Origin of the sequence: Pseudomonas sp. p50(2008) (genome assembly GCF_015351605.1) — a bacterium.
GTDB lineage: Bacteria > Pseudomonadota > Gammaproteobacteria > Pseudomonadales > Pseudomonadaceae > Aquipseudomonas.
Genome location: NZ_JACMYF010000009.1, coordinates 57,672 through 399,122 on the forward strand (window position 1 = coordinate 57,672; position 341,451 = coordinate 399,122).

The 341,451-nt window shown below is 56.2% G+C and carries 316 protein-coding genes, 8 tRNA genes and 18 pseudogenes (1 of these 342 cut by a window edge); 134 read left to right on the forward strand and 208 right to left on the reverse strand.

The features are described 5' to 3' along the window. Positions 1-268: the 3' portion of a pyrimidine/purine nucleoside phosphorylase gene (gene ppnP, locus H7698_RS23735; RefSeq protein ID WP_010461229.1), read on the forward strand. Its footprint begins 17 nt before the window's first position; the window shows 268 of its 285 coding nt (coding positions 18-285); the start codon falls outside the window, past its left edge; its stop codon occupies positions 266-268. 72 nt (positions 269-340) lie between these two features. Here ppnP and H7698_RS23740 read toward each other — a convergent pair whose 3' ends face one another. Both H7698_RS23740 and H7698_RS23745 read right to left on the reverse strand, forming a co-directional pair. After that, positions 341-1,147 (reverse strand): MOSC domain-containing protein, encoded by an 807-nt coding sequence (locus H7698_RS23740; protein ID WP_194692955.1) that lies wholly within the window; start codon positions 1,145-1,147, stop codon positions 341-343. An 80-nt stretch (positions 1,148-1,227) separates the two neighbouring features. Then, positions 1,228-2,163: a chemotaxis protein CheV gene (locus tag H7698_RS23745; RefSeq protein WP_194692956.1), complete on the reverse strand. Its 936-nt coding sequence runs from the start codon at positions 2,161-2,163 to the stop codon at positions 1,228-1,230. Between the two features lie 428 nt (positions 2,164-2,591). Between H7698_RS23745 and H7698_RS23750 the strand changes: the two genes are divergently transcribed. The 3 genes from H7698_RS23750 (at position 2,592) to H7698_RS23760 (ending at position 4,947) form a co-directional block, all read left to right on the forward strand. Continuing rightward, positions 2,592-3,062, forward strand: a complete 471-nt coding sequence (locus H7698_RS23750; protein ID WP_162436322.1) for a hypothetical protein — start codon at positions 2,592-2,594, stop codon at positions 3,060-3,062. Positions 3,063-3,397: 335 nt separating this feature from the next. Continuing rightward, positions 3,398-4,291 (forward strand): sensor histidine kinase, encoded by an 894-nt coding sequence (locus H7698_RS23755; RefSeq protein WP_194692957.1) that lies wholly within the window; start codon positions 3,398-3,400, stop codon positions 4,289-4,291. Beyond that, the gene (locus H7698_RS23760) at positions 4,288-4,947 is read left to right on the forward strand and encodes a response regulator transcription factor (RefSeq protein WP_194692958.1); all 660 of its coding nucleotides are present in this window, start codon (positions 4,288-4,290) and stop codon (positions 4,945-4,947) included. The genes H7698_RS23755 and H7698_RS23760 overlap by 4 nt, the downstream gene beginning before the upstream one ends. Here the strand turns inward: H7698_RS23760 and yegS are convergent. After that, complete coding sequence (yegS, locus tag H7698_RS23765; RefSeq protein ID WP_194692959.1) at positions 4,931-5,848, reverse strand: lipid kinase YegS; 918 nt, start codon at positions 5,846-5,848, stop codon at positions 4,931-4,933. The genes H7698_RS23760 and yegS overlap by 17 nt on opposite strands. A gap of 218 nt (positions 5,849-6,066) precedes the next feature. Here yegS and H7698_RS23770 point away from each other — a divergent pair, with 218 nt between their 5' ends. Continuing rightward, complete coding sequence (locus H7698_RS23770; RefSeq protein WP_162436326.1) at positions 6,067-6,261, forward strand: hypothetical protein; 195 nt, start codon at positions 6,067-6,069, stop codon at positions 6,259-6,261. Between the two features lie 64 nt (positions 6,262-6,325). Here the strand turns inward: H7698_RS23770 and H7698_RS23775 are convergent, their stop codons facing one another. Both H7698_RS23775 and moaB read right to left on the reverse strand, forming a co-directional pair. Beyond that, complete coding sequence (locus H7698_RS23775) at positions 6,326-7,513, reverse strand: molybdopterin molybdotransferase MoeA (protein WP_208525843.1); 1,188 nt, start codon at positions 7,511-7,513, stop codon at positions 6,326-6,328. Between the two features lie 22 nt (positions 7,514-7,535). Next, entirely contained in the window at positions 7,536-8,075 is a 540-nt protein-coding gene (gene moaB, locus H7698_RS23780) for a molybdenum cofactor biosynthesis protein B (RefSeq protein ID WP_162436328.1), read from the reverse strand. A gap of 81 nt (positions 8,076-8,156) precedes the next feature. Between moaB and mobA the strand changes: the two genes are divergently transcribed. Then, positions 8,157-8,759 (forward strand): molybdenum cofactor guanylyltransferase MobA, encoded by a 603-nt coding sequence (mobA, locus tag H7698_RS23785; protein WP_194692961.1) that lies wholly within the window; start codon positions 8,157-8,159, stop codon positions 8,757-8,759. Positions 8,760-8,836: 77 nt separating this feature from the next. Beyond that, positions 8,837-9,058 carry a YgdI/YgdR family lipoprotein gene (locus tag H7698_RS23790; protein WP_045058103.1) on the forward strand — a complete coding sequence of 74 codons (222 nt, stop codon included), beginning with the start codon at positions 8,837-8,839 and terminating at the stop codon, positions 9,056-9,058. A 71-nt stretch (positions 9,059-9,129) separates the two neighbouring features. On the opposite strand, the gene H7698_RS23795 is transcribed toward H7698_RS23790, so the two are convergent. The 4 genes from H7698_RS23795 to H7698_RS23810 all read right to left on the reverse strand — a co-directional run bounded on the left by H7698_RS23795 (position 9,130) and on the right by H7698_RS23810 (position 12,105). Beyond that, positions 9,130-10,020, reverse strand: coding sequence for a pseudouridine synthase (locus H7698_RS23795; protein WP_194692962.1), 891 nt, complete (start codon positions 10,018-10,020; stop codon positions 9,130-9,132). A 68-nt stretch (positions 10,021-10,088) separates the two neighbouring features. Then, entirely contained in the window at positions 10,089-10,406 is a 318-nt protein-coding gene (locus tag H7698_RS23800) for a transcriptional regulator (protein ID WP_162436331.1), read from the reverse strand. A 128-nt stretch (positions 10,407-10,534) separates the two neighbouring features. Next, a complete protein-coding gene (locus H7698_RS23805) occupies positions 10,535-10,771 on the reverse strand; it encodes a glutaredoxin family protein (protein ID WP_162436332.1) in 237 nt (78 codons plus the stop codon). Between the two features lie 125 nt (positions 10,772-10,896). Continuing rightward, positions 10,897-12,105: an ammonium transporter gene (locus H7698_RS23810; RefSeq protein ID WP_194692963.1), complete on the reverse strand. Its 1,209-nt coding sequence runs from the start codon at positions 12,103-12,105 to the stop codon at positions 10,897-10,899. 303 nt (positions 12,106-12,408) lie between these two features. Here H7698_RS23810 and H7698_RS23815 point away from each other — a divergent pair, with 303 nt between their 5' ends. The 4 genes from H7698_RS23815 (at position 12,409) to H7698_RS23830 (ending at position 14,736) form a co-directional block, all read left to right on the forward strand. Beyond that, positions 12,409-12,723 (forward strand): DUF883 family protein, encoded by a 315-nt coding sequence (locus tag H7698_RS23815; protein ID WP_162436334.1) that lies wholly within the window; start codon positions 12,409-12,411, stop codon positions 12,721-12,723. Position 12,724: 1 nt separating this feature from the next. Continuing rightward, positions 12,725-13,114, forward strand: coding sequence for a phage holin family protein (locus H7698_RS23820; RefSeq protein ID WP_162436335.1), 390 nt, complete (start codon positions 12,725-12,727; stop codon positions 13,112-13,114). Further along, positions 13,111-13,452, forward strand: coding sequence for a hypothetical protein (locus H7698_RS23825; protein WP_162436336.1), 342 nt, complete (start codon positions 13,111-13,113; stop codon positions 13,450-13,452). Before H7698_RS23820 ends, H7698_RS23825 begins: the two co-directional genes overlap by 4 nt. 120 nt (positions 13,453-13,572) lie before the next feature. After that, complete coding sequence (locus H7698_RS23830; protein ID WP_194692964.1) at positions 13,573-14,736, forward strand: EAL domain-containing protein; 1,164 nt, start codon at positions 13,573-13,575, stop codon at positions 14,734-14,736. A 45-nt stretch (positions 14,737-14,781) separates the two neighbouring features. Here H7698_RS23830 and H7698_RS23835 read toward each other — a convergent pair whose 3' ends face one another. Beyond that, positions 14,782-16,143 carry a deoxyguanosinetriphosphate triphosphohydrolase gene (locus tag H7698_RS23835; RefSeq protein ID WP_235992926.1) on the reverse strand — a complete coding sequence of 454 codons (1,362 nt, stop codon included), beginning with the start codon at positions 16,141-16,143 and terminating at the stop codon, positions 14,782-14,784. Positions 16,144-16,518: 375 nt separating this feature from the next. Between H7698_RS23835 and H7698_RS23840 the strand changes: the two genes are divergently transcribed. The 4 genes from H7698_RS23840 (at position 16,519) to H7698_RS23855 (ending at position 24,437) form a co-directional block, all read left to right on the forward strand. Then, positions 16,519-16,911: a response regulator gene (locus H7698_RS23840; RefSeq protein WP_194692965.1), complete on the forward strand. Its 393-nt coding sequence runs from the start codon at positions 16,519-16,521 to the stop codon at positions 16,909-16,911. Positions 16,912-17,162: 251 nt separating this feature from the next. After that, positions 17,163-17,789, forward strand: coding sequence for a response regulator transcription factor (locus H7698_RS23845; RefSeq protein ID WP_162436339.1), 627 nt, complete (start codon positions 17,163-17,165; stop codon positions 17,787-17,789). Positions 17,790-17,797: 8 nt separating this feature from the next. Further along, complete coding sequence (locus H7698_RS23850; protein WP_194692966.1) at positions 17,798-21,439, forward strand: transporter substrate-binding domain-containing protein; 3,642 nt, start codon at positions 17,798-17,800, stop codon at positions 21,437-21,439. Positions 21,440-21,488: 49 nt separating this feature from the next. Then, positions 21,489-24,437, forward strand: a complete 2,949-nt coding sequence (locus tag H7698_RS23855) for an HD domain-containing phosphohydrolase (RefSeq protein ID WP_194692967.1) — start codon at positions 21,489-21,491, stop codon at positions 24,435-24,437. Here H7698_RS23855 and H7698_RS23860 read toward each other — a convergent pair whose 3' ends face one another. Together H7698_RS23860 and H7698_RS23865 are read right to left on the reverse strand one after the other, a co-directional pair. Next, positions 24,438-24,920: a GAF domain-containing protein gene (locus tag H7698_RS23860; protein ID WP_194692968.1), complete on the reverse strand. Its 483-nt coding sequence runs from the start codon at positions 24,918-24,920 to the stop codon at positions 24,438-24,440. Then, complete coding sequence (locus H7698_RS23865) at positions 24,917-25,807, reverse strand: ATP-binding protein (protein ID WP_194692969.1); 891 nt, start codon at positions 25,805-25,807, stop codon at positions 24,917-24,919. The genes H7698_RS23860 and H7698_RS23865 overlap by 4 nt, the downstream gene beginning before the upstream one ends. A 178-nt stretch (positions 25,808-25,985) precedes the next feature. Between H7698_RS23865 and H7698_RS23870 the strand changes: the two genes are divergently transcribed. After that, complete coding sequence (locus H7698_RS23870; RefSeq protein ID WP_194692970.1) at positions 25,986-28,307, forward strand: hybrid sensor histidine kinase/response regulator; 2,322 nt, start codon at positions 25,986-25,988, stop codon at positions 28,305-28,307. Here the strand turns inward: H7698_RS23870 and H7698_RS23875 are convergent. The 3 genes from H7698_RS23875 to msrB form a co-directional block, all read right to left on the reverse strand. Continuing rightward, positions 28,291-28,752, reverse strand: a complete 462-nt coding sequence (locus H7698_RS23875; protein ID WP_194692971.1) for a MarR family winged helix-turn-helix transcriptional regulator — start codon at positions 28,750-28,752, stop codon at positions 28,291-28,293. The two genes, H7698_RS23870 and H7698_RS23875, sit on opposite strands and share 17 nt — an antisense overlap. Continuing rightward, positions 28,749-29,234, reverse strand: coding sequence for a glutathione peroxidase (locus H7698_RS23880; RefSeq protein ID WP_194692972.1), 486 nt, complete (start codon positions 29,232-29,234; stop codon positions 28,749-28,751). Before H7698_RS23880 ends, H7698_RS23875 begins: the two co-directional genes overlap by 4 nt. A 178-nt stretch (positions 29,235-29,412) precedes the next feature. Further along, positions 29,413-29,808, reverse strand: a complete 396-nt coding sequence (gene msrB, locus H7698_RS23885; protein ID WP_194692973.1) for a peptide-methionine (R)-S-oxide reductase MsrB — start codon at positions 29,806-29,808, stop codon at positions 29,413-29,415. A 226-nt stretch (positions 29,809-30,034) separates the two neighbouring features. On the opposite strand from msrB, the gene H7698_RS23890 reads away from it, so the two are divergent. Together H7698_RS23890 and htpX are read left to right on the forward strand one after the other, a co-directional pair. Continuing rightward, positions 30,035-31,246 (forward strand): pyridoxal phosphate-dependent aminotransferase, encoded by a 1,212-nt coding sequence (locus tag H7698_RS23890; protein ID WP_162436440.1) that lies wholly within the window; start codon positions 30,035-30,037, stop codon positions 31,244-31,246. A gap of 316 nt (positions 31,247-31,562) precedes the next feature. Beyond that, positions 31,563-32,450, forward strand: a complete 888-nt coding sequence (gene htpX, locus H7698_RS23895) for a protease HtpX (protein ID WP_162436348.1) — start codon at positions 31,563-31,565, stop codon at positions 32,448-32,450. 87 nt (positions 32,451-32,537) lie between these two features. On the opposite strand, the gene H7698_RS23900 is transcribed toward htpX, so the two are convergent. Beyond that, positions 32,538-33,194: a thiopurine S-methyltransferase gene (locus H7698_RS23900; protein ID WP_162436349.1), complete on the reverse strand. Its 657-nt coding sequence runs from the start codon at positions 33,192-33,194 to the stop codon at positions 32,538-32,540. A 102-nt stretch (positions 33,195-33,296) separates the two neighbouring features. Between H7698_RS23900 and H7698_RS23905 the strand changes: the two genes are divergently transcribed. Then, positions 33,297-34,064 (forward strand): DODA-type extradiol aromatic ring-opening family dioxygenase, encoded by a 768-nt coding sequence (locus H7698_RS23905; protein WP_162436350.1) that lies wholly within the window; start codon positions 33,297-33,299, stop codon positions 34,062-34,064. A gap of 33 nt (positions 34,065-34,097) precedes the next feature. Here the strand turns inward: H7698_RS23905 and H7698_RS23910 are convergent, their stop codons facing one another. After that, positions 34,098-34,811 (reverse strand): UTRA domain-containing protein, encoded by a 714-nt coding sequence (locus tag H7698_RS23910; protein WP_162436351.1) that lies wholly within the window; start codon positions 34,809-34,811, stop codon positions 34,098-34,100. Positions 34,812-35,159: 348 nt separating this feature from the next. Between H7698_RS23910 and H7698_RS23915 the strand changes: the two genes are divergently transcribed. From H7698_RS23915 to H7698_RS23940, 6 genes are all read left to right on the forward strand, one after another. Then, the gene (locus tag H7698_RS23915; RefSeq protein WP_194692974.1) at positions 35,160-36,224 is read left to right on the forward strand and encodes an ABC transporter substrate-binding protein; all 1,065 of its coding nucleotides are present in this window, start codon (positions 35,160-35,162) and stop codon (positions 36,222-36,224) included. 131 nt (positions 36,225-36,355) lie between these two features. After that, on the forward strand, positions 36,356-37,162 hold the full coding sequence (locus H7698_RS23920; RefSeq protein WP_194692975.1) for an alkaline phosphatase family protein: 807 nt from the start codon (positions 36,356-36,358) through the stop codon (positions 37,160-37,162). A gap of 5 nt (positions 37,163-37,167) precedes the next feature. Beyond that, a complete protein-coding gene (locus H7698_RS23925) occupies positions 37,168-38,004 on the forward strand; it encodes an ABC transporter permease (protein WP_194693143.1) in 837 nt (278 codons plus the stop codon). Further along, entirely contained in the window at positions 37,991-38,791 is an 801-nt protein-coding gene (locus H7698_RS23930; RefSeq protein ID WP_162436354.1) for an ABC transporter permease, read from the forward strand. The genes H7698_RS23925 and H7698_RS23930 overlap by 14 nt, the downstream gene beginning before the upstream one ends. Next, complete coding sequence (locus tag H7698_RS23935; RefSeq protein ID WP_162436355.1) at positions 38,788-39,792, forward strand: ABC transporter ATP-binding protein; 1,005 nt, start codon at positions 38,788-38,790, stop codon at positions 39,790-39,792. Before H7698_RS23930 ends, H7698_RS23935 begins: the two co-directional genes overlap by 4 nt. Positions 39,793-39,826: 34 nt before the next feature. Next, the gene (locus H7698_RS23940) at positions 39,827-40,480 is read left to right on the forward strand and encodes an HAD family hydrolase (RefSeq protein WP_162436356.1); all 654 of its coding nucleotides are present in this window, start codon (positions 39,827-39,829) and stop codon (positions 40,478-40,480) included. Between the two features lie 122 nt (positions 40,481-40,602). Here H7698_RS23940 and H7698_RS23945 read toward each other — a convergent pair whose 3' ends face one another. Beyond that, positions 40,603-41,565, reverse strand: a complete 963-nt coding sequence (locus H7698_RS23945; protein ID WP_194692976.1) for a zinc-binding dehydrogenase — start codon at positions 41,563-41,565, stop codon at positions 40,603-40,605. A 140-nt stretch (positions 41,566-41,705) separates the two neighbouring features. On the opposite strand from H7698_RS23945, the gene H7698_RS23950 reads away from it, so the two are divergent. Then, on the forward strand, positions 41,706-43,787 hold the full coding sequence (locus tag H7698_RS23950) for a carboxy terminal-processing peptidase (RefSeq protein ID WP_178114274.1): 2,082 nt from the start codon (positions 41,706-41,708) through the stop codon (positions 43,785-43,787). Between the two features lie 131 nt (positions 43,788-43,918). Then, positions 43,919-45,703 (forward strand): bifunctional diguanylate cyclase/phosphodiesterase, encoded by a 1,785-nt coding sequence (locus H7698_RS23955; RefSeq protein ID WP_162436359.1) that lies wholly within the window; start codon positions 43,919-43,921, stop codon positions 45,701-45,703. A 7-nt stretch (positions 45,704-45,710) separates the two neighbouring features. On the opposite strand, the gene H7698_RS23960 is transcribed toward H7698_RS23955, so the two are convergent. From H7698_RS23960 to H7698_RS24000, 9 genes are all read right to left on the reverse strand, one after another. After that, positions 45,711-46,130 (reverse strand): tetratricopeptide repeat protein, encoded by a 420-nt coding sequence (locus tag H7698_RS23960; RefSeq protein WP_162436360.1) that lies wholly within the window; start codon positions 46,128-46,130, stop codon positions 45,711-45,713. Continuing rightward, complete coding sequence (locus H7698_RS23965; protein ID WP_003223109.1) at positions 46,131-46,502, reverse strand: hypothetical protein; 372 nt, start codon at positions 46,500-46,502, stop codon at positions 46,131-46,133. It lies immediately after the preceding gene. Next, positions 46,499-46,840, reverse strand: a complete 342-nt coding sequence (locus H7698_RS23970) for a helix-turn-helix domain-containing protein (RefSeq protein ID WP_162436361.1) — start codon at positions 46,838-46,840, stop codon at positions 46,499-46,501. Before H7698_RS23970 ends, H7698_RS23965 begins: the two co-directional genes overlap by 4 nt. A 114-nt stretch (positions 46,841-46,954) precedes the next feature. Beyond that, positions 46,955-47,410 (reverse strand): YkvA family protein, encoded by a 456-nt coding sequence (locus tag H7698_RS23975; protein WP_162436362.1) that lies wholly within the window; start codon positions 47,408-47,410, stop codon positions 46,955-46,957. 292 nt (positions 47,411-47,702) lie between these two features. Next, complete coding sequence (locus H7698_RS23980) at positions 47,703-48,419, reverse strand: FKBP-type peptidyl-prolyl cis-trans isomerase (RefSeq protein ID WP_162436363.1); 717 nt, start codon at positions 48,417-48,419, stop codon at positions 47,703-47,705. A gap of 297 nt (positions 48,420-48,716) precedes the next feature. Then, positions 48,717-48,793: transfer RNA gene (locus tag H7698_RS23985), tRNA-Asp, on the reverse strand. 18 nt (positions 48,794-48,811) lie between these two features. Further along, a tRNA-Val gene (locus tag H7698_RS23990) sits at positions 48,812-48,887 on the reverse strand. Between the two features lie 189 nt (positions 48,888-49,076). After that, positions 49,077-49,153: transfer RNA gene (locus H7698_RS23995), tRNA-Asp, on the reverse strand. A 19-nt stretch (positions 49,154-49,172) separates the two neighbouring features. After that, positions 49,173-49,248 (reverse strand) — tRNA-Val (locus H7698_RS24000). Positions 49,249-49,408: 160 nt separating this feature from the next. Between H7698_RS24000 and rdgC the strand changes: the two genes are divergently transcribed. From rdgC to sugE, 3 genes are all read left to right on the forward strand, one after another. After that, entirely contained in the window at positions 49,409-50,329 is a 921-nt protein-coding gene (gene rdgC, locus H7698_RS24005) for a recombination-associated protein RdgC (RefSeq protein ID WP_045061665.1), read from the forward strand. 177 nt (positions 50,330-50,506) lie between these two features. Then, positions 50,507-51,472 carry a bile acid:sodium symporter family protein gene (locus tag H7698_RS24010; protein WP_194692977.1) on the forward strand — a complete coding sequence of 322 codons (966 nt, stop codon included), beginning with the start codon at positions 50,507-50,509 and terminating at the stop codon, positions 51,470-51,472. Between the two features lie 119 nt (positions 51,473-51,591). Continuing rightward, the gene (gene sugE / locus H7698_RS24015; RefSeq protein ID WP_162436365.1) at positions 51,592-51,906 is read left to right on the forward strand and encodes a quaternary ammonium compound efflux SMR transporter SugE; all 315 of its coding nucleotides are present in this window, start codon (positions 51,592-51,594) and stop codon (positions 51,904-51,906) included. 77 nt (positions 51,907-51,983) lie between these two features. On the opposite strand, the gene H7698_RS24020 is transcribed toward sugE, so the two are convergent. Further along, positions 51,984-52,745, reverse strand: coding sequence for an iron-containing redox enzyme family protein (locus H7698_RS24020; protein WP_208525847.1), 762 nt, complete (start codon positions 52,743-52,745; stop codon positions 51,984-51,986). Positions 52,746-52,820: 75 nt separating this feature from the next. Next, positions 52,821-55,280, reverse strand: a pseudogene (locus H7698_RS24025) (EAL domain-containing protein). A 349-nt stretch (positions 55,281-55,629) separates the two neighbouring features. Here H7698_RS24025 and H7698_RS24030 point away from each other — a divergent pair. Beyond that, entirely contained in the window at positions 55,630-60,210 is a 4,581-nt protein-coding gene (locus H7698_RS24030) for a deaminase domain-containing protein (protein WP_194692978.1), read from the forward strand. A gap of 1 nt (position 60,211) precedes the next feature. Here the strand turns inward: H7698_RS24030 and H7698_RS24035 are convergent, their stop codons facing one another. From H7698_RS24035 to H7698_RS24055, 5 genes are all read right to left on the reverse strand, one after another. Continuing rightward, complete coding sequence (locus tag H7698_RS24035; RefSeq protein ID WP_194692980.1) at positions 60,212-62,029, reverse strand: ABC transporter ATP-binding protein; 1,818 nt, start codon at positions 62,027-62,029, stop codon at positions 60,212-60,214. Continuing rightward, positions 62,022-62,660, reverse strand: a complete 639-nt coding sequence (locus H7698_RS24040) for a DsbA family protein (protein ID WP_162436370.1) — start codon at positions 62,658-62,660, stop codon at positions 62,022-62,024. Before H7698_RS24040 ends, H7698_RS24035 begins: the two co-directional genes overlap by 8 nt. Positions 62,661-62,664: 4 nt before the next feature. After that, the gene (gene trhO, locus H7698_RS24045) at positions 62,665-63,606 is read right to left on the reverse strand and encodes an oxygen-dependent tRNA uridine(34) hydroxylase TrhO (RefSeq protein WP_162436371.1); all 942 of its coding nucleotides are present in this window, start codon (positions 63,604-63,606) and stop codon (positions 62,665-62,667) included. Positions 63,607-63,897: 291 nt separating this feature from the next. Beyond that, positions 63,898-64,197, reverse strand: coding sequence for a BolA family protein (locus H7698_RS24050; protein WP_014337210.1), 300 nt, complete (start codon positions 64,195-64,197; stop codon positions 63,898-63,900). Positions 64,198-64,209: 12 nt separating this feature from the next. Next, entirely contained in the window at positions 64,210-64,731 is a 522-nt protein-coding gene (locus H7698_RS24055; RefSeq protein WP_064676461.1) for a DUF2059 domain-containing protein, read from the reverse strand. Between the two features lie 192 nt (positions 64,732-64,923). Between H7698_RS24055 and H7698_RS24060 the strand changes: the two genes are divergently transcribed. Beyond that, a complete protein-coding gene (locus H7698_RS24060) occupies positions 64,924-66,318 on the forward strand; it encodes a class II fumarate hydratase (RefSeq protein ID WP_194692981.1) in 1,395 nt (464 codons plus the stop codon). Between the two features lie 105 nt (positions 66,319-66,423). Here the strand turns inward: H7698_RS24060 and H7698_RS24065 are convergent, their stop codons facing one another. Next, on the reverse strand, positions 66,424-67,386 hold the full coding sequence (locus H7698_RS24065; protein WP_194692982.1) for a DMT family transporter: 963 nt from the start codon (positions 67,384-67,386) through the stop codon (positions 66,424-66,426). Positions 67,387-67,596: 210 nt separating this feature from the next. Here H7698_RS24065 and H7698_RS24070 point away from each other — a divergent pair, with 210 nt between their 5' ends. Further along, entirely contained in the window at positions 67,597-67,791 is a 195-nt protein-coding gene (locus H7698_RS24070; protein ID WP_162436374.1) for a DUF6316 family protein, read from the forward strand. Between the two features lie 138 nt (positions 67,792-67,929). Here the strand turns inward: H7698_RS24070 and H7698_RS24075 are convergent, their stop codons facing one another. Together H7698_RS24075 and pap are read right to left on the reverse strand one after the other, a co-directional pair. After that, positions 67,930-69,114 (reverse strand): thiolase family protein, encoded by a 1,185-nt coding sequence (locus H7698_RS24075; RefSeq protein WP_194692984.1) that lies wholly within the window; start codon positions 69,112-69,114, stop codon positions 67,930-67,932. A gap of 102 nt (positions 69,115-69,216) precedes the next feature. Next, complete coding sequence (gene pap, locus H7698_RS24080; RefSeq protein ID WP_194692985.1) at positions 69,217-70,731, reverse strand: polyphosphate:AMP phosphotransferase; 1,515 nt, start codon at positions 70,729-70,731, stop codon at positions 69,217-69,219. Between the two features lie 180 nt (positions 70,732-70,911). Between pap and mnmC the strand changes: the two genes are divergently transcribed. After that, positions 70,912-72,894 carry a bifunctional tRNA (5-methylaminomethyl-2-thiouridine)(34)-methyltransferase MnmD/FAD-dependent 5-carboxymethylaminomethyl-2-thiouridine(34) oxidoreductase MnmC gene (gene mnmC, locus H7698_RS24085; RefSeq protein WP_194692986.1) on the forward strand — a complete coding sequence of 661 codons (1,983 nt, stop codon included), beginning with the start codon at positions 70,912-70,914 and terminating at the stop codon, positions 72,892-72,894. A gap of 5 nt (positions 72,895-72,899) precedes the next feature. On the opposite strand, the gene H7698_RS31675 is transcribed toward mnmC, so the two are convergent. Further along, positions 72,900-73,034, reverse strand: a complete 135-nt coding sequence (locus tag H7698_RS31675; protein ID WP_268932918.1) for a hypothetical protein — start codon at positions 73,032-73,034, stop codon at positions 72,900-72,902. A gap of 75 nt (positions 73,035-73,109) precedes the next feature. Beyond that, positions 73,110-77,714: an NEL-type E3 ubiquitin ligase domain-containing protein gene (locus H7698_RS24090; RefSeq protein ID WP_328803766.1), complete on the reverse strand. Its 4,605-nt coding sequence runs from the start codon at positions 77,712-77,714 to the stop codon at positions 73,110-73,112. A 296-nt stretch (positions 77,715-78,010) separates the two neighbouring features. On the opposite strand from H7698_RS24090, the gene H7698_RS24095 reads away from it, so the two are divergent. The 4 genes from H7698_RS24095 (at position 78,011) to H7698_RS24110 (ending at position 83,193) form a co-directional block, all read left to right on the forward strand. Next, positions 78,011-79,783 (forward strand): N-acetylglutaminylglutamine amidotransferase, encoded by a 1,773-nt coding sequence (locus H7698_RS24095; RefSeq protein ID WP_194692987.1) that lies wholly within the window; start codon positions 78,011-78,013, stop codon positions 79,781-79,783. Positions 79,784-79,786: 3 nt separating this feature from the next. Further along, the gene (gene ngg, locus H7698_RS24100; protein ID WP_194692988.1) at positions 79,787-81,535 is read left to right on the forward strand and encodes an N-acetylglutaminylglutamine synthetase; all 1,749 of its coding nucleotides are present in this window, start codon (positions 79,787-79,789) and stop codon (positions 81,533-81,535) included. Between the two features lie 174 nt (positions 81,536-81,709). Beyond that, positions 81,710-82,900, forward strand: a complete 1,191-nt coding sequence (locus tag H7698_RS24105) for an osmoprotectant NAGGN system M42 family peptidase (RefSeq protein WP_162436381.1) — start codon at positions 81,710-81,712, stop codon at positions 82,898-82,900. 65 nt (positions 82,901-82,965) lie between these two features. Further along, positions 82,966-83,193 carry a YheU family protein gene (locus H7698_RS24110; protein WP_194692989.1) on the forward strand — a complete coding sequence of 76 codons (228 nt, stop codon included), beginning with the start codon at positions 82,966-82,968 and terminating at the stop codon, positions 83,191-83,193. Between the two features lie 53 nt (positions 83,194-83,246). Here the strand turns inward: H7698_RS24110 and csrA are convergent, their stop codons facing one another. The 3 genes from csrA to H7698_RS24125 form a co-directional block, all read right to left on the reverse strand. Further along, positions 83,247-83,426 (reverse strand): carbon storage regulator CsrA, encoded by a 180-nt coding sequence (csrA, locus tag H7698_RS24115; protein ID WP_194692990.1) that lies wholly within the window; start codon positions 83,424-83,426, stop codon positions 83,247-83,249. A gap of 151 nt (positions 83,427-83,577) precedes the next feature. Next, on the reverse strand, positions 83,578-83,910 hold the full coding sequence (locus H7698_RS24120) for a YnfA family protein (protein ID WP_162436383.1): 333 nt from the start codon (positions 83,908-83,910) through the stop codon (positions 83,578-83,580). A gap of 64 nt (positions 83,911-83,974) precedes the next feature. Then, positions 83,975-84,790, reverse strand: a complete 816-nt coding sequence (locus H7698_RS24125; protein WP_194692991.1) for an SDR family oxidoreductase — start codon at positions 84,788-84,790, stop codon at positions 83,975-83,977. Between the two features lie 286 nt (positions 84,791-85,076). Here H7698_RS24125 and H7698_RS24130 point away from each other — a divergent pair, with 286 nt between their 5' ends. After that, on the forward strand, positions 85,077-85,229 hold the full coding sequence (locus tag H7698_RS24130) for a DUF3309 family protein (protein ID WP_010461760.1): 153 nt from the start codon (positions 85,077-85,079) through the stop codon (positions 85,227-85,229). Positions 85,230-85,291: 62 nt separating this feature from the next. Here H7698_RS24130 and H7698_RS24135 read toward each other — a convergent pair whose 3' ends face one another. The 10 genes from H7698_RS24135 to H7698_RS24180 all read right to left on the reverse strand — a co-directional run bounded on the left by H7698_RS24135 (position 85,292) and on the right by H7698_RS24180 (position 94,787). Beyond that, on the reverse strand, positions 85,292-87,385 hold the full coding sequence (locus H7698_RS24135) for an LTA synthase family protein (protein ID WP_162436385.1): 2,094 nt from the start codon (positions 87,383-87,385) through the stop codon (positions 85,292-85,294). 361 nt (positions 87,386-87,746) lie between these two features. Next, positions 87,747-88,349, reverse strand: a complete 603-nt coding sequence (locus tag H7698_RS24140; RefSeq protein ID WP_194692992.1) for an START domain-containing protein — start codon at positions 88,347-88,349, stop codon at positions 87,747-87,749. A 41-nt stretch (positions 88,350-88,390) separates the two neighbouring features. Next, positions 88,391-88,645 (reverse strand): YkgJ family cysteine cluster protein, encoded by a 255-nt coding sequence (locus tag H7698_RS24145; RefSeq protein WP_194692993.1) that lies wholly within the window; start codon positions 88,643-88,645, stop codon positions 88,391-88,393. Between the two features lie 165 nt (positions 88,646-88,810). Next, the gene (locus tag H7698_RS24150; protein ID WP_162436388.1) at positions 88,811-89,281 is read right to left on the reverse strand and encodes a translation initiation factor 2; all 471 of its coding nucleotides are present in this window, start codon (positions 89,279-89,281) and stop codon (positions 88,811-88,813) included. Between the two features lie 102 nt (positions 89,282-89,383). Further along, the gene (locus H7698_RS24155; RefSeq protein WP_162436389.1) at positions 89,384-90,823 is read right to left on the reverse strand and encodes an aminotransferase-like domain-containing protein; all 1,440 of its coding nucleotides are present in this window, start codon (positions 90,821-90,823) and stop codon (positions 89,384-89,386) included. A gap of 199 nt (positions 90,824-91,022) precedes the next feature. Next, positions 91,023-91,835, reverse strand: a complete 813-nt coding sequence (locus H7698_RS24160) for an OmpA family protein (protein WP_194692994.1) — start codon at positions 91,833-91,835, stop codon at positions 91,023-91,025. Next, on the reverse strand, positions 91,832-92,188 hold the full coding sequence (locus tag H7698_RS24165; protein ID WP_162436391.1) for a DUF4398 domain-containing protein: 357 nt from the start codon (positions 92,186-92,188) through the stop codon (positions 91,832-91,834). The genes H7698_RS24160 and H7698_RS24165 overlap by 4 nt, the downstream gene beginning before the upstream one ends. 9 nt (positions 92,189-92,197) lie before the next feature. Then, positions 92,198-93,022: a substrate-binding periplasmic protein gene (locus tag H7698_RS24170; RefSeq protein ID WP_194692995.1), complete on the reverse strand. Its 825-nt coding sequence runs from the start codon at positions 93,020-93,022 to the stop codon at positions 92,198-92,200. Between the two features lie 85 nt (positions 93,023-93,107). Continuing rightward, the gene (locus H7698_RS24175) at positions 93,108-94,037 is read right to left on the reverse strand and encodes an electron transfer flavoprotein subunit alpha/FixB family protein (RefSeq protein ID WP_162436393.1); all 930 of its coding nucleotides are present in this window, start codon (positions 94,035-94,037) and stop codon (positions 93,108-93,110) included. Beyond that, complete coding sequence (locus H7698_RS24180; protein WP_162436394.1) at positions 94,038-94,787, reverse strand: electron transfer flavoprotein subunit beta/FixA family protein; 750 nt, start codon at positions 94,785-94,787, stop codon at positions 94,038-94,040. It lies immediately after the preceding gene. A gap of 546 nt (positions 94,788-95,333) precedes the next feature. On the opposite strand from H7698_RS24180, the gene H7698_RS24185 reads away from it, so the two are divergent. Continuing rightward, on the forward strand, positions 95,334-96,998 hold the full coding sequence (locus tag H7698_RS24185; RefSeq protein WP_194692996.1) for an electron transfer flavoprotein-ubiquinone oxidoreductase: 1,665 nt from the start codon (positions 95,334-95,336) through the stop codon (positions 96,996-96,998). A 90-nt stretch (positions 96,999-97,088) separates the two neighbouring features. Here the strand turns inward: H7698_RS24185 and H7698_RS24190 are convergent, their stop codons facing one another. Beyond that, complete coding sequence (locus H7698_RS24190; protein WP_194692997.1) at positions 97,089-97,979, reverse strand: AraC family transcriptional regulator; 891 nt, start codon at positions 97,977-97,979, stop codon at positions 97,089-97,091. Positions 97,980-98,171: 192 nt separating this feature from the next. Here H7698_RS24190 and H7698_RS24195 point away from each other — a divergent pair, with 192 nt between their 5' ends. After that, positions 98,172-99,224, forward strand: coding sequence for an NAD(P)-dependent alcohol dehydrogenase (locus H7698_RS24195; RefSeq protein WP_194692998.1), 1,053 nt, complete (start codon positions 98,172-98,174; stop codon positions 99,222-99,224). Here the strand turns inward: H7698_RS24195 and H7698_RS24200 are convergent. The 6 genes from H7698_RS24200 to H7698_RS24225 all read right to left on the reverse strand — a co-directional run bounded on the left by H7698_RS24200 (position 99,221) and on the right by H7698_RS24225 (position 105,071). Next, positions 99,221-100,024, reverse strand: coding sequence for an IclR family transcriptional regulator (locus H7698_RS24200; protein WP_162436398.1), 804 nt, complete (start codon positions 100,022-100,024; stop codon positions 99,221-99,223). The genes H7698_RS24195 and H7698_RS24200 overlap by 4 nt on opposite strands. Positions 100,025-100,084: 60 nt before the next feature. Next, positions 100,085-101,395, reverse strand: a complete 1,311-nt coding sequence (locus H7698_RS24205; protein ID WP_194692999.1) for an MFS transporter — start codon at positions 101,393-101,395, stop codon at positions 100,085-100,087. A 171-nt stretch (positions 101,396-101,566) separates the two neighbouring features. Next, positions 101,567-102,715 (reverse strand): galactonate dehydratase, encoded by a 1,149-nt coding sequence (dgoD, locus tag H7698_RS24210; protein ID WP_090186690.1) that lies wholly within the window; start codon positions 102,713-102,715, stop codon positions 101,567-101,569. 61 nt (positions 102,716-102,776) lie between these two features. After that, entirely contained in the window at positions 102,777-103,397 is a 621-nt protein-coding gene (locus tag H7698_RS24215) for a 2-dehydro-3-deoxy-6-phosphogalactonate aldolase (RefSeq protein ID WP_162436400.1), read from the reverse strand. A gap of 19 nt (positions 103,398-103,416) precedes the next feature. Next, the gene (locus tag H7698_RS24220; protein ID WP_194693000.1) at positions 103,417-104,409 is read right to left on the reverse strand and encodes a 2-dehydro-3-deoxygalactonokinase; all 993 of its coding nucleotides are present in this window, start codon (positions 104,407-104,409) and stop codon (positions 103,417-103,419) included. Positions 104,410-104,588: 179 nt separating this feature from the next. Then, positions 104,589-105,071 carry a GNAT family N-acetyltransferase gene (locus H7698_RS24225; RefSeq protein WP_162436402.1) on the reverse strand — a complete coding sequence of 161 codons (483 nt, stop codon included), beginning with the start codon at positions 105,069-105,071 and terminating at the stop codon, positions 104,589-104,591. A 178-nt stretch (positions 105,072-105,249) separates the two neighbouring features. On the opposite strand from H7698_RS24225, the gene H7698_RS24230 reads away from it, so the two are divergent. The 3 genes from H7698_RS24230 to H7698_RS24240 all read left to right on the forward strand — a co-directional run bounded on the left by H7698_RS24230 (position 105,250) and on the right by H7698_RS24240 (position 107,177). Next, positions 105,250-106,455, forward strand: a complete 1,206-nt coding sequence (locus tag H7698_RS24230; RefSeq protein ID WP_162436403.1) for an MFS transporter — start codon at positions 105,250-105,252, stop codon at positions 106,453-106,455. A gap of 84 nt (positions 106,456-106,539) precedes the next feature. Then, the gene (locus tag H7698_RS24235; RefSeq protein ID WP_162436404.1) at positions 106,540-106,878 is read left to right on the forward strand and encodes a hypothetical protein; all 339 of its coding nucleotides are present in this window, start codon (positions 106,540-106,542) and stop codon (positions 106,876-106,878) included. Positions 106,879-106,922: 44 nt separating this feature from the next. Next, positions 106,923-107,177 (forward strand): hypothetical protein, encoded by a 255-nt coding sequence (locus H7698_RS24240; RefSeq protein WP_162436405.1) that lies wholly within the window; start codon positions 106,923-106,925, stop codon positions 107,175-107,177. A 131-nt stretch (positions 107,178-107,308) separates the two neighbouring features. Here the strand turns inward: H7698_RS24240 and H7698_RS24245 are convergent, their stop codons facing one another. The 22 genes and pseudogenes from H7698_RS24245 to H7698_RS24350 form a co-directional block, all read right to left on the reverse strand. After that, on the reverse strand, positions 107,309-108,238 hold the full coding sequence (locus H7698_RS24245; protein WP_194693001.1) for a PfkB family carbohydrate kinase: 930 nt from the start codon (positions 108,236-108,238) through the stop codon (positions 107,309-107,311). Further along, positions 108,231-109,697: a purine-cytosine permease family protein gene (locus H7698_RS24250; RefSeq protein WP_162436407.1), complete on the reverse strand. Its 1,467-nt coding sequence runs from the start codon at positions 109,695-109,697 to the stop codon at positions 108,231-108,233. Before H7698_RS24250 ends, H7698_RS24245 begins: the two co-directional genes overlap by 8 nt. Positions 109,698-109,871: 174 nt before the next feature. Next, positions 109,872-110,870: an ADP-ribosylglycohydrolase family protein gene (locus tag H7698_RS24255; protein WP_194693002.1), complete on the reverse strand. Its 999-nt coding sequence runs from the start codon at positions 110,868-110,870 to the stop codon at positions 109,872-109,874. After that, positions 110,867-111,580: a GntR family transcriptional regulator gene (locus tag H7698_RS24260; protein ID WP_194693003.1), complete on the reverse strand. Its 714-nt coding sequence runs from the start codon at positions 111,578-111,580 to the stop codon at positions 110,867-110,869. Before H7698_RS24260 ends, H7698_RS24255 begins: the two co-directional genes overlap by 4 nt. 264 nt (positions 111,581-111,844) lie before the next feature. Further along, positions 111,845-112,114 (reverse strand): PAAR domain-containing protein, encoded by a 270-nt coding sequence (locus H7698_RS24265; protein ID WP_162436410.1) that lies wholly within the window; start codon positions 112,112-112,114, stop codon positions 111,845-111,847. Then, the gene (locus H7698_RS24270) at positions 112,111-113,793 is read right to left on the reverse strand and encodes a type VI lipase adapter Tla3 domain-containing protein (protein ID WP_194693004.1); all 1,683 of its coding nucleotides are present in this window, start codon (positions 113,791-113,793) and stop codon (positions 112,111-112,113) included. Before H7698_RS24270 ends, H7698_RS24265 begins: the two co-directional genes overlap by 4 nt. Further along, positions 113,790-115,820 carry a T6SS effector phospholipase Tle3 domain-containing protein gene (locus tag H7698_RS24275; RefSeq protein ID WP_194693005.1) on the reverse strand — a complete coding sequence of 677 codons (2,031 nt, stop codon included), beginning with the start codon at positions 115,818-115,820 and terminating at the stop codon, positions 113,790-113,792. Before H7698_RS24275 ends, H7698_RS24270 begins: the two co-directional genes overlap by 4 nt. Beyond that, positions 115,817-118,378 carry a type VI secretion system Vgr family protein gene (locus H7698_RS24280; RefSeq protein ID WP_194693144.1) on the reverse strand — a complete coding sequence of 854 codons (2,562 nt, stop codon included), beginning with the start codon at positions 118,376-118,378 and terminating at the stop codon, positions 115,817-115,819. Before H7698_RS24280 ends, H7698_RS24275 begins: the two co-directional genes overlap by 4 nt. 148 nt (positions 118,379-118,526) lie before the next feature. Next, on the reverse strand, positions 118,527-119,495 hold the full coding sequence (gene araH, locus H7698_RS24285) for an L-arabinose ABC transporter permease AraH (protein WP_162436413.1): 969 nt from the start codon (positions 119,493-119,495) through the stop codon (positions 118,527-118,529). A gap of 12 nt (positions 119,496-119,507) precedes the next feature. Continuing rightward, complete coding sequence (gene araG, locus H7698_RS24290; protein ID WP_194693006.1) at positions 119,508-121,049, reverse strand: L-arabinose ABC transporter ATP-binding protein AraG; 1,542 nt, start codon at positions 121,047-121,049, stop codon at positions 119,508-119,510. A 64-nt stretch (positions 121,050-121,113) separates the two neighbouring features. Further along, a complete protein-coding gene (locus tag H7698_RS24295; RefSeq protein WP_162436415.1) occupies positions 121,114-122,118 on the reverse strand; it encodes a substrate-binding domain-containing protein in 1,005 nt (334 codons plus the stop codon). A gap of 105 nt (positions 122,119-122,223) precedes the next feature. Beyond that, complete coding sequence (locus H7698_RS24300; RefSeq protein ID WP_194693007.1) at positions 122,224-123,042, reverse strand: SDR family oxidoreductase; 819 nt, start codon at positions 123,040-123,042, stop codon at positions 122,224-122,226. 196 nt (positions 123,043-123,238) lie between these two features. After that, positions 123,239-124,114 carry an SMP-30/gluconolactonase/LRE family protein gene (locus tag H7698_RS24305; RefSeq protein WP_194693008.1) on the reverse strand — a complete coding sequence of 292 codons (876 nt, stop codon included), beginning with the start codon at positions 124,112-124,114 and terminating at the stop codon, positions 123,239-123,241. 35 nt (positions 124,115-124,149) lie between these two features. Beyond that, positions 124,150-124,866: a FadR/GntR family transcriptional regulator gene (locus H7698_RS24310; protein WP_162436418.1), complete on the reverse strand. Its 717-nt coding sequence runs from the start codon at positions 124,864-124,866 to the stop codon at positions 124,150-124,152. A 102-nt stretch (positions 124,867-124,968) separates the two neighbouring features. Beyond that, positions 124,969-125,529, reverse strand: coding sequence for a DUF1285 domain-containing protein (locus tag H7698_RS24315; RefSeq protein WP_162436419.1), 561 nt, complete (start codon positions 125,527-125,529; stop codon positions 124,969-124,971). A 17-nt stretch (positions 125,530-125,546) separates the two neighbouring features. Then, positions 125,547-126,155 (reverse strand): DUF4823 domain-containing protein, encoded by a 609-nt coding sequence (locus H7698_RS24320; protein ID WP_162436420.1) that lies wholly within the window; start codon positions 126,153-126,155, stop codon positions 125,547-125,549. A 116-nt stretch (positions 126,156-126,271) separates the two neighbouring features. Then, a complete protein-coding gene (locus H7698_RS24325) occupies positions 126,272-127,240 on the reverse strand; it encodes a GTP 3',8-cyclase MoaA (protein ID WP_194693009.1) in 969 nt (322 codons plus the stop codon). Positions 127,241-127,379: 139 nt separating this feature from the next. Beyond that, the gene (locus H7698_RS24330) at positions 127,380-128,018 is read right to left on the reverse strand and encodes a TetR/AcrR family transcriptional regulator (RefSeq protein WP_162436422.1); all 639 of its coding nucleotides are present in this window, start codon (positions 128,016-128,018) and stop codon (positions 127,380-127,382) included. Positions 128,019-128,360: 342 nt separating this feature from the next. Further along, a complete protein-coding gene (locus H7698_RS24335) occupies positions 128,361-129,146 on the reverse strand; it encodes a TatD family hydrolase (protein WP_194693010.1) in 786 nt (261 codons plus the stop codon). A 15-nt stretch (positions 129,147-129,161) separates the two neighbouring features. Then, positions 129,162-129,518, reverse strand: coding sequence for a PilZ domain-containing protein (locus tag H7698_RS24340; RefSeq protein ID WP_162436424.1), 357 nt, complete (start codon positions 129,516-129,518; stop codon positions 129,162-129,164). A 42-nt stretch (positions 129,519-129,560) separates the two neighbouring features. Continuing rightward, complete coding sequence (locus H7698_RS24345) at positions 129,561-130,547, reverse strand: DNA polymerase III subunit delta' (RefSeq protein ID WP_162436425.1); 987 nt, start codon at positions 130,545-130,547, stop codon at positions 129,561-129,563. After that, positions 130,540-130,878: pseudogene (locus H7698_RS24350) on the reverse strand (dTMP kinase); the annotation flags it as partial. The pseudogene H7698_RS24350 and the gene H7698_RS24345, both read right to left, overlap by 8 nt. Before the next feature lie 100 nt (positions 130,879-130,978). Here H7698_RS24350 and H7698_RS24355 point away from each other — a divergent pair. From H7698_RS24355 to H7698_RS24410, 12 genes are all read left to right on the forward strand, one after another. Then, positions 130,979-131,812, forward strand: coding sequence for a deoxynucleotide monophosphate kinase family protein (locus H7698_RS24355; RefSeq protein WP_194693011.1), 834 nt, complete (start codon positions 130,979-130,981; stop codon positions 131,810-131,812). Positions 131,813-131,815: 3 nt separating this feature from the next. Beyond that, positions 131,816-134,011, forward strand: coding sequence for a hypothetical protein (locus tag H7698_RS24360; RefSeq protein WP_194693012.1), 2,196 nt, complete (start codon positions 131,816-131,818; stop codon positions 134,009-134,011). Next, a complete protein-coding gene (locus tag H7698_RS24365; RefSeq protein ID WP_194693013.1) occupies positions 134,008-136,071 on the forward strand; it encodes a tyrosine-type recombinase/integrase in 2,064 nt (687 codons plus the stop codon). The genes H7698_RS24360 and H7698_RS24365 overlap by 4 nt, the downstream gene beginning before the upstream one ends. Beyond that, a complete protein-coding gene (locus tag H7698_RS24370; protein ID WP_194693014.1) occupies positions 136,068-137,063 on the forward strand; it encodes a TetR/AcrR family transcriptional regulator in 996 nt (331 codons plus the stop codon). The genes H7698_RS24365 and H7698_RS24370 overlap by 4 nt, the downstream gene beginning before the upstream one ends. Beyond that, positions 137,063-138,343: a hypothetical protein gene (locus tag H7698_RS24375; RefSeq protein ID WP_194693015.1), complete on the forward strand. Its 1,281-nt coding sequence runs from the start codon at positions 137,063-137,065 to the stop codon at positions 138,341-138,343. Before H7698_RS24370 ends, H7698_RS24375 begins: the two co-directional genes overlap by 1 nt. Positions 138,344-139,126: 783 nt before the next feature. Then, positions 139,127-140,314, forward strand: a complete 1,188-nt coding sequence (locus H7698_RS24380) for a tyrosine-type recombinase/integrase (RefSeq protein ID WP_194693016.1) — start codon at positions 139,127-139,129, stop codon at positions 140,312-140,314. 84 nt (positions 140,315-140,398) lie between these two features. Next, entirely contained in the window at positions 140,399-140,986 is a 588-nt protein-coding gene (locus H7698_RS24385) for a hypothetical protein (RefSeq protein WP_194693017.1), read from the forward strand. A gap of 170 nt (positions 140,987-141,156) precedes the next feature. Then, a complete protein-coding gene (locus H7698_RS24390; RefSeq protein WP_194693018.1) occupies positions 141,157-141,693 on the forward strand; it encodes a hypothetical protein in 537 nt (178 codons plus the stop codon). Between the two features lie 196 nt (positions 141,694-141,889). Next, complete coding sequence (locus H7698_RS24395; RefSeq protein WP_194693019.1) at positions 141,890-142,396, forward strand: hypothetical protein; 507 nt, start codon at positions 141,890-141,892, stop codon at positions 142,394-142,396. A gap of 99 nt (positions 142,397-142,495) precedes the next feature. Further along, positions 142,496-143,185, forward strand: a complete 690-nt coding sequence (locus tag H7698_RS24400; protein ID WP_194693020.1) for a hypothetical protein — start codon at positions 142,496-142,498, stop codon at positions 143,183-143,185. Positions 143,186-143,404: 219 nt separating this feature from the next. Next, a complete protein-coding gene (locus tag H7698_RS31935) occupies positions 143,405-143,770 on the forward strand; it encodes an MbcA/ParS/Xre antitoxin family protein (RefSeq protein WP_194693021.1) in 366 nt (121 codons plus the stop codon). A 584-nt stretch (positions 143,771-144,354) separates the two neighbouring features. After that, positions 144,355-144,564, forward strand: a complete 210-nt coding sequence (locus H7698_RS24410; RefSeq protein WP_194693022.1) for a hypothetical protein — start codon at positions 144,355-144,357, stop codon at positions 144,562-144,564. 487 nt (positions 144,565-145,051) lie between these two features. Here the strand turns inward: H7698_RS24410 and H7698_RS24415 are convergent, their stop codons facing one another. The 3 genes and pseudogenes from H7698_RS24415 to H7698_RS24420 all read right to left on the reverse strand — a co-directional run bounded on the left by H7698_RS24415 (position 145,052) and on the right by H7698_RS24420 (position 148,803). Then, complete coding sequence (locus tag H7698_RS24415; RefSeq protein ID WP_208525833.1) at positions 145,052-147,016, reverse strand: tetratricopeptide repeat protein; 1,965 nt, start codon at positions 147,014-147,016, stop codon at positions 145,052-145,054. A gap of 5 nt (positions 147,017-147,021) precedes the next feature. Beyond that, the gene (locus tag H7698_RS31190; protein ID WP_208525834.1) at positions 147,022-147,768 is read right to left on the reverse strand and encodes an ATP-binding protein; all 747 of its coding nucleotides are present in this window, start codon (positions 147,766-147,768) and stop codon (positions 147,022-147,024) included. A gap of 151 nt (positions 147,769-147,919) precedes the next feature. Then, positions 147,920-148,803 (reverse strand): annotated as a pseudogene (locus H7698_RS24420) (IS5 family transposase). 267 nt (positions 148,804-149,070) lie between these two features. Between H7698_RS24420 and H7698_RS24425 the strand changes: the two are divergent. Both H7698_RS24425 and H7698_RS24430 read left to right on the forward strand, forming a co-directional pair. Then, the gene (locus H7698_RS24425) at positions 149,071-150,192 is read left to right on the forward strand and encodes a hypothetical protein (RefSeq protein WP_194693023.1); all 1,122 of its coding nucleotides are present in this window, start codon (positions 149,071-149,073) and stop codon (positions 150,190-150,192) included. Between the two features lie 325 nt (positions 150,193-150,517). Further along, the gene (locus H7698_RS24430) at positions 150,518-150,709 is read left to right on the forward strand and encodes an AbrB/MazE/SpoVT family DNA-binding domain-containing protein (protein ID WP_194693024.1); all 192 of its coding nucleotides are present in this window, start codon (positions 150,518-150,520) and stop codon (positions 150,707-150,709) included. A 169-nt stretch (positions 150,710-150,878) separates the two neighbouring features. Here the strand turns inward: H7698_RS24430 and H7698_RS24435 are convergent, their stop codons facing one another. Continuing rightward, positions 150,879-151,838: an ankyrin repeat domain-containing protein gene (locus H7698_RS24435; RefSeq protein WP_194693025.1), complete on the reverse strand. Its 960-nt coding sequence runs from the start codon at positions 151,836-151,838 to the stop codon at positions 150,879-150,881. 333 nt (positions 151,839-152,171) lie between these two features. Between H7698_RS24435 and H7698_RS24440 the strand changes: the two genes are divergently transcribed. Together H7698_RS24440 and H7698_RS24445 are read left to right on the forward strand one after the other, a co-directional pair. Further along, entirely contained in the window at positions 152,172-152,318 is a 147-nt protein-coding gene (locus tag H7698_RS24440) for a hypothetical protein (protein WP_194693026.1), read from the forward strand. A 39-nt stretch (positions 152,319-152,357) separates the two neighbouring features. Next, positions 152,358-153,935 (forward strand): hypothetical protein, encoded by a 1,578-nt coding sequence (locus tag H7698_RS24445; protein ID WP_194693027.1) that lies wholly within the window; start codon positions 152,358-152,360, stop codon positions 153,933-153,935. Between the two features lie 216 nt (positions 153,936-154,151). Here the strand turns inward: H7698_RS24445 and H7698_RS24450 are convergent, their stop codons facing one another. After that, positions 154,152-154,991, reverse strand: coding sequence for an HNH endonuclease (locus tag H7698_RS24450; protein ID WP_194693028.1), 840 nt, complete (start codon positions 154,989-154,991; stop codon positions 154,152-154,154). Positions 154,992-155,753: 762 nt separating this feature from the next. Then, entirely contained in the window at positions 155,754-156,101 is a 348-nt protein-coding gene (locus H7698_RS24455) for a hypothetical protein (protein ID WP_194693029.1), read from the reverse strand. 113 nt (positions 156,102-156,214) lie between these two features. On the opposite strand from H7698_RS24455, the gene H7698_RS24460 reads away from it, so the two are divergent. The 6 genes and pseudogenes from H7698_RS24460 to H7698_RS24485 all read left to right on the forward strand — a co-directional run bounded on the left by H7698_RS24460 (position 156,215) and on the right by H7698_RS24485 (position 161,941). Further along, the gene (locus H7698_RS24460) at positions 156,215-157,780 is read left to right on the forward strand and encodes a recombinase family protein (protein ID WP_194693030.1); all 1,566 of its coding nucleotides are present in this window, start codon (positions 156,215-156,217) and stop codon (positions 157,778-157,780) included. Continuing rightward, positions 157,777-158,688 (forward strand): annotated as a pseudogene (locus tag H7698_RS24465) (ParB/RepB/Spo0J family partition protein). The gene H7698_RS24460 and the pseudogene H7698_RS24465 overlap by 4 nt, the downstream one beginning before the upstream one ends. After that, positions 158,688-159,590, forward strand: a complete 903-nt coding sequence (locus H7698_RS24470) for a ParB/RepB/Spo0J family partition protein (protein ID WP_194693031.1) — start codon at positions 158,688-158,690, stop codon at positions 159,588-159,590. The pseudogene H7698_RS24465 and the gene H7698_RS24470 overlap by 1 nt, the downstream one beginning before the upstream one ends. Before the next feature lie 40 nt (positions 159,591-159,630). Beyond that, positions 159,631-159,840: a hypothetical protein gene (locus H7698_RS24475; RefSeq protein ID WP_194693032.1), complete on the forward strand. Its 210-nt coding sequence runs from the start codon at positions 159,631-159,633 to the stop codon at positions 159,838-159,840. 258 nt (positions 159,841-160,098) lie between these two features. After that, positions 160,099-160,578: an SMI1/KNR4 family protein gene (locus H7698_RS24480; protein WP_194693033.1), complete on the forward strand. Its 480-nt coding sequence runs from the start codon at positions 160,099-160,101 to the stop codon at positions 160,576-160,578. Positions 160,579-160,753: 175 nt separating this feature from the next. Next, the gene (locus tag H7698_RS24485; protein WP_194693034.1) at positions 160,754-161,941 is read left to right on the forward strand and encodes a hypothetical protein; all 1,188 of its coding nucleotides are present in this window, start codon (positions 160,754-160,756) and stop codon (positions 161,939-161,941) included. Positions 161,942-161,959: 18 nt separating this feature from the next. Here the strand turns inward: H7698_RS24485 and H7698_RS24490 are convergent, their stop codons facing one another. Further along, on the reverse strand, positions 161,960-162,160 hold the full coding sequence (locus tag H7698_RS24490; RefSeq protein ID WP_208525835.1) for a hypothetical protein: 201 nt from the start codon (positions 162,158-162,160) through the stop codon (positions 161,960-161,962). 197 nt (positions 162,161-162,357) lie between these two features. On the opposite strand from H7698_RS24490, the gene H7698_RS24495 reads away from it, so the two are divergent. Next, entirely contained in the window at positions 162,358-162,819 is a 462-nt protein-coding gene (locus H7698_RS24495) for a hypothetical protein (protein ID WP_194693035.1), read from the forward strand. A 78-nt stretch (positions 162,820-162,897) separates the two neighbouring features. Here H7698_RS24495 and H7698_RS24500 read toward each other — a convergent pair whose 3' ends face one another. Then, positions 162,898-163,230: a hypothetical protein gene (locus tag H7698_RS24500; protein ID WP_194693036.1), complete on the reverse strand. Its 333-nt coding sequence runs from the start codon at positions 163,228-163,230 to the stop codon at positions 162,898-162,900. Between the two features lie 465 nt (positions 163,231-163,695). Between H7698_RS24500 and H7698_RS24505 the strand changes: the two genes are divergently transcribed. Next, on the forward strand, positions 163,696-164,142 hold the full coding sequence (locus H7698_RS24505; protein ID WP_194693037.1) for a 3'-5' exoribonuclease: 447 nt from the start codon (positions 163,696-163,698) through the stop codon (positions 164,140-164,142). Positions 164,143-164,171: 29 nt separating this feature from the next. Here the strand turns inward: H7698_RS24505 and H7698_RS24510 are convergent, their stop codons facing one another. Then, entirely contained in the window at positions 164,172-165,731 is a 1,560-nt protein-coding gene (locus tag H7698_RS24510; RefSeq protein ID WP_194693146.1) for a sensor domain-containing diguanylate cyclase, read from the reverse strand. 1,464 nt (positions 165,732-167,195) lie between these two features. On the opposite strand from H7698_RS24510, the gene H7698_RS24515 reads away from it, so the two are divergent. Further along, positions 167,196-167,432, forward strand: a complete 237-nt coding sequence (locus H7698_RS24515; protein WP_194693038.1) for a hypothetical protein — start codon at positions 167,196-167,198, stop codon at positions 167,430-167,432. Positions 167,433-167,580: 148 nt separating this feature from the next. Here the strand turns inward: H7698_RS24515 and H7698_RS24520 are convergent, their stop codons facing one another. Beyond that, on the reverse strand, positions 167,581-168,192 hold the full coding sequence (locus H7698_RS24520) for an aromatic ring-hydroxylating oxygenase subunit alpha (RefSeq protein WP_235992928.1): 612 nt from the start codon (positions 168,190-168,192) through the stop codon (positions 167,581-167,583). Between the two features lie 529 nt (positions 168,193-168,721). Here H7698_RS24520 and H7698_RS24525 point away from each other — a divergent pair. Both H7698_RS24525 and H7698_RS31410 read left to right on the forward strand, forming a co-directional pair. Then, positions 168,722-172,120 (forward strand): EAL domain-containing protein, encoded by a 3,399-nt coding sequence (locus tag H7698_RS24525; RefSeq protein WP_194693039.1) that lies wholly within the window; start codon positions 168,722-168,724, stop codon positions 172,118-172,120. Positions 172,121-172,818: 698 nt separating this feature from the next. Next, positions 172,819-173,103, forward strand: a complete 285-nt coding sequence (locus H7698_RS31410; RefSeq protein ID WP_266015487.1) for an ATP-binding protein — start codon at positions 172,819-172,821, stop codon at positions 173,101-173,103. Between the two features lie 1,222 nt (positions 173,104-174,325). On the opposite strand, the pseudogene H7698_RS24535 reads toward H7698_RS31410, so the two are convergent. Then, positions 174,326-174,551, reverse strand: a pseudogene (locus H7698_RS24535) (hypothetical protein). Between the two features lie 1,436 nt (positions 174,552-175,987). Here H7698_RS24535 and H7698_RS24540 point away from each other — a divergent pair. Further along, positions 175,988-176,740: an OBAP family protein gene (locus H7698_RS24540; protein ID WP_194693147.1), complete on the forward strand. Its 753-nt coding sequence runs from the start codon at positions 175,988-175,990 to the stop codon at positions 176,738-176,740. Positions 176,741-176,799: 59 nt separating this feature from the next. On the opposite strand, the pseudogene H7698_RS31415 reads toward H7698_RS24540, so the two are convergent. Then, positions 176,800-176,936 (reverse strand): annotated as a pseudogene (locus tag H7698_RS31415) (DUF2188 domain-containing protein). Between the two features lie 2 nt (positions 176,937-176,938). Here H7698_RS31415 and H7698_RS31420 point away from each other — a divergent pair. Further along, positions 176,939-177,155: pseudogene (locus H7698_RS31420) on the forward strand (cupin); the annotation flags it as partial. Positions 177,156-177,342: 187 nt separating this feature from the next. Next, positions 177,343-177,867, forward strand: a complete 525-nt coding sequence (locus H7698_RS24545; protein WP_194693041.1) for an SH3 domain-containing protein — start codon at positions 177,343-177,345, stop codon at positions 177,865-177,867. A 21-nt stretch (positions 177,868-177,888) separates the two neighbouring features. Here the strand turns inward: H7698_RS24545 and H7698_RS24550 are convergent, their stop codons facing one another. The 4 genes and pseudogenes from H7698_RS24550 to H7698_RS24565 all read right to left on the reverse strand — a co-directional run bounded on the left by H7698_RS24550 (position 177,889) and on the right by H7698_RS24565 (position 180,475). Beyond that, the gene (locus tag H7698_RS24550) at positions 177,889-178,131 is read right to left on the reverse strand and encodes a hypothetical protein (RefSeq protein WP_194693042.1); all 243 of its coding nucleotides are present in this window, start codon (positions 178,129-178,131) and stop codon (positions 177,889-177,891) included. Positions 178,132-178,782: 651 nt separating this feature from the next. After that, on the reverse strand, positions 178,783-179,007 hold the full coding sequence (locus H7698_RS24555) for a DUF2188 domain-containing protein (protein WP_042559198.1): 225 nt from the start codon (positions 179,005-179,007) through the stop codon (positions 178,783-178,785). Positions 179,008-179,156: 149 nt separating this feature from the next. Beyond that, positions 179,157-180,022: pseudogene (locus tag H7698_RS31755) on the reverse strand (alpha/beta fold hydrolase). Positions 180,023-180,031: 9 nt separating this feature from the next. Continuing rightward, positions 180,032-180,475, reverse strand: a complete 444-nt coding sequence (locus tag H7698_RS24565; RefSeq protein ID WP_194693043.1) for a DNA methylase — start codon at positions 180,473-180,475, stop codon at positions 180,032-180,034. 138 nt (positions 180,476-180,613) lie between these two features. Between H7698_RS24565 and H7698_RS24570 the strand changes: the two genes are divergently transcribed. The 3 genes from H7698_RS24570 (at position 180,614) to H7698_RS24575 (ending at position 182,010) form a co-directional block, all read left to right on the forward strand. Then, positions 180,614-180,796, forward strand: coding sequence for a hypothetical protein (locus H7698_RS24570; RefSeq protein WP_194693044.1), 183 nt, complete (start codon positions 180,614-180,616; stop codon positions 180,794-180,796). Between the two features lie 86 nt (positions 180,797-180,882). After that, positions 180,883-181,092: a hypothetical protein gene (locus H7698_RS31435; RefSeq protein WP_442966324.1), complete on the forward strand. Its 210-nt coding sequence runs from the start codon at positions 180,883-180,885 to the stop codon at positions 181,090-181,092. A 57-nt stretch (positions 181,093-181,149) separates the two neighbouring features. Next, positions 181,150-182,010 (forward strand): alpha/beta fold hydrolase, encoded by an 861-nt coding sequence (locus tag H7698_RS24575; protein ID WP_194693045.1) that lies wholly within the window; start codon positions 181,150-181,152, stop codon positions 182,008-182,010. 67 nt (positions 182,011-182,077) lie between these two features. Here H7698_RS24575 and H7698_RS24580 read toward each other — a convergent pair whose 3' ends face one another. Both H7698_RS24580 and H7698_RS24585 read right to left on the reverse strand, forming a co-directional pair. Continuing rightward, complete coding sequence (locus H7698_RS24580) at positions 182,078-182,293, reverse strand: hypothetical protein (RefSeq protein WP_412548519.1); 216 nt, start codon at positions 182,291-182,293, stop codon at positions 182,078-182,080. Positions 182,294-182,352: 59 nt separating this feature from the next. Further along, positions 182,353-183,054: a glycosyltransferase gene (locus H7698_RS24585; protein WP_194693047.1), complete on the reverse strand. Its 702-nt coding sequence runs from the start codon at positions 183,052-183,054 to the stop codon at positions 182,353-182,355. A gap of 187 nt (positions 183,055-183,241) precedes the next feature. On the opposite strand from H7698_RS24585, the gene H7698_RS24590 reads away from it, so the two are divergent. Then, positions 183,242-184,465, forward strand: coding sequence for a zinc-dependent alcohol dehydrogenase (locus tag H7698_RS24590; protein WP_194693048.1), 1,224 nt, complete (start codon positions 183,242-183,244; stop codon positions 184,463-184,465). 264 nt (positions 184,466-184,729) lie between these two features. Further along, entirely contained in the window at positions 184,730-185,140 is a 411-nt protein-coding gene (locus tag H7698_RS24595; protein WP_194693049.1) for a response regulator, read from the forward strand. Positions 185,141-185,489: 349 nt separating this feature from the next. Here the strand turns inward: H7698_RS24595 and H7698_RS24600 are convergent, their stop codons facing one another. Further along, entirely contained in the window at positions 185,490-185,783 is a 294-nt protein-coding gene (locus H7698_RS24600; protein WP_442966321.1) for a DUF1652 domain-containing protein, read from the reverse strand. A gap of 301 nt (positions 185,784-186,084) precedes the next feature. Here H7698_RS24600 and H7698_RS24605 point away from each other — a divergent pair, with 301 nt between their 5' ends. The 3 genes from H7698_RS24605 to H7698_RS24615 all read left to right on the forward strand — a co-directional run bounded on the left by H7698_RS24605 (position 186,085) and on the right by H7698_RS24615 (position 190,981). Continuing rightward, a complete protein-coding gene (locus H7698_RS24605; protein ID WP_194693050.1) occupies positions 186,085-186,333 on the forward strand; it encodes a DUF6555 family protein in 249 nt (82 codons plus the stop codon). A gap of 2 nt (positions 186,334-186,335) precedes the next feature. Further along, positions 186,336-186,584, forward strand: coding sequence for a hypothetical protein (locus H7698_RS24610; protein ID WP_194693051.1), 249 nt, complete (start codon positions 186,336-186,338; stop codon positions 186,582-186,584). A 245-nt stretch (positions 186,585-186,829) separates the two neighbouring features. Next, entirely contained in the window at positions 186,830-190,981 is a 4,152-nt protein-coding gene (locus H7698_RS24615; RefSeq protein WP_194693052.1) for a CheR family methyltransferase, read from the forward strand. Between the two features lie 241 nt (positions 190,982-191,222). Here H7698_RS24615 and H7698_RS24620 read toward each other — a convergent pair whose 3' ends face one another. The 10 genes from H7698_RS24620 to H7698_RS31440 all read right to left on the reverse strand — a co-directional run bounded on the left by H7698_RS24620 (position 191,223) and on the right by H7698_RS31440 (position 197,196). Further along, positions 191,223-191,444 (reverse strand): hypothetical protein, encoded by a 222-nt coding sequence (locus H7698_RS24620; protein WP_194693053.1) that lies wholly within the window; start codon positions 191,442-191,444, stop codon positions 191,223-191,225. Positions 191,445-191,850: 406 nt separating this feature from the next. Then, the gene (locus H7698_RS31940; protein WP_194693054.1) at positions 191,851-192,084 is read right to left on the reverse strand and encodes a DUF2934 domain-containing protein; all 234 of its coding nucleotides are present in this window, start codon (positions 192,082-192,084) and stop codon (positions 191,851-191,853) included. 180 nt (positions 192,085-192,264) lie between these two features. Continuing rightward, a complete protein-coding gene (locus H7698_RS24630; RefSeq protein WP_194693055.1) occupies positions 192,265-192,765 on the reverse strand; it encodes a YciE/YciF ferroxidase family protein in 501 nt (166 codons plus the stop codon). Positions 192,766-192,917: 152 nt separating this feature from the next. Further along, entirely contained in the window at positions 192,918-193,751 is an 834-nt protein-coding gene (locus tag H7698_RS24635; protein WP_442966325.1) for a ZIP family metal transporter, read from the reverse strand. A 318-nt stretch (positions 193,752-194,069) separates the two neighbouring features. Then, positions 194,070-194,954, reverse strand: coding sequence for a manganese catalase family protein (locus H7698_RS24640; protein ID WP_194693057.1), 885 nt, complete (start codon positions 194,952-194,954; stop codon positions 194,070-194,072). A 132-nt stretch (positions 194,955-195,086) separates the two neighbouring features. Continuing rightward, entirely contained in the window at positions 195,087-195,314 is a 228-nt protein-coding gene (locus H7698_RS24645; RefSeq protein ID WP_194693058.1) for a PLD nuclease N-terminal domain-containing protein, read from the reverse strand. 91 nt (positions 195,315-195,405) lie between these two features. Beyond that, on the reverse strand, positions 195,406-195,852 hold the full coding sequence (locus H7698_RS24650; RefSeq protein WP_194693059.1) for a DUF421 domain-containing protein: 447 nt from the start codon (positions 195,850-195,852) through the stop codon (positions 195,406-195,408). Between the two features lie 7 nt (positions 195,853-195,859). Next, positions 195,860-196,378 carry a hypothetical protein gene (locus tag H7698_RS24655; protein WP_194693060.1) on the reverse strand — a complete coding sequence of 173 codons (519 nt, stop codon included), beginning with the start codon at positions 196,376-196,378 and terminating at the stop codon, positions 195,860-195,862. Continuing rightward, positions 196,378-196,881: a CinA family protein gene (locus tag H7698_RS24660; RefSeq protein ID WP_194693061.1), complete on the reverse strand. Its 504-nt coding sequence runs from the start codon at positions 196,879-196,881 to the stop codon at positions 196,378-196,380. The genes H7698_RS24655 and H7698_RS24660 overlap by 1 nt, the downstream gene beginning before the upstream one ends. Before the next feature lie 9 nt (positions 196,882-196,890). Then, complete coding sequence (locus H7698_RS31440; protein ID WP_235992934.1) at positions 196,891-197,196, reverse strand: hypothetical protein; 306 nt, start codon at positions 197,194-197,196, stop codon at positions 196,891-196,893. A gap of 645 nt (positions 197,197-197,841) precedes the next feature. Between H7698_RS31440 and H7698_RS24665 the strand changes: the two genes are divergently transcribed. Further along, the gene (locus H7698_RS24665) at positions 197,842-198,285 is read left to right on the forward strand and encodes a low affinity iron permease family protein (RefSeq protein ID WP_194693062.1); all 444 of its coding nucleotides are present in this window, start codon (positions 197,842-197,844) and stop codon (positions 198,283-198,285) included. A gap of 62 nt (positions 198,286-198,347) precedes the next feature. Here H7698_RS24665 and H7698_RS31445 read toward each other — a convergent pair. Continuing rightward, a pseudogene (locus H7698_RS31445) lies at positions 198,348-198,571 on the reverse strand (DUF2188 domain-containing protein). A gap of 580 nt (positions 198,572-199,151) precedes the next feature. Here H7698_RS31445 and H7698_RS24670 point away from each other — a divergent pair. Both H7698_RS24670 and H7698_RS24675 read left to right on the forward strand, forming a co-directional pair. Next, positions 199,152-199,409 carry a hypothetical protein gene (locus tag H7698_RS24670; RefSeq protein ID WP_194693063.1) on the forward strand — a complete coding sequence of 86 codons (258 nt, stop codon included), beginning with the start codon at positions 199,152-199,154 and terminating at the stop codon, positions 199,407-199,409. Positions 199,410-199,446: 37 nt separating this feature from the next. Then, positions 199,447-199,977, forward strand: coding sequence for a cupin (locus H7698_RS24675; RefSeq protein ID WP_194693064.1), 531 nt, complete (start codon positions 199,447-199,449; stop codon positions 199,975-199,977). A 4-nt stretch (positions 199,978-199,981) separates the two neighbouring features. Here H7698_RS24675 and cydB read toward each other — a convergent pair. From cydB to H7698_RS24695, 4 genes and pseudogenes are all read right to left on the reverse strand, one after another. Next, positions 199,982-200,981, reverse strand: a pseudogene (gene cydB, locus H7698_RS24680) (cytochrome d ubiquinol oxidase subunit II). Positions 200,982-200,993: 12 nt separating this feature from the next. Beyond that, positions 200,994-202,370 carry a cytochrome ubiquinol oxidase subunit I gene (locus H7698_RS24685; protein WP_194693065.1) on the reverse strand — a complete coding sequence of 459 codons (1,377 nt, stop codon included), beginning with the start codon at positions 202,368-202,370 and terminating at the stop codon, positions 200,994-200,996. Between the two features lie 353 nt (positions 202,371-202,723). Further along, entirely contained in the window at positions 202,724-204,517 is a 1,794-nt protein-coding gene (locus H7698_RS24690) for a thiamine pyrophosphate-requiring protein (protein WP_194693066.1), read from the reverse strand. A gap of 55 nt (positions 204,518-204,572) precedes the next feature. Continuing rightward, positions 204,573-204,824: a hypothetical protein gene (locus tag H7698_RS24695; protein ID WP_194693153.1), complete on the reverse strand. Its 252-nt coding sequence runs from the start codon at positions 204,822-204,824 to the stop codon at positions 204,573-204,575. A gap of 330 nt (positions 204,825-205,154) precedes the next feature. Here H7698_RS24695 and H7698_RS24700 point away from each other — a divergent pair, with 330 nt between their 5' ends. From H7698_RS24700 to H7698_RS24710, 3 genes and pseudogenes are all read left to right on the forward strand, one after another. Continuing rightward, positions 205,155-205,433: a DUF1652 domain-containing protein gene (locus H7698_RS24700; RefSeq protein WP_194693067.1), complete on the forward strand. Its 279-nt coding sequence runs from the start codon at positions 205,155-205,157 to the stop codon at positions 205,431-205,433. A 242-nt stretch (positions 205,434-205,675) separates the two neighbouring features. Beyond that, positions 205,676-206,629: pseudogene (locus tag H7698_RS24705) on the forward strand (SDR family oxidoreductase); the annotation flags it as partial. Positions 206,630-206,739: 110 nt separating this feature from the next. After that, positions 206,740-206,958 carry a hypothetical protein gene (locus H7698_RS24710; RefSeq protein WP_194693068.1) on the forward strand — a complete coding sequence of 73 codons (219 nt, stop codon included), beginning with the start codon at positions 206,740-206,742 and terminating at the stop codon, positions 206,956-206,958. 594 nt (positions 206,959-207,552) lie between these two features. On the opposite strand, the pseudogene H7698_RS31460 reads toward H7698_RS24710, so the two are convergent. After that, positions 207,553-207,790: pseudogene (locus tag H7698_RS31460) on the reverse strand (hypothetical protein). A 185-nt stretch (positions 207,791-207,975) separates the two neighbouring features. Between H7698_RS31460 and H7698_RS24715 the strand changes: the two are divergent. The 3 genes from H7698_RS24715 to H7698_RS24725 all read left to right on the forward strand — a co-directional run bounded on the left by H7698_RS24715 (position 207,976) and on the right by H7698_RS24725 (position 211,470). Continuing rightward, entirely contained in the window at positions 207,976-208,473 is a 498-nt protein-coding gene (locus H7698_RS24715; protein WP_194693069.1) for a short chain dehydrogenase, read from the forward strand. Positions 208,474-208,527: 54 nt separating this feature from the next. Continuing rightward, positions 208,528-208,848, forward strand: coding sequence for a hypothetical protein (locus tag H7698_RS24720; protein WP_194693070.1), 321 nt, complete (start codon positions 208,528-208,530; stop codon positions 208,846-208,848). Between the two features lie 315 nt (positions 208,849-209,163). Beyond that, positions 209,164-211,470, forward strand: a complete 2,307-nt coding sequence (locus H7698_RS24725; RefSeq protein ID WP_194693071.1) for an FdhF/YdeP family oxidoreductase — start codon at positions 209,164-209,166, stop codon at positions 211,468-211,470. 299 nt (positions 211,471-211,769) lie between these two features. Here the strand turns inward: H7698_RS24725 and H7698_RS24730 are convergent, their stop codons facing one another. Beyond that, a complete protein-coding gene (locus tag H7698_RS24730) occupies positions 211,770-212,954 on the reverse strand; it encodes a DUF2252 domain-containing protein (RefSeq protein ID WP_194693072.1) in 1,185 nt (394 codons plus the stop codon). 229 nt (positions 212,955-213,183) lie between these two features. On the opposite strand from H7698_RS24730, the gene H7698_RS24735 reads away from it, so the two are divergent. Further along, positions 213,184-213,858: an HAD family hydrolase gene (locus H7698_RS24735; protein WP_194693073.1), complete on the forward strand. Its 675-nt coding sequence runs from the start codon at positions 213,184-213,186 to the stop codon at positions 213,856-213,858. A 209-nt stretch (positions 213,859-214,067) separates the two neighbouring features. On the opposite strand, the gene H7698_RS24740 is transcribed toward H7698_RS24735, so the two are convergent. The 3 genes and pseudogenes from H7698_RS24740 to H7698_RS31470 form a co-directional block, all read right to left on the reverse strand. After that, positions 214,068-215,333, reverse strand: coding sequence for an APC family permease (locus H7698_RS24740; protein ID WP_194693149.1), 1,266 nt, complete (start codon positions 215,331-215,333; stop codon positions 214,068-214,070). Between the two features lie 284 nt (positions 215,334-215,617). After that, positions 215,618-215,743: pseudogene (locus H7698_RS31945) on the reverse strand (DNA binding protein); the annotation flags it as partial. Positions 215,744-215,871: 128 nt separating this feature from the next. Beyond that, positions 215,872-216,162, reverse strand: coding sequence for a hypothetical protein (locus tag H7698_RS31470; RefSeq protein WP_235992937.1), 291 nt, complete (start codon positions 216,160-216,162; stop codon positions 215,872-215,874). A gap of 218 nt (positions 216,163-216,380) precedes the next feature. Here H7698_RS31470 and H7698_RS24745 point away from each other — a divergent pair. After that, positions 216,381-216,661: pseudogene (locus H7698_RS24745) on the forward strand (cation:dicarboxylate symporter family transporter); the annotation flags it as partial. Between the two features lie 100 nt (positions 216,662-216,761). On the opposite strand, the gene H7698_RS24750 reads toward H7698_RS24745, so the two are convergent. From H7698_RS24750 to H7698_RS24770, 5 genes are all read right to left on the reverse strand, one after another. Further along, positions 216,762-217,127 carry a histone-like nucleoid-structuring protein, MvaT/MvaU family gene (locus H7698_RS24750; RefSeq protein WP_194693074.1) on the reverse strand — a complete coding sequence of 122 codons (366 nt, stop codon included), beginning with the start codon at positions 217,125-217,127 and terminating at the stop codon, positions 216,762-216,764. A 301-nt stretch (positions 217,128-217,428) separates the two neighbouring features. Further along, a complete protein-coding gene (locus tag H7698_RS24755) occupies positions 217,429-218,838 on the reverse strand; it encodes a hypothetical protein (protein ID WP_194693075.1) in 1,410 nt (469 codons plus the stop codon). A gap of 31 nt (positions 218,839-218,869) precedes the next feature. Next, the gene (locus tag H7698_RS24760) at positions 218,870-220,339 is read right to left on the reverse strand and encodes a lipoprotein N-acyltransferase Lnb domain-containing protein (protein WP_194693076.1); all 1,470 of its coding nucleotides are present in this window, start codon (positions 220,337-220,339) and stop codon (positions 218,870-218,872) included. Next, positions 220,336-221,226 carry a PEGA domain-containing protein gene (locus H7698_RS24765; protein WP_194693077.1) on the reverse strand — a complete coding sequence of 297 codons (891 nt, stop codon included), beginning with the start codon at positions 221,224-221,226 and terminating at the stop codon, positions 220,336-220,338. Before H7698_RS24765 ends, H7698_RS24760 begins: the two co-directional genes overlap by 4 nt. 345 nt (positions 221,227-221,571) lie before the next feature. Further along, a complete protein-coding gene (locus tag H7698_RS24770; RefSeq protein WP_208525837.1) occupies positions 221,572-222,549 on the reverse strand; it encodes a PDZ domain-containing protein in 978 nt (325 codons plus the stop codon). A gap of 302 nt (positions 222,550-222,851) precedes the next feature. Between H7698_RS24770 and H7698_RS24775 the strand changes: the two genes are divergently transcribed. Then, on the forward strand, positions 222,852-223,208 hold the full coding sequence (locus H7698_RS24775; protein ID WP_194693079.1) for a hypothetical protein: 357 nt from the start codon (positions 222,852-222,854) through the stop codon (positions 223,206-223,208). A 74-nt stretch (positions 223,209-223,282) separates the two neighbouring features. On the opposite strand, the gene H7698_RS24780 is transcribed toward H7698_RS24775, so the two are convergent. The 3 genes from H7698_RS24780 to H7698_RS24790 form a co-directional block, all read right to left on the reverse strand. After that, a complete protein-coding gene (locus H7698_RS24780; RefSeq protein ID WP_194693080.1) occupies positions 223,283-224,287 on the reverse strand; it encodes a hypothetical protein in 1,005 nt (334 codons plus the stop codon). 146 nt (positions 224,288-224,433) lie between these two features. Then, positions 224,434-225,714, reverse strand: a complete 1,281-nt coding sequence (gene umuC / locus H7698_RS24785; protein WP_328803771.1) for a translesion error-prone DNA polymerase V subunit UmuC — start codon at positions 225,712-225,714, stop codon at positions 224,434-224,436. Next, positions 225,701-226,135 (reverse strand): LexA family protein, encoded by a 435-nt coding sequence (locus H7698_RS24790; RefSeq protein ID WP_194693082.1) that lies wholly within the window; start codon positions 226,133-226,135, stop codon positions 225,701-225,703. Before H7698_RS24790 ends, umuC begins: the two co-directional genes overlap by 14 nt. A 415-nt stretch (positions 226,136-226,550) precedes the next feature. Between H7698_RS24790 and H7698_RS24795 the strand changes: the two genes are divergently transcribed. Then, positions 226,551-226,712: a type II toxin-antitoxin system CcdA family antitoxin gene (locus H7698_RS24795; protein ID WP_194693083.1), complete on the forward strand. Its 162-nt coding sequence runs from the start codon at positions 226,551-226,553 to the stop codon at positions 226,710-226,712. Positions 226,713-227,012: 300 nt separating this feature from the next. Here the strand turns inward: H7698_RS24795 and H7698_RS24800 are convergent, their stop codons facing one another. Further along, entirely contained in the window at positions 227,013-227,555 is a 543-nt protein-coding gene (locus H7698_RS24800) for a hypothetical protein (protein ID WP_194693084.1), read from the reverse strand. Between the two features lie 339 nt (positions 227,556-227,894). Between H7698_RS24800 and H7698_RS24805 the strand changes: the two genes are divergently transcribed. Further along, complete coding sequence (locus H7698_RS24805) at positions 227,895-228,155, forward strand: hypothetical protein (protein WP_194693085.1); 261 nt, start codon at positions 227,895-227,897, stop codon at positions 228,153-228,155. A 57-nt stretch (positions 228,156-228,212) separates the two neighbouring features. On the opposite strand, the gene H7698_RS24810 is transcribed toward H7698_RS24805, so the two are convergent. From H7698_RS24810 to H7698_RS24820, 3 genes are read right to left on the reverse strand one after another with little or no spacing between them, the layout of a single operon-like run. Further along, the gene (locus tag H7698_RS24810) at positions 228,213-228,593 is read right to left on the reverse strand and encodes a hypothetical protein (protein ID WP_194693086.1); all 381 of its coding nucleotides are present in this window, start codon (positions 228,591-228,593) and stop codon (positions 228,213-228,215) included. A 29-nt stretch (positions 228,594-228,622) separates the two neighbouring features. Then, positions 228,623-229,069 carry a hypothetical protein gene (locus H7698_RS24815; RefSeq protein WP_194693087.1) on the reverse strand — a complete coding sequence of 149 codons (447 nt, stop codon included), beginning with the start codon at positions 229,067-229,069 and terminating at the stop codon, positions 228,623-228,625. A gap of 39 nt (positions 229,070-229,108) precedes the next feature. Then, the gene (locus H7698_RS24820) at positions 229,109-229,513 is read right to left on the reverse strand and encodes a DUF6957 family protein (RefSeq protein ID WP_235992939.1); all 405 of its coding nucleotides are present in this window, start codon (positions 229,511-229,513) and stop codon (positions 229,109-229,111) included. A gap of 201 nt (positions 229,514-229,714) precedes the next feature. Between H7698_RS24820 and H7698_RS24825 the strand changes: the two genes are divergently transcribed. Continuing rightward, the gene (locus H7698_RS24825; RefSeq protein ID WP_194693088.1) at positions 229,715-230,182 is read left to right on the forward strand and encodes a helix-turn-helix domain-containing protein; all 468 of its coding nucleotides are present in this window, start codon (positions 229,715-229,717) and stop codon (positions 230,180-230,182) included. A 303-nt stretch (positions 230,183-230,485) separates the two neighbouring features. On the opposite strand, the pseudogene tmk reads toward H7698_RS24825, so the two are convergent. From tmk to H7698_RS24875, 10 genes and pseudogenes are all read right to left on the reverse strand, one after another. After that, positions 230,486-230,812, reverse strand: a pseudogene (tmk, locus tag H7698_RS24830) (dTMP kinase); the annotation flags it as partial. Between the two features lie 19 nt (positions 230,813-230,831). Beyond that, positions 230,832-232,046 (reverse strand): endolytic transglycosylase MltG, encoded by a 1,215-nt coding sequence (gene mltG / locus H7698_RS24835; protein ID WP_194693090.1) that lies wholly within the window; start codon positions 232,044-232,046, stop codon positions 230,832-230,834. Between the two features lie 3 nt (positions 232,047-232,049). After that, positions 232,050-232,865: an aminodeoxychorismate lyase gene (gene pabC, locus H7698_RS24840; RefSeq protein WP_194693151.1), complete on the reverse strand. Its 816-nt coding sequence runs from the start codon at positions 232,863-232,865 to the stop codon at positions 232,050-232,052. Further along, on the reverse strand, positions 232,865-234,109 hold the full coding sequence (gene fabF, locus H7698_RS24845) for a beta-ketoacyl-ACP synthase II (protein ID WP_162436428.1): 1,245 nt from the start codon (positions 234,107-234,109) through the stop codon (positions 232,865-232,867). Before fabF ends, pabC begins: the two co-directional genes overlap by 1 nt. Positions 234,110-234,217: 108 nt before the next feature. Further along, entirely contained in the window at positions 234,218-234,454 is a 237-nt protein-coding gene (gene acpP / locus H7698_RS24850; protein ID WP_003175607.1) for an acyl carrier protein, read from the reverse strand. A gap of 191 nt (positions 234,455-234,645) precedes the next feature. After that, positions 234,646-235,389, reverse strand: a complete 744-nt coding sequence (gene fabG, locus H7698_RS24855; RefSeq protein ID WP_162436429.1) for a 3-oxoacyl-ACP reductase FabG — start codon at positions 235,387-235,389, stop codon at positions 234,646-234,648. Positions 235,390-235,405: 16 nt separating this feature from the next. Continuing rightward, the gene (fabD, locus tag H7698_RS24860; protein ID WP_194693091.1) at positions 235,406-236,344 is read right to left on the reverse strand and encodes an ACP S-malonyltransferase; all 939 of its coding nucleotides are present in this window, start codon (positions 236,342-236,344) and stop codon (positions 235,406-235,408) included. 125 nt (positions 236,345-236,469) lie between these two features. Beyond that, complete coding sequence (gene plsX, locus H7698_RS24865; RefSeq protein ID WP_162436431.1) at positions 236,470-237,480, reverse strand: phosphate acyltransferase PlsX; 1,011 nt, start codon at positions 237,478-237,480, stop codon at positions 236,470-236,472. Positions 237,481-237,484: 4 nt separating this feature from the next. Beyond that, positions 237,485-237,667: a 50S ribosomal protein L32 gene (gene rpmF, locus H7698_RS24870; RefSeq protein ID WP_008152339.1), complete on the reverse strand. Its 183-nt coding sequence runs from the start codon at positions 237,665-237,667 to the stop codon at positions 237,485-237,487. Positions 237,668-237,680: 13 nt separating this feature from the next. Further along, on the reverse strand, positions 237,681-238,208 hold the full coding sequence (locus H7698_RS24875) for a YceD family protein (RefSeq protein WP_004371317.1): 528 nt from the start codon (positions 238,206-238,208) through the stop codon (positions 237,681-237,683). 105 nt (positions 238,209-238,313) lie between these two features. Between H7698_RS24875 and H7698_RS24880 the strand changes: the two genes are divergently transcribed. Continuing rightward, complete coding sequence (locus H7698_RS24880; RefSeq protein WP_194693092.1) at positions 238,314-238,892, forward strand: Maf family protein; 579 nt, start codon at positions 238,314-238,316, stop codon at positions 238,890-238,892. Positions 238,893-238,940: 48 nt separating this feature from the next. Here H7698_RS24880 and sppA read toward each other — a convergent pair whose 3' ends face one another. Genes sppA through rluC form a run of 3 tightly spaced genes read right to left on the reverse strand, consistent with a single transcriptional unit; the run spans position 238,941 to position 241,566 of the window. Next, on the reverse strand, positions 238,941-239,930 hold the full coding sequence (gene sppA, locus H7698_RS24885; protein WP_194693093.1) for a signal peptide peptidase SppA: 990 nt from the start codon (positions 239,928-239,930) through the stop codon (positions 238,941-238,943). A gap of 24 nt (positions 239,931-239,954) precedes the next feature. After that, positions 239,955-240,617 (reverse strand): HAD-IA family hydrolase, encoded by a 663-nt coding sequence (locus H7698_RS24890; RefSeq protein ID WP_194693094.1) that lies wholly within the window; start codon positions 240,615-240,617, stop codon positions 239,955-239,957. Beyond that, the gene (gene rluC, locus H7698_RS24895; protein ID WP_162436435.1) at positions 240,604-241,566 is read right to left on the reverse strand and encodes a 23S rRNA pseudouridine(955/2504/2580) synthase RluC; all 963 of its coding nucleotides are present in this window, start codon (positions 241,564-241,566) and stop codon (positions 240,604-240,606) included. Before rluC ends, H7698_RS24890 begins: the two co-directional genes overlap by 14 nt. Positions 241,567-242,265: 699 nt before the next feature. Between rluC and rne the strand changes: the two genes are divergently transcribed. Next, positions 242,266-245,490, forward strand: coding sequence for a ribonuclease E (gene rne / locus H7698_RS24900; RefSeq protein ID WP_194693095.1), 3,225 nt, complete (start codon positions 242,266-242,268; stop codon positions 245,488-245,490). A gap of 96 nt (positions 245,491-245,586) precedes the next feature. Here rne and H7698_RS24905 read toward each other — a convergent pair whose 3' ends face one another. From H7698_RS24905 to H7698_RS24960, 12 genes are all read right to left on the reverse strand, one after another. After that, a complete protein-coding gene (locus H7698_RS24905; protein WP_194693096.1) occupies positions 245,587-246,177 on the reverse strand; it encodes a nucleotidyltransferase family protein in 591 nt (196 codons plus the stop codon). Then, on the reverse strand, positions 246,174-247,157 hold the full coding sequence (locus tag H7698_RS24910) for an XdhC family protein (protein WP_194693097.1): 984 nt from the start codon (positions 247,155-247,157) through the stop codon (positions 246,174-246,176). Before H7698_RS24910 ends, H7698_RS24905 begins: the two co-directional genes overlap by 4 nt. Continuing rightward, positions 247,157-249,487 carry a xanthine dehydrogenase family protein molybdopterin-binding subunit gene (locus H7698_RS24915; RefSeq protein WP_194693098.1) on the reverse strand — a complete coding sequence of 777 codons (2,331 nt, stop codon included), beginning with the start codon at positions 249,485-249,487 and terminating at the stop codon, positions 247,157-247,159. The genes H7698_RS24910 and H7698_RS24915 overlap by 1 nt, the downstream gene beginning before the upstream one ends. Then, the gene (locus tag H7698_RS24920) at positions 249,484-249,954 is read right to left on the reverse strand and encodes a (2Fe-2S)-binding protein (protein WP_194693099.1); all 471 of its coding nucleotides are present in this window, start codon (positions 249,952-249,954) and stop codon (positions 249,484-249,486) included. The genes H7698_RS24915 and H7698_RS24920 overlap by 4 nt, the downstream gene beginning before the upstream one ends. A 245-nt stretch (positions 249,955-250,199) precedes the next feature. After that, complete coding sequence (murB, locus tag H7698_RS24925) at positions 250,200-251,219, reverse strand: UDP-N-acetylmuramate dehydrogenase (protein ID WP_194693100.1); 1,020 nt, start codon at positions 251,217-251,219, stop codon at positions 250,200-250,202. Next, positions 251,216-251,680, reverse strand: a complete 465-nt coding sequence (locus H7698_RS24930; protein WP_194693101.1) for a low molecular weight protein-tyrosine-phosphatase — start codon at positions 251,678-251,680, stop codon at positions 251,216-251,218. The genes murB and H7698_RS24930 overlap by 4 nt, the downstream gene beginning before the upstream one ends. Next, positions 251,680-252,444, reverse strand: coding sequence for a 3-deoxy-manno-octulosonate cytidylyltransferase (gene kdsB, locus H7698_RS24935; RefSeq protein ID WP_194693102.1), 765 nt, complete (start codon positions 252,442-252,444; stop codon positions 251,680-251,682). The genes H7698_RS24930 and kdsB overlap by 1 nt, the downstream gene beginning before the upstream one ends. Next, entirely contained in the window at positions 252,441-252,626 is a 186-nt protein-coding gene (locus H7698_RS24940) for a Trm112 family protein (RefSeq protein ID WP_007945752.1), read from the reverse strand. The genes kdsB and H7698_RS24940 overlap by 4 nt, the downstream gene beginning before the upstream one ends. A 25-nt stretch (positions 252,627-252,651) precedes the next feature. After that, on the reverse strand, positions 252,652-253,662 hold the full coding sequence (lpxK, locus tag H7698_RS24945; RefSeq protein ID WP_194693103.1) for a tetraacyldisaccharide 4'-kinase: 1,011 nt from the start codon (positions 253,660-253,662) through the stop codon (positions 252,652-252,654). After that, a complete protein-coding gene (locus tag H7698_RS24950) occupies positions 253,662-254,093 on the reverse strand; it encodes an ExbD/TolR family protein (RefSeq protein WP_162437998.1) in 432 nt (143 codons plus the stop codon). The genes lpxK and H7698_RS24950 overlap by 1 nt, the downstream gene beginning before the upstream one ends. Then, on the reverse strand, positions 254,090-254,725 hold the full coding sequence (locus H7698_RS24955) for a MotA/TolQ/ExbB proton channel family protein (RefSeq protein ID WP_162437997.1): 636 nt from the start codon (positions 254,723-254,725) through the stop codon (positions 254,090-254,092). Before H7698_RS24955 ends, H7698_RS24950 begins: the two co-directional genes overlap by 4 nt. 98 nt (positions 254,726-254,823) lie before the next feature. Beyond that, positions 254,824-257,058: a DNA internalization-related competence protein ComEC/Rec2 gene (locus H7698_RS24960; RefSeq protein ID WP_194693104.1), complete on the reverse strand. Its 2,235-nt coding sequence runs from the start codon at positions 257,056-257,058 to the stop codon at positions 254,824-254,826. A gap of 135 nt (positions 257,059-257,193) precedes the next feature. On the opposite strand from H7698_RS24960, the gene H7698_RS24965 reads away from it, so the two are divergent. Continuing rightward, positions 257,194-257,709 (forward strand): DUF2062 domain-containing protein, encoded by a 516-nt coding sequence (locus H7698_RS24965; protein WP_194693105.1) that lies wholly within the window; start codon positions 257,194-257,196, stop codon positions 257,707-257,709. A gap of 57 nt (positions 257,710-257,766) precedes the next feature. Here the strand turns inward: H7698_RS24965 and H7698_RS24970 are convergent, their stop codons facing one another. The 4 genes from H7698_RS24970 to H7698_RS24985 all read right to left on the reverse strand — a co-directional run bounded on the left by H7698_RS24970 (position 257,767) and on the right by H7698_RS24985 (position 260,934). Beyond that, positions 257,767-258,546, reverse strand: coding sequence for an ABC transporter permease (locus tag H7698_RS24970; RefSeq protein WP_162437994.1), 780 nt, complete (start codon positions 258,544-258,546; stop codon positions 257,767-257,769). Further along, positions 258,543-259,475: an ABC transporter ATP-binding protein gene (locus tag H7698_RS24975; protein WP_162437993.1), complete on the reverse strand. Its 933-nt coding sequence runs from the start codon at positions 259,473-259,475 to the stop codon at positions 258,543-258,545. The genes H7698_RS24970 and H7698_RS24975 overlap by 4 nt, the downstream gene beginning before the upstream one ends. Before the next feature lie 132 nt (positions 259,476-259,607). Beyond that, positions 259,608-260,231, reverse strand: coding sequence for a glutathione S-transferase family protein (locus H7698_RS24980; protein WP_194693106.1), 624 nt, complete (start codon positions 260,229-260,231; stop codon positions 259,608-259,610). Positions 260,232-260,274: 43 nt separating this feature from the next. Beyond that, a complete protein-coding gene (locus H7698_RS24985; RefSeq protein WP_194693107.1) occupies positions 260,275-260,934 on the reverse strand; it encodes a transglutaminase-like domain-containing protein in 660 nt (219 codons plus the stop codon). Positions 260,935-261,183: 249 nt separating this feature from the next. Here H7698_RS24985 and H7698_RS24990 point away from each other — a divergent pair, with 249 nt between their 5' ends. Both H7698_RS24990 and H7698_RS24995 read left to right on the forward strand, forming a co-directional pair. Continuing rightward, entirely contained in the window at positions 261,184-263,631 is a 2,448-nt protein-coding gene (locus H7698_RS24990; RefSeq protein WP_194693108.1) for an acyl-CoA dehydrogenase, read from the forward strand. Positions 263,632-263,705: 74 nt separating this feature from the next. Beyond that, a complete protein-coding gene (locus H7698_RS24995; RefSeq protein WP_162437989.1) occupies positions 263,706-264,113 on the forward strand; it encodes a PA2817 family protein in 408 nt (135 codons plus the stop codon). Between the two features lie 184 nt (positions 264,114-264,297). On the opposite strand, the gene H7698_RS25000 is transcribed toward H7698_RS24995, so the two are convergent. Then, positions 264,298-265,284: a LysR family transcriptional regulator gene (locus tag H7698_RS25000; protein ID WP_194693109.1), complete on the reverse strand. Its 987-nt coding sequence runs from the start codon at positions 265,282-265,284 to the stop codon at positions 264,298-264,300. Positions 265,285-265,372: 88 nt separating this feature from the next. On the opposite strand from H7698_RS25000, the gene H7698_RS25005 reads away from it, so the two are divergent. Both H7698_RS25005 and H7698_RS25010 read left to right on the forward strand, forming a co-directional pair. Further along, positions 265,373-265,999, forward strand: coding sequence for an alanyl-tRNA editing protein (locus tag H7698_RS25005; protein ID WP_194693110.1), 627 nt, complete (start codon positions 265,373-265,375; stop codon positions 265,997-265,999). A 166-nt stretch (positions 266,000-266,165) separates the two neighbouring features. Continuing rightward, the gene (locus H7698_RS25010) at positions 266,166-266,804 is read left to right on the forward strand and encodes a LysE family translocator (protein ID WP_194693111.1); all 639 of its coding nucleotides are present in this window, start codon (positions 266,166-266,168) and stop codon (positions 266,802-266,804) included. A gap of 107 nt (positions 266,805-266,911) precedes the next feature. Here H7698_RS25010 and H7698_RS25015 read toward each other — a convergent pair whose 3' ends face one another. The 5 genes from H7698_RS25015 to H7698_RS25035 form a co-directional block, all read right to left on the reverse strand. Next, a complete protein-coding gene (locus tag H7698_RS25015) occupies positions 266,912-268,273 on the reverse strand; it encodes an MATE family efflux transporter (protein WP_194693112.1) in 1,362 nt (453 codons plus the stop codon). 195 nt (positions 268,274-268,468) lie between these two features. Then, positions 268,469-268,544, reverse strand: a tRNA-Gly gene (locus H7698_RS25020). A gap of 3 nt (positions 268,545-268,547) precedes the next feature. After that, positions 268,548-268,623: transfer RNA gene (locus H7698_RS25025), tRNA-Glu, on the reverse strand. 104 nt (positions 268,624-268,727) lie between these two features. Beyond that, positions 268,728-268,803: transfer RNA gene (locus H7698_RS25030), tRNA-Gly, on the reverse strand. A gap of 3 nt (positions 268,804-268,806) precedes the next feature. Then, positions 268,807-268,882: transfer RNA gene (locus H7698_RS25035), tRNA-Glu, on the reverse strand. A 393-nt stretch (positions 268,883-269,275) separates the two neighbouring features. Here H7698_RS25035 and H7698_RS25040 point away from each other — a divergent pair. After that, positions 269,276-270,034, forward strand: a complete 759-nt coding sequence (locus H7698_RS25040) for a hypothetical protein (protein WP_178114302.1) — start codon at positions 269,276-269,278, stop codon at positions 270,032-270,034. Positions 270,035-270,107: 73 nt separating this feature from the next. Here H7698_RS25040 and H7698_RS31950 read toward each other — a convergent pair whose 3' ends face one another. From H7698_RS31950 to H7698_RS25050, 3 genes and pseudogenes are all read right to left on the reverse strand, one after another. Beyond that, a complete protein-coding gene (locus tag H7698_RS31950) occupies positions 270,108-270,821 on the reverse strand; it encodes a methyl-accepting chemotaxis protein (RefSeq protein WP_442966326.1) in 714 nt (237 codons plus the stop codon). A gap of 33 nt (positions 270,822-270,854) precedes the next feature. After that, positions 270,855-272,072 (reverse strand): annotated as a pseudogene (locus tag H7698_RS31955) (HAMP domain-containing protein); the annotation flags it as partial. A 397-nt stretch (positions 272,073-272,469) separates the two neighbouring features. Beyond that, positions 272,470-273,231: an SDR family oxidoreductase gene (locus H7698_RS25050; RefSeq protein WP_194693114.1), complete on the reverse strand. Its 762-nt coding sequence runs from the start codon at positions 273,229-273,231 to the stop codon at positions 272,470-272,472. A 236-nt stretch (positions 273,232-273,467) separates the two neighbouring features. Here H7698_RS25050 and H7698_RS25055 point away from each other — a divergent pair, with 236 nt between their 5' ends. Then, positions 273,468-274,472, forward strand: coding sequence for an NADP-dependent oxidoreductase (locus H7698_RS25055; RefSeq protein WP_194693115.1), 1,005 nt, complete (start codon positions 273,468-273,470; stop codon positions 274,470-274,472). A 96-nt stretch (positions 274,473-274,568) separates the two neighbouring features. Here the strand turns inward: H7698_RS25055 and pyrF are convergent, their stop codons facing one another. After that, on the reverse strand, positions 274,569-275,267 hold the full coding sequence (gene pyrF, locus H7698_RS25060) for an orotidine-5'-phosphate decarboxylase (RefSeq protein ID WP_162437980.1): 699 nt from the start codon (positions 275,265-275,267) through the stop codon (positions 274,569-274,571). Positions 275,268-275,550: 283 nt separating this feature from the next. Between pyrF and H7698_RS25065 the strand changes: the two genes are divergently transcribed. Then, positions 275,551-276,309, forward strand: a complete 759-nt coding sequence (locus H7698_RS25065) for a response regulator (RefSeq protein WP_162437979.1) — start codon at positions 275,551-275,553, stop codon at positions 276,307-276,309. Beyond that, the gene (locus H7698_RS25070; RefSeq protein WP_162437978.1) at positions 276,309-277,322 is read left to right on the forward strand and encodes a sensor histidine kinase; all 1,014 of its coding nucleotides are present in this window, start codon (positions 276,309-276,311) and stop codon (positions 277,320-277,322) included. The genes H7698_RS25065 and H7698_RS25070 overlap by 1 nt, the downstream gene beginning before the upstream one ends. 22 nt (positions 277,323-277,344) lie before the next feature. Here the strand turns inward: H7698_RS25070 and H7698_RS25075 are convergent, their stop codons facing one another. From H7698_RS25075 to H7698_RS25120, 10 genes and pseudogenes are all read right to left on the reverse strand, one after another. After that, a complete protein-coding gene (locus H7698_RS25075) occupies positions 277,345-278,397 on the reverse strand; it encodes an AI-2E family transporter (protein WP_162437977.1) in 1,053 nt (350 codons plus the stop codon). A 66-nt stretch (positions 278,398-278,463) separates the two neighbouring features. Then, on the reverse strand, positions 278,464-279,270 hold the full coding sequence (locus tag H7698_RS25080; protein ID WP_194693116.1) for a DUF4892 domain-containing protein: 807 nt from the start codon (positions 279,268-279,270) through the stop codon (positions 278,464-278,466). A gap of 62 nt (positions 279,271-279,332) precedes the next feature. Next, positions 279,333-279,452 (reverse strand): annotated as a pseudogene (locus H7698_RS31195) (glutathione S-transferase); the annotation flags it as partial. 50 nt (positions 279,453-279,502) lie between these two features. Beyond that, positions 279,503-280,357, reverse strand: a complete 855-nt coding sequence (locus H7698_RS25090; protein ID WP_194693117.1) for an alpha/beta hydrolase — start codon at positions 280,355-280,357, stop codon at positions 279,503-279,505. Further along, the gene (locus H7698_RS25095; protein ID WP_194693118.1) at positions 280,354-281,160 is read right to left on the reverse strand and encodes an alpha/beta fold hydrolase; all 807 of its coding nucleotides are present in this window, start codon (positions 281,158-281,160) and stop codon (positions 280,354-280,356) included. Before H7698_RS25095 ends, H7698_RS25090 begins: the two co-directional genes overlap by 4 nt. A gap of 149 nt (positions 281,161-281,309) precedes the next feature. Further along, a complete protein-coding gene (locus H7698_RS25100; RefSeq protein ID WP_162437973.1) occupies positions 281,310-281,753 on the reverse strand; it encodes a hotdog fold thioesterase in 444 nt (147 codons plus the stop codon). Between the two features lie 32 nt (positions 281,754-281,785). Beyond that, entirely contained in the window at positions 281,786-283,453 is a 1,668-nt protein-coding gene (locus H7698_RS25105; RefSeq protein ID WP_194693119.1) for an AMP-binding protein, read from the reverse strand. Positions 283,454-283,610: 157 nt separating this feature from the next. Beyond that, a complete protein-coding gene (gene sixA, locus H7698_RS25110; protein WP_194693120.1) occupies positions 283,611-284,063 on the reverse strand; it encodes a phosphohistidine phosphatase SixA in 453 nt (150 codons plus the stop codon). Beyond that, the gene (locus tag H7698_RS25115; RefSeq protein WP_162437970.1) at positions 284,060-284,407 is read right to left on the reverse strand and encodes a DUF4389 domain-containing protein; all 348 of its coding nucleotides are present in this window, start codon (positions 284,405-284,407) and stop codon (positions 284,060-284,062) included. The genes sixA and H7698_RS25115 overlap by 4 nt, the downstream gene beginning before the upstream one ends. A 43-nt stretch (positions 284,408-284,450) precedes the next feature. Further along, a complete protein-coding gene (locus H7698_RS25120) occupies positions 284,451-285,476 on the reverse strand; it encodes an NAD(P)H-dependent glycerol-3-phosphate dehydrogenase (protein WP_162437969.1) in 1,026 nt (341 codons plus the stop codon). A 195-nt stretch (positions 285,477-285,671) separates the two neighbouring features. On the opposite strand from H7698_RS25120, the gene H7698_RS25125 reads away from it, so the two are divergent. The 6 genes from H7698_RS25125 to H7698_RS25150 all read left to right on the forward strand — a co-directional run bounded on the left by H7698_RS25125 (position 285,672) and on the right by H7698_RS25150 (position 293,253). After that, complete coding sequence (locus H7698_RS25125; RefSeq protein ID WP_194693121.1) at positions 285,672-287,795, forward strand: TonB-dependent receptor plug domain-containing protein; 2,124 nt, start codon at positions 285,672-285,674, stop codon at positions 287,793-287,795. 1 nt (position 287,796) lies between these two features. Beyond that, positions 287,797-288,729: an ABC transporter substrate-binding protein gene (locus H7698_RS25130; RefSeq protein ID WP_194693122.1), complete on the forward strand. Its 933-nt coding sequence runs from the start codon at positions 287,797-287,799 to the stop codon at positions 288,727-288,729. After that, positions 288,726-290,627 (forward strand): ATP-binding protein, encoded by a 1,902-nt coding sequence (locus H7698_RS25135; RefSeq protein ID WP_162437966.1) that lies wholly within the window; start codon positions 288,726-288,728, stop codon positions 290,625-290,627. The genes H7698_RS25130 and H7698_RS25135 overlap by 4 nt, the downstream gene beginning before the upstream one ends. A 247-nt stretch (positions 290,628-290,874) precedes the next feature. Beyond that, positions 290,875-291,390 (forward strand): 3-hydroxyacyl-[acyl-carrier-protein] dehydratase FabA, encoded by a 516-nt coding sequence (gene fabA, locus H7698_RS25140; RefSeq protein ID WP_010211704.1) that lies wholly within the window; start codon positions 290,875-290,877, stop codon positions 291,388-291,390. 11 nt (positions 291,391-291,401) lie between these two features. Continuing rightward, complete coding sequence (gene fabB / locus H7698_RS25145; protein WP_054054895.1) at positions 291,402-292,622, forward strand: beta-ketoacyl-ACP synthase I; 1,221 nt, start codon at positions 291,402-291,404, stop codon at positions 292,620-292,622. A 442-nt stretch (positions 292,623-293,064) separates the two neighbouring features. Next, on the forward strand, positions 293,065-293,253 hold the full coding sequence (locus H7698_RS25150; protein WP_162437964.1) for a hypothetical protein: 189 nt from the start codon (positions 293,065-293,067) through the stop codon (positions 293,251-293,253). Positions 293,254-293,335: 82 nt separating this feature from the next. On the opposite strand, the gene H7698_RS25155 is transcribed toward H7698_RS25150, so the two are convergent. From H7698_RS25155 to H7698_RS25185, 7 genes are all read right to left on the reverse strand, one after another. Then, complete coding sequence (locus H7698_RS25155; RefSeq protein WP_162437963.1) at positions 293,336-293,878, reverse strand: DUF2058 domain-containing protein; 543 nt, start codon at positions 293,876-293,878, stop codon at positions 293,336-293,338. 28 nt (positions 293,879-293,906) lie between these two features. Then, the gene (gene mazG, locus H7698_RS25160; RefSeq protein ID WP_162437962.1) at positions 293,907-294,740 is read right to left on the reverse strand and encodes a nucleoside triphosphate pyrophosphohydrolase; all 834 of its coding nucleotides are present in this window, start codon (positions 294,738-294,740) and stop codon (positions 293,907-293,909) included. Between the two features lie 123 nt (positions 294,741-294,863). Then, positions 294,864-297,107, reverse strand: a complete 2,244-nt coding sequence (gene relA, locus H7698_RS25165) for a GTP diphosphokinase (protein ID WP_162437961.1) — start codon at positions 297,105-297,107, stop codon at positions 294,864-294,866. 121 nt (positions 297,108-297,228) lie between these two features. Continuing rightward, a complete protein-coding gene (gene rlmD, locus H7698_RS25170) occupies positions 297,229-298,581 on the reverse strand; it encodes a 23S rRNA (uracil(1939)-C(5))-methyltransferase RlmD (RefSeq protein ID WP_162437960.1) in 1,353 nt (450 codons plus the stop codon). Next, a complete protein-coding gene (gene cysM / locus H7698_RS25175; protein ID WP_194693123.1) occupies positions 298,581-299,483 on the reverse strand; it encodes a cysteine synthase CysM in 903 nt (300 codons plus the stop codon). Before cysM ends, rlmD begins: the two co-directional genes overlap by 1 nt. A 167-nt stretch (positions 299,484-299,650) precedes the next feature. Beyond that, the gene (locus tag H7698_RS25180) at positions 299,651-301,069 is read right to left on the reverse strand and encodes a sensor histidine kinase (protein ID WP_194693124.1); all 1,419 of its coding nucleotides are present in this window, start codon (positions 301,067-301,069) and stop codon (positions 299,651-299,653) included. Next, positions 301,056-301,778, reverse strand: coding sequence for a response regulator transcription factor (locus H7698_RS25185; protein WP_162437957.1), 723 nt, complete (start codon positions 301,776-301,778; stop codon positions 301,056-301,058). The genes H7698_RS25180 and H7698_RS25185 overlap by 14 nt, the downstream gene beginning before the upstream one ends. Before the next feature lie 214 nt (positions 301,779-301,992). Between H7698_RS25185 and H7698_RS25190 the strand changes: the two genes are divergently transcribed. The 4 genes from H7698_RS25190 (at position 301,993) to H7698_RS25205 (ending at position 306,871) form a co-directional block, all read left to right on the forward strand. Then, positions 301,993-304,746, forward strand: a complete 2,754-nt coding sequence (locus tag H7698_RS25190) for a response regulator (RefSeq protein ID WP_194693125.1) — start codon at positions 301,993-301,995, stop codon at positions 304,744-304,746. A gap of 216 nt (positions 304,747-304,962) precedes the next feature. Further along, on the forward strand, positions 304,963-305,955 hold the full coding sequence (locus tag H7698_RS25195; protein ID WP_162437955.1) for a 2-hydroxyacid dehydrogenase: 993 nt from the start codon (positions 304,963-304,965) through the stop codon (positions 305,953-305,955). Between the two features lie 77 nt (positions 305,956-306,032). Then, complete coding sequence (locus H7698_RS25200; RefSeq protein ID WP_162437954.1) at positions 306,033-306,467, forward strand: hypothetical protein; 435 nt, start codon at positions 306,033-306,035, stop codon at positions 306,465-306,467. Next, positions 306,467-306,871, forward strand: coding sequence for an META domain-containing protein (locus H7698_RS25205; RefSeq protein ID WP_162437953.1), 405 nt, complete (start codon positions 306,467-306,469; stop codon positions 306,869-306,871). Before H7698_RS25200 ends, H7698_RS25205 begins: the two co-directional genes overlap by 1 nt. A gap of 191 nt (positions 306,872-307,062) precedes the next feature. Here the strand turns inward: H7698_RS25205 and H7698_RS25210 are convergent, their stop codons facing one another. Then, a complete protein-coding gene (locus H7698_RS25210) occupies positions 307,063-307,530 on the reverse strand; it encodes a TlpA family protein disulfide reductase (protein ID WP_162437952.1) in 468 nt (155 codons plus the stop codon). A 114-nt stretch (positions 307,531-307,644) separates the two neighbouring features. On the opposite strand from H7698_RS25210, the gene arsC reads away from it, so the two are divergent. Genes arsC through H7698_RS25225 form a run of 3 tightly spaced genes read left to right on the forward strand, consistent with a single transcriptional unit; the run spans position 307,645 to position 309,018 of the window. After that, complete coding sequence (gene arsC, locus H7698_RS25215) at positions 307,645-307,998, forward strand: arsenate reductase (glutaredoxin) (RefSeq protein ID WP_194693126.1); 354 nt, start codon at positions 307,645-307,647, stop codon at positions 307,996-307,998. Beyond that, positions 307,995-308,591 (forward strand): NAD(P)H:quinone oxidoreductase, encoded by a 597-nt coding sequence (gene wrbA, locus H7698_RS25220; RefSeq protein WP_027923973.1) that lies wholly within the window; start codon positions 307,995-307,997, stop codon positions 308,589-308,591. The genes arsC and wrbA overlap by 4 nt, the downstream gene beginning before the upstream one ends. Position 308,592: 1 nt before the next feature. Beyond that, a complete protein-coding gene (locus H7698_RS25225) occupies positions 308,593-309,018 on the forward strand; it encodes a DUF2069 domain-containing protein (RefSeq protein WP_162437950.1) in 426 nt (141 codons plus the stop codon). A gap of 113 nt (positions 309,019-309,131) precedes the next feature. Here the strand turns inward: H7698_RS25225 and H7698_RS25230 are convergent, their stop codons facing one another. Next, entirely contained in the window at positions 309,132-309,806 is a 675-nt protein-coding gene (locus H7698_RS25230) for a DNA-3-methyladenine glycosylase I (protein WP_162437949.1), read from the reverse strand. A gap of 144 nt (positions 309,807-309,950) precedes the next feature. After that, positions 309,951-310,775, reverse strand: a complete 825-nt coding sequence (ttcA, locus tag H7698_RS25235) for a tRNA 2-thiocytidine(32) synthetase TtcA (RefSeq protein ID WP_162437948.1) — start codon at positions 310,773-310,775, stop codon at positions 309,951-309,953. A gap of 265 nt (positions 310,776-311,040) precedes the next feature. On the opposite strand from ttcA, the gene H7698_RS25240 reads away from it, so the two are divergent. Both H7698_RS25240 and H7698_RS25245 read left to right on the forward strand, forming a co-directional pair. After that, on the forward strand, positions 311,041-311,643 hold the full coding sequence (locus H7698_RS25240; RefSeq protein WP_162437947.1) for a Yip1 family protein: 603 nt from the start codon (positions 311,041-311,043) through the stop codon (positions 311,641-311,643). Between the two features lie 156 nt (positions 311,644-311,799). Then, positions 311,800-312,294: a SprT family zinc-dependent metalloprotease gene (locus tag H7698_RS25245; RefSeq protein WP_162437946.1), complete on the forward strand. Its 495-nt coding sequence runs from the start codon at positions 311,800-311,802 to the stop codon at positions 312,292-312,294. Positions 312,295-312,410: 116 nt separating this feature from the next. On the opposite strand, the gene H7698_RS25250 is transcribed toward H7698_RS25245, so the two are convergent. Both H7698_RS25250 and H7698_RS25255 read right to left on the reverse strand, forming a co-directional pair. After that, positions 312,411-313,592, reverse strand: coding sequence for a CaiB/BaiF CoA transferase family protein (locus H7698_RS25250; protein WP_194693127.1), 1,182 nt, complete (start codon positions 313,590-313,592; stop codon positions 312,411-312,413). A gap of 143 nt (positions 313,593-313,735) precedes the next feature. Further along, entirely contained in the window at positions 313,736-315,070 is a 1,335-nt protein-coding gene (locus tag H7698_RS25255) for a dicarboxylate/amino acid:cation symporter (protein WP_194693128.1), read from the reverse strand. A 338-nt stretch (positions 315,071-315,408) separates the two neighbouring features. Between H7698_RS25255 and H7698_RS25260 the strand changes: the two genes are divergently transcribed. Then, the gene (locus tag H7698_RS25260) at positions 315,409-316,407 is read left to right on the forward strand and encodes an AraC family transcriptional regulator (protein ID WP_194693129.1); all 999 of its coding nucleotides are present in this window, start codon (positions 315,409-315,411) and stop codon (positions 316,405-316,407) included. Between the two features lie 47 nt (positions 316,408-316,454). Here H7698_RS25260 and H7698_RS25265 read toward each other — a convergent pair whose 3' ends face one another. The 3 genes from H7698_RS25265 to H7698_RS25275 all read right to left on the reverse strand — a co-directional run bounded on the left by H7698_RS25265 (position 316,455) and on the right by H7698_RS25275 (position 319,198). Next, on the reverse strand, positions 316,455-317,801 hold the full coding sequence (locus tag H7698_RS25265; protein WP_194693130.1) for an ATP-binding protein: 1,347 nt from the start codon (positions 317,799-317,801) through the stop codon (positions 316,455-316,457). Beyond that, positions 317,798-318,475, reverse strand: coding sequence for a response regulator (locus H7698_RS25270; protein ID WP_194693131.1), 678 nt, complete (start codon positions 318,473-318,475; stop codon positions 317,798-317,800). Before H7698_RS25270 ends, H7698_RS25265 begins: the two co-directional genes overlap by 4 nt. Before the next feature lie 120 nt (positions 318,476-318,595). Beyond that, a complete protein-coding gene (locus tag H7698_RS25275; protein WP_194693132.1) occupies positions 318,596-319,198 on the reverse strand; it encodes a hypothetical protein in 603 nt (200 codons plus the stop codon). Between the two features lie 146 nt (positions 319,199-319,344). Between H7698_RS25275 and H7698_RS25280 the strand changes: the two genes are divergently transcribed. Both H7698_RS25280 and H7698_RS25285 read left to right on the forward strand, forming a co-directional pair. Beyond that, entirely contained in the window at positions 319,345-320,136 is a 792-nt protein-coding gene (locus tag H7698_RS25280) for a dienelactone hydrolase family protein (protein ID WP_194693133.1), read from the forward strand. Between the two features lie 134 nt (positions 320,137-320,270). Then, positions 320,271-320,996 carry a 4'-phosphopantetheinyl transferase family protein gene (locus tag H7698_RS25285; RefSeq protein WP_208525863.1) on the forward strand — a complete coding sequence of 242 codons (726 nt, stop codon included), beginning with the start codon at positions 320,271-320,273 and terminating at the stop codon, positions 320,994-320,996. 43 nt (positions 320,997-321,039) lie between these two features. On the opposite strand, the gene H7698_RS25290 is transcribed toward H7698_RS25285, so the two are convergent. Then, positions 321,040-322,650, reverse strand: coding sequence for an ATP-binding protein (locus H7698_RS25290; protein ID WP_194693135.1), 1,611 nt, complete (start codon positions 322,648-322,650; stop codon positions 321,040-321,042). Continuing rightward, on the reverse strand, positions 322,647-323,360 hold the full coding sequence (locus H7698_RS25295) for a response regulator (protein ID WP_162438007.1): 714 nt from the start codon (positions 323,358-323,360) through the stop codon (positions 322,647-322,649). Before H7698_RS25295 ends, H7698_RS25290 begins: the two co-directional genes overlap by 4 nt. Positions 323,361-324,097: 737 nt before the next feature. On the opposite strand from H7698_RS25295, the gene H7698_RS25300 reads away from it, so the two are divergent. After that, on the forward strand, positions 324,098-326,992 hold the full coding sequence (locus H7698_RS25300; protein WP_162437936.1) for a ribonucleoside-diphosphate reductase subunit alpha: 2,895 nt from the start codon (positions 324,098-324,100) through the stop codon (positions 326,990-326,992). Positions 326,993-327,146: 154 nt separating this feature from the next. Here the strand turns inward: H7698_RS25300 and flgE are convergent, their stop codons facing one another. The 6 genes from flgE to H7698_RS25330 all read right to left on the reverse strand — a co-directional run bounded on the left by flgE (position 327,147) and on the right by H7698_RS25330 (position 332,170). Continuing rightward, a complete protein-coding gene (flgE, locus tag H7698_RS25305) occupies positions 327,147-328,472 on the reverse strand; it encodes a flagellar hook protein FlgE (RefSeq protein ID WP_194693136.1) in 1,326 nt (441 codons plus the stop codon). 31 nt (positions 328,473-328,503) lie between these two features. Next, positions 328,504-329,229: a flagellar hook assembly protein FlgD gene (flgD, locus tag H7698_RS25310; RefSeq protein ID WP_162437934.1), complete on the reverse strand. Its 726-nt coding sequence runs from the start codon at positions 329,227-329,229 to the stop codon at positions 328,504-328,506. 15 nt (positions 329,230-329,244) lie between these two features. Beyond that, positions 329,245-329,688 (reverse strand): flagellar basal body rod protein FlgC, encoded by a 444-nt coding sequence (gene flgC / locus H7698_RS25315; protein ID WP_007937507.1) that lies wholly within the window; start codon positions 329,686-329,688, stop codon positions 329,245-329,247. Between the two features lie 3 nt (positions 329,689-329,691). Continuing rightward, the gene (flgB, locus tag H7698_RS25320; protein WP_194693137.1) at positions 329,692-330,102 is read right to left on the reverse strand and encodes a flagellar basal body rod protein FlgB; all 411 of its coding nucleotides are present in this window, start codon (positions 330,100-330,102) and stop codon (positions 329,692-329,694) included. Positions 330,103-330,363: 261 nt separating this feature from the next. Continuing rightward, positions 330,364-331,191 carry a protein-glutamate O-methyltransferase CheR gene (gene cheR, locus H7698_RS25325; protein ID WP_045061805.1) on the reverse strand — a complete coding sequence of 276 codons (828 nt, stop codon included), beginning with the start codon at positions 331,189-331,191 and terminating at the stop codon, positions 330,364-330,366. A 46-nt stretch (positions 331,192-331,237) separates the two neighbouring features. Further along, the gene (locus H7698_RS25330; protein ID WP_162437932.1) at positions 331,238-332,170 is read right to left on the reverse strand and encodes a chemotaxis protein CheV; all 933 of its coding nucleotides are present in this window, start codon (positions 332,168-332,170) and stop codon (positions 331,238-331,240) included. Between the two features lie 83 nt (positions 332,171-332,253). Between H7698_RS25330 and flgA the strand changes: the two genes are divergently transcribed. The 4 genes from flgA (at position 332,254) to H7698_RS25350 (ending at position 334,866) form a co-directional block, all read left to right on the forward strand. Further along, on the forward strand, positions 332,254-333,015 hold the full coding sequence (flgA, locus tag H7698_RS25335) for a flagellar basal body P-ring formation chaperone FlgA (protein WP_162437931.1): 762 nt from the start codon (positions 332,254-332,256) through the stop codon (positions 333,013-333,015). A 169-nt stretch (positions 333,016-333,184) separates the two neighbouring features. Further along, complete coding sequence (flgM, locus tag H7698_RS25340; protein ID WP_162437930.1) at positions 333,185-333,511, forward strand: flagellar biosynthesis anti-sigma factor FlgM; 327 nt, start codon at positions 333,185-333,187, stop codon at positions 333,509-333,511. A 48-nt stretch (positions 333,512-333,559) separates the two neighbouring features. After that, the gene (locus H7698_RS25345; protein WP_162437929.1) at positions 333,560-334,027 is read left to right on the forward strand and encodes a flagella synthesis protein FlgN; all 468 of its coding nucleotides are present in this window, start codon (positions 333,560-333,562) and stop codon (positions 334,025-334,027) included. Positions 334,028-334,119: 92 nt separating this feature from the next. Next, positions 334,120-334,866, forward strand: a complete 747-nt coding sequence (locus tag H7698_RS25350; protein ID WP_162437928.1) for a flagellar brake protein — start codon at positions 334,120-334,122, stop codon at positions 334,864-334,866. A gap of 65 nt (positions 334,867-334,931) precedes the next feature. On the opposite strand, the gene H7698_RS25355 is transcribed toward H7698_RS25350, so the two are convergent. The 4 genes from H7698_RS25355 to H7698_RS25370 all read right to left on the reverse strand — a co-directional run bounded on the left by H7698_RS25355 (position 334,932) and on the right by H7698_RS25370 (position 340,148). Beyond that, positions 334,932-336,314 (reverse strand): MFS transporter, encoded by a 1,383-nt coding sequence (locus H7698_RS25355; RefSeq protein WP_194693138.1) that lies wholly within the window; start codon positions 336,312-336,314, stop codon positions 334,932-334,934. A gap of 70 nt (positions 336,315-336,384) precedes the next feature. Next, positions 336,385-337,626 (reverse strand): glutamine synthetase family protein, encoded by a 1,242-nt coding sequence (locus H7698_RS25360; RefSeq protein ID WP_194693152.1) that lies wholly within the window; start codon positions 337,624-337,626, stop codon positions 336,385-336,387. Between the two features lie 228 nt (positions 337,627-337,854). After that, positions 337,855-338,547, reverse strand: a complete 693-nt coding sequence (locus H7698_RS25365; protein WP_194693139.1) for a sensor histidine kinase — start codon at positions 338,545-338,547, stop codon at positions 337,855-337,857. Then, positions 338,544-340,148, reverse strand: a complete 1,605-nt coding sequence (locus H7698_RS25370; RefSeq protein WP_194693140.1) for a tetratricopeptide repeat-containing response regulator — start codon at positions 340,146-340,148, stop codon at positions 338,544-338,546. Before H7698_RS25370 ends, H7698_RS25365 begins: the two co-directional genes overlap by 4 nt. Before the next feature lie 110 nt (positions 340,149-340,258). Between H7698_RS25370 and H7698_RS31475 the strand changes: the two are divergent. The 3 genes and pseudogenes from H7698_RS31475 to H7698_RS25380 form a co-directional block, all read left to right on the forward strand. After that, a pseudogene (locus H7698_RS31475) lies at positions 340,259-340,475 on the forward strand (chemotaxis protein CheB); the annotation flags it as partial. 24 nt (positions 340,476-340,499) lie between these two features. Further along, on the forward strand, positions 340,500-340,955 hold the full coding sequence (locus H7698_RS25375; protein ID WP_235992950.1) for a hypothetical protein: 456 nt from the start codon (positions 340,500-340,502) through the stop codon (positions 340,953-340,955). Positions 340,956-341,032: 77 nt separating this feature from the next. Then, a partial coding sequence (locus H7698_RS25380) for a response regulator (RefSeq protein ID WP_194693141.1) occupies positions 341,033-341,451 on the forward strand: 419 nt, incomplete at its 3' end.

Here is a 341,451-nt window from a genome sequence, read left to right on the forward strand (position 1 = left end):
GTACTTCGACGGCACCGTCAAGTCGATCGCCTTTGGCACTGCAGAAGGTCCAGCGACCATCGGCGTCATGGCTCCGGGCGAATACGAATTCGGCACCAGCCAGCGGGAAATCATGCACGTGGTGACCGGCGCCCTGACCGTCAAACTGCCTGACAGCACCGACTGGGAAACCTTCGCCGCCGGCAGCCAGTTCAACGTACCCGCCAACAGCAAGTTTCAGCTGAAAGTGGCTGTCGACACGGCTTACCTGTGCGAATACCGCGGCTAAAACCACGGGTTTTCACAGCGATAAAAAAATGCCCGCATCCTTCGATGCGGGCATTTTTCATTCCGGGTAGGGTTACTCGAGGATGGTCACCGACATCCCGACTTCAAGCCGGCCATTGCTGTCGTTGACCAGGTTCTGGCCGAACATCGCACCGTCGGCTTCAGCACGGTACTTCTGCAACATGGCCAACGGTTCGCGGTCTTCGCTGCGCTCACCGGTCTGCGGATCGATGGTGGTCAAAATGCAACGTGCACAGGGTTTGACGACACGAAATTCAACGTCGCCGATGCGGATGCGCTTCCAACCGTCTTCGGCATAGGCTTCGGCGCCCTCGATCACCAGGTTTGGCCGGAAGCGCAGCATTTCCAGCGGACGGCCCACTCGATGCGACAAGTCGTCCAGGGATGCCTGTCCGATCAGCAACAGCGGGAAGCCATCGGCGAAGGCCACTTGATCGTCGTCTTTGCCGTAGCCGGCCGACGTGGTCCTGGCACGCTCCAGCGGGACCTGCACCAGGCGACTGGGTTTACCCACGAACTCACTGACCCACGCGCCCGCCTCATCCCCCGCATCCGGTACGCGCAGCGTGTCGCGCCAGAGGGTCACGCCACGCAATGGCGCACGGTCGTCAGGCAGCGCGATATCGATGGGGTTGTAACCCGGAGCACTCAGGGTCAAGCCACCTTCGGTATTCCACAACGCGGACAACTGGCTCATTTTGGCCACCGCGCGTTGGGACAGAAAGCGTCCGCTGGCTTCGTCCACGAGCATCCAGCGTCGGTCGCCGTCCACACCCAGTTTGTCGAGATTGACCTGTTGCAGGGTCTCGCCCTTGCCGGACTTCAACGGATAACGATAGAGCGCGCTCAGATGCAGCATAGCCAGCTTCCTGGTAGGCAAAGCGCCACCCTATACGAGCTTCATCGCCGAATCAAAGGCTTGCTTGAGGGTTGATCGGGTCAGGCCGGAACTTCATCGCGCATCAACCGCTGGCGCACCACGTCCACGAGCTTGTCCGGCTGGAACTTGGAAAGGAAGTTGTCGCAACCGACCTTCTTGACCATCGAGTCGTTGAAGCTGCCGGACAACGAGGTGTGCATCACCACGTACAGGCCTCGCAGGCGCGGGTCGTTGCGGATCTCGGTGGTCAGGCGATACCCGTCCATTTCCGGCATTTCCGCATCGGTAAAAATCATCAGCAGCTTGTCCGTCATGTTCACCCCGGTGTCAGCCCAGGCCTTAAGCATGTTCAGCGCTTTCAAACCGTCGCTGGCGATGTGCATTTTCACGCCCAACTGACCTAGCGTGTCGCGCAATTGCGACAGGGCCACGTTGGAGTCATCCACCAGCAATACTTCACGGCCACGGGCGCGTTCGAGCACCGGGTCTTCGAGTTTTTCACGAGACACTTTGGCGTTGTACGGGACGATTTCCGCCAGGACCTTTTCAACGTCGATGATTTCCACCAACTGATCGTCGACCTTGCTGATAGCCGTCAGATAGTGCTGGCGGCCGGCACTGGTCGGCGGCGGCAGGATGGCTTCCCAGTTCATGTTGACGATGCGGTCCACACCGCCGACAAGAAACGCCTGCACCGAGCGATTGTACTCAGTGACAATGATGGTGCTGGTAGGGCTTGGCACCAACGGACGCATGCCAATGGCCTGGGACAGGTCGATCACCGGCAAGGTTTGCCCACGCAGGTTGACCACGCCACAGACAAAAGGATGGCGCTGGGGCATCAGGGTCAGTTTCGGTAACTGCAAGACTTCCTGAACCTTGAACACGTTGATCGCAAACAACTGGCGCCCGGCCAGTCGGAACATGAGGATTTCCAGGCGGTTCTCACCCACTAGTTGCGTGCGTTGGTCTACCGTGTCGAGAATGCCGGCCATCAATGACTCCTGAGCTTGTTCTGTGAATTCACTAAAGAGGGTTATCGGCTGTTTAAAGCAGACCTTGACCCTATTGCAAAATGCCACTCTCCAGCATTGATGTCACATTAACATCATGCTCTACTGATGACGCGACTTCATCTGCTCTACTCCCTCGCAGCGCGACAACTTTTCGCTCGCCAGGTTCCCCTGTGTAAGGGATTCCCTTACCCACAATCAGGCCTAACCTGATATTCGCCATATCCGATAGCTATTAATGTGACGCCATTCTCATTGCATGAACGGAGTCAGGCTTTTGTGTGCGATCGCAGGTCAGTGGCCATCCAGCCGTTCGAGTTATCCGGCATACGCCTGGACGGGCTGGGACACTTACGCGCATGTCGATACGCACGGCATTTCCTCTTTTGACATGACGTTGTGGAGCCAGCATGCAAATCGACCATAAAGAGTGGGCGCAACGGTTTCCGGAATTCCTCGTCGAGGCTCAATTGCTCTTGGCCAAAACCGAGGAGTGCCTCAGTCATCTGCAACTGATCAGCAATGACAGGGACGCCATCGATTGCATGCTCAGCACCCTGCTCAAGCTGGCCAGCAAGGCAGATGCAATCGCTCTGGCAGCCATTTCAGAGTTTTCTCTGCATATTCACGAACTGCTCAACCACGCGCAAAACCACATGCAATTGCATGACGAGGCCTTGGCTGCGCTGAAAGACTGCCTGACGCTGATTGCCTGGCAGCTCGAGCTTATCGACCAGAAGACGGGCCAGCTCAGCCTGGATGACAGCGAACAGATATCACTGATAGAAACGTTTGCGTTTCAAGTCGGGCACAGTCAGTTTCAGCCGATGCCCACCTCTTTCCCGTTTACCCTCGTCCCCCCTTTGAAAGCGCAGGCTTGATCGATCGCCTGTTTTTTATGCGGTGTCAGGTAGTTTTAACCGTCACGCTCAGCGTTGATTTTGAAGTGCGCGATGTCGTCATTGAAATTTCATACCTGTTCACGACATCTTGAATCAATGTGTTCCTGCCAGAGAGTTCTTCTACAGAAAGAGCCCCTCGAATAAACATGTTTACCCAATGTTTAAAGCCAACTACCCCGCGCGACCGACGGTATCTTCAGTGGTATTATGCCGACCGTTAATTGACGTCAATTAATGGCACCCTGTTTCCATACCGAGATCCGTCATAGCACCAGACGATCTTCCCGCAGCGAACATCCATTGGCTCCATCTCTATGTACGCCAACCTCAAGTCAATCACCCAGTGGCCACCCGTCCCCGTGACCGTACGCCGGCTTACGCTGCTGCTGTGTGCCTGTTCGACGCTTGGCAGCCTGGTGATTTACTGCTCATCCATGCCTTTTCCGCTGGGCCTGCTGATACTGAATGCTGCGGCATTGATCGGGTTAGCGGTACAGCATCACCTTTCAAGTTCGCTCATCAAGTTTCAACCGCAGGAACTGGCCGACCGGTTGCTGGAGGTTCAGGAAAACGAACGTCATCGGCTCAGTCGCGAACTGCACGACGATATCGGCCAGTTGCTGACGGCGGCAAAGCTTCAAAGCGACTGGCTCAAACGCCGGATGCCCGAAGAACTCGCTGCGCATTGCTCGGTACTCTGCGACACGCTGGAAGAAACCCTGGTGAAGGTTCGCGACGTTTCGGCCATCCTGAATCCCAGGCAACTGGCGAGCCTTGGGCTGGAAGCCAGTCTGCGTGCCCATCTGCTCAAGACGCTGGCCAACACCTCAGTTAACTGGAGCCTGGAGTGCCGTCAAAGGCTCATCGGCATACCTGAGGAAACCGCCGTCGCCGTCTTTCGAATTACTCAGGAAGCGGTGACAAACATCCTGCGCCATGCCCAAGCGAAAAATCTGCTGGTCAGCCTGCAACGCTTACCGCAGGGTTTGACGCTGCTGATCAGCGACGACGGAGCGGGGTTTGCACCCTCGACGGATCCGGGGCGTGAAGGTCAACGCGGAATGGCTGGAATGTCGGAGCGGATCGAACAGTTGGGCGGCACATTGGCAGTGATCAGCAAGCCGGGCAACGGCACCCGGATCGAAGCACTTTTCCCTTGGGCCCCTCGAGCACTTGAACGGGCCAGTACCCATAAGGTTATGCGTTGACTTGTAACTTACTTCTGGTGGATGACCACTCGCTCATCAGGGCTGGCGTGCGCGCGCTGGTGCTGGATATTCCCGGTTATGCAGTGGTCGGTGAAGCCAATGACGGATCGCAATTGCTCGAGATGGTCGAGCAACTGACGCCAGACATTGTCCTGCTGGATATCTCCATGAAGGAAACCGACGGTCTGGAGGCCTTGCAACGCCTCAAGCGCGTGCGCCCCCAGAGCAAAGTATTGATCCTCTCCATGCACACCGACCCGGCACTCATCATGCAGGCACTGGAGTCTGGCGCCCATGGCTACCTGCTCAAAGACACCACCGCCACCGAACTCGAACATGCGCTGGAGGCCCTGCGCAACAACGAGCGCTACCTGAGCCCGGCGATCGCGCACACGGTCATCAACCAGGCATTGATCAGCTCCCGGACAAGTCAGGCGCAACCTGTCGTCACGCACAACCTGACGGCACGTCAGCTTGAAATACTGCGGTTGATTGTCCGGGGGAAATCCACCCGTGAAATCGCCAACGGCCTCGGCCTGAGCATCAAGACCATCGAGACCCACCGCTCGCAGATCATGAAACGCCTGCAAATCTACGACGTAGCCGGACTGGTGCTGTTTGCGGTGCGCGAGCAGATCATCAGTCTGGATGATTAGCGATGCCTGGAGCACTCAACAGCGGAGAGTGCTCGGGTAGATGCACCCGCAGCGCCCCCGCTCGCGCCGAGAAGCGCAGACTATCGCCTTCCAGCGGTTCGCCATCCAGATTGATGTAAAGACCTTCCGCGACTTTGATCTCGACCCAGGGCAGGCGGGCTCGCACAAACATGTTGTCGATACCAAAGCCATCAGCCAGCAGGTTTTTCAAGGTGCCAACCAGTTCCTGAGGTGCAGGCAAGATACTGATATCCAGCAAGCCATCATCGGCCAGCGCATCAGGGCACAGGACATGCCCGCCGCCTGCCTGTCGGCCGTTGCCGATACCCAAGGCCAGTAACTCGCCCTGCCAATGAAAATCCGGCCCCTGCAACTCGCCGTAGGCCGCATGCAGTTCACTGAAGCGTGACAAGCCGGTGAACAGATAAGCCGCGCCACCGAGGACTTTTTTCAGGTCCTCAGAGGTGTTTGCGGTGACCTGGCTGCCGAAGCCGCCAGTGGCCATGTTCAGGAACACCTGTCCGCCGACCTCGCCCAGGTCAATGGCTCTCGCCGGAGCATCCAGAAGGTCCAGCGCTTGATCGGGTTCCAGAGGTACGCCGGCGGCACGAGCAAAATCATTGGCGGTGCCCAAAGGCATCAGCACCAGGCTGGCCTCCGTCGAATGTGCAGCCATGGCTTCGGCGATATCGCGCAACGTGCCATCCCCTCCTCCGGCGATGATCTGCTGATAACCCGCCGTCAGCCCTTCATCCACCAGCCGTTGCGCATCACCGGCCTCCCAGGTCACCCGAACGGCCAACTCCCAGCCCTGCTGGCGTTTGCTTTCAACCGCCGCACGAACCTCTTCGTTGAGCGCTTGCTTGCCATGCAGAATCAACAGCGCCTTGCGTTCGCTCATCGCGTTCTCTCCCAGGAATGAATTCCGTATGGCAGTTGTGACCTCGGTAGCGCGTAAAAAAGCCGCAAGGATTCGAATTATTTAACGGAGGGCGGGCTCGCGTCCTACAGGACGGGGTTTTTTCTTACAAAACGTGAGGAATCGGCTCAATTGACCACTGAGGATCGTTGGTACAACTTGGCGCCTTCTGTTGCCCGCCGTAAAAGGAGAAGTAAAACATGGAACCTCGCACCGTTGATCTGCAGGCCCAACTCGAAGGCATGCGCCGAGACATGGACGTCATCCGTCAGAACGTCAAGACCATCAAACACCGGCTCGCCTATACAGCTGGTGGAGCCGTTGTGGTTCTCGGCGTGCTGGCCTGGATCGCCAACAGTCGTTTCGAGCAGATCGTAGCGCTGCTGGCTCGATAGCGGGCAGCCCTCAAACGCAAAACCCGGCCAATCGACCGGGTTTGCCTTGGGCGTACATCAGCTATCAGCCCAGTACTTCGCTCAGCGGGATAAAGCCTACAGACTCACCTTCGGCCAGCGTGCGACCTTCCAGGACTTCAACCAGACCGTCCGCCCACGCTGCGCTGCGCAGCACACCGGAACTCTGATTCTTGTAGATGATTGCCCGGCCATTCACCAGACGCCCGCGCAAGTACTCGCGACGATTGCCAGCCTGAGGCCACGCAAACCCCGCCGGCACCTGAAACTTCAAGGGCTCGACGTCCTGCACGCCCTGACGGCGCAATAGATACGGCCTTGCCAGCAAGGCAAAGGTGACCAGGGTCGATGCCGGATTGCCCGGCAATCCAATCACCGGTACGCCTCGAAAATGTCCGAATGTCAGCGGCTTCCCAGGCTTGATGGCGAGTTTCCACAACGTCAACTCGCCCTCTTCTCGCAGCGCGATCCCGAGAAAATCAGCTTCCCCTACCGAGACACCGCCGGTGGAGAGAATCAGGTCGACATCATTCAATTCGCCCAGGCGAAGACGAGTCGTCGCAAGGTCATCGGGAAGAATACCGGCGTCGATCACCTCACATCCCAACCGCTGCAACCAGCTGCAGAGCAACACTCGATTGCTGTTGTAGATTTGACCGGGACCCAGCGCCTGACCTGGCTCAATCAATTCATCGCCAGTGGACAGCACTGCAACGCGAACTTTGCGAATCACATCCAGCTCAGCGCACCCCAGTGAAGCCGCCAAGCCTTGCTCGATCGGACCCAATCGCGTGCCGGCAGGTAAAACAAGTTCACCCACCGTGGTTTCCTGACCTTGCGGCCGAATGTTTTGACCCACCGTCATGGCTTCGGTAAACCGTATCCGCGCGTCCGGCTGAACCTCGGCGTTCTCCTGCATCTCGACGCAATCGGCCCCTGCGGGAACAGGCGCACCGGTGAAGATTCTGGCACAGGTGCCTGGCTGCAAAGGTTGCGGTGCATTGCCTGCAAAAACCTTCTGGCTCACCACCAGCGGCTCGCCGGTCCAGTCGGACACCCGCAAGGCGTAACCATCCATGGCACTGTTGGGCCAAGGCGGTAAATCCAGCGTCGAAACCAGATCATCGGCCAGCACACGGCCCTGAACCTGCGCCAACGGCAAGCGCTCACGTTCGACAATCGGCTTGGCTTCAGCCATTTCCAGCAAACGCGCCAGCGCCACCTCGACTGGCATCAGGCTACCGGCTTTGCCCGGCTTACCCGCGGGATTCACAGGGAGCCGCCTGTTTCAGGTGCGCGACGAAGTTGCACGGGCGGTGCCGTGAATCCAGCTGCTCAGCCAAAATGCCATCCCAACCGGTCCGCACGGCATTGGTCGAACCTGGCAAGCAGCAGACCAGCGTGCCATTGGCCAGACCTGCCAGGGCACGGGACTGGACAGTGGAAGTGCCGATGTCGGCGACCGAAATCTGCCGGAACAGCTCGCCAAAGCCATCGACGTGTTTGTCGAGCAGGCAGCTCACTGCTTCGGGGGTGCTGTCGCGCCCGGTGAACCCGGTGCCGCCGGTGATCAGCACGACCTGGACCACGTCATCGGCGATCCAGGTGGCGACTTGCGCGCGTATTTTGTAGAGATCATCTTTGAGCAAAACCCGCTCAGCCAGGTTATGGCCGGCGGCGATCAAACGGTCAACGAAGACCTGGCCGGAAGTATCGGTTTCCAGGGTACGGGTATCGCTGACCGTCAGCACTGCGATATTGAGCGGTGCGAAAGGTACATCAGCCTTGGCTTTCATAGGCTCGTCCAGTTGTAGGAGAAACAGCCCGGTGTTATATCACAGCGCTCCCTTTTTTCGCCGCCCCCATGGAGACCGACCATGACCTTGAACTCGGATTTGCCACCCTGCTCCATTCTCCTGCTGGCGGGTGGTCGCGGCCAACGGATGGGGGGGCAGGACAAAGGGTTGCTGGAATGGCATGGCGAGCCGTTGATTGCCCATCTGCAGCGCAAGACGCGATCGCTGAGCGATGATCTGATTATCTCGTGCAATAGGAACCTGGAAAAATACGCGCCCTACGCCGATCAATTGGTGCATGACGATGAAGGTAGTTTTCCGGGGCCCTTGGCCGGTATTCGCGCAGGGTTGAAGGCCGCTCGCCATGCGTATTTGCTCGTGTTGCCATGCGACGTACCGCGCATCGATGCACGGCTGCTTCATGACATGCGCAAATCCGCCAGCCTGCACCCGGAAAAACCCTTGATGCTGCGCCACGGTGAGCATTGGGAACCGTTGCTGTGCGTCATTCCCGTGGCGCTTCGCGATGCCTTCGAAAATGCTTGGGACAATGGCGAACGCAGCCCCGGTCGAATTATGCGCGAGCTAGACGCGACGGCCCTGCAATGCCCGGATAACGACCCGCGCCTGGCTAACCTCAACACACCGGAACTGTTAAGCATGCAACCCAATGTGTCAGACTGACACTAGCCAAGGAACTTGCACGCGTTGTATACGTCTACAAGCTCAGTAACCAAAGAATTCATATCGGAGACACACTCATGACTCAACGGACCCTCGCCACTTTCATGCTCGCACTGGGCCTAGCGACCCTTGCTGGTTGCTCCTCGCCTACCGTGATCACCTTGAATGATGGTCGCGAAATCCAGGCTGTCGATGCGCCAAAATACGATGAAGACTCAGGTTTCTACGAGTTCCAGCAACTCGACGGTAAAGAAACCCGCATCAACAAGGATCAGGTTCGCACCGTTAAAGAGTTGTAAGTGTTGCGGTGACACCCGATGCCAAAAAAAGCCCGCGTAATGCGGGCTTTTTCGTGGATGAGGGAAAGTGCTCACCACTGCAGGGTAATTTCACTTTCGAAATCACGTTCCTCGCCGGTGATCGGGTCTATGAATCGCAATCCCTGGGCCAGCAGCTTCAGTGGGTTGGCGTAGTCATCTTCGACGTCTTTAAGCACCTGCGGATAGAACGGGTCGTTGCAGATGCTCGCGCCCAATGCGGTCATGTGCACCCGCAGCTGATGTTTTTTGCCGGTCACCGGGTACAGCGCGTATCGCCAGAGATCACCGTGCTTTTCCCTGACGTCGACGGCCGTCTCGGTATTGCTGGCACCGGGCCCCTCCTGCATGCGGAAGAAAGGCTCGCCATCAATGAGCCTGCTTTTATGCACCAGCGGAAATGTCAGGTCAGGCAAGGCACGGGCGATGGCTTCGTAGCGTTTTTCGATGCGACGTGTCGGGAACAGTGACTGATAAGCCGAACGACTCTGCGGGTTCGCCGAAAACAGCACCAGCCCCGCCGTATGGCGATCAATGCGATGCAGTGGCACGAGATGCGGGTTATCCAGTCGACGGATCAACCGCCGAAGCAACGTTTGCTCGACGTACTCACCCGCCGGCGTCACCGGCAGAAAGTGCGGTTTGTCCGCGACCACCAGATGCTCATCTGCATACAGAATCGACTCGATCACCGGAATCGGTTTCTCGTCCGGCACTTCCCGAAAATAGTGAATGCGCAGACCTTCCTTGTAGGGCAGGTCAAGCGCGATGGGCAGACCTTGACCGTCGAGAACCCGACCTCGGGCAATTCTGTCCAGCCACTGTTCACGGCCAATAGCGCTGAAGTGCTCGCACAGGCAGTCGAGTACCGTCAGCCACGACCCGGGCGGCAGGTAGAGTGTGCTGGCCTGACTGTGCGCAGCCGAAAAAGTTGAAGTGGACATACGAAAGCTCTAGAGGCTGATGGCCGGCATTATCCAGCAGCTGCTCATACGAACCTAGTGGAGAATCCCTACGCAGGTATCTGCGCACGAGCTGCCGCCTCAGTGAATTCCTTGAGCCAGCGCAATACATCAACGGCCTCCCAGCGACCGGGATCGTAAAGCGCGTACATCAATCCCTGATACCCCACGACATCCAGTTGCCGGTGGTAACCGGCACGCTGGAACAATGCCTCGATTTCGGCGAAGCACGTATTGAAATGCAATTTGTTGAACGGGGTTTTCCCTTCCGTGACCAGGCCGTCCAGGCGCAATTCGAGGACCGCCTCGCGCACGACATCCGCCGACATTCGGTTCACGCTGTTCTTCAATTGTTCGACATTGACCATGACTCATCCTCTGACTCGCGGGATCGTCCCGCAAGACAGGCGATCCGAATAACTGTACAGGCATACAGTAACCGAATCACCGTCCATTCGCCAATGGATCAGACACTGACCGCGACGGATGGGAAAGATCAGCGCAGGAAAGCCACGACCTGCTCGGCATCGAATGGCCAGTCGAGCTCGGCACCGGTATCAAGACGGCGCAGGACCGGAATACGCAAACCGTAGTCTTCGATCCAATCTTCGTTTTCCGCAATATCCACCAACTCGACCATCAAACCGTGCTCGACCAAGGGCATCAGTTCTTCTTCGGCCAGTTCACAGAGATGGCAACCCAGGGTGCCGAACAGCTGACATTCAGGAGGCATGACTACAAGTCTCGGCAAAGTAGAGGTTCATTCTAGGCCCGCGATAAAAAGCAGTCGAGACGACGGCTCAAGCTACCGCGCAATGGCCGTTGCGCAAGCGCTCTGCGATCCGCCGCCGACCCTGATCAGTCCTGACTGACAGCGCCAATCTTGTGCACCGACAAATCCGCGCCGTAATACTCCTCTTCCTGGCTCAGGCGCAGTCCATGAAGCGCCTTGATCACGCCATAGACCGTAAACCCGCCGACCAGCGCCACGACCACGCCGAGCGAGGTCCCGATCAATTGGCTGATCAGGCTGACACCGCCCAGTCCGCCCAATGCGCTCTGCCCGAAAATGCCGCAGGCAATCCCGCCCCAGACACCGCACAGACCATGCAGCGGCCATACACCCAGCACATCGTCGATGTGCCATTTGCCTTGAGCAGCGGTGAAGCACCAGACAAACATTGCCCCCGCTATCGCGCCCGTAATCAGTGCGCCCACCGGGTGCATCAGATCGGAGCCGGCGCAGATGGCCACAAGTCCGGCCAGCGGACCGTTATGCAAAAAGCCCGGGTCATTGCGTCCGACGATCAACGCGGCCACGGTGCCGCCCACCATGGCCATCAGCGAATTCACCGCGACCAGGCCGCTGACGCCTTGCAGGGTTTGCGCGCTCATGACGTTGAACCCGAACCAGCCAACGATCAGAATCCACGAGCCCAGCGCCAGAAAGGGAATGCTCGAGGGTGCGAATGCCACCAGGCGTCCGTCGCGATAGCGCCCTTGCCTCGGGCCAAGCAGCAACACGGCCGCCAGCGCCAGCCAGCCGCCCATGGCGTGCACGACCACCGAGCCCGCAAAGTCGTGGAAACCGGCGCCGAAACTCGCCAGTAACCACGCCTGAAACCCGTAATTTCCGTTCCAGACCATGCCTTCGAAAAAAGGATAGATGAACGCGACGATCAACGCCGTCGCGCACAGCTGCGGGACGAACCGGGCACGTTCGGCAATGCCGCCGGAAATAATCGCCGGTATCGCCGCCGCAAAGGTTAGCAGGAAGAAAAACTTTACCAGGCCATACCCGTGGTCGGCAGTAAGCACCGCCGCCGGTTGCATGAACGTCACCCCATATGAAATCCAATAGCCTATAAAGAAGTAGGCCAATGTCGAAATCGCGAAGTCACTGAGGATTTTCGCTAGCGCATTGACCTGGTTCTTTTGTCGAACCGTGCCAACTTCGAGGAAGGCAAATCCGGCGTGCATCGCCAGCACCATGACCGCGCCGATTAGAATGAACAGCGTATTGGAGCTGTGAACCAGACCGTCTACAGCGCTTTGCAAATTTTCCATGGGTTGGCAGACCTGAAGGCTAAAAAAGCACCAAAGCAGTTCGCGCAGACAATTCGTGCACCAAGTTGCGACTCAACGAGTCTTCATTGAGGACCTCGAGAGCCGCTTTGGCGCACAAGGCCGGAACCTTTGCGCGCGTTTTCGTTATTTGAGATAAGGTTTCGCCCCAATCATGCTCACCAACAGCGCGATAGCGCAGACTGGCGCACCAACTCATAGCAAAAGCTGTACCAGTGATTTGTACTGAACCTTCGCGCAAGGCTCATACTCGAACGCAACAGAAGCCACTTACGGAGATCACCAATGGCCAGCATCAAGGCAAAGACTGCTCAAGAAATCCTGATGAACGATTTTCAGACCCTGGTGCACGATACCGAGCGGTTGCTCGAACACACCGCCTCCCTGGCCGGTGACCAAGCCGATGAGCTGCGTGACCAGATTCACGACAGTCTTTTGCGTGCACGGGAAACCTTGAAGCTGACTGAAGATTCACTGCGCGAGCGTGGTGCGGCTGCTGTGACCGCTACGGAAGATTATGTTCAGGCCAACCCTTGGCAATCGGTCGGTATTGCGGCCGGCGTGGGTTTCCTGATTGGCCTGCTGGCCACTCGGCGCTGATATGGCAATCGGCGAATCCGGCTCGTCGGCGACGGGCCCAAGCTCCTCACCGCGGCGCCTCGGTGCCGCTTTCCTTGGACTGCTGCACAGCCATGTCGAGCTATTCGGCATTGAACTGCAGGAGCAGAAAGCACGCACAGTAAGCCTGTTGCTGTTCGCAGGCCTGTCGCTGGTTTTTGCCTTGTTGTTGCTGGTGGGACTGTCGACGCTAGTGATGATCCTGTTCTGGGACACGTACCGCCTGCCTGCCATCATTGGACTTTGTGTGTTCTATACCTTGGCAGCAATCTTCTGTGCGATGCGTTTGAAAGCGGCGATTTTCGACGAGTCCTCGCCTTTCCACGGCACGCTTGAAGAGTTGGCCAACGATCGGGAGCGCCTGCTGCCATGAGCCTGCCTGAACTGCCTCATAACAACTCGCGCACAGAAATGCGCAAGGCCCTGATCCGCCTGCGTATGGAAATGCACCGGCAGGAAATTCGTCATGAGTCCCAACAATTGCTGCAGCCTTTGCAGCGCGTAAGAGGAATGACGCAGAGCCTGCAAGGTGGTTTCGGCATCAAGCACGCCCCGCTATGGGGCGTGGCGGCCGTAACACTGTTGGGTTTTCTGACGGGCAAAGGCGCCAAGAGCGGCGGAACCAGCAGCGTGACCCGTCTGGTTCGACTGGGTGCCACATTGGGGCCGCTGATCAAGCTTGTCATGCAAGGCTCATCGCGCAGGCCTTGATGCCATCATCTGGCTGCATTCTTGCAACATCACAGGATTGAACCTCTTTATCGAGAGGTTTAATCCTGTGTGCCTACCCTGTGCCCAGGTATCAAAACAATACTTTACTAAGGAGGCCTCGTGATCGACGGGCAACCGCTCGCCTGCTTTCAGCCGTTCATCGATACCGCCACTGGCCGCATAGCAGGTGTCGAAGCCTTGGGTAGACTGCGTCATCCGGACGGTCATCTTGCCTCGGTTGGCCCCTTGTTTGCCGATCCCCGAACACCTGCCATCGCTCTGCGACGACTCGATCGCCACATCCGTGAAAATGCCCTGAGCCGCCTGCACGAAGCGCCGGCGGACTGGTTTCTCAGCCTGAACATGTCGCCGCGGTGGATCAATCGCCTGCGCCCGGATCAGTCGCTCCCAAGCCTTAAACAACTCGCCAGATACGACGTCGACCCGCGTCGCATCGTTTTCGAGATCACCGAATTGGGTGGAAACATCCAGCGATTGGCAGACGTCGTTGCCCGCTATCGGCAGGCGGGTGCCCGAATTGCCATCGATGATTTCGGTGCCGGGTACTCTCAGCTGGATCGAGTACTGGCCTTGCAACCGGACATTCTCAAACTGGACATGCGCCTGTTCCAGGCCGCCGCATTAGGTGGCCCCAGCAGTGACGTGGTTAAAGCTCTGGCGCAAATGGCGGAAAAAACGGGTTGCTGGATCATTGCAGAAGGGGTGGAGACCGACGCTCAGCTGAATTTTGCCCTGGAGTGCGGTTCGCGCTACGTACAGGGTTTTCTGTTCGCCCGGGCCGAAGAAGAGTTTTTTGCAACCGAGGCCTTTGTGAGGCAATTTGCTCAACTTCGCCAGCGTTACGTTCAACAAAAACTGAGCGAACGCGGTCGTCTGATGATCATGCGCCAACAGCTCAGCGAATTGATGTCCATTCTGCAGGCCTGGGCACACACCCGTGCGCCGCTTAGCGCATTACCACAGCTGGATGCGTTCCCCTGGCTGTTGCGCTTTTATCAATGTGACCGCCACGGCACGCAGCTGACGCCGAACCTCGAATGGCGAAACAACGGCTGGGAATCTGACAATCGCTACCTGGGTCATAATTGGTCATGGCGTCCCTACTTCTACCACTTGCTGGCGGAAGGTTGGGACGAGCGCCGGTTGACGCTTTCCAACACTTATCGCGATGCCACCACGAACCAGTACTGCCTAACGGCCGGGCAGTTTTTCGATAACGGCGAGCGGCTGTTACTGATTGATATCGATGCTGTCGGACTGTAGCGAGCTGGGCGCGTTAAAAACCCTAAAAATAAAAACTCCCTACCTTCAACGATCTCCGCCCAAGCCATTAAATTGGCGAGCCAAGTGCATCGCGTAGTTATCCGTCATACCACTTACGTAATCCAGAACCTGCATGATTGCGCCGTACTCTTTGGAGACACCTGACTGACTCTCCAGATTTTTCAGGTCCAGTCCGAAAAGCTCTACCACCCTGCGGGTCTTGGAATCAGCAACACCACCCTTTCTGACATACTCCAAGGCAGCTGAGCAGCTCACATTGAGCAAGGTAGAGAGGGTGCTATAAGCCCCGATTTCCAATTCAACCTTACGTGGATGCTGAAAGATCTCATCTCGGGCAAGACCTTTGGCGGCGGATACACAGTCACGCACGTTCCTGTCACACAGATCCAGGATGCCTAACACTTTGCCGGTCATGATGTCGTTATGGTTATTCATAAAAGCAGCCGCTCCAGCATCTACAAAAGCTGAAATGACCTTTCCACGAACCATGGAAAGCCTACGCCCCACTTTCATACCCTGGATTTCTTTAACCAGCTGATTCTTTTGATGATCATCGAGGACCAGGCACAGAATCTCAAAGACCTTATCCCATTCAAGGATTCCCATCTCTACGCCATCTTCCAGATCAAGAATGGCGTAGCAAAAGTCATCGGAGACTTCCATCAAATTAGCCAGTGGATGTCGGCATCGCCATCCATCACCCAACTTCAACAAACCAGTCGCATCAGCGACTTCATTAAACAAATCCAACTCAGAACAGTAAATACCGTATTTGTTCTCGATAGGCCTCTGCTTGTTAACAGCATCACCCGCCAGCCAGGGGTATTTAATGAACGCCCCCAGTGACGCGTAAGTCAGGCGCATACCCCCTTCATAAGGATGATATTCCGAGGTCGTTAAAACCCTGAACCCTTGGGCATTACCTTCAAATCTACGCAAATCAGTAGCTTCGTGGAATGGCAAGTGTTCAATTAACTTCGCCCCCACATCATTGGAGAACCAGTGACGAATGGCTTCTTCACCTGTATGCCCGAATGGAGGGTTACCGATATCATGCGCGAGACAAGCCGTCTGGACAATATCACCAATATCAGACGCTGAATGTTGTTCAGGGATAAGTCTTTCATTCAGAAGTTCCTGGCCTACTCTGACTCCCAGCGTCCGACCCACACAAGCCACCTCCAAGCTGTGCGTGAGGCGATTATGAACATGATCATTAGTGGCAAGAGGATGCACCTGAGTTTTTCTTGCGAGACGTCTGAACGCACCGGAGAAAATAACCTTGTCATGGTCTGAGTGGAAAGGTGACCGGCCCAGCTCGGATTTAGGCGGCCGACCGCCAAGACGGGTGTTATTCAGCAACTTGTCCCAGCTCATTCTTTCCATGCTCGCCTCTCAAATCAGTTACATAACGCCCAATATAGCTCACTCACACCACATTTCAAAACACATTAACAAACACAAGTAACTTAAATCATCAGTAAAAAATTATTAATATTTTCACCTCATAATAACAAGCTTTAAAATTTCAATATTGTCTAAACACTCCCTCGAATAGGGCACCCGTCATGCGAAGTGTGAGAAGGCGACAAAACAGTCATTTCACCCTCTGAAGTGGCTGATCTGCCTCTCCCAATCCAAAAGCCCTCAACGCACACGGAAATGCCCTACGCCGCATGTCGCGCTGGCTGATCGATTGCAGTTAAGTACTGCGAAATAATCACGCTCCGTCTGCTCGTCGGATCAAGTGTGAGTAGTCCCATGAATAAAAAAAATTTACGCATCTTGGTAGTGGAAGATCATCCCTTTCAGCTTAGAGCGATTCAATGTTTGTTGGAAAGTTATGGCTTCAGTCAAATCACCCTCACCGACAGCGCGGCAGGCGCGATGCAAAAGATGCTCGGAGTGTCGCACCCTTTTGATATTCTGCTGTGTGATCAATGTCTGCCTGATCTGTCCGGCCTGGACCTGATAAAAATGGCGAGCGACTTAAACCTGATCAGCCACGCTATCCTGCTCAGTAGTCTGACACCCATTGAACTGGACGAACTTGCCAAAGAAGCCAACACTCTGAAAATTCCGCTCCTGGGTTGTTTACAGAAACCTTTGAAACAATTAGAACTTAGAAACCTGTTGACCTTTGCACACTTATAAAACATTTAAGCAGACACTCTGAAAAACTATTTAACATCAGTTTTTCAACCCCGCAACCCCACCACGACCAATGCACTTAACCCACTAAAACTGTATCTACATCAATGAAAAAACCAGTTGACGCGTAGTCTATTTCTTATTCCCACGTAGGAATTATCTGATATTAACCCTGTAGGTCTACCGGTTCATGCGACACCCAGACTATCTGAGCTAAGGTGCGCGCTTTATTTGCGCTCGTATGGGATTTGATTATGAACTCCGTTTTTATTGTCGACGACCACCCTGTTATTCGTCTCGCTGTCCGAATGTTACTGGAGCATGAAAACTTCAAGGTTGTCGGTGAAACAGATAATGGGGTCGACGCCATGCAGATGATTCGCGAATGCGTACCCGACCTGGTGATTCTTGATATCAGCATTCCCAAGCTGGACGGGCTTGAGATTCTTACCCGGCTCAACGCGATGAACTCGCAGACAAAGACGTTAGTACTCACAGCACAAGATCCGACTCTTTTCGGAATTCGCTGCATGCAATCCGGAGCTTCTGGATATGTTTGCAAACAAGAAGCCCTGAGTGAACTGGTCAGCGCCATTAAAGCCGTATTGTCAGGTTACAACTACTTCCCAAGCGCAGCCTTGAATCCGGTTCGCTGTGATGATGTACGTTACGCCGAACTCGAACTCTTCAAATCAGTCAATGATCGAGAATTGATGGTGCTGCAACTTTTTGCCCAAGGCCGTACCAACAAGGAAATAGCCAAGGGCATGTTTTTGAGCAACAAGACTGTCAGTACTTATAAAAAACGACTCATGCAGAAACTCAAAGCCAAATCCCTGGTAGAACTCATCGAGATGGCAAAACGTAACGCGTTAGTGTGAGAGACAGGATGCCTAGTCGCACAAAGCAATTTTGGGGATGGATGAGCGCAAGTTTATGCCTGATCACCTCAGTCCACGCAGCACAGCCCGAAAGTGAGGGGTATACGCTACTTAGTCGAACTCTGCCTGGACACCTGCAAGTCCAGTTGGATAGCTCACAACAAGCGTGGGCTGGCAGTAGAACGCAACTCGTCCTCGGGACATCAGCCCCCGACTATCCACCCTTCGATCTGACCATCAGCAGCCACGAATATGAAGGGTTCACTGCCGACTATGCAGGTCTTCTCAGCGAAACGACGGGCCTGCCGATTGAGGTCAAACGCTACGCTTCCCGGGGCGATGCAATCGAGGCACTGGAAAAGGGTGACATCGATCTGCTCGGTACCTCGAACGGGTTCGAGGCGCAAAACACTGACGTCGTACTGTCCATTCCATACGCGGTCGATCAACCGGTACTGGTGACCCGGGAAGGAGAAACAAGATCCCTTGCCGAAGGACTCGCCGGTCTGCGGTTGAGTATGGTTTACCACTATCTGCCAATGGATGAAGTGAAGGCGTTGTACCCCAATGCCATCATCACATCCTTTCCTTCGTTTCAGAATGCAATCAACGCTGTTGCCTTCGAACAGGCGGACGTCTTTCTCGGCGACGCCATCTCAACCCATTACATGATCAACAAGGGCTACCTCAACAACCTGCGCATGGCCAACTTCGGTAAACATGAAGCGCACGGATTCAGCTTTGCGGTCCACAAGAACAACCCGCAACTGCTCGGCATCATCAATACGATACTCACTGCCATTCCGAGCAGCGAGCGAGAGAACATTGCCAAGCGCTGGGGCGCAGGCAGTGACATTCTCCTCACCGATCACAATTTGCAGCTCACGGATCGGGAAAAAACCTGGTTGGCACAACATCCTGTGGTGCGCGTGGTGGTCAACGAGGCATACGCGCCGCTGTCATTCTTCGACAGCAATGGAAACTTGCGCGGAGTCACCGCAGACCTGCTTGATCTGATCAGAATGCGCACCGGCTTGCGCTTTGATATCCAGAGCAGCCGCAACGATGGCGAGATGATCAAAAAAATCAGCGACGGCCAGGCTGATCTGGTCACCGCCCTGCTTCCCAGCGTCCAGCGTGAAACTTCTCTGAACTTCACCCGCCCATTCCTGCAGAATTCCTTTGTGCTGTTGACACGAAAAGCGGTCGACAGCCCGACCCAACTTGAGCAAATGCAAGGTAAACGCCTGACGATCGCCCAGGGCAATCCGTTGGTGGAGTACCTGCGTCGTGACTTCCCCGGGATCACATTGATCGAAACCCCCGACACGTTCAGCGCCGTTGAAATGCTGGCCGAAGGGCAGGCAGACGGGACGGTGAACTCATTGGTGATCGCCAACTACTTCATCGCCTCGCGAATCTTCGAACACCCTTTGCAAATCAGCACCACCATCGGCACCCGGCAGGCCGCGTTTTCACTGGCAACAGCCCGGGAATCCGAAGAACTCAACGCGATCCTGAACAAAGCACTACTGAGCATCGCGCCGGATGAACTGGGCGTCATCAACAGCCGGTGGCGTGGCTATTCGGCCTCAACACAAAGCGCCTGGCGCAATTATCACCGGCTGTTCTATCAAATCGTCATCGGTGCCGGCGTGCTGCTGATGATTTCCGTTGCCTGGAACGCGTACATGCGCCGTCAGATAAAGCAGCGTCAGGCTGCCGAGCGCGCATTGAACGACCAGTTCGAATTCATGCGCTCGCTGGTCAACGGAACCCCTCATCCGATCTATGTGCGTGATCGCCAAGGCTTGCTGCAAAGCTGCAATGACAGCTACCTCGAAGCGTTCAACGCAAAGCGCGAAGACGTCATCGGTAAAAGTGTCATGCAGGGCAACCTGAGCAATGCATTTGAGGCACAGGAGTATCAGGCCGACTACCAGCGTGTCGTGGCACAAGGCACGCCGCTGGTGGTCGACCGCGAACTGCATATCGGCGGTCGCCGGCTGACGATTTACCACTGGGTTCTGCCCTATCGCGACTCGAGCGGCGAGGTGCAGGGCATCATTGGTGGCTGGATCGACATCAGCGACCGACGACAACTGTTCGATGATCTGCGCTACGCCAAAGAACGTGCTGATGAAGCAAACAGGGCCAAGAGCACATTTCTGGCGACCATGAGCCATGAAATCCGCACCCCGATGAACGCGGTCATCGGCATGCTCGAGCTGACGCTAAAGCGGATCGAGCAGGATCATCCTGATCGTCCGGCCATCGATGTGGCCTACAACTCGGCGAGGGATTTGCTGGCACTGATAGGCGATATTCTCGATATCGCCCGCATTGAATCCGGACACCTGAGCCTGAGCCCGGAGCGCGTGAACCTGCGAGAAATCGTCGCGTCGGTGGTCAGGATCTTCGATGGACTGGCTCACCAGAAAAATCTCGAACTGTTGCTGGATTACCACCCCACCAATCCGGAAATCGATGTTGTGCTGGACCCGATGCGCTTCAAGCAGGTGTTGTCCAATCTGATCAGCAACGCCATCAAATTTACGGATCACGGCCAGATCAGGATCATCGTCATCCTCCAGCCGAGCGGCCCTGACGAGGTACGGATGCACTTGAGTGTCGAGGACAGCGGCATTGGCATCAGCGAAGAGGATCAGCAGCGATTGTTCGAGCCTTTTGCCCAGGCAGACAATTGTGCACAGGCCGGCCGGGTTGGCGCAGGGTTGGGGCTGATGATCAGCCGCAGCCTGTGTGAAATGATGGGCGGCAGCCTGCAATTGAGCAGCCAGCCGGGCGCGGGGACACAAGTTCGGGTTTTGCTGCGTCTCGCCACACTGGTACAGGAGCAGGTCGTGGAGCCGGTCGTCGAGGCACCCCAAGCCACGAGAATGCCCTTGAACGTTCTGGTGGTAGATGACCACCCGGCCAATCGCCTGCTCATGTGCCAGCAACTGGAATTCCTGGGGCACCGTTTCAGCGTCGCAGAGGATGGTGAAGCAGCGCTCGAAGCATGGAAGTCCGAGCCTTTCGACCTGGTCATCGCCGATTGCAACATGCCAGTCATGAACGGTTATGAGCTGGTCCGCGCCATCCGCCGCGAGGAACAGCGCGCGCACCGTTCACCCGTCATCGTTCTGGGATTTACCGCCAACGCACAGCCGGAAGAAATTGAACGCTGCAAACAGGCCGGTATGGACGATTGCCTGTTCAAGCCGCTGACACTGACGGCATTGAGCCAATGGGTCGAAGGCATCAGTCCCGCGTTTAGCAGTGCAGCGTTCAGTATCGAAGGGCTGCAGCAACTGACGGGGGGCAACCCTGCGATGAGCTTGCGATTACTGACTGAACTGCTCAGGAGCAATCGCCTCGACCGAGAAGAATTGCTGGGTTTAACCCGGTCCGGTGACCCTCAGTCATTTCTCGATATCGCCCACAAAATCAAGGGTGCTGCCCGAATTGTCCAGGCTACGCGCCTGATCGACAGCTGCGAATCGCTGGAAGAAGCCATTCATCAAGCCTTTCAACCTGACGTAGTGACCGATTGCATCCTGGCGATGGAGCGCGCCATGCTCGAACTTGACCAGGCGTTGCAACACCAAATAAGGCAGCACGACAACAGCACAATGGTGGAGCGTTAACTATGCTTGGACGCTGAGCAGTGAGTTAAACCTTTTGGAGAGATTGGCAATGCCCAGCCCACTGCGCCCGGACCCGCGACGATTCCCCCTGCATGTCCATATCAGCGTGATGTTCACGTTCCTCCTACTGCTCACAGGCGTGGTGCTTGGCCTTTTCAATTACCACCAAACCACTCAGATCATTCTTTCGAGCAGTGAAAGGCTATTCGAACGTATCGAGCAAGACGTTCGCACGGATCTGAGTACCACGTATCAACCCATCCGCCATTTGTTAAGTCTGCTGGCGGACAACCCGGCGACCCAGACGGCCGATCTTGGGCAGCGCCTGGCATTGCTCAAGCCTTTCAGCCAGTCGCTCAAGGACAACCCAAACCTGGCGTCGCTGTATTTAGGCTATGCCAACGGTGATTTCTTTATGGTGCGCCCCCTGCGCGCACCCGACCTCAAAGCGCTCATCAAGGCGCCAGAGGCCGCGGCGTTTCAGGTGTGGAGCATTGAGCGACACCTGCCTGACAGCCAGGCCCTCTCCCAGTCGCTGTTTTTCGATCAGGACCTCAAACTCATCTCCCGTCAGGACAATCCTGAAGAGTCTTACGACCCGCGAACCCGCGGCTGGTTTTCCAGCGCTCTCGCCGGCCAGGAACAGATCACCACCAAACCCTATATTTTCTTCTCCACGCACAATATCGGCACCACGCTGGCGTTGCGCAGTGGTGAAAACGCAGTCTTGGGAGCGGACCTGACCCTGGCCGAACTGTCGGCGACCCTGGCCAAGCATGTCGTGACGCCCAGCACTGAAATCGTGCTATTCGACGCCGAAGGCAACGCCATTGCGTACCCCGACAGCAGCAGATTAATCACCAATGATCAAACCGCGCATTTGATCAAAGCAGCGGATTTAAGCCCCAGCCTCGGCGCATTGCTCAACAATCCCTCCAGAGGCAACCGGCTGGACGTCGCTGGACGGCAATGGATTGCAGCGCGCAGCAGCATGCAGGAAGGAGGCCCCGAAGGATTGCAACTGGCCTTGCTGGTGCCCGAGGACGAGCTGCTCGTGGATGCTTATCGCATGCGCTGGCAAGGCGCGCTGGTGACCCTGGCCACGCTGCTGTTATGCCTGCCGCTGGGCTGGCTCACCTCAAGAGTTCTGGTCAAACCCCTGCGTGCGCTGGTGCAGGAAGCCGATGCCATCCGCAGTTTCGACTTCAACTTTCCTGCCGGCAAGGGCTCTCCGGTCCTTGAGGTGGACCAGTTGAGTGTGTCGATGGCGCGCATGAAAGACACCTTGTCGAGCTTCTTCCAGATCACCGATAGCCTCAGCGCCGAGACCCGCTTCGCGCCGTTGTTGCAGCGGGTGCTGTTCGAGACGGTGAAAATCGGTCAGGCCCAGGCCGGCTTGATCTACCTGCGGGAGAACGAAGGCGATCGACTCGAGCCCCACGGACTGGTCATCAACGATACCTCGCAGGCGTTGCCATCCTTCGGTATTCAGGGACACGATCCCCAGTCTTTACAAAGCCCCGCATGGCTACGGCAACTCGCCAAGGCCAACACTCTCGTGACCAGCCTTGGTTACGAAGAAGCCGGTGATCTGAGCAAGGTGCTACTGGCGATGGAATGCCCTCGGGTACATCTGATCGGCATTCGGCTGCACAACCGTCACAACGAAACCGTCGGCTTGCTCATCCTGTTGTTGGCAGACAGTGGCAACCAGAGCGATCTGGAAAAGCTTCGCCCGGACCGCATCGCGTTTCTTCAGGCCGTTTCCGGTGCGGCGGCGGTATGCATTGAAAGCCAACGCCTGCAAACCAGGCAAAAACAACTGCTGGACTCATTTATCCAGCTATTGGCCGGCGCGATCGACGCCAAGAGCCCTTACACCGGCGGACACTGCCAGAGGGTGCCGGCACTGACCCTGATGCTTGCTCATGCGGCGGCTGCCAGCGAGGCACCGGCGTTCAGCGCCTATCAACCGAGTGAAGATGAATGGGAGGCGCTGCACATCGCCGCTTGGCTGCATGACTGCGGCAAGGTCACCACGCCGGAATATGTGGTGGATAAAGCGACGAAACTGGAAACCCTGAACGACCGAATCCACGAAATTCGCACCCGTTTCGAAGTGCTCAAGCGCGATGCCTGGATCAGTTACTGGCAAGCCATGGCCATGGGCGGAGACGAGCAACAACTGGCCAAGCTGCGCGATGCGAGTCTGGCGGCGCTGGATGATGATTTTGCATTTGTTGCCCGCTGCAACCTGGGCGGTGAGGCGATGGCAGAAGCGGATCTGCAACGGCTTGGCAAAGTGGCGCAACGCAACTGGACGAGAACGCTGGATGATCGGCTGGGGGTTTCCTGGGAGGAAAACCGGCGACAGGCACGAACGCCGGCACCGAGCCTGCCGGTCAGCGAACCGTTGCTGGCGGACAAGCCCGAGCACCTGCTCGAACGCGCCGACAGCGAATTGATCCCCCCGGACAATCCGTGGGGGTTCAAGCTCGATGTGCCGCCTTACAAGTACAACCGGGGCGAACTCTACAATCTGAGCATTGCCCGAGGCACGCTGACCCGCGAGGAGCGTTACATCATCAATCATCACATGGTGCAGACGATCCTGATGCTCAGCCACCTGCCCTTCCCTGGTCACCTCGGCAACGTGGCGGAGATCGCGGGCGGTCACCACGAGAAAATGGACGGCACAGGCTATCCCAAACAGTTGAAGCGCGAAGAAATGAGCCTGCCGGCTCGGATGATGGCGATTGCCGATATTTTCGAAGCCCTGACCGCTGCCGATCGCCCTTATAAAAAGGCCAAGTCCTTGAGCGAAGCGTTGAGCATCATGGCAATGATGTGCCGTGACGCTCACATCGATCCGCAGTTGTTCGAGCTGTTTATCACTGCCGAAATATATCTGCGCTACGCCGACCAATTCCTCGACCCCAGGCAGATCGACGCCGTGGATCAGGCAAGCCTGCTGGCAAAGGCAGGCTTGAAAAGCTGATCAGCAGTCAGTCAGGCGCAGGAAAATCGCAGCCAACTGCTCGATGCCTGCCTGATCCTGAGCGGTAAAACGCGCAAGCTTTGGACTGTCGAGGTCAAGCACACCGATCAATCGGCCATCCTTGACCAGCGGCACCACCAATTCGCTGTTCGAGGCGCTGTCGCAAGCAATGTGCCCTGGGAACGCATGGACATCTTCTACCCGCTGCGTCTGCAACGTCGCTGCAGCCGCGCCGCACACGCCCCGGCCGAATGGAATCCGCACACAGGCGATCTGTCCCTGAAACGGGCCCAGTACCAACTCGTCGTTGCGATTAAGGTAGAAACCGGCCCAGTTCAAATCTTCCAGCTGATTGAACAGGAACGCCGAGAACTGCGCAGCGTTGGCAATGAAGTCCCGCTCATCCGCCAATAACGACTCCAGCTGCGCGTGCAGCATGCCGTAGCCTTCCAGCCCCTGGCCGCTTTGTTGTAAATCGATCATGCCTTGTGCTCCAACAGCTTGAGCCCGACCCAATAACGGGCAAATTGATAGGCGCAACGGCCGTTGCGATTGCCCCGTCCCGTGGCCCAGCGGACGGCGAGAATCTCCAACTCTTCGTCGCGCTGCCACGCGAGCCCGGCCTTGTCGGCCAGTTGCCCGATCCAGTGCTCGACAACGTTTAGGAAGTGTTCCTGGGTAAAGGGATAAAACGACAACCAGAGGCCGAAACGATCCGACAGCGCGATCTTGTCTTCCACGGCTTCACTGGGATGCAGTTCGCCATCGACCCGCTTCCAGTTTTCGTTATCGCTTTCTTTTTCCGGCACCAGATGGCGACGGTTGGACGTGGCATACAGCAAGACATTATCCGGCGCCTGCTCGAGGGAACCGTCGAGCACGCTCTTGAGCACGCGGTAATCGCCCTCGCCCGACTCGAACGACAGGTCATCGCAGAACAACACGAAGCGCTGGGGCAACTTGCCAATCTGTTCAACCACCCGAGGCAGGTCTGCCAGATGATCACGTTCGATCTCGATCAGCCGCAGCCCGTTACTCGCGTGCTCAGCCAGCAACGCACGGACCAGCGACGACTTGCCAGTGCCCCGCGAGCCCCAGAGCAGCGCATGGTTGGCGGGCATGCCATCAAGAAATTGTTGAGTGTTGCGCCCTAGCTGCTCCAGTTGCCGGTCGACACCGATGAGGTCGGACAAGCGCATATCGAGGCTGACTTCAAGCGGCAGCAAGAAACCGCTCCGCCCTTCCCGCTGCCAGCGCGCGGCGAGGCAGGTTGTCCAGTCGATGGCTGTCCGAGGGGTCGGCAGCAGCGGCTCGATACGGGCCAGAACAGCATCGGCGCGTTCAAGAAAAGCATTCAATCGGGAATCCACGTCTTCTCCTCGGGCTCGTTCACAGTAATGATGGCGTTACAGCGACCCAACACAGCGTCCGGTTTGCGGTTCAGCCCTGGTTCATAGGCTTGCGAGAACTCTCGCGACAACAGCGGCATCCATGCATAGTCGGCTATGCTAGAGCGGCGAAGGGAAACGAAAAGTGGCTCAACACCCCATGGATATCAAATTCACCAACCGGCTGTCGTACAAGCAAGCCAAGCTTACTGTGCTGGTGGGTTTCATTCTGGGTACGCTGCTCAGCCTGCTGCAAATAGGCATCGATTATGCCAGCGAAGACGCCTCCATCAACCGTGAAATCCAGACTTTACTGGAAATCAGTCATAACCCCGCTTCGCGCATCGCCTACAACATCGATGCGGAACTCGCGCAAGAACTGACACTGGGCCTGCTGCGCTCGCCCGCGATTATCGGCGCGCGATTGACCGACAACAACGGCACAGTGCTGGCCAACGTCAAGCGACCGGGGCTGCAAAGCAGTTATCGGGTACTCAGCGACACGCTGTTCGGTGCCAAGCGACAATTTGAAGACCGCTTGTACCTGGACCATTTACCGGCCGAATCCCTCGGAACTCTGCGTCTGGACGTCGACACGTACGCCTTCGGCAGCCGTTTTTTGCGCCGGGCGGAAGTGACGTTGTTGAACGGCTTCGCCCGCAGCCTCCTCCTGACCGGCATCTTGCTGGCGCTGTTCTACGTCATGCTCACCAAACCGCTGGTGCGGGTGATCCGAGAACTCAGTGGCCGTGATCCGCGAAGTGTTGAACCGACCTGGCTGGAGTATCCATCAGGGCATAAAAACGATGAAATTGGAGTGCTGGTCAAAGTGGCCAACCAGCAGTTCGAGAACATCGCGACCGAAATCGAGCAACGCCGCAGCGCCGAAAACCGCCTGACCGACTACCTCGCTCAACTGGAAAACATCGTTTCGGCTCGCACCGCAGAGCTCAAGGCGATCAACGCGCGACTGAGCCAATCCAACGAGGAGCTGGAAGTCGCGCGTCGCACCGCACTGGACATGGCCGAGGCCCGCTCAGTGTTCCTGGCCAACATGAGCCACGAAATCCGCACGCCGCTCAATGGCCTGCTGGGAATGATTGCGCTGTCCCTGGATGGCCCGCTTAATGCCGAGCAACAGCAACAACTGTCGATCGCCCACGATTCCGGCAAAGTGCTGGTGGAGTTGCTCAACGATATTCTGGACCTGTCGAAGTTTGACGCGGGTCAGCTTGAACTCGAGCACATCCCGTTCGATTTGGGCGCGCTGATCGAAGACACCGCCAACCTGCTGTCCCAGAATGCCGCACCGAGCGTGGAGCTGACGTGTCTGATTGATCCGCACTTTCCAGCGTTGGTACTCGGTGATCCGACTCGGGTCCGGCAGATCGTCAGCAACCTGCTGTCGAATGCGCTCAAGTTCACCCGTTTCGGACGTGTCGATGTCCGTCTTTCGACCTTTCGGGATGGCGTCAGAATTGAAGTCTGCGACACCGGTATCGGTATCCCCCAGGACGCACAGGTGAAGATCTTCCAACCATTCACCCAGGCTGGCGCCGGCATTACCCGGCAATTCGGCGGTACCGGACTGGGTCTTGCGCTGACCTACAACCTTTGCGAGGCGATGCACGGTCGCCTCACCATCAGTTCGGAAGCGGGTTTTGGCAGCCAGTTCTGCGCGGACCTGCCGCTGCCTTGCCATACCCGTGCGCTGCCACCGGTCACGTTGCAGGGAAAGGTTATCGCCATTACCGCTTCCAGCAGTGGTCTGAACGAATTACTGAAAAACATATTGCCCGTCTGGGGCCTCGAGTATCAGCAGCGCTCAATCGACGACTCACTGATGGGGCTGAACCCTGATGTTGTCATCACCGATTGCCCCGAATGCCTGTTTGTCCTGCGCCCCACCTGCACCGCACCCATTCTGCTGGTGACGGCCTACGGCAGTTTCATGCCGATCGAAGAAGTCAGCGCCCTCGCCCCCTTGCAGCAACAAGCGCGTCCATTGGCGCGTAATGCCCTGTTTCAGACATTGCGTCGGGTGTTGCAGCCGGAAATCAACATCCTCAACGATGCCCGACTTGAAGCACTCACCCCCCTGCGACGCGGGCGCGTACTGCTGGTGGAGGACAATCCGGTCAATCAGTTGGTGGCCAAGGGCATGCTCGTAAAACTCGGCTGCGAGGTCATCGTCGCCGCTCATGGCGCTGAAGCCCTTGATCAGTTGGAGCAGCGCGATTTCGATCTGGTGCTGATGGATTGCAACATGCCGGTAATGGATGGGTACGAGGCCAGTCGGCAAATTCGTCGTAGCGGACGCTGGCCGCAATTGCCGATTGTCGCCCTGACCGCCAATGCCATGTCCGAAGAACGCGAGCGCTGTCGCGCGGCGGGTATGAGCGATTACCTGGCCAAACCTTTTCGCCGGGAAGAACTGGCCGCGCTGCTGGACCTGTGGATGCCAGCTACGACAACGCCTTGATTTGCTCCAGCAGGTGATCAAGGCCATTGCGCAGGTCGTGCAGGCGGTCCAGGTCTACACCGCTGTCGCAAAGCAGCCGGGCCTTGAGCGGCCCGACCTGTTCACGCAACGCCTTGCCTGCCGGAGACAAACTCAGGTGCACCTCACGCTCATCGCGCGATGAACGCTGACGCTGAACCAGTTCCAGCTGCTCGAGACGCTTGAGCAACGGTGTCAGCGTCCCGGAATCGAGGGCCAGGCGTTCGCCCAGCGCCTTGACGGTCGGCTGCTCGGGCGCTGTTTCCTGCCATTCCCACAGCACCAGCATCGCCAGGTATTGCGGATAGGTCAGCCCCAACTGATCGAGCATCGGCTTGTAGGCACGGATCACTGCCCGGGACGCGGCATACAGCTTGAAACAGACCTGGCTGTCGAGCTTCAGGAAATCGACCGGCAGTGAACTCATTTGAGCAAGGCTTCAATCTCGCGGCTCAAGTCCTGCGGCTTGGTCGCGGGAGCGAAGCGCTTGACCAATTGGCCGTCCTTGCCGATCAGGAACTTGGTGAAGTTCCATTTGATGCCTTGGGACCCCAGCACGCCGGGTGCGCGTTTTTTCAGCTGCACGAACAACGGATGGGCGCCTGCGCCGTTGACTTCGATCTTTTTGAACAGTGGAAAGCTGACACCGAAATTCAACTCGCAGAACTCGGAAATCGCCCCTTCATTGCCAGGTTCCTGCTTACCGAACTGGTTGCAGGGAAACCCGAGCACGACCAGGCCTTGATCCTTGTAGGTTTGCCACAGTTCTTCAAGCCCCTTGTATTGAGGGGTGAAGCCGCACTTGCTGGCCGTGTTGACGACCAACACCGCCTTGCCGGCGAAGTCTGCCAGGGTCTTTTGCTCACCGGTAATGGTGGTGCAAGGGATGCTTAACAGGTTGTTGGTCATCGCTGCAGCTCTGGTTGCTGGGTAGGGCAATAAAGATAGCCAGCAATTGAATTGTGTGCAATTTAATAAATCAATCTTGTCGATTGGAAAACGGCTGTCCAGGCAGAAGCTGCCTGCAGGCTGCGATCTTTTGATTTTTTAAAACAAGATCAAAAGATCGCAGCCTGAGGGGCTCGCATCATTTGCGGGGAACGAGGTCCAGACAGACCGAGTTGATGCAGTAGCGCAGGCCTGTCGGCGGTGGACCATCCGGAAACACATGACCCAGGTGCGCATCGCATTTGCCGCACACCACTTCGGTGCGAATCATGCCGTGGCTGACATCTCGGATCTCGACCATGGCGCTGTCACCGATGGGCGCGTAAAAGCTCGGCCAGCCACAGCCCGAGTCGAATTTGGTCTTCGAATCGAACAGCGGCTCATTGCAGCAGATGCAGTGATAGACGCCGTCTACCTTGCTGTCATTGTACTTGCCGGAAAACGGACGTTCGGTGCCCTTGAGACGGCAAACGTTGTACTGCTCCGGGTCGAGCATCGCCTTCCATTCTTCCAGGGTTTTTTCCAACTTTTCCATTGTCACACCTCAGCAGCTGAAAAAGCCCGATCTGTACCTTTTCCACGGATCGGGCGGCACGTATGATTGCGCCTCGTCAAACGCCAGTCTGGCAGCCAGACCACGCGCATTCAAACGGATTTATGGGTGCTGCATCTCAAGGCGTCAGGCCTGTGTGAATACGCAGGATTCCCAGTACGGTAGTTCACAAGCCGCCTGGATCGTTCATTTTCGGGAACACATCGCCATGCAGGTCAGCAAATCGAACAAGCTCGCCAACGTCTGCTACGACATTCGCGGCCCAGTGCTCAAGCACGCCAAACGCCTGGAAGAGGAAGGCCATCGCATCCTCAAGCTGAACATCGGCAACCCGGCGCCTTTTGGTTTCGAAGCGCCGGACGAAATTCTTCAGGACGTGATCCGCAACTTGCCGACCGCCCAGGGCTACAGTGACTCCAAAGGGCTGTTCAGCGCGCGCAAGGCCGTCATGCAGTACTACCAGCAAAAGCAGGTGGAAGGCGTCGGTATAGAAGACATCTACCTGGGTAACGGCGTTTCCGAGCTGATCGTCATGTCGATGCAGGCTCTGTTGAACAACGGCGACGAAGTGCTGGTGCCGGCTCCGGATTACCCACTCTGGACCGCTGCGGTGAGCCTCTCCGGCGGTAACCCGGTGCATTACCTGTGTGACGAGCAAGCCAACTGGTGGCCGGATCTGGCTGACATCAAGGCCAAGATCACGCCAAACACAAAGGCGCTCGTGATCATCAACCCGAACAACCCGACGGGTGCGGTGTACTCCAGGGAAGTGTTGCTGGGGATGCTGGAGCTGGCTCGCCAGCACAACCTGGTGGTTTTTTCCGACGAGATCTACGACAAGATTCTGTACGACGATGCCGTGCACATCTGCACCGCGTCCCTGGCGCCAGACCTGCTGTGCCTTACCTTCAACGGTTTGTCCAAATCCTACCGGGTAGCCGGCTTCCGTTCTGGCTGGATCGCCATTTCGGGTCCGAAACAACACGCCCAGAGCTACATCGAAGGCATCGACATGCTGGCCAATATGCGCCTGTGCGCCAACGTGCCGAGCCAACATGCGATCCAGACGGCTCTCGGGGGTTATCAGAGCATCAACGACCTGGTATTGCCGCAAGGACGGCTTCTGGAACAGCGCAATCGTACCTGGGAGCTGCTCAACGACATCCCGGGCGTCAGCTGCGTCAAGCCGATGGGCGCGCTGTATGCGTTTCCGCGGATCGACCCGAAAGTGTGCCCGATCCACAACGATGAAAAGTTCGTCCTCGACCTGCTGCTGTCGGAAAAACTGCTGGTGGTTCAAGGCACAGCCTTCAACTGGCCATGGCCTGATCATTTCCGTGTGGTGACACTGCCGCGAGTTGATGACCTGGACATGGCCATCGGCCGCATCGGCAACTTCCTCAAGTCTTATCGCCAGTAATTGGCCTTCACCGTGCGATGCTGGTCGAGATCGCACGGTGATCAATTCAGCAACATATCTTTGCTTCCCGCCCTGCGCCGGTATCTACTTCGCTGACTGACGTCCGATTTCGGGCTCGCGTCTAATAACGACGGGGCCGCGACATGCAAAATGACGGACAACCACTTCCCCTGTCGTCCTCGGAAATGTCCTGCAAGCAGCTACTCTTTTGCTGTAGGACACAGTTTGAAATAGTCACCCGGTTGAATAGCCCGGTGCAGCACCTTATATACCCCGCAGTACGCTACATCTTTAGCTTGAGGAGATTTCTACAACCATGATGCGCATCCTGCTGTTCTTGGCCACTAACCTGGCGGTCGTGCTGATTGCCAGCATCACCCTGAGCCTTTTCGGCTTTAACGGGTTCATGGCGGCCAACGGGGTTGATCTCAACCTCAATCAGCTGCTGATTTTCTGTGCGGTCTTTGGTTTCGCCGGCTCGTTGTTCTCGCTGTTCATCTCCAAGTGGATGGCGAAGATGAGCACCAGCACCCAAATCATCACCCAGCCGCGCACACGTCACGAGCAATGGCTGCTGCAAACCGTTGAGCAACTGTCCCGCGAGGCCGGCATCAAGATGCCCGAAGTCGGTATTTTCCCGGCTTACGAGGCAAACGCCTTTGCTACTGGCTGGAACAAGAACGACGCACTGGTCGCGGTCAGCCAGGGTTTGCTCGAGCGCTTTTCGCCCGATGAAGTCAAGGCGGTGCTGGCCCACGAAATCGGTCACGTGGCCAACGGTGACATGGTCACGCTGGCGCTGATCCAGGGCGTGGTAAACACCTTCGTGATGTTCTTTGCACGGATCATTGGCAACTTCGTCGACAAAGTGATTTTCAAGAACGAAGAAGGCCAGGGCATTGCCTACTACATCGCGACCATCTTTGCTGAACTGGTCCTGGGCATTCTGGCCAGCTCCATCGTCATGTGGTTCTCGCGCAAACGTGAATTCCGTGCCGATGAAGCCGGTGCCCGCCTGGCCGGTACCGCCGCGATGATTGGTGCCCTGCAGCGCCTGCGTGCCGAGCAAGGGTTGCCGGTACACATGCCCGACACACTGAACGCCTTCGGCATCAACGGTGGCATCAAACAAGGGTTCGCTCGCATGTTCATGAGCCACCCGCCGCTGGAAGAGCGTATCGACGCATTGCGTCGTCGGGGCTGATAGGCTTCGCAATACGCGCAATAAAAGAAAAGGCCCGCAGCGATGCGGGCCTTTTTTTGTCTGGCTGATAGGTGTGTTGTTCACACCCTAACGGCTGGAAATCCTGTAAACACGTTCTTCAAGCCGCGTAACACCTGCCTCCAGAAACCTCCCGCTCTCGCTCAGTACATCCTGGTCTTCCAGAATTTTCAGCGCCCAGAAATTCCCGAACAATTGCTGCACTTCATCATCCAGCACAGCAAATGGCGGTCCGTCCATTTGTGCCTGATCGTAATCCAGAGAGATCAGCAGGCCCATGGAATCTTTCGGCAAAATCCGGTTCAGGTGCGCAGCGTATTGCTGACGCATCGGCGGCGGCAAGGCAATCAAGGCAGCTCGGTCGTACAGTGCGGTGCAATCGGCAACATCGCCTGCTGTCAGCTCGAAGAAGTCACCACACCACAGCTCTATTGAGCCAGCGCGATAGACTTTGAACGGCCCCTGTTCACTCACGTTCGGGTCGAAATGATGCTCGTCGAAGAAATCCTCTACCGCTTTTTCCGACAGTTCGATACCGAGGACCTCATGACCTTGGTGAGCAAGCCACAACAAATCCAGACTTTTCCCACACAACGGCACCAGCACGCGCGCGCCTTCTTCCACACCCAGTTGTGGCCAGAACCGTTGCAGATAGGGATTAACCTCGGGCAAATGGAAGCCGATCTGATTCGCCTGCCACCGCTTGTGCCAAAAATCCGGCTGCATAAATAATCCTGATTATTCGATCAAAAGACCCTAAAACTTATATTAGATTTAGATCGATGATCTGACTGAAGATGGCCCATCTTAACTCTCAGGAGCTCATCCATGTTCCCCAGCCTCTATATATCCCATGGTTCTCCCATGTTGGCGTTGGAACCAGGCGCTAGCGGCCCGGCCCTGGCGCGGCTTGCCGCTGAGATGCCAAGGCCAAAAGCCATCGTGATTGTATCGGCGCATTGGGAAAGCAACGAGTTGCTGGTGGGTGGCGCTGCTCAGCCTGAGACCTGGCATGACTTCGGCGGCTTCCCCAAGGCCTTGTTCGAAGTGCAATATCCGGCTCCCGGGGATCCGCAACTGGCGCAAGAGGTCGCCCAATTACTGGTGTCCCATGGCCTCCCCGCACGCATCGATGCTGAGCGGCCATTCGACCATGGCGTCTGGGTACCACTGTCGTTGATGTACCCACAGGCGGATATTCCGGTGATCCAGGTCTCGTTACCCACCCGTGGCGGCCCCGCCCTGCAAACCCGAGTCGGTCACGCCCTCTCCAGCCTGCGCGAACACGGCGTGCTGCTGATTGGATCAGGCAGCATTACCCATAACTTGCGTGAGCTGGACTGGCATGCCGGTCCGGACAGTGTCGAGCCGTGGGCCAGGGCTTTTCGTGACTGGATGATCGAGAAGCTCGAGACGAACGATGAAACCGCGCTGCACGACTATCGCCAGCAAGCGCCAAATGCTGCGCGCAACCATCCGAGTGATGAACATTTGTTACCGCTGTTCTTCGCCCGCGGCGCCGGCGGTGACTTCAGCGTGAGCCATAAAGGTTTCACCCTGGGCGCCCTGGGCATGGACATTTATCGCTTCGGGTAAGACTTGAAGGACGCAGCAAGGAGGCTGCCCCATTTAAACCACATCGACGCCGACATGAATCGCGTCATGCCGCCAGAACTCCAGGTCGCAATCGATCAGCCGCCCATGCTGGTCATAGTTGACCCTGGCAATGCGCAAGCCCGGACTGCCCACCGACACCCTTAAGGCAGCCGCCGCATCCACCGACAACGCTGTCGGCACGATCTCGAAGCGTACCCGGCCGTAGTGCAGGTCGTAATGACGCGCGTAGAGCTCAGTAATTGACTGGTTCAGATCGAAATCAAGAATCCCCGGAAAGAACTGCGGGTTCAAATAGTGTTCGACATACAGCACCAGACGCTCATCAATTCGTCGCGCCCGGCAAATCTGAATCACGCTCGACAGTGCCGGCAACTGTAACCAGGCGCAGACCGCCGCAGAGGCCGGCTGCAGCCTTGCAGAAATCACTTCGGTTGACGGCACTCGCCCTTGGGCACTCACCATCGCGTGAAAATGACTGCGCTGCATCAGGTTATAGGCCAGCCGCGGAGGCGAGACGAACCAGCCCCGGCGCTCTTCCCGATAGATCTGGCCTTGAGCCTCCAGCTGCAACAACGCTTCACGCACAGTGATTCGCGTAGTCCCGAACAGCTCACTGAGCTTGCGCTCGGCCGGTAGTTTGCTGCCTTGCGCCAGCAACCCATGATCGAGTTGATCCTGAAGCACCTGGCCGATGGCTGTCACCGCCTTTGTTGTCTCGATGCGCATCAACGTTACCTATCTGGACTAGACCAGCACTGTCTCGGGGCAGAACCACGATCAAATCGGCTCATTATTTTCCTGACAAGCCTAGGCACTGCAGATGACTGGCAGATGACAAAGCCGCCGAACGGTTGGATCAGCGGCGTGCAATATCATGGCCAAGTCCTTTCATATCAGCCCTTTAGCCATGGTCTACGCTTATCTCGCACCCAGAGTATTACCTCGCACCAAAATCAGGCCGCTGGCTCGTCGACATCAAAATGTCATCCAGGACGCCTAGATTGGCTCAGGTATTGCTGACCTAGACCAACATAACCGCAATCGCAGCGTTGAAAACGCCCAAAGGAGCTTCGGATGAAAAAGCTTTTCCTGGCATCACTGTTAGGCTCGACCATTGCCATGTGCACCGCTGCCATGGCAGCTGATGATTTGAAAACCCTGGAAGCCGCAGCGAAAGCGGAAGGTGCGGTCAATAGCGTAGGCATGCCCGACAACTGGGCAAACTGGAAAGGCACTTGGGATGACCTGGCCAAAAACTACGGACTGAAACACATCGACACCGACATGAGCTCGGCGCAGGAAATTGCCAAGTTTGCTGCGGAAAAAGACAACGCCAGCGCGGATATCGGCGACGTCGGTGCTGCCTTCGGCCCTATCGCCGTGAAGCAAGGTGTAGTGCAACCCTACAAGCCAAGTACCTGGGATCAGGTTCCGGATTGGGCCAAGGACAAGGACGGTAACTGGGCATTGGCCTACACCGGCACCATTGCTTTTATCGTCAACAAGAAGCTGCTGCATGGTTCTGAGGCACCGACCAAGTGGGCCGACCTCAAGACGGGCAAATACAAAGTATCCATCGGTGACGTGAGTACCGCTGCCCAGGCTGCCAACGGTGTTCTGGCCGCAGCACTGGCCAACGGTGGTGATGAAAAAAATATCCAGCCTGCCCTGTTGCTGTTCTCGGACATCGCCAAGCAAGGTCGTTTGTCGATGGCCAACCCGACGATTGCCACCATGGAAAAGGGTGAAGTCGAAGTGGGCGTGGTCTGGGATTTCAACGGCTTGAGCTACAAGGCCAAGATGGCCAACCCGGATGACTACATCGTGTTGATTCCGTCGGATGGCTCGGTAATTTCCGGCTACACCACCATCATCAACAAGTACGCCAAGAATCCGAACGCCGCCAAGCTGACCCGCGAATACATCTTCAGCGATGCGGGCCAGATCAACCTGGCCCGCGGCAACGCCCGTCCGATCCGCGCCGAGCACGTGAAACTGCCTGACGACGTCAAAGCCCAGCTGCTGCCAAACGAGCAGTACAAAGGCGTGACACCAATCAAGGACGCGGATGCCTGGGAGAAGACCTCCAAAGGCTTGCCGCAGAAGTGGCAGGAAGAAGTCATTATCAATATGCAGTAATCCTGCATCTGCAGGAGCAAAGCTTGCTCGCGATGCAGCCAACACGGTCTGTTTGATGACCAAAGTGATGCCATCGCGGGCAAGCCTTGCTGCTACAGGTTTTCGACGAAACCACAGGAGCTTCGCCCCCTATGAAGCACAACGTCATCCTTGTCGTGCTTGACGGCCTCAACTATGAAGTCGCACGCCATGCGATGGGGCACCTGCAGGCCTATGTCGGCGCGGGACGCGCAGCGCTCTACAAGCTGGAGTGCGAATTGCCGGCCCTGTCCCGACCACTTTACGAATGCATCCTGACCGGCGTTACCCCGATCGACAGTGGCATCGTCCACAACAACGTTTCGCGCCTGTCCAATCAGCGCAGCATCTATCACTACGCCACCGACGCGGGTCTTAAAACCGCCGCCGCGGCGTATCACTGGGTCAGCGAGCTCTATAACCGCTCGCCCTTCGTGGCCGCACGGGACCGTCACACTGACGACGCCGATCTGCCGATCCAGCACGGTCACTTTTACTGGAGCGATCATTATCCGGATTCGCACCTGTTCGCAGACGCCGAAAACCTGCGCCTGCGTCATGCGCCAAACTTCCTTCTGGTGCACCCCATGAACATTGATGACGCCGGGCACAAACACGGCCTCGACACCCCGCAATACCGAAACAGCGCTCGCTCCGCCGACATCATCCTGGCTGATTACCTGCAAGGCTGGCTCGATGCCGATTACCAGGTGCTGGTGACCGCCGACCACGGCATGAACAACGACCGATCCCACAATGGCCTGCTGCCGCAAGAGCGTGAAGTGCCACTGTTCGTCCTCGGTGATGCCTTCAGTTTGAATGCCGACGCCACGCCTAAACAGACGGACATCTGCGGCACTGTTTGCGAACTGCTCGGCGTAACCCACGACAAACCTGTTTGCCGGGAGCTGTTCAAGTGAACGCCATGACCCGCGGCAAATGGTTGGCAGCGTTGTGCCTTATCCCTTTCGCCTTGTTCTTTATCGTCTTTCAGATCGCCCCGCTGTTCTGGGTGATGATCAACAGCCTGCAGTCGGAAGAGTTCGGTTGGGGCCTGGCCAACTTCACAAAAATCTTCAATTCGAAGTTTTACTTACAAGCGATCCAGTACAGCCTCGAGATCAGTTTCTGGTCCAGCGTATTCGGCATCATCATCGCGGTGCTCGGGGCCTATTCCCTGCGTCGGGTCGATTCGAAACTGCGCAACTTCGTGAATGCCTTTGCCAACATGACCAGCAACTTTGCAGGCGTGCCCCTGGCCTTTGCTTTCATCATCCTGCTCGGTTTCAACGGCAGCTTCACCATCATGCTGAAACAAGCAGGGATCATTCAGGATTTCAACCTGTACTCGAAAACCGGGCTGATCATCCTTTACACCTACTTCCAGATTCCGCTGGGGGTGTTGCTGCTGTACCCGGCGTTTGATGCCCTGCGCGAAGACTGGCGAGAATCCGCCGCGTTGCTCGGCGCCAACGGTTGGCAATTCTGGCGCAACATCGGTTTGCCGGTGCTGACCCCCGCGCTACTCGGCACCTTCGTAATCCTGTTGGCTAACGCGCTCGGCGCCTACGCCACGGTGTATGCACTGACGACCGGCAACTTCAACGTGCTGCCGATCCGCATCGCGGCAATGGTTTCCGGCGACATTTCCCTCGACCCGAACATGGCCAGTGCGTTGGCCGTCGTGCTCGTCGCGTTGATGACCCTGGTGACCATCGTGCATCAGCTGCTGTTGAAGAGGAGCTACCATGTCTCGCGCTGAATTGGGGCCCGTCGGTGTCTATCACCGCGTCGTGGTGTACCTGTTGTTTGCCATTCTGCTGCTGCCGCTGCTCGGAACGCTGATCTACTCGATCGCCAGCAGTTGGTCGGCGACGATTTTACCCAGCGGTTTCACGTTCAAATGGTATGTGCAACTGTGGAGCGACCCACGATTCCTGAATGCGTTCGGGCAGTCGCTGCTGGTGTGCGTCGGGGCGTTGATTCTGTCGGTGGTACTGATTCTGCCGCTGCTGTTCGTGGTGCATTACCACTTCCCGAAGCTCGACGCGCTGATGAACATTCTGATCCTGCTGCCCTTTGCGGTGCCGCCTGTGGTGTCCTCGGTAGGACTGTTGCAGCTCTACGGTTCCGGACCGTTCGCCATGGTCGGTACGCCGTGGATTCTGATTGGCTGTTACTTCACCGTGGCATTGCCTTTCATGTACCGCGCGATCACCAACAACCTGCAAGCGATCAATCTGCGCGACTTGATGGACGCGGCCCAACTGCTGGGCGCCAGCACATGGCAAGCCGCTTTTCTGGTGGTGCTGCCGAATTTGCGTAAAGGGCTGATGGTAGCGCTGCTGCTGTCGTTCTCATTCCTGTTCGGTGAGTTCGTGTTTGCCAACATCCTCGTCGGCACCCGCTATGAAACCCTGCAGGTTTACCTGAACAACATGCGTAACAGCAGCGGCCACTTCACCAGTGCGCTGGTAATTTCCTACTTTTTCTTCGTGCTGGTTCTGACCTGGGCGGCCAACATTTTGAACAGGGACAAAAGCGAATGAGCTATGTGAGCGTCCAACATCTTCAGAAAAGCTACCCATCATTAAAACAAGCCGGCACCCCGGTGTTCAGCGACATCAACTGCGAGATCCACAAAGGTGAATTCGTCACCCTCCTCGGCCCTTCCGGCTGCGGCAAGTCCACGTTGCTGCGCTGCATTGCGGGACTGACCTCGGTCGATGGCGGAAAGATTTTCCTCGATGGTCAGGATCTTGTGCCGTTGAGCCCGCAAAAGCGCGGGATCGGCATGGTATTCCAGAGTTATGCGCTGTTTCCGAACATGACTGTCGAGCAAAACGTGGCGTTCGGTTTGCGCATGCAGAAAGTCAATTCCGATGACAGCCACAAGCGGGTGGCCGAAGTGCTCAAGCTGGTGGAGCTCAACGACTTCGCCGCGCGCTATCCGCATCAGCTGTCCGGCGGACAGTGCCAGCGTGTCGCCCTCGCCCGGTCCCTCGTTACACGGCCACGCCTGTTGTTGCTGGATGAACCGTTATCAGCCCTGGATGCGCGGATCCGCAAACACCTGCGCGAACAGATCCGTCAGATTCAGCGTGAGCTCGGCTTGACCACCATTTTTGTCACACACGATCAGGAAGAAGCACTGACGATGTCTGACCGCATTTTCCTGATGAATCAGGGAAAAATCGTACAAAGCGGCGACGCCGAAACGCTGTATACCGCCCCGGTCGATGCCTTCGCCGCCGGCTTCATCGGCAACTACAACCTGCTGGATGCCGACAATGCTTCGAAGCTGCTGCAACGGCCGGTGACCGGACGCATCGCGATTCGCCCGGAAGCCATCGAGCTGAGCCTCAACGGCGAGCTCGATGCGCAGGTTCGAAGCCATAGCCTGTTGGGTAACGTGATTCGCTACCGGGTTGAAACCCGGGGCGTGGAACTGGTGGTCGATGTGCTGAACCGCTCGGCGGCCGATCTGCATCCCGACGGTCAGCGCCTGGCGCTTTCCATCGATCCGACGGCCCTGTGTGAGGTAGCCTGATGCCTTTGCTGACGTTGAAGAGAGAACTGCACTGATGGCCCTGGCAATTTTTGATCTGGACGAAACCCTGATCCATGGCGACTGCGCCACCCTCTGGAGCGAGCAAATGGGCCGCCTGGGATGGGTCGATCCCGAGTCGTTCATGCGTCAGAACAACGAACTGATGGACGCCTACAGTCACGGAAAATTACGGATGGAGGACTACATGACCTTCAGCCTGGAACCCATGATCGGGCGTACACCTGAAGAGATCGATCATTTGGTCGGGCCGTGGGTGGAAGACTTTATCGAGCCGATCATCTTCAGTGACGCCACCAAAACCATCGCCGCCCATCGCAAGGCTGGCGACCGGATTCTGGTGATCTCGGCCTCGGGCACGCACCTGGTCAGACCGATTGCCGATCGCCTGGGCATCGACGAGATACTTGGCATCGAGCTGGAAGTGGTACACGGGGTGTACAGCGGCCAAACCGTCGGCACCCTGACCTACCGCGAAGGCAAAATCACGCGCTTGCTGGAATGGCTGGATGCAGAGGAGGAAAATCTCGAAGGCGCGAGTTTCTATTCGGACTCACGCAACGATTTGCCGTTGCTGCTGAAGGTAGATTTCCCACACGTTGTGAATCCGGACCCGGTACTGCTCGAACATGCCGAGAAGGCTGGCTGGCCAATCCATAACTGGAAGTAACCGAGATCCCCTGTGGGAGCGTGGCCTGCCCGCGATGAACGATAACGCGGTTTGCCTGACACACCGCGCCGCCTGAATCGCGGGCAAGCCACGCTCCCACAAGGATTGCGCCGGACCAGGCTTCACGCCAGACTTTCGTCGATGACCAACACCAGCTTCCCCGCCACCTTATTGGTCGCCAATTCGGCAAACGCCGCTTCGGCATCCCTGATCTTGAACGTCTTCGCCAGCTGCGGGCTCAACCGACCTTCGGCGAATAGCGGCCAGACATGCTGGCTGAGATCACTGAACAGATCAGCCTTGAACTGATCGTTCCGGACACGCAAGGTCGAACCCAGTAATTGCACGCGCTTGGCCAGCACCTGCGCCAGATCAAGCTTCGCCTCGCGGCCACCCATCAAGCCGATCAGCACCCAACGACCATCCCGGGCCAGCAGCTTGAGGTTCAGCGCGGCATAGTTGCCCCCGACCGGATCAAGAATCACGTCGAACGGCCCCAGGTCATTCAAGCTGTCCAGTTCCCCCGTGCGTACGACGCCGCCCTGCGCACCCAGCGCTTCGCAGTAAGCCAAACGCTCTGCAGAACCGACGCTGACCCAACACGGATTACCAAACGCCTTGCAAAGCTGAATAGCGGCTGAACCGATTCCACTTGCGCCGGCATGCAGCAGAACTTTCTCACCGGGTTTTAGCCCGGCCAGCTGAAACAAATTCAGCCAAACGGTCGCATAGACTTCGGGCAACGCTGCGGCTTCGACCAGGGACAGACCTTCAGGAACCGGCAGCACATGCCGTCCGTCGACTACCACCTCCTCTGCCATGCCACCCCCGGCCAGCAAGGCGCAAACGCGATCTCCCACCTGCCAGGACGAGCCCGGGCCCACCTCGCTGATCACTCCGGAACACTCCAGACCCAGCACCTGACTGGCTCCCGGTGGTGGCGGATACAGACCCGCCCTCTGCAACAAATCGGCGCGATTGAGGCCCGCTGCCGCCACTCGGATGCGAACTTGTCCTACATCACACGTAGGACTCGGCTCATGCGCCCACTCCACTTGACCTTCAACGCCTTGCAATGCTTTCACAGTGCCTCCATAGTGAGTCTGGACTGAGCCCGTAGCTGTAGCGTCGGGCTTTCTTGCATTATGTGACCGGCCCTTTGTGGAACCGGCGACTTCAAAGACGGCCTAATATGCGTGATCAATTGTCCCCGCGTCGAATCAGCATGAAGCATCTGTTCCCCAGCACCGCCCTAGCCCTATTTATCGGGATCGGCTTGATGCCGATGTCGAGCAATACATTCGCAGCCAACAGCTGGGACAAGCTTCAGCCAGATCGTGACGAAGTGATCGCGAGCCTGAACGTTGTCGAATTGCTCAAGCGCCATCACTACAGCAAGCCGCCGCTCGATGACGCGCGCTCGGTGATTATCTACGACAGCTACCTCAAGCTGCTGGATCCGTCGCGCAGCTACTTCATGGCCAGCGACATCGCCGAATTCGACAAGTGGAAAACACAATTCGACGACTTCCTGAAAAGCGGCGACCTCAACGCCGGGTTCACCATCTACAAGCGCTACCTGGACCGCGTCAAATCGCGTCTGGACTTCGCCCTTGCCGAGTTGAACAAGGGCGTCGACAAGATCGACTTCAATACCAAGGAAACCTTGCTGATCGATCGCAAGGATGCGCCTTGGCTCAAATCCACCGCAGAGCTCGACGACCTGTGGCGCAAACGCGTCAAGGACGAAGTATTGCGGCAGAAGATCGCGGGCAAGGACTCCAAGCAGATTCAGGAGACCCTGACCAAGCGCTACAAGAATCAACTGGCGCGACTTGACCAGACCCGCGCGGAAGACATCTTCCAGGCGTACATCAATACCTTCGCCATGTCCTACGACCCGCACACCAACTATCTGTCGCCAGATAATGCGGAGAACTTCGATATCAACATGAGTCTGTCCCTTGAGGGCATCGGCGCCGTGTTGCAGAGCGACAACGACCAGGTGAAAGTCGTGCGTCTGGTGCCAGCAGGCCCTGCCGACAAAACCAAAATGGTCGCGCCGGCCGACAAGATCATCGGCGTTGCCCAAGGCAACAAAGAGATAGTTGACGTGGTTGGCTGGCGTCTGGATGAAGTGGTCAAGCTGATCCGCGGTCCGAAGGGCACTATCGTGCGCCTGGAAGTGATCCCGGCCAGCAATGCGCCAAACGACCAGACCAGCAAGATTGTCCCGATTACTCGCGAAGCGGTGAAGCTTGAAGACCAGGCGGTCAAGAAGTCGGTCCTCAACCTCAAGCAGGATGGCAAGGACTACAAGCTCGGCGTCATCGAGATCCCGGCCTTCTATCTGGACTTCAAGGCCTTCCGTGCCGGCGATCCTGACTACAAGAGCACCACTCGCGACGTCAAGAAGCTGCTGACCGAGTTGCAGAAAGAGAAGGTCGACGGCGTGGTCATCGACTTGCGCAACAACGGCGGCGGTTCCCTGCAGGAAGCCACCGAGCTGACGAGTCTGTTTATCGACAAAGGTCCGACCGTTCTCGTGCGTAACGCCGATGGCCGGGTCGATGTGCTGGAAGATGAAAACCCGGGCGCGTTCTACAAAGGCCCGATGGCGCTGTTGGTCAACCGTTTGTCTGCTTCGGCTTCGGAGATTTTTGCCGGCGCCATGCAGGACTACCATCGCGCGCTGATCATTGGCGGCCAGACGTTCGGCAAAGGCACGGTACAGACCATTCAGCCTCTGAATCACGGCGAGTTGAAATTGACCCTGGCCAAGTTCTATCGGGTTTCCGGCCAGAGCACCCAGCATCAGGGCGTACTGCCGGACATCGATTACCCGTCGATCATCGACACCAAGGAAATCGGCGAAAGCGCGCTGCCTGAAGCCATGCCATGGGACACCATCAAGGCCGCCATCAAGCCTGCGGTTGACCCCTTCAAACCTTACATTACGCAGCTCAAGTCCGAGCATGACGTGCGTACGGCCAAGGATGCTGAATTTGTCTTCATCCGCGACAAGCTGGCTCTGGCCCAGAAGCTGATGGAAGAAAAAACCGTCAGCCTGAACGAAGCCGAGCGTCGTGCGCAACATGCGGACATCGAAGCCAAACAGCTGGTGATGGAAAATATCCGTCGCAAGGCCAAAGGCGAAGAACCGCTCAAAGAGCTGAAGAAAGAAGACGAAGACGCCATTGCGGCTGAGCCGGACAAGACCAAACCGGAAGACGACGCTTACCTGAGCGAGACCGGTCGTATTCTTTTGGACTACCTGAAGCTCAACACGGCGGTGGCCAAGCACTAAGATGATGGCAATTTAACGGCGACGCTCTACGGAGCGTCATCAAACAGTCATCATTCTGTCGTGAAATAAAGGACCGGGCGGGCTCTATACCAAGAGCCCGCCCGGTCCTTTTTTTATCGCCAGAGATTGCCATGACCACGACAGAACAGCTGACCGCACTGAGCTCAATACTGACTCAAGGCGGGTTACACAGCCTGTTCCAGCCGATCATCTCGCTCTCGGAACGACGCATCATCGGCTACGAAGCCCTCAGCCGTGGCCCCTCTAACAGTCCGCTGCACTCCCCGATCGCACTGTTCGCCGTTGCCCGCCAGGCCGCTCGCCTGAGTGAACTGGAAATGGCCTGCCGCAAAAGTGCTTGCCGTCGTTTCAACGAACAGCAACTGCCCGGCAAACTATTCCTGAACGTCTCGCCGGAATCCTTGCTCGAAGCCGCCCACCAGCCCGGACGGACGTTACAGCTGCTGGAGGATTTCGGGATTGCCCCCAGCCAGGTAGTGATTGAACTCACCGAACAAACCCCGACCGATGATTTTCAGCTTCTGCAAACCGCGCTCCATCACTACCGTGCAATGGGGTTTTCCATTGCGCTGGACGATTTGGGAGCGGGTTATTCGAGCTTGCGGCTCTGGTCGGAATTGCGACCGGATTACGTGAAGATCGACCGACATTTCATCGATGGTATCCATCAGGATGCGCTCAAACGTGAGTTCGTCGGTTCGATCCTGCAAATCGCCAAGGCCTCACGTGCCCAGGTCATTGCCGAAGGGATTGAGCTACCGGAAGAGCTGGCGGTGCTCACCGAAATGGGCGTTGATCTGGTGCAGGGGTATTTGCTCTGCCGTCCTCAAGAACATCCCCCACGGGAAGCCCGAAATCTGATGCCCAGGCACGACAGCAATGCATTGGTGCTGAGTGAAGAAGGCAGTGACCTGAGCGCCCTGCTCAATGATCAGGCGGCCGTGCCCCGGGAAACGCCGACCGCTACCGTACTGGAAGCGTTTCGTCGCCAGGCCAACCTGAACTCCCTGGCGGTGCTGGACGAGCGAGGCCAGCCTTGCGGCATCGTCCATCGGCATTCGCTGTCGGACGTGCTCCTCAAGCCATTCGCCACCGATCTTTTTGCCCGCAAGCCGATCAGCCGCTTGATGAGTGACGATTTTCTCGCGGTCGAGATGAGCCAATCCTTGCAGCAGGTCAGTCGCCTCATCACCAGCCGTGCGCGGCAGCGAATCGAGGAGGACTTCATCATCACCCTCAACGGCGAATACCTGGGACTGGGACGGGTGATCGATGTGCTCAAGCTGATTACCGAACTGAAGATCCAGCAGGCCCGCTACGCCAATCCTCTTACACTGTTACCGGGGAACGTGCCGATCCAGCAATGCCTGACGCGCCTGCTGCAACAGAAACGGGAATCGGTGATCTGCTACGTCGATATCGACAGCTTCAAACCGTTCAACGACATTTACGGCTACGGGCGTGGCGACGAAGTACTGCTGTGCCTGGCGCAATGTCTGAATGATCGCGTCGACCCATCCCGCGACTTTGTCGGGCATATCGGCGGTGACGACTTCCTGCTGGTGCTCGGGCCGGAGGACTGGCGCAAGCGTTTGAACCAGTTGCTGGACGATTTCCAGAGTCAGTGCCGGCGCTTTTACCGTAGCGAGCACCTGGAAGCCGGTTGTTTCATCGGCCCGAACCGTCAGGGTTTACGCCAGGAGTTCGCATTGCTGTCACTGTCGATTGGCGTGGTGCATTTGTACCCAGAGGCTTGCGAGCAACTCGATGCCAGCCAGTTGGCCGAGATGGCATCGCAAGCCAAGCATCACGCGAAAAATGTGCCGGGGTATAGCTTGCATGTGATTGATAGCCTGGCGGTGCCGGTTGAGGATGCGCGCGTAGGCCAGCGATGAGTTCAGCTCAGATCGAGGGTGGAACCCCGGAGTCGCGGGACGCCAGCTCTTTTAGCTTCATCTCTGCCAACGGATGCCCCGCCTTTGCCGCCAGGTTCCACCATCGTGCCGCCTCGACTGGATCTGGCGCCTTGCCCAGCGTTCCGGCCAGACTGATCACACCCACCTGATACGCCGCCTTGCCATCGCCCGCCAACGCTGCCAGGCGCAACAATCTCACACCTTCTTCACGAGCCCCAAGGCCCACACCACGGAACGTCAGAATGTGGCCATAGAAGCTCTGAGCGCCAACGTCGCCGAGATTGGCCATGCGCGCAAACTGGCCTTCAAGCCAGCTCCAGCCTCGAGGTTGGCGAACAAACCATGACCAGTGAAACAACCGACGGGCCAGCCAATATCCGGCCCGCGCCTTGAGTTTTAAGAACACTCAGGCTTCCGCCGATTCGGGGTATTCGTATTCGAACACACGAACCACTTCCGACGCGTGCCAAGACGCAGCGGCGACACCATCGGACGGTCCGGAAAAACGTCCCAGTCGTTCCACACATTCGAAAAAACCGGTACGGGGCAGGCGGCTGGCGCCCTGGCTGATTACCAGCGAACTGCGCAAAGGCTGTTCGGCCTTGGCGTCCAGCGCGGCCAGATGCTCGAGAGCAGCCGTCAGGGTTTGCATGGCCGGCGTGGGTAGCTGCAATCGCTCCAGCAACGCGCGGTAAGTCAGCAGATGTCGCTGTCGGCGTGCCTGATCCAGTTCACCCAACAATCCGTCCCAATGTTGACGACTGATGCGTACGCTCACGATTCATCCCTCCAACCTGGCACCGTCAATTCCCAGGCCAGGCTTCGGCGAATCGCCGCGTCGGGTAGACGCTCGCCACTTTCGATCAAGGCCAGATAAGACGGACTGATGCCTACCGTGCGGGCCAGCGCCTCAATAGCGATGCCCTTTCCTTCGCGCAAACTGCGTAGTTGATCCAGACCGGGAAGAATCTGGTCTGGCGTTGTCGCGGGACGCTCCGGAGCGACTCGCTTTGGTTGTTGATCAATGCCTGCTGCTTTCAATAAAGCCTGATACTGAGCCCATGGTACAACCGCATACTCGGGCTCGCCTTCGCGTGTGATTATCTGAATATCCATGACTTCCCCGTAGGACAACGACACTTAGCGAGTCGGCACTTTTCCCTAGAAGTGTAATCCTAACAGCGGCTAAGGTCGCGGGGGGTTTGAATATAAGGATGAACTTGAATCGGCTCAGGTTTTCTTCGGACCTTGCAGTTGAAGTTGTTCAGGGTTATCCGGAAGCCGCTCGACTACAGCAAGTTTCTCTGGCAATTGACGCTTGCGCCACGCGCGGAAGGCATTGAGCTCGTCATCGAGGACTTTCATTAACCAGGCCAGCACAGCAATGTCATCGAGCATGCCGAAAACCGGTATGAAATCGGGAATCGCATCCACCGGACTGAGGAAATACATCAACCCCGCCACCACCGAAATCAATGCTTTCGGGCTGATGGCACGGTACTCCCCGCGCCAGTAGGCCAGACAGAGTGCCTGCAACAGGCGGAGATCGTCTTTGAGCTTGCCGAGCCGGTTGCCTTGGCTCGCGCCTTTACTGGCGACAGCGAACAACAAGGTCGGCAAACGCCCTCGTGCGAGCAAACGCCCGGCCAGTGGCAGGAAACGAGCAAAATTCCAGGGTGCTTTCATCATTCCTCCCGCTGAAATGTTATCCACACAAATTGTGGATAACCTTGTGAACAGAGCTGCATTTCACGGCTGAGAGCCCCGTTTTATAAGGGCTGAACTCAGATCGGGCGTTTTTTACTCACATAAAAAAACCCAATATTTCATTGACTTGGCGAGTTCGCGCGGCTAGCGCGTACGCCCTTACAGCCTATGACTTCAGCCTACAGCATCCGTTCGCTTTGTTTACCCTTGCCAAATGCCAGATGCAACAACGCCCCGCATGAGCGAGGCGTTGTTTCAAGGCAGACGCAAATTACTTGGCAGCGTCTTCTTGCTTGGCTGGATCCTTGATCGCCAGCAGTTCCAGGTCGAATACCAGCACCGAATTGGCTGGAATCGCCGGGCTTGGGCTTTGCGCGCCGTATGCCAGTTCGCTAGGGATGTACAGTTTGTACTTCTCGCCAACATGCATCAGCTGCAGACCTTCAACCCAGCCTGGAATCACACCGCTAACCGGCAGATCGATCGGGCTGCCACGCTCGACGGAGCTGTCGAAAACGGTGCCGTTAGTCAGGGTACCAGTGTAGTGAACGGTCACTACGTCGGTCGGCTTAGGCTGTGCGCCATCGGCCTTCTTGACCACTTCGTACTGCAGACCCGAAGCGGTGGTGGTTACGCCGGCTTTCTTGGCGTTGTCTTCGAGGAATTTCTTGCCAGCGGCTGCCGACTCTTCGCTCATCTTGGCCATGCGCTCTTCAGCACGCTTTTGCAGTGCGGCAAAAGCTTCGACCAGTTCGTCATCCTTCAGCTTTTGCTCTTTCTTGCCGACGGCATCTTCGATGCCTTGAGCTACGGCTTTGGAATCCAGATCATCCATGCCTTCCTGAGCCAGGCTTTTGCCCATGTTCAGGCCAATCCCGTAGGAAGCTTTTTGCGCCGGGGTTTTCAGCTCTACGCTGGTTTGCGAGTCACAACCCGCAAGTACCAGGCTAACCAGGGCCACCGCCGCCGCCAACCGATGCTGTTTCATGCTATTTCCTTGTTCATGCGCCTAAAGGGCAATCGAGTAAAGCCGCGAGCTTATCAGGCGGCCACGACCAATGGCTACCGGCATGAGAGCAGGAAACATCTGATAAGTTCAGGTGTTTTAACGCATTTCGGGATTCTGAGGATGAAGCTTCTGTCATCTGCTTCCGATAGAAGCGGATCACACACGCTGAGGTATTAAAGTTGGCGGTTGAAATGCCAAATTCCGGACGAAAAAAAGCCCGCTTTAAGCGGGCTTTTCCGTGGTGACCTGGCGTTCAGCGTTCCAGGTTACCGAATATGGCGCAGCGGACGGGACTCGAACCCGCGACCCCCGGCGTGACAGGCCGGTATTCTAACCGACTGAACTACCGCTGCGCGTAACAGTGAAAGTAATGGTGGGTGATGACGGGATCGAACCGCCGACATTCTGCTTGTAAGGCAGACGCTCTCCCAGCTGAGCTAATCACCCTTCACCTTCGTTGCGGGGCGCATTATGCCACAGATTTTCATAACGTGTTGATTTAATTGAAATATTTTTCAAATAAAATCTGAAAACCTGAAACTTCACACACCCTGCAGGAACTACGGACAGAAAAAAACCCGCGTAAGCGGGCTTTTCCGTGGTGACCTGGCGTTCAGCGTTCCAGGTTACCGAATATGGCGCAGCGGACGGGACTCGAACCCGCGACCCCCGGCGTGACAGGCCGGTATTCTAACCGACTGAACTACCGCTGCGCGTAACACTGAATGCGAATGGTGGGTGATGACGGGATCGAACCGCCGACATTCTGCTTGTAAGGCAGACGCTCTCCCAGCTGAGCTAATCACCCTTCACGTTCGGTGTGGCGCGCATTCTACGGAGCGACCCAACCTCTGGCAAGCACTTTTTTAAATAATTTTTGCAGGCCTTCCAAAGGCTTAGGGAAGGGTTGGCCTATGGCGCCGCGAAGAGAATAATGCCCCCCTTTGTATAAAGGAGAGACTCACACCATGTGGTTCAAAAACCTGCTTATCTATCGCCTGACCCAAGATCTGCCTTTTGATGCCGAGGCGTTGGAAACTGCACTGGCCACTAAACAGGCGCGTCCATGTGCAAGCCAGGAGTTGACCACCTACGGTTTCGTCGCGCCGTTCGGCAAGGGCGAAGATGCCCCTCTGGTTCACGTCAGTGGAGACTTCCTGCTGATCTCGGCTCGCAAGGAAGAACGCATTCTTCCGGGCAGCGTCGTTCGTGACGCGGTGAAGGAAAAAGTCGAAGAGATCGAAGCCGAGCAAATGCGCAAGGTCTATAAGAAGGAACGCGATCAGATCAAGGATGAAATCATCCAGGCCTTCCTGCCGCGCGCCTTTATCCGTCGCTCGTCGACCTTCGCGGCCATCGCACCGAAACAGGGTCTGATCCTGGTGAATTCGGCCAGCCCGAAACGCGCCGAAGACCTGCTGTCCACCCTGCGTGAAGTGATCGGCACACTGCCAGTGCGTCCGCTGACCGTTAAAATGTCGCCGACCGCGACCATGACCGAATGGGTCACCACCCAGAAAGCTGCGGACGATTTCTTCGTCCTGGACGAATGCGAGCTGCGTGATACCCACGAAGATGGCGGCATCGTGCGCTGCAAGCGTCAGGACCTGACCAGCGAAGAAATCCAGCTCCACCTGAGCACCGGTAAAGTAGTCACTCAGCTGTCGCTGGCATGGCAAGACAAACTGTCTTTCGTCCTTGACGACAAGATGGTGGTCAAGCGCCTGAAGTTCGAAGACCTGCTGCAGGATCAGGCGGAACAGGACGGTGGCGAAGAAGCCCTCGGCCAACTGGACGCCAGTTTCACCCTGATGATGCTGACCTTCGGTGATTTCCTTCCAGCGCTGGTGGAAGCGCTGGGTGGGGAAGAGACTCCGCAGGGCATCTAATCCCTGCCGGGCGCCGACCCTGATGGGCGGCGCCAATCAGCCAATAAAGAGATCGCCGCCTTCGGCAGCCCCTGCAGTGTGGAATTCATTCCCCGCAGGAGCCACCGAAGGCTGCGATCTTTTTGTAGTCAACGTATGCTTAGGTCCCTAACGCTTTCATACAATAAGGATCAGGCCATGCGTGCACTGGCTGCATTGAGCCGCTTTGTCGGCAACACCTTCGCCTACTGGGTTTTGATTTTCGCCGTCGTGGCGTTCCTGCAACCGGCGTGGTTCATCGGCCTCAAGGGCGCCATCGTGCCACTGCTGGGCCTGGTGATGTTCGGCATGGGGCTGACGCTCAAGCTGGAAGATTTTGCGGAAGTCGCACGCCATCCCTGGCGTGTAGCGTTGGGCGTCCTCGCCCATTTCGTGATCATGCCCGGTGTGGCGTGGTTGCTCTGCCAGGCGTTCCACTTACCCCCGGAAATTGCCGTCGGCGTGATCCTGGTCGGTTGCTGCCCAAGCGGCACCTCGTCGAACGTGATGACCTGGCTCGCGCGTGGCGACCTGGCGCTGTCAGTCGCCATCGCGGCTGTCACCACCCTTCTCGCTCCGCTGCTGACACCCGCACTGATCTGGCTGTTGGCTTCGGCCTGGTTGCCGGTGTCTTTCATGGAGCTGTTCTGGTCGATCCTGCAAGTGGTGCTGTTACCGATCGTGCTTGGGGTAGCGGCCCAACGCGTGCTCGGTCACCGGGTGCGCCACGCCGTGGAAGTGCTGCCTTTGATCTCCGTGGTGAGCATCGTGATCATAGTTACGGCAGTGGTGGCGGCCAGTCAGGCAAAAATCGCCGAATCGGGCCTGTTGATCATGGCCGTCGTCATGTTGCACAACAGCTTTGGCTATCTGCTGGGCTATTTCACTGGCCGCCTGTTCAAGCTGCCATTGGCCCAGCGTAAATCGCTGGCACTGGAAGTGGGTATGCAAAACTCAGGTCTGGGTGCGGCGCTGGCCAGTGCGCACTTCTCGCCTCTGGCGGCGGTGCCGAGCGCCTTGTTCAGCGTGTGGCACAACATCTCCGGGGCACTGCTCTCGACCTGGTTCCGCCGAATGAGTGAAAAAGAAGACCGGGAAACAGCCACTCAGCAGGCAATCGACTGATCTGAAAACTTGATCCCCGGGTTAATGATGGGCACTCTATGGCGCAACGCGAGGACGACCTCGCGGCTCGATCGAGTCATTAATCTGGGGACGACCCCGTCAATCGATGGAGGTCTTCAATGTCCTGGATCATTCTGTTTTTCGCCGGTCTGTTCGAAGTCGGCTGGGCTGTTGGCCTGAAATACACCGATGGCTTCAGTCGCCCTCTCCCCACCGCTCTCACCATTACCGCGATGGCCATCAGCCTGGGCCTGCTGGGCCTGGCCATGAAGGAATTGCCGCTGGGCACCGCCTACGCCATCTGGACAGGCGTGGGTGCGGTCGGAACCGTCATCGCCGGGATCATTCTGTTTGGTGAGTCCATGGCGCTATTCAGACTCGCCAGTGTCGCACTGATCATTGCCGGCCTCGTTGGCCTCAAGATCAGCGCCTGAATTCGCTGCCGGAACCAAAAAAGCCCGCCCTCCCTGAACAGGAGGTGCGGGCTTTTTCATTGCTGCGTAATAACGACTCAGCTTTCAGCGAAAGCCATGCGCTCACGCGGGACTTGAGCCTTTTCAGCGTGTTCCAACTGCATGCAACGCTCCAGGAAGAGGTACATGTAGTCGTAACTTTTACAAACGGCCTGACGCAACTCTACCTGCAACGCTTTGCTCGGATTCATCCCCGCTAATGTGCAGATGATTTCCAGCGCTTCCCAGGGATGCGCATCATCATATTGCGCGTGCATCTTCAGCCACTTCATTGCCCGCTTGCGATCCTCCTCGGGGAACGATGCTGCGTAGATGCCATTGGAGCAAACCACCGCGGACCACTCCCCCGTTGCGCCCTCAATGGCGTAGTTGGTCGCGGCAATGGCGACGATCAGCGAGTCCGACGAACTGGTGTGCCAGCACCAATGGCTGAGGGCGTGAAGTTCTGGCGCAACAGGCTGCGCTTGCAGATCTTCCAGGCTGACACCATGAGCCCGACTCCAGTGCACCCAATAGTCGGCGTGATTGAGTTCAACGCGAATGTTGCGCATCAACCAGCGACGCGCCATGTCTTCTCCGGGATGACGGGCGAAACGGGTCTTGGTCAAGTTCTGCGCCATATACAACGCAAACTGTTCAACCACCGGCCAGCCACCAATAAGGTAATGGCGCATGGTCTTTGCACTGAGCTTGTTATCGCGCAGCCGTTGATACAGCTCATGTTCGACGACCCTGCGTTTGCTCTCGCTGCAATCATGGATCAGGCGTTGGGCCCAGTCAGGATAACTTGCAGCTTCCATGAGTGGGCCGGTTCGAATAAATGTGTCGATCACTGTCGAGCTCCTTTTGATTGTGATTAAGGATCAGCAAGAGTTTCAGCGGAACGTGCCTGGCGCCTTGAACAACAAAGGCTGAGGCCTCGCAGGACGACTTTGTAAACTTTCGCAAGTAAACAGATGCGGGCGTTCTATGACATACCCTTGAGCGTAATCGACCCCAATCTCCAGCAGTGCCTGCTCGATCTGGGGTGTTTCTACAAACTCGGCAATCGTACGCTTACCCATTACATGACCAATGTGATTAATCACTTCGACCATGGCGAGGTTAATCGGGTCGTCCAGCATATCCTTAACGAAACTCCCGTCGATCTTCAGGAAGTCTACAGGTAAATGTTTCAAGTAGGCGAACGAGGACATACCGGCACAAAAGTCATCTAATGAAAAATGACAACCTAAGCCTTTGAGTTCATTAATAAATCTGATTGCACTGCCTAAATTTTATATCGCACTGGTTTCAGTAATTTCAAAACAAATCATTTCAGGTGGTATGTCGTAAACAACAAACTGTTGACGCAGGAAGTCCAGAAATGCGTCATCTCCTATAGTAATGCCTGACAGATTAATCGCACACATCGCCAACGGACCTTTGTGTTTCTCCGATATGCACTGAGCAATGATCTTAAAAACGTTCTCCACTACCCAGCGATCTAACGAAGTCATAAGACCGTATCGTTCTGCTGCCGGAATGAAACTGTCCGGAAGAATCATGCGACCTGCTTCATCGTGCAGACGCAACAGGATTTCAATATGTCCGCCACCCTGTTCGATATGCCCCAGCGGCGCGATTTGCTGGGCATATAAACAAAAACGGTTATCTTCGAGTGCCATGTGCAGACGCTGAACCCAGGCCATCTCTCCAAAGCGCAGGGACAGTTCCGAATCGTCGGCGTGATAGACCTGAACCCGGTTACGGCCCTTTTCCTTGGCCATGTAGCAGGCCATATCAGCGGCGCGCAGGGAGACTTCGAGGGAGGTCGGGTTTTGCGCGATATGCACCAGGCCGATGCTCACAGTGGTGACAAACGGCCGGCCCTTCCAGACAAAGTGCAGGTTCTGCACGGTCTGGCGCAGACTGTCGGCAATCTTTTCCGCCGCATCGGGCGAGCAGTTTTCCAGGAGGATGCCAAATTCGTCACCGCCGAGCCTGGCCAAGGTGTCGCCTTCACGCAAACCTGATTGCAACAAGGCGCAGATGTGGCGCAACAGTTCGTCACCCGCCGCATGACCGCACGTGTCATTGACCAGCTTGAACTGGTCCAGATCGAGAAACATCAGCGCATGACGACCCGACTGCCGCGTCAGATTGTGCAAAGCCTGATCCAGGCGGAACTCGAATTCACGGCGGTTGGCCAGGCCGGTCAAGGCATCGTGGGTCGCCTGCCATGACAGGTTGGCAATGTACTGCCGCTCCTGAGTCATGTCGTGCAACACCAGGACCGCGCCACTGACCTTGCCGGCGTTACGAATCGGCGCCCCGACCAGGGTCACTGAAACGGTGCTGCCATCCAGGCGCTGGATCAGCTTGGAATGCTCGCTTCCACCACCCAACTGGCCACTTAAAATATGCTCGATGAGGGTAAAACCGTCAGTCTGGGCATTTTCGTCCAGCAAATTGAACAGGGCTGCCAACGGCACACCCGCTGCCTGCTCAGCCTTCCAGTGGGTCAAAGCCTCGGCAGCCGGGTTCATAAAGGCAATTTCGCCGTCGACGTTAGTGGTGATCACCCCATCGCCAATCGATTGCAGGGTGATTTGCGCCCGCTCCTTCTCCAGCTGAAGCGCATCGGCGAACGCGTGGCGCTGCTTGAGAAGTTTATGGGTACGCATCAACGCCAGTGCTATAAGGCCGAGCGCGGTCGCCAGGTTAATGACCAACAATAGCCGCAGGATGACCCTCGATCCCTCACCCAATGCATCACTGAACGCTCTGGCCGCCGGTGTCACGCCATCGTTGATGGCAAAGATCCGCTCTTTCCAGCGAGTAACGTCGTCGCTGGTCGCTCGATTTTCCTTAATGTACTGGTGCATTTCCCGGGCGACATTATCGAGTTGCACCAGGTAGGAATCGCCGACGGTCCACAGGTCGATAGCCTTCTCCAGGTAACTGAAATGGCGGAAATTGAGGTACAGCCAGATCACGCTTGAAACGTCGTCGGGGTGATTTCCACCTTTCAGGATGGCCCTTCTCGCCTCTTCCAGCTTCGGTGGTCTGGCATCCAGCGCAACACGCAACTCATGGCCGCCTTGGGGTACGGCAATTGCGTTCTGGTACTTGAGAAAAATCGTCTCGTCGCGACTGTCGGCGTAGAGGTTGAGGTAATAGATGGCGTCCTTCTGGCCCTTGGACCACAGGCTTTCACCCGCCACGTATCCCCGCACAGCGGAAAGAACGTACAGACTCACGCCTCCCAGCAACGCTTGAAATAATACGACGGCAATAAAAGGCCATACGATGCCCAACAACCGTGGCGTTCCGAGAGTCCGCGTTTGATTCATGAGGTCCCTTGCATTAGCACTGCCAGATCATCATCCAACGTGATCGCTACAGCTAGACTAGGGTGCGTTCACTCTTCCGGCAAGTCAGCGTAAAAAATTCCGGTTTTTTTCTGCGCCCCTCACGCACGGCGTAGTTATGTGCACAAAAAAGCATTGCATAACCTGTAAAAGAAAGTTCAGCAATGCCTGACAGCCACACACTAAGAATTTCCATCGCATTAACCCCAACTCACTCAAAGCAATATTTATTGCACTCTCCAACCTCGCCATCAGCAAAATAATTTATCTCTCCAAGTCTCCAGACTTACCGATAAACAACCAGAACTCACACCATGAGACATACATCAACATGAACTCACCGACATCGACACTTGACGTTTCACGCAATGACCAAGCCGCACTTGGTACTGTTGCAATGGAGCATGAAGGCATACTATCGGACTATGACGCGATGATCAGCCATCTGAACAGACCCGGCATTTCATCAACCGATTTATCCAGCACTTTCCTACAGCCTCATGCTCACTCCCCGCTCACTATTAACTCTACGATAACCGTGGACGGTGAAGCACGCACGGATGGCAAGATCCAGCTTCTCGATATGATTAATTATTATGGCATTGCTCCCTGGGATCCGGACATCCTCAGCCAACACCGCACGGCCATTAAGACGATAAAAGAGAAACGCGCACGCCACTCCCTTCAACTGGACGGCGGCATCGACATTGTTGCCTTATACCGCTCACCCACTAGAAGCGATAGGAGTGCACTAAAAAAGATCAAGAGCACCCGCCCCAACGACTCCACAACTTTGAAAGATATTGTTGCCCAACTTACAACTCGCGACATGGTTGATATCGTAAACCGATTCTTGCCACAAACAGAAACCTCTCTTCTCTCTTACCTCGCGAATAATACTTCTCCACCGTTGCAAACCGATCAGTTTTCGTTAACGCCTATGATTGTCCTCGAAAAAATCCTGCGTTCCCCCGAAGCGCAAAGACTGGGGAACGCACTACTTAAAGGCTTGAACTGGTACGGCGGGCAACCTGATGAAAATGCCTCTCCAGCGGTTAGTATCAAGCTCATCAGTAAGGCCATTCTTCTACAGGCAGATGCAGCCAAAAGCAGCATGCCCAATGATATCGGTGGATATGCCTGGTACCAGCAGTCAAATTGGGGGAAGAGCTATCAGAACATTTGGGCCGCGTTCGAGCAGCACCTGGTCGATACAAATCGAGCCTCGTCACCAACTGAAGCCATCCTGCTGGCTCGTTTGTACCAACCCCAATTTCCGAGCGACTTTCAAATTTGCAACATTCCTTCTGGCCTTCCGTACAGAAGCTCAATGGTTTGGGTGAACTTTGCCCACGGTGTCTCGCTCGCCGATGCAATAGAACCCGGATTGCCCCAGCGGATGACTTTCCAACAACTGGTGGACTTTCCAATCAAGCTGGCTATGCAAGCGACTCAAAAACAACTGGAGCTTATCGGGCTAAGCAGAATACCCCCAACCCTTGAGTGGGCCATTACCAATGGCATCATTCCTGCGAGTGCCGATTCGGACTACTCACAAGAGGAAGTAGATCGCGCCATAAACGCGCTCGACGAGCAAGCAGATGCATTGAGTAACGCAATCCTTCAACTGGACGCCGATCCTCCGCAACGATCAGCTATCGCTGAACGGGAAATGGAAAAGTATTTCAAGGGGAGTCAAGTGCGGATCAATGGGGAGTGGAGAACCGTGTATGGAAACCCGACCCCCTTCATGGGGGATGGGCGAAAATTGATTGAGGATTTCTCGCACGTCAGGACAGGTGGATTAATAAAGGGACCACCGCTAGCAGACAAGATCTATTCTTTTCGGGATGTCTACATGTCGCACAGGCTGACCCAAAAGAAATCCTGGCACATCACGATGAAGGATGGCATTCGCAAAACCAGCTACACCCTCTGCATCAATGCTGATAGAACGATAACCACCACGGCAACCTGGCTTGATGGTACTACGACGCGAAAGCCCTTGCCCGACACGAACGAATTGTTCCGACTGGAGTTCGATAGTTACCTGAAAAAAACCAAAACCGCCTATGAAACAGTATTGAAAAACCTGTTCGCGTCACTTCCCTACGACGACCGGCATGCCATCGAGCAAGGTGAAGTGAAGATCTATACGTTGAGGAAATCGACCGATGGGGTTGAACTGAAACAAGAGACACCTGCAATAACGCTACCGCTTCGCCTTCGCATGGGTTTTTTATTGCAGATCACCTGCAATGCAAATACTTTTTACTACGAATGTTTACCTCGCGCAGGAACTATTCGAAAACGTGCTGACGTTTCATCTGACATGTTTAATGGTCAGGACTGTCCCGCGGATCGCGCACGGGGACTTGGCAAGAACCACTCCACCCGGGATCCGGACTTCATCATGCGCGTCGGAAAAGAAGTCCCTTTTGATTTTCAAGCGCATGAACAAGGCAGTATCCCGAAAGATAATGCAACGTGCGAAGCCATCATTGATCAGTTCGGCGAGACCTTCCCAGCGCCTCTGCATCGTTTAAACAGTGAATACTCATCGCTCGCACCGCAAACATATTCTCGGGCCGCGGGCATTGCCCAGTACATTGCCAACAATTTTTTCTATTACGATGAAGAATTGTTAACCGCCCAGGCCAGAGGCGACACAGAGATAGAACAACAAGCCGCACGCCCACACTGGACAGATAAAATCAAAGGGTTTATTCCATTTTGGGGAAGTATCAGCGATCTGCTTTCGGGTAGCCCGGAAAAGAGAGTGTCGGCAATTTTTGGCTTGATTTTCGATGTGCTCTCATTTGCCCTACCACTTGGCAAGTTTGTATCGGGTTCGGTGAAGCTGATCTCAACAACGGTCCGATCCGGTATCCGGACGGCCCTTCCGCAATTTGGAAAACTTTCCCAAAAGCTGCTTATTTCATCAGTACAGAACATGATTCCCTTCTATGGCCTCCCGACGTTAGCACTACGGCTCTCAGGTGGGCTTATAAGGGGCCTATATGCGGGGGTCAGGATTCTGGTGAGAACATCGTTAAATGGCATAAAGAACATAGTTCCAAGATTAAACAACTACGGCATTATCAGCGGCTTGCCTCAAGTGACTCATCCTGGTAGCTGGATTCCTTCCTCTCCTACTGACCGACTGGCTACCTGGCGGGGGCTCGAAGACGTTCCGGTACGCAATATCGGTTCGACCACCAAACCGATCCACCATCTAATCGATCCTTTTTCCGCCAAACCTTGCGGGCCTGAACTAAAAATCTCTGAGAATGGACTGTCCATTGGGCCTTCTTTGTATCCAGCCGTTGGAAAAAACAGCGACGATGCCTTGTTCTCCATCCCGGAAAAAATACGCGTCCGTGACATGCCTGAAGTGGATGGTCGAACAACGGTGTATCTCGATGACGTCGCCTATCGACTGGACGACGGCATCTTGCGCCGCGCCAACTTGATCGATGACAGCGAAGCCCTGAAACTTGTCCCTTGTCGTATCCGTGGAGTGATACCGGAAACCGTCTGCCTCAACAGTTTCGTCGGCGCAACTGCCGCTCCGACCCCCGCAATGGGTTCGGTCGACGAAACCAAGGGTTATGCACCTTGGTTTGGCGACATTCACTCGGTAGAGGAAATCTGGCAAAACAAGAAATACATCACACGCGACGGCGGGCTTTACGAGGTGATCAACAATAAACCTCGCCGCTTTCATGGTGATCTCAGAAATATGGGTTTTACCGAACACACTCTGGTACCGCGCAGGAACTTCACCGCGACCATCGAGTTTCGAAAAGGTATTTACGCTCGCATTAACATTCCCGGTACCTATCAGGGCGCCACCGATACACAGCGGGTCGGAGCTATCATGATTCCCTCCTTTGATGAAACGGCCGTTCATATTTTTACCCGGGTTAACACCGACAAGTACTATCTCGCGACGCTGCCCAAAGGCGGCAGTCTGAGTGGACCCTTGGTCTTCAATCGGCTGACGTCAGCCCAAATGGCCCAAGGTACACTCGGAAACGAACTATTACGGGTCTACACTGGCTCGCTGCATGCGAACAACATGACCCGTATCCACGGAATAGAGGCCGTCGAGCGCGCCATGAGAACCATGGAAGCTATCGCGATCCCGCTCGGCACAACGTCTAACCCTGCCGGCAACATGCGATGGCTGAAGGTGGATACCAGCCCGGGAGAGGCCTTGATGTTCGATCATTCGACCCGAATGATTGTTACCCAACTACCAGCAGGTGCGACTAGCTGGACTCGCAGCAAAGAAGCATCCGAAGTTTTTCGGCGAAAAACAGTAGAAATATTCGATACGCTGTTTCTGTCCCCCACCATCAAGCCCTCCACGCCCAACACTGCATTGCAAATACAAGATTCAATGGACAAGCTGCAAAGACTGTTGCCCGCAAGTGAGCGCCCGGCCAATGCAAGAAACATTGCATTCGCCGAAGTGACGACGACTACGGGGCATAGAGAAATCTACGTCAGCGTTTCCGGAGCTCAGGGCAGCACCACTCGTTTACCGTTGTTCCGGCATCTGGGCGCCAGTCACGTACGGATTGGCAAAACGACATACATCAACGTCGACTTCGATCAGATTTACCCTAAAACGGGCCTCAACGTGACGCCCGAGGGTAAGATATTGGCCGTTCCGCTCACTATTAAAGACATCGGCACCTATACGCCGAGGCAGGTGACACGGCCGACGTCACTCGACAGCGAAAGCAAGTTGATCGGCATTATTCGTGAAAAGTATCCCGACTCTGCAGACATTCACTCCGTTGATATTGCGACGACCATGCGCCCTTGCGAGTCGTGCTCAGTGGTCATGAAACAGTTCGGACATGATGGAGGAACTGACGCACTGCAAGTGCTCTGGAACTGACCTACATTTGCTGCAAATGCCCATATAGCTTGGCGTATAAACCACCATCGGCAATCAGTTGCTGATGGTCGCCATCTTCGGCAATTTGCCCGCCATCGAACACCAGCACCCGGTCGGCCTGCTTCACCGCAGACAACCGGTGCGCAATGATCAAGGTAGTGCGCTGACTCAGGAAACGCGTCAGCGCCTGATGCAGGTTGTATTCAGTCGCGGCGTCGAGGGCAGAGGTTGCTTCGTCAAGAATGACTACTTTAGGGTCCGCCAGCACCATCCGGGCAATGGCCAGGCGTTGGCGTTGCCCACCCGACAACCGCACACCAGAACGCCCGACGATGCTGTCCAGACCATTGGGCAACTCACGAACCGTGGCATGCAGCTGTGCAATTTCCAGCGCTTGCCAACAGGCCTCGTCACTGCGTTCGCGCCCCATGGTCAGGTTGGCGCGTATGGTGTCGTTGAACAGCGCGGGGTGCTGCAGGACCACGGCGACGTTTTCCCGAACCGTTTCCAGGCCGATCTCCTGCTGTGTCGAACCGCCGAAGCGAATCGTCCCGGCCAGCGGCGTGTACAACCCCAACAGCAACTGCACCAAGGTACTCTTGCCGCCTCCGCTGGCGCCCACAATCGCGACTTTTTCACCCGGCGCGATGGACAGGTTCATTTGGTTCAGCACCAGCTCATCGCCATAGCTGAAGCTCAACCCCTGAACTTCGATGCCGACCGTGTCGCGACCCTGGAACGGGTCGACACCGCCTGCGTATTGCGGCTCGTCAGCCCGGGCCAGCAACTCGTTGATCCGCGACAAGGCGCCGCCGGCAGCGTAGTAGGCATATTGCAGGTTCAACAACTGCTCGACCGGACCGATCATGAACCACAGGTAACTGAAGACCGCGAGCATCTGGCCGATGGACAGGTCGGAAAACAGCACCGTGAGCATGGCGGCGGCGCGAAAAATATCGATACCGAACTGGAACAGCAAGCCGCTGGCCCGGTTGGAGGCATCGGTTTTCCACTGGGAGGTGATCGCGTAATCGCGCACTTCCCGGGCTCGCTGGCCAAGGCGTCCGAGGAAAAAGCCCTGGCGGTTGCCGGCGCGCACTTCCTGAATCGAATCGAGGGTTTCGGTCAGTGCCTGGGTGAAGCGCGACGTGCTGTCGTTCTCGAGTTTCTTCAGGTGCTTGACCCGCTTGCCGAGCAGCACCGTGGCATAGATCACCAGCGGGTTGAACAGCATGATCAGCAGAGCGAGCTTCCAGTGCATCCACACCAGAATGCTGGCGGTGCCCACCAGTGTCAGCATGGCCACCAGAAAACGACTGAGGGTTTCGCCGACAAATTTGTCGAGGGTATCCAGGTCGGTGACCAGATGCGTGGTGACCGTGCCACTCCCCAGGCTTTCGTATTCGCCGAGGGAAATGCGCTTGAGCCGTTCGATCAACCGTAAGCGAATGCGGTACACGATGTCCTTGGCCAGCGCAGCGAACAATTTGGCCTGTACGACGTTGAACAGCAATGCACCACAACGCAGGGTCAAGGTCACCGCCAGCATCAGACCGATATAACCGGCGGCTTTCTGCCAGCCTTCGGGCAGTGCATGGTTCATGATCTTCAGTGCCGTGTCGCCATGCCCAAGCAGCACTTCATCCACCAGTAATGGCAGAAGCAATGGAATAGGTACGCTGCACAGCGTCGCCAATACGGCTACGCCGTTAGCGATCCACAGCGATTTTTTATGTTGCAGGGCCAGTCGGCGGATTTCGGCCCAGCTCAGCCGATCGACACGCTTGGGCGCTGGCGCGTCATCGGGCAAGTCATGCACAGGCGGCGCGCTCCAGCCAGCGACTGAGCAGCGGCGACAATTCACTCAAGGGTTGATAACCATTCGTCAACAAAGCCAGTTGACCATCACGCTCGGCCAACAGCGTAGGAAAGCCGGCAATCCCCAGGTCCTGAACCCAGGTGAAATCGGCCGCCGTGGCGGCGTGCTGATCGGCCCGGTCAAAGGCTGCGGCGAATTCGATACGCGGTACACCCGCCTGCTCCGCCAGCTCCACCAGGACACTGGCGTGGGTGACGTCGCGGCCCTCGGCGTAGAACGCGTGCTGAATCAACCCCAGCAGTTTCCACGCACAATCCGGTGCCAGGCTACGCGCCGTGACCAGCGCCCGGCAGGCAGGTTCGGTGTCGTAGACAAACCCTTCGGGCAACGCGCCTTCAACCTTGAAAGGCTGGCCGGTGGCCTCGGTGACCGCCTGCCAATGTTCAAGGATGTAGCGCCGCGTAGTCGGTTCCAGGGCCGATCCGCTACCGGTACGCAATCCGCCCACCACCAGATGCACTTCAACCCCCGCTGCTTGCGCCTGTTCGACCAGTGACTCGGCCACCGGCGCGAAGCCCCAGCACCAGGAACACATCGGATCCATCACATAGAGCAAGCGGCACGCAGACATGGGTTCAAGCCTCGGAAGGTGTTTGCTTGTAGTTGTAGCCGATCGGATGAGGCATGTTTCGCGCCTTGGCCAGTTCGATCTGCTTTTGCCGGTCGATGGCACTTCGACGGGTCTTCTCGCTCAGCTTATCCCAGCAATGCGGGCAGCTGATGCCGGCGACGTAATGCTCGGATGCGCGGTCTTCCACGCTGATCGGCGTGCGGCAGGCATGACATTGATCGTAGTCGCCTTCACTGAGGTCGTGGCGCACGGTGACGCGGTTGTCGAATACAAAGCAGTCACCCTGCCATTTGGTTTCTTCCTGCGGCACCTCTTCGAGGTACTTCAAGATGCCACCCTTGAGGTGGTAGACCTCATCGAAACCCTGGCTAAGCATGTAGCTCGAGGCTTTTTCGCAGCGAATGCCACCGGTGCAGAACATCGCGACCTTCTTGTGTACCGCCGGGTCGAAGTGCTCTTTGATGTAGTCGGGGAACTCGCGAAAACTGGTGGTCTTCGGATCGATGGCCCCTTCAAAGGTGCCAATCGCGACTTCGTAGTCGTTGCGCGTGTCGATCAGCAGCACTTCAGGGTCGCTGATCAGGGCGTTCCAGTTCTCGGGATCGACGTAGGTGCCAACCTTTTTGTTCGGGTCCACGCCTTCGACGCCGAGGGTGACGATTTCTTTCTTGAGTTTGACCTTGGTGCGATAGAACGGCTGATCGTCGCAGTACGATTCCTTGTGATCGATATCGTCCATACGCGGGTCGTTCTTGAGCCAGGCCATCAGCCCGTCGATGCCTTCGCGGCTACCGGAGACGGTGCCATTGATGCCTTCTTCGGCGATCAGCAACGTGCCTTTGATGCCGTTGTCGACCATCGCCTGCAGCAAGGGCTCGCGCAGGGCGACGTAATCTTCGAGCGTGACGAACTTATACAGTGCCGCCACGACAATCTGTTGTGTCATGGGTGTTTCTCCAGGTGGCTACCCTCGTAAAGGGTGAACCGGATGCGAAAAAAAACGCGCCGGGTTAGCGGCGCGTTGCGGATTCTAGCAAAAAAGGTGTGGTTTTAGGACTGTCATCAATCTCTGTGGCGGGGGGATTTATCCCCGTTGGGCTGCGAAGCAGTCCTGAATTTCGATATCACAACAGTTCCGAAACATCGAATGCTGCGATCTTTCGACTACTTCGCAGCCTATCGGGGATAAATCCCCTCGCCACAAAAGCCTTCATCACAACGTCCCTCAGCCTTCACTTCAATGCTTGCTGCCGCCCGCACAGGTCGGCGAAGCCGGGGCCGCGTCGATCTGTGCCCATTCTTCAGGCGTATAGGTATGCAGCGCCAACGCATGAAATTCGCCCATCAGCTCGCCGAGCGTGCCGTAGACCTTCTGGTGACGCTTGACCCTGTTGAGCCCTTCGAACTGCTGACTGACCACCACTGCCTTGAAGTGGGTTTGCAACCCGCGACTGTGCATGTGGCTTTCATCCAGCACCTGCAAGTGCTCGGGCTGTAACAGGCCCAGCGTCGACTCAATGCGTTGTTGCATGCTCATACCGAACTCCGCTTACGGCTTTTTCTTGGCAGGAGCGGCGCCTTTAGGCTCCAGCTCGGCCGTCATGTCAGCCAGCAGCTTGTTGACCACAGGCACCGCGCTTTCCAGCTTGGCCTGAGTCATCTGAGCCGATTGCTGAGTCAGCTGAGGCATTTTTTCCAGGACTTTCTTGCCCAGTGGGGACTTGTAGAACGCTACCAGGTCCTTGAGCTCGGATTCACTGAAGTTGGTGGTGTAGAGCTTGACCATGTCCGGCTTCAGCTTGTTCCAGCCAATGGCTTGGTCAAGCGCAGCGTTGGCCTTGGCCTGATAGGTTTCCAGCAGCGCTTTTTTCGATTCAGGTGCTTTGGTTTGTTCAAAGCGCTGAGCGAACATTTGCTGCACTTGCATGTACACCGGAGTGCCCAATTTGTCAGCGTGCGCCAGGGTCAGGAAAGCCTCGGCACTGGCGTTGTGGCTGGCGGTATCGGCAAAAACAGGGCCGCTGGCGCAAACCAGTGCAACCGCGGTACAGATGGCACGAAGACGAGTCATCGAGTTTCCTTTTCTAGCAGGCGAGGTAAAACCCCAAGGGCGTCCATTCTGCGCCTAAAAAAGTGTGTCACTCAACCCCAAGCCTTGTGGGGCCTTATTTAGAGGGGTTTAACAGGCAAATTCGAGACGGATGGAACCTCGGCGGACGATCACGGCCTAAACTGCGCTATCAGACCTACAGGAGTGTGCATGATGAGCCGTATCGAAACCGACAGCCTTGGCCAGGTTGAAGTCCCGGATGAAGCCTATTGGGGCGCTCAGACGCAACGCTCGCTGATCAACTTTGCCATTGGCAATGAACGCATGCCGCTGGCGGTGCTGCACGCCCTGGCCCTGATCAAGAAAGCCGCTTCTCGGGTCAATGACCGTAATGGCGACGTGCCTGCCGACATTGCCCGCCTGATCGAACAGGCCGCCGACGAAGTGCTCGATGGTAGCCATGATGATCAATTTCCCCTGGTGGTCTGGCAGACCGGCAGTGGCACCCAGAGCAACATGAACGTCAACGAAGTGATCGCCGGACGTGCCAATGAGCTGGCCGGCAACCCGCGCGGTGGCAAATCCCCCGTGCATCCCAACGATCACGTTAACCGCTCCCAGAGTTCCAACGATTGCTTCCCTACGGCCATGCACATTGCGGCAGCCCAGGCCGTGCAGCAGCATTTGTTACCAGCCATCAGTGAATTGTCTGGCGGTCTGGCCGAGCTGGCCGCGCGCCACATGAAGCTGGTCAAGACTGGCCGGACACACATGATGGACGCCACGCCGATCACCTTCGGCCAGGAAATCTCGGCATTCATCGCCCAGCTGGATTACGCCGAACGAGCGATCCGCAGCGCGCTGCCGGCCGTCTGCGAACTGGCGCAGGGCGGCACGGCCGTCGGCACCGGTTTGAATTCGCCGCACGGTTTCGGCGAAGCCATCGCCGCTGAACTTGCGGCCCTCTCCGGTTTGCCGTTCGTCACCGCTCCCAATAAATTTGCCGCACTGGCCGGCCATGAGCCGCTGACCACGCTGTCCGGCGCGCTGAAGACCCTTGCGGTCACCCTGATGAAAATCGCCAACGACTTGCGCCTCCTGGGTTCAGGGCCGAGAGCCGGTTTTGCCGAAGTCAAACTGCCCGCCAACGAACCCGGGAGCTCGATCATGCCCGGCAAGGTCAATCCGACCCAGTGCGAAGCGTTGTCGATGTTGGCGTGTCAGGTCATGGGCAACGACGTGGCAATCGGTTTCGCCGCGAGCCAGGGCCACTTGCAGCTGAATGTGTTCAAACCGGTGATCATCCACAACCTGCTGCAATCGATTCGCCTGCTGGGCGATGGCTGCAGCAACTTCCAGCAGCACTGCATTGCGGGCCTTGAGCCGGATGCGGCGAAAATGGCTGAACACCTGGAGCGTGGTTTGATGTTGGTGACGGCGCTCAATCCGCACATCGGCTATGACAAATCGGCGGAAATTGCCAAGAAGGCTTACAGCGAGGGCCTGACCTTGCGCGAGGCAGCGCTGCAGTTGGGGTACCTGACGGATGAAGAGTTTGATGCCTGGGTGCGGCCGGAGAATATGCTGGAGGCCGGGGCCAAGGGCTGAGATTTCAGGCGTCTGACGGTCAGTCATCGCGGGCAAGCCCGCTCCCACAGGTGATCGCATATCTCTGTGGGAGCAAGGCTTGCCCGCGATGAACGATGACGCGGCCTAACGACCCACCGCCATCCGCACCCGCCGCGCTTTCAGTCCTGCAATCAACGAAGGTCCCAACGCCACCAGCGCCGAGCCCAGCACTACCAGCACCGCCCCGCCATACCCCAGGCCATTGATCGTTTCAGCGTGCACATACTCCGGCCACATCCAGGCCGCGAACGCCACCGCGACAAAGGTCACCAGGGGTGTAATCGCCAGGGTCGCACTGACCCGCGACGCTTCCCAATGGGCCAACGCCTCGGCAAATGCGCCATAGGCAATCAGGGTATTCATGCAGCACGCCAGCAACAGCCATCCTTGCAGCGGCGTCAGTTGCATTACTTCCAGCGGATGCACCCAGGGTGTCAGCAATGCCGCGCAAAACAGGTAGATCACCATCATCACCTGCAACGAATTCCACACCGTCAGCAGCTGTTTTTGCCCCAGGGCATAAAACGTCCAGACCGTGGACGCCAACAACACCAGTAGTACGCCGGCCGTGTAATCCGTCAGGGAAGTGAGCAATTCACTCAAACGCTGGTTAAAAAACAATGCAAAACCGATCAGCAGTACCAGCAGGCCAATCCCCTGCCCCACGCTAAAGCGTTCCTTGAACACAAACAGGCTGGCGATCAACAACATGATTGGCCCCATCTGTACGACCAACTGCGCAGTGCCCGGGCTGAGCAGGTTAAGCCCCATCAAATACAGCACATAGTTGCCGACGAGGCCGAGCACGGCCATTAACACCAACCACCCACCGCGGGGACCGAGCACTTTGTAGCTCGGCAGGCGTCTGGTTGCCGCGAGATAAATGAACAGGCATCCGCCGGAAACCGCCAGGCGAAACCAGGTGACCGTGACCGGATCCATCACCTGCAGCACTTGCTTGAGCTTGATCGGCAGGATTCCCCACAGCACTGCGGTCAGCAAGGCGAGGAACAGACCGTATACCCAGCGACCCGATGAAATGTGCATGCGAACCCCGAAGCCAATTGGCGAGAACCGTCATTCTAGGCGCAACGCCTGACCGCACACAGGGACAGTTACCCCCCGGCCGCGAATGCAACTGTGCAGGTCGTTTCGTCTGACGGGCCTAAGCCGTCGATCAGATGGTCGGGCGCTTCAACAGGTTCAGACATAAGCTGATTGGATCCGCCCACAGGAATACAGCGTCAGGAGAACTCCATGTACGGCATGCGCGCCCAGGACAACGCCCCCGCTACGCACTTTCGCAGCGACCGGATATGTCGAATCAATGGGGAGTTGTATTTCAGTACCCGGGAAAACACCCAGGAAGGGCCGTTCGAAAACCCCGAGCAAGCGGCGCGGGAGATTCAGGCGTATATCGAGCGGATGCAGAATTTAAGTGCCAGGCGGTAGACCGGGGCGCTGCCATCGTCGGAATGCCGCCCAGACCAAGCTCGGCTCCCACACTGGATCATCGGCGCACACCAAATCCCTGTAGGAGTGAGCCTGCTCGCGATGGCTATTGAGCAGGCAACACAAATCTTTCGAGACTCAAAGCACCGCCTCAAACAACCCCGTCGCGCCCATCCCGCCACCCACGCACATGGTCACAACGCCGTAACGCAGTTTACGCCGCTGCAACTCACGCACCAGATGCCCGACCTGACGCGACCCGGTCATACCGAAAGGATGGCCGATGGAAATCGAGCCGCCGTTGACGTTGTATTTTTCGTTGTCGATTTCCAGCCGGTTACGGCTGTACAGGCACTGTGACGCGAACGCTTCGTTGAGTTCCCACAGATCAATGTCGGCGATCTGCAAACCCTTGGCCTTGAGCAATTTAGGCACCGAAAAAACCGGGCCGATGCCCATCTCGTCAGGCTCGCACCCGGCGACGGTAAAACCACGGAAGAAGGCTTTGGGTTTGAGCCCAAGTTCCAGGGCTTTTTCCAGGCTCATCACCAGAGTCATCGAAGCGCCGTCGGAGAGCTGTGAAGAATTGCCCGCGGTTACCGAACCGTCTTCGGCAAATACCGGCTTCAGCCCGGCCAGGCTTTCCAGCGTGGTATCCGGGCGATTGCAATCGTCACGATCGACGATGCCGTCGAGTATCTGCACCTGGCCGGTCGCCTTGTCTTCAACGCGGTATTTCACCGCCATCGACACGATTTCGTCATCGAACAATCCCGCAGCCTGAGCCTGGGCGGTGCGCAGCTGGCTCTGCAACGCATACCGGTCCTGCTCTTCGCGGCTGACGTTGTATCGACGAGCGACGATCTCGGCGGTTTGGCCCATCGGAAAATAAATCCCCGGTACCTGCTCTTTCAGTAGCGGATTGATCAGGTTGTCAGTGTTGACACTTTTCATGGTCAGGCTGATCGACTCGACACCACCGGCGACGATAATGTCGCTGCAACCCGAAGCGATCTGGTTGGCGGCGATGGCGATCGCCTGCAAGCCAGACGAACAGAAGCGATTGAGGGTCATGCCGGCAGTGCCTATGCCCAGACGGGACAGCACGGCGACGTTGCGTCCAATATTGAACCCTTGGGCACCCTCGTTTGATCCGGCGCCGACAATACAGTCCTCGACACTGGCCGGATCAATGCCTGAGCGGGCCAGCAGCGCATTGACGCAATGGGCCGCCATGTCGTCGGGGCGGGTCTGGTTGAATTTGCCGCGAAAGGATTTGGCCAGGCCGGTCCGCACGCTGTCGACGATCACCACTTCACGCATGGCATACCTCATTGTTGTTGTCGGTTGAGAGTGGACTGAGCATAAGTCCACCCCTTCACCGACTGCGACAATCATTCACCTCGCGTATGCGCAGCCATCGGCTCAATCCTTGTGTTTCTTTGCCTTCTTGTCGGATTTTTCGAAGGCTTCTTCCAGCGCCAGATTGATCGTGCGCAAGACTTTAACCCGGGCCCAGCGCTTGTCATTGGCTTCCACCAGGGTCCAGGGCGCGATCTCGGTGCTGGTGCGGTCGACCATGTCGCCAACTGCCGCGCGGTAGGCGTCCCATTTTTCGCGGTTGCGCCAGTCGTCTTCGGTGATCTTGAAGCGTTTGAATGGAATCTCTTCCCGGGCCTGAAAGCGCTCCAGTTGCGTCTGCTTGTCGATGGACAGCCAGAATTTGACCACGATCACTCCGGCGTCGGTGAGCTGCTCTTCGAAATCATTAATTTCGCTGTAGGCCCGCAACCAGTCCGCCGGTGGGCAGAACTCTTCGACACGCTCCACCAGTACTCGGCCGTACCACGAACGATCGAACACGGTGAACTTGCCCCTGGCCGGGATGTGCCGCCAGAAACGCCACAAATAGGGTTGTGCCCGCTCCTCTTCAGTTGGCGCAGCAATCGGCACGATGCTGTATTGACGTGGATCCAGCGCTGCCGCAACCCGACGGATCGCACCGCCCTTGCCCGCCGCATCATTGCCTTCGAACACAGCCACCAAGGCATGGCGGCGCATGCGCTTGTCACGCATCAGCCCGGAGAATCGGGCTTGCTCGGTAATCAGCTGCTCCTCGTAATCGTCCTTTTCCAGATGCTGGGTCAAATCCAGGCTGTCGAGCAGGTTCAAATGATCGACACTCAGCGGCAACGGTGCGGCGCTGACTTTATCGGGGTGAATCGTCTGACGTTTCAGAGCGTTTTGCAGGCCCTCAAGCAGAATCCTGCCCACCGTCAAGCTGCGGTAATGCGGGTCAACGCCTTCGATCACATGCCAGGGCGCGTAGTCACGACTGGTGCGACGCAACACGCGCTCGCCGTATTTTACGAATTTGTCGTACGTCTTCGATTGCTGCCAATCCAGCGGGCTGATGCGCCAGCTGTGCAGCGGATCATCCGCCAGGGCTTTGAGGCGCGCGTTCATTTGTTTTTTGGACAGGTGAAACCAGAATTTGAAGATCAGCGCGCCTTCATCGCAGAGCATCTGCTCCAGTCGTTCGGCAGCATTGATGCCTTGGTCGAGCCTTGGGTCTTTAATCAGCCCGTGAACACGGTCCTGCAACATCTGGCTGTACCAGTTGCCGAAAAAAACCCCCATGCGGCCTTTGGCCGGAAGCATCCGCCAGTAACGCCAGGCGGGCGGTCGTGCCAGTTCCTCGTCGGTTTGCTGATCAAAGGTACGGACCTCGATCAGGCGCGGGTCCATCCATTCGTTCAGCAGCTTGACGGTCTCCCCCTTGCCGGCCCCTTCGATGCCGTTGATCAGGACGATGACCGGAAACCGGCATTGCTGTTGAAGTTCGAACTGAGCGTCGAGCAAGGCTTCACGCAAGGCCGGCACTTCGGCGTCATAGGTTTCTTTATCGATGGCGTGACCAATTTCGGCAGATTCGAACATGGATGGTTCCCTTTCCAGATTGAGCAAGACTAGCGGATTGAGTAGTTTCCCGCGGGAGAATTCCATTTGCCGAGCCTGCCGCAGAATTTTGTGCGAGGTGGCGAAGGTTTGCATTGCCATGGATCAGGCTCCGCCCTGGTGATCAGTTAGAATGGCCGCCTTGCCGTTGCCGAGCCTGCCATGAAACCTGTATTGCCCCACGCCCAGCTCGATTGGGACGACCAGGGACTCCCGCGTTCGCGGGTGTTCGATGATGTGTATTTTTCCGATCTGTCGGGACTGGACGAAACACGTTACGTATTCCTCGAGCAAAACCGTCTGCAAGAGCGTTTTGCCGCGCTGCCGGTTGGCGGTCGATTAGTGATCGGTGAGACCGGTTTCGGCACCGGGCTGAATTTTTTATGTGCCTGGCAACTGTTCGAGCAGCACGCGGTGGCGGGTGCGCGGTTGCATTTTGTCAGCGTCGAAAAGTACCCCTTGAGCTTGCCCGATCTGCAACGCGCACTGGCGTTATGGCCGCAGCTCAAGCCCTTTGCCGATCAATTGCTGGCCCAGTACGTGGCAATCCATCAAGGGTTCCAGCGTCTGGTGCTGGATAACGGCCGCGTCACCCTGACCCTGCTGATCGGCGATGCGCTGGAGCAACTGCCACAACTGGACGCACAGATCGATGCCTGGTTTCTCGACGGCTTTGCTCCGGCGAAAAACCCCGACATGTGGACCGCCGAACTGTTTGCACAATTGGCCCGCCTGGCAGCGCCTGACTCGACCATCAGCACCTTCACCAGCACCGGTTGGGTACGTCGGCTGTTAAATGCCGCAGGCTTCAAGATGAAGCGCACCCCTGGCATTGGACACAAGTGGGAAATCCTGCGGGGCACCTTCCTCGGTTGGCCGCAAGATGCTCCGGCACCGGAGACCGCCAAGCCCTGGTTTGCTCGTCCGGCGCCACCGACTGGCGAGCGTCGTGCCCTGGTGATCGGCGCCGGCCTGGCCGGTTGTGCCAGCGCCGCCAGCCTCGCCGCGAGGGGTTGGCAGGTCAGCCTTTTGGAGCGCCATGATGCGCTGGCTCGAGAGGCCTCGGGCAATCCCCAAGGCGTGTTGTACCTCAAGCTTTCCGCCCACGGCACCGCACTGTCGCAATTGATATTGAGCGGCTTCGGCCACACCCGACGTCTGCTTGAACATTTGCAACGGGGCGTCGATTGGGATGACTGCGGGGTACTGCAGCTGGCGTTCAATGCCAAGGAAGCAGAACGACAAGCGCAGCTGGCTGCTGCCTTTCCTGACAATTTATTGCACACGCTGGATCGGGAGCACTGTGAGCTTCGCGCCGGCATCGCGTTGCAATCCGGAGGCCTGTTTTACCCCGAAGGAGGTTGGGTGCACCCACCCGCCCTGTGCGAATGGCAAGCCGCGCATCCGAACATACAGGTCCAGACCCATAACGATGTACTGGAGCTGCGCCGCACAGACGGTCAGTGGCAAGCCTGGGATGGCGCTACCTTGTTGGCCGAGGCACCGGTGGTGGTGCTGGCCGGCGCCGCCGAGATCAAGCGTTTCCCCTACAGCGCCGACCTGCCCCTCAAACGGATTCGCGGACAGATCACCCGTTTATCCCAGACCTCTGCAAGCAGCAGTTTGAGCACGGTGGTCTGCGCCGAAGGCTACGTCGCACCCGCTCGCCTGGGTGAACACACGCTGGGGGCCAGTTTCGATTTCCACAACGATGACCTGACACCTACCGCCGCCGAGCATGCCGGCAACCTGAAGATGCTCGAAGAAATTTCGCCAGACCTGGTTACACGTCTCGGCGCGGACACCCTGCAACCAGAAGCGCTCGAAGGTCGCGCCGCCTTTCGCTGCACCAGCCCGGATTACCTGCCGATTGTCGGCCCGTTGGCGGATGCCGAGGCGTTCACCGACGCCTACAGTGCCTTGAGCAAGGATGCCCGGAAAATCCCGGACATCCCTTGCCCCTGGCTGAACGGCTTGTATGTCAACAGCGGCCACGGCTCAAGAGGGTTGATCACTGCACCGATTTCAGGCGAATTACTAGCGGCCTGGCTCGACGCTGAACCCCTGCCACTGCCCAGGGCCGTGGCCGAAGCCTGTCATCCAAACCGCTTTGCCTTGCGGCGATTGATCCGCGGCAAGGCTTGAGGCTCTTAATCCAGAATGAAACAGGTCTTCATTTTTTCTGCTTCCATGGCTTGCTCGGTGAGGCGTTTCAACAGACCTGTTTCAGCCAGCTTCAGCTCATCGGCAATGCCGTCGACATGCGCACGAAGCCCTGTTCCCAACTTCGCCTCGTTTTCAAAGGCCGTCTGTACTCGCTCCTGAAAGGGAGCGGCAAGGTCGGTGAATTTCTTGCCATGTTACTCACGCAAAAATTTCCCCCAGAACTCGCGTTTGCTCAAGTCAGCTGACAGTTCGGAAGTCGCTTCGGCAGCAATGACCTTGTTGTAGGCAGCATTCAGGTCCGCCGTGTTAACGCCACTCAGCGATGCATAGCGCATATGCCTGGGCTGGCCGATAAGCTCGAGCTTGTCGGCCAGGCCGGTGCGATAGGCCAATTCCACTTCCACGGGATCGCGTTTGGGGTTGGCCAACACATTATCCTGGGCGAGCTTGGCGAGATAATCCTGGCGAAACAGGCGCCGTCCCAATTTGAGTAGCCGGGCAGCCTGATCATGAGTATTGGCGGACTGGCGAACCAACGTGTCGATGTCGACGGTGACTTCAAGGTTACTGAAAATGGTCGCCGCCGAATCAACGCAATTACTTTTGACCGCCATCGGTAATAGCTGATCGCGCAACATCGAGTCAGCCTTGGCCGCCTCGATAACTCTCCAGACCCGATCACTCATGTCCTCATGCACATAGCGATTATCGGCGGTGCTTCCCACCTCGGCCAGCAATCTGAAAAAACCGTCGGACCCGGGTTCGTTCTTCAGTGCAACCCATGTGCGATTACGACTGGCGTAAAGTTCTTCGCGACTATCAGGCATCCACAGTTCTCGAGCTTTTTGCTCGTTGATCACCGCATGATCATCTTCAAGAAAGCCCATCCCGATGCCGGTATTGCCACGATAAGTTTCAAGCTTCGTACGGCTCGCTGCGGACAATGGGTTGTGCCGCAAATTGATCCTTCGGGCGAATCGCCGCGGAACATCGAACAACCACGCGGGCAGTTCTTGAATGTCGTTACCGCGCAAATCCACCATGTCCAGGTAAGGCAATCGGGCAAGCCCCACAGGTAACTCCGTGGCATGGGTGTCGCCGAGGAACAGGGCTTGCAGATCCAGCATTTTGCTGACATCCACCGTGGCTCCCAACCGGTTACCGCTCAACCCGAGCGTACGCAAATTGCGCATATCGCCTAGTTTTTTGAGGGTATGTTCGGTCAATGCCAACTTGTTGCGGTTCAAGATCAAATGTTCAAGGTCGGGCATGTGTGACACTGCTTCAGGCAGTCGTGTCAGTTGATTGCCATCCAGTTCCAACCTGACAAGATTTTTGAAGGGCCTCAGGAAGTACGCCAGCTCATCACCTGCGTTCATGTCTCTGATGATGAGGCTGCGCACATGAGCGACGTCGTGTTCGGTCAGCGCCGGCAGTTGGCCAGCGAAGTTGCGCTCGATTTTGAGCGTTACAGGCTGATCCCGCGGTGTTCGCGGCGCAGTTACCCGACGCCAGCAGTTTTCGATGGTTTGGGCTATCTGGCGACGGCTGACGCGCACATCATTGAACTGTCCCGGTAGCTTCTTCATCTCCACCTGGTCGTTGCTCCAGGTCTGCAGCACTGCACGCAATTTCTTCAGCTGCTGCTCCAGTGCCTTGATTCGATTTAACCGCAACGTGTGGGTAGTGCCCGCTTCATCAAGAAAGGCTGAAACCTGGGCATCGGTGAACAGCGGGTACAGCTTTCGAACTTTACGAATCAAGGCTTTTTCGTAGACGGTCGCCTCGGCAGGGTCAGCCTGGATCCCACAGGAAGAAAGGTGTTCGGGGACTTCGCTGTGCTCACCTCGCAATACCCGAGCGGTGCGTGCGCGGTCCGCCGTGGCAGCCGAGCCCAGGCGCTCGCGCAGTAAGGTCACACTAACGTCATCGGCACCTGTAAGCCCCATGCGGATGCGTCGGGCTGCAGGCAGTGCGTGGAATATCGATTCGGCGAGCGTGGCGCTTGCTTTGTCGGCTATCAACGTGCCGGTCCCCCGGTTGACTTGATAGCCCGTCGGCGTTTTGATGATGACCCCGCTCAACGGCGCATCTGCGGAACCAACACTGTCCAGCAACTTTCCGGTGGTTGACCCTTCTCGCAACTCCAGTCGATAACCCGTCTCCCAACCTTGCACGCGATCCAGCAGCCTGAGGCTCAGCGTGTTCGTATCGGCATTGGCCAGCTCTGGAAAATGCAGTCCGGTGAGTGCACGGTCCAGCCTGAGCGAACGCTGCGCCTCGCTGACCTGCGCCGATAAATCAAATCCCGGGAACTTGCGGTCGCGAAAAAACACACGATCTCGTTGACTCGCTTCGTCAAGCAACTTGCGAGCTACCCGGGTGGGAACGTCGGCAGCGTGCTCACGCAATGTCGCAACATCTCCCGTGGCTTCGCCGTCATAGGCTTTGTAGAGCCACTCGAACAGTGGTTGGCGATTACTTTTAACGGATGACGCAATCTTTCTGGCCAGCAACGTTGATTGCGAATCGGTCGTCCCTTTGCCGACAATGGCCTCAACTTGTTTCGAATAAAGACCATCGATCACAGCATCCAACAACTTCCCTGCATTCAGCTGCGCTTGAGTAACGCGTACGCTGTTAACGTCGTCGCTACTTTTTGCAGTCCCCTCAGGAAAGCGAGAAACGACTGCGCCGTCCGCATCGAGCACCTGGATGAATCGTTCTTCAGGCCAGCCGGACAGCCTTGGCAATGTATGCAGCTGCGCCTGTAGAAAATCGGTGCTCGCGGTATCGCCACGTTCCATGGCCAACACCACTGCAGTGATGCGCCGATTCAGTTTGAAGCGTTCGACGCAATCATATAGCCGTGGTGGCAAATCCAGATTGCCCAGATGCAATCGGTGAAGCTCGGCAGGCGACAAACCTACAACATCGGCGATTTTTGTCAGGTCACTGTTGGAAAAACCATTTAAACGGGGATCTGTACGTTTCAATGCATACCCGCTGCTCGGCCACTCAAGCGCGTGCTCATGCACATGCCGCCAGCCGCCTTCGACGCTTTGTTCAATGGCTGGCGCGAATGCGTCCTGGCGTACTGGGTGGTTTACCTGCCACGCATATTTCTCAGCGTTATGGGTGACGCGATAGACCTTATCCTCCATGACGACAGAGGTGTGCCCGCCGTGCTTGTAAATGCCCTTCGCATCCGGCTGCACTGTTTCCGGTAACGCCAATGTCTGCTGATAGGGCTCAAGATCTGGCTTCCACAGCCTTTGTTTACCATCGGCGCGCGTCACTGCTTCGAACCCATCAAAGAACGCCGCTTGCTCTTTCGCAACCCGACGCAAGGCGGCCGACGCCACTTTGCCGGCCGCCGCGAACGCCGCCATCTGCGCAATGTTCTCGACAACATTCAGCAAATGCGACAACGCTTTGTGCGGCTCGCCGTGCGCCCAGTCCTGCACACCTTCATAGACCTCGCTGACAATGTCGATGACTGCCACAGCCATCATCAATTCGCCCAGTACCGGTACGAAAAAAGAGGCTGCGTTCAAGAACAGAAGACCGCCATTGAGCAGCCTCTGAACGGTTTTTTCCCGTTGTACTTCGTCCACTTCTTCGGTCGTGACCGCGAGAACCCGGGCATCTCGCTGGGTCTTGCTGATGAATGCGCCGAAGAAGAAATCAGCAACACAGTCCGCGGGTGTCGCGACAAGCGTGCCCAGTACTTTGTCTTCGTCAAATGCAGTAAAAAAATCGGATTTATCGTGCCCGGGAAGGAATTGGCCGGCGAAGTACGCTCTGTAGGCTTTGGTTTGCAACTGACGAGAGAGGTAAGCCTTGAAGTCATCCAGCGAGGCGTATTCATAGAGCGGTCGCTCGGGGTCGTTCGGCAGGTACACCACGCATTTCGCCTTCGGCGCGGTGTCGATCGAGGCTTTGGTGAACACCAGCGCCCCGCAGATGCATGCATCATCGATCATCAAGCCTTGCCAGATTACCGACGCACCGTCGAAGACGGCGCCTTTGGTTTGTGCCGCAGGGAGTTTTTGTGCAATGACGCTCAGCATCATTGTGTAAACGGCTTCGGTGATGTGCTTTTTCAGGTAGGCGATATGAACGGCGATTTTCAGATCAAGCAGCTTCAACTGCCGGATGTCGGCCGCTGAGGCGTTTGCACTGCTTGCAGACGTGGCCGGCAATGCCAATACCTCGGCGATATGGCGCTGATAACGCGCACCGAGGTCAAGCTCGCGACAAATCAGCGCGAATTTGGTCGGGGTAATCGCCGCACCGGTCTGGGCTTGTCCATTGATTCGTATCAACGAGTCTTTCGGGATCCCGCCGCTGCTGGATTCCTCAAGGGTGAAGTTCTCCATGGCCGCGTGCAGCAGGCTGCGAGAAGTGGTGGTGAATTTTTCCTGGAAGCTGACAGGGAACGGCGCACCAATGCCAATTATCGATCTTTTAACAATCTCCAGGGTGTCCCGCTCAACATCGAAATCGACAGTCCATTTGCTCTTGAGAAAAAGGGTCAATTGCTCCTTGCAGAACACGTCCAGCGGCTTGAGCCTCTCGAGCACCGCTGCAGCCTTGGTATAAGTGAGATCACTTTGCTCAACCGCCGCTTTCAGACCCTGCACCACCGCAAGGTCGGCATTGGCCAGCCAGGTCGGGATGTTTTTTTGCAGTACCTCGGCTTTGTCCAGATCGGCAGTATGATCGACAAAAGCAGCGCTGCGTTGCGCGGGGGTAAACGTCGTGGCCGCAAGCGTCACGTCGGATGTAGACAGCATGTGCAATATCCTTATTGCATTGAGAAGGCTTCAGTCTATTAAGCTCGTCAGGCAATTAAAAACGCGAATACCGGGTCGAATTTCCGGGCTTTCAAGCAACTACTCCTATGCATCAGATCAATAATTACCGCCCCGGCAATGCACACTCGTGCAGCGCGCACCATTCGTCAGCCAACACCCGCTTATAACTTATAGATCTAAAACTCCCGCGAATCGCTCGGGTCAGTTTCTGAGTACCCGCACTTTTGTTGCGGTATCGATAGACCCTCCCCAACGGAAAAACCGGTAAGGACTTTATGTGCGGATTAGCTGGCGAGTTACGCTTTGATCATCAACCTGCGGACCTTGCAGCCGTTGAACGAATCACCCATCACCTGGCACCTCGTGGCCCTGACGCGTGGGGCTTTCACAGCCAGGGGCCGATTGCCCTGGGCCACCGTCGCCTGAAAATCATGGACCTGTCCGACGGCTCGGCGCAGCCGATGATCGACAACCAGTTGGGCTTGTCCCTGGCCTTTAATGGCGCGATTTACAATTTTCCCGAGCTGCGCACCGAACTCGAAGGCCTCGGCTACGCCTTTTATTCCGGCGGTGATACCGAGGTGTTGCTCAAGGGCTATCACGCCTGGGGTGAAGCGCTGCTGCCGAAACTCAACGGCATGTTCGCCTTCGCCATCTGGGAACGCGACGCTAAACGCTTGTTCATCGCCCGCGACCGTCTGGGCGTGAAGCCGTTGTACCTGTCGCGCACCGGTCAGCGCCTGCGCTTCGCCTCGGCACTGCCGGCACTGCTCAAAGGTGGCGATATCAATCCGATCCTTGATCCGGTGGCGCTCAATCACTACCTGAACTTCCACGCGGTGGTTCCAGCGCCGCGTACCCTGCTGGCGGGCATCGAAAAACTGCCGCCAGCCACCTGGATGCGCGTTGATGCCGATGGCACCACCGAGCAGAAAACCTGGTGGACCCTGCCCTATGGCCCACACGCCGATGAGATGAACCTGACTCTCGAAGACTGGCGCGACCGAGTGCTGGACAGCACGCGTGATGCTGTCGCCATTCGCCAGCGTGCGGCGGTTGACGTGGGTGTCCTGCTGTCCGGTGGTGTGGATTCGAGCATGCTCGTGGGCCTGCTGCGTGAAGTCGGCGTGGAAAACCTGTCGACCTTTTCCATCGGGTTCCAGGATGCCGGCGGCGAGCGTGGTGACGAGTTTCAGTATTCGGACCTGATCGCCAAGCATTACGGCACCCAACATCACCAAATGCGAATTGACGAAAAAGAGATCATCGAGCAATTGCCAGCGGCATTTCGTGCCATGAGCGAGCCGATGGTCAGCCACGATTGCATCGCCTTTTATCTGCTGTCCCGGGAAGTCGCCAAGCACTGCAAGGTGGTGCAAAGCGGCCAGGGTGCGGACGAACTGTTCGCCGGTTATCACTGGTACCCGCAGGTCGACGGTGCAGCCGATCCGTACGCCGCTTATCGCGACGCGTTCTTCGACCGCAGTTACGACGACTACGCCGCCACCGTGCAACCGAAATGGCTGACGGCGAATGACGCTGCTGGCGACTTCGTGAAGGAACATTTCGCACAGCCGGGCGCTGACGCAGCGGTGGACAAAGCGCTGCGTCTGGACAGCACCGTGATGCTGGTGGATGACCCGGTCAAACGCGTCGACAACATGACCATGGCCTGGGGCCTGGAAGCACGAACTCCATTTCTGGACTATCGACTGGTGGAATTGTCGGCACGTGTGCCGGGCAAATTCAAACTGCCGGACGGTGGCAAGCAAGTCTTGAAAGAAGCGGCGCGACTGGTCATTCCAAGTGAAGTCATCGACCGCAAGAAAGGTTATTTCCCGGTGCCCGGCCTCAAGCATCTGCAGGGCGATACGTTGAACTGGGTGCGTGAGTTGCTGCTTGATCCAAGCCAGGATCGCGGCCTGTTCAACCCGGCGATGCTTGACCGCCTGCTGACCGATCCGCAAGGCCAACTGACCCCGTTGCGCGGCTCCAAGCTGTGGCAGCTGGCGGCGCTGAACCTGTGGCTCAGTGAACAAGGAATCTGATCGATGAAACCCCACGCCACGGCTTATAGCCAACGCTTGTTGCGCGGTCAGGCCCCTTCCTACGAACGTTTGCAAGCTCGCCTGGCCGAAGACGGCAGCGAGCTCGGCGCTGCGCCGATCGCGGTGCATTGCGGCTGGGGCCGACTGCTGATCGGCCACACCTTTGCGGACCCGGCGAGCCTTGCTCAGGAACTGCTCAACGAAAAGCCCGGTGAGCGCGATATTGCGCTGTACGTTGCCGCACCTCAGCAGATATTGGGGTTGGAGCCTGCGCAGCTGTTTCTGGATCCCTCCGACACCCTGCGCCTGTGGTTCAGCGATTACCGCCCGTCCACGCGCGTATTTCGCGGTTTTCGCATCCGTCGGGCCCAGAGCGACTCGGACTGGCAGGCGATCAATCATCTGTACCAGGCGCGCGGGATGTTGCCGATCGATGCCAGTTTGCTGACCCCGCGACATCTGGGCGGCCCGGTGTACTGGCTGGCGGAAGATGAGGACAGCGGTGCGATCATCGGCAGTGTCATGGGTCTTAATCATCACAAGGCATTCAACGATCCGGAAAATGGCAGCAGCCTGTGGTGCCTCGCCGTGGACCCGCAATGCTCGCGGCCCGGTGTGGGTGAAGTGCTGGTGCGGCACTTGATCGAGCACTTCATGAGTCGTGGGCTGAGTTACCTGGACTTGTCCGTGTTGCATGACAATCGGCAGGCGAAAAGTCTTTACGCCAAGCTCGGTTTTCGCAACCTCTCGACCTTCGCCATCAAGCGCAAGAACGGCATCAATCAGCCGCTTTTTCTGGGCCCGGGCCCTGAAGCCGACTTCAATCCGTATGCGCGAATCATCGTCGAGGAAGCTCATCGCCGTGGCATCGAAGTACAGGTCGATGACGCCGACGCCGGGATGTTCACGCTCATTCATGGTGGGCGTCGAGTGCGTTGCCGCGAGTCTCTGAGCGACCTTACCAGCGCCATCAGCATGAGCCTTTGCCAGGATAAAAGCCTCACCCACAAGGTGCTCAAAGCTGCCGGACTGAACTTGCCCTCCCAACAACTGGCCGGCAACGCGGATGACAATCTGGCGTTTCTTGACGAGCACTCACGGGTGGTCGTCAAGCCGCTGGATGGCGAGCAGGGTCAAGGCGTGGCGGTAGATTTGCAAACCATCGAGGACGTACAGCAAGCCATCGAATCGGCGCGCCAGTTCGACAGTCGGGTGTTGCTGGAAAGCTTCCACGAAGGCCTTGACCTGCGGATCCTGGTGATCGGTTTTGAGGTCGTTGCGGCCGCAATTCGGCGCCCGGCCGAAGTGGTGGGTGACGGTCAGCATTCCATCGGTGCGTTGATCGAAGCCCAGAGTCGGCGACGTCAGGCAGCGACCAGCGGCGAAAGCAAAATCCCGCTGGATCATGAAACCGAACGCACGTTGGAAGCGGCGGGTTACCACTACAGCAGCATTTTGCCGGCGGGCGAACATCTGTTCGTGCGGCGTACGGCGAATCTTCATACAGGCGGCGTTCTTGAGGACGTCACGGCGATCCTTCACCCGACACTGGTTGATGCCGCCGTGCGGGCTGCACGAGCGCTGGACATCCCGATGGTCGGACTGGACCTGATGGTGGCTTCGGCGGATCAACCCGAGTACGTATTCATTGAAGCCAATGAGCGCGCCGGGCTGGCCAACCATGAACCGCAGCCGACGGCAGAGCGGTTTGTGGATTTACTGTTTCCGCACAGTCAGCCAGCGGCGTCATAGCAGGTGTAGCAGCTGCCGAGGCACGAGGCGTTGTTGGGCTGCGCAGCGGCCCCGAGGGCGGTCCTGCGGACACGCAACGCAGCCTCGTGCCTCGGCAGCTGCTACACCGGGCTTGGCCAACCGTCTAATCACTTCATCGAAACCATCGATGTTCTTTACTCATCAGGAGTTTCCATGACCAGCAAAATCCCCGAACCAGATCTCAACTACCTGCAAAAAGTCCTGCTTGAAATGCTCGCCATTCCAAGCCCCACCGGTTTCACCGACACCATCGTGCGCTATGTCGCCGAACGACTTGAAGAGCTGGGCATTCCCTTTGAAATGACGCGCCGCGGGACCATTCGCGCCACGCTCAAGGGCAGGAAAAACAGCCCGGACCGAGCGGTCTCCGCGCACCTGGACACCATTGGCGCGGCCGTTCGTGCGGTGAAAGATAACGGGCGCCTGACTCTGGCGCCGGTCGGCTGCTGGTCCAGCCGATTTGCCGAGGGTAGTCGGGTCAGCCTGTTTACCGACAACGGAGTGATCCGTGGCAGTGTGTTGCCGCTGATGGCTTCCGGGCACGCCTTCAACACCGCGGTCGATGAAATGCCGATTAGCTGGGATCACATCGAATTACGCCTCGACGCCTACTGCGCCACCCGTGCCGATTGCGATTCGCTGGGCATCAGTGTCGGTGATTTCGTGGCCTTCGACCCGTTGCCTGAATTCACTGAAAGCGGGCACATCAGCGCCCGTCATCTCGACGATAAAGCCGGCGTTGCCGCGCTGCTGGCGGCACTCAAGGCTATTGTCGACAGTGGCGAAGAGCTGATGATCGACTGCCATCCGCTGTTCACCATCACCGAAGAAACCGGCAGCGGTGCTGCGGCGGCATTGCCGTGGGACGTCAGTGAATTCGTCGGCATCGACATCGCGCCCGTCGCTCCCGGGCAGCACTCCAGCGAACACGCAGTCAGTGTGGCGATGCAGGATTCGGGCGGGCCGTATGACTATCACTTGTCCCGACATCTGTTGCGATTGGCCAGTGACAACGAACTGCCCGCGCGGCGCGACCTGTTTCGCTATTACTTCAGCGATGCCCACTCGGCCGTCACTGCCGGTCACGACATTCGCACCGCCCTGCTCGCCTTCGGCTGCGACGCCACCCATGGCTACGAACGGACCCACATCGACAGCCTGGCCGCCCTCAGCCGCCTGCTCGGTGCCTACATCCTCAGCCCGCCGGTGTTCGCCAGCGATGCGCAACCGGCCAAGGGTTCGCTGGACCGGTTCAGTCATCAGATCGAACACGAGACGCAGATGGAAAGCGACACGCGGGTGCCGTCGGTGGACAGCCTGGTGGGGCAGCGTAACGATAGCTAGCGCGAACGCTGGTGGTGTGTTGATAACAGCCGTAGCATCGCGACATTGTTTTTGCCGAGGTGACTATGCTGATTCCATACGACCAACTTGAAGTCGACACCCTGACTCGCCTGATCGAAGACTTCGTGACCCGCGACGGCACCGATAACGGTGACGACACCCCACTGGAAACACGGGTTTTACGCGTCAGGCAGGCGCTGACCAAGGGCCAGGCACTGATTGTCTTCGACCCTGAGAGCGAGCAGTGCCAGTTGATGCTCAAGCATGATGTGCCCAATCATTTGTTCGACTGAAATGCAGGGGAGCAAGAACGATCATCATCCCGCGGCCCGTGCCGCGGCGATGATCACTTCTTGTCTCTTTTTTCAGATTGAATACGCTCGTAGATTTCGGCGCGATGGACCGTCACGCACCTGGGTGCCTCGACCCCGATTCGTACGCTGTCGCCATTGACGGCCAGTATGCGTATGGAAATGGTGTCGCCAATGGCGATCAACTCGGGGACAACGCGACTGAGCACTAGCATGGGGGGGCCTTCAAAATGACTGGACCTCGAAGATGCCCCGCCCGCGACAGGTCTTCAATGCGGTGTAGGAAATACAGTCATGCCCTACAACCTCAAGCGAACCACACCTTCGGAAAATTCTTACAAAACGGAAAAATGCAGGATTATTCCTTCAGGAAGCGGAGAAGCGTGGCCCGAAAAGGATGACGGTCGCGCCGATGACGCACAGCGCCACGCCGATCCAGTCCGAGCTCAGTGGACGAATCCGTTCGACCACGGCGAGCCAGCCAATCGAAGCAATGATGTAGATGCCACCGTAGGCGGCATAGGCGCGGCCGGCGTAGGTCGCTTCGACACGGGTCAGTAAAAGCGCGAACAGCGTCAAGCTGAGCAGTGCCGGTACCACCCACCAAGCGCTTTTGCCTTGGCGCAGCCACATCCAGAAAGCAAAGCAGCCTGCGATTTCGAACAGCGCGGCGAGAAAGAACCACAAATAATTGAGCATGTGCATGTCTCGCGAGGATGACCGATGGCGGCCACCCTAGCGACGGCATAGCGTTCGGGCAAGTTCAGCCTGCGGTTTGCTTGGCCTTGGCGCGCATTTTATCGGCCATCACGGTCATTTCGTTGTAGAGCAGTTGCGGGTTTTTCTGCTTGATCGCCCACGCCATACGGCCTTGTTCGTGGGGCAGAATCATGAATTCGCCGGCCGCGACCTGCTGATAGATGTAGTCAGCAATGTCGGCAGCCGTGATCGGCGAACTTTCCAGCAGCTTGCCGACCTGCGCTTTCATGGCAGGCGTCGGGCCACGGAACGAATCCAGCAGGTTGGTCTGGAAAAACGACGGGCATACCACGTGAACCCCTATCTCCTGCTGTGCCAGTTCGATCAGCAGGCTCTCCGACAACGCCACGACACCGGCCTTTGCCACGTTGTAGTTGCTCATGGCGGGGCCTTGCATCAGCGCGGCCATCGAGGCGATGTTGATAATCTTGCCTTTGCTGACTTCCAGCAACGGCAGGAATGCCTTGCAGCCTTTGACCACGCCCATCAGATTGATCGCGATCTGCCAGTCCCAGTCCTCAAGGGACAGCTCGTTGAAGAACCCGCCCGACGCCACGCCAGCGTTGTTGACGATGACGTCGATACCGCCGAGCTTCTCTTCACAGGCCTGGGCGAATGCCGTCAGCTGACTGTAGTCGCGCACATCACAGCGCTGGGTAAACCCATCGCCACCGGCTTCACGAACCAGCTTCAACGTTTCCTGCAGGCCGGGCTCGCTGACATCCGACAAGGCCAGTTGCCAGCCTTCGCGCGCCCAGCGCAGCGCGATTTCGCGACCCAGGCCCGAGCCTGCACCAGTGATCATCATGCGATTTTGCATAGCAAACAGCCTTGTTGTTCCGGGAAAGATCTGTCGAGTGTAGCGAAGGACCCGGGCCGACCCACGCTCCATCAGATTGCTGAATGGGCTGCTCAAACCGCGACCGTGGGCGCATCAACTAGTGCTGCATAAAAAGAAATAAGCCTGTCTTCGAAAAACATTAAAAAAAGTTGGAATTTTCTCTCACACGCCAGAGTCGGATCTTTTAAGCAGCTCGGATTTATTGCATTCCAGCTGACAGTTAAAGCTAGGTCATTCCGGAACACTTCCAACAAGGAAATAGACAATGGGCACTATTCTTATCGTTATTCTGATCCTTCTGCTGGTAGGCGGTTTACCGGTCTTCCCACACTCCAGAAGTTGGGGTTATGGCCCGTCGGGTATCATCGGCGTGGTGTTGGTGGTGCTGTTGATCCTGCTGTTACTTGGCAAGATATAAAGAATTAGCGAACAAAAAAAAGAGGCCCTTGAAAAAGGGCCTCTTTTTTATTGCCTGAACAGTTAGTCCGGCTTGCCGTCAACGACACCGGCGGTGTTGTCGATCAGGCTTTTGGTCGCCGTCTGCAGGAACGCTTCCAGTTTCTGCTTGAGTTCAGCGGTACGCGGTGCGTCCGGAATAACTTCCGCACGAGGCGATGCGCCCAGCTCGTACCGGTAAACCTTCGGCGCCATTTCCTTTTCCTTCGGCAGGACCAGGATCTGATCGGCCGTGATGATGGCGGTGGTCTGCTCACTACCCGACGGCTTGATCACACCGAAACCGGTGTCGCCTGCAGGCAGGTTCAGCAAGTCACGTCCCCAGCACTGATGGCGTACTTCGCCGCCGATCCGCCCCATGATGGTCGGCACGATATCGATCTGGGTGCCCACGGTGTGGTCGCGCTCGCCGAATTTTTCCTGGATGCCCGGTGCGATCAGCAGCATCGGCACGTTGAAGCGGCCCAGGTCCATTTCGGTGATCTGACGCTCGTTACCAAAGCCGTGGTCGCCCACGATGACGAACAGGGTTTCCTTGAAGTAAGGCTCTTTACGCGCTTTCTCAAAGAATTGACCCAGTGCCCAATCGGCATATCGCATGGCCGTCAAATGCTCGTTCAGGCTGCCACGATCGGTCACACGCTCCACCGGCAATGGCGTCGGCAAAGCGTAAGGCGTGTGGTTGGACAGGGTTTGCAGCAATGCATAGAACGGCTTGCCGTTTTCCCGGCCCTTGAGCTCGATCAGACCACGGTCGAACATGTCTTGGTCGGACACGCCCCAGGTCGGATCGGAGAACACCGGGTTCACGTAATCATTGCGACCGATGAAGTTGGTCATGCCCTGGCTGCTGAAGAAGCCCGACTGGTTATCCCAGGCGAAGTCGCCGTTGTAGACATAGACATCGTCATAGTCACGGGCACTGAGCAATTGCGGCAGGCCGGACAATTTGTGGCTGCCTTCAGGCGTCTGCATCAGGTATTCGAAGCCTGGCAGGTTCGGGAAGCAGGCCATCGTGGCGAACATACCCTGGTGGGTGTGCGTGCCGTTGGAGAAGAAGCGATCGAACAACAGGCCTTCCTTCGACAGTTTGTCGAGGTACGGCGTAATGTTGCCCGAGGCGCCCAATGCGCCGACCGAGTGACCGGCCATGCTTTCCATCAGGATCACGACGACGTTCTTGATCGGCAAGGTCTTGTCAGCGGGCGGCGTGTAATCACGACGCACGGCGGCGGTGTCGGCATCGACCAGTTTGTCGTCCGGCATCACCAGCATGTCACGCACGATCTTCTGGGCTTCAGGCTGTGGCAGCGTGGCCTTCCAGATGTTGTCGCGGTCTTCGGACATGCGGCTCTTGGCTGCAGCGATCAGCGACAGTGTGCCGTTAATGCCCAGCTGGTTGGCGAAGTTCGAGTCGGTGGTGTAGACATCACCCCAGCGCAGCGGCGGCCCTTGGCGCAGCGTGCCACGCGCCGCGACCACGCAGATCAGCAGGCAAAACACGAACACGGCAATGCGCGTGTACCACGGAGCGACCTGGCGAGTGCTGATGGTGCCACCGCTGAACGGCCCACGTGGACGGGTGGCACGGTCGGCACCCTTGAACGCGAGGGTCAGGATGATGGTGCCTGCGACCCACGCCAACAGGTAACGAACGACCGGGAAACCGTACCAGAGCATGCTCGTCACGGTTTTCGGGTCTTCTTTCACGTATTGGAACACCAGGCCGTTGAGGCGCTGGTGAAACTCACGGTAGAAATCCATCTCCATCAGGCCGAGGAACAACGCGATGCTCGAAGCAACGGTCAGCCAGAAACGGAAGAAGCCGCGGGCGGCCATGGCGCGGACACTGAACAGCGCCAGCACCAGCGGAATGCTGAGGTAGACCACGAGGCGCAGGTCGAAACGCAGGCCATTGACGAACGCTTCCACGAAGGTCGAGGCCGGGGTATCGAGGATCATCTCGCTGTTGTAGACCAGCAGCGCGAGGCGCAGCAGGCTGAACATGACCATCATGATCAAAGCGCACAGCAGCGTGTAGGCCAGATGCGATTTGACGGTCGGTTGCAGCAGGCGACTAGAAGCTCGCTGCTGTTTCAGGGCGTCCGGGTTTGCCATGTCGTTTTAGGACCCATTGGAAGTTGAAGTTTCAAAAATACAGCGGCGCCTTGCCCTCTGTTGGCCAGGAACTGGCCCCGGGGCTTGCGCGGTGCGCAAATGTTGCACGATCACCCGCAGCATTGCCATTGATTACTGTTCGGTATTGGCGCGGGCGGATTGTCTTGGAGGCTTTGTGAAAATTTCGTGCAACGCATATCCGGAAACAAAATAAAGGCTCTTTGTGGTAATACCGTCGAGCTGAGCCGCTTCATCGACAACGCAAACTCTGTAGCAGCTGGCGAAGCCTGCGTTCGGCTGCGCTGTGGCTTGATAAAAAACGCCCCAAACCAGTCGGGGCGTTTTTTCACGAGCGATGCAATTACTTCTCGGCGCGTTCTTTCAGGGCTTTCAACGTTTTGAATGGCGCATCCACCACAAACTTGTTAGCCACCATTGACGGCACGCTGCCGCCCGGCTCGGTGTGAACCTGGTAGATCACTTCGATCTGATCGCCCTTGGGCACGAATTTCCAGAAGCCTTCAACCTTGGCGACCCGTACAAAACCTTTCTCTTCAGGCATGTACGTCGGCACGCTCTCAAGCTTGCGGGTCAGGCTGCCATCAGCGCCTTGGGTCGTGGTGACATGCATGACCGAATCACGCGGGGTGACAGGCCATGGCGTATTGAATTGCGTGTAGGTCCAGCTTTGATCGCCTTCGTGCTTGAGCAATTTCTGCATCTTGCATTCATGAATCCAGGCACAGGCACCCGGTACGTCTTCCTGCAATGCGCGCAGTTTGGCCATGGTGGTCTTCATCAGGGTCACACCCTGATAGGCCTTGTAGTCGGAACCGGCCACTTCACTGAGGGACACCTTGATCCCGTCCTCGTTCTTGGCAACTTTCCAGTCCTCGGCGTGTGCCGATGTCGCCAGCAAAACCGTTAACCCACACAGCACAGCCATACGATGCAGCGAACCCATAGTCTTATTCCTTATTGTTGAAGTTCCGTTCGTCAAACACATCACGCCGCCGTCATTTGCTCCCACCAGCCAATCAGGTTGATCGCTTCTTCGCTGCTGTTGCCACAGATCTCGGGGTCGGCATCAAACGCCGAACAAACCGCAGGACGCTCCGGTTTGCCGAAAATGTTGCACAGGTTTTCGACCGACAGTTGCAGGCAACGTTCTCCCGCGGGTTTGCCATTGGGCATACCGGGAATCGGTGAGCTGATTGAAGGGGCAATGCAACAGGCGCCACAGCCCTCACGGCATTTCATGACGACAAGCTCCTCGCGACGGGCGATGTATGAAAAGGACGGGACACAGAGTAACCGCTTAAACAGTTGTTTTAAATTACACGGGCGCAGGTTTTTACGATCAGACAGGTGTGACTGACCAGTCTCCGACAAAGCGTCCGGCTTGTGAGTCACGTATCAGGGATTTTACTGTTTGAACTCGAAGTCCAGGGCTGCGCCTTCGACGTCGCGGCGCTCTTCATTGCGCAGTTGCAACTGCATTTCATTGTTGAGCAGACGTCCGTTAAGCTGAAAAGGACTGCTACCGGCCTTGTCCCCGAACATTTGTGGCAGCAGTTCATCGTGCCGGGGCAATGGCACCGTACCGATCGGGTCAAGCTCTTCGACCATGTCTTTGGGCAAGCTTAAATCGAGCTTGGCCGCCGGTAGTGGGGTTTTTGCGATCTCACTGGCGGATTTCGACTTGGAAGCAACCGGCGGGCGTTTTTTTACTACCGCCTGTTTGCTTTGGGCCGCCGCTGTTTTTTTCGCGGGTGTCGTTTTCTTCTCGCGAGCGCTTGCCGTCGGGTTTTCCTGAACGGAAGCCGCCATGACGCTTTCTTGAACAGTCATCAGCAGGAAGATCGAAAGACAGGCAGCGGGGAAAAACTGTTTCATGGACCCAACGGCACTCAGGGCAGAGGGCCATATGCTCGCCTGTTGAAGACCACAAGACAAGCACGGGCAGGAATTACCTGCCCTCCCCGTCAAATTTCCCCGTCAAATACCGGCGCCCATTTCCTGGCAAAGCTGGGTGGCAAGCATGCCCAGCGTCATCAGGGCACGCTCGGCCTCACGGTTCCAGGGGATTCCGCAGTTCAGTCGAATGCAGTGGTTGAACTGCTCGGTGTTACTGAAAATCAGCCCCGGAGCAATGCTGATTCCTTGCTGCAACGCTCGCACATGCAGTTCCTGGGTGTTGACGCGTCCCGGCAGACTCACCCACAGGATGAAACCACCGGTAGGCCGGGTCATCTGTGTGCCTTCGGGGAAATGCTGCTGAACCGCCAGTTGGAAAGCGCTGAGGTTCTTGCGGTACTCCTGGCGGATGTAACGCAGATGCCTGTCGTAGCCGCCGTTTTCCAGATAAGCAGCAATGCCCATTTGCGTGACACTGCACGCTGAATGGGTGCTGAAGGTCTGCAAACGCTGGATTTCCTGCTGATACTTGCCCGCAATCATCCAGCCGATCCGCACGCCGGGCGACAAGGTTTTGGAGAAGCTTGAGCAATAGATCACCCGATCCAGCCGGTCATAGGCCTTGAGCGATTTGGTGCGACCTTGTTCGAACATCAGTTCGCCGTAAATATCGTCTTCGACGATCTGGATATCGAAGTCCGATGCCAGGCGCAGCAATTGCTTCTGGCGCTCTTCGGGCATGGTGCCGCCCAAGGGATTGCTCAGACGAGTGGTCAATACCAATGCCTTGATCGACCACTGGTTGGCCGCCAGTTGCAAGGCTTCGAGGCTCATTCCGGTGGCCGGATCACTGGGAATCTCGATGACCTTGAGGCCCAGCAGATCGGCCAGTTGGAGCAAACCGTAGTAAGTCGGCGATTCGGCGGCGATCAGATCGCCCGGTCGGGTCAGAACGCGCAAGGACATCTGCAGGGCATCGACGCAGCCGTGAGTAATGACCACTTCAGATGGATCGACCACCACACCCGCATCACGCATGCGAATCGCGACTTGCCGGCGCAACGGTTCGAAACCCGGGCTGAACATGTAGCTGAAGGCGCGCGGGCTATGGAAGCGAGTGACCTTGGCCAGTTGCTGATGCAGCGCACGCACCGGCAGGTAATCGACACTCGGCACGGCGGCGCCCAAGGGAAAAACGCCTTCACGACGCGACTCGACCAAGACCTGCTGGATGATGCTGCTGCGCGTCACCAGTCCGGGGCGCTCGACCCGGGCGATGTCTGGTGTCGGCGCGGTCAGGGCGGGAGTCTGGTGCACGTAGTAGCCAGACTGCGGCCGGGCACGAATCAGCCCCTGGTCTTCGAGATTGGCGTAGGCCTGCAACACCGTAGCGTGGCTGACGTTGAGCTGCGAGCTCATCTTGCGCACCGAAGGCACGCGCTCCCCCGGTTGATAGACACCGCGGCGGATGTCCTCGGCCAGCTGTTGAGCAATACGTTGGTAAAGCAGGAGATTGGTCATGACGCGACACTCGATTTCACGGGCATTTTATTCTTGTGTGAAACATACCGGAACAGTTTAGAAGTGTACTGGGACAGTTGCCACAATAGTCGACCATACAGTGCAGTGTCAGCAAAAACTGTACTGTTTTGAGGGCTGGTTGGCAGGCATAAAAAAACCCGGCACTGTCGAGCAGGCCGGGCTTTCCAACTACGCAACCCTATCGGGCGGCGCCGAGTTGGCCTTTTTCGTTGGAGAACACAATTTCCACCCGACGATTTTGTGCACGGCCCCGTTCGGTGGCATTCACGTCCACCGGGTATTCATCGCCATAGCCCTCGACCTGAATTCGCTTGTCGTCGATGCCCAGGTCCATCAGCACGTCCGCCACCGATTGCGCGCGGTCACGGGACAACTTGAGATTTTCCTGCTTGCCGCCGGTGCTGTCGGTATAGCCTTCGATGCGTACTACGCGCTTCGGATTGAGCTGCAGAAACTGCACAATCTTCAACACCACCCGGTTTGCCGAACTCTTCAATTCCGCTTCACCCGTATCGAACAGTACGTCACCCAAGGTCATCACCAGACCACGGTCGGTCTGAGTGGTTGCCAGCGCAACAATCTGTTCTTCCAGCCACTTGCCCTGCTGCTGCACGCTGAGCAACTTGGATTCGCGCAGGGCCAACTGCAGGCGCTGACGCTCGAGCTCCAGCTTCGCGGCACTCTCTTCATTGAGCACTTTATTGGTGTGCTCACGAGCGATTTCGCTGTAGCGCTGACTCAGGTAGGCGTAATGCAGCACATCCGAACCGCTCCCCCAATAGCTGGAAAGACGGTCAGCGCGCGCCAGCGACTCGCCCGCACGGATCACGTCCTTAGGCGCGATGCGCAACACGTTGGAATCTTCCTTCACCTTCTGAAAGTCGGTCCCCGCCTGCTGCAACGCAGCGTCGCTGTGCTGACCGGCACACCCAAAGAGACCTGCACAACTTGCCAGGATCAAGCCACCAAAGGCTTTGGATTTAAGGCTCATTGGGCATCTCCCAGTTGCTTGCGCAGTCGAGTGATGCGGGTATTGAGGACGTTCAATTGCTCCTCGCTCTTGAGGGTCAGCACACGTGCTTCGGCCAGACGTGCGTCCAGCTCAGCCTGCTCGGCTCGCATGCGCGCATTCTTGAAGGATTGGTCGTTCATGCTGCCCTTGGCACGGTTGTACTTGTCTTCGGCCAATTTCATTTCCGGCACATCGTCGGCGGTAGCACCCACAGCCTTGGCTTGTTCAAGCGCTTGTTCCGTCAGACGCAGTTGTTCATTCGGCGCCGGATCGGCTGCACAACCCGCCAGAGCCAGAAGGGCCAGGGCAGCGAAAAGAGGTCGAATACTCACTAAAAATCCCTACTGTTTTGGGGTACTGGCGGGTTGTTGCTGCTGCTGTTTCCAACGCTCGATATTGCGTTGCAACGCGGCTTCCGTCAGTCCGGACGCGGGCAATTCTGTCATCTTTTTGGCCAACTGTCCGCGCAACCACGGATCGTTGCAGGCGGAGTTATGGGAAACCGCCAGATACAGCCCCGGTTTGTCGACCGGCTGCGCACGCGCGATGAGGTCATTGGCCATGCTTAACGACTGCGCGGCGGCCATGCCCGAGTAACGTCCCGCCAGCACGAACTCCACTTCACCCAACAGCAGCTTTTGAAAAGCCAGGGTCAGGTTGGGCGTGCGTGTGAGGCTTAATTGCTGTTCGGCGAAGGTGCCGAACTGCGGTGTCAGACGCGACTTTTCAGACAGCGCGCCGGGATGCCCGTGCAGGTCTTGCGCTTCGCTGTAGACCAGTACCGAGTCTTTTCGGGTCCAGACGAGGTAATCGTTTTCCAGCAGCGGAGGATGAATGTAATCCAGCGATTCCAGCTCGCTGAGCGTCAACGGAGCATCGGCCAAAATATCCATGCGCCCGCTGCGCACTTCGTCCAGGGCTTGGGAGCGTTTACCGGCGTACAGCAGGTCGACCTTGATCCCCAGTTCTGCGGCTACGTGCTGTAACAGGTCCGCACTGGCACCGATCAGGTGCTTGGGGTTTTGCGGGTCCTGCCACAGGTACGGGGGCGCGTCGGGGCTACCGGTCACCACCAGGCGCTCGCACTTGCCTGCCGCCAAGGACAGCGTCGGCAACGCCATCAGACTCAGCAGCAGTGAACAACCGAATACTCGGCGCAGATCCATGGCAATAATCTCCCCTCTATCCCGTTTGTTTCGCAAAAAAAAACCCGACCAAAAGGTCGGGCTCTTTATAAGTGAAGCGGCTGGATTAGACCAGCTTCTCCAACTCCGGGATGGCTTCGAACAAGTCCGCCACCAGGCCGTAATCGGCAACCTGGAAGATCGGTGCTTCTTCGTCCTTGTTGATCGCAACGATCACTTTGGAGTCCTTCATGCCAGCCAGGTGCTGAATCGCGCCGGAGATACCGACGGCGATGTACAGCTGTGGAGCAACGATCTTGCCGGTCTGACCGACCTGCATGTCGTTCGGCACAAAACCTGCGTCGACCGCGGCGCGGGAAGCACCCACGGCAGCGCCCAGCTTGTCGGCCAGGGCGTACAGGTGTTTGAAGTTGTCGCCGTTCTGCATGCCGCGGCCGCCGGAAACGACGATCTTGGCAGCGGTCAGTTCCGGACGGTCCGATTTAGCCAGCTCTTCGCCAACGAAGCTGGAAAGGCCAGCGTCGTGAGCTGCAGCAACGGCTTCAACGGCAGCCGAACCACCGGTCGCAGCTACCGGGTCGAAACCGGTGGCACGCACAGTGATCACTTTGACCGCAGCGTTCGATTGAACGGTAGCAATGGCGTTACCGGCGTAGATCGGACGCTTGAAGGTGTCGGCGCTTTCTACCGAGATGATCTCGGAGATCTGGTCAACGTCCAGTGCAGCGGCAACGCGCGGCAGGATGTTTTTGCCGTTGGAAGTGGCGGCAGCCAGGATGTGGCTGTAGCCCTTGCCCAACTCTGCGACCAGAGGAGCGACGTTTTCCGGCAGCTGGTGAGCGTAGGCAGCGTTGTCGGCTACCAGCACTTTCGCCACGCCAGCCACTTGTGCAGCGGCTTCAGCCACGGCGCCAGCGCCCTGACCTGCAACCAGCACGTGGATGTCGCCGCCGATTTTGGCAGCAGCAGCAACGGTGTTCAGCGTGGCCGGAGCCAGCACTTTGTTGTCGTGTTCAGCAATAACCAAGATAGTCATTTAGATTACCTTCGCTTCGTTTTTCAGTTTCTCGACCAGTTCAGCCACCGACTTGACCTTGATACCCGCGCTGCGTGCAGCAGGCGCTTCGACTTTCACGGTCTTGTTGGTGGAGGCGGTGGAAACGCCCAAAGCGTCCGGAGTCAGCACTTCGAGAGGCTTCTTCTTGGCTTTCATGATGTTTGGCAGAGACGCGTAGCGCGGCTCGTTCAAACGCAGGTCGGTGGTGACGATGGCCGGCAGCTTCAGGGAAACTGTCTGCGCGCCGCCGTCGATTTCGCGAGTCACAGCCACGGTGTCGCCGCTGATTTCGACTTTCGACGCGAACGTGCCCTGACCGTAGCCGCTCAATGCAGCGAGCATCTGGCCAGTCTGGTTGTTGTCGCTGTCGATGGCTTGTTTGCCAAGGATCACCAGCTGAGGCTGTTCCTTGTCGACAACAGCTTTCAACAGTTTGGCAACGGCCAGGGAAGTCAGATCTTCGGCGGATTCGACGAGGATGGCGCGGTCGGCACCCAGAGCCAGCGCGGTGCGCAGTTGCTCTTGAGCGGTGGACGGGCCGACGGAGACAACGACGATTTCAGTCGCAACACCTTTCTCTTTCAGGCGCACGGCTTCTTCAACGGCGATCTCGCAGAACGGGTTCATCGACATCTTGACGTTGGCAAGATCGACGCCGGAATTGTCCGCCTTGACGCGAACCTTGACGTTGTAATCAACAACGCGTTTGACAGCTACAAGAACCTTCATGGATTCCTCGTTACTCTCCGGTGAAAAGAAAGTCGCCTAGGCGAACCTGGCGGTTGATGCTCATCGGGCGCAAGGGCACCTCCAAAAACGCCGGCAAAAGTAGCAAGTGACCATCGCTCATGATGAAGTTGACCGTTCGTCAGCGGTGACCGACGAGTCATTCATTATCGCGGCGTGTAAACTGCGCGCCAAAGCAGCGCTGCGCATCACCTTCTACTGCCATCGCCCTGTCTTTAGAGGTGCTCTTGAAACCAACAGTCAGCCTACGGCGAGCGCAAAACCGACCGTATCTTGACCGGAACACCTATTCCGGTCAATACGCCAAAACTGCCGTTCATGCGGCGCGTGACTTTGATTTCTCTGGCTTTGAGCCAATTCAAACAAACGTTTGTATTGGACGCTAGGAGTGGTGTAGATATAATGCGCCACCCAGAGAGAAAGGTGGTCAATCGATTGTCCGTTCCGCGCGTTGCGAGGAATTTGTGGATGCGACACCAAAACTCCAATTAGAAAAAAAACTGTTGAGCCTTGAGTAGGAGATAACCTGTGGAACGCGAATACATGGAATTCGACGTCGTCATCGTCGGTGCCGGCCCCGCTGGTCTTTCCGCTGCCTGCCGATTGAAGCAGAAGGCCGCTGAAGCCGGTAAGGAAATCAGCGTCTGCGTGGTCGAAAAAGGCTCCGAAGTCGGTGCTCACATCCTCTCCGGTGCCGTGTTCGAACCACGCGCCCTGAACGAATTGTTCCCGGACTGGAAAGAACTGGGCGCTCCGCTGAACACACCGGTGACTCGCGATGACATTTTCGTCCTCAAGAACGCCGACAGCGCGCAGAAAATTCCTGACCTCTTTGTGCCCAAGACCATGCACAACGAAGGCAACTACATCATCTCCCTGGGCAACCTGTGCCGCTGGCTCGCCCAGCAGGCGGAAAACCTGGGCGTTGAAATCTACCCGGGCTTCGCGGCTCAAGAAGCATTGATCGACGAAAACGGTGTGGTCCGCGGGATCATCACCGGTGACCTGGGTGTCGACCGCGAAGGTCACCCTAAAGAAGGCTTGTACACGCCGGGCATGGAACTGCGTGGCAAGTACACGTTGTTCGCCGAAGGCTGCCGTGGTCACATTGGCAAGCAGTTGATCAAGCGCTTCAACCTCGACAGCGATGCCGACGCCCAGCACTACGGCATCGGCCTGAAGGAAATCTGGGAAATCGACCCGGCCAAACATCAGCCAGGCCTGGTGGTCCACACCGCCGGTTGGCCGCTGGACATCATGGGCAGCGAGAACACCGGTGGCTCGTTCCTTTATCACCTGGAAAACAACCAGGTGGTTGTCGGCCTGATCGTCGACCTGTCCTACAGCAACACTTACCTGTCGCCGTTCGACGAATTCCAGCGCCTCAAGCATCACCCTGTACTCAAACAGTACCTGGAAGGCGGCAAGCGCATCAGCTACGGCGCCCGCGCTATCTGCAAAGGCGGCCTGAACTCGCTGCCGAAAATGGTCTTCAAGGGCGGCGCGCTGATCGGTTGCGACCTCGGCACCCTGAACTTCGCAAAGATCAAAGGCAGCCACACCGCGATGAAGTCCGGCATGCTCGCCGCTGAATCCGTGGCCCAAGCGCTGTTCGCCGAGAAGGATGGCACCGAAGAATTGACCACTTATGTGGACGCGTTCAAGAAGAGCTGGCTCTACGACGAACTGTTCGCCAGCCGCAACTTCGGCCCGGCGATCCACAAGTTCGGCGCGATCGTCGGCGGTGGTTTCAACTGGCTGGACCAGAACATCTTTGGCGGCAAACTGCCGTTCACCTTGCACGACACCAAGCCGGACTACGCTTGCCTCAAGCTCGCGGCTGACTGCAAGAAGATCGACTACCCGAAACCGGACGGCAAGATCAGCTTCGACAAATTGAGCTCGGTGTTCATCTCGGGTACCAACCACGAAGAAGAACAGCCTTGCCATCTGAAGCTGACCGATCCGAGCATCCCGATCGCCAAGAACCTGCCGCTGTACGATGAGCCTGCCCAGCGTTACTGCCCGGCCGGCGTGTACGAAGTGGTGACCAAGGAAGACGGCGAGAAGCGCTTCCAGATCAACGCCCAGAACTGCGTTCACTGCAAGACCTGCGACATCAAGGACCCTGCGCAGAACATCACCTGGGTGGCGCCGGAAGGCGCTGGCGGCCCGACTTACCCGAACATGTAAGTCGAACGCCTGAACATCAAGGCTCCCGAAACGGGGGCCTTTTTGTTGCCCGGGATTCAAGCCACACGCCTACAGAGAAACCATTGCCACTCAGGCGGCGCGTTCGTCGCCGGGACTGCGCTCGAAGTAGCGCTTGTACTCGCGGCTGAACTGCGAGGTGCTCTGATAACCCACACGATGCGCGACCTGCGCCACGCCCAACCCCTCGGTCACCAGCAACGCCTGCGCCTTGAGCAACCGCAAGCGCTTCAGGTACTGCACCGGCGATAACAACGTGCTGCGTTTGAAATGCTCATGAAAAGTCGACGCACTCATGTTCGCGCAACTCGCCAGCGTCTCCACATTCAATGGCTCGGTGTAATGACCATGCAGGTGGTTAAGCGAGGCGGCAATCCGCGCGAACTGACCTTGCTGCTCCACCAACGCCCGCAACACATCGGCCTGCGGTCCACGCAAGGCAACGAACAACAACTCACGCAAACGGGCCTGGCCCATGATCTGGCATTCCAGCGGATCGTGCAGGCAGCGCAACAACCGTTCCACGCAGCCGCGCATCGCGTCGTCCAGTACCGCCGAGGTCATGGATTCTGGTGTTTGCGCTGGAATATGACGCCCCGGTGCCAATCCCATGGCCAACACCAACTCACCCAGCAACACGCGGTCAATCGCGATGGACACGCCCAACATCGGCCCATCTGGCGCCGCAAAGGTTTCGCATTCGAAAGGTACCGGCAGGGCCTGAATCAGATAATGGCCGGCGCCGTACTCCAGCCGCCGCGGCCCCAGATACGCCAGTTTGCTGCCCTGAGCGATGATGACCAGGCTCGGTTCATAAATCTGTGGACCACGGGCGACATCGCAGCTGGCACGCAGCACCTGCACGCCGGGCAACGGTGTCGGTGCGAAGCCGTCGCGGGTCGTCAGTGGCTGGACCAGAGAAACCAGCGTGGCATTGGCATCGAGATGGCGGGTCAACAACATGGAAAGCTCTTCACAGAAAAAGTGGCGGAAAACGGGATGAAACCATCATCGCAGGTCTGCAAACCAATATGACCAATCAACGGCGCATGTCGGAGGATTAGGCATGACACGCGGAGGAATCGCCATGGCCGGGCGAACAGAGGACGCCCAAAATGCGCCACCTCACCCGTCACTGCTTCTGCGAGGTTTCTTATGTACACCGCCATCGGTTATGCCGCCCAATCGGCCACCACTCCCCTCGCCCCCGTGAAATTCGAACGCCGCAGCCCCCGCGCTGATGACGTTGCCATCGATATTCTTTACTGCGGCGTGTGCCATTCCGACATCCACCAGGCCCGCAACGAATGGGGCATAGCGGTTTACCCGCTGATGCCCGGCCACGAGATCGTGGGCAAAGTCACTGCCATAGGTGCAAACGTCACCCGGCACAAAATCGGCGACCTGGTCGGTGTCGGCTGCATGGTCGATTCGTGCCGCACTTGCGAAGCCTGTCAGTCGAACCTCGAGCAGTATTGCCTCGAAGGCCCGACCATGACCTACGCCACGCCTGACCGTGTCGATGGCAGCAACACCATGGGTGGCTATTCGGACAGCATCGTGGTAAGCGAACACTTCGTCGTGCGCATCCCGGAAAAACTCGATCTGGCCAGCGCCGCGCCAATTCTCTGTGCCGGTATCACCACCTACTCGCCGCTCAAGCACTACGGCGTCAAGGCGGGCGACAAGGTGGGTATTCTCGGTATGGGCGGACTCGGCCACATGGGCATCAAGTTCGCCAAGGCCATGGGCGCCGAAGTGACGCTGTTCACACGCTCGGCGAGCAAGGCCGAGGAAGGTCGTCGCCAAGGCGCGGACCATGTGATCGTGTCCACCGATGCTGAACAGATGAAGGCCGCAGCCGGACATTTCGACTTCCTGCTCGACACCATTCCGGTCCAGCACGACCTCAATCCCTACCTCGACACCCTGCGTTTCGACGGCGTGCACATTCTGGTGGGCTTGATCGAACCGGTCGATCCACCGGTTCATGCGGGCAAGTTGGTGATGAGCCGCCGTGTGTTGGCCGGTTCCCTGATCGGTGGCATCGCAGAAACCCAGGAAGTGCTGGATTTCTGCGCAGAGCACAACATCACCTGCGACATCGAAATGCTCGACATCCGTCAGATCAACGAGGCATACGCCCGCATGATTGCCGGTGATGTGAAGTACCGGTTCGTCATCGACATGGCGACCTTGAAGGTCTAAACCTTCGCGCCAAGTTCTGCCGAAAGCCTTGCTGTGACCCCTTTGATCAGGGGAATCAGCTCGGCCATTTTTTCCAGCGGCATGTATGGCACGGTGCTGGCGATGCTGATACCGGCGACGATGCGCCGGCTGGCATCACGGATCGGTGCCGCCACGCAGCGAATCGACGGTTCGTTGTCTTCCAGGTCAAAGGCGTAACCGCCCGCCACGTACTCGACCATGCGCTGCTGAAATTGCTCCCAGGACTGCTCGGGGTGCTGCGGCCAAAACTGGTTCTTCCCACCCGCCGGCAAGCTGACTTCGTACAGCCGCTGCCATTCCTGCTGCGTGTCATCGAGCATCAGCGCCTTGCCAATCCCGGTGCGTGCCAACGGCATTCGGTGGCCGACCCGCGAGCGCATTTCCGGGCCGTTGCGCCCCGGATTCTTGTGCAGGTACAGCACCTCGTCACCTTCGCGAATCGCCAGGTGAATGGTGTCGCCCGTCAGCGCCGACAACTCATCCAGATAAGGCCCCGCCAGGGTTACCAGCGGCAATTCCTCACGCGCCTGAAAGCCCAGTTCGATGAGCTTCGGCCCCAACAGATAACCGACTTGCGGCACCACGCGCAGATAGCGCTCGTCCACCAGGCAACTGGCCAGGCGGTGAGTGGTGCTTCGCGTCGTGCCGATCAATCGGGCAATTTCCTTGAGATCACGGGCACCGCTGGCCACGGCCTGAACCACACCCAAACCACGAAGCAGGGTCTGGGTGCCGGTCGGTGCGGCGTCCTTGGCGATTTTTGGGGCGTCTTCCTGCATATCCAGCCTTTACCGTTGAGCGAGTGAACGGGTGGCATTATGGTCGCCCCATGCTTGGGACTACAACTCGATACGCTCGACCTTACCCACCAGCAGCACGTAGGAAAGCGCCCCGATCAATGCCAGCACCGAGATGTAGGTAATGGCCGGCGCAAATGAGTCACCCGTCGCCAGGAAACCGATGACGATCGGCGTGGTAATCGCCGACAGATTGCCGATGAAATTGAACACCCCTCCGGTCAATCCAAGTAACCGCGCCGGGGCCAATGTCGACACCAGCGACCAGGTGATCGACGCCAGTCCGTTACCGAAAAACGCGAGCGCCAGGAAGGCAATCACCAGCGGTGTGGACTCGACGAAGTTGGCGCCGATGATCGAGGTGGAGATCAGCAGCCCACCGATGATCGGCAACTTGCGGGCGAACCCGACCGTGTAGCCACGACGGATCAGAAAGTCGGAAAAGAACCCGGAACACAGCACACCCACGAAGGCGGCGAGAAACGGCAGCGACGCCAACAGGCCGGACTTGATGAAGTCCATGCCGCGATACTTCACCAGGTACGTCGGGAACCAGGTCAGGAAAAACCACAGCGTCGAGTTGAGGCAGAACTGACCGAGGTAAATGCCCCAGAGCTTGCGTTTGGTCAGGACAATGCCGAGGTCGACCCAACTGAATTTCGCCTTGACCTTGGCTTGCTCAGCCTGGATATCCACCAGCCCGCCGCCCTCGCGGATCAGGTCGATTTCGGCTGCGTTGGCGCCTTTGAAGTCCCGAGGTTCGCGATACACGGCGTACCAGATCACGGCCCACAGAATGCCCACCGCACCCGTGCTGACAAACACCATGTGCCAGCCATATTGATGCTGCAGCCAGGCCAGTACCGGCGTCAGAAAGGCCAACCCCACGAACTGCCCCGAGGTGTAGAAACCGATAGCCGTGGCGCGCTCGCGCTCCGGAAACCAGGTGGTCACCACACGGCTGTTGATGGGATACGCCGGCGCTTCCAGTGCACCCACGGCCATGCGCAGGACGAAAAGCGCAATGAAGCTGGCGGCGAAACCGAGCATCACCGTGGCGATCGACCACAACAACAGCGCGACGCTGTACAGAATGCGCGGCGGCACACGATCCACCAGCCAGCCGCCGGGGATCTGCATGGCCGCGTAGGTCCAGCCGAAGGCGGAGAAGATCAGCCCGACATGAATCGGATCGATGCCCAGTTCGCTGGTCAGCGCCGGGGCGGCAATCGACAGGTTGCTGCGGTCCAGGTAGTTGATCACCACCGTGATGAACAGCAGCACCATGATGAAAAAGCGCTTGCGGCTGGGTGCCACCAACGACGCCTGCCCGGTAAGGGTTTGCGGTTGCATGGGGAGTGCCTCTTATTATGTTTATTGAGGTCGAATTGAAGCGATACGTCGGCCTTTGTGGGAGCGGGCTTGCCCGCGATGGCGGCAGATCATTCAATAATGATGTGGCTGACAGGACGCCATCGCTGGCAAGCCAGCTCCCACAAGGGATTGAAATGAATCAGAGGGCGATCACCACTCGGCAAAACTGCCATCGGCATGGCGCCAGATCGGGTTGCGCCAGCGGTGGCCGACGGCCGCGCGTTCGATCACGTATTCCTCGTTGATCTCGATGCCCAGGCCCGGGCCGTTCGGGATTTTCACGAAGCCTTTGTCGTAGTCGAACACCCGAGGATCCTTGACGTAGTCCAGCAGGTCGTTGCTTTCGTTGTAGTGGATGCCCAGGCTCTGTTCCTGGATGAACGCGTTGTAGCAAACCGCATCCAGTTGCAGGCAGGCGGCCAGCGCAATCGGGCCCAGCGGGCAATGCAACGCCAGCGCTACGTCGTAGGCTTCGGCCATGTTGGCGATCTTGCGGGTTTCGGTGATGCCACCGGCGTGGGAGGCGTCGGGCTGGATGATGTCGACATAGCCCTCGCTGAGTACACGCTTGAAATCCCAACGGGAGAACAACCGCTCACCCAGGGCAATCGGCGTGCTTGTCAGCGGTGCCAGTTCCTTCAGCGCTTCGTAGTTCTCGCTGAGCACCGGCTCTTCGATGAACATCAGTTTGTAGGGGTCGAGTTCCTTCATCAGCACCTTGGCCATGGGTTTGTGCACCCGGCCATGGAAGTCCACGCCGATACCGACGTTCGGCCCCACCGCATCGCGTACGGCAGCGACGTTGGCCAGGGCCAGGTCGACTTTCTCGAAGGAATCGAGGAATTGCAGTTCTTCAGTGCCGTTCATTTTCACGGCGGTGAAACCACGCTCGACCGCTTCTTTCGCAGCACGAGCGGTGTCCGCAGGCCGGTCGCCGCCAATCCATGAGTAAACACGAATCTTGTCGCGCACCTGGCCACCGAGCAGATCGCTGACAGACACACCCAGCGCCTTGCCCTTGATGTCCCACAGCGCCTGATCAATACCGGCCAGCGCGCTCATGTGGATCGCACCACCCCGGTAGAACCCGCCACGGTAAAGCACCGTCCAGATATCTTCGATATTGCGTGGGTCTTTGCCGATGAGATAGTCGGACAATTCCTCAACCGCTGCGGCAACCGTATGGGCGCGGCCTTCAACCACGGGCTCGCCCCAACCGGTCACGCCCTCGTCGGTTTCGATCTTGAGGAAGCACCAGCGCGGCGGAACGATGAAGGTAGTGAGTTTTGTGATTTTCATCTGTGCTCTCTTTTTGTAGATGCAGCTCTTATAGATGCAGCGCTCGCAGCGCCATGCCGTCTTAGCGAAGGGCTTTCCAGGCAGCCACGTAGGCCTTGGCGTTCAGCGCCACGTCCTCGGGCGTCATGCCCGGCTTGAACAGCCCCGAACCGAGGCCGAATCCTTTGACGCCGGCGTCGATGAACACCTGCATGTTGTCCGGCGTGATGCCGCCGACCGGTGCCAGGATCGTTCCAACCGGCAGCACGGCGAGCCAGGCTTTCACCACGGCCGGGCCCATTTGCTCGGCGGGGAACATCTTCAAGACGTCGGCACCTTCGGCGAGCGCAGCGAACGCCTCGGTCGGCGTCGCCACACCCGGCGACAGGAACAACCCTGCCGCTTTGGCCGCACGCAAGACCTTGGCATCGCTGTGAGGCATGACGATCACCTGGCCGCCCGCGGCTTTCACCTGTTCGACCTGTTCCGGCGTCAGCACCGTGCCCGCACCGATCAGGCAATCGGCGGGCAAGGTACTGCGAAGGATGCGGATACTTTCGTACGGCTCAGGGGAATTGAGCGGCACTTCAATGACGCGAAATCCGGCGGCATACAGAACCTCGCCGATAGCGGCCGCTTCCTGTGGGCGCAGGCCGCGCAGGATTGCGATCAGACCGTTTTGCGCCAGTGCTTGCTTGAGCATGTCAGACCTCCAGTCAGGTTTAACGGGATGGGTTTTGCGTCACGAGTCCGGCGGCCAGCGCCAGCTGCCACAAACCGCGTTCGGTGGCTTGTTCCGCCTGCATCACGCGAGCGAAACCACAGGCATCGAGAGCCCGGCTGTAGCGGGTACACAGTTGGGAATTGCCGATGAGGATGATGGACGGCAGGTGAACGCTGTTACGCCGGCGGCGCTGAACGGTCGCCAGCGCCGACAACTCATGGCCGATCAGCAGACCGGACAGGTAATCCGGTTGGGCGGTGGCACTGAGTTCACCGGTCAGGCCCAGGCTGCGGGCACTGAACAGTGTCGACAATGGCCCGATTTCGCCGTCAGTCGACAGGGCCACTTGCACCCCACGGTCAAACGCCTCGCCATCAAAAGACGCACCACGTTGCTGGGTGCGCCCCAGAATGCTGTGTTCACTGAGTACTGCGAAGACTTCGCCAGTCATGAACGTATCGAAATGCACAATGCAGCCGTCGGTGACTTCAACCCATTTCGAATGACTGCCAGGCAGGCCGATCAGCAGATCGCCGCCCGTCCCTTCCACCAGGTTTTGCAGGACACCGAGGACCTGGGTTTCTTCGCCGCGCATCACATTCGGTAAACGAGAACGCTGAATCACCCCCGGAACGATGTGCACATCAACGCCGCGAAGACTGCGAATCACTTGCAGGGAAGTGCCGAGCGTGGCGACGTTTGCCGGCGTATCGCGGTAGGCGGCTTCGCGCCAGCCCTGGGCGCTGCCGACCATGCCACAGGCAATCACCGGTAACCCTGGTTGCGCGTCGAGCCAGTCGCCGCAGGCCTCATCGAACGCCAGTTCAAAACCGTCAGTGCAGGTCTGACCGGCAATGACTCGAGGGGTTTTGGGCAACTGCATGATCCCCGATGACAGCGAACGCTGTTCGAGCACCAGGCCACCTTCGGCAAGTTTGTAAGCACGTAATGAGGTCGTCCCCCAATCGAGCGCGATCAATTGCGCCAGCATCGCTTCACCTGTTTTGTTTATTGGCAGTGAGTGCGCTGACTATAAACCTGGATGGGCACAAATCTCAATATATAAATATCACTCCCATATATAGGGATTAATGCAAAAAAAGATCGCAGCCTTCGTCAGCTCCTGCATGGGTGCAGGTGCTGCCGAACGGTGCGATCTTTTAGACGGTGTTAATTACCGCCAGCAAACTCCCGCAACACCGCCCCATCCATCCGATACCGGACCCACTCTTCCTGTGGCTGTGCGCCCAAGGATTTGTAGAACTCGATGGCCTGTTTGTTCCAGTCCAGGACACTCCACTCAAAACGTCCGCAGTCATTGGCGCAGGCGATTTTTGCCAGGTGGCGCAACAACGTCTTGCCTGCCCCGCCACCGCGCTGTTCGGGGGTGATGTAGAGGTCTTCGAGGTACAGGCAGTTGCTGCCGAGCCACGTGGAATAGCTGAAGAAGAACACCGCGAAACCGATCGGCGAACCTTCACGCAAACAGATCAGGCCATGGGCGGTGGCGCCTTCGCTGAACAGGCTGCGTTCGATGTCGGCGACGCTGGCAATAACTTCGTGCCGGGCACGTTCGTAGTCGGCCAGCTCAGTGATGAACGCGAGGATTTGCGGAGCATCGCTGGGGGTCGCCGGGCGGATTTCGATCGTCATGGACGTGCCTTGTCAAAAGTTGAAAACGCCATACTAAGTCGGCTCGACGCGCGCGTCACATGGGAATCGCGTTACTCCGGCCAGCACTAACGCTGAAATCGTGAACCTCGGACCTAACGCAAACCCCTTGCGTGGTAGAACGTCGAGCAGTGCGTTTATAAGTACAAGGAACAGCCACATGTCTACGGCAACACCATCGGTCTCCAGCAAGTCATTCGGCCTGTTCTGCGTCGCCAGTTACCTGCTGTCGCTCTCCTACGGCTCGACCTTTTTACTGTCGCTGCTGATCAGTGCCCGCGGTGGCAACGAGCACGACGCCGGCAGTGTGATTTCGGCGGCAATGCTCAGTACCTTTGCGGCGGTGATTGTTTCCGGGCACTTGTCCGATCTGCTCGGCGCGGCCCGCTCGATTGCGCTGTTCGGCGTACTGCTGGTCGCTGCGAGCCTGGGCTTTGCGCTGACGCCGGGGTTTGGCAATCTTTTGCTGTTTTTCGGGTTGTTGCTGGGGTTGGGCTGGGGTGTGTTTTACACCCTGGGACCGATCATCGTGGCGAGCCTGGTCACACCGTCCCAACGGGCCAAATACTTTGCGCTGTTGTCGGGGAGCATGCTGAGCGGCATCGGCAGCGGTCCGTTGTTGGGTCGTGCCGCGAGTGCCCTGGGTTACCCCGTGACCACTGCTTTTTACCTCGCGGCGCTGGCGAGTCTGATTGGGGTCTTGATGTTTTGGCGACTGAGCGCACAGCTCGAAAATGCTCACGCTACCTCAGCGCCCGCCGCGCGTATCTCGTGGCGCACCACTTCTCGAGTGCTGTCGTCCAGCGCGGTGTTGCCGATCATCATGGTAGGGTTGGGCGGTTGCATCTTCGGCGGTCTTTCGAGCTTTCAAACCAGCTACGCAGCCGCGCGGTCACTGGACTATTCGCTGTTTTTCCTCGGGTTCATGAGCGCGGCGATCAGCGGCCGAATGTTGATCGCCGGTTTCGTGGTCAAACGCGACCCGCTGATCGCGTCCTGCCTGTTATCAGCGCTGACGTTGATTTCGATCGGACTGTTCAGCTTTGTCGTCGACGACGCCTTCAGCTACCTCCTGGCAGCGGCGATACTCGGCATCGGCTATGGGCTGACGTATTCAGTGATCAACGGTCTGGCAGCGAACGAAGCACCGGCCGGCACCACTTCGCAGGCTTTGTTGCTGTTCAGCCTGTCGTACTTCATCGGCGTGTTTGGTTTTCCCCTGCTCGCCGGGAAGATCATCGTCGAACACGGGATGACGACACTTTTATACACAGTTCTGGGCGTGGCCTTGCTGAACTGGCTGATCACCGCAGGACGCCTGCTCTGGCGCCGGTTCGTCAGCGCACAAGCCCTGGAACGCGCGTAGACCGTTCGTCGTTCATCAGGCACCAATCCAAATCGAGGGCGGACCAATATCAGGTAAGGACTCTAAACAAATGGAGACGACACCATGATCATGTCCAAATTGACCGCCCTCACACTCGCTACGCTGCTGTCCTCTACTGCTTTTGCCGCCACCGTCGCCACCGGCACGGGGCCGACCAACCCGGTTGAAAGCCCAAAATCCCCCGCCATCCAAAGCGCCCCAGGTATCAATACCAACGGCACGGGCGTGGACAGCAGTCTGCCGCCTTCCACGGGTACCGACCCTCGGACTCAGGGCAGCGACGCGGGCCGTCAAGGGGGAATGAACATGCCGGACACTCAAACACCTGACAACGCAGACACTGGCACCGGTTCGAAAACCACCACAGGAGGTTCAGGTTCCGAAGGGGGCGCCAGCCAATAGTTCGCCGACGCGAGCGACCTATCCACATCCATGAAGAGGTAAGCATGAACGTCGATAAAAACCTTGAAAAAGAAGTCTTGACCCGCCTGCTGCACGCCCACCCGAGTGGGCTGGGCAAAGAGGTCCTGGACAATTACCGAGGGGAAAAAGTCGTGGCCAGTACCCTCGCCGCCTTGCAGGAACGTGGCCTGATTCACCACGGGCATGTGACCTGTAACGAGGCCGGCGAACACTCTTTGCACCTGCCGATCAAACTCAGCGCTGCGGGCGTGGAAGAGGCGCGAAAGCTGGACGTTTAATTCGCTGAAAATCAAAAGATCGCAGGCTGGGTCGGTGCCCGCAGCGGGTTACAGCTGATTCAGGGTTTGCCGCCACTGCGATCTTTTCAACACAAATCACTGTGGGAGCGACTTGCCCGCGAAGGGCCAGATCAACAGGCGAAAGTCTCTCGAATTAACGCATCCACTTCAGCCGCTCCAGGTGAAGTCGCCGGCCCCCATCGGGTCACTGCGAGTGCGGCTGCAGCATTGGCGCGCCGCGCCGCGTCATCCACTGACAATCCCTGTGCCAACCCCGCCACAAACACCCCGGCATGGGCATCGCCAGCACCATTACTGTCCACCGCCTCGACCTTGAAGCCCGGGACATGCCGACGCTCGCCACGCTGTTCGACCCAGCATCCCTGCGGACCATCGCGCACCACCATCAGCACATCGGGGGGCAGATGGTCGGCCAGCGAAGTCAGCGCCTCTCCAATCTCCGACACTCCGGTGAACCGCAGCGCTTCGACGCTGTTACTGGTCCATAGATCAATGCGCGGCAACAACGACTGCATCAACGGAGCCTCCGGCGAATCCACCAGCGGCCCTGGATCGAAGACCACATTGATGCCTTTCGGTAACGCCAGCACCCAATCCACCAGCGCCTGTGCCTTGCCGCCATGCAGCAGGCTGTAGCCGCTGATGTAGACATAGTCCCCCGCCTCGGCCGGCACACTGGCCAGGTCTTCGGCCGTCAGTTCGCCCTCGGCACCGATATAAGAGATGAAACTGCGTTCGGCGGACGCTTCGGTCACTGCGACGCACAGGCCGGTGTCGCGCTCGGCAGGGTGTGCGATGCCGATGCGAATGCCTTCGGCGTTCATGGCCTCCCGCGCCAGATCGCCGAATCGACCGGTGCCATGACGACCGAGGTACACCACCGGCAAACCATTGCGCTGGGCCGCCGCCATGACGTTGAAGCCACCGCCTGCTTCGAAACTGGCGGACTGCGCCAGTACATCACCACCCGATAGAGGCAACGCGTCGACGGACATGACCAGGTCGATCATGACCTGGCCGGTATGCAGCAATCTAGGCATGAGCGTTCTCGACCAAACCAGGGCGACGATCTTTCGCACCGCCCAATACACAGTAGATTCCGCCCGCCACCAGGAACGTCACGATCCAGCCGAGACCGTTATGTCCCAGCCAGGAGTCGGACAGGAACCCGCGAAACCAGAGCGTTTGCTCGGTGGTGCCGATGGTGGTGAAGCTGAAGCCCAACACGATCGCCAGCGCCCAGGCGCCGAATGCGCGCCACTCTACACCGCCGGCATACCAATAGGCGCTGCTCGGGCTGACGTCCAGCAAGTCCTTGGGGCTGTAGTAATGACGGTGAATCAGATCGACTACGAAGATCCCGACCCACGCAGTGATCGGCACTGCCAACAGCGAAATGAAGGTAATGAACGGGCCGTAGAAACTGTCGGCAATCAGCATGAAATAGATCGAACCCGCGAAGATCGCGACGATATCGACGACCACGGCGTAGACCCGTTTGACCTTCAGGCCAAGGGTCAGGGTCGTCAAGCCAGCAGAGTAAACCGACAGATTGTTCGACAGCAGCAGACCGCCGAACGCAGTGATCAGGTAGGGCACGGCCATCCAGGTCGGCAACATGTCGCGGATCGCAACGATCGGGTCAGTGGCCGAGGCCAGGTCGTTGTTGCCCACCGACAGCAGTCCGCCGAGGGTGATCAGCAACACCAACGGAATCCCCGCACCGAAGGCGGCCGAAGCCACCAGGCGTACGGCTTTGACACTGCGATGCTGATAGCGCGACATGTCCGCCCCCGCGTTCGCCCAGCCGATCCCGGTGCCGGCGGCCATGGTACCGACGCCGATGATCATTGCGCTCAGCGGGGCCGGCGTGGCGTTGAACACTGCGCTCCAGTCGATGGTGGCGCAGAGAAAACCGCCCACCACAATGTTCAACGCGCCGAACACGTAGGTGGCCCACTTTTGGATCACCAGCAGCGTGGCGTGACCGAGGCCGGAGACCGACAAGGTCAGCAGCACGAAAATCGCAATGAAGATCAGGGTCAGCACGGGGGCGCTTTTGGCTTCCACCGGCGAGCCAAAGAGGATCGAGCACAGCGACAGCAAGACGAACGCTGCGGTGGTGGTGTTGACGGTTTCCCATCCCAGGCGCGACATCAGCGAGACCAGCGTCGGGCCGATGTTGCCGCGCACGCCGAAGATTGCCCTCGACAGTGTCAGGCTCGGTGCGCGGCCACGCCGACCGGCGATGGAAATGATACCAACCACCGCAAAGGAGCCGGCAGCGCCGAGGATGGCGACGATGATTGCCTGCCAAATCGCCAGGCCGCGAAACGCCACCAGCGTGGCGCCCAGCGGCAGGCCGAGAATGGAAATGTTGGCCGCGAACCAGACCCAGAACAGTTGCAGCGGATGACCGTTACATTCCGCTTCCGGCACCGGTTCGATGCCACGGGTTTCCAGCTGGCCGGCGCTTTGCCCGGCGGTTGATGAACTCATGTGAAATACTCCTGTTGCCATTTTTGTGGTTGTCGGCAATGACAGATAGGTGCCACCGATCCTGTAGGAGCTGCCGAAGGCTGTGATTTTTTGACCTTGATTTTTAGCTGCGTGAGCGCTGCCAAAGATCAAAAGATCGCAGCCTTCGGCAGCTCCTAAAGGGTTTTACTTACCTCAACGGAGGGTGAGGAGTCCTTTCACAAGAGGTTCCAGCTCCAGCCCATTGACGGCTTTGACCGTCTCGATCATCGCCACCGGCCAGCTCTCAAGGCCCAGGCAGGCCCCCAGCATCGCGCCGAGGATAGCCGCGATGGTGTCGGTGTCGCCCCCCAGACTGGCCGCCAGGCACAGCGACTCAAAGGCGCTCATTTCGCCGATCGCCACCTGTTGGGCCAGGGCAAACGACACGACCACCGACTCTTGCGAAGCCACGGAGGTGCCGATGACGTCGTACAGCAGGTCAGCCAGCAGGGCCTTGTCGCTGTCGACGCTGATGCTCCGCGCCCAACTGATACGCGAAGCAATACGCCCACCCGCCACCCAGTGGCCACGACCTTCGGATTGCTGAGCCATCTGCTGGCCGAGGTTCAAGGCTTCGCCCAGGTCCATGCCGTTGATCCCGGCGGAAACCACCGCCGCCACTGCCGCCGCGCTGGAAATGCCCAGTGTGGTGTTGTGGGTGACCTGACAGGCCTGCACCACTGCGTTGATGAAGCGTTCAGGATCAGCAACGTTTGCTGCGATCCCGACAGGGGTAATGCGCATCGCCGCACCGTTAGTGGTGCCATAGCGCCCCGCCTCTTCCGGCGAATGGCCGGCAAGAATCATCTCGATGGCACGCTTGGTCGAAGGGCCGAGCAAATCCTGGGAGCCCTTGGCCTGCATCTGGGCTTCCCACTCGATCAGCCGCTGAGCGAGCATCGACGGCTCGATAGTGCCCCGCCCCTCGATCATCAACTGGCCGACCAGGATCGCTTGCTCGGTATCGTCGGTGATCGACCCTTTAGGCATGTTGGCCGCAATCGGTTGATCCGGACCGGCGTCTTGCAGGTCGGAGATCTGGCCGAAGCGTGCCTTGATCTCAGACCGGCTCAAGGATTGCGTGGGCATGCCCAGTGCATCGCCCAAGGCCAGTCCATAAAAAGCGCCGAGGGCACGATTGAGCGTGGTCATTTTGAAGTTCCAAATTGCAGGTGCAGGCGAAAGTGCACGGGATCGAGCAGGCTTTCGACCTGTTCCATCAAGCGATTTTGCCGGTCGTACGTGGTGCGTAGCGCCTTGAGAAAGACGGTGCCAACCGGACGACCCAACAACTCGGCGTCCTCGACGTTCAAGGGTTCGGCGCCGATCCATTGATCACCGCGGTCACCGATGTAGCCATAGGCGGCCAGGGTAATGGTCAGGGAATTGTCGATCAGGCCGACCCGCGGCAGGCTTTCCAGGCCTCCGGTGGCGGGCATCAACGAGCGTTCGAGAGAAACCACTGTGCCATCGTTGGTGCGACGGCGACGGTCAAGCGTGATGAACTTCTCAGTGCCGAAACGCGACAACAAATCAGGCCGGTCCACCGCCTCCAGCCGCAGCACTTCGGTATTGACCAGCGCCCCGCTGTCGGCCAATGCCTGCGCCCAGCCACTGTGCTGATCGAGCACTACACCGTCGAATGTGACGATGGAACCGACACCGCTTTGGGTCGCGATGTAGTTGCGCCGTTTCAGTTCGGCCAGGGCTTCGCGCAGCGTCCCTCGGCTGACCTTGAATTCCTGAGCCAACTGATGCTCGCCCGGCAACAGAAAGCCGTCCTCCATGAGGCCACTTTCGATCCGCCGAATGAGTTCGTCGACCACCCGTTGTTTCTTGTCAAATCGTACCTGTCTAATCATGTACAAAGTGATAACCGAAACGGGTCGGGATCAGCAAGGAGTATTTCAGGGAGGTGACGGGAGGTTGGAGTTTTTCATGATGGCGGGATGGGTCAGATCAGCCGCCATCGCGGGCAAGCCTTGCTCCCACAGGTCATGCGTCGAACGCCAATTTATGCGGCCGACATGAAACCTGTGTGAGCAAGGCTTGCCCGCGATGACGCCAGCCTAAACAACAAAATTTTTCGCGTTTATTTTGTTGGGCCGAAACGCCGGGATTACCGCTCAAGTCACTCTCACGTTCAGCGCATTGCTCGCCACGCCATGACAGCCACAAGCCAGGAGATGCCCCTGCAATACGACAGGTATGCCCTTCATACGCCGGTGCGAATGCCCTTCGATGAAGGCGAATTCGCCCTTATGCAGTGGGCATGTAGCCTTGTCCCCCACCACCGCCGGTGTTTTGCCGTTAATGCAATGAGTACTTTCAAACTGGCAGAACACGACCGTGCCGCCGCTGCTGGTGGAATCGCCTAGACAGATGGGATGGGTCATGGCGTTCGCCCCGGCATGCGAAATGTGAAGGGGTCGACGCCGTGGGTTTGCTGGTTTTTTAATTTGCGGGCTTCGTCCGGCGGGCGGACCATTTGTACCGTCACGCTGCCGTCATCTCCCGTGTAGACCACCGCGCTGACGCCGCCGTCCTTGTAACTGGCAATGGTGGCGAGGTTTATTTCGACCAGGGCGCTACTGACGCCGGTGTTACCCAGGCGACGACCGATGTCGTACCCCTCTTCGACGTTGCCGATTTCGAGTCCCGTTCCGTCGGTGTTGAGACTGTGCAGCGCGAGGGTCAGGGCGATTTCGCCGTGGGTGTTGTCGGTGCTGTCGTAAAACACGCGGACCGGCTTTTCACCTTCGGGTAAGGTTTCCAGCGCCTGTTGCCAGCCAGCTTGAAGGGCTTTGGCCTGAAGTGCCGGCTTGAGCAGTTTGCCGTTTTCGTCCTGCATTGGGACTTTGATTGGGCGGTGCAGATAGCCCAGGATAGGGGCTTTGTCGAACTCTTTGACTTGATGGTTAGCCCAGCGTACAGGGAGCCATGGAGAGGGTTCGAAGTGGCCGGGGCCTCGGTTGCTCAGCGTTTTCCAGAGGGTGGGGAGTTGGGATTGCCAGTAGGCGGTGGACATTGTTGATGGCGGATGTATGTACCCGGTTTTACCTTTGGCACGCTCAACGTCTTTATACCACTCGTGAAAAGCACGGTCCCGATCCCAATAAAACGCCCACAGCTTGCCAAGATCAGTCTTCTTGTTTTGGTTGTCCTCAGTGTCCTGCGTTGCATAGGGACGGACGTAACGGTCTACACGATCCGAACGCGAGACAAGAAGACCGGTCACACTTTCATGTACCGTCGGTACAACCTGGTCATTCTGCAATCCGGGCGTATCGGGTTTTCGATAAATGTCTCTTGTAACATCCCCATCTCTGCTGGCTATCAGCGCCTGAGGCACCTGCGGGTTCTCGTCAAAAAACACGAAGAGTCGCTCGATCATAGCTTGTGCATGAGAGGTATTTTCGTCGTCTTGCCAGAGGAACTGCGTAACACCTAAGGTGGCAGCGTTTCGACCAGAATTGATCAGGCCTCCTGCTTTATAGCCTTTCTCATAGGGATCCGGTGGACCCAATGCAAAAACGGGAATCGGCCAATATGCAACTGAGTCAGTAGCGGAGAATGTGAAAGCAGCTCGGACGGCAAGGCGACTGGTGTTTGTTCTGGAGGTCACTGAGGCCTTGTAGTCCTCAGGATTATGCGAATAAATCGAGGTAAAATTGTCTGCTTTTTTCTCGATTTCTCTCCACACCGATGATTGATACCATCCTTTACCCGCAAGCCCCACTCCCCTTATCTCCAGCGAATAGGTGCGCTCACGCAAAGCACACTGTTCGGTTGAGTCAGCGACGACTTTAGTTTTGTAGACCGAAAGTTGCTCCTTTTCATAAGCTACCTGCTTGGCAAACCAATGCACACCATAGGCAAACACCAAACCACTCAAAACACTCACGATTCCCCAACGCATAAAAACACCCAACTCCTTTGGCTTCAAATTTTCCACTGGTGTTATGTAAATGAAGAACAATAAAAAACCCATACAAGCGGCTATCAGAATCATCGCCAGCCAAAGATAGGCCTTCAGTTTAGGTCGCTGAGATCTGTCGTACTGGCGCCCTCTCATTTCGACACTCCTTTTTCCGAAGGAGTTTGGATCAGCAGCGGTGGCGTCATCGATACCAATTCATCAGATGGAAAGACACCTTTGTCATAATAGAGATAACTGGATTCAACTAGCGCCTGAGCTTCTGGACTAAGCCGTGACCAGCCGTTTAATCCGATCACTTCTAAATAACGACGCTCATCGATTTTCCAATCCGCAATCGCCACCAACACCTCACGCATCACTGGATCATCCAGACACTTCGCCTGCCCAATCGCGATGTCCATCGCTGTTACCCAGCGATGGTTGTCCGGGCTGCGTAACACTGCCGAGTGATAGCTGTTATCACTCCACTCTTTGGGGTCGACTTCCATTCGGGCACGAATTTCGTTCGGCGTTTCCTCACGTTCGTAGCGGTAGTGATCCTTGGTGTCGAGCAATGCAATACCGGACACTGCAGTGCGGCGGAAGGCGTGGGTCTGATCGTCCGGCTCTTTTCCTTGGTTCCAGCGGTCGCGCACGACTTCCACGTCGATTCGATCGGAGAGGTTTTGGACGAATATCCATTTGAAGGTTGCGCTGGGGTTGCCCAGTGCAGCGTTTTGCGACACAGCATCAGGACGATCCATGCCTGCCTTGTGAGTCGATCCTGTCAGTGCTTCGCCACCGAACATCTGCGGCTCATGAGGCGGGTGCAGTTGCTCTGCGTTGATGTTGCGCTCTTGGCCGTCGTGAATCGGTGCTCGCGAGGCAACTGCTGCGGCAGACCAGCCACCGGGATAACGCGCTTCGCCTTTTGCTCTAATAAAATCCTGTTGCGGAGCCTTACCGACCAGCACGGGTTTACCTTCGCGCAAACGCTTGGTCCATAAACGCTGGTAGAAGCGCAAGGATTGCAAAGCGTTCATGGCTGGCTGCCCATCAAGGAGCATGTCCGGCACGCCGTAGGTGCCGATGCCCTGCACCTTGCTGAGCGCCACCGTGGTGTCGTCGGGACAGAAATACAGGTACACCTTGCCGCGATTATCGCGCTCAGGAAACACCCCTGTTTTCCCGTCAGTCCCTAAACGCTGGCCCTGTTCAGGTGACCAGCTAGGCCCGGTGCGTCCGCCATAGCCCGGCACGCCACAACGCGCGGCGCTCAAGGGCGGCTGCGCATGGGGCGACTGGGTGATTTGTTGCACAAGGTCGATCAGTACTTTAAGAGTGTTGGACTCTTTAGGTGTCGTCTCTGGCATGACTGAATAAGGCGAGGCCACCATGATTGCGCAGTCGGCACAGCGTTCGCCCCGATCAATCAACATGGCTTGAGCAAGTAAGGTAATTAGCGTGCCCTGGCTGTGCCCCATGATGGTGATTGTTTCATCGGGCGAAACACGGCGAATCTCGCTGACCAGCATCGCCAGGCGGGCTGCGGCCAGCACGAAATAACGCCGATGCGGTGCCTTGCCCATGTACAGGGGATTGGGCATCGTCGGTTGCACCAGAATGCGTACCCTTTCGGAAAAGCCCTCCTTGTACATATCCAGCAAATTGTTCGTGGCATTTGCAAAGAACCCACCGCCCTTTGCGAAGTGACGGTCCAGCCGGTTGTTGAATATGTCCTGGAACTGATCCCGCAGTCTTGCTGGATCACCATTCACATCGCGCTTGATTTCTCCCGGTTCGGCCCTGTAACCCCAGTAAAACGGGATCATCAAACTACGCACTTTGGGATCAGCGGTGTCGCGCTGGTAGAGGTAGGTATCAGGATCATCGAGCGCGAATTTATGCTCATCCCCTCGCAGCTCCGGCGGCAAAGCTTTAGCCGCACTGAAATCAGCCCCATACCGCCCCGCCTTCAGATCAGGCCGATCCAGCCGCTCATTAACCCCCTGGCACAACCCCGTTTCCACCGACTCATACGACGCTCCCGGATCATTGACCCCGTGCAAAAAGATCACCACGCCGGGCAGATCCCCAGGTACTTCCAACAGGTGGTCAGCGGAGCAGTTGGGAATTAATCGTGTGGTCGTCTGTGCCACCGTGTACACGCTTGAGTCCGTCATTGTTCCCCTCCTGCCGGGTCCGGTTTACGGGTCGCCGTTACCTGCGCACGATGCATCGCCTCTCGCTTTACTCGCTCCGTCAATCCCGTCGCGCTTGTCAAACCTTGCACCACGCTGCCGTCCCCCAGTTCAATCTGATACGCCTGATCAGCCGCCATCCGAGGGCTGTCGCTGACGTGTCCGGGGTAGTGAAAAGCCAGGCGTTTTGCCGATGGATCACGGCTGAAGGTCGGGATGGCAACGCTGTCGGTTTTCGGTCCCACCCAGTCGTGGTCGCTGGCATGCACCATGACTTTGTCCTGCGTGCCGATCTCGACGCCGCCACCGATCTTGATGTAGCTGCCGTCGTCGGCCACCAAACGGATAGTTGTGGCTGTGATGACCACCTCACCTTCAGCGGCTGACAGGTGCAGGTTCTTTTGCGCGTTGAGCGCGATGTCATCCTCCTGGGCCTGCACGAGCACCTTGCCGCGATTGGCGATGGCGCTGATGCCTTGATCTTGCGCAAACGCACAAATCCCCTGGCCAGCGTTCAAGCGCATTGCCGCTCCGCTGGTTAATTGCAGGTGGTCCTGAGCCGTGGTGTCGTGGTTTTCGCCGGCGTAGTGCACTTGTGAACGCGGTGTCGCGCTGGCGATGCCCGCTTCGGCGGCCACTGCAACAACCGGCTCTCCTGAACTGTTGCTGCCAGGATCAGGCCATCGATTCAGGGACTGGCGTAGCGCTTCAATGCCTTGGGTGTCGACCTGCTGACTGCCCCGCGCCGCAGCCGTCTGGCCGAGGGAATGGAACAGTTCACCGCACTCGCCCAGCAGCTTGAGCAGCTCATCGCGGTCCAACTGCGAACCCTGCGCACCGTGACGGGCATAGGTGGTCAACAACATGCCCTGAGCTGCACGAAGGGCAATCGCAGCGTCGGTACGCAGTTCGGCGCCGTTGCCTCTCGGCTGGGCTTGCCCATCGGTTCGGGGCGTGGTGAGTTTGCCAAGGTTCAGCGCCGTGGCGTGATGGGTCGTGGCCATTCGGGCCCGCAGCGCACCGGGCGTGTCGTCGAACAGCAGTTCGTTGAAGCCGTTGCCTTTGTGTTCCTGGGTCTGGATGCCCGACAGCGCCCGGTTACCCGGCAAGCCCGTGGCATTGCTGAAGCGCGGTGGCAAATGATCGGCGTTGTAGAGCACCGAGGTCACAAGCGGTCGGTCGATGTCGCCGCCCAGAAAGGTCACCAGCACTTCCTGCCCCACCCGCGGCAAAAACTGATGACCAAAACCGGCCCCCGCACTGGGCATGGCCACCCTCAGCCAGGTGGTTGCGCCCGCTGGATCTTGCTCACGCTGCCAGTGGAAGCGTACTTGCACCCGCGCCAGCGCATCCGTAAAGACCTCTTCGCCTTCGGGACCCACCACGATGGCGGTGAGCGAGCCCGCCAGCGATGGACGCGGCTTGGTGATAGGGGGCCGATAGGGAATCTTTTCGCGGATGCAGACAAAACTGTTTCGATAACCCGCCGGTTGATCCGACAGGTAGTTGTTACGGGCGTGGTGCTCGACCCTCATCAGCAGGAAACGGCGATCGTCGATCGGGTCGCGGTCGTGATCGAAATGCTGGGTCAATTCGAAGGTGTAGCCAGGCAACATCGCGCGACAGTTGCTGGCGCCGTGAAACGTCTTGCCCTGCACTTCCAGTGCTTCGAGTCGATGACGAACCAGCGTCTCACCACCCTCGGGCAGACCGTGACTGTAATGACCGGCAACGTCGTAGATTTCGTAGGCAGGAACCTCACCCTGATCATTAAGGCTGGGCATGCTGACCGGTAGCGGATTGCGCGGTTGCCGGTAGTCGAATGTCTGGATCGCCATGCTGCCGGACTGCAAAAAACGGTAGCTGCTCCAGTGCGTGATCGAGTCGGCCGTCTCGGTGACCGAGGCGCTGTGATAGCGGATCTGCGGTTGCTGCGCCAGCGGTTCCAGATGACGAGAGTGATCGGTGATGATCAGCTGATGCCCTTGCTTCGTGTGATCGAAGTAAAAGAACAACCCTTCACACTCCAGCAGGCGCAAGACGAAATCCAGATCGCTCTCGCGGTACTGCGTGATGTAACTACGGGATTTAAGCGGCTGCCCCAGACGGAACTCGAAACAGGGCAACGCACCGTAGTGTGCAAACACCGTACAAATGACGTCTTCAATCGATTGTTCTTGAAAGATCCGCGAGTCGAAACGGCGCGACAGCATCCACAACCAGGGACTCAGTGTTGCCGAATAGTGTGCAAGCCCCCCGTCACTGCTCGTCAGGCTGAAACGACTGATATAGCCATGAATGTATCGGGCGTCTCCGGTGGCCAGTTCGACGTCGAGTAGCGCGGGTTGCGCTATTAACGATTTGAGTTCCAGTCGCGCATCCTGGCTGATCAGCGATAACTCGAAACTGAATAATGTCGACAACCCTTCAGTGCCGGAGAGTTGTTCAAGGAGCAGTTCCTGCTCCCCCTTATTTGCCGACGTGAACCTGATCAGACGCCGGTTCTGTGGCGAAAATATTTTTGTTAGTTCCATTAACAGATTTCCTACGGCATAAACGACCGGGATTCCACCGAGAGCCTCTGCTCTGGGCGGAATCCAAACACGGCGAATTAAGGCGCGTATGAAATAGTTTGTATGTAGGACGCTTCCTTTTTTACTGAAATCAAAGAAGAAACAGACATCAGTTTTAGCGTTGTTTCAGCCGGTCAATCACAACGGCCAACAACAAAATCGAACCCCGAATCACATACTGATAAAACGTATCGATGTTCTTCAGGTTCATCGCATTTTCGATGATCGCCAAAATCAAGACCCCGGCAATCACGTGCCTAATCATGCCAATCCCACCGCTCAGCGACACGCCACCCAGCACGCACGCCGAGATGACCGTCAGCTCGAAACCCTGGCCGATCATGGGTTGCCCGGAGGTCATTCGCGACGCCAGGATCACCCCGGCCAACGCACCGATCACGCCGTGCACGGCAAAGATGATGATCTTGGTGCGATCGACATTCACCCCGGCCAGCAGCGCCGCTTCCTGGTTACCGCCGATGGCCATGGTGTTGCGTCCGTAGGTGGTGTAGTTGAGCAGCCAGCCGAAAAACAGAAAGCACACGATGGTGATCAGGATGGGGACCGGCACACCAAACAACTGACCGTTGCCGAACACGAAGAACTGCTCCTGGGAGACGCCGACCGCTTTGCCGTTGGCGAAAATGTAGGCCAGGCCGCGAACAATCTGCATGGTCGCCAGCGTGGTAATCAACGCATTGACCCGCAGTTTGGCGATGACGATGCCGTTGATCAGCCCGACTATCAGGCCCATCAGCAGCGCTGCGCTGACCCCGAGAAACACACTGTCGGTGTCGCGCATCACCACCGCCGCCACGACACCGGCACAGGCAATCACCGAGCCCACCGACAAGTCAAAATGCCCCGACGCCAGGCAGTACAACATGGTGCAGGCCGCGATCCCGGTCGTCGAAATTGCCAGCCCGAGGCCGCGCATGTTCAACGGTGAAAGGAAGTTGTCGATCAACAGTGTGCAGAGCACGAAGATCCCGACGGCCGCGAGCAACATGACCCAGTCATCGAGAAACCGGCGCAGGTCCAAAGGCTTGCGCTCGGTAGGCAAAGCGTTGTTTTGGGTTGTCATCATAGTCACCTCTCAGTTCGCCACGCCGTCAGCGCGGTGGCGTGGCAAAGCCAATTGCAGCAGGTTGGATTCATTGGCCTGTTCGCGGGTGAGTTCGCCACGCATCGCGCCTTCGCACAGCACCAGAATGCGGTCGGAAATCCCCATCACTTCCATCAGGTCGCTGGACACCACGATCACTGCGATGCCACTGGCAGCCAGGTTGTGGATGATCTGGTAGATCTCGGCTTTCGCGCCGATGTCGATGCCGCGTGTGGGCTCGTCAAGCAGCAGTACTTTCATCGGCATCGACAACCAGCGACCGAGAATGGCCTTCTGCTGATTGCCTCCGGACAGGTACATGATCTTCTGCGCCGCATCGGGGGTTTTTACCTTCAGGGCCTTGATCTGTTTGTCGGCGTTGCCCTTTTCCCACAACCCTCGCAGCAGGCAACCGAACGTGGAATGCGCGCCGCGAGCACTGATATTGATGTTCTCGGCGACGCTGGACAGCGGCATGATGCCTTCCTTCTTGCGGTCTTCGGGGCAGAGCAAAATGCCTGCCGCGATGGCGTCCCGGGGCGAGCGCAGGTTCAGTTCGTGGCCGCGAAGTTCCAGGCGTCCGGCGGTGTTGCGTTCGAGCCCGCTGAGCATGCGCAACAACTCCGTGCGACCGGCGCCGACCAGACCGAACAGCCCGAGAATCTCGCCCTTGTGCACGTCAAAACTCACGGGGTCGCGCAATCCAGGGCCGAGCAAGCCATGCACTTTGAGCGCCACGGCGCCGCGCTGCCGAGGGCGGTAATCGTAGATGTCCTGAATATCGCGACCGACCATGCACGTCACCAGTTGGTCGTGGCTGAGCGCGCTCATGTCCTCGAAGGTGCGCACGTAGCGACCATCCTTGAACACGGTGACGGCATTGCAGATGCGGAAGACTTCTTCCATGCGATGGGAGACGTACAGCACCACTTTTCCCTCGTCCCGCAGGCGGCCGATGATCGCCATCAAGCGATCGATTTCTCGTGCCGACAGGCTGCTGGTGGGCTCGTCGAACGCGATCACATGAGCGCCGCGTGACAACGCCTTGGCGATTTCCACCAGTTGCCGCTGACCGAGGGACAGGCGCCCTACTTTCTCTTGCGGATCGATTTCGTCGGCCAGCCCCTTGAGACAAGCCAGCGCCTGTTGCCGTAATGCCGAGCGATTGATCAGGCCGAAGCTTGCAGGCAGATGACCTAGGAACAGGTTTTCCGCGACCGTCATTTCCGGCACCAGGTGCAGCTCCTGATGGATCACCGCGACGCCACTGCCGATGCTGTCAGCCGTCGACTTGAAGACGTGCGTCTGATCACCGATTTGCAGATCGCCGCTGCTTGGCGTGTATGCGCCACCGAGAATTTTCAACAGCGTGGATTTGCCGGCGCCGTTCTCACCCATCAAGGCGTGAACCTGTCCCGGATGGGCGACGAAGCTGATGCCGTCCAGCGCCTTCACCCCCGGAAAGGTCTTGCCGATCCCGTTGAAGCGCAAGCTGCCGCCGGCACTGTATTGCAGTTGTGTTTGCGCGTGCATAACCACCTCATCACACAGATCAGGCAGCCCCGTCGCCAGGGCCACCAGCGAAATCAATCAACCCTCAATTCCAGAGGCCGATCTTTTCCAGTTCCTGCTTGAAGTTCTCGCGAGTGATCAGGGTGACGTCGTCCATCGCGGTGTACTTGGGCGGCTCTTTGCCAGTGGTGACCCACTCGAACATCATGCTGGCGGTGTTGTAGCCCTCGATGTGGGGGCTAGGCAGCATCGAGCCGAAGAAACCACTGTTGGCTTTCTTCAGTTCGCCAATGGCGTCGGTGCCGTTGATGCCAATGCCGATGACATTGGCCGCTGCAAACCCGGCGCTTTCGGTAGCACGCACGCCGCCCAGCACGGTGTTGTCGTTCATGCCGCCGATGATCAGGTTTTTTGCTGCGCCTGGCAGTTTGACCAACGCCGAGTTGGTGGCGTCCATGCTGCCCGGCACGTCGAGGGTTTTCAGTGCCGAGAACAGGATGTGGTCTTTCGGCAGACCGGCATCTTCCAGGGCTTTCGCTGAGCCGTCGGTGCGTTTCTTGCCGGTGTCGAGTTCGTTGTAGGTGTTGATCACCGCGTAGGTGTCTTTCCAGTCCCAGCCGCGTTTTTTGGCTTCGGCGGCCATCGCGTTGCCCTGTTTCTGGCCGACTTCGAATGCCGCCATGCCCAGGTACGGAACGTCTTCCATGAACTTGCCGCTGGCATCGACGAAACGGTCATCGACGGCGATCACTTTCAAGCCGTTGAGTTTGGCCTTGGCCATGATCGCAGGGCCCAGGGAGACATCCGGCGGGCAAATCACGAAGCCCTTGGCGCCATTGGCAGCCAGGCTGTCGATAGCCGAGAGGGTTTTCTCGCCGTCGGGCACGGCGATCTTGATGACCGTGAAACCTTTTTCTTTACCCGCCTTCTCGGCGAACGCCCATTCAGTCTGGAACCAGGGCTCTTCCGCTTGCTTGACCAGAAAACCGATCTTCACTTCCTCGGCCGCCATTAACGTACTGCCGAGACTGAACGCAGTGACCGCCAAGGCGGCACAGCACAGGGAACGGATCCCACGACGACGATTCATAAGCTGACTCCTTGTTATTTTTGTAGAGTTCGATAAAGCGAGAAATAGTCATATCGTATGATGATTGGATTACAGGCGAAGTCGTGCGCCTGAGACCTGTTTTACTCAGTCGTGGTACATGACCGAGCGGCCACCATCGATGGTGATGCAGGAAGCATTGATGAACGGTGCTTCATCGCTGGCCAGGAAAACAGCCGTCATCGCCACCTCCATCGGCTGCCCGATGCGGCGCGGTGGATGCAGATCGAAAGCGCGCTGACGCTCGGCGTGGGGATCGGCGAAACCGTTCCAGTAGTCGACATTCAGTTGGGTTTCGATGTAGCCCGGCGCGATCGCGTTGACGCGGATACCCTTCGGCGCGTATTCGATGCCCAGCGCTCGGGTCAGGCCGAGCAGGCCATGTTTGGCGACCGGGTACGGGAAGCAGCCCGGGATGATGTGGGTGGAATGGGTCGAGGCAATATTGATGATGCTGCCGATGCCCTGCTCGATCATTTGCGGCAGCACCGCTTTACAGCCGTACCAGGCGCCATCCAGATCGATGGCGAAGCAGCGACGCCAATCCTCTTCGGTCATTTCCAGCGGATCGCGGAATACGTTGACCCCGGCACAATTGACCAGCACGTCGATTCGACCGTGCAGCTCGATGGCCAATCTGACCATGGCGTGCAAATCCTCCTGGCGTGAAACGTCGGCCTTGATGGCCTGGACATCGAAGCCCTTTTCACGCCAGTGCGCCGCGACTTTTTCGACTTTCTCCGCCTGGATGTCGCTGATGACCAGCCTGGCCTGCTGCGAGGCGAAGGTCGCGACAATGGCTTCGCCAATGCCCTGGGCGGCGCCAGTCAACAGCACGACCTTGTTTTTCAGTCGCTCGCCCGTTGGCGGCTCGGGAACTGGCGGCAGGGATAAAGGTTCAGCCATGGATCAAGACTCCTTTTCGCAGGCACGACAAAAACCGGGCATCTGTGGATGTCCGGCCGAAAGCTTTTCTGGAAAATCGCTGCATCACTTCACCTGTTTTATTTTTTTAAGTGTGAGTGCGTGTAACTGATGGCCGACTATAAACCTGACGACCCAATAATCTCAATATATACTTTTACATCCCATATTTTGGGATCTATCCCGCAAAACGCTGACAAGGTTTTCCGGGTGTTTCGACCTCAATGGAAAGAACAGCGCCGTCAAGGGGATGCTTTAGCGGGCTGGCTGCGCTGGTGATGTAGAGGGTTTTCAAGTCTGCACCGCCAAACACGCAGCTGGTCGGGCGGCTGACTGGCAGTTCGATCACGCGGTCGACTGTGCCGTCCGGCGTCAATCTGAGCAGGCAACTGCCGTCCCATCGGGCGTTCCAGATGAATCCCTCGGCATCCATCGCCGAGCCGTCAGGGCCGCCGCGCTCATGGGGACCGAACCAGACCTGCGCGGCATCGAGGTTGCCATCGGTGCGGATGAAATGCCGGTAGAGCGTGCTGTCGAGGCTGTCGCCGAAATACACGGTGGTTGCGTCATCGCTCCACAGCAAGGTGTTGGGAATGCCCAGTCCGCGGAGCAACGGCATGACCCGCGCATCACGATCGATACGAAACAGGCCACCGGAACGTCGCACGACGGGCAAGTCCTCGCCCTGCTCGCCGATGTTGTTTTGCATCGTGCTGAGCCAGAGTCTGCCCTGAGCATCGCAACGCGCTTCATTGGGACGATTGCCCGGCTGCGGATCAGCGACACAGAACAAGGTCAGACGCGGCTCAAGGCCCGGGGAGTCAAGGTCCAGTCGATACACGCCACTGCTCAATGCCACCAGCGCATCGCCGCTTTCACAGGGAATGGAGGCGGATACGTGCTCTGGCATCTCCCAGATCTGCACATTGGCGCCGATCAACCGCAGCGCTTGCTTGCCAGCAATATCCACCCAGTAAAGCGCTTGGGTGGGGACGTCCCAGAATGGGCCTTCGCCGAGCTGCGCGCGGTGTCCGGTCACTGCGGTCCACGTCATGAAACCTCCTGCATGCATGTTTTTAGGCGATACGTTCAGCTGGCTTTTCGGTCAGCCATGACTTGTGGGTAGAACCGCTTGATAGCCAGATCGGCATTGTCGATGAGTGTCATGCAGGCCCAGACACCGCGCGCCGCATCCCGCGCGGCGATAGCGTCGGCCATGTCTTTGTGGATCGGCAGGGTGCGGCGCAATTCGTCGGGGTCGGCTGCGGAGACCTCGAACGAGACAGCCAATAATGCGCCGAGCGCGGGGACCATCTGTTCGATGAACTGGTTGTGGCTCGCGGCGAGGATGCATTCGTGAAAGAACTGGTCTGCGCGGTTGTAATCGATGCCGCTTTCCACAGCACGTTCCAGCGCGTTGTAGGCCTGCAGGATGGCTTGCACCTGGTCGACCGTGGCCCTTTCGCACGCCCAACGCACGGCCATTGGCTCGATGGTTCGGCGCAGGTCGAGGAGATCGTCGACAAAGTTTTCCGGTAACCCGTTCCGCGAAAGCCACCCTACGACTTGCGGATCAAACAGGTTCCAGCGCCGCACTGGCAGAACCCGCGTCCCCACCTTGGGCCCGACTTCGAGCAGGCCTTTGGCGACCAGGGTTTTGATGGCCTCGCGGATGACGGTACGGCTGACACCGAGCTGCTCGCCAAGGTCGGCTTCTACCTTGAGGGTTTCACCGGGCTTGACCTGGCCAGCGGCGATCCAGCTACCCAGCCAGTCGACCGTCGATGCGTGAAAGCTGCTGGACATGGGGACCCCGGAACCGTTCGCTAAGGAGGTCTACGCTAATCATCACATGATTGGGTGTCAATTCGATTTTATTCGAAATCGCAGAGCGCCTCACAGGAGGGATCAGGGTTCGAGACCTATAGGGAAAAATTCTCCGCCGCTCCACACGCCCAACCAATGTTGCCCATCGATTTCGCGGGTCACGGCCAGCTCCACCAGTTGGTAAAACACATTGCGATGGATGAGTGCTTCAAGGTTAGTGCGCACGTGCACGTAAGGCGCCGGCTCTTGGGTGACGGGGTCTGTGACAACGCGAATCGGGTGTTCGGCGCCCGCTTCGGCGAACTCATCGACGTTGGTGGTAAAGCGCAGCACCTGGGACTCGCCCTCGCCTTCTACCTCTACGGCGATGGCCACGAACGGCGCATCGTCGACCTTGATACCGACCTTTTCGACGGGGGTAATGAGGAAATAATCATCGCCGTCGCGGCGAATGATGGTGGAGAACAGCTTGACCATCGGCTTACGTCCGATCGGCGTGCCCAGGTAATACCAGGTGCCGTCCCGGGCGATGCGCATGTCGATATCGCCGCAGAAGTCGGGATTCCACAGGTGGACCGGCGGCAAGCCTTTGGTCTTGGGGATTTGCCCCAACAGGTCGTTGGCTTTTTGCGGGCCGCTCATGGCGATCTCCTTATGAATTATTGGTCACTTAGACCCAGCAGGCTGCGCGCGTATTGCTCCAGTGGCGGGCCCATCAGGTCTTCCGGCTTGGTGTCGTGGAATGTCAGCAAACCGCCACGACTCTTGATGCGTGCAGTATCAATCAAATACTGGGTGCTGGTCTCGATCAACATGATCTGAATGACGCCAGTGTCCACGCCCAGCCGATCCACGGCCTCTTGATCGAGCCATTCGTCCGAGTTGCCGATACGGTCATCGGACTTGGCGAAACGCGTGTACAGAAGATAGTGCGCGCCGACAGCCCGGGCTTCGCCCATGGCTTCATCAAGACCTTCAGGCATGCGGGCACGGCGAACCATGGGGAAATACTCGATGAAGCCATCGAAGGCGACCTCGGCAATCACGTTAGGTCGTGGGTAGGTGGTGCTGCCAGGCGGCGCGAAGGCGCCCTGGGCGATGTAGATGAAGGAGTCCGGCTGAATACGCAGGTTATTCACGCGGCGACTGTCGCTATGGTCAAGCAGACCGGCGTCGCTCATGTGGTAGCGAGTCCCTTCGGCCATATCGCTGACGTTCATGCAGCCACCAAGCGCCAAAATGGCCAGCAGCAAAACCAGGCTACGCATCCTATCCTCCAGAGGCCGGTGACGGAAAACCGGCGAATGGGCGTTGGATGCAGCTTCCGCGCCAGCACGAAGAGGCTATGACGGGTCTTTCAAATAAAATGCGGACTTGAGGCAGATCAGCCACCAATAATCTTCATGATGGTCGCACCACCTGAGAATGCCACCTCCTGCTTGTCGCCCAAGGCTTTCACCAGAAGTCGCTGCAAGGCCGGGAGCGCTTGATGACGAGGTTTATCCAGCAGGTCGCCGACATAGTGACGGTTGCTCGACGACAGGCAGCCATGCAGCCATCCCGTCGACGACAGACGTAGTCGCGAGCAGGTGCGGCAGAACGGTACGCTTTCGTTGGCGATGACGCCGAAGTGGCCCAGCCCCGGAACCTCATAGCGCACCGCAGTGGCATCAACGGGCGCATCGGCTTGCAGGTATTCGTAGCGCTCACCAATCAGGCTGAGCAACTGTTGCAGGCTGACGAATTGTTGCAGAAAGGCGTTGGAGTCGCTGGCCAGATGTCCCATGCGCATCAGTTCGATAAACCGCAGCTCATACCCGCGCTCAAGGCAGTAATCGAGCAGCGGCATTACCTGGTCAAGATTCTGTCCACGCAGGGGCACCATGTTGACCTTGATCTTGATGCCGGCTGAACTGGCCTGATCCATGCCGTCGAGCACGGTCGCCAGATCACCACCGCGAGCAATACTGCGGAATGCGCTGGCATCGAGGGTATCGAGTGACACGTTGATGCGCCGGATTCCGGCATCAACCAAAAGCGGGAGTTTTTTCGCGAGCAACTGGCCATTGGTGGTCAGGCTGATATCGTCCAGCCCCATCTGCCCTACGGCTGTCATGAAGGCTTCGAGCTTGGGACTGACCAGTGGTTCGCCGCCGGTGATCCGTAACCGCTCGATTCCGGCGGCCTCGATCAAATACTCCACGCCGCGTGCCATGGCCTCTGCCGACAGCTCATCCTGCGCAGCGACCAGCCGCTTGCCGTTTGGCACACAGTAAGTACACGCGTAGTTGCAGGCTGAGGTCAGGCTGATCCGCAAATTGCGAAAACGCCTGCCTTGACGGTCAACGATCATGGATCACTCCGGCAATGGGATATTAGAACGCGTAAAACTTGACTCACAAATCAAGTTTTAGCAAGTCCCAAACCTGAGTATATTCCTGCGGTACTGCGCCATGTAGCAAAATCATGGCGCAATAAGGCGAATGAATGGCTCAGCTACCAGAAGTGTCGGGGTCGCGCTTGCGTTTGTTACCCATGCGCACGCCGATGTCCATCAGGAACTGGAAGAAACCCTCCTGATCTTCCAGGACATTGCTCCAGAACGGCGAGTGATACAGCGCCACCGCGCCATGCACCAGCGCCCAGGAGGCGCAGTAATGGAAGTAAGGCGGTACGTCTTCGAGCTTGCCTTCGCTGATCCGGCCCTTGATCAGCAGGGTCAGACGTTCGAAGTTCGAGGCGCGGATCTTGTGCAACTCCTCGACCATCTCAGGCACCTGATTGCCCTTGACCACCTTTTCTTCCAGGCGATCGAACAATCGATAGCGTTGCGGATCGCGCATGCGGAATTCGAAGTAGGCGCGAGACAGCGCTTCCTTGTCCTTGTCGACATCAGCCGAATGCAACAGCTCGTTCAAATCACGCTCGTAATCGAGCATAAGGCGCAGGTAAATCTCGGCCTTGGATTTGAAGTGCTTGTAGATCGTGCCTTTGCCGATACCGACGGCATCAGCAATCATCTCGACGGTGACACTGTCTTCACCTTGTTCGAGGAACAGCTTGAGCGCGGTATCGAGAATTTCTTGCTCGCGGCGACGAAACTCACGGACCTTACGAGGTTCTTTATGCATAAGAAAAGGTCTGTAGGGGTCAAAATTCGAAGCCGCGTATTATGCCTAACTTGCGCAAAAATGCACGGATCATCCGACCATATCTATGTTTCTTGTAGATTTCCTGCAGGGTCGTACGTTGATGAGAACTCTTCCGAAGCGCCCGTATTCCAAAATTGTTTAAAAACCCGACGGGCTAAACTGGACTCGGCGCAATACTGATCAATACTTCAACTGTCGGCGGGACATCTCCCCCAAGTGTCGCGCTGATAAAGGTACCAACGGACCGCGTATCTTTGTTTTACTCCTAATGGTCTTAACCCGGATTCACCCCCCAGAACCCGGGTTTTTTTTGCCTGCGATTTAACCTTTCACGTGCGCCAGCGGAAACAGCCGCTTGAAATTTTCGGTCGTTTGCTCGGCAAGTCGCTCGTAAGTCTCACCACGCAACATTGCCAGAAATTCCGCTACCTCACGCACGTATTGCGGCAGGTTCGGCTTGCCGCGATGCGGGATCGGCGCAAGGTAGGGAGAATCGGTTTCCACCAGCAAACGGTCTGCCGGGACCTTACTGGCCACATCGCGCAGCGCGTCGGCATTGCGAAAAGTGACAATACCGGACAAGGAAATGTAATAGCCCATGTCCAATGCAGCTTTCGCCATGTCCCAGTCTTCGGTGAAACAATGCAGGACGCCCGCTTGCGGCAGCGCGGCTTCTCGCAGCAGGTTCAAGGTGTCGGCGCGTGCACCCCGGGTATGGATGATGACCGGCTTGCCGGTTTGCTGCGCCGCCTGCAGGTGCAGGCGGAACGACGCTTGCTGCAGTTCTGCCGCTTCCGGCTCGTAGTGATAGTCCAGACCGGTTTCCCCGATCGCGACCACACGTGGATGATTGAGCTCGCGCAACAGCCAATCGAGCGCTGGCGCGGCATCCGGCTGTACATCCAGCGGGTGCACGCCTACCGAACAATCGACGTCGTCATAGCGCTCAGCGAGCGCTTTGACGTCGGCGGCGTTGTCGACGCTGACACCGATACACAAAAAGTGTCCGACTCCGCGCTCGCGGGCCGCATCGAGTGCTGCATCCAGGGAGCCGTTGTGAGCGGCGAGGTCAAGGCGATCAAGGTGACAATGGGAATCTACGAGCATAAAAAAGGCTGCAACTTACATCGTATGGGTGGGACGGTCGGATTTAAGCGCTCCGGCCAGATGGGTTTCGATTCGATTTCGCGCCGTGTTGTCGCCGTCGTTGAACTGCACGCCAACGCCGGCAGCCCGGTTGCCCTGGGCACCTTTGGGGGTAATCCAGGTCACCTTGCCGGCGACTGGAATTTTCTCGGCTTCATCCATCAGGTTCAGCAACATGAATACCTCATCGCCCAACTTGTAGTTTTTGTTGGTCGGGATAAACAGTCCACCATTCTTGATGAAGGGCATGTAGGCGGCGTACAGCACCGACTTGTCCTTGATGGTCAGGGACAGGATGCCGTTTCGCGGTCCAGAGTTGATGGGTTCATTCATGCTGACCTCCACTGCTGATGTTCAGAGTCTAGGCACACTCGATCACTTCTGGGTAGGCAAAGACGCCCATTGCACCAACAGCGCCTCGAGGAGCAACACCCGGTTGAGGTTAGCTTTGCTCATGACCTTCTGGCGCTGGGCAAGGATCCAGTCCTGAATATTCAGGACTTTATCCTGAGCGGACTTTTGCGCGAGGTACTGAATCACCTTGCGCATGTCCACCAGCCCTAACCCTTCTTCATCCTGAGTCAACTGGTAGCGCAATATGAGGCTCGACCAGTCGCAGAACCAGTCGAACAGCAGCAGCAAAGGAATCGCATTCCAGCCTTCCGCCAGTTGGGTCGGCGATTGCTGTTGCTTGAGGAGCTTCTTCACGCCATCGACCACCAGCGCCCGCTGCTCACGCACGCCTTGCGCCTGCAAGTTGACCGCCGCCAGTGGCGAACCCGCCGCCAGGGTCAGCAGTTCGACGCGCTCTTCTTCGGAACAATCCGGCAATGTCTTTGCCAGCCATGCAAGGCTCATGGCCTCACTGGGCAATGGGCACGCCTGCTGTACGCAGCGACTCTTGATGGTGGGCAACAGTCGACTGGTCTGGTGGCTGACGAGCAGCAACACGGTATCGCCCGAAGGCTCTTCGAGGCTTTTGAGCAAGGCGTTGGCGGCGTTGATGTTCATCGCCTCTACCGGCTCGATCAACACCACTTTGCGCCCGCCCATTTGCGCGGTCTGCACCACGAAGCTGACGAGATCACGAACCTGATCGACCTTGATCGCCTTATCGGCTTCTTCCGGTTCCAGGATGTAGTTGTCGGGATGACTGCCGGCCTTCAGCAACAGGCAGGATTTGCATTCGCCGCAAGCGTCCTGAGCACTGGGACGCTGGCACAGCAAACTGGCCATCAGACGTTCCGCCAGCGCGCGCTTGCCGATTCCCGCCGGACCATGCAACAAGTAGGCGTGCGCATGTTGCTTGCGACCGGCCAATTGCTGCCAGAGTGCGTCCTGCCACGGATAGGCTTCAGCCACGGGTCAACTCCAGCAAGCGCGGCAGCAAGGCGTCCAGAGACTGCTGAACCTGCGCCAGCGGCTGGGCAGCATCGACGAGCACGTAACGCGCCGGGTCGGCTTCCGCGCGCTTGAGAAACGCACCGCGCACGGCATCGAAGAATGTGCGGCCTTCGAGTTCGAAGCGGTCGAGGCGCCCTCGAGCAGACGCACGCGCCAGGCCGATTTCCACGGGCAGATCGAAAATCAACGTAATGTCCGGGCGCAGATCACCTTGAACGAACGTTTCGAGTGCCGCGATACGCTCAAGCGACAAGCCGCGCCCGCCGCCCTGGTAGGCATAGGTGGAATCTTGTTTCGGAATCAGGCAGAGTGGAAACAAGCTGCTATACTCGTGTTTGGAAAAAATGTAAACAAGCTAAAGAACCTTATAGGTCAGGGGGTTAGTCAAGATGAAGAGAGTCGTAGGACTTGCTGCTAAGGCCAGGTCTGGTAAGGACACAGGTGCGGCCATCCTGCTTCAGCACCCCGAGGTGATAGCCTATGCTCTGGCCGATCCGCTCAAGAGTGGGTGTCAAGCTCTCTTCAATCTGTCCGATTCACAGACGTGGGATGATAACTTAAAGGAGATCAAGGTGGGGGCTTGGGGCCTTTCCCCGAGGGAATTCTTCCAGCGAGTAGGTACGGAATGGATGAGGGATCACAACCCAGTCCACTGGCTGATGCGCGCTGATCGCGAAATCTACGCCCAGGAGCCCATTCCTATCCTACTCCCGGAACAGCTCTCACACCCTGACCTTCCCTTCATCCTCGGCGCCAAAGCATTCTTCAACATGAGCGATGAGCAGTGCTGGGAGCTTGATGCGACACCGATCATTGATCCGTTCTGGCAGATGACGCCTGGTCAAATGATTGAACTGGTGAAAACTAAGGCTTTGAAAGACTTCCCAGATTTCTTTGCTCGCCGCAGCGCAATGCCAGAGCAAGACATCAATAACTCGACTTTTGTCACCAAGCCCGCACTCAACACCCAATACAAAAACATCATCATCATTAAAGACATTCGGTTCGAGAATGAGGCCGATTACATTCGGAAAATTGGTGGAGCGATCTGGCATATCGTCCGAGAGGATGCAGAGCCTGTTAATCAGCACTCTTCCGAGTTAGGGATTGCCGTCCAGGATTCCGACACAATCATACAAAACAACGGAACACTCGAAGAGTACCGTGACAAATTGGACAGTGCATGGGCCGCTCTTTCTGAAAGGATCAGCAATGAGGTGTAAGCCATGGATCACTTATTCAAACCGAAGAAAGCAGTCTATGATGTAGCAGTATCCTCAGACGGCTTGTATATCGAATGCCTTTATCAGGGGCATCCGTTCTACGATCTAAGCAAGGCAATTTGCATTGCAATGCACTTGATCTTTCTCAAATACTGCCCAACAAGAAGCCGGGTTTCTGTCCTAGTTCTACGCCGTGCAATCGGACTTTTTTTTGACTTTGCACAAGAGTACAATTCCTACAACCCCTCAGAACTGAGGATCTCGACGATCACAGACATTAGCGCCGAAGTTTTCAAAGCCTTTGAAAACTTTCTACGCGAGAAAGACGAGAGGATGGAGAGCTCGGCTCGAATCAAAACTGCACTAAGGAATGCGGCATCACTTACTGATGCCATCCCAAATATCATGCTTCCTTATGCAGCGAGAGATAAGTCTCAGCCCCGAATGCCGCTGACTGACGCTGCTAACGAGATGCTTGCTGATGCATTTACTTCATGCATCGACGAGCTCTACGCCAAAATTGAGTTCCGAGATCTGGTTCATCAAGCAAAGGCATATACCTACGAGGAAATTATCGAGAAAATCTCGTATAGCCGGGAAACAATTTTCCAATGGCTGCAGTACCAATTTGACAACGATAAGAAAATTGACTTCCGCTCCCTCCACAAGAAGCTTGCTGATTCAAACGACCCCGCTTTTCAAAGCTTTGCCGCTCGCCCGGAATGGCGGAAAGAGTTCTTCAATGAATTTTTCAATCGTGGAAATGAGTTTATTTTTGAGAACCCTCAAAACCCCTACCGCTCCCAGAAAATTCTGAACTTCGAGCCTGACTTACCCAGGGTAATCAAAACGTTCCTCGACAATGGCTACCCCTTCGGAATGAAACTAGAGGAGATCGGCGAGAAATATGTCGCTAATGAGATATTTTCCCTGCATCAATGTAAAGACGTTATCCATCTACTGATTTACCGATGGCGCTCAGGTTACACCATTCCAGGCAGTGGCGCTTCACTGTTGTGGGATGAACTTTTGGGCATGTATTTCCCAACCATGGGAGACATGTCCTGCCTGATTCAGTTCATCATGCTCCAAACCAACTGGAACAAAGAAGCCGTCCTAGCTGTTGATCCCGAAAACTTCGAGCATGCGTTAACAGGCGCAATGGACGAAGACTGTGTAATGCTCCAGACCGAGAAGAATAAGAGCCAAGGAATCGACAAGCCCTACTACGCCCCTAAAGATATCCTGGCGGCCAGCAGCAGGTACGATAAATACTCAGCATGCAACCTTCTCCACCTAGCTATCGATCTGTCGTCGGTTTTGAAGGACTACGAATTCGACTATATCAAGCATGGAATGAGTAACGACGATTACAACCCTGCTTTTCTTTGCATCCGTTTCTACGCCGACTGGGTGAAGAAAGGCGGCCGTCATACCTCTGCCTCCAACGACAAGGCGTTCCTTCAAGGAATCAAACAGTTCCTCCAAAAATATCCCGTCTTTGAGAACGGGGAACAGTTGATGTCAGGCCAGGACTTGACCACCCGCCTTCGCCCCACATGGGTAAAGCTTCAAAAAGCCAAGAAGAATGTATCACACGGGCTGCTTGCTTTGATGCTGGGCCACTCCAGTCCTGAGACGACTGACGTTCACTACGATAACTCTCCCCTTGCTCAACAGGAGAGGTACGACAGGCTTGAGACAGAGATGGAGGCTATCGTGGCGCTGATGCTGTCGGGTCACTTCGAAGGCATGCTCGGTACACCACCTCAGGAAGCCGTGCAACTGCCATTCAAGGTCTTCCACATACCTGGCCAGGAGAAACCACTCTGGGCCTGCGCAAACCAACGCCAGCCCACCTGGCAAGGAGCGAGGCATCGCGTGCCCGAGGGGGAGCGGTGTTATGTAATCAGCAAATGCATGTTTTGCAGACAGTGCACAGTGTTCGAGGACTCCCTGCCGTATCTGGTAGAGCGTCGCATCCATGTCGAGGAGCTCATTGAGGATCAGCCAGAATCCAGCTCGGACTACAGTAGCAGCCACGAAATTGAGCTGATGAAGATCGATTCTATTCTCGATAACTGGACTGATGAACAATCCGTCCGAGAAGCAGTTCGTTACCAGCGTCGCAACACTCCCTTGTTGCCTCGCGATCTGAACTTTCTGCAACTGATACTCGAAGAAGAGGACAGGAAATGAATCAGGGCTCACCCAATGGCGATGACGATGACGATGACGATGACGACATCCAGCATGTCCTCGACGAAGCGCTAGATATCGATTTTTCGGACGATCTTGAGGATGCTGGGGAGCTAGAGCTTGAACGCCTGCTGTTAGAGTCCACTGGCACAGCGATCCAGACTGAAAGCACCTTGCTCAAAAAGCTGGCGCTGTACCCTAACGGGAATTTCCCGATATCGAAGTATTCGTTGTATAGCGATCCGAGCTGGATCATTTTCAAGAATGAAGATGGATCGGTGATGCGGATCAACTTTGATAGCCTGTCTGAACCCATGACTGCCATCAAAAAGTCGATTATGTATCACTTGATCCCAGAGTTTGCACCTTTTGCCGGGATTCGCGCCTACTCCACCAGCCGGGGCCATAGCCAGAAGTACAGCATCATCACGAAGTATGTCTTTATCGACAACCATCTGACGGGGGATGCCGAGTCATTATCTTTCATCACAGCGAAGCTCTTGAACAACGCGCTCGATCGAGCAAAGGACTCTGTAGCTTTTACGCATTACCATTACCTCTTCATGCAGATTCGGCTCTGGATATCGCTGAGCACCCAGCAGCTCATCCCAGTCGAGCACCGAATCTCAGTATCCGCGACAGCGATTGACACCCCAGAGCGAAAAAAAGACGTAATCGGCCATTTTAACGGCTCGGTTGCGTCTTGGGTGCCGTTTAAAGAGTCTGATCTCAAGAAAATGTTTGAGTACGCATCCTTCTGGACAGAGAAGGCTATGGCTCCCCTTCAAAAAGTCGCGGAGTTTGCCCAAGATCAAGGCTACTTAAACGTGAAGAGCAAAACGTTAGCCCGGTACCAAACAGACGTTAAGCTCGAAAAAAACTTGAACCTAACCATTGATGAAACAAGAATCGTCGAGGTAAAGAAAACTCGGAGAGAATATGAGTCTGGATTTTTCTGGAATTATTCTTGGTATTCGAGCGCTATAAAGTCTTTAGATTCCATTCGCTGCGCCATTTATATCCTGGTAGCCCTAGTTACCGGGCTACGGGTGAGCGAAATTGACATCTTAGAATTTAAACATGTAATCCTTGGCAAGGATGGGCGTTACAAGCTTCAAGTTACGCGCTACAAAACCAGCAAAGACCCCAACTACAAGGGGGACACGACGTTCATCCCAATCCCTAAATTCGTCGGCAAGAAAATCAAGGAATACGAGCAACTGCGTAAAAGTTTGAAAACCTACCGGGAAGGGTATCTTTTTCAGTCAGTGGTGAGCACCAAAAAAGTCAATAAACGTACCTCACTACGAATCGAGTACATTACTCAGAAAATCGAGGAGGAGCTCGGCATCGACCGCGTCCATACGCATCGATTCCGCAAAACCATCGCCGAGATATTGATCAACCGAAACGAACGGAACGTGGATATCATTCGACTTTTGTTTGGCCATGCCAGTTACGCTATGACGCTGCGGTATATCGGCAGGAACCCTTACATCGTCCAGAGCGTAGCTCAAGCAATCGAAAAGAACTATATCGAAGAGTTCATGGACATCGTCAGCTCGGTGAAAAACTCTAGTTCTTCTGGCGAAGGTGCACAGCGCATGTTGAACAAGATTGCCGCACGGCCTGAGGCATTTAGTGGCAAGCAGCTCAAGGTGACCATCTTCACCTATGTAACCCACTTACTCTCATCGGGCGAGCCGCTGTTTATCTATCGCACCGCTGTTGGCAGTTATTGCGTGACCACGGGACTTTACTCCTCGCCCTCGCTTCCACCCTGCCTTATCCACCATAAAGGCATTGTCAAAGACGCGTTGCCTGACCCCTTGTTCTGTGATCCCTCGTGCACTCATGCAGTCATTGTGGAAAAGGCTCAAAAGGCTTTGCAAGACAATGTGGATTTCTACCAGCACATGCTGACGGAAGCTGAAGCCAACTTGTCCGAGACCTCGAAAGCCATGCTTCGACAAAAAATTATTGATAACTCAAAACATCTCGAAAGGCTGAAAACCAACCGGTCTTACCAAGTCATACCTACAGTGGATGTCCAGGCATGAGCAGCCAAGAAACCCGCGATCGTTTGATCGCGATTATCAAAGAACACCAACTTCAACACGGCCAGTCTAAACTACCGGTATCTCAACTGGCTGATGCTGCGGGAATCAGCAGGCAAGCGTTCAACCGTTACTATGGCGATCTAAAGGAATATTCATTGGGCAAGGAGTCCATTGCGAAACTCCTCGTCGATGACAACGCCTCTCTAAGTCAGATTATCGAGAACAGCGAGGGTAAGCTTCAGCGTCTCCAACGAGCGTTCGCAGAGGCGCAAAAGGCGCATGAAAGAGAGCTTCAGTTAGTCACCAAGAATTATGTCTCAACCCTGATGAACAACGACGTCATGGCATTTGAGGCTGGCCAATTAACTTCAACGCTGACCAACCAAAGCAATCATAACGCCTTCCTCAACAAGAGGGTTACCGAGCTTGAGGTAAAAAATGCCAAGCTAACCATCGATGCCGTAGCCAGCGCTAATGCCGAACATGCTAACCACGCTGAAAAAACCGACAAAAATTTCACAACTTATTCACCAGATCTTGCGCCCGCAAATAAAGCATACGCCATCTCAAAGGATTTCAATCTCTACGAAGATGAAAAAGATGCAGCCATCTCGCGCATTTTCCAACAAATAAAAAAGCTTCCCAACCCAGAAAGCACTGACGTAGTATTTTTTCAAGAGCGTTATATCTCTGACTTTTCGTCTTTCTGCGCAAAACAACTTCCTTACATTAATCGTAAAATGGTCGTAATCCGCCTTCCGGTTTTTAGCCGCGAAGAACTGCAATTGCTAATGAGATCCCTTCAGCCGATATCCTCCATATCTATATGCGTTCCATTCACTGCTTCTGATGCAGTCACCTCCGCAAATCGAAAATTCCATTTTAGAGGTACTCCAAGCGAAGAGTTCACCGATGCGGACGCAGCTAAAATGCCACAACCAAACTGGGGATTTGAATCTATTCAGCTTTTCAAAGTCAGGCAGGGTGAATAATGTTAAATTTCAAATTCCACCCGATAAGCTATCATAGCACTGCGCTCGAAATAGATGTTACGCATCACATCATCATGGTGGACTATAAAAAAAAGCATCACCTGCTGAGCATCCCGAATCTGTATCTGTACGAAAAGACGAGATCGTCTAGTCAAACCTCTAAAAGGTATGCGACACTTATTACAAAGTTTTATAAATACCTTTCAAGAAAACCGGAATTTAAATCCATAAACCCTGGCGACTACCATATCCATGTAACCAATACCGACCTTCGTCAATGGCAGGTCTATCGACAAACTCTTAGACTGGCCAAAAACAGCATCCACCCTAGCTCAGAAACTATCTTCAACGACGCTTGCGTTGTACTCTATTTTTTCAAATGGCTACATTTAAAAAAAATATCGACAGGTGTAAAAATCCAATTGAGAACATGGGTAGCCAACTTCAAGGATCGGCGCCTACTGAGTTATATTGAGAAAAAAGCGAAAATTATTGCCAGCACATCCTCAATACGCGTATTGGACAAACAGAAGCAACAAAAAAAAGCAAGACAGTTAATATCAAATCGCGACATCCAAACTCTTATCAGCAGCTATGCTGACAAGGTTTACAACACGCTTTTCCAGTTCGCGCTCGCAACGGCAATGCGCCCCATGGAACTTGTACAATTTCCATATATGGGCAAAGGAAAAAATAGGCACATACTCCCATACAGTGAAATGAATGAAGAGCCCAAGACCTTTAAATATGAAGTATTGGGAAAGGGAAACAAACTTCGCAAAATCATCATTCCAGCTTATGCCTTAAAGATGATCGACGACGATTACACCAAAACCGAATACCCAATTAGAGCGAAACTGTACAAAGAGAAATATGGAAAAAACTGCCCTCTTTCGATCTTATTTTTAACATCTGAAGGCGAACCCGTCAGCGCAACTACGATTGCAAACGCGACGAATTACGCTAAAACCCTTGCGATCGAGAAGGATCCGGAATTTCTCCCAAGCAATATGTTTTACCACACTCGAAAATGGTGGCCGACCCTCATGATGATTCAACATCATGATGGAGACGGCATTCTCGAAAAGAATGCGGAGGTCATGGATCTCGCCATCACGCAAGTGATTGTGAATCAACTCGGGCATGAAAGCCCAACCACGACCTATCAGCATTACCTGGTATTGGGTCGTTTACTCGTTATGGCCAAAAAGGGCATCACTCATGAGCTCATCCATGAGAAGACTATTAATGTGCACGATGCTATCGCCGAGTATGGCTGATTGTCACAGCGGGCTATCCCCCCGTTACGTGTCTCTCGAGATAGTCGGAGCTCCCCCTCCGTTCGCCGGATCCAGCGTCGACGATTCAGCTCCGTACGTAAAGCCACGGCTAGCTAACGTACAGGATGTGCTGCTGTTTCTGATCAGTAGCACGGTCAAGCCATTCAGTAAGGGAACGGGTTGGCGGTAGGTTCATTTCCTACATATTATTCTCATGTACCGTTCCGGACTTTACGATTACGGCAAAAAAAATACCCCGATGCCTTCTCTCACTGCGCAAGAAGTCTGCCAAATACTCAGAGACGTCACGCTGAGTTGCAGGACGATGAAAAGAGCGTGCGCACAATCCTGGGACGAAGTCTTCGCCGGGCTTCCCACATCGAAATTAAAGGCTGGCGCCTCGTGATCTTTAACGATTGCGGCGAGCTTGATTAATGCGATGAGTGCATCAGTCCTGATGGCCGACCCTGGTCATTCGAGAGTGTCGTTCGTGATAGCGTTGACCCGCTTTTTTTGCTGAGCGCCCAGGAAAAGGATAGTGCTGGAGCAGCTTCTTCAACAGCTGTGAGCCGTGCATCCTGTCCCCTAAGAAATCTACTCCGATCCGCAGAGCAGTCTCTTGAACAGCGGAAACGTCTTCCATCGCAGGCCAAAGCAATGGGTATACTCTTCGAATACTCTAAAGCACTGAATTTAAATAACTTTTTACCGTTTGTCGCGTCACCTTTGACCTGAGGCTTTTTGTCGGCTTTTCTTCCACTACCCCTTTGGAGGGAAGCCGACATGCCCTTTTCAGACATTTTTCACCCTGAATGCGATCCCTTAGAACCTGATGACGCTCCCCATCACATGGTGTTCAGTTGTTTGCAGTGGAAAAGCCCAAACCTTGAGGTGATGCCTCAGGCAACCAAGCAGCGCATCGCTGTCATATACACCCAGCCTCTAGACCAGAGCTTCATCATCGAAACCCTGGAACGCGCATACCGTCAGGACGCCTTGTCCGGGGTACGACTGGTCGGCGCCCACAAGGACATGCTCAATATCTTTTTGAGCAACGATGTAGCTAGCAGCACCTTCCCTGCCATTGAGTCCTTGTGGTCTACGGTCAAAAAAATGGATCGCAATCAGCGTTTGGAAGTAAGTTTCGCGTGCGAAAACGAGCTTTATTCAGGGCGCTCCGATTATCCGTTTTGGCCACTTGCAAAAGAAATCTTAGAAGAGCACTTTTTAGGCATAGGGGGGGATCGGCTGCCCCCTTTTGCCCTCGAGGTAGATGGGAAGCTCACAGACGAAAATATGGAGTCCCAACTCAAAGCTGAACGTTTTGGGTTGTGTACGTCACCGACTCAGACGAGGCGCAAGGATATTCCTTGCGTTAAATGCGGTCTCGGCTCGAGTGTGGACAATCTGAGTCCAAAAGATCACCTTAAGCATTTTAAGCCGACTCCATTTAATCAGAGTGAACTGGAGGCTATTCGCCAAGCGGTCAAACGCGCCGGCAACCTCCGCGATGAGTGTTTGCATGAATTTTTGCTTATGGGGTTGCGAGTGAATGCACTGAGGGAAATGAAGGCTGGCGATGTACTTAATTTTCACTCGCAGGTAAAGGTCAAAGTACTATCATACAAACGCCGCCTCGGAAGCAGTATGGTAGTCTTAACTAACAATGCCGCGACTTTGATCACCCGATATCTCGAAGCAACAGGACTTTCTAAGGATGACTTTCTTTTCCCCTCTGACAAGGACAACAAGCGCCCAATAAGCCTTGTGGCCATGAAAAGGATTTTTTGCTTCTGGCTGATCGATGCAGTAATTGATAATCCACAAAGTCCTCTGAATAGCATCCGACAGTCCGTGACATCTACAATCTCAAGCGATCTAATGACTTCGGTGTTGAATGCTATGGGTCACTCTGCTCCTGAGATGTATAAGTATTACCTTTCTCTTCTCAGTAAAAAGCGAGACACCTAAAGCGCCAGCGTATAGCCATGGTTATTTGGTTGGGCAGTTCCACATCGAAACTCATCACCGTAGCGTCGCCATAGGGTGCGTATGATGATCTATTCCCGACTGCTTTATACAGAACATGAGCATCCCCACAATGAACATGGTGAGGGGGCATACACTATTTTCAGCACTCAGCAGACAAGGAATGTTAATTCCTTGCCTCTTAGTGCAGTATGTATTCAGAAGTTTGCTGTCCTTTGGGAAGGTCGCCCCGACACTCGAGTAATCGATTTGATTGAAGAATCAATCGTCAAAGGCGTGCTAGCCCCTGTAAAGCTGTTACATGCTTCTGAGGGCACACTTTTCATCGCATACGACTCCATGCTGGACGACGGCCACTATGAAGGGTTTGTAAACGCTTGGGCGGATATCGCATCTGGCGCTTTATATGACTGCTGGACGCCATTATCTATTGTTGATCTTAAAGTAACCAATCGAGTCGAGAGCTGTAGGCTGTTTAGAAATTACGCTCCCGAAATCTTGGAGAACAATGTATTAGGCATTACGGACTTCACATCCGATATGTTTCTGTTTTGGGATGAGTGGGATCCTGAAAATATTTTCGGATCAGAGCCTCAAGAAGGATCTATGGCTCGATGCGATTTTGATTCATTTGATGATGACATTAAATTTTAGTGCCAGCAGTCGAATATCTTCTTGTACGCGCCTCTTGCAGAGGACGGCTGTCGTGAACCACGCCTCGGCGCAGGCGCCGGTCATGGCCCTTCGGGCTTCCATCCTCGCGTCTGCGCGCTCCGCTTACCAGCAGCGCTCAAGCGGGTGCTACCAACTTTTAGGAGTAAAAAGTGATTACGCAGAAGAGACCGCCCTCAATCCGTACCTGCTCCCGCTTCTTCCAGCCGGAGTACGACATGGTCAGCGCGAAGAATGGTGAAGTCAAGTATACCGTTTACGCTGCACCTCAGCGCTTTAGTGAGCAGCTCGAAATGCAAGAACTTGGGCTGCAGCGGTTCGCAATCCTTTGGGACAAAAATCCGCAGTACGAGATTTTTGAGTTAATCGATCGGGCACTGGTAAGTGATCTTCTATCACCCGTTTTGATGCTTCATCTTTCCTCAGAAAGACTAACCATCATCGCTACCCTGCCGGAAGGTAAAAACGCTGAAGTAATTTCTTTGACTTACGATCGCCGGTGGAAGGAGTATCCCTTGAAAACCCAATGGCAAAGCTGGGATTTGCAGCGGCTAGGCCCAAATGACCTCCTTTCTTTGGAGACAAATAGCGTACTTCGTCTCAATGGGCCAGATATTTTGAGTACCGAAAACTTTGGAGTTTACCCTTATGAGGAGATGTATTTTGCCTTCAAGGATATTGAATTATAACGAAGTGAAAACTGACATTTCACTGTTTTGAAGCGCTAACAAATACCTGGCCTACTGAAGCAGATTAGGTGCAAGACACTTAACGCAACTCTATCACCGCAAACGAGGCCCGTCTTATGGAACATTCGTTAAGTACGACAATATCTTGCCGCGTGAAAAATACGGCAGCCGACACCTCTAACGACTGGAGCTTGCGATGATCCTTCCCCTTTTTCCCGCTGATCTTGAACGCCATAGAGGCATGAAGAAAGCTGCTCGCTTCATCATCAAAACCTGGCCTAGCTTAAAACCGATCATGCATACCCAAGCATTAGAACTGCTCGCTAAAGGTCTAGGCTACCGTAGCTTTAGTCACGCCACTCAGCTTGCATCGTCCTGGACTGATGCCAGACCTGACATCGATATCCATTCGATCGAGTGGAGTCTCTCGCATGTACTGAGCGATGAGTTTCAAGCTCCCGGAAACCCTCGCGTCAGCATCAACCTAGGCAATCTCTTCGCCTATATTCAAACCATCCCCTTGCACCAACTGACGGTCTTCAAGCGCTTTCCTGAGCTATTGGAGCGGAGGCATTCATTCCAGCTTCCTCCACACGACGCTCAATCACCATTCGGGAGGTATCAACATAGTGCAGTCATACCCTTGGCGGGTGACTGGCGGACTCACGACAACGATGACAGTGACGAGTCGGGCCAACCCTGATGAAACTCGAGTAACGGCTTCAATTACTGTAAGCCATGCGCGCCCTTCACAGGAACAGTGGCGAATGGGACACCAAATTGGCACAAGGAATTATAATTCTTGAATAACGACTACGTTGATAAGGCCAAAGGCCTTTTGTCTGAGATTGGCGTCCATCAGCCTTCGGAAGGTGTATGGGCATTCACGGATGCTCACACTGCCAGCCAAGCCTACATTCACCACTCGCTACAACCAGTCGCCCTTGCTGCATATGCGGCAGTTAACGCCACCTTTGCTGCTGGTCGTTTTCCCAACTGGATGTTGATCGATTTGGTGGATAAAGTGCCTTGCATGGACGGTGCTGAGCTTACTGCGCTGTCGATGGTTTGCGGGGCTTCCAACCCTACGCTCCCCAGTGCATCAGCGCGCGGGAATATCTTTGGGCAAGCAGTTTGTGACATCGTAGAGGCTTACTCGCTTGAGGCTTGTTTTCAACATGTTGCACGCGCCTATGGAAGCCCAGGCAGGCATTACAACTTACGGCCTCGCGGATTCGATTGGGCTGGCGGAGAAGAGCCCATCCCCGAAGAATTGAAAGCAATGCGCAAAAACTATCGCGCAATGTCTCCGCTGCAACAGGTCATGGTTTTAACGATCATGCATTTGTACCACCAGGGCAAAGACAAGGTTTATCTGACTGGGGGCTGTCCGACGAAAATTGCTGCCGCAGAGGCGATGGATATCCTTCGCAGAAATGGGCCGGCGCTCTCGGCCTGGGGCCACATGGTTACTCATTATGCGGGCTGTTGAGAGGCCATGGTTTCGGGCGTGCCCCTGGTCGGGGATGGCTGTCGTAAACCAAGCCTACGCGCAAGGCGCTGGTCTTGGCCCTTGCGGGCTTCCATCCGCACGCCTGCGCGCTCCGCTTGCCTGGGCCTCGCTTTCTGGGGGCTGTAACGTAGTTTTGTGCGCTGTAACGTATGCAGTGTTACAAAGTACAAAACTACGTTACAGCTCAAATGGTGGAGCATGAAATCAGTCACATCGAGCACTGCAAACGCTGTACTTGGCAAAGCATTTATTCGGGCTGGCGAAGGCTTCGGGCTTGATGACTCTGAACTATCAGCTGTTTTGGGCGAGCAGGTATCCACTGTCCTGCATCTACGTCACGGACATGAACTGCTTCAACCTGGCACCGAAGCGTGGAGCCGGGCTTTGCTTTTGGTTGATTTGTATCAGTCATTGCTCGCGCTCGTAGGAACCGAGCAGAATGCAAAGATCTGGCTAAGCAGTCAGAATCGAGGACTGAGTGGTCGACCGCGTGATCTCATCACATGCCGAATGGGACTGGAGCAAGTAGTTCAGTATTTGGCTGCTACTCGCTCACTCATTTAACATCTTCTGCACATCGCTGAAAATGGTGCCATGGGACACGAAATCAGGAGTGCGGCATGAAGTGGTGCAGCGATTGATAGGATTCTTTTGTCGAGACAACAGATCACGTCGCGAGCAAGCCAAAGAACGCGCGTTCATCACCGCTCTCAATAATCTGCAGTCTCTTCGCGTGACACCGGACGGCGGCATGTCGATAGACCCTGATGAGATACGAGAGCGAGTGATAGCGAGTCGACGGTCACTCAAACGATTCGTGCGATGATCATCTGCGGTCTTGCTGGCGGAATGAGCCGAGCCGTCGGCTCGAAGGAGCGACGGTAGGACGGCATTGGATCTTGGTCGTCTACCGGGTTGTGAACTACACCAGCTCCCCCATTTCTCCATTTCCAATCGGCTATCTGAACAAAAACAATTTCTACTTGCCGGGAATCGGTATTTTTCGCTCTGCGTTTGGAGACAGCAGCATTTCGCACCAGGGAATCATCCTTAGTCGCGACCAAGCTCAAGACTTGTGCAACGAGCTGATTCCACTCTGAATTTCACCTGTTGTTATGCTGTTGTTCCCAACATGGAGGTGAAACCAAATGCACGCTGAGTATTCGCTATCAGATTTACTGGAAAGACTGTACCAAAACCAGTTGGCCCTTGAGTCCGCCCTGATGGAGCTGACCCTCCAGGTAGAAGCCCAGGGACATGCGGAAGTCGGAGACAACGTCCGTGGTGCGCTTTACACAATTGGTGAGAACGCTGGTCACATCAAGCAAGGTCTAGCCCGGCTCAAAAAGTTCCCATGACCCAGCCGCTCTTCGATTTAGATCTCAAACGCGTTTCGCTTGAGCATTACATTAATGGGAAAGCTGGTTTTAGTTTTCTGCATTCTTAAAGCAAAACTTTTTTGGGGGAGGGGGCAAATTTTCGTACTTTGATCGGAAGTCGGGCGTAGTGAAGGTGTGTCTTGTAGGTATACGCTATCATGAACCACTTGCCCATTTTGCGACGAGGGCGTTATTGACATCGATAATCAGCTGACTAAGCTCGCTAACCTGTAAAGGGTCAACAGCTAGTATTAACGGCAACACTGATTTAATACGCGTGCTGACTTGGGAGTAAATCGCCAAGTCAACACGGCTCAAGTAAAAGTAGTGGGTGGCAAATCTGATCGGATCAACGATATATCAGTAACGGGGCCAGTCGGGTGCCTACTCTATCACCCATTAATTTAGTGCTTGCGAACATTGTCACGATTGTAACCTCCAGGCAAAATAAGTGCATTCATGATGTCTAGAGTTTCTGTATTGCAAGGGCACAGCTTCCTTTATCATACGCGCCTTCTACAAAAGAAACTTTTACATTTAAGTAATCTATATCCAGCATGTTATTCGGCTCGAGTTCCTTTCGATGAAAAAACAAAGTTCGGTTTTCCGAATTATATATAAATCCGTAAGAAACCCCAGTATTAGATCTCACAACCCGCACCACAGTGCCTTCAACTCGAGCCCCGGTAAGCTTGGGCTTTGGTGGAGAAATCCTTTGCAGAATTTCATCTGCTTTATATGCGTTCTCAGTCCCACATATAGATTTATATTTTTCAAGCCCCGCTTTCAATGTTTGCAGGGATTTAGCATTGAAATATGAAAAGCGATCATCAATGGTACTTAAAATCTCCAAAGATAGGCTGGTGTCGGCTGTCTTTTTATAAAATGCCTCAGACTCCAGTAAGATTTGGCATAACTTATTTACTGTTCCGTCATCAAAATCTTTAGTGTGAATAGCACCTGAGAGTATACTGACGGCACGCCCGATATTTGTTTTTGCTGACGACCAGTCGTCGTCTCTGATGGATTGTGCGGCCATGCGCTTATAGCAGTTTGATGCTTGGTCATATGTGCTAATTCTAAATTTTCTATGCCTGGCGTTTTGTTCTGGGAGTAACTCCTCATAAAGATTAGCTGCAAGAGAATAATCACCATTCAGGGTTAATACCCACGCTTTGCAGGTTCTTAATGCAATGTCGGAAGGGTCAATCGACAGCGCCTTGTTTATTTGTTCCTTGGCCCGAACAAAATCATCTTCATGAATCAAGAATTGTGCATATGCATAACGAGCAATGGCGGATTGCGGATTGTACTCGACTGCTTTTTCAAGTTCCGCCTCAGCTTTAAATGGCGAAGTGTCCTTAAGAATGTAACTATGTATTCGATAACACTCCGAAAATTCCGGCATTATGCTTTTGGCTGATTTTATATATTCCTCTGCAATTGGAGTATTGCCTTTTCGAGCTTCAACCAAAGCTTTCTTCAAATAAATCGCACAAATTTTTTCGTCGCGATTAGACCATGCTATTGCATTCAAGTCGTAATTATAATGATTTTGTATTAGGTTGGACTCTTCTAGGATCCTAGAAAGTTCCTTTCTCTTGTTTTTCACCAGCTGATAGAGCTCATCGGGAACTGGCCTTATCGTGTTGATGTATTCTTCCGCAACACCAGTAAGTCCATACAAGCGACTTTCTTGGTTGTTATTATCCAGTACAGACTCCAGCATGCTCGAGTTATACAGTTGATTTAAAGCTTCCTCAATGGCTGCCTCTGATTCTTCGTCTAGGAAGAAGCGAAGCTCAACTGCGGATACAGGCTTTCGTAAGCAAGCGATAATAGATATCACTTTCGTTTCAATAGGGCCTAATCGGTCATATAGGTTCTCAAAACAAAATCTCAGTGCATCCTTGAAGTTTACACCTTCTTTATTTATCAAATCGGCAGGGCTGTTTCCAGCCGCTACTGCTAGAACGTACCATTTTATCAGGAGCGGGTTGTTGTAAAGTCTCATGCAGAGTTGCTTCAATGCTTCATTTTTCTTCGTGGCGAGGGACTCAAGATTGAGGAGTCTCGACATATTTCGCATAAGTTCAATTGACGGCTTGTCATCCAATTTGTCTAGCTTATAGCGATATTCAATTTCACCCAGACCCATTCTCGTAGTTATAAGAACTCGAGATTTATTTGGAATGTTCGCTAAAAACTCTCTTACCTCTGTAGATGAGATGGTTTCAAGGTTATCAATGCACAATAAGGTTCTGAATTCAGTCATGTATTCAGAAACTTCAATTAACGCAGACTCCAAAGTTTCCGTCGCCCCCCCGCCGAGATTTTTACTTATATCTTGAAATAGACCTGAACTGGAACTGATAGCGTTCTGGATTTGTTCTACGCCGGTGACTGTTAGCCTGTTCGTCTTTAGGGACACCCAAACTATAATCTCATAAAGCGGGGGGGGGCTTGGTTTTCATCCTCACAAATTTCTAGGATGTCATATAGGCATCGTTGTGCGAGCGCTGTTTTACCTATTCCACCCTCACCAACTATCGAAATTACTTTGGTATTCGAAGCTAGAAGCCTGTTTATCGATTTCCTATCCTTGTCTCTCCCCATAAAGCCGGTTTCATCAAACTCGGGAAGAGGAAGGTTGTTATATATAGACTTCTTTGAGGTGCGCCAAAAGTCAGGAATATTTAACGATAATGCGAAAGCCGGGTTGTCGAGGTTTTTTCGCGCTTCGTTAATATTCTTCCAGTCCTGCCTGTAACCTTTGCTTGTGAGGTCTTGAGTGAAGTCAAGTAAATCTATAAAATCGTTGGGCTCGAGCGGGCGTGAGTGGCACACGCGATTGCGGCATCTGGAGAGCTTTTCTAGTTGCGCGGCTATATGCTTTATATCATCTTTCGTAAACGCATCTTGCTTTTCACTTATTTTGTTTAATATCTTGCTTAGGTCATAAAAGTCGATAAAATCTAGGAGGTCTGATAGTTCGATTTCAGATGAGATGGGGTTCTTTTTGTGCTCTAAATACCTTGTCCTTGCTGAAGTAACAACATCTTCTGGTAGCGCACCTTCATATCCATCTTTCAGTTGAAAAGTTATTATATTTCTGAGGTCAGACTCTATAGCGGATATCAGCGAAAAACATGACATCCGTGTTGCGTAATTTCGACTACCCATGTGAGGCCTCGTAGAAAGCATACTGGGCGCGGGGTGGGCTTCCGCACTTTATTATTAATTAAGTAAGTTATTTAGAATTATCTCCCCGTCCCTCTGCAGCTGGGGCGTACAAGAAGATTATCATCATCGTGAACGCTGGGTGCTCACTGTTTTACCCATCAAGGTGCGAATTCTCTGCGCCACTGCTTTTGTACGAGAAGAATTGCCGCATGCACCGTAGGCTGCAGGCCAGAGTGACCATGGCTGCAAAGCTGCTGGCCAGCTTGTCGTAGCGAGTGCCTATTCTGCGGTTCTCCTTTAGCCAGCCAGACATCCGTTCAATGATGTTCCGCTGCCGATACTATGGACGATCAAAGAGTCGGGGCAACCCAGGCCGGGGTTTGCGTGGCATGGCGCGCAGCGGAATCACCGGCTGCATTCGGTAACGATCATAGTAGTCACGCAGGTGCTCTGCGTCATAGCCTTTGTCTGCCAGTAACCAGCGACTGCGTTTGCATGGTCGCCCCGGCTTGCCGGGAATTCGTACCTGATACAGTAACGGCTGGGCGTGGGTGATATTGCTGGCTTGTCCCGGTGAAAGCATGAAGCGCAAGGGAACGTCATTGGCGTCGCTGACCATGTGAATCTTGGTTGTCAGGCCGCCTCGACTGCGACCTAAGGCATGATCTAGCGGTTCTTCAGGCCCCCTTTTTTCCCGGTGCCTGAAGAGGCTCGGGTTGCACGCACCGCCGTGGAATCGATCATCCAGGTGTCCAAGTCGATCAGTCCTTCCCGGTTCAGCCGAATGTGTAAGCGCTTGAGTATTCGATCAAACGTACCGTCATCGCGCCAGTCACGAAAACGCTGATACACCGTCGACCAAGGCCCAAAGCGTTCCGGCAGGTCACGCCAGGCAGCGCCCGAGCACAGGATCCACAGGACTCCATGCAGTACCAGACGATCATCACTGCGTGGCCGACCCATTTTCTGCTCTGGAGAAACCAGATCCTTGATCAATTCCCACGATGCGTCGGAGAGTTCGTAACGCTTTGCCATGCGGGCCTCCAGCCAATCATGGCGGCATTTCTACCAGCACCGACTTTCGTACAAAACTTAGCGGTCGAATTATGGTCGGTCACAACGACTTCCGCCGCCTCGTATCGAGATACACGTGATGCCCGACAGAGCGCACGGAGGCCCGACTGATCCGGGTGATTCCTGAAGCCTAAATATCTAAGAATCAATGTGGACGCGTGTAGCGAATACTTTGCCCTTTTTGCTCGTAAACGGGGTGCTGTTGAGCTTGATCGGTTGGTAGCAGATATGATGGCGTCATTCGCAGGCTATTTTTCCGGAATCTCCATGCAATCATTTGAGTTTCAACGCACGATCGAACGTTTCTTCGGCGAATCCGAGAAATTTCAACCATTCATTACTGTCGTAGCTGAGCTTGCGAAAACGGCGGATGGCATGACTGATTTTATAAAAAGGATTTCGCTCGGTGGAAGCTCACAAAACGATGGTGCAGCACACCTCCACAACCACCTTGCACGAGTACACCAATCAACCTCCAGCATAAGTCAGCGACAATTCTTCAAAGCTCTAGAGCACTTCCAGAGCGCCCTCTCTCAGTTTCAACCTGCTCAATCGCAAAACTCAGACCTGATCCCTGACTTAAGGCACGAGATTGAAAGATTTTCAGACCTGTATGATGTATTCATCACCAACGGCTCGGGTGTCAATGCTCTTCCGGTAATTCTCGCTGCTCGAGACCTGAACAACAAATTTCTGACACTGATGGGCTCACTCCAGATGGTTGATGAGTTTGTCGGCAACCATGACATTGCAGGCAGCGCCGAAGCAGCACTAGCCATTTGGTTACCTGCACACTTCGATCTTGGGGATTTCGCTCGCCGTTTACTCGCGGTGCAAGGTCTCTACAGCGAGCTGTGCATGTTGCTCTCGGTGTCTGAGAGCGAGCATCCATTGCGCGTTTCGAAAATCGAATCGGGAAGTTTATGGGCAAAGCTTTTCGGAGAGTCTCGAGTGATTGGCCTGCTCGTGTCTTTCGTCCAAGAAACAGCTTCGTGGATGTACCGAAATTTCACTGCAGAAGGAAAAGTCTCAGCGATCCCTTTAAAGATTGAGGCCATCGACGCCTTGCTAGGGCTTACATCCAGGCTTAAAGAAGCCGGTATAAACACTTCAGAGATGGAGGCACATATCGAAAAATCTGCGTTCAAAATCTCTAGAGATCTGACCGCTCTCTTGGACGGACAGGCAAGTATTACTGTGAACGATAAAACCATTTCTGCAGGTGCCGAACTCACCAAAGCTATAAGTCAACAGGCTATGACACCCCGGATAGGCAGTTCGGGAATCGACACTCCGACCGGGGCATCGTCGCTCCTTGCAGTAGATGACTCGAATGCTAACGGTAAGTAGTTATGCTGATGCCAATGCTCATTCGCTTCGACAGGTACGATAGTAATGATTGAAGCGCCTCCTCTCGCTGCCCAAGAGGTTTCCCTGGTTCTAAAGGACGTAGCACTGGGCGTGCACCCGATGCACAGAGTTGGTCAGCTATCGTGGCGCGAGATCTATGCAGGCACAGTCCGTTGAGGTCGACGGGTGGTTTGTCGCGCTATTTAATTACTGCAGCACCCTAGATTACTGCGAAGAGTGTCCGCCGGTTCTAAGCCTGCATGCAAAAGCACGTTAATATCGCCGACTCATAAGCAAGGGAAACCAGCCGTGAAAAAAGCCACCTATGAAAATTATGATCGAAGAATGGGACGGCGACGGCGCCATTCGAATTCCCGATGAGGCGCTGCAGGAGCTCGAACTGGATGTCGGCGACGCTGTGTACCTGATAGAAGAATTTGTCGGCAACACGCGCTGCCTTGTCCGATCAAAAACGTCTCAGATTGCAGATCGAATAGTCGAACTCACTGAAGCCTGAGATAGCGGACGGCTTGGTAACACGGAGGAAAAGTAAGGCCGCCGCGAAGCTCTTCGCGAATCCTACATGGGGGCCGCTGAATTACCTTTTATCAACGGCTAGGAATAATCCAGTTTCGGATCCTGGCCTTGGATGTCGATGGAGGTCATTGCCGTTTCTTTTGCATCGCTCACAAGATGGCCACCTCCCAATTGGCTGACGAGCCCCAAGGGCGTCTCTTTTTCGTGTCAATGCGCCAGACGCCTCCCTTCCTGACGAGGCTAAATAGCACTTCGTAGCGCATACGCGTACTGGGCGCCTGTAAAGTCATGAGCAAGACACGCCGGGCTTGAGGTTCAATGCTGACAAGCGTGTCGTCAGGTGTGTAGGTAGGGGGAAAGCCGAAACTGCCTAGTCGCCCATAAGTACGTGGTTTGGGCGTGCAAAAACGTTCGAATACCTGGTTCTGCGCTTGTTGGATGACCGACCAGTCCAGTGGTTCTTCATCGCCCGCGCTTTGCTGTTGGCTATAGCAATCCGTCTCCCAGCGATGCATGGCAAGCATGAATCCACGCAGCACGCTGGCAGGATCCGCGTCATTAACGTCGGACAAGTCTGCTGTTACGATAGGCCAGGATATTGATATTTCAGCAGGCGATGCAGGCGCGAGCGCCCCCTGCTTCTTCAACATTCCCACGATGTCTGTGCGACCGCACTCTTCAGCGATCGACAATGCGTTGCGTGCGTTGCCCGACTCCAAGTGCACATTCGCACCGGCCGCCAGCAGGGCAACCACAATATCGTGATGCCCCTCACGAGCGGCAATCATCACGGGCGTTTGCTGAATTTCGCACTCCGTCAAATCCACGGACGCGCACGCAGCCAGTAGCGTTTTAACGATGTGCATATGCCCTTGGTGGGCGGCCCAGCCAAGGGCGGTGTATCCAAGGACATCATCAGCGCAGTCAAGACTCGCAGCGTTTTCGATCAGCAATCTTGCCGTGTCGGCATGACCTGCAATAGCCGATTCAATCAACGCAGTGCGTCCGGTCGCCTTATCTTTGAAATTGATATAGACGCCGTTGGCCAAGAATCCTTCCAGCTTGGCGTTCTGGCCCAAGGCAGCAGCCTTCAATAGCGCTTTACTCATGAACTCCCTCTCTTTTTACGCATGTGGAACAACCCTCGATTAGCAGCCGACGATTGAAGTCCCATCATTCTTACCGTCAATTGTAAGCGTACACCCAACACACGTTTCCCCTATCCAATCGCCATAGCGAAAGCATTCTTTTGCTGCAAGCTCGAGCCAACGAACACCGCGCCGCCAGATACCAATGGAGCTCAGACGTTTTGAGCTATCTTTCACTTGGGCTGGCTGTCTCTGATTCGCTATGCCATAAATAAAAAACACGTCGCCATTTTCGACATAGCGAGGTCAATAGGTGCTCGTTAACCTGCGCTCTCCAACACAGGAGATCGTCACATGAACCAGAAGAACACCCAGCACCGCACGCAACAAAATCAACGCACTGACGCGCTGAATACGAATCGAGGTACCACGGGCTCCAACAAGACAAATGCCCATGTAAATGGGAATCGCGGCAAGCAGTTGAACCCGAACCAGAAGTAAATTCTCAATGGGCAAGGACGCCCACACAAGGACGAAAACATGGACAGAGTTTACACCTCACCAACGCTAGGCGATGTGGTGAAATATCTGGTTGACGCTTCTGGAGTCATGCCTAGAAAAGCTCGCGATCGCTCGGACGAGACAGAGTTTGACGAAGTCATGGCCAAAACCTACCAGAAGCGCATGCAGCGACTAGCCAAAGAAGACTGCGACCTGCAGCGAACAATGGATGAAATGCTGCAGCTCCACGCCGATACCCTCTCACGTTATATCCGCTGCCCTTTCCGCGCTACGCAGATGAGCGAGCTGCTTAATGATCTTTATGAGTCGTACACCACGATGATCAAGACGCAAGGCACGTTCATGACAAAGGCCAATACCGTGCGTTATTTTTTGACTACCTACGGGGTCGACGTTGCGGTTCGATCCCTTGCTAGGGATTGGATAAGGTTTCAAGGGTATATCTACGCGTCAGCGCAGCCACCAGAACCCTTTTGGTTCTTGCCGACAGCGACTGATGAAGGTTTGGTGACGCCACTCGATAAGGTGCTTACCTGGGCCTATGCATCGTGCGGGAAGAGTCTGGCTACATTTCATTATCCTGTCGGAGTGGATGACCCGGCCCATAAGCTCAAGCGCAATGAGAAAGCTGCCCGAAGCTGGACGAGCGCGAAGCGGCCGCCGTCTTTACCCGTACTGGTAAAAAACCTTAATGAATCCTTCGGCGCTCAGGCTGTCGAGGGTACACCTATAGGGCTCGAGCTTCAGAAAGCGATCGTGACATGTGCAACCATCGCCCGAATTTCCACATGTATCGCGTTAGATATTCGAGACACTTTTGGGCACGAGTACCTGCGAGAAATTATCGGCCAGACTCAGCTTTACGCAGATTGGATTAGCACTGAGATCGACGAGTATATGGCCAATCTGGCAGGGGAAGTCTTGAAGCAAGATCCGGATAGCAAGCTCCAGACTAGGGTGGATCTAGGTATCAAGTTGGCTCCTTTTTTTTTGGCGCTTTTCGAGTCAAAACGAACCTGGGCCAAAGAATTACAGAAGCCCCACATGGATGAAAAGGGAGGTCTGCCAGCACCAGTCATTGTGCGGACGGAAGCTAGATATGGAGCCTACGCCGCAAGACTTCACCTAGACATAATTTCACGCTGGCAGCTGGATAAACCTGCCGACTTGGACACCTATGTAGCATGTGCTCTCGCGATCAAGAAAAATCCACAAGCTACCTTGAACGATGTAAATCGATTCTGCGGCAGAGCGGATTTCGCTGAAGTGGCCGAGCGCTTGCCTTGGATTGCTCATTGGCTGCGCGGGGTCGCGTGCTATCGGACTGGTGATTACAAAGCTGCCTCCACACATTATGTTCGTGCGTTTGAGCACGCCAAGTACAGCGCCGGTGAGATGCAATACCTCCTGGTGAATCAGTACCTAGAAGTGATGGCTAAAAACAAACGGTGGCTACCGTTCAAGCAGGGCGTTCAATGGGCATGCTTTATAGGAATCTCGATTCGATACTTAAGAGACAAAGAGCCCACAGAAGAAAATATGCGAGACGCCTTCGGCATCCTGGGTCTCACCAAGATCCAATATACGAGCTTATGAATTCGCGTGCCCTGTGCTCGAAAAAACGTGTCAGTCATTTGGTTGGCACGCATCGTTCGATGACGGACGATGGCAGTATTGCTGCCACCTACCCCATCAACTGTATGAAACTGGTCACGGGCCATTGTTATGGGAGACCGGCACATAGGTTTGAGGAAGCCCCTCCCGACACCTAGAGAGGCATTAGCGAGTGCGGTGTCCGGAAAGCATGACCAGTTATCCAGATATCTCTGAAAACCGGGCGGCAAGGCCTCTTTTGAATAACTCGAGCCCTGCCTTATCCAAAACTGGCATCTGAATGCTCTGACTATCCAAATTCTGGTAGCTCGGGTCAGACTTCAATGACGGTTGGACGTAAACGATACCGTCTCCGTCGATCTTTAGTAGCCCAGCATCAAAAAGAAGATGAAGGTCGGAGCGCATCAGCAACCCATTGCTTGATGCGTAGTCGAGCCCTTTGCTGTGGGGAGCAATGTGACACGCCTGTAGCACGGGCTCAACCGCACAGCCTGTGAGTGCACAAGTTCGACCATAAATATTCATAAGCCTTTCGCGAAATTCAGCCTGCCCCCGCCGCCGTTTGACCCACGCCAATTCGTCTTCGAGCCAAACTTTCTTTTCAGGAGCCAGCCCGTCATCGCTAAGCACAACCGCACTGCTGCCCGTCATGCGATTTGAAATCCCCTCAATTTTTGCCCACAGGTCTAACTGAGAAGTGAGCACAGAGAGGCTCTCGGATATATCACCTAATGGAAAACGAATCCCATAAGCGTCCGGGCCTAGCTTTTCTGCTACTTCTGCTCTCAAGGCATTGTCGTCAAAGCGGAGTCCAAAAACGGGGGCGCTACTAGCACCGGATTTCTTGTAAATCGCGAAGGAGGGCCTGTTTTGCTTTCCGCTGCTTTTACTGTGAGTGCCGAATATGATCGCTTTCAGCCCGCCGGCTAATAAACCCTCCCAGGTGTCGTGAAGAGGGTATCTGTCGGCTAAAAGGCCCATCACGATGACGAAGCCGTTGCGTTCGTTTTTACTGAAGTCGTTGATCAATTCATTCAAAGCTCGTTTCCCGTTTGGTTTCGTTACGATTGCGGAGCGAGTGTGGACAGGTAGCTGGCGACCACAAAGAGTTTGGCGCCTCAAGCATGGCATTTAGACATCAAGAAAATATAACAAAACTCCTTGACCTTGGGGGAGGAATATCCTTTTAAGCGCAGATGGGCATACGAGCTGGTACCTACCACTGAGGTACTGACGATGCGAAAAATGTTTCCTCCATCGTTACGGAGATGTTCGGCTGACTAGGTGAATCTACGGAGTGTCCCACCCAGTAAAGCGACACACCGAGCCTGGCCTTTCTGGCCCGAAGAAGCGATAACAACAATCAAACTGAGCTGCCATCCCTGTGAGCGTGCGATGAAGCTAGGCCCCGTCAGCGGTTACCACGAACAAGCAATATAATGGCGCCACGAGCCAACTCAGCGGTGTGGTAGTCGCCATATCATCCGCGCTATCGCTCCCGGTGAACTTGAAAAATTCACGGTCAGATCGCTTAGCTTAGGGCCGAGACAACGTACCTCAGTGCCAAAGCAGCAAGGCTGTGAGTGAACCTGCGTGTGTGCCACTGATACATTTCTGTCAGCCAATGGCCTTGGCGTTCTGCCTTCGCCAAGGTGGGGGCGGTCAACACCGCTGTGATCAAATACCTTCTCTAGCGCTGTACGTTGTCTGTGGTGCATCGGTAATTCATTGTTAATGATGCGTGCCTGGGCCTCCACTCTCCGCTTTTACACACCTGCATGACTCCGGATCAACTCCAGCCTACGTGTCTCCGATACAGAGATAAGAGTCAATCCCCTCAATCACCGTCTGAAGCTTTTGCCTCAGTAGAGGAAGCTCCGACGCAGTCAGAGCATCCGGCCGCCCTGCCATACCCAAGAACGCCGCCAAAGCTAGGTCAGAATGCTTCACCAACGCCACCAAATGCTTACCACTCGGCCCGCTGCTCCCAGCCATCCAATTCTTCACCGTTTTCTCGTTCGCATTCGTCCAACGCATCAAAGTCTTCGTCGCCTGGTGCGTCCCTCCGAGTTCCATATGTAGTGCCCGAGCGATGCCGTCTGCGTACTGTTGTTGAGCCAGAAAAGAATTGCCCGTTTTCGTGAACATTTTTCCCTCCTAGGTCTTCTACCTTGTTTAGTGCCACTTTTTAATAAACGAAGTCACTGATCTCGGCTTCCGCAGACCTTTTAGCGGCTGTTGATCAGATTGAGGACTTGCCGATGCAAACTCTCATTGGCGCGTACAACACCAGCGATGCCTCAACCGGAGCTATGGCGGCGGCGTATGTGCGCATGTCCACAGAGCACCAGCAGTATTCGACAGAAAATCAGCTCGATACGATCCGCCTTTACGCAGCAACCCATTCGCTCAAAATTAACAAGGTTTACACCGACGCGGGCAAAAGTGGCCTGCGTTTGGAAGGTCGTGATGGTCTCAAACAGCTCTTCTTAGATGTAGAAAAAGGGCTAGCCGATTACTCGACAGTCTTGGTCTATGACGTCAGCCGTTGGGGTCGCTTCCAAGATCCTGACGTCAGCGCCAGTTACGAGGTGCGCTGCCGTCAAGCTGGAGTATCCGTTCAATACTGCGCAGAGCAGTTCACCAACGACGGCTCACCAGTCTCCAATATAGTTAAAAGCGTTAAGCGCATGATGGCAGGCGAATACAGCCGAGAGCTCTCGGTGAAGGTATTTGCTGGCCAATCGCGCCTGATTGAGCTGGGGTATCGCCAGGGCGGCACAGCGGGATACGGTTTGCGCCGACAATTGGTCGACGGACACGGCTCGCCAAAGAACGAATTGGGTCTTGGAGAACATAAAAGCATCCAAACAGACCGTGTGATTTTAGTACCTGGCCCTCCAGCCGAAATTGAGATGGTGCATAACATCTATCGGCTGTTTGTCGAAGAAGGCAGAAGTGAGCGCGAAATCGCAGATTGGCTGAACTCTCAGGGAGTGCTGAATGATCGCGGCAGAGCGTGGTCGCGGGGCACCGTTCACCAGGTATTGATTAATGAAAAGTACGTCGGCAATAACGTGTGGAATCACACCTCTTTCAAACTGAAACAAACGCACACGCAGAATCCACCTGATGAATGGATACGAGCGAACGAAGCCTTCTGCCCCATCGTGAGCGTCATCCTCTTCAAGGCTGCTCAGTGCATCATCCAAACGCGCTCGCACCGAATGCCCGATGAGGAAATGTTGCACGCCTTGATGGCCATCTATCAACGCACGGGCTATCTGTCAGGGATCGTCATCGACGAGTCTGAAGGTTGTCCCTCGAGTAGTGCCTACCAGCAGAGATTTGGAAGCTTGCTTCGATCTTACTCCCTGATCGGATACTCCCCTGCACGCGACTACCGGTACATCGAAGCCAACAAACGCCTACGTCAGATGCACCCGCTTCTCCTACAACAAACGACTCAGAAGATTGCAGATGTTGGTGGGAAGGTCACTGTAGATCCATGCACCGACCTCATGGTGGTCAACCAGGAGATTTCTATTTCTCTGGTGCTGAGCCGTTGCCATGTTTCACCTACCGGCAGCAAGCGATGGAACGTCCGATTCGATTATGGATTGAGTCCAGACCTGACAATCGCGGTTCGAATGAAAGAGCAGGAAGAGGCGGCTTTGGATTACTACATTCTGCCAACGATCGACATCGAAACCCCTAGGCTCCGCCTTGCCGAAAGCAACCAGGCGAACCTCGAAATTTACCGGTTCGACACCTTGGAGATCCTGTCTGAACTGGCACGCCGCAGTGAGTTTAGGAGGGTCGCATGACAGCTATCGAGACCCATCGCAGAGCGCTGATGCACATCGCCGAAGAGACGAACATTCAGCTCATTCCCATTGAAGAAATTCGGGTGCTTAATCCACGGGCACGTAACAAGCAAGTGTTTGCCAGGCTGGTTGAGAACATATCGGCGTTAGGCCTCAAGCGGCCAATTACGGTCGCCCCTACGATGGGCGGTAACGAGCCCTACGAAATCGTCTGTGGCCAAGGTCGCTTCGAAGCGTTGCAGGCACTAGGAGAGAAAAAAATCCCGTGCATCGTGGTAAGCGCCAGCGAAGCGGATCGATATCTGATTGGCTTAGTTGAAAACCTCGCGCGTCGAAAACATTCCAACCGTGAGCTTTTGGCCTCAATCCAACTCCTCTCAGATCGTGGTTATACCTGCCCGCAGATTGCCGAAAAAACCTGTTTGGATGCAAGCTATGTACATGGGATTTTGGTGCTGTTACGTCAGGGCGAAGAGCGACTGATCGCAGCCGTGGAAAAAGGCTGATTATCCATAAAATTGGCGATGGAAATTGCCCGTTCGAAGGATGTCGATCTTCAAAAAGCCATGATGGAGGCCTACGAAAGCGGTGTACTCAAAGGCGAACAACTGATGAGGGTTCGCCGCCTCGTTGATAGGCGCAAAACCTTCGGAAAGCGGTACGGCCAGCAAGCACCTCGCGCTGAGAAACACACGCCCCAAAAGCTTCTAAAGGCTTATCAAATAGAAGTGCGCCGTCAGAAAGTTATGATCAAAAAGTCAGATATCAATGAGCAGCGGCTACTGATCATAGTCACCGCGATGCGCAAATTGCTCGCCGATGATTACTTTAAGACGTTGCTTCGTAACGAAGATATTCCGGATATGCCCAAGCCGCTGGCCGACCGGATCTTTGGAGAGACGCCATAATGTCAGAGGTCAAGCAGGCATTCGAGAGTCGTGTAATCGCCATCCCCCTAGACCGAATCCTTCCATCGCGGAAGGTCGATCAACTTATAACTGGCAGCAAAAAGTACGCAAGTATTTTGAGCTCGATTAGAGAGCTGGGCGTCGTTGAACCCTTGGTGGTTCATCCAAAGCCCCTCATCGCAGGTGGAGTATCTTCGTTCATGCTTCTGGACGGACATTTTCGTTTAGAGGCACTCAAGGCATTAGGCGCGACTGAGGCGCTATGTTTGATTTCTACCGACGATGAAGGGTTTACCTACAATCGGCAAATCAACAGGCTGACGCCTATCCAAGAACACAAAATGATCGTTACCGCACTGAAAAAAGGTATTGAAGCTTCTCGGATTGCATCCGTGCTTGGGATTAATGTGATTCGAGTTCACGAAAGAGAAACCTTGCTGAAGGGCATTGCACCTGAGGTCGCGGAGATGCTGAAGGTTCGCATGGTATCGCAGGACGTGTTTCGCGCTCTTCGACTCATGAAGCCTATCCGTCAAATCGAAACGGTTGAAATGATGATTTCAGCCAACTGCTTCACGAGAAATTATGCGCGGATGGTATTAGCTGCCTCTCGCCCTGAAATGCTGGTCGAAACAAAGAAAAAACCGAGTGACGTCAGTGCGGTCGACATTGCCCGAATGGAGCGAGAAATGGAAAACCTGCAGCATGATTACAAGCAGGTTGAGGATACTTTGGGCGAGACGATGTTGGTTCTGGTTGTAGCAAAAGGATATCTCGTGCGCATCCTGCGTAACGAAACAATCGCAGGTTACGTCACTCGCTACTACGCAGAGCTACTCGAAGAGCTGGTGTCCATCATGGAGGCAGTAACCTCGGACGCGAGGCAGCTTGAACGGGAGTAGCGCTTGCCTGCTACGATCAGCTCTTCACGGAGGACTCACCATGCCCAACTCAGACCTGCTCCCTTCCCTACTTTACAAGCTCAATGAAAACCAACTCGCCCTCGAAGCCGCCATCATGGAATTGACGCTCTGGGTCGAGCAGAGAGGTTCAGCAGAAGTCGCCGGTAACGTCCGTGGTGCCTTGGCCACCATCGACAAAAATGAGGAGTTCATCAAGTTGACGTTAGCGGTTCTTATGACGCCTGAGTAAGCTCTCGAGTTTGTAGACTAGCCGGGCCTGGTTGGCCCGAAGGAGCGACCTCTCCGTTGACGCCGCTTCATACCGCAGCTTACCTACAGGCAAACGATGACTCGAACGCAATTAATTGAACCTCCCCTCTCTCCGCTCGCGAGGTCTGCCAGCTGCTGACGGATGTAGCGCTTGGTAAACGCATCATGAGACGAAGCTCAATTCATTCATGCAATGAGATCTATCATGGTCTACCGAACAGTCAGAGGAGTCTTTTACATGCAGGATCTCATCACGCGCATGGACAGTTGGTTGCAACAGCACCGGCCAGCGTATTACGCAACACTTGCTACTGGTGTGTCGGTTGCTGCATTCGATGATTACGAGCGCCGAACTGGCGTCACACTCCCAGCAGACCTCCGGGCGCTCTGGTCATGGAAGGATGGGAGCACCGAGGAAGCGCTATTTACCAATCACATGTTCATCTCTGTCGAAGACAGCCTGAGCAGCAAGCTGGAGCTCGACGGAATGATTGGTTCTGACTTCGAAGACCCAGAATGGTGGAAACAGCAGTGGGTACCATTTACGCAGAGCTTTGGCGGCGATCATCTCTGTATCGATATAGTGTCTGAAAAACCAGGTGAGATTATCGACTTCTGGCACGACGACCCACGACGCGAAGTGGTTGCCCCAACGCTGGAAGATTGGTTGCTCAGTCTTGTGGAAACTATGGAGTCTGGGCGGCTGGAGCTGGCCTAGTCCCTATCTTTGCCATCTTAAGCGTAACGCGTTATCTGCCACCTCATCTGGGGGATAACGTTGCGCGCTATTCGCCCTACGCCCTCGTAAACTTGAAATTGCCCGCAGGCTTCAACTTGAGATTGGCGTGAGGGACTCTACGCTGACACTGGAACGCCAAACTCCGGATAAGTCTATGTACAAGATCGTTACCTTCACTCCTAAGGAACTGTTCGACAAAGTTTGGGAAACGCCTGTGCTGAAACTGGCACAAGAAATCGGTATATCAGACGTTGCGCTTTCCAAAGCATGTCGCAAAGCCGGCCTAGTTCTGCCCCCTCGAGGACATTGGGCAAAACCAGTGTCTAAACGCCCTAGCAAGCCAAAACCTCCCACCGACGAACGCCCCATCAGTTTTATGGTATTAGATCGAAGTACGCCTCCAGCTCGCGGCGCAGTGCCCGTTCAGCCGAAAGCAGTCCGTTCAGCAATCGAAGTACCTCCCACCCTACTCGCGCCTCACCCCCTGGTAAGCAAGTGGCTGAAATGCATTAACGCGGCCAAGCCTCATGAAGGCTATCTCGTGACCACGGGCAAAAATGTGCTCGATGCAAAAATATCCGCCGAACTCATTGATCGTTGCGCACTGATCTTCGACACCCTCATAAAAGAGAGCGAGGTGCTCGGCTTCAAGTGGAAGGTCACGGACGAAAAAACGGTGGTAGAGGTCAACGACGAGCATCTTGGGATCAAACTTGTGGAGCGCTTGAGTAAACACGTTATTCCACCTCCGCCACCACCCGCCCCTAAGCGCAATGCTCGATGGGAGCCTGACTTCTCGATGCTGCGTTCGCCCCAGTTTGAATGGTCTTCCACCGGCGAATTAAGCTTGCAGATTGACGCACGCGCCGAATACGGAAAGCGGAAAAACTGGACGGATACTAAAACCGGGAAAATCGAGGAAAAGCTTACAAGCATCCTTGATGGTTTCGGTTCGATAGCTGAATCCGTGAAAGCGTTGCGCTTGAAGAATGAAGAGGATAGTCGTGAGCGAGTGGCTCAAGAAGCGGTACGACTTGAGCGCGTCAAGCGTGAAGAAACTCATAGACGCCTACGTCACAGACTCGTGGAAAATACAAAGCGCTGGGAGCAGTCTCAGCGCCTCAGAGCATTCATCCAGGCGACCTGCGATTCCAATGCCGACACCTCAGCGCATGCCCAGCAACAAACTGCGCTGTGGGCGGCGTGGGCTACATCGCAAGCGAACCAACTAGATCCACTTCACCCAAACACTTCATCCGTCACTTCGCTCACCGTCGAAATTGAAGGCTGGTTCAACGGATATGGAATGACACGTACAGAAAAGGACTGGTGGTCAGAATGAAAGAATAAATTAACAGAGTCAGTGCAAGCGAGGAACGGGTAATCGATGTAGCCGCTCGCTGCCGCCATAGAAGGTGTGGCGGTCGTAGGGGGTCAGTGGTGCATTAGCCTTGAAGCGCGCTGGAAGATCCAGATTAGCAATATACACCCGACCGAATGCGACAAGATCCGCATCGCCTGTAGCGGTAACCATCGAGGCCATTCGCAACAGGTAGCGCATGCAGCTGATCTACCTACGCCGCAGGCGAGCACGATTTCCAAGATGCCGCATCGGTGGGTGCCCGATTCACCACACGAGGTGTGTTTTGCAAACTATTAACTGAGGCCTCCCAATGAGCAGCTTTGATAAAATCCAAGATGCTAGATTCGATCCATAGGAAGATGTGGCAAAGCGTCATCAAATAAAAGGAAACGTAAATGCTTAAGCTAACACTCGTATTGTTAGCATCCCTAGGATTTGTAGGATGCGCATCACAGCCTGAACAGGCATTGGTTAGAGACCCAGGCACACCGAAAATCCTGGCTGGAAAACAAAATCCATATCCTCCGAATACGGTAATTGTCATAGCAACACCCAGCTTCCCGTGGGCGGCCAAAGACGTTGCTGACGTCCTGAGCGCTAACGCAATATCATCTGATATGTCGCTCTTTGCAGCCCGTAACCTCGTAATGTACAACGAGAATGTTGTAGGTCTCGTTGAAGTTAATGTTGATGTAGATAATCTTTTCGAATCGGTCTCTGCCGTCTGCAGAGACAGCGAAACCAAGCGAGTGTGGCAGGAGACCCGTGTCCTTAATTTCGCCGGCGGGCGGGATTCATTGGCGCGCAGCATGGTGGGGGCACTGGTGACAAAAGTCTCAGGGAAGCAGTGTCCATAAATGCAGTATGTCTCTTGTCAAAGCGAGCGGGACTGAGACCGTGTAGCACTTTGAAGGGACTCGGTGGACTTGCCCCTACTACATCGATTTGACCGAGACTACTTCAACATACTTGTACTTCTTCTTTGCGACCTTCACTGCCTCTTGCTCGGCAAGCAAGGAGCTCAACGTGTCGGCCTCGTGAATCAACTCGTGCATCTTCCCCTCAAATTCGTTGCCAACCCGGAGCGTGACCCTCAGCCTAGGAGTAAAAGCTTTTGCCACTTTCTTCTTCACTTGGGGAGCTGCTGGCTTTATAGGAACAACCTCGGACGCAGGCTCCTGCACCGGAGGAGCAGAAACCTGCACTTCGGGCTCATCCGCACCGAACAGGGCACGACGCATTTCTTCTTCAGTTAACTCAGAGTTCATAGGGCATCTCAAAGGAGTGGTACTTAGCTCGATAATTTTACTAGGATTGTTGCTGATCGGTGTCATCGGTGACTGCTAGGGTTCACATCCCCAGTTCGATTTCGATCCGAGAGCCCCTCATAGCTGGCGACAGCCTTCCCTTCGGCAGTCGTGTGATAAGACCGCCAGCTAAATCACTTGCATGACGTGCGTACAGCGTTACCGTGTCATGAATGGGCCTTCGATCCGGTACGAAAGCGCCCACTCGCTCCTGAGCAATTTTCAGGATATTCAGAGCTTCCTGGCTCATCCTGTCGGTGGACAAGTGTTCCACGACGGGTCTAAACGGAGGTGCTGCGCTACCCCACATCTCTACTACCATTTGGAGCAACACTTCTGAGCCAAAATGCTCAACGGCCATATCCCACAGCAGAGCTTCCTGGGACATATCCAGGCGACCCCTAGTCATTACGGAGTTCTAACGGCATGCGGCTCTTTCTTGATTGCGAATTTACCCAGCTCTCGGCGGCAGCTAAGCTTATCTCGCTGGCGTTGGTGGCCGAGAATGGACGCGAATTCTACGCGGAATTGATCGACACATGGCGAGAAGCAGACTGCAGCGACTTCGTAATCAAAATCGTCCTTCCGCAGCTCTGGGGCGGAAGCTATGCACTACCCATCATTGGCGCAAGGTCAGCGCTGTTCGAGTTTCTCACGTCGTTCGACGAAGCCCTGGAGATTGTCACAGACGCCCCACAGTACGACTGGGAGCTTTTCTGTGAACTGGCGTATGACGATGGGAAATGGCCCAGAAATGTCCGAAATCACCCTGTTGATGCTACCACTCTGAGGGTTATAAACGATGGGGTACCGCTTCCACATCACGCTCTCTTGGATGCCCGTATCATCGCAAGCATGTTCGCACCAGGGTAAGAACGCGAAGATATTTCATGAGAGCGAACTCAGATCGCACGCTTCTTAGTCATTGCAATCCCCATCCGCCCCAGTTGCTTAACGCCATACATGGCCTGATCTGCTTCTTTTAGCAACGTATCCAAGCTCTGCCCATGGAGAGGACAGATCGAAACTCCGATGCTGCACGAGAGTGGTACCTCGCCTATGGTCGTGACGACCGGCTGCGCGATAGTTTCTAGCATCCTCGTGGCCTTCATTTCTGCACCTTCTGGACTCCTGAGATCTGTGATCAAGGCCACGAATTCATCGCCGCCATAGCGTGCGACGGTGTCACACGAACGGGTAGCCGCAAGCATGCGGTCTGCAACCACTCGAAGAATCTCGTCGCCGACCTCATGGCCGTGCTTATCGTTAATTTCCTTGAAGTAATCCAAGTCGATTAATAGCACTGCAAACGGAACACCCTTCACTTGCCAGTCGGCATAAACCTGATGAAAGCGTTCGGCGAAAAGGTAGCGATTCGGCAATTGAGTAAGCACGTCATGGGTTGCGAGATAGGCCGAGCGCTCATGCTCGACCTCAGCCCTTTCAATCGCCTGGAAATGCCGAATTAAAACAAGCGGCATCATTACGAGTGCACCTCCCAGAACCGCGAGGATAATCGATGTCTCCGCCGTTAAAAAATCCTCTACACGCAACTGACGCTCAAACAGCAGTGTCATCGGTTGTGAAGTGGTTCTGATCTCAACTCGGCTGGCCAGGCGCGGCAATAGCAGGCGATCCAGTAAACTTGCTTGCTGAGTCTGCGTGGAAAACACATCACTTTCAGACCCGGCTGCAGTTTTCAGGATAGCTCTTATGTGAACCAAGAAGTCTACGTTCGCGTTGTTCACGGCATCGAGCAGCGAGTTCGTCTTGACCAACAGCAAAGTCACCATCGTACTGCCGAAGAAATTGGGACGGGTGTCCTGTCTTACCTGCTTTGGCCGACTGACTGACTGCATCAGTATGTAAGCATTGCCTCCCTCGTACATGGAGAATACCGGTGAAACCACAGGTTTCTGGCTGCTGTGGGTTCGTGCCAATGCGTAGGACAGGTAGGCCACGGTTTCCAGCCTTACTCCGTAGATTGAGCTGGATTCAGGGAGTAGCGGGTACATAAACAACACCGGCCACGTCTCATTGAGAAATGCCTGAGGTTGGCTAGGCTGCTGAGTGAGGCTCGGGAAATCTTTCAGCTCGAAGTCATGCCGCCATGTTCGCCGCAACAGTTCTTCAAAGGCGGCTTGCTCAGCTAGGGGAACAGCCCGCGCGGCCTCAAGCATGTAGATATGTGGGTATGCTGATAGGACGGCTGCCGCATAACGGGCCGCAGCATCCGTGTCGCTCTGATCCACGGCCTGGAGGAATGCTGAAAAACCCGCAAGAACAGCTTCATTGGTATCAAGCTGATTTCGCACGATGCCGGAAATATTTTGCACGTATTCGGAGAATCGCTGTTCTCTGCGTTGAGTCTCGGACTTCAACAGCAGCCAAGCAGAAAAAGTAACCAGGCCAACAGCAAAAAAAATAAAACCAACCATAGAGCTGCGGCGCTTAGTCAACATCATCCTGATTTCCCACTGCGCAGAGCGTTAATCATCATCGTTCCGACTTTGTCAGCTTTCCTAGGGTCACTGAATTTGGGCTCTCAGCTGGACGTACGCACCAGTAGCCAGAACCCATCTGCGGCAGGCTAAGGGCCCCCAGGTCGAGTTCTTTGGACTCCATTCGCAAGCTTGTATCAATTTCGTTGAACTGGCTTGGATTGTTGTTGAGCAAGGACGCTGTTTACCAGCTCTAGGTTGAGACGTTGGCATTCGCCATCAGCTTCTGACCGCGTCTGATATGCAGCCTTGGAACGCGACTTCTCGTCATTATCGTAGATGTTGAAACCTATAGGCGCCGTTTCGCAGTAGAAGCGTGTTCCGTTGCGCACAGATCCCGTTTCGATAGGGATCGCAGGAATTACAACAAATCTCGCATTCATCTTCATGCCCTCGTGAATCACCCCATACCTATTAGCGGCTATAGGCCAGTACAGCAAGTAATCGTCGCCAGTTTCCGATGAAGAACACTGAGGGATTTGGCGTCTAAGCGCTTCGAATGCTCGATTTCACGAGTTTTTTGAGCCTAGCCAGGCTGCCTGAAATCGTCCTCGTATTCGCCTCCTACTCATAGGTTTCCCAAATTTTCGAGGGCCTTCGAAGACCTTTGAAAGAAAACGCAAAATCTAGCCGCGCCTTCGTCGCGAAGAAGCGAGTTCTACATGACTTACAGACAGCTAGGGCTGACACCCTTCCTGAGATAGTCGTCCTTTCAAAATTTTTAAGCAGAGACAAAAAAGAGGCAAAGAGGTAGAAGCAATCGATCCGATTCCCCTAACAAGTCATACCTCCGGGAAAAATGGCCAGGTAGATCTCTGCTGTTTTTTGATTTCAAATATAAGAACTCCGTCGCGATTTTTTGAATTCAAGGGGGGCTCCTGAACTATATTTTCACGACACACGTTCGCCTGCAGGTGAAAGCAGCCTTCGGCCCGCCGCCCCTGACCTTCAAAAATGAGTTCGCGAGCCAAGATGAGATGGCTCAATCACCAATGTCTGATGGAGTAATTGAGGCCAATTAACTCGTGAAGGTGGTTTTTAGCGAGCCAGTGCTACCACGTTTTCCTAGCCAATCGAGCTGGTTCTGCCCTTCACGTCTGAATCCGAGGCTCAGGCCGTAGGATATCGAAAGGCAGGGAACTACAAATAGCCGCTGTTTTTTGAGTATCGGTCTCGCGAAACCGAGGCCGATGCATAACATTAGCTAAGATCTGCATCCTATTTTCTATTTCATTCACACCGCCTTACACCGCAGGCAGTGGGAATTAGGTTCCCTACCCTTCTTATGAGCCCACCGCAGATTGACAGCAGTGGTTAAAAATGCTCATGCGACTCCCTCTTTCACCAAATGCCGCAAGGTGGCAATTTTGGGTAGGATGGGGTATTGATTGGTCACCGGCATACGGGCCGGATGAGGAAGCGAAAATGACGACTGATCGTGAAATTGCGTTGGAAGTTGTAATTGCAGCGCTTCTTAAGGCCGCGAGGCACGATAAGAACGAAATTCTAGAGCGCGCTAAGGGGCTGGTTGTGGACGGTGCAATTGGTGATTTTCACAGCAAATCAGCAGCCAATGCTGCTCTCAGAGAAATTTCCGGGCATTTAAACCCATCTTTATTCAACGCTCAATATGACGAACGAGCGAAATCCATCTCACACTAAGTGAGGCCGGAGAGGGCCCTGCCTCCTTTATTCCGGCTAAAGGCACCTCCTCTGCTGGTGCCTTTTTTATGAGAGATCAATTTCTTAGTAGGGTTCTGAATCGACGCTGTTTTGCTCGACTGGCTGCTCAATACGGAAGGTCGTGTCACTAGGCACAGGGGTCATGAATCAGACCTCTTCGCATGATCATTCGAGCCGAACCGCTCCATTCTTTGCTATCGACATCAAAGGGTTCTATCTCAGGGTGGTTGACATCCCCAAAGGTCGAACCGTGGACAAAAGGAGCGTGGGCGAAGTCAAGACCGTTCTCAATAACGCGATCCCAACTGGATTCCCAATCAAAATGACCGGATACAGTTCTCACGGCGTCATCGCTGAGCCAGTCTAAAATCGGGAGCGGTGGTCGCTCATCTTCTGGCAGATCACCAAGGAAAGCCCAGATCCAACCATAACGCTCTATCGTTGGATAAGCGTCGATTCGAGCCTTGATAGGGATTTTCAGATTTGGCTGAGCGGGTATGTCGGTGCATCTGCCATCAGCACCAAAACGCCATCCATGATAAGGACACTGAACGCTCCCTCCAACCTTTTTGCCAGCGGAGAGCGATCCACCTCGATGCACGCACACGTCGGAAAGCAGACACGCCTTACCATGTTCATCGCGGAATGCCACGAAAGATTGCCCAACGATCCGAATGGCTGTCAGATCGTCGGTCAACTGAGATGAAGGTAAAACGACATACCAGAGGTTTTTTAGCATAGATCTATCATCCGGCGCACCGTACGTCTGAGTTAGCAAGGTTGGATCCTTGAACAGCCGGATTCGTTCGCTCCTACTGACTAACAAGGCAATAAAATGAAAGTCGCTACGGTCTACGAGCAGAGTCGGCTTTGTAGGCGCTGTGAGGGGCTTGCTGGAGCCGAATTCTTGCCGATCACTTAAATTCTCGAATCCAGGCTCTTCTACAATCACAAGCGATCAACAGTTGACAACTGGATTTTTTGAAAATCATTTATCAGGTGATCAATTTGACTGAACCTGGCAGAGGGTGGCCTGTCGACTGTCAATAGGTATAAGCAGCGACGCAGGCGAAAATCTACCAAAGTTCAATAGCGTACTACGTCTCATAATGTTGTAGTCACAAGAGGAGCGGACGCATGTCTTTCTTGCGAGACCATTTTTCCAACTGCGCTTACTCATCTTCGTCATCCACAATGAGACGCATTCATTGGGTCGGTGCCTCCTCATGATCCGCCCATCCCTTCGAATAAACTAAAGGGCTGCCGCTTTGGACAAATCGACTGCAGCACATACGAACGAACAGGCCCGCACAAAAACGATCTCGTATTCGTGGACGATCTTTGCTCTCCCCGCTAGCATTTTTCTGTCTGGTATCGTGCTATCGCTGGCGCTAGGCTCATTGGAGCAGCAGGAGAATTTGTATCTAGCCAAAACCCAAGTGAGCTCGACACTAGGTAATATACAGACGCGCCTGGAAAGTGCGATAAGGTCTACTTTTGACGTTACCGAGGGTATTGCTCAGCTCGTTAGGTTGGATGGCGACATTACCGCTGCGCATTTTCAGGGGATAGCAAGAGAAGCAATATCCTTACAGCCTCAAATAAAACACGTTGTCCTCGCACCAAATGACATCGTAGATAACGTCTTTCCAATCCAGGCAAACGAAAAGCTCATCGGCGTAGATTATCGGAACTTGGCCGATCAATATGGCGCATTACTGCGATCTAGAGAAAATAGAACTTCACTATTGGCTGGGCCGGTTCAATTAATTCAAGGGGGCAAGGCATTTGTTAACCGTCGGCCAGTGTTCGTCACCGATGCCACAGGAAAAGATCAATATTGGGGCAGTGTCTCGGTGGTGGCGGATTATCAGAAATTACTGCTCGTAGGGGGCATATCTAGCATAAACGATTTACAGGTCGCGCTGCGTGGCCAGGATGGGCTGGGCTCGGCAGGAGGTATTATATTCGGTGATCCAACGCTATTCAAGGAAGATGCGGTAATCACTACAGTTGAAGTTCCGGGTGGTACTTGGCAGCTCGCTGCTCTGCCAAAGGAAGGCTGGATTACCAATTCTTTTTATGAATCACCTATGCTTCTTTTCGCGCTCTTCTGCACGGGATTCTTTACTTACTTTTCGGCCAAACTTATTATTAGCCATCAATTAATAGAAAAGCGACAGCAAGATTTGACCGAAGAGACAACTAGCCGAAAAATTATACAATTGTCATTGCAGCAAAGTGAATCTCGTTTTCGAGCTTTGTTTGAACGCTCACCAGATCCCATCTGGATAGTGAGTCTAGAAAGTATTTGTGTTGACGCAAACGCCGCAGCAATCGAAACATTTGGTTTACGAAATCACCAAAAGTCATATCGAGTCAACCCAGCGGACATATCTCCAAAATATCAATCTGACGGACAATTGTCTTCGGTAAAGTCTAAAGAGATGCTAGACATTGCTCTCGCAAAGGGTGCTCATCGCTTTGAGTGGCTACATACCCGAGCTGACGGCTCAACGTTTCCGTCTGAAGTGACGTTGTGCTCAGTGATTCTGTCCGGCCAACCAATGGTTTACGCCGTTGTACGCGACGTTACCGTTCGTAAGACAGCTGAGGAAGCTTTATTCACCCAGAAATCTTTGCTCCTGAACATCGTCAATAACGCACCTTCCTTGATATATGTGTACGATACGAAAGGAAATTTAGCACTTTGCAATCGTATGTTCGAAAAAGCAACAGGTTTCACATTTGCAGAACTCGAAGGAAAGCCGCGAGCTAGCCACATGCCCGAAACCCAAGCAAGGATATTTCAAGGGAATGACAATGAAGTCCTTTCAGCCGGGGCTATTCTTAGATTTGAAGAAAACATTACCCATAATGGCGCCATCCATACATACTTAACTACGAAATGCGTTTTGAAAGACGGAGGTGGATTCGCGACAGGTGTATTAGGCATATCGACTGACATCACTAAAATCAAAAAAAATACAGAGCAGCTTCGACTCGCGGGCGTAGTTATAGACCATACAGCTGACGGCGTGATTATCACCAATGAGCGCGGCCATATTTTATCCGTAAACAATGCCTATACTACTATTTCCGGATTTAGCGCTAAAGAATCTATCGGCTTAAGACCAAACATACTGGTTTCCGAGAATCAAGATAACTCCTTCTATCGAGAAATTATTCGATACTTGAAAGAGCGTGGATTTTGGCAAGGTGAGCTCTGGAGCAGGAGAAAAAACGGTGAGATGTATCCACAATGGATGACCATCAACACCGTTTATAACGACAGTGGCAAAATCACAAACTATGTCGCGGTATTCTCTGACTTTTCGGTAATTAATAAAACTAAATCAGACCTTGAACGAATCTCTCATTATGATCCAGTTACCGGATTACCCAACAGGTCGCTTTTCCAGAAACGACTTCAGCGCGCAATCGAACAAACGCAGGGCGGCGATTTGATATTGGCCGTCATCGTATTAGATCTAGATGATTTCAAAACAGTCAACGACAGCTTGGGGCATGCACAGGGCGATATGCTTCTGCAAATAGCTGCAGCCCGATTTCAAACTTGCATTCGACCGAGTGACACAGTATCACGCCTGGGTGGTGATGAGTTTGCATTCATACTTGGCAATCTGGCAACCACAGACGAAGTAAATTTAGTCGCTGAAAAACTTCTTTCTTCACTAGAGCAACCCTTTGATTTAAAGGGAGCGTCGACCCTGATAACCGCCAGCTTGGGGATCGCGATCGCATCGAACGAATCTGCAAGCCCTGAGCAATTGCTGAGACAAGCTGATACAGCGATGAACGGAAAGAAAGAAAATGGTCGTAACGGTTACCGATTCTATCAAGCCGAGATGACCTTGCGAGCGCAAGAAAGAATGGACGGTGAAAGATTTTTACGAAGAGCAGTGCTGGGCCAAGAGTTTGAAGTCTGGTACCAGCCCAAAATCGACATTAAAACGAATGAGTTCGTTGGTGCGGAAGCCTTGGTTCGATGGCGAGACCCAATCAATGGCTTAATCCCGCCCGCAGATTTCATACCGTTAGCAGAAAGTACCGGGTTGATCATTCAAATTGGCGAGCAAGTAATCGATATAGTTTGCCAAGACATCAAGCGATGGTGTGAAAATGGGATATCGCCAGGTGTAATAGCGGTTAATGTTGCGGCTCTTCAAATTGAACGAAGCGACTACGTTGAACTCATGAATAGTACGCTACAAAAATACAATATCTCCGCGAACACACTTGAGGTGGAAGTAACAGAAAGCTTGATGCTGGCAAGCCCTGAGCATTCCAAAGCCGTACTTCATAATCTGCAAGGTATGGGGATATCTACCGCAATTGACGACTTCGGGACAGGCTACTCGTCGCTAGCCTACTTGAAATTATTACCCATAAACAGCTTGAAGATTGATCGAAATTTCATATCCGATCTTCCTCATGACGAAAAAGATGTAGCTATTACAAAGGCAATTATAAGCCTTGGCCAAGCGTTGGGCTTTAAAATCGTTGCTGAAGGCGTCGAAAACGAAGAGCAGCATATATTTTTGAAAGAGCAAGGATGCGATCTGGGACAGGGATATTTTTACAGTCGCCCCATGTCTGGGGCTGCGCTTGAGCTCTGGCTGACTCAACGCGCAATGACTTTGTAATAGAACCTCCTAATTACGAAGGGGCCTACTTCTGGCCCAGCCATTGATTGCACATGTGGTGTATTCCACCATTGGATGGGTGAGTGCACGCCTTATCTTTTATTCGTCTCACGCCTGCACTCTGCTGTGCTAGCGAACAATGGCCCCGCTTGCTGAGCGAGCCTGCGCCATTCTTGGCTGCTGATCAGTTGCTCCCTTCCTGCTCCATAGAGTCGGCTGACGTCAAGAGCTCGTCATACCTTTGCTGAGCTTCGATACTGTCCTCAGGCATCGCGATAAGTTTGTTCCAGGTTTCTATAGCGGCTCGCCGCTGTATTTCTTTCATCTTGCCTAGACTATATCAGTGTCAGTAAATACCTTTAGAACTTGTGAGTTCAAATTATATGCTCCCAACAACGGCTTTGCATTATGCGAGAGGCCTCAACTGCCCTTGAATAACTGGCGATTGATTCCGAGAGCGCCTCGTTGTCAGATGGGGCTAGGAACTCCCGTCAAACCGCAGAATTAGACCTGTTTCCTTTGTGTGAACGCATCGTCGATGAAATTCGTCTATCTCATCCTGAAGCGAATGTGGTGGTTACAGCGAAAGCGTCAATCGTAGGCAGGTTCGATGGGGCACATATGGGACAAGTCTTTTCAAACACATCAGCAATGCCGTGCATCACGGGGAAATCCAAACTCCAATATTGGTGGAGCTGGTGGCGACAGAGGTTTCCGCGATTTTTAGCGTCAATAATGGCGGCGAGCCTATACCAAAGGATGTTTTGCCATTCATCTTCAATCCCATGGGCCGGTTCTCGCAGCATTCGGTTATCGACCATCCGCCTACAGAGGGGTTGGGTTTAGGACTTTTCATTGCTTCAGAGATTGTCGCCTCACATAAAGGATCTATCGATGTTATTTCTGACCGGGAGCAAGGCAACACTTTTATTGTGAAGGTGCGGATCTCAAAAGCTAATGTCAGAGACCAGACAGCCTCGTGAGCTTTAGTAACGATGAAGTGGGTCATTCCGTAAATGGCCCGTACTGACCTGTCGCTCTCCCATCGAGAACAGGCATGGGGTCAGTAGCTGGTGGACGAAGAAATGCCGCCCACGTTTCATACGCCAGCTTGTGGCGCTCTACTGCTCCGCACCACCGAGGGCCTTCTGTCTGACGTCCCGAAACTAGCATCATCAACGCAGTAGTAGCTGCATCAAGCTCAAGCAGAATATGGTGAGATTGGAACCGATAATCATCGTAATTAGTCATAGACCAGCACACCAATTAGGGGGACGTATGTGACGGCAATCACAACTGTTAACGGCAAGCTTCGGAAATTCATGCTGTCGTTATTCACTGTTTTTTTTGAACGGCCCGCTTGTTTTTTTCCAAATATTGAATAAGCAAGTAGGCTCTGACGCCGAGCGCAACCAAACACAATATCATGCCTGCAATAAATTGAAATGTGGTCATAGTACACCCTCCAGAACAATCAACAGACAATTATCTCATTGATGACGGTATCAAAGAAGTATCGGTTTGTAACTTGTTGTTGCAATTTATAATTTGAATTAATAAAATATTTTTCCTTCTGCAATTTCGGGGACGTCTGAGTATATTCAATGCGAATTAATTATCTCTATCCCAAGGTTCGTCTTTAGGGATTTATGGTTGCATCTTAGTAAGTCTGCCAAGCCTTGGCGGCACCCGCTTTTGATGAAAAGGCGGCGTAGCTATAATCTTGGAAGCGGCGTTAAAGAGGTCTGACATAAGATCCCAACCTCCCATTTTCCAAGGAGGCTCAATGTACCGCGAACACACGATCCATCTGTTCACGCTCTCAGCCACACAATAGGTCGAAAGGATCCACTCCGTCGCGCTACCAGAGTTCAAGTGTCCCGACTCGACCGCCAGGCGATGTTTAGTATTCGCAATAGTCCGAGGTTTCACAGTCATTGAATAGCGTGAGTCGCCAACCATCAAACTTAACGGGAATGAGGCAGTGATAGTCTCACTCCATGATTGCATGGAGCTGCGCATTAGAGGGTGGTTACCCAGCGCGACGCCCCTCATCATCTGGCAGACATCGCGAGCGGTGAGATGAAAGGTTGGGCGCAAGTTGTTCCGCATTCGAGCCGCCGCTAGCCAACAGCTGAGCTGTGCTGTGGATTGACATAACGGAGAAGGTCGCAGCTTCGGGCCAAGCGGGGCCCAGCTAGCAGCCTAACCATAGACCTTCCACTCAGGCGTCATGAGCACCGCAAGAGTCATATTGATGAACTCTTCTTTTTTGTGGATCGTATGCAACGCTCCGCGCACGTTGCCTCCAACCACATCGGAACCACGCTGCTCGACCGAAAGGGTGGGTTCCATAATGGCGGCCTCAAGGGCGAGTTGGTTTTGATTCATCTTGAACAGTAGGGGAAGGGAGCAGGTCTGAATTTGGCATCGCGACTTCTCCTTGCAAGAGTTCAGCTTAGCAGGAGGCGCTTTAGGAATAGATGCCTTTCTAGGAAGTAGAGCTGAGGAAGCGAATCAGTTAAGCCTTTTTACGATGCGACCAATCTCCATAGGCCGCGCGTGCTTCTCATCGGAAACTGCGGAAATGTGCTTGCTGTGGTGGCCAATAGCCGCTGATAGTGAGCGGATCTGGGAGAGGACGCGAAAATGATTTCGAGATTTGTTGTGGTACCTGCAGCCCCCTCGGAAACGGGATCGATGCGTAACGGATTTCGCTTTTATTGTCAGACCGCACCTTTAGGCTTCAACCTCTATGACAATCAGGAAAAGCTGCGCTTGAAGACTGTTTATCAGACGCGTGCTGAAGCTGAACGTGCTTGCCAGGAGTTTAATCAGGATAGTCTGCTAGGTATGCTGTCACGCCAGGAGGGTTGACACTTTTCTTCGAGCCCAAACGTGCGATTTCGTAAAGTCGTATATTGCTTGGTACTGAAAATCGTATGCTTTTCAAATTTTATCGCTCAGCAAATACAGGTGCTAGAATTGATCCCATTACTTAACTTGTGAACTATGCGAGACATTCAGTGGCTCGCATAGCTCGCCATTCGATTTTAATAGGAGTTACATATAGTTCGCGTACCGATTTTATCACAGTAAGTAGTTTTAATTTGATCTTGGTAGTTCTGTTGACTTTGCCATGCTTGAGTTTCTCGGGTAACTCGCTCATTATGAGCATTGGGTTGATTTCTAGTTTGAATAACATTCATGGCCAACGTATTACAGCCGCATTGCGACGGATTAACCGAATCTACAACCTGTTTGGCTCGACTCATAAAATGGTTTTTGATCGAAATGCCAAGAGTTAAGGTTTGCCATCGAGTATTGCTGGCCGCGAGCCCCAATATCTCGTGTCATGTATCCAAGTTTGACGCATTTCATAAACTGATCAACTGTGTATCGAGCGCGGTGTATTGATTATCTGCAAGCGGTGGGCACTGGTCAGGCTTCTTCCAGCGATCCGTCCCGAGCCGTCATCTGCGTTAAAGCACGTGCCAAGCGTATTGAAGTTCCCAAACGTGCAGCTTGGTCTAGTGGCCGTGGCGCTGATTTTTACTGGGCAGTTCTGTGCTTACAACTATCACCGCCTATATGAGCAACAGGGAGCTGAGAAAACTGCGAAACCAGTACAGCGTTATGGGTGACGCTGGCGAGTTCAGTGTTGATGCTACCAGCGACGTTGCCGTTCCTAAATGAATCCCGCATGCCATGAAGAGGCAGCCGTCCTTATTGATTTGAACGCTAGCTTCCAAGCGCTTTCTATCTAGGTATATGGGCATTGGTAACCAAGACGATTGTCGTTCGTCATCGATGCCTGGAAGCTAACGGGACGGAGGATCAGCAATGATAGGAGGTAATACCCAGCGGATGTTTTTCACCGGATTCAGACCATCTTTGATTCTGGCATTCCTCGGCTTGCTGACTGCATGCGCCTTTAACAATACCCCCTCCAATGTCGTTGCACCGGGTGAGGAAAAGACAGCCACTACCCGCACATTGGATGCCGGCGCCGCTCTGCTCCAATCACGTCCGCCCATCGATGCTCTCAATGCCTACCTCGATGGATTCCATTTTTACAATGGCCGTCCCGACGTTCAAATGGAGGCTCACCACAATTGCTCCACCCTCAATGAACAAGTGATCCAGTGCGTGATCTACGATGGCAATCGCAAGGACGCGAAGCTTATGGGGGTGGAGTACATCATCAATGAGCAGCTGTTCGCCAAATTGCCCATCACTGAAAAGGCGCTCTGGCACAGCCATGCTCATGAAGTGAAGTCGGGCCAATTGATTGCTCCCGGTATTCCAGACATTGCAGAACATGCGCTGATGGAAAAGCTGATCAATACCTATGGCAAGACTTGGCATACGTGGCACACCGACCTCAACAAAGAGCTACCGCTAGGCGTTCCGCAACTGATGATGGGATTCACAGCAGATGGTCAGATCGACCCGCAACTGGTGATCGAACGGGACAAAAGATTTGATGTCGATAGCACACGGAAAAAGAAAGACCGGGCCGACATCCCTGCCCCACATATTGATCCAGGTGCTGATGCCTGGCGCAATGGAAATGTCTTTCAAATCGAAGATCCGACTGGGGGTGAGCATCGTCACTGATTCATCAAAACCACTTGCTAGCTTTTGGACTTTCGTGGGTCTGCGCTACGAGGAAAAGCTCATTCTTCCTGAATAGTCCCGTCCTCTTTGTGAATCTTCAGCGACGCAGTTTCGCCCTGAAGAAACTCACCCGCCCGCGCAATGATTTCATTGCCTTGGTTGAGGCGGTACTGGACGCCCTTTGCGCGTCTTCCATTATGGCCGCCACAGTGGCGCTACGGGATTTACAGTTATCACCACTACCATGCCGAAGCTCATGAAGTGCTTGGCATCGCCTGCGGCAAGACCCGGTTGATGCTCGGCTGCCCCGATGGCCATGTATTGGAGGTCAGTTCAGGAGACGTACTGCTACTGCCCGACTGGTACCGGCCACTGCAATTGGGAATCAAGCAAAGACTTCCTGGTCGTAGGTGCTTAGCCGGGTGGTTCCCATCCGTGAATAAAGATAGCGAATGCTCGCGACGTTTAATCTGGGAAACCCGAAGATTTGAGGGTTAGGTAGGCGGCTGATAATGGAGATTTAGCTAAGCTCCAAATAGGTTTATGAAGCCAGGTTGGTCAGGGAGGACAGGCTGTTTAGTGGCTGCTGGGAGGCAATGGAAATGCGCAAGAAATCTCAGTCATGGTTTGTCCCACTCCCGATTGTTTTCGCTGTCCTTTGGGCGATAGGCAAAAAAGACTCGCCTCCCGCTCAGGTACAACCGAGCCCCCCTCCCACTCCGAATACTCTGGTCTCATCTACCTCGGATCCGTCACCAACACCTGCCCCCTCAGTTGATCAATACGTAAACGCGAACCAGCTCAATATCCGGGATCAGCCCGGCGGAAAAGTCATTTCCAAGCTGAGCCGAGGGGCTAAAGTTCAGGTCTTCGAAAAACGGGATGATTGGGTGCGTATCAGCATCGATGGCCAACCTGCGAAATGGCTTTCTTCGAACAGCCTTTGTAGCGGATCGAACTGCTACATCGCCTCTAAACCGAAACCCTGGCGTTCGCCAGTACAACCAACCCGGAGGCAGATGCCAAAATACGGTACTTCGTGCCCTCCATCTGGAAACATTTGCATCGGGCCAAGAGGCGGTCGGTACTGCATTACTTCTGGCGGGAACAAGCGTTATGGCGTGTAATTTTTCCTCAATGACGATCCGCTAGAACTTTGGTGCATCGCCTGTGGCTTCCGCAATGGTGGCCAAAGCCTCCTCCATATCGGCGATGTTGTTTTGAAGCTTTTGAAAAACCAATAGAAAAGAGCCGTCCACATCCACGGTCTGGTGGCCACGAAGGGTACCTACTCTTTCATTCTCCATCTGCTGGAGACTGTTAACGCTCTCTCGCAGCGACAACAGCTGATCAAAGATGGCGCCAATTTGAGCTTGGCTCTGTGCACTCATTGATCCCACCCAAGCCTTGAGTAGATCTCCCTTCGATAGGACGTATCGATCTGAGTCGGCACCTGCCTAACGTAGTCCCGTGCGTGCTCCTGCGCATCTTTACTCAAACCAGCTAGATATGAAACAGCGTCATCAACGGTTGGGATCGAACCTTCAATGTCTTCGAATCTAGGCGGCAGTGCAGTCCAAATGACTGCGTCCAATTGGTGAAAGAGTGCCCATTCGGCGATTACTCCCACTGGGGAGCTACTGGTGGTAAAAACACCAATTCCATCCTCCCTGTCCTCTGGAATTTGCTCTCGGACACGCAAGGCCTCGCATGCCTCCTCAAGGTTTTTTACATTCAACATTGCCCAGAGAACGGTGCATGGATGTGCATTCGCGCAGATCGTGGTTGCGAGCTCGCCCCCATCACCGACTCGCGCAAATTCGATGGGCAAAACGGGCCCATCCAAAAACCATTTGCTTGCGAGCGGTAATGCTCCAGGTTTCCAAATGAGGGATCCCCATCCTAGACATGCAATTACCATTGAAGAGTTCCTGTGGTTAGACATGCGCAGGCGTGGATGGAAAGCGAACTCCTGCTAAACCTGACTTCCTTGATAAGGATCGAAAGTCTTCTTCGCGGCCGCCCCTTCTTTTGGATTCGACTCAGCCTTTTGTTTTCCTAGGGTCGGCGGCACGAGGAAAGGTACGTTCCTCTTGAATCGTCCCATCCTCTTTGTGGATTTTCAGAGAGGCTGTTTTACCCTGCAGAAATTCGCTGGCTATCTCAGTGATTTCCGCTTTCGTAGAGGCTGTTTTGGAAGCTCGTTGCGCACCCTCTTTGACAAGCTCCCAAGCATTTTCTTTTTTTGTGATGTGATAGTTATCCATGGGTCACCTCGACATGATTAATCAACAACAGCTACAAGGTTGACCATTGTCGATCCGGAGAGTTTGGAAGAATTTGCGATGAAATTGATGCTGCCTACGACTGTGTCTGACTCCCCTTCACAAAGACGTCAACGAGCGGATTAACTAATCTAGGTGCGCTCCATGCTCGCCTTAACGTTTCGGTCTGCGATCCTCGGTGCCATCTCTTCATCGTCATATTGCCGGCTAAGAAATTCGCGGATCAAGACGGCAGTTCGTTTAGCGCTGGTCACCACAAAGAAGTGCCCCTCGCCCTTCAGAATGCGGAGTTCTGAACGTCGAATTGTGCGGCGCAGGATATAGGCGTTGTACGCCTGTATTAAAGGATCGCGGTCGCCGGTAAGAACCAGCGTGCGTTGAGGCAGCCGGGACAACCGGAGCAGGCTTGTCCATCCAATCAAGGCTGCGAGCTGGAAATAGTACGTTCGCGGATTAACAGAGAGCATGCCTTTCATCACACCGAACCGCAGCAGCGTGTGAATTGAATTGCGTGAGCTATCTTGCTTGCGCATTTTGGCGTTTTTATTCTTGCGGAAAAAATCCATAACGTCAGCAGGCTTCATCAATAGCACTGGGCCGGGAGAGGTCGCCGCGAGAATCAGCCTGCGTACCATGCTCGGGTAACGAAGAGCGAATTCTTGAGCCAATGCACCTCCCCACTCACCCCGAACACATCGACCTGGTCGACTCCCAATTGCTGGAGCATCTCTGCAATCACGTCGGCATGGCGTGGCAGGCGAATGGGCCAACGGGGCATTTGCGACTTGCCGACCCCTGGCACGTCCAGCGTGATCGTCGTGAAGTCTTCCAGTTCATCGCGCAACGGATCGAAGGTAGGAATCAAGCCACCTAAACCATTGAGTAAAAGCAGCGGAGAGCCTTGACCGCAGATCGAAACATTTAACTGCGAGCTCTTCGCTATTAGCCTCTGGGTTGTCATGATTTCTCCTTGCAGCACGCAATTGGGAGGCAGCATTGGTGAGAGTTAGGGGGAAGTTCCGAAGAGCTCCGCAGCCGCTTCCCTCATAAAGATCTCGATGGTTTTCGGCCCTATCCCTTCAAATTCAGATAGCCGTTTTTCGAAGGCCTTACGATCTGCGCTTGCCGCGACGATGTTGCTGACCTTGCCGTGATATTCAGCATTCATCTTGTTAGCCAATGCCAACAACCGCGACGCGGTGGTCTCGTCGTAACGCACGTAGTGAGCCTCACCTAGCATCATGACCAGCTGGCGGTGAGTGCAGCTCGCCAATTTGTGCGGCGTATCCCGATGATGTTTATCGACGATCACTTGATAGGCGTTGGCGGCAATCGGCCCCTGGATTCGCTTACACATCAGGAAACTGGCAAGCAGCCATTTGAACAACCCGGCTTCGTTCGCACCTTGAAGGTCGATTTGTAAGTCATGTGCGCTGATGATTTTGCTCACTGGTTCACCCTTCAAGCGATGGTCTCAATGTAGACCAGGCGCTATCACGAATGATCCAGCTGAGCGAGGCAGCGACAACGGAACCCTTACTCATGCTCGACGCCTAATGGTTGAACCTTACGATTTGAGAAAGAAGAAATGCATATTTCCGACACAATCCAAGTTATGGAAGCGCTGTCAGCCAACGAAGCAAATCTGAAGCTTCACGAAGGCTGGTCATTGATACCTGTGGTCGTCACCACCCACCCAAATGGTCAGCTCCACCCTTGTTACATTCTCGGAAAATCGAAAGCCTCATCTAGCCAACAGCAGCCCGATTGACCAGCGTGGCATTCACATAGCGACTCACCTCGCTGACTGTACAGGGGGATAACTTGGCTTATCTGGATTGGGTTCAATGGCCAGCGATGGTTATTACCGTTCTCGCCGCATGGCTGATCGGATCGCAACGACCAGGCCGGCGGATGATCGGGTTTATATGCTTCAGTGTGAGCAACGTGTTGTGGGTGATCTGGGGACTCTACGCAGACGCGTATGCATTGATCGTATTACAGGTTTGTCTTTTCCTGATGAACCTTCGAGGGCTCAAGAAAAACTCAAGCCCCAATGAGACATAGTCAGCCGGCAGAGTCATTGTTAATCGAAGAACAGTGGACACCGCCAAGGACATTGAAATGTTCGATAACTTTTCTCTTGAGACAGTAAAACTTCCCGAGGCAACCCTCAGAGTCAGGCATGGTGGGAGCGGCTCTCCCGTCTTATTACTCCATGGGCATCCTAGAACTCATGCGACTTGGCATCGCGTTGCTCCACTCTTGGCAAAAAATCATTATGTTGTCTGTCCTGACCTTAGAGGCTTTGGCCAGTCATCAAAGCCTGAGGACACAGCCGATCATGCGGGCTCCTCAAAGCGCGCCAAGGCGCGTGACTGCATCGCTTTGATGCGCCATTTGGGTCATGAGCGATTCGCCGTGATTGGCCATGATCGAGGTAGTTACACCGCCTTTCGCACGGCGATGGATCATCCCGAAGCCGTCACACATCTCGGCATTTTGGATGGCGTCCCGATCCTTGAAGCTCTCGAGCGCTGTAGCGCCCAGTTCGCGACAAAATGGTGGCATTGGTTCTTCTTCGGACAACTCGAAAAACCGGAGCAGGCAATCCTGGCTGACCCTGATCGATGGTACGGCGGCACCGCCGAGGCGATGGGTGCAGACGCCTACAGAGACTATCAAGCAGCCATCCATGACCCAGCGACCGTTCATGGCATGGTCGAAGATTATAGAGCAGGCCTTGGAATCGACCGTATTCACGATGAAGTCGACCGCCGCGAGAGCCGCAGGGTCGAGTGCCCGACAATGATTTTATGGTCGCTACGTGATGATCTTGAGCTTCTGTACGGCGATGTTTTAGGCGTGTGGGAACCATGGACAACACGACAACGTGGTCGTGGGCTCGACTGTGGGCATCACATGGCGGAGGAAGTGCCCGACGAGCTCGCGAGAGAAATAATCGAGTTCCTGCGTGAACAATGATCTCTCAGTACACTAATTCGTAATCGCTTCGGGCTACGTAGGGTCAAAGTCATTCGAGCTACATGTCTTAGGTTGATGACTCGGAAGCATTGAAGTTCTTCCTGAAGCCTCGGGCATTCATCCCCAAAAGTATGCATTCGAGCAGGATCAGCGCGTAAGCGTCGGCGTGAAGCCCCCAGATCACCCAAAGCGCATTACTGGTGATAAATCCCCAAAAGGCGATCATGCGCCTATACGCTCGTTGCGAACCGATGAACCACGCTGAGGCTACCGTCACTACCATGGCTGGCCATTGCAGGTAATCGATGTACTCCAACTTGCCACCTCCTTCCGACAGCACTTTCAAAGAGATACGCCGGCGCTAACCTGTGGATCAAGCGCAGGCAATCCCAGTGAGGCACCCAGATTGACCAGATACTCTCCAAACCCTCCACGACATTTGTAATCCTTGCGGGCGCTGGTGATGACCGGATTCGTTGCCGTCCAAACGATATGAGCACCAACCCTCTTCAGGTCAGCAACCAAATGGACGTCTTCGTGTGCAGTGAGATGCTGGAACCCGCCAGCGTTCCGGTAAGCCTCGGCACTCAGTCCAAGATTGGCGCCGTGGATGTGCCGGTGATTCTCGATAAACTGGTAAAGCTCCATGTACTTTGAGCGAACCAAATCTCCATGGATATTCCAGCTATCCACCTCGACTGTTCCACAGACTGCATCAGCCTTGAACTCAATCTGACGAGCCAACCAATCATGTGGCACGACAGTGTCGGCATCGGTGAAGGCAAGCCACTCCGCGCCAGCGGCCAGAAGATGATCCGCACCGGTTGCTCTCGCCTTGCCAACGTTCTGGAAGGAAACCTCGATCCCGATAACACCGTGTGCTGAAACGATCTGCCCGGTCTGATCAGAGCAATCGTCTAAAACGACGACTACGGAGACCGGCTGGCCTGCCAATGCAGGATGTGCAGCGGCGAACAGGACAGATGTTAGACACGCAGCGATGTGGTGCTCTTCATTGTGGGCAGGTATGACAATACCAATCATTAACGTCACCTCCGAGTACCAGAGCTACAGACTCCAGCAGTCGACCTAGTTCAACTCCATAAGGTTTAAAAAATTACGAGCGTGCCAACATAAGCGACCGCTAGTCATTTGCGTCTATATCACTCTGAACTTACTTTCTTCGATCCTCCTCTCCCACTTACCATCCAGCTGAAGTAGGTAAGACGTCATGAGAGCACTCACTTATCACGGCGCGCACAGCGTCAAAGTCGACACGGTTCCCGATCCGATAATCGAGGAGAGTGATGACATCATTCTTCGGGTTACCGCAACGGCGATATGCGGATCTGACCTCCATCTCTATCGGGGAAAGATTCCAACTGTCGAGCATGGCGATATCTTTGGTCATGAGTTCATGGGGATCGTTGAAGAGGCAGGCTCAGCGGTAACCGCCGTGCAACCCGGCGACCGCGTGGTAATCCCCTTTGTAATCGCCTGCGGCAGCTGTTTCTTCTGCGCAATGGATCTGTTCGCGGCCTGCGAAACAACAAATACAGGGCGCGGAGCGATCATAAATAAAAAGGCAATACCACCAGGAGCCGCGCTGTTCGGCTTCAGTCACATGTACGGCGGTGTGCCTGGCGGGCAAGCTGAATACGTGCGCGTACCGAAAGCCAACACCGGGCCGTTTAAAGTGCCAGGTACGCTGTCGGATGAAAAGGTTCTGTTCCTTTCAGACATCCTACCAACTGCTTATCAGGCTGTAACGAACGCGGGGATTGGTAATGGCTCCAGCATTGCAATCTATGGTGCAGGCCCCGTCGGATTGTTGAGTGCGGCCTGTGCAAGGATGCTCGGTGCCGACCAAATTTTCATGGTCGATCACCATCCTTACCGCTTGGCTTACGCGCAGAAAACTTATGGTGTAATTCCGATCAACTTCGATGAAGACGACGATCCTGCAGATACGATCATTCGGCAAACCAAAGGAATGCGGGGTGTTGATGGCGTCGTTGATGCAGTCGGTTTTGAGGCAAAAGGTAGTACGACTGAAACAGTTCTCGCGACACTCAAGCTTGAGGGCAGCAGCGGCAAGGCTTTACGTCAGTGCATCGCCGCCGTTCGACGCGGCGGCATCGTCAGTGTTCCGGGCGTTTATTCAGGGTTCATCCATGGCTTCCTCTTCGGAGACGCATTCGACAAGGGGCTGACCTTTAAAATGGGGCAGACCCACGTGCATCGTTTTCTCCCTGAGCTTCTAGAGCACATCGAGACAGGTCGTCTCTCACCGGAAGTCATCATCAGCCATCGCATGTCACTGGAACAGGCCGCAGAGGGATATAAAATCTTTGATAAAAAAGAAGAGGATTGCCGAAAAGTCATTCTGACGCCCGGCGATAGCCACATCGCTATTCCGGAGACCGATAGCAGCGCAACCCTGTTGACTACCTAAGTCTATCGGTAAGTGAAAAGGCCGAGGCGGTTCGGTTTTTTACCGAATCGTCGCGTCCCTTTTTAATTTGGGTGTCGATCTGAAAATGGTCACGGTTTTCCACTCTAAGCGGCCTCGACTCTCCAGTTCGTTCAGGTACTGAAGACTATCTGTGACCTGTGTCATCAAAAGATTCGCAAGGGGCCACAAAATCCTGAAATGCGAATACACTCACACACTGACTCATCAAACGCCGGCAGGTGCGCTCGGCTAAGGGATCTTTGATTGATCGTCCAGTGGGAAGGTTTCTTGCCTATTGAAGGATTGGTGATTGTCATCGAAGACGATCCGACCTTGCGAGCATTGATGGAAGAAATCGTATCGGAAGTCGGTGGACGGGCAATCTCGTTTGAGACGGCAGATGATGCGTTAACCTATCTGCTTCAAACTCATGAACAGTGTCGTTTGGTGATCGCAGATCACGGCGTACCTGGCCAGATCCAGGGGATCGAGTTCATCGAGATGGTAAGTAGTCGATGGCCATCAATTGCAGCAATCCTGACCTCTGGATATTTGATAGATCCTCAAGCTGTTCCAGCCTCTAGCATCTATCTCCACAAGCCGTGGTCACTGGATGATTTCGTTATCGCTATGGCGACTTTACTGCAGCCTGGCATTGCGATTCACAAAGCCTGAATCACGGGATCGGAGATCCGAGGCAGGCAGGGCTCGACTTCGTAACTCCCATCATCAGAAGCTTGGTGAGCGCCTCCTCTATCTCATCAGCAGCGCCGTGTTTATGTTCCGTGAGCGACCACTTCCAGTAACGATCTGCCATCAGGCCGCCCACCGCTTCTGCACATAGTGCATCACAGCTCACACCGATCTTTGTGGCGGCCGCTATAACGGCTAGAAGTGCTTGCTCAAGTTGCTGTGTTCTATCGGAGGACACGGGGCGGCTCCATGAAAATGAAGCCATAGTATGGCCGATATCAGTTTGACATCAAAGGCAGCTTTTGACGGCTATCCTTGTGCATCAATCTGCTCAACGTCCTTGCGCTATGCGCTCACTCGACTCGAAACTGGTTTTGCGTGCTGCCATCTCACTGCGTAGCTCGCCAATTAGACCGGCAATAGCTCTGCTTGACGTGAGCGCCGCAGTCGAAATCCCCGTCACCAAAAGCTCCACACTGCCTGTTGAAGGATCGGTAACCTTAATCATCAACGAGCCATCCGCATTTGTCGTGCATGAGCAGGACAATGGTAGGAAGCCACACTCAATGATATGTCGGAGCTCAAGAGCGGAGATCATCGCGGTTTTCCTAGTAGCAATCTGCATTTATTGTTGTCCATCAGGATAGGTAGTCAAGGGTTCAAACAAAGGATTATTCGACAAGGATTTTCAGAGGGACGGTGGCTGAATCGTTCCACCGCCCGGGATCTATGCTCTTCTGTAAGTCGAAAAAACGTGAGCCCCCGCTGTGACATTCCCATATCACAGCTGTTCCAGATTGTTTGGAGATTTGCGCGATAATTGGCGCGGCCAACCAGTCAAGAGCACGCCCCGAAGTATCGCCAAAAAAGTTGGAATTTATTTCGTCATGCTCCACTCATTTTGCTATGAGCGTACGGAGGTACTCATGAGCCAGACAGATATTTTTGTAATCGATTACAAGCTTCATGGGCAGCCAAAGTCTTTCGCCATTCGCGCTAAGGCAATGCGCAATGTGGACGCATGGCACTGGGCAAGTTGCGACGCCGGGTTAGTACCGGTTCCTAAGCCTGGGAAACCGCCTTTGAAGGTCATGTCGAAACCTCAGGCTGAAAGATTTGGGGTGACGGATGTCAAATGGCGCGAAACAAACGCCTTGGTCTGGACTGAGGCGTAGCCATGAGCGAGGACTTCGATCAAACCGAAGATGAAGGCGAACTCGCGAGAATTAATGCGCTTCTTTACGAAGCGAATAGGCTCGATGATATCGCCTACGGTCTGTTTGCTGACGGCTGTCGCGACGCCGTGCTTTGGCGTCGCTTCAACGAAATCAAATTCTCTGCCGACGCCATGCGAACGCAGGCTTATCAAGCTTGGATGCGGTTGCATCGAAAAGGCTTGAGGTCATCGGATTTTCCTACGAACTAACAGTATTAGCAGAGACGGAGAATTGATAACGGACGACATTCTTCATTGCACTATCGAATCTTCTGTCCAATCGAACGCCATCGGTGAACGGCGGCTGATTAGCAGTCTTTCGGCCTGGCTCCACGCGATGATACTTCCGATAGCGGGTTTAACTGGCAATTGTTCTACCACTGGCTGATGACAAAAGGAGCTATGATGCGAAAGCACTGGCAGTTTATTGCCGCTGCTAGAAAAGGCCCTTATTTATGACGTCCTCCATCAAACGATCGTCCAGCGTTCCACAGCGCAACGAACTGATTCCAAGCACGTTGCCGTTTCCTGTGGTCGGTATTGGCGCCTCTGCTGGGGGACTTCAAGCGGTCAAATCATTCTTCGAACACATGCCCAGTGATAATGGCATGGCGTTTGTCGTCATTCTTCACCTCTCACCCGACCATCAGAGCTTGGCTGACCAGATCATTCAGCAAGCGACTAAGATGCCCGTGCTTCAGGTAAGCAGCACGACACCCATCGAAAAAAATACAGTGTATGTCATCTCGCCAGCGCACCATTTGATGATGAATGATGGCTATATCTCGGCGACCGCTCTGGAGCGGCCGCGAGGCATGCACATTGCCATAGATCTGTTTTTCCGGGATCTGGCAGACGTGCACAAGGAACGCGCTTTTTGCCTCGTCCTATCGGGCACCGGTTCGGATGGCACTGTGGGATTATCGCGGATTAAGGAGCAAGGCGGGATTACTCTCGTCCAGACGCCGGAAGATGCCGAATATGACGGCATGCCCCGCGCAGCTATCGAAACGCAGATGGTCGATATCGTTTTGCCCGTGGTGGAAATGCCACAAAAGTTGCTGGAGCTATGGCGCAACTCCCGATCGATTATCCTGCCCACCGCCAATGATCCTGAAATCAGAACAACCCCTCCTGCCACCGAGCGCGAAGCGGTCGTCGCTGAACAGCGATTGCAAGACATCTTGCATCAGTTGCGCGCAGAGACTGGGCACGATTTCAAACATTATAAACGTGCCACTGTCCTGCGCCGTATCGAACGACGGATGCAAGTCACGGCACAGTCCGATCTGAGCGCTTATTACGACTACTTGGAAACGCACCCCGAAGAAACGAGAGCGTTGCTGGGCGACATGCTGATTGGCGTTACCAACTTCTTTCGCGACCGGGAAGCTTTTGAGGCCTTGGAGCGGCATGTCATTCCCAGTCTCTTGCAGTCACTTCAAGAGACCCTCCCGCATCGCGAAGAGGTACGTGTCTGGTCAGCGGGCTGTTCGACTGGCGAAGAGGCGTACAGCCTTGCCATTTTGTTGTCTGAATACATGGCCCAGGAACCCAGCTCCGCCAATTTACAGGTGTTCGCCACGGACATTGATGATCGCGCGATCACGACTGCGCGCACTGGGCTGTATCCCGAAGCGATCTTGACGGACGTCCCCCCTAATCGGCTGCGGCAAAATTTCACTAAGGAAAACCAGCAGTTTCGGATCCGCAAGGATTTACGCGAAAGGGTGCTATTCGCTCAGCACAGCTTGCTGTTGGATCCGCCGTTCTCGCAGATCGACTTGGTTGTGTGCAGAAACTTGCTGATTTATCTGGATCGCAAAGTCCAACGGGAAATCATGCAAATGTTTCATTTTGCATTGCGACCAGGTGGATACCTCTTTCTGGGTAGCAGCGAGTCGATTGACGATTGCCTGGATCTTTTCACACCGGTCGACAAACGCAACCGTATCTTCCGTGCCAAAAGCGCCGTTAACAGTGCCCGACGAGCGCCCACCATTCCCCGAGGGGGTTATGGGCGAACTATCGCTGCGGCTTCCGTATCTCTCCCCCTGAAACCGTCCGCCACACACAAGGTGGCATTGGCAGATATTCATTTGCGGGCACTCGGTAAAACCGCGCCACCGAGTGTGATCGTCGATAGCGATGCCAATATCTTGCATATGAGCGAAGGCGCTGGACGCTTCCTCCGGTATGTCGCTGGCGAGATGTCGCGAAATTTGCTCGCTATTTCCCATCCGGACTTGCGGCTAGAAATCCGAATCACGCTGTTTCAAGTGCAGCAGTCTGGGGCTGCTTTCACCTCGCGCAGGGTTCGTATCGAACGTGAGCAGCGCAGTTATCTCATCAATTTGACCGCCCATCCGTACAAGGACGAGGAAACCGAAAATGACTTTGTACTGGTACTTTTTGAGGAGCAGGAAGTCGACTCGCAAGATCCTTTAGTTCAAACCCAGACTGAAAATCAGGTACTCATTAGCCTAGAGGAAGAGCTACAGCGCACCAAGCTGCATTTACAGGAAACCATCGAGCAATCAGAGGTTTCAAGCGAAGAACTCAAAGCTTCCAACGAAGAAATGCAAGCCGTCAACGAAGAGCTGCGGTCGGCCACTGAAGAGTTGGAAACCAGCAAGGAAGAGTTGCAATCAATCAATGAAGAATTGCTGACGGTCAATCACGAACTGAAGATAAAGGTCGAGGAAACTGACAAGGTCAATGACTACCTTACCAACCTGATCAGCTCATCCGATATTGCTACGGTGTTTATCGACCGCCACATGCGCATTCGCTGGTTTACACCAAAATCAGCCGAAATCTTTAGCATGTTGCCTGTCGATACGGGGCGCTCGTTATTGGACATCACCCATAGGCTGGACTACCCCGAGATGGCCGAAGACGCTGCAACCGTCTTCGAATCACTCAATATGATCGAGCGTGAGGTCAGCAGCAATGACCATCGCTGGTACATTGTCCGCTTATTGCCTTACCGTTCCAGCGAAGATCATATTGACGGGACGATACTCACATTTATCGATATCACTAAACGCCGTGCTGCAGAGGAAGATTTGCGCGTGGGCGAAGAACGGATGCGACTCGTGGCTGAAAGCACGCACGATTTTGCCATCATTATTCTCGATGAGCAGGGTGTGATCACCGGTTGGAACACGGGCGCCGAGTTTATTTTCGGTTTTACCAAAGAGGAGGTTATGGGCGCTTACTACGACCTGATCTTCTTACCTGAAGATCGTGCCACAGGCGTGCCCGAGACTGAGTTGCGTGCGGCGCGCGAACAAGGGCGTGGGGAGGACGAACGGTGGCATCAGCGTAAGGACGGCAGCCGTTTTTATTGCAGCGGAGAAGTAACGCGCCTTCAGGGGGAAAGCTTGAAAGGGTACGTCAAAATCGCGCGCGATTTGACTGGTCACAAGCGCAAACAGGATGAACAGAGCCAGCATCTGCAAGCGACTCAAAACAGCAGTCATCTCAAAGACGAATTCTTCGCGGTTATGTCACACGAGCTTAAACATCCGCTGAATCTCATCCAACTTAATGCAGAGTTGCTGCGTCGCTTACCAATGGCCAAGACTGCTGGCCCGGCAATGAAGGCTGTGAATACCATCTGTGATGCGGTGACTAGCCAGGCCCGGATTATTGATGATCTGCTGGATGTGGCTCGGGTACGCACCGGCAAGCTCAAACTGAAAAAGCAGGCCGTCGATCTGGGTCGAGTCCTTCAAGATATTCACACCGTGGTGAGCAATGATCAGCATCTTTGCGAAATCCATTTGCAGTTGCCGCAATCAACGGAGCGACCCTTGGTGATCGAGGCGGATACCACTCGTCTCGAACAAATCATTTGGAATCTGGTGAACAACGCACTGAAGTTTACGCCTAAAGGAGGTCGCGTCCGGTTGATTGCTTCGCGCCACGAGGATATGGCGCAGCTGGAAGTCATAGACAGCGGCATCGGCCTCGATCAAGACAGTATCCACAAGGTGTTTGATTTGTTCAGCCAGGCCGAAAACCAACATGCGAACCATCAACGGGAAGGACTCGGCGTTGGCCTTTCCCTAGTGCGACAGCTGGTAGAGGCGCATAGCGGCTCGGTTATAGCTTTCTCTGAAGGCATTGGTCGTGGGTGTACTTTCACCGTTCGTTTGCCCTTGTCCCAGCCTGATCGACTTCCTGATGACCCACATCCAGCATCAGATAACTCGGGGCGTCTGGTTGGTCAAAAAGTGCTTTTGGTAGATGATTCTCAAGACGTGCTGGAAATCCTCCAGATGTTGCTTGAGATGGAAGATGCCTTTGTCGAAGCGTTCACCGACCCGTTGAAGGCGTTAACGGTCTCGAAAGATAGCAACTACGATGTGATCATTTCGGACATCGGCATGCCCATCATGGACGGGCATCAATTCATTCAGGCAATTCGTCAAATCCCCCATTTGAAGTACACCCCGGCCATTGCGTTAAGTGGCTATAACACATCGGCTGATCAGAAAAAAACCAAATCAGCAGGATTCAATTACCACGTAGGCAAGCCGATTTCCCATGATGAATTCATCGATGTCATTGAGGAGGCATGCAAGCGAGAGTCTTCGTGAATGAGGCCACGTAGCTGTTGAGCGCAGGGTTCCAATACCTGATGACCGAGTGCTTGCTCTACGCAAAAGAGAAACTGATTTTACTACGTAGGTAGAAAGTCGTCCAAAAGCGATATTTCTATTCAGTCGGTTAGCGACGCGAAAAAGTGGGATTAGTCTTGGTCAGACAGTGCGAAACGGGGCAGCCTGATCTGCCTATCCCTTGTCGTTTTGCGTTCACCGATATCAGCTGACCGTGCCTTTACGTGCCACTTCCCACTCCATCGACAGCTCGGGCATAACGCCGAGCCGCTTCCGTGACCAGGCGCTTTCTCTCGTCGCGATCAATGAAGCCTTGATTCAAATACTCCTCCGCGAGTCGGAGTAGCTCCTCATACTGCTCTTGGGCGGTCATTCGAATTTCTGGCCTTTCCAAAAGCTTGTGCCAAGTCGTTAATGCTTGGTCTTTTCGATCTTCGTACATGGCAATGACTCCCTAGTGGGTATCCGATAGAGAGTCATAATCAGCATTGTGTTCCTAAAATTGCGTATGAAGTTTTGCCGCACCCAATTTACAGCTTGTAGGTGAAACATGGCCTATACCGTTTATCAGCATTTCCCGTATTCGCAAAAAATGAAGCGAACTCCAGTCCCCTGCCAAGAATCATAATGTTACGCCTGAGCAAGTTTGCCAGGCTGCCTGTGTACCTCCTGACTTGCCCGCATCTATTTGCGGGCATTTTTTTAGTGTCGCACTGCAAATCACGGGGAGTCGACGTAGGGATGCCTATAAATTGGAAGGCCGCCGTTTCAATCTGAGCCTTTCCATCGGCACGTAAGGGACATCGCCATAGCACATGGTGGTCAAAGCGAGACGCGGAAAATCGTTCTCAAGCTGTATCTCGCTTCCGGAAACGTAGTTTTATTTCATCTGCGGTTGCGGTGACTTTACTAACAAAGAGACTTCTCCCTTCGCACGCGGCCTTCTCGACGGAACTCCGTTTAAGCGCAGTCTCTAGCTGTTCGCGTGCGAGAAACCAATAGAAAAGATCAGCGTCCTCCGGGCACGCATCCTTTTCCCAGAGTGCATACGCTCTTTCGCGAATTATCGATTCATCGATCATCGTCTTCTCCTCCAAGACTGCTCCAGAAATGCGTGCGAGGAAAATTCAGCATCATGGCTCATGCGCACCAGACTCGCGTGAGATTAATTCGGATCGGATCGGATCGGATCGATCATGATTTTCCTTTAGAATCTGGTCGGCGAACCTGTCTTCGTCGACCAGAATACTTGCTACGCCTGTTTATTTAGCTTCCATGGTCGCCGCTTGATTGCCGCCTTGCTCCGCGATCTTGCTCAGCTTCTCATCAGCCCCTTTTTCTTCAGCAAGGGTTGCGGCTAATAAAGCCGCTGCATCGTCTAGTTTGAGATGCTTGGCCATCGCTATCAGCGTGCCATAGGCGGCAATTTCGTAGTGCTCCACCTTTTGCGCCGCACCGATTAGTGCGGCGTCGAGGACAGCCCCTTTGTCAATTTCTTCCAGCAGCTCTTTCGACTCTTCGACAAGTCCCTCCATGGCCGCGCACTTCATGCGCTTCAGCTTGATACCGGTCAGCTCGACCAGTTGATCAATGCGTTCAATCTGCCCATGGGTCTCCTCCAAGTGGGACGTAAACGCGTCTGCCAACAGTGGATTAGTCGCTGCTTTCGCCAAGCGCGGCAATGCTTTGGTGATTTGTTTTTCCGCACTGTAAACATCAGAGAGTTCATGGATAAACAAGTCTTCTACAGTTTTTCTAGCCATTTCCAAACTTCCTTCTGGTCAGTATTGGCGTCGCCTGATGGGCGTCCGCATGGGATCAACAAGCATGCAAAACTTGCCGTGCATGAAGACTGACCAGTCGCAGTCAAGCGGTGTTCCGAAAATTTTTAGAGCGACGGATAAAAGGTTGGTAGCTAACCCAAAGCAGTATCGAGAAACGTCATTACCCCAAAACCGAGCATCAGTCCTAAGGTAGCGGGGGTCTCATGACCGTTGCGGTGAGTCTCGGGAATGACCTCATGGGAAACCACAAAAATCATGGCGCCCGCTGCCAAACCGAGTGCAATTGGGTAGCCCAATGCAAAGCTGCTGTAAATACCCAAGCCGACGACTGCGCCAATCGGCTCCATCAACCCCGAACCCACTGCAATCAGCGCCGCGCGCAGTGCGGATATACCGGTCACGCGTAACGCCAAGGCGACTGCCAGACCTTCAGGAATGTCTTGAATGGCGATGGCAGTGGTGAGTGGCAGTCCGACCTTCATATCGCCATTGGCGAAGCTCACTCCAATAGCCATGCCTTCCGGCAGGTTATTTAGAGTGATTGCCAGGACGAACAACCAAACACGATTGATACGCTGCGCGTCCGGCCCCCGGCGTCCGCTTTTCTCATGTTCGTGAGGGACGAAACGATCAAGGCCAACCATCAACGCTACGCCCAGTCCCAATCCCGCAACAACTACGCAAGCTGCGAGCGACTGGTTTTCGCACAGGGCCTGAGCTGCTTCAATACCAGGGAGAATGAGCGAGAAGGAACTGGCGGCCAGCATCATGCCGGCGGCGAAGCCCAACATGATGTCTTGTGTGCGGGCGGCGATGTCTCGTAACGCAATCGCTACGACAGCTCCCATTGCCGTCGCAGCGAAACCTGACATGCCACCGAGAAAAGCGAAGTGCAGATTTTGTTTGTTGGCGCCGACAAAGGCGCCATACCCGCATATGAGTAAGAACAATGTTACGCCAATCAAAATTGACCAGAAGGCGCGCCCGCCCCACCCAGTTCCTGAGAACCGGGCGAACCAGGAGCGAGGCGGTGCGCCTGATGAGGTCAACGGATCGGGCACGGATACCTCCTATTTTTTTGAATCGTACTTTTCAGTAGATACGGAAAGCGACCGTAGGAACTGCCTGGATACGCGTTGCGCGTCACGTTCGTAAGCGACGCTGGTGGCAAAAAGCATCTCAGGGCCAGTTAAATTCTGACGCGCTGATTTTTTGTTAACCATGATGTGATTCCCCTCTGAATAAGATGGAAGACCGCACGCCAGAGGGCGTGCGGCTGCTCTTCAAGGTTGAGGTTCGCCTTGTACCCCCGCCCCTAAATCCGCCCCTGTGATCGGATTGCTGTCTGGGTCGGACATCGTCCTTGCTTTCATATCCATGAGCAGCGCCTCGTCCTCAGCGCTCAATTGCACAGAGGCGGTGCCGTCCCCACCATCCACTGCAGGCGCCGGATCTTCCACGAAGTCCCAATCGTCCCCTTCGTTCCAAGGGCCGCGAGTGCTGCCTTCGCCCTGTGACATGTTGAAGTAGACGTTGGTGAACTCTGGCATGCCCGGCAGTTTGCCCTGAGGGAAATTTGGCTGGATGGCATGCAGTGCTTTTTCGAAAGATAACTGGTGGGCGATTTCACGCGTCATCAGAAATCCTAGGGCCTCTTGCACACCCGGATCATCGGTAACATTCATCAACCGTTCATAGACAATTTTCGCTCTCGCCTCAGCGGCGATATTTGAGCGCATGTCTGCTGTGGGTTCGCCGATGGTGTCGACGTAAGCTGCCGACCAAGGTACGCCCGCCGAGTTAGTCAACGGAGCACCCGCGCCGTACAACAAACTGGTGATGTGAGAGTCGTTGCCGGCACCATTAATGGCGCGATACAGCTCTCCTTCTTCCTCCACACCTTCAGCCATTTGTCCTTTGGCACCCTTGTTTAACATCACGATGATCGACCCGACGATCTCAAGGTGACTGAGCTCCTCGGTGGCGATATCCATAAGCAGATCTTTTCTGCCTGGATCATCTTCTGCCAAGGCTTGGGTGAAGTAGCGTGAGGCGGCTGCAAGCTCGCCCTGAGCTCCCCCAAACTGCTCCAATAATAAATTTGCTAACCCAGGATTTGGCTGGGCAACCCGCACGGTGTATTGAAGTCGTTTGTTATGTAGAAACATGACATTCTCCTCAGGCGAATACGGGCTGCGATTCACTCGGTAAGAGACCGAATGCCAACCCACAATCATCTGAAGCAAATGCATCTGGGTAAATTTCAAAAACCTTCTGCGCTAGCGACAGACGGATGCTGACTACCCCTTACTGTGTTCTGGCGACGAAGGGCCTTCTTTGATCCCACGAGGCCCCGCAACACCCCAAACGATTAAACCAATGACTGGGAAGATGATGAGCCCGATAGCCCAACCGGCTTTTATCCCAACCGTTTTGTCGCTGCGAAACACGCTGACGATTGCCCAAAGATCGACGAGCAGAATGATCACAGCAATAGCAATCACGAAATAGCTGGTAGCTTCAGACATGATGTAACCCTCCTCAGATTGTTAATTCTTAGGCCTCAGACCAATCAGGGTGTTCCAAGAAAATCTCGAAAACGCAGGCGAGCGTCAGAAATTAATCCTCACGGGCAATGATGGAAATCTTGCCATTGCGCTCAATGATCGCGAACTTGATTTCTTCCAGCGTCTCGATGCCCTGACTGGATCGTGCTGCCTCCATGATGTCGGCCTCCACCAACCGGGCGTGGCGCAACCGCTGGCGCAAAAGCTTGCCATTCTCGACGATGATCGTTGGTTCGCCATCGATCAGCCGTGATACCCAGCCGGAACGCTGTTTGAGCAGGGATAGGCCGACGTCGATCGCGATCAGCGTTACGATGACCAGTATCCCGTTGGTCACGGAAAAGTCGTCGCCCAGCAGCGCTTGCTGAGTGGCCTCACCAATCATCATCAACAAGACGAAATCGAAGGTCGTCAGCTCGGCCAATGACCGTCGGCCGGCAATCTTGAATAGCACCATGAGCGCCAAGTACATCGCTGCTGCACGCAATACCGAATCCATAAGTCACCTAGGGGAATATGAACTGAGCGAGTTTTACATCGTTCGAACCCGGCAGAACGACGCGGCTGTGGAACAACCCAAGTCCATCGCCTCTCAGCGTAACGAACAACTCGGCCTGGCCTTGGGTATCGGTCTGAACCCATAACCTAATGCCTTGAGCAGAACTGCGGGCCCGCGCCGGTTCAGGTTGCAATGTCTCGATGCTGAACCCCTCCAGTATCTCTCCGGCCAGTTCCAGTTCAACCGTGGACTCTGGAGCGCCATTCACGCTGATTTTCATCGAGTTGGTTGAGCCGTTGCGATGAAACATCTCGTATTGCACTCTGATCCTGCCATCATCGCTGCGTACATCCCTGGTACTGAGAAGCCCACGGGAAAACAGCCCCGCCAGCCCTAACACAACCAGTAAAACCAACAGGTACCAACCACAGCGTTCAAAGCGCCAGACCTTTAGCTGGTAAGCCATGTCTTCGCGGACAGGGAATCTACGACTGTGCAAATCGGGATGTTCGTCATCGTCATTCATCAGGCTCTGTCTCCTACGTTGACTGTACGACGATGAAAATCAGGAAGCCGTTTTAGAGCGTATTCGGTAGCTGACGTTTGCACTTGGCACCGGGTGCCAGAAAACCGATGCTCATGAATGAAAACACTACATTGTTCACGCAATTGAAACGCCCACGCGAAGCAAACGGTGCCGGCAGGAATGCCATCGATATCTTCTGGGCCTAGAATCCCAGTCGTCGCTACGGCGACATTGGCGGTGCTATCGCGCAGCGCTCCCATCGCCATTTCCCTGGCAACCTCCACACTCGTCAAGTTGAAGGTTTCGATGGTGCGCGGGCTGACATGCAAAACACGTTGTTTGGCCTGGGGTGAATACACCACGTAACCGCACTCGATGAACTCGCCGCTGCCCTCGACCTCGGACAATAGCGTTACAATTTTCCCAGCCGTGCAAGACTCGGCCGTTGTTAGCACAAGGGAGTTGTCACGGAGATAGTCAACAGTGTCGTCAGCGATTGACATGACTAGGACTCACGAAGTTATTGCTCGGTTGACCGGAGATGGCGCGGAACATTCCAAGAAAACACGAGGGTGATAATCTTCTCCGGCCACTACACGTAGATACGCTTGGTCAGCCTCCATGCGTAAATCCCGCCACTCAATCCACGTCACGAGACCCAGACGATCCATCTCGTCGGACTGACGCAGTAGTTCATCATGATAAGCGTCAGGACAATCCATGCGCAGCGTTCGGTTATCCAGTGCGCAATGCCAAGCATCAAGGGCTCGAAGTCTCCTCAGGTGAACCGGCGTTAGCTGGTTTTTGAAAGCCTTCATCTCACTCCCCAACCGGATATTTCTTGGTGGAGCGGTCAGTTTTCGAATTGGTTCAGAGCGTCTGACGAGAAGCTGGCGGCAACTCCTTAGTTTGCTATCAGTGAACGACCCCCACAGAGGTCACTCGTATCAAAATCTCCTGTAGGCGAAATCCCAACTCGAAGCCACGTTTGTAGCTGGGCCACTAAAGTTTATCGACCCTCTTTACCATCACTTCGTAAACAACAATCTCGTCCTCTGCCCTCTCTTGTTCGTAATGCAAGAACACACCCTTTGCCGGTGTTCGGGTGAATGCAGTCACAACACCCCAATGCTCGACCAACTACTCACACACGCGTCTGAATTCGTCGGAAGGTAAAGGAGTGCCTGCATTAGCTTTGGGTGGCAAAAGAATCTCGACCAAATGCACGACCCGGGAGGGCTCATTCTAAAGCCCTTGTGTTGGGACAGATGCCGCATAGAATTTTGCAATTGATTACCCTGAGCCCTCTGGAAGACGGAGGCGTTCGCTGAGAGTTCATACAAAGGATGTTTAGGTCGTGGGAAAATGCGCAGGTTCTTGATCCGACGAACGGGTTAAATTGTAAGAAAGTATTTCAGTTATCGATGTGGTCTACCCGAGACACAAATCTAGAGTTTGCAATCATGAAATTTTCAATTTTCTGCCAAGCATTGTCCAATCGGGCTGGCAGCTCAAAAACCTTTCTCGTGGCTGTGGCGTTAATTGTCGTCTGGGGACTGACGGGGCCGTACTTTCATTACAACGACACCTGGCAGCTCATCATCAATACGTCGACAACGATCATTACGTTTCTAATGGTGTTCCTGATTCAGAATACTCAAAACCGTGACAACGACATTCTGCATTTGAAAATTGACGAGCTGATACGAGCCACCAAGGATGCGCAAAATGCCACCTTGAGCCTTGAAAAAATGGGTTCGCGCGACCTTAGAAAACTGCGGGAGCAATACAGCTCCTTGGGCGAATCGGATCAGATAAATTTTGAACCGATTCAGAGCGACCACACCCAGGTGACAATTTCACCAATCCAAGCGAGCCCGGATCAAGTCAACCATCCAAAACAGTAAATTTCATTGTTTGGCACGGTCGACTGTCGCCGATCAAATTGATTGATCGCCGCATTTGACCTTTAACCCTTGGAATTTCGGGGGTCTGCAGAACGAGGAGCCGGTCTCTCTTCCTGCAACGTTCCGTCCTCTTTATGAATCTTTTGGGGATGCGGTTTTGCCTTGAAGAAAGTCACCGGCGATTGCGGTGATTTCCGATTCGGTATTCGCCGATTTAGACGGGCGCTGTGCGCCCTCTTTGACCAGTATCCAAAACTCCCCTTTTTTTTATGTGGCAGTTGTCCATGATCATTCCTCTAGCATCGGGCAGTTAGCGACCTTGTCATTGGTTGGCCTCTACGCTCCTCTAGCAATCGGCTAAAGGCAATCGCTCAGGTCGGTAGAGACGAGCAACCTTTTTCTAAACCTGACCTTAACTTTGTGGATCGACAACCATAATCTGTGCCAGCCCTACCAGTTCAGCCTGCTCCAAAATCTCCCTCGGAGTCGCGTCCGCAGTGGGAATGAACAAGCTGTTCTCGCCATCTCCAAACCGCAGCATAGCCGCCTCATGAGCGGGTAAATGAGGCTGCTTGAGCTCAAATTAATGCGTGCAGCGTTCGCCATCGAACAGGTGATCAATCTTGTAGATACGCATTGTTGATCCTCCGTAGGCACCACTTATAATCTTGACCTAATGGTCAATTTTTAGTTCGAGTGCAGATACCAAAATTGGCTATTGAGAGGTTCATCCGCCTTGGTACACGGCCTTCTATCGCAAGGAGCCGTCAGCCCTTGGCGTTGAACTCTTCTGTCATGGCTACCGTCTAGCACATAGAAGCGGATAGAAATTAAGCTTTGAATCCCTGGCGTTATAGGAAATATCCATGACCGACCGCGCACGTTTGAATTACTTAAACGACACCCTCTTCGGCCCCATCGCTAAAACTATTGAATGCGACGTACTCATCACGCCCATCACGCCAGGTGCCTTTCAGGTACAGGTTATGTCGCCGGTGCCAGACGACCTACACAAAGCACACTCCTTGACCATTATTCTTTCTACAGGAGAGCGCTTGAACGGCACGGTGGCTCACGCCCGCCGACTGGAAAATGCTGATTTGGAGTTCCAAATCGATACATGAAAATCCATCGCCGCATCTAGGTTTCGGAGATCCTTAAATGAAAAAACCGCGAACTGAGACAGCTACCGTTCAAACCCTGATGTTTGAACGCAACCAATGGGTTCCCAACAACCCGCACCTGCCGATACTCGTTTACCCAACCGCGATTGCAGTTCAGGGCGACGATCCGGCTGCACTGTTCGAGCGAATTTTCATTGCCAATGGCTGGCAACCACAATGGCGAAATGGGGTTTACAGCTACCACCATTACCATACTGAAGGTCATGAAGTACTTGGCATCGCAAGTGGTCGGGCTCGGTTGATGCTGGGTGGCCCGGATGGTCATGTACTTGAAGTCAGCCCAGGCGACGTGTTGCTACTGCCTGCCGGCACTGGCCATTGCAATTTAGACTCAAGCGAAGACTTTCTGGTCGTCGGTGCTTATCCGCCAGGGCAACATGCAGATATCTGCCGCGAGGCGCCAACCAGAGCACAACTGGCGGGTATCGACACGCTGCCGTTTCCCGACCAGGATCCGGTGCAAGGCTCGCAAGGCGCCGTACACCGGTATTGGGCTGCCCAGCGTTGAAAAGTCAATCACGAACGGCGCGAACCTTTCCGCTAAAGACTCTGAAACCGTAGGTGTTGTAGATGAGCGTCACCGGAATCAGCACGGCGAAACCGACCAACATAAACATCTGACTGGTTGGACTGGAGGCGGCCGCTTGCAAGGTCAGGTTAGGCGGGACAATCAACGGGAAGAGCGCTGCGATCATCAAGGCGAACGCTAAGATGAAGATCCCCAGTGCGGCGAATAGCGGCAGATAGTGCCGGCGGCTTCGAAAGCTCATGGTGAAGCTGATCAGCAGTGCAGTGAGCAATATTGCGGCTGGCAGCCAGACCAGTGGATTGGAAAGCCGCTGCGCATATCGAGCGTCAAGCGTCGCTGTCCAGACCACCAACACGGCCAAAAGCACCATGGTTACGATGGCCAGCACCCTCGCCTGTCGCCCTGATCGACGTTGCAGATTATCTACAGTGCGCCAATACAGCCAGCAGGCGCCCAACCACATATATCCCACTACGAGCACGGCGCCACAATACAGCGGAAACAGGCCCGACCATTCCCAGCCGTTCCCGCTGTACTGCCCCTCCTGATTCGGCACGCCTTGTACAAGCGTTCCCAATACAATCCCCTGAGTTCCCCCGGCTAGCAGTGAACCGATCAGCAGCAAGCCATCGACCATGCGCTTCATACGATAGCTTTTTGAGTAATCGCGAAACTCCAGCGCTACCGCGCGAAGAATCAACGACAGAAACATCGCGATAAATGGCAAAAAGCGCCGGCAGCAGGACGGCGTAAGCCAGCGGAAACAACGCCAGCAGCCCGCCGCCACCGAGCACGAGCCACGTTTCGTTAGCGTCCCAAATCGGAAGGATGGTCACCGCCATGGCACGTCGATGCTGACTGCAACGAGTAAGACCCATCAGCACGCCCACGCCAAGATCAGTGCCATCCAACAGCACGTAGTTCAAGACCGAAAATCCCAGCGCGGCAGCGGACAATAGCGTTACCCAGTCATTGTCCATCATCGATGTTTACCCTCAGGATTTACCCGTTTCGTCAGCCAAAGTGGGTTGGGGCCCGGGCTCGTCCTCGTGAGGTGGCTCCCGTAAAAGTCGCAACAGCACCCAGAGACCCACGCCGAAGATCACCAGATAAAACGACAGGATTGTCCACGTTGACCCTACGACCTGCTCACGAGACACCGAAGACAGACTGTCAGCCGTGCGCAGCAAACCGTAGACCGTGAAGGGTTGGCGGCCCACCTCGGTCACCACCCAGCCACTGAGCATCGCCACCAATCCAGCCGGCGCCATGAGCACACACCCGCTCAGCATCCAACGCGCAACGTATAGCCTTTGTCGCCATCGCAATATCAAACTGCTCAGACCCTGCACCAACATCAATACGCCCAGACCGACCATGATGTGAAAAGCGAAGAACACCGCTGGCACCGGCGGGATGTCCTGGGGCGGGAACTCATCCAACGCGGCGATGGTGCCACTCAGGTCATGCGTCAAGTACAGCGAACCGATGCGCGGAATCGCCACTTCCCAATGATTGCGCCGCTCGGCCATGTCTGGAAGTGCGAACAAGCGTAAAGGCTCACCTGCACCTTCGGGCGGGCGAGTCCAGGAGCCTTCGATGGCAGCGACCTTTTGCGGCTGAACTTTGAGACTGTGCTGGCCATGCAGGTCTCCCACCACGATCTGGACAGGTGTGAGCATGACGATTGTCCACAACGCCATGGAATATTGAAGACGTGCCCGCGAATTCTTCGGCGCCTGCAACAGTTGCCAGGCGCTGACACCGGCCACCAGTGTGGCGGTGCCGAGCAACGCCGCCAACGTCATGTGCACCATCCGATAAGGGAACGACGGATTGAAGATGATCGCCCACCAATCCTCGGCAATGAAGCGGCCATCGGAGCCAATGGCGTAACCGGCGGGTGTCTGCATCCAGGAATTGGCCGACAGGATCCAGAAGGCGCTGATCAGCGATCCGAGGGCCACCGCACAGGTGGCGAAGAAATGCAGACGAGGGCCTACCTTCTTTCGCCCGAAGAGCATGATGCCAAGAAAGCCTGCTTCCAGGAAAAATGCGGCCAGCACCTCGTAGAACATCAATGGGCCGAGGATATCTCCCGCCTGAGTCGAAAGCCGCGACCAATTGAGCCCGAACTGATATTCCAGTATCAAACCTGAGGCGGTGCCCACCGCCACGTTGAGGGCAAATACTTTTAGCCAGTAACGGTAGACGTCCAGGTAGACCTTTCGTCTTCGCCACAGCCACAGCGCTTCGAGCACCATCAAAAAACTGGCCAGCCCGATGGTCAGTGCCGCCAGCACAATATGAAAACTGATGGTGATCGCGAACTGGGCACGCGCCGCCATCAGCGCCGAATCAACCGCGTCCATGCTGTCCACTCACCATTATCCAACACAGAGCTGTTGGTAGTAGCAAGCACAGGCAACCGAGGTAGCCAAAAGTACTGGAGGGAATAGGCATGGCACGTGTTCGATGCAGTATTTGTCTGTTGACACGCGGCAGTCCCAATGATTCCGAAGTCAGGTTGGCGCGCAGCCAGGCAGAGACCTTCCGTTGTACTGGCAGTCGGAGCAACGCTATTGATCGGCGGAGCATTATTTGCGCTTTATCGTCATGGACGGCGAGAACGTGATCTCTACGAAAGCGAATAGTTAGAGTCGCGGAACTGCACGGCGGGTATTGTCAGAGGCGCTGCAGGCGCCTCTGACAGTCGGAGTGCTACTTACTTTTTGGAACCTCCAGGCAATACAGCTCCAAGAATCTGCTTAGCGGTTTGCACAATGACGCCAGCTTCATCCGGATCGCCTTGCAACAAGGTCGAGGCAAATTTCTTCGCCTGTTCCAGTTTGATATGCGGCGGGAGTGGCGGCACATCCGGGTCAGTCTTGAATTCGATCAGCACGGGAGTATCTGAAGCCAATGCTTTTTCCCAGGCGTCGGCAACGTCCTCTTCGCGATCTACAAAAATGCCCTTCAGCCCGATGGAAATGGCGAACAGATGATAGGGTACGTCGGGAATGTTTTGCGAGGCTTCGAATTTGGGATCACCCTCCATGACCCTTTGCTCCCAGGTGACCTGATTGAGGTCTTCATTATTGAAGACAGCACAAATCCATTTCGGGCTTTTCCATTGCCGCCAATATTTGGCGACGGTAATCAACTCAGCCATGTTGTTCATCTGCATCGCACCATCCCCCACCAGGGCAATCACGGTACGTTGCGGGTGAGCGAATTTCGCCGCAATCGCATACGGCACAGCGGCGCCCATGGATGCCAGGCCACCGGAGAGCGAACACATCATGCCGCTCCGAATCTTCAAGTCGCGCGCGAACCAGTTGGCGCACGACCCTGAGTCACTGGTGATGATGGCGTGCTCAGGAAGGCGCGGTGAGAGTTCGTAAACCACCCGTTGCGGGTTGATCGGATTAGCCTTGGCCAAGGCGCGTTTTTCCAACGTTTTCTCCCATGTGGCGTGCCAGCCTTCCACCTTTTTACGCCACTTGCTTGAGGTCTTGTGCTCCAGCAATGGCAGCAGCGCCGCCAGAGTTTCGGCCGCATCGCCCACCAGATTCACCTCCATCGGATAGCGCAAGCTCAGCATGTCTGGTTGAAGATCAATCTGAACCCCGCGCGCCTGGCCTTCTTCAGGCAGAAATTCGGAATAAGGGAAGCCTGACCCGATCATCAGCAAGGTGTCGCACTCGGTCATCAACTTGTAGCTTGTCTCGGTACCGAGCAAGCCAATGCTGCCGGTGACCCACGGTAAATCGTCAGGCAGAACCGCTTTACCGAGCAAGGCCTTGGCCGCGCCGGCACCGAGCTTCTCGGCAACGGCAATGACTTGATCGGTCGCAGCCAACGCACCAGCGCCCACCAGTATGGCGACCTTCTCGCCGGCATTCAGTACATCCGCCGCTCGTTGTAGATCCGACTCATACGGAACGACCCTCGGCTTGCTATAACCGACCCCTGAGTGAACGGTACCGTGTTCCCTTCCGGGCGCTTTGTACTCGGCTTCCTGCAAGTCATTGGGTAGGATCAGTGCAGTCACCCTACGCTCGCCAATCGCAGTTCGCACTGCCCGGTCAACCAAGTGACGAACTTGCGACGGCGTCGAGGCTTGTTGCACGAAAGCACCGGCGACATCCTTGAACATCGACAGCAAATCCAGCTCTTGCTGATAGTGTCCACCAAGCGCTGCACGTGCTTGCTGACCAACGATGGCCAACACCGGCATATGATCCATTCGCGCATCGTAAAGACCGGTGATCAAATGGGAAGCGCCGGGGCCAGAGGTCGCAATGCATACGCCTAGCTCTCCGGTGAACTTGGCGTGAGCGGAGGCCATGAACGCTGCCATCTCTTCGTGCCGGGCCTGAACGAATTCGATCTTTCCTTGGGCACGACTTAGCGCACCAAAAACCCCATTGATACCGTCACCCGGATAACCAAAAATCCGTGTCACGCCCCATTGGCTGAGTCGTTCAACCAGAAAATCGCTGACTGTCGTTGTCATTAAGATCCTCGTCTTTCACCGATGCATAGAGTCGCTGCTGGAACGGGAGTGCAACTCAGCTAACCTTGTCGCTGTCATGTTCAGGCGTTTCAATGCCAAGTTCATCTTCAAGGGCGTGTGGGTAACCTGGTAATCCCCGAGCGTCATTGTGCGCTTGGCGATAGCCTGGCAACTTTCCTTTCTTGTCCCAGTCGGTAGTGGCATTCGGGTCTTCATTACGACCAGCTGTGCCTAGCACGCAGCCGTCATCATTGGGGTCGCTCTGATCCTCTATGGGAATGTCCGGGGTCGGTGGATGAGTTTTCATAGATGCCTCCAATGCAAGGTCATGAGACTCTTTGGAGATACGGCCGGCGCCAGAGTGCAGCTCAATTGACGAATGGTGAACGCGACTTTCACCACCGATTTCAAGGTCAAATTGACCAGTCGTCTTGAAAAGCGCCGCGCTCAACCGGGGTAGCCCACGACCCCAAGACCGAAAGGATCTAAAGCATCTGAAGGCATGGGGTATACACTCATTGGTGAGCCCCTAGCCAATAAATTAGGTTAAGCCCTATCAAGCGCGTACCTTCGCGGCGCTTCCTCATTTACACTTTAGACAAAAGTCATTTGGCTGGCTCCCGTCGAGACAAGCCACATGCTATCTACTTTAGAAATCCGTCACTTGATAGAACAAAGTTTTCTGCCCACTCGTTGCGAATGTACAATCGATTCGAGAACCACTCTGACTGTAAGATTTTTCCACAACACTTCGAATCAAGAAATTCTTGTTGTCACTGGTATCTCTTTAGCTCAACTGTGTAACGGGCTTGCCATCGCAGGTCTTGTTGAAGGACTACGACAGGATCTTGAACTCGTTTCTTGTGCTCCTGGCTATACAGTTAGTGATCCAGGTTCTTCGTTGCACCGGCGGTGATAGAAGTTGACCGCATTTTAACTGATGGCACTGCAACGCTTTAATTTCTTCGAATGAGATGAAGTAACTTCTATCAAAATCTCGCGGAGATTCGAGCATGATTATGAAGCGGTTCCTGATTGTTACTCTCACCCTAGCCATCATCGGCGCGATGACCTATGGACTGCTCCAATGGAAAGCCATCGACAAGCAGAATCAAGAATTTTTCGTGCAATGAAGCGAAGCAAACCTTAAAAGGAGTGGAGATTCGCGCTCGAGCGCTGGATGCCGGCATGACCGTAGAGGACGCCTCCATCCACCACGAGCAACTCACCGGTGATGTGACTCGCTTCAGGTTCATTGCCACATGGTCACGGCAAGCCACGGTGGCCGAGAACATTCGTGTTAATGCAGCCATGGTACGCAACGTGCTCGCCGCCATTTGCCGAGCCAAAAGCGTTGAGCACGTAGCACTGGTTACTGGGCTGAGACACTACCTCGGCCCATTCGGAGCGTATGGTAAAGGTAGCCTTTCGCAAACACCGTTCCGTGAGGAGCAGGGTCGTTTGGATGTCGAGAATTTCTATTACGCCCAGGAGGACGAACTCTTCGCTGCTGCTGAAAAGGACGGCTTCACTTGGAGCGTTCATCGCCCGCATACCGTCCCCGGAGTCGCCGTAGGCAATGCGATGAATATGGCAACCACCCTCGCCGTCTATGCCTCGATTTGCAAATCAACCAATCGCCCTTTTGTATTTCCCGGATCAAGAGTGCAGTGGGACAGCCTTACCGATATGACGGATGCCCGGCAGTTGGCGAAACAACAACTGTGGGCGGCCACTACGCCTGCTGCGGCCAATCAGGCATTCAATGTTATTAATGGCGATGTATTTCGTTGGAAGTAGATGTGGAGCCGAATTGCCGATTACTTCGACATGCCTGCTGCCGATTATCCTGCTTCACTCTCACCCCTTGAGAAGCAGATGGCTGACGACCAAGCCATATGGACGCAAATAGTCGCGGAACACGGTTCGAAAGAATCTGATATTAGTCGCCTAGTGTCCCCATGGCACACCGATGCAGATCTTGGTCGACCAATCGAAGTTGTCACAGATATGTCGAAAAGCCTAGCCATGGGCTTCACTGCCTACCAGGCGAGTGATCAAGCATTTTTCGACATGTTCGACAAACTACGCGAGATGAGCTTGATACCCTAGGTCGTGCCAGAACGGATAGGCCATCCGCCATGCGGGTTGATTCAGGAAGAGCTCGGGACAGGCGAGATATCATCTACGATCTACGAACCAGATCATCAAGGAAGATAATGATGCCAGATAGCTCGGAAGCGAATATAGCCACCGCAGACGCTCTCACACTGCTGCTGCACAACCAGCACGCAATATGCGCAGCCATTGAAGAAGTGACAAAGTGGCTCCTTGAGAGTGGATTAGAAAACATAGCCGCTAATGCAATCGGGGCGATGGAGACGCTGGACAAGAATGCCCAAGGCATCACTGATGCCATCATGCGCCTACGTCAATCTTAGGCGTAAAGGACATCCTGTCCGTCCTCCATTAGCCAGTCCCTAACGTCCCCATGAATCTTGCTCGTTCCTTCCAATGGACGCACTATGGCCTCACCCGACGTAGCCTGTTAAGGAAGTGCCATGTCTGTCTTTAGGATGATTGCCGGTCTCGGACTTGCGGGATTTATCTCAACCGCTGCTTACTCGGCTCATTTTGTGGGAGAGCAGATCGCATATCTGCATCAAAAGCTTTCTCATACGGCGGAAGCCTCTAACCTCGCAGCCGATTGGCCCGCGAAAGAAGCAGTCCTCCCAAAGTTGGAAGACCAGCTTGCGGGCCACTTGCCGACAACGTATGCGGCAACGCTATCTGATTTCTCCACCGAACCAACCGTGCTACTCCCATCACGATAATTTCACATGTGTAGGTGTACGGTTGTGACAGCTCCTTTTGTGTTTCCCGACCCGTGCCCCCATCGCGGGTCTTTTTTTGTCTAAGAAAAAGATGGCCGAGCCTTTTGTGATGCATGCGCTCCACTCTCTAGCTCTTCGGGGCTAATCCTTATCTCGCACAGCTACCCTGGCTAGTCCAACAGGACGCGTACTGATAAACGGTCAGCGTGGATCCCGATGCTTATCCATCACCGCATGATCCGTCTCCTCCCGCACACGCTCAGGGTCTAGCCCGACGTCGTCATCATCAAGCGGACGTTCTCCTTCGTTATTCGGCAGCTCGTCAATCCCCTCCTCCTTCATTGGGTCACCTCAGTACGTCCAGGACTCAATGGATCAGGTGACGTGGGCATTAGGTCGTGCTCACCCATACCGCCTGAAGCTTAGGATCGTGATTGATACACAACTCCCAGTACCCTTAATGGTTGAGGCATGTAGCTTGGAGAGGGTTCGTATTTCGAGTATTCGATTTATCGGCTTACCTACCGTCGCCCATCCTGCTATTTAACCTTTCAGTCATCTCGATGGAACGTTGCGCCAAATCCCATCCTCTATCGCAACACCAGCGAATCTGAGGACTTCATCATGATTGACCCAGCAACCGGTATGAAGGCAGGCGAGCGTTACATCGTAGAAAGTCTCGAACGCACACCACATTTCCCAGGCTTCTTCCTGGACGGGAAATATTACCTTGGCCCCGAATTGATGACGGCCATAGGTTGGCTCGAAGGTCAGCAGTTTTATTACGATGAGCTTGATCCCACGGGTGAGCCGGTTTTTCCCAATCGACTCGCCGGCACTGTAGAAGACCTCACCCTGATTCTCGCAGACGGTGCGCGTTTGCCGTTAAACGAAATGCCGTACGAAGCAGAGATCGATCCCTCTGACATTCCGATCAGTCTTACTCCACCGTCATCAGGAGAACGACATGCTCCGATAAGCGATCAACACGGAGCTGAGGGCGTCCGGATTTCAGGTAAACATCCCTACCCAATACTCCTGGCGGCGGGCGCTGCGCTGATACTGGGAATACTGTTTGGAGTCAAACAAGCTAAACGCCTTCCTACCCGAAAGCTGAGGTAGTCGTCCTTGGTGAATTCTCTGGAGAAGCGCCCTTTGAAAGATCGGAGACGAGGAATGCATCCAGTGACCCCTGACGGTCGTTACTTCGTTGTCCAAGGACAGCTGTGGCGCTGTTCTAACCCATCATTGGAAGAGGACGAGCGCCAGCGTCTCGTCGATGCGCTCATGGCGGCTCGACGCGAGGTGAAGAAGGCAAAGGATTCGGAAGACGAATCGCAGATGAGGCGCGCTCGGGAAAAAGTACAACTGGCCAAAGTAGCGCTTGGTGAGCGGGGCCCTGTTTGGTGGGAGGATGGCAGTCCTGATTTCAATAGATTCCGGGTCGCTAACTCCCCTTATGCTGAGTGGTTCTGCTCGCTCTGTAAATGTGATTGACGCTTAGGGCAAGTTAGATAGGCGCCGCCACGTCTTATTGCTTCGGCAATGGCTTGTTCAAATCTCAGCACATCTTCTGGATGAACAGATAAGGTGACCGACTCCAGCGGTAACCCTTCACGACATTGGCCTGGCGACAGCCCGAAAGAGCGGGCCAATCGGTTGTCTCCAGTGAACCTATCAGACGGGACATCCCACACATCCAACACTCTCAAGCTGAATGGATTAATACCCCTCACATCCACCGAACCATTCCTTGCGGACATTCGTCCTAACTATATCAACGTCCCCCCGATAAGCTTTCCGGAGCCGCCAATGCTCATTCATCCTAAAGTCCATTTCAAACCCTATACACATGCAAGTGGGGGCTGGGGATCCGCTAACTCCGTGATGAAAATACTTTGGCGTGAGCAAGCATTTTCCAAGGCTCCCAAAGCCCTTCTAAAGCAGAACAAGCCGGATGGTTTCGCCTGCGTCAGTTGTGCTTGGGCTAAGCCAGGACACCCCCACGCATTGGAGTTTTGCGAGAACGGTGCCAAGGCAACTGCCTGGGAGCTGACATCGAAAAAAACCGACCCTGCCTTTTTTGCCAACCACACCCTGAGCGAGCTTCGGCAATGGCAGGATTATGATCTGGAGCAACAAGGTCGGCTCACCCACCCAATGCGATACGACTCGACGAGTGATCGGTATCGGGAAACTACGTGGGAAGAAGCGTACCGCGATATTGGTGCGAAGCTGAAAACCATGGAGCCCGACAGTGTGGTGTTTTATGCCTCGAGCCGTGCCTCCCTGGAAACCTCGTTCATGTACCAGTTATTCGCCAGGGCTTATGGCACCAACAACCTGCCCGACAGCTCGAATATGTGCCACGAAAGCACGTCTGTGGGTTTGCAAGAAAGCATCGGTGTGCCGGTCGGTACGGTCACGCTGGATGACTTCAGCCACACCGACTGCCTATTTTTCTTTGGCCAGAACGTCGGCAGCAACGCTCCGAGGATGCTTCATCAGTTGCAGGACGTGCGCAAACGTAACGTCCCCATTATCACCTTCAACCCGTTACGTGAACGAGGGTTAGAGCGCTTCGTTAACCCGCAGTCACCCACAGAGATGCTGACGCCAGAATCTACTGTCATCAGCACCCAGTATCACCAGGTCGCCATCGGTGGTGACACCGCAGCTATGATCGGCATTGCAAAGGCATTGCTAGAACTTGACGATGACGCGCAACGAGATGGCGGCAATTCAATTCTCGATAACGACTTCATTGCCAGGCACACCGAAGGTTTCGAGGCTTTTGCGACATCAGTTCGCACTCATCATTGGCAGCACATCGAACGTAAATCTGGTTTGACTCGCGGCGCACTTGAAGCGGCGGCCAACACTTATGCACGTAGCAAACGGGTGATGATGATTTACGGAATGGGCTTGACCCAGCATCGGCACGGCGTGGAGAACGTGCAAATGGTGGTAAATCTATTGCTGATGCGCGGAAACATTGGGAAGCCCGGTGCCGGTGTTTGCCCGGTAAGGGGCCACTCTAACGTCCAAGGGCAGCGCACCGTAGGTGTTACCGAAGACCCGAAGAAAGTGCCCACCGAGTTGATCGAGCAGCATTTCGGTTTCAAGGTGCCGCAGCAATTGGGACTGTGCACTGTCGACGCCTGTGAAGGCATTCTGGCCGGTCAAGTACGAGGCTTCATTGGCTTGGGTGGCAATTTTCTGCGAGCTATTCCCGACACGGCACGAATGGAACCCGCTTGGCAGACGTTGGAACTGAACGTGCAGATCGCAACCAAACTTAATCGCACTCACTTAATTCCAGCAAACAACACCTGGCTTTTGCCGTGCCTGGGACGCATTGAGATAGACCGGAAAAATGGGACGGAGCAAACCTATACCACCGAGGACAGCACCGGCTGCATCCACGGCTGGCGTGGCAGTGCCGAGCCGGTTGGCCCAAACCTAAGAGCAGAAACCAGTATCGTCGCTGGGCTGGCGCTGGCCACTCTTCCCCCTGGTCATTCAATCGATTGGCAGGCGTGGGGCGATGACTACTCAAGGATCAGGACGGCCATCGGTATTATTTACCCGGAAATCTTCCATGACATGGAGTCTCGTATGGCGGAACCAGGTGGATTTCATCGACCCATCGCTGCCGCAAGGCGGGTGTGGTCGACCAAAAGTGGTAAGGCTCAGTTCATCACCCCAGCCACGCTCAACGAAGATGACGACATAACGCCCGACGTCACGCCGCGCGATGTCCTGCAACTGATGACGTTACGCAGCAACGACCAGTTCAACACCACCATTTACGGATACGAGGATCGCTTTCGCGGTATCAGCGGTACGCGTGAGGTGGTTTTCATGCACCTCAACGATATCGTTCGGCTGGGATTTGAAGTCGGGGAACGGGTGTTGATCACTACGGCTGTTGAACCTGAAGTGAAGCGTCAAGTAGGGCCATTCGAAATCGTTGCCTATGACATTCCAGAAGGTTGTGCCGCTGCTTACTATCCAGAATGTAATTCGCTCGTACCTCTCTGGCACCATGCCGAGCGCAGCAAGGTGCCTGCGGCTAAATCAGTGCCGGTGCGGATGAGTCCAGTACGACTGTATTGAGGAACTTGCGGTATCTCTCACAGAAATTTCGCGATCCATTTCCACGACATTTTTAGTGACGACCAAGGGACGAAAGCGAGATGAACAGTAATGATCTTGTTTACGACTTCGAAAAAAGAGGTAGCGGCGTAGACGTAGTGGGGGCAACGCGCGGCGAACCGTTATCCGGGCGCAAAAAAGTCGAAAGATCAGCGCTGTGAAGGTCTGTTATTAAGGGCGAGCCCCTAGCCAGGTTCTGCCACATCGATTTGACGCGGCACGTGCGATTTTGCAAAGACTTACCGCGCCCGACACTTCAATTAATGTTCAAGCGCATAACGACGACAATGCTCCAAGTAACCTTTCTCATGACTTCCGACCAACTGAACAACGCTCGACCAAAGCCAAGAAGGTGCATCGAGCGTCTTTGATCGGCAAGCTTGCAGGTCGCCAATCCAAGAAGATCGGGTAGCCTTGTCCATCTGCCTTGCGTGAGCAATTCCAACCACTCTCGCCAGGTAACCGGCAGCAAGCATTGCATCTCGTTGGCTCAACTGATCCAGTTCCAGCTTCATGTCTTGAGGGAGCAGCTCGCGAATGAAAAACCCATGATCTAACACACGTGTCGCCAGCATCCGATTTCCCAAGCCGGGCGAAAGAAAACGAGCGCCCTCGACGACTCGCTTACCATTATCTCTTGGCATCCCAGCTCTGGCCGCCCGAGGAGCTGCTGCACTGATTGCCTCTTTTATATCTAGCAAGCAAAATTCTTGATCGTTTTCATCACCCACACCTAACAGCACTGCGTACCGCTTTAAGCCCAGCGAGCTGCAACCTTTTACCCAATATGCAGAGTCGAGCATTTCGACAGGGTCATCTTTCGACCGCCCTTTTAGTGAGGTAACCAGGGTATGAATTTCAGAGGTGGCGCAAAGTGCTTTTAGAGCATCACGCTCAGCTCGGGAAAGAGACCAAAAATGCTTACCCAAGGGAATGGTGGGACGAGTGTCCTCAATGCGCTCTTTTGCTAAGTGCTTCCACGTCCTTTGCACCGCGTTACGCATACCAGCTTTAACCTGAGCAGGTCTTGGTGGCTCTGTATCTACGTCGTCTACGAACGCTTGCTCATACCCACGCATCATTTCTTCAAGCATTCGAGCAGTCGCGACGCCAGGCAGATCAGACCCACGGGCTGCCGTTGCTAATGACAAAGCTAGCCTGACAAGGTCGTGTGCAGGATTGCCAATAACGGTCTGATCTAGATCGCGAATATGGATATCAATCCGGCCCTTCAAATCACCAGTCGGCCCAAGGTTTCCTGCGTGACAATCCCCACAAATCCAAACGGGTGGCCCACTAGGAAGACGCCTCCCCGACTGACTATGTAGCCATTCATAAAACTGAATAGTGCTCCCTCGCACATAGGCGTGAGTAGATCGAGCCATCTTCAAATTTCTAAGCTGGGCAAGTGGTTCAAGTCGTGCGGACGGACGCGGGGTTTTCATTGGGAATTCTTAGAGGGCTGAAACCTGTTGACTCCCGCGCAGCCTCAAATGTTTCAAAATATTACAGAGCGTCAAGATGATTTATTTGGGCTATCCAGTCGCGGTTGTGCGCATCGGGTACGCATAAATGCGCTGTAAATATCCTGAACTGTTGCGAAGTCAGGGCTTCTATCGATAGACCACGTTGGTCAGCGAACGCTTGAACTTTTACTCTAAGGAGGTGCCACGCATGCGCCAGCAAACCTCATTCATATTTGATCTGGATGGCACGTTGACTGATAGCGTTTACCAGAATGTTTTCGCGTGGAAAACCGCGCTCGATTCAGAAGACATACCGTTGGCCATGTGGCGAATTCACAGAAAAATCGGTATGAGCGGCGGGCTGATGCTCAAGATGTTAGCCCGTGAGACCGGCTTGGAAATCAAACCAGACCAGGCCAAAAGACTCAGCAATAAACATGATAAAGCCTACAAGGATCTGCAAGGCCAGATAACCGCTCTACCTGGCGCTGTAGAGCTTCTCGATACTCTAAACCGCGATCAGCTCAAGTGGTGTATTGCTACCAGCGGTGGGATGGATACTGCAGCGATAAATCTGGAGGCATTAGGCTTGGATATCGCAGAGGCCAATCTCATCACTCGTGATGACGTGAAGTATGGCAAGCCCGATCCAGACCTTTTCCTCGCCGCTGCAAGCAAACTCAATGTACCCATCGAAGATTGCTTGGTGATCGGCGACGCCATCTGGGACATGCTTGCCGCACGACGCTGTAAGGCTACCGGTATAGGGCTGCTTTCTGGTGGTTACGACACAGGAGAGCTTGAACGTGCTGGTGCACTGCGAGTATACGAGGATCCTCTGGCACTGCTGCGGCACCTGGACGAGGTGGCTTCCCGTCCATGAGTAATCGGTAAGCACGCGGATTGAGTTGGTGTGCTCCCCGCTCGCGGCGACGTTCACGCATGCAGCCATGCCAGACGATTGATCGGGTGGTGTTCCTCAGAAACGACGATCCGAGGCATTGGACGCACCCGATACAACTGCGCCCACCCGGCACTCCTTTAACTCCGACAAGTTTTACGCTGCGATAGGCAGGGGCAGCGCTAAAAAGATCAGCCAGGCTCCACTGGCGCCGGCAGTGCCACTCTTGAACAGACATAAAGCAGCATGCCTATCAGGATCAAGCCCCCTCCCCGCATCCATGTTTCCAGACTTTGCTGACTAAGCAGTACCAGACACGAGACGATAGCAAGTACCGGAACCCACGTCGGCACCCGAAAGTGATTTTCCGCAACCTCGTCACGGCGCAGGATTAACACGGACAAATTAGTGCTGAGAAATACAAACAGCAGGAGCAGGACGACGGTTTCGGCCAATGTGGCGAGCGTTCCCGTCAGCGTGAGTACGATTGCTACAAGGGTGGTAGCGATGACCGCGATCCATGGGGTGCGTCGCCTAGGCAGCACCTTGCTCAAGGCGTCCGGCAAAAGTCCAAGGCAGGCCATGCCGTAGGTAAGGCGACTCGCCATTATCATAGTCAGCAGCGCGCCGTTGGCTACCGCGATCAGTGCAATGAAGGCGAAGACGCGAGGCGGAATGTTTAAACCTGACGCCCGAACCACTTCAAGAAGAGGAGCCGAGGTTGCCACAAGTTTTTCCATGGGCAGTACGGAAGATGCCGCGACGCCGACAGCCATGTAGACCACTCCGGCGGTTAGCAAGGCGGCAAATAATGCCCGCGGGTAAACATTTCGTACGTCTCGAATTTCTTCCGCGAGATTGGCGGATGTTTCGAATCCTACAAAAGAATAGAAGGCGATCAATGCCGCGCCCAAAACGGCTAACATCGGGCTGATCCCCGGCTTGAACTCCAGGCTGCGACCCAAATCCGCTTCGCCTGTATGGAAATACCAAGCAGCGGCCACAACGACCAAAAGAAGACCTGACAGCTCAATGACTGTCATCACTAGGTTGGCTCCTAAGGACTCTTTAATTCCCCTCGCATTTAGTAGTGCTATAACGAGTAGGAACAGTAGGGCTGCAATGTGAGGCGGTACATGGATGAACGCCGCTAGGTAATCACCCGCAAACGCCAGCGATAAACCCGCCGCGCTCGTGACAGCTGCCGATAGCATGCAAAAGCCAACAAGAAAAGAAATGAGCGGAGACCGGAACGCCTTCTCAGCGAAAACCGAAGCGGCGCCCGCGTGAGGATATTTTGTCACCAACTCTGCGTAGGAACCTGCGGTAAGCATCGCGAAAAACAGAGCGATGAGCAGAGGCACCCATATCGCGCCACCTACCTCCCCCGCAATTGTCCCGGCGAGCGCGTAAACGCCTGCCCCGAGCACATCGCCGAGAATAAACAGAAAAAGCATCGGGCCGGTGATTGCGCGGCGCAGGGAGGTCTTGGGGGTCAAGGTTTTCACGTTCAAATTCCTGGCATGAGGTCGAAAAAGCCGATTCCCGGCTAGTAGCTAGGTGGCTTTACTCTCAAGCAATGGAAATTTGCGTATGTCTAAAGTTCACATATTTTGCCAAAGTGCCGGGAAGAACATGCCGCACCTGTAAGCTGAATAAAGCTTCAGAATCGTCCTCCTACTCAATATAAATCGATAACAAAAAAAGGCCTTGGCGGGCCTTTTTCATACTCAAACCAAAATTACTTGGCCAGCCAAGACTCAACTGTTTCGGAGCCGTGCTCAGCTTTCCACTCTTTCAAAGTTTTGTGATTGCCACCTTTGGTTTCGACAACTTCGCCAGTGTGAGGATTCTTATAGGCCGTCACCTGGCACGGCCTACGGTGGCGGCTTTGGTCTCAACAGCTGAAGCACGACGGCGGCGAACTTCTGGATCAGGTAGGTTGATCACGAACTGATAGGGCGACCACACCCTTACCACGCTGCAACCATAGGTCTATGCAACATGCCTTTCAGTAGGCTTGAGGCCAATGGCGAGTCGCCTTGCACACCCCACGCCCCAAGCTAAAGCACGAGTCATTGATTCACCTGGCCTTGAATCAAGCGCCTCTTCATGCAAAGCCATGCCGCTCGCTGCATACACTCCAATGAACATCTGCGTGTTTCCCGTGGGCGACAGCCTCACTTGGACATCAATGAAGGTTCCGTCGTCTAACGTTTCGTCGTGTGTTCGGTGGTGAAGCGTCGGATCAGCCCACTGCCAGAACACATCCCCACGAATTCGCATGCCCCGCCCTCCTACGACTTTAGTCTTATATGCCGGAAAACTTACCATAGCGCAGAGATGGACGGAGGCCACAAGTTGCTTCAAGTTTAAATGCTAAATCGGACGATTGGCCGCGATTCCTATACACGGCTAGAATCCTGCATAGGTTCGGTGAAAGTCTTTTAGCTTTGATTGAGGATATGAGGGTTTTTGCCGGTTTCAGCACCGCCCGCACTAGCGCCGTCATGCTGGTGACGTTCAAAGGCGCAGCAGCGGTGTCCGGCGGCAGCTTCGTCGTGTTCGCCGCCACGGTGACAGCGATCGGAATATTGCCAGTGGAAGGCTTGGCATTGTTATTCGGGGTATACCGATTCATGTCCATGGCCATCGCCACCTGCAACACCATTGGCAATAGCGTGGCAACGGTAGTGGTATCAAAATGGTCAGAGGAATTTACGGAACAAACTGCAAATGCCGATACAGTCGAGTATTTGGGCGTAATCCGGAGGCGGCGCTTTAACGGATCTAAAGTGGTAATTGGAAATGCCAACCCCTTAGACTGACTAAAAATCGATAACAAAAAAGGCCCTAATGGGCCTTTTCTTGTACTCAAACCAAAATCACTTGTTCAGCCAGGACTCAACTGTCGCGGAGCCGTGCTCAGCTTTCCATTCCTTCAGCGTCTTGTGGTTGCCGCCTTTAGTTTCGACGACTTCACCGGTGTTCGGGTTTTTGTAGACCTTAACCTGGCGTGGCTTCCGAGTACTGGCTTGGGGCTCAGCGACTGGGGCACGACGACCAGACTTCGGATCAAGCAGGTTGATCACGTTCGGCAGGTTGTAGCCGTACTCGGCAAGTAGAGCGCGCAGCTTGGTTTCAAATTCGATTTCCTGCTTTAGGCCAGCATCGCCCTTCAGGGCTTCGAGGGCCTGAAGCTGTTCGGCGAGGTGTTTTTCAAGCTGGCGGAATTCTGCAAGTTTGGACATGTCGAGTCTCTATGTAGTTAGTCGCCTAACAATACACCAAAAACAGTGATTCGGATTATGGTAGTAACAGCCACCGCTCTGATAGCGAGAGAATACGAATTAAACATCGCCCAACCTGCAGAAAATCAGCTCTTTGGTTATGCCTTAAGAAAATGATGCTAGCTAGTGCTCAGCCTATTCTGTGAGCCTATCCCCAAACTGATCGCTGCTCCAAGCGCAGTGACAGGAGCCTCCTGCGCATGCATTTACTTTTGATCCGAAAAATAAACTCGTACGGAGTGCAATCGAGCATCTTGCTCAACTATCTAATTTTATCTTGGCCGGTGTATGGGGTCGAGCATCGCTGCGACGAATTAGCCTTACAGATGTAGGAGCGACGAGGTGTGACCAGGTTATAGCGCTTGGCTACATCGTAATCGCCTGCACCTAAGGAATGACCACACTGATAAACCTGCCACTGAACACCCTTGATTACCGGACTACCAACCGTAGGAGTGCCTCCAGCACAATGTTGCCGAGCTAAAGCGCTTTCCACCGTCGGCTCATCGACGATGTTCTGATTGTCGAGGGCTCCGTTGCACTCCCACTTTTGGCTCTCTTTGTTCTGACGGCATATGGCTAGAGCTTCGAGCTGAACAGGCCCCCACTTGGGTTTCTTATCCGTTGCTTTGGATGGGGTTTTATCACCCTCGGACTGCACGGAATCATTATTGGAGGAGGTGTTGCTGCTGCCGTGGTTACTGCCCGTTCCGTTGCCAGATTTGTTTTCGGTGCTACCTGTCGAGGCTACTTGCGAGCTACCTTTACTACCATCCTTGATACAGTAGCCAGCTCCGGAGCCCGCCGTGACGGTGGTACCGTTTGGGTTACGTGCCGGTGATGAGCCTGGTGGGCAAGATTCCGCCCAACTAGGGATCGTCACCTTCTGCGGAACGTACTGAACTATCTGAGGCATCCGGTTCGTGGTATCAGTTGACGTTGCGTCCGCTGCCGGGACGACTGAAACAATTTGCTCCCTTTTTTGAGCAGGAACTTGCTCCGTTGAGGCCCTGGCTTGCGCCTGCCTCTCCCGCAATTCGCGCTGTTGAGCGCGAATGTTTGATTGCTCTTGAGCCTGAATGCTTTGCTGCTCTTTTATACCTTGTACAGCGCTGCGGAAATTACTGGTCTCTCCTCCCTGCAACTGGCTATCGCGCGCAATGGCGCTCATGATTTGTGCTTGACGCTCAGGCGACAACTGGCCACCACCACCCAACGCAAATCCGGCAGTTAGAGCGGCATATTTGACTCGTTGACGCTCAGCCTCACGCTCCTCAGCAGCCTCCTGCGCTCTAATTGCCTGCGCGCGCGCCATCTTGTCCTGTTCTTCTGCTTCTTCGCGTTGGCGGCGTAATCGGCGCTCGGAATCAACCAACTCCTGCTCCATCGCCAGATTCTTTCGAGTCATCTGCAGCGACTCTTTGTCCTGCGAGCTTTTAGCGAACCGTTTTGCAGCAGCTATGTTTTTTTCGGCGCAGGAAAAATCACGGTCTTGGATACAGGTATTGGCCTTGGCGTCTTTATCGACGAAATCTAAGTGATCCAGCTGATCAAGCTGGTCAAGTTGATCTAGCATATTTTGCTGTTGAGGTGTGACGGCTGAAGCCGTCAACGGCAGCATGACTGCCACGTAAAACATAAATGCAATGGCGCAACGTTTATCAGTAAGCATATCCATTCCTTGAACAGCCGCTGAAGCGGGTTCAGCGTATTTGTTTTAAGAACACTACATTTTCGATGCTGTCTGCTCGATATCGAGCTAAGCGACCCAATTGTTGCCATTGCAATGAGTTTTTGTCTTCGATGGCGGCGATGGTGTCAACCAGTAGCTTGCGGCTTTGTTCTGACGTGCAGAGCTCCGAAGCCCCAGCAATGTCAGAAAACTCATCGTGTGTACTTGGAATCCCCGCCAACCGGCGAGGCGGCTGACTCCGTTGTCGCAAAGGTTGCAGGAGGCATTTGTCAAAGACCTCCATCTGCTTTTCATTCAGCCGAGCTGCCAGGGATTCGGATCGTCCAAGAAAATCCTGCGCCTCAAGATACTGCGCGGCCTGCCCCATTAATACACGCTCACTATGTAAAACGGCGTACTCCTCAAGCATCAATTGCGCCTCGAGTGTGCGGGGATTATCAGCAAGAGCTTTGATAAAAACGGGGGAAGTCATTGCTTCACGGCGCTTAATTGGCGATAGCCCTATATAGTCTTCCAAGCTGGAAAAAACAGGGTCTGAGGTACGTTGCCTAACGTGCTGTAAAGCTTGCTCGTAAAAAGTTCGAGTACTGGAGAAGTAATACCCATCACGTTCCGCAGACGTCTGCGATGCCACTGCACTTCCGTCCGCCAAAGGACTGGCCTTGAGAGCAGCGAACATTTCGTCAGGACGTAAATAGCGCTGCTTCATCAATTTGTCATTGGCGAAGTCAGGCCAAGCAACCCTTAGGACGTCCTGGAGCAACGTTGCACAATTTCGAGTGAAGAAATTGTAGTTACTAGAAAAACGCCAGTGAACATCCGCCAAATCACGAACCAATGCCGCTCGTTGTTCTGGCTCAATACGTAAAGGTAGCGAATAGACCTCTCGAAATTCACCGATCGCATACTGCTCATAGGTATCCATGAAACGGCTAGCAAACAGGTGTGCCTGGTAATCACCTCGCAACGCTTTGAGAGTGTCCAGGGTGTAGTCGTCAATATGCGCCTGAAAACTCAACACAAGGTGTTCTGCCAAATTAGCATCGCAGGCTAGCGGCGAATTGTCGAAAGCTGGGCATACCACTAGACGCAGTGCGACATGACCAAACTGCGAAGCCAGGTTTGGGCTTTTACTGGCGAACAATAGATGAATTGAACGCACCCTCGCTGGATCCACCCAGACTACTTTCGCGCCTTCATCCGGCGTCTGTACGACAAATGGAACACTGTCGCCACAAGGCATTTCACTCCGACCAGGAATACCCTGTCTTTTGAAGTACGCCGCGTAGAGAGGATGACGGCACGCATATGCCGGATCCTCTCGGTACCCATCAATCGCGTCCATGTAATCCTGCTGTGTCGGAGCCGAGTCGCCCTCCACGACCGAGGCCACGGACGAGAAACCGTCATCGACAGGCGCAGGCTTGGAGGCGCAACCAGAAAGAGCCAAGATCAGCAGGATTAAAGCCCAGGCTTTCATTTAGTAGCTGCAACCGACTCTCGTAGAAGCGCAGCGCGAGCAATCATCGAGTCTGGCTTGCCCCAAGCTGAAGGACGCATGACAGCCTCACTTCTAATTTTTATCTGTTTACTCGTGACACTAGGACTTTCAGTGACACCTATGAGCAACGAAATGGGAACAAAAACTGTGCTGCATGAGAACATTCCTGGGTCGCTGAAGTTGTAGCGTCTAACTTCGGTGAAGAAGCCTGCATTTTCCAGACGCTCGTCTCGACCCTTAGCCGCCGCTTTCTGACGCCAAATTGCGGCTTGGCTGGTGTCCTTCCCTACCCCAGTGCCCGCATCATAAAGATTCGCCACCGTATACATAGCGGCCGCGTCACCAGACTGAGCTTGCTGGAGGGTTTGAAGGAAATCTGCTTGCTGCGCGTCAAACTTAGCTTTTACGGCCTTGCTACGCCATTGAGCTGCTTTAGCGGTATCCTTCTCTACTCCTTCACCAGTATCGTAAAGGCTGGCCAAGGTGTTCATTGCCGCCACATCACCTTTTTGCGCGGAGGCCATGATTTCTGCTGCATGGGCTCGTAATTTCGCTAATGCCCCCGAAGCCGTCAATTGCGGAGCTGAGAGCTCAGCGTCTATAGATTGAGGCCTTCCTTCAACGAGAGTGACCTGCTTTTCAAAAATCTGTTCTCGGTCGCCACTCAACGTTTTGCTAACACGAACTCTATAAGTGCCTGGCGGCATAGAAGTAAGAGTCGGACAATTACCAATAGCATCCGAGTCAATGGATACCACTGCATCGGTGTCCTCTTCTGCACACGTCACACGCAACAGGCTGTCCGCCTGGGCCATCGAGCCCAGTAGCATCACCAAACATCCACAACTTTTCAAAACGCCCTTCATGCTGCTCCCCCAACAAAAATTACGTATCGATTTGACCTGCAAAATCTCGTGAGAAAGGATCTCATTTTGTGATGGCATTTGGCTTTATGTTTCGGACGACCTGTGGCTAAAACTGGACTTGATAGTTTTTTAGATGACTATCTGACGTCAGAAAAATGTTGGGCTAGACCTCTGCGAGCTGTGAATAGATTCTTGCAGAGGCTAGAGGCTAGAGGCTAGAGGCTAGAGGCTAGAGGCTAGATGCTGAGTAGCAATAGCGCTACTAGGGCTAGAACGGTGTCCACCTAAAGAAGCCGACACCGTAGTAGTAAAGGAGGGTGCTAGGGAAAATTCGTTACGAGGTGCTTACGGTTTCCACACCAAATCTACAGTTTCACCACCCCACTCCTGATATTTCTGGTTTTGAGTGCTGCTCACATCCGCTTTCCAAATTGAAGCAACATTGCCCAGGCCTGCATTGCAAATTCCTACGGCTGTTTCGCTGACATGCGCACTTGAAACATTTTGTAGTAAATAGGATCGAAATAGAGCACCCACTTCCTTTCCATGTTCTTGAAGGCTCGACGGAGTGCTTACAGAGACTGGGAATATCGAACTTCTCCAACTAATCAAACCAGGTGTGGCAGAAGGTGCCGAAACATAGCAATAGCCTGGCGCACCATCAGCGACACTGGTGGGTGAGGCAACATTCCCTAAGACAACTACAAGATTCTGTTCTGCTCGATTTCGCCAAAACGTCAGCTTCAGCGGATGTCCTACAGAAAGCGTGCCGATATAGGCACGTAAGGCATCAGAATTGTTATATGCCGAATCATCGGCAGTCAAAATTACGTCCAGTGATCTCAAACCCGCTGCTTCTGCAGCCCCGCCTACCCCAGTCCCAGTCACTAGCACTCCGCGCGGAGTGGGCATACCAAGGGCTTGCGCGAGCTCAGGTGTCATCTCATTTTTGTTAAAATAGACGCCCAATTTTCCTTTGGAGTCCTTAACTTCTCCAGAGGGGGTAGACGGCGTAACCAAGCCGCCCACGCCCGAATTCATTTGCGCCAGTGAAGCTTGCTCAGCCCCGCATTTTTTCTCCGTCATGACTTGCCTAATCATTGCTGCATAGTTGCTCGTGTTGCTGCTTTGAGTTTGTGCAAGCGTCGTTGCAAGCACATCACAATTGCTGGAACGGTATGTTGAGTACATGAACTCCGTCGCCTTCGCGTCCAAAGGAGCAGCTTGGCTAGGGTTGTTTGATGCAGATTGACATCCAGTTACCGAGGCTATTGCAGCTACCGACGTAGCGAATCTTATGAAAAAACGCAATTTTGTTGGCATATCGCTCCTTAGGTACTGCTGCTGTGGTGGCTCGGCTTCTACCAAACACACTGACATCGGCCATCTGGCACACGGAATTCCGAATCGGAGAATAGACTCAATCAACGGGTTTTTGTTGATTTATGGTGGCCCCTTGATAGCTCAACTTGCTTGGTTGTTGCACATCCGTAAGGGCGTGGGCCTTGAAAGATTAGTAGTGGGAGCGGTGTGTTTGGGCCTGAACACTGTTGTCTCAATAGAGCTGATGAGAAAATCGACCTGCACTGACGGCTACTCACGAAGCATAAATTAAAGGTTCAAAAATGAATCCGACAACACCTGACGCTCGCTACTTCGTATTCAAAGGACAGCTGTGGCGTTGCGCCAATCCATCACTGGCTGAGGATGTGCGACAGCTCCTGGTCAACGACTTGATGGCTGCACGTCGTGAGGTAAAGGCAGCAAAAGCTTCAGGTGACTCTGCGCAGTTGTCGGTGGCAAGGGCAAAGGTTCAGAAGACCAAGGTGAAACTCGGTGAGCGCGGGCCTGTTTGGTGGGACGATGGGAGTCCTGACTTCAATAGGTGTCAGGTCGCCAATACACCTTATGCGCAGTGGTTTCTCTCATTGAGTACCGCCAATGCCGGCACGCCACCAGAAAATCAAGCTGGAGAAAACTAACTGGAGTCGCGCGGCAACTGAGTGCATTTACGATTTGGGATAAGCAAAAGCGGATCAAAAATCCCGTCTAGCTGTTAGGCGCTCATGACGAACTGCCGGGCATCCAGCGCCTTAACAGGCTGAAAGCCGGTTGTCTTTTTAAAGGACGTGTTGTGCACAAAATTTTTCATGGAGTCAGAAGGATCTATCGAGTTCATGTTCAATGACTCCAAGGTGCGCCGGGACACAGCAACACTGAGGATCGGAAGCTCTTCGATATGTCCGGTCGCCGAATTGAGGACGTCGTCCACCGCCGTCACGATCACAAGGTCATCGGGGAGCATAGACAGAAGCTCGCGCCCTACTCTCAAAACACAGCTACACACGTAGTCCTGCAGAAGCTCGTTGTATCTCCCTGCCGGCATCTTCTTCGTTGAAAGCTTCCCGCTCTGCAACAAAGATTTGACCTCTGCAGGAATAACTCGAGTGCCATGGACGCTAAGGTTCGCTTCCACGAGCCCTGTGTCACCTATCGTAAATTTGATCGAAGTACCGAGATGGGAGATGTCTGTAAAAGGGTCGACTAGCTTGATGGCTTCAAGCTTCGCTGCGCCTGCACCATCCAGAACGCCCTGCGCGATCATTAATTCCTGTTGCCACGAGTCATGCTCGACTCGCCACTTCGCGACAGCGGCTTCATGCTCTTTGCCATCGTGAAGCCGACCCGTTTCTATGGCTATAGACAGGTTCTTACGCTGGCGTATTTCGAGCTTGATCAGTCGTGCGAAAAAACCAGGTGCATAGCTTTGCTCGCGAGATTTTGCGTGCGCTTCACGGGTACCCGCGAAAGTAGGTTTTACTGGCTCAGCCCTCTCAACAAATGACTGCCAGTCGATCTCATCCCCACATTCTTTATGCACAGAAAGCAGAACATCAATCTTATTTTCGTAGACCTCGACTTCGTACGCAGCCTGCTCCAGCGCTTCCATCTTGGCGTATTCTTTCTGACGAGCCTGAAGCTCACGCTGCCGGCGCTGGGCATTACGATCAGCTTTGCGCGAAGCTGCCTGCATCGAACGCAACGTCCCTTTCCAGCCCATATCTCATTCCTTTGGAGTGTTGGCTGCGCGGATTGGAACCAAAGGCAGCCATGGAGGATGATGGCATATTAGCACCTAGGCTCTATTTGAAAAGAGGATGAGCTCGTGAAGAAGGCACGAGGTTGATTGGGCTACGCTTCCTGTAATTACCTGCAGTACACCGTCCAAAGCTGATCAACCCGCGTCGTGAAGCTTTGACTCATCATCTCTCGGCGCATCCCCCATTCCGGATCGGTCGGCACACTCGCTACGCGCAGGGTGCCACGCCCCCATCGACTGTTGATGGCATCCAAAACGCCCATCACTTTCTCGGTTGCTTCCGGTTGAGAGATTGAAAACAGATCCTCGGTGTACTCGCCTTTCTGGCAAAGGCTGACCAAGAGCACCTCGGCTTTGCTGTATTTAAATCCAGGACGGTAGATCCGATCCTCTGCGTCCACCGCCGCCTTTGTCATCAACCGAGCGTCGTCAGTCGGATAAGGCAGCTCTACCAGAACCCCATTCGCATATTTTGCTTCCTCGGTGTTAAACATGCCGGTACGAATGCTGATCCTGATCTTTTTACACAATGACTGCTGCGCGCGGAGCTTTTCGGTAGCTCGCATCATGTAAGTGGCCACGGCCTCTTTGATTGGTGCAATCTCTGTGAGACGCTTTCCGAACATTCGGCTGCAGCAGATTTCCTGCTTGGGTGGATCAGGTTCATCGAGCTCAAGGCACGGAGTACCGGCTAACTCACGCGCTGTTTTCTCGATCACCACACTGAATTTCTTGCGAAGTGTCCAAGGGTCGGTTTTGGAAAGATCCCAAGCTGTCTTAATGCCCATACCTTCGAGGTGAAGAGTCATCTTGCGTCCGACGCCCCAGACGTCCGAGACCGAGCATTTCTTTAGCACCCAGTCGCGCTTAACCCGGTCACGGAGATCAACGACACCGCCACTCTGCGCCTGCCATTTTTTCGCAGCATGGTTGGCGAGTTTGCTCAAAGTTTTGGTACCGGCAATACCGACGCCGACCGGAATGCCGGTGCTGCGATAAACCTGTGCCCGGATCCGACGCCCCAGTGCTTCAAGATCACCCGGTACACCAGCTAAATCCGCGAAGGCCTCATCGATGCTGTACACCTCGACAGCAGGAACCAACGACTCGATGACGCTCATAACGCGTTCGCTCATGTCACCGTATAGCGCATAGTTCGAGGAGAACGCGACGATGCCGTGCTGCTTGAGTTTGTGCTTGATCTGGAAGTAAGGCTCGCCCATTTTCACGAACGGTTTGCTGTCTGCGCTACGTGCAATCACGCAGCCGTCGTTGTTGGACAACACCACGATGGGTGTCTTGGCCAGGTCAGGGCGGAACACCCGCTCGCAGCTCGCGTAAAAGCTGTTGCAGTCGATCAGCGCGAAGACAGGATCAGGCTTTCGGATCATGGGCACGCACGCTAAATGTCACCACACCCCAGATGATCAGTTCATCACCTTCGAGGATGTATCGCGGTGGGTAACCTGCATTCTCGGACATTAGAATGATGTCGGAGCCTCGCTTGCAAAGGCGCTTGCACACCGGCTCGCAGTTCACTGCCGCGATCACTATGTGGCCGTGTTCAGCGGTGATCGAGCGATCAACCACAGCCATATCACCATCGAATATTCCAGCACCTTCCATACTTCGTCCTTCGATGCGCACCAGGTAGATATGAGGCGCGCGGATGTCTAGGAGTTCGTCGATGGAGATGTGTTGTTCAAGGTGATCAGCCGCTGGAGACGGAAATCCCGCAGGGACTTTGAACGAGTAAAACGGTAGCTGGACTCCTCCTACTGCCAACGGGCCGAGAATGGTGACGCTCATGATGCATGCCTTGATCGAGACTGTATATGCATACAGTTAACGTCGAAGCGCGCTTGCGGTCAATCTCAAGCGAGAAAAATTGCGACCGATGGATTCACCAGGAGCAATGTCTGCAGGTTCACTAAGAGCTCATCAGGGTTGAACCCTGACCACTTTTCGCGCCGTCGACATTGCTTGCAAGTCGCTCGTTCGCGTAAGCGGCTAGGTGTTTTCCAGGATGCCTTCGTCTAAGGTGAAGTCAGCACTGCTGATTGGTTAGATGAGCACACCAGTGCGGGGACTAGGACAATGTCCATAAGATATGCTGTAAACGCGGTTGGAAACTCAAGCCGGACTGGATCTGATTGGCCGATGGAACACGGGATGCTTGCTTAAGGGCTACTACTATGATCGCGACTGAACGGGAGACAATATCATGCACACTCAAGCGAAAATTCTCTTGGAGCAGGCTCTGGCCGATGCCCTAAAGACGCAACAGTGCGAGCAATGGCTGGCTGAGAACAGCGAAGCCGTAAATGCCTACAACGAAGAAGTGGAAGCCCACGGCGTGTTCAGCGATCACGTACGGAGCTTCTGATGCCTAAGCGAGTTTTGAAACTCCTCAGAAACGACCGTGGCCGAGACTTAGTAGGGCCAGAGCAGCGAGTCTGTAAGCTAAGACGCCCTCACCCAAGCCGGGGGAAAGTTAATCTAAAACGAGCGTAAGCGCCTTCATACCCAATTACACACCCATTCACACCCATAAAGCCTCTCTGTGGAGGTCTCGTTACGTGCTTAATATGCGCTCATGACACGCTTAGTATCTTGAGGAGAGCCTTGCTGATGCCCAGCCAAGGTTCCTCCAGAATTGAAATCAATACTTATGCCGACCAAACTTTTAAACGATGGGTTTGTAAGATTTCAGGTAATCAAATAGTGCCTCATTCGCCAGTTCAAAAGCGGCTTTATCCGATGTTGCGTTCCCGGCACTCCACTCGATGCGCTTGTCCCAAATATTCCAGACACGCGTGCCGTGTAAATTCGCGGAATCTGCCAGTTCCAAGCAGAGCTGAGCAACGTGCTTTGGATTCAAAAGAAACTCGTCATTTCCCTTTCCAAATCCGATAACATCATCCAGCCTAGTTTTTAAGAAAACGACGTTGGCGGGATAATCCAAATCCTCACCTGTTCCCTCGTAAAGCCAACCCGTCGCGAAAAATTTGTGGTCTGCTTCCGGGATGTAAAGTGTGGCGTCAGTAAACCTCATCCCCGTACGCGAAGTCTTTTTGGGTATCGCACTCACGTCATGAATCTTTCCATTACGCCAAGGCATATCGAGACGTCCAAGACCAGTGCATAAAGCTGCCATTAGAAAGCCTTGAGCCAGTAGATCGGCTTGTGTTGAGCTCAAGTGGAAGGCGTACTCATCAATTTTGAGCATGACCTGGTCTCCGTCCCTGAAGGCGCCTACAAGACTAGAGATCTCGTAGGCTATTCGGCCTCGGAGAAAATCATGTGCATGAGTTGATTCTTGCGTGATGACGGCAGCCATATATTTTGAGCCTTTCAGTACGTTTATTTGTTTGTTTATTTGTTAAACGGCTCAAAGCCGAGAATACTTTAGCTCCAATCAAAAATATTTTATGAGCATCCCGCCCGTCGTGGAAAGCAGTACGAACAACACAATTCAATCTTGACCAATGGCCAACAATCGATAATATTGACCTTGTGCACGACGCCAACTTTTCTATATTCAGGAACAAATTTTTAAGGGCGTCGCATGAAATTCCTTATCAGCTTCATTCGCATCGATACGACTATATCCGACGGCTTATGGGCCAATGGCTCTGCACTGAGTTGCGTGTGTCATGAATACGTGAGCACCGACACGCATGATTATGAAGATTGCAGCAATTCCAGCGAAATCGAAGCAGCCTTCGAATCCAAGAAGAATTATGCAGAGGATGGTGAAAGTCTGCTTTGTCCTCAAGGCAAAATCAAAGTGCTTCGGATCGAGCCAGTACCTGATGCAGCCTGTTGAATTGCCACGGAACTTCCTCGACGCCAAATCAGGTCTACGAGGGCAGGAGTGAGCAATTCACTGAATCGAATGGGGTGGCTCATGAGCCCCCTGGCTCGATACCGTTAAAAAGTCGCGCAGAGTTTGCCGGCCGATGTCACGCTGAAACGTCGCGATGACGTATCGCGAGTTGAGTGTGATGAGAACCCAAAATCGACCTTCACGCCGGGCGTAAACGATGTCCGAGGTACGCATGTAGTGACCATCATCGAAGCGGCCCAATGGGCCTTTCCGTTTGTGGCCGAAAACGACTCCCACTGCACTTTTACCAACGATTGCCACATGATTCAGATAAGCCGTCACTGGAAGATCAAAACCTTGCGCTTGCGCCTTATGAATTCGAAGTAGATCGAAATCTGATAGTCGTTTGCTGTGAAACGTCATTTCAGTACCGCTCATACGAAAGCTCCGTTTGGCCGTGATCAGCTTCAGACTGAACGAATTCGACTTGAGTGGAAAATTTCTTTCAAATTGGAAACCAATGCTCGGTCGAAATCTTGACGATGCGAGTCGTGGTACACGACACCGCTTTCCACCTCAATAATGCATACGACGCACTCGAGTTCATCTTCCCCCACAGACACCCTGGTAAGTGGTTCCATACTCGGTATCCCTCCCCCATTCATGTAGGCCGGGATTACTACTTGAGCACCGATCACCACCATTGTGGGGTCTTTGGAGTTCAATACCGCTTCCAGCTGATGTTCATCGTTGATCATCAACTCGTACTCGACCTGTCGGCCTTCCAACTCATGTTGAACAGTGACGTAGTACCAGTGCATTCGGAGCACTCGCGACACGGTGTGCCAGTGCGCCAGGCCTGCCCCGAACATCCCGGGTACTCCTACAAGGTCGCTGTCTTGTGTTCTGAACATGTCTAATCTCTGGTATTTGCAATGGCCGCAGCCACTGGATTAGAAAAAGGAAAAAATTGTTTCCAAACTCGCCTTCTTCTCATGGCCTACGCCCTTGAGCACGTAAACTGTGTTCTTAGTCTCAAAAAGAAAACCGTCAACGAAAGAAATCGCTAAGGTGGAACGCACCCAGTCGCCTACATCAAATCTTCTTTGACTATCAAACAGGACGTTGTGAGCGAAAACGATCATGGGTAACTGGCCGCCTGCGTGGATCTTGCTCAGTTCGTCTTCTGTGGCGTCAACCTTGAACATTGTCCAGTTCTCGACTAGGCAGTAAGGCTTGCGCGGAAAGAGAGCTTGGACGAGTCCGATGAGAATTTCGTCTGAGTCAATAGATCCTTGACGAGGTTCGCCTAGGCCGCCTAACAGGTCGTCGTCAACTTTGTTTTCATCTGTGCTCAACCGCAAAATCCCCGTCAATACATCTGATATGTTCGCGTGTCCCCTGCCAGGGATGACCAACAACTAGCCCACCACGCCTTAACCTGAGCGGGAACGCCTTGTTCAAGCGACCCAAAGTCTCGGAAGTTCCGATAATACCACCAAACGAGGTTTATCGGAACCGGCCGCGTATGGCTCTATCCTCGTTTTTTAGGACGGATCATGTCGCTCAGGAAAGAGGTTGCAGGTGCGATCAGGGCAATCCGTACTACAAGAGGATTGGATTACGGAGACCTAGCTGAGGTCAGTGTTAAAGCCAATATTGGTAAATTGGAACAAGGCAACAGCAGCATTACGCTAGAGAAGCTGATTGAGCTGTCCGAAGCGCTTCAGTTTGATCCTGTCGCCCTGCTTGCCATCTGCTTGGCCATACATAAAGAGGAACCCTATGCGCACACGCTTACCCGCGCTCGGGATCAGCTGGACGCATTCGAGGCAGAAGGCGGGGTAGAGCTTTTACGTAGACAGCTTGTTGGCAAAGAATTGCTTCAGCGTCCTCGTGGGAAGCCCAGGAACATGAAAAATGCGGAGGCAGTCAAGGAGTTGCAGGCTGCAGGGTTTAGCCAGGCAGAGGTGATGGAGAAGCTGGGGCTGGCGAAGTCGACTGTGCATCGGTATTGGCAGTCGTAGGAATCAAAGAGTCCCATAACCATGGTTGACAGAAGACGGTCAATGTAAACCTATTCTAGCCCGGATTTACTGGGTTTCAGCAGTACGGGCGATATAGGGTTTGGCGTGAGGACTCAAAAAAAGGAGCTTGGTGGGAGCCAAGGTTTACATTTATCTGAAAATCGGCTCGATAAGGAGGCTGTTTACTTTTTTCAAGAGAACAGGTGCTAGGGTGAAATGCGAAACAGTGCTTTTCGATCATATTTACCCAATCTGCTTGGCTTCCAGGGGAAGTAGTTCTGCCTTAGCTTAGAAACCAACCGGTTTACCTCCCTCCACCCTCCAAAACAAATTATTAGTAAAGCGGTCACACAACACCACCGCGCCACGTGCCAACGCTGGACGTATCACCTCAGCCAGATGCTGGGCTCGCGCGGCGAACACCAGCAGCAACTCTGTATCCGGGTGCATGACTTCGTCGACCGGCGCCAGCAACACGTCGCGGATTCGTTCAGCCAGCGGTGTGCCGCCCGGCTCGCGGGTCAGTAAGACCTCGATGCCGGCGGCGCGCAAGCGCTCGGCCAGGTATTCACGATTCGTGCTTTTACCAGCGCCTTCGGGGCCTTCCAGGGTGATAAACAAGCCAGTCACAGGCAGTCCTTAATCAGTGTCATTGCGGGCTTTGCGGCGCAGCTGCATCCGGCTCGGAAGCGGGAGCAGGTACCGGTTCATCCGGTTCTACCTGCTGTGGCGCTTCTGGCGGCAATGCCTCGGGATCGGGATTGGGTGAAGCGGCGGGGATCGGAGCTTCACCCGCTGGCGTTTCAGCACTCTGCGCTTCTGGCTCTGAAGCTGGCGCCGGACTTGAACGGTAATCTGCGCGGCGCTTGATCTGGAACTCACGCACCGCGGTGTTGTGCGCATCCAGATCGTCAGAGAACACATGGCTGCCATCGCCACGCGCAACGAAATACAGACTGTTGCCGGCCACCGGATTCAACGCCGCATGGATCGCTTCGCGTCCGACCATTGCAATCGGAGTCGGCGGCAGACCCGAGATCACGTACGTATTGTAAGGCGTCGCTTCCTTGAGATGGGCGCGGGTCAACTTGCCACTGTAGCGGTCGCCAAGCCCGTAGATCACCGTCGGGTCGGTCTGCAACAGCATGCCCATGGCCATGCGCCGGACAAATACGCCGGCGATCTGCCCGCGCTCTTGTGGCACGCCGGTTTCCTTTTCCACCAGGGAGGCCATGATCAGCGCCTGATAAGGTTCGGTGTAAGGCACGTCAGCGGCGCGCTGCTCCCACTCCTTGGCGAGCACTTCGTCCAGGCGTTCATAGGCCGTCTTCAGCAGCTCGGCGTCGGACATTCCTCGAACGAAACGATAGGTATCAGGGAAAAAGCGCCCTTCCGGAAAGATCCCGGCGTGGCCGAGTTTTTCCATCACCTGGGCGTCGCTCAAACCATCGAGGGTCTGCTCGAGTTTTTCATCCTTGGCCAATGCCGCGCGAACCTGATGGAAGTTCCAGCCTTCAACCAGCGTCACGCTGTACTGAACAACTTCGCCGCGCTTCCACAGGTCGATCAACCCTTCTACGGTCATGCCGGGCAACATGCGGTATTCGCCACTGTGCAGGGGTTGCCGAGCGAGATTGAAGCGCCAATAGACACGAAGCCAGAACGCGTCTTTGATAACGCCATCGGCTTCGAGTCGGTAGAGGGTACGGGTAGGTGTCGTGCCTTTTGGCACTTCCAGCATTTCTTCCTGGGTGATGTTCAGCGGCTGTTCCAGCGCCGAATGGATTTTCCAGGCAGAAGCGCCCAACAGCAGCCCTGCCAGAACCAATCCGGTTTCCAGCAGTAGCAAGAATTTACGTCTCACGAATCAAGCATCCAGTAGCGCGCGGGCAATGGTTTGGAGTTTACGGGTGAGCGGCCCAACCGGCCAGCTCAGTGCAGCGTAGGCACACACCGGCCAAATGCCATAAACGCTGTTGCAAACAAAGACTTCGTCAGCCCATTGCAGCTGTTCGAGGGTGATATCGGTGACTTGCGTAGGCATCCCCAATGACTCGGCTTGAAACAATAATTCGGCACGCATCACGCCGGCGACACCACAACGCTTGAGATCGGCGGTAATCAGTACACCATCACGCACCAGGAACAGGTTGCTGAACACACCCTCGATGACACGTCCGGCATGATCGAGCATCAGGCCTTCGGCATGCCCGGCGTCTTGCCATTCGGAGCGCGCAATCACCTGCTCAAGGCGATTCAGGTGCTTGAGACCGGCGAGCAAAGGTTGTCTGGAGAGGCGAGTCACACAAGGGAATAGACGAATGCCCTGCTCGGCATTGTCGATCGGATAAGCTGGCGCAGCGCTGCCTTGCAGAATGCGTCGGCCTTGGGCCTGGGGATCAGCGGCATAACCGCGCAAACCGTCGCCCCGGGTGAGGATAAGCTTGAGCACGCCCTCGCCCAGCATCGCGGCAAAGGCCACCAGCTCCTCGCGAACCAGATCATGGTCGGTAGCGATGCGCAGACGCGAACAACCGTCCATCAGGCGCGACAGATGCCGATCCAGTAACAGAGGTTGTCCGCGTCGCACGGCAATGGTCTCAAACAGACCATCGCCGTAAGCCAGGCCGCGATCCTTCAGCGACAGAGCGTCAGCCGGCTGACCGTCGACCCAGCTGTCCATCATTCAGCGAACCGGCGGAACACCAGCGAGCCGTTGGTACCGCCAAACCCGAAGGAGTTGGACAGGACAACATCGATATCCATATTGCGCGCCGTGTGCGGCACAAAATCGAGGTCGCAACCTTCGTCCGGCTCATCGAGGTTGATGGTCGGCGGCGCTACCTGGCTGTTGATTGCCAGGACGCTGAAGATCGCCTCGACCGCACCCGCGGCGCCCAACAGGTGACCTGTCATGGACTTGGTCGAACTGACGGCCAGCTTGTAGGCGTGATCGCCGAACACCGACTTGATGGCACAAGCTTCCGCCAGGTCACCGGCCGAGGTCGAGGTACCATGGGCGTTGATGTACTGAACCTGATCGCCATTGATCTTGGCATCGCGCAGCGCATTGGTGATGCAACGGGCAGCACCCGCGCCGTCAGCCGGTGGCGACGTCATGTGGTAGGCATCGCCACTGGTGCCGAAACCGATCAGCTCGGCGTAGATCGTCGCACCACGGGCCTTGGCGTGTTCCAGTTCTTCCAGAACCAGAGCACCGGCACCGTCAGACAGCACGAAGCCGTCACGGCCCTTGTCCCACGGACGGCTGGCACGGGTCGGCTCGTCGTTGCGAGTCGACAGCGCACGAGAGGCACCGAAACCGCCCATGCCCAGACCGCACGCGGCCATCTCGGCGCCGCCGGCAATCATCACATCAGCTTCGTCGTACATGATGTTGCGCGCCGCCATGCCAATACAGTGAGTACCGGTGGTACAGGCCGTGGCAATGGCGTAGTTAGGCCCCTGTGCTCCAAGGTGGATGGACAGGAAGCCGGAAATCATATTGATGATCGAGCCAGGCACGAAAAACGGAGAAATCCGTCGCGGGCCGGAATCATGCAGTGTGCGGCTGGTTTCTTCGATGTTGGTCAGGCCGCCAATACCCGAACCCATGGCTACGCCGATGCGTTCACGATTGGCATCAGTCACTTCCAGGCCGGCGTTGCGTACCGCCTGAAACCCTGCAGCCAGGCCGTATTGAATGAACAGGTCGAGCTTGCGCGCTTCCTTGACCGAAAGGTATTCCTCGACATTGAAGCCCTTTACCGAGCCGCCAAAACGGGTGGAATAGGCAGAAAGGTCGGTGTGTTCGATCAGACCAATGCCACTGCGGCCAGCCAGAATGCCCTGCCAACTGCTCGGCACATCCGTGCCCAGTGGCGACAACATACCCATACCGGTGACTACGACGCGTCTACGCGACACAGCACTCTCCTTTTTCAAATGACGACTTTGCATGAGGCCTAAAGAAAAAACCGCACGCCATGATGGCAGTGCGGTTTTTCCATGACAGCAAGCAACGATTACAAACTATTACGCCTGGTGGCTAGTAACGTAGTCGATTGCAGCTTGTACGGTAGTGATCTTCTCAGCTTCTTCGTCAGGGATTTCGGTCTCGAATTCCTCTTCCAGAGCCATCACCAGCTCAACGGTGTCAAGGGAGTCGGCACCCAGGTCTTCAACGAAGGAAGCAGTGTTGACCACTTCTTCTTCTTTAACGCCCAGTTGCTCAGCAACGATTTTCTTGACGCGCTCTTCGATGGTGCTCATACCTTGTTTTCACTCCTAATGGACAAATTCAGGCAGCTGGCCAGTGGGTAAGTGTATAGAAAGACTTTTCAGTTTTTCAACTGAAAGCTTCACTCCTCAAACCCGGTAGCCCTCTGCCTATAAATAGATTGCAGCTTTATAACGGATTTTAGACAGCTCGTATGACATTTTTTTGAAGCAACCCGTCACATTTAACTCATGTACATCCCGCCGTTCACCGGGATTGTAGCCCCAGTAACGTAAGCCGCACCGTCGGATGCAAGAAAAGCGACCACAGACGCGATCTCTTGTGCTTGCCCCAGACGGCCCAGCGGAATTTGTGTTACCAGGCTTTCACGCTGTGCCTCGGGCAGTTCGCGCGTCATATCGGTGTCGATGAACCCAGGGGCCACCGAGTTTACCGTAATCGAACGCGAACCGACCTCACGGGCCAGTGCACGGCTGAAACCTTCCAGACCGGCCTTGGCTGCGGCGTAGTTTACTTGGCCTGCGTTGCCCATGGCACCCACAACCGAGCCAATACTGATAATTCGTCCCCAACGGGCCTTGGTCATACCACGCAAAACACCCTTGGACAGGCGGAACAGACTGTTCAGGTTGGTATCGACGACGTCATGCCATTCGTCATCTTTCATGCGCATCATCAAATTATCGCGGGTGATACCGGCATTATTGACCAGGATCGCCGGCGCACCGAATTGCGCCTGAATGCTTGCCAACACTGCCGCGACAGATTCGTCGCTCGTGACATTGAGCTCCAGACCAGTGCCTTGAACACCGTTTTCTTTCAGGGTAGCGGCAATGCGTTCAGCACCCGACGCGGAGGTCGCGGTGCCAACAACGATGGCGCCCTGACGACCCAGTTCCAGGGCGATAGCCTGGCCGATACCGCGGCTTGCGCCGGTGACCAATGCAACTTTACCTTGCAGACTCATGCAAGTTTCTCCTGATTCAGGCCAGCGCTGCACGGGCGGCAGCGAAAGCATCTGGGGTATTGAGGTTGGATGTCGACACGCCTTCTGCGCAACGCTTGTTCAGACCGGCCAGCACTTTGCCAGGCCCGCATTCGACCAGCTGGGTTGCGCCTTGGGCGGCGAGTGCCTGGACCGATTCGACCCAGCGCACAGGCTTGTAGAGTTGCTCAAGCAGATCGCGCTTCAGTGTTTCCAGATCGGCCGGGACGCTGGCGCTGACGTTCTGAACCACAGGAATCTGGGGCGCTTGCCAGTCGATCGCTGCGATCGACTCGGCGAAACGTTCGGCTGCCGGACGCATCAACTCGCAATGGGACGGCACACTGACCGGCAATGGCATGGCGCGCTTGGCACCACGCGCCTTGCATCCTTCAATGGCACGCTCAACCGCCGCCTTGGCGCCCGCGATGACCACTTGGCCAGGGGAGTTGAAGTTGACCGCGCTGACTACGTCGCCTTGCGCCGCTTCGGCACAGGCCGCCAGTACATCGGCATCTTCCAGACCAAGGATCGCAGCCATGCCGCCCTGCCCGGCCGGAACGGCTTCCTGCATCAGCTTGCCACGGGTTTCGACCAGTTTGACCGCATCACCGAGGCTCAGGCTGCCGGCCGCCACCAAGGCGCTGTATTCGCCAAGGCTGTGACCGGCCACATAAGCCGGACGCGCGCCGCCTTCTGCCAGCCAGAGACGCCACAAGGCGATCGAGGCGGTCAGGATGGCCGGCTGGGTTTTATCAGTTTGATTGAGTTGCTCTTCCGGCCCTTGTTGGGTCAGCGCCCAGAGGTCGTAACCCAGAGCATCGGAAGCTTCTTTGAATGTTTCAAGGACAACTGGATGTTGTGCGCCCAACTCGGCCAGCATGCCGAGGGACTGCGAACCCTGTCCTGGAAAGACGAATGCGAGGGAAGCAGACATGTAACAAGCCCCTAATGATCTTGTCGTCGAAGAATTGACGTCCCGCCAGGGGGACGCAAGAAACTGACAGTTGGATGGCCAATTGAACTGAGCGGTCACATTTAAGCATTGTCCGACGAAAACGCCTAAAGCAACAAATCCTCCAGACGACCGTGTATGCGTTCAGGGAGATTTTCCTGGATTTCAATCAGCGCTCGGGAAATCGCACTTTGAAAACCTTGAACCCCCGCCGACCCATGGCTTTTCACCACGATTCCCTGCAGCCCCAGAAAACTGGCACCGTTATGTCGCGCCGGAGCCAGGTCGGCCTGCAGGCGCCTCATCAGGGGCAACGCCAGTGCGCCGACCATTCGTGACGCGATATTTTTCTTGAACAGGGCTTCGATGCGCCCAGAAATCATGGTCGCGAGGCCTTCGCTCGACTTGAGCAGGATATTGCCGACAAATCCGTCACACACGACCACATCCGCTTCGCCACGGTACAAGCCGTCACCCTCGATAAAGCCGATGTAGTTGATGCCACGGGCAGCCTGCAGCAAGGTCGCTGCCAGCTTGACCTGCTGATTGCCCTTGATGTCCTCGGTGCCGATGTTCAACAGCGCAACACGTGGACGAACAATACCCAGGGCTTGCGCCGCAACCGACCCCATCACAGCGAACTGCAACAGATGCTCGGCGCTGCAATCGACGTTAGCCCCCAGATCGAGCAACTGGCAATAACCTTTCTGCGTTGGAATTGCCGCCACCATCGCCGGTCGATCGATACCCGGCAACGTTTTCAGCACAAAGCGCGACAACGCCATCAGCGCACCGGTATTACCCGCACTGACGCAAGCCTGCACCTTGCCATCCCGCAACAGTTCCAGCGCCACGCGCATCGACGAGTCCGGCTTGCCGCGCAACGCCTGGGCGGGCTTCTCGTCCATGGTGATGACTTCGGAGGCCGGTGTAATTGACAGGCGCGCGCGATCCACAGCCGAATGACCGGAGAGCAACTCTTCTAAGAGGGAGGGTTGACCGACGAGGGTCAGGTGCAGCGAGGGTGTAGCAGACAGGCAAGCAAGGCTGGCCTGAACAATGCTGCGGGGACCGAAGTCCCCGCCCATTGCGTCAATCGCGATGACTTGAGCAGACAAGTGATTACTCGTCAGCGCCCTTGTCGATCACTTTACGGCCACGGTATACGCCTTCTGGCGATACGTGGTGACGCAGGTGAATTTCACCGGTGGTTTTTTCTACAGACAGAGTGCTTGCCGTCAGGGCATCGTGCGAACGACGCATGTCACGGGCAGAGCGGGATTTTTTGTTCTGCTGAACAGCCATAATTGATTAACTCCTAAACGTTTGGGTCACGCTTTAACTGCGCCAATACACTGAACGGGTTGGACCGCGTTACCTCGTCCTCGCTCGGTTCGGGCTCATCGAGACCCGCCGGCTGCTGGCATTCTTCCGGATGATGAGCAGGCACAATGGGCAAGGCGAGCAAAAGCTCCTCCTCGATCAGTGACTGCAGATCCAATGGATCTTCGCCCAGTTCCAGCACGTCATAACCTTTCGGCAACGACTGGGTATTCGCACCCTCCTTCACCACAGCATAACTGCATTCGCTATGGATCGGCAGGGTGACCAGCTCAAGACAACGCTGGCAAACCATTTTGACCTCGGTGTCGATAAAGCTGTGAATTACCACAGATTTACGTTCATCTCGTTCAAAAACGAATTTAGCCTGCACCGTACCGACAGTATCGGAAAGCGGGTCGCAGAGTCTCTCCAAATCGGCCAGCAGCAGTTCACCTTGAAGGGTGGTGCCACGGTCAGCCAATTTGCGCGGGTCAACGTGAGGTGGAATCGGGTCATTCAACATAGGCGCAGCATTATAGGGATGCACCCAGCCATGTCAAAGGAAATTCAGCCCTGTCCGTCACTTGGAAGCCTCGCTAGAATTCGCGCCTGACTTTTGGAGTTGCGCATGCTGCCTTTATTACTCGCTTCCAGCTCGGTTTATCGCCGGGAATTGCTGACCCGCTTACAGCTGCCCTTCACCTGCAGCTCGCCGGATATCGACGAAAGCCATCGTTCGGGTGAGTCCGCCATAGCGCTGGTGAAGCGACTCGCCACGGAGAAAGCCCAGGCACTTGCGCAGAGCCATCCCGCTCATCTGATTATCGGCTCCGACCAGGTAGCCGTCCTCGGCGAACACATTATCGGCAAGCCCCATAGCTTTGATAAGGCCCGGGAACAACTGCTGGCCTGCAGCGGTAAAAGCGTGACCTTCCTGACGGGCGTGGCCCTGCTCAACAGTCAAACCGGGGTTTGCCAGGTCGACTGCGTGCCTTTCACCGTCCACATGCGCACACTCGACAGCGAACGCGTCGAGCGTTATCTGCACGCCGAGCAGCCCTACGACTGCGCTGGCAGCTTCAAAGCGGAAGGACTGGGGGTGAGCCTGTTCAGAAGCACTGAAGGCCCGGACGCCACCAGCCTGATCGGCCTGCCACTGATTCGCCTGATCGACATGCTGCTCGCTGAAAGCGTGCAGATTCCCTGACTTAAAAAAACCGGCCACTTGGGCCGGTTTTTTTATGCACTCAAACAATCAGCGCAGCGTAGGACCCTGGAAACCCATCCACATCGCCAATTGCTCAGCCACGCTGGCACCGAGCTTTTTCGAGAAGCGATCGAACGGTGATTCCTGAACGGTAAAGTCGACCAGTTCTTTCTCACCGATCACATCACGCGCAACCGAACTGGCGCTGCCCAGACCATCAATCAAGCCGAGCGGCAAAGCCTGCTCACCAGACCAGACCAATCCGGAGAACAACTCCGGATGCTCCTTGTCTTTCAGACGATCGCCCCGCCCCTTCTTCACGCTACCAATGAATTGCTGGTGCGTCGTATCAAGCACACCCTGCCAGAATTGAGTTTCCTCAGGCTTCTGCGGCTGGAACGGATCAAGGAAAGATTTGTGCTCGCCGGACGTGTAGGTACGCCGCTCGACACCCAGCTTCTCCATGGTGCCGACAAAGCCATACCCGGCCGCCGTAACACCAATGGAGCCCACCAGACTCGCCTTGTCGGCATAAATCTGATCCGCAGCACTGGCGATGTAATACGCACCAGAAGCGCCAAGATCGGATATCACCGCGTAAACCTTGGTGTCCGGATGCAGCGCGCGCAAACGACCGATCTCGTCATAGACGTAACCCGACTGCACCGGACTGCCACCCGGGCTGTTGATTCGCAGGATCACACCCTTGACCTTTTCATCCTCGAAGGCTGCACGCAGACTGCCCACGATGTTGTCGGCGCTGGCGGGCTCCTTGTCGGCGATCACGCCGGTCACGTCGATCAGCGCGGTGTAATGGGAACCGCGCGTCGCGCTTTTTTCCATGTCCATCAGCGGCGTAAACAGAATCAACGCGCCAAACAGATACACGAAGGTCAGCAGCTTGAAGAAAATCCCCCAGCGACGGGACCGACGCTGCTCCTGGACACTTGCCAGCAGGGTCTTTTCCAGCAGCTTCCAGCTTTTTTCGTCACCGCTCTCTGCGCTCGACTTTTCGGGCGCTTTCCATTCGTCGGTCATGACCACTACCCCAGCAAAAAACTATTAAGCCTGCTGATTCAGCCAGGCATGCAATTGTGAAAAACGGTCAATCGCCAGTCTCGGCTCAAACACTTTCAGCGCTTCGATCGATTGAGCGCCATAGCTGACCGCCACCGAATCCATGCCGGCGTTACGCGCCATTTGCAGATCAAAGGACGAATCGCCGACCATCAGCGCTTGCTCTGGACGAACCTCGCAATGCGCGAGAATCTGTTCGAGCATCAGCGGATGGGGCTTGCTGGCGGTTTCGTCGGCCGCGCGGGTGATATCGAAATAATCCTCCCAACCGTGAGCCTTCAGCACCCGATCCAGCCCGCGACGGGCTTTTCCGGTGGCGACCGCGAGGCGATAGCCCTGGGCGCGAAACGCCTCCATCGACTCGACCACACCCTCGAACAACGGCGACGGCACGGCCTCCGCCGCAATATAGTGATCCGCATAATGCTCGCGGAACGCAATCAGCTCGGCGTCAGTAATGTCGGGGTACAGGGTGCGAATCGCTTCAGGCAACCCGAGGCCGATGATGCCCTTGACGGCAAAATCATCGCGCAACTCGAACCGGGACCGCTCGGACGCCACATGCATCGCTTCGACAATCCGACCAATGGAGTCAGCGAGAGTGCCATCCCAATCAAATATCAGCAGCTTGTAATCAGAGGGGTGCACTCAGGCGCTCCACGGTCTTGGCCCACATTTCATCCACCGGCGCCTGCAGCTTCAGCTCACCGCCATCTGGAAGCGGTACTGTCAGCATGTAGGCGTGCAGGAAGAGTCGCTTGCCGCCCAGATCACGAATTTCCTTGCTGAAATCGTCATCGCCGTACTTGGTGTCGCCGGCGATGCAATGCCCGGCGTGCAAGGTGTGGACGCGGATCTGGTGAGTGCGGCCGGTGATTGGCTTGGCTTCGATCATGGTGGCAAAGTCGCCGAAACGACGCAGGACCTTGAACACGGTCACCGACTCCTTGCCCTCCTCCTCGTCGACCTCGACCATGCGCTCGCCGGAACGCAGATTGCTCTTGCCCAGCGACGCACGGACCTGCTTGATCGAGGCGGCCCAGTTACCGCGGACCAGCGCCATATAGCGCTTATCGACGCCATCACCGCGCAACGCCGTGTGCAAGTGACGCAGCATGCTGCGCTTCTTGGCGATCATCAGCAGTCCCGAGGTATCACGATCGAGCCGGTGAACCAGCTCAAGCTCCTTGCAATCGGGACGCAACTGACGAAAGGCTTCGATCACGCCGTAATTCAGACCGCTGCCACCGTGAACGGCAATGCCGGCGGGCTTGTTGATCACGATCAGCGCCTTGTCCTCGAACACGATCGAGGCTTCGAGACGCTGGAGCAGGCCTTGTGCCAGCGGCACCGGCTCATCGCGCTCAGGCACGCGAACGGGCGGAACGCGCACGATGTCACCCGCCTGCAGCTTGTATTCGGGCTTGATCCGACCTTTGTTCACCCGCACTTCGCCCTTGCGCAAAATGCGATAAATCAAGGTCTTGGGCACGCCTTTGAGCCGAGCGAGAAGGAAGTTATCAATACGTTGGCCGGCATATTCCGGCGAGACCTCCAGCAGTTGTACGGCTGGGGTCGAAGGGGCAGTAGTCGTCATGCCGCGGATGATAACAATTTTTATGGAATTGAAGCACTTAATCATTACTGCTATAGTCGCGAACGCCGCCAAAAGCGGCCTGGACAGTGGACCAACGGTCAAAAACCGGCCCTGACCAACGCAATTCACCAGGACGCGAGGCCGTCCTACGGAGCTTTCGCTACGTAACGGTGGAGTTTGCAGGTGTAACGAGCGCAGGTGACATGAGGCCTGAATCAAGCCGCAAAGCCGAGTTTTCACTCCCCCTTGCGAGCCAATATTCATGGCCAGTTCACAAAGTGCAGTCAGCTGCGAATGACCCCGAGCGAACGCTTCGGAAACACCGCCTAAATTAGCCATGATGCGTGACCTCCCCTTTTGGAGCTCACGGTAAATGCCAACCCGCTGCGGATTCTGCGCGCGGCAGCACCCGAATTATCAGGGATACGTGTAGGGTGGAGATGCACAACCGCTGGACTGTGTAGCAATAGGCTTTATCAAGACGCTTCATCTCGTCCACAGCCACTGGTTGATTCCTCCTCCTGACTGAGTGCTTAAGTAGCCACAGCAAGCAGGACGCGTACGTCGCGACATCGGCCCAATTGGCCGGGTTCGCTAGACACTGGAGTGTCCAACCACTCCTGACGCACCTGACACCGACCGTGAGAAGTCGTGTGTGCCGAACGCCGTTTCCGGCAGCCCGGAAACCGACGGTACTACATGAAAAGAATGCTGATTAACGCAACTCAACCCGAAGAGTTGCGTGTTGCACTGGTAGATGGCCAACGCCTCTACGACCTGGACATCGAATCCGGTGCACGCGAGCAGAAGAAGGCCAACATCTATAAAGGCCGGATTACTCGCATCGAACCAAGCCTTGAGGCTGCCTTTGTCGATTTCGGCTCCGAGCGCCACGGCTTCCTGCCCCTTAAAGAAATCTCCCGCGAATACTTCAAGAAAGCCCCGGAAGGTCGCGTCAACATCAAGGACGTCCTGAGCGAAGGCCAGGAAGTCATCGTTCAGGTCGAAAAAGAAGAACGCGGCAACAAGGGCGCTGCCCTGACCACGTTCATCAGCCTGGCCGGTCGTTACCTGGTGCTGATGCCGAACAACCCGCGTGCCGGTGGTATCTCCCGCCGCATCGAAGGTGAAGAGCGCAACGAACTGCGTGAAGCCCTGAACGGCCTGGTTGCCCCGGCTGACATGGGACTGATCGTTCGCACTGCCGGCCTGGGCCGCAGCAGCGAAGAAATGCAGTGGGACCTCGATTACCTGCTGCAACTCTGGACCGCCATCAAAGAAGCCTCGCTGGATCGCTCCGCGCCTTTCCTGATCTATCAGGAAAGCAACGTGATCATCCGCGCGATCCGCGATTACCTGCGCCAGGACATCGGCGAAGTGCTGATCGACAGCGTTGAAGCCCAGGACGAAGCCCTGACCTTTATCCGCCAGGTGATGCCGCAGTACGCCAGCAAGATCAAGCTGTACGAAGATAGCGTTCCACTGTTCAACCGCTTCCAGATCGAAAGCCAGATCGAGACCGCTTTTCAGCGCGTCGTTGAACTGCCTTCCGGCGGCTCCATCGTTATCGATCCGACCGAAGCCCTGGTGTCCATCGACATCAACTCGGCGCGCGCCACCAAAGGCAGCGACATCGAAGAAACCGCCCTGCAGACCAACCTTGAAGCCGCTGAAGAAATCGCCCGTCAGTTGCGCCTGCGCGACATCGGCGGCCTGATCGTCATCGACTTCATCGACATGACCCCTGCCAAGAACCAGCGCGCCGTGGAAGAGAAAGTCCGCGAATGCCTGGAAGCCGACCGTGCACGCGTGCAAGTCGGTCGCATCTCGCGCTTCGGCCTGCTGGAAATGTCCCGTCAGCGCCTGCGTCCGTCCCTGGGCGAAAGCAGCGGCATCGTCTGCCCGCGTTGCAACGGCACCGGCATCATCCGTGACGTTGAATCGCTGTCCCTGGCGATCCTGCGCCTGATTGAAGAAGAAGCCCTGAAAGACCGTACCGCCGAAGTTCGTGCACAAGTGCCGATCCCGGTGGCTGCTTTCCTGCTTAACGAAAAACGCAACTCGATCACCAAGATCGAACTGCGCACCCGCGCCCGCATTGTCATCCTGCCGAACGATCACCTCGAAACGCCGCACTTCGAAGTTCAGCGTTTGCGCGATGACAGCCCGGAAGCCGCAGTAGGCCAGTCCAGCTATGAAATCGCTGCTGCCGCTGCCGAAGTCGAAGAAGTCCAGCCAGCCGCTGCGACCCGCACCCTGGTTCGCCAGGAAGCCGCGGTCAAGACTGCGCCGGCCCGCGCCAACGCTCCGGTCCCGACCGAAGTCGTCGCCGCACCGGTTGCGGCACCGGCCGCCGTGCCTGAGCCAAGTCTGTTCAAAGGCCTGGTGAAGTCGCTGGTGAGCCTGTTCGCCACCAAGGAAGAGCCTGCTGCACCGGTCGTGGTTGAAAAGCCAGCCACCACCGAGCGTCCAGCCCGCAACGAAGAACGTCGCAATGGTCGCCAGCAAAGCCGCAACCGTAACGGTCGCCGCGATGAAGAGCGCAAGCCTCGCGAAGAACGTGCACCGCGTGAAGAACGCGCACCACGTGAACCGCGCGAAGAGCGTCAACCACGCGAAGCCCGTGAAGAAACTCCAGCCGTAGCCCGTGAAGAACGTGCTCCACGCGCGCCTCGTGAAGAACGTGCACCGCGCGCTCCTCGTGAAGACCGCAAGCCACGTGGTGATCGCGAAGAACGTCCGGTTCGTGAACTGCGCGAGCCGCTGGATGCCGCACCTGTTGCTGCAGCCGCCGCCACTGCCACTGCCATCGCTGAAGAGCGTCCGGCACGTCAGCCACGCGAAGAGCGCGCTCCACGCCCACCGCGTGAAGAACGCCAGCCGCGTGCCGAGCAAGCGGTTGCTGCGGTCGCTGAAGAAGAGCTGCTGTCCAACGAAGAGCAATTGCAGGAAGACGGTCAGGAAGGCGCCGAAGGCGATCGTCCACGCCGCCGCTCCCGTGGTCAGCGTCGTCGCAGCAATCGTCGTGAGCGTCAACGCGATGCCAACGGCAATGTGATCGAAGGTTCGGAAGAATCCGAGTCCGCCGAAGGTAACGAGGGTGCCGAAGGCCGCGAAGCGCCAAGCACTGACGAACTGGCCGCAGGCCTGGCTGTTACTGCAGCCGTTGCCAGCACCGTGATCAGCGCTCCAGCTGAAGCACAAGCCAACGAGCAGGCCGAACGCGCTACCGCCGCGACGCTGGAAACTGCTCCAGTGGAAGCGCCAGTGGTTGAAGCGACTACTCCGGTAGAAGCAACTTCCGCTCCGGAAATCGAAGTGGCTCCAGTGGTTGAAGCACAGCCTCAGGTCGAAGCGTTCGCTGATCCTGTCGTCGTCGCCCAGACACCGGCAGTGGTTGCAGAGCCAGTCGTCGAAACCGTCACTGAGACAGTGACCGAATCGGTGCGTGAAGCTCGCGAAGAACAAACCGCGTTCAACTGGGTTGCCGAACCAGTCGCTGCTGAAGCGCCTGCACCTGTGGCAGAAACCGTGGTTTCCGAGCCAGTAGTCGCTGCAGCAGAGCCTGCACCGGTCGTTGAAGCGCCAGTGGTTGCCGAAGTGGCCGCACCGGTGGTCGAGGCGGCTCCTGTCAGCGCCTTGACCGAAAATGGTCGCGCACCAAACGACCCGCGTGAAGTGCGTCGTCGCAAGCGTGAAGCCGAGCGTCTGCAGAAGGAAGCCGAGTTGGCTGCCGCTGCTGCCCCGGCTGCGGTAGAGGAAACTCCGGTTGTTGCTGAAGTCACCGAGGCTGCTGCCCCGGTTGCTGAAGTTGCCGCTGAACCAGCTGACACCGCATTCAACGAAGCTCCGCGCTCCGTTCAACAAGCGGTAGAGCAACACGAGGCCCTGGAAAAAGAGCACGAGCCTAAACCACTCGTCTGATTCCATCAGCCACTAAAAAGCCCCGCCTGGTTATCCAGTGCGGGGCTTTTTTATGGCATTTGATACATCGCGCGATCCATTGGATACGCACTACACCTACTTGAAGAACAACGCCTCAGGCACATCCACATCCCACAGCACCCCGGGATCCTCCACCGACACTTCAACTACTCGCGCCTGGGAAAACAGCGGCTTGGCACCACGATCACCTGCCAATGCCAACAACCCTGGACCGAAGGAGCCCGCAAAACCTACTGGATGGCCATATTCACCGTCCTGCACCGGCACGCTGATAGTGTCATCAACCATACCCGCCAGTACCCGCTCAATGCTCGATGGGAGGATAAACGGCATATCCCCCAACACAATCAACCACCCGCCTTGCTGCGGACACGCCGCGACCCCCGCCGCGATGCTATCCCCCATCCCGGTCGATTCGATCAGCACAATTTCAAACCCATACGCCTGGGCCATGCGAATGACCTGTGGGCGATCCGCGGTGGTCACCAGCACGCGCTTCTCCAGTGATTCAGGCACATTCAGCAGCACATGCTCAATCACCGAACGAACGGCGCCGTCGCGCCCGGTACAGTCCGCCAGCAACTTGTCGGAGCCGGCACCTGCCAACTGTTGAAACCGACTGCCCTGCCCTGCCGCCAGCACGACAACGCCGATGGGTTCACTCATACATCCTCCGCCAGCAACTTCTTCTGCTTGAGCTCGACACCGTTCTTGATCGCGACAATCTCGGCCATCAGCGACAAAGCGATTTCCGCGGGCGAGTGACTGCCGATGTGCAGACCGATCGGACCATGCAGCCGCGCGATGGCCTCTGATGACAAGCCTAGCTGAGCCAGATTGTCACGGCGCTTCAGGCTGTTGACCCGGGAACCCAGCGCCCCCACATAAAACGCTTTCGAGTCGAGGGCCGTGAGCAGCGCCATGTCGTCCAGACGAGGATCGTGGGTCAGCGCAACAATGGCCGTGCGTTCATCCGTCTGGATGTTCAACACGGCCTCGTCCGGCATCCCCGAGACAAACCGCCCGTGCTGCTCCTCCCAACCGTAGACAAATTCGCTGCGCGGATCGCAGATCAGCACTTCGAAATCCAGCAACCGCGCCATTTCAGCGACATACCGGGACAGTTGGCCGGCCCCGATCAGCAACAAACGCCAGCGCGGACCGTAAATGGCCCGCAGCGTCGTCCCGTCGAATGTCAGAACGTCCGTTTTGTCAGCTGCCTCCAGAACGACTTCCCCGGTGTCGACACTGAGCGTGCGCGCCACAATCTCATGGGCTTCACAGCGTGCCAGCAGCTGCGCCACCCATGTCGGATCACCAACATGCTCCTGCGTCAGACGCAAGGTGCCGCCACAGGGCAAACCAAAGCGCGCCGCCTCCTCGCGGGTGACGCCGTAGGTGATCAACTGCACTGGCGGCCCCTCTGCCGGGATGCGGCCGTCGTGCAAGCGGGCAATCAGGTCATCTTCAACACAACCTCCGGACACCGACCCCATCACCACGCCGTCTTCACGCAAGGCCAGCATGGCGCCCGGCGACCTGGGTGCTGTGCCCCAGGTCTGGACCACGCTGAACAACACCACCCGCTGACCGGCGCGACGCCATTCGAGCACGCTGCGCAACACGTTCAGGTCGACGCTGTCCATCAGGCTTCAGCCTTCTGCCAGCCTTGCAGCTGATAACGCACGGGAAGGTTGCGAATACGCTTGCCGGTAGCCGCAAAGATCGCATTGCACAGTGCCGGCGCAATCGGCGGCACGCCAGGTTCGCCAACACCACCAAGCGGCACGTCACCCGGAGGCGTGACCAGATGCACGGCGACTTCTTTCGGTGCCAGGGACATGCGCGCCACTTCATACATGTGGAAGTTGTCTTGCTGGACCTTGCCGTCCTTGAAGCTGATTTCACCCAGAACCGCGTTACCCAACCCCATGACGCAGGCGCCTTCGAACTGCGACCGGATACGTTCCGGGTTGATCTGCGGACCGCAATCCACCGCAATGTCGGCCTTGTGCACGATCAGCGTCCCATCGTCTTTGACTTCGACTTCGATCACCGCCGCCACATAGGTCACGAAACTGTAGTGCACCGCCAAACCCAGCCCTCGGCCCTTCGGCATTTCACGGCCCCAGCCGGCAGCCTTGGCGGCGGTCTCCAGAACGGTGCGCATCCTTGCGGTATCGATTGGATAACGCTCGGGGGATTCGCCGTAGTTCCACTCTTCACTCAAGGTGCGTGGATCGATCTGCCGATCCGGGCCAAGCAGTTTTATCTGGTACTTGAGCGGGTCCTGACCGGCCTTGTGCGCCAGTTCATCGACAAAACTCTGAATGGCAAAGCCGTGAGGAATGTTCGAGACCGAGCGATACCAACCCACCCGCGTATGGACCATCGCTTCCGGGTTTTCCAGACGAACGTTAGGAATCGCGTACGCCATGTTGGTAAAGCCCATGCCCAACTCGAACGCCGCTTCGTGGTTCATGCCTGGCGCAAACAGCGCGGTGATGCTGGGGGCGACGGTGCGGTGCAACCAGCCGGACGGCAGACCGTCAGCATTCAGGCTGGCCTTCAGGTACTCAGCCGACACGGTGTGGAAATAGGAGCAATGGATGTCGTCTTCACGGGTCCATTGCACGCGCACCGCCTTGCCGGGGAATTCCTTGGCGAGGATGGCGGCTTCGATGACGAAATCCGGTTTGGACTTACGACCAAAACCACCGCCCAGCAGGGTGACGTTGACCGTCACATTATCGAACGGTATGCCGAGGCGTTCGCCAATGCGCTCCCGAGTGACCTGGGGCGCCTGGCTTGGCGCCCAGGCTTGGCAAACACCGTCCTTGAATCGGGCGATGGCAACCATTGGCTCCATGGGCGATTGCGCCAGGTGCGGCAGATAGTAGGACGCCTCCAAGGTGCTGTCGGCCTTGCCCATGGCTTCGTCGATGCTGCCCGTGTTGCGCACGACTTTACCGGGCTTGAGCGACGCGGCTTCCAGTTCCTTGCGGTAAGCGATCGAGTCGTAACTGGCATTCGGGCCATCGTCCCACTCGATCTCCAGCGCCTCGCGCCCCTTGATCGCCGCCCAGGTATTGCTGGCCACGACTGCCACACCCCCCAACGGCTGAAATTCCGACGGCAGCGGACGGCCTTCGATCTGGATGACCTTGATCACCCCGGGGACTTTCATCGCCGCGATGGAGTTGACGGATTTGACCTTGCCGCCATACACCGCTGGCCGTGCAATCGTCGCGTAGAGCATGCCGTCGAAGTGCACATCGGCACCGTAGATGGCGCGACCATTGACGATGTCGGCACCGTCGATCGCCTTTACACCTTCCTTGCCGATGTAACGAAACTCCGAAGGTTGCTTGAGCCTCAGGCTGTCCCGAGCGGGCACCGCCAATGCACTGGCAGCGACCGCCAGGGCGCCGTAACCCAGCTCCCGGCCGGTCGGTTTGTGAAAGACTTTGTGCAACTGCGCACGGCATTCGCCAACCGGTACCTTCCACTGCTCGGCAGCGGCCTGTTCCAGCATGGTTCGAGCGGCGGCACCACAACGGCGCATGGGCTCGTACCAGTGACGCATGCTGCGTGAACCGTCAGTGTCCTGGTTACCGAAACGGACTTCGTCTCCCGGCGCCTGCTGGACCTTGACCATCGCCCAGTCGGCATCCAGCTCGTCAGCCACCACCATGCTCAAACTGGTGCGCACGCCCTGGCCCATTTCTGAACGGTTGCACACCACGGTCACGGTGCCATCAGCCGCGATGCTGACGTACACCTTGGGGTCGTCGATCCAGCCGTTGGGCATGCCGTCGGCGCCAAACAGCTTCACTTTTTCGTCTGCTAAGGCGTCCTGCCAGCCCCAGCTAGCCGCCAGCACCAGCGCGCTGGTGGCACCGACACCTTTGAGGAAGCCGCGACGGCTGAGGTTGCTGAGATTACTCAGCGCGAAATCATTTGGAAGCTGGCTCATGCCTTGGCCTCCTTCAAGTGCGTGGAGGCCTGGCGGATAGCCGTCTTGATGCGGTTGTAAGTGCCGCAGCGGCAAATATTGCCCACCATCGCCTCTTCGATCTGTTCCTCGCTGGGGTCTGGATGGACCTTGAGCAGCGCTGTCGCCGACATGATCTGTCCACCCTGGCAGAAACCGCACTGAGCTACGGCGGTATCCAGCCAGGCTTGCTGAACGACTTGCCCGACCGGATCAGCGTGAAGGTTATCGATAGTGCTGACGTTCTGGCCGATCACAGACCCGATTGGCGTGATGCAGCTGCGCGCCGGGGCGCCATCGATATGAATGGTGCAGGCGCCACACAAGCCCATGCCGCAGCCGAATTTGGTGCCGTTGTATCCGGCCACGTCACGAATGGCCCAGAGCAGCGGCATATCCTCGGTGACGTCGAGTGGTAGGTCTTGGCCATTAAGCTTCAGGGTAATCATGGGCACGCCCGCATTGTTGCTTCGGTTATGGGGTCGAGCAATCTGCCGCCGGGGGATGGCGGTGGGTTCACGCAGATCGACTCAGGCTAATGTGGCTCTCTTATGCAGATAACAGCGTCTGCATCGGGCCTTTGGTGGTGCAAATACTTGCATCGTTAGCTGGCTAAGTTAACCCAGTATTAACAAAAAAGCCCTGCACATTGATCAGTGTGCAGGGCTTTGGGATGGGTCTTGAAAGCGTAGCCTCAATACCGATTGGGCTCCATTTCCAGCTCGACATGGAATCGTTCCAATATGTCTTTCTGGATGCGTTGCGCCAGGGCCAGCAACTGCAGGCCGGTGGCATCGCCGTAGTTGACCAGCACCAGCGCCTGCAACTTATGCACGCCGGCATCGGCCTCGCGAAACCCTTTCCACCCTGCTCGCTCGATCAACCAGCCCGCAGCGAGTTTCATTTGCCCGTCCGGTTGCGCGTAGGCCACCAGGTCCGGGTACTCGCCTTTGAGCCGGGTAACCAGAGCCGCTGGCACCAGCGGGTTTTTGAAGAAACTGCCCGCATTACCGAGTACCGCCGGGTCCGGAAGTTTCTCGCTGCGGATGCTGCAGATTGCCTGACTGACATCGGTGGCGGTCGGGTGGTCGATGCCTTGTTCAGTCAAGCGTTGACGCACCGGCCCGTATTCCAGGTGCAGGTCTTCGGTACGGTTCAGTGTGAAACGCACTCGCAGGATCAGCCAGCGGCCCGGTTCCTGTTTGAACACGCTGTCGCGGTAAGCGAAATTGCATTCAGCCAAGCTGAAGTCGCGCAATTCGCCAGTCTGTCGATCAAGTGCCGTGAGCCCGGCAAACACATCCTTGATCTCCACACCGTAGGCGCCGATGTTCTGCATCGGTGCCGCGCCCACCGTGCCCGGAATCAGGCTGAGGTTTTCCAGTCCCGACAGACCTTGAGCCAGGGTGGACTGCACAAAGGGATGCCAAGGCTCGCCAGCCTCGGCTTCAATCACGACCTGACGCCCGTCATCGCTCAGCACACGAATCCCGCGAGTGGCCATGCGCAAAACCAGTGACTGGATATCCGCCGTCAGCAGCAAGTTGCTGCCTCCACCGATCACCAATAACGGCACGTCATGCTCGGCGGCATACGCCAGGGCTTCGCGCACGTCGGCATCGCTGTGGGCTTCGGCAAACAAGCGGGCCTGAACATCCACACCAAAACTGTTGAACGGCTTGAGCGACACCTGGGGCCGTATTTGCAAACTCATAACCGCCCCTTCAATTCGATCACCAGCAAATCACTGGCGCGCTCGATCAGCTCCAGCACCTGCTCGAACCCTTGGTCACCGTCGTAGTACGGGTCTGGCACTTCATCGATTTCGCTCTGGTAGCGACGCAGGAACAGGTCCAGTTCGGCCTTGCCCTTGGCGGGTTGCAGCGCCTTGAGGTTGCGCAGGTTGCTGTTGTCCATCGCCAGAATCAGGTCGTACATGGCGAAATCAGCGCGGCTCACCTGCTGGGCACGCTGGGCCGACAGGTCGTAACCACGCAGCTTGGCCGCCGCTTGGCTGCGCTTGTCCGGCGCCTTGCCGACATGCCAGTCGCCGGTACCGGCGGACGCAACTTCCACCTGACCGGCCAACCCGGCCTCACGCAATTTATGCCGTAGCACGCCTTCCGCGGTGGGCGAGCGGCAGATATTTCCCAGACAGACGAACAAAACCCGCATCAAGCCTCCAGCAGGCGACGAACGCGTTCAAGGTCTTCTGCGGTATCCACGCCGGTCGGCGGGGCGATCAACGCGTCGGCCACATGAATCCGCACGCCGTGCCACAGGGCACGCAGCTGCTCAAGGGATTCGGTGTTTTCCAGCCAGCACGGGCCCCAGCTGACGAAGTCATGCAGGAAACCGGCGCGGTAAGCATAAATACCAATGTGCCGGCGATACGGTACGCCTTCCGGCAACTGCTCACGACTCTTGGCGAAAGCATCCCGTGCCCACGGCAACGTCGCACGGCTGAAGGTCAACGCCAGGCCATTGATATCACTGACGACCTTGACGACATTGGGATTGAACAGTGTTTCAACGTCTTCGATCGGCTCGGCCAGGGTGGCCATGCGCGCCTCGGTATGCGCGGCGAGGTTGGCGGCAACCTGATCGATCACACTCGGAGGGATCAGCGGCTCGTCACCTTGCACGTTGACCACAATAGCGTCCGGGGCCAGGCCCAGTTTCGTGGCAACTTCCGCCAGGCGGTCAGTGCCCGAGTTATGGTCTTCACGGGTCAGCACCACTTGCGCGCCAAAACCCTTGCAGGCCTCGACGATGCGCGGGTCGTCAGTGGCAACCACCACACGCTCGGCGCTGCTTTTGCTGGCCTGTTCCCAGACATGCTGGATCATCGGTTTGCCGGCGATCAACAGCAGGGGCTTGCCGGGTAAACGGGTCGAAGCGAAACGCGATGGAATGACAACGGTAAAGGCTGTGGTCATTTATCCAGACGCTCATCAGTGGTCAGGGTGCGGGCTTCGGTTTCGAGCATGACCGGAATGCCGTCACGAATCGGGTACGCGAGACCCGCGCCCTTGCTGATCAGCTCGGTTTTGTCGGCGCTGAGCTTGAGCGGGCCTTTGCAGACCGGGCAAGCGAGGATGTCGAGCAATTTGGTGTCCATGAGCATTCCCTGGATAAGAACGGAGTTAAGGCAAAAGACGAGCCGGCAACAGGCGCATCAGCTGTGTATCGAACCAGGCCACGAAGGCCGGCGATGGCACAGCATCGACCGCCAGGTACCACCAATCGGCGGCGGCGAAGGCACGGCACTTCACCGCGTCCTTTTCAGTCATCACCAATGGCAATGACGGTGTGAAATTCAAGGCCTGCGCGCTGTATTCGGCGTGGTCGGCAAAAGCATGGGGGACTGCTCGCCAGTGTAGCGTTTCGAGCGTCGTGAAGAAACGCTGCGGGTTGCCTATCCCGGCCACGGCATGCAGGGCCTGACCGGCAGGAAAGTGGTCGAGGGGATGCCTTTCGCCACTGTGCAGATTGACCAGGGCCGTGGGTTGCAACTGAAAGGCGAAACCGTCCTCACGATCGTCTGCCGCGCCGTTGTAGAGCAACGCGTCGACACTTTCCAGACGCTCGACCGGTTCGCGCAATGGCCCGGCGGGCAGGCAACGCTGGTTACCCAGGCCACGAGCAGCGTCGATAAGCACCAGTTCGAGGTCTCGGGCCAGTCGATAATGTTGCATGCCGTCGTCAGACAGAATCAGGTCCAGCGGCTCACTCGCCAGCAACGCTTTGACGGCACGACTGCGGTCCGGGTCGATCATCAAGGGCACACCCGTGCGCTGGACGATCAACAACGGTTCGTCACCCGCCATTTCCGCGCTTTGATCCGCCTCGACGCGCCAGGGCAATTGCGCAGGTTTTGCACCATAGCCGCGACTGACCACGCCCACTCGCAGCCCGCTACGCTTGCAGTGCTCGATCATCCACAGAATCAGCGGCGTCTTGCCGGTGCCGCCGACAGTGATGTTACCGACCACGATCAGCGGCACGGGCGGTTGATAGATCTCGCCCTCGCCTGCCAGAAAGCGCTTGCGCTTGTTCGTGACGACCCGCCGATACAGCCACTCCAGCGGCTGAAGCAACTTCAGGGCCGGGTGACCTTCATACCAGGCCGCAATCAAGCGATCGGACAGGGCCATCAGGGCGCGGGCGCCGACGCTTCGACAGTGGTCATGCGCAGGTGACTGAAGCCCAGCTTGCCTGCGGCGTCCATGGCGGTGATGACGGACTGATGCTGTGTCTTGCCGTCAGCGCTGATAGACAGCGGCAGATTGGTATCACCGTTGGACTCTTTTTTCAGCGCGTCCATCAGGGTTGCCAGATCGTTCTTGGGCAATATCTGATTGTTGACCGAAAACACGCCTTCGGCGCTGATGGCAACGTCCAGCTGCTTGGCCTGCTGATCTTCGGCAGGCGAACCACTGACCGCCTCGGGCAACTCGACGCGCAATTGGGTTTCACGGGTAAACGTGGTCGTGACCACGAAAAACAGCAGCAGGATAAACACCACGTCGATCAACGATGCGAGGTTGATGTCCACATTTTCCCGTTGCTTGCGGCGGAATTTCACGCTTTGCCCTCAGCCAGGTCCACGTCACGATCACCCTGTACCACTTCAACCAGTTTGATTGCTTCCTGCTCCATGCCCACCACCAGTTCATCGATCCGCCGCTGGAGGAAGCGGTGGAAGAAGACCGAAGGAATACCGACCATCAGGCCCGCCGCCGTGGTAATCAGCGCCTTGGAGATACCACCGGCCAGCACGGAGGCGTTGGTGGTCATGCCCGTGCCCATGAATGCACTGAAAATATCGATCATGCCCAGGACCGTCCCCAGCAACCCCAGCAACGGGGCCATGGCCGCGATGGTGCCCAACGCATTGATGTAACGTTCGAGCTCATGGATGACTCGGGCGGCCGCCTCTTCGATGCACTCTTTCATGATCTCGCGACCATGTTTGGAGTTCGCCAGGCCGGCGGCCAGGATCTCGCCCAACGGAGAGTTGGCGCGCAGTTCCTTGAGCTTATCTTTATTGAGTTGCTTGTCCTTGATCCAGACCCAGACCTGCCCGAGCAAGTGCTCCGGGGTCACACGGCTGGCTCGCAGGGTCCAGAGACGCTCGGCGACAATCGCCATCGCCGCGATGGAACTCAGAATGATCGGCAGCATCATCCAGCCACCGGATTTGACCAATTCCCACACAGTGTCAGTCCCCTCGAAAAAGTGCGCCACTCTAACATAGGGGGTGCGCGCACCGAAGACCGCGATGTCGCATCCGGTCGGGCGTCAATCACACAAGGTTACTTCGGAAGCGGCGGCGGATCACGCCAGAATCGCCGTTCCTGACGCATCGTCACGGGTGGCTTGAAACGGCCCAGTTGCAGATGAACGGCACCTTGATCAGCGCTGTCGTAAATGTTCAGGCCACTTTTTCGATAGCGTGCCATGACCGTTGGATGGGGATGACCGAAGGAATTGCCGTTACCCCGGGAAATCAGCACCGACTTGGGTTGCAACCGGTTCAGCAGGGCCATCGAAGACGACGTGCGACTGCCGTGATGAGGTGACTGCAACCAATCGGTGCTGACCGCCAGCGGGCTGTCGAGCAGTGCTCGTTCGGCGGCGCCTTCTATGTCACCGGTTAGCAGTAAACGCTCGCCCCCGGCCTCGATTTGCAGCACACAGGACCTTGAGTTGCTGTCATGGGCCGATGCCCACTGCCAGAGTTGGAAGTTCACGCCATCCCAATTCCATTGCCGCCCACTTTCGCAGTCTTCAGCGCTCAGCCCATCCACAAGAGGCAAAGGCTCGCCACCGACGATCTGCCTGACGGGCAAACCACGGGCAACCGCCCGCGCACCGCCAGCGTGATCGGCGTGAGCGTGGCTGATCAACATCAGGTCGATCGCGTTGACGCCCAGTTTGCGCAACGTCGGCAGCACTACCCGCTCGCCCAGATCGGAATCACCGGATCGTGGTCCGGCGTCATACAACAAGGTGTGATGGCGCGTGCGCACAAGGATCGCCAGTCCCTGGCCGACATCCAGTTGCCAGACGTCTGCTACGCCTTCCGGGATTTCCGGACGGGGAGGAAAGATGAGCAACAAAAACAGCGGCCAACCCGCCAGACGCAGCGGCACGCCACGTGGCATCAGCAGCAGCAACGCCCCCAGAGTGCCCAATGCCCACGTCCACAACGGGATCGCAACCGGGACCCAGGCCGGCAACTGCCCGGCGATCAGCGCCAGGCCTTTGAATAGCCAGTCGATCAGACCTCCCGCCAGCCACAACAAACTTTCGCCCACATAGGGAATGGGCAATAAGAGCGTACCGAGCAACGCGGGCGGGAGTACCAACAGACTGATCCAGGGCACCGCCAGCAGATTCGTCAGCGGACCGCTGATACTGATCGGCAGGCCTAGAATCAGTAGAAACGGGCACAAGCCGATTGCGATCAGCCATTGGGCGCGCGTCCAGGTTTGCCACCAGCTCCACGGGCCCAACCGACCACCGAAGGTAAAAATCAGGACGCCAACAGCAGCAAAGGACAGCCAGAAACCCGGCTGCAGGCTCGCCAGCGGATCCATCAGCAACACACCGTTGAGTGCCAGCAACAGCGGCCACCAGGCGCCGAGGTGGCGAAAGCGCAGGCGCCACAACAGCACCAGGCCGATCATCACACACGCTCGCCGCACCGGCACATCGAACCCGGCGAGCAGGCCATAACCCACCGCAGCACCGAACGCGAGGCCGCACGCCCATGGCAGCCAGGGCAAACGACCCGGCCATGCGCCATAGCGAGCCAACCCGGCGATCAGCAGGTACACGACGCCCGCCAACAGACCAATGTGCTGCCCGGATATGACCAGCAAATGCACGGTTCCGGTGTCTTGCAGCACTTGCCAATCTTCGCGGCTCAGCCCGGCACCGTCCCCCAGGACCAGTGCAGCCAACGCCCCGGATCGTCCTTGGGCGTCGACATTCTGCAGGCGTTGGCGAATGCCGTCGCGCCAGGCTCCGCGAGCCTCTGCGAGCCTTTCACCCTCCTTGACCGTGCCAGTTGCACCGATGCCCTTAGCCAGCAGCCAGGCGTCATAATCGAAGGCGTGGGGGTTGAGTAACCCGGCAGGACGCTTCAATTTGACTGCCAATCGCCAGCGTTCACCGCTGTTGACTGGCGGCCCGTCGTACCAGGCCAAACGCATCAGCTTTGGCAGTTTCGAACGTCGTGAATGGCTGTCCGTCAGCTCAAAGCGCACCACGCCCTCGGCGTTTTGGGGCAACCCTGTCACTCGCCCCTCCACCCAACGCGTCTCGCCGTCGAGTCGGGGTGCCAAGCGATCATTCAGCGCCCATTGCGCATTCGCACCCGCCCAACTCAAGCCGAACAGAAAGAATGCCAATGGATAGGCCCGAAAGGGCAACACCATCAAACCGGCCACAGGCAACAACATCCACAACCAGACCGGCGGTAAAGCCGGTAAAAAACGCAGGGTCAGCAGACCCAACGCCAGCGCTAACATCCCTGTGCGCATAAGCCCGTCCTTGAGAGTTCCCCCCTAGGCTTAGCTGGCCGACCGCACAGTCATCGTTATTAATTGTCACAAAGTCTGAATGGGCGGTTTATAGAATCCAGACATACTTGCCGCCTTAACCGACCGAGAAGCCCTATGCCCCGGCGCTTATTCAAACGTTACATGCCAGACCCGACGAGCATCAGGGAACACAAGTCCTTACGCTTTCTTGGCACCCTGCTGCATGACCCGAACCTTTGGCACCTCAACCGCCACTCGGTCGCCCGGGCGATGGCGGTCGGGCTGTTTGCGGCATTCCTGCCGATTCCGTTGCAGATGCTGGTTGCCGCGGCCCTCGCCATTATGGTGCGCGGCAACATTCCAATCGCCGTCAGCCTGGTCTGGTTGACCAACCCGATCACCATGCCGGTGGTATTTTTCTGCACCTACCAGACAGGCGCCTGGCTCATGGACATCCCTGCCCGTCATTTGCCCGACGAGTTGACCTGGGAATGGATCAGCGGCGAGCTTTCGACGATGTGGCAGCCCTTCTTGCTGGGTTCGGTAGTGACGGGACTGGCGCTCGGCGCGCTGGCCTACTGCCTGACCATGATGTATTGGCGCTGGTGGGTCAGTCGGCAGTGGAAGCGGCGCAAGAAAAAACGGATGTAAGAATGCACAACGGCCTCCACTTGGGAGGCCGTTTGTTTTTGCGGTGCCGGACTGAGGTTAAGTACGCATCCCGCGCCCACTCACCAGCAATCGCGCACAACCGATATACAACACAACCGTCGCCACCAGCATGAACGTGATCGCGACACTGATCTTGATATCCGAAACGCCAAGGATGCCGTAGCGGAACGCGTTGACCATGTGCAACACCGGATTCGCCAGGGACACGGTCTGCCAGAACGGAGGCAGCAACGAGATCGAGTAGAACACCCCACCCAGGTACGTCAGCGGCGTCAGCACAAACGTCGGGATGATCGAGATGTCATCGAAGTTACGTGCAAACACTGCGTTGATGAAGCCCAGCAGCGAAAAAATCGTCGCCGTCAGCACCACCACCAGAACGGTCACACCCAGGTGATGCACCTGCAGCTTGGTGAAAAACAGCGACAGCATCGTCACGATCACCCCGACCATCAAACCGCGCAACACGCCGCCCAAGGTGTAGCCGATCAGAATCGTGTGCGGCGACACCGGCGACACCATCAACTCTTCGATAGAGCGCTGGAACTTGCTGCCGAAGAAACTCGACACCACGTTGCCATAGGAGTTGGTGATCACCGACATCATGATCAGGCCCGGCACGATGTATTCCATGTAGGTGAAGCCACCCATATCACCGATCTGCCGACCGATCAGATTGCCGAAGATCACGAAGTACAGAACCATGGTGATCGCTGGCGGTAGCAGTGTTTGCGGCCAGATCCGGGTAAAGCGTCTGACCTCGCGATAAACGATGGTATTGAGGGCAACGAGGTTGGGTTGCAGCTCGGAACTCATACCGCCACCTTCGACAGATTTTTCTCCACCAGGGACACGAACAACTCCTCGAGGCGATTGGTTTTGTTACGCAGGCTCAGCACTTCGATATTTTGCTGAGCAAGTTGAGTGAACAGCGCAGTGATGCCCATCGCCTTGTCGACCTGGACCTCCAGCGTGTGGCTGTCCAGCAGCTTGGTCGGATAACCGAGCAACTGCGGCGCCACGTTCAGCGTGTTCTTCAGATCGAGCAGGAACGTCTCCACATGCAGCTGACCGAGCAGCTGTTTCATGCTGGTGTTCTCGACGATGGTGCCGTGATCGATGATCCCGATATTGCGGCACAACTGCTCAGCCTCTTCCAGATAATGCGTGGTGAGGATGATGGTGATGCCTTTCTGGTTCAGCTCGGTCAGGAAGGTCCACATCGAACGACGCAATTCGATATCCACCCCTGCCGTCGGTTCGTCGAGGATCAACAGGCGCGGCTCATGAACCAGCGCACGGGCGATCATCAGTCGACGCTTCATGCCGCCGGACAACGAGCGCGATGGCACGTCACGCTTGTCCCACAACCCGAGCTGGGTCAGGTATTGCTCAGCACGTTCCTTGGCGATCTTCGGCGGGATGCCGTAGTAACCGGCCTGGGTGACGACGATGTCGAACGTCTTCTCGAACTGGTTGAAGTTGAATTCCTGGGGCACCACGCCGATGGAGCGTTTGAGTTGCGCAGGGTTCTTGTCCAGGTCGTGACCGAAGATATTCACCGTGCCGCTGGTCTTGTTCACCAGGGTGGAAAGAATGCCGATGGTCGTGGATTTGCCAGCGCCGTTAGGGCCGAGCAAGGCGAAAAAGTCACCTTCAGCGACGTCCAGATCGATACCACTCAGGGCCTGGAAACCGTTGCCGTAGGTTTTGGTTAGCTGCCGGATGGACAGAGCGGAACTCATATCGGATTACGCACCAAGAAGGAAAGGAAGGGATAGATAAGGGCGGGCGGCGACTAACACAACCACAGCGCATGAAGGCAATGGTGCTTGTCGTCGCCACACAAGTACAGTCAAGCGTGTCGATAGTGAGTATTAAGTCAACGCGGTCATGACGGCTTTCTGATACGCCGGACGCTGCTTGAGCCGTGCGTACCAGGCTTGCAGATGGGGTTGCGGCGCACGCTCGATCGGCATCTCGAACCAGGCATAAATAAAACTGCCCAGCGGAATGTCGCCCATGCCGATCTCGTTACCCGACAGGTAAGGCTGGGTTGCCAGTGCCGCATCGGCCATCGCCAGTAAGCCGTTGCACTCTTTGATAGCGGCGTTGATGGCGGACCAGTCCTGCTGATCTGCCGGGGTGCGCAACACGCCCCAGAACACGGTGCGGAAAGGGCCGGCAAAACTTGAGGTGGTCCAGTCCATCCACTTGTCGGCAGCCGCGCGGGCCTGCGTATCAGCCCTGTACCAATGGGTGTCGTTGGCGTGACGGGCCATCAGGTAACGAACGATGGCGTTGGACTCCCAAAGTACGAAACCATCGTCCTGAATAACCGGTACACGGCCATTAGGGTTCATCGCCCGATACTCGGGCGTATCGACCACCCCGAACGCGCCGCCCGCATCAATCGCCTCATAGGCCAGGCCCAGTTCTTCGGCGGCCCATAACGGCTTTCTGACATTCGACGAATTTTTCCGACCCCAGATTTTCAGCATGACCGCCTCTTTATGGATGAATGCGCAGGCAGCATACGCCGGATCAGGAGCGACTCAAATCGCCCTGCATATCACCCAGCAACGGCGGCAGTTGATCGCTGAAAAGGTGCGGATAGCATTTTTCCAGGTGCTCGAAAAAGAACGCTTCGGGCACGTCGGTAAACTGACCGTGATCGATCAGGTACTCCATCAACTGCTCACCATCGCGATTGAAGGGATGAAAAACGCTGTCGTTGATCCCGTCGAATTCCAGCGGCGCGACATTGAACAGTTCACACAATCCTTGATTGAACGCAGGCGTGGCTTTGACCCAGCGGCCGTTCAAAAACAACTCGGTATAGCCATGCATGGCGAACACATCACTCTTGAGCAGCTCGAGTAACCGCGGCGTCGACAGGTGATTGCGCACATCCGCCAGACCAATACGTGCAGGGATACCGCAATGTCGTGCGGCACCCGCCAGCAACGTGGCTTTGGGCACGCAGTAACTCTCCCCGGCCGCCAGCGCATAACTGCCGCGCAGGGTTTGCGGGTCGCGGCTGAAGGTGTAAGGGTTGTAGCGCACGGCTTCGCGCACCGCGTAATAAAGATTGATCGCCTGCTCGAGCGGGTCGCGACTGGCGCCCCGATGTTTTTCAGCGAACTCCACCACGGACGGATGGTCACTATCGATGAAGCGGCCGGGACTCAGATACTCGTGCATGAGAACAATCTCCTGGGGAAGCCACGAGTCTAGCGACAGCTTCAGCACAGAGATAACGACGTTTCGGCCAAACATGGACGCATAGCCGCGCCGGTAGCGAACGAATGCCGCGCCCTGATGCCCACTGATCCTGCAAAACGCGTTGAAGGTTTCCCACGAATTCAATCACCTTGCTCTGATCACCCTGTTTTACGGATGCCGTCTAAGCTCTGAAGGTTGGTTTTGCCCCTGGTTCACGGAGGATTAAATATGCTGTTGTTGTGGATACTGGTTCTGATTGTCGGGATCGCCTACCTGGCCCACCGCCGAACCGCCCCGCTCCCCGCACTGTGCATCGTCGCCGTCTACGTCGTGGCGATGGGCGCATTCAGTCACGCGCCGGGATGGTTATTGCTGGTGCTCTGGGTGTTGATCGCAGCCGTTGCGGCGCCTTTGTTGCTGCCCGATCTGCGTCGCAAATTTTTCAGTGCGCCACTGTTCAGCTGGTTTCAGAAAACACTGCCGCCAATGTCGCAAACCGAACGCGACGCCATCGATGCCGGCACCGTCTGGTGGGATGGTGAACTGTTCAGCGGCCGGCCGGACTGGGACAAACTGCTGTCCTATCCAAAAGTGCAATTGAGCGAAGAAGAACAGGCATTCATCGACGGTCCGACCGAAGAACTCTGCGCCATGGTGACCGACTGGCAAATCGGCCAGGACATGGACTTGCCGCCAGCAGCCTGGAGCCACATCAAGGAGAACGGCTTTTTCGCCCTGATCATTCCAAAAGAATTTGGTGGCAAGGGCTTCTCCGCCTACGCCCACTCACAGGTCGCAATGAAACTGGCGACTCGCAGCGGCGACCTCGCCTCCACCGTGATGGTGCCCAACTCCCTCGGCCCTGCTGAACTGCTGTTGCACTACGGCACCGACGAACAACGCAACCACTACCTGCCACGCCTCGCGCGCGGTGACGACATTCCGTGCTTCGCCCTTACCGGACCGCTCGCGGGCTCGGATGCAGGGGCCATGCCCGATACCGGCGTTATCTGCAAAGGTGAATGGGAAGGCAAGGAAACACTGGGCCTGCGCCTGAACTGGGAAAAGCGCTACATCACCCTCGGACCCGTCGCTACCCTTCTCGGCCTGGCATTCAAGGCCTACGACCCGGACCATCTGCTGGGTGACAAGGAAGACCTGGGCATCAGCCTGGCGCTGATTCCAACCGACACTGCCGGCGTTGAAATCGGTCGCCGTCACCTGCCACTGGGCGCCGCGTTCATGAACGGCCCCAACTCCGGCAAAGACGTGTTCGTGCCACTGGAATTCCTCATCGGCGGCCAGGAAATGCTCGGCAAGGGCTGGATGATGTTGATGAATTGCCTGTCGGTCGGGCGCTCGATATCCCTCCCGGCAGTGGGTACCGGCGCGGCGAAGTTCACCAGCCTGGTGACCGGGCAATATGCGCAGGTTCGCGAGCAGTTCAACGTGCCACTCTCAGCCTTCGAAGGCATTCAGGAAGCCATGGCGCGCATCGGCGGTAACGCCTGGATGATGGACGCCGCGCGAATGCTGACCGCCAACGCCGTGGACCTGGGTGAGAAACCGTCGGTGCTGTCGGCGATTCTCAAGTACCACCTCACCGAACGCGGACGCGAATGCATCAGTCACGCCATGGACGTTCATGGCGGCAAAGCGATCATCATGGGACCGAACAATTACCTGGGTCGCAGCTGGAATGGCGCGCCGATCTTCATCACGGTGGAAGGCGCGAATATTCTTTCGCGTAACCTGATGATCTTCGGTCAGGGCGCGATTCGCTGCCATCCTTTCGTCCTCAAGGAAATGGCGCTTGCCGGTCGTGAGGACAAGGATCAGGCGCTCATTGAATTTGATGGTCTGCTGCTCCAGCACATCGGTTTTGCCGTGAGCAACGCCGCCAGCACGCTGGTGTTGAACCTTGGTTTCGGCCATTTCGAGCGGGCGCCGGGCAACGGGCTCAGCCAGGGTTACTTCCGCGCTCTGAACCGTCAGGCTGCCGCGTTCGCCATGCTCGCCGACCTCAGCATGATGTTGCTGGGTGGCGAACTGAAACGTCGCGAACGCTTGTCGGCGCGCCTCGGGGATGTGCTCAGCAACATGTATCTCGCTTCCGCCGCGCTCAAGCGTTATCACGATCTCGATTCTCCCGACCATATGGCCCCGCTGTTTACCTGGGCCATGGAAGAGAGTCTCGGCCAGTCGGAACGGGCGCTGGATGAACTGCTGACCAACTTCCCCAATAAGGTGCTGGGCTGTCTGCTGCGCGTGATCGTCTTTCCGTTCGGTCGTCGTCACAAGGGACCATCGGACAAACTCGGTGCGCAAGTGGCGGCTGTGATTGGTCGCGCCAAGGGCGATCCGACCCTCGAGGAACTGCTGGGTGGGTGCTACCGTCCGCAGTCGGCCGATGACGCCGTCGGCGCTCTGCAACACGCGTGCAACCTGCTGAATGCTGCGCAGCCGCTGCAGAAAAAACTGCATGTGGCGCTCAAAAGTGGCCAGGTCAAACCGGCCGCCGGGGAGCACGCCATCGATGCAGCGCTGGAGGCGGGTGCGTTGCAGCCGGTAGAAGCACAAACCCTGCGTGATGCCGAAACGGCGCGACGCAAGGTGATCGACGTCGATGATTTCGACAAAGAGGAGTTGGCGCTGGCCGAAGGTAAGGTCCGCTGATTCCGTTCCACCTATAAAAACGGGCGCAGGAGCTTTATACTCCCGCGCCCGTTTTGCTCTTGAGGACTTATCTCGTGTCCAACATCGTTGCCGATCATCTCGTTTTGCTAGACCACTTGCGCAGCATCCTGGTCGCCGTGGGTGAGGCCGAGCAGGTACCCGAAGAAAGCCATGCCTTGTTCCTTGAGCGTTTCGACGAACTGCGGGCATTGCTGCCCGTCGATCCGATCGAAAGCCAGTACCTGGGCCAGGACATCCTCTGCCAGGTCATCACCCGTTATCCGCAAATCGCCCACCTGGTCCCGCGCGACCTGCTGTGGTACTTCGCCGGCGACTGCCTGCACTACATGCCCGATGATGAAATCGCCTTGTACCAGGCGCTGGAAGAACGTCGCTTCGAAGCCGAACAGAACGACGAACCGTTCGACTGGAATCAGGAAAAGCAGTTGTTGGCGATGTCGAACGACGACAGCAAACACTGATCTACGCTCAGAATACAAAAGGCCCGCATGGTTGAACCTGCGGGCCTTTTTTTGGGCTAAATAGAGCAGTGCCTGGTCGGACGCCATCGCAGCAGGCTCACTCCCACATTTAATCGGCGATAAACACAAGATTTGCGTCGGATGCGGATCCCTGGGGGAGTGAGCCTGCTCGCGATGGGGCCCGTCAAAGCAACCCGTCACTCTCGGGCAACTCATACGCCGCAAGTTCAGTGGCCTTTCCCGGCTTGCCCAGGGTCGGCTCTTTCTCCAGGCACTCCACCAGATAGTCGATAAACACCCGCAACTTCGGCGGCATGTAGCGCGTGGGCGAATGCAGCAGCCACGCGCCACCGTGGTAAGACGCCAGAAAGGTCCAGTCGGGCAGGACCTGCACGATCAGCCCCTGTTCCAGCGCATAACGCGCAGTAAAGTAAGGCAGGCTGCCAATCCCGATATGCTGCAACACCGCGCCCAAACGCACGCCAGTATGGTTGGCGGCGTAACGCCCACGCACACCCACCGTCACCGACTTGGTGCCCTTCTTGAATTTCCAGCGCGCATCGCTCGGGGTTTCTCCCAGATAGATGCAGCTGTGGTTAAGCAAGTCATGAGGATGAGTCGGCGTACCGTGCTCGGCCAGGTACTGCGGCGTAGCGCACAGCATGTGATCAATGGTCAGTAATTGACGGCCGACCAGCCCCGCCGGGGGGCGATCGGTAATCCGGATGGCCAGGTCGACGTTGTCGTCGATCAGATCCACCTGGCGGTCCTCGAGAAACAGCTCCACGTCCACCTTGGGATAACGGCGCAAAAACTCCGGCATGTGCGGATGAATCACGAAGCGGCCCACCGCCTTGGGCACGCTGACACGCACTAATCCTTCAGCTTCATCGGTGAACTGGCCGCTGATTTCCATGACCGACTTGGCGGCACTGACCATCTCCTGGCAACGCTTGAACACCTCCTCGCCCCCGTCACTCAAACGCAACTTGCGCGTCGTGCGTTGCAACAGGCGGGTAGCCAGCGCTTTCTCCAACCGCGAAATGCTGCGACTGACGGCCGAGGGCGACGATCCCAATTGGCGAGCCGCTTCCGAGAAGCTTCCGGTCTCGACGACCTTGACGAAAATCGCCATTTCACCGAGTAGCGGCAGGGGTAGATTTATGCTCACAGCGCAACAGTCCTTTGATGTTTGGACGGATTATCACGCAATTACCCGCTTCATATAATGAAAAACAGAATACTGACGGACATGGAATATGACGCTTCGCCTCTTTTTCCATAGTGATGACCTCAAAGCCAATGTAGAGGTCCTGGACTGCACCCCCCAAGAAAACGAATTCGCCGTGGTGCTCAGGGCCACGCTGTTTCACCCTCAAGGAGGCGGACAACCCTTTGATACTGGCTGGATCGGCGAGAGCCAGGTTTTGCGCGTCGTACAGGACCCGGACCGGATCATCCATTTCGTTGATCGCCCCGTGAACCCCGGCATGACACAGATTCGGGTGGATGAGCAGCGCAGACAATTCAATACCCGCATGCATTCCGCCGGCCATTTGATCGGTCACCTTGTCCAGTCCATGGGCTGGATGCCAATCAAGGCGCATCACTGGCCAGGTGAAGGACGCGTGCAATTTCGACCTGCCGAATCGGCACAGGAAATCGATGTTCAAACCGTTCAGCATGGCATCGAACAATGGATTGCCCATGACTTGCCGCGCCTGACATCGTTGCGCGAAGGCGCCCGCGAGATCGGTTTCGGCGAACTCCCCGCCTACGGGTGCGGCGGCACCCACGTACGCAGCCTGAAGGATCTGGGCCGCGTCACGATCGCTTCCGCCACGCAGAAAAAAGGGACGCTTTCAGTGCACTACAGCGTGGACTGAAGCTCAGCGCGATTGCCTGGAGCCCGTTCATCCGGGCTCCCTGGACTCCCCGACAGATGGACCCAAGACATGATGCCAGACGTCGAGTGTCTGGATGAGACCTGCATAAAAAACTGGCCAACGCCTACCGCGGTATCGCCTCGCCCCTTACCTTTTGGAGTTGAAAATGCTGTCGAATTACCTGGGCGAGTTTCTTGCGCTGGCAACTATTCACTTTCTGGCGGTGGTCGCTCCCGGACCGGATTTTGCGGTCACCATCCGCCAGAGCGTGCGCTTTGGCCGACTCGTCGGGATCTGCACGGCGCTCGGTATAGGTGCGGGCATTTCGGTCCATGTGCTCTATACCTTGCTCGGCGTCGGTGCATTGATGCACACAATCCCCTGGTTGCTGACAGTCGCCAAGGTCGTGGGCGGGGCTTACATCTTGTACCTCGGTATCAGCCTCGTTCGCAGCAAACCCAAAACCCTGTTGGAGGGTGAAAAGACTGCAGACGAACCCGCGATCGAACAATCGCTGCTGAAAGCCTTCACCACAGGCTTCCTGACCAACGCCACCAACCCCAAGGCCACGCTGTTTTTCCTGGCGATATTTACCACGCTCATCAGCGCCACCACACCGTTGAACGTTCAGGCGCTTTACGGCGTCTGGATGTGCTTCGTCAACGCGCTCTGGTTTGTCATCGTCGCGCTGTTCTTTTCGAGCAACCGGGTGCGCTTGCTGTTCATGCGAATGGGGCATTGGTTCGAGCGCACGATGGGGGTGATTTTGATTTTGTTTGCGGGGCGATTGATTCTGTCGATGTAAAAATTTTTCAGCAGCGCGTGAAGAAATGCGAGGTTTTTGAACATGCGAAATTGGGGGCTCGATGCCTCGGACAAGGCCCGACAATGTTGATCTCGGGCCTATTCGTTTCAGTTCACCACCGCTGGCGACCGCCGACTGCTATGAATAAAGCGCCAGCCCATCAATACCGTCGCCAACGTGAGGGCTACAATTAATCCTGACCAGACACCTTCAGGCCCCCACCCCAATCCAAACGCCAGCCCCGCCCCCAGCGGCACGCCGACGCCCCAGTAACAGAAAATCGCCAACCACATCGGCACTTTCGTGTCCTGTAATCCGCGCAACGCCCCTGCTGAAAGCATCTGTAACCCATCTGGAAACTGCAATGCAGCGGTGTACAGCAAAAGCGTCGATGCCAGCGCAGTCACAGCGACGTCTCGACTGTAGAGATTTGCGATGGCTTCATGCCCGAACAACAGGACCAGGACCGAGACGGATTGTGCCAGCAAGACGATGACGCAACCCGCCCAGGCCGCCTGCCTGACGCCCTTGGCATCTCCACGTCCCAGCGCATGGCCGACCCTGACCGTCGTCGCTTCCGCCACAGCCACCGGAATCATGAAACACAATTGGGCCAGGTTGACCGCAATCTGATGCGCCGACAGATAGATTGAACCCAGCCGCCCGATCAGTAATGAAGTCACGATAAAGAGGCTGCCCTGCATCAATATGGCGATGCCTATGGGCATCCCCGTTCTGAGCAGATTGAGGATTTGTACGCGGCAGGGAAGATCGAAGCGGGCAAACAGCTGCAAGTGCGCAAGACGTTTGCTGCGCCACAGGTAGAGTGCGAAAACGAGCGCTTGCAACCACATCATGGTGGCCGAAGCGATTCCCAGGCCTTGGGCGCCGAGATTGGGGAAACCCAACTTGCCGTTGGCCAGGATGTAGCCCAAGGGCGCCAGCACCAGCAGCCCACCAAAACCGAACAACATGGTCGGCCGCATCCAGTGCATCCCCTCGCACAGATAGCGCATGCAAAAAAACAGGGTCAACGCCGGACTCCCCCAGCGCACCGCATACAAAAACGCCTGCGCTCCCGGAATCATTTCCTCTGCGATGCCGGCAGGCGAGAGCAACGTGGGGGCCAGACTGAGGAAGCCGAACATCAGGAGGCCCATGAAAAGCGCCAACCACAACGCTTGCCGAAATATCAGCCCTATTTCCTCCTGACGATTTGCACCACGCAGACGTGCCACGGTGGCCGTCAGCGCTATCAAGGTGCCGATCGGCACAAGCATCGGCAGCCATAACAACGCCGTTCCCAGCGTGACTGCCGCCAGCGTGTCCGTACCGTGATGGCCAGCAATCAGGTTGTCCACAAGCGCTATCAGGCCGGCGCAAACATGGCCCACGACGAGAGGCAGGGCCAAGATTGCCGTTGCCCGGACCTCCGGGAACGAAACTGAAGACAGGAACTTCATTGGCATCACAGGAACGACCTCCTAGCAAACTCGCCGGAACGGCTGGTGGGCTGATCGTTATGCCAGAACTTCCAGAATCGTGATGTCAGACGCTTCCGATTTTCACTTTTTCGCTGTAGGAATTGTCGAACAGGAAGGAAGAAGACAAAAAACGCGCAAACAAAAACGCCGCTCATTGCTGAGCGGCGTTTTTGTTAAATATGGAGCGGGAAACGAGACTCGAACTCGCGACCCCGACCTTGGCAAGGTCGTGCTCTACCAACTGAGCTATTCCCGCAAATGGCGTCCCCTAGGGGACTCGAACCCCTGTTACCGCCGTGAAAGGGCGGTGTCCTAGGCCACTAGACGAAGGGGACACGCTGCCCGGAACACATGGTGTGTGTTTCGGTGCCCAGATCCGCATCCTGAGACTTGGTTCTGGTTTCACTCAGCCCTGCCCGAAAGCAACGCTGTTTAAAATTGGAGCGGGAAACGAGACTCGAACTCGCGACCCCGACCTTGGCAAGGTCGTGCTCTACCAACTGAGCTATTCCCGCATATGGCGTCCCCTAGGGGACTCGAACCCCTGTTACCGCCGTGAAAGGGCGGTGTCCTAGGCCACTAGACGAAGGGGACACACGTACAACATTCACTCCCTACCGCGTTTCGCTGTGTGCTTTACGCTGTAAGTGGCGCGCATTCTATGGATGGATTGAGGGGTCGTCAACCCCCTGATATAAATTTATTTAAATCAATGACTTCGCCCAGCTTTGAGGCGCCAATCCAGGGTTTCCGCCGTCCGGTCTCTGGCGCCTATATTCTGACTCGCATCAAGGCGTTATAGTCGAGTCACGTTCCAGGTGATGGCAAGGTGACTCCATCCGCGCAACGCTTATATATGTACGCAGACGGCCGATATAAGCAGAACACTGTCCGATTCATCCGGTCGTACAGCGCTATGCGGTCCAATGCCAAGCCACTACACTCGATCGCGAATCCCATAAAGAGGTCTTAACGTTGACGCCACTCATGATCACCCTGCTCGTCGTTGGCGGGATCGCACTGTTGATCGCCATTGGTTACATGAACAATGTGGTGGAAAACAACAAGCTGGAAAAGGCCCGCACCAAGGTTGAGCTCAACGATCGTCTGCGTCGCTGCGGCGAAATCACCGAGACATTCCCCGGCCAGCTGATGACGCCGGCACTCAAGCTGCTGTTGACCCGACTGGAACTGAATGTCTGTCAGCGCCTGCTCAACCTGGAAAAATCCAATGCCGGCCTCAAGACGCGGATTGCCGAGCTGACGACCCTTGTCGCCCAGGGCGAATCAATCCCGGTCAACAATCCGCCAGCACCGATCCAGACCGAAGCGAAAGCCAAAGATGTACGGTTCCTGCTCGAAGCCCTTCACGGTCAGATCACCCGCGCCTCCCAGGACGGGTTTTTGCCGACCAATGAAGCCAAACGCTGGATCCGTGAAGTTCGCCACATCCTGGTCCTGTTGCACATCGAGTTCTTCAACAACCTTGGCCAGCACTCCCTGCAACAGAATCAGCCGGGGCAGGCCCGCCTGGCGTTCGAACGCGGCGTGCAGTACTTGCGTAAACAGCAGGATCCACAGGTGTATGCCGAGCAGCTTCAGTACCTGGAAAAGCTCCTGGCGCGCGCTAACGCACAGGTGATGGACAAAACCGCACCGGCTGAGGACGAAGTGAATCAGTTGACTGAAGGCCTCAAGGATGTCGAGGCGGATGCGGACTGGAAGAAGAAAGTGATCTACGACTGATGCCACGCAAAACAAAAAGCCACCGGATCAGGTGGCTTTTTTGTTTCGACGCGAACCTGTCACCCAGCGGATATCACAGCCTGAAGTGCCCCACCATTCCCTTCAATTCAACGCCCAACTGCGCCAGCTCAATACTCGACGCCGCATTCCCCTGCATCGCCAGGGAAGACTGATCCGCACTGGCGCGGATGCTCGTCACACTGCGATTGATCTCCTCGGCCACTGAACTCTGCTCCTCGGCCGCTGCCGCGATCTGCTGGTTCATCTGCTGGATCAACGACACCGCTGCCGCAATGCTGCCCAGCGCGCTCTCGGTCTGCAGCGCATCACTGACCGCCAGCTTCACCAGCTCGCCACTGCTTTGAATCTGTTGCACCGACGCCTGAGCCGCTGAACGCAAGGCACTGACCAGACGCTCGATTTCCTCGGTGGATTGCTGGGTGCGCTTGGCCAGCGCCCTGACTTCATCGGCAACGACCGCAAAGCCCCTGCCCTGCTCTCCCGCCCGGGCCGCCTCGATGGCCGCATTCAGGGCCAGCAAATTGGTTTGCTCAGCCACGCTTTTGATCACGCTGAGCACCGTACCGATGTTCTGGATCTCTGCGCTCAAGCTTTCAATACTTGAGCTGGCTGCGGTGGCGGAGTCCGCCAACTGCTCGATCCGCACCATGCTCTGACGCACCACCTGTTGACCGCTTTCAACCTTGCCATCAGCTGTCTGCGCCGCTTGGGCAGCCTCCTCCGCATTACGCGCGACATCGTGCACGGTAGCGGTCATCTGATTCATTGCCGTTGCGACCTGATCGGTTTCTTCCTTTTGGCTGCTGACTTCAAGGTTGGTCTGTTCAGTCCCCGCCGACAGCGACTGCGCCGAACTGGCCAACTGTTCAATGCCAGCCTGCAAGCCACTGACGATGCTGCTCAGGCCCGCACCCATTTGCTGCATGGCCTGCATCAACTGACCGATCTCGTCACGGCGCGTCACCTCGACCGTCGCACTCAGATCACCCGCCGCGATTTGCCGAGCGACGAGGATCACACTGCGCAACGGCGACACGATCAGACGGGTGATCACCCACGCCGCAATCAACCCGACCAGTAATGCCAAAGCGGACGACCCGATGATCAGCAGCGAATTCTTTTTCAGTTCCGTCTGCATCGACTGATCTTCAGCGACATAAGCCTGATCCACCCGCTCCACGACCTCAGCCGCACGTTGGTGCAACTGCCCATACACCGTCTTTTCCTGAGCCAGCAGCCCCGTGTACTCGGCGAGCTTTTCACTGAAACCGCCGATGTGACCGGTCACTTCATTGAGTACGGTCTGATAGCCCTCATCCTTGACCGTGGCCTTAAGCTGTTCGGCCTGGACCAACGCCTGGTCGGCCTGTTCGATCTTGCCCTGACCGGCGCTGTCATCGCCCTTGCGGCTAAGGTCCAGGCGCACTCGCGCCTCGTTCATGGCCTGCAACATCAAACGGGATACCTGACTGACCTGATTGGCTTGCTCGATAAACTGCGCGCCGTCCTTGCCCTCGGTTTCTTTCAATGTGTAAGCACCGTCATCAGCCAGGCCCGCTTGCAGCACATCGAGATTGTTCGCCACGCTAGACACCGACCAACTGGCCATTTCCAATGACAGGTCCTTGGCCTGGCTGAGCGAGACGAACTCGTCAAAGGCTTTGCGATAAGCCCCCAGGGACTGCTCCACGTCGTTCATCACCGGAACATTGTTTGCAGACTCGGACTTGAGCTGCGTCGCCAACGCAACCAAGGCGTCCACACCTTCGCGCAGCGCATCGGCGGTTTTCGGATTGGCGTGCAAGGCAAAATCCTGCTCGAGCAGCCGTACCTTGAGCAAGCCGCTGTTGAGTGTCGACATCTGCTTGAGGCCTTCGAAGCGTTGGCTGATGGTCTGCAGGGACCACACACCGATCGCCGCAACCAACGCGGTCAATACCAGCACCAAGGAAAACCCGATACCCAGTTTTTTCGCCATACCGAGGTTGGCAAAACGTCCTTGCGCGGCCGAAATCATTGCACTGAGTCCCCTGACATAGTCGATTGACGCAGATTCGCAACGGGCCAGGATCCGCACAAGTCTCTGGCGTCGGAATAATGGCAAAAAGCTACAGGCTCGTCGTTTTCAGAACGTTTGAGGTCGATTCGGGTTGCTAGCCTTAAGAAAAGTTTCAGGCGAGCACAATATTGTGGCGAGGGGATTTATCGCCGCGGGGCTGCAAAGCAGCCCCAAAATCTACATCCGTGGTGCATCAGATACACCGCGTCGCGGGTTTTACGACTGCTGCGCAGCCGGACGGGGTGGTGCGGCATTCCGATAAATCCCCTCGCCACAATATTGTGCTCGTCTGAAGATCGTCCAAGTGAACAGCTTTACGAACAGGCACGGTTTTTTTCAGACACGAAAGGCGTTTTTAAAATGCCGTAACCCCACCGTCCACGGCCAACGAATGCCCCGTGGTAAACGCTGCACCATCGCTGCACAAGTACAGCACTGCACTGGCGATTTCCTCGACTTTACCGATGCGGCCGACCGGGTGCATGGCGTTAGCAAACTCGGCCTTCTTCGGATCCGCTTCATAGGCGCGACGGAACATGTCAGTGTCAATGACAGCAGGACACACCGCGTTCACACGGATTTTTTTCTTGGCGTATTCGATGGCTGCCGACTTCGTCAGGCCGATCACCGCGTGTTTCGATGCCGCGTAGATACTCATCTTCGGCGCCGCGCCAAGACCTGCAACCGAAGCTGTGTTGACGATAGCGCCACCGCCCTGAGCCAGCAGCAACGGCAATTGGTACTTCATGCACAGCCAGACGCCCTTGACGTTGACGCCCATGATCGCGTCGAACTCGTCTACGGTGCCTTCAGCCAATTTGCCTTTCTCGATCTCGATCCCGGCGTTGTTGAAGGCGTAGTCGAGACGGCCGTAGGTGGTGATCACCTCGTCCATCAGATTCTTTACATCGCTTTCCAGGGTGACGTTACAGCGCACAAAGGTCGCGTCACCGCCTGCCGTGCGAATGAGCGCCACCGTGCCTTCTCCGCCCGCCGTGTCCAGGTCAGCCACCACCACCTTCAAGCCTTCTGCGGCAAACGCCTGGGCAGTCGCGCGGCCGATACCATTGGCAGCACCGGTCACAACGGCGACCTTGCCAGAAAACGTCATGCTCATTGTTATGTCCTCGAAGAGATGGATGCGGGAGATCGCGTGGGCCCAGTCTAGCCACAGGAGCTGACAGCACGGCAGCACTATCAAAAGGCCGGTTGGGCGACCATGAGTTGCAGTGATGGAACCATGCACTCAATTATCACTGCTCTGGATCGAAGTGCATTCGCCGCATCAGCCAAACTTGCGGGAGTCGCCGCGAAGGTCTATCAACAAGGCTTCATTCATCTTGAGTGCCTGTCATGACTACCCAGACCAATCGCCAGTTCCTGCTCGCCAAACGTCCGGTGGGCCCGGCGACCCGCGAGACCTTCACCTTTCAGGAAATACCGGTCGGCGAACCGGCTGCGGGTCAGATCCTGGTCAAGAACGAATACCTGTCCCTGGACCCGGCGATGCGTGGCTGGATGAACGAGGGCAAGTCCTACATCCCGCCAGTCGGTATCGGCGAAGTGATGCGCGCATTGGGCGTGGGCAAGGTCATAGCGTCGAACAATCCAGGCTTTGCTGTCGGTGACTACGTCAATGGCGCCCTGGGTGTGCAGGACTACTACCTGGGCGAACCACGCGGTTTCTACAAGGTTGATCCAAAACTGGCCCCCCTGCCGCGCTATTTGTCAGCGTTGGGAATGACCGGCATGACGGCCTACTTTGCCTTGCTCGATGTAGGCGCCCCGAAGGAAGGCGACACCGTGGTGCTGTCCGGTGCTGCCGGCGCAGTGGGGAGCATTGCCGGGCAGATCGCCAAGATCAAGGGTTGCCGGGTGATCGGGATCGCGGGCGGTGCCGACAAGTGCAAGTTCCTGATCGACGAACTGGGTTTTGACGGAGCCATCGACTACAAAAGCGAAGACGTTCAAGCCGGCCTCAAGCGCGAGTGCCCCAAAGGCGTCGACGTGTATTTCGACAACGTCGGTGGCGACATCCTTGACGCGGTTTTGAGCCGCCTGAACATGAAGGCACGGGTGGTTATTTGCGGCGCCATCAGCCAGTACAACAACAAAGAGGCCGTGAAAGGCCCAGCCAACTACCTGTCGTTACTGGTCAACCGCGCGCGGATGGAAGGCTTTGTGGTGATGGACTACGCCGCACAGTTCGCCGCTGCCGGGCAGGAAATGGCCGGCTGGATGGCCAAGGGGCAGCTCAAGAGCAAGGAAGACATTGTCGAAGGACTGGAGACGTTCCCGGAGACGCTGATGAAGTTGTTCAGCGGGGAGAATTTCGGGAAGTTGGTGTTGAAGGTCTAATTACACAAGATCAAAAGATCAAAAGATCGCAGCCTGCAGCAGCTCCTACACGGGATCGGGTACACCCTGTAGGCGTTGTCGCAGCCTGCGATTTTTTTAAGCCAGTTCGGCAACCACTGCTGCCAATGCCTTGGCCGGATCTGCGGCCTGGCTGATCGGGCGGCCGATCACCAGGTAATCGGAACCGGCATCCAGTGCCTGACGCGGTGTCAGGATGCGGCGTTGATCATCCTGGGCGCTGCCCGCCGGACGAATCCCCGGGGTGACCAATTGCAGTGACGGGTGCGCCGATTTCAGTGCCTGGGCTTCCAGTGCCGAGCACACCAGACCGTCCATCCCGGCTTTCTCTGCCAGTGCGGCCAGGCGCAGTACCTGTTCCTGTGGCTCGATGTCCAGGCCGATGCCCGCCAGATCCTCACGTTCCATGCTGGTGAGCACGGTCACGCCGATCAACAGCGGCTTGGAGCCGGTGCGCTGATCGAGCACTTCACGGCAGGCCGCCATCATGCGCAGGCCGCCGGAGCAATGCACGTTGACCATCCAGACGCCCATTTCCGCAGCAGCCTTGACCGCCATGGCCGTGGTGTTCGGAATGTCGTGAAACTTGAGGTCCAGGAACACTTCGAACCCCTTGTCACGCAGGGTGCCAACAATTTCTGCGGCGCAGCTGGTGAACAGTTCCTTGCCGACTTTGACCCGGCACAGTTTCGGGTCCAACTGGTCGGCCAGCTTCAGTGCGGCGTCACGGGTGGGGAAATCCAGGGCGACGATGATAGGAGTCTGGCAGACGGACATGTGCGGGCTCTCAGGCAGGACGAAATCGGCGCGCATTGTAGCGGAACCAACGGCGCTGCGGGACCCGATGATCGGTAAATCGTCCCGAAGACTCTGGCAAGACTAGTCGGTCCACCCATTGTGTCGAGTTCGATACACAGCCGACATGCCCACAACATCCTTGATCGCTACCCTCGCCCACCGCTACTGATCCTTCCAGCACTTCCCGCCTCCGGGCCGGGCGCCTATGCTGAAGCCACAATCTCGCCGCCATTGGCAGCCTCCCTGGCAGATGAACGCACGCATGCACATTTCTCCAATACCACTGAACGATGAGCAAAAAGTGACTGGCGATGGCAAACGCTGGAACATTCGCGCGCTGATCGTCGACGATGACGTCCCGATCCGCGAACTGATGATCGACTACCTGGCCCGGTTCAACATTCACGCCAGCGGTGTCACCGATGGCGACGCGATGCGTCTGGCCCTGCAGGCTGAGTACTTCGATGTGGTGGTGCTCGATCTGATGCTGCCCGGTGAGGACGGTTTGTCGCTGTGCCGCTGGCTGCGTGCCGAATCGGACATTCCCATCCTGATGCTGACCGCCCGCTGCGAGCCCACCGACCGTATCATCGGCCTCGAGCTCGGCGCCGATGACTACATGGCCAAGCCGTTCGAACCGCGAGAACTGGTAGCGCGGATTCAAACCATTCTTCGCCGGGTCCGCGATGATCGCACCGAACAGCGTGCGAACATTCGCTTCGACAACTGGCGCCTGAACAGTGTCCTGCGCCAGTTGGTAGCCGCCGATGGCCTGGTGGTTCCGCTATCGAATGCTGAATTCCGCTTGCTCTGGGTGTTCATCGAACGTCCGCGCCGTGTACTCAGTCGCGAACAACTGCTGGACGCTGCGCGCGGCCGTTCGATCGAGGCGTTCGATCGCAGCATTGATCTGCTGGTATCCCGTCTGCGCCAAAAACTGGGGGATGACCCCAAGGCCCCGCAATTGATCAAAACCGTTCGTGGTGAGGGTTACCTCTTCGACGCACGAGACATCGGCTGATGCGAGCCCGCTTCGACACGCTCTTCGGCCGTCTGTTTGGCGTGTTGTTGCTGGCCATTGTCCTTGCTCACCTGTTGGCGTTTGCCTGGTTTCACCATTACGGTCCCCCACCTCCTCCGCCACCAGCGTTTTCCGAGGGGATGAACAAGCCACCACCACGACCCTGGTTTGGTGGGCCTTTGGTGCCCCTGACCTTTCAGTTCATCTCGCTGATCATTGCCGCCTGGTACGGCGCCAAGCTGCTGAGCCAACCTATCCGGCGTCTGAGTGAGGCCGCCGAGCGCTTGAGCGAAAACCTCGACAGCCAGCCACTGGACGAGTCCGGCCCCCGGGAAGCACGGCAGGCTGCTTATACCTTCAACCTCATGCAAAAACGGATCATCGAACAGGTTCATCAACGTTCGAGAATGCTTGGGGCGGTGTCCCATGACCTGCGCACGCCGCTGTCCCGGCTCAAGCTGCGTTTGGAACAGATTGTCGATGAGAAGCTGCAGGGGCAAATGCGTCAGGACCTGGACGACATGATCAGCATGCTCGACGCCACCCTGACTTACTTGCACGAACAACGCACCAGCGAGGCGCCTCAATGGATGGATGTGCAGGCGTTGGTCGAGTCCCTGAGCGAAAATGCTCAGGATCAGGGCGCCGACGTTGAAGTCAGCGGCCACTGTGCTCCGCTGCAAGTGCAGCCGATGGCATTGCGCTCATGCATCAACAATCTGCTGGATAACGCCCTGCGCTATGCAGGGGCAGCGTTGATTAGCCTTGAAGACCATCGAGACCACGTGGTGATCCGGGTCGTTGACCACGGCCCCGGTATCGCGGCGGACAAACGAGAAGCGGTGTTCGAGCCGTTTTTCCGTCTGGAAGGTTCGCGCAACCGCAATTCGGGGGGCGTCGGCCTGGGCATGACCATCGCCCGGGAAGCGGCCGAGCGACAGGCTGGTCAATTGAACCTGGAAGAAACTGTCGGTGGCGGTCTGACCGCAGTGATTCGTTTGCCCCGGACCTGAGCGTCAGGTCCGAAGACAAGACTCAGCGACGATCGTCTACGCGGGCGTGGCTCTTGCTCCAGTCAGTCAACAGGCTGTAAGCCACGGCGAGCAATGTCGGACCGATGAACAAGCCGATGAAGCCAAACGCAATCAGCCCGCCGAACACACCCAGCAGCACAATCACCAACGGCAGGTTCCCGCCTCGACTGATCAGGTAAGGCTTGAGCACGTTGTCCACTCCGCTGATGACGAATGTGCCCCAGATCCCGAGGAAGACCGCCATGCCGTACTCACCCTTCCAGGCCAGCCACGCGGTCGCGGGTATCCACACAAGCGGTGGCCCCATGGGAATCAGACTCAACAGGAAGGTCACAATCCCGAGCACCAGGGCCCCGGGAACCCCGGCGATCAGGAACCCGGTCAGCGCCAGTACGGCTTGAGCCGCCGCCGTACCAATCACACCGTTCACCACGCGCTGAACCGTCCCCGCGACCAGTTCGATGTAATAACCGGCACGATCGCCGATCAATCGCTCAAGCAGACCATGAACGAACGCCGCCAATCGCGGACCGTCACGATAAAAGAAGAACACGAAGACAATACTCAAGGTCAGCTCGAGAATACCGCCGCCGATCTGCGCACTGCGCGCCAGCAACCAGTTGCCGACCTGACCCAGGTACGGCTTGACCGCCACCATCATGGCGGCGCCCTGCTCATCGATGCTGTTCCAGATCCCGACCAGACGTTCGCCAACCAACGGAATCGAACCCAGCCAGGTCGGCGCTTCCGGCAGGCCATCGACCTGTACATCCTTGATGAACGCCGTTGCATCACGCACATGATCAGCCAGGTTGAAGCCCAGCCACACCAGCGGTACTGCCACCAGCAACATCCAGCCAAGGGTCAGCAATGCCGCCGCCAGGGATTCGCGACCATTGAGCCAGCGGGTCAGCAAACGCATCAACGGCCAACTGGCAAAAGCCAGCACCGCGCCCCAGAACATTGCCGACCAAAACGGCGCCATCACCCATAAGCTCGCGCCAAACAGCACCAGGAGCAGGATCTGCACCAACAGCCGATCATTGTTGATCATGTACGTCTCGAAAAGTCAGTCAGGAAAGAGTCGGCGAACGCGCATTGCACGTTCGCCTGGTGCAGCTTATCGCAATAGCTCGATGTGCAGGCCAGAGCCTTCGACGCTACCGGTTTCCATCCGTGCCGCTCGCACACCCTGCCCCACCAATGCCTGACGCCAGGCTTCGGCATTTTTCCCGGAAATGCTGACTCGCAGGTTCGTGTCCAGGTTCAAGCCGCGAGACAGCAAACGCAGCCAGGTGTCGTCAGGCGCTTCCGTCAGTTTGGGGAAGTCCAGCGCGCCGGTGCTTTTAAGCTGACGAAGCAAGGTCGCCGAAGTCGGCAATACATCACCCAAGGGTGCCGCCGCGTCGAACTGTTCGACGTGCAGATAGGCTTTACGATTACCGCGAGTGATGCTGTAGAGCGCTACCAGCGTATTGTCCTGCGGTGCCGCCAGGCGCAACAGCAGGTACGCCTGCTGATCATCGGCGCCATACAGCTTGGCATTGCCAAAGACTTCATTGGCCCACAGGCTGCTCTCACCGCAATCTCGTGCCTGGCACCAGAACAACAGCTCGGCGCCCTGTTTCTGCAAGGTTTCCCGTGCAGCGGTAAAAGCATCGGTAGAGGAATGTTCCGGTGGCAACTCGTAGGTCACCGAGGTGGTTTGCCCCCGGGCAGTGACCTGGCCATCGAAGCGCAATTGCCCGCTGATCTTGCGGATCGAACCCAACGGGTAGATCCGTTCAAGCTCCACTGTCGGGCGATAATCGACAATCTGCGCATCGCCCATCCGGGGCAGGATAGGCAGGTCTTGACTGCCTGGAACATCAGCAGCAAATAACAGAGGACTGAAACAGCACAGCGCTAGAAAACTGAAAGAACGCATAGAAAGGCTCATCGGATCAGCATGGCCTGGGCGCCTTTGAAGAAGCTGGCAGGGTAACGCGCAGACTTCTTTTCCTTTTTGTCGATATTCAAGGCGTGCGCCAAGCAGGGCATGCCGGGTTTCTCGAGCACGATAGAGACCTTGTGGCCTTTCGGGGTCGCAGCGGTGTAGAGATCTATCATGGTTGTCTCCCATTTCAACCCGCCCAGCCTCGACAGTTGCCCGGCGCAAGTCAAGGAACGGCGAAGAACCGATTGAAACAGTCTGCGACAAGATCGGCACCGGCCTCATCGTTCAGGTGCAAATGATGACCACCCGGCAGCTGTTCCCGGCTAAAGGGTAGACGCTCCAGGAGCTCGGTGTGTTTGGCGAGCATGCCGTCAGCAGCCACCACCAGCGTTGCCGGACACCTGACCCGCTGAACGAAGGCCATCGCCTGTTCCGGGCTCAGGCGCAACGGCGAAGGCAGCGTCAGTCGGCTATCGGTGCGCCAGGTGTAACCCCCCGGTACCGGCATCAGCCCTCGTTGAGCGAGCAACTCTGCGGCTTCCCGACTCACCGCCACCAGCCCTTTCATGCGGGCTTCTATGGCGCGGTCCAGGGTGTTGTAGACCGGCTTGCGTTTTTCCCGCAGATCCAGCTGCGCCTGCAGGGCCATACCCATGCGCTCGGCGGCGTTTTCGCTTTTGTCTGTAGGAGGAATGAGGCCGTCGATCAACGCCAGGTGGGTGACACGCTCAGGCATCGCCCCTGCGATGATCACCGAAGCAATGGCGCCCATGGAATGCCCCATCAACGCGAAACGCTTCAGTCCCAACTGTTCGGCGACTTGCAGCACATCGTGGGCATAATCCCACATGGCATAACCCGCACCGGGTGGCCGATGACCAGAGTGGCCGTGGCCGGCCATGTCCAGCGCGATGATGCGCAAGCCTTTGAGCTTGGGCGCCAACCGGGCAAAGCTGTTGGCGTTGTCCAGCCAGCCGTGCAAGGCAATGACCGGCAAACCGTCTTCAGGACCGAACAGATGGGCCGCCAACTCGATGTGCGGCAGGCTCAGGCGTACTTCTTCGACGACATGACTCATGCGCAATCCTGCTGACGGCGACCTTCCCAGCGGCTGAACAGGTTTTTAAGCAGCGTGGCGGTGTCCTGAGGGCGTTCGAGGGGAAACATGTGGCCTCCGGGCATCGTCAGGGACTCGCCCAATGGCATGCGTCCGACAGCGCTGGCGTGATGGCGCATGACCACACGACTGCGGTGCCCGCGAATCACCGCCAGCGGCACTTTAAGTTGCCGGGCAAGTCCGGGACTGGTGTGCGGAACACCCCGGTAGATGCTGATTTCCGTCGCGGGGTCGAAACGCAGGCGCAGCGTGTCACCGACCCTGTGCAAACCATGCTGAAGGTACGCGTCCAGGCATTCCGGATCGAAGCTGCGAAAAAGAGTCTTGCCGGCAAAATAGCGACGCGCGCTGTCCAGATCGGTGAATTCTTCCCGGCGTCCCAAAGTGCGGCCGGCGGGTGTCAGGCGATCGATAAAGCCGAAACGCTTGGCCGCGCGAATTACCCATTGATCGGCGCGGGTCAGCACCGGCGAATCAAGCATGACGACCCCGCGATACAGCTCGGGACGACGCAATGCAGCGTGCAGATGAAGGACACCACCGAAGGAATGACCGACGCCCCACACGGGTTCCGCCTGCAACTCCAGATGGTGGATCAACTCATCCACCAGGTTGTACCAGTTATCGTCAGCGGGAAAACGCGGATCGTGGGCGTGCTGCTCCAGATGCGTCACCTGATACTCGGGCGCCAGGGCCGCGAACAATTTGCCGTAGGTCCCGGAAGGAAACCCGTTGGCGTGGGCGAAAAATATCTGTTGCGACATACCGGCAAATCCATGAGCGAAATCAGGCGTTGATTGTCCGTAAGACTGCGTCCTACAGCAATGACCGTATCTGCCAGCATCAGTGACAGTCTGGCCAGCCCCTGTGTAGCCACAGGTTCGCCCGCTGCTGCAGGGGGACGGTTAATAACTTAGCGCGCCGGCGGATTTTCGCCCAGCGGCACCACCGCCATGGTCAGCCGCGACACGCAACTCGCCTTGCCCTCATCACTGCTCAGGCGGATATCCCACACATGCGTGGTACGGCCGATGTGAATCGCCTTGGCCACGGCGGTCACTCGGCCGCTGCGCAATCCGCGCAAATGGTTCGCGTTGATCTCCAGGCCCACGCAGTAAAACTTGCTGGCGTCGATGCACAGGTAACTGGCCATCGATCCCACGCTTTCAGCCAGTACCACAGAAGCGCCGCCATGCAGCAAACCGTAGGGTTGGTGAGTACGGTGGTCGATGACCATGCTGGCGGTCAGGGACTCATCGTCGAACGCTTCAAAGCGAATATCCAGGACTTCGCCAATGGTGTTTTTCTGGATCGCGTTCAACTGCTCGATATTGGGAGTGGTACGCCACAAGCTCATTGCTGACATCCTTTGTTGGTTTTGTTCGTGAATCAATCCTGCCACAGCACGGTCTCGCTGCGCTCGCTCCATTCTTCAAAGCGCGCACCGTACGCCGCTTCGATCACGTTGCGCTTGATCTTGAGGGTCGGCGTCAGAAAGCCGTTTTCCACCGCCCAGCTGTCCTTGACCACCACCAGCCTGCGCAGGCGTTCATGCTTATCCAGGGCGCCGTTGACCTCCTCCAGCAGCCTTTCCAGACTCGAATGCAGGCCGGCACGCGCATTACTGCCCGCGTCCTGCTGGCCAACCGCGGACAGCACGCATAACCCCAGCGGCGCGGTCAGCCCGTCGCCCACCACGCACACCTGTTCGATCCGCGAATGCACCGCCAGGCGATTTTCGATCGGGGCCGGGGCCACGTATTTACCTTTGCTGGTCTTGAAGATTTCCTTGAGTCGCCCGGTCAGGCGCAGATTGCCTTCAGCATCCTCCTCACCTTTATCACCGGTGCGCAGGAAGCCATCCTCGGTGAGGGTGTCAGCGGTTTTTTCCGGTTCCTTGAAATAGCCCAGCATGGTGGCGCCGCTGCGAACCAGTACCTCACCCGAGGGTTCTATCCGCACCTCGACCTCCGGGCACGGCTTGCCGATCCAGCCGGGTTTGTTCTGACCGGGAAGGCAGATGTGCGAGTAGCCACAGCTTTCAGTCATACCGTAGACCTCCAGCACATCCAGCCCGAGTTTGCGGTACCACAGCAGCAAACTCTGGGGCACGGGCGCGGCGCCGGACAACGCGATACGCAATGCATCCAGCCCCAGCCCCGCGAGGACTTTATGCCCTACCCGCTTGCCGATGATTGGCAAGCCGAGCAAAAAATCGAGGCGCTTTGCCGGAATCTTGCTGTACACGCCCATCTGGAATTTGGTCCAGATTCGCGGCACGCCGAACAATGCAGTCGGTCGCGCACGCTGCAGATCCGTCAGGAAGGTGTCGAGGCTTTCAGCAAAAAACACTGTTTGTCCGGTGTAGATAGACGCCATTTCGACGAACATCCGCTCGGCAACGTGGCACAGCGGCAGATAGGACAGCAGTCGATCCGCCTCGTTGAGTCCAAACAGCTGCGTGCCACGAGTGGCGGCGAACCCCAGATTGCCGAAGCTGTGCATGACGCCTTTAGGCATGCCCGTGGTGCCGGAGGTGTAGATGATGGTTGCCAGTTGATCGGCGGCAGGCTTGGGGTCGTCCTGGATCGGTGAGCTTGCCTGCAAGTCAGCCCAGCTGAAATCGAAGGTTCCAGGAGGATGCAGCGGCAGACTGATCGTCGGCAGATCCGATTGGATACCTCGGGACATGCCTGGCCAGTCATCGAGCTTGCCAATGAACGCCAGCACGGCTTCGGAGTGTTCCAGTACCTGTGCCACGGATTCAGCGGTCAGGTTGGGGTACAGCGGAACGGATACATGCCCGGCCATCCAGATCGCCAGGTCGGCAATGATCCAGTGCGCGCAGTTCTTCGAGATCAGCGCGATATGGCTGCCTTGGGGCAATTCCCGCGCCCGCAGCCAATGGGCGGCACAGCGGGCCTGATGGCCGACGTCGGCCCAGGTCAGTGTTTCGACCTGGCCTCCACCCACAGGCTGAACCAGAAAACGCTGGCGGGGATGACGGGCTTCACGCTCGTAGAAGACGTCCAGTGGCAATCGAATAGCGGCAGACATGCGACTCGCTCCTGTTTTTGTTCTGGAGCAAGCGTAGTCAACCAAGCGGTTGCTTGGTTAACTATTTGAGGACAAAAACTGGATCAACGGATTGCAGCCTGAGGTAACGCCTACAGGGAAAATACCAGGCGCTGCCGCAGGGTGGATCTTTCAACGTTCAAGGGTGCTTGATGCCATTGAGCTTCATTGCGCCCGCCACTGGCAGGTCACCCTCAAGCTCTGCAAGGCCCGCGGTTTTCACCGCTTCGGGTTCCTGAACATGACCGTGCTGCAAATAACCCAGCAGATTGCCCACCAGCGGGTTATGGCTGACCAGCAATGCGTAGTCCACGGAGACCAACTGTTCGGCCACCGCTTGAGGGCGGTTGTCGGGGGTCAGCCATTCGACAGTACGGATCTCAGGCTCGAACCCCAACGCTTCGCGAACCAGCATTGCCGTCTCCTGCGCTCGCAGGTAAGGGCTGGCATAGATCGCTGAGAGTGGCTGGCCAATCAACTTGGCAGCGCTGCGCAGCACTTCTTCACGACCATGAGCGGTCAGTGCTCGCTCGGAATCTGGCCGCGTGCCATGTGGCTCGGCTTCACCATGACGCAATACCCAGAGTTTCATAGTTTGGGTTCCTCATCTCGGACCGGGTGCGGTGCTGGCGGCACGGCGTGCGGCGCTTCACCTTCCGGAGTACGCGGCGTTGGCCAGTCGGCGAACGGCCAGGGTTTCTGGTCGCTGTGGAAGCTGCCGAAACGACCGATCTGCGCCAAAAACTGGCTCAGGCTGTCGCCGAAGTTCATCAGGCTGGCGCTCGGGGCACCATAGATCAAACGATAGATCAGCTGGACCAGCACCACGGCGCCCAAAATGAACTGGGCCACTTGCCAGACCAGCACGTAAATGAGCATCCACAAGACGCGCAGCAGGATGGACTCGTATTTTGCTTCTACTTTCGGATCGTTCATGTCTCGCTCCCTGACTCTGTAGATGGGGTCGCTGCGGAAAAATTCAGTTAAAACCACTGGTGGAAATAAAGTCGACGTCGGTTTTCGGTTCGCCGCGCATCAATAGCCCAATGACCTGCTCCAGCGTGCGCCCCTCAAACAGGATCGCATGCAGCCCCGCGACCAGCGGCATATACACCCCCACTTCCTGGGCTTTGGCCTTGAGGACTTTGAGCGTGTTCACACCTTCGGCGACTTCCCCAAGACGCGTCACCGCGTCCTCCAGGCTCAAACCCTGACCCAAGGCGAAACCGACCTGATAGTTGCGGCTTTTCGGCGATGAACAGGTGACGATCAAATCGCCCACGCCCGCCAGGCCAAGAAAGGTCATCGGATTGGCGCCCTGATTCACCGCAAAGCGGGTCATTTCCGCCAGCGCCCGCGTGATCAGCATGCTCTTGGTGTTTTCGCCCATGCCCAACGCAACGGCCATGCCGGCAATAATCGCGTAGACGTTCTTCAACGCCCCGCCCAGTTCCACGCCGAAGCGGTCGGCGCTGGCGTACACGCGGAAAGTCCGGCCGTGCAAGGCCGCCTGAACGCGCTGGCACAACTCTTCATCTTCGCTGGCGACGACGGTGGCGGTCAGGGCATGTTCGGCGATTTCGCGGGCCAGGTTCGGCCCGGAAAGCACGCCAATGCGGGCTTGCGGGGCGATCTCTTCGAGGATCTCGCTCATCAGTTTGAACGTGTGGGCTTCGATCCCTTTGGTCAGGCTCACCAACAACTTGCCGCTCAAGCGCTCGGCGTGCGGGACCAGTACCGACCGCAACGCGCTGGACGGCAGTGCGACGAAGCACAGGTCGCAGGCTTCCAGTGTGGCTTGCAAGTCAGTGACAGGCTCCACGGCCGGCAGGATCTTGATGCCTTTGAGGTAACGCGGGTTCTCGCGATTGACCCGAATGGCCTCGGCCTGGTCGGGATCTCGCATCCACTGTCGGACCTGGTGCCCGTTCTCGGCCAGAAGATTGGCCACGGCGGTACCAAAACTTCCGCCTCCCAGTACCGCGATTGGGCGCTGTTCAGTCATATGTAATCCGTTTATCCATACAGTGGCGATGCCGGCATTATACGGAGCGTCCGGGTCGCGGCCAGCCCTCGCGACAATTACCCGCATCAGTTGGAAGAAGACCCATGAAACCCGGGAAAATGCCGGCATTGTGACTGGATAATTCAATCGGCTCGGTTACCATGCGCGCCAGTTAATCACTATCAAGGATGTGTTGTGTCAATTGGCGCTACGTCACCTCGCTCGCCGCTGGTCCTGGCGCTGGTCTTCAGCTCGCCCTTGATGGCTGACGACTTGTTCCTCGACAGCGAGCCGCTCCCGCAGATTCTGACGGCGACGCGGCTCAAACAGTCGCCAGCTGCGGTACCTGGCAGCATAACGGTGATCGACAGCCAACTGATCAATGCCAGCGGCGCGCGGGACATCAGTGAGTTGCTGCGCCTGGTGCCGGGGATGATGGTCGGTAACATCAACGGCAATCAGCCAGCGGTGAATTACCACGGCACCAACGCTACCGCAGCGCGACGCATGCAGGTGCTGATCGATGGCCGTTCGGTATACCGCGCAGGCCTGGCTACGGTGGACTGGAGCGACATCGCGGTCGCCATGGAGGACATCGAACGCATCGAAGTATTCCGCGGCCCGAACACCGTCAGCTATGGCGCCAATGCGTTGATGGCCGTGGTCAACATCATCACGCGCAACCCGGCCGACAGCCATGGCACACGGATGAAAGTCACCCGGGGTCAGCGCGGCATCAACGACTTTTACGCCAGCCAGGGCACCGGCTGGGACGGTGGAGACTTGCGCCTTTCCCTGTCAGGCCTGCAGGACGACGGCTTCGACTCGGATCGCAACGATGCCGATTATCGCGACAGTCGTCGCCTGAACCGATTCAATCTCGCCGTCAGTCAGGCACTCGACGAACGACAAAGCATCGATTGGCAATTGAATGCCAAGGACGGGACGAACCAGCGGCCTTACACCTACCGCCCGGTGTTCTCGGGGATTACCGATGCCGGTGACAATGCCGATGCCATCGCCAAGTCATACGCAGGCTCGTTGCGCTGGAACCTGGACATCAATCCCGATCACAGCCTGTATGTCCAGGGCACAGCCCAGCACTGGGACCGACAGCAGACATGGCGCGCCTGCGATGCCGAACTGTCCTTCAGCCCGGAATTGACCCGGCTCTGGCAGCTCAACCCCAATTACACCGAACGCCTTGCGCGCAATATCGAGCGCTTCACCGGTCAAGGCGCAGCGACCGGTACCGCTCAGGAACGGGACCTGGCCAATCAGGTGCTGGATCAATGGAAGCACGGGGCCCGCAAGACCTTGTGTGGCGACATCGACCAAAGCTCCCGGGAATCGCGCTACGAACTCGAACTGCAAGACACGCTTAGCCTGTCCGAGAGTCTGCGTCTGGTCAGTGGCATGAACTATCGTTACGACCGGGCCGATTCCGATACCTACTTCAATGGCACGCTCGACGACACCACCTGGCGGACATTTGGCCAACTCGAGTGGCGCGCCACCGAGCACTGGCTGCTTCAGGGTGGAGCGATGTTCGAGGACACACGGTTGAGCGGCAGTTCGCTGACGCCGCGCGTCGCGGTCAATTACCTGATCAATCCGCGTCATGGCCTGCGGGCGGTGTATTCCGAAGCCGTGCGATCGCCGGACATGTTCGAGAACAACGTCAACTGGAGCTACCGGGTGACCAATCTGAAGCCAGGCGCCTACGGACAGTCCAGCGCCCGCTATTTCGTCAAGACCCGCGGCCCCGGTGATCTCGACCAGGAACACATGCGCTCCAGAGAATTGGGCTACAACGGCTATTTCGCCGAACAGGGGCTGGCCGTCGATGTGAAGTTCTTCTACGACGAAATCACCGGCATGATCAGCGAACCCCTGCGCAACAATCAGTACATTGCCAGCAACGCCAACACGGCACGTTTTACCGGGGCTGAAACGCAGTTCGACTGGAACATCAGCCGCGCCGACCGCCTGCGCCTGACCTACGCCTATGTCGACGCCCAGACGAGCAATCCGCTGGATGAGCAACAGACCGCGCGCAACAGTGGTTCCGCCGGCTGGTTGCGTGACTGGGGCAAAGGGTGGAGCAGTGCACTTTTCTACTATGGCGATGACGCGCTCAACGGCTACCGCTTCGAGAGGTTCGACGCCCGTATCGCCAAGCGCATCCAGTTCGGCAAGGCTCATCTGGAACTGGCCGGCGTGATGCAGCAGCGCCTCGACCATCAACCCACCACCTTCATCGATAACAATTATGACGAGCGTCGTGTGATGTACTTCAGCGCGGAGCTGGAGTTTTAAGATGTCGCGCTGCCGGCCACGCAAGACGCCAACCTTTGGCCGCCTGCTGGTCGGGTTGTGCCTGCTGTTTGCCGGTCTGCTGAGTCATTTTTCGGCGAACTCTGCCGACATTCTGCTGATCGGCGCAGAGGACAGCCCCGGCATGCAGACCTTCACCACGGCCCTGAAAGAGACACGCCCGCACGACACTGTGCGTTTTGAACCACTGGCCAACCTGTCGCTGCCGGGCAAACTGCCGGTCAATACGCGCTTGATCCTCCTCGACCTGCCGAGCCTGGACTGGCGCCTGCAAGACACCGAGGGGCCGCCAACACTGGTGCTGCGGATCAGCCGTCTGCAAGCGCGTCTTCGACTGGGTACCACCCTGCCTTCGCACCTGAGCCTGTTATGGAGTGATCCTCCGCTGGATCGGCAACTGCGCCTCACACAAATCCTGTTGCCTCAGGCCCGGCGCATTGGTGTCCTTTTCGACCAGCACAGCGCATTTCTACTGAAAGAACTCCGCCAGGCGGCCGTGCCATTGGGCCTTGAGATTGTGGCCAAGCACTGGGACGACACCAATGACAGCCGTCCCTTGCAAACCTTGCTGAAAAACAGCGACGTGCTACTCGGGCTTGACGATCCTGACCTGTACAACCCCAAAACGGCGAAGAACCTGTTGCTCAGCAGTTACACACGGCACACCGCCCTGATTGGCCCCAACGCCGCGTTCGTCAAGGCCGGCAGCCTGGCCAGCACCTACAGCGATCAGAACGACTGGCTGACGATTCTCGACCAGATGCTCGATCGCCCGCCCGCCACGTGGCCGCGCACGCTCTATCCAAATCGCTTCAAGGTATTGAGTAACCCGCAGGTGGCTCGTTCATTAGGTGTTGAACAGATAGATGAAGCTTCTGTCGTAACCCAGTTGGCCGCAGGAGAACGCCGTCCGTGACATTCCACCGTCGTTGGGACATCAACACTCGAACCCAGATCATCAGCCTCGGCCCTGCCCTGTTGCTGACGTTGCTGTTGATCAGCTTCTTCACGTTCGTGCGAATCCAGGACCTGCGCCAGGAGCTCAACCACACCGGACAGTTGATCGCCAACCAGTTGGCGCCGGCCACCGAGTACGGGGTGATCTCGGGCAACAATGAGGTACTCGAAAGTCTGCTCAAGGCGACCCTGGCCACACCCAACGTCCGCTTTCTGGAGGTTCAGGACAGTGCCAACCGGATTCTGGTGTACGTCGAGCACCCTTCGGAAACCCACACTCGCTCGCAACAGGTCGAAGTGTTCCAGGCGCCGGTACGGTTGCAACGGATCGCTCTGAGCACTGATTTCTTCCAGAACAGCCGCGTCGCCAACCTGGCCCCGAACGAGGATTATCTGGGCCGGGTCATCGTGGGGCTGTCCAATGACGCCTTCAGCCAGCGCCAACAGGAAATCCTGCTCAAGGCCGCCATCCTGGCACTGTTCGCGCTGCTGTTTACCTTCCTGATCGCCCGGCGACTGGCGGGCAGCCTCTCCCAACCCATTCGCGATATCGGTCATGCCGTGAAGGCGATTCAGGACGGCGACTACAAAACCCCGCTGCCCATTGTCGACGACACTGAACTGGGCGCGCTGTCACAGCACATCAACAACCTGGCAAACGGTCTCGAGCAAGCCAGCCGCGAACAGCATCAGGCGATGGCGCAACTGATCCAGACCCGCGAGGAGGCGGAAAAAGCCAACAACGCAAAATCCGACTTCCTCGCGATGATGAGCCACGAATTGCGCACCCCGATGAACGGTGTTCTGGGCATGCTGCAGCTGCTGGAAACCACACAAATGACCGAGGAGCAGGTCGAATATGCGGCGCTCGCCTCGGAGTCCACCGAGCACCTGCTCAAGGTGATCAACGACATCCTCGACTTCTCGCGCATCGAGCGTGCGGAGCTGGACCTTGAACATATTCCATTCAATCTCGCGGACCTGATCAGCAGCTGCGCCCAAGCGTTCCAGCACAGTGCCGTGCAACGCGGGCTCGACCTCTCACTGCAGATCCCCGAGGACATGCACACGCTACAGGTCCAGGGCGACCCGACACGCATCCGGCAAATTCTGGTGAACCTGGTGGGTAACGCGCTGAAGTTCACCGAGCACGGGCGCGTCAGCATCGAGCCGCAATGGCAGTCGCTGGATCATGAGCTGCTGTGGTTTACCTGCACCGTTCGCGACAGCGGCATCGGGATTTCGGCCGAAAGCCTGGAGCTGATGTTCAACGCGTTTCAGCAAGCCGACAGCTCTATTTCAAGACGCTATGGCGGTACCGGCCTAGGCCTGTCGATTGCCCGCACGCTGGCGGAACGCATGGGTGGCACGTTGCGGGCCCAGAGCGAAGAAGGTTTGGGTTCGGTGTTTACGCTGGAAATTCCACTGGCGCTGTTCAAACAGAAGATGCCAGTGCCAGCGCCGCGAGTACCGGCGGCCAACAACAACGGAAATGGCCGCAATGTACTGCTGGTGGAAGACAACCCGGTGAATCAGACGGTCATCGAAGCCATGTTGCGCAGCCTGGGTTTTACCGTCAGCGTCGCGACCGATGGTGCGCAGGCCGTGCGCAGCGCCGAGAGCCTGATCTTCGAAGCGATCCTGATGGATTGCCGGTTGCCGATCATGGACGGCTACGAGGCGACCCGTCAGATTCGCCAATTACCCGGTTGCAGCGACGTGCCAATCATCGCCCTGACAGCCAACGCTCTGCAGGGCGACCGTGAAGCCTGTTTATCGGCGGGCATGAACGATTACCTGGCCAAGCCCTTCAAACGAACTGACCTACAGCAAATTCTGCAACGCTGGCTGCAGTAGTGCAGGCCTTTCGACCATCTGCGACTGGCGTGAAAGGCGAAAGTGCGGCAGTCTTAGGCACCCGAACAGGCCCGAAAAGGGGCTTGAAAAATAATTTCAGTGCACAAGTGTACATTCATGTCCTTGGCGCTGTGACTTTCACCACAACGCAATAGTCTATGAGTAGGCTGCTGATTCGAGGCATGAACGCTTCGATCGGCCGGGAAGATTCGCCCCACCTGCCGCATGGGATTATTGAGGAGCTCGCATGACCAAACAAAACGCCTTTACTCGGGAAGACCTGCTGCGCTGCAGTCGCGGTGAGCTGTTCGGCCCAGGTAACGCGCAACTGCCCGCCCCGAACATGCTGATGGTGGATCGCATCACCCATATCAGCGAAGAAGGCGGCAAGTACGGCAAAGGTGAATTGGTCGCCGAGCTGGATATCACCCCGGACCTGTGGTTCTTCGCTTGCCATTTCGAAGGCGATCCGGTGATGCCAGGCTGCCTGGGCCTTGATGCCATGTGGCAACTGGTCGGCTTCTTCCTCGGTTGGCAAGGTCTGCCGGGCCGCGGTCGCGCCCTGGGTTCGGGCGAAGTGAAGTTCTTTGGTCAGGTTCTGCCGACCGCCAAAAAAGTTACGTATAACATTCAGATTAAACGCGTCCTGAAGGGCAAGCTGAACCTGGCCATCGCCGACGGTTCGGTCAGTGTCGACGGCCGCGAGATCTACACCGCCGAAGGCCTTCGGGTCGGCGTTTTCACCTCCACTGACAACTTCTAAGGGTTATCCGCATGCGCCGCGTCGTTATCACTGGTCTGGGCATCGTTTCGTGCCTGGGCAATGACAAAGAGACCGTCTCCGCTAACCTGCGTGCAAGTCGCCCTGGCATCCGGTTCAACCCGGAATATGCCGAAATGGGTCTGCGTAGCCAGGTTTCCGGCTCCATTGACCTTCCCCTCGAAGAGCTGATCGATCGCAAGATCTATCGCTTCGTCGGCCACGCGGCGGCTTACGCCTACCTGGCCATGAAAGACGCCATCACCGACTCCGGTCTGACCGATGAGCAAGTCTCCAACCCGCGCACTGGCCTGATCGCCGGTTCCGGTGGTGCCTCCACGCTGAACCAGATGGAAGCACTGGACATCCTGCGCGAGAAAGGCGTGAAACGCGTTGGCCCATACCGTGTGACACGGACCATGAGCAGCACCGTTTCCGCTTGCCTGGCCACGCCGTTCAAGATCAAGGGCCTGAACTACTCCATCGCTTCTGCCTGCGCCACCAGTGCTCACTGCATCGGTACCGCAATGGAACAGATCCAGATGGGCAAGCAGGACATCGTGTTCGCCGGCGGCGGTGAAGAAGAGCATTGGAGCCAGTCGTTCCTGTTCGACGCCATGGGCGCATTGTCCAGCCAGTACAACGAAACCCCGGAAAAAGCTTCCCGTGCCTACGACGCCAAGCGTGACGGTTTCGTCATTGCCGGCGGTGGCGGCATGGTCGTTGTCGAAGAGCTGGAACACGCTCTGGCTCGCGGCGCGAAGATCTACGCGGAAATCGTTGGCTACGGCGCGACCTCCGACGGCTACGACATGGTCGCTCCAAGCGGCGAAGGTGCCATCCGCTGCATGCAGATGGCCATGTCCACCGTCGATACGCCGATCGACTACCTGAACACCCACGGCACTTCGACTCCGGTCGGCGATGTCGCGGAGATGAAAGGTGTGCGTGAAGTATTCGGTGCCAATGCTCCGGCCATCAGCTCCACCAAGAGCCTGTCGGGTCACTCCCTGGGCGCCGCCGGCGTTCACGAAGCGATCTACTGCATGCTGATGATGGAAGGCAACTTCATGGCGGGTTCCGCCAACATCGACGAACTGGACCCGGAAGTGGCTGACATGCCAATCCTGACCAAGACTCGCGAAGACGCCACCATCAACACCGTGATGAGCAACAGCTTTGGTTTCGGTGGCACTAACGCCACCTTGGTACTGAAGCGCTGGGCCGGTAAGTAATACCCGCCCTGCTACGCCGCACATAAAAACGCCCCGACTGGTTCGGGGCGTTTTTTTTGCAAACAGATAAATTCGCCACGGCCCCTGTAGCCGCTGGCGAAGCCTGCGTTCGGCGACGAAGTCGTCGTCAATTCGGTACACGCGGTATGCTTGATTCATGGAGGCGACTGGTTTTACGGCGACTTCGTCGCCGAACGCAGGCTTCGCCAGCTGCGACAAGAATCGTGCGTGACCTGCAGTTTTGCTCATTGCCAACATGAAGCTTTTGTCATGAAACTTAACGGCCTGCGACCGAATGTCGCGGATTTGGCGGGTTGCAGGACTTTTGCAAAATCTGCAACTGTCCGTTACGAAATCTGGTCGTTTACTTAGCAAGCTATCCAAACATATAACAGAGTCCTGCACATGCCTTGGTGCAGGTAACTGAGATTGGAGCTAGCAGATGACTGTAAAAGTAACTGAACGCGACGATTCACATATGTCTCATGAAGGCGTAGCCGCCGGCATCCGTATCTGGGATGTGCACCAACAAGACTTGCTCGTGGGGATGTTCCATTCCGAGACCGATGCCCACAACTACAAATGCGAACTGGAAACACTGGAACAGCAACGTGAACAACTGTCCGCCTAGGACCTGCTCATATGCAATTACAGCATTGAAAACGACAAACCCCGCCAATGAGCGGGGTTTGTCTTTGTAGAGCCTTAAGCGCTTACCACATCAGATCGTCCGGGATCTGATAGGCCGCGTACGGATCGTCTTCGGTCGCGACTTCTTCGGTCTGCACATTCATTTGCACGATGCGCTGCGGATCGCGCTCCTGGATCTTCAGGGCGGCTTCACGCGGGATCACTTCGTAACCGCCGCCATGGTGCACGATTGCCAGCGAACCGCTGCTGAGCTTGTTGCGCATCAGCGTGTTGACGGAGATGCGCTTGACCTTCTTGTCGTCGACGAAGTTGTAGTAATCCTCAGTCGTCAGCTTGGGCAGGCGCGAGACTTCGATCAATTGCTTGATCTGCGCGGCACGAGCTTTCGCCTCGGCCTTTTCCTGCTGCTGACGGTTCAACTCCTGGTCGCGTTTGACCTTTTCAGCCAACGCTTCCTGGGCGGCACGTTGCTGCGAGTCGTCGAGTTCGATCTGACCTTTGTGGGCCAGGCGTTGCTGTTTCTGCTTCTCTTTGCCGACCTGTTTGGCCTGCTTCTGATTGACCAGCCCTGCTTTGAGCAACTGGTCGCGAAGGGAAATGCTCATGGTGCTTAATACTCACTTAGGCAACTGCTCAACCGCAGCTGGGCAAATTCTTTTCCTGACGTTTGGCTTCGCCCCACAAGGCGTCCAACTCTTCGAGGGTGCAATCTTCCATGGGACGGTGGGTGTCGCGCAATGCCTGTTCGATAAATCGGAAGCGTCTTTCAAACTTGTTGTTGGCGCCGCGCAGTGCGGATTCCGGGTCGACCTTGAGATGACGGGCCAGATTGACCACGGAAAACAACAGGTCGCCCACTTCATCGGCAATGGCTACCGAGTCGTTGTCGGCCATGGCTTCGAGCACTTCATCAAGCTCTTCGCGGACTTTATCCAGCACCGGCAAAGCATCCGGCCAGTCGAAACCGACCTGCCCGGCGCGCTTCTGCAATTTGGCCGACCGCGACAAGGCCGGCAGTGCGGCGGGCACGTCGTCGAGCAAGGACAACTGCTCGGGGGCCGATGACTGCTCGGCCCGCTCCTGGGCCTTGATCTCTTCCCAGCGCTGCTTGACCTGTTCTTCGCTCAGCCGCGGAACATCCAGCGGCGCGTACAGATCCCCGGTAGGAAAAACGTGAGGGTGACGACGAATCAGCTTGCGGGTGATGCTGTCGACCACACCGTCGAACTCGAAGCGCCCTTCTTCCCGAGCCAACTGGCTGTAGTAAACCACCTGGAACAGCAAATCCCCCAATTCACCCTGCAAGTGATCGAAGTCACCGCGCTCGATGGCGTCGGCCACCTCGTAGGCTTCTTCAAGGGTGTGCGGGACGATGGTCGCGTAGGTTTGCTTGATGTCCCACGGGCAACCGTACTGCGGGTCGCGTAGGCGATTCATCAGGTGGAGCAGGTCTTCAAGGCTGTACATCATTTATCTCTCACCACAAAAACCTGTGGGAGTGAGCCTGCTCGCGATGGGGGCATGTCAGTCGGCATTAATCGTGACTGATATACCGCTATCGCAAGCAGGCTCACTCCTACATTGATCATCTCAAGGAGTGCGGTTACGCCGCGTTTCGATGATGTTCGGCAACTGCGAAATGCGCCCCAGCAACCGTCCCAACGCATCCAGCCCCGGAATCTCGATGGTCAGGGACATCAGTGCAGTGTTGTCCTCTTTGTTCGAGCGGGTGTTGACCGCCAGTACGTTGATGCGCTCGTTGAGCAGCACCTGCGAAACGTCACGCAGCAAACCTGACCGGTCATAGGCGCGGATAATGATGTCCACCGGGTAGGTGAGCACCGGCACCGGGCCCCAGCTGACCTGGATGATGCGCTCTGGCTCGCGTCCGCCCAATTGCAGCACCGAGGCGCAGTCCTGACGGTGAATGCTCACACCGCGGCCCTGGGTGATGTAACCGACGATCGCATCCCCCGGCAACGGCTGGCAGCAGCCCGCCATCTGGGTCATGAGGTTGCCGACACCCTGGATCTGGATATCGCCACGCTTGCCTGGCTTGTAACCCGTCGCCTTGCGCGGAATCAGCTCGAGCTGTTCATTGCCACGTTCCGGCTCGACCAGTTGCTGCGCCAGATTGACCAGCTGCGCCAGACGCAAATCGCCGGCACCCAGGGCGGCGTACATGTCCTCGGCGGTCTTCATGTTGGCCTTGTCAGCCAGCTTGTCGAAGTCCACCGCGGGCAGACCGAGACGGTTGAGTTCGCGCTCGAGCAAGGTTTTACCGGCCGCGACGTTCTGGTCACGGGCCTGCAATTTGAACCAGTGGACAATCTTCGCCCGGGCCCGCGAGGTGGTCACGTAACCCAGGTTAGGGTTCAGCCAGTCACGGCTTGGCGTGCCATGCTTGCTGGTGATGATCTCGACCTGCTCACCGGTCTGCAGGCTGTAGTTGAGCGGCACGATGCGCCCGTTGATCTTGGCGCCTCGGCAGTTGTGGCCGATTTCGGTATGCACCCGGTACGCGAAGTCCAGTGGCGTTGCACCTTTGGGCAAGTCGATGGCGTGGCCGTCCGGGGTGAAGATATAGACCCGGTCAGGTTCGATATCGACACGCAGCTGTTCCGCCAGCCCACCGATATCACCCAGTTCTTCATGCCACTCGAGTACCTGACGCAACCACGAGATTTTCTCTTCGTAGTGGTTGGAACCGGATTTGACGTCGGTGCCCTTGTACTTCCAGTGCGCGCACACGCCCAACTCGGCCTCTTCGTGCATGGCGTGGGTGCGAATCTGCACTTCCAGCACCTTGCCTTCAGGACCGATTACCGCCGTGTGCAACGAGCGGTAGCCGTTCTCTTTCGGGTTGGCGATGTAGTCATCGAATTCTTTCGGGATGTGCCGCCACAAGGTGTGGACGATGCCCAGCGCGGTGTAGCAATCGCGCATCTCCGGCACCAGCACGCGAACGGCGCGCACGTCATAGATCTGGCTGAACTCCAGACCCTTGCGCTGCATTTTGCGCCAGATCGAATAGATGTGTTTGGCCCGGCCGCTGATGTCGGCATCGACCCCGGTGGCCTGCAATTCGACTTTCAGCTGGTTCATCACATCGGCGATGAAGCGCTCGCGATCCAGGCGCCGCTCGTGGAGCAGCTTGGCGATCTGCTTGTACTGGTCGGGTTCGAGGTAACGGAAGGACAAGTCCTCCAGCTCCCACTTGATGTGACCGATACCGAGACGGTGAGCCAGGGGCGCATAAATGTCGAAGACTTCACGGGCCACACGGTTGCGCTTTTCATCGTCGGCGGTTTTGACCGCGCGGATCGCGCAGGTGCGTTCGGCCAGCTTGATCAGCGCGACACGCACGTCATCGACCATCGCCACGAGCATCTTGCGCAGGTTTTCCACCTGGCCTTGAGTGCCCAGCACCAGGGACTGGCGAGGGCTCAAGCTGGCGCTGATTGCCGCCATGCGCAAAACGCCGTCGATGAGTTTGGCGACCACCGGACCGAAGCGCTGGCTGACTGCCGGCAACTGGATCTGGCCTTCGCGCACGCCGCGGTACAAGATTGCGGCGACCAACGAATCCTGGTCGAGTTTGAGGTCGGCGAGGATCTCGGCGATCTCAAGGCCCGTGCGGAAACTCGAGGTCCCTTCGGACCATAGATTCTTCGCCGCATTGGCCTGTTGTTCAGACGCGCGAGCGAACTCGCACGCTTCTTTCAAGGCTTCGCGATCCAGTGCCAGATCGACACTGACCGCATGATCGAGCCAAGCCTCGAGATTGATACTGCCGTCGGTGTTGATCGGCTGGTGTGCTCTCACCTGTACCATCTTGCTTACCTTCCCTACGACGCAGATTCAATGCGTCAATCGCTGACCTTCGTTGCCCGCGCGCCCGCGTCGGGGCAGGTGCGCGGCTACACGGGCGGACCAGTCGGACCAGACGAGCATCCTAGCTCGCTTCAAATAACGCCATGGCCTCGACATGTGCCGTCTGAGGAAACATATCGAGAATCCCGGCACGTTTTAACCGGTAGCCCTGCTTGATCAATTCGACCGTATCGCGCGCCAGCGTTGCCGGGTTGCACGATACATAGACCAACCGCTCGGCGCCCAGGGACTTGAGCTTGCGCACAACTTCAAAAGCACCGTCACGCGGTGGGTCCAAGAGTACCGCACAAAAGCCTTCGACCGCCCACTCGGCATCGGTCAAAGGCTGGGATAAATCGGCCTGAAAAAAACGAGTGTTATGCAGATTGTTGCTAGCAGCGTTGGCAGCTGCCCGCTCGACCATCGTCTGCACACCTTCTACCGCCACCACTTCACGGACAGCCTTGGCCAAGGGCAAGGCAAAATTACCCAAGCCACAGAACAGGTCAAGAACGCGTTCATTTGCTTTCGGCTCAAGCCAACTCAGCGCCTGGGCGACCATGGCTTCGTTGACAGCCGCGTTGACCTGGATGAAGTCTCCTGGCCGATACGCCAGATCCAGATCCCACTGTTCAAGACGATAGCCCAGGACTTGATCAGCCTCGACCGGGTAAGGCTCGCCTTCACCGTGAAGCCACAACTGGGCTTCGTGAAAAGCGCAGAAATCCTTGAGAATGGTCATGTCGGCGTCGGATAACGGCGCCATGTGCCGCAGCAGAACCGCCAGCTTCGTGCCGCTGAACAACTCCACATGCCCGAGCGCCTGTGGCTTGCTCAGTCGCCGCAGCATTTCCGGCAAGCGGTTCATGATCGGTTGCAAAGGCTGTACCAGCACCGGGCATTCGTTGATCGCAACGATGTCCTGACTGCCAGCCGCACGGAAACCGACTTCAAGTTTTTTCGCCTTCATGTCCCATCGCACCGCCACGCGGGCGCGACGACGGTAACCGAATTCCGGACCGCTCAACGGCGCTGCCCACTCTTGAGGTTCGACACCGGCAACCTTCAATAATTGCTCGGCGAGCATGCGCTGTTTCAGGGCGAGTTGTTCATCGTGAGGCAGATGCTGCACGCTGCAACCGCCGCAGCGACCGGCATGCGGGCAGGGAGCAGGACGACGCAGTTCGCTGGTTTGAAAAACCCGTTCGGTGCGTGCTTCGACCACTTTGCCGTGGGCACCTAACACGCGCGCTTCAACTTCCTCACCGGCCAGTGCGCCGATGACGAACCAGGTGCGACCTTCGAAAAATGCGATTCCGCGACCGTCATTAGCCAGGCGCTCGATGGTCAGGCGCTGCTTTTTGCCGGTCGGGATTTGTGGGGCCTTGCTGCCGCCAGTCGGCTGGAAACGCAGACCTCTCTCGTGCTTGGCCATCAGTTGGGCGCGTCGAAAATGCCGGTCGACAAGTAACGGTCGCCACGGTCGCAGATGATCGCGACGATCACCGCGTTTTCAACTTCTTTGGACAAGCGCAACATCGCGGCCACGGCACCGCCCGAGGACACGCCGCAGAAGATCCCTTCTTCGCGAGCCAGGCGACGGGTCACGTCTTCGGCTTCGCTTTGGGCCATGTCGACGATCCGGTCCACTCGATCGGCCTGGTAGATCTTCGGCAAATACTCTTGTGGCCAGCGACGGATGCCCGGAATCGCCGAGCCTTCCATCGGTTGCAGGCCGACGATCTGCACGCTGTCGCTCTGCTCTTTCAGATAGCGCGAAACGCCCATGATGGTGCCGGTGGTGCCCATCGAGCTGACGAAATGAGTGATGGTGCCCTCGGTCTGCCGCCAGATTTCCGGGCCGGTGGTGGTGTAGTGCGCTTCAGGGTTGTCACCGTTGGCGAACTGATCCAGCACCTTGCCACAACCTTCGGCCTCCATGCGCTGGGCCAGATCGCGAGCGCCTTCCATGCCTTCTTCCTGGGTGACCAGGATAAGTTCGGCACCATAGGCGGTCATGGCGGCCTTGCGCTCGGCGCTGGAATTGTCCGGCATGATCAGGATCATCTTGTAACCCTTGATCGCGGCGGCCATGGCCAGCGCAATCCCGGTGTTACCCGAAGTCGCTTCGATCAACGTATCGCCAGCGTGAATCTGCCCGCGCAACTCGGCACGGGTGATCATCGACAGCGCAGGACGGTCCTTGACCGAACCCGCCGGGTTATTCCCCTCAAGCTTGAGCAAAAGAGTATTGCTGGTGGCGCCAGGCAGGCGCTGCAAACGAACCAGCGGGGTGTTGCCGACGCAATCGGCGATGGTTGGGTACTGCAAGGTCATGGCGTATTCGCAATCCAGACTGCGGGGGCGCCTATCATACCGGCAAACCTTGCAACCCCATATCACGCAAAGTGCGGTGCTTATGGCTTGTAGGAATAAGGGCGAAGTTTTGTGCGGGATGTGCGGGCCTCATCGCGGGCAAGCCCACTCCCACAAGGTCAGCTGGATCACACAATCTGTGATCGACAGACATTCACCGCGGGATTGTTCGCGAAGGCGGCATCATTGTCCTCCCCTGCATCAGCCACCAGCCGCACATTCAGCCGCAACCCGGTCCCGCTGTTCTGCGCCCAGATTTCGCCGCCCTGCCGCTGCACGGCATTTCTCGCAATGCTTAACCCCAGCCCAAACCCGCCATTCCCTGGTCTCGAACCGTCGAGCCGGGTAAACGGCAAGAAGATTCGTTCCAGATCGGTTTCAGCCACCCCGCCGCCCTCGTCTTCCAGCCACAGGTGCCAAAATTCGCCGTCACGTCGACCTCCCAGCGTCACTACCCCGCCGACGGGCGAGTGTCGTACCGCGTTGCGCAGAATATTTTCCAGTGCCTGGGCCAACGTATTGAGATTGCCGCGGACCCAGCAAGATGAGTCCACCGTGCACTGCAACCGGGCCATCGACCAACAGCTTTCATAGCAGGCATTTTCCGTGAGCATCTCCCACAACGCCTGGATTTGAATCGCCTCATCGGGTAACGGCGCGCGTTCGGTATCAAGCCACGCCAATTGCAACGTGTCGTCCACCAGGCGCTGCATGCCATCGACCTCCCGGCCTATACGTTCACGCAATTGCGCCAGGCTTTGCTCGCTTTCGCTGGCTACTCGCAGGCGGCTGAGCGGCGTGCGTAATTCGTGGGACAGGTCGCGCAGCAATTGTTGCTGCAAGGCCACCGTGGATTGCAGCCGCTCGGACATGTGGTCGAAAGCCCTGCCCAATTCTCCCAGCTCATCCTGACGATTGGTCGTGCGGCTCGACAGGCGTACACCCAACTGATCGGCACGCCAGGCATTGGCCTGTTCGCGCAGGTTATTGAGCGGAACCACCAATAGCCGATACAACCCGACGCACAGCAGCAGGGTGAACAGCCCCGGGATCACGCCGTTGGTAATCACCCGCCAAAACACCCGGTATTGACCGGGCACAAAGCGTTGGGGCAGTTCGATCACCAGGCTGCCGGCAGAAGAATTTTCTGGAAAGGGGACGCGCATCCATGGCAGTCCTTTCTTGTGGATCGGCCAGTCGAGGCCGCGCAGAAAGGTCAGGTGCTGGACGTCCTTGTCCGATATTTCCTGGCTGCTCAATGATTGCAAATCACCACTGATGACACCGACCCAGCCCGATTCACGCTGCTGCATGCTTTGCAGAAAGCTATCGATGCCAGCCCGCCCGCCCTGCTGCCAGGCCTGCTCGGCCTCGGCGGCGTAGCGCGTCAAAGTGCCCCGGGCGTCGTCCGAGAGGAATTGGTTGCGCTCCTCCATGTACCGACCCCAGGACCAACTGAGCCAGATCATCAGCAGACAAAAGGCCACCAGCAGGAAGGCCAGTTTCCAGAACAGGGAATGCCGGCCCGGCAGGTCAGACCACTTCATCGCTGGCACTCAATACATAGCCTTTGCCCCAGACCGTGCGCACTTCGCGCTCGGTGTAGCCGATGGCCTTGAGCTTGCGGCGGATCTGGCTGATATGCATGTCCAGGCTGCGGTCATGAGCCGCGTAACCACGTTGCAGGACTTGCTGATAAAGGAAGGCTTTGCTCAACACTTCATCGCCGTTGCGGTTCAGTGTTTCCAGCAACCGAAACTCGCTACGGGTCAGGCCGGCCGCCTTGTCGCAGTAGAAGACCTCAAAACACTGATCGTCGAAACGCAGGCTGTCGGTCGCAGGCGCAACGACGATGGGCGCGGGCCGGCGGTCAAGCGCTACACGCCGCAGGATCGCTTCTATGCGTACCCGCAACTCAACCATGCTGAAGGGTTTTGGCAGGTAGTCATCCGCGCCCAGTTGAAAGCCGCTGATGCGATCCGCCTCGGCCCCAAGCGCAGACATCAGCAACACCGGGGTGGAGTGGCTCTCGCGCAATTGTGTCAGCGCTTTCAATCCGTCCAGTCCCGGCAGCAGAATATCCATCAACACCACATCGAACGCTTGCGCGCGCGCCATGTTCAGCCCTTCCTGACCGTTTTTGCACCAGGTCACCTGGAAGCCGTTGCGGCCCAAATGCTCATGCACGTATGCACCGAGCACGAGGTCGTCCTCAATGGCGAGGATGCGTGGATGATCAATAGAGATGGGAGTCATGAGTATCTGCAAATAATTCTCAGTTGGCGATTATTCAAGATTGCCTCGCCTTGGGCAACCCAAGGTTTGCCCAAGACGCCAACAGGCGGTACGGACCGACGACTGACCCGTTCAATTTTACGAAGAAGGGCTGCCTGCAAATCGCTACACTGCGCAGGTGGCGCCTACCGGACGTAAGCGCAGGTCATTTAATAGCTGGATGCAGGAGAGATGCGTGCTCAAGAAACTCGGAATTAAAGGCCGCGTGCTGTTGCTGACCCTGTTGCCGACCAGCCTGATGGCGTTGGTCCTGGGGGGCTATTTCACCTGGATGCAGCAGTCCGACCTGCAGACCCAGCTCATGCAGCGTGGCGAAATGATCGCCGAGCAACTGGCGCCGCTGGTGGCACCCGCCATGGGCCACAAGAACAACGAACTGCTGGAACGCATCGCCACGCAATCCCTGGAGCAACCGGATGTTCGCGCAGTGTCCTTCCTCGCGCCGGACCGTACCCTGCTCGCCCATGCGGGCCCGACCATGCTCAACAAGGCGCCTCAGGGCAACGGTTCGCAGTTGCTGCGCCGCAGTGGCAACGATGCGACACGCTACCTGCTGCCAGTGTTCGGCAAACACCGCAACCTCGCCGGCGACGTGATTCCAGCAGAAGCTGAACGGTTGCTCGGCTGGGTAGAACTGGAGCTGTCGCACAACGGCATGCTGTTGCGCGGTTACCGCAGCCTGTTCGCCAGCCTGCTGTTGATCGCTGCCGGGCTGGGCGGTGCCGCGCTGCTGGCGCTGCGCATGGGCCGTACCATCAACCGTCCGTTGAGCCAGATCAAGCAAGCCGTCTCCCAGCTCAAGGACGGTCACCTGGAAACCCGACTGCCGCCCCTCGGCAGTCAGGAACTGGATGAACTGGCGTCCGGGATCAATCGCATGGCGGGCACCCTGCAAAACGCCCAGGAAGAATTGCAGCACAGCGTCGACCAGGCCACCGAAGACGTGCGCCAGAACCTCGAAACCATCGAAATCCAGAACATCGAGCTGGACCTGGCGCGCAAGGAAGCCCTGGAGGCAAGCAGGATCAAGTCCGAATTCCTGGCCAACATGAGCCATGAAATCCGCACACCGCTCAACGGGATCCTCGGCTTCACTCATCTGCTGCAAAAAAGCGAACTGACACCGCGCCAGCTGGATTACCTGGGCACCATCGAAAAGTCTGCCGACAGCCTGTTGGGGATCATCAACGAGATTCTCGACTTCTCGAAGATCGAGGCCGGCAAACTGGTGCTCGACCACATTCCGTTCAACCTGCGGGATCTGCTGCAAGACACGCTGACGATCCTCGCCCCCGCCGCCCACGCCAAGCAGCTGGAACTGGTGAGCCTGGTGTATCGGGATACGCCGCTGTCGCTGGTGGGCGATCCGCTGCGGCTCAAGCAAATACTGACCAACCTCGTCAGCAACGCGATCAAGTTCACCCGCGAAGGCACCATCGTCGCCCGTGCCATGCTCGAGGACGAACACGAAGACAGCGTGCAATTGCGCATCAGCATTCAAGACACAGGGATTGGCCTGTCGAGCCAGGACGTGCGCGCCCTGTTCCAGGCGTTCAGTCAGGCGGATAACTCGTTGTCGCGCCAACCCGGTGGTACTGGTCTGGGGCTGGTGATTTCCAAACGGTTGATCGAGCAAATGGGCGGCGAGATCGGGGTCGACAGCACACCGGGGGAAGGTTCGGAATTCTGGATCAGCCTGAGCCTGCCCAAGACCCGCGACGACGCCGAAGACCTGCCAGGCCCACCGCTGCTGGGGCGTCGGGTGGCGGTCCTGGAGAATCACGAATTGGCACGCCAGGCCTTGCAGCATCAGCTGGAAGATTGCGGCCTCGCTGTCACGCCATTCAATACCCTGGAAAGCCTGACCAATGGCGTTACCGGTGCGCATCAGACCGATCAGGCGATCGACCTGGCGGTACTTGGCATCACCAGCAACGACATGCCGCCAGAACGCCTCAACCAACACATCTGGGACCTGGAACATCTGGGCTGCAAGGTGCTCGTGCTGTGTCCGACCACTGAGCAGACGCTGTTCCATCTGTCCGTACCCAACCCGCACAGTCAGCTTCAGGCCAAGCCGGCCTGCACCCGCAAACTGCGCCGAGCCTTGTCCGACCTGGTCAACCCGCGCCAGGTGCGTAACGAGCCGGGGGAACCGCTGTCCAGCCGCGCCCCGAAAGTGCTGTGTGTCGACGACAATCCCGCCAACCTTCTGCTGGTGCAAACCTTGCTCGAAGACATGGGTGCCAAGGTGCTGGCCGTGGAAAGTGGATACGCGGCGGTCAAAGCCGTGCAGAACGAGACCTTCGACCTGGTGCTGATGGACGTGCAGATGCCCGGCATGGATGGGCGCCAGAGCACCGAGGCCATTCGTCAGTGGGAAAGCGAGCGGCACTGCACGCCTTTGCCCATCGTCGCGCTGACCGCTCACGCCATGGCCAACGAAAAGCGTGCCTTGTTGCAAAGCGGCATGGACGATTACCTGACCAAGCCTATCAGTGAACGGCAATTGGCCCAGGTGGTTTTGAAATGGAGTGGTCTGGCGCTGCGCAACCACGGGCCCGAGCGTTCCGGTGACGGACATGCTGGTGCACCCGAGTTGCAGGTGCTCGATCACGAAGAGGGCCTGCGTCTGGCCGCCGGTAAGGCGGATCTGGCGGCTGACATGCTGGCGATGTTGCTCGCCTCGCTTGAAGCCGACCGCGAAGCCATCCGTTTTGCCCGGGATACCGATGACAATAATGCCTTGATCGAGCGTGTCCATCGCCTGCATGGCGCAACACGTTATTGCGGCGTCCCGCAATTGCGCGCCGCCTGCCAGCGCAGTGAAACCCTGCTTAAGCAACAGGACCCGAAAGCCTATAGCGCACTGGAAGAGCTTGACCGGGCCATCAACCGTCTGGCCGCGCATGCGCGTATCAATGCTTGATGTAACGTAGGTATTCGCCTTAACGCCGTTCCCTGTAGCAGCTGGCGAAGCCTGCGTTCGGCGGCGAAGCCGTCGTAAATTCGTCAAATGCGGTTCATCTGAAGCACCGAGGTCACCAGTTTTACGACGGCTTCGCCGCCGAACGCAGGCTTCGCCAGCTGCTACAAAAGCGTGAAGCGTGAAGCGTCAAAGCTTGAAAATTTCCAGGAGGACAGCATGCGCACCATTCTTTTCAGCAGCCAGAATTACGACCGCGAGAGTTTTCTCGCTGCAAAACTGCCCGACGGCATCGAGTTGCAGTTTCAATCGGCGCGATTGAGCGTCGATACCGTGGCATTGGCGGAGCATCACGAGGTGGTCTGCGCCTTCATCAATGATGACTTGAGCGCGCCTGTGCTCGAATGCCTGGCCGCCGGTGGTACCCGACTGATCGCCCTGCGCTCGGCGGGTTACAACCATGTCGATCTGGCAGTCGCCAAGCGCCTGGGACTGGCCATTGTGCGGGTCCCGGCCTATTCGCCGCATGCAGTAGCCGAGCATGCGGTGGCATTGATCCTTGCGCTCAACCGTCGTTTGCACCGCGCGTACAACCGCACCCGCGAAGGCGATTTCAGCCTGCACGGGCTGACGGGCTTCGACCTGGTGGGCAAGACGGTCGGCGTGGTGGGCACTGGGCAGATCGGCGCAACCTTCGCGAAAATCATGCACGGGTTTGGCTGCGAGTTGCTGGCCTACGACCCCTACCCCAATCCCGACGTCGAAGCCCTCGGCGCCCGCTACCTGAGCTTGCCGGAACTGCTGGCCCAGGCGCAGATCATCAGCCTGCACTGCCCGCTTAACGAACAGAGCAAGTATTTGATCAACAGCGAGTCACTGGCACACATGCAGCCTGGGGCGATGCTGATCAACACCGGACGCGGCGGTCTGGTGGACACGCCTGCACTGATCGACGCGCTGAAGGACGGTCGACTGGGCTATCTGGGGCTGGATGTGTATGAGGAAGAGGCCCAGCTGTTTTTTGAAGACCGCTCGGACCTGCCACTGCAAGACGATGTGCTGGCGCGCCTGCTGACCTTTCCAAACGTGATCATCACGGCGCACCAAGCCTTCCTGACCCGCGAAGCACTGGGCGCCATTGCCACGACCACGCTGCAGAACATCGCGGCCTGGGCGGATGGAAAGCCGCAGAATCTTGTGGCTGCCGGCTGAACCAGATCGAAGGTCACTTGCCCGCTCCATGCTGCGGCGATGTCCGTGCTAGCATGCCGCGCATATTTGGAGGACCCATGGCCGAACACGATTTTCGCTATACCCTGATGAACCCGCAACACACCCTCACCGAATGCCGCGCCCTTGTGCCTGGGCGTTATCAGGTCACCGGTAACGGTGGTTCGATTCGCAACAACGACGTGCTGGTCGTGACCCTCAAAGGCAGCAAGGACCTGTCCATGCGCCTGACCGTCGAAACGGTTCGCCACTTGATCAATCCACCGGGCCAATGGGTCGCGGTTGCGAGTGGTCCGGTGTTCGGCGAATTGGCCATCCACACCTGGAAAGTCAATTGCGACAGCTGCGCCAAAGAGCTGAGCTTTGAGTTCGCCGTCGACGCCAAGCTGGGCAACAAGGCTGAAAAACCGGCCGCCACCGCGCGGATTGCCGAGCTGGGCTGGACCACTGTCGGCGAGAAGCACCTGTGCCCGAAATGCCAGGAGCCTGCGTGATGAAACGCCTCGCTATGACCGCGATGGTGGGTGCCAGCCTGATGGGCTGCGCCGCCGAGCCGGTGCAACTGCAACAGAACCGCAGCTACATTCTGGAATGGATTGGCGAACGTCCGCTGATGGATTACAGCCACTTGACCATCACCCTCGGTGAAGATGGTCGAGCCTACGGCAACGGCGGCTGTAACCATTGGTTCGCGCCCTATACGCTGGAAGGCGACAAGCTGAGCTTCGGCAAGATTGGCAGCACGCGCAAACTGTGTGCGCCTGCGCTGATGGAACAGGAAAAACGCTTTTTGCAGGCACTGGAAAATGTGCAGCGTTGGGACATTTCGCCCATCGAGCAGATGCGCTTCTGGCCCGCCGAAGGCAAGCCGCTGCGCTGGTGGCTTGAAGAGGGTTGATCACCTCTGCTGAACCCGGCTGACTTACTGTGGCAAGGGGATTTTGTGCTCAGCGGCTTTTGTGGCGAGGGGATTCATCCCCGTTGGGTTGCGAAGCGACCCCAAAAAAGGGACCGCTGCGCAGTCCAACGGGGATGAATCCCCTCGCCACAAAAGCCCCGTACCACAAAAAGCCCCTGCCATCTGCGCAATCAATTAGTTGCCTGCAACGCCTCAAGCTTCGCCATCACACCCGCCGCCGTCTGCTCACCCATCAACTGCTCACGCACCTTGCCCTTGTCATCGATGATGTAGGTCACGGGTAACGCTTCGCTGCGCGGCACTTCGAACAGCTCGGCCGGATCCTGGGCCAGCACGGTGAACTTGATCCCCAGCTTCTCGCTGGCGCTTTTCAGCTCTTCGCCCTGCACATTATCGAAGTTGACCCCGAACACATCGATCTTCTTGCCCTTGAGCTGCTCGGCCAAGGTATTCAACTCGGGTATCTCGGTTCGGCAAGGCCCGCACCATTCCGCCCAGTAATTGAGCACCAGCCATTGCTTGTCCAGACGGTCGGCGGCGACTTTCTGGCCGTTCTGGTCGATTCCGTAATCATTGCCACAGCCCCCCAGCAGTAACGTGCCGAAGATCGCCAATGCCGCTGCCAGTCGTCTAGTCATGTCGTAATCCTTGTCAAAAAAAGAATACCGCCGCGACCCATTGCCTCTCCAGGTTCTGGAATACGCGCTGCACAGTTAGAATAGCCGCCACCTTACGCAAGATGCGACCCGCACATGACCGATCTGACGCTTTATCACAACCCGCGCTGCTCGAAATCCCGCGGTGCGCTCGAACTGCTCCAAGCCCGTGGCCTGACCCCGACCGTGGTCCGGTACCTGGAAACGCCGCTGGACGCCGCGCAAATCCAGAACCTGCTGGGCAAACTGGGCATCAGTGCCCGGCAATTGCTGCGCCCCGGTGAAGACGAGTACAAAACGCTCAACCTGGCTGACAGCAGCTTGAGCGAGGCGCAATTGATCGCCGCTATCGCTGCCCACCCGAAACTCATGGAGCGACCGATTCTGGAAGCAGGCGACAAAGCCGTCATCGGGCGTCCGCCGGAGAATGTACTGGAGTTGTTGCCGTGAGCGCGCCGTATATTCTGGTGCTGTATTACAGCCGTAGCGGTTCGACCAACGAAATGGCCCGGCAGATTGCCCGTGGTGTCGAACAGTCGGGAATGGAAGCGCGTCTGCGTACCGTGCCGGCGATCTCTACCGAGTGCGAAGCTGTGTCCCCGGACATTCCGGACGAAGGCGCGCTGTACGCCAGCCTCGACGACCTGAAAAACTGCGCCGGCCTGGCCCTTGGCAGCCCGACGCGTTTTGGCAACATGGCCGCGCCGCTGAAGTACTTCCTCGACGGCACCAGCAACCTGTGGCTGACCGGTGCGCTGGTCGGCAAACCGGCGGGCGTTTTCACCTCCACCGCGAGCCTGCACGGTGGTCAGGAAACCACGCTGCTGTCGATGATGCTGCCCTTGCTGCACCACGGCATGCTGATTACGGGCCTGCCTTACAGCGAATCGGCATTGCTGGAAACCCGTGGCGGCGGCACGCCCTATGGCGCCAGTCACCACGCCGGCGCCGATGGCAAAAGCGGCTTGAATGAACATGAGGTCGCACTGTGTCGGGCCTTGGGCTTGCGACTGGCCAAGACCGCGCAAAAGCTGGGGAACTGACGTGGCCAAGAAGCCGAAGATTTTGCCTTCCATTGAATGGCTCGAACCACGGGTCAAAGCGATGCGAGCCATCAGCCTGCTGTGTTTTCTGGGCTTGGTGGGTTTGCTCTGCGTGTATTACCTGGCGGTCGCCGATCTGCACGGGGCGCGGCCATGGGTGATCCTGCTGATCGAACTGGTACCGCTGCTGTTGCTGGCGCCGGGGATGATCGTTGGCAGCGCGCGCGGGCATTCCTGGATGTGCTTTGTGGTGAACCTGTATTTCATCAAGGGCGCACTGGCGGCGTTTGACCCGAACCGGCAGCTGTTTGGTTTGCTGGAGATGGGCGCGAGCCTGGCGGTGTTTTGCTCGGCGCTGCTGTATGTGCGGTGGCGGTTTCAGCTGAATCGCAAGCTCGCAGGCGAAGGCGAGATCTCTGCCGCCTGATACATCGCAATCGCGGGCAAGCCCGCTCCCACAGGATCCATGTCGTTCACAATTAATGTGTTTAAAGAGATCGCTGTGGGAGCGGGCTTGCCCGCGATGCGGGCGACTCGGTGTTAATGATTAACGGTATACGCCAGCATCATCGATATCTGGCTCATCGGCCGCCCACCGCTCTGTTCATGCCACTGATTGAACACATCCTGCACCAACGCCAGATCCCGCTGACTGGTCGGCACTTTGTCGACGATCTTCTGCGCATTCAACCCCGCCACCACGTCGTAGCTCGGCACAAACGTGTCCTTGCCGACCATCCGCAAGAAGCGCGGTGCCGACAACCCGCCCAATTGATGACCGCGCTTTTTCAGGTAGGTCCACAAACCGACAATATCGGTCACCGGCCAGTCGGCGATCAGCGCACCGAAACTGCCTTTTTCATGCTCGACGTCGAGGATGAACTGCGCATTGCGCGGCACGCTCTTGAGTTTGCCCAGATGGCGAATGATCCGCGCGTCCTGCATCAGGCGCTCAAGATGTTCAGCACTCATCAGCACGACCTTCTCAGGGTCGAACTTGAAGAACACTTCTTCGAAGGCCGGCCACTTGGCGTCCACCAGGCTGTGTTTGAGCCCGGCGCGGAACACGCGCAGTGCCATGGTCGAGAGGTAGCGGTCGTCGCTGATCTTGCGCAATTGCGCGGGGGTCTTGGGAACGGGCAGATGGGCTTCCAGTTCAGCTGCCGAACCGAAGCGGTTCAGACAGTATTCGTGCAGCCACTTGTAATCGCGCATGCCCTCTCCTGAGGAATGAAAAATGAACTGCCAACTTGCGGCAAAACCTGTGGGCGCCAGTCTGCTGGCGAGGGAGGTGTGTCAGTCAAAAATGTTCCTGACACCCTTTCATCACCAGCAGGCTGGCTCCCACATTAATCGTGTTTAAAGGTTGACCACGTTGACGAATCGCGAGGCCGCGGTTTCGTCGATCTTCAGGCTGGTGAAGTCGAACAGGTTACGGTCGGCCAATTGCGACGGAATCACGTTCTGCAGGCTGCGGAAGATACTCTCGGTGCGGCCGGGAGTCTTGCGCTCCCACTCTTGCAGCATGTCCTTGACCACCTGGCGCTGCAGATTCTCCTGAGAGCCGCAAAGGTTGCACGGAATGATCGGGAACTGCTTGAAATCCGAGTAGGCCTGGATGTCTTTCTCGTTGCAGTAGGCCAGCGGGCGGATCACGACGTTGCGGCCATCGTCGGCGCGCAGTTTCGGCGGCATGGCCTTGAGCGAGCCGTTGAAGAACATGTTGAGGAAGAAGGTTTCGACAATGTCATCGCGGTGGTGCCCGAGGGCCATCTTGGTCGCGCCAATTTCATCGGCAAACGTGTAGAGCGTACCGCGACGCAGGCGCGAGCACAGCGAACAGGTGGTCTTGCCTTCCGGGATCAGCTCCTTGACCACCGAGTAAGTGTCTTTCTCGACGATGTGGTACTCGATGCCCAATGCTTTCAGGTACGCCGGCAGTACGTGCTCGGGAAAGCCCGGCTGCTTCTGGTCCATGTTCACGGCCACGATCTCGAACTTGATCGGAGCAACCTTCTGCAAATGCAGCAGCACATCGAGCATGGTGTAGCTGTCCTTGCCACCGGACAGGCAGACCATGACCTTGTCGCCCTCTTCAATCATGTTGAAATCGGCAACAGCCTCACCGGCCTGACGGCGAAGGCGCTTTTGCAGTTTGTTCTGGTTGACCGTGAGAGTGCCCATGACGCGAATCCGTGAGGTGTGACGAAAGGCCGGCATTTTACGCAAAAACCCTGCGCGAGCGAAGTGCTCCTACCTAAGATGGAACTGCGATTACCACTAGGGTTTACAGCGCGATTTGCTCTAAGCCCCTTCCACATGTACGGGTAAGTCCTTTCTATACTGCGACATAAGGTCGCACACATATCCAGACCTTTACTTACTTGGCCACCTTGGCCCGTAGGCGCTCCACTGGGGGGCGACGGTAAAAACAAGAGGAGTGACTGGCATGATCCATCACGTAGTGGGGCTCTTCACCCACCCTGACCAAGAATGGAAGGAGATCCGTGGCGACCAGGAGGAAAGCATCAGCCACATGTATCTCACCCACACCCTGATTCTGGCGGCGATTCCTGCCGTGTCGGCGTTTATCGGCACCACGCAAGTCGGCTGGGTCATTGGCAATCGAGCGCCGGTGATGCTGACTCAGGAAAGCGCACTATGGATGACGGTCATGTCGTATCTGGCGATGCTCGGCGGAGTTGCCGTAATGGGCGCGTTCGTCCACTGGATGGCCCGCACCTATGATGCCAACCCGAGCCTGGCGCGTTGCGTAGCGTTTGCGACCTATACCGCGACACCGCTGTTCATTGGCGGGCTGGCGGCGCTGTATCCACACATGTGGCTCGGAATGATCGTCGGCACCGCGGCCATCTGCTACACGGTGTACCTGCTGTACGTGGGGCTACCGACGTTCATGAACATTCCATCTGACGAGGGATTCCTTTTTTCAAGTTCGGTGCTCGCCGTAGGGCTGGTGGTCCTGGTGGCCATCATGGCGTTCACTGTGATTGTCTGGGGACTGGGCGTGGGGCCCGTCTATACCAACTGACCGCGCACATAAACTATAAGATCTGCCAATACAGGCCGCCGCAAGGCGGCCTTTTGATGTGCCTGGATGGAGAACGGCGACGACCATTCGGCGCTTGGGCGATTCGCAAGCACCCAGGGTTGCGGCATACTCGACCTCTCTGGAGACCCATCAAGCATGCCCGAGCAACTCAATACCCGCGTCGAAGATTGTTACCTACTCGCTGAATCCTTTTTCAAACGTCCATTCAAACGCCCCGTGGTGAGCCTCAAGCTGCGCGGGCAAAAAGCCGGTGTCGCGCATTTGCACGAGAACCTGTTGCGCTTCAATCCGCAGCTGTACCGGGAAAACACTGAAGACTTCCTTAAGCAAACCGTGGCTCACGAGGTCGCGCACCTGATCGCCCATCAGTTATTTGGCGACCGCATCCAGCCCCATGGCGAAGAGTGGCAACTGATCATGCGCGGCGTGTACGAATTGCCACCCAATCGTTGCCACACCTATGACGTCAAACGCCGAAGCGTGACCCGCTATATCTACAAATGCCCGTGCGTGGACAGCGACTTCCCGTTCTCCGCCCAGCGCCATGGATTGGTGAGACAGGGGCGGCGGTATTTGTGCCGACGGTGCCGCAGCACGTTGGTGTTCAGTGGCGAGATGCGGGTCGAGTAGCTGGATTTATGGTGTTTGTACTGGCCTCATCGCGAGCAGGCTCCCACATTGGATCTTCGGCGCGCCACACTTCCAGTGTACGAGTGAGCCTGCTCGCGATAGAGCCTTCAGCCCCCCTACACAACCACCTTGGCACGCCGCAATTCTTCGATCCGTTGAACGCTGAAACCAAGTTCCCCCAATACCTCATCCGTATGCGCCCCCAACGCCGCACCGATATGCCGTGGTTCAGGCAGGCCCTCTGAAAACTTCAACGGACAGGCCATCTGCGCTTGAGTCGTCCCATCAGCTCGCGGCACTTGCGCCACCAACTGCCGCGCCTGCAACTGCGGATGCCGCACCGCTTCGCCCAGGCTCAGAACCGGCTCGACGCACGCATCGAGTTCAGCAAACAGTGCACATAACTCGGCATAGTCATGTTTTTCGAATTCGATCTTTAGCGCGTCTTTCAGCGCTTTTTGCTGCGCAGGCTTCGGTGACAGCCCCAACGCCGCCAGATCCTCCACACCCAATGCTGTGCACAATTGCTTCATGAACGGGGGCTCCAGGCTGCCCACCGACAGCCAGCGTCCGTCACGGGTGCGGTAATAGTCGTAGAAACTGCCGCCATTGAGCATCTGATTCTCACGACCCGGCTCTTCGCCACAGGCCAGATACCCTGCACCGGCCATGGCGTTCAAGCTGAATACGCAATCGGTCATGCTCACGTCGATATGCTGCCCCTGCCCCGTCTGTTGCCGGGCAATCACCGCCGCCAGCAAGCCGATGACGCCATGCAACGAACCACCGGCGACATCAGCCACTTGCATGCCCAACGGCAGCGGCCCGCTGTCCGCACGGCCGGTGTGGCTGGCTAGTCCCGCCAGCGCCAGGTAATTGATGTCGTGGCCGGCGCGGTCTTTATAGGGGCCAGTCTGCCCGTAGCCGGTGATCGACACATAGATCAGCCGCGGATTGATCGCCTTCAGCGCTTCATACCCCAGGCCCAGCCGTTCCATCACGCCGGGGCGGAACTGTTCCAGCACGATGTCGTGGTCTTGCAAAAGCTGCTTGATCACCTCCAGCGCTTCAGGCTGCTTGAGGTCTAGGGCCAGACTGCGTTTGTTGCGGTTGAGGTAGGCGTGGCTGGCGGAAACGCCCTGGTCATGAGGTGGAAGCACGCGCAGCAAGTCCATCCGTGTGGGCGATTCAATGCGCAACACCTCAGCGCCCATGTCGGCCAGTAATAACGAGGCAAACGGCCCCGGTAGCAAGGTGGAGAAATCCAGAATCTTGAGTGATGCCAGTGGACCAAGCATGAGTAACCTCCGGTGCGATCTCTCAAGCCTAGGCAGCCAACGGCATTGCAGCAATCACCTGATGCGTCAGCCGCAGTGACCGTTGCGCTCAAATCGCAGCCAAAAAAAACCCGCCGAAGCGGGTTTTTCATTTTCAAGCCGTCTTATTTGACGTTGCTTGGGGTTGGGCCTTCAGCGACGCCCAGGTCATCTTCAACGCGCTCATCGGAGATACCGCGACCGCCGGAAGCCAGCTCGGCGTGCATCACGTCGACGTCCAGTTCCTTGACCCACTTGGCCACAACCAGGGTGGCAACGGCGTTACCCACCAGGTTGGTCAGGGCACGGGCTTCGGACATGAAGCGGTCGATACCGAGGATCAGCGCCAGGCCGGCAACAGGCAGGTGGCCAACCGCGGACAGTGTCGCAGCCAACACAATGAAACCACTGCCGGTCACGCCTGCGGCGCCTTTGGAAGACAGCAGCAACACCACCAGCAGCGTGATCTGGTGAGTGATGTCCATCTGGGTGTCGGTCGCCTGGGCAATGAACACCGCAGCCATGGTCAGGTAGATCGCAGTGCCGTCGAGGTTGAACGAGTAGCCTGTCGGGATCACCAGACCTACTACGGATTTCTGCGCCCCCAGACGCTCCATCTTGATCAGCATGCGCGGCAGGACCGATTCCGAAGAAGAAGTACCCAGCACGATCAGCAGCTCTTCACGGATGTAGCGAATCACTTTCAGCACGCTGAAACCGTGGGCGCGAGCGATACCGCCCAGCACGATCAGGATGAACAGCAGGCAGGTGATGTAGAAGCAGGCCATCAACTGACCCAGCTGCACCAGCGACCCGACACCGTAGGCTCCGATGGTGAATGCCATGGCACCAAAGGCACCGATAGGGGCAAGCTTCATGATCATGTTGATGATGTTGAACATGACGTGGGCGAAACGATCGATGAAGTCCAGGATCGGCTTGCCATAGGCACCCAGGCGATGCAGGGCGAAACCGAAGATCACGGAGAACATCAATACTTGCAGGATGTCGCCCGTTGCAAACGCGCCGACGATGGTGTTCGGAATCACGTTGAGCAAGAAGCCAACGACGCTTTGATCAGCACCGGCCGCGACGTATTGAGCCACTTTGGAGGCATCCAGCGTGGTGACGTCGATGTGCATGCCAGCGCCCGGTTGCACAATGTTCACCACGACCAGACCGACCAGCAGGGCGATGGTTGAAACGATCTCAAAATACAGCAGCGCGTAGCCGCCGGTCTTGCCAACCGACTTCATGTTCTGCATGCCCGCGATACCGCTGACGACGGTGCAGAAGATGATCGGGGCAATGATCATTTTGATGAGCTTGATGAACCCGTCACCCAGCGGCTTGAGGGCGACACCGGTCTGTGGGTAGAAGTGACCGAGCAGAATGCCGATGGCGATGGCAACGATCACCTGGAAATACAGGGATTTATACAGTGGCTGACGAGTCGTCATTGCAAAGTTCCTCAAGAGTGCCGGCTAACAACATCCATCTGTTGTCATGACACCTGAATTGCGAACCCTCCTGCACTGGAGGGATTTGTTTTTTCGAGCTGCGCGACGGCAGGCATCTGCTCGTTGTATCGCAAGGCCCGTGCCACCTTCGCCAAATCACCTGCGAGCCTTTTGACATCAAGGGTTACAGGTTTTTTGTTACATCCGAGGGTCATCACTTCAGTGGCGGATTTCCGCCCATCTGCTCAATCACTTCATGGGATTTGGCGGATATCCGCCTTGTCCATCACCCGAATCCGCGTCTACTATCCGCCGTTCAATGGACGGACTTGCCTTCTATGCGTGAACGCACCATCGCCAGTCACTTCGCCCGCGCCGCCCTGGGTGGTGCGCGTCGCTGCGGGTACGATTATTCAAGCCTGCTGCACCAACTGAACATCAGCCACGAGTTACTCGACGAGCCTCGCGCACGTATTGCCCCGGAACAGTTCACCCAGTTGATTCAGGGCCTGTGGCTGGTGATGGATGACGAGTACCTGGGTTTCGGGCCTACGACCAGCAAACCCGGCAGTTTCGCGATGATGTGCCATGCCTTGATCCACTGCCGAAACCTGGATAAGGCGCTCAATCGCGGCTTATTGTTTTATTCCCTATTCCCTGAGGGTCCGCGGCTGACCCTGAGCCGTGAAGACGAAATGATCCGCCTGAGCCTGGACGACTCGCAGTTTCGCGACCCGGACCATTTCCTCACCGAGAGCCAGTTGATGGTTTGGCATCGCCTCGGCAGCTGGCTGATTGGCCAGCGCATTCGACTGGAACAGGCGACGTTCAGCTACCCCAGGCCCGAACATGGCGCCGAATACGACCTGCTGTTCCCGTGCTCCCTCGTGTTTTCAGCGGCCCAGAGCAGCCTGGTGTTTCACAGTCGCTATCTGAATATGCCGCTGCTGCAGGATGAACGAACCCTCAAGCACTTTCTTGAGCGCTCGCCCGCCGACCTGCTGTCCCGCCCGGATGACGGCGACAGTTTGAGCAGTCAATTGCGGCGCTTGCTCAGTCGCGATAGTGCTCGTTGGCCAGATCTGGAAGCGGTGGCCACGCACCTGCACATCAGCGCGCAGACGTTGCGCAGGCATCTGCGGGAAGAGGGTTCGAGTTTTCAGGAATTGAAGGATCAGTTGCGCCGGGACATTGCGATTTATCACCTGAGCCGCGCGGACCTGTCGTTGCAACAGATCGCCGAACAGTTGGGGTTCTCCGAGCCCTCGGCGTTTCATCGGGCGTTCAAGAAATGGACGGGGTTGACGCCGGGGGCTTATCGGGCGCAGGAGAATTGAGCGTTTTCGGATGAAGGTGCCCGTGAAAGCATCTGCAAATCTCCCGGTCAAACCGCCGAAAAATGAATCCTGAACGCCGCTCCGCCCATTGGCGAGTCCTCCAATGTCAGCGTGGCGGCGTAGCTTTCGATGATGTCCTTGACCACCGCCAACCCGATCCCCTGCCCCGGATGCTGACGATCCAGACGTTCACCACGCTGAAGAATCCGCGCGCGCTGGTTCGGTGGTACACCGGGCCCATCATCCTCAACGCATAATTCGATGCCACCCAGGGAATCACGCACGCTGATGCGCACTTCACCGAGGCACAGGCGATAGGCGTTTTCCAGCAGGTTGCCCATCATTTCCAGCAGCGCGCCCTGCTCGATCGGCACATAACAATGTTCCGGAAGATCGAAGGCCACTCGCACGCGCTTGTCGCGATACACCTTGTCCAGCGTATCGCAAAGGCTCTGCAGCACTGGACGCAGGCGCACCTGATGGCGCACCAGACCGCTCTTGCGCAGGCTGGCGCGTTGCAGCTGATAGCTGATCTGCTGGCTCATGCGCTCGATCTGGGTTTGCAGTACCCAGGCCTGATCGCGATCTTCCGGACGTTGGGCCATGTCCTCGCTGACCCCTTGCAGGACGGCCAACGGAGTTTTCAAACTGTGGGCCAGGTCGTCGAGGGAATCACGATAGCGGCTGCGTTGCTCACGTTCGCTGTGCAGCAAGCGGTTAAGGGAACCGGTCAGGCGCAGCAGTTCGCGCGGGTGTTCTTCGCTGAGGCTTTCTCGAGTCCCGCCTTCGATCTCGTCCAGCTCCTGGCTCAGCCGGCGTAACGCCCGCAACCCCCAGGTCAAGCCGATCCACAGCAATGCCAGCAGTACCAGCAAGGCCGCGCCGAAGCCCAGATAGAGGTTTTCCCGTAAGCCTTCGAGGGTGATTTCGTATTCACGCACCGGTTGCAACGCAACGATGCTGAACGCTGCACTTTTGCCGCCGAGCAGTTTGATCTCGACGTCATAAACAAAAAACTCTTGCCCATTGGTCTCGCGAATTCTCGCGAACTCGTTACCGCGCCCGTCATAACGAGGGGTGTAATTGATGTGCTCTTCCTGAGTACCTTTGGAGCGCCAGACCAGGCGCCCGTCGCGATCATAGATGTAACCGAGTAATCGGCCCTCGGTCAGGTTGAAACGCTCATCTGGCAACTGTGCCGGCATCTGCAAGCGATTGTCTTCCACCCGAGCGGCAGAGATCAGCGTGGTCACGTCCGACGCCAGGCGTTGTTCGATGGAGTCCTGCAACGCCAGGCTGAACGCACCCTGCATCGCCGGCAGCAACGCCAGCATGAACAACACCGCCAGGGTGGTGGCGGCGAGCATCAGGCGAACACGTAGCGAACGAATCAAGTGCAACGCTCATTGAACAGGTAACCGAGACCACGCACGGTGTCGATGGGCTTGAAGCCGCCCGGCCCTTCAAGTTTTCGGCGCAAGCGACCGACCAGCACTTCAATGACATTCGGATCGCGCTCATCGTCGTCCGGGTAGAGTTGTTCCATCAGCCGATCCTTGGGGACCACCTGCTGATGATGGCGCATCAGGTACTCGAGAATCCGATACTCATAGGCGGTCAGCGCCAGCGGCTGTTCATCGAGTGACGCCTGTTTGCGATTGAGGTCCAGCAGCAGCGGACCGGCGACAATGGTTGACTGGGTGAATCCGCTGGAGCGACGTAACAAGGCATTGAGTCGAGCGTCCAGCTCTTCGAACTGGAACGGCTTGACCACAAAATCGTCGGCACCGGCGGCCAGGCCTTCGACCTTGTCCTGCCAGTTGCTGCGTGCGGTGAGAATCAGGATCGGAAAGGTTTTTCCGCGCGAGCGAAGTTGGCGGATCAGATCAAGCCCGCCCATACCCGGCAGGCCGAGGTCGATCACCGCCAGGTCATGATTGAACTGCTCGGCCTGGTACAGCGCCTCTTCGGCATTGGCGACGGACTCGACCACGTGGCCGATATCCGTCAGGCGGGTATGCAGGTGATGGCGCAACAGCGCTTCATCTTCAACGACCAGCAGTTTCATAATGCTCTCCCAGGCAAATCAACTTCTCCAGAGACGCAACGGCGCGCCTCGACGGCTAACATGGCGACGCCGGATCACCCTTTTGAGTTGATCCGGCGCAGACTTTTCGCGACGTGCTTTTTAGAAAGCGTAGTTCGCCGACAGATACGTCTGGGCACTGCTGGTCAAACCCAGCGATCCCTGCTTGCTGCCGCCACGCTCGCTCATCTCGGTGCTGGCGTTGGTTCGCAGGTAACGATAACCCAGTTCAACCGACGTGTTTTTCGAAACCTGTTGCAAGACACCCAATTGTCCGCCAACGGCGTAACCAATGTTGCTGTCGCGGCTGAAGCTTGAAGATTCCTGGGTGAGTTTGGTGATACCGGCTGTGGCCCCGCCAAACAGCTTGGTACTGCCGCCTACCGGGTAGAAAAGGTCATAGCTGCCGAGGAGGTTTTCCTGGCGCAGTTTAATGCCGTTGTGCGAACCCGACACGTTGTCGTAGGTAGCGTAGTAGCGGCCCTGGGTGTTTTGCTTACCCAGACGCACACCCCAGGTGCCGTCCTTGCCGATCACGCCGTCGGCGTTCACGTGGTTGAGGTTATCGTTCAGGGCGTGGGACTTTTTGACCTTGTCGCTGGTCTGTCCAAGAGTAAGGCTGGCGAAGGTGTCATCGGCGGCGTATGCAGCAGTACTTGCGCCAAGAATAGTGAACGCCAGAAGCAGTTTTTTGAATCCAGTCATGGGGAGTTTCCTTATGTGCTGTGTGCTCGTTGGGTGTGAGGCAAGACTACTGAGCCCGCCCTGAACTCCCCCTGAACGCCTTCTGAACCTAAGCTGAACCAGATCACCCAGGTTTTTCCGATGATTTTCTCGCAGGAGATCCGACCATGCGTGCGTTCCTTGCCTTCGTGTTACTGGCCTTGAGCGGGCTCGGCCAAGCAGCCGTCAAGACTCAGGAAATCCCCTATCAAAGCGCCGACGGCACGAAGCTGATCGGCTATTACGCCTACGACGATGCCCTCAAGGGACCGCGACCCGGCGTTGTGGTGGTGCATGAATGGTGGGGGCTCAACGACTATGCCAAGCGCCGCGCACGGGACCTGGCAGGTCTGGGTTACAGCGCCCTGGCGATTGATATGTATGGCGATGGCAAGAACACCGAACACCCGAAAGACGCCATGGCCTTCATGCAAGCCGCACTCAAGGACAGCGCCGCAGCCAGTACACGCTTTCAGGCAGGGCTGGACTTGCTCAAGCAACAACCGCAAACCGATCCTGACAAAATTGCGGCGATTGGTTACTGCTTTGGCGGTGGTGTTGTTTTGAATGCGGCGCGGCAGGGATTGCCGTTGGCAGGTGTGGTGAGTTTCCACGGCGCGCTGGCAACCAGCACACCGGCAGCACCGGGCAACGTCAAGGCGAAAATCCTTGTGGAACACGGGGCGATGGACAGCATGGTCACGCCGGAAAACGTCGCGGCGTTCAAGGCGGAAATGGACAAGGCCGGGGCGGACTACAAATTTGTCAGCCTGGAGGGCGCCAAGCATGGGTTCAGTAATCCTGATGCGGATCGGCTGAGTCATGGCGACCATGGTGGACCCGACATCGGCTACAACAAGGCGGCGGATGAAAAGTCGTGGGCGGATATGCAGGCGTTCCTCAAGAAAATTTTCTCCTAGGAACACCGAGCGCTTAAAAGCACAGCAAAGCTCCCGGTGGCGAGGGAGCTTGCTCGCGCTGGGTGGGAACTCCCTCGCCACAAACGATCTATCGACACTACCCAGTCCGAAGGCAACCCGGCAAAATGCCTGACATGAATCCCGACCCCGCCCTACCCGCCTGCTGCACCCCACTCGACGCCCATTGGCCGTTGCCAATCGCGCTACCTGATACGATTTTGTTGAGCACTCACTTCGACAGTTCTCAGCTGACCAGTGATGATTTTCGCCGCAGTTCGATCGAGCCGCCCTCCAGCATCCAACGCTCCGTTGCCAAGCGGCAGGCGGAGTTTCTCGCCGGGCGGATTTGCGCCAGAGCCGCATTGCAACAGTTGGAGGGCGTGGGGTTCAGTCCGGCCATTGGCGAAGATCGAGCGCCGGTATGGCCTGGGCATATCACCGGTTCGATTACCCATAGCACCGGACGCGCCGCGGCGATTGTCGCAAAGAAAACCCATTGGCGCGGTCTGGGTATGGATCTGGAAAACCTGCTCAACCCGGAACGGGCCGAGCGTCTGGCGGGTGAGATTCTCACCGGCCCGGAGTTGCAAAGAATGGCCGCGGGTCGACGAGATCAGTTGGCGATGCTGGTGACGCTGACATTTTCGGTGAAGGAAAGCCTGTTCAAGGCGCTGTATCCGATCGTGCAGCAGAGGTTCTATTTTGAACACGCCGAAGTGCTGGAATGGAGCGAGACCGGGGATGTGCGGATCCGCTTGCTGACGGATCTGTCGAGTGAGTGGCGTAATGGGGTTGAGCTGGACGCACAGTTTGGGATCATGGATGGGCAGTTGTTGAGTCTGGTCAGCATCAAGGCTTGAAGCGTTGTGGGGGACGTAGAGGCCTTGACTGACACCTGAGCGCTCAACGCTTTTCCTGATTCCTCGGCCAGCTCAGGCTGAAGCACGCGCCGCCCAGACTTTTGCTCTTGCCAATCAACGCTCGTCCATCGTGCCAATGGATGATCCGACGCACGATGGACAGGCCCAGGCCATGCCCACCCGACGCACGGGTACGGCTGTCATCGAGTCGCAGGAACGGGGTGAAGATTTTCTCCCACGCGTTTTCCGGCACACCCGGTCCATCGTCCTCGACGTCGACCCGACAACGTTGCTGCCCCACCTGATAGCTGACCGTTACCCTGGACGTGGCGTGGCGCATCGCGTTGCTCACCAGGTTTTGCAGCGCCCGATGCAGGTAGCGGGGTTCAGCTTCGACCCAGGCATCGTCGCAATCGGCCGCAGACAGGCACAAGCCACGTTGCACCGTCACCTGCGAACGCAGAGGCGCAAGCTCTTCGATCACCTGATTGACCAGCGCATCGAGATCGATACGCTGAAAGTTCAGGGCCGGTGAGCCCTGCTCCAGGCGCGCATAGGTGAGCATCTCGTCCACCAGCTTATCGAGATCTTCGATGTCGTGATCCATGCCTTCACAGTACTTTTGCAGCGCTTGCGGTGTGGACGCGGAACCGATCATCTCCAGGCCAAAGCGCAGGCGCGCCACCGGTGTGCGCAGTTCGTGCGACACGGCGCGCACCAGTTCCCGCTGAATCGCCAACAACTGCTGCAAGTGCTCGGCCATCCCGTTGAATGCTGACGCCAGACGCCCCACCGAATCGACGCCCCGTGCCGGTACTCGGGTTTCCAGGCTGCCTTTGGCGATGCGCGTGGCTGCCGCTTCCAACCCGCGCAAACGACGCTCGAGCTGACGCACCAACAAATAAACGATCAAACCAATCAGGCTCAAACCCAGCGCCGCGATCAGCACCAGCCACTCCGGCGGATAAGGGTTCATCTGGTACAGCGGGCCGATCTCCAGCACCCACGGCGTACCCACCATCCCGGCAAACACCCGGATCGAATCGCCCCCCTTACCCAGCGCCATCACCGTGTCGCCTTCGGAAACCCGCCGGCTCTGGTCCTCATCCATGTCCGCGTCATCGACCGTGACCAGTCGCAAGTCGAAACCGAAGCCCTTGTCTTCTTTCAATTGCGCCAGGCGCTTGGGTTGGTCGGCCACCGGGACGCGCACCAGTTCGTCGGCCAGCAGGTAAATGGTCGCCCGGGCCAGTTGCTCGCTGATCTGCTGCACTTCCCCTGTCAGCACCAACTGTTCCTTGTCGCTGACCAACCGATAAACCACCGCCGCGTGCGGCCCGGTTTGTTCGACCAGCGCCTGGCCGCGCAGCACACGAGTGCGCTGGGTGAGATCAAGGTCGGTCTGGGTGAAGGTCTTCAGCGCCAGCGGAATACCCAGCAGGCGCTCCCACACCAGCAAGGCACGGTGGCGTTCGGTTTCGTTCATGGGTTGCAGGTTGTCGGCCATCAACGAGAACGTGCCATGAGCCAGGCGCTCGCGGTATTGCTCGCTGCGCACCTGATTGAGCAAGTGCAGGGCCAGCACGCCGAGCACCGCCACCAGAATCAGCGCCGCGCACATGCCGCCGTAAATTCGCAGGAAGATCGAGTTCACAGGGTGCAGGCTTCCGGAACGAACAAATAGCCTTTGCTGCGGATGGTCTTGATCAGCCGAGGGTGCTCCGGGTCATCGCCGATCTTGGGGCGAATGCGCGAGATGCGCACATCGATGGAACGATCCTGCCCGTCGTAACCGATGCCGCGCAGTGCGGTGAAGATCTCTTCGCGGGAAAGTATGCGCCCGGCGTTGGCCACCAGCAGCCAGAGCAGATCAAACTCGGCGCTGGTCAATTCGATACTGGCGTCACGCAGCCAGGCCTCGCGCAAAGCGTTGTCCACCACCAGCGGACCGAACTGCAGACGCCGTTGTTTTTCCGGGGCGACCTCAGGCGCCTCGCTGCGCCGCAGCAAGGCCTGGATACGCGCCAGCAAGAGCCGAGGACGAACCGGTTTGCACACATAGTCGTCTGCCCCCATGTCCAGCCCCAGAATCTGATCGGTGTCGTCGGTACGAGCGGTGAGCATCAGAATCGGGCCGTCGAAACGGTCGCGAACCTTGCGGCAGATGCTCAAGCCATCTTCGCCGGGGAGCATCAAGTCAAGGATCACCAGGTCTGGCTGCTCCTTGATGATGCGGGCCGCGGCCAGTGCCCCGTCACCTTCGATCGAAACGCGCAGGCCGTTGGCCTCCAGGTAATCGCGGGTCAGTTCGGCCAGACGCTGGTCGTCCTCCACAATCAAAACCTGCCAGGCTTCTTGCTCCACGGTGACCTCTGCTTGCCGAAACACTAATAAGGAAGGATCCACCCGTCTTTTTGTAATGATTGGGGAGGATAAGAAAATGCGTACACATGGGCCGATTGTATAAACGTCGCTCGCCCAGAACACAAGGCGGCAAATGCGTTCGGACATGGGCATTTTTTGTGGTAGGGTTCGCGCCCTTAAAAAACCACCGGACAGTTTCCGACCGCTGAAAACCCATGACAAACGGTCTACTCCAGCAGGGTCGCGGGCTACACGCTGATTCCAGGTTTCACACACAATTTACGCACAGGCTTATCCACAGGTAGTACGTTGCAACACCCTCCAAAACGCACTATCTTGTACCCCGGCGCGAAAAAAACCCTACATGTAGGGTTTTGCACAAAAAACCAAACACAAACCAGACACCAATTTCAAGCGCTTTTATTGCCTCTTTCTGGTTGAACCAAACGTATTTTCGAAAGACCAAACCGCTCGTGCGGATGGCTACTGTTTTTGGGCCGTAAACGGCGAAACGGTACGGGTGTTGCAGTCAATTGCTGTCACCCAAAAGGAATTCGGTTTCAGGCTCCAGGCCTGCGACCAAAGACTTCGGCATGGAAGCGGCGCCCCAATAGCCCCTTCCTGATCTGTCCCGAAGTTGGTATGCCCGGCCCCCGCCGGTTGTAGTGCTTCAGGACGGAACGGTGGGCACCGAGACGGTGCCCAAACAAACATAGAGAATGTGGAGACAACCCCCCATGCAAACCGACACAACTCGCGAGAACCCGCAGGGCACCTTGCCGCAGGCCGCTGATTCGAATTCGGATCTGTCCGCCACCGCGCCTGGCCAACTGCGCGTGATCAAGCGTAACGGCACTGTCGTTCCTTATACCGATGACAAGATCACCGTCGCTATCACCAAAGCGTTTCTCGCAGTTGAAGGCGGTACCGCTGCCGCTTCGTCGCGAATTCACGACACCGTTGCCCGCCTGACCGAGCAGGTCACCGCGACCTTTAAGCGTCGCATGCCTTCCGGCGGCACGATCCACATCGAAGAAATCCAGGACCAGGTTGAACTGGCCCTGATGCGTGCCGGCGAGCAGAAAGTTGCCCGCGACTACGTGATCTACCGTGATGGTCGTTCGAAAGAACGCGCTGCCCATGCGCCGGCCGAGGAAGCGGTCAACGCTCACCCGTCGATCCGCATCACCCGCGCCGATGGCACCTTTGCTCCGTTGGACATGGGTCGTCTGAACACCATCGTCACCGAAGCGTGCGAAGGCCTGGAAGAAGTCGACGGCGACCTGATCCAGCGCGAAACCCTGAAAAACCTGTACGACGGCGTGGCCCTGACCGACGTCAACACCGCCCTGGTGATGACCGCCCGTACGCTGGTCGAGCGTGAACCCAACTACTCGTTCGTGACCGCTCGCCTGTTGATGGACACCCTGCGTGCCGAAGGCCTGAGCTTCCTGAACGTTGCAGAAAGCGCGACCCACCACGAGATGGTCGACCTGTACGCCAAGGCCCTGCCTGCCTACATCGCCAAGGGTATCGAATTCGAATTGCTGAACCCGGTCCTGGCCACCTTCGACCTGGAAAAACTCGGCAAGGCAATCAACCACGAGCGCGATCAGCAGTTCACGTACCTGGGCCTGCAAACCCTGTACGACCGTTACTTCATCCACAAGGACGGTATCCGCTTCGAACTGCCGCAGATTTTCTTCATGCGCGTGGCCATGGGCCTGGCCATCGAAGAAAAGAACAAAGAAGACCGTGCGATCGAGTTCTACAACCTGTTGTCGTCCTTCGACTACATGTCGTCGACTCCGACCCTGTTCAACGCCGGTACCCTGCGTCCACAGCTGTCGAGCTGCTACCTGACCACCGTGCCGGATGACCTGTCGGGCATCTACCACGCGATTCACGACAATGCCATGTTGTCGAAATTTGCAGGCGGCCTGGGCAACGACTGGACACCGGTTCGTGCACTGGGCTCTTACATCAAGGGCACCAACGGCAAATCCCAGGGCGTCGTTCCGTTCCTGAAAGTCGTGAACGACACCGCCGTTGCCGTTAACCAGGGTGGCAAGCGCAAAGGCGCTGTCTGTGCCTACCTGGAAACCTGGCACATGGACATCGAAGAGTTCATCGAGCTGCGCAAGAACACCGGTGATGATCGTCGTCGTACCCACGACATGAACACTGCCAACTGGATTCCTGACCTGTTCATGAAGCGCGTCTTCGATGACGGCAAATGGACCCTGTTCTCGCCATCCGAAGTACCGGACCTGCACGACCTGACCGGCAAGGCTTTCGAAGAGCGTTACGAGTACTACGAAGCCCTGTCCGAGTACCCGGGCAAGATCAAGCTGTTCAAGACCATTCAGGCCAAAGACCTGTGGCGCAAAATGCTGTCCATGCTGTTTGAAACCGGCCACCCTTGGCTGACCTTCAAAGACCCTTGCAACCTGCGCAGCCCGCAGCAGCACGTGGGCGTGGTTCACAGCTCGAACCTGTGCACCGAGATCACCTTGAACACCAACAAGGACGAGATCGCCGTTTGCAACCTGGGCTCGATCAACCTGCCGAACCACATTGTCAACGGCAAGCTGGACACCGCCAAGCTGGAACGCACCGTAAACACTGCCGTTCGCATGCTCGATAACGTTATCGACATCAACTACTACTCGGTGCCACAAGCGAAGAACTCCAACTTCAGGCACCGTCCAGTCGGTCTGGGCATCATGGGCTTCCAGGACGCGCTGTACCTGCAGCATATTCCTTACGGTTCCGACGCTGCCGTCGAGTTCGCCGACAAGTCGATGGAAGCGGTCAGCTACTACGCGATCCAGGCTTCCTGCGACCTGGCTGACGAGCGCGGTGCCTACGAGACGTTCCAGGGTTCGCTGTGGTCCAAGGGCATCCTGCCGCTGGATTCGCAACAGATCCTGATCGAGCAACGTGGCCAGAAGTACATCGACGTTGACCTGAACGAATCCCTGGACTGGGCACCGGTTCGCGCCCGTGTACAGAAAGGCATTCGTAACTCCAACATCATGGCCATCGCGCCGACCGCGACCATCGCCAACATCACTGGCGTCTCGCAGTCGATCGAACCGACCTACCAGAACCTCTACGTGAAATCGAACCTGTCGGGCGAATTCACCGTGATCAACCCGTACCTGGTTCGCGACCTGAAGGCTCGCGGTCTGTGGGATTCGGTCATGATCAACGACCTGAAGTACTACGATGGTTCGGTGCAGCAGATCGAGCGTATCCCGCAAGAACTCAAAGAGCTCTATGCAACGGCGTTCGAAGTGGACACCAAGTGGATCGTTGACGCGGCAAGCCGTCGTCAGAAGTGGATCGACCAGGCTCAGTCGCTGAACCTGTACATCGCTGGCGCTTCGGGCAAGAAGCTCGACGTCACCTACCGCATGGCTTGGTACCGTGGTCTGAAAACCACTTACTACCTCCGTGCCCTGGCAGCGACCAGCACCGAGAAGTCGACCATCAACACGGGCAAGCTGAACGCTGTTTCGAGCGGCGGCAACCACGGTGAAGATTCGGTTCTGGCAGCTCCAGCCGGTCCAGCTCCAGTGCCGAAGGCTTGCGCCATCGACGAGCCGGATTGCGAAGCTTGCCAATAAGCTGAGCCGGTAAAACGAAACCCCCGACAGGCCTCAGGCGTGTCGGGGGTTTTCTTTTTCAGGTCTTTAAACATCAGAAGATCTTGATATACGTACAGGTATGAAAAACCCCTCTTCCGAGGGGTTTTTATTTAACGCTACAACCCAACCAGCATCAGGTCATCTGAATGATGGTCTGCATGATGGTGCTCTGGGTGGAGATGGTCTTCGCGTTCGCCTGGTAGTTACTCTGCGCCTTGATCAGGTCGACCAGTTCATTGGTCACGTTGACGTTGGACTCTTCCAGGGAATTGGAGCGGATCGTACCCAGGCTACCGGTTTCCGGCGAGTCGTAGCCCGGAATACCCGATGAGTAGGTTTCTTTCCAGGCAGTGCCACCGACCGCTTGCAGGCCTTGTTCATTGGTAAAGCTGGCCAACGATATCTGGCCGATCGGCTTGGTTTGGTAATTACTGAAATTCGCCAGCAGTACGCCGCTGCCATCAATGGTCAGGTTGGTGATCTGGCCAGTGGCGTAGCCGTTCTGTACCGGAATCGAACGTGCGGTGTCGGCGTTGTATTGGGTGGTGTTGCCCATGGCGATGGTCACGCCATCCGGGTTGGAGCTGGCGCCGTTGGCCTTCCACACGCCGTCGGTCACAGTACCTGGAACCCAGTTGGTCACCTTCAGCTCATTGCTGATGGTCGAAGTCGGCGGAGTCGTCGGCGGAGTCACTGGCGTGCTGATTTGGGTTAGTTTGCCAGCCGAGTCAAATGTCATGGTCGAAGGAACCGGGTTGGTCGGCAGGCTGCCGTCCATGTTGCGTCCATCGATCAGCGTGTAGGTATCCCACGTGTTAGCACTGGTTTTCACCATGTACTGATTCATCTCGTGCTGGTTGCCCTGGCTGTCGTAGATCGGCGTATTGAATTGCTTGCTATAGGTCTCAGACTTGGTTGGATCGAATTTGTTGGTGGCAACGGTCTGGTCAATGACCTTATCCGTGGAGTTCAGGTTAATCGTCGACGACACCGCGCTACTCGACTTCGGAGCCAGGTTGGAGGTGTCGATACGCAGGTCGGTCAACATACCGTTCTGGATCTTGCCGCTGGCATCCACACCGTAGCCCTGCAGCCGGGAAGTGCCGTCGGTGTTGGTGACATAACCGTCCTTGTCGACCTTGAACGTACCGGCGCGGGTGTAGGACAGCGAACCGCTGTTATTGAGCACGAAGAAACCGGAGCCGTTGATGCCCATGTCCAGTACGTTACCGGTGCTGCTGATATCGCCCTGGGTGAATTGCTGGGAAACGTTGGCCAGGCGCACACCGCTGCCGACGACCTTGCTTCCGGTACCCAGCTTGGTGGCCGAGTAGACGTCTTCGAATTCCGCACGGGACGATTTGAAACCGGTGGTCGCGACGTTGGCGATGTTGTTGCCGGTCACGTCCAGTTGTTTGTTGGCTGCAAAGAGACCGCTAAGGCCGATATTGAAAGACATGTTTCACTCCTTTATGCCGGGTTAGTCGGCTTTACATACCAATGGTTTGTACTTTGGACAGGGCGATGCTGCCCAGCCCGGCGAGGTTGAGCATCAACTCACCGCCCGTCTGGCTGATGGTCACGCTGTTGACCGTCGCTGGCAGGTTGGTGACCAGCGATACAGCCTGGCTGTCGATGGTGGCCGTCGCCGCGAAGGTGTAAGTACCCGACTCGACCGTATTACCCGCGCTGTCTTTTCCGTCCCAGATAAAGCTGGCATTGCCGGCAGTCTGGCTGCCCATGTCGATGGTGCGGACGACCTTGCCGTCCTTGTCGGAAATCTTCAGCGCGACCGCAGGGACAGAGCCCGGAATGGCCACGGTACCGGTCATGCTCTTGGAGGTATCGACAACCGCTTTATCGCTAGGCGCGATCACGGAACGCCCCACAAGCGACGAGGCCTGCAAAGCCTGCGACGAGTTGTAGTTACCGGCAATGCCACTCACCGTATCGTTGAGTGTGGTGATGCCTTCCAGACTGCTGAACTGCGCCAATTGGGCGACGAACTCGCCGTTGTCCTGCGGTTCGAGCGGATTCTGGTTTTTCAGCTGGGTCACCAGCAACTGCAGGAACGCGTCTTTGCCCAGGGCTTTTTTGCCGGCAGCGCTATTGGTTGCCGACGCCAGGCCATCACTGGTGGTGGAGGTGTTCTTGATCGAGGAGTTGGCCAGGATGTCGTTGAGGCTCAAACCGCTTGTCGTATCGGTAACACTCATCTGAGTCGCCCCTTATCACTGACCGAGAGTCAGGACCTTCTGCATCATGGTTTTGGCCGTGTTCATCATTTCGGCGTTGGTCTGAAAGGACCGGCTCGCGGAAATCATGTCGGCCATTTCCTCCACGACGTTGACGTTCGGGTAGTAGACATAGCCCTTGGCATCAGCAGCCGGATGGTTCGGCTCGTAGCGAGCCTCCAGGTTGCTCTGGTCTTCGACCACACCCAGCACTTGCACACCCTGACCCGCCGCGTCCTGATTCTGGAACAGCGAATCGCTGCCGCCGCTCTGGCCACCCTGGAACATGGTGGCGAACACCGGATGACGCGCGCGGTAGGTTTGATCGATGCTCGACGAGACGGTCTCGGCGTTGGCGATGTTACTGGCGACGGTGTTCAGGCGAGTGGTCTGGGCACTCATGCCGCTACCGGCAATGTTGAAAACACTGGACAGGGACATGAATTACTCTCCGCGCAGGGCTGAAATCAGCCCTTTGAATTTACTGTTGAGCAAGGTGAAGCTGGCCTGGAAGTTGACGGAGTTTTCCGCGTAGTTCGACTGTTCCAGCTGGGCGTCCACGGTGTTCTGATCAATCGACGGTTGCATCGGCGTGCGATACAGCAATGACTCGTCACCGCTGTCCAAGCCTTGGGCCTCGATATGACGGCTGTTGGTCATGTTCAGCGCGAAACCGCCGCCGCTCTTGGTTTTCTCGCTCTGTTCGGCAAGCACCTTCGAGAAGTCCAGATCCCGAGCCTTGTAGTTCGGGGTGTCCGCGTTGGCGATGTTGTTGGCCAGGACTTCGGCACGCTGTGCGCGGAAGTTGAGAGCCTGTTGGTGAATACCGAGCGCTTTATCGAAGCTGATGCTCATGTCGGGAAACCTTCGGGTGACCTGATTTTTCGTACGGTGAACTTAGCAAGCCGCGTGCCAATCGGAAAAACCCCGCAAACAGTGGGTTTGCGGGCAGTGGCAAGGGTGGCAATGACAGAAAAGCGGCAATCGACTTCCGCCGCCTGCCGCTTTTCTGCCGCTTTCCAAGGACAACACCTATCCGTGTAGGAGCTGCAATTGCGGCAGACATAAAAAAGGGAGCCCCTGAGGACTCCCTTTTTTATGTCTGCCGCAATTGCATCACTTCGCCTGGTAAATGATCCCTGGGCTGCACTGGACCATCTGGTAATGATCCGGCAATCCATTCAGCGCTTCGGAAGCGCCGAGGAACAGATAGCCCCCCGGTTTCAACGTGCTATGGATGCGCAACAGGATGTCTTTCTTCACCTCGGCGGAGAAGTAGATCAACACGTTGCGACAGAACACGATGTCGAACTTGCCAAGCGCCGCGTAACTGTCCAGCAGATTGAACGAGCGAAACTCCACCCGACTCTTGATCGGCGCCTTGATGGCCCAGCGTCCCGGTCCCTTGGGATCGAAATAACGCTGCAGACGCTCGGGCGAAAGACCACGACCGATTGCCAGGCTGTCGTACTCGCCAGTCTTGCAGTTGGTCAGCATGGTGCCGGAAAGATCAGTGGCAACGATCTGCACACCCATCTTCAATTGCCCCAGGTTGACCCGCTCGAACTCATCGATCGACATCGACAGCGAATACGGTTCCTGACCCGACGAGCACGCGGCCGACCAGATTCGCAGGCGCTGGCCGGGCGCCGCCTTGATCGCTTCCGGCAGTACCTTGTTCTTCAAGACTTCAAACGGATAGGTGTCACGAAACCACAGGGTTTCGTTGGTCGTCATGGCATCAACCACCATCTCGCGCAAACCACTGCGCGGCTGGGTCTGGATGCGCTGGACCAGCTCACCCAGGGACTTGATGCCTTGCTGCTCCATCAGTTTGTTGAGACGGCTCGATACCAGGTACTGCTTGTTTTCACCAAGCAAAATGCCACAGGCTTTTTCCAGGAATACCCGGAACTGTTCGAAATCCAAATTACCCGTAGACAATGATGCCGCCTCTTAACTCGTGTTGACCGCCAGGGACAAAAGGCCCCTAGCTGATATCTGCTGCTTTGATCCGGTCGACTACCCGGGATGCCAGGTCATCAGGGCGGAATTTGGCAAGGAAGTCATCGGCACCGACTTTCTTGACCATCGCCTGATTGAACACCCCCGACAACGAAGTATGCAGGATGATATGAAGCTTTTGCATGCGAGGGTCACTGCGGATCTCGGCGGTGAGGGTGTACCCGTCCATTTCCGGCATCTCGATGTCGGAAATCATCATCAGGAACTCTTCTTCCGGCTTTTTACCTTCATCGACCAACTTGCGCAGGTAATCCAGCGCTTGCCGACCGTCGTTCAGCGCCACCACTTCGACGCCGACCGTTTGTAGACAACGCGAGACCTGCTTGCGTGCCACCGACGAGTCGTCGACCGTCAGCACGCGCAGGGACAGCGCCTTGTGCTGGGTTTCGACATCCACGACGCCCACGGAAATCGCTTCCGGTGTCGGCGCCACTTCCGCCAGGACTTTCTCGACGTCGATGATTTCGACTAGCTGATTGTCAACGCGGGTCACTGCCGTGAGGTAGTGATCGCGTCCAGTGCCCTTGGGCGGCGGATGGATCTCCTCCCAGTTCATGTTGACGATGCGTTCCACCGAGCGCACCAGGAAACCCTGGGTCTTGGTGTTGTACTCCGTGATGATCACGAACGGATTGCTCTGATCCAGCAATCGACCTGAACCGGTCGCCATTGCCAGATCCATAATCGGAATGGTCGCCCCCCGAATACTCGCCACACCGCACACGACAGGATTGGACTTGGGCATCACGGTCAGCTTGGGGCATTGCAGCACCTCGCGAACCTTGAATACGTTGATCCCATAGAGCTGCGGACCGTCAAGACGGAACAACAACAGCTCCAGGCGATTCTGCCCTACCAGTTGCGTGCGCTGGTTTACTGAATCCATTACACCAGCCATGCCCAGACTCCTACTACCAACGCTTCAGTGTGTTGCGACGCACATTCATTGCTAAACGGCACGGCGCTTGCTTTTTAACTCGTATGAACACAGAACCGACATTTTTCCGACGCCTGACCTCAAACTTTCGCAAATCGCTTTGCGCGATGTCGGCCGTTTGCCTGTTCAACGCTGGCAGCCCTGCCCTTGCTGATGCGGTTACCTTGCCTGACATGCTTATCGGCGTCACCCAGGGCTTTCTTGAATTCACCGTAGAAGACTATTTGGCGACCAGTCAAACTGAAGGTCGTTATGAGATCCAGGTCAGCCAGCTCGATCCGCGTCTGCGCATGCCAATGTGCGACAAGGAATTGACAGCGAGCCTGGAGAGTCCGGCCAAGCCACTGGGGCGCGTTACGGTGAAGGTTCGCTGCGAGGGCGCCGCTCCCTGGACCGTGTTCGTACCCGCTCAAGTCCGGCTGTTCCGCGACGTCGTCACCACCACCCGACCGCTACGTCGCCTCGGTGTTGTCGAACCCGACGATGTGATCCTGCGCGAGCGTGATATCAGCTTGATCAGCCAGGGCTACCTCACTTCGCTGGATCAGGCGATCGGGCAAAAACTGACCCGACCAATGGTCGCCGATCAGCTGATCACTCTGGTGAACATCGAGCAGGCGGAAGTCATCACCAAGGGCGATCAGGTGGTGATTACCGCCCGTAGCGGCACACTCAGCGTGCGCATGCCGGGAGAAGCGCTGTCCAACGGTGGTTTGCGAGACCAGATACGCGTAAAAAACCTGAATTCCCAGCGGGTCATCAAGGCGCAAGTTATCGCGCCCGGCCAGGTGGAAGTCGCCATGTAGTACCTCGGGTATTGGTGTTTAGATGGCGCACCGCTCGACTGTTCCCTAAACTGTGACTCATCCAGGGCAAGTGCTGACGCGCGCAAGCTCATTGATAAATGAGTCTAAAGTTTTCCAGGGTTTGGCCGAAAACATGGCAAGCGTCCAAATACCCAGAGGTTTTTTGATCATGGTCATCGATTTCAGCCGTCTAAACAGCTCCTCGTCACTTACGGGCAGTACACGTACCAGCGCCAGCAAGGACACGGCAGAAGCCGCCAAGTCCGCGCCGCTGAATACCCCGGCCGCAGAGGCCACTACCGTCAAAAGCGGGGAATCGGTACACCTCAGCAATGAGGCTCAGCAGTTGCAAAAGGTCACTGACAAGCTGCGCGATCAGCCCGCTGTCGATAATGCCCGCGTGGCAGAGTTGAAAGCAGCGATTGCCGATGGCAGCTATAAAGTCGACAGCAACCGTGTAGCCAGCAAACTGCTCAACTTCGAAGCCCAGCGCTAGGCTCCGGTCTGCGCGAGGCTTTTGGACGCTTAAAACCCAAGGCCAGCCATGCACGATACTAATTTACTGCAACTGATCATCGACGACTTTGCTCCAGCGCAACAATTGCTCGAGTTATTGCAAACCGAGGCCATCGCGTTGCATGGTCGCGACATGCGACTGCTCGAAGACATTCTGGCGCAGAAGCAGGCATTGATCATTTTGCTTGAACAGCATGGCCGCAAGCGCAGTGCGATCCTCGCCAGCCTCAACCTGCCGATCAATCGCCAGGGTCTGGAGCAATTGGCCGCCCAATCGAGCATTGGCGATCAGTTGCTGGCTCAGAGTGATGTTCTCACCGATCTACTGGCCCAGTGCCAGAGCACCAACGTCAGCAATGGCCAGTCCATCATGATGCAACAGGCTGCCACGGCGACCCAGCTGAAAATCCTCCACGGCGGCGACACACCAGCGCTTTATGACGCCCGCGGATCGACCTCTGTACTCGCGAAGCGGGGGCCTCTCAGTCAGGCTTGAACCCGCCGATGAGCCCGCACTATCAAGACGAGAAACATGCTGGCAAAATGCTGGCTAGCCGCAGTCAAATTTTGTCTGGAGATTGATGAACCGTGTTCAATGCCTCAAGCGCGGAAGATGCTCCGCAGCCACCCAAGGTGCTCGCAACGCCCCTTGAGATCTCCGGCACCCTACGTCAGCTGCAAGACAGCCACGACCCTCTGATCATTACGTTCCATGAGCGCAGCCAGCGCTTCCAGAGCTATCTGGTGGGTATTGACCGTGACAGCGGCACGATCTCGCTTGACGAAATGATTCCACGGGACGGTGAACGCTTCCTGCTCGCCGGCGAACCGTTCAAGGTCGAAGGCTTCCACGATGGTGTTCGCATCGCCTGGGAAAGCAATGGCGCGCTGACCATCGACGAAACGGGTGGCACTCGCTGCTATCACGGTCCGATGCCCGACGAAGTGGTTTATCACCAGCGCCGTAACGCATTCCGCGCCGCTCTTAAACTGGCACAGCTGGTTAGCGTCGATCTGGACGGTGAAAAGCTCAAGGCACCGATCAGCGGAAAGCTGCTGGACATCTCTGCTACTGGCTGCAAATTGCGCTTCGACGGCGATATCAGCTCGAGCCTGCAACTGGGGCAGGTCTACGACCGATTTGCTGCCGCCCTGCCCTTCGGCAAAATGACGGCCCCCGTCGAACTGCGTTACCTGCATTTCGAAGAAAAGATTTCCACCACCTTCGCCGGTGTTCGCTTTCATAACATGAGCGGGCTGGTGCAGCGTCAGGTCGAAAGATTCGTCTATCAGCTTCAGCGCGAAGCACGGCGTTTCGACAAAGACGACCTCTGAGTTAATGCTTCAATAAAAAACGGGCAGTCCTTTTGGGGACTGCCCGTTTTTTTTGTGCGTGAATCTCAGGGCCTGGCTTCGGTGAAGCTCTGCTCGCGGCCTTCGTCAGGGTCTGGCGGCGACGGGTCGGTCTCAGGTTTTTCTTGCGGCTCTGATTCTGGTTCCGGTTCCGGCTCTGGTGTGATCGGGTTCTGCATCTGATCCTGCACCACCTGCTCATCAACTCGAGGGTCAAGGGCCGCTACCAATGGCGAACTCGACATGCTGTCCGGCATGGCCACGTGATGCAGCGGCGCATCGTCCACCTGATGCAGGTTGGTGACGGCTTTCGGACGAATCCGCCAGACCAGTACCAACGCGAAGAAGCTGAAGAACGCGTAGAGCATCTGACTGCCGAACAGCTTCATCAGAACCCCGGCAACCAACGGCCCGATACTGGCACCTACGCCGTAGGTCACCAGTAGCATCGCTGTCAGAGACACCCGGCGATCGCCTTCGACGTGGTCGTTGGAAAAAGCCACTGCCAAGGGATACAGGCAAAATTGCACCAGGGAGCAGAAGAAACCGGTGATAAACAGCACTTCCAGCGGCACCTGCTTCATGATCGCCAGCGGCAATGCAGCCACCGCCAGGCTGAACGCGAAGCAACGGATCAACAGCGCCCGATCATAACGGTCGGACAACCATCCCAACGGCCACTGCACCAGCAGGCCAGCAAAAATGCAGCTACCCATGAACAAGCCCACTTGCTCGGTAGACAGTCCTTGCTGGGAGGCATACAGCGGCGCCAGACCATAGAACGAACCCACAATCAGCCCCGCCCCCAGCACCGTACTTAACGACTGCGGTACGCGCTTGATAAAGAACCGTGGTTCCATCGGCGCAGGGTGCAAGGGTGCAGGGTGAATCCGTCGGGTCAAGGCCACCGGCACCAGGCACAGCGCAAAACACAAGGCGACCAGCATCAGCAGCTCGAGGCCGAGCGCCGGGTGCATGACCAGAATCAACTGACCCAATACCAGGCCAAGGTACGAGGCGATCATGTAGCCGCTGAACACCAGGCCGCGTTGCTTGGCTTCGGCCTGTTCGTTAAGCCAGCTTTCGATGACCATGTACTGGCACATCATGCCCAAACCGACGATGACCCGCAGGAACAGCCAGGCGGGCAGCCAGTCGACCAATCCGTGTCCCAACACGGCCGCGCCGACGATACCGGCACACGCTGCGTAAGCCCGAATATGCCCGACACGGGCAATCAATCGGTGACCGATCTTCCCACCCAGCACCAGGCCGAAGTAGTTGGCCGCCATCAAGGCACCGACCCACAAACTGTCGACGTTGTCGGCTGCCAGGCGCAAGGCCAGGTAGGTACTCAACAAGCCCGAGCCGATCAACATCATCAGCGAAGCGAAATACAACGCTCGAAAGGATTTCCAGATTTGGCGCATCGGCGTTCCGAGCGGCTCCTTGCAGTAAGTGTCGGACTATCCGAAAAGATAGCCCGATGACGATGATTCGTCAGGCCTGGGCTGCCAGAACACGTCGCTCCCAGGGAGTAATTTCATCATAGAAGCTGGTCAACTCCATGGACTTCGAAGCGATGTAGCCTTCGATGAACTCCTTGCCAAACAGTTCCTTCGCCAATTGGCTACGTTTCAGACGCTCAAGAGCGGCATGCAAGGTACACGGCAATGAAAGATTGTCCGGCACCTCGAATTCACCCTGTATTGGCTCACTGGGCTCCAATGTGTTTTCAATGCCATATAACCCGGCTGCCAGGCTGGCCGCAATCGCTAGATAGGGATTGGCGTCAGCCCCTGGCAAACGGTTTTCAACCCGACGAGCGACCGGCGAACTGGCCGGGATGCGCAACCCGGCGGCTCGGTTGTCGTGGGACCAGCAAGCATTGTTCGGCGATGCGAAGGGATGGCACAAGCGCTGGTAGGAGTTCACATTTGGCGCGAACAGCGCGGTGAAATCGGCCATGCCGGCCTGCTGACCGGCGATGAAATGACGAAAGATCGGGGTCGGTTCGCCAGCCTTGTCGCTGAACACGTTATTTCCCGTGTCGATCTCGACGATGCTCTGGTGAATATGCATCGAACTACCCGGCGTGTGCGCCAACGGCTTGGCCATGCAGACTGCGGTCAGGCCATGTTTGAGGGCCACTTCTTTAAGCAGATGCTTGAACAGGAACGTCTGGTCGGCCAGCAGCAGCGGATCGCCATGCAGCAGGTTGATCTCGAACTGGCTGACGCCCATTTCGTGCATGAACGTATCGCGCGGCAGGCCAAGCGCTGCCATGCATTCATAGACCTCATTGAAGAAGGGCCGCAAGCCGTTGTTGGAACTGACACTGAACGCCGACTGCCCGTCTTCACGTCGACCGTCCAGGCCGATTGGTGGCTGGAAGGGTTGAGTGGGGTCGGTGTTGGGCGCAAATATGAAAAATTCCAGCTCGGTCGCCACGACGGGCGCCAGACCGAGGGCGGTGTAGCGGGCAATGACCGCTTTAAGCTGGCCGCGGGTCGATAGATTCGAGCTTTCGCCGGTGAGTTCGTCCGCATCGCAAATGGCGAAGGCTCGTGGTTGCTTGCTCCACGGCAAGCGATAGACCTGCGAAGAATCAGGCACCAGCGCGAGATCGCCATCATCACTGCCATAAAAGCGTGCCGGCGGGTATCCGCCCATGATGCACTGCAGCAGCACACCGCGCGCCAGTTGCAAACGGCGGCCTTCGAGAAAACCCTCGGCGGTCATCACCTTGCCACGGGGTACGCCATTCAAATCCGGTGTGACACACTCAATCTCATCAATGCCCGTCAATCGCTGTGCGAGTGAGCCCTGGCCCTGGGTTGTCATGACGCTATCCTTGTTATTGTGCGAGCCGCGAACGGCGACCCGTACAAAATAGGCTCCGCGTGTTCGGAATATCAAGCAGCGCTCAAAAAAATGTAGCCTTCAATAGCGCCTGCCGGGCCGTACTTCTCACGGGAGATAAAGACTGAACACCGCGCCGCCCAGTGGGCCGCCATTGCTGATTTCGGTACGACCACCCACACCATTGCGCTGGTGCAACGCAGCAATACGCCCGGCGAAGTACAAGCCCAACCCCGTACTGCCCGTGGTGTGGTTGATGCCCTGCACGTAATCCGCCTGACGCTCGAGCATTTCAGCGGAATAACCTTCGCCATCGTCATTGACGGTGATGACTAACTGCCCGGCGACATCGCTGGCGCTGACCAACACAGCATGCCGCGCGTAACGAATCGCATTGTTGATGCAGTTGCCAAGCACTGTGGCGATCAGCTCTCGGTCAAAGAAACCCAGCGGGCTCAACGGGTCGACTTCATAGGTCGCCATGATCGAGCGACTGACGAATACGTCCTGGTGACACGCCAGTTGCGCCTCGATGAAATCGTCCAGTTCATGGTAAGCCGGCTGCAACGGCATCTGGTTGACACCGAGTTTGTACAGCCCCAGCAACTGCACCAGCATTGCGTTGAGGTGCGCAAACTCGAACTCGATCACCCCCTGCTCCGGCGACTGCCGAACAGGGTCGGGAAAACGGGCCAACCATTGGTTGTGGGCCTGCATCACCATGGCCAGTGAGTTCTTCATGTCGTGTACGGTTGAAGCAATCACCGTGGAAAAGTCCAGTGCCGGGTCGTCTTGGTTCATCCGCCGAACGCCTTTGATTTCAGTTTCTGATAACGCGCAGAACGCACGTCCGTGTCAGGCATCAAGCCAACCATCTTCAAGCAGGTCTGGCACTCGTCCAGCTCGGCGGACGGCACGCTGGCATCGGTGCCATGTAGCAATGACTGCGCCAAGTTCAGCGCGATGCTGATGTTCTTCGGCTGCAGTGCCAGGGCCTTGCGAAATACCGTGCGCGCTTCGACCAGGTTGCCGGTTTTGTAGATTCGCACGCCTATGCGATTAAGATCAGCGGCGACGTTGCCGGCATTGAGGATGTTCGGGTCATCGGTCAACCTGGCGATGCCCTTCATTACCGTCGGGTCGTCACCGTAAATTTCCGCGCAGTTTTTCAACATGGATGCGCCGGCCTCGGGCTGCCCGAGCATTTGCAGTTGCTTTGCCACTAACAGCGCGGCTTCGGCGCTCATGAAGTTTTCCATGCCGTCGAGCCGCTGTATGGCTTGTTCGGTGAGCTTCTCGGCGGTTTCCGCGTCGTTGATCAACATGCTGGTGGCTTTCATCAATCGCGCACGGATCTGCAGACCGGGATCAGCGGGGTTTTCCTTGGCGACGGCGCTCAATGTTGTATTGATCTCCAGACGGGTCCGCGTATCAAGCCCCTTCTCACTGCCTTTGCTGATCAAGGCGTGGGCCAGGCCGAGATTGCTTTCTGCGTCCTTGAAGCGCGATTGGGCACCTTGTGCCACGGCCTGGCGGTAAGCCTTGGACGCGGTATCGAAATCCTCGTTGGTCATCGCCAGCTTGCCCAGCTGCGCCTGCCTACGCACCGCCAGGGGCGAAATGCGAACGGCCTCTTCCAGCACCCGCTGAGCCGCCTTGGTGTCACCTTCAGAAACCAGAACATCGGCCATGCCGTCGTAGAGCGCCGGCATCATCGGAAACACTTTCAGGGCTTTTTCATAAACGCCCTTGGCTTGTAAGACTTGCCCGCGCTTGAACAATAATTTGCCCAGCCCGGCAAACGCCCAGGGCAGCGGCCGATCAGCGATGATGCCGTCGTACAAACGCTCCAGCGCTTCGTTTTGATTGAGGTCACGCAGGGCGTCGGCGCGATAACGCAAGCACAACGGCGAGTAACGGATGTCCTGCTTGCACAAGGCGATGCAAGCGTTGAGCACTTCTATCGGTTTCCCACGATCGAGCGCTTGCAGGATCGGCTTGAGCAAGGTCTTGCGCTGCACCAGCCGTTCCAGCCGCTGGGCCAGTCCGGCACGATTGAATGGTTTGGTCAGATAGGCGTCAGGCTCGTGTTCCAGAGCGCTCAACACCATGGCCTGGCTGGTTTCCGCAGTGACCATCACGAACACGCTTTCATGGCTGATCAGCTTATCGACCATGAGGTCTTCGAGGACCTGTTGACCGTTCTTCTTGCCGTCGCCCAGATGGAAATCCTGCAGGATAAAATCGTAGGCCTTCTGCGAACACATGCGCAGCGCTTGCTCACCAGTGTCCGCAGTATCGACATCCTTGACGCCCAGCTCCCGCAGCATTGACCTGACGGAACTGCGGAAATCCGAGAAATCATCAACGATCAGGAAACGCTTTTGGTGATACGACAGCATCGAAGATTTCCAGGCAATTGAAGGATATTTCTGGGACCGTCAGTGTTATCGGCCTGAGGTGGCATTCCCTTGAGACGGTAGTCATTGAATTACGGGTTAAATATATAAAGGTGCAACGATCAAACAGGTTAATCCTGCGTTTCTGCCACGCGTCCATTGACCTGTTCTTCCGCGATTTGGCCGAAGTACACCGAGAGCGCGCGCTCTGCATCGTTTTGTCGGGCACGGGCACTGATGGCGCCGTCGGTTTGTCGCGTATCAAGGAACACGGGGGTTACGTTCGCTCAAGCACCGGAAGACCCTGAATTCGATGGAATGCCTCGCGCCGCCGTTGAAACCCGGATGGTCGATATGGTGCTGCCGGTGGTAGAACTGCCGCAAAAGCTACTGGAACTGTGGCGCAACTCTCGCGAAATTCGCCTGCCGACGGCGAACGACCCGGAACTTCACGCTATTGCCACTGTGTTCGAGCGTGATGCGGCGCTGGCCGAGCAGCTGCTTCACAACATCCTGATCCAACTGCGCACCGGCACCGGTCATGACTTCAAACATTACAAGCGTGCCGCGGTGTTACGCCGGATCGAACGACGGATGCAGGTCACCGGCCAGCCGGACCTGAGTGGCTACCGCTACCTTCAAGACAATCCAGAGGAAACCAAGTCGCTGCTGGAGGATATGCTTATTGGCGTGACCAACTTCTACCGTGATCGCGAAGCGTTTGAGGCGTTGGAGCGCAACGAGGCACGGTTGAGGTCAGTTCAGCAGGGTTGGGCACTGGTTGTACCTTTACTGTTTGTTTGCCACTGACGCGAACTGGGTATGACGCTGAGGCGCCGGAGCAGGTTGAAGAGGTCTCTGGAAGACTGAGCGGATTAACGATTCTGTTGGTCGATGACTCTGCGGATGTGCTGGAAACCTTGAAGATGCTCCTGGAGATGGAAGATGCACAGGTGACTGCGTTCGATCGTCCGGTGACGGCGCTGGACGCGGCCAAGAGTACCCGCTTCGACTTCATCATTTCAGACTTGGATATGCCGGTTATGAACGGTCACGAATTGATGAGCGCTTTGCGTCAGCTGCCACATCATTTTCGCTCCATGAATGGTCTATGGAGTAAGGCACAGAGGTTACTGACTTTCCAATGTAGGTCGTCGGGGCAAATGATTGTGGTATTGGCACTTTCCTGCGGACAAAACAAAACCCCTGTTCGCGTTAGCAAACAGGGGTTTCGGAATTTAATCTTGACGATGACCTACTCTCACATGGGGAAACCCCACACTACCATCGGCGATGCATCGTTTCA

Coding starts and splice junctions, on each gene's coding strand:
- H7698_RS24460 (WP_194693030.1), top strand. CDS start 156,215: ATGCAAACTCTCATTGGCGCGTACAACACCAGCGATGCCTCAACCGGA.
- H7698_RS25155 (WP_162437963.1), bottom strand. CDS start 293,878: ATGAGCATTTCCCTTCGCGACCAGTTGCTCAAAGCAGGGCTGGTCAAT.
- H7698_RS24395 (WP_194693019.1), top strand. CDS start 141,890: ATGATCCTTCCCCTTTTTCCCGCTGATCTTGAACGCCATAGAGGCATG.
- H7698_RS24360 (WP_194693012.1), top strand. CDS start 131,816: ATGGATCACTTATTCAAACCGAAGAAAGCAGTCTATGATGTAGCAGTA.
- H7698_RS24655 (WP_194693060.1), bottom strand. CDS start 196,378: ATGAATGACGATGACGAACATCCCGATTTGCACAGTCGTAGATTCCCT.
- H7698_RS24660 (WP_194693061.1), bottom strand. CDS start 196,881: ATGTCAATCGCTGACGACACTGTTGACTATCTCCGTGACAACTCCCTT.
- H7698_RS25280 (WP_194693133.1), top strand. CDS start 319,345: ATGCGTGCGTTCCTTGCCTTCGTGTTACTGGCCTTGAGCGGGCTCGGC.
- H7698_RS24585 (WP_194693047.1), bottom strand. CDS start 183,054: ATGATTGGTATTGTCATACCTGCCCACAATGAAGAGCACCACATCGCT.
- H7698_RS24070 (WP_162436374.1), top strand. CDS start 67,597: ATGTACGGCATGCGCGCCCAGGACAACGCCCCCGCTACGCACTTTCGC.
- H7698_RS24375 (WP_194693015.1), top strand. CDS start 137,063: ATGTTAAATTTCAAATTCCACCCGATAAGCTATCATAGCACTGCGCTC.
- ngg (WP_194692988.1), top strand. CDS start 79,787: ATGAAACCCCACGCCACGGCTTATAGCCAACGCTTGTTGCGCGGTCAG.
- H7698_RS23805 (WP_162436332.1), bottom strand. CDS start 10,771: ATGCCTCCTGAATGTCAGCTGTTCGGCACCCTGGGTTGCCATCTCTGT.
- H7698_RS23845 (WP_162436339.1), top strand. CDS start 17,163: ATGAACTCCGTTTTTATTGTCGACGACCACCCTGTTATTCGTCTCGCT.
- H7698_RS24740 (WP_194693149.1), bottom strand. CDS start 215,333: ATGCTTTTTCTGTTTATTCTCGGCGATGTGCTCGGGGCAGGCGTTTAC.
- H7698_RS24480 (WP_194693033.1), top strand. CDS start 160,099: ATGCAGGATCTCATCACGCGCATGGACAGTTGGTTGCAACAGCACCGG.
- H7698_RS25130 (WP_194693122.1), top strand. CDS start 287,797: ATGTCGCGCTGCCGGCCACGCAAGACGCCAACCTTTGGCCGCCTGCTG.
- H7698_RS24775 (WP_194693079.1), top strand. CDS start 222,852: ATGAATCCGACAACACCTGACGCTCGCTACTTCGTATTCAAAGGACAG.
- H7698_RS24790 (WP_194693082.1), bottom strand. CDS start 226,135: ATGAGCGTCACCATTCTCGGCCCGTTGGCAGTAGGAGGAGTCCAGCTA.
- rne (WP_194693095.1), top strand. CDS start 242,266: ATGAAAAGAATGCTGATTAACGCAACTCAACCCGAAGAGTTGCGTGTT.
- H7698_RS24805 (WP_194693085.1), top strand. CDS start 227,895: ATGAAATTCCTTATCAGCTTCATTCGCATCGATACGACTATATCCGAC.
- H7698_RS25065 (WP_162437979.1), top strand. CDS start 275,551: ATGCACATTTCTCCAATACCACTGAACGATGAGCAAAAAGTGACTGGC.
- H7698_RS24620 (WP_194693053.1), bottom strand. CDS start 191,444: ATGTACGAAGATCGAAAAGACCAAGCATTAACGACTTGGCACAAGCTT.
- H7698_RS24695 (WP_194693153.1), bottom strand. CDS start 204,824: ATGAAAACTCATCCACCGACCCCGGACATTCCCATAGAGGATCAGAGC.
- H7698_RS23940 (WP_162436356.1), top strand. CDS start 39,827: ATGGCCCTGGCAATTTTTGATCTGGACGAAACCCTGATCCATGGCGAC.
- H7698_RS24760 (WP_194693076.1), bottom strand. CDS start 220,339: ATGAAAGCCTGGGCTTTAATCCTGCTGATCTTGGCTCTTTCTGGTTGC.
- H7698_RS24195 (WP_194692998.1), top strand. CDS start 98,172: ATGTACACCGCCATCGGTTATGCCGCCCAATCGGCCACCACTCCCCTC.
- H7698_RS24715 (WP_194693069.1), top strand. CDS start 207,976: ATGATTGACCCAGCAACCGGTATGAAGGCAGGCGAGCGTTACATCGTA.
- H7698_RS24135 (WP_162436385.1), bottom strand. CDS start 87,385: ATGGCAAACCCGGACGCCCTGAAACAGCAGCGAGCTTCTAGTCGCCTG.
- H7698_RS25370 (WP_194693140.1), bottom strand. CDS start 340,148: ATGCTGTCGTATCACCAAAAGCGTTTCCTGATCGTTGATGATTTCTCG.
- H7698_RS25195 (WP_162437955.1), top strand. CDS start 304,963: ATGCGCACCATTCTTTTCAGCAGCCAGAATTACGACCGCGAGAGTTTT.
- H7698_RS25360 (WP_194693152.1), bottom strand. CDS start 337,626: ATGACCGCCGAGGGTTTTCTCGAAGGCCGCCGTTTGCAACTGGCGCGC.
- H7698_RS24340 (WP_162436424.1), bottom strand. CDS start 129,518: ATGAATGAACCCATCAACTCTGGACCGCGAAACGGCATCCTGTCCCTG.
- rluC (WP_162436435.1), bottom strand. CDS start 241,566: ATGACGACTACTGCCCCTTCGACCCCAGCCGTACAACTGCTGGAGGTC.
- H7698_RS25245 (WP_162437946.1), top strand. CDS start 311,800: ATGCCCGAGCAACTCAATACCCGCGTCGAAGATTGTTACCTACTCGCT.
- H7698_RS24650 (WP_194693059.1), bottom strand. CDS start 195,852: ATGGATTCGGTATTGCGTGCAGCAGCGATGTACTTGGCGCTCATGGTG.
- trhO (WP_162436371.1), bottom strand. CDS start 63,606: ATGACACAACAGATTGTCGTGGCGGCACTGTATAAGTTCGTCACGCTC.
- H7698_RS24975 (WP_162437993.1), bottom strand. CDS start 259,475: ATGAGTTCCGCTCTGTCCATCCGGCAGCTAACCAAAACCTACGGCAAC.
- rdgC (WP_045061665.1), top strand. CDS start 49,409: ATGTGGTTCAAAAACCTGCTTATCTATCGCCTGACCCAAGATCTGCCT.
- pyrF (WP_162437980.1), bottom strand. CDS start 275,267: ATGTCCGTCTGCCAGACTCCTATCATCGTCGCCCTGGATTTCCCCACC.
- H7698_RS24810 (WP_194693086.1), bottom strand. CDS start 228,593: ATGAGCGGTACTGAAATGACGTTTCACAGCAAACGACTATCAGATTTC.
- H7698_RS24905 (WP_194693096.1), bottom strand. CDS start 246,177: ATGAGTGAACCCATCGGCGTTGTCGTGCTGGCGGCAGGGCAGGGCAGT.
- H7698_RS24970 (WP_162437994.1), bottom strand. CDS start 258,546: ATGAGTTCCGAGCTGCAACCCAACCTCGTTGCCCTCAATACCATCGTT.
- H7698_RS24295 (WP_162436415.1), bottom strand. CDS start 122,118: ATGAATCGTCGTCGTGGGATCCGTTCCCTGTGCTGTGCCGCCTTGGCG.
- H7698_RS24915 (WP_194693098.1), bottom strand. CDS start 249,487: ATGAGCCAGCTTCCAAATGATTTCGCGCTGAGTAATCTCAGCAACCTC.
- H7698_RS24985 (WP_194693107.1), bottom strand. CDS start 260,934: ATGCACGAGTATCTGAGTCCCGGCCGCTTCATCGATAGTGACCATCCG.
- mnmC (WP_194692986.1), top strand. CDS start 70,912: ATGAAACCTGTATTGCCCCACGCCCAGCTCGATTGGGACGACCAGGGA.
- H7698_RS24520 (WP_235992928.1), bottom strand. CDS start 168,192: ATGCTAAAAAACCTCTGGTATGTCGTTTTACCTTCATCTCAGTTGACC.
- H7698_RS23905 (WP_162436350.1), top strand. CDS start 33,297: ATGTTCCCCAGCCTCTATATATCCCATGGTTCTCCCATGTTGGCGTTG.
- H7698_RS24235 (WP_162436404.1), top strand. CDS start 106,540: ATGATCATGTCCAAATTGACCGCCCTCACACTCGCTACGCTGCTGTCC.
- H7698_RS25070 (WP_162437978.1), top strand. CDS start 276,309: ATGCGAGCCCGCTTCGACACGCTCTTCGGCCGTCTGTTTGGCGTGTTG.
- flgB (WP_194693137.1), bottom strand. CDS start 330,102: ATGAGCATCAGCTTCGATAAAGCGCTCGGTATTCACCAACAGGCTCTC.
- H7698_RS25185 (WP_162437957.1), bottom strand. CDS start 301,778: ATGACTCCCATCTCTATTGATCATCCACGCATCCTCGCCATTGAGGAC.
- flgD (WP_162437934.1), bottom strand. CDS start 329,229: ATGAGTGTTACCGATACGACAAGCGGTTTGAGCCTCAACGACATCCTG.
- H7698_RS24470 (WP_194693031.1), top strand. CDS start 158,688: ATGTCAGAGGTCAAGCAGGCATTCGAGAGTCGTGTAATCGCCATCCCC.
- pabC (WP_194693151.1), bottom strand. CDS start 232,865: ATGGACAGCTGGGTCGACGGTCAGCCGGCTGACGCTCTGTCGCTGAAG.
- mobA (WP_194692961.1), top strand. CDS start 8,157: ATGACCTTGAACTCGGATTTGCCACCCTGCTCCATTCTCCTGCTGGCG.
- H7698_RS24175 (WP_162436393.1), bottom strand. CDS start 94,037: ATGACTATCTTGGTTATTGCTGAACACGACAACAAAGTGCTGGCTCCG.
- acpP (WP_003175607.1), bottom strand. CDS start 234,454: ATGAGCACCATCGAAGAGCGCGTCAAGAAAATCGTTGCTGAGCAACTG.
- H7698_RS24265 (WP_162436410.1), bottom strand. CDS start 112,114: ATGACCCATCCCATCTGTCTAGGCGATTCCACCAGCAGCGGCGGCACG.
- H7698_RS24615 (WP_194693052.1), top strand. CDS start 186,830: ATGACGTCCTCCATCAAACGATCGTCCAGCGTTCCACAGCGCAACGAA.
- H7698_RS24765 (WP_194693077.1), bottom strand. CDS start 221,226: ATGAAGGGCGTTTTGAAAAGTTGTGGATGTTTGGTGATGCTACTGGGC.
- H7698_RS23920 (WP_194692975.1), top strand. CDS start 36,356: ATGAAGCACAACGTCATCCTTGTCGTGCTTGACGGCCTCAACTATGAA.
- H7698_RS24815 (WP_194693087.1), bottom strand. CDS start 229,069: ATGTTCAGAACACAAGACAGCGACCTTGTAGGAGTACCCGGGATGTTC.
- H7698_RS24095 (WP_194692987.1), top strand. CDS start 78,011: ATGTGCGGATTAGCTGGCGAGTTACGCTTTGATCATCAACCTGCGGAC.
- H7698_RS24040 (WP_162436370.1), bottom strand. CDS start 62,660: ATGTCTGCGTGCCGCTTGCTCTATGTGATGGATCCGATGTGTTCCTGG.
- fabG (WP_162436429.1), bottom strand. CDS start 235,389: ATGAGTCTGCAAGGTAAAGTTGCATTGGTCACCGGCGCAAGCCGCGGT.
- moaB (WP_162436328.1), bottom strand. CDS start 8,075: ATGAAAGCCAAGGCTGATGTACCTTTCGCACCGCTCAATATCGCAGTG.
- H7698_RS24960 (WP_194693104.1), bottom strand. CDS start 257,058: ATGCGCACAGGGATGTTAGCGCTGGCGTTGGGTCTGCTGACCCTGCGT.
- H7698_RS25355 (WP_194693138.1), bottom strand. CDS start 336,314: ATGCGCCAAATCTGGAAATCCTTTCGAGCGTTGTATTTCGCTTCGCTG.
- H7698_RS24365 (WP_194693013.1), top strand. CDS start 134,008: ATGAATCAGGGCTCACCCAATGGCGATGACGATGACGATGACGATGAC.
- H7698_RS24270 (WP_194693004.1), bottom strand. CDS start 113,793: ATGAGAGGGCGCCAGTACGACAGATCTCAGCGACCTAAACTGAAGGCC.
- cysM (WP_194693123.1), bottom strand. CDS start 299,483: ATGACCTTGCAGTACCCAACCATCGCCGATTGCGTCGGCAACACCCCG.
- H7698_RS24515 (WP_194693038.1), top strand. CDS start 167,196: ATGACGACTGATCGTGAAATTGCGTTGGAAGTTGTAATTGCAGCGCTT.
- flgM (WP_162437930.1), top strand. CDS start 333,185: ATGGTCATCGATTTCAGCCGTCTAAACAGCTCCTCGTCACTTACGGGC.
- H7698_RS23770 (WP_162436326.1), top strand. CDS start 6,067: ATGGAACCTCGCACCGTTGATCTGCAGGCCCAACTCGAAGGCATGCGC.
- H7698_RS24780 (WP_194693080.1), bottom strand. CDS start 224,287: ATGGGCTGGAAAGGGACGTTGCGTTCGATGCAGGCAGCTTCGCGCAAA.
- fabB (WP_054054895.1), top strand. CDS start 291,402: ATGCGCCGCGTCGTTATCACTGGTCTGGGCATCGTTTCGTGCCTGGGC.
- H7698_RS24605 (WP_194693050.1), top strand. CDS start 186,085: ATGAGCCAGACAGATATTTTTGTAATCGATTACAAGCTTCATGGGCAG.
- H7698_RS23775 (WP_208525843.1), bottom strand. CDS start 7,513: ATGCCAGTCGAGGTGGCGCTGGCGCGTTTGCTGGAAATGGCTGAAGCC.
- H7698_RS24505 (WP_194693037.1), top strand. CDS start 163,696: ATGCGGCTCTTTCTTGATTGCGAATTTACCCAGCTCTCGGCGGCAGCT.
- H7698_RS24510 (WP_194693146.1), bottom strand. CDS start 165,731: ATGTTGACTAAGCGCCGCAGCTCTATGGTTGGTTTTATTTTTTTTGCT.
- yegS (WP_194692959.1), bottom strand. CDS start 5,848: ATGAGCGAACGCAAGGCGCTGTTGATTCTGCATGGCAAGCAAGCGCTC.
- H7698_RS23875 (WP_194692971.1), bottom strand. CDS start 28,752: ATGAGTTCACTGCCGGTCGATTTCCTGAAGCTCGACAGCCAGGTCTGT.
- H7698_RS25200 (WP_162437954.1), top strand. CDS start 306,033: ATGGCCGAACACGATTTTCGCTATACCCTGATGAACCCGCAACACACC.
- H7698_RS23935 (WP_162436355.1), top strand. CDS start 38,788: ATGAGCTATGTGAGCGTCCAACATCTTCAGAAAAGCTACCCATCATTA.
- H7698_RS25240 (WP_162437947.1), top strand. CDS start 311,041: ATGATCCATCACGTAGTGGGGCTCTTCACCCACCCTGACCAAGAATGG.
- pap (WP_194692985.1), bottom strand. CDS start 70,731: ATGTTCGAATCTGCCGAAATTGGTCACGCCATCGATAAAGAAACCTAT.
- H7698_RS31190 (WP_208525834.1), bottom strand. CDS start 147,768: ATGGGTAGTCGAAATTACGCAACACGGATGTCATGTTTTTCGCTGATA.
- H7698_RS24260 (WP_194693003.1), bottom strand. CDS start 111,580: ATGATTAGACAGGTACGATTTGACAAGAAACAACGGGTGGTCGACGAA.
- H7698_RS23825 (WP_162436336.1), top strand. CDS start 13,111: ATGAGCCTGCCTGAACTGCCTCATAACAACTCGCGCACAGAAATGCGC.
- H7698_RS24670 (WP_194693063.1), top strand. CDS start 199,152: ATGACCGACCGCGCACGTTTGAATTACTTAAACGACACCCTCTTCGGC.
- sppA (WP_194693093.1), bottom strand. CDS start 239,930: ATGACCGACGAATGGAAAGCGCCCGAAAAGTCGAGCGCAGAGAGCGGT.
- H7698_RS24300 (WP_194693007.1), bottom strand. CDS start 123,042: ATGGCTGAACCTTTATCCCTGCCGCCAGTTCCCGAGCCGCCAACGGGC.
- H7698_RS24170 (WP_194692995.1), bottom strand. CDS start 93,022: ATGGATCTGCGCCGAGTATTCGGTTGTTCACTGCTGCTGAGTCTGATG.
- H7698_RS24245 (WP_194693001.1), bottom strand. CDS start 108,238: ATGCCTAGATTGCTGCATACCGGCCAGGTCATGATCGACCTGGTCATG.
- H7698_RS24965 (WP_194693105.1), top strand. CDS start 257,194: ATGCCCCGGCGCTTATTCAAACGTTACATGCCAGACCCGACGAGCATC.
- H7698_RS24940 (WP_007945752.1), bottom strand. CDS start 252,626: ATGGACACCAAATTGCTCGACATCCTCGCTTGCCCGGTCTGCAAAGGC.
- H7698_RS24250 (WP_162436407.1), bottom strand. CDS start 109,697: ATGAGTTCATCAACCGCCGGGCAAAGCGCCGGCCAGCTGGAAACCCGT.
- H7698_RS25010 (WP_194693111.1), top strand. CDS start 266,166: ATGCTGTCGAATTACCTGGGCGAGTTTCTTGCGCTGGCAACTATTCAC.
- H7698_RS24555 (WP_042559198.1), bottom strand. CDS start 179,007: ATGGATAACTATCACATCACAAAAAAAGAAAATGCTTGGGAGCTTGTC.
- H7698_RS25080 (WP_194693116.1), bottom strand. CDS start 279,270: ATGCGTTCTTTCAGTTTTCTAGCGCTGTGCTGTTTCAGTCCTCTGTTA.
- ttcA (WP_162437948.1), bottom strand. CDS start 310,775: ATGGGCACTCTCACGGTCAACCAGAACAAACTGCAAAAGCGCCTTCGC.
- H7698_RS24410 (WP_194693022.1), top strand. CDS start 144,355: ATGCACGCTGAGTATTCGCTATCAGATTTACTGGAAAGACTGTACCAA.
- H7698_RS24225 (WP_162436402.1), bottom strand. CDS start 105,071: ATGACGATCGAAATCCGCCCGGCGACCCCCAGCGATGCTCCGCAAATC.
- H7698_RS24030 (WP_194692978.1), top strand. CDS start 55,630: ATGAACTCACCGACATCGACACTTGACGTTTCACGCAATGACCAAGCC.
- H7698_RS23855 (WP_194692967.1), top strand. CDS start 21,489: ATGCCCAGCCCACTGCGCCCGGACCCGCGACGATTCCCCCTGCATGTC.
- H7698_RS23850 (WP_194692966.1), top strand. CDS start 17,798: ATGCCTAGTCGCACAAAGCAATTTTGGGGATGGATGAGCGCAAGTTTA.
- H7698_RS24230 (WP_162436403.1), top strand. CDS start 105,250: ATGTCTACGGCAACACCATCGGTCTCCAGCAAGTCATTCGGCCTGTTC.
- H7698_RS24910 (WP_194693097.1), bottom strand. CDS start 247,157: ATGGACAGCGTCGACCTGAACGTGTTGCGCAGCGTGCTCGAATGGCGT.
- H7698_RS31940 (WP_194693054.1), bottom strand. CDS start 192,084: ATGATCGATGAATCGATAATTCGCGAAAGAGCGTATGCACTCTGGGAA.
- H7698_RS31440 (WP_235992934.1), bottom strand. CDS start 197,196: ATGAAGGCTTTCAAAAACCAGCTAACGCCGGTTCACCTGAGGAGACTT.
- H7698_RS24160 (WP_194692994.1), bottom strand. CDS start 91,835: ATGAGCCTTAAATCCAAAGCCTTTGGTGGCTTGATCCTGGCAAGTTGT.
- H7698_RS23810 (WP_194692963.1), bottom strand. CDS start 12,105: ATGGAAAATTTGCAAAGCGCTGTAGACGGTCTGGTTCACAGCTCCAAT.
- H7698_RS24335 (WP_194693010.1), bottom strand. CDS start 129,146: ATGCTCGTAGATTCCCATTGTCACCTTGATCGCCTTGACCTCGCCGCT.
- H7698_RS24490 (WP_208525835.1), bottom strand. CDS start 162,160: ATGCGCTACCTGTTGCGAATGGCCTCGATGGTTACCGCTACAGGCGAT.
- H7698_RS23975 (WP_162436362.1), bottom strand. CDS start 47,410: ATGAAAGCACCCTGGAATTTTGCTCGTTTCCTGCCACTGGCCGGGCGT.
- H7698_RS24055 (WP_064676461.1), bottom strand. CDS start 64,731: ATGACTCGTCTTCGTGCCATCTGTACCGCGGTTGCACTGGTTTGCGCC.
- H7698_RS24645 (WP_194693058.1), bottom strand. CDS start 195,314: ATGTCTGAAGCTACCAGCTATTTCGTGATTGCTATTGCTGTGATCATT.
- H7698_RS24145 (WP_194692993.1), bottom strand. CDS start 88,645: ATGAAATGCCGTGAGGGCTGTGGCGCCTGTTGCATTGCCCCTTCAATC.
- H7698_RS23815 (WP_162436334.1), top strand. CDS start 12,409: ATGGCCAGCATCAAGGCAAAGACTGCTCAAGAAATCCTGATGAACGAT.
- H7698_RS24730 (WP_194693072.1), bottom strand. CDS start 212,954: ATGAAAACCCCGCGTCCGTCCGCACGACTTGAACCACTTGCCCAGCTT.
- H7698_RS25095 (WP_194693118.1), bottom strand. CDS start 281,160: ATGTCGCAACAGATATTTTTCGCCCACGCCAACGGGTTTCCTTCCGGG.
- H7698_RS24455 (WP_194693029.1), bottom strand. CDS start 156,101: ATGTTCACGAAAACGGGCAATTCTTTTCTGGCTCAACAACAGTACGCA.
- H7698_RS23980 (WP_162436363.1), bottom strand. CDS start 48,419: ATGAAACAGCATCGGTTGGCGGCGGCGGTGGCCCTGGTTAGCCTGGTA.
- H7698_RS24550 (WP_194693042.1), bottom strand. CDS start 178,131: ATGAGTGCACAGAGCCAAGCTCAAATTGGCGCCATCTTTGATCAGCTG.
- H7698_RS24180 (WP_162436394.1), bottom strand. CDS start 94,787: ATGAAGGTTCTTGTAGCTGTCAAACGCGTTGTTGATTACAACGTCAAG.
- H7698_RS23950 (WP_178114274.1), top strand. CDS start 41,706: ATGAAGCATCTGTTCCCCAGCACCGCCCTAGCCCTATTTATCGGGATC.
- H7698_RS23750 (WP_162436322.1), top strand. CDS start 2,592: ATGCAAATCGACCATAAAGAGTGGGCGCAACGGTTTCCGGAATTCCTC.
- H7698_RS24425 (WP_194693023.1), top strand. CDS start 149,071: ATGATGGCGTCATTCGCAGGCTATTTTTCCGGAATCTCCATGCAATCA.
- H7698_RS24105 (WP_162436381.1), top strand. CDS start 81,710: ATGACCAGCAAAATCCCCGAACCAGATCTCAACTACCTGCAAAAAGTC.
- fabD (WP_194693091.1), bottom strand. CDS start 236,344: ATGTCTGCTTCCCTCGCATTCGTCTTTCCAGGACAGGGTTCGCAGTCC.
- arsC (WP_194693126.1), top strand. CDS start 307,645: ATGACCGATCTGACGCTTTATCACAACCCGCGCTGCTCGAAATCCCGC.
- H7698_RS24110 (WP_194692989.1), top strand. CDS start 82,966: ATGCTGATTCCATACGACCAACTTGAAGTCGACACCCTGACTCGCCTG.
- sugE (WP_162436365.1), top strand. CDS start 51,592: ATGTCCTGGATCATTCTGTTTTTCGCCGGTCTGTTCGAAGTCGGCTGG.
- H7698_RS24305 (WP_194693008.1), bottom strand. CDS start 124,114: ATGACGTGGACCGCAGTGACCGGACACCGCGCGCAGCTCGGCGAAGGC.
- H7698_RS24320 (WP_162436420.1), bottom strand. CDS start 126,155: ATGCGTAGCCTGGTTTTGCTGCTGGCCATTTTGGCGCTTGGTGGCTGC.
- H7698_RS25230 (WP_162437949.1), bottom strand. CDS start 309,806: ATGCGCGATTACAAGTGGCTGCACGAATACTGTCTGAACCGCTTCGGT.
- H7698_RS25180 (WP_194693124.1), bottom strand. CDS start 301,069: ATGAAGTGGTCTGACCTGCCGGGCCGGCATTCCCTGTTCTGGAAACTG.
- H7698_RS24215 (WP_162436400.1), bottom strand. CDS start 103,397: ATGCTCAAGCAAGCACTGGCGCAAAACGGTCTGATCGCAATCCTGCGC.
- H7698_RS25270 (WP_194693131.1), bottom strand. CDS start 318,475: ATGAAACTGCTGGTCGTTGAAGATGAAGCGCTGTTGCGCCATCACCTG.
- H7698_RS24825 (WP_194693088.1), top strand. CDS start 229,715: ATGTCGCTCAGGAAAGAGGTTGCAGGTGCGATCAGGGCAATCCGTACT.
- fabA (WP_010211704.1), top strand. CDS start 290,875: ATGACCAAACAAAACGCCTTTACTCGGGAAGACCTGCTGCGCTGCAGT.
- H7698_RS24445 (WP_194693027.1), top strand. CDS start 152,358: ATGGACAGAGTTTACACCTCACCAACGCTAGGCGATGTGGTGAAATAT.
- H7698_RS24125 (WP_194692991.1), bottom strand. CDS start 84,790: ATGCAAAATCGCATGATGATCACTGGTGCAGGCTCGGGCCTGGGTCGC.
- H7698_RS24050 (WP_014337210.1), bottom strand. CDS start 64,197: ATGAGCATGCAACAACGCATTGAGTCGACGCTGGGCCTGTTACAGCCC.
- H7698_RS25015 (WP_194693112.1), bottom strand. CDS start 268,273: ATGCCAATGAAGTTCCTGTCTTCAGTTTCGTTCCCGGAGGTCCGGGCA.
- H7698_RS31470 (WP_235992937.1), bottom strand. CDS start 216,162: ATGCGAATTCGTGGGGATGTGTTCTGGCAGTGGGCTGATCCGACGCTT.
- H7698_RS24575 (WP_194693045.1), top strand. CDS start 181,150: ATGTTCGATAACTTTTCTCTTGAGACAGTAAAACTTCCCGAGGCAACC.
- H7698_RS24155 (WP_162436389.1), bottom strand. CDS start 90,823: ATGACCAATCTCCTGCTTTACCAACGTATTGCTCAACAGCTGGCCGAG.
- H7698_RS24710 (WP_194693068.1), top strand. CDS start 206,740: ATGCCAGATAGCTCGGAAGCGAATATAGCCACCGCAGACGCTCTCACA.
- H7698_RS25055 (WP_194693115.1), top strand. CDS start 273,468: ATGACTACCCAGACCAATCGCCAGTTCCTGCTCGCCAAACGTCCGGTG.
- H7698_RS24990 (WP_194693108.1), top strand. CDS start 261,184: ATGCTGTTGTTGTGGATACTGGTTCTGATTGTCGGGATCGCCTACCTG.
- H7698_RS23910 (WP_162436351.1), bottom strand. CDS start 34,811: ATGCGCATCGAGACAACAAAGGCGGTGACAGCCATCGGCCAGGTGCTT.
- H7698_RS24800 (WP_194693084.1), bottom strand. CDS start 227,555: ATGCTCAAAATTGATGAGTACGCCTTCCACTTGAGCTCAACACAAGCC.
- H7698_RS24385 (WP_194693017.1), top strand. CDS start 140,399: ATGATCTATTCCCGACTGCTTTATACAGAACATGAGCATCCCCACAAT.
- H7698_RS24930 (WP_194693101.1), bottom strand. CDS start 251,680: ATGCGGGTTTTGTTCGTCTGTCTGGGAAATATCTGCCGCTCGCCCACC.
- H7698_RS24380 (WP_194693016.1), top strand. CDS start 139,127: ATGCCCTTTTCAGACATTTTTCACCCTGAATGCGATCCCTTAGAACCT.
- H7698_RS24315 (WP_162436419.1), bottom strand. CDS start 125,529: ATGAGCGGCCCGCAAAAAGCCAACGACCTGTTGGGGCAAATCCCCAAG.
- H7698_RS24755 (WP_194693075.1), bottom strand. CDS start 218,838: ATGCTTACTGATAAACGTTGCGCCATTGCATTTATGTTTTACGTGGCA.
- H7698_RS24570 (WP_194693044.1), top strand. CDS start 180,614: ATGCATATTTCCGACACAATCCAAGTTATGGAAGCGCTGTCAGCCAAC.
- lpxK (WP_194693103.1), bottom strand. CDS start 253,662: ATGGCCCTGTCCGATCGCTTGATTGCGGCCTGGTATGAAGGTCACCCG.
- araH (WP_162436413.1), bottom strand. CDS start 119,495: ATGACAACCCAAAACAACGCTTTGCCTACCGAGCGCAAGCCTTTGGAC.
- H7698_RS23840 (WP_194692965.1), top strand. CDS start 16,519: ATGAATAAAAAAAATTTACGCATCTTGGTAGTGGAAGATCATCCCTTT.
- H7698_RS24370 (WP_194693014.1), top strand. CDS start 136,068: ATGAGCAGCCAAGAAACCCGCGATCGTTTGATCGCGATTATCAAAGAA.
- H7698_RS25115 (WP_162437970.1), bottom strand. CDS start 284,407: ATGAACGATCCGAAAGTAGAAGCAAAATACGAGTCCATCCTGCTGCGC.
- H7698_RS23745 (WP_194692956.1), bottom strand. CDS start 2,163: ATGGCCGGCATTCTCGACACGGTAGACCAACGCACGCAACTAGTGGGT.
- csrA (WP_194692990.1), bottom strand. CDS start 83,426: ATGCTAGTGCTCAGTCGCGTTGTCCCCGAGTTGATCGCCATTGGCGAC.
- H7698_RS24880 (WP_194693092.1), top strand. CDS start 238,314: ATGCTGCCTTTATTACTCGCTTCCAGCTCGGTTTATCGCCGGGAATTG.
- H7698_RS24120 (WP_162436383.1), bottom strand. CDS start 83,910: ATGCTCAATTATTTGTGGTTCTTTCTCGCCGCGCTGTTCGAAATCGCA.
- H7698_RS25365 (WP_194693139.1), bottom strand. CDS start 338,547: ATGAACCAAGACGACCCGGCACTGGACTTTTCCACGGTGATTGCTTCA.
- H7698_RS24310 (WP_162436418.1), bottom strand. CDS start 124,866: ATGTCCAGCAGCTTTCACGCATCGACGGTCGACTGGCTGGGTAGCTGG.
- H7698_RS23835 (WP_235992926.1), bottom strand. CDS start 16,143: ATGGAAAGAATGAGCTGGGACAAGTTGCTGAATAACACCCGTCTTGGC.
- H7698_RS24325 (WP_194693009.1), bottom strand. CDS start 127,240: ATGATCGTTGACCGTCAAGGCAGGCGTTTTCGCAATTTGCGGATCAGC.
- H7698_RS25330 (WP_162437932.1), bottom strand. CDS start 332,170: ATGGCTGGTGTAATGGATTCAGTAAACCAGCGCACGCAACTGGTAGGG.
- H7698_RS25075 (WP_162437977.1), bottom strand. CDS start 278,397: ATGATCAACAATGATCGGCTGTTGGTGCAGATCCTGCTCCTGGTGCTG.
- H7698_RS24980 (WP_194693106.1), bottom strand. CDS start 260,231: ATGCTGAAAATCTGGGGTCGGAAAAATTCGTCGAATGTCAGAAAGCCG.
- H7698_RS23925 (WP_194693143.1), top strand. CDS start 37,168: ATGACCCGCGGCAAATGGTTGGCAGCGTTGTGCCTTATCCCTTTCGCC.
- H7698_RS23970 (WP_162436361.1), bottom strand. CDS start 46,840: ATGGATATTCAGATAATCACACGCGAAGGCGAGCCCGAGTATGCGGTT.
- H7698_RS23795 (WP_194692962.1), bottom strand. CDS start 10,020: ATGTCCACTTCAACTTTTTCGGCTGCGCACAGTCAGGCCAGCACACTC.
- H7698_RS24435 (WP_194693025.1), bottom strand. CDS start 151,838: ATGAGTAAAGCGCTATTGAAGGCTGCTGCCTTGGGCCAGAACGCCAAG.
- H7698_RS24545 (WP_194693041.1), top strand. CDS start 177,343: ATGCGCAAGAAATCTCAGTCATGGTTTGTCCCACTCCCGATTGTTTTC.
- H7698_RS23820 (WP_162436335.1), top strand. CDS start 12,725: ATGGCAATCGGCGAATCCGGCTCGTCGGCGACGGGCCCAAGCTCCTCA.
- H7698_RS24580 (WP_412548519.1), bottom strand. CDS start 182,293: ATGGTAGTGACGGTAGCCTCAGCGTGGTTCATCGGTTCGCAACGAGCG.
- araG (WP_194693006.1), bottom strand. CDS start 121,049: ATGCACGCGCAAACACAACTGCAATACAGTGCCGGCGGCAGCTTGCGC.
- H7698_RS24275 (WP_194693005.1), bottom strand. CDS start 115,820: ATGACGGACTCAAGCGTGTACACGGTGGCACAGACGACCACACGATTA.
- H7698_RS24065 (WP_194692982.1), bottom strand. CDS start 67,386: ATGCACATTTCATCGGGTCGCTGGGTATACGGTCTGTTCCTCGCCTTG.
- H7698_RS24700 (WP_194693067.1), top strand. CDS start 205,155: ATGCTATCTACTTTAGAAATCCGTCACTTGATAGAACAAAGTTTTCTG.
- H7698_RS24205 (WP_194692999.1), bottom strand. CDS start 101,395: ATGCAACCGCAAACCCTTACCGGGCAGGCGTCGTTGGTGGCACCCAGC.
- H7698_RS24130 (WP_010461760.1), top strand. CDS start 85,077: ATGGGCACTATTCTTATCGTTATTCTGATCCTTCTGCTGGTAGGCGGT.
- H7698_RS24590 (WP_194693048.1), top strand. CDS start 183,242: ATGAGAGCACTCACTTATCACGGCGCGCACAGCGTCAAAGTCGACACG.
- H7698_RS23880 (WP_194692972.1), bottom strand. CDS start 29,234: ATGACCAACAACCTGTTAAGCATCCCTTGCACCACCATTACCGGTGAG.
- H7698_RS31950 (WP_442966326.1), bottom strand. CDS start 270,821: ATGAATCAGATGACCGCTACCGTGCACGATGTCGCGCGTAATGCGGAG.
- H7698_RS23870 (WP_194692970.1), top strand. CDS start 25,986: ATGGATATCAAATTCACCAACCGGCTGTCGTACAAGCAAGCCAAGCTT.
- H7698_RS23755 (WP_194692957.1), top strand. CDS start 3,398: ATGTACGCCAACCTCAAGTCAATCACCCAGTGGCCACCCGTCCCCGTG.
- H7698_RS24495 (WP_194693035.1), top strand. CDS start 162,358: ATGCTTAAGCTAACACTCGTATTGTTAGCATCCCTAGGATTTGTAGGA.
- H7698_RS24665 (WP_194693062.1), top strand. CDS start 197,842: ATGAAATTTTCAATTTTCTGCCAAGCATTGTCCAATCGGGCTGGCAGC.
- H7698_RS23915 (WP_194692974.1), top strand. CDS start 35,160: ATGAAAAAGCTTTTCCTGGCATCACTGTTAGGCTCGACCATTGCCATG.
- H7698_RS25205 (WP_162437953.1), top strand. CDS start 306,467: ATGAAACGCCTCGCTATGACCGCGATGGTGGGTGCCAGCCTGATGGGC.
- H7698_RS24240 (WP_162436405.1), top strand. CDS start 106,923: ATGAACGTCGATAAAAACCTTGAAAAAGAAGTCTTGACCCGCCTGCTG.
- H7698_RS24090 (WP_328803766.1), bottom strand. CDS start 77,714: ATGCTGTCTACATCCGACGTGACGCTTGCGGCCACGACGTTTACCCCC.
- H7698_RS23890 (WP_162436440.1), top strand. CDS start 30,035: ATGCAGGTCAGCAAATCGAACAAGCTCGCCAACGTCTGCTACGACATT.
- H7698_RS25090 (WP_194693117.1), bottom strand. CDS start 280,357: ATGAGTCATGTCGTCGAAGAAGTACGCCTGAGCCTGCCGCACATCGAG.
- H7698_RS24640 (WP_194693057.1), bottom strand. CDS start 194,954: ATGTTTCTACATAACAAACGACTTCAATACACCGTGCGGGTTGCCCAG.
- H7698_RS23790 (WP_045058103.1), top strand. CDS start 8,837: ATGACTCAACGGACCCTCGCCACTTTCATGCTCGCACTGGGCCTAGCG.
- H7698_RS25300 (WP_162437936.1), top strand. CDS start 324,098: ATGCAAACCGACACAACTCGCGAGAACCCGCAGGGCACCTTGCCGCAG.
- H7698_RS24690 (WP_194693066.1), bottom strand. CDS start 204,517: ATGACAACGACAGTCAGCGATTTTCTGGTTGAACGACTCAGCCAATGG.
- H7698_RS25050 (WP_194693114.1), bottom strand. CDS start 273,231: ATGAGCATGACGTTTTCTGGCAAGGTCGCCGTTGTGACCGGTGCTGCC.
- H7698_RS24200 (WP_162436398.1), bottom strand. CDS start 100,024: ATGCAGGAAGACGCCCCAAAAATCGCCAAGGACGCCGCACCGACCGGC.
- H7698_RS31435 (WP_442966324.1), top strand. CDS start 180,883: ATGGTTATTACCGTTCTCGCCGCATGGCTGATCGGATCGCAACGACCA.
- H7698_RS25120 (WP_162437969.1), bottom strand. CDS start 285,476: ATGACTGAACAGCGCCCAATCGCGGTACTGGGAGGCGGAAGTTTTGGT.
- sixA (WP_194693120.1), bottom strand. CDS start 284,063: ATGAAACTCTGGGTATTGCGTCATGGTGAAGCCGAGCCACATGGCACG.
- H7698_RS24600 (WP_442966321.1), bottom strand. CDS start 185,783: ATGCAGATTGCTACTAGGAAAACCGCGATGATCTCCGCTCTTGAGCTC.
- H7698_RS23930 (WP_162436354.1), top strand. CDS start 37,991: ATGTCTCGCGCTGAATTGGGGCCCGTCGGTGTCTATCACCGCGTCGTG.
- H7698_RS24475 (WP_194693032.1), top strand. CDS start 159,631: ATGCCCAACTCAGACCTGCTCCCTTCCCTACTTTACAAGCTCAATGAA.
- H7698_RS24540 (WP_194693147.1), top strand. CDS start 175,988: ATGTTTTTCACCGGATTCAGACCATCTTTGATTCTGGCATTCCTCGGC.
- H7698_RS23800 (WP_162436331.1), bottom strand. CDS start 10,406: ATGGTCAATGTCGAACAATTGAAGAACAGCGTGAACCGAATGTCGGCG.
- rpmF (WP_008152339.1), bottom strand. CDS start 237,667: ATGGCTGTTCAGCAGAACAAAAAATCCCGCTCTGCCCGTGACATGCGT.
- rlmD (WP_162437960.1), bottom strand. CDS start 298,581: ATGGCCAAGCACGAGAGAGGTCTGCGTTTCCAGCCGACTGGCGGCAGC.
- H7698_RS24610 (WP_194693051.1), top strand. CDS start 186,336: ATGAGCGAGGACTTCGATCAAACCGAAGATGAAGGCGAACTCGCGAGA.
- H7698_RS24060 (WP_194692981.1), top strand. CDS start 64,924: ATGAGCCGTATCGAAACCGACAGCCTTGGCCAGGTTGAAGTCCCGGAT.
- H7698_RS24255 (WP_194693002.1), bottom strand. CDS start 110,870: ATGACCACGCTCAATCGTGCCCTCGGCGCTTTTTATGGACTGGCCTTG.
- flgE (WP_194693136.1), bottom strand. CDS start 328,472: ATGTCTTTCAATATCGGCCTTAGCGGTCTCTTTGCAGCCAACAAACAA.
- H7698_RS25210 (WP_162437952.1), bottom strand. CDS start 307,530: ATGACTAGACGACTGGCAGCGGCATTGGCGATCTTCGGCACGTTACTG.
- H7698_RS24720 (WP_194693070.1), top strand. CDS start 208,528: ATGCATCCAGTGACCCCTGACGGTCGTTACTTCGTTGTCCAAGGACAG.
- H7698_RS25375 (WP_235992950.1), top strand. CDS start 340,500: ATGGTGCTGCCGGTGGTAGAACTGCCGCAAAAGCTACTGGAACTGTGG.
- H7698_RS24220 (WP_194693000.1), bottom strand. CDS start 104,409: ATGCTGGCGCAATTGATCGCGCTCGATTGGGGGACGACCTCATTACGT.
- H7698_RS24675 (WP_194693064.1), top strand. CDS start 199,447: ATGAAAAAACCGCGAACTGAGACAGCTACCGTTCAAACCCTGATGTTT.
- H7698_RS24440 (WP_194693026.1), top strand. CDS start 152,172: ATGAACCAGAAGAACACCCAGCACCGCACGCAACAAAATCAACGCACT.
- H7698_RS25260 (WP_194693129.1), top strand. CDS start 315,409: ATGCGTGAACGCACCATCGCCAGTCACTTCGCCCGCGCCGCCCTGGGT.
- H7698_RS24355 (WP_194693011.1), top strand. CDS start 130,979: ATGAAGAGAGTCGTAGGACTTGCTGCTAAGGCCAGGTCTGGTAAGGAC.
- H7698_RS24685 (WP_194693065.1), bottom strand. CDS start 202,370: ATGGACGCGGTTGATTCGGCGCTGATGGCGGCGCGTGCCCAGTTCGCG.
- H7698_RS25040 (WP_178114302.1), top strand. CDS start 269,276: ATGATCACCCTGCTCGTCGTTGGCGGGATCGCACTGTTGATCGCCATT.
- flgA (WP_162437931.1), top strand. CDS start 332,254: ATGAACACAGAACCGACATTTTTCCGACGCCTGACCTCAAACTTTCGC.
- H7698_RS24630 (WP_194693055.1), bottom strand. CDS start 192,765: ATGGCTAGAAAAACTGTAGAAGACTTGTTTATCCATGAACTCTCTGAT.
- dgoD (WP_090186690.1), bottom strand. CDS start 102,715: ATGAAAATCACAAAACTCACTACCTTCATCGTTCCGCCGCGCTGGTGC.
- H7698_RS24150 (WP_162436388.1), bottom strand. CDS start 89,281: ATGAAACAGTTTTTCCCCGCTGCCTGTCTTTCGATCTTCCTGCTGATG.
- H7698_RS31935 (WP_194693021.1), top strand. CDS start 143,405: ATGAAATCAGTCACATCGAGCACTGCAAACGCTGTACTTGGCAAAGCA.
- H7698_RS25255 (WP_194693128.1), bottom strand. CDS start 315,070: ATGACGACTCGTCAGCCACTGTATAAATCCCTGTATTTCCAGGTGATC.
- H7698_RS25100 (WP_162437973.1), bottom strand. CDS start 281,753: ATGAGCTTGTGGCGTACCACTCCCAATATCGAGCAGTTGAACGCGATC.
- H7698_RS24485 (WP_194693034.1), top strand. CDS start 160,754: ATGTACAAGATCGTTACCTTCACTCCTAAGGAACTGTTCGACAAAGTT.
- H7698_RS24875 (WP_004371317.1), bottom strand. CDS start 238,208: ATGTTGAATGACCCGATTCCACCTCACGTTGACCCGCGCAAATTGGCT.
- H7698_RS23740 (WP_194692955.1), bottom strand. CDS start 1,147: ATGCTGCATCTGAGCGCGCTCTATCGTTATCCGTTGAAGTCCGGCAAG.
- H7698_RS24795 (WP_194693083.1), top strand. CDS start 226,551: ATGCACACTCAAGCGAAAATTCTCTTGGAGCAGGCTCTGGCCGATGCC.
- H7698_RS23860 (WP_194692968.1), bottom strand. CDS start 24,920: ATGATCGATTTACAACAAAGCGGCCAGGGGCTGGAAGGCTACGGCATG.
- flgC (WP_007937507.1), bottom strand. CDS start 329,688: ATGTCCCTGTCCAGTGTTTTCAACATTGCCGGTAGCGGCATGAGTGCC.
- H7698_RS24500 (WP_194693036.1), bottom strand. CDS start 163,230: ATGAACTCTGAGTTAACTGAAGAAGAAATGCGTCGTGCCCTGTTCGGT.
- H7698_RS24725 (WP_194693071.1), top strand. CDS start 209,164: ATGCTCATTCATCCTAAAGTCCATTTCAAACCCTATACACATGCAAGT.
- htpX (WP_162436348.1), top strand. CDS start 31,563: ATGATGCGCATCCTGCTGTTCTTGGCCACTAACCTGGCGGTCGTGCTG.
- H7698_RS24020 (WP_208525847.1), bottom strand. CDS start 52,745: ATGGAAGCTGCAAGTTATCCTGACTGGGCCCAACGCCTGATCCATGAT.
- kdsB (WP_194693102.1), bottom strand. CDS start 252,444: ATGACCACAGCCTTTACCGTTGTCATTCCATCGCGTTTCGCTTCGACC.
- H7698_RS24920 (WP_194693099.1), bottom strand. CDS start 249,954: ATGATTACCCTGAAGCTTAATGGCCAAGACCTACCACTCGACGTCACC.
- H7698_RS24735 (WP_194693073.1), top strand. CDS start 213,184: ATGCGCCAGCAAACCTCATTCATATTTGATCTGGATGGCACGTTGACT.
- H7698_RS25275 (WP_194693132.1), bottom strand. CDS start 319,198: ATGACTGGATTCAAAAAACTGCTTCTGGCGTTCACTATTCTTGGCGCA.
- H7698_RS25345 (WP_162437929.1), top strand. CDS start 333,560: ATGCACGATACTAATTTACTGCAACTGATCATCGACGACTTTGCTCCA.
- H7698_RS24075 (WP_194692984.1), bottom strand. CDS start 69,114: ATGCGTGAAGTGGTGATCGTCGACAGCGTGCGGACCGGCCTGGCCAAA.
- H7698_RS23955 (WP_162436359.1), top strand. CDS start 43,919: ATGACCACGACAGAACAGCTGACCGCACTGAGCTCAATACTGACTCAA.
- H7698_RS24190 (WP_194692997.1), bottom strand. CDS start 97,979: ATGTTGTTGACCCGCCATCTCGATGCCAATGCCACGCTGGTTTCTCTG.
- murB (WP_194693100.1), bottom strand. CDS start 251,219: ATGAGTTTGCAAATACGGCCCCAGGTGTCGCTCAAGCCGTTCAACAGT.
- H7698_RS25105 (WP_194693119.1), bottom strand. CDS start 283,453: ATGTCTGCCGCTATTCGATTGCCACTGGACGTCTTCTACGAGCGTGAA.
- H7698_RS25250 (WP_194693127.1), bottom strand. CDS start 313,592: ATGCTTGGTCCACTGGCATCACTCAAGATTCTGGATTTCTCCACCTTG.
- msrB (WP_194692973.1), bottom strand. CDS start 29,808: ATGGAAAAGTTGGAAAAAACCCTGGAAGAATGGAAGGCGATGCTCGAC.
- H7698_RS25005 (WP_194693110.1), top strand. CDS start 265,373: ATGACGCTTCGCCTCTTTTTCCATAGTGATGACCTCAAAGCCAATGTA.
- H7698_RS24750 (WP_194693074.1), bottom strand. CDS start 217,127: ATGTCCAAACTTGCAGAATTCCGCCAGCTTGAAAAACACCTCGCCGAA.
- H7698_RS25285 (WP_208525863.1), top strand. CDS start 320,271: ATGAATCCCGACCCCGCCCTACCCGCCTGCTGCACCCCACTCGACGCC.
- mazG (WP_162437962.1), bottom strand. CDS start 294,740: ATGTACAGCCTTGAAGACCTGCTCCACCTGATGAATCGCCTACGCGAC.
- H7698_RS24430 (WP_194693024.1), top strand. CDS start 150,518: ATGAAAATTATGATCGAAGAATGGGACGGCGACGGCGCCATTCGAATT.
- H7698_RS24140 (WP_194692992.1), bottom strand. CDS start 88,349: ATGGGTTCGCTGCATCGTATGGCTGTGCTGTGTGGGTTAACGGTTTTG.
- H7698_RS24770 (WP_208525837.1), bottom strand. CDS start 222,549: ATGCCAACAAAATTGCGTTTTTTCATAAGATTCGCTACGTCGGTAGCT.
- H7698_RS24330 (WP_162436422.1), bottom strand. CDS start 128,018: ATGCATAAAGAACCTCGTAAGGTCCGTGAGTTTCGTCGCCGCGAGCAA.
- H7698_RS23900 (WP_162436349.1), bottom strand. CDS start 33,194: ATGCAGCCGGATTTTTGGCACAAGCGGTGGCAGGCGAATCAGATCGGC.
- relA (WP_162437961.1), bottom strand. CDS start 297,107: ATGGTACAGGTGAGAGCACACCAGCCGATCAACACCGACGGCAGTATC.
- H7698_RS24010 (WP_194692977.1), top strand. CDS start 50,507: ATGCGTGCACTGGCTGCATTGAGCCGCTTTGTCGGCAACACCTTCGCC.
- H7698_RS25150 (WP_162437964.1), top strand. CDS start 293,065: ATGACTGTAAAAGTAACTGAACGCGACGATTCACATATGTCTCATGAA.